Annotated in this window: 451 protein-coding genes, 6 tRNA genes, 1 other RNA gene, 9 pseudogenes, 1 riboswitch and 3 other annotated features (2 of these 471 only partly in view); of the genes and pseudogenes, 344 read left to right on the forward strand and 123 right to left on the reverse strand. The window is 34.2% G+C overall.

Annotation, left to right across the window (positions count from 1 at the left end):
- From hflK to VQL36_RS01980, 8 genes are all read left to right on the forward strand, one after another.
- Positions 1 to 244, forward strand: partial view of an FtsH protease activity modulator HflK gene (hflK, locus tag VQL36_RS01945; protein WP_349247697.1) — the final stretch only. 770 nt of this gene lie to the left of the window's left edge; only the last 244 of its 1,014 coding nucleotides appear in the window; its start codon lies beyond the left edge, outside the window; it ends in the stop codon at positions 242 to 244.
- The gene (locus VQL36_RS01950) at positions 241 to 1,116 is read left to right on the forward strand and encodes a protease modulator HflC (protein ID WP_349247698.1); all 876 of its coding nucleotides are present in this window, start codon (positions 241 to 243) and stop codon (positions 1,114 to 1,116) included. Before hflK ends, VQL36_RS01950 begins: the two co-directional genes overlap by 4 nt.
- Positions 1,117 to 1,333: 217 nt before the next feature.
- Positions 1,334 to 2,149, forward strand: a complete 816-nt coding sequence (gene motA, locus VQL36_RS01955) for a flagellar motor stator protein MotA (protein ID WP_349247699.1) — start codon at positions 1,334 to 1,336, stop codon at positions 2,147 to 2,149.
- Complete coding sequence (locus tag VQL36_RS01960) at positions 2,124 to 2,876, forward strand: flagellar motor protein MotB (RefSeq protein WP_349247700.1); 753 nt, start codon at positions 2,124 to 2,126, stop codon at positions 2,874 to 2,876. Before motA ends, VQL36_RS01960 begins: the two co-directional genes overlap by 26 nt.
- A gap of 17 nt (positions 2,877 to 2,893) precedes the next feature.
- The gene (locus tag VQL36_RS01965) at positions 2,894 to 3,064 is read left to right on the forward strand and encodes a hypothetical protein (RefSeq protein WP_349247701.1); all 171 of its coding nucleotides are present in this window, start codon (positions 2,894 to 2,896) and stop codon (positions 3,062 to 3,064) included.
- Positions 3,065 to 3,193: 129 nt separating this feature from the next.
- Positions 3,194 to 3,649 (forward strand): hypothetical protein, encoded by a 456-nt coding sequence (locus tag VQL36_RS01970; protein WP_349247702.1) that lies wholly within the window; start codon positions 3,194 to 3,196, stop codon positions 3,647 to 3,649.
- Positions 3,650 to 3,855: 206 nt separating this feature from the next.
- A complete protein-coding gene (locus VQL36_RS01975) occupies positions 3,856 to 4,647 on the forward strand; it encodes a muramidase family protein (protein WP_349247703.1) in 792 nt (263 codons plus the stop codon).
- Positions 4,648 to 4,823: 176 nt separating this feature from the next.
- A complete protein-coding gene (locus tag VQL36_RS01980) occupies positions 4,824 to 5,819 on the forward strand; it encodes a LysM peptidoglycan-binding domain-containing protein (protein WP_349247704.1) in 996 nt (331 codons plus the stop codon).
- Positions 5,820 to 5,871: 52 nt separating this feature from the next.
- Here VQL36_RS01980 and VQL36_RS01985 read toward each other — a convergent pair whose 3' ends face one another.
- Positions 5,872 to 6,696 carry a hypothetical protein gene (locus VQL36_RS01985; RefSeq protein ID WP_349247705.1) on the reverse strand — a complete coding sequence of 275 codons (825 nt, stop codon included), beginning with the start codon at positions 6,694 to 6,696 and terminating at the stop codon, positions 5,872 to 5,874.
- 9 nt (positions 6,697 to 6,705) lie between these two features.
- Positions 6,706 to 8,760 carry a M1 family metallopeptidase gene (locus VQL36_RS01990; RefSeq protein WP_349247706.1) on the reverse strand — a complete coding sequence of 685 codons (2,055 nt, stop codon included), beginning with the start codon at positions 8,758 to 8,760 and terminating at the stop codon, positions 6,706 to 6,708.
- Between the two features lie 280 nt (positions 8,761 to 9,040).
- Between VQL36_RS01990 and VQL36_RS01995 the strand changes: the two genes are divergently transcribed.
- The 4 genes from VQL36_RS01995 (at position 9,041) to VQL36_RS02010 (ending at position 12,325) form a co-directional block, all read left to right on the forward strand.
- On the forward strand, positions 9,041 to 9,553 hold the full coding sequence (locus tag VQL36_RS01995; RefSeq protein ID WP_349247707.1) for a YwhD family protein: 513 nt from the start codon (positions 9,041 to 9,043) through the stop codon (positions 9,551 to 9,553).
- A 224-nt stretch (positions 9,554 to 9,777) separates the two neighbouring features.
- Positions 9,778 to 10,512, forward strand: a complete 735-nt coding sequence (gene nagB, locus VQL36_RS02000; RefSeq protein WP_349247708.1) for a glucosamine-6-phosphate deaminase — start codon at positions 9,778 to 9,780, stop codon at positions 10,510 to 10,512.
- 57 nt (positions 10,513 to 10,569) lie between these two features.
- Positions 10,570 to 11,304 (forward strand): GntR family transcriptional regulator, encoded by a 735-nt coding sequence (locus tag VQL36_RS02005; RefSeq protein ID WP_349247709.1) that lies wholly within the window; start codon positions 10,570 to 10,572, stop codon positions 11,302 to 11,304.
- Positions 11,305 to 11,446: 142 nt separating this feature from the next.
- Positions 11,447 to 12,325 carry a hypothetical protein gene (locus VQL36_RS02010; protein ID WP_349247710.1) on the forward strand — a complete coding sequence of 293 codons (879 nt, stop codon included), beginning with the start codon at positions 11,447 to 11,449 and terminating at the stop codon, positions 12,323 to 12,325.
- A gap of 63 nt (positions 12,326 to 12,388) precedes the next feature.
- On the opposite strand, the gene VQL36_RS02015 is transcribed toward VQL36_RS02010, so the two are convergent.
- Complete coding sequence (locus VQL36_RS02015) at positions 12,389 to 14,407, reverse strand: PBP1A family penicillin-binding protein (protein WP_349247711.1); 2,019 nt, start codon at positions 14,405 to 14,407, stop codon at positions 12,389 to 12,391.
- Positions 14,408 to 14,711: 304 nt separating this feature from the next.
- On the opposite strand from VQL36_RS02015, the gene speE reads away from it, so the two are divergent.
- The 4 genes from speE (at position 14,712) to argS (ending at position 18,628) form a co-directional block, all read left to right on the forward strand.
- Complete coding sequence (gene speE, locus VQL36_RS02020; RefSeq protein WP_349247712.1) at positions 14,712 to 15,545, forward strand: polyamine aminopropyltransferase; 834 nt, start codon at positions 14,712 to 14,714, stop codon at positions 15,543 to 15,545.
- Positions 15,546 to 15,598: 53 nt separating this feature from the next.
- Positions 15,599 to 16,468 carry an agmatinase gene (gene speB, locus VQL36_RS02025; RefSeq protein ID WP_349247713.1) on the forward strand — a complete coding sequence of 290 codons (870 nt, stop codon included), beginning with the start codon at positions 15,599 to 15,601 and terminating at the stop codon, positions 16,466 to 16,468.
- A 67-nt stretch (positions 16,469 to 16,535) separates the two neighbouring features.
- Positions 16,536 to 16,955 (forward strand): DUF1934 domain-containing protein, encoded by a 420-nt coding sequence (locus VQL36_RS02030; RefSeq protein WP_349247714.1) that lies wholly within the window; start codon positions 16,536 to 16,538, stop codon positions 16,953 to 16,955.
- On the forward strand, positions 16,952 to 18,628 hold the full coding sequence (gene argS / locus VQL36_RS02035) for an arginine--tRNA ligase (protein WP_349247715.1): 1,677 nt from the start codon (positions 16,952 to 16,954) through the stop codon (positions 18,626 to 18,628). The genes VQL36_RS02030 and argS overlap by 4 nt, the downstream gene beginning before the upstream one ends.
- A gap of 138 nt (positions 18,629 to 18,766) precedes the next feature.
- Here the strand turns inward: argS and VQL36_RS02040 are convergent, their stop codons facing one another.
- A complete protein-coding gene (locus tag VQL36_RS02040) occupies positions 18,767 to 19,912 on the reverse strand; it encodes a S8 family peptidase (RefSeq protein WP_349247716.1) in 1,146 nt (381 codons plus the stop codon).
- Positions 19,913 to 20,316: 404 nt separating this feature from the next.
- On the opposite strand from VQL36_RS02040, the gene rpoE reads away from it, so the two are divergent.
- From rpoE to VQL36_RS02110, 14 genes are all read left to right on the forward strand, one after another.
- Entirely contained in the window at positions 20,317 to 20,844 is a 528-nt protein-coding gene (gene rpoE / locus VQL36_RS02045; protein ID WP_349247717.1) for a DNA-directed RNA polymerase subunit delta, read from the forward strand.
- Between the two features lie 167 nt (positions 20,845 to 21,011).
- Positions 21,012 to 22,610 carry a CTP synthase gene (locus VQL36_RS02050; RefSeq protein WP_349247718.1) on the forward strand — a complete coding sequence of 533 codons (1,599 nt, stop codon included), beginning with the start codon at positions 21,012 to 21,014 and terminating at the stop codon, positions 22,608 to 22,610.
- 106 nt (positions 22,611 to 22,716) lie between these two features.
- Positions 22,717 to 23,103, forward strand: coding sequence for a response regulator (locus tag VQL36_RS02055; protein WP_349247719.1), 387 nt, complete (start codon positions 22,717 to 22,719; stop codon positions 23,101 to 23,103).
- Positions 23,104 to 23,381: 278 nt separating this feature from the next.
- Positions 23,382 to 24,236 (forward strand): class II fructose-1,6-bisphosphate aldolase, encoded by an 855-nt coding sequence (fba, locus tag VQL36_RS02060; protein WP_349247720.1) that lies wholly within the window; start codon positions 23,382 to 23,384, stop codon positions 24,234 to 24,236.
- Positions 24,237 to 24,353: 117 nt separating this feature from the next.
- Entirely contained in the window at positions 24,354 to 25,607 is a 1,254-nt protein-coding gene (locus VQL36_RS02065; protein ID WP_349247721.1) for a UDP-N-acetylglucosamine 1-carboxyvinyltransferase, read from the forward strand.
- A gap of 109 nt (positions 25,608 to 25,716) precedes the next feature.
- Entirely contained in the window at positions 25,717 to 26,997 is a 1,281-nt protein-coding gene (rho, locus tag VQL36_RS02070; protein WP_160647893.1) for a transcription termination factor Rho, read from the forward strand.
- Between the two features lie 121 nt (positions 26,998 to 27,118).
- The gene (gene rpmE, locus VQL36_RS02075; RefSeq protein WP_160647894.1) at positions 27,119 to 27,316 is read left to right on the forward strand and encodes a 50S ribosomal protein L31; all 198 of its coding nucleotides are present in this window, start codon (positions 27,119 to 27,121) and stop codon (positions 27,314 to 27,316) included.
- Between the two features lie 87 nt (positions 27,317 to 27,403).
- Positions 27,404 to 27,796 (forward strand): hypothetical protein, encoded by a 393-nt coding sequence (locus tag VQL36_RS02080; RefSeq protein ID WP_349247722.1) that lies wholly within the window; start codon positions 27,404 to 27,406, stop codon positions 27,794 to 27,796.
- A gap of 58 nt (positions 27,797 to 27,854) precedes the next feature.
- An RNA gene (ffs, locus tag VQL36_RS02085) (signal recognition particle sRNA large type) lies at positions 27,855 to 28,121 on the forward strand.
- 505 nt (positions 28,122 to 28,626) lie between these two features.
- A complete protein-coding gene (locus VQL36_RS02090) occupies positions 28,627 to 30,045 on the forward strand; it encodes an ATP-binding protein (protein ID WP_413789465.1) in 1,419 nt (472 codons plus the stop codon).
- A 518-nt stretch (positions 30,046 to 30,563) separates the two neighbouring features.
- Positions 30,564 to 32,348 carry a DNA polymerase III subunit gamma/tau gene (gene dnaX / locus VQL36_RS02095; protein WP_349247723.1) on the forward strand — a complete coding sequence of 595 codons (1,785 nt, stop codon included), beginning with the start codon at positions 30,564 to 30,566 and terminating at the stop codon, positions 32,346 to 32,348.
- Between the two features lie 97 nt (positions 32,349 to 32,445).
- A complete protein-coding gene (locus tag VQL36_RS02100; protein WP_349247724.1) occupies positions 32,446 to 32,757 on the forward strand; it encodes a YbaB/EbfC family nucleoid-associated protein in 312 nt (103 codons plus the stop codon).
- A gap of 68 nt (positions 32,758 to 32,825) precedes the next feature.
- Entirely contained in the window at positions 32,826 to 33,425 is a 600-nt protein-coding gene (gene recR, locus VQL36_RS02105) for a recombination mediator RecR (RefSeq protein WP_349247725.1), read from the forward strand.
- 473 nt (positions 33,426 to 33,898) lie between these two features.
- Positions 33,899 to 34,564: a DNA-binding response regulator gene (locus tag VQL36_RS02110; protein ID WP_349247726.1), complete on the forward strand. Its 666-nt coding sequence runs from the start codon at positions 33,899 to 33,901 to the stop codon at positions 34,562 to 34,564.
- A gap of 614 nt (positions 34,565 to 35,178) precedes the next feature.
- On the opposite strand, the gene VQL36_RS02115 is transcribed toward VQL36_RS02110, so the two are convergent.
- The 6 genes from VQL36_RS02115 to VQL36_RS02140 form a co-directional block, all read right to left on the reverse strand.
- The gene (locus VQL36_RS02115; RefSeq protein ID WP_349247727.1) at positions 35,179 to 35,688 is read right to left on the reverse strand and encodes a DUF4178 domain-containing protein; all 510 of its coding nucleotides are present in this window, start codon (positions 35,686 to 35,688) and stop codon (positions 35,179 to 35,181) included.
- 215 nt (positions 35,689 to 35,903) lie between these two features.
- Positions 35,904 to 36,293: a DUF350 domain-containing protein gene (locus tag VQL36_RS02120; RefSeq protein WP_349247728.1), complete on the reverse strand. Its 390-nt coding sequence runs from the start codon at positions 36,291 to 36,293 to the stop codon at positions 35,904 to 35,906.
- Positions 36,290 to 36,943 (reverse strand): signal peptide protein, encoded by a 654-nt coding sequence (locus VQL36_RS02125; RefSeq protein ID WP_349247729.1) that lies wholly within the window; start codon positions 36,941 to 36,943, stop codon positions 36,290 to 36,292. The genes VQL36_RS02120 and VQL36_RS02125 overlap by 4 nt, the downstream gene beginning before the upstream one ends.
- A gap of 1 nt (position 36,944) precedes the next feature.
- Positions 36,945 to 38,081, reverse strand: coding sequence for a glutathionylspermidine synthase family protein (locus VQL36_RS02130; RefSeq protein WP_349251101.1), 1,137 nt, complete (start codon positions 38,079 to 38,081; stop codon positions 36,945 to 36,947).
- 55 nt (positions 38,082 to 38,136) lie between these two features.
- Positions 38,137 to 38,775 (reverse strand): hypothetical protein, encoded by a 639-nt coding sequence (locus tag VQL36_RS02135; protein ID WP_349247730.1) that lies wholly within the window; start codon positions 38,773 to 38,775, stop codon positions 38,137 to 38,139.
- A gap of 15 nt (positions 38,776 to 38,790) precedes the next feature.
- Positions 38,791 to 39,000, reverse strand: coding sequence for a hypothetical protein (locus VQL36_RS02140; RefSeq protein WP_349247731.1), 210 nt, complete (start codon positions 38,998 to 39,000; stop codon positions 38,791 to 38,793).
- A gap of 397 nt (positions 39,001 to 39,397) precedes the next feature.
- On the opposite strand from VQL36_RS02140, the gene spoIID reads away from it, so the two are divergent.
- The 19 genes from spoIID (at position 39,398) to VQL36_RS02235 (ending at position 65,729) form a co-directional block, all read left to right on the forward strand.
- Positions 39,398 to 40,417 carry a stage II sporulation protein D gene (gene spoIID / locus VQL36_RS02145; RefSeq protein WP_349247732.1) on the forward strand — a complete coding sequence of 340 codons (1,020 nt, stop codon included), beginning with the start codon at positions 39,398 to 39,400 and terminating at the stop codon, positions 40,415 to 40,417.
- Positions 40,418 to 40,489: 72 nt separating this feature from the next.
- Positions 40,490 to 41,215, forward strand: coding sequence for a M23 family metallopeptidase (locus tag VQL36_RS02150; RefSeq protein WP_349247733.1), 726 nt, complete (start codon positions 40,490 to 40,492; stop codon positions 41,213 to 41,215).
- A 297-nt stretch (positions 41,216 to 41,512) separates the two neighbouring features.
- Positions 41,513 to 41,785 carry a sporulation transcriptional regulator SpoIIID gene (gene spoIIID / locus VQL36_RS02155; protein ID WP_349247734.1) on the forward strand — a complete coding sequence of 91 codons (273 nt, stop codon included), beginning with the start codon at positions 41,513 to 41,515 and terminating at the stop codon, positions 41,783 to 41,785.
- Between the two features lie 193 nt (positions 41,786 to 41,978).
- A complete protein-coding gene (mreB, locus tag VQL36_RS02160) occupies positions 41,979 to 42,980 on the forward strand; it encodes a rod shape-determining protein MreB (protein WP_349247735.1) in 1,002 nt (333 codons plus the stop codon).
- A gap of 24 nt (positions 42,981 to 43,004) precedes the next feature.
- Positions 43,005 to 43,937, forward strand: coding sequence for a flagellar hook-basal body protein (locus tag VQL36_RS02165; RefSeq protein ID WP_349247736.1), 933 nt, complete (start codon positions 43,005 to 43,007; stop codon positions 43,935 to 43,937).
- 19 nt (positions 43,938 to 43,956) lie between these two features.
- A complete protein-coding gene (locus VQL36_RS02170; RefSeq protein ID WP_349247737.1) occupies positions 43,957 to 44,823 on the forward strand; it encodes a flagellar hook-basal body protein in 867 nt (288 codons plus the stop codon).
- Between the two features lie 87 nt (positions 44,824 to 44,910).
- Positions 44,911 to 45,147: a DNA-directed RNA polymerase subunit beta gene (locus VQL36_RS02175; protein ID WP_349247738.1), complete on the forward strand. Its 237-nt coding sequence runs from the start codon at positions 44,911 to 44,913 to the stop codon at positions 45,145 to 45,147.
- A gap of 88 nt (positions 45,148 to 45,235) precedes the next feature.
- Positions 45,236 to 45,760, forward strand: coding sequence for a CDP-alcohol phosphatidyltransferase family protein (locus VQL36_RS02180; protein WP_349247739.1), 525 nt, complete (start codon positions 45,236 to 45,238; stop codon positions 45,758 to 45,760).
- Between the two features lie 173 nt (positions 45,761 to 45,933).
- Entirely contained in the window at positions 45,934 to 46,389 is a 456-nt protein-coding gene (gene fabZ, locus VQL36_RS02185) for a 3-hydroxyacyl-ACP dehydratase FabZ (protein WP_349247740.1), read from the forward strand.
- The gene (locus VQL36_RS02190; protein ID WP_349247741.1) at positions 46,386 to 48,122 is read left to right on the forward strand and encodes a phospho-sugar mutase; all 1,737 of its coding nucleotides are present in this window, start codon (positions 46,386 to 46,388) and stop codon (positions 48,120 to 48,122) included. The genes fabZ and VQL36_RS02190 overlap by 4 nt, the downstream gene beginning before the upstream one ends.
- A 17-nt stretch (positions 48,123 to 48,139) precedes the next feature.
- Positions 48,140 to 50,152 carry a DUF5693 family protein gene (locus VQL36_RS02195; RefSeq protein WP_349247742.1) on the forward strand — a complete coding sequence of 671 codons (2,013 nt, stop codon included), beginning with the start codon at positions 48,140 to 48,142 and terminating at the stop codon, positions 50,150 to 50,152.
- Positions 50,128 to 51,264, forward strand: a complete 1,137-nt coding sequence (gene csaB / locus VQL36_RS02200) for a polysaccharide pyruvyl transferase CsaB (protein WP_349247743.1) — start codon at positions 50,128 to 50,130, stop codon at positions 51,262 to 51,264. Before VQL36_RS02195 ends, csaB begins: the two co-directional genes overlap by 25 nt.
- Before the next feature lies 1 nt (position 51,265).
- Positions 51,266 to 52,027 carry a WecB/TagA/CpsF family glycosyltransferase gene (locus tag VQL36_RS02205; RefSeq protein ID WP_349247744.1) on the forward strand — a complete coding sequence of 254 codons (762 nt, stop codon included), beginning with the start codon at positions 51,266 to 51,268 and terminating at the stop codon, positions 52,025 to 52,027.
- Positions 52,028 to 52,085: 58 nt separating this feature from the next.
- Complete coding sequence (locus VQL36_RS02210; protein WP_349247745.1) at positions 52,086 to 53,186, forward strand: MraY family glycosyltransferase; 1,101 nt, start codon at positions 52,086 to 52,088, stop codon at positions 53,184 to 53,186.
- Positions 53,187 to 53,503: 317 nt separating this feature from the next.
- Complete coding sequence (locus VQL36_RS02215) at positions 53,504 to 57,502, forward strand: S-layer homology domain-containing protein (RefSeq protein WP_349247746.1); 3,999 nt, start codon at positions 53,504 to 53,506, stop codon at positions 57,500 to 57,502.
- A gap of 342 nt (positions 57,503 to 57,844) precedes the next feature.
- On the forward strand, positions 57,845 to 60,703 hold the full coding sequence (locus VQL36_RS02220; protein ID WP_349247747.1) for an S-layer homology domain-containing protein: 2,859 nt from the start codon (positions 57,845 to 57,847) through the stop codon (positions 60,701 to 60,703).
- 293 nt (positions 60,704 to 60,996) lie between these two features.
- Positions 60,997 to 63,882, forward strand: a complete 2,886-nt coding sequence (locus VQL36_RS02225; protein WP_349247748.1) for an S-layer homology domain-containing protein — start codon at positions 60,997 to 60,999, stop codon at positions 63,880 to 63,882.
- A 264-nt stretch (positions 63,883 to 64,146) separates the two neighbouring features.
- On the forward strand, positions 64,147 to 64,647 hold the full coding sequence (locus VQL36_RS02230; protein WP_349247749.1) for a hypothetical protein: 501 nt from the start codon (positions 64,147 to 64,149) through the stop codon (positions 64,645 to 64,647).
- Positions 64,648 to 64,763: 116 nt separating this feature from the next.
- On the forward strand, positions 64,764 to 65,729 hold the full coding sequence (locus VQL36_RS02235) for a cell wall hydrolase (RefSeq protein ID WP_349247750.1): 966 nt from the start codon (positions 64,764 to 64,766) through the stop codon (positions 65,727 to 65,729).
- A gap of 56 nt (positions 65,730 to 65,785) precedes the next feature.
- Here VQL36_RS02235 and VQL36_RS02240 read toward each other — a convergent pair whose 3' ends face one another.
- Both VQL36_RS02240 and VQL36_RS02245 read right to left on the reverse strand, forming a co-directional pair.
- Positions 65,786 to 66,043 carry a hypothetical protein gene (locus VQL36_RS02240; RefSeq protein ID WP_349247751.1) on the reverse strand — a complete coding sequence of 86 codons (258 nt, stop codon included), beginning with the start codon at positions 66,041 to 66,043 and terminating at the stop codon, positions 65,786 to 65,788.
- Positions 66,044 to 66,048: 5 nt separating this feature from the next.
- Complete coding sequence (locus VQL36_RS02245; RefSeq protein WP_349247752.1) at positions 66,049 to 66,318, reverse strand: hypothetical protein; 270 nt, start codon at positions 66,316 to 66,318, stop codon at positions 66,049 to 66,051.
- Between the two features lie 179 nt (positions 66,319 to 66,497).
- Between VQL36_RS02245 and VQL36_RS02250 the strand changes: the two genes are divergently transcribed.
- Complete coding sequence (locus VQL36_RS02250) at positions 66,498 to 66,989, forward strand: N-acetyltransferase family protein (RefSeq protein ID WP_349247753.1); 492 nt, start codon at positions 66,498 to 66,500, stop codon at positions 66,987 to 66,989.
- A gap of 137 nt (positions 66,990 to 67,126) precedes the next feature.
- Here VQL36_RS02250 and VQL36_RS02255 read toward each other — a convergent pair whose 3' ends face one another.
- On the reverse strand, positions 67,127 to 68,677 hold the full coding sequence (locus VQL36_RS02255; protein WP_413789466.1) for a thiol-activated cytolysin family protein: 1,551 nt from the start codon (positions 68,675 to 68,677) through the stop codon (positions 67,127 to 67,129).
- Positions 68,678 to 68,919: 242 nt separating this feature from the next.
- On the opposite strand from VQL36_RS02255, the gene VQL36_RS02260 reads away from it, so the two are divergent.
- The 11 genes from VQL36_RS02260 to VQL36_RS02310 all read left to right on the forward strand — a co-directional run bounded on the left by VQL36_RS02260 (position 68,920) and on the right by VQL36_RS02310 (position 85,835).
- A complete protein-coding gene (locus tag VQL36_RS02260) occupies positions 68,920 to 70,071 on the forward strand; it encodes a S8 family peptidase (RefSeq protein ID WP_349247754.1) in 1,152 nt (383 codons plus the stop codon).
- A gap of 752 nt (positions 70,072 to 70,823) precedes the next feature.
- Positions 70,824 to 71,579: an N-acetylmuramoyl-L-alanine amidase gene (locus VQL36_RS02265; RefSeq protein WP_349247755.1), complete on the forward strand. Its 756-nt coding sequence runs from the start codon at positions 70,824 to 70,826 to the stop codon at positions 71,577 to 71,579.
- A gap of 168 nt (positions 71,580 to 71,747) precedes the next feature.
- On the forward strand, positions 71,748 to 73,520 hold the full coding sequence (locus VQL36_RS02270) for a methyl-accepting chemotaxis protein (protein WP_349247756.1): 1,773 nt from the start codon (positions 71,748 to 71,750) through the stop codon (positions 73,518 to 73,520).
- A 644-nt stretch (positions 73,521 to 74,164) separates the two neighbouring features.
- Positions 74,165 to 74,950, forward strand: coding sequence for a TIGR00266 family protein (locus VQL36_RS02275; protein ID WP_349247757.1), 786 nt, complete (start codon positions 74,165 to 74,167; stop codon positions 74,948 to 74,950).
- 859 nt (positions 74,951 to 75,809) lie between these two features.
- On the forward strand, positions 75,810 to 76,448 hold the full coding sequence (locus VQL36_RS02280; RefSeq protein WP_349247758.1) for a GDSL-type esterase/lipase family protein: 639 nt from the start codon (positions 75,810 to 75,812) through the stop codon (positions 76,446 to 76,448).
- 308 nt (positions 76,449 to 76,756) lie between these two features.
- The gene (locus VQL36_RS02285; protein WP_349247759.1) at positions 76,757 to 77,527 is read left to right on the forward strand and encodes an electron transfer flavoprotein subunit beta/FixA family protein; all 771 of its coding nucleotides are present in this window, start codon (positions 76,757 to 76,759) and stop codon (positions 77,525 to 77,527) included.
- Positions 77,520 to 78,500, forward strand: coding sequence for an electron transfer flavoprotein subunit alpha/FixB family protein (locus VQL36_RS02290; protein WP_349247760.1), 981 nt, complete (start codon positions 77,520 to 77,522; stop codon positions 78,498 to 78,500). Before VQL36_RS02285 ends, VQL36_RS02290 begins: the two co-directional genes overlap by 8 nt.
- An 83-nt stretch (positions 78,501 to 78,583) precedes the next feature.
- Complete coding sequence (locus tag VQL36_RS02295) at positions 78,584 to 80,257, forward strand: long-chain fatty acid--CoA ligase (RefSeq protein ID WP_349247761.1); 1,674 nt, start codon at positions 78,584 to 78,586, stop codon at positions 80,255 to 80,257.
- Between the two features lie 12 nt (positions 80,258 to 80,269).
- Complete coding sequence (locus VQL36_RS02300) at positions 80,270 to 82,642, forward strand: 3-hydroxyacyl-CoA dehydrogenase/enoyl-CoA hydratase family protein (RefSeq protein WP_349247762.1); 2,373 nt, start codon at positions 80,270 to 80,272, stop codon at positions 82,640 to 82,642.
- 33 nt (positions 82,643 to 82,675) lie between these two features.
- A complete protein-coding gene (locus VQL36_RS02305) occupies positions 82,676 to 83,854 on the forward strand; it encodes an acetyl-CoA C-acyltransferase (RefSeq protein WP_349247763.1) in 1,179 nt (392 codons plus the stop codon).
- Positions 83,855 to 84,047: 193 nt separating this feature from the next.
- Positions 84,048 to 85,835: an acyl-CoA dehydrogenase family protein gene (locus VQL36_RS02310; RefSeq protein WP_349247764.1), complete on the forward strand. Its 1,788-nt coding sequence runs from the start codon at positions 84,048 to 84,050 to the stop codon at positions 85,833 to 85,835.
- 186 nt (positions 85,836 to 86,021) lie between these two features.
- Here the strand turns inward: VQL36_RS02310 and VQL36_RS02315 are convergent, their stop codons facing one another.
- From VQL36_RS02315 to VQL36_RS02325, 3 genes are all read right to left on the reverse strand, one after another.
- Positions 86,022 to 86,348 (reverse strand): hypothetical protein, encoded by a 327-nt coding sequence (locus VQL36_RS02315; protein ID WP_349247765.1) that lies wholly within the window; start codon positions 86,346 to 86,348, stop codon positions 86,022 to 86,024.
- 473 nt (positions 86,349 to 86,821) lie between these two features.
- On the reverse strand, positions 86,822 to 87,316 hold the full coding sequence (locus VQL36_RS02320) for a polymer-forming cytoskeletal protein (RefSeq protein ID WP_349247766.1): 495 nt from the start codon (positions 87,314 to 87,316) through the stop codon (positions 86,822 to 86,824).
- A gap of 20 nt (positions 87,317 to 87,336) precedes the next feature.
- The gene (locus tag VQL36_RS02325; protein WP_349247767.1) at positions 87,337 to 88,308 is read right to left on the reverse strand and encodes a peptidoglycan DD-metalloendopeptidase family protein; all 972 of its coding nucleotides are present in this window, start codon (positions 88,306 to 88,308) and stop codon (positions 87,337 to 87,339) included.
- 157 nt (positions 88,309 to 88,465) lie between these two features.
- Between VQL36_RS02325 and ilvD the strand changes: the two genes are divergently transcribed.
- Entirely contained in the window at positions 88,466 to 90,151 is a 1,686-nt protein-coding gene (ilvD, locus tag VQL36_RS02330) for a dihydroxy-acid dehydratase (RefSeq protein ID WP_349247768.1), read from the forward strand.
- Between the two features lie 782 nt (positions 90,152 to 90,933).
- Here ilvD and VQL36_RS02335 read toward each other — a convergent pair.
- The 6 genes from VQL36_RS02335 to VQL36_RS02360 all read right to left on the reverse strand — a co-directional run bounded on the left by VQL36_RS02335 (position 90,934) and on the right by VQL36_RS02360 (position 100,115).
- Positions 90,934 to 91,581, reverse strand: a complete 648-nt coding sequence (locus tag VQL36_RS02335; RefSeq protein ID WP_349247769.1) for a TVP38/TMEM64 family protein — start codon at positions 91,579 to 91,581, stop codon at positions 90,934 to 90,936.
- A gap of 223 nt (positions 91,582 to 91,804) precedes the next feature.
- Positions 91,805 to 93,475, reverse strand: coding sequence for a M4 family metallopeptidase (locus VQL36_RS02340; protein ID WP_349247770.1), 1,671 nt, complete (start codon positions 93,473 to 93,475; stop codon positions 91,805 to 91,807).
- A 711-nt stretch (positions 93,476 to 94,186) separates the two neighbouring features.
- Positions 94,187 to 95,824, reverse strand: coding sequence for a M4 family metallopeptidase (locus VQL36_RS02345; RefSeq protein ID WP_349247771.1), 1,638 nt, complete (start codon positions 95,822 to 95,824; stop codon positions 94,187 to 94,189).
- Between the two features lie 538 nt (positions 95,825 to 96,362).
- Positions 96,363 to 97,499, reverse strand: a complete 1,137-nt coding sequence (locus VQL36_RS02350) for a Ger(x)C family spore germination protein (RefSeq protein WP_349247772.1) — start codon at positions 97,497 to 97,499, stop codon at positions 96,363 to 96,365.
- Positions 97,500 to 97,541: 42 nt separating this feature from the next.
- Positions 97,542 to 98,960: a spore germination protein gene (locus tag VQL36_RS02355; protein WP_349247773.1), complete on the reverse strand. Its 1,419-nt coding sequence runs from the start codon at positions 98,958 to 98,960 to the stop codon at positions 97,542 to 97,544.
- 63 nt (positions 98,961 to 99,023) lie between these two features.
- On the reverse strand, positions 99,024 to 100,115 hold the full coding sequence (locus VQL36_RS02360; protein ID WP_349247774.1) for an endospore germination permease: 1,092 nt from the start codon (positions 100,113 to 100,115) through the stop codon (positions 99,024 to 99,026).
- Between the two features lie 195 nt (positions 100,116 to 100,310).
- Between VQL36_RS02360 and VQL36_RS02365 the strand changes: the two genes are divergently transcribed.
- The 10 genes from VQL36_RS02365 to VQL36_RS02410 all read left to right on the forward strand — a co-directional run bounded on the left by VQL36_RS02365 (position 100,311) and on the right by VQL36_RS02410 (position 106,598).
- The gene (locus tag VQL36_RS02365; protein WP_349247775.1) at positions 100,311 to 100,781 is read left to right on the forward strand and encodes a DsrE/DsrF/DrsH-like family protein; all 471 of its coding nucleotides are present in this window, start codon (positions 100,311 to 100,313) and stop codon (positions 100,779 to 100,781) included.
- A gap of 55 nt (positions 100,782 to 100,836) precedes the next feature.
- Positions 100,837 to 101,145 carry a rhodanese-like domain-containing protein gene (locus VQL36_RS02370; RefSeq protein ID WP_349247776.1) on the forward strand — a complete coding sequence of 103 codons (309 nt, stop codon included), beginning with the start codon at positions 100,837 to 100,839 and terminating at the stop codon, positions 101,143 to 101,145.
- Positions 101,146 to 101,217: 72 nt separating this feature from the next.
- Entirely contained in the window at positions 101,218 to 101,790 is a 573-nt protein-coding gene (locus tag VQL36_RS02375; RefSeq protein ID WP_349247777.1) for a sulfurtransferase TusA family protein, read from the forward strand.
- A gap of 15 nt (positions 101,791 to 101,805) precedes the next feature.
- Positions 101,806 to 102,042 (forward strand): glutaredoxin family protein, encoded by a 237-nt coding sequence (locus VQL36_RS02380; protein ID WP_349247778.1) that lies wholly within the window; start codon positions 101,806 to 101,808, stop codon positions 102,040 to 102,042.
- A gap of 48 nt (positions 102,043 to 102,090) precedes the next feature.
- Entirely contained in the window at positions 102,091 to 102,486 is a 396-nt protein-coding gene (locus VQL36_RS02385) for a DsrE/DsrF/DrsH-like family protein (protein WP_349247779.1), read from the forward strand.
- A gap of 41 nt (positions 102,487 to 102,527) precedes the next feature.
- Positions 102,528 to 103,661 (forward strand): MBL fold metallo-hydrolase, encoded by a 1,134-nt coding sequence (locus tag VQL36_RS02390; RefSeq protein ID WP_349247780.1) that lies wholly within the window; start codon positions 102,528 to 102,530, stop codon positions 103,659 to 103,661.
- A 24-nt stretch (positions 103,662 to 103,685) separates the two neighbouring features.
- Positions 103,686 to 103,913 (forward strand): sulfurtransferase TusA family protein, encoded by a 228-nt coding sequence (locus VQL36_RS02395; RefSeq protein ID WP_349247781.1) that lies wholly within the window; start codon positions 103,686 to 103,688, stop codon positions 103,911 to 103,913.
- 42 nt (positions 103,914 to 103,955) lie between these two features.
- The gene (locus VQL36_RS02400) at positions 103,956 to 105,614 is read left to right on the forward strand and encodes a sulfate permease (RefSeq protein WP_349247782.1); all 1,659 of its coding nucleotides are present in this window, start codon (positions 103,956 to 103,958) and stop codon (positions 105,612 to 105,614) included.
- 28 nt (positions 105,615 to 105,642) lie between these two features.
- Positions 105,643 to 106,215: a carbonic anhydrase gene (locus VQL36_RS02405; RefSeq protein ID WP_349247783.1), complete on the forward strand. Its 573-nt coding sequence runs from the start codon at positions 105,643 to 105,645 to the stop codon at positions 106,213 to 106,215.
- Between the two features lie 122 nt (positions 106,216 to 106,337).
- On the forward strand, positions 106,338 to 106,598 hold the full coding sequence (locus VQL36_RS02410; protein WP_349247784.1) for a metal-sensitive transcriptional regulator: 261 nt from the start codon (positions 106,338 to 106,340) through the stop codon (positions 106,596 to 106,598).
- Between the two features lie 108 nt (positions 106,599 to 106,706).
- On the opposite strand, the gene VQL36_RS02415 is transcribed toward VQL36_RS02410, so the two are convergent.
- The 8 genes from VQL36_RS02415 to VQL36_RS02450 all read right to left on the reverse strand — a co-directional run bounded on the left by VQL36_RS02415 (position 106,707) and on the right by VQL36_RS02450 (position 115,496).
- Positions 106,707 to 107,123 (reverse strand): polymer-forming cytoskeletal protein, encoded by a 417-nt coding sequence (locus VQL36_RS02415; protein WP_349247785.1) that lies wholly within the window; start codon positions 107,121 to 107,123, stop codon positions 106,707 to 106,709.
- A 45-nt stretch (positions 107,124 to 107,168) separates the two neighbouring features.
- Positions 107,169 to 108,224, reverse strand: coding sequence for a M23 family metallopeptidase (locus VQL36_RS02420; RefSeq protein WP_349247786.1), 1,056 nt, complete (start codon positions 108,222 to 108,224; stop codon positions 107,169 to 107,171).
- Between the two features lie 127 nt (positions 108,225 to 108,351).
- Complete coding sequence (locus tag VQL36_RS02425; RefSeq protein WP_349247787.1) at positions 108,352 to 109,674, reverse strand: endospore germination permease; 1,323 nt, start codon at positions 109,672 to 109,674, stop codon at positions 108,352 to 108,354.
- A gap of 251 nt (positions 109,675 to 109,925) precedes the next feature.
- Positions 109,926 to 111,113, reverse strand: coding sequence for a Ger(x)C family spore germination protein (locus VQL36_RS02430; protein WP_349247788.1), 1,188 nt, complete (start codon positions 111,111 to 111,113; stop codon positions 109,926 to 109,928).
- On the reverse strand, positions 111,106 to 112,713 hold the full coding sequence (locus VQL36_RS02435; protein ID WP_349247789.1) for a spore germination protein: 1,608 nt from the start codon (positions 112,711 to 112,713) through the stop codon (positions 111,106 to 111,108). The genes VQL36_RS02430 and VQL36_RS02435 overlap by 8 nt, the downstream gene beginning before the upstream one ends.
- Before the next feature lie 82 nt (positions 112,714 to 112,795).
- Positions 112,796 to 113,683 carry a non-homologous end-joining DNA ligase gene (gene ligD, locus VQL36_RS02440; protein ID WP_349247790.1) on the reverse strand — a complete coding sequence of 296 codons (888 nt, stop codon included), beginning with the start codon at positions 113,681 to 113,683 and terminating at the stop codon, positions 112,796 to 112,798.
- Positions 113,684 to 113,701: 18 nt separating this feature from the next.
- The gene (locus tag VQL36_RS02445) at positions 113,702 to 114,640 is read right to left on the reverse strand and encodes a DNA ligase (protein ID WP_349247791.1); all 939 of its coding nucleotides are present in this window, start codon (positions 114,638 to 114,640) and stop codon (positions 113,702 to 113,704) included.
- 19 nt (positions 114,641 to 114,659) lie between these two features.
- Complete coding sequence (locus VQL36_RS02450; RefSeq protein ID WP_349251103.1) at positions 114,660 to 115,496, reverse strand: Ku protein; 837 nt, start codon at positions 115,494 to 115,496, stop codon at positions 114,660 to 114,662.
- 366 nt (positions 115,497 to 115,862) lie between these two features.
- On the opposite strand from VQL36_RS02450, the gene VQL36_RS02455 reads away from it, so the two are divergent.
- The 7 genes from VQL36_RS02455 (at position 115,863) to tsaD (ending at position 120,627) form a co-directional block, all read left to right on the forward strand.
- On the forward strand, positions 115,863 to 116,063 hold the full coding sequence (locus VQL36_RS02455) for a hypothetical protein (RefSeq protein ID WP_349251229.1): 201 nt from the start codon (positions 115,863 to 115,865) through the stop codon (positions 116,061 to 116,063).
- A 49-nt stretch (positions 116,064 to 116,112) separates the two neighbouring features.
- The gene (locus VQL36_RS02460; protein ID WP_349247792.1) at positions 116,113 to 116,295 is read left to right on the forward strand and encodes an H-type small acid-soluble spore protein; all 183 of its coding nucleotides are present in this window, start codon (positions 116,113 to 116,115) and stop codon (positions 116,293 to 116,295) included.
- A gap of 523 nt (positions 116,296 to 116,818) precedes the next feature.
- Positions 116,819 to 117,844: a thiamine-phosphate kinase gene (gene thiL / locus VQL36_RS02465; RefSeq protein WP_349247793.1), complete on the forward strand. Its 1,026-nt coding sequence runs from the start codon at positions 116,819 to 116,821 to the stop codon at positions 117,842 to 117,844.
- Positions 117,845 to 117,863: 19 nt separating this feature from the next.
- Complete coding sequence (gene tsaE, locus VQL36_RS02470) at positions 117,864 to 118,349, forward strand: tRNA (adenosine(37)-N6)-threonylcarbamoyltransferase complex ATPase subunit type 1 TsaE (RefSeq protein ID WP_349247794.1); 486 nt, start codon at positions 117,864 to 117,866, stop codon at positions 118,347 to 118,349.
- Positions 118,346 to 119,104 (forward strand): tRNA (adenosine(37)-N6)-threonylcarbamoyltransferase complex dimerization subunit type 1 TsaB, encoded by a 759-nt coding sequence (tsaB, locus tag VQL36_RS02475; protein WP_349247795.1) that lies wholly within the window; start codon positions 118,346 to 118,348, stop codon positions 119,102 to 119,104. Before tsaE ends, tsaB begins: the two co-directional genes overlap by 4 nt.
- Positions 119,105 to 119,146: 42 nt before the next feature.
- Positions 119,147 to 119,593: a ribosomal protein S18-alanine N-acetyltransferase gene (gene rimI / locus VQL36_RS02480; protein ID WP_349247796.1), complete on the forward strand. Its 447-nt coding sequence runs from the start codon at positions 119,147 to 119,149 to the stop codon at positions 119,591 to 119,593.
- A 14-nt stretch (positions 119,594 to 119,607) separates the two neighbouring features.
- On the forward strand, positions 119,608 to 120,627 hold the full coding sequence (gene tsaD, locus VQL36_RS02485) for a tRNA (adenosine(37)-N6)-threonylcarbamoyltransferase complex transferase subunit TsaD (protein ID WP_349247797.1): 1,020 nt from the start codon (positions 119,608 to 119,610) through the stop codon (positions 120,625 to 120,627).
- Between the two features lie 415 nt (positions 120,628 to 121,042).
- Here tsaD and VQL36_RS02490 read toward each other — a convergent pair whose 3' ends face one another.
- Positions 121,043 to 121,228, reverse strand: coding sequence for a hypothetical protein (locus tag VQL36_RS02490; RefSeq protein WP_349247798.1), 186 nt, complete (start codon positions 121,226 to 121,228; stop codon positions 121,043 to 121,045).
- Between the two features lie 437 nt (positions 121,229 to 121,665).
- Between VQL36_RS02490 and VQL36_RS02495 the strand changes: the two genes are divergently transcribed.
- Positions 121,666 to 123,897, forward strand: a complete 2,232-nt coding sequence (locus VQL36_RS02495) for a hypothetical protein (protein WP_349247799.1) — start codon at positions 121,666 to 121,668, stop codon at positions 123,895 to 123,897.
- Between the two features lie 556 nt (positions 123,898 to 124,453).
- Here the strand turns inward: VQL36_RS02495 and VQL36_RS02500 are convergent.
- Entirely contained in the window at positions 124,454 to 126,385 is a 1,932-nt protein-coding gene (locus VQL36_RS02500) for an ABC-F family ATP-binding cassette domain-containing protein (protein ID WP_349247800.1), read from the reverse strand.
- Between the two features lie 276 nt (positions 126,386 to 126,661).
- Here VQL36_RS02500 and VQL36_RS02505 point away from each other — a divergent pair, with 276 nt between their 5' ends.
- The 9 genes from VQL36_RS02505 (at position 126,662) to groL (ending at position 133,653) form a co-directional block, all read left to right on the forward strand.
- The gene (locus VQL36_RS02505) at positions 126,662 to 127,507 is read left to right on the forward strand and encodes an endonuclease/exonuclease/phosphatase family protein (RefSeq protein ID WP_349247801.1); all 846 of its coding nucleotides are present in this window, start codon (positions 126,662 to 126,664) and stop codon (positions 127,505 to 127,507) included.
- 71 nt (positions 127,508 to 127,578) lie between these two features.
- Positions 127,579 to 128,175, forward strand: coding sequence for a 5-formyltetrahydrofolate cyclo-ligase (locus VQL36_RS02510; protein WP_349247802.1), 597 nt, complete (start codon positions 127,579 to 127,581; stop codon positions 128,173 to 128,175).
- A gap of 136 nt (positions 128,176 to 128,311) precedes the next feature.
- Positions 128,312 to 128,794, forward strand: a complete 483-nt coding sequence (gene moaC / locus VQL36_RS02515) for a cyclic pyranopterin monophosphate synthase MoaC (protein WP_349247803.1) — start codon at positions 128,312 to 128,314, stop codon at positions 128,792 to 128,794.
- A 16-nt stretch (positions 128,795 to 128,810) separates the two neighbouring features.
- Positions 128,811 to 129,305: a molybdopterin adenylyltransferase gene (gene mog / locus VQL36_RS02520; RefSeq protein WP_349247804.1), complete on the forward strand. Its 495-nt coding sequence runs from the start codon at positions 128,811 to 128,813 to the stop codon at positions 129,303 to 129,305.
- The gene (locus tag VQL36_RS02525) at positions 129,302 to 130,315 is read left to right on the forward strand and encodes a molybdopterin-binding protein (RefSeq protein ID WP_349247805.1); all 1,014 of its coding nucleotides are present in this window, start codon (positions 129,302 to 129,304) and stop codon (positions 130,313 to 130,315) included. The genes mog and VQL36_RS02525 overlap by 4 nt, the downstream gene beginning before the upstream one ends.
- Before the next feature lie 44 nt (positions 130,316 to 130,359).
- Positions 130,360 to 130,614, forward strand: coding sequence for a twin-arginine translocase TatA/TatE family subunit (tatA, locus tag VQL36_RS02530; protein WP_349247806.1), 255 nt, complete (start codon positions 130,360 to 130,362; stop codon positions 130,612 to 130,614).
- A 13-nt stretch (positions 130,615 to 130,627) separates the two neighbouring features.
- Entirely contained in the window at positions 130,628 to 131,383 is a 756-nt protein-coding gene (gene tatC, locus VQL36_RS02535) for a twin-arginine translocase subunit TatC (protein WP_349247807.1), read from the forward strand.
- Between the two features lie 307 nt (positions 131,384 to 131,690).
- On the forward strand, positions 131,691 to 131,972 hold the full coding sequence (groES, locus tag VQL36_RS02540) for a co-chaperone GroES (RefSeq protein WP_349247808.1): 282 nt from the start codon (positions 131,691 to 131,693) through the stop codon (positions 131,970 to 131,972).
- Positions 131,973 to 132,009: 37 nt separating this feature from the next.
- Positions 132,010 to 133,653, forward strand: coding sequence for a chaperonin GroEL (gene groL / locus VQL36_RS02545; protein WP_349247809.1), 1,644 nt, complete (start codon positions 132,010 to 132,012; stop codon positions 133,651 to 133,653).
- Positions 133,654 to 133,729: 76 nt separating this feature from the next.
- On the opposite strand, the gene VQL36_RS02550 is transcribed toward groL, so the two are convergent.
- Positions 133,730 to 134,344, reverse strand: a complete 615-nt coding sequence (locus VQL36_RS02550; RefSeq protein ID WP_349247810.1) for a site-specific integrase — start codon at positions 134,342 to 134,344, stop codon at positions 133,730 to 133,732.
- Between the two features lie 274 nt (positions 134,345 to 134,618).
- Between VQL36_RS02550 and VQL36_RS02555 the strand changes: the two genes are divergently transcribed.
- The 11 genes from VQL36_RS02555 (at position 134,619) to VQL36_RS02605 (ending at position 138,759) form a co-directional block, all read left to right on the forward strand.
- Positions 134,619 to 134,774: a hypothetical protein gene (locus VQL36_RS02555; protein WP_349247811.1), complete on the forward strand. Its 156-nt coding sequence runs from the start codon at positions 134,619 to 134,621 to the stop codon at positions 134,772 to 134,774.
- Positions 134,775 to 135,024: 250 nt separating this feature from the next.
- Positions 135,025 to 135,183 carry a hypothetical protein gene (locus tag VQL36_RS02560; RefSeq protein ID WP_349247812.1) on the forward strand — a complete coding sequence of 53 codons (159 nt, stop codon included), beginning with the start codon at positions 135,025 to 135,027 and terminating at the stop codon, positions 135,181 to 135,183.
- 431 nt (positions 135,184 to 135,614) lie between these two features.
- Positions 135,615 to 135,743: a hypothetical protein gene (locus tag VQL36_RS02565; RefSeq protein WP_349247813.1), complete on the forward strand. Its 129-nt coding sequence runs from the start codon at positions 135,615 to 135,617 to the stop codon at positions 135,741 to 135,743.
- A gap of 389 nt (positions 135,744 to 136,132) precedes the next feature.
- Positions 136,133 to 136,282 carry a hypothetical protein gene (locus VQL36_RS02570; protein ID WP_349247814.1) on the forward strand — a complete coding sequence of 50 codons (150 nt, stop codon included), beginning with the start codon at positions 136,133 to 136,135 and terminating at the stop codon, positions 136,280 to 136,282.
- Positions 136,283 to 136,421: 139 nt separating this feature from the next.
- The gene (locus tag VQL36_RS02575; protein WP_349247815.1) at positions 136,422 to 136,553 is read left to right on the forward strand and encodes a sporulation protein YjcZ; all 132 of its coding nucleotides are present in this window, start codon (positions 136,422 to 136,424) and stop codon (positions 136,551 to 136,553) included.
- A gap of 187 nt (positions 136,554 to 136,740) precedes the next feature.
- Positions 136,741 to 137,052, forward strand: a complete 312-nt coding sequence (locus VQL36_RS02580) for a hypothetical protein (RefSeq protein ID WP_162038556.1) — start codon at positions 136,741 to 136,743, stop codon at positions 137,050 to 137,052.
- A 96-nt stretch (positions 137,053 to 137,148) separates the two neighbouring features.
- Positions 137,149 to 137,292 (forward strand): hypothetical protein, encoded by a 144-nt coding sequence (locus tag VQL36_RS02585; RefSeq protein ID WP_349247816.1) that lies wholly within the window; start codon positions 137,149 to 137,151, stop codon positions 137,290 to 137,292.
- Complete coding sequence (locus tag VQL36_RS02590) at positions 137,273 to 137,857, forward strand: peptidoglycan recognition family protein (protein ID WP_349247817.1); 585 nt, start codon at positions 137,273 to 137,275, stop codon at positions 137,855 to 137,857. The genes VQL36_RS02585 and VQL36_RS02590 overlap by 20 nt, the downstream gene beginning before the upstream one ends.
- Position 137,858: 1 nt before the next feature.
- A complete protein-coding gene (locus tag VQL36_RS02595) occupies positions 137,859 to 138,098 on the forward strand; it encodes a hypothetical protein (RefSeq protein ID WP_349247818.1) in 240 nt (79 codons plus the stop codon).
- Positions 138,099 to 138,218: 120 nt separating this feature from the next.
- Complete coding sequence (locus tag VQL36_RS02600) at positions 138,219 to 138,317, forward strand: XkdX family protein (protein ID WP_349247819.1); 99 nt, start codon at positions 138,219 to 138,221, stop codon at positions 138,315 to 138,317.
- Between the two features lie 265 nt (positions 138,318 to 138,582).
- Positions 138,583 to 138,759, forward strand: a complete 177-nt coding sequence (locus VQL36_RS02605) for a hypothetical protein (RefSeq protein ID WP_349247820.1) — start codon at positions 138,583 to 138,585, stop codon at positions 138,757 to 138,759.
- Positions 138,760 to 138,923: 164 nt separating this feature from the next.
- Here the strand turns inward: VQL36_RS02605 and VQL36_RS02610 are convergent.
- Positions 138,924 to 140,044, reverse strand: a protein-coding gene (locus tag VQL36_RS02610) for an IS3 family transposase (RefSeq protein WP_349247821.1) whose coding sequence is annotated in 2 segments (ribosomal slippage) — positions 138,924 to 139,795 and positions 139,795 to 140,044 — 1,122 coding nt in all. Because the reading frame shifts where the segments join, the coding sequence is not laid out codon by codon here.
- Positions 140,045 to 140,362: 318 nt separating this feature from the next.
- Here VQL36_RS02610 and VQL36_RS02615 point away from each other — a divergent pair.
- The 5 genes from VQL36_RS02615 (at position 140,363) to VQL36_RS02635 (ending at position 142,485) form a co-directional block, all read left to right on the forward strand.
- On the forward strand, positions 140,363 to 140,542 hold the full coding sequence (locus VQL36_RS02615) for a hypothetical protein (protein ID WP_349247822.1): 180 nt from the start codon (positions 140,363 to 140,365) through the stop codon (positions 140,540 to 140,542).
- 266 nt (positions 140,543 to 140,808) lie between these two features.
- Entirely contained in the window at positions 140,809 to 140,988 is a 180-nt protein-coding gene (locus VQL36_RS02620; RefSeq protein WP_349247823.1) for a hypothetical protein, read from the forward strand.
- A gap of 234 nt (positions 140,989 to 141,222) precedes the next feature.
- A complete protein-coding gene (locus VQL36_RS02625) occupies positions 141,223 to 141,456 on the forward strand; it encodes a BhlA/UviB family holin-like peptide (RefSeq protein WP_349247824.1) in 234 nt (77 codons plus the stop codon).
- Between the two features lie 4 nt (positions 141,457 to 141,460).
- Positions 141,461 to 142,243, forward strand: a complete 783-nt coding sequence (locus tag VQL36_RS02630) for a peptidoglycan recognition family protein (RefSeq protein WP_349247825.1) — start codon at positions 141,461 to 141,463, stop codon at positions 142,241 to 142,243.
- 44 nt (positions 142,244 to 142,287) lie between these two features.
- Complete coding sequence (locus VQL36_RS02635) at positions 142,288 to 142,485, forward strand: transposase (RefSeq protein WP_349247826.1); 198 nt, start codon at positions 142,288 to 142,290, stop codon at positions 142,483 to 142,485.
- A gap of 16 nt (positions 142,486 to 142,501) precedes the next feature.
- Here VQL36_RS02635 and VQL36_RS02640 read toward each other — a convergent pair whose 3' ends face one another.
- Positions 142,502 to 143,044, reverse strand: coding sequence for a hypothetical protein (locus VQL36_RS02640; RefSeq protein WP_349247827.1), 543 nt, complete (start codon positions 143,042 to 143,044; stop codon positions 142,502 to 142,504).
- Positions 143,045 to 143,143: 99 nt separating this feature from the next.
- Here VQL36_RS02640 and VQL36_RS02645 point away from each other — a divergent pair, with 99 nt between their 5' ends.
- A complete protein-coding gene (locus VQL36_RS02645; RefSeq protein WP_349247828.1) occupies positions 143,144 to 143,374 on the forward strand; it encodes a hypothetical protein in 231 nt (76 codons plus the stop codon).
- Between the two features lie 526 nt (positions 143,375 to 143,900).
- Here the strand turns inward: VQL36_RS02645 and VQL36_RS02650 are convergent.
- Positions 143,901 to 144,125 (reverse strand): XRE family transcriptional regulator, encoded by a 225-nt coding sequence (locus VQL36_RS02650; RefSeq protein WP_349247829.1) that lies wholly within the window; start codon positions 144,123 to 144,125, stop codon positions 143,901 to 143,903.
- 320 nt (positions 144,126 to 144,445) lie between these two features.
- On the opposite strand from VQL36_RS02650, the gene VQL36_RS02655 reads away from it, so the two are divergent.
- Together VQL36_RS02655 and VQL36_RS02660 are read left to right on the forward strand one after the other, a co-directional pair.
- On the forward strand, positions 144,446 to 144,697 hold the full coding sequence (locus VQL36_RS02655) for a hypothetical protein (protein ID WP_349247830.1): 252 nt from the start codon (positions 144,446 to 144,448) through the stop codon (positions 144,695 to 144,697).
- A 15-nt stretch (positions 144,698 to 144,712) separates the two neighbouring features.
- Entirely contained in the window at positions 144,713 to 145,003 is a 291-nt protein-coding gene (locus tag VQL36_RS02660; RefSeq protein ID WP_349247831.1) for a hypothetical protein, read from the forward strand.
- A gap of 244 nt (positions 145,004 to 145,247) precedes the next feature.
- Here VQL36_RS02660 and VQL36_RS02670 read toward each other — a convergent pair.
- Positions 145,248 to 145,927, reverse strand: a pseudogene (locus tag VQL36_RS02670) (site-specific integrase).
- 18 nt (positions 145,928 to 145,945) lie between these two features.
- Here VQL36_RS02670 and VQL36_RS02675 point away from each other — a divergent pair.
- From VQL36_RS02675 to VQL36_RS02705, 7 genes are all read left to right on the forward strand, one after another.
- The gene (locus tag VQL36_RS02675) at positions 145,946 to 146,131 is read left to right on the forward strand and encodes a hypothetical protein (RefSeq protein WP_349247833.1); all 186 of its coding nucleotides are present in this window, start codon (positions 145,946 to 145,948) and stop codon (positions 146,129 to 146,131) included.
- Between the two features lie 16 nt (positions 146,132 to 146,147).
- Positions 146,148 to 146,435, forward strand: a complete 288-nt coding sequence (locus VQL36_RS02680; RefSeq protein WP_349247834.1) for a hypothetical protein — start codon at positions 146,148 to 146,150, stop codon at positions 146,433 to 146,435.
- Between the two features lie 2 nt (positions 146,436 to 146,437).
- Positions 146,438 to 146,554, forward strand: a complete 117-nt coding sequence (locus tag VQL36_RS02685) for an XkdX family protein (RefSeq protein WP_349247835.1) — start codon at positions 146,438 to 146,440, stop codon at positions 146,552 to 146,554.
- A 277-nt stretch (positions 146,555 to 146,831) separates the two neighbouring features.
- Positions 146,832 to 147,002 carry a hypothetical protein gene (locus VQL36_RS02690; RefSeq protein ID WP_349247836.1) on the forward strand — a complete coding sequence of 57 codons (171 nt, stop codon included), beginning with the start codon at positions 146,832 to 146,834 and terminating at the stop codon, positions 147,000 to 147,002.
- Positions 147,003 to 147,353: 351 nt separating this feature from the next.
- Complete coding sequence (locus tag VQL36_RS02695; RefSeq protein WP_349247837.1) at positions 147,354 to 147,530, forward strand: hypothetical protein; 177 nt, start codon at positions 147,354 to 147,356, stop codon at positions 147,528 to 147,530.
- 602 nt (positions 147,531 to 148,132) lie between these two features.
- The gene (locus VQL36_RS02700; RefSeq protein WP_349247838.1) at positions 148,133 to 148,366 is read left to right on the forward strand and encodes a BhlA/UviB family holin-like peptide; all 234 of its coding nucleotides are present in this window, start codon (positions 148,133 to 148,135) and stop codon (positions 148,364 to 148,366) included.
- Positions 148,367 to 148,370: 4 nt separating this feature from the next.
- Positions 148,371 to 149,096, forward strand: a complete 726-nt coding sequence (locus VQL36_RS02705) for a peptidoglycan recognition family protein (RefSeq protein WP_349247839.1) — start codon at positions 148,371 to 148,373, stop codon at positions 149,094 to 149,096.
- 108 nt (positions 149,097 to 149,204) lie between these two features.
- On the opposite strand, the gene VQL36_RS02710 is transcribed toward VQL36_RS02705, so the two are convergent.
- Positions 149,205 to 149,744: a hypothetical protein gene (locus tag VQL36_RS02710; RefSeq protein ID WP_349247840.1), complete on the reverse strand. Its 540-nt coding sequence runs from the start codon at positions 149,742 to 149,744 to the stop codon at positions 149,205 to 149,207.
- A gap of 204 nt (positions 149,745 to 149,948) precedes the next feature.
- Here VQL36_RS02710 and VQL36_RS02715 point away from each other — a divergent pair, with 204 nt between their 5' ends.
- The 3 genes from VQL36_RS02715 to VQL36_RS02725 all read left to right on the forward strand — a co-directional run bounded on the left by VQL36_RS02715 (position 149,949) and on the right by VQL36_RS02725 (position 152,167).
- On the forward strand, positions 149,949 to 150,161 hold the full coding sequence (locus VQL36_RS02715) for a YolD-like family protein (protein WP_349247841.1): 213 nt from the start codon (positions 149,949 to 149,951) through the stop codon (positions 150,159 to 150,161).
- 904 nt (positions 150,162 to 151,065) lie between these two features.
- Positions 151,066 to 151,539 (forward strand): hypothetical protein, encoded by a 474-nt coding sequence (locus VQL36_RS02720; RefSeq protein ID WP_349247842.1) that lies wholly within the window; start codon positions 151,066 to 151,068, stop codon positions 151,537 to 151,539.
- A 145-nt stretch (positions 151,540 to 151,684) separates the two neighbouring features.
- A complete protein-coding gene (locus VQL36_RS02725; RefSeq protein ID WP_349247843.1) occupies positions 151,685 to 152,167 on the forward strand; it encodes a hypothetical protein in 483 nt (160 codons plus the stop codon).
- A gap of 89 nt (positions 152,168 to 152,256) precedes the next feature.
- On the opposite strand, the gene VQL36_RS02730 is transcribed toward VQL36_RS02725, so the two are convergent.
- Positions 152,257 to 152,883, reverse strand: a complete 627-nt coding sequence (locus VQL36_RS02730) for a hydrolase (RefSeq protein ID WP_349247844.1) — start codon at positions 152,881 to 152,883, stop codon at positions 152,257 to 152,259.
- Between the two features lie 194 nt (positions 152,884 to 153,077).
- On the opposite strand from VQL36_RS02730, the gene VQL36_RS02735 reads away from it, so the two are divergent.
- The 5 genes from VQL36_RS02735 (at position 153,078) to VQL36_RS02755 (ending at position 158,617) form a co-directional block, all read left to right on the forward strand.
- Positions 153,078 to 154,136, forward strand: a complete 1,059-nt coding sequence (locus VQL36_RS02735) for an outer membrane lipoprotein-sorting protein (RefSeq protein WP_349247845.1) — start codon at positions 153,078 to 153,080, stop codon at positions 154,134 to 154,136.
- 129 nt (positions 154,137 to 154,265) lie between these two features.
- Complete coding sequence (alr, locus tag VQL36_RS02740; RefSeq protein ID WP_349247846.1) at positions 154,266 to 155,429, forward strand: alanine racemase; 1,164 nt, start codon at positions 154,266 to 154,268, stop codon at positions 155,427 to 155,429.
- A 257-nt stretch (positions 155,430 to 155,686) separates the two neighbouring features.
- Positions 155,687 to 155,938, forward strand: a complete 252-nt coding sequence (locus VQL36_RS02745; protein ID WP_160648053.1) for a CopG family ribbon-helix-helix protein — start codon at positions 155,687 to 155,689, stop codon at positions 155,936 to 155,938.
- Between the two features lie 3 nt (positions 155,939 to 155,941).
- Entirely contained in the window at positions 155,942 to 156,292 is a 351-nt protein-coding gene (locus VQL36_RS02750) for a type II toxin-antitoxin system PemK/MazF family toxin (RefSeq protein WP_160648047.1), read from the forward strand.
- Positions 156,293 to 156,397: 105 nt separating this feature from the next.
- Entirely contained in the window at positions 156,398 to 158,617 is a 2,220-nt protein-coding gene (locus VQL36_RS02755; protein ID WP_413789467.1) for a Tex family protein, read from the forward strand.
- Positions 158,618 to 158,787: 170 nt separating this feature from the next.
- On the opposite strand, the gene cmpA is transcribed toward VQL36_RS02755, so the two are convergent.
- Both cmpA and VQL36_RS02765 read right to left on the reverse strand, forming a co-directional pair.
- Positions 158,788 to 158,907 carry a cortex morphogenetic protein CmpA gene (gene cmpA / locus VQL36_RS02760; RefSeq protein WP_349247847.1) on the reverse strand — a complete coding sequence of 40 codons (120 nt, stop codon included), beginning with the start codon at positions 158,905 to 158,907 and terminating at the stop codon, positions 158,788 to 158,790.
- A 119-nt stretch (positions 158,908 to 159,026) separates the two neighbouring features.
- Entirely contained in the window at positions 159,027 to 159,380 is a 354-nt protein-coding gene (locus tag VQL36_RS02765) for a hydrolase/acyltransferase (RefSeq protein ID WP_349247848.1), read from the reverse strand.
- 133 nt (positions 159,381 to 159,513) lie between these two features.
- On the opposite strand from VQL36_RS02765, the gene VQL36_RS02770 reads away from it, so the two are divergent.
- The 5 genes from VQL36_RS02770 to VQL36_RS02790 all read left to right on the forward strand — a co-directional run bounded on the left by VQL36_RS02770 (position 159,514) and on the right by VQL36_RS02790 (position 160,949).
- Entirely contained in the window at positions 159,514 to 159,987 is a 474-nt protein-coding gene (locus VQL36_RS02770) for a SprT family protein (protein ID WP_349247849.1), read from the forward strand.
- A gap of 18 nt (positions 159,988 to 160,005) precedes the next feature.
- Positions 160,006 to 160,081 (forward strand) — tRNA-Asn (locus VQL36_RS02775).
- A gap of 1 nt (position 160,082) precedes the next feature.
- A tRNA-Ser gene (locus VQL36_RS02780) sits at positions 160,083 to 160,173 on the forward strand.
- A 221-nt stretch (positions 160,174 to 160,394) separates the two neighbouring features.
- A tRNA-Glu gene (locus VQL36_RS02785) sits at positions 160,395 to 160,469 on the forward strand.
- A 394-nt stretch (positions 160,470 to 160,863) separates the two neighbouring features.
- A tRNA-Leu gene (locus VQL36_RS02790) sits at positions 160,864 to 160,949 on the forward strand.
- Positions 160,950 to 161,077: 128 nt separating this feature from the next.
- On the opposite strand, the gene VQL36_RS02795 is transcribed toward VQL36_RS02790, so the two are convergent.
- Positions 161,078 to 162,067 (reverse strand): tyrosine-type recombinase/integrase, encoded by a 990-nt coding sequence (locus VQL36_RS02795; RefSeq protein ID WP_349247850.1) that lies wholly within the window; start codon positions 162,065 to 162,067, stop codon positions 161,078 to 161,080.
- A 606-nt stretch (positions 162,068 to 162,673) separates the two neighbouring features.
- Between VQL36_RS02795 and VQL36_RS02800 the strand changes: the two genes are divergently transcribed.
- The 4 genes from VQL36_RS02800 (at position 162,674) to VQL36_RS02815 (ending at position 166,054) form a co-directional block, all read left to right on the forward strand.
- A complete protein-coding gene (locus VQL36_RS02800; RefSeq protein ID WP_349247851.1) occupies positions 162,674 to 163,468 on the forward strand; it encodes a helix-turn-helix transcriptional regulator in 795 nt (264 codons plus the stop codon).
- A 198-nt stretch (positions 163,469 to 163,666) separates the two neighbouring features.
- Entirely contained in the window at positions 163,667 to 164,290 is a 624-nt protein-coding gene (locus VQL36_RS02805; protein WP_349247852.1) for a hypothetical protein, read from the forward strand.
- A 214-nt stretch (positions 164,291 to 164,504) separates the two neighbouring features.
- Positions 164,505 to 164,702 (forward strand): DUF3953 domain-containing protein, encoded by a 198-nt coding sequence (locus tag VQL36_RS02810; RefSeq protein WP_349247853.1) that lies wholly within the window; start codon positions 164,505 to 164,507, stop codon positions 164,700 to 164,702.
- 230 nt (positions 164,703 to 164,932) lie between these two features.
- Entirely contained in the window at positions 164,933 to 166,054 is a 1,122-nt protein-coding gene (locus VQL36_RS02815; RefSeq protein ID WP_349247854.1) for a S8 family peptidase, read from the forward strand.
- A 499-nt stretch (positions 166,055 to 166,553) separates the two neighbouring features.
- Here the strand turns inward: VQL36_RS02815 and VQL36_RS02820 are convergent, their stop codons facing one another.
- Entirely contained in the window at positions 166,554 to 166,778 is a 225-nt protein-coding gene (locus tag VQL36_RS02820; RefSeq protein ID WP_349247855.1) for a transcriptional regulator, read from the reverse strand.
- Positions 166,779 to 166,931: 153 nt separating this feature from the next.
- Here VQL36_RS02820 and VQL36_RS02825 point away from each other — a divergent pair, with 153 nt between their 5' ends.
- Positions 166,932 to 167,060 carry a hypothetical protein gene (locus VQL36_RS02825; RefSeq protein WP_349247856.1) on the forward strand — a complete coding sequence of 43 codons (129 nt, stop codon included), beginning with the start codon at positions 166,932 to 166,934 and terminating at the stop codon, positions 167,058 to 167,060.
- A gap of 374 nt (positions 167,061 to 167,434) precedes the next feature.
- Here the strand turns inward: VQL36_RS02825 and VQL36_RS21095 are convergent.
- Positions 167,435 to 167,527 (reverse strand): annotated as a pseudogene (locus VQL36_RS21095) (site-specific integrase); the annotation flags it as partial.
- A gap of 278 nt (positions 167,528 to 167,805) precedes the next feature.
- On the opposite strand from VQL36_RS21095, the gene VQL36_RS02830 reads away from it, so the two are divergent.
- From VQL36_RS02830 to VQL36_RS02880, 11 genes are all read left to right on the forward strand, one after another.
- Positions 167,806 to 168,303: a hypothetical protein gene (locus tag VQL36_RS02830; RefSeq protein ID WP_349247857.1), complete on the forward strand. Its 498-nt coding sequence runs from the start codon at positions 167,806 to 167,808 to the stop codon at positions 168,301 to 168,303.
- 321 nt (positions 168,304 to 168,624) lie between these two features.
- Positions 168,625 to 168,834: a hypothetical protein gene (locus VQL36_RS02835; RefSeq protein ID WP_349247858.1), complete on the forward strand. Its 210-nt coding sequence runs from the start codon at positions 168,625 to 168,627 to the stop codon at positions 168,832 to 168,834.
- A gap of 180 nt (positions 168,835 to 169,014) precedes the next feature.
- On the forward strand, positions 169,015 to 169,359 hold the full coding sequence (locus VQL36_RS02840; protein WP_349247859.1) for a holin family protein: 345 nt from the start codon (positions 169,015 to 169,017) through the stop codon (positions 169,357 to 169,359).
- 280 nt (positions 169,360 to 169,639) lie between these two features.
- Positions 169,640 to 170,125 carry a hypothetical protein gene (locus tag VQL36_RS02845; protein WP_349247860.1) on the forward strand — a complete coding sequence of 162 codons (486 nt, stop codon included), beginning with the start codon at positions 169,640 to 169,642 and terminating at the stop codon, positions 170,123 to 170,125.
- Positions 170,126 to 170,372: 247 nt separating this feature from the next.
- Entirely contained in the window at positions 170,373 to 170,861 is a 489-nt protein-coding gene (locus VQL36_RS02850) for a hypothetical protein (RefSeq protein WP_349247861.1), read from the forward strand.
- Positions 170,862 to 170,996: 135 nt separating this feature from the next.
- The gene (locus tag VQL36_RS02855) at positions 170,997 to 171,566 is read left to right on the forward strand and encodes a hypothetical protein (protein ID WP_349247862.1); all 570 of its coding nucleotides are present in this window, start codon (positions 170,997 to 170,999) and stop codon (positions 171,564 to 171,566) included.
- A 174-nt stretch (positions 171,567 to 171,740) separates the two neighbouring features.
- Positions 171,741 to 173,261: a nitrous oxide reductase family maturation protein NosD gene (locus VQL36_RS02860; RefSeq protein ID WP_349247863.1), complete on the forward strand. Its 1,521-nt coding sequence runs from the start codon at positions 171,741 to 171,743 to the stop codon at positions 173,259 to 173,261.
- Between the two features lie 365 nt (positions 173,262 to 173,626).
- Positions 173,627 to 173,833: a hypothetical protein gene (locus tag VQL36_RS02865; RefSeq protein WP_349247864.1), complete on the forward strand. Its 207-nt coding sequence runs from the start codon at positions 173,627 to 173,629 to the stop codon at positions 173,831 to 173,833.
- Between the two features lie 220 nt (positions 173,834 to 174,053).
- Positions 174,054 to 174,206: a hypothetical protein gene (locus tag VQL36_RS02870; RefSeq protein ID WP_349247865.1), complete on the forward strand. Its 153-nt coding sequence runs from the start codon at positions 174,054 to 174,056 to the stop codon at positions 174,204 to 174,206.
- A 526-nt stretch (positions 174,207 to 174,732) separates the two neighbouring features.
- On the forward strand, positions 174,733 to 174,879 hold the full coding sequence (locus VQL36_RS02875; protein WP_349247866.1) for a hypothetical protein: 147 nt from the start codon (positions 174,733 to 174,735) through the stop codon (positions 174,877 to 174,879).
- 369 nt (positions 174,880 to 175,248) lie between these two features.
- Positions 175,249 to 175,719 (forward strand): hypothetical protein, encoded by a 471-nt coding sequence (locus tag VQL36_RS02880; RefSeq protein WP_349247867.1) that lies wholly within the window; start codon positions 175,249 to 175,251, stop codon positions 175,717 to 175,719.
- Between the two features lie 342 nt (positions 175,720 to 176,061).
- Here the strand turns inward: VQL36_RS02880 and VQL36_RS02885 are convergent, their stop codons facing one another.
- Positions 176,062 to 176,544, reverse strand: coding sequence for a hypothetical protein (locus VQL36_RS02885; RefSeq protein WP_349247868.1), 483 nt, complete (start codon positions 176,542 to 176,544; stop codon positions 176,062 to 176,064).
- A 397-nt stretch (positions 176,545 to 176,941) separates the two neighbouring features.
- Here VQL36_RS02885 and VQL36_RS02890 point away from each other — a divergent pair, with 397 nt between their 5' ends.
- Both VQL36_RS02890 and VQL36_RS02895 read left to right on the forward strand, forming a co-directional pair.
- On the forward strand, positions 176,942 to 178,216 hold the full coding sequence (locus VQL36_RS02890) for an MFS transporter (RefSeq protein WP_349247869.1): 1,275 nt from the start codon (positions 176,942 to 176,944) through the stop codon (positions 178,214 to 178,216).
- A complete protein-coding gene (locus VQL36_RS02895; RefSeq protein ID WP_349247870.1) occupies positions 178,170 to 178,787 on the forward strand; it encodes a TetR/AcrR family transcriptional regulator in 618 nt (205 codons plus the stop codon). Before VQL36_RS02890 ends, VQL36_RS02895 begins: the two co-directional genes overlap by 47 nt.
- 98 nt (positions 178,788 to 178,885) lie before the next feature.
- Here the strand turns inward: VQL36_RS02895 and VQL36_RS02900 are convergent, their stop codons facing one another.
- From VQL36_RS02900 to VQL36_RS02910, 3 genes are all read right to left on the reverse strand, one after another.
- Positions 178,886 to 179,014: a hypothetical protein gene (locus VQL36_RS02900; RefSeq protein WP_349247871.1), complete on the reverse strand. Its 129-nt coding sequence runs from the start codon at positions 179,012 to 179,014 to the stop codon at positions 178,886 to 178,888.
- Positions 179,015 to 179,110: 96 nt separating this feature from the next.
- Positions 179,111 to 179,275, reverse strand: coding sequence for a hypothetical protein (locus VQL36_RS02905; RefSeq protein WP_349247872.1), 165 nt, complete (start codon positions 179,273 to 179,275; stop codon positions 179,111 to 179,113).
- Between the two features lie 169 nt (positions 179,276 to 179,444).
- Entirely contained in the window at positions 179,445 to 179,876 is a 432-nt protein-coding gene (locus tag VQL36_RS02910; protein WP_349247873.1) for a DUF2621 domain-containing protein, read from the reverse strand.
- A gap of 444 nt (positions 179,877 to 180,320) precedes the next feature.
- Here VQL36_RS02910 and VQL36_RS02915 point away from each other — a divergent pair, with 444 nt between their 5' ends.
- From VQL36_RS02915 to VQL36_RS02945, 7 genes are all read left to right on the forward strand, one after another.
- The gene (locus VQL36_RS02915) at positions 180,321 to 181,289 is read left to right on the forward strand and encodes a sugar ABC transporter substrate-binding protein (RefSeq protein ID WP_349247874.1); all 969 of its coding nucleotides are present in this window, start codon (positions 180,321 to 180,323) and stop codon (positions 181,287 to 181,289) included.
- Entirely contained in the window at positions 181,286 to 182,734 is a 1,449-nt protein-coding gene (locus VQL36_RS02920) for a sensor histidine kinase (RefSeq protein WP_349247875.1), read from the forward strand. Before VQL36_RS02915 ends, VQL36_RS02920 begins: the two co-directional genes overlap by 4 nt.
- On the forward strand, positions 182,727 to 184,280 hold the full coding sequence (locus tag VQL36_RS02925) for a response regulator (protein WP_349247876.1): 1,554 nt from the start codon (positions 182,727 to 182,729) through the stop codon (positions 184,278 to 184,280). The genes VQL36_RS02920 and VQL36_RS02925 overlap by 8 nt, the downstream gene beginning before the upstream one ends.
- 229 nt (positions 184,281 to 184,509) lie before the next feature.
- A complete protein-coding gene (gene xylF, locus VQL36_RS02930) occupies positions 184,510 to 185,574 on the forward strand; it encodes a D-xylose ABC transporter substrate-binding protein (protein WP_349247877.1) in 1,065 nt (354 codons plus the stop codon).
- 243 nt (positions 185,575 to 185,817) lie between these two features.
- Positions 185,818 to 187,335, forward strand: a complete 1,518-nt coding sequence (locus tag VQL36_RS02935; RefSeq protein WP_349247878.1) for a xylose ABC transporter ATP-binding protein — start codon at positions 185,818 to 185,820, stop codon at positions 187,333 to 187,335.
- Between the two features lies 1 nt (position 187,336).
- Complete coding sequence (locus VQL36_RS02940) at positions 187,337 to 188,599, forward strand: sugar ABC transporter permease (RefSeq protein WP_349247879.1); 1,263 nt, start codon at positions 187,337 to 187,339, stop codon at positions 188,597 to 188,599.
- 743 nt (positions 188,600 to 189,342) lie between these two features.
- On the forward strand, positions 189,343 to 190,203 hold the full coding sequence (locus VQL36_RS02945; protein WP_349251106.1) for a DMT family transporter: 861 nt from the start codon (positions 189,343 to 189,345) through the stop codon (positions 190,201 to 190,203).
- Positions 190,204 to 190,227: 24 nt separating this feature from the next.
- Here VQL36_RS02945 and VQL36_RS02950 read toward each other — a convergent pair whose 3' ends face one another.
- Positions 190,228 to 191,151 carry a DMT family transporter gene (locus VQL36_RS02950; protein ID WP_349247880.1) on the reverse strand — a complete coding sequence of 308 codons (924 nt, stop codon included), beginning with the start codon at positions 191,149 to 191,151 and terminating at the stop codon, positions 190,228 to 190,230.
- 66 nt (positions 191,152 to 191,217) lie between these two features.
- A complete protein-coding gene (locus VQL36_RS02955) occupies positions 191,218 to 192,495 on the reverse strand; it encodes an APC family permease (RefSeq protein ID WP_349251107.1) in 1,278 nt (425 codons plus the stop codon).
- Between the two features lie 272 nt (positions 192,496 to 192,767).
- Here VQL36_RS02955 and VQL36_RS02960 point away from each other — a divergent pair, with 272 nt between their 5' ends.
- The 4 genes from VQL36_RS02960 to tkt all read left to right on the forward strand — a co-directional run bounded on the left by VQL36_RS02960 (position 192,768) and on the right by tkt (position 198,026).
- On the forward strand, positions 192,768 to 193,700 hold the full coding sequence (locus VQL36_RS02960; RefSeq protein ID WP_349247881.1) for a LysR family transcriptional regulator: 933 nt from the start codon (positions 192,768 to 192,770) through the stop codon (positions 193,698 to 193,700).
- A 73-nt stretch (positions 193,701 to 193,773) separates the two neighbouring features.
- Positions 193,774 to 194,895 carry a deoxyribonuclease IV gene (locus tag VQL36_RS02965; protein WP_349247882.1) on the forward strand — a complete coding sequence of 374 codons (1,122 nt, stop codon included), beginning with the start codon at positions 193,774 to 193,776 and terminating at the stop codon, positions 194,893 to 194,895.
- Positions 194,896 to 194,898: 3 nt separating this feature from the next.
- Entirely contained in the window at positions 194,899 to 195,798 is a 900-nt protein-coding gene (gene purU / locus VQL36_RS02970) for a formyltetrahydrofolate deformylase (RefSeq protein ID WP_349247883.1), read from the forward strand.
- A 209-nt stretch (positions 195,799 to 196,007) separates the two neighbouring features.
- Entirely contained in the window at positions 196,008 to 198,026 is a 2,019-nt protein-coding gene (gene tkt / locus VQL36_RS02975) for a transketolase (RefSeq protein ID WP_349247884.1), read from the forward strand.
- Between the two features lie 357 nt (positions 198,027 to 198,383).
- On the opposite strand, the gene VQL36_RS02980 is transcribed toward tkt, so the two are convergent.
- The gene (locus VQL36_RS02980) at positions 198,384 to 198,683 is read right to left on the reverse strand and encodes a hypothetical protein (protein WP_349247885.1); all 300 of its coding nucleotides are present in this window, start codon (positions 198,681 to 198,683) and stop codon (positions 198,384 to 198,386) included.
- Positions 198,684 to 199,218: 535 nt separating this feature from the next.
- On the opposite strand from VQL36_RS02980, the gene VQL36_RS02985 reads away from it, so the two are divergent.
- The 11 genes from VQL36_RS02985 (at position 199,219) to VQL36_RS03035 (ending at position 209,707) form a co-directional block, all read left to right on the forward strand.
- Positions 199,219 to 199,794: a TetR/AcrR family transcriptional regulator gene (locus tag VQL36_RS02985; protein WP_349247886.1), complete on the forward strand. Its 576-nt coding sequence runs from the start codon at positions 199,219 to 199,221 to the stop codon at positions 199,792 to 199,794.
- 319 nt (positions 199,795 to 200,113) lie between these two features.
- Entirely contained in the window at positions 200,114 to 200,566 is a 453-nt protein-coding gene (locus VQL36_RS02990; protein ID WP_349247887.1) for a GNAT family N-acetyltransferase, read from the forward strand.
- 102 nt (positions 200,567 to 200,668) lie between these two features.
- Positions 200,669 to 201,544, forward strand: coding sequence for an SDR family oxidoreductase (locus tag VQL36_RS02995; protein ID WP_349247888.1), 876 nt, complete (start codon positions 200,669 to 200,671; stop codon positions 201,542 to 201,544).
- A gap of 236 nt (positions 201,545 to 201,780) precedes the next feature.
- Entirely contained in the window at positions 201,781 to 202,923 is a 1,143-nt protein-coding gene (locus VQL36_RS03000; protein ID WP_349247889.1) for an acyl-CoA dehydrogenase, read from the forward strand.
- A 39-nt stretch (positions 202,924 to 202,962) separates the two neighbouring features.
- Entirely contained in the window at positions 202,963 to 204,306 is a 1,344-nt protein-coding gene (locus VQL36_RS03005) for an acetyl-CoA carboxylase biotin carboxylase subunit (protein WP_349247890.1), read from the forward strand.
- Between the two features lie 30 nt (positions 204,307 to 204,336).
- Positions 204,337 to 204,549 carry an acetyl-CoA carboxylase biotin carboxyl carrier protein subunit gene (locus tag VQL36_RS03010; RefSeq protein WP_349247891.1) on the forward strand — a complete coding sequence of 71 codons (213 nt, stop codon included), beginning with the start codon at positions 204,337 to 204,339 and terminating at the stop codon, positions 204,547 to 204,549.
- A gap of 60 nt (positions 204,550 to 204,609) precedes the next feature.
- A complete protein-coding gene (locus VQL36_RS03015; protein ID WP_349247892.1) occupies positions 204,610 to 205,512 on the forward strand; it encodes a hydroxymethylglutaryl-CoA lyase in 903 nt (300 codons plus the stop codon).
- Between the two features lie 28 nt (positions 205,513 to 205,540).
- Positions 205,541 to 206,323: an enoyl-CoA hydratase gene (locus VQL36_RS03020; RefSeq protein ID WP_349247893.1), complete on the forward strand. Its 783-nt coding sequence runs from the start codon at positions 205,541 to 205,543 to the stop codon at positions 206,321 to 206,323.
- Positions 206,324 to 206,380: 57 nt separating this feature from the next.
- Positions 206,381 to 207,910 (forward strand): acyl-CoA carboxylase subunit beta, encoded by a 1,530-nt coding sequence (locus VQL36_RS03025; RefSeq protein WP_349247894.1) that lies wholly within the window; start codon positions 206,381 to 206,383, stop codon positions 207,908 to 207,910.
- A gap of 280 nt (positions 207,911 to 208,190) precedes the next feature.
- On the forward strand, positions 208,191 to 209,144 hold the full coding sequence (locus tag VQL36_RS03030; RefSeq protein ID WP_349247895.1) for a hypothetical protein: 954 nt from the start codon (positions 208,191 to 208,193) through the stop codon (positions 209,142 to 209,144).
- A complete protein-coding gene (locus tag VQL36_RS03035; protein ID WP_349247896.1) occupies positions 209,141 to 209,707 on the forward strand; it encodes a hypothetical protein in 567 nt (188 codons plus the stop codon). The genes VQL36_RS03030 and VQL36_RS03035 overlap by 4 nt, the downstream gene beginning before the upstream one ends.
- Before the next feature lie 18 nt (positions 209,708 to 209,725).
- Here the strand turns inward: VQL36_RS03035 and VQL36_RS03040 are convergent, their stop codons facing one another.
- A complete protein-coding gene (locus VQL36_RS03040) occupies positions 209,726 to 210,892 on the reverse strand; it encodes an ROK family transcriptional regulator (RefSeq protein WP_349247897.1) in 1,167 nt (388 codons plus the stop codon).
- A 188-nt stretch (positions 210,893 to 211,080) separates the two neighbouring features.
- Here VQL36_RS03040 and xylA point away from each other — a divergent pair, with 188 nt between their 5' ends.
- From xylA to VQL36_RS03075, 7 genes are all read left to right on the forward strand, one after another.
- On the forward strand, positions 211,081 to 212,388 hold the full coding sequence (gene xylA / locus VQL36_RS03045) for a xylose isomerase (RefSeq protein WP_349247898.1): 1,308 nt from the start codon (positions 211,081 to 211,083) through the stop codon (positions 212,386 to 212,388).
- 101 nt (positions 212,389 to 212,489) lie between these two features.
- Positions 212,490 to 213,062, forward strand: a complete 573-nt coding sequence (locus VQL36_RS03050) for a TetR/AcrR family transcriptional regulator (protein WP_349247899.1) — start codon at positions 212,490 to 212,492, stop codon at positions 213,060 to 213,062.
- Positions 213,063 to 213,146: 84 nt separating this feature from the next.
- Entirely contained in the window at positions 213,147 to 214,643 is a 1,497-nt protein-coding gene (gene xylB, locus VQL36_RS03055; protein ID WP_349247900.1) for a xylulokinase, read from the forward strand.
- 136 nt (positions 214,644 to 214,779) lie between these two features.
- On the forward strand, positions 214,780 to 216,132 hold the full coding sequence (locus VQL36_RS03060) for a glucose-6-phosphate isomerase (RefSeq protein ID WP_349247901.1): 1,353 nt from the start codon (positions 214,780 to 214,782) through the stop codon (positions 216,130 to 216,132).
- Between the two features lie 90 nt (positions 216,133 to 216,222).
- Positions 216,223 to 216,864 carry a YigZ family protein gene (locus VQL36_RS03065; protein ID WP_349247902.1) on the forward strand — a complete coding sequence of 214 codons (642 nt, stop codon included), beginning with the start codon at positions 216,223 to 216,225 and terminating at the stop codon, positions 216,862 to 216,864.
- A 16-nt stretch (positions 216,865 to 216,880) separates the two neighbouring features.
- Positions 216,881 to 218,068 (forward strand): MFS transporter, encoded by a 1,188-nt coding sequence (locus VQL36_RS03070; protein WP_349247903.1) that lies wholly within the window; start codon positions 216,881 to 216,883, stop codon positions 218,066 to 218,068.
- Between the two features lie 240 nt (positions 218,069 to 218,308).
- Positions 218,309 to 221,995: a glycosyl hydrolase gene (locus VQL36_RS03075; RefSeq protein ID WP_349247904.1), complete on the forward strand. Its 3,687-nt coding sequence runs from the start codon at positions 218,309 to 218,311 to the stop codon at positions 221,993 to 221,995.
- Positions 221,996 to 222,293: 298 nt separating this feature from the next.
- Here VQL36_RS03075 and VQL36_RS03080 read toward each other — a convergent pair whose 3' ends face one another.
- The 5 genes from VQL36_RS03080 to VQL36_RS03100 form a co-directional block, all read right to left on the reverse strand.
- On the reverse strand, positions 222,294 to 222,455 hold the full coding sequence (locus VQL36_RS03080) for a hypothetical protein (protein ID WP_349247905.1): 162 nt from the start codon (positions 222,453 to 222,455) through the stop codon (positions 222,294 to 222,296).
- Positions 222,456 to 222,615: 160 nt separating this feature from the next.
- A complete protein-coding gene (gene rlmD, locus VQL36_RS03085) occupies positions 222,616 to 224,016 on the reverse strand; it encodes a 23S rRNA (uracil(1939)-C(5))-methyltransferase RlmD (protein ID WP_349247906.1) in 1,401 nt (466 codons plus the stop codon).
- A 155-nt stretch (positions 224,017 to 224,171) separates the two neighbouring features.
- Entirely contained in the window at positions 224,172 to 224,405 is a 234-nt protein-coding gene (locus tag VQL36_RS03090; RefSeq protein WP_349247907.1) for a hypothetical protein, read from the reverse strand.
- A 338-nt stretch (positions 224,406 to 224,743) separates the two neighbouring features.
- Positions 224,744 to 225,973 (reverse strand): NADH:flavin oxidoreductase/NADH oxidase family protein, encoded by a 1,230-nt coding sequence (locus tag VQL36_RS03095; protein ID WP_349247908.1) that lies wholly within the window; start codon positions 225,971 to 225,973, stop codon positions 224,744 to 224,746.
- A 109-nt stretch (positions 225,974 to 226,082) separates the two neighbouring features.
- A complete protein-coding gene (locus VQL36_RS03100) occupies positions 226,083 to 226,661 on the reverse strand; it encodes a helix-turn-helix domain-containing protein (protein WP_349247909.1) in 579 nt (192 codons plus the stop codon).
- Positions 226,662 to 226,885: 224 nt separating this feature from the next.
- Here VQL36_RS03100 and VQL36_RS03105 point away from each other — a divergent pair, with 224 nt between their 5' ends.
- From VQL36_RS03105 to VQL36_RS03120, 4 genes and pseudogenes are all read left to right on the forward strand, one after another.
- Complete coding sequence (locus tag VQL36_RS03105) at positions 226,886 to 228,655, forward strand: B12-binding domain-containing radical SAM protein (RefSeq protein WP_349247910.1); 1,770 nt, start codon at positions 226,886 to 226,888, stop codon at positions 228,653 to 228,655.
- Between the two features lie 399 nt (positions 228,656 to 229,054).
- Positions 229,055 to 232,093, forward strand: coding sequence for an ATP-binding protein (locus tag VQL36_RS03110; protein ID WP_349247911.1), 3,039 nt, complete (start codon positions 229,055 to 229,057; stop codon positions 232,091 to 232,093).
- A gap of 369 nt (positions 232,094 to 232,462) precedes the next feature.
- Complete coding sequence (locus VQL36_RS03115; RefSeq protein ID WP_349247912.1) at positions 232,463 to 233,308, forward strand: GNAT family N-acetyltransferase; 846 nt, start codon at positions 232,463 to 232,465, stop codon at positions 233,306 to 233,308.
- Between the two features lie 9 nt (positions 233,309 to 233,317).
- Positions 233,318 to 234,433: pseudogene (locus VQL36_RS03120) on the forward strand (IS110 family transposase); the annotation flags it as partial.
- Positions 234,434 to 234,630: 197 nt separating this feature from the next.
- Here the strand turns inward: VQL36_RS03120 and VQL36_RS03125 are convergent.
- The 5 genes from VQL36_RS03125 to VQL36_RS03145 all read right to left on the reverse strand — a co-directional run bounded on the left by VQL36_RS03125 (position 234,631) and on the right by VQL36_RS03145 (position 237,894).
- Positions 234,631 to 234,993, reverse strand: coding sequence for a hypothetical protein (locus VQL36_RS03125; protein ID WP_349247913.1), 363 nt, complete (start codon positions 234,991 to 234,993; stop codon positions 234,631 to 234,633).
- 104 nt (positions 234,994 to 235,097) lie between these two features.
- On the reverse strand, positions 235,098 to 235,985 hold the full coding sequence (locus VQL36_RS03130; RefSeq protein WP_349247914.1) for a serine hydrolase domain-containing protein: 888 nt from the start codon (positions 235,983 to 235,985) through the stop codon (positions 235,098 to 235,100).
- Between the two features lie 21 nt (positions 235,986 to 236,006).
- A complete protein-coding gene (locus VQL36_RS03135) occupies positions 236,007 to 236,228 on the reverse strand; it encodes a hypothetical protein (protein ID WP_349247915.1) in 222 nt (73 codons plus the stop codon).
- A 285-nt stretch (positions 236,229 to 236,513) separates the two neighbouring features.
- Positions 236,514 to 237,356, reverse strand: a complete 843-nt coding sequence (locus tag VQL36_RS03140; RefSeq protein WP_349251108.1) for a tyrosine-type recombinase/integrase — start codon at positions 237,354 to 237,356, stop codon at positions 236,514 to 236,516.
- A gap of 298 nt (positions 237,357 to 237,654) precedes the next feature.
- Entirely contained in the window at positions 237,655 to 237,894 is a 240-nt protein-coding gene (locus VQL36_RS03145) for an ASCH domain-containing protein (protein ID WP_349247916.1), read from the reverse strand.
- Between the two features lie 275 nt (positions 237,895 to 238,169).
- Between VQL36_RS03145 and VQL36_RS03150 the strand changes: the two genes are divergently transcribed.
- Together VQL36_RS03150 and VQL36_RS03155 are read left to right on the forward strand one after the other, a co-directional pair.
- Positions 238,170 to 239,471 (forward strand): hypothetical protein, encoded by a 1,302-nt coding sequence (locus tag VQL36_RS03150; RefSeq protein WP_349247917.1) that lies wholly within the window; start codon positions 238,170 to 238,172, stop codon positions 239,469 to 239,471.
- A 250-nt stretch (positions 239,472 to 239,721) separates the two neighbouring features.
- Positions 239,722 to 239,967 (forward strand): hypothetical protein, encoded by a 246-nt coding sequence (locus VQL36_RS03155; protein ID WP_349247918.1) that lies wholly within the window; start codon positions 239,722 to 239,724, stop codon positions 239,965 to 239,967.
- Between the two features lie 888 nt (positions 239,968 to 240,855).
- Here the strand turns inward: VQL36_RS03155 and VQL36_RS03160 are convergent.
- The 4 genes from VQL36_RS03160 to VQL36_RS03175 all read right to left on the reverse strand — a co-directional run bounded on the left by VQL36_RS03160 (position 240,856) and on the right by VQL36_RS03175 (position 243,316).
- A complete protein-coding gene (locus VQL36_RS03160) occupies positions 240,856 to 241,119 on the reverse strand; it encodes an ATP F0F1 synthase subunit C (RefSeq protein WP_349247919.1) in 264 nt (87 codons plus the stop codon).
- 352 nt (positions 241,120 to 241,471) lie between these two features.
- On the reverse strand, positions 241,472 to 241,675 hold the full coding sequence (locus VQL36_RS03165; RefSeq protein WP_349251109.1) for a DUF3862 domain-containing protein: 204 nt from the start codon (positions 241,673 to 241,675) through the stop codon (positions 241,472 to 241,474).
- Positions 241,676 to 241,728: 53 nt separating this feature from the next.
- A complete protein-coding gene (locus VQL36_RS03170) occupies positions 241,729 to 242,304 on the reverse strand; it encodes a class I SAM-dependent methyltransferase (RefSeq protein WP_349247920.1) in 576 nt (191 codons plus the stop codon).
- A 61-nt stretch (positions 242,305 to 242,365) separates the two neighbouring features.
- A complete protein-coding gene (locus tag VQL36_RS03175; RefSeq protein WP_349247921.1) occupies positions 242,366 to 243,316 on the reverse strand; it encodes a TIGR01212 family radical SAM protein in 951 nt (316 codons plus the stop codon).
- 411 nt (positions 243,317 to 243,727) lie between these two features.
- Here VQL36_RS03175 and VQL36_RS03180 point away from each other — a divergent pair, with 411 nt between their 5' ends.
- Positions 243,728 to 243,901 (forward strand): hypothetical protein, encoded by a 174-nt coding sequence (locus VQL36_RS03180; RefSeq protein ID WP_349247922.1) that lies wholly within the window; start codon positions 243,728 to 243,730, stop codon positions 243,899 to 243,901.
- 113 nt (positions 243,902 to 244,014) lie between these two features.
- Here VQL36_RS03180 and VQL36_RS03185 read toward each other — a convergent pair whose 3' ends face one another.
- The 7 genes from VQL36_RS03185 to VQL36_RS03215 form a co-directional block, all read right to left on the reverse strand.
- Positions 244,015 to 244,497 (reverse strand): (2Fe-2S)-binding protein, encoded by a 483-nt coding sequence (locus tag VQL36_RS03185; RefSeq protein ID WP_349247923.1) that lies wholly within the window; start codon positions 244,495 to 244,497, stop codon positions 244,015 to 244,017.
- A 1-nt stretch (position 244,498) separates the two neighbouring features.
- Positions 244,499 to 245,371 (reverse strand): FAD binding domain-containing protein, encoded by an 873-nt coding sequence (locus VQL36_RS03190; RefSeq protein WP_349247924.1) that lies wholly within the window; start codon positions 245,369 to 245,371, stop codon positions 244,499 to 244,501.
- The gene (locus VQL36_RS03195; RefSeq protein WP_349247925.1) at positions 245,358 to 247,688 is read right to left on the reverse strand and encodes a xanthine dehydrogenase family protein molybdopterin-binding subunit; all 2,331 of its coding nucleotides are present in this window, start codon (positions 247,686 to 247,688) and stop codon (positions 245,358 to 245,360) included. Before VQL36_RS03195 ends, VQL36_RS03190 begins: the two co-directional genes overlap by 14 nt.
- Positions 247,689 to 247,757: 69 nt before the next feature.
- Positions 247,758 to 248,393 (reverse strand): nucleotidyltransferase family protein, encoded by a 636-nt coding sequence (locus VQL36_RS03200; protein ID WP_349247926.1) that lies wholly within the window; start codon positions 248,391 to 248,393, stop codon positions 247,758 to 247,760.
- Positions 248,390 to 249,460 (reverse strand): XdhC/CoxI family protein, encoded by a 1,071-nt coding sequence (locus VQL36_RS03205; RefSeq protein WP_349247927.1) that lies wholly within the window; start codon positions 249,458 to 249,460, stop codon positions 248,390 to 248,392. Before VQL36_RS03205 ends, VQL36_RS03200 begins: the two co-directional genes overlap by 4 nt.
- Positions 249,461 to 249,716: 256 nt before the next feature.
- A complete protein-coding gene (locus tag VQL36_RS03210; RefSeq protein ID WP_349247928.1) occupies positions 249,717 to 250,457 on the reverse strand; it encodes an SDR family oxidoreductase in 741 nt (246 codons plus the stop codon).
- 172 nt (positions 250,458 to 250,629) lie between these two features.
- Positions 250,630 to 251,367, reverse strand: a complete 738-nt coding sequence (locus VQL36_RS03215; protein WP_349247929.1) for an SDR family oxidoreductase — start codon at positions 251,365 to 251,367, stop codon at positions 250,630 to 250,632.
- Between the two features lie 182 nt (positions 251,368 to 251,549).
- Between VQL36_RS03215 and VQL36_RS03220 the strand changes: the two genes are divergently transcribed.
- The gene (locus VQL36_RS03220) at positions 251,550 to 252,224 is read left to right on the forward strand and encodes a TetR/AcrR family transcriptional regulator (RefSeq protein WP_349247930.1); all 675 of its coding nucleotides are present in this window, start codon (positions 251,550 to 251,552) and stop codon (positions 252,222 to 252,224) included.
- Positions 252,225 to 252,334: 110 nt separating this feature from the next.
- A complete protein-coding gene (trmB, locus tag VQL36_RS03225) occupies positions 252,335 to 253,003 on the forward strand; it encodes a tRNA (guanosine(46)-N7)-methyltransferase TrmB (RefSeq protein WP_349247931.1) in 669 nt (222 codons plus the stop codon).
- A gap of 72 nt (positions 253,004 to 253,075) precedes the next feature.
- Here trmB and VQL36_RS03230 read toward each other — a convergent pair whose 3' ends face one another.
- The 3 genes from VQL36_RS03230 to VQL36_RS03240 all read right to left on the reverse strand — a co-directional run bounded on the left by VQL36_RS03230 (position 253,076) and on the right by VQL36_RS03240 (position 255,309).
- Positions 253,076 to 253,414: a hypothetical protein gene (locus VQL36_RS03230; protein ID WP_349247932.1), complete on the reverse strand. Its 339-nt coding sequence runs from the start codon at positions 253,412 to 253,414 to the stop codon at positions 253,076 to 253,078.
- Positions 253,415 to 253,533: 119 nt separating this feature from the next.
- Complete coding sequence (locus tag VQL36_RS03235; protein WP_349247933.1) at positions 253,534 to 254,619, reverse strand: MGDG synthase family glycosyltransferase; 1,086 nt, start codon at positions 254,617 to 254,619, stop codon at positions 253,534 to 253,536.
- A 171-nt stretch (positions 254,620 to 254,790) separates the two neighbouring features.
- The gene (locus tag VQL36_RS03240) at positions 254,791 to 255,309 is read right to left on the reverse strand and encodes a phosphatase PAP2 family protein (RefSeq protein WP_349247934.1); all 519 of its coding nucleotides are present in this window, start codon (positions 255,307 to 255,309) and stop codon (positions 254,791 to 254,793) included.
- A gap of 161 nt (positions 255,310 to 255,470) precedes the next feature.
- Positions 255,471 to 255,601 (forward strand) — a sequence feature (ribosomal protein L20 leader region).
- 37 nt (positions 255,602 to 255,638) lie between these two features.
- Here VQL36_RS03240 and infC point away from each other — a divergent pair.
- The 15 genes from infC (at position 255,639) to VQL36_RS03315 (ending at position 271,757) form a co-directional block, all read left to right on the forward strand.
- Positions 255,639 to 256,139: a translation initiation factor IF-3 gene (gene infC / locus VQL36_RS03245; RefSeq protein WP_160645983.1), complete on the forward strand. Its 501-nt coding sequence runs from the start codon at positions 255,639 to 255,641 to the stop codon at positions 256,137 to 256,139.
- A 52-nt stretch (positions 256,140 to 256,191) separates the two neighbouring features.
- The gene (gene rpmI / locus VQL36_RS03250) at positions 256,192 to 256,392 is read left to right on the forward strand and encodes a 50S ribosomal protein L35 (RefSeq protein WP_160645953.1); all 201 of its coding nucleotides are present in this window, start codon (positions 256,192 to 256,194) and stop codon (positions 256,390 to 256,392) included.
- A 25-nt stretch (positions 256,393 to 256,417) separates the two neighbouring features.
- On the forward strand, positions 256,418 to 256,777 hold the full coding sequence (gene rplT / locus VQL36_RS03255) for a 50S ribosomal protein L20 (RefSeq protein WP_162038478.1): 360 nt from the start codon (positions 256,418 to 256,420) through the stop codon (positions 256,775 to 256,777).
- A gap of 154 nt (positions 256,778 to 256,931) precedes the next feature.
- Positions 256,932 to 257,199 (forward strand) — a binding site (T-box leader).
- 82 nt (positions 257,200 to 257,281) lie between these two features.
- A complete protein-coding gene (ilvB, locus tag VQL36_RS03260) occupies positions 257,282 to 259,018 on the forward strand; it encodes a biosynthetic-type acetolactate synthase large subunit (RefSeq protein WP_349247935.1) in 1,737 nt (578 codons plus the stop codon).
- 1 nt (position 259,019) lies between these two features.
- Entirely contained in the window at positions 259,020 to 259,505 is a 486-nt protein-coding gene (gene ilvN, locus VQL36_RS03265) for an acetolactate synthase small subunit (protein ID WP_349247936.1), read from the forward strand.
- 92 nt (positions 259,506 to 259,597) lie between these two features.
- A complete protein-coding gene (gene ilvC, locus VQL36_RS03270) occupies positions 259,598 to 260,590 on the forward strand; it encodes a ketol-acid reductoisomerase (protein ID WP_349247937.1) in 993 nt (330 codons plus the stop codon).
- Between the two features lie 98 nt (positions 260,591 to 260,688).
- On the forward strand, positions 260,689 to 262,242 hold the full coding sequence (locus tag VQL36_RS03275) for a 2-isopropylmalate synthase (protein WP_349247938.1): 1,554 nt from the start codon (positions 260,689 to 260,691) through the stop codon (positions 262,240 to 262,242).
- Between the two features lie 64 nt (positions 262,243 to 262,306).
- Positions 262,307 to 263,386, forward strand: a complete 1,080-nt coding sequence (gene leuB / locus VQL36_RS03280; protein ID WP_349247939.1) for a 3-isopropylmalate dehydrogenase — start codon at positions 262,307 to 262,309, stop codon at positions 263,384 to 263,386.
- A gap of 204 nt (positions 263,387 to 263,590) precedes the next feature.
- Positions 263,591 to 264,139: a peroxiredoxin gene (locus tag VQL36_RS03285; RefSeq protein ID WP_349247940.1), complete on the forward strand. Its 549-nt coding sequence runs from the start codon at positions 263,591 to 263,593 to the stop codon at positions 264,137 to 264,139.
- A gap of 127 nt (positions 264,140 to 264,266) precedes the next feature.
- Complete coding sequence (locus VQL36_RS03290; RefSeq protein WP_349251110.1) at positions 264,267 to 264,716, forward strand: TlpA family protein disulfide reductase; 450 nt, start codon at positions 264,267 to 264,269, stop codon at positions 264,714 to 264,716.
- 152 nt (positions 264,717 to 264,868) lie between these two features.
- Positions 264,869 to 266,698, forward strand: coding sequence for a cation:proton antiporter (locus VQL36_RS03295; RefSeq protein ID WP_349247941.1), 1,830 nt, complete (start codon positions 264,869 to 264,871; stop codon positions 266,696 to 266,698).
- 226 nt (positions 266,699 to 266,924) lie between these two features.
- Positions 266,925 to 267,977: a tripartite tricarboxylate transporter substrate binding protein gene (locus VQL36_RS03300; RefSeq protein WP_349247942.1), complete on the forward strand. Its 1,053-nt coding sequence runs from the start codon at positions 266,925 to 266,927 to the stop codon at positions 267,975 to 267,977.
- A gap of 146 nt (positions 267,978 to 268,123) precedes the next feature.
- The gene (locus tag VQL36_RS03305) at positions 268,124 to 268,582 is read left to right on the forward strand and encodes a tripartite tricarboxylate transporter TctB family protein (protein ID WP_349247943.1); all 459 of its coding nucleotides are present in this window, start codon (positions 268,124 to 268,126) and stop codon (positions 268,580 to 268,582) included.
- A gap of 18 nt (positions 268,583 to 268,600) precedes the next feature.
- Positions 268,601 to 270,085: a tripartite tricarboxylate transporter permease gene (locus VQL36_RS03310; RefSeq protein WP_349247944.1), complete on the forward strand. Its 1,485-nt coding sequence runs from the start codon at positions 268,601 to 268,603 to the stop codon at positions 270,083 to 270,085.
- A 319-nt stretch (positions 270,086 to 270,404) separates the two neighbouring features.
- Positions 270,405 to 271,757, forward strand: coding sequence for a hypothetical protein (locus VQL36_RS03315; protein ID WP_349247945.1), 1,353 nt, complete (start codon positions 270,405 to 270,407; stop codon positions 271,755 to 271,757).
- Positions 271,758 to 271,799: 42 nt separating this feature from the next.
- Here the strand turns inward: VQL36_RS03315 and VQL36_RS03320 are convergent, their stop codons facing one another.
- Positions 271,800 to 272,480, reverse strand: coding sequence for a response regulator (locus VQL36_RS03320; protein ID WP_349247946.1), 681 nt, complete (start codon positions 272,478 to 272,480; stop codon positions 271,800 to 271,802).
- Positions 272,481 to 272,525: 45 nt separating this feature from the next.
- Positions 272,526 to 274,127, reverse strand: a complete 1,602-nt coding sequence (locus VQL36_RS03325; RefSeq protein WP_349247947.1) for a sensor histidine kinase — start codon at positions 274,125 to 274,127, stop codon at positions 272,526 to 272,528.
- Between the two features lie 457 nt (positions 274,128 to 274,584).
- Between VQL36_RS03325 and VQL36_RS03330 the strand changes: the two genes are divergently transcribed.
- From VQL36_RS03330 to VQL36_RS03395, 14 genes are all read left to right on the forward strand, one after another.
- Positions 274,585 to 274,773, forward strand: coding sequence for a hypothetical protein (locus VQL36_RS03330; RefSeq protein ID WP_349247948.1), 189 nt, complete (start codon positions 274,585 to 274,587; stop codon positions 274,771 to 274,773).
- A 248-nt stretch (positions 274,774 to 275,021) separates the two neighbouring features.
- Positions 275,022 to 275,162, forward strand: coding sequence for a hypothetical protein (locus VQL36_RS03335; protein ID WP_349247949.1), 141 nt, complete (start codon positions 275,022 to 275,024; stop codon positions 275,160 to 275,162).
- 622 nt (positions 275,163 to 275,784) lie between these two features.
- Positions 275,785 to 276,606 (forward strand): GNAT family N-acetyltransferase, encoded by an 822-nt coding sequence (locus VQL36_RS03340; protein ID WP_349247950.1) that lies wholly within the window; start codon positions 275,785 to 275,787, stop codon positions 276,604 to 276,606.
- A 387-nt stretch (positions 276,607 to 276,993) separates the two neighbouring features.
- The gene (locus VQL36_RS03345; RefSeq protein WP_349247951.1) at positions 276,994 to 277,887 is read left to right on the forward strand and encodes a DMT family transporter; all 894 of its coding nucleotides are present in this window, start codon (positions 276,994 to 276,996) and stop codon (positions 277,885 to 277,887) included.
- A gap of 470 nt (positions 277,888 to 278,357) precedes the next feature.
- Positions 278,358 to 278,546: an S-layer homology domain-containing protein gene (locus VQL36_RS03350; protein ID WP_349247952.1), complete on the forward strand. Its 189-nt coding sequence runs from the start codon at positions 278,358 to 278,360 to the stop codon at positions 278,544 to 278,546.
- Positions 278,543 to 278,779 carry a hypothetical protein gene (locus VQL36_RS03355; protein ID WP_349247953.1) on the forward strand — a complete coding sequence of 79 codons (237 nt, stop codon included), beginning with the start codon at positions 278,543 to 278,545 and terminating at the stop codon, positions 278,777 to 278,779. Before VQL36_RS03350 ends, VQL36_RS03355 begins: the two co-directional genes overlap by 4 nt.
- Positions 278,780 to 279,045: 266 nt before the next feature.
- The gene (locus VQL36_RS03360) at positions 279,046 to 279,519 is read left to right on the forward strand and encodes an 8-oxo-dGTP diphosphatase (RefSeq protein ID WP_349247954.1); all 474 of its coding nucleotides are present in this window, start codon (positions 279,046 to 279,048) and stop codon (positions 279,517 to 279,519) included.
- Positions 279,520 to 279,620: 101 nt separating this feature from the next.
- Complete coding sequence (locus VQL36_RS03365) at positions 279,621 to 280,070, forward strand: hypothetical protein (RefSeq protein WP_349247955.1); 450 nt, start codon at positions 279,621 to 279,623, stop codon at positions 280,068 to 280,070.
- A 155-nt stretch (positions 280,071 to 280,225) separates the two neighbouring features.
- On the forward strand, positions 280,226 to 280,720 hold the full coding sequence (locus tag VQL36_RS03370; protein WP_349247956.1) for a hypothetical protein: 495 nt from the start codon (positions 280,226 to 280,228) through the stop codon (positions 280,718 to 280,720).
- Between the two features lie 290 nt (positions 280,721 to 281,010).
- Positions 281,011 to 281,472: a DUF3221 domain-containing protein gene (locus VQL36_RS03375; protein WP_349247957.1), complete on the forward strand. Its 462-nt coding sequence runs from the start codon at positions 281,011 to 281,013 to the stop codon at positions 281,470 to 281,472.
- 237 nt (positions 281,473 to 281,709) lie between these two features.
- Positions 281,710 to 282,033, forward strand: coding sequence for a GNAT family N-acetyltransferase (locus VQL36_RS03380; protein ID WP_349251111.1), 324 nt, complete (start codon positions 281,710 to 281,712; stop codon positions 282,031 to 282,033).
- Positions 282,034 to 282,078: 45 nt separating this feature from the next.
- Positions 282,079 to 282,309 (forward strand): hypothetical protein, encoded by a 231-nt coding sequence (locus tag VQL36_RS03385; RefSeq protein WP_349247958.1) that lies wholly within the window; start codon positions 282,079 to 282,081, stop codon positions 282,307 to 282,309.
- Between the two features lie 180 nt (positions 282,310 to 282,489).
- A complete protein-coding gene (locus VQL36_RS03390; RefSeq protein ID WP_349247959.1) occupies positions 282,490 to 282,936 on the forward strand; it encodes an NUDIX hydrolase in 447 nt (148 codons plus the stop codon).
- A 14-nt stretch (positions 282,937 to 282,950) separates the two neighbouring features.
- Positions 282,951 to 283,493 carry a histidine phosphatase family protein gene (locus VQL36_RS03395; RefSeq protein WP_349251112.1) on the forward strand — a complete coding sequence of 181 codons (543 nt, stop codon included), beginning with the start codon at positions 282,951 to 282,953 and terminating at the stop codon, positions 283,491 to 283,493.
- A 272-nt stretch (positions 283,494 to 283,765) separates the two neighbouring features.
- On the opposite strand, the gene VQL36_RS03400 is transcribed toward VQL36_RS03395, so the two are convergent.
- Entirely contained in the window at positions 283,766 to 284,725 is a 960-nt protein-coding gene (locus VQL36_RS03400) for an SDR family NAD(P)-dependent oxidoreductase (protein ID WP_349247960.1), read from the reverse strand.
- A 210-nt stretch (positions 284,726 to 284,935) separates the two neighbouring features.
- On the opposite strand from VQL36_RS03400, the gene VQL36_RS03405 reads away from it, so the two are divergent.
- The 5 genes from VQL36_RS03405 to VQL36_RS03425 all read left to right on the forward strand — a co-directional run bounded on the left by VQL36_RS03405 (position 284,936) and on the right by VQL36_RS03425 (position 289,432).
- Positions 284,936 to 285,424 carry a dihydrofolate reductase gene (locus VQL36_RS03405; protein ID WP_349247961.1) on the forward strand — a complete coding sequence of 163 codons (489 nt, stop codon included), beginning with the start codon at positions 284,936 to 284,938 and terminating at the stop codon, positions 285,422 to 285,424.
- A 393-nt stretch (positions 285,425 to 285,817) separates the two neighbouring features.
- Positions 285,818 to 286,648 (forward strand): hypothetical protein, encoded by an 831-nt coding sequence (locus VQL36_RS03410; protein WP_349247962.1) that lies wholly within the window; start codon positions 285,818 to 285,820, stop codon positions 286,646 to 286,648.
- Positions 286,649 to 286,920: 272 nt separating this feature from the next.
- Positions 286,921 to 287,481: an RNA 2',3'-cyclic phosphodiesterase gene (gene thpR / locus VQL36_RS03415; RefSeq protein ID WP_349247963.1), complete on the forward strand. Its 561-nt coding sequence runs from the start codon at positions 286,921 to 286,923 to the stop codon at positions 287,479 to 287,481.
- 121 nt (positions 287,482 to 287,602) lie between these two features.
- The gene (locus VQL36_RS03420; RefSeq protein WP_349247964.1) at positions 287,603 to 288,040 is read left to right on the forward strand and encodes a hypothetical protein; all 438 of its coding nucleotides are present in this window, start codon (positions 287,603 to 287,605) and stop codon (positions 288,038 to 288,040) included.
- Positions 288,041 to 288,166: 126 nt separating this feature from the next.
- Positions 288,167 to 289,432: a HAMP domain-containing methyl-accepting chemotaxis protein gene (locus VQL36_RS03425; protein ID WP_349247965.1), complete on the forward strand. Its 1,266-nt coding sequence runs from the start codon at positions 288,167 to 288,169 to the stop codon at positions 289,430 to 289,432.
- 109 nt (positions 289,433 to 289,541) lie between these two features.
- On the opposite strand, the gene VQL36_RS03430 is transcribed toward VQL36_RS03425, so the two are convergent.
- On the reverse strand, positions 289,542 to 290,504 hold the full coding sequence (locus VQL36_RS03430) for an aldo/keto reductase (RefSeq protein WP_349247966.1): 963 nt from the start codon (positions 290,502 to 290,504) through the stop codon (positions 289,542 to 289,544).
- Between the two features lie 160 nt (positions 290,505 to 290,664).
- Between VQL36_RS03430 and VQL36_RS03435 the strand changes: the two genes are divergently transcribed.
- On the forward strand, positions 290,665 to 291,318 hold the full coding sequence (locus VQL36_RS03435; protein ID WP_349247967.1) for a TetR/AcrR family transcriptional regulator: 654 nt from the start codon (positions 290,665 to 290,667) through the stop codon (positions 291,316 to 291,318).
- A gap of 141 nt (positions 291,319 to 291,459) precedes the next feature.
- On the opposite strand, the gene VQL36_RS03440 is transcribed toward VQL36_RS03435, so the two are convergent.
- Positions 291,460 to 292,368: a fumarylacetoacetate hydrolase family protein gene (locus VQL36_RS03440; protein WP_349247968.1), complete on the reverse strand. Its 909-nt coding sequence runs from the start codon at positions 292,366 to 292,368 to the stop codon at positions 291,460 to 291,462.
- Positions 292,369 to 292,588: 220 nt separating this feature from the next.
- Here VQL36_RS03440 and VQL36_RS03445 point away from each other — a divergent pair, with 220 nt between their 5' ends.
- The 11 genes from VQL36_RS03445 to VQL36_RS03495 all read left to right on the forward strand — a co-directional run bounded on the left by VQL36_RS03445 (position 292,589) and on the right by VQL36_RS03495 (position 301,516).
- Positions 292,589 to 293,578 (forward strand): alpha/beta hydrolase, encoded by a 990-nt coding sequence (locus VQL36_RS03445; RefSeq protein WP_349247969.1) that lies wholly within the window; start codon positions 292,589 to 292,591, stop codon positions 293,576 to 293,578.
- Positions 293,579 to 293,867: 289 nt separating this feature from the next.
- A complete protein-coding gene (gene fni, locus VQL36_RS03450; protein ID WP_349247970.1) occupies positions 293,868 to 294,920 on the forward strand; it encodes a type 2 isopentenyl-diphosphate Delta-isomerase in 1,053 nt (350 codons plus the stop codon).
- 28 nt (positions 294,921 to 294,948) lie between these two features.
- On the forward strand, positions 294,949 to 295,746 hold the full coding sequence (locus tag VQL36_RS03455) for a metal ABC transporter ATP-binding protein (RefSeq protein ID WP_349247971.1): 798 nt from the start codon (positions 294,949 to 294,951) through the stop codon (positions 295,744 to 295,746).
- A 22-nt stretch (positions 295,747 to 295,768) separates the two neighbouring features.
- A complete protein-coding gene (locus VQL36_RS03460; protein WP_413789468.1) occupies positions 295,769 to 296,578 on the forward strand; it encodes a metal ABC transporter permease in 810 nt (269 codons plus the stop codon).
- A 15-nt stretch (positions 296,579 to 296,593) separates the two neighbouring features.
- Positions 296,594 to 298,369 (forward strand): ABC transporter ATP-binding protein, encoded by a 1,776-nt coding sequence (locus VQL36_RS03465; RefSeq protein ID WP_349247972.1) that lies wholly within the window; start codon positions 296,594 to 296,596, stop codon positions 298,367 to 298,369.
- Positions 298,370 to 298,589: 220 nt separating this feature from the next.
- Positions 298,590 to 299,354: a protein-glutamine gamma-glutamyltransferase gene (locus VQL36_RS03470; RefSeq protein WP_349247973.1), complete on the forward strand. Its 765-nt coding sequence runs from the start codon at positions 298,590 to 298,592 to the stop codon at positions 299,352 to 299,354.
- A gap of 166 nt (positions 299,355 to 299,520) precedes the next feature.
- Positions 299,521 to 299,775, forward strand: a complete 255-nt coding sequence (locus tag VQL36_RS03475) for a hypothetical protein (RefSeq protein WP_349247974.1) — start codon at positions 299,521 to 299,523, stop codon at positions 299,773 to 299,775.
- Between the two features lie 326 nt (positions 299,776 to 300,101).
- Positions 300,102 to 300,566 (forward strand): low molecular weight protein-tyrosine-phosphatase, encoded by a 465-nt coding sequence (locus VQL36_RS03480; protein ID WP_349247975.1) that lies wholly within the window; start codon positions 300,102 to 300,104, stop codon positions 300,564 to 300,566.
- Between the two features lie 84 nt (positions 300,567 to 300,650).
- Positions 300,651 to 300,773, forward strand: a complete 123-nt coding sequence (locus VQL36_RS03485) for a hypothetical protein (protein ID WP_349247976.1) — start codon at positions 300,651 to 300,653, stop codon at positions 300,771 to 300,773.
- 74 nt (positions 300,774 to 300,847) lie between these two features.
- Positions 300,848 to 301,165, forward strand: a complete 318-nt coding sequence (locus VQL36_RS03490; protein ID WP_349247977.1) for a hypothetical protein — start codon at positions 300,848 to 300,850, stop codon at positions 301,163 to 301,165.
- A 249-nt stretch (positions 301,166 to 301,414) separates the two neighbouring features.
- On the forward strand, positions 301,415 to 301,516 hold the full coding sequence (locus VQL36_RS03495) for a sporulation protein YjcZ (protein WP_349247978.1): 102 nt from the start codon (positions 301,415 to 301,417) through the stop codon (positions 301,514 to 301,516).
- A gap of 332 nt (positions 301,517 to 301,848) precedes the next feature.
- On the opposite strand, the gene VQL36_RS03500 is transcribed toward VQL36_RS03495, so the two are convergent.
- The 3 genes from VQL36_RS03500 to VQL36_RS03510 all read right to left on the reverse strand — a co-directional run bounded on the left by VQL36_RS03500 (position 301,849) and on the right by VQL36_RS03510 (position 305,082).
- Complete coding sequence (locus VQL36_RS03500; protein WP_349247979.1) at positions 301,849 to 302,433, reverse strand: sulfite oxidase-like oxidoreductase; 585 nt, start codon at positions 302,431 to 302,433, stop codon at positions 301,849 to 301,851.
- Between the two features lie 59 nt (positions 302,434 to 302,492).
- Positions 302,493 to 303,416 (reverse strand): Gfo/Idh/MocA family oxidoreductase, encoded by a 924-nt coding sequence (locus tag VQL36_RS03505; protein ID WP_349247980.1) that lies wholly within the window; start codon positions 303,414 to 303,416, stop codon positions 302,493 to 302,495.
- A gap of 64 nt (positions 303,417 to 303,480) precedes the next feature.
- Positions 303,481 to 305,082, reverse strand: a complete 1,602-nt coding sequence (locus VQL36_RS03510) for a multicopper oxidase family protein (protein ID WP_349247981.1) — start codon at positions 305,080 to 305,082, stop codon at positions 303,481 to 303,483.
- A gap of 337 nt (positions 305,083 to 305,419) precedes the next feature.
- Between VQL36_RS03510 and VQL36_RS03515 the strand changes: the two genes are divergently transcribed.
- The 6 genes from VQL36_RS03515 to VQL36_RS03540 all read left to right on the forward strand — a co-directional run bounded on the left by VQL36_RS03515 (position 305,420) and on the right by VQL36_RS03540 (position 311,310).
- The gene (locus tag VQL36_RS03515) at positions 305,420 to 307,498 is read left to right on the forward strand and encodes an S-layer homology domain-containing protein (RefSeq protein WP_349247982.1); all 2,079 of its coding nucleotides are present in this window, start codon (positions 305,420 to 305,422) and stop codon (positions 307,496 to 307,498) included.
- A gap of 120 nt (positions 307,499 to 307,618) precedes the next feature.
- On the forward strand, positions 307,619 to 308,365 hold the full coding sequence (gene pxpB, locus VQL36_RS03520; protein WP_349247983.1) for a 5-oxoprolinase subunit PxpB: 747 nt from the start codon (positions 307,619 to 307,621) through the stop codon (positions 308,363 to 308,365).
- Entirely contained in the window at positions 308,362 to 309,378 is a 1,017-nt protein-coding gene (locus tag VQL36_RS03525; protein ID WP_349247984.1) for a biotin-dependent carboxyltransferase family protein, read from the forward strand. The genes pxpB and VQL36_RS03525 overlap by 4 nt, the downstream gene beginning before the upstream one ends.
- 1 nt (position 309,379) lies before the next feature.
- The gene (locus VQL36_RS03530) at positions 309,380 to 310,138 is read left to right on the forward strand and encodes a 5-oxoprolinase subunit PxpA (protein WP_349247985.1); all 759 of its coding nucleotides are present in this window, start codon (positions 309,380 to 309,382) and stop codon (positions 310,136 to 310,138) included.
- Between the two features lie 55 nt (positions 310,139 to 310,193).
- The gene (locus VQL36_RS03535) at positions 310,194 to 310,442 is read left to right on the forward strand and encodes a hypothetical protein (protein ID WP_349247986.1); all 249 of its coding nucleotides are present in this window, start codon (positions 310,194 to 310,196) and stop codon (positions 310,440 to 310,442) included.
- A gap of 175 nt (positions 310,443 to 310,617) precedes the next feature.
- The gene (locus tag VQL36_RS03540; protein ID WP_349247987.1) at positions 310,618 to 311,310 is read left to right on the forward strand and encodes a GNAT family N-acetyltransferase; all 693 of its coding nucleotides are present in this window, start codon (positions 310,618 to 310,620) and stop codon (positions 311,308 to 311,310) included.
- A gap of 63 nt (positions 311,311 to 311,373) precedes the next feature.
- Here the strand turns inward: VQL36_RS03540 and VQL36_RS03545 are convergent, their stop codons facing one another.
- Positions 311,374 to 312,558 carry an alanyl-tRNA editing protein gene (locus VQL36_RS03545; protein ID WP_349247988.1) on the reverse strand — a complete coding sequence of 395 codons (1,185 nt, stop codon included), beginning with the start codon at positions 312,556 to 312,558 and terminating at the stop codon, positions 311,374 to 311,376.
- Between the two features lie 405 nt (positions 312,559 to 312,963).
- Between VQL36_RS03545 and VQL36_RS03550 the strand changes: the two genes are divergently transcribed.
- Positions 312,964 to 313,815, forward strand: coding sequence for an arylamine N-acetyltransferase (locus VQL36_RS03550; protein WP_349247989.1), 852 nt, complete (start codon positions 312,964 to 312,966; stop codon positions 313,813 to 313,815).
- Positions 313,816 to 314,201: 386 nt separating this feature from the next.
- On the opposite strand, the gene VQL36_RS03555 is transcribed toward VQL36_RS03550, so the two are convergent.
- The 3 genes from VQL36_RS03555 to VQL36_RS03565 form a co-directional block, all read right to left on the reverse strand.
- Entirely contained in the window at positions 314,202 to 314,966 is a 765-nt protein-coding gene (locus VQL36_RS03555) for a MerR family transcriptional regulator (RefSeq protein ID WP_349251114.1), read from the reverse strand.
- A 119-nt stretch (positions 314,967 to 315,085) separates the two neighbouring features.
- Positions 315,086 to 316,015, reverse strand: coding sequence for an aldo/keto reductase (locus tag VQL36_RS03560; protein WP_349247990.1), 930 nt, complete (start codon positions 316,013 to 316,015; stop codon positions 315,086 to 315,088).
- 33 nt (positions 316,016 to 316,048) lie between these two features.
- Positions 316,049 to 317,107: an NAD(P)/FAD-dependent oxidoreductase gene (locus VQL36_RS03565; RefSeq protein ID WP_349247991.1), complete on the reverse strand. Its 1,059-nt coding sequence runs from the start codon at positions 317,105 to 317,107 to the stop codon at positions 316,049 to 316,051.
- Between the two features lie 92 nt (positions 317,108 to 317,199).
- Between VQL36_RS03565 and VQL36_RS03570 the strand changes: the two genes are divergently transcribed.
- The 5 genes from VQL36_RS03570 (at position 317,200) to zapA (ending at position 321,972) form a co-directional block, all read left to right on the forward strand.
- Positions 317,200 to 317,276: transfer RNA gene (locus VQL36_RS03570), tRNA-Pro, on the forward strand.
- A gap of 14 nt (positions 317,277 to 317,290) precedes the next feature.
- Positions 317,291 to 317,364: transfer RNA gene (locus tag VQL36_RS03575), tRNA-Gly, on the forward strand.
- 155 nt (positions 317,365 to 317,519) lie between these two features.
- Positions 317,520 to 317,758: a binding site (T-box leader), on the forward strand.
- Between the two features lie 102 nt (positions 317,759 to 317,860).
- Entirely contained in the window at positions 317,861 to 318,895 is a 1,035-nt protein-coding gene (gene pheS / locus VQL36_RS03580; protein ID WP_349247992.1) for a phenylalanine--tRNA ligase subunit alpha, read from the forward strand.
- 21 nt (positions 318,896 to 318,916) lie between these two features.
- Positions 318,917 to 321,355, forward strand: a complete 2,439-nt coding sequence (pheT, locus tag VQL36_RS03585; RefSeq protein WP_349247993.1) for a phenylalanine--tRNA ligase subunit beta — start codon at positions 318,917 to 318,919, stop codon at positions 321,353 to 321,355.
- Between the two features lie 80 nt (positions 321,356 to 321,435).
- Complete coding sequence (gene zapA / locus VQL36_RS03590) at positions 321,436 to 321,972, forward strand: cell division protein ZapA (RefSeq protein ID WP_349247994.1); 537 nt, start codon at positions 321,436 to 321,438, stop codon at positions 321,970 to 321,972.
- A 64-nt stretch (positions 321,973 to 322,036) separates the two neighbouring features.
- On the opposite strand, the gene VQL36_RS03595 is transcribed toward zapA, so the two are convergent.
- Positions 322,037 to 322,420 (reverse strand): cupredoxin domain-containing protein, encoded by a 384-nt coding sequence (locus VQL36_RS03595; RefSeq protein ID WP_349247995.1) that lies wholly within the window; start codon positions 322,418 to 322,420, stop codon positions 322,037 to 322,039.
- A 184-nt stretch (positions 322,421 to 322,604) separates the two neighbouring features.
- Between VQL36_RS03595 and VQL36_RS03600 the strand changes: the two genes are divergently transcribed.
- From VQL36_RS03600 to VQL36_RS03610, 3 genes are all read left to right on the forward strand, one after another.
- On the forward strand, positions 322,605 to 323,702 hold the full coding sequence (locus VQL36_RS03600; protein WP_349247996.1) for a hypothetical protein: 1,098 nt from the start codon (positions 322,605 to 322,607) through the stop codon (positions 323,700 to 323,702).
- A gap of 150 nt (positions 323,703 to 323,852) precedes the next feature.
- A complete protein-coding gene (locus tag VQL36_RS03605; RefSeq protein ID WP_349247997.1) occupies positions 323,853 to 324,728 on the forward strand; it encodes an SMP-30/gluconolactonase/LRE family protein in 876 nt (291 codons plus the stop codon).
- Positions 324,729 to 324,802: 74 nt separating this feature from the next.
- Positions 324,803 to 325,051, forward strand: coding sequence for a spore germination protein (locus VQL36_RS03610; RefSeq protein ID WP_349247998.1), 249 nt, complete (start codon positions 324,803 to 324,805; stop codon positions 325,049 to 325,051).
- A gap of 156 nt (positions 325,052 to 325,207) precedes the next feature.
- Here VQL36_RS03610 and VQL36_RS03615 read toward each other — a convergent pair whose 3' ends face one another.
- Positions 325,208 to 325,576, reverse strand: coding sequence for a phage holin family protein (locus VQL36_RS03615; protein WP_349247999.1), 369 nt, complete (start codon positions 325,574 to 325,576; stop codon positions 325,208 to 325,210).
- A 156-nt stretch (positions 325,577 to 325,732) separates the two neighbouring features.
- Here VQL36_RS03615 and VQL36_RS03620 point away from each other — a divergent pair, with 156 nt between their 5' ends.
- From VQL36_RS03620 to cysK, 5 genes are all read left to right on the forward strand, one after another.
- Entirely contained in the window at positions 325,733 to 328,096 is a 2,364-nt protein-coding gene (locus tag VQL36_RS03620) for an endonuclease MutS2 (RefSeq protein WP_349248000.1), read from the forward strand.
- Positions 328,097 to 328,120: 24 nt separating this feature from the next.
- The gene (locus VQL36_RS03625; protein WP_349248001.1) at positions 328,121 to 328,540 is read left to right on the forward strand and encodes a DUF350 domain-containing protein; all 420 of its coding nucleotides are present in this window, start codon (positions 328,121 to 328,123) and stop codon (positions 328,538 to 328,540) included.
- 121 nt (positions 328,541 to 328,661) lie between these two features.
- Positions 328,662 to 329,210 carry a hypothetical protein gene (locus VQL36_RS03630; protein WP_349248002.1) on the forward strand — a complete coding sequence of 183 codons (549 nt, stop codon included), beginning with the start codon at positions 328,662 to 328,664 and terminating at the stop codon, positions 329,208 to 329,210.
- 216 nt (positions 329,211 to 329,426) lie between these two features.
- Positions 329,427 to 330,749 carry an MFS transporter gene (locus VQL36_RS03635; RefSeq protein WP_413789551.1) on the forward strand — a complete coding sequence of 441 codons (1,323 nt, stop codon included), beginning with the start codon at positions 329,427 to 329,429 and terminating at the stop codon, positions 330,747 to 330,749.
- A 113-nt stretch (positions 330,750 to 330,862) separates the two neighbouring features.
- Positions 330,863 to 331,795: a cysteine synthase A gene (gene cysK, locus VQL36_RS03640; protein WP_349248004.1), complete on the forward strand. Its 933-nt coding sequence runs from the start codon at positions 330,863 to 330,865 to the stop codon at positions 331,793 to 331,795.
- Between the two features lie 264 nt (positions 331,796 to 332,059).
- Here cysK and VQL36_RS03645 read toward each other — a convergent pair whose 3' ends face one another.
- Positions 332,060 to 333,388, reverse strand: coding sequence for a TrkH family potassium uptake protein (locus tag VQL36_RS03645; protein ID WP_349251115.1), 1,329 nt, complete (start codon positions 333,386 to 333,388; stop codon positions 332,060 to 332,062).
- Between the two features lie 227 nt (positions 333,389 to 333,615).
- Between VQL36_RS03645 and VQL36_RS03650 the strand changes: the two genes are divergently transcribed.
- Positions 333,616 to 334,107, forward strand: a complete 492-nt coding sequence (locus VQL36_RS03650) for an Lrp/AsnC family transcriptional regulator (protein ID WP_349248005.1) — start codon at positions 333,616 to 333,618, stop codon at positions 334,105 to 334,107.
- Between the two features lie 14 nt (positions 334,108 to 334,121).
- Positions 334,122 to 335,312, forward strand: a complete 1,191-nt coding sequence (locus VQL36_RS03655) for an aminotransferase class I/II-fold pyridoxal phosphate-dependent enzyme (RefSeq protein WP_349248006.1) — start codon at positions 334,122 to 334,124, stop codon at positions 335,310 to 335,312.
- A gap of 138 nt (positions 335,313 to 335,450) precedes the next feature.
- Here the strand turns inward: VQL36_RS03655 and VQL36_RS03660 are convergent, their stop codons facing one another.
- From VQL36_RS03660 to VQL36_RS03670, 3 genes are all read right to left on the reverse strand, one after another.
- Entirely contained in the window at positions 335,451 to 336,329 is an 879-nt protein-coding gene (locus VQL36_RS03660; protein WP_349248007.1) for a helix-turn-helix domain-containing protein, read from the reverse strand.
- Positions 336,330 to 336,498: 169 nt separating this feature from the next.
- Positions 336,499 to 338,289: a sodium:proton antiporter gene (locus tag VQL36_RS03665; protein WP_349251116.1), complete on the reverse strand. Its 1,791-nt coding sequence runs from the start codon at positions 338,287 to 338,289 to the stop codon at positions 336,499 to 336,501.
- A 272-nt stretch (positions 338,290 to 338,561) separates the two neighbouring features.
- Positions 338,562 to 339,491, reverse strand: coding sequence for a manganese-dependent inorganic pyrophosphatase (locus VQL36_RS03670; RefSeq protein WP_349248008.1), 930 nt, complete (start codon positions 339,489 to 339,491; stop codon positions 338,562 to 338,564).
- A 606-nt stretch (positions 339,492 to 340,097) separates the two neighbouring features.
- On the opposite strand from VQL36_RS03670, the gene VQL36_RS03675 reads away from it, so the two are divergent.
- From VQL36_RS03675 to VQL36_RS03785, 24 genes are all read left to right on the forward strand, one after another.
- On the forward strand, positions 340,098 to 340,691 hold the full coding sequence (locus VQL36_RS03675; RefSeq protein ID WP_349248009.1) for a hypothetical protein: 594 nt from the start codon (positions 340,098 to 340,100) through the stop codon (positions 340,689 to 340,691).
- 173 nt (positions 340,692 to 340,864) lie between these two features.
- Positions 340,865 to 341,266 carry a transcription termination/antitermination protein NusG gene (gene nusG, locus VQL36_RS03680; RefSeq protein WP_349248010.1) on the forward strand — a complete coding sequence of 134 codons (402 nt, stop codon included), beginning with the start codon at positions 340,865 to 340,867 and terminating at the stop codon, positions 341,264 to 341,266.
- 396 nt (positions 341,267 to 341,662) lie between these two features.
- A complete protein-coding gene (locus VQL36_RS03685; RefSeq protein WP_349248011.1) occupies positions 341,663 to 342,703 on the forward strand; it encodes a hypothetical protein in 1,041 nt (346 codons plus the stop codon).
- Positions 342,704 to 342,719: 16 nt separating this feature from the next.
- Complete coding sequence (locus VQL36_RS03690; RefSeq protein WP_349248012.1) at positions 342,720 to 343,433, forward strand: Flp pilus assembly protein CpaB; 714 nt, start codon at positions 342,720 to 342,722, stop codon at positions 343,431 to 343,433.
- A complete protein-coding gene (locus tag VQL36_RS03695; RefSeq protein ID WP_349248013.1) occupies positions 343,430 to 344,650 on the forward strand; it encodes an AAA family ATPase in 1,221 nt (406 codons plus the stop codon). Before VQL36_RS03690 ends, VQL36_RS03695 begins: the two co-directional genes overlap by 4 nt.
- 2 nt (positions 344,651 to 344,652) lie before the next feature.
- The gene (locus VQL36_RS03700) at positions 344,653 to 345,486 is read left to right on the forward strand and encodes a type II secretion system F family protein (protein ID WP_349248014.1); all 834 of its coding nucleotides are present in this window, start codon (positions 344,653 to 344,655) and stop codon (positions 345,484 to 345,486) included.
- 3 nt (positions 345,487 to 345,489) lie between these two features.
- A complete protein-coding gene (locus VQL36_RS03705; RefSeq protein ID WP_349248015.1) occupies positions 345,490 to 346,344 on the forward strand; it encodes a type II secretion system F family protein in 855 nt (284 codons plus the stop codon).
- A gap of 95 nt (positions 346,345 to 346,439) precedes the next feature.
- Positions 346,440 to 346,673, forward strand: coding sequence for a hypothetical protein (locus VQL36_RS03710; RefSeq protein ID WP_349248016.1), 234 nt, complete (start codon positions 346,440 to 346,442; stop codon positions 346,671 to 346,673).
- Positions 346,674 to 346,762: 89 nt separating this feature from the next.
- Positions 346,763 to 348,022 carry a CpaF family protein gene (locus VQL36_RS03715; RefSeq protein WP_349248017.1) on the forward strand — a complete coding sequence of 420 codons (1,260 nt, stop codon included), beginning with the start codon at positions 346,763 to 346,765 and terminating at the stop codon, positions 348,020 to 348,022.
- Between the two features lie 74 nt (positions 348,023 to 348,096).
- Positions 348,097 to 348,432, forward strand: a complete 336-nt coding sequence (locus VQL36_RS03720; protein ID WP_349248018.1) for a hypothetical protein — start codon at positions 348,097 to 348,099, stop codon at positions 348,430 to 348,432.
- A 98-nt stretch (positions 348,433 to 348,530) separates the two neighbouring features.
- On the forward strand, positions 348,531 to 348,614 hold the full coding sequence (locus VQL36_RS21100; protein WP_413789552.1) for a putative holin-like toxin: 84 nt from the start codon (positions 348,531 to 348,533) through the stop codon (positions 348,612 to 348,614).
- Positions 348,615 to 348,906: 292 nt separating this feature from the next.
- Positions 348,907 to 350,436: an S-layer homology domain-containing protein gene (locus VQL36_RS03725; RefSeq protein WP_349248019.1), complete on the forward strand. Its 1,530-nt coding sequence runs from the start codon at positions 348,907 to 348,909 to the stop codon at positions 350,434 to 350,436.
- Between the two features lie 76 nt (positions 350,437 to 350,512).
- Positions 350,513 to 353,125 carry a hypothetical protein gene (locus VQL36_RS03730; RefSeq protein WP_349248020.1) on the forward strand — a complete coding sequence of 871 codons (2,613 nt, stop codon included), beginning with the start codon at positions 350,513 to 350,515 and terminating at the stop codon, positions 353,123 to 353,125.
- Positions 353,126 to 353,130: 5 nt separating this feature from the next.
- On the forward strand, positions 353,131 to 354,462 hold the full coding sequence (locus VQL36_RS03735) for a hypothetical protein (RefSeq protein WP_349248021.1): 1,332 nt from the start codon (positions 353,131 to 353,133) through the stop codon (positions 354,460 to 354,462).
- Between the two features lie 94 nt (positions 354,463 to 354,556).
- Positions 354,557 to 355,183 (forward strand): Tad domain-containing protein, encoded by a 627-nt coding sequence (locus VQL36_RS03740; protein ID WP_349248022.1) that lies wholly within the window; start codon positions 354,557 to 354,559, stop codon positions 355,181 to 355,183.
- Positions 355,184 to 355,193: 10 nt separating this feature from the next.
- Positions 355,194 to 355,616: a TadE/TadG family type IV pilus assembly protein gene (locus VQL36_RS03745; protein ID WP_349248023.1), complete on the forward strand. Its 423-nt coding sequence runs from the start codon at positions 355,194 to 355,196 to the stop codon at positions 355,614 to 355,616.
- Positions 355,617 to 355,630: 14 nt separating this feature from the next.
- Positions 355,631 to 356,032, forward strand: coding sequence for a prepilin peptidase (locus tag VQL36_RS03750; RefSeq protein ID WP_349248024.1), 402 nt, complete (start codon positions 355,631 to 355,633; stop codon positions 356,030 to 356,032).
- The gene (locus tag VQL36_RS03755; RefSeq protein WP_349248025.1) at positions 356,013 to 356,579 is read left to right on the forward strand and encodes a hypothetical protein; all 567 of its coding nucleotides are present in this window, start codon (positions 356,013 to 356,015) and stop codon (positions 356,577 to 356,579) included. Before VQL36_RS03750 ends, VQL36_RS03755 begins: the two co-directional genes overlap by 20 nt.
- A 27-nt stretch (positions 356,580 to 356,606) precedes the next feature.
- Positions 356,607 to 359,036 (forward strand): hypothetical protein, encoded by a 2,430-nt coding sequence (locus VQL36_RS03760; protein WP_349248026.1) that lies wholly within the window; start codon positions 356,607 to 356,609, stop codon positions 359,034 to 359,036.
- A 108-nt stretch (positions 359,037 to 359,144) separates the two neighbouring features.
- A complete protein-coding gene (locus VQL36_RS03765; protein ID WP_349248027.1) occupies positions 359,145 to 359,378 on the forward strand; it encodes a helix-turn-helix transcriptional regulator in 234 nt (77 codons plus the stop codon).
- 25 nt (positions 359,379 to 359,403) lie between these two features.
- Positions 359,404 to 359,697 (forward strand): hypothetical protein, encoded by a 294-nt coding sequence (locus tag VQL36_RS03770; RefSeq protein ID WP_349248028.1) that lies wholly within the window; start codon positions 359,404 to 359,406, stop codon positions 359,695 to 359,697.
- 98 nt (positions 359,698 to 359,795) lie between these two features.
- Positions 359,796 to 360,131, forward strand: a complete 336-nt coding sequence (locus VQL36_RS03775; protein WP_349248029.1) for a PadR family transcriptional regulator — start codon at positions 359,796 to 359,798, stop codon at positions 360,129 to 360,131.
- A gap of 1 nt (position 360,132) precedes the next feature.
- Positions 360,133 to 360,855, forward strand: a complete 723-nt coding sequence (locus VQL36_RS03780; protein ID WP_349248030.1) for a permease prefix domain 1-containing protein — start codon at positions 360,133 to 360,135, stop codon at positions 360,853 to 360,855.
- 149 nt (positions 360,856 to 361,004) lie between these two features.
- The gene (locus VQL36_RS03785) at positions 361,005 to 362,231 is read left to right on the forward strand and encodes a sugar efflux transporter (RefSeq protein WP_349248031.1); all 1,227 of its coding nucleotides are present in this window, start codon (positions 361,005 to 361,007) and stop codon (positions 362,229 to 362,231) included.
- A 68-nt stretch (positions 362,232 to 362,299) separates the two neighbouring features.
- On the opposite strand, the gene VQL36_RS03790 is transcribed toward VQL36_RS03785, so the two are convergent.
- The 3 genes from VQL36_RS03790 to VQL36_RS03800 are packed head-to-tail and all read right to left on the reverse strand — an operon-like array spanning position 362,300 to position 363,779.
- On the reverse strand, positions 362,300 to 363,127 hold the full coding sequence (locus tag VQL36_RS03790; protein WP_349248032.1) for an N-acetylmuramoyl-L-alanine amidase: 828 nt from the start codon (positions 363,125 to 363,127) through the stop codon (positions 362,300 to 362,302).
- A 21-nt stretch (positions 363,128 to 363,148) separates the two neighbouring features.
- A complete protein-coding gene (locus VQL36_RS03795) occupies positions 363,149 to 363,400 on the reverse strand; it encodes a hypothetical protein (RefSeq protein ID WP_349248033.1) in 252 nt (83 codons plus the stop codon).
- A 16-nt stretch (positions 363,401 to 363,416) separates the two neighbouring features.
- Positions 363,417 to 363,779 (reverse strand): hypothetical protein, encoded by a 363-nt coding sequence (locus VQL36_RS03800; protein WP_349248034.1) that lies wholly within the window; start codon positions 363,777 to 363,779, stop codon positions 363,417 to 363,419.
- A gap of 241 nt (positions 363,780 to 364,020) precedes the next feature.
- On the opposite strand from VQL36_RS03800, the gene VQL36_RS03805 reads away from it, so the two are divergent.
- From VQL36_RS03805 to VQL36_RS03815, 3 genes are all read left to right on the forward strand, one after another.
- Positions 364,021 to 364,383: a sigma factor-like helix-turn-helix DNA-binding protein gene (locus VQL36_RS03805; protein WP_349248035.1), complete on the forward strand. Its 363-nt coding sequence runs from the start codon at positions 364,021 to 364,023 to the stop codon at positions 364,381 to 364,383.
- Positions 364,332 to 364,559, forward strand: coding sequence for a helix-turn-helix domain-containing protein (locus VQL36_RS03810; protein ID WP_349248036.1), 228 nt, complete (start codon positions 364,332 to 364,334; stop codon positions 364,557 to 364,559). Before VQL36_RS03805 ends, VQL36_RS03810 begins: the two co-directional genes overlap by 52 nt.
- Before the next feature lie 137 nt (positions 364,560 to 364,696).
- On the forward strand, positions 364,697 to 365,299 hold the full coding sequence (locus VQL36_RS03815) for a hypothetical protein (protein ID WP_349248037.1): 603 nt from the start codon (positions 364,697 to 364,699) through the stop codon (positions 365,297 to 365,299).
- A gap of 391 nt (positions 365,300 to 365,690) precedes the next feature.
- Here the strand turns inward: VQL36_RS03815 and VQL36_RS03820 are convergent, their stop codons facing one another.
- Together VQL36_RS03820 and VQL36_RS03825 are read right to left on the reverse strand one after the other, a co-directional pair.
- Positions 365,691 to 366,098, reverse strand: a complete 408-nt coding sequence (locus VQL36_RS03820; protein WP_349248038.1) for a DUF6326 family protein — start codon at positions 366,096 to 366,098, stop codon at positions 365,691 to 365,693.
- A gap of 27 nt (positions 366,099 to 366,125) precedes the next feature.
- Complete coding sequence (locus VQL36_RS03825; RefSeq protein ID WP_349248039.1) at positions 366,126 to 367,103, reverse strand: NAD(P)-dependent alcohol dehydrogenase; 978 nt, start codon at positions 367,101 to 367,103, stop codon at positions 366,126 to 366,128.
- Positions 367,104 to 367,278: 175 nt separating this feature from the next.
- Between VQL36_RS03825 and VQL36_RS03830 the strand changes: the two genes are divergently transcribed.
- Positions 367,279 to 367,899: a TetR/AcrR family transcriptional regulator gene (locus VQL36_RS03830; RefSeq protein ID WP_349248040.1), complete on the forward strand. Its 621-nt coding sequence runs from the start codon at positions 367,279 to 367,281 to the stop codon at positions 367,897 to 367,899.
- A gap of 114 nt (positions 367,900 to 368,013) precedes the next feature.
- On the opposite strand, the gene VQL36_RS03835 is transcribed toward VQL36_RS03830, so the two are convergent.
- On the reverse strand, positions 368,014 to 368,934 hold the full coding sequence (locus VQL36_RS03835) for a Vps62-related protein (protein WP_349248041.1): 921 nt from the start codon (positions 368,932 to 368,934) through the stop codon (positions 368,014 to 368,016).
- A gap of 269 nt (positions 368,935 to 369,203) precedes the next feature.
- On the opposite strand from VQL36_RS03835, the gene VQL36_RS03840 reads away from it, so the two are divergent.
- From VQL36_RS03840 to VQL36_RS03885, 10 genes and pseudogenes are all read left to right on the forward strand, one after another.
- The gene (locus VQL36_RS03840; RefSeq protein WP_349248042.1) at positions 369,204 to 372,872 is read left to right on the forward strand and encodes an amino acid adenylation domain-containing protein; all 3,669 of its coding nucleotides are present in this window, start codon (positions 369,204 to 369,206) and stop codon (positions 372,870 to 372,872) included.
- A gap of 13 nt (positions 372,873 to 372,885) precedes the next feature.
- A pseudogene (locus VQL36_RS03845) lies at positions 372,886 to 373,714 on the forward strand (DUF4037 domain-containing protein).
- A 310-nt stretch (positions 373,715 to 374,024) separates the two neighbouring features.
- The gene (locus tag VQL36_RS03850) at positions 374,025 to 376,097 is read left to right on the forward strand and encodes a right-handed parallel beta-helix repeat-containing protein (protein ID WP_349248043.1); all 2,073 of its coding nucleotides are present in this window, start codon (positions 374,025 to 374,027) and stop codon (positions 376,095 to 376,097) included.
- A 239-nt stretch (positions 376,098 to 376,336) separates the two neighbouring features.
- Positions 376,337 to 378,472, forward strand: coding sequence for a peptidase G2 autoproteolytic cleavage domain-containing protein (locus VQL36_RS03855; protein WP_349248044.1), 2,136 nt, complete (start codon positions 376,337 to 376,339; stop codon positions 378,470 to 378,472).
- Between the two features lie 105 nt (positions 378,473 to 378,577).
- Positions 378,578 to 380,743, forward strand: a complete 2,166-nt coding sequence (locus tag VQL36_RS03860; RefSeq protein WP_349248045.1) for a peptidase G2 autoproteolytic cleavage domain-containing protein — start codon at positions 378,578 to 378,580, stop codon at positions 380,741 to 380,743.
- A 15-nt stretch (positions 380,744 to 380,758) separates the two neighbouring features.
- Positions 380,759 to 382,888, forward strand: a complete 2,130-nt coding sequence (locus tag VQL36_RS03865) for a peptidase G2 autoproteolytic cleavage domain-containing protein (protein WP_349248046.1) — start codon at positions 380,759 to 380,761, stop codon at positions 382,886 to 382,888.
- A 424-nt stretch (positions 382,889 to 383,312) separates the two neighbouring features.
- Entirely contained in the window at positions 383,313 to 383,558 is a 246-nt protein-coding gene (locus VQL36_RS03870; protein ID WP_349248047.1) for a hypothetical protein, read from the forward strand.
- A 478-nt stretch (positions 383,559 to 384,036) separates the two neighbouring features.
- Positions 384,037 to 386,673, forward strand: coding sequence for a LuxR C-terminal-related transcriptional regulator (locus tag VQL36_RS03875; RefSeq protein ID WP_349248048.1), 2,637 nt, complete (start codon positions 384,037 to 384,039; stop codon positions 386,671 to 386,673).
- Positions 386,674 to 387,075: 402 nt separating this feature from the next.
- On the forward strand, positions 387,076 to 388,044 hold the full coding sequence (locus tag VQL36_RS03880; RefSeq protein WP_349248049.1) for an NAD(P)-dependent alcohol dehydrogenase: 969 nt from the start codon (positions 387,076 to 387,078) through the stop codon (positions 388,042 to 388,044).
- A gap of 37 nt (positions 388,045 to 388,081) precedes the next feature.
- Positions 388,082 to 389,035, forward strand: a complete 954-nt coding sequence (locus tag VQL36_RS03885; protein ID WP_349248050.1) for an NAD(P)-dependent alcohol dehydrogenase — start codon at positions 388,082 to 388,084, stop codon at positions 389,033 to 389,035.
- An 85-nt stretch (positions 389,036 to 389,120) separates the two neighbouring features.
- Here VQL36_RS03885 and VQL36_RS03890 read toward each other — a convergent pair whose 3' ends face one another.
- Entirely contained in the window at positions 389,121 to 389,393 is a 273-nt protein-coding gene (locus tag VQL36_RS03890) for a LysM domain-containing protein (RefSeq protein ID WP_349248051.1), read from the reverse strand.
- 318 nt (positions 389,394 to 389,711) lie between these two features.
- On the opposite strand from VQL36_RS03890, the gene VQL36_RS03895 reads away from it, so the two are divergent.
- The 6 genes and pseudogenes from VQL36_RS03895 (at position 389,712) to VQL36_RS03910 (ending at position 397,163) form a co-directional block, all read left to right on the forward strand.
- The gene (locus VQL36_RS03895) at positions 389,712 to 391,301 is read left to right on the forward strand and encodes a S53 family peptidase (RefSeq protein ID WP_349248052.1); all 1,590 of its coding nucleotides are present in this window, start codon (positions 389,712 to 389,714) and stop codon (positions 391,299 to 391,301) included.
- Positions 391,302 to 391,590: 289 nt separating this feature from the next.
- Entirely contained in the window at positions 391,591 to 391,674 is an 84-nt protein-coding gene (locus VQL36_RS21105) for a putative holin-like toxin (protein ID WP_413789553.1), read from the forward strand.
- Positions 391,675 to 392,821: 1,147 nt separating this feature from the next.
- Positions 392,822 to 392,908: pseudogene (locus tag VQL36_RS21110) on the forward strand (stalk domain-containing protein); the annotation flags it as partial.
- Positions 392,909 to 393,019: 111 nt separating this feature from the next.
- Positions 393,020 to 393,340 (forward strand): hypothetical protein, encoded by a 321-nt coding sequence (locus VQL36_RS03900; protein ID WP_349248053.1) that lies wholly within the window; start codon positions 393,020 to 393,022, stop codon positions 393,338 to 393,340.
- Between the two features lie 322 nt (positions 393,341 to 393,662).
- The gene (locus VQL36_RS03905) at positions 393,663 to 396,092 is read left to right on the forward strand and encodes an excinuclease ABC subunit UvrA (protein WP_349248054.1); all 2,430 of its coding nucleotides are present in this window, start codon (positions 393,663 to 393,665) and stop codon (positions 396,090 to 396,092) included.
- Positions 396,093 to 397,163, forward strand: coding sequence for a serine hydrolase (locus VQL36_RS03910; RefSeq protein WP_349248055.1), 1,071 nt, complete (start codon positions 396,093 to 396,095; stop codon positions 397,161 to 397,163).
- 155 nt (positions 397,164 to 397,318) lie between these two features.
- Here the strand turns inward: VQL36_RS03910 and VQL36_RS03915 are convergent, their stop codons facing one another.
- Positions 397,319 to 397,630 carry a hypothetical protein gene (locus tag VQL36_RS03915; protein WP_349248056.1) on the reverse strand — a complete coding sequence of 104 codons (312 nt, stop codon included), beginning with the start codon at positions 397,628 to 397,630 and terminating at the stop codon, positions 397,319 to 397,321.
- Between the two features lie 39 nt (positions 397,631 to 397,669).
- Positions 397,670 to 397,873, reverse strand: coding sequence for a hypothetical protein (locus VQL36_RS03920; RefSeq protein WP_349248057.1), 204 nt, complete (start codon positions 397,871 to 397,873; stop codon positions 397,670 to 397,672).
- Between VQL36_RS03920 and VQL36_RS03925 the strand changes: the two genes are divergently transcribed.
- The 3 genes from VQL36_RS03925 to VQL36_RS03935 are packed head-to-tail and all read left to right on the forward strand — an operon-like array spanning position 397,865 to position 398,923.
- Complete coding sequence (locus tag VQL36_RS03925; protein WP_349248058.1) at positions 397,865 to 398,146, forward strand: hypothetical protein; 282 nt, start codon at positions 397,865 to 397,867, stop codon at positions 398,144 to 398,146. The two genes, VQL36_RS03920 and VQL36_RS03925, sit on opposite strands and share 9 nt — an antisense overlap.
- Entirely contained in the window at positions 398,136 to 398,468 is a 333-nt protein-coding gene (locus VQL36_RS03930; protein WP_349248059.1) for a hypothetical protein, read from the forward strand. The genes VQL36_RS03925 and VQL36_RS03930 overlap by 11 nt, the downstream gene beginning before the upstream one ends.
- A 14-nt stretch (positions 398,469 to 398,482) precedes the next feature.
- The gene (locus VQL36_RS03935; protein WP_349248060.1) at positions 398,483 to 398,923 is read left to right on the forward strand and encodes an NADAR family protein; all 441 of its coding nucleotides are present in this window, start codon (positions 398,483 to 398,485) and stop codon (positions 398,921 to 398,923) included.
- A gap of 438 nt (positions 398,924 to 399,361) precedes the next feature.
- Here VQL36_RS03935 and VQL36_RS03940 read toward each other — a convergent pair.
- A pseudogene (locus VQL36_RS03940) lies at positions 399,362 to 399,572 on the reverse strand (IS110 family transposase); the annotation flags it as partial.
- 701 nt (positions 399,573 to 400,273) lie between these two features.
- Positions 400,274 to 400,561, reverse strand: coding sequence for a hypothetical protein (locus VQL36_RS03945; protein ID WP_349248061.1), 288 nt, complete (start codon positions 400,559 to 400,561; stop codon positions 400,274 to 400,276).
- 384 nt (positions 400,562 to 400,945) lie between these two features.
- Between VQL36_RS03945 and VQL36_RS03950 the strand changes: the two genes are divergently transcribed.
- The 10 genes and pseudogenes from VQL36_RS03950 (at position 400,946) to VQL36_RS03995 (ending at position 407,504) form a co-directional block, all read left to right on the forward strand.
- Positions 400,946 to 402,496: a hypothetical protein gene (locus tag VQL36_RS03950; protein ID WP_349248062.1), complete on the forward strand. Its 1,551-nt coding sequence runs from the start codon at positions 400,946 to 400,948 to the stop codon at positions 402,494 to 402,496.
- A 115-nt stretch (positions 402,497 to 402,611) separates the two neighbouring features.
- Positions 402,612 to 403,058, forward strand: a complete 447-nt coding sequence (locus VQL36_RS03955) for an NUDIX hydrolase (RefSeq protein WP_349248063.1) — start codon at positions 402,612 to 402,614, stop codon at positions 403,056 to 403,058.
- Between the two features lie 193 nt (positions 403,059 to 403,251).
- Positions 403,252 to 403,809: a GNAT family N-acetyltransferase gene (locus VQL36_RS03960; RefSeq protein WP_349248064.1), complete on the forward strand. Its 558-nt coding sequence runs from the start codon at positions 403,252 to 403,254 to the stop codon at positions 403,807 to 403,809.
- A gap of 24 nt (positions 403,810 to 403,833) precedes the next feature.
- A pseudogene (locus VQL36_RS03965) lies at positions 403,834 to 403,926 on the forward strand (histidine phosphatase family protein); the annotation flags it as partial.
- 147 nt (positions 403,927 to 404,073) lie between these two features.
- Positions 404,074 to 404,529: a hypothetical protein gene (locus VQL36_RS03970; protein ID WP_349248065.1), complete on the forward strand. Its 456-nt coding sequence runs from the start codon at positions 404,074 to 404,076 to the stop codon at positions 404,527 to 404,529.
- A 656-nt stretch (positions 404,530 to 405,185) separates the two neighbouring features.
- Entirely contained in the window at positions 405,186 to 405,713 is a 528-nt protein-coding gene (locus VQL36_RS03975; RefSeq protein WP_349248066.1) for a histidine phosphatase family protein, read from the forward strand.
- A 144-nt stretch (positions 405,714 to 405,857) separates the two neighbouring features.
- Positions 405,858 to 406,160: a hypothetical protein gene (locus VQL36_RS03980; RefSeq protein WP_349248067.1), complete on the forward strand. Its 303-nt coding sequence runs from the start codon at positions 405,858 to 405,860 to the stop codon at positions 406,158 to 406,160.
- A 319-nt stretch (positions 406,161 to 406,479) separates the two neighbouring features.
- Positions 406,480 to 406,695, forward strand: coding sequence for a DUF402 domain-containing protein (locus tag VQL36_RS03985; protein ID WP_349248068.1), 216 nt, complete (start codon positions 406,480 to 406,482; stop codon positions 406,693 to 406,695).
- Positions 406,671 to 406,964 (forward strand): DUF402 domain-containing protein, encoded by a 294-nt coding sequence (locus VQL36_RS03990; protein ID WP_349248069.1) that lies wholly within the window; start codon positions 406,671 to 406,673, stop codon positions 406,962 to 406,964. The genes VQL36_RS03985 and VQL36_RS03990 overlap by 25 nt, the downstream gene beginning before the upstream one ends.
- 18 nt (positions 406,965 to 406,982) lie before the next feature.
- On the forward strand, positions 406,983 to 407,504 hold the full coding sequence (locus VQL36_RS03995) for a GNAT family N-acetyltransferase (protein WP_349248070.1): 522 nt from the start codon (positions 406,983 to 406,985) through the stop codon (positions 407,502 to 407,504).
- Positions 407,505 to 407,702: 198 nt separating this feature from the next.
- Here VQL36_RS03995 and VQL36_RS04000 read toward each other — a convergent pair whose 3' ends face one another.
- Both VQL36_RS04000 and VQL36_RS21115 read right to left on the reverse strand, forming a co-directional pair.
- Positions 407,703 to 408,548 carry a hypothetical protein gene (locus tag VQL36_RS04000; RefSeq protein ID WP_349248071.1) on the reverse strand — a complete coding sequence of 282 codons (846 nt, stop codon included), beginning with the start codon at positions 408,546 to 408,548 and terminating at the stop codon, positions 407,703 to 407,705.
- 284 nt (positions 408,549 to 408,832) lie between these two features.
- The gene (locus VQL36_RS21115) at positions 408,833 to 408,952 is read right to left on the reverse strand and encodes a hypothetical protein (protein WP_413789469.1); all 120 of its coding nucleotides are present in this window, start codon (positions 408,950 to 408,952) and stop codon (positions 408,833 to 408,835) included.
- A 22-nt stretch (positions 408,953 to 408,974) separates the two neighbouring features.
- On the opposite strand from VQL36_RS21115, the gene VQL36_RS04005 reads away from it, so the two are divergent.
- The 10 genes and pseudogenes from VQL36_RS04005 to VQL36_RS04050 all read left to right on the forward strand — a co-directional run bounded on the left by VQL36_RS04005 (position 408,975) and on the right by VQL36_RS04050 (position 414,852).
- Positions 408,975 to 409,217 carry an alpha/beta hydrolase gene (locus tag VQL36_RS04005; protein WP_349248072.1) on the forward strand — a complete coding sequence of 81 codons (243 nt, stop codon included), beginning with the start codon at positions 408,975 to 408,977 and terminating at the stop codon, positions 409,215 to 409,217.
- Positions 409,218 to 409,285: 68 nt separating this feature from the next.
- Positions 409,286 to 409,438, forward strand: coding sequence for a helix-turn-helix domain-containing protein (locus tag VQL36_RS04010; RefSeq protein WP_349251117.1), 153 nt, complete (start codon positions 409,286 to 409,288; stop codon positions 409,436 to 409,438).
- A complete protein-coding gene (locus VQL36_RS04015) occupies positions 409,422 to 409,715 on the forward strand; it encodes a hypothetical protein (protein ID WP_349248073.1) in 294 nt (97 codons plus the stop codon). The genes VQL36_RS04010 and VQL36_RS04015 overlap by 17 nt, the downstream gene beginning before the upstream one ends.
- 124 nt (positions 409,716 to 409,839) lie before the next feature.
- The gene (locus tag VQL36_RS04020) at positions 409,840 to 410,460 is read left to right on the forward strand and encodes a nucleotidyltransferase domain-containing protein (RefSeq protein WP_349248074.1); all 621 of its coding nucleotides are present in this window, start codon (positions 409,840 to 409,842) and stop codon (positions 410,458 to 410,460) included.
- Positions 410,461 to 410,550: 90 nt separating this feature from the next.
- Positions 410,551 to 411,105: an AAA family ATPase gene (locus tag VQL36_RS04025; RefSeq protein ID WP_413789554.1), complete on the forward strand. Its 555-nt coding sequence runs from the start codon at positions 410,551 to 410,553 to the stop codon at positions 411,103 to 411,105.
- 32 nt (positions 411,106 to 411,137) lie between these two features.
- The gene (locus VQL36_RS04030) at positions 411,138 to 411,869 is read left to right on the forward strand and encodes a class I SAM-dependent methyltransferase (RefSeq protein WP_349248076.1); all 732 of its coding nucleotides are present in this window, start codon (positions 411,138 to 411,140) and stop codon (positions 411,867 to 411,869) included.
- A 21-nt stretch (positions 411,870 to 411,890) separates the two neighbouring features.
- Positions 411,891 to 412,358, forward strand: a complete 468-nt coding sequence (locus VQL36_RS04035) for a GNAT family N-acetyltransferase (RefSeq protein ID WP_349248077.1) — start codon at positions 411,891 to 411,893, stop codon at positions 412,356 to 412,358.
- Between the two features lie 72 nt (positions 412,359 to 412,430).
- A pseudogene (locus VQL36_RS04040) lies at positions 412,431 to 413,344 on the forward strand (quinone oxidoreductase family protein).
- Positions 413,345 to 413,475: 131 nt separating this feature from the next.
- On the forward strand, positions 413,476 to 413,724 hold the full coding sequence (locus VQL36_RS04045) for a phosphotransferase (RefSeq protein WP_349248078.1): 249 nt from the start codon (positions 413,476 to 413,478) through the stop codon (positions 413,722 to 413,724).
- 141 nt (positions 413,725 to 413,865) lie between these two features.
- Positions 413,866 to 414,852 carry an aminoglycoside phosphotransferase family protein gene (locus VQL36_RS04050; RefSeq protein WP_349248079.1) on the forward strand — a complete coding sequence of 329 codons (987 nt, stop codon included), beginning with the start codon at positions 413,866 to 413,868 and terminating at the stop codon, positions 414,850 to 414,852.
- Between the two features lie 158 nt (positions 414,853 to 415,010).
- Here VQL36_RS04050 and VQL36_RS04055 read toward each other — a convergent pair whose 3' ends face one another.
- Complete coding sequence (locus VQL36_RS04055) at positions 415,011 to 415,403, reverse strand: CotY/CotZ family spore coat protein (protein ID WP_349248080.1); 393 nt, start codon at positions 415,401 to 415,403, stop codon at positions 415,011 to 415,013.
- Positions 415,404 to 415,662: 259 nt separating this feature from the next.
- On the opposite strand from VQL36_RS04055, the gene VQL36_RS04060 reads away from it, so the two are divergent.
- The gene (locus VQL36_RS04060) at positions 415,663 to 416,199 is read left to right on the forward strand and encodes a 2'-5' RNA ligase family protein (RefSeq protein WP_349248081.1); all 537 of its coding nucleotides are present in this window, start codon (positions 415,663 to 415,665) and stop codon (positions 416,197 to 416,199) included.
- 158 nt (positions 416,200 to 416,357) lie between these two features.
- Here VQL36_RS04060 and VQL36_RS04065 read toward each other — a convergent pair whose 3' ends face one another.
- Positions 416,358 to 416,783, reverse strand: a complete 426-nt coding sequence (locus VQL36_RS04065; protein WP_349251118.1) for a CPBP family intramembrane glutamic endopeptidase — start codon at positions 416,781 to 416,783, stop codon at positions 416,358 to 416,360.
- A 13-nt stretch (positions 416,784 to 416,796) separates the two neighbouring features.
- A complete protein-coding gene (locus VQL36_RS04070; RefSeq protein WP_349248082.1) occupies positions 416,797 to 418,110 on the reverse strand; it encodes an MFS transporter in 1,314 nt (437 codons plus the stop codon).
- A 658-nt stretch (positions 418,111 to 418,768) separates the two neighbouring features.
- Between VQL36_RS04070 and lanKC the strand changes: the two genes are divergently transcribed.
- A complete protein-coding gene (gene lanKC / locus VQL36_RS04075; RefSeq protein ID WP_349248083.1) occupies positions 418,769 to 421,435 on the forward strand; it encodes a class III lanthionine synthetase LanKC in 2,667 nt (888 codons plus the stop codon).
- On the forward strand, positions 421,386 to 421,514 hold the full coding sequence (locus tag VQL36_RS04080) for a hypothetical protein (protein WP_349248084.1): 129 nt from the start codon (positions 421,386 to 421,388) through the stop codon (positions 421,512 to 421,514). The genes lanKC and VQL36_RS04080 overlap by 50 nt, the downstream gene beginning before the upstream one ends.
- Before the next feature lie 72 nt (positions 421,515 to 421,586).
- On the opposite strand, the gene VQL36_RS04085 is transcribed toward VQL36_RS04080, so the two are convergent.
- Positions 421,587 to 423,341 carry an ABC transporter substrate-binding protein gene (locus tag VQL36_RS04085; protein WP_349248085.1) on the reverse strand — a complete coding sequence of 585 codons (1,755 nt, stop codon included), beginning with the start codon at positions 423,339 to 423,341 and terminating at the stop codon, positions 421,587 to 421,589.
- 221 nt (positions 423,342 to 423,562) lie between these two features.
- On the opposite strand from VQL36_RS04085, the gene VQL36_RS04090 reads away from it, so the two are divergent.
- The 13 genes from VQL36_RS04090 to VQL36_RS04150 all read left to right on the forward strand — a co-directional run bounded on the left by VQL36_RS04090 (position 423,563) and on the right by VQL36_RS04150 (position 436,529).
- The gene (locus VQL36_RS04090; RefSeq protein ID WP_349248086.1) at positions 423,563 to 423,694 is read left to right on the forward strand and encodes a hypothetical protein; all 132 of its coding nucleotides are present in this window, start codon (positions 423,563 to 423,565) and stop codon (positions 423,692 to 423,694) included.
- A 167-nt stretch (positions 423,695 to 423,861) separates the two neighbouring features.
- A riboswitch (cobalamin riboswitch) is annotated at positions 423,862 to 424,051 on the forward strand.
- Positions 424,052 to 424,158: 107 nt separating this feature from the next.
- Positions 424,159 to 425,172 carry an ABC transporter substrate-binding protein gene (locus tag VQL36_RS04095; RefSeq protein ID WP_349248087.1) on the forward strand — a complete coding sequence of 338 codons (1,014 nt, stop codon included), beginning with the start codon at positions 424,159 to 424,161 and terminating at the stop codon, positions 425,170 to 425,172.
- Positions 425,173 to 426,213 (forward strand): iron ABC transporter permease, encoded by a 1,041-nt coding sequence (locus tag VQL36_RS04100; RefSeq protein WP_349248088.1) that lies wholly within the window; start codon positions 425,173 to 425,175, stop codon positions 426,211 to 426,213.
- A gap of 61 nt (positions 426,214 to 426,274) precedes the next feature.
- Positions 426,275 to 427,048, forward strand: a complete 774-nt coding sequence (locus VQL36_RS04105; protein ID WP_349248089.1) for a heme ABC transporter ATP-binding protein — start codon at positions 426,275 to 426,277, stop codon at positions 427,046 to 427,048.
- A 54-nt stretch (positions 427,049 to 427,102) separates the two neighbouring features.
- Positions 427,103 to 428,173, forward strand: coding sequence for a nicotinate-nucleotide--dimethylbenzimidazole phosphoribosyltransferase (cobT, locus tag VQL36_RS04110; RefSeq protein ID WP_349248090.1), 1,071 nt, complete (start codon positions 427,103 to 427,105; stop codon positions 428,171 to 428,173).
- Entirely contained in the window at positions 428,170 to 428,769 is a 600-nt protein-coding gene (gene cobU, locus VQL36_RS04115; RefSeq protein ID WP_349248091.1) for a bifunctional adenosylcobinamide kinase/adenosylcobinamide-phosphate guanylyltransferase, read from the forward strand. Before cobT ends, cobU begins: the two co-directional genes overlap by 4 nt.
- A 24-nt stretch (positions 428,770 to 428,793) precedes the next feature.
- Positions 428,794 to 429,753, forward strand: a complete 960-nt coding sequence (gene cbiB / locus VQL36_RS04120; protein WP_349248092.1) for an adenosylcobinamide-phosphate synthase CbiB — start codon at positions 428,794 to 428,796, stop codon at positions 429,751 to 429,753.
- Positions 429,726 to 430,553, forward strand: a complete 828-nt coding sequence (gene cobS, locus VQL36_RS04125; RefSeq protein ID WP_349248093.1) for an adenosylcobinamide-GDP ribazoletransferase — start codon at positions 429,726 to 429,728, stop codon at positions 430,551 to 430,553. Before cbiB ends, cobS begins: the two co-directional genes overlap by 28 nt.
- Before the next feature lie 71 nt (positions 430,554 to 430,624).
- Entirely contained in the window at positions 430,625 to 431,692 is a 1,068-nt protein-coding gene (gene cobD / locus VQL36_RS04130) for a threonine-phosphate decarboxylase CobD (protein ID WP_349248094.1), read from the forward strand.
- A complete protein-coding gene (locus tag VQL36_RS04135) occupies positions 431,689 to 433,245 on the forward strand; it encodes a cobyric acid synthase (protein WP_349248095.1) in 1,557 nt (518 codons plus the stop codon). Before cobD ends, VQL36_RS04135 begins: the two co-directional genes overlap by 4 nt.
- On the forward strand, positions 433,242 to 433,811 hold the full coding sequence (locus tag VQL36_RS04140) for a cob(I)yrinic acid a,c-diamide adenosyltransferase (RefSeq protein ID WP_349248096.1): 570 nt from the start codon (positions 433,242 to 433,244) through the stop codon (positions 433,809 to 433,811). Before VQL36_RS04135 ends, VQL36_RS04140 begins: the two co-directional genes overlap by 4 nt.
- Positions 433,808 to 434,716, forward strand: coding sequence for an RluA family pseudouridine synthase (locus VQL36_RS04145; protein WP_349248097.1), 909 nt, complete (start codon positions 433,808 to 433,810; stop codon positions 434,714 to 434,716). The genes VQL36_RS04140 and VQL36_RS04145 overlap by 4 nt, the downstream gene beginning before the upstream one ends.
- Before the next feature lie 67 nt (positions 434,717 to 434,783).
- Positions 434,784 to 436,529 (forward strand): ABC transporter substrate-binding protein, encoded by a 1,746-nt coding sequence (locus VQL36_RS04150; protein WP_349248098.1) that lies wholly within the window; start codon positions 434,784 to 434,786, stop codon positions 436,527 to 436,529.
- 71 nt (positions 436,530 to 436,600) lie between these two features.
- On the opposite strand, the gene VQL36_RS04155 is transcribed toward VQL36_RS04150, so the two are convergent.
- On the reverse strand, positions 436,601 to 436,711 hold the full coding sequence (locus VQL36_RS04155) for a class III lanthipeptide (protein WP_349248099.1): 111 nt from the start codon (positions 436,709 to 436,711) through the stop codon (positions 436,601 to 436,603).
- Between the two features lie 128 nt (positions 436,712 to 436,839).
- Here VQL36_RS04155 and VQL36_RS21120 point away from each other — a divergent pair.
- Positions 436,840 to 437,019, forward strand: a pseudogene (locus VQL36_RS21120) (DDE-type integrase/transposase/recombinase); the annotation flags it as partial.
- A gap of 561 nt (positions 437,020 to 437,580) precedes the next feature.
- On the opposite strand, the gene VQL36_RS04160 reads toward VQL36_RS21120, so the two are convergent.
- Complete coding sequence (locus tag VQL36_RS04160) at positions 437,581 to 440,412, reverse strand: hypothetical protein (RefSeq protein ID WP_349248100.1); 2,832 nt, start codon at positions 440,410 to 440,412, stop codon at positions 437,581 to 437,583.
- 350 nt (positions 440,413 to 440,762) lie between these two features.
- Complete coding sequence (locus tag VQL36_RS04165) at positions 440,763 to 440,909, reverse strand: hypothetical protein (protein WP_413789471.1); 147 nt, start codon at positions 440,907 to 440,909, stop codon at positions 440,763 to 440,765.
- 572 nt (positions 440,910 to 441,481) lie between these two features.
- Here VQL36_RS04165 and VQL36_RS04170 point away from each other — a divergent pair.
- From VQL36_RS04170 to VQL36_RS04180, 3 genes are all read left to right on the forward strand, one after another.
- Positions 441,482 to 441,604 carry a hypothetical protein gene (locus tag VQL36_RS04170; protein WP_349248101.1) on the forward strand — a complete coding sequence of 41 codons (123 nt, stop codon included), beginning with the start codon at positions 441,482 to 441,484 and terminating at the stop codon, positions 441,602 to 441,604.
- Positions 441,605 to 442,009: 405 nt separating this feature from the next.
- Positions 442,010 to 442,246, forward strand: a complete 237-nt coding sequence (locus VQL36_RS04175) for a hypothetical protein (RefSeq protein ID WP_349248102.1) — start codon at positions 442,010 to 442,012, stop codon at positions 442,244 to 442,246.
- A 223-nt stretch (positions 442,247 to 442,469) separates the two neighbouring features.
- On the forward strand, positions 442,470 to 442,625 hold the full coding sequence (locus tag VQL36_RS04180; RefSeq protein ID WP_349248103.1) for a class III lanthipeptide: 156 nt from the start codon (positions 442,470 to 442,472) through the stop codon (positions 442,623 to 442,625).
- Positions 442,626 to 442,723: 98 nt separating this feature from the next.
- On the opposite strand, the gene VQL36_RS04185 is transcribed toward VQL36_RS04180, so the two are convergent.
- Genes VQL36_RS04185 through VQL36_RS04200 form a run of 4 tightly spaced genes read right to left on the reverse strand, consistent with a single transcriptional unit; the run spans position 442,724 to position 448,258 of the window.
- Positions 442,724 to 444,475 (reverse strand): ABC transporter substrate-binding protein, encoded by a 1,752-nt coding sequence (locus tag VQL36_RS04185; protein WP_349248104.1) that lies wholly within the window; start codon positions 444,473 to 444,475, stop codon positions 442,724 to 442,726.
- Positions 444,476 to 444,527: 52 nt separating this feature from the next.
- Positions 444,528 to 444,902 (reverse strand): carboxymuconolactone decarboxylase family protein, encoded by a 375-nt coding sequence (locus tag VQL36_RS04190; RefSeq protein WP_349248105.1) that lies wholly within the window; start codon positions 444,900 to 444,902, stop codon positions 444,528 to 444,530.
- A gap of 33 nt (positions 444,903 to 444,935) precedes the next feature.
- A complete protein-coding gene (locus VQL36_RS04195; protein ID WP_349248106.1) occupies positions 444,936 to 446,642 on the reverse strand; it encodes a thiamine pyrophosphate-binding protein in 1,707 nt (568 codons plus the stop codon).
- 14 nt (positions 446,643 to 446,656) lie between these two features.
- The gene (locus VQL36_RS04200; protein ID WP_349248107.1) at positions 446,657 to 448,258 is read right to left on the reverse strand and encodes an ATP-binding protein; all 1,602 of its coding nucleotides are present in this window, start codon (positions 448,256 to 448,258) and stop codon (positions 446,657 to 446,659) included.
- A 276-nt stretch (positions 448,259 to 448,534) separates the two neighbouring features.
- On the opposite strand from VQL36_RS04200, the gene VQL36_RS04205 reads away from it, so the two are divergent.
- The 3 genes from VQL36_RS04205 (at position 448,535) to VQL36_RS04215 (ending at position 451,328) form a co-directional block, all read left to right on the forward strand.
- Entirely contained in the window at positions 448,535 to 448,894 is a 360-nt protein-coding gene (locus VQL36_RS04205) for an arsenate reductase family protein (protein ID WP_349248108.1), read from the forward strand.
- A gap of 54 nt (positions 448,895 to 448,948) precedes the next feature.
- Positions 448,949 to 450,073: a site-2 protease family protein gene (locus tag VQL36_RS04210; RefSeq protein WP_349248109.1), complete on the forward strand. Its 1,125-nt coding sequence runs from the start codon at positions 448,949 to 448,951 to the stop codon at positions 450,071 to 450,073.
- Positions 450,074 to 450,146: 73 nt separating this feature from the next.
- The gene (locus VQL36_RS04215; RefSeq protein ID WP_349248110.1) at positions 450,147 to 451,328 is read left to right on the forward strand and encodes an aminotransferase class I/II-fold pyridoxal phosphate-dependent enzyme; all 1,182 of its coding nucleotides are present in this window, start codon (positions 450,147 to 450,149) and stop codon (positions 451,326 to 451,328) included.
- Here VQL36_RS04215 and VQL36_RS04220 read toward each other — a convergent pair.
- From VQL36_RS04220 to VQL36_RS04240, 5 genes are all read right to left on the reverse strand, one after another.
- Positions 451,325 to 452,179, reverse strand: coding sequence for a MurR/RpiR family transcriptional regulator (locus VQL36_RS04220; RefSeq protein ID WP_349248111.1), 855 nt, complete (start codon positions 452,177 to 452,179; stop codon positions 451,325 to 451,327). The two genes, VQL36_RS04215 and VQL36_RS04220, sit on opposite strands and share 4 nt — an antisense overlap.
- 167 nt (positions 452,180 to 452,346) lie before the next feature.
- Positions 452,347 to 452,994 carry a 3-oxoacid CoA-transferase subunit B gene (locus VQL36_RS04225; RefSeq protein WP_349248112.1) on the reverse strand — a complete coding sequence of 216 codons (648 nt, stop codon included), beginning with the start codon at positions 452,992 to 452,994 and terminating at the stop codon, positions 452,347 to 452,349.
- Positions 452,995 to 453,040: 46 nt separating this feature from the next.
- A complete protein-coding gene (locus tag VQL36_RS04230; protein ID WP_349248113.1) occupies positions 453,041 to 453,736 on the reverse strand; it encodes a CoA transferase subunit A in 696 nt (231 codons plus the stop codon).
- 3 nt (positions 453,737 to 453,739) lie between these two features.
- Positions 453,740 to 455,119 (reverse strand): aspartate aminotransferase family protein, encoded by a 1,380-nt coding sequence (locus VQL36_RS04235; protein WP_413789555.1) that lies wholly within the window; start codon positions 455,117 to 455,119, stop codon positions 453,740 to 453,742.
- A gap of 520 nt (positions 455,120 to 455,639) precedes the next feature.
- Positions 455,640 to 456,416, reverse strand: coding sequence for a hypothetical protein (locus VQL36_RS04240; RefSeq protein ID WP_349248115.1), 777 nt, complete (start codon positions 456,414 to 456,416; stop codon positions 455,640 to 455,642).
- Between the two features lie 575 nt (positions 456,417 to 456,991).
- Between VQL36_RS04240 and VQL36_RS04245 the strand changes: the two genes are divergently transcribed.
- Both VQL36_RS04245 and VQL36_RS04250 read left to right on the forward strand, forming a co-directional pair.
- Positions 456,992 to 459,256 (forward strand): fibronectin type III domain-containing protein, encoded by a 2,265-nt coding sequence (locus VQL36_RS04245; protein WP_349248116.1) that lies wholly within the window; start codon positions 456,992 to 456,994, stop codon positions 459,254 to 459,256.
- A gap of 100 nt (positions 459,257 to 459,356) precedes the next feature.
- Positions 459,357 to 461,373, forward strand: partial view of a glycosyl hydrolase family 18 protein gene (locus VQL36_RS04250; protein ID WP_349248117.1) — the 5' portion only. Its footprint extends 491 nt past the window's final position; 2,017 of the gene's 2,508 nt are visible here — the first part of the coding sequence; it begins with the start codon at positions 459,357 to 459,359; its stop codon lies beyond the right edge, outside the window.

The following is a 461,373-nucleotide window of genomic DNA, read 5'->3' on the forward strand; positions in this document are numbered from 1 at the left end:
AAAATCAAGAATTTTAAACGCACAGGGTGACGTTGAAAAATTTAATGCCATTTATACTGAATATGTGAAAAGTCCTACGATTACAGAAAATCGCTTAGTGATAGAAACGTTAGAAAAAATTCTTCCTAATGCGAAAGTTGTAGTTACAGATGATTCAGGAGATACCGTAAAATATTTACCTTTAAATGAACTAACAAATAGTAAATCAACAAATAAATCATCACAAGGAGGAGAGTCACAATGAATAATCAAAAGAAATTAATAACAGCAATCATCGTTGTAGCTTTAGTTATTTTATTGGGATTTACCTCTCTCTTTATTGTGAATGAAGGGGAATACAAAGTCGTATTACAATTTGGCGAAGCTGTTCAAATTTATCAAGACCCAGGGATTAAATTTAAAATTCCATTTATCCAATCTGTGACTTCACTTCCTAAGAGACAAATGTTATATGATAGCAATCCAACACCGATTTTAACAAAGGATAAAAAACCGATCGAAGTGGATAATTATACGGTCTGGAGAATTGAAAATCCGAAACAATTTTTACAAACAGCACAAACGTTAAGTAATGGTGAAAAAAGAATTGATAATGCTGTATATAACACTGTAAGGCGTAAATTGTCTGAGATTGATTATGGAGACATTATTAGTGAGACCGGATCTGCACGTGGAGATTTAAACAAACAAATTTCCGATGAAGTGGCAAGTGTGTTAGAACGTGATAAATATGGAATCAAAATTGTAGATGTACGTATTAAAAGAACAGATTTACCGAATGAAAATAAAGAGAGTGTATTTAAGAGAATGATCTCAGATCGCCGTGCAATTGCTGCTAGATACCTTTCTGAGGGTGATGAGGAATACCGTAAAATTACTTCCAATGCAGATCGATTAGCGAAGGAACTTATAGCAGAAGCTCAAGCATCATCTAAGAAAATTATTGCTGAAGGAGAACAAGAAGCAGCAAGTATTTACAATGCAGCTTATGGAAAAGACGCTGAATTTTATAAATTGTATCGCACATTAGAAAGTTATATAACCACCTTCCAAGGTGAACCGATCATTATGTTACCTATTACCTCACCATATGCACAGATTTTATTAGGAAGATAACAACACAACATTTTACCAACTTGGTGAATTTATAGATCTTAAGAACTATTTAGAAGTATAGGAGTCCTTTTTTTAGGAATAAACTCCTATACTTTTAATTATTTATGCAGCAGGATTTTTTTTCCTATCTGTCGAAGATTGTCTGATACAATGTAATAAAAGTACTAAAAAAGGGAATATATTGACGTTTGTTATCACTTTTTAAGGAGATCAGCATATGAACAAAAGTACAATTATTGGTTTGTTTATTGGGTTACTGTCTTTAGGTTTTGGTATGGTTTTAAAAGGTGCAAGTCTTTTATCTTTATTTAATTTTACTGCATTACTTATTATAATCGGAGGAACCATTGCATCTGTCATGATTGGATTTCCAATGTATGAACTAAAAAAAATCCCTCAATTATTTAAAATTCTTTTTACAGAGCAAAAACTATTAACACAACAAGAAACAATTGCTGTTTTTAAAGACTGGGCAATGATAACAAGAAGAGAAGGATTACTTGTTCTTGAAAATAAAATGAATGATATTGAAGAACCTTTTTTGAAAAACGGGATGCGAATGATTATTGATGGTAATGATCCTGATTTTGTGAGAGAGGTATTAATGGAAGATATATCTGCAACTGAAAACAGGCATGAGGCTGGGGCACAGATCTTTACACAAGCGGGTACTTATGCACCAACTTTAGGCGTGTTGGGGGCTGTTGTTGGTTTAATAGCAGCTTTGAGTACTTTAAATGATGTAGATATCTTAGGTCGTTCTATTGCCGCTGCATTTATCGCAACTTTATTAGGTATTTTTACGGGATATGTGTTATGGCATCCTTTTGCGAATAAGCTGAGACGTTTATCTCAAAGGGAAATTGAGTTGAAACTTATGATGGTTGAAGGATTGCTTTCTATTCAATCAGGTATTTCAAGTGCTGCGATTCAACATAAGTTATCCGTATTTCTTCCTCAAAATGAACGAAATCAAGAGAGGAAAGGAAGTAAGGAGAGTGTAGCTGGTGAAACGTACGCGGAAGTTAGATAATCACACTAAAATCGATGAATCTTGGCTCATCCCATATGCAGATTTATTAGTTTTGCTGCTTGCTTTATTTATTGTATTATTCAGTTCAAGTGAAATTGATTCTGAAAAAATGAAGAAGCTTGCAAGTTCATTGAATGCCTATTTGGATGGTGGCACGAGTATACTTGAAGGAGATACCAGAGTGAAATCTGCAGATGATTTCGATAACGGTGATTTAACTTCTATTGATGAAACCAATTTCACTCCACATTATGAATATGATTTAGAGAGTTTAAAAAATCAGCTGCAGGCATACATAGATAACAATGAATTGACCTCTCAATTAAAAATAGAAATGGATAAATATTTGCTAAAGTTAACGATAAGTGATAATACTTTATTTGAACCTGGGAGTGCGGATGTGAAGTTTGGATCTAGAAAACTAGCGATCACGATTGCAGAATTGCTCGAGAATTATCCGGACTATGAAGTGTTAGTAGCAGGACATACAGACAATATTCCACATCATTCAGAACAATTTGAATCTAATTGGGAGCTTAGTTCAACAAGAGCTTTAAATTATATGCGAATTTTGTTAGAGAATGAAAAATTAGATCCGCAAAACTTTAGTGCAATTGGATATAGTGAATATCATCCTGTAGCAACGAATGACACTTCAGAAGGGCGTGAAGCGAACCGTCGAGTAGAGGTTCTGATTACTAAAGTATTTGAAAGTACTCAAAATTAGACTTCCATATAGAAGGATTGATGAATCAGCAAAAAGAGTGCTTAAAAACGTTAACAGATGATGTGTTTTATGCTCTTGGTTCTAATAGTCAAATCAGCCTAGGGCAAGGTGCCATTACATATGAAAAAAGTAAGCATAGGATCAAAATTGAAGTTGATAATATCATTAATGTAGTTAGTTTGATTTAATTACTTAAATTAATAACATAACAGAGCTCTTTTTTACATTCCAGCCTATAGATAAGAGTCCAAGCAACTTTATTAAATTGTTCATAAGATAGAATGAACGGATAATTTATGAAGTTAGGAGGTAAGTTTATGGGATTAAAGAAAGGATCTTTTGTTGTTGCTGATACGGTTTCGGTAGATGATCCATATGATATTAATGATCCAAATGTAATTAATCTTGTTGGAGACGCACCTACAGTTGTAGCTTCTGTCGACGTATGTATCAAACAACCACAGAAAACACAAGTATCACTGGATTCAATGGCTCAAATCGCTGTTATAGATGAAGAAGCTAATGTAACTTTTGAAGTAATCTATGAGATCTTGCGTAATGATACTACCATAGCAACAATCAATGATGAAATGGATTATGTAACAGCTAACCAAGGAAGACATACAAACTTTCCAAACTTTCCTTTAGTGGATAATAATCCAAGTGCTGGACTTAATACGTATAACCTCAGATGTACATTGGTTACTCCTCCTCCTGAGGGTAGTCTTACTGTTGGTTCCCGAAGTCTTAAAGCTACAGTATTTGAATGCTAGATACTAGTTTGAAAATAAAATTTTATGATTAAACGGTTAACAGAATGCGCTGCTATAGCGCTTTTTTTATTGGGAAATAATCATCCAGTGTGCTAGGGATGGGAATACATACTCCTTTAATTATTAAAATGATGATAAGAAGTAGGGGCAAAATATCTTGGGTAAACATACTTTAACTATGAAAGAGGTTATGGAGGTTAAAGAATATGATTGCGCATGTAGTCAAAGAAGGGGAAAATTTGTGGGGTATATCTCAAAAGTATGGCATTCCACTACAAATGATTATAAAACAGAATCATCTTACTAGTGGAATGATTTATATAGGTCAGACATTAATGATACCAACTATGGAACATGCACATATAGTGAAATCTGGGGACACATTATACGATTTATGTCAAACTTATGGAATTTCGGTGAATGAAATTATGGAAGCAAACAATTTAAGCAACACTGTGATCTATGTAGGTCAAAAGTTAATCATCCCCAAAAAAGGCGAATGGTATATTGTCCAAAGTGGAGATACACTATTTGCAATCTCAAGTAGATACGGAGTAACTGTACAGGAAATCGTGGATGTTAACAATCTAAGTGATGCCGGGTATATCTATGTAGGTCAAATGTTATATATCCCTGCCAGCTCTGAACCTGTGGAACCACCACAACCAACAGAGCCACCAGAAGTTAATGTGTACATTGTCAAATCGGGAGATTCTCTAAATACAATATCAAATCAATCTAATGTTCCTATTGATACCTTAATAAAAATCAACAATATATTAGATCCCGATAGTATTTATATCGGTCAAATGTTGATTGTGCCAATTAAACCGGAAACAGGCGAATATCACATTGTTGTACCAGGTGATACGCTAACTAAAATCGCACAATATCATAATGTGAACCGAAATGAATTAATGAGGATGAATGGATTAACAGATCCGAATAAGATTAGAGTAGGTCAAGTATTGATGCTTCCTCCACCTGTACCCGTCTAATGTTTTATGTTTATTTAGAAATCATAACCTCTGTGCAAAAAAACTCAAAAAATAGTCATTTGTCACAAAAAATAGGCATTTGACCGAGGCAATTTATCAGGGTTCATCATACCTTATCAATGAGATAAATATTAGTTGAGTTAAACATCATCAACATTAGGAGGTTTTTTTACATTATGATTTATGTAGTACAGGCGAACGATACATTGAATGAAATCGCAGCAAAATATGGTGTTACCGTTCAAGCGATTATGGAAGTGAATGGAATTACAAATCAGGATTATATTGTTGTAGGTCAAAAGCTTTATATACCTACAATTGGTGTAGCAGATACCTATATTGTTCAACCGGGAGATACGCTAAATGATATTGCGGCTGCATATAATGTTTCAGTATCTGATCTTATTCGATTAAATAATCTTCAGGATCCCAATATGTTATATGTGGGTCAAATGCTGAAAATTCCAGTACCTATGGAAATGGAAACTTATGTAGTACAGCCAGGTGATTCATTATATATGATTTCTCAGAAATTTGGAGTACCTATTATTGACTTAGTTGAGATTAATAATATTACTGAAGAAAGTTACCTTTATGTAGGTCAGATACTGTACATTCCAAAGGCGCAACCAGCACCAGAAGAACCTATAGCGGGAACTTACGTTGTACAGTCTGGTGACACATTAAACGCGATTTCACAACGTTCAGGTGTTTCTGTGGAAGATTTGATGGCAATTAATAATATTTCAGATCCAAATATGCTTTATGTAGGTCAAGTATTACGAGTCCCTGTTCTTCCAGAGCCAGGTGTGGCGTACCATATCGTTAAACCAAGGGAGACGATTTGGAGAATTGCACGAATGTATGGTATTAGAGCAAGAAGATTGATGAGATATAACAATATTATTTCTCCTTTGGATTTATATGTAGGTCAAGTGCTCTTAATTCCGGAAGCTATGACAGAACCAGAGCCTGAACCAGAGCCTGAACCAGAGCCAGAGCCAGAACCGGAAGAAGTTTATCATACAGTTCTTGAAGGAGAAACATTTGAAACTATAGCAAATCAATATGGTATAACTGCTAGAGAGTTGGCAGATTACAATGGTATGCAGGTAGGAACTATGCCTGAACCTGGCACTGCTCTTAAAATTCCACCTGCTTCAATGTCCTAAATTCCATTTTACCCATTATCAATTATCAATTAATCCATAAAGCTCCGATTGCCTATTGGGGCTCTTTTTTATGCAGCCAAAAATGATACTGTGTGCTAATTTCCCAAACCTTCAAATAAACCCTAATAAAATATTGGATTTGATTTATTATGATTGCCCAAAAACCTACCCACATCATAGAGACAGAAAAAAATAAAGCTGTAAATACGCCAATGATAATAATAATGATTAGACTTAAACCATTAGTAATTACTATATTTTTTAACATAAATACAACTGGTGATGTGATATTATTGCTCGTGGTTTTACCCCATTGAATATACATGAATAGGATATGGATAATCCAAACATATACGATATAAGCTATCAATACAGGGGTAACATTCCAAAGTAATGAATACGGAGTAGTATAAGTTTCTAGTGTATTTTTTAAAAATGGGAATATCCAATAAAGAGGTAAACTAAAGAACAACAGATGGATGCAAGAAATGATAAAAAATGACCTACCCAATTTAATAACCCCTTGTAAAAACAAAGGTTTATCAGATTTGGACTCCTTATGATGTATAGCATAAAAAAGTCCTGCATTCAGTAGTGGGGATACTATCCAGCGTATACCTATGAATATCAAGAGAGGAGAGAGGAACTTTAACATGAAATCTCCATCTGTGATTAAATACTGACCTTCTATAATAAATAACTGTCTAGCGTCCATAATGCTAGAGTCTGGAAAACGTAGTGAAATTGAGATAATGACACTTTCAATCCATTGAAATAATAAGATCCCACATACTAGCTGATACATTGAAAATAATAAGATATAAACCATATTTTGATTTGTTGTTTTCAATCCTTGTTTTATTATATTTACTATCATCATATCACCTCACCACATCTTGGCGTTTAATATTGCTTCAATCCATTGGATCAAAACTAAATTCCATCTTGTTTTTGTTTCTGAATTTATAGAAGTTTTTTTAAAGTTGTTAATATGTTTATTTTCTAAAATCATCGTATGCTCAGGATCAATGGCAATCCAATTTAAGACGGATGTATGATGAAACGTAAACATTTTATGTTTCTCAATTCCATCCCAAGTTTTTTCTATGGAAGTTCCATCCTCAAAAGTGAATAGAATGGATAGAGGTTTATGGTGTGATGCCCCATTTTTTTGTATCAGCACTTGATGTTTATATAACGTTTGTTCTTGATTAGTGATCTTGTTGATGTTAATCGATTGTACTGCATAATCAACCATTTTATTGTCATAAATAAAAGTATTGAAATACTGATCCCAATCTTGAGCAGTGACGTCTTCTAATACAGCTTGGAAATCTTCGGTAGAGGGATGCTTGAATTTCCATCGTTGGAAGTATGTTTTTAATACTTTGTTCATTTGAGCTGTGCCTATGATATGCTCAATATCACGTAACACTAACTTCCCTCTAACATACACGTTTTGGGCGTATTCATTTTTATATTCGTATTCCCAGGCGTTTTGCTTAAGGGGTGCAGGAGACGATACATAACTAGCTTCATAATGGTTTATTGACCGTATTCCATACTCTTTTTCCATTACTTTATCCTCAGCATAAGAGGTGAAAGCTTCGTCTAACCAAGCTTCTTCAAATTCATTTGAAGCGACCATACCATACCAGAATTGATGTCCAATTTCGTGTATAATGACTCTTTCTAACGAACTATCTTTTTCCTTTTCAGAAGCAGACCAAGCGGTTACTAAAGTAGGGTATTCCATGCCACCAGCCCCATTTGCCCCATCTGGAGGAACAACGATAGATAAAGTAGGGTAAGGATATTGACCATACCAATTTGTGAAGTTGTTTAAGGCGGATTTAGCAGCATATAAGTAGCGTTCTTTTAAGTCGATATGAAGAGGATCTAAGTATAATTTAATGTTAACCCCCTTTATATTTTCTGAACGATAGAATTCCTCTATGACCTTAAATTGAGGAGAAGCAGACCATGCAAAGTCATGGACATCTGCGGCTTTAAAGTGATAAGTTGTATCCTTGTTATTTTCCTCTAAATTTTTCTCTGCTATTATGGATTGATTTGACGTATGATCAATTGTAGTTTCAGATTTGTCTATCTCTATTCCTGTTGCAGCTACAATGTAATTCGATGGAACTTTGATGTTTACATCATAAGTACCAAAATTAGCATAAAACTCTGAATTGCCATGGTATTGGTGCAAATTCCATCCCTCTTTACTTCTACCACGCACCCCAGACACTTCGTAAGCTGCAACTTTCGGGAACCACTGCCCAGCCATAACGAAATCTCCAGCATATCCCATCCTTGCAAAAACATAAGGCAAGTGGACGGTAAATCTCATATGAAGTGTGATTTCTTCACCAGGTAAAACAGATTGTGGGAGTTTCAATCCCATCAATGTATAATCATTTGGATTTTTGTCATCAGGTTGAATAAAAAAAGTTTGCTGTGACAAGTCCTTCCCATTATTTAACCTTATGTTATGTATAGACATACTTCCAAAACTATCTTTTTTCATTTTATCGTTTCTTAAACTCCCACCTGACTCAATATTGAAGCTGGTTTTTTTGGATTGAAATGCATTCGGATATAAGTGAAAATAGATTTCATTCACAGGCTGTTCTCCTGGGTTAATCCAAGTTATTTTTTGAGAACCAAGCAACTTTTTATTTTCTTCATCTAGCTTTACATCAATGTTGTAATGCACGATCCGTGAACTTAGAGGTTTTGAATCTTCTGGATAATCTAATTGTATAAATTCAGCTTGTTTCTCGAGGGAGGCATTCTCATCTAAAACAGTCGCAACACTTCTTTCATTTTCATGGTTGAATTGGATGGTGTTCCAAAGCGTGATGAATAATAAAAAGATAATCGATAAACCGGTTATAAAAATTAATACATTTCCAAAAAATTTCTTTTGCAACATGTCATTCCACCTCTGTTCATTTTTCTCCGTATAATATAAGTTCACGACAACGAAAATGATTAACCTACTTCGAGGTTAGGAGTCATGATTTAATGTATATGCTTGTTCCATCTCTTGTAGTAGAGTGAATCCTAGATATTAGTCAGTTAATGATCGAACTCTTGCATAGAGTTGAACTTGGGTGATTGCATAATTTACAGAAAAAATTTGTTTATCATTGATATTTTTTGTATGCTAAAATTAGTTTACATCTATTGGAGAATAGGACGGTGTTATACGAATGGATTTTGATAAAAAAAAGGGAAAAAAGAATTTATCTTTGAATGTAGTTAGCAATAAAGAGCATAAAGGTTTTGGAGCGGGGATGATTAATCTTAGCCAAATGTCGAGTATGATCATAGATGGGGATAAAGCTTATATAGATATTGGAGCTATGCATGCTAAAAGTAAGGTGGAAAAAGGAATTAAATTTCTAACAGATAAAGAGGAAGTACCTAATGGTAGGAAGTGTTGGGTTGCATGGGTGGCTGTTGATCGCAATGAAGAAGGCTCTTATTACGCAGGTGTTACGGTATGTGAAATGTTAATTGATGAAGAAGCAAGAAGAGGGTGGAAGATTCTCGCAGATCATGTAAATAAGATGGACAAAGCGCTTAAACGTAAATTTATTTTAGATGGTTTAGATGAGACGGAGAAAACAGCCCTGCGAACGGCTTTAATGGAAAATAATCAAGAGTGGTGGGAAAACTCACCAGATGAGCTTAAGGATGGATTAAGTGAACTAATGAATTGATTAAGTAAAACTAATGAATCAACTATTACTTCAATTATGGGTGAATATGTAAATTAATTTTATCTACATGTGCAAAGTGGAATGATAAGGAGTTTATATAACTTACTGTCATTCCACTTAATTTAAAAGCATTAGGCTTATTGGTATAGACAACTAGAATTCTATGTTATAAGATGGAAAATAAGAATGACTTTTCTATTTATAAAAACAAGGGGTGGGTGAAAGTGGAAGTCATTACCGTAACGGATTATAATGAAATGAGTATACAAGCAGCAGAGTATATCATCTCAAAAGTAAGATCAAGTAACAGTATTAATTTAGGTTTAGCAACGGGAGGGACACCATTAGGTTTATATAAATACATGGTTTTAGATTTTCAAAAGAATACAACAGATTATCGACATGTCATCAGTTTTAACTTAGATGAATATGTCGGGCTTTCAGAAGTTTACCCTAATAGTTATCACTATTACATGAAAGAAAATTTGTTTAACCATATTAATATATTGGATTCAAATGTCCACCTGCCAAATGGAAATGGAGCTTCTTTACAGAAAGAATGTGCTCTTTATGATAAATTAATAAAAGAGTGTGGAGGGATTGATGTTCAGGTTTTGGGTATTGGACAAAATGGGCACATTGGATTTAACGAACCTGGCACATCATTTGGTACGAAAACACACGTTGTAAAACTTACCGAATCTACACGACAAGCAAATAAACATAATTTTGATAACTTGGATGAAGTACCTACACATGCGATTACGATGGGGATACAGTCTATAATGAACAGTAGGGAAATTCTTTTACTAGCATCAGGTACTGAGAAAAGTACAGCGATTTATAAATTATTGCAAGGTGATTTAAATGAGCAATTTCCAGCATCTGTTTTACAATTACATCCGAACGTGACAATCATTGTAGACGAACAGTCACTTTCCTCAGGTATTTCAATATAGGATATAACAACATAATTTGATTTATAGTTTAGGATAGATCTAGAAAGGAAGCGTGAAATGATTAATAAAAATTCCCCACTACCTATTTATTATCAACTCGCCGAACTGATTAAAGGTAAGATAGTGAATGGAGATATACAAGCAGGGGACTTGATTCCTTCTGAACGTCAATTTTCAGAACAGTTTGATATCAGTCGCATGACAGTTAGACAAGCCATTAATAATCTGGTGAATGAGGGCTATTTGTATAGACATAAAGGAAAAGGTACATATGTAACAAGCAAAAAACTTGAACATAAATTTGTTGGTGAATTAACGAGTTTTACAGAGGATATGAAACAAGAAGGGTATGAGCCTAGTAGCCAATGGATTCATTTTGAGAAAATTGAAGCTTCTAAAGAAGTCGCCAACTATTTAAAAGTTGAACCAAATGAACCAGTATATGAAATGAAACGTGTACGCTTAGCAGATCAAGTGCCGATTGCGATTGAAACGGTCTATATGTCAGCACAGCTCATACCTAATTTGACGCAACAACAAATGGAACAACAATCACTATATCAGTATATAGAAAAACAATATGGAGTGAACATAGTGGATGGAGTGCAGACAATAGAATCAACCATTGCTTCAGAACAGGAAGTGATCTTTTTGAAAGTACCAGAAGGCGCACCAATATTACGCATGCAGCAACAAACCTTTTTGGAAGGCAAAACGCCTTTGGAATTTGTTATATCTTCTTATCGTGCTGATCGGTATAAATTTACGATTGAAATCAGAAGGACTTTTTAATATTGAATCTTTTTCAATTTTCCAATTGAATTAAAAACTAATTTTTAATGTTATTTTCATTTTATGGACATTTTCCCGACATATTCAAAATTTATATTATAAGTGTACTTGATGTACATTAAAAAATTTGGAGGGAAGTAAAATGAATAAAAAATTTTTATCTGTAGCAGTAGCAGCAACATTAGTAGTTAGTGCAGTTGGTGTAGGAAGTGCTTTTGCCGGTGAAACTGAGAAAGGAGCAGATCCACTTCGCTTGAAAACACCTAAGATGAATCAGGAGAAGTTTATTGAAGCGTGGGGTCAACTATCTGATGAAGAAAAAGAAGCAAGATTGATTGAGAAAGCTCAAAGTGTGGGTATAGAAACTGACGGAAAAACGTTTGAAGAACTTCAAGAGGAATTAAGAGCTTATGCTTCAGAGAATGGCCCTAAAGGTAAAAGAGGTCATGGACCAAAAGGAAAAGGGATGAATTTAGAGAATTTAGCTGAAAAATGGGATGAATTCTCGGAAGAACAGCAAAATCAATTTTTTGAAAGAGCAGCTAAACTAGGTATTGAAACAGATGGAAAGTCCATTGAAGAAGTATTAGCTGCGCTTCAAGATCTTCATGAAGTTAGAGTGATTGAAAAGGCAGAGGAATTAGGCATTGATACAGAAGGAAAAACCATTGAAGAAATACAAGAGGAATTAAAAGTACTTGCTCCAGAACGTGCTAAAAGAGGGCATGGTTCAAAAGGCTTAAAATTTAACAAAGAAAAATTTATTGAATCATGGAACCAATTGTCAGATGAAGAAAAAGAAGTTAGGTTATTCGAACATGCTGAAAAACTAGGCATTGATACAGAAGGAAAAACGTTTGAGGAAATTCAAGCTGAGTTACAGGAGCAGCGTGAAGCGAGACTGTTTGAAAAAGCACAGAAACTTGGTATTGATACAGAAGGAAAAACGGTAGATCAAATTAAAGAAGAAATGAAAGAGATGGCTCCTAAAAGGGGTGAGGAACTTGAGGTTACTGTTTAAACCAAAAGTATATAAATAAATAGAAGAGCAGGGAATTAACGTTCCTTGCTCTTTTCTCTATAATTAGTTATTCCACCAGCGTTTCAAGTCGTTCCACCATGATGACTCTCCACTTTCCACATCCTCCTGCTGAGTTGCTGGATCAAGATCAGAATCGTTTAAAGAATGGATTGAACAATATTCTGTAGGCTCCGTGCCTCTAACGAAAGTTTCCAATCGAGAATCAGGACAATCCTCAGTGGCTAACTTACCTGATTTTACATCTACATATACACTCACAACTTCATCAGGGACTGGGAAAAGTTTTGGTGGAATGGCTTCAAGCGTTCTTTCTGTATATTCAGCAAAAATAGGAGAAGCCAGCATAGATTCTACTGGACTAATTGTTAAATCTTTATCATAACCGATCCAAACTGCAGTGGAAAGCTCAGGAGTAAAACCAACCATCCAAGCATCTGTATTTGTTGTCCCTGTTTTTGCAGCGACAGGTCTTTTGAGTATGTTGGATACGCGATTGCCTGTCCCACCAGAATCAAAAATGCCTTTCATCAAATTGGTCATGATATAAGTGTATGCAGGCTCTATAACTTGTTTTGCTTGAGGTTCAGCTTCATAAAGGGTATTTCCAAAAGCATCTTCGATTTTTAGAATGGCAATCGGTTCTGCTTTTATTCCTTGATTTGCAATCGTACCAAAAGCGTACGCCATTTCAAATGGACTTACAGGATAAGTGCCTAATGCTAAAGAAGGCAATGGCTGCATTGGACTGGTAACTCCTAATGTACGAGCAGTAGAAATGACATTTTCTGCACCAATCTGCATGATTGTATGAACAGCATAAATATTATCAGATTCTGCGATTGCTTGACGCAGGTCTATATAATCATGTGGGTATTTGTCTCCAAAATTACTAGGCATGTATGATTTTTTCCCATCATCATAGGAGAATGCTGTAGGTTCACTTTTGAATTGTGAAACTGCAGACAGTTCATTTAACTGAAGTGCAGTTAAATATAAAATAGGCTTAAAGGCTGAACCAGGTTGACGAGTATTAGCAAACACTCGATTATATTGATTTTTTTCATAATTTGAGCCGCCAACCAAAGCTTTTACATACCCGTTTCTTGGATCAATTGAGATTAAAGCAACTTGCAATTCGTCTTTGCCCTTCATCTTTTCCACAACGATTTCTTCAGCTATTTTTTGAGCGTTTGTATCCAAGGTTGTATAGATTTGATAACCACCTTGATTAAAGTCCTCTTCATTTATATTTGTTTTCTCTATTGCTAGTTTGCGAACATAGTCTACAAAATAAGGTGCAAAGGCTTTATTATCTTGTTCATTCGAGTTGAAATTTAACGTCTCTTGATAAGCAACGTCTGCTTCTTGATCAGAAATTAAGCCTGAATTGACCATGGCTTGTAATACAATATATTGTCTACTTTTAGAGTTTTCATAATCTAAGAAAGGTGAATAGTAGGCTGGTCCCTTAGGAATTCCAGCAATGAGTGTACTTTCAGCTAAGGTTAAATCCTTGGCATCTTTATTGAAATAGTGTTGTGAAGCGGCTTGAATTCCGTATGTGGCATGTCCATAATAAATTTCATTTAAATATAATTCCAAAATCTCTTTTTTACTATATTTCATCTCTAATTGAATCGTATAAATAGCTTCTTTCATTTTTCTAGTCCAAGTTTTTTCATGTGTTAAATATAAGTTTCTTGCAAGCTGCTGAGTAATTGTGCTAGCTCCCTGTTCTTTATCCATGTTTTGTAAATTAACAATCGCTGCACGTGTGACTCCTTTTAAATCAAAACCAAAGTGATCAAAGTAACGATGGTCTTCAACAGCTAACGTAGCTTGGATGACATAAGTGGAGATGTCATCAAGTGATACAACTTCTCGATTCTCACCTATATAAAAACGGTCAATAACTTGTCCTTGTAGATCATATACATGAGACGTTTGAGGTATACTCGTAGCTGGGAGTGGCTGGGCTCTCAAATAGATCAGGAACACAACAAAACTAATCGTGCAAATGACAAATAATGAAAATAGAATGGATGTCAGTTTTTTTATCATATGAATCCCTCCTTTCTAAACAACAGTTATAGTATTTAGTATGGAAAAACTTAACACTTACTATTCATTATTTTCATGAATAATAAAGAAAGTGTAAAAGAAAAATGGATAATTTGTTGCATTTTAAAAAGGATAAACTATAATACAAGCTAGAGTGAACTCGTTTAAACAAAGTTTAAACATCGTGGAATCAGATGGAGACTCTACTCCACCTGATTAAAAGGTCCCACCTATAGAGGTGGGTGTCTTAACGCTAAAGATTTAGTAGGATAAAAATATTGAGTTGGAAAGAAGGAAGAAACAAATGGAGTTATGGTATACGGAAAAACAAACAGAGCACTTTGGAATTACAGCAAAAATTACACAAACTTTAGTGGAGGAACAGACAGATTTCCAACACTTAGCGATTATAGATACGATAGAATTTGGACGTATGTTAGTTTTAGACGGTATGGTTATGACTACAAACAAAGATGAATTTGTTTATCACGAAATGGTTGCACATCCAGTTTTACATACACATCCAAACCCTAAGCATGTACTTGTAGTAGGCGGGGGAGATGGAGGAGTTATTCGAGAGGTTCTAAAACACCCAGAAGTAGAAAAGGCAGTATTGGTTGAAATTGATGGGAAAGTCATCGAATACTCTAAAAAATATTTACCTGAAATTGCGGGTGAATTAGATAATCCTCGTGTAGAAGTTATTGTAAACGATGGTTACATGCACATCCATGAAAATAAAAATACGTATGATGTGATCATGGTGGATTCAACAGAGCCAGTAGGACCTGCAGTCCAATTATTTGAAAAAGGGTTTTATCAAGGTATTTATGATGCATTAAAAGAAGACGGGATTTTTGTCGCCCAAACAGATAACCCATGGTTTAAAGGCGATTTGATTCAAAAAGTGAATCAAGATGTGAAAGAAATTTTCCCGATTGTAAAAGTATATCAAGCGAATATTCCCACGTATCCAAGTGGATTGTGGACTTTTACGATGGGTAGTAAAACCGTTGATCCTTTAAATATAGATGAAAATAATATCCCTGAATTGCCAACAAAATATTATACGCCAAGATTACACAAGGCTGCCTTTGCTTTGCCTAGATTTGTTGAAGATTTAGTCAACCCTAAATAACAACGATAATACGATAACATACAGAGGAATAGACGAATGAAGGAAGTGTACTTATGCGTTTAAATGAAGCTTATTCTGGAAAAGTATTTATAAATAGTTCTAATGATTATGAGAATTCACGTGCAATCATCTATGGTATGCCCATGGATTTTACAGTAAGTTTTCGTCCTGGTTCACGTTTCGGTCCTGCAAGAATACGTGAGGCCTCGATTGGTTTGGAGGAGTACAGTCCTTATTTAGATCGGTCTATTGAAGACATTACTTATTTTGATGCAGGAGATTTAATGCTTCCATTCGGGAATGCTTCACGAAGCTTGGAGATGATTGGTGAGTATGTAGGAGGTTTACTGCAAGATGATAAGTTTCCACTAGGTTTAGGTGGGGAACATCTAGTCACCTGGCCAGTAATAAGAGAAATGTACAAAAAATACCCTGATCTTGCACTCATTCATATCGATGCACATGCAGATTTGCGTGATCATTACGAAGGGGAAGTACTTTCTCATTCAACACCAGTAAAAAAAGCAGTTGAGCTTATGGGAGGGCATAATATTTATCAGTATGGTATTCGCTCAGGAAGCCGAGAAGAATTTAAGTTCGGAAAAAAACATGTGAACTTCTATCCTTTTGAAGTATTAGAACCTTTGAAAAAAAGCTTGCCTAGTTTAGCAGGACGACCTATTTATGTCACTATTGATATTGATGTATTAGATCCTTCAGCAGCACCTGGAACCGGTACGGCTGAAGCGGGTGGCATTACTTCAAAAGAATTGATTGCAGCCATTCATGAAATTTCTCGATCAGAAGCAAACGTTGTTGGGGCGGATGTGGTAGAAGTAGCTCCAATTTATGATCCAACAGAGCAAACACCCATAGTTGCTTCAAAATTAATTCGTGAAATATTGTTAGGTTTTGTAAAATAACACAACAAAAAAACAATTGTAAATTCATGATATAATGGACTAACTATTTTAAATTGGAGTGTTAAACATGTCAGAAAGGAATAAAGTCTCACTAAGAATTGAAAGTAATAGTCATGAACAACAAATCGTTCAAAATGTATCAGGGGAATATTTTCAAAAGGGTGACACCGTATATTATCGTTACGAAGAACCAGATCAAAACATGGGTAGAACCAATACAACGATAAAAATTAAAGGAAATGAGATTCGAGTTGTCCGGCATGGGGATACTAAATCGGAGCAATCATTTCAACTTAATAGTTTACAGCCAGGTTATTATCATACTGCAACAGGGAAAATGAACATATCAAATAAAGCAACGGAAATAAATATTGAATTGAATCAAGGGTATGGACAAATCTCTTGGTCCTATGAATTATATTTAGATGATGAACATGCAGGGGATTTTAAAATAAAGATTTATATAAAGGAGGAGACTGTATCGTGAGTGTTTTAGACAAAGTAAAGGATAAACTTATACAATCCATCAATATTGCGGCTGTAAAGTCAGATATAGTTTCAGAAGATCAGCTGCCTGAAGTTAGTCTTGAAGTGCCAAAAGATAAATCTTTTGGGGACTTTTCAACCAATATCGCCATGCAGTTAACTCGAATAGCGAAGAGAAATCCTAGACAAATTGCAGAACAAATCAAAGAAAATCTTGATTATGTAGAAGCAGGCGTTGAGAATGTAGAGATTGCAGGACCAGGTTTTATAAATTTTTATTTGGATAAAGCTTATTTGCATAAAGTGATTTCAGATGTGCTAGAAAAGGGGACTAGATACGGGGCTATTGAAGTAGGAAATAATGAAAAGATTCAAGTTGAATTTGTCAGTGCTAATCCAACAGGCAGTCTGCACTTAGGGCATGCTCGTGGAGCAGCGGTAGGGGATTCATTATGTAATTTACTTGATTTTGCAGGTTATGATGTATCGAGAGAATATTATATAAATGATGCAGGGAATCAGATTGATAATTTAGCAAAATCTATTGAAGCTAGGTATATGGAACAGCTGGGTAAAGATATGGTTATGCCTGAAGATGGGTATCATGGCGAAGATATTATTCAATTCGCTAAAGACTTAGTATCCCTAGAAGGTGACAGACTTCTTTCCTTAGGAGAAATTGATAAATTTGAATATTTTAAACGTTACGGATTAGAAAAAGAATTACAAAAATTGAAAGATGATTTAACACGTTTTGGAGTGGAGTTTGATGTCTGGTTTAGTGAAACCTCTCTTTATCAAGAGAAAAAAACAGATGCAGTTTTAGAGGAGCTTGAACAGAAGGGACATACATACGAGCAAGACGGGGCAAAGTGGTTGCGAACAACACCATTTGGTGATGATAAAGATCGTGTATTAATCAAAAATGATGGTTCTTTCACTTATTTAACACCAGATATTGCTTATCATAAAGATAAATTTAATCGTGGGTTCAATCAGCTTATTAATATTTGGGGAGCAGATCATCATGGGTACATTCCAAGAATGAGAGCTGCTATTACTGCACTGGGATACGAACCTAATCAATTAACCGTGCTTATTTCACAAATGGTAAGTTTGTTTCAAAATGGTGAGAAGGTAAAGATGTCGAAGAGAACAGGTAAAGCGGTCACCATGAAGGAGCTAATGGATGAAGTTGGAGTAGATGCGATTCGTTATTTCTTTACGATGCGTAGTATTGATTCCCATCTTGATTTTGATATGGACTTAGCTATTTCCACTTCCAATGAAAATCCAGTGTATTATGTACAATATGCTTATGCACGTATATGTAGTATTTTTCGTCAAGCAGATGAACAGGGAGTTGCAATCTTGCCATCGGAACAGATTGACCTCAGCCTATTAAATACAGAGTCAGAGTTTAACTTATTGTTAAAAGTAGCTACGTTATATGATGAAGTGCAAGTTGCTACAGAACAATATGCACCTCATCGTATCATTCGATATGTTTATGAATTAGCCTCTCTTTTCCACAGCTATTATAAAGCACATAGAGTTATATTAGAGGATGATGTGAAACTGACTCAGGCGAGATTAATTCTTTTATCTGCATTAAAAACTGTATTTGAAAACTGTTTCAAAATCATTGGAATATCTGCACCAGAGAAAATGTAGATATACCCACAAAAGTGAAGAAAATCATTCTAAGTATAAACCTAATACTTTTGCGGGGCCCAGAACAAATAAAGCACCCCAAAAAGTGAGGGATTCCCTATGTAATACAAAGGAACCCTCACTTTTATATTTTTTAGTTTAGTTCATTTTTTTAACTGATCGAATAGCCCGAATAGCATTAATCTCTTTTGGTGTATTTTTCTTACTAGACTTGTTTAAAGGTGTTCCTGTTTTCTTTAATATCGTTTTTATTTTTACAGGGCTTAGATTGCGATTAATGGATAACATTAGTGCTACAATGCCTGAAACATGAGAAGTAGCCATTGATGTTCCATTTAACTCGGCATATTTTCTGTTTGGCCAGGTGGAGAAAATCCTTTCTCCCGGTGCGTATATATCAATATTTTTTCCTTTATTACTAAAAGAGGCAAGGCGTTTTTTTGTCGAGGTTGCCCCGACAGAGATCGTTGGTGTAAATCTAGCGGGGTAATCTACATTTTCTCTTTTTCCATCATTTCCTGAAGAAGCAACCGTGATGATCCCTAATTCATTTGCTTGTTTAATGGCATCTAATAATGACTGGCTGCGATTACTCATTCCAAAGCTCATATTTATAATGTTCATTTGATTTCGAATACTCCACTCAATAGCTTGAATAATATCAGATGAATAGGCTGTTCCTCTATAATCAAATGCTTTAATCGGATATAATTCTGCTCTTGGAGCTGTCCCTACGACGCCCATATTTTCGTTTGAAGCAGCAATGGTCCCTGCGATATGAGTTCCATGTCCGTTATCATCCCATGGAGGCATGTGTGGGTATATAAAATTAAACCCTCTACGCAACTGTTCCTTTAAATCAGGATGATTGAAATCCACTCCTGTATCAATAACTGAAATTTTAATTCCGTCGCCTTTAGTGTATTTCCATACTTGAGGTGCTTTGATTTCTTGGACACCCCAAGGGATAGGTGATTTTAATTCAGTTTCTATAGGAGCGAAGTTTGTTGGTGAGTGCATTTTAATTTTTGTATCTTTTTCAATGAATCGAATAGCCGGGTGACTTATAAGGTTTTTACTTGAGTATAAGGGACAAGAAATAGCATGAATGATCCCAATGGGTTGAATATGTGACAGTTTGGATAATGAAGGTTTTAATTTTTTTATTTGGCGTAAACAACTCTGATATTCTTTCCGATTATTAAATCGAATAATTTGACGTGTCACAGACTGCCTTGTAACAATATGATGATTTAAATGTTTTAACAATTTGGAGAAATTCAATTTGTTATCCCCCCTATGATGAGCATATTAACTTGGATATGCATTATATTATGTCGTTTTTGCTCGGTTGGCTTTGGGGGAATGCCTTTTTTTATAATAATTGGGCATTCGATTAGGTCATAAATGAATTATGGACATAGGATAGATAAAGAGAGAAAGCTCTCTTTATCATTCCGGGTTATGAATAGATGATTCGTAACTATGCGGATACAGTCATAAGCGAAGAGTTTATTACTCTTCGCTTATTGTATGGAATTTGAGTACGCAGGTGGTATTTACTTTTAAGACTAAGTTGAAGTATTCTTGCATTTTAATGTAAAATAGGTTTTACTTAATGATGACAAAGATAAAAGTTCAATATACATATCATTTTTATTTATGTTGTGTGAAAGGTTGTGTTAGACATGAGTAGTCAATATACAATAAATCTTACCGCTGAGGAAATAAAAGAAATACCAATGGTTGATTTAGCTTTTATGATTTTTAAATCAACAAATAAGCAATTTTTCTATCGTGATTTGATGAATGAAATCGCAAAGATCAAAAATTTATCTGAACATGAAGTGGATGAGGTTATAGCGCAGTTATATACTGAAATTAACATTGATGGCCGTTTTGCATGTATTGGAAATAATGTTTGGGGTTTAAAAAGATGGTATACCTTAGATAAAGCTGAAGAAATATCTAATAAACCAAAAGTGATCAATGATGATGACGATGATCTTGAAGATGAAAAAGAAATGTTTTCTGATGAAGAAGAAAATAACGATTCATTTGTTAGTGAAGGAAACAATACGGATGATATCATCAGCGAAGATGGAGAAGATCTTGATGAGAGTGAAGATTTAGAAGAAGAATCGGATGAAATCAGTCTAGATGAAGAAATGGAAAAAGAAATGGATGAAGACAACGATGAGGATAATTCGTACTAGAAAGAAATTTTGATTTTAAGTCCCTTGACATCCTCTTATGTACAGAGTAAACTATTGCAAGGGCTAAATATTTTTGAAGTATTATAAGTATAAATAAATAAACTAAAGTGCCTCTTTGAACAAAAGAGTCACTTTATTTTTTTGTAAATTATAGGGGGTAAGGCACAGTGGCTAAGTATATATTTGTAACTGGAGGGGTAGTGTCTTCCTTAGGGAAGGGAATCACTGCTGCTTCATTAGGTAGATTGTTAAAAAACAGAGGTTTACAAGTCATGATTCAAAAGTTTGATCCTTATATTAATGTAGACCCTGGAACGATGAGTCCTTACCAACATGGGGAAGTATTTGTTACAGATGATGGTGCAGAAACGGATTTAGATTTAGGGCATTATGAGCGTTTTATTGATATTAATCTGACTCAAAACAGCAATGTAACTACAGGGAAAATTTACTCTTCCGTTATTACAAAAGAGCGTAAAGGTGAATACTTAGGAGGAACAGTACAGGTAATTCCACATATTACAAACGAGATTAAAGAGCGTGTCTTCCGTTCAGGAGAAGAATCTGGAGCAGATGTGGTGATTACTGAAATTGGTGGTACTGTCGGTGATATTGAAAGTTTACCGTTTTTAGAAGCAATTAGACAAATCAAAAGCGATATTGGCAGAGATAATGTAATGTATATTCATGTTACATTAATTCCTTATTTAAAAGCGGCAGGAGAATTAAAAACCAAGCCAACTCAACATAGTGTGAAAGAGTTAAGAAGTTTAGGGATTCAGCCGAATGTCATCGTATGCCGAACAGAACAAAAGTTGTCTGAAGATATGAGAAATAAATTAGCATTGTTCTGTGATATTGATCCAAACGATGTAATTGAAGCAAGAGACGCAGATACTTTGTATGAAATCCCTTTAATGCTGCTTGATCAACATATGGACGAGATTGTTGTGAACCATTTAAAACTTGAAACAAAACCCCCTGAAATGACAGAATGGAATCAACTTGTAAATAAAGTAAAACAACTGAAACATAAAACTGAGATCGCCATTGTAGGAAAGTATGTTGCTTTACATGATGCTTACTTAAGTATTGTAGAATCTTTAAGTCATGCAGGATTTGAGCATCAAGCAGAAGTTTCCATACGTTGGGTAGATGCAGAAGAAGTCAACGATGATAATGTGCATGATCTGCTTCATGGGGTAGGTGGCGTACTAGTTCCTGGTGGATTCGGTGATCGCGGGATTGAAGGAAAAGTAAGTGCCATTAAATATGCTCGTGAAAACAAAGTTCCTTTTCTAGGTATTTGTTTAGGGATGCAGGTTGCTGTAATAGAGTTTGCACGATCAGTTGCAGGATTAGAACATGCTAACAGCTCTGAAATCAACTCAGAAACACCTCATCCAGTTATTGATTTATTACCAGAGCAAAAGGATATTGAAGACTTAGGTGGAACCATGAGACTTGGGGCTTATCCTTGTAAATTAGAAAAAAATACTTTAGCATATGAGAGTTACGGAACGGAATTAATTAATGAAAGACATCGTCATCGTTATGAATTCAATAATGATTATAGAGAATTATTAGAAAATGCAGGATTGAAAGTTTCTGGAACGTCTCCAGATGGAAGACTTGTTGAAATGATTGAACTTTCAGATCATCCATGGTTTCTAGCTTCACAATTTCACCCTGAGTTTACATCAAGACCGAATAGACCACAAAAAATGTTCACAGGATTTATAAAAGCAGCTTTAAGTAATAAATAATGCTTTTTTTCAACTTTTTGGTAAATTAAGCAGGAATGTGAGAGTAACTTATAGAAATGTTTATTTACCATAAAAAGTGATTTGTGTTGTTCGGGAGGTTGGTAGTTTGGAAAAAGGAAAGCTTTTAATTGTTGATGATCAACACGGAATTAGAGTCTTGTTAGAAGAAGTTTTTAAGATGGATGGGTTTTATACACTTACAGCTGCAAATGGTCAGCAGGCATTAGACCATGTCAATAACGACCCACCAGATCTTGTTCTGTTAGATATGAAGATTCCAGGCATGGACGGATTAGAAATATTAAAGCATATTAAAGAGATCAACAACTCAATAATGGTCATCATGATGACTGCTTACGGCGAGCTTAACATGATAAAAGAAGCAAAAGAAGCTGGGGCAATGAGGCACTTTTCCAAACCATTCGATATTGATGAAATTCGTGCAGTTGTGAATGATGCGATCGGAGATGATCATGCTGCAACAGGATCCTGAAAAGGATCTTTTTTTTTGCAAGTCAACAATTATTGTGATCCAAAATATTTTGCATACAGACGCCACCTCAATAGGTGTTATCTTCAAACCAGGTGGAGTAAAGTCTCCGTCTGATTTCTTGATGTTTAGGCTTTGCTTAAAAGAGTTCACCTAGTGTTATATAGTCTTTTTTTTCCTGTGCTAAAGCTTACTTCATTTTTGTACTGTTCAGTGCTATAATAGTGCAGATGACTTACGATTGTTATTTCTATATCAATTTAGAGTAGGAGGACGAAACCATGCCATTAGTGTCAATGAATGAATTTTTACCTGCAGCTAAAGAGAAAAAATTTGCAGTAGGACAGTTTAACATGAATAACCTTGAATTTTCACAAGCGATTGTTCAAGCAGCTATGGAAGAAAACTCTCCATTTATTTTTGGGGTAAGTGAAGGCGCTCTTAAATATATGGGTATTGAATTCACAGTTGCTATGGCTGAAGCAGCAGCTAAACAATCAGGATTACCTATCGCTCTTCATTTAGATCACGGAAGCAGCTTTGATGTAGCCATGAAGTGTATTCGTGCTGGTTTTTCATCGGTTATGTTTGACGGTTCACATTATTCTTATGAGGAGAACGTACGTCTTACAAAAGAAGTTGTAAAAACTGCTCATGCAATGGGTGTTTCCGTTGAAGGTGAATTAGGTACAATCGGTGGAGTTGAGGATGATATTAGTGTTGATGAATCTGATGCTAATTTAGCAAAACCAGATGAAGCAATTCGTTTTTACGAAGAGACGGGTGTTGACTGCTTAGCCATTGCTGTGGGTACTGCTCACGGAATGTACAGTGGTGAACCTGATATTAAATTTGATATTATTGAAGAAGTTACGAAAAATATTCCAGTTCCAGTTGTATTACACGGTGGTTCAGGAGTACCAGATGAAATGATTCGCAAATCTATTGAAGCTGGTGTAGGTAAAATTAATGTAAATACTGAAAATCAAGTTGCTCTGACGAATACAATTAGAAATGTATTAAACAGCAACGATAGCGTTTATGATCCTAGAAAATACTTAGGCCCTGGTAAAGAAGCTATGGTTGAAGTTGTAAAATCTAAAATTAAATTGTTTGGAAGTAGCAATCAAGCGTAATAATTAGTAATAAATGGAAAGGGAATTACTGATAGTGACATTCTCTTTCCTATGTGTTAACATATCAAATGACTTTTACTACAGTTTTTTTAGATTGTTGGAGGGATATACATAACTATGGAAAAACTGATCGTTACAGGAGGCAAACCACTTCAAGGAACAATCCGTATCAGCGGAGCCAAAAATAGTGCGGTAGCTCTTATACCTGCTGCATTGATGGCTGATTCTACTGTTATTTTAGATAATATGCCTGTGTTAAGAGATGTTCAAACTTATAAACATATTTTAGAAAATTTAGGTGCTCATGTAGAATTTTCACAGGATCATATGGTAATAGACCCTTCATCTTTACAATCTATTGAAATGATTGATGATAACGTAAAACAATTACGTGCATCTTATTATTTGATGGGTGCTTTATTAGGTAAATTTGGTGAAGCAGTAATTGGGTTACCTGGTGGCTGCGATTTTGAACCTCGTCCAATTGATCAACATATTAAAGGATTTGAGGCATTAGGAGCAGAAGTAAAAAATGATCACGGTTCCATTTATATTAAAGCTAAACAATTAGTTGGAGCTAAAATCTATCTCGATGTAGTCAGTGTAGGTGCAACGATTAACATTATGTTGGCAGCCTCACGTGCAAAAGGCATCACTTTAATAGAAAATGCTGCAAAAGAACCTGAAATTATTGATGTAGCCACTTTATTAAATTCGATGGGTGCTAGGATTAAAGGGGCAGGAACGGGAACGATTCGTATCGAAGGTGTAGATAAATTAAAAGGATGTCGTCATTCCATCATTCCTGATCGTATTCAAGCGGGAACATATATGATTGCAGCAGCAGCTACTAAAGGAGATGTTATCGTTGACAACATTATTCCAAAACATATGGAAGCTTTAACAGCCAAGTTGGAAGAAATGGGTGTTGAAATCCATGAATTAGATGAGGCTATTAGAGTAATTGGTAAACCTTTATATAATAGCATTGATGTGAAAGCCCTAGTTTATCCTGGATTTGCTACAGATTTACAATCCCCAATGACCACTTTGCTTACACAAGCTGAGGGTGTAAGTGTTTTATCAGATTATGTTTACAATAACCGCTTTAAACATATTCCAGAATTAATTCGTATGGGTGCAAAAATTAAACTCGAGGACCGTTCCGCGGTAATTGAGAAATCCGAATTGCAATCAGCAAAAGTAACAGCGATGGATTTAAGAGCAGGGGCAGCATTGGTGATTGCAGGCCTTACAGTTAAATCAGGTGGTCAGACAGAAATTACGGGTGTAGAATTTATCGATAGAGGTTATGACAATCTGGTTGAAAACTTAAAGAGTTTAGGTGCTGACGTGTGGCGTGAATCTTAATATAGTTTGATTTTGTGAAAAAAAGGGAACACTATCTAGTTCAGTCATCATTTGTATATTGAAAGATTTAAAAATTGTTTTAATAATTTTAGAATGTGGTGGTACTTTTATGGACATGAATTTAGCAGAATTAGAAAAATTGAAGTTGAACGACCTGTATACCTTAGCTAAGAAGTTCCAAATCCAATATTATAGTCAAATGAAAAAAAGAGAACTCATATTTTCCATCTTACGTGCACAAGCAGAACAAGGCGGACTGATGTTCATGCAGGGGGTCTTGGAAGTCTTACCTGAGGGATACGGTTTTCTTCGACCGATTAATTACTTGCCAAGCAAAGAAGACATCTATATATCTGCATCACAAATCCGTAAGTTTGATTTACGAACAGGTGATTTAGTCTCTGGTAAGTGTAGACCTCCAAAAGATAATGAAAGATATTTTGGGTTGTTGCAAGTTGAAGCAGTGAATGGTGAAGATCCAGACAAAGCGAGTGAAAGACTTCACTTCCCAGCACTTACTCCACTTTTTCCACAAGAAAAAATTATTCTTGAAACAACCCCTACTCACCTTTCTACTCGGATTATAGATTTATTATCTCCAGTTGGATTAGGTCAAAGAGGACTCATTGTAGCACCACCAAAAGCAGGGAAGACATTATTATTGAAGCAAATTGCCAATAGTATCTCAACCAACCGTCCCGATATGGAGTTATTTGTTTTGCTTGTAGATGAACGCCCGGAAGAAGTGACAGATATGCAGCGATCTGTGAAAGGTGAGGTAGTGGCATCCACGTTTGATGAATTACCGGAAAATCATATAAAAGTTGCAGAACTCGTTTTGGAGAGAGCTCTTAGATTAGTGGAGCACAAAAAAGATGTTGTTATTTTAATGGACAGCATCACTCGTTTAGCAAGAGCTTATAATTTGGTTATTCCTCCTTCTGGACGTACTTTATCAGGTGGTATTGATCCTGCAGCATTCCATAGACCTAAAAGATTTTTTGGTGCGGCTAGGAACGTAGAGGAGGGCGGAAGCCTTACTATTTTAGCTACAGCCCTCGTTGATACAGGATCACGCATGGATGATGTCATTTATGAGGAGTTTAAAGGAACAGGGAATATGGAACTTCATCTAGATCGTAAATTGGCTGAACGTCGTATTTTCCCAGCCATTGATATTCGCAGATCAGGTACAAGACGCGAGGAATTATTGGTACCTAAAGAAGAACTGGATAAAATATGGTTGCTTCGTAAAAATATGAATGATGCACCAGACTTTACTGATGCATTTTTAAAGAGATTATCCAACTCGAAAACCAATCAAGAGTTTTTATCTACCTTAGTAAAACCAGTTTCAAAACCAATTTCTACAAACAAAAGAAAAGTGTAACAATTATAACCGGCTTATTTGTATAAAGGTTGCAACATTAGAGTGAACGTGTTAGAATCTTTTATGTGTCAATTTAACTCTGGATTGCAAAATATTCAGGGCGGAAAGAGGGGTAATTACAATGAAAGAAGCAATTCATCCTAAATACGAACTAACTACAGTAACATGTGCTTGTGGAAATTCTTTTGAAGCAGGTTCTGTTAAGGAAAATCTTCGTGTTGAGATTTGTTCTAATTGTCATCCATTTTTCACTGGTAAGCAGAAGTTTGTTGATGCTGGTGGACGTGTGGATCGTTTCAAGAAAAAATATGGTCTATAAGAAAACAACCAGTAAAAATAGGAATCTTATTTTTACAGCATATAGAAACCTTCTTTGGTTATCATAATAACCAAGGGAGGTTTTTTTATGTGGAAAAAATGCTTTCTTTTATTAATGTCAGTTGTTGTTATGTGGATATTTACAGGATGTAACGCAGAGGATAATAATGTTCAAATGAAAAAATATGAAAACGATGGTTATTTAGGGCTTACTAAGTCACTGCCTAATATGCCAACAAATCCGACTTATCATAACTATAGGAAAGATACAGAACTCGTTAAACAATCTTTAAAAGGGATTGACGATGTTATTAACTCAACAGTTACAATTACAAACGGAGTAAACATGGTTATAACAATTCAAGTGCCTAACCATTTATCTAAACAGGAAGCAAGACAAATTGAACAAAAAGTATATAAAGAAATAACGAAGCAATTACCAAGATATGAAGTATCTGTTCGTAGAAATAAATCTGGATAAGATGGTAATCGTTTCTGAAGCTTGATATTTTTTGATGAATCAGATATACTTAATCTTGCCGTGCTAGACGGGGAGGTAGCGGTGCCCTGTAACCCGCAATCCGCTATAGCGGGGTTGAATTCCAGTTAGAGGTATTGTTGATGTAATGTCAGCCTTTTACACGTAGTGTTGACGGTCAGGTCTCTCGCAATGGATGCCTATGAATCCGGTCAGGTTCGGAAGAAAGCAGCCGTAAGTAGGATGTTTCATGTGCCGAGGGGTCGCCTGACTTGAGCTAACGATAAAAGCAGCGGTTATGTCGCAATTATCAATAACTGGTGCACGGTAAAAAATGTTTAAATTAGATCACCTGTAGGTGATTTTTTTTATAACTTAAGAATTTAAAAAATTTCAAATTCTAAGTTTCAATAAAAACTACCTCTAAAGAAAACTCGATGATTGGCAAGTCTAGACGAAGGCAGAATCGTTAGTTGCCCTTATACTATCTACATTTTAATTATTTTGCATCAGCTCGACCTGATCTCATAACTATCCCCCTTAAAATTACTTAAAGATTTACCAACAAGCAATTTTTCCAAATTTCTAACTATTTATCTTATAAAAGTCGTTTTTTGTAATTTTTTTAATTTTATAATTTCCAGTTTTAAATATTGTGATAAGATAAACTTCTTGTTATAGCTTAAATAGAAAGATTTCCTCTAAAAGATAGATTACTTTTTTGGATTTACTTACCATGTGAGATTTTTTTCGAATAAGGAGGAATTTTCTATACAAAGGTAGAATTAACTAATGATATACGATGGAATTTGTTGGAATGGGAGGTTGAAGTATTGTATACTCCAGTTACGTTAAAGTTCCCATATACGATAGAAAATTTACTTAACTCCCTTGAAGTTAAAAGTACATCTATGTTAATAATAAATGAGAAAGATGAGGTTACTTTTAGTAATTCAGTATTTCTATCGGCTAGTGGTTATGTTGATATTGATGAACTTAACAACATTAAAATAAGAAACATTGTTCACTTCCAAGAACCTCTTAAGAATTTAGCCCAGACTTTACAAAATAATAATATATTAAGCATCCACACTAAAAACAAAACCATTATTGAATCGACATACTCAGTAATATCATTACAAACCCATGATGATCAACACCAAGGCTTTTTAATTATGTTATATGACTTGCATAACTCTAACTTAATTCAACATTTTTCTGCAACTTTTATGAAGGATGTTAATCTCGGTGTTTTACTAATTAATAAAGAATTTCAATTGATTGATATTAGTGATATGGCCTGTACTATATTTGGCATGAAAAAAGAGGAAGTAATCGATAAATCATTGGATGAGATTTTTAAGCCAGTTCCTAGAGAGTATCAGTTAGTACAACGTACCGTTCTAGAAGGACTGGTCACGAAAAATCATGCAGTATCTTGGATTAATGATTCACAAAGATTTGAGTTGCTAATGGATTCAAACACATTAAAGAACAGCAATGGAGATACTGTAGGAGCTTATATTATATTGAAAGATGTTTCTAATTTACGATCTCTTGAAGAGCAGGTTCAAAGAAGTGATCGTTTGGCTATGATTGGGCAAATTGCGGCAGGTACTGCACACGAAATCAGAAATCCGCTTACGTCTATTAAGGGATTTTTACAAGTTATTAAGAAATCACTGAAAGAAAATCAGATGAATCAAGAGTTTGAGTTTACGAATATTATGCTCACAGAAATTGATCGGATTAATGGATTAGTTAGTGAGTTTTTATTGTTAAGCAAGCCAAGAGATTTTGTGTTTGAACAAGTAGATTTATCAAAAGTGATGCAAGAAATAAAACCTATTATACATAACGAAGCCATATTACATGATGTTGAAGTACAGTATCATTCTGCAAGCAATCTTCCATTTATATTGGCTAACACAGAGTTAATTAAGCAAGTATGTCTGAATATTTGCAAAAATGGAATTGAAGCCATGGTTGATGGAGGTACATTAAGCATTACCGAAAAGATAGACGAAAGAAATAAGCAGGTAAGCATCGAAATTCACGATACAGGTCCTGGCATCCCTTCATTTTTAGTAGATAAAATATTTGATCCTTTTTTTACGACAAAACAAGAAGGTACCGGTTTAGGGTTATCTGTTTGCCAAAGAATAATACATGACATAGGTGGTTCTATAAGAGTGTCATCTAAAGGTTTTGGAACCACTTTTATTATTAGTATGCCACTTCCGGGTGGGTAGCCAGTTCGTGGATGAACTGGTGCATCGTTGACCACAAGGATGTGGTCGTTTTTAGAGGTATACCTTGCCGGAGGATGTTTTGATGTCGACGTTCACCCAACTTATGGATGTGTTGGTGCCAGAATTGTCACATGGAGGTGACAGTTTATGATTGGCCACAAGGATGTGGTGGTCTTTAGTCGGGGAACATTAATTGGATGAACTGGTGCATCGTGACCAGCTCAAGGATGCGCTGGTGTCGGAATGGCCATAGGACGTGGCAGATTATGATCGACCCACAAGGATGTGGTCGTTTTTAGAGGTATACCTTGCCGGAGGATGTTTTGATGTCGACGTTCACCATTACAATACAATTTAATTTAATGATTAAACCACTCAAGTTTTGATCTGCAACCCAATTGTTAGACACCATAATACAATTGGAGGTGTTCAAAGAGTGGTTTTTCATATACAGACATATATAGTATAATAATATGAAGTGGTTGTCAGAAAAAATCTAAATAAACTCGGAGAAAATAATGAGTCATATTGCCTTATATCGCAAATGGAGATCACAAACTTTCCAAGAAGTCGTAGGACAAAAACATATCGTTCAAACCCTACAAAACTCTTTAAAAGAAAATCGTATTACACATGCATATTTGTTTAGTGGGCCTAGAGGGACAGGGAAAACAAGTACTGCAAAAATATTTGCTAAGGCATTAAACTGTGAATCTGGACCATCAATGGAGCCTTGTAATCAATGTAATGCATGTAAAAGAATCACTGACGGGGCAGTTATGGATGTGATGGAAATAGATGCAGCATCTAATAGAGGTGTTGAGGAAATCCGTGATATTCGTGATAAAGTTAAATATGCTCCAACTGAAGTAAGATATAAAGTCTATATTATTGATGAAGTTCATATGCTAACGACGGAAGCTTTTAACGCTCTCTTGAAAACATTGGAGGAACCACCAGCCCATGTTATCTTTATTTTGGCAACGACAGAACCTCATCGAATTCCGGCAACGATTATTTCAAGGTGTCAAAGGTTTGATTTTAAAAGAGTTGCTATTGAAGAACAAGAGAAAAGAATGAGATTGATATGTGAACAAGAGAATATATCCATAGATGATGATGCACTTCAGTATATCGCACTTTTATCTGATGGAGGTATGAGAGATGCTTTGAGCTTGCTGGATCAAATTGTATCCTTCTCTGGTCAGCATATTTCGTATGGGCAAGTTATTGAAGCAACAGGTGGTATTGAGTCCAGTCAGTTTTTAAAGATAGCTGAAGCAGTGAAACAACAGAATGTAAGTGAAATACTTGTGTTGACGAACTATCTAATGCAAGAAGGAAAAAATGCTGATAAGTGTTTAGAAAGTTTAATCTATTACTACAGAGATTTATTAGTCATAAAAATGGTGGATAAAGCTCAGGACGTGACAGATCGTGTGTTAGATGTATCTAGTTATTCTGATTTAGCTGAAGCATATGAGAATGAAGAAGTTTTTCAAATTATTGATACGCTAAATCAGTATCAAGTAGAAATGAAATATGCTTCCAACCCGCAGACATTATTAGAAATCGCATTGATGAAAATTTGTACCTTAAATCATCAAGAGCAAAACACTGTACAATTACAAAAACTTTCACCACAATCAGAAGGTAACGTGCAATTAAATGCTCAAATTAATTCCAATGATTCATCGATTGCAGCATTAATTCAAAGAGTTGAAGAGTTAGAAAAACGAATTTCAAAATGGGAAAAATCAGGCGGGATCGAGTCTCTACCTTCACCAACTAATGAAAAGAAGCAACCTAAACAACCTATTGTAAAATTGAATGCACAATCGAAGGAAAAATTGCTTGGGTTTTTAAACGAAAAAGATCAGGAAGCCTTTAAACGAATTCTGTTAAAATGGAGTCAAGTATTAAATATAGTAAAGTCAAAAAAAATCACTTTACATGCTTGGTTAGTGGATGGTGAACCTGTTTCTGCAAAAAATAATATTGTATTGGTTGCTTTCAAAAATACAATCCATAGAGAAACAACAGAAAAACAAAACAACAAACAAATGATTGAAGAAGTTCTCCATGAAGTATATAATGAACCCATCCATCTCAAAACAGTCATGTTAAAAGACTGGAATGATTTAGAATCCATGGGGGCTCAAGGTGCTCAGAAAACTGAACAGACGGAAAGTTTAGAGTTAGTGCCAGAACATCATGAAAATGAGGAGAAACAACAGAATTGGGTTGATGAGGCTGTTCAATTGTTTGGTAGTGACTTAGTACAGATAGAAGATAAAAAGTAAAGAACAAATATACTTTGTTCAAACATATTATAGGAAAAAGTCTTAGACAATGACGATTTTATTAAAGATGATTTGAATATAGAAAGGAAGATTTACAATGAGAAATAATATGAATCAAATGATGAAACAAGTTAAAAAAATGCAGGCACAAATGTTAAAAGCACAAGAGGAACTTAAAGAAAAGTCGGTGGAAGGAACAGCTGGTGGCGGTGTTGTTACAGTCACAGTTACAGGTGATAAAAAAGTTAGTGATGTAGTAATTAAACCAGAAGTGATTGATCCAGACGATATAGAAATGTTGCAAGATTTAGTTGTTGCTGCAATGAATGATGCATTAAACAAAGCAGACGACCTTGCTAATGAAGACTTAGGGAAATTCGCAGGTGGATTACCACCAGGGATACTTTAACATCTCACCATATCTTCTAAATTTATAAGAGGATTTCTTTATAAAATTGGTAAAAGGAGTTAAACGCTTTGCATTATCCGGAGCCAGTATCAAAACTTATTGATTCTTTCACTCGTCTGCCCGGAATTGGGACGAAAACTGCAGCTAGACTTGCTTTTCATGTGATTCGTATGAAAGAAGAAGACGTTGTTGAATTTGCAAAAGCATTGGTGAATGTAAAAAGGAATTTACACTATTGCTCTGTTTGTTGCAATATTACAGACGTTGATCCATGTAGAATATGTAATGACAAAAGTAGGGACTCCTCCGTCATTTGTGTTATCCAGGAGCCCAAGGATTTGGTTGCAATGGAACGAACAAAAGAATTTCAAGGATATTATCATGTGCTTCACGGTGCTATTTCTCCGATGGAAGGGATTGGACCAGATGAAATTCGGGTTGCCGAGCTTTTAACTAGACTGAGTGATGAAAAAGTTAAGGAGCTTATTTTAGCTACAAATCCAAATATCGAAGGTGAAGCAACAGCGATGTATCTTTCTCGATTGGTAAAACCATTTGGCATTAAAATGACTCGAATAGCTCATGGATTGCCTGTAGGTGGAGATTTAGAATACGCAGATGAGGTCACCCTGTCAAAAGCATTAGAAGGCAGGAGAGAGCTGTTTTAAATAATAGAGTACAACTTTTGATCCAAATAGATAAAAGTGTACTACATTATACTTATTTTACGCAGGTCACGTATGAAAGAATTAGAGAAAGTCAGAATTCTTTTTTAACCAGGAAGCACTAGCAAGAAACAACTATAATACTATTCTGAATTATTAATTTGGACGTGAAGCACACGCCACTTGTTTACGGATGATCCGTACTCGAGTGGCGTTTTTTATTTAGGAAATATATTAATGTGTTATTTCATGCTTGAACTGTTTTTAAAAACGGTCTAAATGAAGATGAATTGTGGTGAATATATGTATTTTAATTAAAAGGTCATTTAAAAACTTAATAATAAATATTTCAAATAACATTCATAGAAGATATCGGATATAGAAACTCTTTTTGATTATGCATTCCTTTCTAATGTTTCTTACTTAAAATTGTTTGTTCTAGATGAATTTAATAATTGTTATAGGAGGTCATTTTAATGAAGTTTGAAGAAGCACACGAAAAGTTTATTCAAGAACATATCAATTCACGTAATGGAGCTAGTTTGAGAAGACTAGAAGAAGGCCATAACTTTGCAGAAATACTTTTTTTGCAAAAGGTATGGTGGCCAGCATTTAATGATTTTAAATATCTTCATCCAGAATATCAAGTTAGTGATTTCAAAGACGGGAATCGCTATATTGATTTTGCATATATTCGCTCTAATATGTTACTGGCCATTGAAATTGATGGATTTGGGTCACATTGGCAGAACATCAGCCGCTGGGAATTTTCAGATCATTGCAGACGACAAAACGATTTAATTACAGATGGATGGAAAATACTTCGTTTCACATACGATGATATTAATAATAGTCCTCGTTGTTGCCAACAAAAATTACAACAATTTATGGGTAGGTGGTTTGGTGAAGATAAGAATATAATTGAAGCCACTTTAGTTGAAAAAGAAGCTATCAGATTTGCAATGAAATTAGGCAGACCATTCACTCCTACTGAACTCAGTAAACATCTAGATATTGATATCAAAACATCAAGGAAGTTGTTATATAGTCTTGTATCAAAAAAATGGTTAGAACCTGAGCGGGGTATTCAACGAATTCGTTCATATCGTTTAAATATTGAAGGTAAAAACTACATTTTATAAAGTGGGAGGAAAATTATAAATAGAGATTAATAAGAAATAACTAAGAATTAAATAAAGAATAGATAAGAAAAAGATAAGAATTAAGAAAGAGTAAAGAAAGATAAAGAAAGAGTAAAGAAAGATAAAGAAAGAGTAAAGAAAGATAAAGAAAGAGTAAAGAAAGATAAAGAAAGAGTAAAGAAAGGCAGATAAATAAGAAAGAATAAATAAAGTCACCTTAAATTTAAAGTGGAATTGAATGGGGTAATAGAAATATAGGTAAGAATATAGGTAAATAGAGGGAAATAGTGGTCTTATATGTGATAAAGTAACCTTCTTCAAGTGAATAAAGGGAATTAATGGTCTTATTTAGGCGTTTTCTCCTCAACATACAATGAAATGCTCATTTTATCGCAAAATAATACCACCAAATACCGCTAATCTTAAAATTAAGCTAAAAAGATGAAAATAAGACCAACAATTACCGCTAATTTCGTACCTCATCAACACTATAGTTAATTTGTTTGTGCTGAACAAAATTTAATTGAAATATTTTACCTTTCCAAAGCTTTTTTAATAGGCATAATCAATCAAATCAATCAATCTTAGTCAAAAGACATGTATTTTTCGCTGAATTATTCCTTACCTTGCAATATCTCAATATCTCCAGTAAGAACATCCTCACCTTCATAAAACATGAATCGTCCATCTTGCCATTCGATTCGTAAATATTTTCGATCATCTGATTGGAAAATCCATACGGATTGCTCACCTGCACTTGGAAAAGCAGTGCTTCCCTGCACACCTGATCTTCCGCTATATTGTTCCTCAAGATAATATGTTGTATCTTCTAAAGTGATGGTTGAGGGGATCTCGTGATAAGAATCTAACCTTCCATCAATTTCTGTAAATAAAATAAATGTAGGTTTTTCACGTTTTTCGGTGTATAGGTATTGAATGTCTCTTCCATCTTTTAATGTAAGCATAGCTTCATTTCGCATGAAATTTGTTGTTTTCCCTATAATTTCATACATAACCAAAGAAACTTCTACAAAGTCTCCTGGAACTACAGTATGAATTGTCTTTTCAGGTCTTGGAGTTTCTGTTTTTTTCATTAAATTTGAAATTCGTTTAAATAAACTCATTTTTTTCACCCTTATTAAATTACATCTTTTCAAAAAGTATGAAGATGTAGTTAGTTATAGAAATTCGTTATAGAATGAAACTTAACATGAATATCAGAATTTATCCTATATTTTTAGCGTTAAGACGCCCACCTCTATGGGTGGGGTCTTATAATCAGATGGAGTAGAGTATCCATCTGATTTCCCGATGTTTAAGCTTTGCTTAAACGAGTTTATTAAATAATCAGGCTGCTTACTGCAAAGCCTATACCTAGATATACAAATGCTAATAATACTCCAATAGCTACATTTCCTTTTTGTAAATGATCAGAAAGCTTTAAGCCAGGTGTAACCCAATCAAAAATATAATATGTCATTAGCAAACAAAGGTAACCAACTAAAAACCATAAAGCCATGTGCAAGATGGATGTATTAGTGTAAGCTGAAACCCCTAGAATAATGGCAGTACCTAAGAACTTTCCTCCAAAAGCTAAACCTACGGCAGTATTTCCTTTTTTCAATTCTTCCAAATCATTAAAAGGAGTGATTAAACTAAAAACAACCATGCCTATCAACTGTAGTACAGTAATCACAATAACACTAATCAATAAATCTACTATTATCACTCTACCCACCCCCGGAATTTGGCCATAGCCAAGTCATAATTCGTATAACTATGAATTTCTTCTAAATAAACCTCTGCTGTTTTTTTCTCTTTAAGCCTATTATATCTAGCCTCATCAATTGGTTGTTTAATATCGTGACCTGTCGGTAAAGTAAGGATTGCGAAATGTCTAAACTGTCCTTCAAACTCAGTTTTATATACACCAACCAAATCGACTTCTGTTTTAATTTGAATTTTCAATTCCTGCAGATCTTTTTCAGCTTCTTCTAACGATTTATATGATTTAATGCCTTTCCATGATGATAAATGAACCTCATTACTCCCATTTGCTAAAACATCCATTTGTGCATTCATGAATTGAAGGGTCCATATTTTATCTCCTGTAGCATAATTTTCATCGTTAGGTAATAGTAAATTATCAGGTAATACGGTCATATCTCCACCGATTAAATCCCCTACAGTTCCTTCTTCCACTCTATAGTCCCAAGGTAAAGTGTTTGTATTGGTTTCAGGTTCTGAGATTGTTCCAGAACTGCTAGAAACTGGGTTGGTCTCAAATACTTGTGAACCATTATCAAATAAATTCCCAATAAAAGATAACACTCCAAAAAGAATCAATCCAAAAATTATAAATAGTAATACTCGATTCAAATTATCTCACCCCCATTGCAATAAAATGACTTGAGTTCCCTGTGATTAATCCACCTGCACGACCGAGTAATCCACATGGTTCCCCGTTGATCATAAAAACACCTGTTAATAAATGAAATGCTCCATTATGCATCTCTAATTTTGGTAAATCAATACGTTTTTGATATACTCGGTCAAACAGAACGCTAGTATCGTATCCTTCTTCATCTTGGGTTTCTAGTGTACCGTGATGGTCATATAAACGAACGGATCCACCCTCACGTCCAAACATAGATTTTGACACATAATTCCCATCAAAAATGGGTTTGTTATACGTTGGTAGCATATATTTTTCTATACATTCATGTTCTTCTTTAGTAAAAATATCTGAATCTAATTCATGAAGTCCCCATATGACAGCCTGTAATCCTTTAGATTGAAGAATAATCGCATGCAAGGAATTAAAAATCTCTATGTTTTTGGATTCAATGGAGTAAGCTAAAGCTTCTCCACCATCATCAACTGCCATCCATTCTTTTGGATATAAGGCAAACATACTTCTAACGGGATTGAGCTCTCTATCTTTCACAACACCTTCATCAACGGATAATTCTAATGTATCAATGCATTTAATGTCTAAGCCGCTATGCTTTACAAGCATGTCGATTGTACCTGAATCCTCTAAATGTTCTCCATATGAGATACAAGTAGCGTAATCTGGCTTCTCTTTTTCCCAGACTAAACGAATCTGTTCCTTCATTGTTACATTTGGAGAATTTAATTCGTATTGATCACAAATCCAAGGAGTAACAACTGAAGATTCGACATAACCAGTTGGGGTATCTGCATTAAGCTCAAATAATTTGATCTCACCCTGCTCAGTAATAGAATAGTCAAATCGGGCATACCTACTTAATTTCTCAGCTTCGTTAGGAAGTAACAAATCTAATCCATCCCATAATACCTCAGGGATAGATAGTAAGGCATATAAATCTCTTTTCCCAAACGTAAAGCGGGCAGCTTTATCAAAAATAGTCCATAAGTTTTGAGATGCAAATTTAATTTCATCCCACATCTTTTGATCAATGGAAACAACTTGATCTATCCAATAATGGTCAAGATCTCCCCATGTAAAACCTAATTCTTCAAGCTGTTTCATTCTTTCTTGACGATTTGGATGGGGTGAGCCTACGACATGATACACTGCCTCTGCTTTATCCACCGAAACTTCCTCCTGATTTGCTCGAAGAGCTCATATTACTGGATTTATTTCCAATGCTTCCTTTAGAAGTAGATGTGCTTTTATTGCTATCCCTCTTTGTAATTGTTCCTTGGCTATTCACTGTCTTTGGTCTGACAGTAGAATTGACAACAGGTTTGTTTTGAAATTTGCCAGTATCATATGATTTAGGTTTGTACGTTTGGTTTGTTCTAGGATCATATACAGGTCTAGAATCATACCAGCCTCTTGTTGAATAGGAACGTCCGCTGTTAAAGATCAAATGATACAATAACATATCGTCCCATCCAAAACCGTTATTAATGTATACAGGTTGGTTAGTGCCTCCTGATTCTGATTGAGTTTCACCCTGAGACTCACCCTCGGACTGTTCTTCCTCCGATATAAGTAAAGGAATATTCCAGTCCATATTCGCATCAAAATATTTTCTTACATCTTCGGAAGACCACTCCACGAGTTTCGGTTCGGCACTGCTCGTAGAATCTCCTTCTGCATACACAGACGGTGTCAAAGCTAAGTTTGCGACAAGAGCAATACCTAACGTTGTTGATAATGTTTTTATTGGCTTTCCTTTATAAAATAATTTGTCTGTCATCTTTTGATCTTGCTTCATGTCGTTCACCCCCTTTTAAGGTTTTTTTGAAGCGATGACTAGAATTTCTAGAACTTCCTCATCTATGTTTAAGCGCCCTTCTACCATTTCATACTCATTATCCTTCACTGTAATGTAATTTGCATGCTCCAATGATTTAAGAAGAGGCTCGCTCCAAGACCGTTCATCTAATTTACTCAATTCTCCACTTTCTAGTTTTTCGTATATAATCACGCGTGTACCCAATCTTTCTTCACCTCCTTAAATAACATACCATATTCTCATCTAATCCACACTTGATATACCCCAAAAAGTGAACTTTTTCTATCATGTTTGTCCCCAGCTCTTAAACCGGTGCCTATATCGTCAAAACAGGACGTTTTGATGCAGACATTTGTCACAGGACGTGATAATAATTTAGTCTGCCCACATGGATGTGGTGGGGTCTTAGTTGGCTAATACTTCTCGGGGATCCAGTAAAACATTGCTTCTACAGGTTCAAGCCGCATACTTATTATTACGACACAGACACAAAACGGTTTCAATGGTAAATGTTGAATTTCACTCACTTTTCAATTGCAGTTCTAATCTAGTATTTGTCCACATATGATAGTGTTAGTTTTGGATTATCGGAGGGAAGTGCATGAAAACTCATCGCTTTATTTTGTGGTTTGCTTTGTGGGCGGGTTTGCTTTTGTTTGCTAGTTTCATTATTCCTGCCATTCTAGTAAATGAAAAAGAAGAGAATTTCAACATGACGAGTACACAAGATGAATTGAAGAATGGAATCATAGAACAAGAAAATCCAATATATGTGCCCATTTATATGACAAATGAGAAGAAGATTGAAGTGCTTCCACTTGAGACCTACGTTAGAGGAGTGATTGCTGCTGAAATGCCCATTGAATTTGAGCTTGAAGCCTTAAAAGCACAAGCGATTGCAGCCAGAACTTATATTTTTAGAAGAATGGTAGATCAGGATTTTAGCAATGTGCCTGTTGAAGGGGCTTATGTCACAGACACAGTTTCACATCAGGTATATTTATCTGAGGATAAGCTGATACAAAAATGGACGGGAGATCTTTATGAGAAGAATATGGAGAAAATTAATCGAGCGGTTTACGAAACGAGAGGTCTTGTAGTCACTTATGATGATCATCCAATAAACTCCACTTTTTTTTCTACTAGTAATGGTTATACAGAAAATTCTGAAGATTATTGGAATGTAGAGCTTCCTTATTTACGTAGTGTAGAAAGTCCATGGGATGCAGAGATTTCACCTAAGTTTAAAAATACGTTAGTATTATCCTCTAATCAGTTTTTTAACAAATTAAAAATTAATCCCGCTCAAAGGGCATCTACAGGTCAATCGTTGTTTAAAATATTAGAATGGTCAGAAGGACATAGAATTAAAAAAATAGCGATTGGTGATGTGATTTTAACAGGTAGAGAAGTCAGAGAGAGATTAGGTCTTTCATCTTCACAATTTGAAATGGTAATGGTAGACAACCAAGTTCAAATCACTTCATACGGTTATGGACACGGGGTTGGAATGAGTCAATGGGGAGCCAATGGAATGGCTATGGAAGGCAGTACTGCAGAAGAAATTTTATTATATTATTATCAAGGAATTGAGGTTAAGAGAGTGAATCCAACTCTTTGATATAAAAAATCTAGTAAACACAGGTATAAAAGTATATCATCTGGCAACAATGATTGCTGAGGTGATGTATCTATGAATGATAATAAAAAAGAGAATCAGCATGAACAAACTCCTGAAAATAAAGAGGGAGCTACAAATGTTCAAGCTGGATCATGGAAAAGGTTTTTCGGTAAGAAATGGGTATTTCCGGCTATGTATTTGGCAGCGGTTGTTTTAATTGTTAGTTTCATGGTCTATTTTCAAAGCAATGATCAAACTAGTTTAACAGATCCAGAGTTAGGATTAGAAGTTTCTGATGAAATGAACAATTCGTCTGATTCAGAATTAGATGTCCCAGTTACTGTATCCGCAGAATCTATTGCATGGCCAGTAGATAACAGAGATGATTTAGAAATTATTCGTCATTTTTATGATGAGAATGGCGACAATGAAAGCAAACAAGCTGCGGTTGTTGAGTTTGATGGGACGATGACTCCAAGTATAGGGATTTCACTATCACATCCTGATGATGAAACTTTTGATGTATTAGCAGCTTTAAGTGGGAAAGTTACTAGAATTGAAAAAATTCCAGTTGCAGGAAATATAGTAGAAATTATGCATGAAGATGGTTTGAAAACTGTATATCAAAGTTTAACTGAAATACAGGTTGAGATGGATCAAGAAGTGCAACAAGGAGATAAAATAGCAGAAGCAGGAACAAACGAGCTTGATAAAGAGTTCGGCGTTCATCTTGATTTTGAGATTTATCAAAATGGCGAAGCAGTAAATCCAGAACAACTTATCCAAAGCAATGAATAACATTTAAGATTAAGGGTTTTATTGAAAAATAATTTTCCATGAAAAATTGTAAATCCCATTTTATTATAAATGGGATTTTTTTTGCTTTTAATGACGTCCATGTGGGCAGGCATAAAATTTTGTTGCATTGTTAATTTTTAAATATTTTTATCCAATACGTCCCGTTTTAATCAACTTGAGCCACTAAAATAATCCTGTTTTGTAAATTTAACTGCTTGTCATGCTTGTATTCAAAGAATATCTAAGTTATCCCCTCATATAATGTACCAAACTAGTTCGAGTAGGGAGGCGAGGGGAGTGCACGATTACATCAAAGAGCGAACCATTAAAATTGGTCGTTGCATTGTGGAAACCAAGAAAACGGTTCGTACGATAGCGAAGGAATTTGGAGTATCAAAAAGTACGGTGCACAAGGATTTGACAGAAAGACTGCCCGAAATTAACCCGGATTTGGCCAACCAAGTAAAAGAAATTTTAGAGTACCACAAATCAGTTCGCCATTTAAGAGGAGGTGAAGCCACAAAGATCAAATACAAAAAAAATAAAACAAAATCCGCCTCACCTTCATAGAAAATTACCCGAAAATAAAAAATTTTATTAAAAATGAGAAACTTGCAGGAATTATATGGATCTATATAGAAAAAAATAAATAATAATTCAAAATAATGATTGTGTCTTTACATGATTTTTCAAAATTGTAATTTTATTTACTAATTCATTATAAAAATCTTTGAACTAATTCTATAGGGGGAAAAAACTATCTATGTTCAATAAAGATATCGGTATAGATCTAGGAACTGCAAATGTTCTCATTCATGTTAAGGGGCGTGGCGTTGTTTTAAATGAGCCTTCAGTTGTGGCTGTACAAAGTGAAACAAAAAAAGTGATTGAAGTGGGGGAGCCTGCCAGGAAAATGGTAGGTAGAACCCCAGGTAATATTATTGCCATCCGACCTTTAAAAGATGGTGTTATCGCTGATTTTGAAATTACAGAGGTTATGCTTAAAGGTTTCATTTCTAGAGTTGGAGGTAGAAAGTGGTATAGCCATCCTCGGATTTTGATTTGTGCACCAACCAACATTACTTCTGTTGAACAAAAAGCCATTCGAGAAGCAGCACAACGTAGCGGAGCTAAGGATGTTTTTCTTGAGGAAGAGCCTAAAGCAGCAGCTATTGGTGCTGGTATGGATATTTTCCAGCCTAGTGGAAACATGGTAGTGGATATTGGAGGAGGAACAACAGATATTGCCGTTTTGTCTATGGGAGATGTTGTTGCTTCTTCTTCTCTAAAAGTTGCAGGAGATAAACTGGATATTGCGATCATGAAGTATGTTAAGGATAAATATAAAATATTAATTGGGGAACGTACTGCGGAAGATGTGAAGGTGAAAATAGGCACCTTAGATCCTGAGCGAAGCAACGATGAGATGGATATTCGCGGTAGGGACTTAGTAAGTGGGCTGCCGCTAACGGTAACGATCACAGCAAAAGAAGTAAAGGAAGCCTTGTGGGATCCGGTTACATCGGTCGTACTCTCTGCAAAAAATGTTTTGGAAAAAACACCACCTGAATTGGCAGCGGACATTATTGATCGGGGTATTATTCTAACTGGTGGCGGTGCTATGCTTCATGGATTAGATATATTAATGGCAGAAGAGCTAAAAGTACCTGTATTAATTGCGGAAGACCCAATGGGGTGTGTAGTAAAAGGGACTGGAATTATGCTGGACAACCTTGACAAAATGTCAAAAAGAAAATTAGGATAAGATATATGACAGGAGCTAAAGTATATGATTAAAGGACTATACACAGCAACCGCAGGCATGCTTACACAGCAGAAAAGACATGATACAATAACGAATAATGTATCTAATATAAATACACCAGGGTTTAAAGAAGCCGTACCGATCTCTCGTTCTTTTCCAGAGATTTATATTTCTATGATTCAAAAAGGCACATCGAGTGAAGTCGGCAGCTTACATTCTGGAGTCATGATCGAAGAAACGGTGAATGTATTTACACCTGGACAAATCATAGAAACGAACCGTGCTGAAGATTTAATGATAAGTTCAAACCTTCAACCTGTTGATGAAAATGGGAATCCATATACGGATGAGAATGGGGAATTATTAGAAATTCAGTTTGATACCTTTGGCAAAGGGATAACACTTGACGGGGAAGAAGTGTATCAGCCAGAAGTTTTCTTTACATTGTGGAACGCTGATGAGGAGCCGAGATACATACAGAATGTTAAGTTATTTATAAACGATCAAAAACAATTGATGACAGAAGAAGGTTTTCTTTTTTTAGGTCAGGATGAACAACCGATCACTTTATTCGACGATGATCTTTCTCTCCAGCAAATTCAAATACAAAAAAACGGTCAACTGTTATATAATGGGGAAGAGGTCACGGATATAACAGGGAAACCCATCGCTTTACTTTTTTCTAAAGTTAACAATCCACACCATATGGCTCGTGAGGGAAATGGTGTTTATGCAATTACAGATGAAGAGAAGGCTTCTGTTACAATCTTGGATGGTTTAGAAGATCAACCTATTCAAGTATTACAAGGATTTATTGAAGGATCTAATGTAGATGCAGCACAATCGATGGTTGATTTAACCAGTGCAATGAGAATATATGAAGCGAATCAGCAAGTGATTAAGATGTTAGACGACACGCTTAGTAAAACTGTAAACGAAATTGGACGAGTGCAGTAACCAACCTGAGGTGAAATGAATGAATAAATCCATGATGAACGCCATGGTTTCCATGCAAGCTTTACAACAAAAACTAAATATTCAATCTCATAATGTCGCGAACATTAATACGACGGGATATAAGAAATTAGAAGCCTCCTTTCAAGACCTTTTAACAACAAGAGTAAATCAAGTGAATGAGTTTAGTTTAGAAGGTAGAAAGTCTTCCTTGGGTGTACAAGAGGGAGTAGGAATTAGAATGTCTAACCCATACCTCAAGACAGAACAGGGAACAGTGACCAATACAAAGATATCAACCGATTTGGCGATCCAAGGTGATGGTTTTTTTGAAGTTGGCACATTGGATGGCGAAGATCGTTTGTTTACTCGCAATGGTTCTTTCCAATTGGTACCTTCTTCAAATGATCTAGATGAACTATATTTAGCAACAAGTCAAGGGCAGTTCGTGAAGAATAGTGAAAATGAACCCATTTCCATTCCTGTTAATCATGACATTAACATCGATGATATGGGAAATGTTTTTGCATATAATCAGTCTAACCCTGGTGAAGCGCCTTTAGAGTTGGGGCAGTTAAAAATCGTTCGTGTTTTATCACCACAGTATTTACAGCCAGTGGGTAACAGTTTGTATACACTTAACGAGGACAGATTGACGGACCCTAGTTTAGTTCAGGAAATTGATTTAAACGAAAATAGCGATTTTACCACGAATCCTGATGATAAAATTAATATACGAATACTTCAAGGGTATTTGGAACAATCAAATGTAAACTTATCGGAAGAAATTACAGAAATGATGGTTACACAAAGGGCATTTCAGTTAACTTCCAAAGCATATAGTAATGCTGAGACAATGATGAAGCTAGCAGCAAATCTAAGATCTTAAATATAACAATAGGGAGTTGAAAATCCGTTGGATGAGCGTAATCATCATGAAAAGTGATCGCGAAACATCTGTAATGCGGCTAATGTTATGGATACAAATGCAAATGCAACGAAAACAGCTAAAAAAAAGAAAAAAACTTCACAAAAACCGGCAAAAACAACATTAAAAATTTTAAGGTTTTTTCTTGTTCCTGTTTTATGTATCATTACACTCTATGTCGGTGTTATAATCGGTTATGTTATACTTGGCGGTGAATCAGCTTCAGATGTTTTGGATGTCCAAACATGGAAACATTTAATTAGTTTGATTTTTGCAGATCGATAAAATAAAAAAATATAATAAACTCCCATCAGGGAGTTTTCTTTTCTTCTTCTGCTCGGTATAATGAATAGGGATGGTAGGAGGGATTCAAATGAATCTACCTAATTTGATTACGTTGTTTCGTTTTACTCTCATTCCAGTCTACTTAATTTTCTTTATTAACGATAAAATGATGATTGCCTTTCTTGTTGTTGTGGCTGCCATTTTAAGTGATATTTTAGATGGATATATTGCTCGAAAAAGAGAGATGGTAACAGAAGTAGGAATCATGTTAGATCCACTAGCAGATAAATTAATGATGGTTACTGTATTCGTTTCTCTCTTGTATGAACAGCTTATACCATGGCAAGCAGCGATAGCCATATTTTTGAGGGATATAGGAATGGTGATTGGCGGTTTTTTTTATCATTTCCAAGGAAAAAAAACCGTACCTGCTAATGTTATGGGAAAGCTGACAACGATTTTATATTACTCCGCCATTTTTTTTATTATACTCAACTTAAAATTTTCCGTATCTTTTCTGTGGATCGTCATCATTTTTTCGTTTATAACTTCGATTATTTATATATTTCAGTTTAAGTCACTAAATCAGAATATACCCAAGAAAGCGAATTAAAGTTTTAAAGGATAAAGAGCATATTTACAATCGCATTTGGCTGCGCTTTATAAATATGCTCAAATTATATCAACCTTCACTACTGCAGATCATGAAGGGGATCATATCTAGTTTCACATTTCTTAACCATTTTTATACATGGACTAGACTTAATAATGGAGGGCAATATTAATATGTTAGATATCAATCAAATTCAACAAATAATTCCTCATCGTTATCCATTTCTATTAGTGGATCGTATTTTAGAAGTACAAGAAGGCAAAAAAGCGATAGGGATTAAAAATGTCACGATGAACGAACCTTTTTTCGAAGGTCATTTTCCTGATTATCCAGTCATGCCAGGTGTATTAATTACTGAAGCATTAGCTCAAGTAGGTGCCGTAGCAATTTTGAAAATGGAAGAAAACCAAGGGAAGATCGGTTTCTTAGCAGGTCTAGATAAATTTCGTTTTCGTGGTCAAGTGACACCAGGTGATACACTGCGACTTGAAGTAGAAATTATCCGCGCTAAAGGCAGCATTGGTAAAGGGAAAGCAATTGCTTCCGTAGATGGAAAAACCGTTGCTGAAGGGGAGATTATGTTTGCGATCTCAAACCCTGAACCAGCTGGCGAAGGAGACAACGAATGAGCTCAGATCAAGGGTTAGAAAAAAAGGCCATTGAAAATTATAAATCATGGTTACAGGATCCATTGATCACAGAAGAGACTAAACAGGAATTACACAGTATTGAAAATGATCCTAAGGAAATTGAAGATCGTTTTTATAAGGATTTAGAATTTGGTACAGGCGGTTTAAGAGGTGTCATTGGAGCAGGCACTAATCGTATGAATATTTATACTGTGGGTAAAGCTACACAAGGACTGGCTCAATTCATATTAGAATCACAATCAGAAAATGCTGATCAAGAAAAATCAGCAGTGATTGCTTATGATTCTAGACATCAATCTCCAGAGTTTGCTTTAGAAGCAGCGCTTGTATTAGCAGGCAATGGCATTAAAGCGTATTTATATGAGTCTTTAAGAACTACTCCTGAGCTGTCTTTTGCCGTGCGTGAATTAAAGGCAGCCGCAGGAATTGTGATTACAGCAAGTCACAACCCTCCAGAATATAACGGATATAAAGCGTATGGATCAGATGGAGGACAGCTGATACCAGATGATGCGCAAAAAGTCATTCATCACATCCGTCAAATCGATTCTCTTGATCAAGTAAAAAAGAGTTCAAAGGATGAGGCTGAAAAGGATCAATTGTTAGTTGCTATCGGAAAAGAAATGGATGAAAAATATATACAAGCTATTACTTCTGTAAGTTTAAATACAAATACCATTAAACAAATGTCTGAACCGTTGAAGGTGGTATACACGCCTTTACATGGTACAGGTAATATTCCAGTAAGAGAAGTATTAAAACAAATTGGTATCACAGAAGTACACGTTGTGAAAGAACAAGAATTGCCTGATCCTAACTTTTCGACCGTAAAATCACCGAATCCAGAGGAAAAGGACGCATTTGCATTAGCGATCCAAAAAGCAGATGAGATTCAAGCAGACATTATCGTAGGAACAGATCCAGATTGTGATCGTATGGGTGCGGTTGTGAAAAACAAACAAGGTACATATGAAGTGTTGACGGGTAATCAAGCAGGTGCACTTATTTTAAACTATCTTTTAAGTCATTTAAAAGAACAAGGCAAACTTCCCAATAACGGTGTTTTAATCAAAACGATTGTTACGAGTGAATTAGGGGAGAAAATTGCAAGCCACTACGGATTAGAAACATTAAATACATTAACAGGATTTAAATATATTGGTGAGAAAATGACCCAGTTTGAAAAAACGGGAGAAGCAACCTATGTATTTGGGTTTGAGGAGAGTTATGGTTACTTAGCAGGCACATATGCGCGTGATAAAGATGCAGTTGTTGCATCTATGTTAATTTGTGAAGCAGCCGCTTATTATAAATCACAAGGTAAAAAATTATATGATGTTCTATTAGAACTCTATGAACAATTCGGTACATTTTTAGAGGTCGTGCATTCCAGGACGCTAAAAGGTAAGGCTGGGGTGGAGCAAATTCAAAGGATTATGAATAATTGGAGAACAAGTCCACCGCAACAATTGATGAATACCTCTGTAACTGAAGTTTTAGATTATGGAAAAGGATTAGATGAATTACCGAAAGAAAATGTATTGAAATATAAATTAGCAGATGGATCTTGGTTTTGTTTGAGACCTTCTGGAACAGAGCCCAAAATAAAAGTGTATATCGCAGTAAACAGACAGTCAAAAGTAGAAGCACAGGTCGTTTTAGAACAGTTGTCCCAAGTCATCATGAATAAAGTAGACGAAAATAAGGGTTAGAAAGGGAGATGAACTCATTGCTAAAAACACTTACAAACATGAACCCTTTCATGAAAAAAGTTCTTTGGATTCTTGTGGTGATTGGTATGATTGCCGCAGTCCCATTGGGAATGGTCCGTTTTGCTGCAGAAGATACGTCTAATCAAGTTGAAGTTGTTTTAGATTACAAAGACATTTTACAAATAGCAGAATACGAACCTAACCCACAAAGTTATATTGAAGACCAATTAACAAAAATCAAAGAAGCGGGTATTACTTCCCTCGCTGTATTTGAAAGCAATTTAGCAGATTTAGAATCGAGCGGGCGAATAGAGTTATTTTCCTCGTATGAAGCATCATTAATTGAAGGGGTTCAACCAGACCCGAATGAAAACTTCACTTATGTATTGTTTCCCGATGTGGTCACAGACATTAAAATTCGTCCAATTATTGAACAAGCTTTTAGGCAGTTAGATATTAACGTGCGTGATTGGAACCTTCTTGATCAAACAGGCATGGTCATTGAATCTTCAAAAGCAACTGCAATTATTGAGCCGATGGATCCTGATCCCATGATCATGGACGAATTAACGAAAGCTGGATTTCAAATTGTTGTACGGATATCGGATAACAGACCGTATGATCCAGTACATATGGAAAAGTTGATGGATCAGTTTAGCAAACAAGGCGTGTTTAGAATTATTTTTACAGGTAGTGCTGTAACTGGTTATGAAGAAGAAGCAAACCAAGGTTCTTTAACACATATGTCTGAACTTATGAACAAGCACCAGATAGGATTTGCAATAAACGAGTTTTCTGCCAAAGAAAAAGGCTTGAATCAATTAGCCTATTTAACGGATTATAACGTCGTACGTCTTCATTCTATTTTAGATGCAGAATCCTCCGTGTTATCTCCAACTAAAATTTCGGATCGACTTGTATTAGCAGTCACGGATCGAAATATCCGAATGATTTATTTAAATGTGAATATTCAAAAAGACGAGTTGAAAGCGGAGGTTACCAATTCATTAGGCAATATTTATGAAAGTTTAACAGGACCTGATGGAGCGATCCAACGAATTCAGGATGAAGGATTTCAAATTGGTATCACTGAACCGTTTGTATATGGAAATGCAGACTGGCAAAAATTCGCAAAACTTATTTTGTGGGTTGGAGCGGTTGCACTCATAGCAATAACGATATCAAGGTTCGCACCTATCTTGCTAACACCGATTTTTGTATTCGGAATGATCGGTTCTGCTGGATTATTTGTTTTAAACTCATCCCTTTTATTACAGGCGGCAGCGCTAGGTGCAGCTATTTCAGCACCAACCTTAGCGATTATTACAGTAATACGACAGATAAGAGAAGAATCTTTGCAGGTCGTGTCACCGATTAAATCGACTTTTCTTTTATTTATAACGGCAACAGGAATTTCACTTATCGGAGTATTTTATGTGGTCGGGCTATTGAATGCACCTACCTATATGCTCGTTTTAGAACAATTTAGAGGAGTAAGCGTGCTTCATCTTGCACCTATCTTTTTGGCTTTTGTATATTATATGTTTTATGGAAAAGAAGGTGGACTTCGAAATATCTTCAAGCAAGCTAAGAATTTATTTATGATGGACTTAAAAGTAGGTTATGTGATTATAGCAGTGTTCATCGCAGGAACAGCCTTTTATTACTTAACTAGAACGGGGAATAGTGGGCAAGTTTCTTCCATTGAATTAGTTTTTAGATATTTTCTAGAAAATGTACTTGGAGTTAGACCTCGATTAAAAGAATTTGGTTTAGGTCATCCAATGTTATTGTTGGGTTTATATTTTGCTTTAAAATACAGAAAAGGGCTATTACTGCTCATTGTTGGAGTCATAGGACAATTATCAATTGTTGATACTTTTGCTCATTTACATACTCCAATGTTAATTTCAAGTATTCGTGTTATATATGGTTTAATTTTTGGCGTAATGATCGGTTTAATACTGATTATTATTTGGGAAATGCTAGTAAGGAGTTGGAAAAAGTGGGGTCCTCTGTTAGAAGATTAGTCATCTCAGGATATTATGGATTTAATAATAGTGGGGACGAAGCGGTATTAAGTTCCATTTTAGCAGCATTAAGAAATCAATCTGCTCAAACTAACGTTCAGATTGAACCGATTGTATTATCTGCTAATCCAGTTCAGACAGCACAAATGTATGGTGTAGAAGCTGTGCATCGCATGAAACTGAAGGAAGTATTTACAGCAATTCGAAAAAGTGACGGACTGATTAGTGGTGGAGGGAGTTTGCTGCAAGATGTCACAAGTAACAAAACGATTCCTTATTATTTAGGTATTCTCAAATTAGCGCAATGGTTAGGAAAACCCACTTTTATTTATGCTCAAGGTATTGGCCCCATCCATAAGCCATTATTTCATAGATGGGTGAAGAAGGTTTTCGAGCGTTGTCATTATATTTCTGTTCGAGATACGGCATCCTTTGCACTTTTAAAGGAGATGGGCTTGAAAGAATCACAGATGGATCAAGTACCAGATCCAGTTATGGGCATGTCAGTACCAATACAACAAGAAGATAACAAGGTATTGCCCGATGAAAAACAGCCAAAAGTGATTGGTGTTTCTGTCCGTTTTTGGAATGAGGATCGATCAGAATTAAATAAAATAGCGAAGGCTATAAAAATACTTCGTGAAAAAGAAAATGTAATCATTAAAATGCTTCCATTTCATATGCCACATGATCGGGAAGCTTCTCTCTATATCCTTCACCAAATGGGGTTAACGGATAAAGAACTCCCAGAGGATATCCAAATCTTTTATGGAGACAACCCTACGGAGATGTTCAAAGAGGTAAGTACATGTGATGTATTGATCGGTATGAGATTACATTCATTAATATATGCAGCGAATAATTACGTTCCTATGGTTGGTATTTCTTACGATCCAAAGATTGATTTATTTTTAGAACAGATGCAGATGACTGCTGTGGGTAGTACAGAGCAACTGGATGAAAATCAAATCGTTGAAAATGTACAAAAGCTTATGTTAGAATATGAAGGTTGGTTATTAGAAAAAAAACCTCTAATTAACAATTTAAAGGAAATGTCCCAAAAACCAGCGCAACATATTGGTAATTTCTACGTATATAAAGATGGTGAGTGATATGGATAAAACTCAAACAAAATTTCCAACTGTAACCATGTATGGGATTGACGTTTCCAAGATGAACATGAAAGAAACTGTTCAGTATTTAACAGAAGCCATACAACATAAAAAAACACATCAAATCATTACAGCAAATCCAATCATGTTCATGGCAGCTTTAAATGATGCAACATTTGCAAAAGCAATGCAAAGTGCAGAGTTGGTAGTACCAGATGGTACTGGACTAGTATGGGCGGCAGATTATATTGGTCAACCAGTGAAGGAAAGAGTCCCGGGGTTTGACTTAATGTTTGAATTGCTAAAGGTTGCAAATGAAAAGCAATGGAAAGTGTATATGTTAGGAACAACGGCTGAAGTGATTCAAAAAAGTTCAGAAAAGTTGAAAATGCAATTTCCTAATGTTCATTTCGTAGGTGCGCGTGACGGATACTTTTCGGAAAATGAAGATATGCAAGTGGTTGAAGACATTCGTAAGCTTTCACCGGATCTCTTGTTTGTTGCTAGATCTGTTGACACGCAGGAGCCGTGGATATATAAATATAAACATAAGCTAGATATTCCTGTTATGATGGGTGTAGGTGGAACTTTTGATATTATTGCTGGCAAGCTTAAACGTGCACCAAAATGGATGCAGAAACTTAGGCTCGAATGGTTTTATCGATTGCTGCAACAACCTTCACGTTATAAAAGGATGCTAGATTTACCTAAATTTGTTTTTAGAGTGAAAAAAGATAAACATATCATTACAGAAAAAAGATAGACTCTCTTATAGAGGTTGAACACACATATATAAGGGAGAGAGGAGGAAATACCAACCTATGGTTTACATTTTTGCAACAGTATTCGTCATTGCCATCGTACTATCCTTTGTAATGACACCCTTTGTTAGAAAGTTTGCAATTTTGGTTGGAGCTGTAGATCAACCGAATCATCGAAAGGTACATACATCCTTAATGCCACGTTTAGGTGGATTGGCTATATATATTGCTTTTGTATTGACCTTAGGGATCATGTTACCTATTTTAGTGAAAATAGGTGTAGATGTGCAGTTTAATGCTGTTTTTGCGATTTTAATAGGAGGTTCAATTATCGTTTTACTTGGGGCTTTTGATGACAAGGTGGAAATATCTCCGAAGGTAAAGCTGTTAGGACAAATCATCGCAGCCTGTATTGTTGTTTTTGTTTTTGATTTGAAAGTATCATTTCTTACGTTACCATTTGGGGAAGCGTATAACATTAACGGCTGGCTTAGTACCTTTATCACATTATTTTGGATTATCGGTGTAACAAATGCCATTAATTTAATAGATGGTCTGGATGGATTAGCCGCAGGTGTTTCAGCTATTGCAACAGCTACGTTATTAGTATTAGCGATTATGATGGGGAACGTAACAGTTATCATTTTAAGCTGTTTATTGCTTGGAAGTATTTTAGGGTTTTTATACTTTAACTTTCATCCTGCAAAAATCTTTATGGGGGATTCAGGATCGTTATTTTTAGGTTTTGCTCTAGCTACCTTATCCATCTTAGGTTTTAAGCAAGCAGCCATCGTATCCTTAATTGTTCCAATATTAATTTTAGGTGTTCCATTATCTGATACCTTTTTTGCAATCGTTCGAAGAATTGTGAAAAAAGAACCCATCTCTATGGCAGATAAAAGTCACCTGCATCATTGCTTATTGCAAATTGGTTTAACACATCGTCAAACAGTACTTGCAATCTATGGTATTGCGATTACATTCGGTTTTAGTGCAATCATTTTATCACAAGCTAGTTTATGGATTCTTATACTGACCGCAGTTATATCTATTTTGTTGATCATGGCTGCACAGAAGTTAGGACTCATTCAAAAAAGAGAAAAAACTGTGTTTCGTTCTGTTGTTAATATGACCACTCAACTCCTAGGATTAAAATCATAAACTATACTCAAAAAACTAGAATAAAAGTACAATAGAAATTCAAATAAAAGGGTATAGGTTTTGGCTTACTAAGCCATTACCTGTACTCTTTTTAATAACTTAACAAAGCTACCACTAATGAAGGATTCGACTACTTCTACGAGAAGCTTCGATAGGAGCTTTTGTTCACTTCCCTTTCTTCCTTTTTTTAAAAATAATTATTGTTAAATTCAACTCTTATCACTAAATTTTTTTACCATTTTTACCGATATACATAATATTAGTGTGTTTTATCACATGTAAATTGTACGAGCTACTTAAAAGGAGAGAGAAACCAGATGAAATCAATCAAACGTTCGTTAAGTATTATCATGATTTTTGCCATGTTGATTGCTTTGCTTCCACCGCTTGGAAGTACATCTTATGCGGCAGTTAATTTGGAGATTCAAGGGTACCCAACATCAGATCAAAGACCATCCAACCCTTATTCAACGATACAAGAGTTGATAGAACTTAGAGTAGGTTATACACAAATAGATGATTCGGATTTATCTGATTTATATTATGTTATTGAAGAAGTGAACACAGGTATTTCTAATGAAGTCAAGAACAATCCTCCTGAAAAAGATGGTGTGGGATTTGTTAAATTTAGCGATATTCAATTATACGAGGGTTTAAATAAGATCACAGTTAAACTGGATTCAGGAACAAACCCACAATCATTACCAGCATGGATAAATTACACAGAGATTACGACAGTAAACGAGTTGACGATAGATGAAAGACAGTTCATAAACGGTATGATAGTGCCATTAGAGAATCGAGCCTCTAATGACAATACGATTTTTATTGAAGGGATTGCACCAAACGCTACCTCACTATTCGGTTATACGACGTTAGACCCTTTAGGTGTATATGCTAGCTTTTTCCGTCCAGGAACAGGTCAATTTTCATTTTCAGCAGGGGAAGATGAAAGTGAGGATTTACATTTGAGACCTGGTGACAATGAGTTGAAAATACTTGCATCAAGTGCAGATACAACATATAACACGAAAAGAACATTTGTATTTAATAATGGAGATAACTTCATATATAACACTGAGGTATCAGAAGCATCAAATCTAAACGTTCCTACAGAATCTATGTTATTCAAACAACCGACCTTTAGCGCAAGTGCCAATGCAGATGCATATGCAATTAATTTTTCAACAGATGTAAAAATAAATAGAAATGATGCTAGTCCAACACATGATAAATTAAACATTGAAATTGATGGTACTGACGAAACACATGAAGTGGCTTTAAGCATTGATGAAAGTATTCCAACTTATAGCTACTCTATAGATGGCGGTGTTGCTGTACCGATTTCAGATGATGACATTGAAATTGAAGATGAATATTACTTAATCAGAAACATAGAAATAAACGGTATACTCCTTAACCACGGTGAAAATGAACAAACATTAACAACAACGTTTCTTCCGAGTCAGACTGGATATTCACAAAATGCCTTGGACTTCATTTTTTATTTTATAAACGAGCAACAGCCTTTTGTAAAAGAAGTATATGAAACAATTTCATCTACTAAGTTATTCAGCGGAATTGAAATCACTGTTTTAACGGAATCTCTTTTGTTGGATGTTGTTACTGAAAAAGATGCTAGTGGTGTGAAGGTGTATAGTGTAGATTCCTTTGGCCATGCAATATTATTAACTAGTTCTTCTACAGAATCTCAAAATACAGAGCAAGCATATACTGTAGCCTTGGACAAGGATGATTTGCCTGAAGGTAGAAGCACCTTAAAATTTGTTCCGTATCAGGAAGATGATCAGGGAATCCAAACTGACTTTGAAGTAGGCTCTAAGGAGTTTGAAATTAATTATAATCCATCTCCATACGTTTACTTAACTAATATTTCTAAAGCACAGGATTTTAGTTCAATTAATGAGCCAGGTGGTATTGGTTCAGATGGAAAGGGTTTTCCAGGACCAATTTTTCAAATCAAGCCAGTGAACATTCCAGAAAGTCAATGGGGAGATATTAGAATTGTATTTAATGATCATGTAGATAAAATACGAGATATAGATAAACATTTAGATGATGGTAAGTTTGAAGAATTTCACTTTTATTTTGGTGATAGAACAGATGGTGATGATTTACGTGAGGATTGGCAGCTGCAAAATGGACTAAATGAACTTCTTATAGAGGTATATCCGGAAGGCACTTTGAATGGTACTGACCCAGGGTTAACAGAACCTATTACTACATTTAAATATGAGATGTTTTATTATACTTCTGAATTGCCTGAGGTTTTATTATTAGAAGTTGATAAAGATTTCTTAGATGATTATTACTATGTACAAGAAAGCAATTACCGTTATTATACACAAGAAACAAAGCTTCAATTTAAAAGCTCAGTTGCCAGCGCAAATGAAGTTGAGTTTAGATTTAGTGGGATAAATGAAGAAGGAGAATATGAGCAGTATAGAGAGTTATTCTTATGGGATGGTACCAATTTTAAGAGAATGTCCGAAAGTGCGTATGAAGCAAAATACGGTACGGAGCAAGAAGTAGGGTATAAATATGAGGACTTGATCGATGAGAATGGAGTGAAGAAAGATTCTATTCCTCCAGACTCTACAAGTGGTTGGGCTACATTCACCTCTGAAGTACTTGATCTTGAAGGAACGGGTACTTTCGCTGTAGAAGTAATTTCAAGAAATGAAAATGGATTAATAAATACAAGAACGATAGAAATTGGAAGAGACCCTGCTACTTTTGTAGTCCATTATCCAACTATTGATCCTGTAACCAAAACTGGTTTTGTGAATGGAAATTATACAAGAATTTATGTAGAAGCTGAAAATGCAGATAAAATTATTTATGATAAGAAAAAAGAAGTGACAAAAACAGAGGTCATTGAGTTGGATGGGGAAGATTATGACTTATTTGTATTTGAAATTAATGATTTGAAAAAAGGAGATAATAAAATAAAGTTTACTGTCGTCAGAGGTTTACAGGAAGATGAAGCTGAAATTATGTTAATTAATGCGGATACACCTGTGCCTGGGGCAGAACACAAAGAAAGTATCTCTAAGCGAAAAATTGATGCATTTGATAAATCAGTTGAGTTATCTTTTCCTAAAGGAACTATTTTACTTCAAAATGAAGCAAAAGGAGTTCAAGCTTTATCTCCAACCAGAGATATCCTATTAGCTATTGCAGATCCAGATGATGGAAGAGTAAATAAAGTATTACATCCATTCTTCGGAGAGGATTCTAAATTTAATAATGTGAATGACAACTTTGTTAGAATATTTGAAGATCCTGCAGAAAGATTTAGATCGATTAGCGACTTGTACTGGATTGATGGGGGGATGGTTTCCTCAATAGAAGACCAGCAAGAAATATTATATGGCAGCGGTATTTATCCATATGAGGATGGGCAAGAATTTTATGATCGAGATGTTTCAGAAATAGATGAGCAATATGTTCCATCAAATCCAGGTGAATTAACGTTAAAGTATGATCCAAATGTAGTACAGTCTGCCTGGAGATATGTGACAGTATTCCATTATGGTTATAATGTTGATTATCTAGATAATGAATCATACGAGTGGATTAATCTTGGAGGTGTTGTAGATCAAAAGAAAAATACGATTACAGTACCGTTTACTGAATTTGGGTATTATGTTGTCATGTACATGAACGAGTCATTTGATGATGTAATAGGACATCCATGGGCTAAAAATTATTTGGATACTTTATATTCTAAAGGAATTATGAACAATAGAGCATCAAGTACTCAGTTATTTGAACCTGATGAACAGATCAGCAGAGGTGAGTTTACTTCTTTAATTGTAAAAGCATTTGATCTTCCTTTAAATTATGAAGGTGACCGAACGTTTGTAGATGTAAATAATAGAACATCATCTTCAGATGGGTTATATGAATATAAGTATATTGAAACTGCAGCAAGAGCAGGTATAGTAAGAGGAAAGATAGATGATCAATTTTTACCTGATTTAAATCTGACTCGTGAAGATGCAGCAACGATTGTCGCAAGAGCTGCTAATTTAAGATTAGATACAAATGAGATTAAAGTAAATACTGCCTTGAATAAAGTCTTTATTGATGCTGAAGATATTAACAACTATGCAAGGGCTTCTGTATTGGGTGTATACAAGGAAGAAATTATCCAAGGTAAGAAAGTCATTTCTGATTCAAATGCAAAAGAAACCTATTACTTTGATCCACAAGCGAACATGACTCGTGCTGAAGCTGCAGCAATTGTTATGCGCATCTTATTAAACGATAAGAAAATACCGAATTTATAAATGCATTAGCATATATATATTGTTCCAATAAGCAAAGCACTTATTCATGGTGCTTTGTTTTTTGCACTTTGAGGAAATTCTTCATCTGAATTCACGATGTTTAAGCTTTGCTTAAACGAGTTCACTTTATTCATTTTTTGGTTAATTTACTGGAAAATCTTTATCAATGACTTCGTGAATAATTTAAGATATACTGATTCCTGTAGCCGATTGATAGAAGGCAATACACTAGACTTGATAGATTGTATAATATACTACAATATATCAATGTGTATCCGTATCAATCATTTTTCTACTTACTCAATTTTTTAGCTCACACTCTGGAAAGGGGGTGCATCTTAAATGAGGATAACGAGCTCTCATGATTTAATGTCATATGACAGTAAATTAAATAACCAAACTAAAACACAACATCTAGGAGGAGACACAAAGGTTATGAAAAAGAGTTTATCATTATTAGTTGCAATCGCTATGGTGTTCTCAATGTTCGCATCTGTGGCATCAGCGGAAGAAAAGACAACTGAAGACAAGTTTTATGAATTAAAAGAATTAGGTATTTTTGATGGATATTTAGATGGTTTGCCACACCTTGAAGACAACATGACTCGTGAGCAAGCTGCAAAAATTATTGCTTTAGTATTTGGACTTGACATCGATGAATCAGCAGAGTCTACATTTTCTGATGTAACTTCTGATCGTTGGTCAACTAAATATATCGAAGCATCTGTAAAAGTTGGAATTATTGAAGGTATGGGTGACGGTACTTTTGCTCCTACATCAAATGTAACAATTGAAGAATTTGCTAAAATGTTAGCTGTAGGTTACGCTGACCTGACTAATGTTGAACTTGACGAAGAAGCAACAGTAGACAATGAAAACATTAGTGAATGGGCACAACATTATATTGCAGCTGCATTAGACTTAGGTTTAATCGCTGAATATGAAGATTACACAATTGATGCAGACCGTACTTTCTTAGTAGATTCTGCTTACACAACTTATGAATCTGTTGAAGCATTTAAAGCAGTTCCACAAATTAAGTCAGTAACTGCACTTAATCTTGTAACAGTAGAAGTTGAATTTACAAATGTTAATGGATTAGAAAAATCAGATTTAGAAGATGAATCTAATTATGAGTTGACTGATTCTGATGACAATAAATTAGCAATTGATACTGTATCATTAGACGGTACAACATTAACAATGACATTAGCTAAAGCAGCACCTAACCAAGAAACAGCAACTTTAACAGTTGATGCTGGTCTACTTGGTACTGAAGAAGATGTTGTAATTGAAAATATTAAATTCTTTGATGCTGAAATTCCAGTAGCTGAAGAAATTGAACTTATTGGTCCTAATAAATTCAGAGTTCATTTTAGTGAACCAATGAATCCAGAAATAACAGGTCATGAAGTTGAAGTTGAAGATGGAGTATATGGAGTTCTTGGTTACACATTTAATGGTAAAACTGTAACTGTAGAATTAAGTGTAGATTCTTTAAATGAAGATGACTACAAAGTTGTAGTAAAAGGTTTTGAAGACTATGCTGGTTTTAAAGCTTTAGATAAAACATTTACTTTAAAGTATGTAAAAGTAGATTCTGTACCAACTGCTGAAGTGAAAAATGCAACTCAAACTTCTGTAGAAATTCAATTTAACAGACCATTAGATGTAGATGTAGAAGAAGATTTTGAAGAATATTTCTACCACACATTTAGCTCTTATAACCCACAAGAAGTTACTTCTTCAGACAATCAAACATTTGTATTAGATTTTACTAACAATCCACTTCCAGAAGGTTCAGTAAAAGTTGTTGTAGATGTTGATGCAAATGATGAAGTTCTAGCTGACGAATGGGGCAATGAGATAGTAGATAACATTGTGTTCTTCGTAGATATTAATGCAGATAAAACAAAACCAGTTGTTAATAAGGTTGAAGCTGGTAGCGATGAAACAATCGTTTTAGTTTACTTTAGTGAAGATGTAACTAAAGAGTCTGCAAAAGACAAAAATAACTATGAAGTAAAAGATGCTGACGGTGAAGTTGTAGATATTGACGATATTGAATATACAAACACAAATAATGAATATGTAGCAGAATTAACTTTTGATGATGAATTATCAGGAAAATATACAGTTAAAATTCAGGACATTGAAGATAAAGCACTTGAAACAAATACACTAGAAACAGTAACAGTTGACTTTACAGTTAAGGATGTTAGTGGTATTGACTTAGCAGCTACAGAAGTTGTGGGAGTTGATACTGAAGGTGAAGGTGAAAAGGATTATATCTACTTGACATTTCCAGAAAAAATGGCGACTTCTGGTACGTATTCTGTATTAGATAAAGATAACTATCTTTTAGATGGTGAGCAATTATCTTCTAATGATAAAGTTGAATTGTTTGGAAATAGCAGTAAAGTAAAAATTACAATTGCAGACAATAGTAAAGTGATTACTGATTCTAAAATTATTATTGGACGTGTAGCAGATATCTCTGGTAACACTAGTAAGTTACTTTCAACTGAATTACCTATCGATGCAGACGAAGCACCTGAAGTACATTTAGTAAAAACAATTGATGAGAAAACAATTGAAATTACTGTAAACAAAGCATTAAAAACTGTTTCTAGAACAGGGTTTGAAATTACAAAAGGTGAAAATAATAAAGATACTTTAGCAGCAGTTTCTTATGAAGTTAAAGGAAATGAAACAATTATTACTGGTACACTTAAGGCAGCACAGCAATTAACTAATTCTGGTGATGTTGATTTCACAGTAACGGTAGTTGCAGATAAAATCATGTCAGAAACAGGTAACTATATGGCAGCTGGTGATGTATCACCTGAAGACATAAAAGATGGCTTTGCTCCATCTCTTGTAGATAATGGAATTACTCAAAAAGATGTAGAAAATGCTAAAGTTGTTATCGTTGACTTTACAGAAGCAATAGTAGTTCAAGATGAACAATTATCATTAGCTTCAACTGATCTTGTAATTATTAATGCTTCTAAAGAACAACTGACAGCTGGTATTGATTATACTGTTGCCGTAAATGCTGATGGTAACTTAGAAATCACATTAAGCAATAATGAATATGCTGATGAACTTGAAATTTCAACAATAGAAAAAGTAAATTATATTGCTGATGGATCAGGCAATGTAATCGAATCTTTTGATAAAGAAATTACTTTACAATAATAAGAGAAGTTTAAGAGACTTCGTGTTTATTAAAACACGGAGTCTTTTTTTATTTTTTAAAAAAGTAACGCAACTTTTTTAAAAATTTTGCGTTTAAGAATTAGTAAGATATTTTCACAGAGAAACTTTTGGTAGCATTTCACAAAAAAATGTCTTTACGATCATGAACAGGCGATGTATAATGTTAGGGGTATACATATCTATTAATGTGGTTTGCTAGTTTCTGTAACACAATGTTACAGACTTACAATATTAAATAAAACAGCTCAACTCTAGAAAGGGGGTGAATGATGATGAGAGAAAAGAGCTCACATGATTCAATATCTAACTCTAGTAATTACAAACAAACGAATGATATTCAAGGAGGAGAAACAAAGGTTATGAAAAAGAGTTTATCTATATTATTAGCAATTTCAATGGTCTTTTCTATGTTCGCATCTGTAGCGTTTGCTGCTGAAGATGAAATGACTACTGAAGAGAAATATGAAGCGTTAGAAGACAAAGATATTTTTAACGGGTATGATGATGGTTTACCACATCTTGAAGACAACATGACTCGTGAGCAAGCTGCAAAAATTATTGCTTTAGTTTTTGGTCTTGAGGATGCAGACGCAGAAGAGCCTACATTTTCTGATGTAGCTTCTGATCGTTGGTCTTATGGATTTATCGAAGCGGCAGCAGCTGCAGGAATTATCGAAGGTGTTGGTAACGGCGCTTTTGATCCAAAAGCAGAAGTTACTATCGAACAATTTGCAAAAATGCTAGTTGTTGGTTATGCTAACTTAACTGGTATGGAATATGACGAAGAAGCAACTGTTGACAATGAAAACGTAAGTGCTTGGGCACAACCGTTTGTTGCAGTAGCATTAGATTGGGAGTTAATTGCGGAGCAAGAAGATTACACAGTTTCCGCTGATCGTGCTTTCTTAGTAGAAGCTGCGTATGCTACTGACACAGTAGTAGTTGCTTATACTGATAAGCCTCAAGTAGTTTCTGTATCTTCTCCTAACCTTGTAACAGTTGAAGTTGAACTGAGCAATGTTAACGGGTTAAATGCAAGTCAATTAGAAAACGAAAAAAATTATGGTTTGAAAAATTCTGATGATGAAAGCATTGAAATTGGTTCTGTTTCATTAGATGGTACGGAATTGACAATCTCATTAGCAGAAGTAGCACCTAACCAAGATTCTGGTACATTAACAATTGACGCTAAAGTTCTTGGAACTGAAGAAGATGTTGTAGTTGAAGACATTGAGTTTTTTGATGCAGAAATTCCAGTAGCAAAAGATATCGAACTTATTGGTCCTAACAAATTTAAAGTGTTATTCAGTGAACCATTAAATCCTGAAATTGACGATGCAGAAATTGAAGTTGAAGATGGTATTTATGGAGTAGTTGGATATACTATTGAAGGTAATGCTGTAACGGTTGAATTAAGTGTTGATTCTTTAAGTGAAGGTGAATATAAAGTTGTTGTAGCTGGTTTTGAAGACTATGCTGAATTTAAAGCATTGAAGAAAAAATTTACTTTAGATTACAAAAAAGTTAAATCTGTTCCTACAGCAGAAGTAACAGACGCTTCTCAAGTATCTGTAGAAATTACTTTTGACAGACCACTTGATGTAGATGTAGACGATGCAGATTTTGAAGAGTATTTCTATCATACTTTTAGTTCTTATAATCCAGCAGAAGTAACTTCTTCAAACAATCAAAAATTTGTATTAGATTTCTCTAATAACCCACTTCCAGAAGGAAAAGTGAAAGTAGTTGTAAACTATGACGCTGATGAAGAGTTAGAAGATGAATGGGGTAATGAATTAGTTGAAAATCTTGAGTTTTTTGTAGAAATAAGTGCAGATAAAACTAAGCCAACTGTAACAAAAGTTGTAGCTGGTGACAGTGAGGAATTTGTATTAGTTCACTTCAGTGAAGATGTAGTCACAAAATCAGCAGAAGATGAAGATAACTATGTAGTTAAAGATTCTGATGGTGATGAAGTAAGCATATATGACATTGAATATACTAATGATAATAACGAATATATCGCAGAAATAGAATTTGTTAATGATTTATCTGGTGACTACACTATCGAAATTAGTGATGTTGATGATAAAGCACTTGAAACAAATACTTTAAAAACTGTAACATTAAGTTTCTCTATGAATGATAAGTCAGCTATGTCCTTGGAAACTGCTATAGTTGAAGGTATTGATGGAGCTTCCGATGAAGAAGATGTAATTTACATTACTTTCCCAGAAAAAATGGCTACTTCAGGTGAGTTCTCTGTATTAGATAAAGATAATTATCTCTTAAATGGAGAACAATTAGCTAGTAAGGACAAAATCTCATTATTTGGTGATTCTAGTCAAGTTAAAATTGTTGTTGAAAATGGAAACGCTCAAGAAATTGAAGTTTCAGATCCAGCTGATGCAGTTGAATTGACAATCGCACGAGTAGCTGATGCTGCTGGAAATAAAACTAAAAAGTTAGCTCATACTTTTGATGTCGGTGAAGTTAAAGCACCAAAAATTACTGCAATTAAAACAGTTGATAAAAAAACAATTGAAATCACTGTTGATAAGCCGTTAAAAACAGTTACTAAAACTGGCTTTAAAGTAACAAATGGTACGTCAGACACACTTGCTGCAGTTTCTTATAAAATAGACGGAACTAATACGATCATCACAGGTACTCTTAAGGCTGATCAACAATTAGCTGATTCCGGTGATATCAATATTGAGCTTGAAGTTGATGCAGAAAAGCTGAAATCATTTGATGGTAAATATATGGAAAATGATACTTATGGTGATGATCCTGGAGAAGATATTACAGACGGATTTGCTCCATCATTAGACAAAGATAATGTCAGCGTAAATAAAGCAACCAAAGAAATTACATTAGACTTTACTGAAGACATTAAACTTCTTAATGATTTAGCTGCTATAGACTTAGTTATTAAAGATCATAAAAAAGATGAATTAACAGCAGGTATTGATTATACTGTTTCTGTAGATAGTGGAAACTTAGTTATTAAATTAGAAGCTTCTGGTTCTTATGGTTCCCATGAAAAAGAACTTGAAATATCTACTGTAGATAAAGTGAAGTACATCACAGATGATACACCTTCAGCTAATAAAATTAAGGCTTTTGAAGATGTAGAAGTAGACTTTGCTCCTTAATTTATTGTAATACTTAAGAAATATAAAATAGAAACCTTGGATGATTTATGATTATCCAAGGTTTTTTTTCATCATTTAAGAATTTATTTTTCAAAATTCTAAGTTTCAACAAAAGATACCACAAATGAAGGATTCGGTTCTACGAGAAGCTCTGATAGGAGTTTTTGTTCTGTTTAGGAATATAGAAAAATCATTTCGCAACCTTCCATTTACCAATGAGTATAATATTATATTAATATACATACCCAAATCGGAGGAAACGCAATGAAAAAACACATAACAAAAATAGCTTTATCAGCTCTATTGCTAGGAGGGGGATACTTAGCTGGGGCCTCAATCCCGTCCTTAGCAAACACTTTCACTTCTCAACAACCAGGATCAGCAAATGATCCACTAGTAACTAAAAGTTATGTAGATGAGACAATTGGTAAATTGATTGAACAACAATTATCCGGTGTAGATTTATCAACAATAGGAGGAGGATCATCAGCATCATCATTGGAAGTTGTAAAATTACAACCGGGACAAGCTTTATATCCTAATGTTGGGACAGAAATAATAGTTAGAACTGGTAAAACAGTCGCTTTTAGTGATACAAGCAACGGGTTAGCAGATGTCACTGGTGCCAAAGATATTTTAAACGGAGTAGCTGTTGAGAATAACCATCTATTAATTAATCCTGGTGAAGGTCGTGGTATTAAACCCCATGAGAGTGTAGATTACACAATTTATGTGATGGTTCGTGGAGGGTATACTATTAAATAAAAAGGCTCGTATGGGTCTTATTTCATGCTCTTATAATACACTTCCATTAATTGAGAATTATTTGATTGCATTGCTATGTTATAATAGGGATGGGTTTCATAATTTTAAATTAGGAAGTGATTTTTATTCGAAAACTAAAAGCTGTAACGATAAGTTTATTTTTATTTTTTACAGTAATGAGTGTTAGTTTTGCATCTCAGTCAAATTACTTGATAAAAATTAACTCTCAAGAAATGAATTTATCTAAGCCAATAGTAGAGAAAGAAAGTCGTATTTATGTACCAATTCGTATAGTAGTTGATGAGTTTGGTGCAACAGTTGAATGGAAAAAGGATACAAATGAAGCTATTATCCAAATGAATTCTGGAGACCATATGACATTTAGGTTAAATGATGTAAGTGTACTGTTTAATGGTGAAAAATATTATATGGATGCTCCAACCATAATAGAAAATGGTCAGGTATATATACCTGTTCGTCATCTCACAGAATTATTGCATGCAAATTTTCAGTACGATGTAGAAACCAAACAAATGAATGTATCAACTATACCACTACATACCATAATGCCTGGTGAAACTGTACAGAGTATAAGTGAACAATATGGAATTACGGTTGAACAACTAAAAGTTAGGAATAATCTACAATCCGATGAGTTATTTATCAACGATCAATTAAAAGTAGTAATTCCATCTATAATGCAATCAAAATTAGCTCAAAACTTTACTGAAGAAGAAATTGAACTTTTAGCTAAAATTATATCAGCAGAAGCAGGATACGAACCTTATGAGGGTCAAATCGCTGTGGGAAATGTCATATTGAATCGAGTAAATGATTCACGTTTTCCAAATACGATTAAAGGTGTAATCTATGCCAACAATCAATTTACACCTGTAAAAACAGGTAAGTTTGAAACTATTCAGCCGACCGCACAATCAGTCAAGGCTGCTCAAGAAGTGTTAGCAGGTAAAAATGTAGTAGAAGGTGCTCTATATTTCTTTAACCCCGCAGTATCTAAAAGTAGCTTTTTTAATAATAAGGAAGTAGTAAAAGAAATTGGTGGGCATCGATTTGTGAAGTAGTTTATAAATCATAATAAATCACTGACCTATTGGGGGTCAGTGATTTTTCTTTACCGCTATCTGCAAAAGAGTTGGTGAAACCAACTTCTTTTCTTATTATTTTGTCTACTCATTAATAGAACGATGACCATTGGAATAATGATAGCAGCAGTAATTAGTGAAATTATGACATTTCTTTTTTGTCTCTGTTGTGAATATAACTGTAATGTTTTCCAAGTTTCACTTGGGTACTCTGAAGACAATTTTTTAATTTTGTATTTTTGTAATTCCTTAAATCTCTGCTCTATATTAGGATCTTTATATGATTTAAACATAAGTTTTATTTATCCCCACGATCTATGTGTAGACGTGGTTTGTTTTGATGATTGGATTCACTAGTGTTATCCAATCTAAATCGTGGATCAACCGTTTCTCTTCTTTGCTGATCTGGAGGAAATGCACTTAATACCCATGCTGTAGTTCCCATTTGAGGATCAGCAGGGAATATATCTCCACGTTTAAACATTTCCTCTCTACCCCATTCATTTTTATATATGCCTTCAGTTTCTACAGGATCTCCTGACATTGGACTCATATCTTTATTCGTCATGTTATCCCTCCTTGTTAAAATTAGTATTTCCCAAAAATTAAAAAAATCCAATTGGATAATTTAAGAAAAAAATAATTGTACATTTTTTATTTTTTCATTGATTTTTAAAGAGAATTACAATACATTTAAGTATATTGTTTTTTATTTTTAATTATTTTTTGATGGAGATGAACTAACAAATGATAATTAGAGACGCAGTTGAGACGGATCTTCCTAATATTTTAAGTATTTATAATCATGCTATTTTAACAACAACGGCAACGTTTGATTTAGAAAAACAAACATTGGAACAAAGAAAAGAGTGGTTTTCTCATTATGGCAAGAAACATCCAATCATAGTAGCTTGTATTGATGATCATGTGGCGGGTTATTGCAGTTTATCCCCTTATAGATCAAAAGCAGCATATAATCGAACAGTCGAGTTATCTGTATACATAGATGAAAAATATAGAGGTAAAGGCATTGCCAAAAATTTAATGACTGAAATTATTCAACGTGCTAAGGGCTTAGGTCATCATGTCATTATTTCTGGTATTACAAAAGGAAATGATGCAAGTGTAAAAATGCATGAGCAGTTTGGTTTTGAATATATCGGTTGTTTTAGAGAAGTGGGTTATAAGTTTGATACTTGGTTAGATGTTTTGTTTTATCAGTTGATAATTGATACATAATTTCATTTTTATATGTAACGACATTAGCATTGCATATAAATCTGTTTCAAACTTGTCAAGTCGTGCGAAAGCATGGGATTCAACAGAAAAACGTACTAGCTCTTAAACTAGTACGTTTACTTATTTAGAATAACACTTTAATTAATAAAGGTGATGCTACCCTTCGGGTGTAATGTAGTACTCCAGATAGCAACTTGTATTTCATTAAATAACGGAACGTTGTATTCATCTATAACTGTTCTCCATCCTTCCCATATAAGACCAGTATGTTCCTCTGCTTTAATTCTTATATTTTTTGCATTCGGTGGGAGTGGTATAACTGTTGAATAACGAGCCGTTCGATATTTATTGTTTCCTTCCCAAGTTTTATGGGTTAAGACTTCATTTCCATTTATATCATACGAGATTTCATCCCAGGATACCTCAAATTTAGCAATATATGCCCCCGTATGTTCTAGTGATATTTTACCTTTAGAATATACAGTAGATGTAGTTTCAATATATTCTGTACTGTTTTTTACACTAGCAATGGAGTTATCTTTTAGGAACATACTTGTATATGAAATGGGATATGCTGGATTTTTAAGACTAAATTCTGAGTTGTCTTTAATTATATTTCGTATTACATCAAAGTCTTTTGTAACAACCTTATTATGCTCCGCTGAATCCCCACCTAGTACTACAGCAGTAAAGGAACTATCTTCGAAAATCTCTTGGTACTTTAATCTAGTTTCTAGATCAAGATCAGCATTCTGAAGTAAAGCTCTAAATGCAGCCTGAACATCGTTGCTTTTAGAATTCGTTTCTAACTTCACATAAATGGTTCTACCATACCCTACATTTGACACCATAACAGGTGGAGCCTCATTGCTTATCCCTTTACGAGTTAACTCTTCAAAAGTAACACTATCATCAAAAAGATCTGATGGATTATTAGGTAGTTCTGCACTAACAGAATAGAATATTTGCTTGTATGCGGCAACCATTACCTTTTTTTCATCATTTGAAATAGCATCAAAATCTATTCCAAGTGAACTATCAAGAACTTGAGCATTCACATTAAGAGCAGCTGCTATTTGAGATTTACTATATACCATAGATTCTGAATATTGAATTCTAGCAGGGATGGTATGGGTATCTGAATATTTTTCATTCCAAATAGATACTAACTCATCTATTGCTCCAGCAACATTTCCATAGGTTGGGTTGTCTACAGTTATTGTATTTTCCTCTCTCATACCTGGTAAATCTATACTAATGTTCAAAGGCTGTCTACTAGAACTTATTACAGTAGGTTGATTATTTGTAAAAGCTTGGTTTGCGAGCTGTAATGCTCCTGGATAAGAGCGATTAGCCATTGAATCTATAATGGATATATCTACAGGAGAAGTTGTAAGTGATTTTTTCTCACGTTCTATCACTATAAATTTATCATCTGAATAGATACCTTCTTTTGGAATAAAATGTTCTACTTTATCACCATTCGCTGCTAAAATACTGTCCTTATTATAGTTCAGATTCGCTATACCAGTATTAATGTCAATAGCGTTGTTTGTTTCACTGTTTAAACTTGGTGTGAGTGTTTCTGCAGAAGAAATAAAAGGAGAACTAATAATGCCTAGACTCATAAAGAAACAGATCATAACACTTGCCATTCTACTCATTTTTTTAATTTTCAAAAAGAACACTCCCTTATAAATTAATTTCTATATTATAACATAAATAGAATATATATACATTATATTTAGTAGATTTGTGACTTCTGAACTAACTTAAAATTGGATAATATATTTAATTCTTTTATTTAAAAATAAAAAAAGGAATATTTATACATTAATAGAAGTATTTATATTGTATTGGTTAGGGACATAGTTACAAATAGTTTTAGGATGGCAATCATATTAAATCTATTTTATCGGAGGTTAAAGCAATGAAATTAAAACAGTTTTTTTCAGTTCTTATGGCATTTGCACTAATTCTTTCTTTTTCCGTGTCAGAAACACAGGTTGATGCAAGCTCTAACAAGGACAGTGAAATTATCGTAAAGTTTAAAGAAAAAACTACAAAAGACGTTAAGAAACAAATACATCTAGAAGAAAATGCAGAGGTCTTAAAAACAAATGAACAAATAGGTTTTGAAGTTGTAAAAGTTAAAGGGAAATCAATAGAGAAAGCATTGGAAAAATATAATAAAAGAGCAGATGTTGAATTCGCTGAACCCATTGTTGAATATCATGCTCTGTTCGATCCAAATGATCCACTATACTCATCCGACCAATACGGACCTCAAATTATAGAGGCGGACAGTGCTTGGGACATCACTACAGGCAGTTCAAACGTTCTAGTTGCAGTTATTGATACAGGTGTTGATGAAAATCATGAAGACTTAAAGGGAAAAGTAGTTCGAGGTTATGACTTCATAGATAATGACAATAATCCTGCCGATATAAATGGACATGGAACTCATGTAGCAGGAACAGTTGGTGCACTCACAGATAACAGAGTAGGTGTCGCGGGAGTGGCTCCTGATGTTAAAATCATGTCTGTCCGTGTACTTGATCGAGATGGTTTTGGTACGAATGAAGGAGTGGCAAATGGAATTACTTATGCAGCGGATAATGGTGCAGATGTAATTAACTTAAGCCTTGGAAGTCCATCTTCTTCAAGGGTTGTAGAAGATGCAGTTAACTATGCATGGGATCGTGGTGTTGTTGTCGTAGCTGCAGCAGGTAATGCAGGAAATCGTAAAAGAAATTATCCAGCTTATTACACAAATACAATAGCCGTTGCTGCTACAGATGAAAATGATAGAAAAGCTTCATTCTCTACATTTGGATCTTGGGTGGATGTAGCTGCTCCTGGTGTAGATATTGTTTCTACAAGGCTTGGTGGAGGTTATGTTTCTTACAATGGAACATCTATGGCTTCACCACATACAGCTGGACTTGCTGCGTTGCTTGCATCTCAAGGGCTTTCAAATGTTGAAATTAGAGATAAAATTGAAAGTACTGCAGATCCTATTAATGGGACTGGCAGGTATTGGGAACATGGTCGAATCAACGCATATAACGCAGTAAGGTAAGAATGGGGGAATATCCCTGATCCCGATCCATTCTTTATAAAAAAACCTAACCAAACATTTTGTTTATAAGCGCCATCCATATCCAATCTAAGCTCAGCATGGTCTGGGCTTAGGTTTTTTTCATACTTGAAGAGCATGCCGATCCATATAATATAAGAAAACTAGCTATATCATGGAATAAATCCTGTAATTACGGATTTTGAGAATGAAAAAATTAAAAGGAGCAAAAAAAACAGAGGGGAATTATAATAAAAGACTTGGGGGAAAGTTATTGTTATAGATGTGAAAAATCATTCTGTCTATGAAGTATAGGACCAGACCTTCACTGTAAAGCAATAATTATATCCTTATCCTATCAAAAAATGGTATGAAGCATGATAATAGAATTTTTAAACTTGTTGGTTAATATATCAAGGTTAATTCTAGATTTTCGTCGTAAGAAAAGGCGAAAAGACCGCTCTCTTCGCTAAAAGGCACGGTCTTTCAATAGGTTAAGCCTTCCGTTTTTCAACGGACTATAAATTGTACTTATATCCCGTAGGTGTTAGAGCACCTGCGGGATTTCTTTATTATTATGATCAATATCTTACTTTTATTATACATTTCTATACGTTACGTGGCAATATTTATCAACAAAGTTCTTTCCTGAAATTAATGTTTACAGGATTTTACATGCGTAAAAAATAGACTATCAAAAACAGGTGATTGTCCATGTCAATCAGGACCAGTAAAACATAAGATATTAAAAGGAGGTGATAATAATAGATCCTATATTAATCATAGATTCTGGACATGGAGGAAAAGATCCTGGTGGAGGAACGAATCACCTGTGGAAGGAAAAAGATTTCGCATTACAAATTTCGCTATACCAATATGATCGATTCAGGCAGTTGGATATTCCTGTCACCTTAACTCGAAATGAAGATGTATTCATCAGTTCTGTAAATCGTGCTAGAATGGTACGTGAATCAGGTGCACAGTATTGTTTCAGTAACCATATTAATGCAGGGGGTGGGGATGGAGTTGAAACAATTCATTCTATTCACGCAGATCCTACTCTGGCAACAAAGTTAGCGCAAGGAATCGTTGATGAAGGACAAAACCTTCGTAGAGTTTTTTCAAGAAGATTACCTACAGACCCAAAAAAAGATTATTATTTTATGCATCGAGAAACTGGAAGTGTTAGTACTACGATTATTGAGTATGGTTTTGCAGATAGTAAACTAGATGATGTTGAACAGCTCCAAACCTTTTGGAAGGATTATGCTGAAGCGGTAGTTAAAACTTTTACTACCTTTATTGGTCGTGAATATAAATCTCCTAATCAAGAACTGCCCAAGGTACAAAGAAAAGTAAATGGTCTTTTAAATGGGGAAAGGGTTACAATAGATTCTTATTTAATTAAAAATACAACTTATGTACCCCTTCGTTTTATTGGGGAGTCACTTGATGCCAAGGTAGTGTGGGATGCACAAAGGAATGAATATAATATTGTAACAAAAAAATAAATTTTTTTTAAAATAAAACATCTTCTTAAGCCAGTAGGGAAGGGATTTCATGTAAAATCTTCTTTACTGGTTTTCAAATTTTTTACAAATTGGATTAAAGTTATTTTTGATTTCAGCCGATATAAAATAGGTACATAGTTTTCGATAACAATCCATAGGAGTGGTTAAATGTTGTTCATAAAATTAACAAAAAACATGTCAACGAGTCAGAAACTTTTAATAATATTTGGTGTTCCTCTCATTCTTGGATTAGTGTCCTCCATTTTTTTATTGAATCTAAACCAACAGAATGAAAATAAACTTACAGAAACTTTGTATGATATTTCATTTCAAACGAACACACTTATTTTAGATGCAGATAAAGATTTGTATCAAGCATTGGTTGCTTATCTAACTCTAACAAGGAAAGAAAACGCTAACAAAGAAGAATTACGCGAAGAAGTGCAGACAAAAATAGCCAATGCCAATGAAAAAGTGGATGAAGCTCTATCTATCGTCACAGAGTATCAATTAGAAGATTTAACTTTAGCAGCTACTTCTATAGGGGAAGAAGCTGTTGAGTCTGAATCATCTAGTAATAAGAATACAATTAAAAAATATCTCTCCGAATTCAACTCGCAATTTGAATCCTGGGCAAGAATTACAGATGTAGAAAATCCCACATATGACTTGTATTTTATGGCTCTCCCATATTTTGAAGCAGGGCGGGAGAAATTAAAGATATCAGGTGATATATTAAATGGATATGCCCAGAAAAGCATTCAAGAAATACATACGTCAAACCAAAGGACTAAAGTATGGATTTACATCATTTACGCGATTATCTTCGTATTAATTACGATAAGTGGATTAATTTTTATTAGAGAAAATGTAAAACTCATAAAGGGAGTAGCTAAGAAAATTAATCATGTTAAAGAAGGAAATCTGCTAGTTGATCCTACCGACGTGTATACAAAAGACGATATGGGACAAATGGTACAAAATTTGGATGTGATGATCTTCAAATTAAAAGATCTCATACATGGTATTGTTGAGCAATCCAGAACGGTAGCAGCATCATCGACAGAACTTACACAAAGTACGCAGGAATCTTCTGCAGCTTCAAATCATGTTGCTGAGAATATTCAGACGATTACTGAAGGAATCGAAGTTCAGACAAAAACGGCAGATGAAACGAGCAGAGCCGTGGAGGAAATGGCGTCAGGTATTCAAAGAATCGCTGAAAGCACTACATTTATTTCTGAACTTTCACAAAAAACAGACCAACAATCTGATAAAGGAAATCAAGTAATTGTTCAATTGAACAATCAGATCGTATCCATGTATAACACGGTTCAGGAATTATCAACGACTGTAGATTCTTTAAATCAGCGTTCCGATAAAATTGGTGCAATTATGGATGATATAACAGGGTTTGCAAGCCAAACCAATTTGCTCTCCCTTAATGCTTCAATTGAAGCAGCTAGAGCTGGAGAACACGGACGAGGATTTTCAGTGGTTGCGGATGAGATTAGAAATCTAGCTTCTAGTTCATTAAAATCAGCAGATAATATCCAGAAACTTATCATAGAAACGCAGAAGGAAATTACGATGGTATCTAAAAACATGACATTAGCAGTCGAAGAGGCAGAAAAAAGCAATCAGTCTATGGTAGAGGTCAGTCAAGATTTTAATAAAATTTCAAGTAACGTAAAAGAGATTGATACACACATTCAAGAGACATCAGCGATTACAGAAGAGCTTTCCGCAAGTTCAGAAGAAGTTGCAGCTTCGATGGAGCATTCCAATTCTACTGCGCATGAGATTTTTAGTAAATCTCAAAATGTTGCAGCAGCAACAGAAGAACAATTGGCACTTATGGAAAATATGGATAACTCTGCAAAGAGACTAATGGAAATTGTGAATCAATTAAACCATTCTATATCCAATTTTAAAGTATAGTTTTTTTAAAAGAGTAATTGAATTTGTTAAATTAAAGAAGATTAGTATATAATAAGAATAGTGAACTCGTTTAAGCTTAAACATCGAGAAATCAGATGGAGACTCTACTCCACCTGATTAGGGAGAAGCCACCTATAGAGGTGGGCGTCTTAACGCTAAAAATAATAGGATAAAAGGCCGCAGACGAGTGAACGTCTACTAGTTAATTATGTACAAAAGATTGCCTAAGGGCAGCAGGTGTCTTCAAGAAATAGACCTTCAGAGCGCTAACTCAAGGGAGGTCTATTTTATTACGATGATTAATACCACAATAAAAGAAAATAACGTCAGGATAAATATCACTAGTTTAAGCATTAAAGATAATGCTTTGTGTACTTTCATAAGCATCACCTCCTCTCATGAGGAAGTACGGTTAACCTGCCCTTGAATTTATGTACCTTCTATTATCCTATAGTTGAAAGTTAGTTCATTTGATAGACAATCTGTATAAAAAGCACTATATTATTGAGATGATAGCTAGAACTATAATCGTTGTATAATTCCAATGATGTTCGTCAAATCTACTTTTGATACATTATAAGAAGCTAATCTCAATAAACATATATGAAAAATATATATGAATAAAAAAGAAATGAGGGATATATATGAACGCTCACGAAATTGATTATTTCATATCAGGAGAAGAAATGCAGTATGTTGAAGTGGAGTTAGATCCAGAGGAAAGTGTCATCGCTGAAGCAGGTAGCTTAATGATGATGGAAGAACATATTGAGATGAATACAATTTTTGGAGATGGTACGAATCAAGATAGAGGTTTAGTAGGGAAATTGTTCGGTGCAGGGAAAAGATTATTAACAGGTGAAAGCTTGTTTATGACTTTATTTACGAATAATGGTCATGGTAAACGCAGAGTTAGTTTTGCTTCACCGTATCCTGGCAAAATCATCCCAATGGATTTAAGCGAAATGGGTGGTAAAATTATATGCCAAAAGGATTCCTTCCTATGTGCAGCAAAAGGCGTATCTGTAGGAATTGCTCTCCAGAAGAAATTAGGTACAGGGTTCTTCGGTGGAGAAGGTTTTATCATGCAGAAACTTGAGGGAGATGGAATGAGTTTTGTACATACTGGAGGCACGGTATGTAAAAAGCAGCTTCAACCAGGTGAGTTATTAAGAGTCGACACTGGGTGTTTGGTTGCAATGACTCAGGATGTAGAATATGATATTGAATTTGTTAAAGGAATTAAAACGGCCATTTTCGGAGGAGAAGGACTCTTCTTTGCTACATTAAGAGGACCTGGTACGGTTTGGATTCAATCCCTGCCATTTAGTCGAATGGCGGATCGAATTGTTTCTGCATCTGGGGCTGCGGGCAGAAAAGAAGAAGGTAGTGTGCTTGGAGGTATAGGAAGACTTATAGATGGAGATTGATAACGAAATCAATATATTTTTATAAAATAGACAGAGATACTATGCATAAATTCAAGAGTCTCATCAAGTTTATAAAGAGTCTCGATTTTCGTATTAATAGTTCCACCTAATGTATTAAATTAAAGTGACTAGCTCAACAAACGTTTACCGCTAATTTGTACAATTAATTGCCCTAAGGTTTATCTATTGTGGAAATAGACGGCGACTAAACTAGAGGAAGTTTTAGTTAAATGACAGGATTTTAATTAATACGGTTAAGAGGAATTTAAATTAGCGGGAAATTGTGGTCTTATTCTTATAACAACTAGCTCAAAATGAAAATTAGCGGTAATTAGTGGTCTTATTTCGTCCATATTCGCATCATTCTACCATTTTTGGACTAAAAACAGTGATATAAGACCTTTATTTCCCGCTATTTTATAAAAATCTTGAAAAAGGACGGAATAAGACCATTTATTCCCTTTATTTTATAAATACTCTTTATATTATTTTTAAGCAATCCACCCTCAACCCGTACAAATTCTCACTATGTTGTTTGTTTACAAACTGATGAACTAGAAAAAGTTCCCCCCTTCTAATCGCACGAAATTCACATGATGTCTGATAGATGATTGAACTTCAAACTTTCCCCTCCCTAATCTTAACCCTGTAAGCCCTTTAATTTTACCAATTTTTTATACATAAATATTTTGAAATGAAAGCAGGAAATGAAGTTGAAAAAATAGAAATAATAGAAAAAGATAATGTAGACAAAACTCCCCATTTTCCACCAAAAATTTTGACTCCTTTTTAAACATTCTGAACAAACTATATGAATAAACTATAACAACATACTTATACTCAGAATGGAGAGAGATTTATGCATCATGAGCTTTGTTATGTAGCAATTGGTGATTCATTAACTGTTGGTGTAGGTGCACCTGAGGGTAGAGGGTTTGCAAGTAGATACCATACACTACTTGAACAAAATTTATACAAAAAGGTACATTTTACGAATGCAGGTATTTCGGGGGCAACTTCACAGGACGTTTTAGAGTTAATCACACTTGATTCAATCATGCAACAAGAACTAAAGGAGGCTGATATTATTACAATAACGGTTGGTGGCAATGACTTGCTTCGAGCTGCTGAATTGTATTTTACCGATCAAGAAATTAAACATATGATTGAGGCATTAAAAAAATTCAAAAAAAATATGAGAGAAATTGTCAGCCTGATCAAAAAGTTTAAAAATGATAGGTTAGATCATTGTATGATTAACATAACGAATCTTTACAATCCTAAACCTCAAATGTTAGATGCACAGTTTGTAGTGAATCGTTTTAACAATATGATACAAAGATTTCATAAAGGCAATATCCGTGTCGCGAATGCCTATCAAGCCTATATTGGAAACGAAGAACAATATTTGTTTTCAGACCAAGTGCATCCCAATTCAAAAGGGTATGAGGTACTGGCAAATGCTTTCCACCACCTTGGCTACGAGCCTCTACAATAAAGTAGTAGATCCAACAGACTGCCATAATAATAGAAGCTAAATTTAATTTACTTGTTGAAAGCGCTACCACAAAAACGTTTATTTTTCCTGAACAGAACGAACTAAAACCAAAAACAAAACCAAAACTTATGAATTTAATGCGCATTATAATACGATATGACCAAAACAGTAAGTTAGTCCTTAATGGCATGATCCTTATATTTCAGCCATAAAATAATAAATAATGAGAGAAAAAATAGTGGAATTAATTCTACTATAAATACGTGAAATAACTACTATAAAAAATATTAGGAATAGGGGGCTGAAGTATGAACATCATGGTGTGCCTGAAACAAACCTTTGATACAGAGGATAAAATAATCATTAGTGAGGGTCAGATAAGTGAAGATGGTGTGAAATTCATCATCAATCCTTATGACGAATACGCTTTAGAAGAAGCTATTCGCTTAAAAGAGCAATATGGAGGCTCAGTTACAGCAATCTCCGTTGGTCCCACACGTGTGGAGAGTGCATTAAGAACGGCGCTAGCTATGGGAGCAGATAAAGCGGTTCTAATTGATGATGAGAGATTGTTTGGTGATGAATTCACAATTTCAAAAGTTTTGGCTGCATTTTTAAAGCAACAAGATTTCGACTTGATTTTAGGAGGGTATATGTCCGTTGATAATGGTGCAGCTCAAGGAGGAGCACGTTTGGCAGAAGAATTAGATCTTCCTCATATTTATGCGGCAATAAAAGTAGAAGTGAATGGATCTCAAATTGAGGTTCAAAGAGATGTAGAGGGAGATATCGAAGTCATTGAAGCAGAACTGCCTCTTTTAATTACAGCACAGCAAGGTTTAAATGAACCGAGATATCCTTCTTTACCAGGTATTATGAAAGCCAAGAAAAAACCAATTCAACATGTCACTGCGGAAGACCTCTCCATAGATCTCACACAAATACAAGCAAAAACAAACATAAAAGATTTCTCTCTACCACCTGAAAGGCAAGCAGGAAGAATTCTGCAAGGTGAACTAAACGATCAAGTAAACGAACTAGTCCAATGTTTACAAAAAGAGGTGAATGCAGTTGGCTAAACAAGTTGTAGTATTTGCAGAAACCAAAAATGGTAGTTTGCGAAACGTATCCTTAGAAGTTTTAGAAGCAGCAAGAAGAGTGAACGATGGAGGTTTAATTACAGCTGTTTTGTTTGGCAGCCAACCTGAAACTCTAGCAGATTCACTAGCTGAATATGGAGCAAGTGAAGTTATATTCATAGAAAATGAGTCTTTAGATACGTATACTACCGATGGATATACCCAAGCATTCACTTCCATCATTGAAGAAAAAAATCCAGATATCATCTTAATGCCACATACAGCTTTAGGTAAAGACTTTGCTCCTCGTGTTGCAGCTCGCTTAGGTTGTGGATTAATTACGGATTGTACGGATGTTGAAATCAATGAAGGAAATATCGTATTTACCCGACCGATTTATGCAGGCAAGGCGTTTCAAAGGAGGGTGGTATCTGATGATAAGATTTTTGCTACAATACGGCCAAACAATATACCATGCTCTAAAGTGGATCAAAATGAAACTGCAAAAAAAATACAAAAGACATTAAACCTAGATGAAATTCGAACTACTGTTAAAGAAGTCATTCAAAAAACTACAGATGGGGTTGACCTATCCGAAGCGAAAATCATAGTAGCTGGAGGCAGGGGGGTGAAAAGCGCAGCAGGCTTTGAACCTTTAAAAGAACTAGCACAGGTAATTGGAGCGGCAGTCGGTGCCTCAAGAGGTGCTTGTGACGCGGAATATTGTGATTATGCACTTCAAATTGGTCAAACAGGAAAAGTAGTGACACCTGATTTATATATCGCATGCGGTATTTCAGGTGCTATACAACATTTGGCGGGTATGTCGAATTCAAAAATCATAGTGGCCATTAATAAGGACCCTGAAGCCCCAATATTTGATATTGCAGATTACGGCATAGTAGGGGATTTATTTGAAGTAGTCCCATTATTAACGAAACAGTTTGAGCGAACGCTATCAGATCATAGCTGATTTGGTTCCAATTGCATCAAAACACGTTTGATAGAGAGATGAATAAATCGATTTTAAAAAATTTGAAATAAGAGGTGGTAATGATGCCAAACAATCCATGGAATAAATGTTATCCAGCGGAGATTCAACCACACCTTGATTATCCTGACTATCGAATCTCAGATTACTTAAAGTTGACCGCAGAGCAATTTCCTGATCATAAAGCGATTCATTTCTTCGGTAAAGAAATGACTTTTCAAGAACTGTTAACTCGTTCGTATCAAGTTGCAAATGGACTGAAGGAATTGGGTATGAAGAAGGGTGATCGCGTTGCGATTATGTTACCTAATACACCTCAGTTTGTATATTGTTATTTCGGTGTTTTATTTGCAGGAGGTATCGTTGTACAAACGAATCCATTGTATGTAGAAAGAGAACTTGAACATCACTTTTCAGATTCGGAGGCCAAGATTGTTTTTTGTTTAGATTTGGTCTATCCACGAATTAAAGCTGTGAAAGAAAAGGTAGGTTTGGAACATATTTTCACCACAAGCATTCCCGATGGGCTTCCTCCACTCAAAAAAATGTTATATCCTCTAGTTCAAAAAATCAAAAAAGGACCAACTGTAGACATAGATTATAGTAAAGAGCCAATTCAAACTTTACATCAATTTATGGAAAAATCCAATAGCACACCTGTGGAAGATCCTTGTGGCCCAGATGATGTAGCTGTTCTTCAATATACTGGTGGTACAACAGGATCACCAAAAGGAGTCATGCTAACTCATAAAAATCTAGTGGCCAATGTTACACAATGTCAGGCTTGGGCATATAAAACGGAAAGAGGAGAAGAAACTGTACTAGCTGTAGTCCCTTTATTCCATGTGTATGGAATGACGATTTGTATGCTTTTTGCAGCAGCTCATGCAGCTAAACTGGTTTTAATTCCTAAATTTGATATCGATGTCTTGATGAAGACGATTAAAACACAAAAACCAACATTTTTCCCAGGCGCTCCAACTTTGTATCAAGGAATTATAAATCATCCGAAAGTAACCGAAACAGATCTATCTTCTATCAAGTTCTGTATTAGTGGATCAGCTCCATTACCTCTAAATACACAAGCTAAGTTTGAGGAGCTAACCGGTGGTAAATTAGTGGAAGGTTATGGATTATCTGAAGCCTCTCCTGTTATTTGCGGTAATCCAGTATGGGGAAAAAATGTGAATGGAAGTATTGGTGTCCCATGGCCAGATACAGAATGCAAAGTTGTCAACCCTGAAGGTGAAGAAGTAAAAACAGGTGAATTAGGAGAAATCATCGGCAAAGGCCCGCAGGTTATGAAAGGGTATTGGAACAATCCAGAAGAAACTGAGGCAACCATAAAAGATGGCTGGTTATACACAGGGGACATGGGTTATATGGACGAAAACGGTTATTTCTACATTGTAGATCGGAAAAAGGACCTCATCATTGCTGGAGGATACAATATATATCCTAGAGATGTGGAAGAAGTATTATATGAGCACCCTGTGGTGAAGGAAGCCATTGTTTTAGGTGTTCCTGATGAATATCGCGGTGAAACTATCAAAGCTTATATCGTAAAAAAAGAAGGATTCACCATTTCAGAGGAGGCGCTAGACCAATACTGTCGCTCCAAGCTTGCTGCCTTTAAAGTGCCTAGAATTTACGAGTTCAGGGATGAACTTCCTAAATCCATTGTAGGTAAAATACTACGCAGAAAGTTAAAAGAAGAGGAAGAGGAAAAATTAGCTTAAGGAGTGGTGATCATGGAGAGGACAATTCGTAAAGCAGCAGTTTTGGGCTCAGGTGTGATGGGAGCGGCAATCGCTGCACATTTAGCGAATGTAGGCATTCAAACCTTACTGTTAGACATGGCTCCAAAAGGAGAAACAGATCCGAACAAGATGAATGACATCGTTGAAGCTTCTAAAAAAAACCTATTGAAAAACAAACCAAGTCCCCTATTCACAAAAGAGGTTTTAGATCGTATAGAGGTAGGCAATTTTGATGACGATTTACATCGTATTGCAGATGTGGATTGGGTAATCGAAGTCATTATTGAAAATCTTGAAATTAAACAAGAATTTTTCAAAAAAATAGAACAGTATTGGAATCCAGACACCATTGTGAGCTCTAACACTTCTGGTATTTCCGTTCATGCCATATGTGAGAATAACTCTGAGCAGTTTAAAAAACACTTTTTAGGCACTCATTTTTTTAATCCCCCTAGATATATGAAACTGCTTGAGTTTATCCCTACTAAACATACAGATCCGAACATCGTATCTTTTATGAAGAACTTTTGTGAGAAGAAAATAGGAAAAGGGGTAGTTATTGCCAAAGACACACCTAACTTTATTGCAAATCGAATTGGTACCTACGGTCTTTTATGCTCGCTTAAACAGATGGAAAAACTAGGTCTGACAATATCTGAAGTAGATGAATTGACAGGTCCTTTAATAGGTAGACCCAAAAGTGCTACATTTCGTACATTGGATTTAGTGGGTATTGATACGTTTGTTTTAGTTGCTAATACTGTGTTTGAAAATGTAACAGATACTGAAGAGAAGGAAATATTTAAAGTCCCTGAACTGATGGAGTACATGGTCGAACAAGGATATATAGGGGATAAAGCAGGATCTGGTTTTTATCAGAAAAAACGCACGAATACTGGAAAGGTGATATTAGAACTTGATGTTGCAAATAAAACTTACATTCCTAGAAGTAAAAGTAATTTGAGTTCCATAGAAGCAGCAAAAAATACAAAAGGTCTGAAAAACAAGTTAAAAGTCCTGATTGAGTCAGATGATAAAGGTGGAAAATTCACTTGGGAACTTATGAAGAAAGGCTGGTTATACGCTGCAAATAAGGTCCCTGAAATATCGGATGATATTAGAGCTGTGGATGAAGCCATGAAATGGGGATTTAATTGGGATCTTGGACCATTTGAAGCTTGGGATGCAGTCGGCGTTGTAGATACCGTTTCACGAATGAAAGAAGAAGGTGAGAAAATCCCTGCGTGGATTGAGTCCATGCTTGCCTCAGGAAAAACCTCTTTTTATGAAAAACAAGGTGACAAAACCTTCTATATTAAAATGGACGGTGGTTTAAAAGAAAAAGATATTCCAAAAGAGATCATTTCTTTAGAACAATTAAAAGAAAAAAATGGAGTGATCAAGAGTAATACAGGGGCTAGCTTATTTGATATCGGAGATGATATCGCTTGCCTTCAGTTCCATTCAATGAACAATACAATAGGACCTGATGTTTTACAAATGGTTCCCATCTCTTTAGAAGAGGTACGTAGAAATTATCGAGGCCTAGTCATTGGTCATCAAAAAGGAAAGAACTTTTGTGTAGGTGCTAATTTAATGATGTTGCTGATGGCGGCACAAGATGAAGATTGGTATGAGATTGAACAGATGATACAAGGTTTTCATCAAATGGCGATGGGATTAAAGTACTTTGAAAAACCAATTGTCACCACCCCGTTTGGTATGACGTTAGGTGGTGGTGTAGAAGTCTGTTTACCATCTTCTCATGTGCAAGCTTCTGCTGAAACTTACATGGGTCTCGTTGAGATGGGGGTTGGTTTGATCCCAGCAGGTGGGGGTACAAAAGAAATGTTAGTCCGTTCCACCGCTCCTGTTGATATTGATAAAACGATTGATTTACAGCCATTTGTGAACCGTGTATTTGAGACGATAGGAATGGCCAAAGTTTCTACGAGTGCAGCGGATGCCAAGGACCTTGGTTTATTAAAAGCATCAGATCGAATCACGATGCATCCAGATCATTTAATTTATGATGCTAAGCAAGCTGCGCTCGGGATGTCCATTGCCGGTTATGAACCGCCAATACAGAAGAAAGTAAGAGTAGTGGGTGAACCAGGACTCGCTGCATTGAAAATGGGATTATATCAAATGAAAATGAGTGGATTTATCAGTGAGCATGATGAGCTGATTGGCACACATCTTGCTAACATATTATCTGGTGGTAAGGTAGCAGCAAATAGCCTTGTTTCCGAAAAGCATTTACTGGAATTAGAACTTGAAGCCTTCTTAAGTTTATGTGGAGAACCGAAATCGCAAGAACGTATACAGCACATGTTACTAACAAGAAAACCGTTACGTAATTAAGTTTCTAATGATTCTATTTGAGGAGAGGATAGGATGAAGGAAGCAGTTATTGTTTCAGCAGTGAGAACTCCGATGGGCAAAGCTCATAAAGGTTCACTTGCTCAAACTCGTGCAGAGGATTTAGGGGCTTTAGTTGTTGAAGAAGTAATTAATCGAACCGCAGGTTTAACAAAACAGGAAATAGAAGATGTTATTATCGGATGTGCGATGCCAGAAGGTGAGCAGGGTTTGAATATGGGACGGATTATATCCTTGCGTGCAGGTTTACCGGACCATGTACCTGCATTAACCGTGAATCGATTTTGTGCCTCAGGTTTACAATCCATTGCTTTTGCAGCTGAACGGATACAATGTGGTTCTGCAGAAGTGATGGTAGCTGGCGGGGTGGAGAGCATGAGTCATGTTCCTATGTCGGGATTTAAACTACAACCGAATCCTTATTTAGTAGATTCACGTCCTGAGGTATATATACAAATGGGTGTTACCGCTGAAAATGTTGCGAAAAAATATGATATCAATCGAGAAAAGCAAGATGCTTTTGCAGTGAGGAGCCATCAAAAAGCGGCCTCAGCGATTAATGAGGGAAAATTTAAAGAAGAGATTGTTCCTGTCTCTGTGACACAATCGTTTATAAATAAAAGTGGAAAACAAGAAGAGACTTCCTTTTTATTAGAAACAGACGAAGGAGTGCGTCCAGATAGTTCTATAGATGTGCTCTCGAGATTAAAGCCTGCTTTTTTTACAAAAGGAACTGTAACCGCGGGGAACTCTTCCCAAATGAATGATGCGGCATCTGCTGTCGTTGTCATGACTCGTGAAAAAGCAGCACAATTAGGTTTAAAACCGATGGCTATATTTCGATCTTTTGCAGTTTCAGGCGTAGCACCGGAGATTATGGGGATCGGACCAGTAGATGCGATACCCAAAGCGATAAAACAAGCAGGTTTAACGTTGCAGGATATAGATCTTTTTGAAATAAATGAAGCTTTTGCTGCACAATGTGTAGCAGTCATTGAACAAGTAGGCATAGATATTGATAAAGTGAATGTCAATGGAGGTGGTATTGCTTTAGGTCATCCACTCGGTTGTACAGGTACGAAATTAACAACCACTCTATTATATGAAGCAAGAAGGAGAAAGAGCAAATTTGGAGTGGTAAGCATGTGTATTGGTGGGGGAATGGGAGCTGCTGGAGTATTTGAATTTGTTTGATGCAAAACAAATGTATTCTTCAGTTTCATTCGTTTATAAAATGAAGAAGGGAGGAACGTTTGTCAAAACATATTGTATAACTTCATGAAAAATGACATCCGAACTTCATTCTTTGAAATGTCAATCTTTAATTGATGTGGAAACAGTAACTTTCCATTTAATATTTGGCTTAGGGTTTTGACAACGGCAATGGATGACTATGAAAGCCAATAACCTCGTGAAAGGTGGCAACTTTTTATTAAGTGAGGTGGATGCTTCCGCAGTTTTTACACCAGAGGATTGTACTGAAGAACATCTTATGATTGCAAACTTATCTGAAAGCTTTATTGATCAAGAAATCGATCCTTTTGACGATGTTTTGGAAACGCAAGACTTCACTTTGTTAGTAAGGCTGGTTAAAAAAGCTGGAGAATTAGGGCTGTTAGGGGCTTCAGTCCCTGTAGAGTATGGTGGGACTAGTTTAGATCGAATTAGTTCCACTTTAATTTCTGAAAAAATGGTTCGAAGCAGTTCTTATTCACTAACCATTGCAGCTCACATTGGGATTGGAACTTTACCCATCGTTCTGTTTGGAACAAAAGATCAAAAGCAAAAATATTTACCTCCGTCAGTGAGTGGGGATCAAATTTTTGCTTATTGTTTAACTGAACCTTCTTCCGGCTCAGATGCGTTGAATGCAAAAACTACAGCTGTGTTAAGTGAGGATGCTTCACACTACATTTTAAATGGTACGAAACAATTTATTACGAATGCTGCTTTTGCAGATGTATTCATCGTATACGCGAAAGTGGATGGTGAAAGTTTTACCACATTTATTGTAGAAAAAAAGTTTAAAGGTGTTTCCACAGGTGCAGAGGAGAAAAAAATGGGAATCAAAGGTTCTTCCACTCGGCAGCTTATATTGGAAGATGTTTACGTTCCTATTGAAAATGTATTAGGTGAGGTAGGAAAAGGTCATGTGATTGCATTTAACATCTTAAATCTAGGGCGTTATTCACTGGCAGCAGGTTGTGTTGGTTCAAGTAAATGGGCCATTGAGCTTGCAGTACAATATGGCTGTCAGCGAAAACAGTTTAACAAAACAATTACTGAATTCCCCTTAATTCAGAAAAAAATTGCAGACATGACGATTTATACTTATGCGGCTGAGAGCATGGTATTTCGAACAGGTGGATTAATGGATGCAACGAGAAAAGCAATAGATTTAAATACGGAGGATCATGAAAGACAGGTGATAGAAGGCATTGCTGAGTATGCGATAGAATGTTCAATGAATAAAGTGTTTGCAACAGAGTGTTTGGATTTTGTTGCTGATGAAAGTTTACAAATTCATGGGGGTTACGGATTTATACAAGAATATAAAATTGAACGGATTTATCGAGATTCTAGAATTAATCGCATTTTTGAAGGCACAAACGAAATTAATCGCCTATTGATTCCAAACCAGTTGTTGCGAAGGGCCATGAAAGGTGAGCTTCCACTTATGGAAGCGGCAGAAAAATTAGAAAAGGAGCTTGTTACCTATATTCCTTCTAAATGGGATGAGGGAGTGCCACTAATACAGGAAAAAGCAATGTTAAGCTCCGCTAAGAAAATCTTTTTGATGGTGTTGGGGACTACATTTAAACAATACAAACAAGAGTTGGAGGAACAACAAGAGATTTTAGAAATCATTGCAAATCTAGCGATTCAAATTTATGCGATGGAATCGGTTATTATAAGGACGAAAAAAGCAATTGACAATGAAGGTATTGTAAGAGCTAAACAAAAGTGGAATATTACAGTAGCATTAACTCAGGAAAGTTTCGCAAAGGTAGAGAGTATGGCGAAGGAAGCATTTGTCATGATGTTAGATGGAGATGAACGAAAAATGACTCTGGCTATTTTGAAAAAAATAATTCGGTTTAATCTCAGAAACTTACTTCCAATCAAACGTCAAATAGCAGCTAGAATCATTGATAGTAAAAAATATGTTGTGTAGGTTGTTTCTCGCTAATCAGGTGGAGTTAGAGTCTCCATCTGATTTTTCGATGTTTAAGCTTTGCTTAGTTCACTGTGGCCTTTTAGCCTAGAAGCTTGCTGATTTAACGAGTTTCTTTAGGATCCACTTAAAGGGAGCTTACAAAAAAAGGACACCTTGTGGAGATGTCCTTTAGAAAGCCAAACTTTAAATAAAGAAAAATGCTGCGAATGCAAATGGGATTAAGAATAATGCAGAGATAGCTGCAAAACCTAGAGCAAACCGGGCACCTAAAAATGGAAAGAAGGAGATCGATGCTTTTTCTCCCGCATCTTTAAGCTGAGCTTTTGCCTTTTTAGAGCTTGTAGTCGAGATGTTAGAGGGTCCTCCATAACCAGAATCAAAATGTAAACATCCTCCAGAAACATCTTGAAGATAACCATGTACCGTAGTGCCATCATGTAATACTGCACACACATGCTGACCTACACAAGGAGTGCAAGTTGACTCATTTATAGGATATATCTCTCTCATGATATTTTTCCTCCTTTCTATACACAACCTGTATAAAAGTAATTTAACAACCTTTGAATAGGATATTTCTTGATATTGTATGCACTGCTGTGCTCTTGTGCTTGGATATCAGTCTATTTTTGAGGCACTTTAATAGCAGTTTATTTTATAACTTAGGAATTTTATAAAATTTCAAATTCTAAGTTTCAACAAAAACTATCTCTAAAGAAGTATTACAGCTACCTCCTCGAGAGACTCCGATAGGAGTTTTTGTTCAAATCTTTTATAAAATTTGAAATGTAAGAGTTGTGCAGGAGGGGGAGAGGTGAGAGGTGATGCTCCTAAAAATAATCATCACCATCAATTGTCTTTTGACATACATTGTGATGTGTGGATGAAACACTGGATATAGGCAGTGAGTGGACACCATGTTATAGAATGAAAAACATGTGCGAATAACTTTAAATCATGGTTGAGTTATTCGCACTGTTAAATTATCTATCAATCTGATAAACCTGTTCACTTTTTACAGCTTGCTTTTTTGCTTTTTCTTGTTTAATTTTGTGCATAATCGTTTTTACTTCTGATTGCTTTTCAGAATTATTTTCAGAATTAATATCAGTAGGAATGACAGTTACGTTTTTCTGATCTTCCATTTTGCTCTCGCCAGAGAATATCCCACCTTCTTCAACCTTGAATGAACCTACGGTAATGTCTCCAAATAATTTACCTGTACTAGAGATGGTTAATAATCCACTTGTGTTAATTGTCCCCCGTATAATACCAGAATTGATGACATTTTTGGCTTTAATATTCGATTGTATGATGGCATCTGCTCCGATGGTTAGATCTCCAGTGCATTGGATGTCTCCAGAAACTTGACCGTCAATTCGTAAGCTGGCTTTTGTTTTTAATTCTCCTTCAAATGTTGTTTCTTTTCCAATTACAGTATCAATTGAATTGGGATTTGCTTCTGATTTTTTAAACATTTCACTTATCTCCTTTAATTTTATCTTTCGCCTATTAAATAGGGATAAGGATTAGTAGGATATCCTCGCAATAGGACTTCATAATGTAAATGTGAGCCTGTACTTCGTCCAGATGATCCCATTAAGCCTATTTTTCCACCCTTTGTTACGGAAACGCCTTCTTTCACCAAAATCTTTGACAAATGCATGTATAACGTTTTAACCTCATTTGTATGGTTAATTAAAATATATTTGCCTAATTGATAATCAAACCCTGTTTCCTCAACTGTTCCATCTGCTGTTGCATAAATTGGATCATAAAAATTTCCGTCTATATCTATTCCAGTATGAAGACTATTTACATTTGTATAGGGGTCCTTACGAATTCCATACCAAGAAGAAATTCTTCTTGATTTCGTTGGCCATATGGAGGGTGTTACCTTCAATAAATCAACCTTTTCTTGCATCTTTTTTTTGATTTCTTCAAGGTTACTAGATAAAATACTTACTTCCTTTTTTAGACCATTTACATATTCATCAGATTTATTAATTAAGTTTTCCAAATACTCAGTAACAGGAAGTTCTTGTCCTCCAACACCTATAGATAGCTGTCCAATCTCAGCGTCATCTGATAGATCTTTTATTGAATATGAAACATCTTCAGTTAAGTTTAATAGGTCTTGTTCTAATTTTTTCAACTCATCAATTTGTAGTTTAATATCATCTACTTCAGATGTAAGTTCTAATATGTCGTCTTGCAAATGCTCTATGGTCAGGTTTTTTTCTAGAAGCGTATTTTGATACGAGTTATTGTTTGTTTCAATTTGCTCTGATAGCTCATTGATTTCAGTGAAAGATTTAAAATGAATGCTGTACTGCCAAACGATAATGATGAGAATGATAATAGCGATAGTTAGAGGTATTACTGTTAGTAAATAAGGTGGAAATCGAATCCTTCGTATGGATTGTTGTGCATTTGGGATAAACATAAAAGTAAACTTGTTTTTTTTCATGGGAACCCCTCTTAAGTGTAAAATATTGTCGTAAGTTAAATATATGTTAGAAGCGGACGGGATATACGAACTAAATCTAAGAATGTTTTACTTGACTAAAGCTTTTGGTGTAGATTACGATTAGGGGTATAAATAAAACAGAAAGGAAATATTACAAATGGCAGGGAATGAAAAAGATTTAAGAATACGCAGTAAAGTGATCAGTGAAGGTGCCAATAAAGCACCGAATCGTGCGATGTTAAGAGCAGTAGGTTTTACAGATGAAGACTTTAAAAAACCGATGGTAGGGGTAGCGAGTACTTGGAGTGAAGTTACTCCTTGTAATATGCACATTGATAAGCTTGCCATTCAAGCTAAAAAAGGAGTGTCTCAAGGTGGAGGGGCTCCATTGATATTTAATACAATTACAGTATCAGATGGCATTGCAATGGGACATGAGGGAATGTTTTACTCTTTACCAAGTCGTGAAGTTATTGCCGATTCAATAGAAACAGTAATGGGTGCGGAACGATTAGATGGTGTAGTTGCTATTGGTGGTTGTGATAAAAACATGCCCGGATGTATGATTGCGATTGGTCGGATGAACTTGCCAGCGGTTTTTGTATATGGAGGGACGATCCAGCCTGGTAAATGGGAAGGAAAGGATTTAGACATCGTTTCTGCTTTTGAAGCAGTCGGCCAGTATAATAAAGGCGATATCGATGCACAAGGGTTAAAAGACATCGAATGTCACGCATGTCCAGGTCAAGGTTCATGTGGCGGGATGTATACTGCGAACACGATGGCATCCGCTATCGAGGCAATGGGGATGAGTCTTCCAAGCAGTTCTTCTAATCCAGCGATTGCCGATTTAAAGGAAGATGATTGTAATAGAGCTGGACAGGCTGTTGTAGATTTATTAAGAAAAGAAATTTATCCAAAAGATATTATGACTAAAAAGGCGTTTGAAAATGCAATTACGGTCGTGATGGCACTGGGTGGATCAACAAATGCTTTCTTGCATTTACTTGCGATTGCTCATGCGGTGGATGTTGATCTTCAACTTGAGGATTTTGAACGTATTCGTGAACGTGTACCACATTTAGCAGATTTAAAACCAAGTGGACGTTATGTGATGCAGGATTTATCTGATGTTGGTGGTGTCCCTGCTGTGATGAAATTGCTCCTTGAAGAAGGTCTGCTTCACGGAGATTGTATTACTGTTACTGGTAAAACACTTGCTGAAAACTTAGCAGAACTTCCAGGGTTAAAAGAAGGACAAGATGTGATCCGTCCATTCAACAATCCTTTGAAACCTCAAGGGCCTCTAGTTGTATTAAGAGGAAACTTAGCACCTGAAGGTGCTGTAGCTAAAATGTCAGGTGTAAAAATGAAAAAAATTACTGGACCTGCTAGAGTATTTGATTCTGAGGAAGCGGCTACTGAAGCATTGCTAGCAGATAAAATTAATAAAGGCGACGTTATTGTCATTCGATATACTGGGCCGAAAGGTGGACCAGGAATGCCAGAAATGTTATCTGTCACTGCCATCGTTATAGGAAAAGGTTTAGGTGGAGATGTTGCATTAATGACAGATGGCAGATTTTCTGGAGGAACTCACGGATTTGTCGTAGGACATGTTGCACCAGAAGCGCAAGTTGGAGGACCGATTGGACTTCTTGAAGAGGGTGACATGATTACCATAGATAGTGAAACTCAGGAAATTAAAATGGATGTTTCTGAAGAAGAAATGGAAGAACGTAAACAACAATGGAAAGAACGTCCTTTAAGATATTCCAGAGGAGTATTGAATAAATACGCAAGATTAGTATCTTCTGCTTCTAAAGGTGCTGTAACGGACTAATTATGCTGAAATTATAATATAGTGATCCACCAAAGGTGCTGTAACGGACTAATTATGCTGAAATTATAATATAGAGATCCACCAAAGGTACTGTAACGGACTAATTATGCTGAAATTTATAATATAGAGATCCACCAAAGGTGCTGTAACGACTAATTATGCTGAATTTATAATATAGATATCCACCAAAGGTGCTGTAATGGACTATTTATGCTGAATTTATAATATAGATATCCACCAAAGGTGCTGTAACGGACTAATTATGCTGAAATTTATAATATAAAGATCCACCAAAGGTACTGTAACGGACTAATTATGCTGAAATTTATAATATAGAGATCCACCCTATCTAGGTGGGCACTGTCAGTTAGGTAGTATAATATGGAGTTACTTTCTGATTTTCCATAGCTGTACTTTTAAATATGATGTCTTAACTTAGAAATAGCGGGAATTTGTACCTTTATTTAAAGAAAAAGAGCATTACTTTAATAAATAGCGGGAATTTTTGGTCTTAATTCACTCATTTCATCTATATTTAATCATTTTGGGCTAAAAACCAATGGAATAAGACCATTTATTCCCGCTATCTTCATTATTCAGTCAAAAATAACGATTTAAGACCATAATTTCCCTCTATTTTCATTACGTAGTTAAATACGTATTTAACTACGTAGCTAAATATAAGGAAGTAATCGTTAATTTTCCCCTAATTTCCAAACCAGATGATATAATGCATTGCGATCTAATCCAGGGAATGCGATAAGATGTATTGTGGTTAAGTTCTATACATATCTCATCTCTAATCTTTTTCCACCGAGCCAAACAAGGAAAAAGATCCCCACAGTAAATATGATTTTCCATGGGTTATGTACTATAGAGAATAGATCATACCCAACTAATGAGATAAGAAAACTCATAAAGGCTTTTCCTAAAAGTGTGGCAATAAAAAAAGTGCGTTTTGACACTCTAGATAATCCAGATACAACATTTACTATAAATGTGGGTGCAAAGGGCAAACACGCCAAAATGAAAATAACAGTAAATCCTTTTTTTTCTATCCAATGAAAAAATCGTTTCGATTTTTTGATGTTCCCTCTATACTTTTTCATAAATTGATACTTTCTTTTTCTTGAAAACCTGCGTTCTATGTATGTAGATAATTTTTTGCCTAATGTTCTGCTAATCATAAAAACACTATAACTTCCAATCGTAATTCCAAGCCATGAAAATAAAAAACCTAAACCAAGTCCGTATACTTGTGCATTTACTAAGACAATCAAAAAGATGGGGAGTATCGGAAGAAAAGATTCTAATAATGGTAGGAGGATTCCTGGAAGTGGACCAAAAGCTCTATATTTTTCAATAAATAAGAGGATATCCTCTTCTGAAATGCTGGAAACTAAGTCTAATAAGTTGTTGATAAGATACACCTCTCAATAATTGCATAAATGATTTTTAGGACTACGTTTATTATTCTCATAAAGTGTCTTGTTATAACAAAATAAAAAAGATATACCAACAACTATTATAAGACAATCTTAAATAGAATTGAAGTTTTGAAACAAAAAATGAACTCCCCCTATCGATGTAATCAATCGATAAAGGGAGTTGGGGTTAAAAAACTTTTACTATGTTAATTAATCTAGGAAGTTATTAGTTAATCCCAACAGCATCAAAAGCTTGCTGTACGGATGTAACCTCTGAACTGTTTGATCCAAATAATTCAACTGCTGATTGTTCTGCTGCAGAACGGAGCTGACTAAAAGTAGAAGACTCAGTTAGATGTTGCGTTAAAGAACGGTAGAAGATGTCACCCATTTTATCTTGTCCTACACCATTTACAGAAACGCCACCATGGTTACCGCCTTCACTTAATAAATAAGCGGTTTTATTAATAATTCCACTGTTTATGTGTACTCCGCCCCAATCACCTTCTCTAGTATTAGGGAGCTGTACAAAGTCATTCATATGATCCGGATCACCAAATAAAGTAGGATCTGCTAATGATCTCAAAGCATCACCTGGAATGTTAGGTGTATAAATGTCTTCACCCATTAACCAGTCAGGTCCTAAACCTGCCCAGTTCTCTGCTAATACACCGAATATATCCGACATCGCTTCATTTATTGCGCCTGATTGATTTTGATAAAGAAGGTTTGCAGTTCTATCTGTCACTGCATGTGTAATTTCATGTGCAATAACATCATACGATCCAGAGAATGGAAGCCAATTTACACCATCTCCATCCCCATACATCATTTGATTTAAAGGTTCACCTAACCAACCTGCATTGTTATAACCTTGTCCAAAATGAACCGTAGACCTAATTGGTGCACCTTGATTATCGAAGCTATCACGATTAAACTTCTCTAGGTAGTAATCATAAACTAAACCAGCATAATAGTGAGCATCAACAGCTGCTCTATCATATGAGCTATTAAATACGTTATCACTATCACTCCATAGGGTACCTGGAAGATAACGCATGATTTGACGAAGAGGTCTATCTAATATTCTCTGACTTACATTTTCACCATCATAAGTGAATATGCCCTGGCCTCTCGTATTATCTTGCAAGTAATAAGTACTTCCTTGCTTATCAGTATTTAATGTTTTAACATCTCCTAATACACCTGTACCTGTTCCTTCAGAATCAATTTTGAACGATTGATTAAATTTATCTAAGATGTCACCTGTTGCAGCATCTACAAAATAACTCCAGTCTCCTATTTCAGGGTAAAGGAATTTAAAATTAACGTGAAATGCATAGTGAGATGAATCATCTTTTACATAGATCACTTCTTCCGTAGTTGGATCTATAATATATGATGGTGTTTCAGAGAAAGAAGAAATAAGATCATCTTCAGCGATTGAGAATGCATCTTTCTTCTTTACTTTTTTATCCTGTTTTAATTTTTTATCTAAATCAGGAGCTACAGTTCCAGAAAATGCTGTTAATACTCCTGATTGATCAATATGAGCTGTAAAGGTTCTACCATATACAGGCGTTCCTCTAAATTCCTGCTTTAATCTTAAATGAGTAAATCCTAAATCATCAACAAATTCATCGATGATTATAAAATTACTCTCAGCAGATTCAGCAAATTTGAAAACATCTTTTTTTCCATTTAGGTATCCAAACAAAACATCTTTTGCTTTTTTGTTAGATTTTTCTGTTAATTTACCGGAAACAAATTCAGGAGTGGATGATTTCTCACTTTTGTTTATTTTTTCAAAAATATCAGGTTTTGCACTAGCCTGAGGTATGAATATAGCTAGAACTAAACTTAATGATAAACAAACAGCAAGTAATTTTTTATTCATATACTAATCTCTCCTCTTTTTTAAAATAATACTAGAGTTGAGTATTTGAATATTAAACTAATTTCACCTCGCTTTTTTTGAAAATGACCGTTTAACAATTCACATCACTAAAATCTGAAAGCGCTTTCCACAATTAAATTTCAAAACTATGAATACAAAAAAATTAGGTTTATACTGAAATGTTTTTCTAGTAGAGTGAATGAATAATGTAACAGTAATAAAATCTAGGTAGTTAAAATTCAATCTAATTATTTGATTCAAAGATGAGATTTAATGTAGAGATTATTTTCAGAAGTAGAAAAAGTAATATGTAAGGGAATAATTGTTGAATCGTGTCGTAAGTTATCAGATACTCACGCTAAATTATAAATAAAATACTTTAAACTGTCAATAATATATAACGATATTAAAATTTTAATCTTATGATTTTTAGCGGGGTTCACCTCAATAGGTGGTCTCTCCCTAATCAGATAGAGTAGAGTCTCCATCTGATTTCACGATGTTTAAGCATTCTTAAACGAGTTCACTAGTTTAGAACGAAGCTGGGACAAAACCCAATTAATGAATAAATCGCATGAAATCAATTTAATAATCCTTGATTTCATGCGATTTTATTTATGCGTATTATGCAAAAATCAGTTAGTTTTCAAATTATGTCCCAGCCTCGTTGAGTTAAAATACTTTTACTATATTAATCAATAAGGAAGAGTATTAGTTAATCCCAACAGCATTAAATGCTTGTTGTACAGATGTAACTTCTGAACTGTTCGATCCATACAATTCAGATGCAGATTGTTCTGCTGCAGAACGAAGCTGACTAAAAGTAGAAGATGCAGTTAAGTGTTGAGTTAGTGTTCTGTAGAAGATATCTCCCATTTTGTCTTTTCCAATACCATTTACAGATACACCAGAGTGGTTACCACCTTCACTTAATAAATAAGCTGCTTTATTGATAATACTACTATTGGTATGAACACCACCATAATCTGCTGTGGTATGTAAATAATCATCGTAGTGATCTGGTTTATTAAATAAAGTTGGATCGGCCATAGATCTTAAACCATTACTAGAAAGCGTAACGTCTTCACCCATTAACCAGTCAGGATCTAAGTCAGCCCAAAACTCAGCTAAAGCACCAAAAATGTCGGACATGGATTCATTTATTGCTCCCGACTCATCTTGATAAATAAGATCGGCAGTTCTATCCGTGATTGCATGTGTGATCTCGTGTGCAATGACATCAAATGCACCAGAGAAAGGTAGAGTATCTGCATCCCCATCCCCATATATCATTTGATTTAAAGGCTCACCTAACCAACCAGCGTTGCCCCAATTTTGTCCAAAGTGAACAGTAGATTTAATAGTAGAGCCCTGATTGTCAAAGCTATCACGATTAAACTCTTCTAAGAAGTAATCATAAACTAAACCAGCATAATAATGAGCATCAACTGCTGAGCCATCATTAAATATATTATCCGTATCACTGACTAGAGTTCCTGGTAGATAAAGTTGAATCAACCATATTGGATAAAAGAGAAGGTTTTGGTGAACATTTCCCCCATCATAAGTGAAAATGCCATTACCTCTCGTATTATCTTGTAAGTAATAGGTACTTCCTTGTCTGTCAATATTTAATGTTTTTTCATCTCCTAATACACCTGTACCTGTTCCTACTTCATCTGCTTTAAAAGATTGATCAAATTTATCTAAAATGTCACCTGTGGCAGCATCTACAAAATAATTCCAATCTCCTAATTCAGGATAGAAAAATTTAAAATTAATGTGATACGCATAGTTTGATTTGTCATTCTTTACATATATTACTTCCTCCGTAGTTGGGTCAATGGCATATTGTGGTGCTTCAGAGAAGGAGGAAATGAGATCATCTTCAGCAATTGAAAATGCTTCTTTTTTCTTTACCTTTTTATCCTGTTTTACCTTTTTATCTAATTCAGGAGCAACAGTTCCAGAAAAGGAAGTTAGTACGCCGGAATTATCAATATGAGCTGTAAAGGTTCTTCCGTAAACAGGCGTTCCTTTAAATTCTTGCTTTAATCTTAAATGGGTAAATCCTAAATCATCGACAAACTCATCAATGACAACAAAATCACTTTCAGCGGATTCAGCAAATTTGAAAACATCTTTTTTTCCATTTAAATATCCGAACAAAATATCCTTTGGTTTTTTATTGGATTTTTCTGTTAGTTTACCAGAAACAAATTCAGGCGTGGAAGTTTTCTCATTTTTATTAATTTTTTCAAATATATCAGGTTTTGCACTAGCTTGAGGTATGAAGATAGCTAGAACTAAACAGAGTGATAAACTAATAGCAAGGAATTTTTTTTTCATATACTAATCTCTCCTCTTTAAAGTTTCAATAGAGTTGAGTATTTGTATTGTAAAAACGCTTCACCTCGCTTTCTCATATAAATTACCGTTAACAATTCACATTACTTTTTCCCACAAAATGATTGCATATATTACAATTTATCTTATATGTTTTAAAGTTTAGTTGAATAATAGAATAAAAAGTAGAGTACAGAATATTAGGAGTTTTCAATTGATAGGATATAGTGGAATAATTATTAAATAAGGTTCATGTTAATTAGTTAAGATGAAGTATCCTAGTAAATGAGATGTAAATACAAAAAAAGTCGGTTTGTATTGTGAAAAAGGTTTCAGGAGTGGTAAAAGTAATATGTAAGGGAATAATTGAAAATGGTATATATTAACAAAATACTCATTTTAAAGTATAAATGATCGACAATAAATTGTCAATATTGATATATACTGCATAAAAATTCAAACAAAGTTCAAAAAACACCAAAATTAGACAAAATTCTGTTTGAAAATAGTCCAATTATATTTCACGTCTTTTTTTAAAAAATCAAGGTGTTAATTCTAAGATAGATGAACTTTTAATCAATAAATCAATATCGATTTTAAGGGATGATTCAGTTAAAGGGAGTTTATCTTTTCGTGTAATTTCCTTCCATTTTTTCAGGTCTTTCCGATATAAAGTTTCTGTTAAACGATATACATCTGCATCTAAATCTAATCCCCGTTTATATGTGGTTAAGATTTGCTTTTTTATTTCTTCTTTTGCTTTTTTTGTAAGTTGTTCCTGATTAATATTTTGAAATAATTCACCTACATATGCCTTTGTTTTTATTTTAATTAGAAATGTTACATTTTCATTTTTTGTTTCAGGTATAATATCCACTTTCAATTTATCAATGATAATGGATGCAATAGGTTTTTTGTTTTGATCTTCAATTAGGAGGTTATTATTGATAATATCGGGATGGAGCCACCGAAATCCATCTATTTCTGCTTCCCTTAATATTCCTTTAAATTCACTGCGTGTATAAAGGACACTTACACTATCAAATCTTAGGTGCTTATTTTCACTATCACCTAACAGTTGGATGTAAGGTATAGCAGAAGTATAACTGGGTTCATCCAATTCAATCAACATCTCTATTAAATTGATCGGTTTAATCAAAGAGCTTTGTTCATAATTGTTTTTAGGATCACCTAATCTTCCAAAAATAGGGGATAAGTTCATATCTTTAAAAGTACCTTCTTTTAAAATTTCATCTAAAGATTCTGCACTGGAACTATAAATCCATATGGTATATCTTGTCTTAGGATAGCGGATAAACTTCTCAATAACATCGTTCACCTTTCCTTTTTGTTTTAATAAATCCTCAGTAAAAATAATAGCAGATAAATGTCCCCAGAATACTTTTTCCGGCACGGTTTTATACAAATCAAATAATGCTTCTTCAATTGTTTTTCCAATGCCTTTTTTAACAGTAGGTACAAGCGATCCCCCTCCAGCTTCCTGTCCTTGTCCGCCTCGACCTCCGAAAATAACAAATTGTACATGAATTTCAAATAGGCCATCTTTTACATTCACACCTAATGCATGAGCATATAACATGCGATCAACCTCATCAGAATTCCAGCAGCCTGTCAGCAATATGATAATAGAAAGAATAAAGATTGTTTTTTTAAGCATCATTCTCATCCTAGTGATTTATTTCCACTTAAGTCATTAAAATTAGTTATTTTTCAAAGATTTCACATATGACTTTAAAAAATTACCAGTTTTTTTTGAAGTCATAGTTAAATAATTCACTCCATAGGGTCTTAAGTTGGCTAAATAAAGAATGGTAAGGAAAGAAGATATAAAGAATCCCCATATTCCTAAAATGGAAGAGACGAACAAAATAAAATATCTTACTACACTTATTGAACCAACTAATGATTGATTAATTAACGTATAAGTGGATACAACAGAAACTGCGATGATGACCATTGTAGTTGCATTGGTAATCCCAGCAGCGATTGCGGCATCACCGATAATTAGTCCCCCTACGACACTTAACGTTTGCCCTATTCCAACAGGCAACCTCATCCCAGCCTCTCTAAAAATTTCAAATAACATCAGCATAATAAATACTTCTAAAGCTGAAGGGAAAGGAACTCCACGTCTTGATTCAACAATGGTAGCAAGTAATGCAAACGGGATTTGATCATGATGAAAAGAGATTAAGGCAACCCAAAAACCAGGTAGAAATGTTGCCATTACAAATCCTAAGATCCTCATTGCTCTTTCAAATAAAGTAAAGATAGTGATCATCTCTTTATCCTCACCACTGTCTAATAAAAACATAAAATTTGCAGGACCTATGATTACCGTTGGCAATCCGTCAACGATGAGTACAAAACGTCCGTTCATCAAAGAATGAACTGTGAAATCAGGTCTGCCTGAATAGCTAAATAATGGGAATAAAGGGAATTTGATATCTCCAATTAACTGTTTTATTTGTTTTGTACTATATATGGCTTCAGCTTTAATATTTGATAATTTACCTTTTATTTTTTTAAGTACATGAGGATCAATTTTATCATCAATATAAAGCAGGCCTACTTTAGTTTTTGTTTTTTCGCCTACAGAATATTGATGATAGTGTAGACTATTTGAAGGTATTCTCTTTCGAATCAAGGCCGCATTTGTAGTAATATCTTCAATAAATCCATCTCTAGATCCTTTGATGGGTACATCAGTAGTAGAATCCTGAGGATCACGTTTAGGAAAGTCACGAGTATCGATAGTGTAGGCAGATAATAATTTTGGGAAGTAAATTAACACTTGTCCGGTTAAAACTTGTGCAATCATTTCCTTAGTATGTTCAACTTGATGTAATGTTGCTATTTTAAGCTCTTTATGAATGAATTCATTTGAAAAACTTTGATTTTCCATCAATTCAAAAAGTTTACGCAGCTCTGGAATAATTACTTTATTCAGTTTATCGTAATCATGAAGACCTTCACAATAAGTAAACATAACCTTGTAATCATTAGAATTGGACTGAAAATGTAAGATTTGATGTTTAACATCATAGCAGGATTGAAAAGCATCTTTTATTGTTTGCTCTTTAAAGTGATTATGATTATTTTTTTTGTTTGTGATCATCGTTGAATTTTTCCTTTTGATTATTTTGGTTAGAACACTTTTATATTTAAAATGATAGTTTCGTTAAGTTTTTTGTTTTATCTTATTTTGTACAAATATTAAGAATCCTAATAATATTGAAATGGTGAACATAAACCAAAATGAATAAGGTATAAAAAAACCATATAATAATCCAGCTAAAAAGGTGTCGCTAGTTGGTAATTGAACGAGAATGATCATCGTTGTAAATAAAATAAGTGTGATCCATACTTTATTTTTTTGCCTTTTTATATTTATCATTTCTGGGATGATATACATAAATAAGGAAATTCGAATAAAGGCACCTGCTAACCATTGATAAATAGACAAAAAATCTACATGTTCCACAAATCGCCCTAGGGTAACCATTCTCCATTGTTCAAATGCAGGAGCTCTCATTTTCTGTGCTTCTTCTGGACCAAAAATCGTAATCGATCCAATTAGAGGTCCGAGTGTAAGCATGATCAAAGTTAATCCCGTTAATATCACAGGGAGCAGTTTAATCTTTGAATGTACTTTGTGTTGTAAAAAAATTATGATAAACAGTTCAATAAGCCCTGATCCTGAAACTATCATGCCAATGAGTACTGGTTCCAAACCATGTTCTAAAATAGGAGTTAATAATGAATAATCTTTATATTGTGTATTTGAGAAAGAAACAAAAAAGCCTAAAGTAACCACAATGGGTAGCAAAATGATGTTCATATTTGTAATTGTTCTTAGACTAGTGATGACAGTAAAAAAACATAACAGTATAAAGGTGATCGTGAGCATAAACATGGGTGTCTCAGGCAAAAAGGTAAGGATTGTCCACCTAAGCGTAGCAATTAGTGTTGTTGTTGAAAGTAAAAATAAATGCAAGCAGATCATGAGAAATAAAATGAATGTTATTATTTTACCGAATTTTTCTTTTATAAATTCATAAAGTTTTTTTTGTTGTGTATGTTTTCTAATGTAAATAATAAGTAAAATCCATATTGGATAAATTGCGATGTTCATTACAGTAGATATCCAGGCATCTCGATGAGCTGTCGCCAATAAAACAGGGATAATTAAAACGTGATTAATTAATCCAGCGGAAGTAATCATTAAGAACATTAATTGAGTAGTTGATATTAGATCCCCATTTTTCCTCATTGGTTCATCCCCCTTATTAATTTTAGCTTCACTAGATTTCCTTAAAAAATATTTAATACTTCGCATAGTTGTTTTCTTAGTATGGGTGGTTTTTTATGGAAAAATTCAAAAATAATGTTGACGAAATGAGAAATTCATTTTACAATATAAATACCCATAGGGGTATAAGTATTTGAAGGGAGGTGAAAGTACTGGATGAAAAAAACAACAATTGTATTATTCAGTGGTGATTACGATAAAGCGATGGCTGCTTATATAATTGCAAATGGAGCGGCAGCTTATGACCATGAGGTTACCATTTTTCATACATTCTGGGGATTAAATGCTTTACGTAAAGAGGAAAACGTTCTAACCAAAAAGGGGTTCCTTGAAAAAATGTTTGGCAGCATGATGCCACGTGGTGTGGAAAAGATGGGATTATCTAAAATGAATTTTGCAGGAATGGGCCCTAAAATGATTAAAAGAGTCATGAAAAAACACAATGCTCTGCCTCCTGAACAATTGATACAAATGGCTCAAGAGCAAGGGATTAAGTTGGTAGCATGTACAATGACGATGGATTTATTAGGTTTGCAAAAAGAAGAATTGTTAGAAGGAATTGAATATGGTGGGGTTGCAGCATATTTAGCAGATGCGGAAAATGGAAATGTGAATTTATTTATTTAGCAAATGATGACATATAAAAAGAATAAGAACTTTATGGAGAATGGAGGGTTAGATTTTGAAAATCATTACACCTGAAGAATTAAAACAACTTCTTAATAAAAATAAGCAACTTCATATGATAGATGTGAGAGAAGTGGATGAGATCAAGGAAGGAATGATTGAAGGAGCTACACACATTCCATTAGGTTTGTTAGAATTCCGGCTTCATGAATTGGATAGATCTAGAGAATATATTATGATTTGTCGTTCCGGCAATCGAAGTGGCATTGCTACACAATATTTAAAAAGTCAAGGTTTTAAGGTGAAAAATATGATAGGCGGTATGTTGGAATGGACAGGGGAAGTCCAAAAAAATTTACGCTAATCAATACCCTACAGGGTATATGAGGTTTGTTAAATAAAAAAAGAGCTTTTGATAAATAGGGAGGTTTTGTCATTGACAAATATTCAAACAGATAAGGTATTAGATGCCAAAGGTTTAGCATGTCCGATGCCAATTGTAAAGACCAAAAAATCAATTAATGAATTGGAGCCTGGTCAAGTATTGGAAATTCAAGCCACAGATAAAGGATCAACCGCTGATCTAAAAGCTTGGTGTGCTAATGTAGGTCATCAATACATTGGAACAATCGAGAATGCAGAGATTATCCACCATTTTGTTAGAAAAGGTGGAGAAGAGATGGAGGAAATAAAATACCCCCATCTAATTGAAAACGACCAATTAGCAAAAAGACTGGAGAGTAACGAACAAGCGGTTATTTTAGATGTGAGAGAGCCTTCAGAATTCGCATTCAATCATATACCTGGTTCTATCTCTATTCCTTTTGGAGAGCTTGAGCAACGAATTAATAATTTAAATAAAGAAGCTGAGATGTATGTGATTTGTAGAACAGGAAATAGAAGTGACCTGGCAGCACAAAAATTATCACAATTAGGGTTTAAGAAAGTATTTAATGTTGTTCCAGGAATGTCTGAATGGAAAGGGAAAACAGAAAAGTTAATCGATTAATTGGGGGTGTTATTCATGGAAAATCAAATTACAGTATACACGACAAATACTTGTCCTTATTGTTTAATGTTGAAAAACTTTTTGAATGAACAAGGACTGCCTTTTAAAGAAATCAATTTAGAAAATGACGCTATTGAAGCTCAAAAACTGATCAATACTACAGGGCAGTTAGGCGTGCCCCAAGCAGAGGTTAATGGAGAATGGGTATTAGGATATGATCGAAAAAAGATATTGGATTTAATTCATAAATAATCACCTGAGCTATTTTAGAAAGTAAAAAAATTTTAGGAGGTTATCATCATGTCAAATAAAGTGGCAATCATTGCATCTAACGGTGGTTTATTTGAAGCATATAAAGTGTTTAATATTGCAACAGCATCTGCAGCGACAGACGCTGAAGTAGGAATATTCTTTACTTTTGAGGGTTTGAACTTAATTCATAAAGAAGGTAATCAGCAACTTCCTTTACCAGAAGGAAGAGAGCATTTTGAGGAAGGGTTTAAAGCAGCTGAAGTTCCATCTATTGATGAACTTATTGTAATGGCAAAAGAGTTAGGGGTGAAATTCATCGCTTGTCAAATGACGATGGATGTTATGAATGTAAAAAAAGAGGACTTAATATCAGGAATTGAAGTAGGAGGAGCAGTAACCTTTCTTGATTTTGCGAAAGATGCAAATGTAACTTTAACATTCTAATAAAACTCGCCGTATGCGAGTAAAAAAAGGGAGAGAATGAAATGAGTGTAACAGTGAAAACAGCTCAACAAATTTTTGATCAAGTATTAAACAAGGAACAATTGTTTATTTTAGATGTCCGTAATCATGATGATTTTAAAGATTGGAAAATTGAAGGAAAACAAATTAAACATTTAAATATTCCCTATTTTGAATTAATAGATGGGGTAGAAGAAATCATGGATAAAATTCCATCTGATAAAGAAATCATTGTTGTATGTGCTAAAGAAGGTTCATCTAAAATGGTAGCTGAGATGTTAAGTGAACAGGGATTAACAGCTTCTTATTTAAAAGGCGGAATGAAATCATGGAGTGAGTATCTCTACAAAAAAGAAGTATTTTCAGATGACAAGATGAAAGTGTACCAATTTGTTCGAGTCGGCAAAGGATGTTTATCTTATATGGTTGTCTCTGGTGGAGAGGCTTTAATCGTTGATCCTTCAAGATTTACTCATATTTATAAAAAGGCTGCAGAGGATGAGGGTGTGAAAATAACACATATTGTAGATTCCCATCTTCATGCGGATCATATTTCAGGTGGTCGTTTACTAGCAGAAGAAACAGGAGCTAACTATTATTTGATGAAAAGTGAAGGGGCAGTTTTTGATTTCAAAGCGCTAGAAAATTATAACAAAATTGACTTTGAGCATGTTTCATTAGAAGTCATTGCTGTCAAGACACCTGGACATACTCCAGGTAGTGTTTCATTCTTTGTCAATGAGAAAATATTATTTTCAGGAGATACCATCTTTGTTAGTGGTTTAGGCAGACCAGATTTAGGTGGAAAGGCTAGAGAATGGGCCAAAGATTTATATGATACGGTTTATAACAAAGTTTCACTAATCACAGACGATGTGATTGTTCTACCTTCTCATTATGCAGATTTTGAAGAGGAAGTGAATGTGGCTGGGTATATTGGTGAGTTATTAGGGGAGATTCGTAAGCAAAATGAAATTATGTCCAATCAGAGCGAAGAGGACTTTGTTGAACATGTAGCACAATCTGCAAGCTCAGAAACACCTCCAAACTTTGAGGAGATTATTGCAATAAATAGAGGCGAAGAAGAAGCGGAAGAAGAAAAACAGCAAGAGTTGGAAATAGGTCCAAATCGTTGTGCTGTCCACCATACTAATTAAATAAAAAAAGGAGAGATAAGAAATATGAATGTCACAAAAATTTTAGATGCTAAAGGTTTAGCGTGTCCGATGCCTATCGTAAAAACGAAAAAAATGATAGAAGAGTTACAATCAGGTGATATTTTAGAAATACATGCTACAGATAAAGGAGCTAAAAATGACTTAGCTGCTTGGATTAAATCAACTGGGCATGAATTGCTGGAGTCGTCTGAAGAAAACGGATTATTTAAATTTTGGATTAAAAAAGGGTAAATGGGATCGTGAAAGAAGGATGAGAAGAAGGGAGGGTGAAACATGTTAAAAAAGGTGATCCCAGCTATCGATTGGATTCAAAATTATAATAAGCATGATCTCAAAGGAGATGTATCCGCAGGTTTAATTGTTGCCATTATGTTGATACCTCAAGCGATGGCTTATGCTATGATTGCGGGTTTGCCTCCAGTTATTGGTTTATATGCCTCTACTATCCCACTTTTTATTTATGCAATTATGGGATCTTCAAAACAATTAGCAGTGGGGCCTGTTGCTATGGTTTCGCTTCTTGTTTTATCAGGTGTATCTGCTTTAGCTGAACCAGGTTCTGAAGAATATTTGTCCTATGTCTTTTTATTAATGTTTATGATTGGGATCATTCAGTTCGCTATGGGGATCTTTAAACTAGGTTTTATCGTTAATTTTTTATCCCATGCTGTAGTAAGTGGTTTTACATCCGCTGCGGCTTTAATTATTGGATTAAGTCAGCTAAAAAATTTATTAGGCATCAATTTGGATACAGGTGAAACGATATTTCATACTTTGCTTGAAGCAGCACAGAGAATCAGTGAAATCAATATGATTACCTTTTTAATTGGTATTGGCAGCATTCTCACGTTACTTTTTTTCAAGAAAAAACTGCCGCGATTTCCTGCACCATTAGTGGTTGTTTTGGTAAGTACCTTATTGGTATATTTTTTAAACTTAAAAGATTATGGAGTGAAAATTGTTGGGGAGGTTCCCAAAGGGATTCCGAGTTTTTCACTTCCTGCGTTTAATATGGATTCGATTATAGCATTACTTCCAATTGCATTAACGATTTCTTTTGTAGGTTTTATGGAATCTATAGCTGTTGCAAAAGCGATTGCTGCGAAAGAAAAATATAAAATTAATTCCAATCAGGAGTTAAACGGGCTGGGTTTAGCAAACATCGTCGGTTCCTTTTTCTCAGCTTACCCTGTAACAGGCGGTTTTTCCAGATCTGCAGTTAACTATCAAGCAGGAGCTAAAACAGGATTAGCCTCAATCATCACAGCTATACTCATTATTATCACATTATTATTTTTAACACCGTTGTTTTATTATTTACCAAATGCCGTTTTAGCAGCCATCATCATGGTAGCTGTGTTTGGTTTAATTGATATACGGGAAGCAAAGCATTTATTTAAGGTGAAAAAAATGGATGGGTTAACGCTGATCATAACATTCATTTTTACATTAATGTTAGGGATAGAAGAGGGAATATTAATCGGAGCTGCATTTTCTTTACTTGTTTTCATTTGGAGAAGTGCGTATCCACACATTGCTGAACTAGGTTATATTGAGAAGACAAAAATATTTCGAAATATTAAACGTTACCCTGAAGCGAAAACCTTTAAAGATACTTTGATTTTTAGAATTGATGCTTCGATTTATTTTGCAAATATGGGATTCATTGAAAAAAAATTTAATGATGAAATGTCAAAAAAAGCAAATATTAATCGAATCATATTAGATTTCAGTGCTGTAAATGATATTGATGCAGTTTCTATAGATGAGTTAGAAAAATTGATGGACAATTATAAAAGTGCCGGAGTTCAATTTCTCATTACAGGAATGAAAGGACCCATTAAAGATTTAGTTCAAAAAGCAGGTTGGTTTGAAAAATACGGAGAAAATATTAATCATCCATCACTACAACATGTTTTACAAATTGGGTGATGAAAGATAATAAGAAGGTGTATCAAATTTGAGTTCAAAAGAGACTGACATAACAAAACAAAATGAACAGTTTGTAACAGAAATATTGCAGCAAGATCCAGATTATTTTAACAAATTAGCAGAAGGTCAATCTCCAGAATATTTTGTATTGGCCTGCAGTGATTCCCGTGTTAGTCCTTCTGTTATAGCAAATATGCCTTTAGGGAATATGTTTGTTCATCGAAATGTAGCAAATCAAGTTGTAGAAGGTGATCATAGCTTCTCAGCAGGATTATATTATGCTTTAAAGCATTTAAAAGTGAAAAAAATATTGATTGAAGGTCATACTCATTGTGGAGGAATCCAAGCTGCATGTGAAATGAATCGACAGGAGAAACAAAAAGATGATGGATTCCAGTTATGGATTTCAGAAATTGAAAAGAACATTCCAAGTAAACATCAATGTGATTCTTTGACTTCATTTGAGTTATCCAAATTAAATGTGTTAAATCAAATCGAAAATGTAAAGAAACATCCTGTTTATATAAAGTATGGATCTAATGTTGAAATCATAGGGTTTGTATTTGATTTGTCTTCTGGTAAATTAGAAAAAATAACTTAATCCCCTGAAAGAACAATGTGTTGCAAATTGTTGAATCACTTTTCTAAATGTATGCCTTGTTTCATTCAGCTACTCATGATAGTATACCTTTACATGTATGAGCTATTGAAGGGGGTTTTAGAATGGAATATGGAGAAGATGTGAAAAGAAGATTAAAGCGCTTGGAAGGACAAGTTCGCGGCGTATTAAATATGATGGAAGAGGAGAAACCTTGTAAGGATGTGGTTAGTCAATTATCTGCAGTGAGAAGTGCTGCAGATAAGGCGATTGCTTATGTCGTAGCAGTAAATTTAGAGAACTGCATTTTAGAAGAACAAGAAAAAGGAAATGATACAAGTAAATTAGTAAAAGAAGCAGTTGATTTATTAGTAAAAAGTAGATAAGATGCAATTGGATTGATAAGGTGAACAAATATAAATTAGTAAGTTAAATAGTAAACGTCGACCAAACTTTTGGTCGACGGTTTACGTTTATAAATAACATACAAATAATCAGGCAGGTACATTTTTCTTCTGTTTTTTTTCTTTCATTTCCTTTTGAATTTCAGCTTTGCTCTGGTCAATGTTCATTTTGCTGGTGCCCTCAAACTCTCCCCCATCTTCAATAGCTAAGACAGATGTAGAGATATTACCATAGAGTTTACCTGTTGATGAAATTTGCAGTTTCTTTGTTTCTACATTTCCTTCAATTTTACCTACAACAGTTATGTTACGAGCAGTGATATTTGATATTGCTATACCACTTTCCCCGATGATGACATCACCTTCACAATGAATATCTCCTACGATTTTACCATCAATGCGAATGCTTGCTTCTGATTTAATATTCCCATCCAAAACAGACCCTTCACCAATTAATGTATCCGTTTTGTTTGGATCTATATTGTTCACTTTGGTACTTCTAAACAAAACACATCATCCCTTCTAATAATAGAAATCGAGTTATAATGAATGTTATTGAATAAAATCTAATGGATTTTGTCTTTCACCATTTTTAACTATTTCATAATGAAGATGGGGTCCAGTACTTCGTCCAGTTGAACCTACTAATCCAATCTTTTGCCCTTTTTTAACTTTTTGACCAGATTGAACTAATATTTTATTTAAATGCATATATCTAGTGATCACACCATTTGAATGATTGATGTTAATTTGATTTCCATAAACGCGGTCATAACCTGTATAACTAATGGACCCATCAGCTGCTGCAAAAACTGGATCATTATAGAAGGCTCCAATGTCTAAGCCAGTGTGGAAACTAAGCGCATTAGTAAACGGATCTCTTCTATAACCAAAAGTAGATGTGATTTTTTGATGATTTGTAGGCCAAATTGAAGGTGTAATATTTAAAAGCTGCTGATATTCTACAATATCTTGTTTTGAGTTAGATAAACTAACTAATAAGGTATCCACATTTTTATTTAATGCAATTAGATTTTCAGATGTATTTGTTGTAATCTCTTTTAGAGATTCATTATGTATAGGAACAAGATGTCCACCAGTTCCTATAAAGACTGATTTATTATTATTATGTAGGATAGAAACAGGAGCAGTTGCAACAGATTCCTTTTCCAATTTCGTATCAAATGGATTTAAGAGTGCTGTGGTATCTGCACCCGTAATTTTTTTTATGTCATTTTCTAATTTCTCTAGTTCATTTAGTTTTAATTTTATTTCCTGTGTTTGTTCTGATAAACTAATTAAATTATTTTGTAAATGTTCTATGGTATCATCTTTACTTTCAATCGTTTGATTTTTTTGAACAACCATATCGTCATATTTTGTTTCACTTTCCTCTAAAGATATATGTAACCGATCATACTTTATCAAAGCATGCTGGTGAAGTGTGAAAAGCACGAAGATAGCTAGGATTAGCATACCTAAGAGAAAGGGGAGACTATATAAAATGAAATCCTTCACCCTAAATTGAATGGATGTACGACCAGAGTCTTCTAAAATAATGAAGGTGAACTTCTTCTTTTTCCACTTAAATTTAGTTTGTTTTTCCATATGTAACTCCTTTATGCTTCCTTTAAATGGTCATTTGTAAGTTTTTCTCACATGAAAAATATTTCTGTCATTTATTATTCTACATAAGCATCGAAAAACCTGCTTTTAGATCTAAAATTAATTAAAATTATGTTTTATTTTGTCTTAATTTGTTGCATTTTATCATTTCCATGAATGAAGTGAGCAATGCACCAGTCAAACATAATGCGAAACCAATCCCAGCAATAAATCCACAAATCGCATAATTTCCCCCAAACAATATCCCAAATACGATAAAAAGTAGACAGGAGAAGAGAAGCAAGTTTGTAGACCAGCGCCAATTTCGAGCATACTTATGCTCTTTTTTAACGATATTGGATTGTTTCTTTTTAAACTTCTTTCTTCTAGAAAAAACCAACATTATGATTAAAATAGGAACTTGAAGAACTAAGGTGATTACAACGCTGCTGTAACTTGAAAAGATGTACAGATCTGTAATATTTGTAAAAGATAAAACAGCTAACATAAAGATGAACCATCCAACAGTTGTAGAATAGATTCGATAGTCTTTTCGATTAGTATAACTGCTTAGTCCAATTAAACCTGCGATAAACATAAAGATCATATTTAACATAAATGAAAAAGTATACGCTGTAACCATAATAATTTCTAAACGTTCCAAAAAATCTGTAAAATGAATTTGTTCTGCTAATAAATAAATAGGATACATCGCTTTACTTCCTATATTGGGACCCAATACAGCAATTGTTAGAACCATAACTAGTGTAAGTAAATAAGTAGCGTTGATTAAACCAAATCTAATAGCGCTATGAATCTGCCTCGGAACAGAAAGTGCATGTAAAAAAGCGCCTAGAATAAAAATGTCTCCAAACCAGCCTATATTTAATGTGTTTGATTTTATAAAACCATCTACTCCTTTTGCTAAAATAGGAAATAATCTTTCAAGTTGAATTTCTCCTATTAACATGAGTGGCATTGAGAAGACTATGCTAATAAATAATAAAAAAGTTAATTCATTTACACGTGCGCTTACTTCGTAGCTCATTTTACCATAATAGATAAACATGAGAATTACAATGATACCAATAATGTAAATAGGAGTTAAAATTAAAATAGAGCTATCCATAAATGCTGTAAGAATAGTAGCATTACGCATCAAAGAAACCCAAATGTAAATGAGAATAATGAAGTTGATAATTCCCCCCATTATTTTGCCTAAAATTTGATGTGAAATCTCAAAAATATTTTTTTCAGGGAATCTTTTTGACAATTGGTAAAATGTGAATGTAATGAACAATGCATAAAAAAGTGGTATTGTATATGCAATCCAACCATTATGACCTGCTACATATAGCGCTTCTCTTGGGAAAAAAGTCTCGCTGCTAGTAAAAATAATGACGGTTGTAAGCCATGATAATTGTAAAGGGCTAATAATTTGTCTTTGATCCATCTGTTCACATACTCCTTAGCTTTCAGAATGAACCCATTTATGAATCCACGGTGAAACATGATTGATAAAAAAATCGATAGGCATCGGAATGTCAGTTGTAAACAAATATCTCATGACCATAAAGCTTAGAATTAGCAAATTTAAACTCAATAAAATGATTTTTTCAGACCGTTTTATTGATTTGATAAACTTTAGATCAAAAGATATTGTTAATAAATATAATAGAAATAAGCTGATTTGTATTGCACTATTCATTTAGCCTCTTCCGCCCTAACTCTATTAGTAATGTTTTCTGATACTAAACCTGCATCTGTAATATTAGCATTAACTTGGATTGAAAATTTGGCTTTTGCTAATTCTTCATACCAATTTTTCTCATATTTTTCACGCCATTGTTTAGGGTAGTAGTTTTGTACTAATAAACCTAATTGAGCTGAATCACCCTTGTTCTCTTGTATAACTTTGATAGCATTATTGATTGCTCCAACGATGTGATCTTCAAGATTTTTACTAAGTACTTCTTGTGATGCTTTATTCGTAATATCAGATCTAGTAAAGTCTTCAATTAAATTTGCATTGATTTCAATATCTATTGCATATTCGATATGATCATCATAAAGCTTAGGTTTGATTTTTACGTTCCCATTTTTAACATTAACGGATGCATACTTATTATCTTTGATTTTTAGTATTGTAGTATAAGGACTTATTTCATCTTTTAGCCACATTAAACCATGTGCCTCTTCACCTTCGAACGTTCCGACCATTTTATCATCTTGAAATTGTGCATAGCCCACATAATCAATTTCTTCTGATGGATCGTTAGAAAGCTGTGATTTCTTTACTGCCATATAGGCCAGGATCGTATCACTACCTATAGGGCTCATTGCTTGTGCTGCTTGCCTCATATTTACTTTAATTACACCTTTGGATTCCGCTAAATATAACATGTTTTCTCCAGAGAATCGTTCAAACTGTGGTTCAGCCTTTAATAGATCATAAGCTTTTCCTTTGGCAACAATAATATATGCAGAAAGTCGATTGCTGGCTGTACGTGCTGTTGTATCAAACATATCTCTAATTCCATTTCTAGCAAGTTCTTCACTTACGATTAATACTCGTCGATGGGAAAATGTGATTTGTTGTGACATTCTTGCTTGCATTTTAGATACTGCTTCTCGAAGTGTCTTTCCAATATCTGAATCAATATAAGCAATATTATCTTCAGTTCCACCCCCAGCTCCTGAGGTTTGAGATCCTTCCATTTTACCAGGCAATGCATATTGTACGGTTGTACGATAAACATGATCCTCCTCTAGATCAACGGCAGTAGCTAGGGCAACGGCTATATCATTTAGCTCGATGCGATCCCAACATCCGGTAAGCAGTAAACATTCAATTAAGAGAGAATAAATGAGAATCTGTATTCTTTTATTCACCTTGATCCCCTACTTCCTCTGCATTTTTATTTTTGATGCCGCCATCTTTTTCAACGTTTTTTTTCACTTGAGTACCCATCCGCTTTTTATCTTGGACTTGTATAAATTGAGGACGTTCAGTCATAAAAGGCCACGGAGCAGCGATTACCGTATCTTTTAAATCTTTTACTCTTAAAGGTGCCAATGGGGTTAAATACGGTATACCAAAGGATTTTAAATTTCCTAAATGCCCTAATAACAGCAGTAGACTCATGAAGATTCCAAAAATACCAAATAAAGAAGCTGCAAACATAATTGGAAATCGTAATAAACGTATGGCTATACCTGTGTTAAAAGTAGGGATAGTAAAGGATGCAATCCCAGTTACAGATACAACGATAACCATAGGGGCTGAGACTATACCTGCTTCTACAGCAGCTTGACCAACAACCAATGCACCCAAAATACTTACAGCCTGACCGATGGTTTTGGGTAATCGAACACTGGCTTCTCTTAATGCCTCAAATGTGACCTCCATAATTAAAGCTTCTACAATCGCTGGAAACGGAATAGCTTCATGTGCTGCTATAATACTTAGCAACAAAGTAGTTGGTATTATATCTTGATGATAGGTTGAAAAGGCGATATAAAATGCTGGTGTTGTCAGCGCAAGAAATAGGAATAAAAAACGAAGCCAGCGAATGGCTGTAGCTACTATAAATCTTTCATAATAATCCTCGCTTGCTTGGAGTAAATTCAAAAATATGGTTGGTGCAATTAAAACATTAGGTGTACCATCCACGATAATAGCAAATTTTCCTTGTAATAAAGCAGCTGCGACCGTATCTGGCCTTTCTGAATATCTAAATTGTGGAAAGGGTGAATATATATGATCTTGGATTTGTTCCTCAATATATCCACTTTCAAGAACACCATCCATATCGATCATGTTTAATCTTCGATCTACTTCCTTAATCAGATTAGGATCTATAATGTTATCGATATAAACTAGAGAAACATCAGTGCAGCTATATTTCCCTATTTGATAAGCTTTTGTTTTTAAATGCGGTGTTTTTAACTTTCTTCGAATCATCGAAGTATTCACACGAATATTTTCAATAAATCCTTCTCTAGGGCCACGAATGGCTGATTCCGTTTCTGGCTCAGAAATCGTACGTGTTTTAAAACCTCGCATGCTCACTAACAGAGATTCAGTATTTTTATCGATAATAATGCCTAAATCCCCATTTAATACACTTAACATGAAATCAGCAAAATTGTTTTTTTCTTTTACTTCTGCAAATGGGATTATGGATTCTTTGATTTGTAAAATGTCAGATATCTCAACTTTGCTTTTCATCATTGATTTCATAGCTTCTGTCATTAAATCGTTATCTATCATCCCATCTACAGAGATGGCGAGGCCATCAATTTTATCATTATCAACTCCATTTCCGATTTGAAACGGTTTGATGATGACATCAGAACAATCTTTGAAATATTCTTCAAGCATTTTTTTATTCGTTTCAAGTTCTGGTGAGATAAATACACCTTTTAATTGTTCAAGGAATGAATAATCTAAATAAGATTTCTCTTGCTTTTTTTTATTAGAAAGAATCATACTAACTTCCCCCAATTTTGCCAAATCTGTAGTAAGTTACGGGTTATGAAAGTATTTTCTCCAAATATCACTACAATATGTATTAGTTGGATAAGTGAGCTAATAAATGGTCTAGCTGTTGTGGTTTAACCTTTTGTATGAGGTCTCCTTCTTTTTTTAAACGGTTCTCGATATTTAAAAGATTAAAATCAGATGGAATTAGATTTTTATTGATTTCATGCCAATAAAGAGGGGTAGATACGGGGGCATGTGCTCGGGCTCTTGGTGTATAGGGAGCGGCTAATGTTTTTCCTTGCCAATGCTGTAAATAATCAATATAGATGAGTTGTTTTCGATTTCTTTTGAGCCTTTCGATGGTAAATAAGTCTGGATGTTTTTGCACTAAGTATTCACTAATAAACTGTCCAATTTTTCTTAACTGATCAAAGCTATACTTTTGTTCAATAGGGATTACGATTTGAATCCCAGTTGCTCCAGAAGTTTTGGGTACAGATTGAATATGCAGTTTATCGAGAAGCTCCCCTATAAAAAGAACAGCGTCTACTAATCTAGGTTCTTTTTCTATAGAAGGATCGATGTCTATAACCCATTCGGCGGGTAAGGATTGACTAATGTAATGAAAGGAGGGATGAAATTCTAGGCAAGCTAAATTACCTAGCCATAATAAAGTAGCTACATTATCCAAGTTCACATAATGAATGTTATGTAAGTAAGCAGTATTCACAAAATCAGGGGTTGGTTCTGGACAGTTTTTTTGATAAAAGAAAGTCTTGTCATTATAACCGTGCGGAAATCTGATCGTTGTTAAATATCTGTTTTTACAATATGTAAGGAGGAATGGCGCAAGCATTACTAACTTATGTAAATACTCGATTTTGGAAATGTTAGGCCATAAGGGTTTACTTGGATTTGAAATAAGTATCTCATGCCCTTCTACCATCAAAGGTACTTTTTCTGTTACATTAGACATGAATTTACCTCCATAAAATTAATACAAATGGTTGACATCAATGTACTCAATTTGAGGGTGGCGTAATACTCCATAGGATGTAATTTCTAATCCTTTGACTTTACATGGAAAAGGTTTTTTCAGCCATATTATATGATCACCTTGTAAATCCATAGGTAAAGGAACGAATGAGGGTTCATTTGACTGATGCACTTTTGAATATAGTAATAGAGCTTCTTTCCATTGTTGATTTAATCCCGAAGAAACCTTCCCAAAATAGTATCCCTCTCGTAACATGATTAAACTTGAAAGCAACCTTCCTTTCGTTGTGATGGCTACAATTTCAACGTCAAAGGATAAGATCGTTTTTTTCTTAAACCAGTCATTATGTTTTTTCCCTTCATGATAGGAACTGCCTAATCTTTTACTGACGATACCTTCCCATTGATGCGTATTAACCCAATCCCATAATACTTGACCATCATAAAATAAATCAGTAACAAAAAGGGAGGGAGTGGTTTCATTGAAAAGTGTTTTTAGCTTTTGATAACGTTCGCTGTAAGGTTTTTTTCTCCAATCTACATCGTCCAGATAGAGCAGATCAAAAAGAACATAAGAAACAGGGTATTTATTTTGTACAATGTCACTTTTGTTTTTTTCTCTTTGTAGTACTTTTTGAAAATTAGGTTTTTGAGTCTCTTGATCAAAAACGATCACTTCACCATCTAATATCATTGACCCCTTCAATTTAGACGGAAGAATGGATTGATAAACGGGATTGCTAAAGAGTTCCACAATTTCTGGGTACGTATCATTTTTAAGCAATAATTTTTTAGAGTAAAGATTTACTTTTCCATTCTGAATGAAAGTTAAAATTCTAACTCCATCCCATTTGAGCTGGTAACCCCATTCATCTCCTTCAGGAATGTGTTCATTTAAGATAGGTGACATTGGTTTTTTTGGAAGCTGTAATGTCATTGAGCTTTCCCTTCATTTGTTATGATACAGTTTCTGTTTTCTTTGTTTTTGCTTTTTTAGCTGGTTTTTTACTTGGTTGCTGCTCGCCTGTGTCCATCGCATTTAAGCTAGCTTGTAGAGCTGTCATCAGATCAATGACGTCAGCAGTTTGCTGTTTCGGTGCAATTTTGATCTCTTCTCCAGAAACTTTACTTTCAATTAACTCTAATAACTGACCTCTGTAATCATCATGATATTTCTCAGGTTCAAAAGGTTTGGTTAATTGTTCAATTAGCATTTTGGCCATAGATAACTCGTTTTCTTTGACGTTTACTTTTTCCGGAAGATTAGGAATTTTTTCAACAGCTCGAATTTCATCAGGATAATAGATTGTTTCCAGCGTGATGCATTTGTCTATAACCCTTAGAGCTGCAAGGCTGCTTTTAGAACGAATAGATATTTTAGCAATTCCTATTTTCCCACTTTCCTTCATCGCTTCTAACAACAGAGAATACGCATTTGCTCCCGTTTCTCCTGGTGATAAATAATACGTTTTTTGAAAATAAATTGGATCGATTTCCTCTAATTGTACAAAATCAAGAATCTGTATTTCTTTTGTTGTTTCAGAATCAAGCTGCTCTAGCTCTTCTTTTTCAAAAAGAACAAACTTTCCTTTTTCATATTCGTATCCTTTTGTTATTGACTCCCATTCTACTTCTTCATCACAATGCTTACATTTTCGTACATAACTGAGAGGGGTCCCACAGTCTTTGTGAATATATCTCATGGATATACTTTTATCTTCCGTAGCTGAGAACATTTTAACCGGTACATGTACAAGTCCGAAGCTAATGGCTCCTTTCCACATCGTATGCATATAAAACATTCCTCCTTTTACTATTATTGTTAACTTCATTTCTAGAAATCTTTCACCAAAAATATTTTGCGTACAGACGTCCACCTATATAGGTGGTATCTTCAAATCAGGTGGAGTAGAGTCTCCATCTGATTTCTCGATGTTTAAGCTTTGCTTAAACAAGTTCACTATCAGTGAGTATTCATCAATCTTTTATTCATTATTTACATAGCTAAACAAAATTAACCATATCGTGTTGTATGTAATGTAATGATAAAAATAATGGGGAGTGGGTATCATTTAAACAAGGGATTGCTTGAAAAAATATATCGTATATAACGAATGGGCATCCCATTCATTTCATTTAATAAAAGGAGGTAAATTATTTTGACTAAAAAAAACCAAACTGAAGTTAATGAAGGACAAAATGAAGGAAGAGAAAGTCATTTTATGGATATTGATCGTATGGTGAATGAAGGGTTAGGAGGCGGCCAAGTAACCCAACAAAATGGACTCATCGATGAATCAACAACGGATACAATGGATGATGAGAAGAATGATATTAAAGAAAAATCTTTCGGTGAATAAGGGAATTTGTGGTAAGAAAACTTTATATCGTTGATTTAGGAGGTTAACTATGGAAATAGAAAGAGCACAGGAGATATTTGATTCAGAAGCAAAAATTAATGTGTATTTAAATGGAAAGGAAGTATGGATTGATAAAGTTGATCGAGTAAACAATTGCGCAAGTATTCACGACGTAAATAACCCCAATGAACAAGAAACCGTAGATATTACAAAATTAAAAGAACTACAATAGGCTAACTCAATTGAAACTTATTCTATTAAAGAAGAAAAAGAATCCCAAATGAAGATTGGCGTTTTCATTGTGGGATTTTTTTAAACTGTTCTATAATCAGTTAGTTTATCAACATTTAGTAGAGAGATGGCTGATAGTGGGAACGGACCATCTAATTTTGAAAATAGAGGGAATTGAAGGTCTTATTTCATGTATTTTTCCTATTTTTTTGAAATTAGCGGTATTTGAAGGTCTTATTTTAGCTCTAAATGAGCTTTTAATCATATTTTTGTATAAAATCACTGAAATAAGACCACTTATTACCGTTATTTTAAATAAATAACTATTTATTCACATATAAGACCTTTATTTCCCTTTATTTGCTCCTTTTAATCATACTTTTTATATATCCATAACTAAGCAGATAAAAATACCAATATGTGATTGCTTGGTTGTAAGTTTTATCATAACTACACTTTTCGGGATGTTTTATTTATAATAAAGTCAGCAAGAAACTTGAATGTATAGATAGTAGGTGGTTTCTTTGAGTTCACAAGATGAATTTGCATTAATTCATTCTTTAAATTATAAAAAACAATCCAAACATTTTCAAAATAAATTAGGTGTTGTAAAAGGCATAGGAGATGATGCGGCTGTAGTAAATATCCATTCAGGTTCCCAGCTAGTAATGACCTGTGATACGATGGTGGAAACGATACATTTCAATGCATATACAATGTTAGATGAAGATGTTGGGTATAAAGCGCTGGCATCCAATTTAAGTGATATTGCCGCAATGGGGGCTATACCGAAGTATGCGCTCATTTCTTTAAGCATACCTAAACACTATTCTACATTTCGTTTGAGGAAAATGTATAAAGGACTTTATAAGTGTGCAAACCAATTTGATATTGCAGTAATTGGTGGTGATACAACAAAATCACCTAAACATTTAAATATTTCTGTTACTTTAATTGGTGAGGTAGAATCAAATCAGGCCTTATTACGCTCAAATGCGAAGGTGAATGATTTAGTTTTCACCACTGGTTATTTAGGGTGCTCAGCCGCTGGGTTAGATTATTTATTGGCAGCGAAACAAAAACAACTTATTCTTGATCAAATTCCAACGAACTTTCGTCCACTTGTACAAGAACACAGAAGACCAACGCCTCAAATTAAAGCAGGTCGCATCCTTCTTCAATCTAAACGATGTCATTCTCTAAACGACATAAGCGACGGATTATCAAGTGAAGCTTCAGAAATTTGTGAGGCATCTAGTGTAGGGATTTTATTAGAAGAAGTAAAGTTACCTATACACCCCCAATTAAAAGAGTATAGTCATCTTATCGGAAAGAGTGCAATAGATTTGATTTTGTACGGCGGAGAGGATTATCAATTGCTCGGAACGGCTTCAAAAACGAATGTGATCGAGCTGCAGCGTCGCTTTCAACAACAAGGAATCCCATTTTTCATTATAGGGGAAGTTGTTACTCAAAAAGGTGTGCATATGAAAGATTCATACGGTAATATAAAAAAAATACATAAAAAAGGGTATAATCATTTTAATTAGATAGGCTGGAGTGAATACATTGAATCAAACAAGCAGCTTTCAATTTCATGCTTTTTCTGAAAAAGATACGAAGCGACTAGCTCATGAAATTGCAAAAAGTGTACAAGCAGGAAACGTGATTACATTAGATGGTGATCTTGGTGCAGGAAAAACGACATTTTCTCAGGCTTTTGCAAAGGAAATTGGGATCACAGAAATCGTAAACAGCCCTACCTTTGTGTTAATTAAAGAATATCAAGGACAGAACCTTCCTTTGTATCACATGGATGTTTACCGTTTATCCATAGAGGAGGCGGATGAATTAGGTTTGGAAGAATATTTTTATGGTAATGGTGTTTGTTTAGTTGAGTGGTCAAGTAAAATTACTGATTTGCTTCCAAAGCATCGTTTGGAATTATACATTACGCATTTAGGTGATCAAGAGCGAAAGTTTGAGATTACTCCAAAGGGTGAGTTATATATAAATTGGTGTGAAAAGTTGAAAAACAGTGGGGTGATTTCATGAAAACAGGGCAAATATCTAATAACTTTATGCTTTCTATGGATACTTCAACTTCAGATCTCACTGTTGCTGTATTACAAAATGATCAATGTTTAAAAGAAATTAGAGTGAAGGCGGAAAGAAGTCATTCCACACAATTGATACCTTGTATACAAAAATTGCTCAGTGATGTAGATCTTAAAATGAAAGATCTGAACTGTATAACAGCTGGACAAGGTCCAGGTTCATATACGGGAGTTAGAATAGCAGTAACAGTTGCAAAAACACTAGCATGGACATTAAATATCCCTTTATTAGGAGTTTCCAGCTTAGAAGGTTTATCTTATGGTCTTTATCGAGATATGAAACAGAATGAGATGGATTTAAACGGATTGGATATCTGGATTATTCCAATATTAAATGCGCGAAGAGGACAAGCGTATACAGCATTATATGAATATAAAGAAAATGACTACGCAAATAGATTACCTGATGGTATCAGACTGATGGAAAAATGGGTGGAACAAATCCATGAGCAACTTCAATCACAATCCTCTTTAAAACAAATTACATTTGTAGGTGATATTGACGAGTTTAGATCAGAAATATCAACATTAGAAGAGATTTCTGGTCACAAAGTGAACTGTTTTCAAAAACATATGAATGCTTATGATATTGGATTGCTGGCTTTAAACCAATGGGATCAAAATAAAATAAACGAACCACATCAATTTATACCAAATTATACACAGTTAGCTGAAGCTGAAAGAAAATTATGATATGAACCATACTGCCTTACTGTTGTTGAAAGGACACAAACTATGGAACGTTTAAGCCGGTCGATGACGATAGCTGACATAAAGCAAGTTCATGAAATAGAGTCTGAGGTGTTTACAACCCCATGGACGGAGCAAGCTTTTTATAATGAGCTTTTGAACAATCATTTTGCACGTTATCAAGTTATTGAGATAGATGGAAACATTGCTGCATATGGGGGCATGTGGACAGTGATAGATGAAGCACATATTACGAATATAGCAGTACGTGATCAATATCGTGGTCAAAAATTGGGAGAACAATTAGTTCAGGAAATGAAAGAGAATGCATTGTCTCTAGGAATGAAAAAAATGACGTTGGAAGTAAGAGTTTCTAACGAAATTGCGATTCATCTTTATAAGAAATTAGGGTTTTATGAAGCAGGCATCCGTAAAGGTTATTACACAGATAATCATGAGGATGCACTGATTATGTGGGTAGATTTGAACTAAAAGGGTGGAGCAAAATGACAATAAATATTTTAGCGGTAGAAACGAGCTGTGATGAAACTTCGGTGTCCATAGTACAGAATGGAAAAAAGATTTGTTCGAATGTTGTTTCAAGTCAAATGGAAACACATGAGAAATTCGGGGGGGTTGTACCTGAAATTGCTTCAAGAAAACATGTTGAAACAATCACTTTAATCATGGAAGAGGCTATTAAACAAGCAAATATCAATGTAAAAGATTTATCAGCCGTTGCCGTGACTCAGGGTCCTGGTTTAGTGGGCTCATTAATTGTAGGTATGGTTGCTGCAAAAGCTTTTGCATGTGCTCTTGATCTACCTCTGATTGGAGTCCACCATATTGCAGGTCATATCTATGCTAATCAGTTAGTACATGAATTAGAATATCCTTTAATCTCATTAGTTGTATCTGGAGGACATACCGAATTGGTTTACATGGAAGCACCAGGCTCTTTTAAGATTATAGGACAAACACGTGATGATGCAGTAGGTGAAGCTTACGATAAAGTAGCTAGAGCCTTAGGTTTACCCTACCCTGGTGGACCCTATGTGGATAAACTAGCACAGGAATCTGATAAAGAAATTAAACTACCTAGAGCTTGGTTAGAGGCAAATTCATATGATTTTAGTTTTAGTGGGTTGAAGTCTGCCGTATTATCTGTAGTCAATCAAGCAAAAATGAAAAAGGAAGTTTTAAATGAAGCACACGTTGCCCTTGGTTTTCAAAATTCAGTGATAAATGTTTTAGTTGAAAAATCTTTGAGAGCAGTAAGGGAATTCAATGCGAAACAACTGCTTTTAGCTGGAGGTGTAGCGGCGAACAAAGGCTTAAGACAAGCATTACAAGCTCGTTGTGAAAAAGAAGGGATTTCATTACTTATCCCACCTCTAGATCTTTGTACAGATAATGCAGCGATGATAGGTGCAGCAGCTTTCTTAAAATGGGAAAAACAAGACTTCAGTTCGATGGATTTGAAATCGGAAGCTCGCCTTTCTTTAGAAAACTGGATGGGGAGTTGATTAAACGGTTATAGAAATGATTTTCTTGAGTAAGTTATTATAAAGTGAAAAATAGATAGTTTTTAATTAAGAGGTGATAATGTGATGTTTTGGACAGTAATTGTAATAACGGTATTATATATTCCTATTTTTTACAGAATAAACAAAAGAATACGAGTGTTAGAGGATAAAGTTAGAAATCTAACAAAAGAAGAAAACAATTTTTAATAGGTTTTTAATAGTAACTAGAAAGAGGCTGGGACAAAACCCAATTAAAATGAATAAATCGCATGAAATCAATTTAATAATCCTTGATTTCACGCGATTTTATTTATGCGTATTATGTAAAAATCAGTTAGTTTTCAACTTATGTCCCAGCCTCTTTTTGTACTTTAAATCTCCATCTGATTCCTCGATGTTTAAGCTTTGCTTAAGTTCACTCTTTTTGATCACCTTTTCCAGAATTTTGTAAGGCGTTTGCTCCTACGATAGTTAATATCAAGCAGATGATAATGACTAGAAAGAGAGAGGTTCCTAATGATATAAACCCTAGTATGACCAAGTTTGTAATCGTATTAAATAAAGTGAAAATAAGTATTAAAAATCCCGTTGTTTTACTCAATGATATGACCTCCTGAATTTATAAGTATACATACTAATATAATAACCTTTTGCTTAAACGAGTTCACTTTATTAACGACAAAGTATGTCATTATATAAATTTGTGTATGAAACCTTTGATCTATCTCCAATTAGTTCACAAATTATCCACAATGTTATCAACAGGGTGTGTATAATGTGGAAAAGTACTTCTATCTATTGTTATTGCTGAATTATGGGTGTGATAAAAATTAGGATAAGTTTTACACAATGAATTGTGGATAATGTGGATAAAAAAAATATTGTGCAAAAATCCTGTTAAATACCTGTAAAGTCGATGTAAAACGACATATTTCTTTGGGGATAAGGTTGTGGATAATGTGGATAGTATGTATCCCTTTTGAAATGGAGATGATGATGAAATACGGTGGCTGATTTTTGAAACAGAGGTGAATTAATTTGTGGAAAAGCTTACTCATATCAACTCTTGTTATTGTTATGTTCAATATGATGTTTTTAGTTTTTGAAGAAATTTCAGCTTCCACTTTTACAGAAAAAGAAAAAAATAAAGTCATTATAGTTTCTATTCCTAGTTTGTCTTTTAATGAGTTTTCTAAAGAACAATTACAAACTCTACCTTCCATTTCGTTTTTATTAGAACAAAGCAGGGTTGGAGCTGTGAATGTACGTATAAACGGAGGTAATATTGATGATGTATATGTATCACTAGGTGCAGGTGTCCCTACGGAAAGCAGATCAGATATTTATGCACTTAATAGGGATGAGGAAATAGATGGAGAGACTGCATTTACATTATATTCTCGTTATGTAGGGATTTTAAATAAAAGTGATGAGGTTTTGGTTCCTCGAATCGCTTTATTGTATGAGTTGAATGAAGATAATCGTTATCAAACACAAATTGGTTTGTTAGGGGAAACGTTGAAGCAACATGAAAATAATATATTTGTGTATGGTAATCGAGATAGAGGGATCGTTTCGAATGGATCAGACAATGAAAAAAAAAGATCAGCTGCTCAAATGTTAATGGATGAAAAAGGGCTAATTTCTTATGGTAATATTGGGGTACAAACCTTAATTATGAATAAAAACAGGCCATTTTCAGTACAAACGAATTATCAATGGATTTATGAACAATTGAAAAATGTGAAAGTAAATTCCACGATTTTGATTGAGCTAGGAGATTTAGAACGTATATATGTGGATAAGTCATTTTATTCACCAGAGCGTTTTCAACAGTTACAACAAGAAGTCTTAAAAGAGATGGACGAGTTTTTAGGAAAAATCTTAAATGAGATGAATTCAGAAGACGCATTGGTCGTATTATCACCTCAAGTAAATCGTGATGCAAAAGAAAAAAAGCTAATGTTAACACCCTTCATTTATTACGATAGTCAAATTACCCCAGGATTGCTCACTTCAACTACAACCAAACGTACCGGAATTATTTCACATGTGGATATCGCTCCAAGTTTATTGAATTTATTCCAAATCTCTACTCCTAATGAAATGATGGGTAATGCAATGATGGTTGAAGAGAATGAACACAAAAATATATATTGGTTAGAAAAAGAGTTAATCAAAATTCAAAATATATATCAGTTACGACCTAAGTTGTTATATTCTTTTGTTACATATGAAGTCATTGTTTTAATCATCAGTTTATTATTCGTTATTAAAGGTTGGAAAAAAGGAACGAATTTTATTAAACCATTTTTGTACTCACTACTTATAGCCCCACTTGTCATGCTTTGGATGGGATATTTTTCAGGATTATCTAATATATATCAAACTGTTTTTTTCCTTGTAATTACTTTTTTAGTAAGTATGACGTTTAAATATTTTTCTATTATAACGATGCTTACAATTCTTAGCTTTTCAACTTCCTTCATGATTATTTTGGATGGTTTTCTTGGTGCATATGCAATGCAACATTCAGTATTAGGATATGATGTGATGATTGGTGCTAGATATTATGGGATTGGAAACGAATTTATGGGCGTCCTGATTGGATCAACTGCGCTAGCAGCGACCATGTTTTTTCATATTTCTTATTTGAAATACCATAGGATGACAAAATGGTTGATTGCTGGTTATTTTTTGATTGTTATATTCTATTTAGGAGCTCCTTTTTTAGGAACAAATGCTGGAGGTACAATAACTGCAATTGTAACATTTTCTATATTGTGGATAAGGTGTTTTAAAGAAAAATGGTTGAGGTCTATTCACTGGTTGAAGTTGACTCTTTTGTGTGGGGTTTTAGGATTAATATCATTCAGTGTTCTTTGGGTATTAAATGATGTATTCATTTCTGATCACAATAAAATGAGTCACATTGGAAAAGCGATGAATGGATTATTTGGGGGAGATGTACAACAAATTATAGACATTGCAATTAGAAAGATATCTATGAATTGGCAACTAATACGTGTGTCAGCATGGAGTAAAGTATTTTTAACTAGTTTGATAGTGATTGTGCTGTTTGTACTGAAACCAGCAGGGAGGTTTTTGAAATGGCAAGATAAATATTATTCCTTTATGATTGGTTTTTCAGCAACAACAATTGGCACTATTGTAGTATTTTTCATTAATGATTCTGGTATTGTAGCGGCAGCTACTATGATAGTGTATGTAGCTATTCCGATGCTCTTGTTGAAGGTGAGTGATGGATAAAAAAACCAATTTCACATTAAAACATGTTATAATAATAGTACAAGTATAGTTTGGCAAGGGCGGTAGGCTGATCCGATTCTCTTTATTCTTAGAGAGAAGGAGGTGATGCCTATGATAATTGATTTCCTAAACCTGCTGGTTAATATCGGTAGACTAATCATCGAAATTAGGAAACAACGAAAAAACCGCCCCCCTCGCCAAAGGTAGCGGTTTTTGAATTCATGATTTAAAAGCCTATCGCACTTTGTTGAACAACTCTATGCTTGTAATTCCCGTAAGTGCGTTAACACTTGCGGGTTTTCTTTATAACTTAAGAATTTATAAGTTTTTCAAATTCTAAGTTTCAACAAAAGCTACCACTAATGAAGGATTCGACTACTTCTATGAGAAGCTCCGATAGGGGCTTTTGTTATTATTATGTTCCTTTTGTTACATTTATTATACATCGCTTACATTTATGTTGCAATATGAAGATCCAGATTAACATAATTTGTTCTATTCCCCATAATAACATTGTTTTTCTATAATAGAGGAGAAGTAATGAAAGATCTTGTACTTAAAGTAAGGTTTCCCATTCCTCATAATCACCCTTCAGTTTTGCTCTCTTTTGTTCGATCAACTCTGTTTTTTCCTGAACCAATACATAATCATTAAATATTTCGGGGTCTGCCAGTTCTTTTTCAATTTCACTGATTTCCTCTTCTAGGTCATGAATAGATTTTTCTAAGGCTTCAATTCTTCTGGTACGATTACGTTCATCTCTTTTTTTCTGTTTTTCTAATTCATATGAGTTTTTATTATTATTTTCCGCATCGTCACTAATATTGTTATTAACAAGCTTTGCGTTTTGTTCTTCCAATTTCTCTTCTTCAAGCTCTGCTTTTTTTTCGACATAATCATCGAAATTTCCCAGGAAATGAGTCATACCATAGGGGGAAAGCTCGAATACTTTTTCTGCAAGTTTATTTAAAAAATAACGGTCATGTGAAATAAATAATAATGTTCCTTCATAATCCATCAATGCAGATTCGAGAACTTCTCTGCTAAATAAATCTAGGTGATTTGTTGGTTCGTCCAAAATGAGCACATTCGCGTTCAGCAACATTAGTTTCGCAAGTGAAACCCTTGCCTTTTCTCCTCCACTTAAGGAACTGATTTTTTTAAGAACATCATCCCCAGAGAATAGAAAATTACCTAGTACAGTTCTTATTCGTTTTTCCTCTAAATGAGGATATTGATCCCAAAGCTCATCGAGTACAGTATTATTTTCGTTTAAATTTTTTTGTTCTTGATCATAAAAGCCAAGTGAAATGTTTGATCCCCAATCAATGGTTCCAGTAGTTGGTTTATATTTTTTAATTAACGTATTTAACAAGGTAGATTTTCCAATTCCATTAGGTCCAATTAAAGCTATGGAGTCCCCTCTGTATAATTGAAAGTTTACATTTTTAAATAAAGGGGTGTTATCTTCAAATTGAAAAGATAAATCGTTTACCCTCAATACATCATTTCCTGTTCTTTGGTCGACTTGAAAAGTGAAATGTGCTTTTTTCAATCCTTCTAATGGTTTATCAAGCTTCTCCATTTTTTCAAGCGCTTTTCTACGGCTTTGTGCTCTTTTTGTTGTGGATGCTCTAGCTAGGTTTTTTTGTACAAAATCTTGCATTTTTGAAATCTCAGCCTGTTGTTTTTCATATTTCTTACTTTCAATCTCAAAATTTTGTGCTTTTAATTCTAAATATTTTGTATAATTTCCTGTATATTTTTTACTTGTTGTTCTTTCGATTTCATAAATTACATTCACTATTGCGTCAAGAAAATAACGATCATGAGAAACAACCACAACTGCACCATCATAAGAACGTAAAAAACTTTCCAACCAAGATAAGGTGGTTAAATCTAAATAGTTTGTCGGTTCATCTAACAAAATGACGTCTGGAGATTGTAATAGCAACTTTGCTAATGCTAATCTAGTTTTTTGCCCACCGCTCAAGTTTTCAATAGATGAATCAGCTGGGATTTTGGAGAAACCCATACCATGAAGAATACCTCTTATGTTGGCTTCAATTTCATATCCACCTTGTTCCTTAAAGGTATCTGATAGCTTGGAATATCGCTCTAGCGTTTGTTCGTATAGTTTTGTATTCTCAATAACCTGAGGATCAGACATTTGTTGTTCCAGTTTACGAAGTTCCGATTCCATTTTTAAGATGGGTTCATATATGGATATCATTTCATTCCAGATGGTTTTATCCGAATTTAATCCGCTATTTTGTGCTAAGTATCCGATGCTAATTTCTTTCGCTTTAAAAATATCACCTGATGTTGGGGATAATTCTCCTGCAATAATTTTCATAAAAGTGGATTTACCAGCGCCATTCACACCGACAATACCAATGCGTTCTTGTTTTTCAATTTGTATAGAAGCATTTGATAATATCGTTTCTATGCCATAACTTTTGCTTATATTAGATGCTTGTACAAGCATGTTTTTACAACCTCCTGTAGTACTTCTACCTTCATGTCATTTATGTTATTTGTAAAAAAAATTTATAGATTAATAGTTCATTTCATTGAGTTCAGCACTTTAGATAGGGTAAACTTGTAAGTTTAAAAACTATAATGTAAGTTCATTCCTTTTCAGTGTAACTTAAATTCATCTACACTTCAAAGTAACCACAAACTTACCAAATTTTGCGACTAGGATGAGGAAACTAGCTCATGTATGATAGAAAGAAAGAGAATTACTTGAGGGAGGAAAAATATGAAATATAGCCCTTTTTGTAAACGCTTTCTAAGTATTGTATTACTCATTTTATTGACTACTAGCTTTACTTACCCTACAAAACGGGATATAAAAATAGGTTCAAAAAAATCAATACAAATAGCGAGTGCGTCATCTTCTGAATTGGACTATCTATTAGAAGTAATGACTTATAATATTAGACATGCAAAAGGGCTGGATGGTAACGTTGACCTTAATCGTATCACGACAGTGATTGAAAATTCTGGGGCAGATATTGTGGGCTTACAGGAAGTTGACCGATTTCATATTAGAAGTGACATGGTAGATCAAATAGAAGACATTGCAGATAGGTTAAATATGTACTGGGCTTTTGTTCCTAGTTTACAGTTTAGCTTTATGGAGTATGGAAATGCAATTTTGAGTCGCTTTCCCATCATAAATACAGCGATGATTGATTTAGAAAATGATATTGAGGACCGAAGTGCGATACTAGTAGAAATAGAGACTCCACTTGGTTTAATTGAGATCATAAATGTGCATTTTGGCTTAACATTTGAGGAAAAGGAATCACAAATGAAACAGATTATGTTATATATACAAAACATAGAACATCCTATTATTTTGATGGGTGATTTTAATATGACTTCAGATAACACACTTATGCAAGAATTAACCTATACTTGGCAAAGTTCACGTACTGATTCTGCAACTGTGTTAAGCGGGTTGGAGATAGATTATATTTTTACAAATAATGGATTGTTGATATTAGATAGTTGGACGATTGATTCTGATGCTTCTGATCATTTACCTGTTATGGCAGAGGTTTCTGTGACAGAGATGTTTGAAGATAGTGAATACAAATAGGAGTTTTTTTGTAATACATGATAAAATAAAGGAAGGAATATATAATTTGATATGGGAAGGTCATTTGATTTATGTCCATAAAAAATGAGAAAATGCAATTGAGAAATGAAATGCTAAACGTTCGTTCACAAATCACAACAGAAGAAAGAACAATAAAGTCAGAACAAATCTGCAGTTATATCATTCAACATGTTGAGGGAACACTAAAAATGCAACAACCTATTAATATATTGATGTACATGCCTTTTAAAAATGAAGTAGATATTACACCGTTAATGAATTGGTGTTGGAAATCGGGCGGGGCTGTTTTCCTTCCTAAGGTAATTCAGAATAATGAAATGCAAATTCATATGATAAAAAACTTAAGTGAAGTTGAAGTAGGGAAATTTGGAATTTTAGAACCAAAATCCAATACGGATACCTGCCACGAAATATCTCAAATTGACGTTGTGATTGTTCCAGGTATTGCTTTTAATCAAGCGGGTGGTAGATTAGGTTTCGGTGGCGGATATTATGATCGTTTTTTTTCACGTTATGATCAACCAGGCTTAAAAGCACCGTATAAAATAGCAGTTGCCTATGACTTACAAATAGTAGAACACGTTCCTATCGAGAAACATGATTATATGATGGATCAAGTGATTACAGAAAAAGGATCACTATTGTAGCAATCTTGATAAATTTAAGTTCCCGTATGAGAATATACATAAAATAAATTTAAGATTCATTTAATGAATTTGTAACATGTTTAGCAGTTATGTGTTTTAAAATTAAGATAGAATATAAATGAAGGAGAAATGCCATTTGGAAGAAGGAAAAACATTTACCCATATGAATGAGCAAGGAAGAGCACGAATGGTGGATGTTTCAGAGAAAAATCAAACAAAAAGAACAGCTCTTGCAAAAACTTCAATGAAGATGGAGCCGTCTACATTAACTGCCATCAAGCAAGGGAAGATAAAAAAAGGCGATGTACTTGCTGTAGCACAGGTTGCAGGCATTATGGCTGCTAAAAAAACAAGTGAATGGATTCCAATGTGTCATCCCATTCCGATTACGGGTATTGATATTCGTTTTTCAGATAATGACAAGGATGAATTGTTTATTGAAGCCATTGTGAGTACAATAGGTAAAACAGGTGTTGAGATGGAAGCTCTAACAGCTGCATCAGCAACGGCTTTAACTGTTTACGATATGTGCAAAGCATTGGAAAAGTCAATTGTCATCGGTCCCACTTATTTAGCAGAAAAAACGGGCGGTAAAAGCGGAGATTATCATAGGTTGTAATTGGAGGTGGAGACCAATGAGCTGGAAAGTAGCTATTTTAACAGCGAGTGATAAGGGCTCCAGGGGAGAAAGAGAAGACATTAGTGCTCAGGTGATCAGGGAATTAATTGAAGAAGAGATGAATGGAGACATTGTCCAATATCAAATTGTTCCTGATGAACAGCATATGATCAAAAATACATTGATTGAAATGGCAGATCAATACGAAGTTGATTTGATTTTAACTACAGGTGGGACTGGGTTTGCCCATAGAGATGTCACACCAGAAGCTACTTTAGAAGTAGTTGAAAAACAGGTTCCTGGTTTTGCTGAAGTGATGAGAGCAGCCTCTATGTTAAAAACGAGACGTGCTATGCTGTCAAGAGCTGTATCAGGAATACGTGGCAAAACTTTAATTATTAACTTGCCTGGCAGTCCTAAAGGCGTTCATGAAAATTTGCAAGCGATTATTGATCAATTACCTCATGCTTTAAGTATTCTTACTGGTGTGGAGGGAGAGCATAAAATATGACAAAAGATGACATGCTGCAGGAGGTTCGCACAGAGGATGCTATTGGAATGGTGTTGGCTCATGATCTGACTCAAATTATTCCAGGTGAATTTAAGGGCAGATTGTTCAAAAAAGGACATGTAATTCAAAAAGACGACATTCCTAAACTGCTTGATATTGGCAAAGAACATATCTACATCTTAAATTTAAAAAACGGTTATCTTCATGAAAATGAAGCTGCAATTCAGATGGCAAACTTACTGTATGGAAAAAATGTCGAATTAACTGAACCAAGAGAGGGAAAAGTAAACATAAATTCCAAAATTCATGGGTTGGTTAAAGTGAATGCTGAATTAGTAAATGAAGTAAATAAAATTGATGATATCGCAGTAGCTACTTTGAAGAATAATACATTAGTTAAAGCAAATCAACCGATAGTTGGCACAAGAGTTATTCCTTTAATCGTAAATAAAGAAAAACTAGAACAGTTTGAAAAAACAATTGCACAGTATCAATTAGACAATGATGATTCATTAATTCATGTGAAGCCTTTTCGTCAAATGAAGGTTGGTTTGATTACAACCGGCGGAGAAGTATTTAGTGGGCGAATTAAAGATAAATTTGGTCCTATTGTAAAACAGAAAGTTGCTGAACTAGGGTCTGAAGTTATAGATCAGCGTTTTTCTCCAGATAATACTGAAACGATCATACAACATATTCAAACGTTTAAAGATGAACATGTGGATCTCATTTTAATAACAGGAGGAATGTCTGTAGATCCAGATGATCGAACACCGGGTGCAATTAAACAATCAGGTGCGGATGTGGTGAGTTACGGTACTCCGATGTTGCCTGGATCTATGTTGATGATGGCTTATTTAGGAGATACACCCATTATGGGACTTCCAGGGTGTGTGATGCATGATCCATTCACCTCTTTTGATGTGTTGTTGCCCAGAATCTGTGCAGGTGAAAAAATTAAAAAGGAAGACATCACTATTATGGGCTATGGTGGATTATATCACTGTTAAGCTATAATATAGAGATAGATATTAAAACGAAAGGAGGGATTCCCATGGGTCTTGGAGCCATTGGAATACCCGGGCTAATCCTGATTTTAATCATTGCATTAGTTTTATTTGGTCCGAATAAACTTCCAGAGTTAGGTCGTGCATTTGGCAAAACGTTAAAGGAATTTAAAAAAGGTGCAAATGGTATTTTAGATGAAGATGAGAAAAAGAAACAAGAAACGACACGTAAAGAGATTAATGAAGAAGTAGTAACACAAAGTAAAAATGAGAAGGAAGATAACAGAAGATTGCCTGAATAAGTTGGTGAGTAAGATGAGTTCTAATCAAGAAATGGATTTAGTCCAGCACCTAGGTGAATTACGCAAGCGTATTATCTGGGTTGTTATAATATTAGTTGTTTGTATGGTCGCAGGATTTGTCATAGCAAGACCTATTATCAATTATCTAATGGGGGCAGCTCCTGCTGACCTTAGTTTACATGCTTTATCACCATGGGATTCTGTTCGGATGTATGTCAATGTAGCATTTATTTTCGCATTGGTCATTTCTCTCCCATTTACGTTGTACCAAATTTGGGCTTTTGTAAAACCAGGATTAAAACCTAAAGAGCAAAAAGCTTCACTTGCTTATGTGCCCTTTGCATTTTTAATGGTTTTAGTAGGGTTGTCATTTGGTTATTTTGTTGTGTTTCCGTTAGCTTTTTTGTTTACATCAACGATTACAGAAAGCTTGGGACTAATAGAAACGTATGGAATTAGTCAATATTTTTCATTTATGTTTAACATTTTATTACCACTCGCAGCCGTTTTTCAATTGCCAGTTGTTGTCATGTTTTTAACAAAAATAAAAATATTAAACCCAAACCTCTTAAAAAAAGTAAGAAAGTTTGCTTATTTTATACTTGTTGTTTTAGGTACTTTAGTTACGCCTCCAGATGCCATTACGGCTTTAATTGTTGCCGTACCTATGATACTTTTATATGAATTCAGTGCCTTACTATCAAAAAGAGTATATAAGAAACAATTAGAGATGGATCGTGCTTGGGAAGAGGAATATGGTGAGAAATAATAGATTGATATGAAAAACACTATGTAAGTGCATGAAGCACATATATTAGTGTTTTTCCACTTTTAGAACTAGTGAATAACTATTTTAATGACAAAGTATAAGTCAATCACCCCTCTTTCATCGGCTTCAGGCTCATCAATCAGAGAGTTTTCTTTAAAATTCACAAAAAATTTGTTTAAATCACTTGAAATGTCTTCATAAAATGAGTATGATAAATAGTATTGTTAGCACTTTACTAAACCGAGTGCTAATAATACCAAAATAATGTAACTTAGCATTACATATTTTTTAAGGAGGGTTATTACCTATGATTAAGCCACTAGGTGATCGCGTAGTGATAGAAGCTGTTGCGAAGGAGGAAACAACAGCTAGCGGTATCGTATTACCAGATTCAGCGAAAGAAAAACCTCAAGAGGGTAAAATTGTTGCTGTAGGAAGCGGTACTTTAAAAGATGGAGAGCGTATTCCTCTTGAAGTAAAAGCAGGAGACATGGTACTATTCTCTAAATATGCAGGCACAGAAGTGAAGTACGACGGTCAAGAATTATTGATCATGCGTGAAAGTGATATTCTTGCAGTTTTAGCATAAATATATACGGTTCAATTTAAGGAGGTAACATATAAAAATGGCAAAACAAATTCAATTTAGTGAAGATGCTCGCAGAGCAATGCTTCGTGGTGTAGATGAATTAGCAAATGCTGTAAAAGTAACTTTAGGTCCTAAAGGGCGCAACGTTGTTCTTGAGAAAAAATTTGGTAGTCCATTGATTACAAATGATGGTGTGACTATTGCTAAAGAAATCGAATTAGAAGATGCATTTGAAAACATGGGTGCTCAGTTAGTTAAAGAAGTAGCTACGAAAACAAACGATGTTGCTGGTGACGGTACTACTACAGCAACTGTATTAGCGCAAGCTATGATTCGTGAAGGACTAAAAAATGTTACAGCAGGTGCAAATCCTATGGTTATTCGTAAAGGGATTGAAAAAGCAGTTGCTGCTGCAGTAACTCAACTTCAAGATATTGCGAAACCAGTTGAAAACAAACAATCTATTGCACAAGTTGCTGCAATTTCTGCTGCTGACGAAGAAGTAGGTCAATTAATTGCTGAAGCAATGGAAAAAGTAGGAAATGATGGAGTTATCACTGTTGAAGAATCCAAGGGATTTGCTACTGAACTAGAAGTGGTAGAAGGTATGCAGTTTGACCGTGGATATATTTCTCCATACATGATCACAGACACAGATAAAATGGAAGCTGTTTTAGATGATGCTTACATTTTAATTACAGATAAAAAAATTACAAACATCCAAGAAATTTTACCAGTACTTGAAAAAGTAGTTCAACAAGGTAAACCACTTGTGATTATGGCTGAAGATGTTGAGGGTGAAGCACTTGCTACTTTAGTAGTGAACAAATTGCGTGGAACTTTTAACTGTACAGCAGTTAAAGCACCTGGATTTGGTGACCGTCGTAAAGCAATGTTACAAGATATTGCTGTATTAACTGGTGGTCAAGTAATTACTGAAGAGCTAGGTTTAGAATTAAAAAATACTGATATTTCTCAATTAGGACGCGCTCGTCAAATCGTTGTTCAAAAAGAAAACACAATTGTTGTTGATGGAGCAGGTGAAGCTGCTGATATCGGTGCTCGTGTACAACAAATCCGTAATCAATTAGAAGAAACAACTTCTGAATTTGATAAAGAAAAATTACAAGAGCGTTTAGCTAAATTAAGTGGTGGAGTAGCGGTAATTAAAGTAGGTGCAGCTACAGAAACTGAATTAAAAGAGCGCAAACTTCGCATTGAGGATGCTTTAAACTCTACTCGTGCAGCAGTAGAAGAAGGTATCGTATCTGGTGGAGGTACTGCATTAATTAATGTTTATAATGCAGTTGCTGCTGTTGAAGCAGAAGGAGATCAATTAACAGGTGTGAATATCGTATTACGTGCTTTAGAAGAGCCTGTACGCATCATCACTTCAAACGCTGGTTTAGAAGGTTCTGTAATCGTTGATCGTTTGAAAAAAGAAGAAGTAGGCACTGGTTTCAATGCAGCTACTAGTGAATGGGTAAACATGGTTGAGGCAGGAATTGTTGATCCAGCTAAAGTTACTCGTTCCGCATTGCAAAATGCTGCTTCCGTTGCAGCAATGTTCTTAACTACTGAAGCAGTTATTGCTGACAAACCAGAAGAAAATGCTGCTGCTCCTGCAATGCCTGATATGGGCGGCATGGGTGGAATGGGCGGCATGGGCGGTATGATGTAATAAGGATGAAAAAACCTTAATACATCAATGTTTTTGAGTTCCCATACACGATCATGTTCATATTTTTGTTCATGTTTTAGGTAATAAGATTTATAGAGAGGTCTTTCATTAAGTTACTGAACTTATTGGAAGCCTCTTTTTTAATGTTCTTTGTCATATGTGCGTATATGTCCATGGTAGTGTTAATATCTGAATGTCCTAATCGTTCTTGTATCTCTTTTATGTGTACGTTAGCTTCTATTAATAAGGACGTGTGAGTATGTCTAAATGAATGAGGTGTGACCTGTTTTTGTATAGATGTTTTCTTAAGTAGTCGCTGCATTCTTATTGATAAATGCTTAATTGTTTTAGGATAGCCTTCATTTGTTGCAAAAATAAAATCATTATCTTTGTAAAAAAGTTTGTTTTCCTTTTTGATTATATCTTGTTCTTGTTTGTATAGTTTGAGTAAGTCAATTAAAATGTTATCTATTGTAATGGTTCTGATTGATCCCTCTGTTTTTGGTGTAAGCAATGTATATTTTAACTTGTTATTTGTAGGATTGTAGTATGTTCTAATAACCCTAAGTGTTTGCTCCTTAAAGTCAATGTCAGACCATTTTAAAGCTACCATTTCCCCGATTCGTGCTGGATTACACAAGCTCAGTTTAATTTGATCAAAGGATAATGATAAGAACCAGAACCAATTCAATATATTGGTTCTTTTTTTATTATAGTAGACACTGGTATAATAGCACATTTTCAAACAATCAAGTCACTTGTCTATACCAAAATGAAGGGTTTAAACATAGAATATAAGGAAGAACTATTACGCACTCATAGAATCCTTCTACGGAAACCTCACTATTTATATAGTGGGGTTTTAAACTATGAAAAATGTGCGCTTGTATCAGAGTATTAACCCAAGCAGTTTAGATTTTCCTTTCATAGTATATGAGTACAACATAATGAAAGGAGGAATTAACATGAGTGGACACAACGGTTCTACAGCAGGAATTGTTCTAGTACTATTCATTCTTTTAGTTATTATACTAATTGCTGCAAGTGGACGTTCGAGATATACTTCATACCAACAAGGAGCACCATTTTTTGAATGTGTGAGCCGTCCAAGCACTGTGTAGCTTCTTTAAAACAACTGAATGCAATGTGACTAGCCATGTCACTTGTCTATACCAAAATGAAGGGTTTAAACATAGAATATAAGGTAGAACTATTACACACTCATAGAATCCTTCTACGGAAACCTCACTATTTATATAGTGGGGTTTTAAACTATGAAAAATGTGCGCTTGTATCAGAGTATTAACCCAAGCAGTTTAGATTATCCTTTCATAATATATATTACATTATAATTTGAAAGGAGGAATTCGAATGAGTGCTTATGGAAGACGCTCTGGTAGTGGAGCAGGAATTGTTCTAGTACTATTCATTCTTTTAGTTATTATTTTAATTGCAGCAAATGGACGTTCGAGATATGTTTCAGATGCTAACATTGATTTAGGTTGTTGTCTGGGAGGAATGCCATTTTGATTGCCATGAGGTAAGTGCAAAATCCAAAATTATTTGTAAACCATTTAGTATTATAATCTAAGTATTTTATAGATAAGTTATACAGTCAAAACCCTACGTATTTAACAGTAGGGTTTCTTTAATGTTAAGGAGGGTGGAGAGATTGGAATTAAATATCATTCACCCTATGCAATTCTTTTTTTATGAAATGGTATAATAGCACATTTTCAAACAAGTATGTCACCTGTCTATACCAAAATGAAGGATTTAAACATAGAATATAAGGTAGAACTATTACGCACTCATAGAATCCTTCTACGAAAACCTCACTATTTATGTAGTGGGGTTTTAAACTATGAAAAATGTGTACTTGTATCAGAGCATTAACTCAAGCAGATAATATTTTCCTTTCATAGTATATATTACAAAATATATAGAAAGGAGGGATTAACATGGGAGCAGCTATAGTTTTGGTTTTATTCATTCTATTGGTTATTATTCTTATAGCAGCAAGTGGACATTCGAGATATGAATATACCATACTTGATTGCTCTGTCTGCCTGTGCGCTAAGGTATGGTAATTATATAAAATACTAACTAATAATAAATTCAAAACCCTACGTTTTTAACAGCTGGGTTCCTTAATGTTAAGGAGGGTGGAGAGATTGGAATTAAATATCATTCAATATTTTTTAACTCAGGGACCCTTTGTGGTCCTTTTAGTTTGACTTAGGATAATAGCACATTTTTAAACAAGCAAGTCACTTGTCTATACCAAATGAATTGTATGAACATAGTATATATGGCAGAACTATTACTACTCATAGAATCCTTCTACGGAAACCTCACTATTTATATAGTGGGGTTTTAAACTATGAAAAATGTGCGCTTGTATCAGAGCATTAACCCAAGCAGTTTAGATGATTTGACATAGTATATATTACATCATATATAGAAAGGAGGGTTCTTTATGGGTGCAGCTTTAGCTTTGGTTTTATTTATTCTTTTAGTTATCATATTAGTTGCTGCAAGTGGAGGTAGATATAGTGGAAACCTAATGTCACTTTTGCCGCCGAGTGCTCCTAGACCTGAGATACCAGAGCCAGTATCATCACTATAATCTCTCTACGGTGTAAACCCCACAAATAGTGAGGTTTACAACTATGAAAAATGTGCACTTGCCCCTAGGATACTAGTCTATGCAAAATATATTTTCCTTTCATAGTATATAGTACGTCAAGTAGAAAGGAGGAATTCAAATGAGTGCTTATGGAAGACGCTCTGGTAGTGGAGCTGCTATAGTTTTGGTACTATTTATTCTTTTAGTTATCATCTTATTAGCTTCTTGGGCTATGTCTCCAGATTTACCACAAGGATCAAGCCCGTTTTAGGTCTTGCTATTATTTGTATTCCCTGTGGTAGTGCAAACTCTAAATATTTGTACCGTATATAGTCCCCATCAGTATTACAATAAAAAGTATTTTCTCAACTTATGAATAGATGAATTTTTATAAAGTAAAATCATAACCCTGCCTATTTAAAGCAGGGTTATTTAATTGTAAAAGGAGGGTGGAGAGATTGGAAGAAATTATGAGACAAGTCAATCGTTTGGATACTGAACAAGTAGAAATGAAACGTCGTCTCGACAAATTGGAAATCAATGATGAAAGACATGAGGAAGATATAAGGCAATTATACGCACATCAAGAAGGAACAAAAGCTTATGTAAATCAGATCCTGCAAAAGTTAGATAGTTTAGAAACGAAATTATTCAATGCTTTATCAAACACCACAGCAAACAATCTTAAAGAACGTCAAGGCTGGATGGAGCTTTTTAAATATGTGATCACTGCCACGATTGGTGCGGTGATCTTCTATTTATTTCAGTGAATTTAGAAAGGAAGTGAAGCACTTTGACCTTCAAAATAAAATACCCCATCACGAAGAAATACCACTAAAGGCACAAAAAGACGATCAGGAATTAAGATGCCAAAAGTGGGGTTTGTTGTTGCTCACGATACAGGAAACGATGGTTCCACAGCTTTACAAAATATTAAATACTACGAGAATTCAAACAATGTCATGTACGCTTCAGCTCATATTTTTGTAGATGACACAGGGTATTTATGAGTGTATTCCTTTACTAACAGATACACCTGAAAAGGCTTGGCATGTTCAGTATCAAAAATCTTTAGATAATCAGATATTTGGTGATGATGCGAATGATATAGCAGCAGGTGTTGAGCTTTGTTTTTCTCATAAGAGAGGCAGTATTAATAATGAAGAAGCTTATAACAGGTATGTATGGGTAATTGCTTATATCTGTTTTAAGTTTGGATTAGATCCTACTAAAGCAATCATCGGTCATCATATCCTTGATCCACAGTGTAAAACAGATCCGCAAAACGCACTATCAAAAATGGATAAATCTTATGATCAGTTATTACAAGATGTAGTTAAGGAATATTATGATTGTTTACCGAGGGAGGAATTGATTTTGAAGTTAAAAAAATGGCAGATAGAAATGGCTCATCAATCTATTGAGAATCTTAATGAAAAAGAGTTGCTACATGATGTTGATGAATGGAAAAAGAAAGTAGAGGACAAGCCTGACGAGGTTTTACAGGACATACCATGGTTATTTTTTGTTATGTTAGATCGATTATCAAATAAAAAATTGAAAGGTGGAAATTAAAATGGATTTTCAAATTTATGATTTTGCAATTGTGCCGATTATCGTTGAGTTAGTTGGCTTAGCAAAACAATTAGGATTAGGGGCTAAATTATTACCAGTTTTTTCTCTCGTATTGGGGGTAGCAACTGGTATTTTTTATGTGGCTCCAGGTGATCCTAAACAAGCCATTTTAGTTGGTATTGTGATGGAGTTAGCTGCTAGTGGGTTATGGAGTGGTGCAAAGAATATGGTACGGAAATGAATAGATCCCCACTGGCTCATAGTGTAGTTGGTGGGGGTTATCAAATATTTATATTTTATGAAATTAATACATAGGGTTATATGAGCCCTGTACAATATAAACTAGCTGACCTTAAAAAAGTTGTCTAGTTTAGTGTTGACAGTCCAAGTATTTGTTGAACGAACAAAGATCACAGAAGAACAATATGAACAAATCGTAGGTGAACCATATACAGTATAGGTTCTATTTTTATGTATGGACTTGGGTTGGAACACATTTTCAAACAAGCAAGTCATTTGTCTATACCAAAATGAAGGGTTTGAACATAGAATATAAGGTAAAACCATTAAGCACTCATAGAATCCTTCTACGGAAACCTCACTATTTAATGTAGTGGGGTTTTAAACTATGAAAAATGTGCGCTTGTATCAGAGCATTAACCCAAGCAGTTTAGATTTTCCTTTCATAGTATATATTACATTATATATAGAAAGGAGGGATTCTAATGAGTGCTTATGGAAGACGCTCTGGTAGTGGAGCTGCAATTGTATTAGTACTATTTATTCTCTTAGTTATTATCCTAGTTGCTGCAAGTGGAGGATCGAGATATACAACCCCCTTACCAAACCCCATTAATGTTCAACCTAATATTGTTCTTGGCGATGAAAATTTCACATTATGAGTGGTTGTGGTGGATTTTGCTATGAGAAGTAATCCTTTTCAAATTCAAACTGTAGACATTTTATGTTTTAAAACTTTTAAAATCAAAGCACTGCCTATTTAAAGCAGGGTTTAAGGCTAAATAGAACTTATATGTGTTTGAAATGGTGGATTGTCAACACAAAACTAGACAACTTTTTTAAGGTGTTCAAGTTTATACTCAATCGGGCTTAAATATCCTAATGTTCCATGAATTCGAATGTAATTAAACCAATGTATGTAATCTTGCAGTTCTATGGATAACTCTTCTAAGCTAGCAAATTGATGTCTTCTAATAAACTCTGTTTTGATGATTTTAAACGTAGCCTCGGCTACAGCATTATCATAAGGACAACCTTTCATACTTAAAGAACGCTTAATATCAAATGTCTCTAACACTTCATCTATCAACTTATTTTTAAATTCATTTCCACGATCTGTGTGGAAATATTGTATTTTACGAAGATCTCTCTGAATAGATGCAAACGCACGATAAACCAATGCTGCATCTTTGTTAGGACCTGTACTGTACCCGATGATTTCTCTGTTGAAAAGATCAATAAATACACATATGTAATGCCACTTTTGATTGACTCTTACATAGGTTAGGTCACTGACGACCACATTCAATTCTTCTTCTTGATCAAAATTACGGTTCAATTCATTTATTTGTTTAGACTCATTATACGTTGTTGGATGTGGCTTAAATTGTGCGATGGTGTAGGTAGAAACCAATCCCTGCTCTTTCATAATCCGACCAATTCGTCGTCTAGATACCTGATATCCTAACTTAGCTAACTCGATTTTCATCTTGCGAGTTCCATAATTTTGACGACTTGCATTAAAAATATCAATCATAGTAGATGCCAGATTATCTTCCGAGGAATTTTCCTTTGCTTCATAATAATAGGTGCTTCTTGAGATGTTTAGGACTTTACACATTGCTGATATCGAGTATTTGTGACGATTATTCTTAATCACATTTACTTTCGTCCTATGATCAGCGCTGCTTGCTTTAAAATATCATTTTCCATTCGAAGTTGTTTGATTTCTTTTCTAAGTTCTCTTAGCTCTTGTTCCTCAGGGGTTAAATTGTCTTTTTCTTTAAACAATCCCGATGTATCACTCTGCACAACCCATTTATCAAGTGCTGATGGTGTTAATTCATACTCTCTAATTATATCTTTACGTGGTTTACCCCTTTTATAAAGCTGCACCATTTGTTGCTTGAATTCCGGACTAAATGTTCTTCGTTTTCTTTTTGTCATAGTAGATTCTCCTCAATAATATTAGTTGTATTCTACTTGACCTTAATTTTTCTGTCCAGTTAAGTGTAGCCGATCTATGGTATAATAGCACATTTTCAAACAATCAAGTCACTTGTCTATACCAAATGAAGGGTATGAACATAGTATATATGGCAGAACTATTACTACTCATAGAATCCTTCTACGGAAACCTCACTATTTTGTAGTGGGGTTTTAATCTATGAAAAATGTGTACTTACCCTAGGATACACCTCCAATCAAAATAGATTTTCCTTTCATAGTATATATTACATCATATTATAGAAAGGAGGGATTTACATGAGTGCTTATGGAAGACGCTCTAGTAGTGGAGCTACAATTGTATTGGTCCTTTTCATTCTTTTAATTATTATTTTATTAGGTGCGGGGCGCCCACACAGTTATGGAAGTTCCGTAGGAAAATTCGGATTCGCTACATCTCCAGATACAGTTCAAGGAGTGACCCCATTTATAGGCTAGTATAGTCTATCAACTGTGACAATTTTTTGAGTATTTTAATTTTGTATTAATTTCATATAAATATTTGATATCCCCCCACCAGCTACACTATGAGCCAGTGGGGATTTCACTCATTTTCCGTATAATATTCTTTTGTTGATAACCTCACTATTTATATAGTGGGGTTTTAAACTATGAAAAATGTGCGCTTGTATCAGAGCATTAACCCAAGCAGTTTAGATTTTCCTTTCATAGTATATTACATCTTAGTGAAAGGAGGGATTCTAATGAGTGCTTATGGAAGACGCTCTGGTAGTGGAGCAGGAATTGTTCTAGTACTATTCATTCTTTTGGTTATTATATTAATTGCTGCAAGTGGACGTTCGGGATATAGTGAAAACCCTTTTAGTGGACCAGAAGGTGAACCCGATTTAGGATTGATAGAAAGGCGTTGTGCCTTATTGTAGGTTAATGTCCCCTGAGGCATTTACACAAGAAGAATGTATTGCAATAGTTGAACCGTTTTGAAGTACTTGCCTTATGTATTAATTTCATAAAATATAAATATTTGATAACCCCTATTAGTAATTACATGTATTTTATCAGCCTATGAATAGAATGAGAATAGATAAAGTTATATAGTAACTTCAAAGCCCTGCCAATTTAAAGCAGGGTTTTTAATGTTAAGGAGGGTGGATAGATTGGAATTAAATATCATTCAATATTTTTTAACTCAGGGACCCTTTGCGGTCCTTTTTGTTTGGTTACTTATTTATGTGATGAGAAATAGCAAAGAAAGAGAGGATAAACTAATTGAGTCACATAAGGAAAGGGAAGGTCAGTTGATTAGTACATTAGAAAAGTTTAGTGAAAAGTACGACATGATTATTGATGAATTACGTGAATTGAAAGAAAAAATGTCAGGAAGGAAGTGAAAGCATGACCTTCAAAATGAAATATCCCATCACGAAGAAATACCTTACTAAAGGCACAAAAAGACGATCAGGAATCAAGATGCCAAAAGTGGGGTTTATTGTTGCTCACGACACAGGGAATGATGGTTCCACAGCTTTACAAAATATTAAATACTACGAGAATTCAAACAATGTCATGTACGCATCTGCTCATATCTTTGTAGACGACACAGGTATTTATGAGTGCATTCCTTTATTGACTGATATACCAGAAAAAGCTTGGCATGTTCTATATCAAAAACCTTTGGATAATCAGATATTTGGTGATGATGCGAATGATATAGCAGCAGGTGTTGAGCTTTGTTATTCGTATAAACGAGGCAGTATTAATAATGAAGAAGCTTATAAAAGGTATGTATGGGTAATCGCTTATATCTGTTTTAAGTTTGGACTAGATCCTGTAAATTCAATTATTGGACATGATATCCTTGATCCACAACGTAAAACAGATCCACAAAATGCTCTATCAAAAATGGGTAAATCATATGACCAGTTATTACAAGATGTATTGAAAGAATATTATGATTGTTTACCGGGGGAGGAATTGATTTTGAAGCTAAAAAAATGGCAGATAGAAATGGCTCATCAATCTATTGAGAATTTAAATGAGAAAGAATTACTTCATGATGTTGATGAATGGAAAAAGAAAGTAGAGGACAAGCCTGACGAGGTTTTACAGGACATACCTTGGCTTTTCTTTGTTATGTTAGATCGATTATCAAATAAAACATTGGAAGGTGGAATATAAAATATGAATTTCAAGTTTATGATTTTGCAGTCGTACCTATTATTGTGGCACTCGTGCATCTCGCAAAACAATTAGGGTTAGGAGCTAAATTATTACCAGTTTTTTCTCTAGTATTAGGGGTAGCAACTGGTATTTTTTATGTGGCTCCTGGTGATCCAAAACAAGCCATTTTAGTTGGTATTGTGATGGGGTTAGCAGCTAGTGGGTTGTGGAGTGGTGCAAAGAATATGGTACGGAAATGAATAGATCCCCACTGGCTCATAGTGTAGCTGGTGGGGTTGCTTTTTTAATCCAATGTGAATTAGCAGCTTTAGAAGAATTATTAATTTGTTGTTGGGTAAGTGGAGTAATCCTTGTTATTGCACATGAAGAAAGAAAGTCAGTTTCATTTGGGACAGTAATATTTTTTCCTACAACAATACCTTCACCAACATTTATAATTTCATCAATAGGAAAATTACCAACAGAAATAAATTCAATTTCAACAATTTCACCAATCATTGACTTAGCTAAATTTGTAATAGGGTCTTCACAACAAGCGCATTCTCCCTTGTTTTTCCTTATCGGTTTTATATTTACTGGGATGTTTGGATCAAAGGTTGCAACTGCATTAATTTGACAAATTGGAAAATTACCTCGATTTGTGAATGCTATAAAATCTTTTACTTGGTTAATAATAACTCCATCGTCTTCAAATGTCGGAGTTACAATAGCTAAATTATCAATACCCACCAATTGCTCTAAAACACACTGCATCGGACAGACACAGCAATCACAAATGCTCTCATTAAAATGTCCCATAATCTCTACTCCTTATAAATTTATTTGATTAGATATTGTATGGGTTCAAAAGAAGTAATATGAGTGGATTAAGTTTGATGATATCGTGGGTGTTTCGTGATGCTTACCGACCTTGAACGAAAGGTATTACGAATTTTGTATAACTTTTCTCATTCAAAACGTAGAATGCCAACCATTCCTGAACTAGAAATCAAAACAGGTAAAGACGACAAAACAGTCCGTTCAGTATTAAACGGACTTGTTAGAGGTGGGTATATAGAATGTCCAGATGGAGATACACAAAATATAAAGATTATATATACTAGGGATTATGATTCACCTTTTAGGTAAAAGTAAGGTATAATTTTTTATCAGGGAGGGTTAATATGGACAAAATCTTTATAGGTATTTACTTTTATTTTTTACCCTTAGTTGCAATTGTATTTTTTACCAATTGTGTTTCCATAGTAAAGAAAATACATAGAGGGGAAGACACGTCTAATAATACTTTTTGGGGAGCTATATTGTTTTCATTTATAATATCAGGATTGTTCTATGTCAACTTTTTTGTTAATTAATATTGAAAATACCATCTGATTCATCCCAGAACTTAAAAACCACTGACCTTAAAAAAGTCGGTGGTTTTTCTTAGGTTTCACCTTAAATGAAACCATGCCCATAAAAAAATTAGTTTTAAACAGTTCTATTATATCAAACGCCTAATATTTTACAAATTATTGCAATCTAACAGCTTAAAGATAATAATTGCTCCATGTTTCTTTTTATTTTTAGTTTTTTACATTTATTATTGCAAAAGTCTTGTTTCTTATAAAGGTTCTTTTTACAGTATAAACATTTCATTATTTCATTCCCCCTTTCATAAATCCCAAAATTGATCTGCTCTAACGGAAGGATCTACTTCTTTTAGAGTTTTAATTATTTTTTGCATTGATTTTCCGCTTGGCATGTAATCACCATTACCACATGCCCATGTAATAGTATTTCTTCCTAATTTAGTTTTGTTTATTAACCACTCTTGTTTTATTCCTCTACGGTCAATCCATTTACCTAATGGCGTTCTTGGTTTTTCTAACCCAAACATTTAAATCACTCCCTATCAAACATTATTAACACTTCTTTAAATTTCTAAACATTATTTTTTGAAAAAGTAAGCATAATGGACAAGCAACAGCTAAAAAGAATCAACATCACATGAAAATGTTGGAATGGCTTAATAATCAGAGTAGTAATAAATCATCTTATATACGAGAAATACTTTTTAATCGAATGGAAGGGAAGGAAAGGGGAGTTATCCATTCAGTTACTAGAAGAAGGACTCCCCTCCCCTACCGCAAATAAACTAGATGCTATGATGTCATGACATCGAACTTTTCATATGAAAAAAATTGAGGTGATGCCCTAATGGAGGGAAGAAGAAGGCTAGATCGTAAACACAGGTTTCAGCTACGTTTAAAGCAAGAACTTCATGCCGAAGCTGAAATCATTTGCTTTAAGCATCCAATGAGTTTTAATTTACTTTACACAGAGGCGATTGATTACGCTTTAGGTTCACATGGTTTTTTAAATTATATCGAAAATAAATATTCAAGAGATAACCGAAAAGGTTATTTCACTTATACTCAAACAGCACATTACAGGGGGAGGAGCTTTTAACATGGGGTTACTTGATTGGTGGTTTGGAAAGACGACAATGTATATTTTACGGTCACGATGGATCAACGGATAGAAAAGGTTTTAACAACATATGTTGCATTACATAATGCTAAAGTAGATGAAGTGGATCATATCAAAGAGGATGATGTTATAGAGGATGCACTCAAATTATACTTGCGTGGCTCTCTCCATATAGATGATGAACAGGCTAGAGTCAAAAAACAGAATGCTAAACCAACTTACATAAATGACTATAGAACATCAAGAGGAAGAGCGCAGGCAAGGGAATTTAGAATGGATGAATAAAAGAGAAGTTCTAATAATGATGTCCTCTAGGTGTCCGTTTGGTGTCCGATAAGATTTGGAACTGCTAAAAATTATGTATTGAAAAAATCCATAAACGTTGATTTTATAAGGTTTTTAATGTTTATTTTTATATATTTTTCTTACTATTAAATGGGCGGTATGATGTAATAATGGTGAAAAAACCTTAATACATCAATGTTTTTGAGTTCCCATACACGATCATGTTCATATTTTTGTTCATGTTTTAGGTAATAAGATTTATAGAGAGGTCTTTCATTAAGTTACTGAACTTATTGGAAGCCTCTTTTTTAATGTTCTTTGTCATATGTGCGTATATGTCCATGGTAGTGTTAATATCTGAATGTCCTAATCGTTCTTGTATCTCTTTTATGTGTACGTTAGCTTCTATTAATAAGGACGTGTGAGTATGTCTAAATGAATGAGGTGTGACCTGTTTTGTATAGATGTTTTATTAAGTAGTCGCTGCATTCTTATTGATAAATGCTTAATTGTTTTAGGATAGCCTTCATTTGTTACAAAAATAAAATCATTATCTTTGTAAAAAAGTTTGTTTTCCTTTTTGATTATATCTTGTTCTTGTTTGTAAAGTTTGAGTAAGTCAATTAAAATGTTATCTATTGTAATGGTTCTGATTGATCCCTCTGTTTTTGGTGTAAGCAATGTATATTTTAACTTGTTATTTGTAGGATTGTAGTATGTTCTAATAACCCTAAGTGTTTGCTCCTTAAAGTCAATGTCAGACCATTTTAAAGCTACCATTTCCCCGATTCGCAGACCAGTATAGGCTAACAATGTGAAAGCTAACAAATCCCCCTCTAAACCTTTATTTTTGGAGGTAGTTAAAAATTCTTCTAACTCTTCTTTTTCAAAAAACTTCTCATTTATTGAACCACCTTTATCCATCGATATGGGAATGTATTTGTGTTAAGTTACAAAACATTAGCTAAATTTACGAGTGATGGTGTTTTAGTCTGGACGTATACGCTGAGCTATACAAGTAGAGATTTAAGTATCGGTAAAAGTGGGGAAGTTTATTGTGCAATGCGTTATACATCAACAAATGATCGATTAGTCAAAATCGTACAAAGTGTGACCATAACAATATAAAAGGAGAGGTTTTAATATGTTAGTATTCTATGAGAGAGAAACCACAGAAAGAGGGAAAGTAGGAGTGATTCATCACCAACCTCATTTACTTCCTGCTAGTAAACGAGCAGAAGGGATAGAGGTAGAATCCATTCCCGAACCGATCAAGGAACAGGGGAAAAGAGGCGTATTATATGTAAATCCTCTAACTTCTGAATTATGGTATGAATATGTAGATGTTCCATTAACGACAGGTGAAGAATTAGAGAACCTGAAGGAAACAGTGGAGATGATCCTTTTAGATTCATTAGCAGGAGGTGTTTAAAGATGTTTCAAACACTAAAAAGATTATATGATGCTGGACGATTAAATGAGACAGGATTACAAAATGCAGTGGATAAAGGATGGATAACACAAGCTCAGTTTAATTTGATCAAAGGATAATGATAAGGACCAATTCAATATATTGGTTCTTTTTTAATTATAGTAGACACTGATATAATAGCACATTTTCAAACAAGCAAGTCATTTGTCTATACCAAATGAAGCATTTAAACATATAATATATTGTCTATCCACTTTTAAGTTTACGGAAACCTCACTATTTATATAGTGGGGTTTTAAACTATGAAAAATGTGTACTTGTATCAGAGCATTAACCCAAGCAGTTTAGATTTCTGTACATAGTATATATTACATCATTTAGAGAGGAGGGATTAACATGAGTGATTATGGAAGACGTTCTGGTAGTGGAGCTGCAATTGTATTAGTACTGTTCATTCTTTTAGTTATTATTTTAATTGCAGCAAATGGGCGTTCTGGATATACTACAGCACCTATGGTAACGGAATTTGTATATCGTAATCCAGATTTTCCTATAGGGCAAATATAAATATTGAATAGTCCTTATCAGTATTACAATCCAAGTATTTTATCAACCTATAAATAGGATATGAATAGATAAAGTTATACAGTCAAATCCCTGCCTATTTAAAGCAAGGTTCTTTCATGTTAAGGAGGGTGTACAGATTGGAATTAAATATCATTCAATATTTTTTAACTCAGGGACCCTTTGCGGTCCTTTTTAGTTTGAGATGGTAAAATAGCACATTTTCAAAATGAGCAAGTCACTTTTGGGATTTTAATCTATGAAAAATGTGCGCTTGTATCAGAACATTATCCCAAGCAGTTTAGATTTTCCTTTCATAGTATATATTACATCATTTAGAGAGGAGAGATTAACATGAGTGGACATAGTTCTGCTACTGGAGCAGCTATTATTCTGGTATTATTTATACTCTTAGTTATCATTTTGGCTACTAGTTATGATCGTTATACTTGCCCACGAGCACTTGGACTTCAGTGTCCAGATAATATTAGAGTTATTAATGAGCCCGACTTACCACATCTTTTGATTTGAAAAAGGATAAAGTTTAGAACCACACACAGTGTTGGTTCTATTTTTATGTATGGACTTGGGTTAGAACACATTTTCAAACAAGCAAGTCACTTGTCTATACCAAATGAAGTGTATGAACATAGAATATATTACCTCCTAGTAATAGGAGGGTGTGCGCTCATTAGAATCTCTCTACGGTGTAAACCTCACTGTTTATATAGTGGGGTTTACATCTATGAAAAATGTGTACTTGCACTAGGACACACGTCCATACAAAATAGGTTTTCCTTTCATAAGTCTATAGTACATCATATATAGAAAGGAGGGACCTTTATGGTGGTTTTATTTATTCTTTTAGTTATCATTATAGTTGCTGCAAGTGGGCGTTCGAGATATGCTTCAGGTGAACTCATTGATTTATGTTGTAGCGTGTGACAAAAGCCATTTTGATTGCCTTGAGGTAAGTGTAAAATCAAAATATTTGTACCGTACATCTAAAATTAATTGTAAACCATTTAGTATTACAATCTAAGTAACTTATCAACCTATAAATAGGATATGAATAGATAAAGTTATACAGTCAAATCCCTGCCTATTTAAAGCAGGGTTCGAGGGTGTACAGATTGGAATTAAATATCATTCAATATTTTTTAACTCAGGGACCCTTTGCGGTCCTTTTTGTTTGGTTGTTTATCTATGTAATGAGAAATAGCAAAGAAAGAGAGGATAAACTAATTGAGTCACATAAGGAAAGGGAAGGTCAGTTGATTAGTACATTAGAAAAGTTTAGTGAAAAGTACGACATGATTATTGATGAATTACGTGAATTGAAAGAGAAAATGTCAGGAAGGAAGTGAAAGTATGACCTTCAAAATGAAATATCCCATCACGAAGAAATACCTTACTAAAGGCACAAAAAGACGATCAGGAATCAAGATGCCAAAAGTGGGGTTTATTGTTGCTCACGACACAGGGAATGATGGTTCCACAGCTTTACAAAATATTAAATACTACGAGAATTCAAACAATGTCATGTACGCTTCAGCTCATATCTTTGTAGACGACACAGGTATTTATGAGTGCATTCCTTTATTGACTGATATACCAGAAAAAGCTTGGCATGTTCTATATCAAAAACCTTTGGATAATCAGATATTTGGTGATGATGCGAATGATATAGCAGCAGGTGTTGAGCTTTGTTATTCGTATAAACGAGGCAGTATTAATAATGAAGAAGCTTATAAAAGGTATGTATGGGTAATCGCTTATATCTGTTTTAAGTTTGGACTAGATCCTGCTAAAACGATCATAGGTCATCATATCCTTGATCCACAGCGTAAAACAGATCCGCAAAACGCTCTATCAAAAATGGGTAGATCTTATGATCAACTATTACAAGATGTAGTTAAGGAATATTATGATTGTTTACCGAGGGAGGAATTGATTTTGAAGTTAAAAAAATGGCAGATAGAAATGGCTCATCAATCTATTGAGAATCTTAATGAAAACCCCACTATAAATAGTGAGGTTCTCTACGTAGAATTTAACTATAGGAGCTGCATTAGTTCTAGTGCTTTTCATTCTTAATCCATCATATGTTTTTATAAGTGTTTTGATTGGGCGTTTGTTTTGGAAATATTAAATTGTGCTGTTATCAAGAAATACAATGCAGAAATAGGAGTAATCGCCCTTGGCTTAGGTAGCTGATAGGGAAATGGTTCTTCTAGAAGGTCTATCTGGATCATTAATTTGTTCTGTAGTTATCGGAATAATCTTTGTTATTGCACATGTAGAATAGATATCTAAAAAGGTTACTCCATCAATTCCTACGACAATCCCTTCTCCAACACCTAAGATTCTGTCTGGGAATGGGCCCTCAGGACTAATAAATTCGATGTTAAAATTATTCCCAATTTCAAATTTAAGCAAATTTGTCATAGGGTCTTCACAACAAGCACACTCTCCTTTACTTTTTCTTATAGGTTTTAAAGCTGACAATACTCTCGCAATTATCGTATTTGTAAAATTTTCGCTTTCTACATGAGTAATTTGACATACTGGAATATCTCCAGCATCAGAAGTTGACACAATAAAATTTTCAACATCAGTAATAGTAGTGTCAATAGTACTGCCGATAGGAGTATCAATACCGACAAACACACCAACTAACTCCTTCAAAACACACTGCATCGGGCAAACACAGCAATCGCATATATCCTCATCAAAAACGCCCATAAAATCACGACCTTTTCATTTTTTATTAGTGTATTCAAATTGGAATTATGATGAGTGGACGAATGTACTGTACTTTAAATATGCTCTTGCCTTTTCTCTTATACCCCTTATATAATAAGAACGAATGTTCCGTTAGGGATGAAACAAATGAAAGAAAATAAATTAACACCTGGATCTAATATGCTATGGGAATCAAGCAGATAGATGCTTCCTGAACAAAAAGAACGTATAAATGATTATCAATATGAAAGAGACAGAAAGACGAAATCAGAACTTGCAGAGGTAGAAGTCAATATTATATCTCAACAATTATCAGATTCTATGTTAAGTAAATCAGAAGTTACAGTTAAGTTGTTCAGAACTTTTGGTCAGAATGCGTTTAAGACGGGAACAGTAACTAAATTTGCCCCCAATTAAAACAAATTAAACTAGAGTTGAATATGAGTGGATTATGAAAATGTTTATAGTAACGATTGATTTTAAAATGTATATCCATATTATTAATACAGTGTTATTGAGGCTTTTGAAAAGTTTAAAAGCATTTTTCGTGGTTGGATCATATTTCTGAAGATGATGTCATTGAGGATGCGTTAAAACTTTATTAAAGAGGTTTGTCAAAACGTCAAGAGGAAGGGCACAGGCAAGAGAATTTAGAATGAGATGAATAAAAGAGAACCTTTAGGTAAAATTATGTATTGAAAAAGTCCATAAACGTTGATTTTATAAGGTGGTTCTTTTTTTATTATAGTAGACATTGGTATAATAGCACATTTTCAAATAATCAAGTCACTTGTCTATACCAAATGAAAGGGTTGAACATAGAATATATCACCTCCTAATCATAGGAGGGTATGCGCTCATATATATCTCTCTACGGTGTAAACCTCACTATCTATGTAGTGGGGTTTTAATCTATGAAAAATGTGTACTTGCATTAGGACACCCGTCCATACAAAATAGATTTTCCTTTCATAGTATATATTACAACTATTGAAAGGAGGGTTTTTATGGGGGCAGTTATTGTATTAGTGTTATTTATACTCTTAGTTATCATATTAATCGCTGCAAGTAGAGGTTATTCCAGAGGATGCTCTCTCCTTGGGGATTGTATCCAATGTGAATGCCTTTTCTAGGAATATAGAAAATGATTATCGAACATCAAGAGGACGGTCAAATTATGTCCTAGCCGATCTATGAATCTAAGTTAAGAAGGGCGCACATAATCTTTTTTTGTACGTATATTTATAGATACCAGTCCAAGCAACTTCATTCAATGGTTCATAAGATATAAGGATAATCTAATGTGTTGGGAGTTAATATTATGGGGTTAAAACAAAAACCTTTTGTTGTTTGTGATTCGGTTTCAGTATTAGATCCATATGGAGGAGAAGGATCAATTATATTAGTTCAAAGTGGTATGTCTGTAATTACACCTCTTACTATAGTATCCATTGATGTGTGTGTCAGACAATCACAGAAAACAAAGGTATCACTTGATTTTTTATCTCAAGCTGCTATCGAGGATATGGGGTTAGCTACAAGTTTTGGATTAGTATTTCAGCTCCAGCGTAATGGTATTGTCGTTGCAACTATCAATGATGAGATGGATTATGTACCTGCTGGATCTACAGGAAGATATACAAACTTTTCAAACTTTCCTTTAGTTGATGACGAACCAGATACTGGTATCAATAAGTATGAACTTATACTCAATGGTCTTTCTTTTACAGGAACAGAAAATATTGGTATGTATATTGGCTCCCGAAGCCTAAAAGCCACAGTATTCATAGTATAGATTACAGTATCGTATGAGTTTAGATCATCCATAATCTAAAAGATAGTTGATTAGCGGAAATTCAACGCTAGGGGACAAACGTCCATTCATAATGACAATTAAATTCATATAATACACTAATTTAAATAAAAAGGAGTTGAATTTTATGGGACATTTCGATAAATCTCTATGTGATTGCTGCGTTTGCCCGATGCAATGTGTGTTGAAGCAGTTAATTGGTGAAAATATAAACGTATCTGTATTATTTGGAAGTGAGATTATTTTAGTTCCTGTAATTGTAGAACGTGTAGAAAATTTTATTTTATTTACTGATAACGGAGATTTTGCCATTCATTCTATTATAGCTATATCAATGGAGTTTGATCCTCAAGTTCAATTAAAAAAAATACAGAAAAATATTGGAGAATGTGCATGTATTGAAGATCCTATGACTAATTTATTAAATTCTAAAATTAATCAAACTGTAAACATTGTAGGCCTCGATGTAGTTATATTAAAAGTAGGAGAAGGACTTGTGTTAGCTGAAGGAGATATTAATGGAACGACGTTATTTTTTATAATTTCAACGTGTTTCGTTACTGCAATTGATGTTCCTGTTCAACAAATGAATTTATTTAAAAAAATATAAAATATTTCATTTGTGTGCTTAACATAAAAGCATTTTTTAAACAAAGTAGACGCTAAAATAGTGTCTTTTTTTTTTGCTTAAAATAAAGTCTATTTATGATCAGTATAAAGAAGTCCCACTCCAAAAACGCCACTGTGCTGCCTAGAAATTTCTTTTGCTGCATCAACAGTTTCTAGTCTAGCCCAATCTCGTTGCCATTCGAATAGTACAACTTCCCATGTTAATGGTTTCGCACCTGCTTGAATCATTCGTTGAATTGCCATATCATGTGCTTCCTTACTTACACCTCCAGATGCATCTGTTATAATATGGACATCATATCCTTCTTCTAAAGCAGAAAGAGCAGGATAGGCTAAACAAATTTCTGTCCATAATCCAGCTAAAATAATCTTCTTAGATCCAATTGATTTTACTGCTTTAACAATTCTTTTGTCTTCCCAAGCGTTTAAGGAAGTTCTATCAATCGGCTCTTGTTCTGGAAAGACAGCTTGGATATCTGGATGTAAAGAGCCTGTGAAACCTTTTGCACCTACTGTTGTAAGTATGGTTGGAACTTTGAAAACTTTCGCTGATTTTGCTAGTCCTACCACATTATTCAGAATAGACTGACCATGGTGGCTTTCTACCCCTAAGAACATTTGAGGTTGATGATCAATTAAAACTAATACTGAGTTTTTAGGTGTTAGTAAATTAGTGATATTTGATTTTTTTTCCAAAAAGTTCTCTCCTTTAATTAAGGCATATAAATTCTAATTAAATCAGGTTGTTTATATTCTTTGTAAAAATATTTATCTTTATGAAAAAGTTTAATATAAATTTCTAAATTGCATATTAAGCTAGTCTGCATAATTGTCCAAGTTTCCACATAGACATGTATCAGTAAATTAAACTTTATGTGGAGGGGATGTACATGCGTATGCGTAAAATCACATGGGTTTTTATTGTTGTGATATGCGTGTCACTTATTCTGTCAGCCTGTGGATCAAGAGATGCAGATGACGTAGTTGGTGATTTAGAAAAGAAATTAAAAGATTTGGAGAGTTATCATGGAACGGGTACAATGACACTGAACACAGGTAACGAAGCACAAGAGTACAATTTAGAGGTAAGTTATAAGTCGCCTCATTATTATCGTATCTCCATTACGAATAATGAAAGAGATGTCACTCAAATTGTACTACGTAATGACGAGGGGGTTTTTGTACTCACCCCTCACTTACAGAAGAGTTTTCGGTTCCAAAGTGATTGGCCAGGGCAGCAAGGTCAGGTATATTTATATGAAACTTTAGTAAATAGCATTATAACAGATGATGAAAGACAATTTACAAAGGATGATGAACAGAAATCGTTTGTATTTGATGTAAATGCAAATTATCAAAATCGTTCTTTGAGTCGTCAAAAAATCTGGTTAAGCAAAGACGGTTATGAACCACAGCAAGTAGAAATTGCTGATGATAATGCATCTGTGCTTGTTTTAGTGAAATTTAATGAATTTGAGTTTGATAAACAATTTGAGGACGATGCTTTTGATATGCAGCGAAATTTATCCATGTGGCAAATGAAATCACTTCCTACATTTTTAGCAGATCAAGAAGAGAAAGATAGTGAAGTTGAGTCTACTCCAACAAATTTATCGTTTGGAGTATACACACCAAGTTATACACCTGAAGGAGTCGAGTTTAGTGATTTAAGAGAAGTGCCGCAAGATGATCATATAGCTATTTTAGTTCGTTATGCTGGAGTATATAATTACACGATTATTGAGGAAAAGCCAGAAGCAAAAGATGTGAACCTTCCTCAAGGTGAAATTATTGATTTAGGGTATACTTTTGCTGTTTTAACAGGTGAAGTACAGAAGACATTAAGCTGGAGTTATGATGGTGTGGAATTCAAATTAACAACAGATGATTTACCTAAGGAAGAAATGATAAAAGTAGCACAATCTTTAGAAGGACAGATAGGAAAATAAATTCCAAAACTTGTTTGTAGTTTGTTCATTGACAGCCTCATCATAAGCGATTAACATTAAAGGGATAGGCATAATCACAATATATTTTAATTTCTTTGTTCCTTATTGTGTGAAGAAGGTGAACATACGATGGATTCATATTATCGCCCAACTTGGGCTGAAATTTCTTTGGATGCTTTACATTATAACCTAACAAGATTTCAAGAGATTCTTCCTAATCATATGGAAATTATGGCTGTAGTTAAAGCAAACGCATATGGACACGGTGCAGTAGAAGTAGCTAAACAAGCGATCTTAAGTGGAGCCCAATATATCGCTGTTGCGTTTTTGGATGAAGCTTTGGAACTTCGTAATTCGGGAATTACTGCACCAATCCTTATTCTAGGGTACATTCCTCCTGAAGCTGTTGAACTAGCTATTCAACATGATATCACTTTGACTGTTTTTCAGGATGAAACCATTGATGCTCTAAGCAAAATAAAAAGAGACTCTAAGCCATATAAAGTTCATATTAAAATAGATACAGGTATGGGGCGGTTAGGTGTACGTTATGAAAATGCCATCCCTTTTATTGAGAAAGTATTACAGCTTGATGGTGTTGAAGTTGAAGGTGTTTATACTCATTTTGCGAATGCAGACGAAGAGGATAAAACTTACACTTTAAAACAATATCAACATTTTAAAGAAATTGTAGATTATTTTAAACAAAAAAATATCAATTTTTTAAAAATCCATACAGGTAATAGTGCTATTGCAATTGATTTGCCTGAGTATTCATATAATATGGTGAGACTTGGAATTAGTATGTACGGGTTATATCCATCAACAGAAATAAATCATCATAAAATTGATCTTAAACCTGTAATGAGCTTGAAAACTAAAATTATATACTCAAAAGTTTTGCCTCCTGAGTCAGGTATAAGTTATGGAACCAAGTATTTTACAAAGGAGGAGGAACAGATCGCCACCTTACCTATAGGGTATGCTGATGGTTATTCTCGAATGCTAAGTGGGAAAGTAGATGCTTTGATCAGAGGGAAAAGGGTACCTGTTGTAGGGACAATTTGTATGGATCAATGTATGATGAATATAACGGGACTAGATGATGTTAAATCTGGTGAAGAGGTTGTATTATTTGGAAAACAAGGGGATGAACAGATTCTTGTAGAGGAACTGGCTGAAAAGCTGGATACCATAAATTATGAAATTGTATGTATGATTTCTCATCGCGTTCCAAATGTATATGTTCAAAATGGAAGGATAGTCATGGTGCATAACGGATTACGTTTATAACCAATAATTACTATGCATAATTTGAAGAATTATGAAGGAATTTTGATTTTTACATCGAATTATATTTTAAGTAGGGTTATAATGACCTTAATATGTACGCTTTTTCCATTATGGTTGCATACTTGATATATCAGATGCATATATTATCTCTTGTATAAAATTGCTTGATATACGCCATAATGGTATTATTGGTTTGGAAATGTTTTGGAGGTGTGAGATTGGTGTCTAACGCACATAACACGAACACTAAAAGAATTATGATAAGTTTACCTGATCATTTATTGCAAGAGGTTGACGGAATCGTAGAACAGGAACGATCCAATCGCAGCGAATTTATTCGACAAGCAATGAAGGTATACCTCATGGAACGTAAAAAAAGGCAAATCCGTGAGATGATGCAGCGCGGGTATATGGAAATGGCCAAAATTAATCTGAATATGGCATCAGAGGCTTTTCAAGCGGAGGAAGAAGCGGACAATACAACTGACCGTTTAGTGAGCGGGGTGTAGCTCTTGATAGTGAAACGCGGGGATGTGTTTTATGCGGATTTATCACCCGTAGTAGGGTCTGAACAAGGCGGAGTCAGACCTGTAATTGTGATACAAAATGATATAGGTAATCGTTTTAGCCCTACTATTGTAGTGGCAGCTATTACCGCACAAATTCAAAAGGCAAAACTACCAACACATGTTGAAATTGATGCAAAAACACATGGGTTTGATCGTGATTCCGTTATTTTATTAGAACAAATTCGTACAATTGATAAACAACGACTTACGGATAAGATTACCCATTTGGACGAGGAAACAATGCGTAAAGTGGATGAAGCTTTACAAATTAGCGTAGGTTTGATTGAATTTTAAAAGCATAACTTCAAACAAGCGGGGGCTTAAACCCTCGTTTTTTGCAGTTCTATACATAAATAGTACAGCAGATACATTTAAAATTTATAACAGGGGATGATTATTTTGCCTGAAGCAGTAAACACAACACAATTTGCAGAAAAAGATGAGCAATCTATTCATGAATCAGAGGATCAAATACTAAAAAGAATTCTAAATCAAATAACTAAAGAACTTCAAATCTCTTATCGTCAAGTTAAAACAACAGTAAGTTTACTAGACGAAGGAAATACGATTCCATTTATAGCGAGGTATCGTAAAGAACAAACCGGAGAACTTAATGAAATTGCTTTGAGAGAAATTCAAGAGCGACTCATTTACTTGCGTAATTTAGAAGATCGAAAGACAGAAGTGATCCGTCTTATTGATGAGCAGGGAAAACTTACAGATACATTGAAACAAGACATTATAATAGCTGAAAAACTACAGGAAGTTGAAGATCTTTATCGTCCTTATAAGCAAAAAAGAAAAACAAGAGCAACGGTAGCAAAAGATCGTGGATTGGAACCACTCTCAATTTGGATTATGCAGCAGCATCCAGACGGTCAGATAGAAAGAGAAGTAGTGAAATATGTGGATCTTGAAAAAGGAGTAGAAAAAGCTGAAGATGCTATACATGGTGCAATGGATATTATAGCAGAAAGTATATCAGATGATGCAAAAATCCGTACATGGACCCGTAAATTTACATTTGATCATAGTTTAATGGATGTTGAAGCCAAGGACGATCAGATTGAGTCTGTATATGAAATGTATTATGCATATCAAGAACCGATTCGTAAAATGCCACCTCATCGTATTTTAGCAATCAATCGGGGGGAACGTGAAAATTTATTAAAAGTTCGTTTGGAAGTACCTACTGAACGAATTTATGAATACATCAATAAAAAAGTTATCATTAGGAATTCAGGTGTATCCAATATCCTACATCAAACTATTGAGGATGCATATAAACGTCTCATTGCGCCTTCTATTGAACGAGAGGTCCGAAATGAATTAACAGGAAAAGCTGAGGAGAAAGCTATTGAGATTTTTGGTGAAAATCTAGGTAGTTTATTACTCCAGCCACCAATTAAAGGGAAAGTTGTATTAGCTGTTGACCCAGCTTATCGAACAGGATGCAAGCTAGCGGTTATTGATGAAACAGGTAAGATGTTAGATATCGCCGTGACATACCCAACACCACCAGAAAATAAAATTACTGAAGCTAAAGCAATATTTAAAGAATTTATCAACAAGTATGGAATTCAACTTATTGCGATTGGGAATGGAACAGCTTCAAGGGAATCAGAACAATTTGTTGCAGATTTAATTCAGGAGCTGCAATATAAACAACTGCAATATATTATTGTTAATGAGGCAGGTGCTAGTGTCTATTCAGCTTCTAAATTAGCACAGGAAGAATTTCCAGATCTTGATGTAGCAGAACGCAGTGCTGTATCCATTGGAAGAAGGTTGCAGGATCCTCTAGCAGAACTTGTTAAAATTGATCCCAAATCCATAGGAGTAGGCCAATATCAACATGATGTATCACAAAAAAGATTAGAAGAAAGTCTTAAAGTTATTGTTGAGTCCGCTGTAAATCACGTTGGTGTAGACTTAAATACAGCATCACCTTCTCTTTTATCTTATGTATCAGGAGTTAATCAGACGATAGCACGGAATATTGTAAAGTATCGAGAAGAAAATGGGAAGTTTACAAAGAGAGTTGAATTAAAAAAAGTACCGCGTTTGGGTGCTAAGTCGTATGAACAATGTGTGGGATTTATGAGAATTAGAGATGGACTGAATCCACTAGATTATACACCTATTCATCCTGAGTCTTATAAAATAGTTGATCTTCTTTTTAAAGAATTGGAATTAGAGTTAAATCAAATAAATTCTTCTCAATTTAAGAACATTTTACAAGCACATAACCCAGAAGAGCTTGCTACTAAACTGAATGTAGGTATACCTACGATGAAAGATATTTTCGAAAGTTTACAAAAACCTGGTAGAGATCCACGTGAGGATCTCCCGAAACCTATTTTAAGGACGGATGTATTAAAATTAGAGGACATTAAATCAGGTATGGAATTAAAAGGAACAGTAAGGAATGTCATTGATTTTGGAGCATTTGTAGATATTGGAATCAAAAATGATGGGCTTGTACATATTTCAGAGCTTAGTGATAAATTTGTTAAACATCCTCTAGATGTTGTATCTGTTGGTGATATTGTAACAGTATGGGTGTTGAAGGTGGATGAGAAAAAGGGAAGAGTTAGTTTAACAATGAAAAACCCGTAATCTCATAGATTAAGGAATAATACCCTAATTTGCCCTATGTTTACAAAAATGAATGCATGAAGCCATTCATTAAATTACTTTAATGAACGGCTTTTTAGTTTTTGATTTTGCAATCAGTGTAATGATCCTTATTATTTTATAATAATTATTCAAGTATAATTACTTGTATTTCAATCTACTTTCTTTTCTAATTTATTGTAAAAAAACCAACACTCATTCAGTAGTTGTATTTTGCGTTTATCCTTGTTACGGTAGGCATTAATCAGTTGATTGTAAATCCAATTTGGCATATCACAATACACCTCCGAAGTAAGTTTATTCCTTAGTAAAAATTCTCTGTTTTGAAGAGAGTTTACTTTAGAATTACTTTATGGAATCAGATATAGATTGTGCATGTCCTTATCAAGATTTATGCATCGACTTCTTCTTCGTACCATTGTTCTAATTGTGCTAAAAGAGCTCTAATCTCTGTAAGTAGAGAAATTAAAGGATATGAAGTTTCATTGGTATTCGAAAATTCTTTCTCTAATTGAGTCATATACACTAAACCATCAATAATTTGATTTTTTTCAGTAATTAAGTCCAAATTGTCACATTCTGCAATAACCACTGGGAGTGTAGGTGCATTGTTAGCAGTTAATTTGTTGAGTTCTTTATGTAGTCTAACATTTAGTGCGCTTAACTGATATGCATGAGTAGATGGCATTTCAACAAAATCAATTTTTTCATTTAATTGTAAGATCACGTATTTATATTGAGACATCAGTCAATTCCCCTCTCACGAAACTCTATACTTGACAGTTTAACTTAGGTATAAGTTAAAATTCAAGTATAGTTATTTAATATTCTAATATTAACAGGTATTGTGCCTATATTTTATTGATGGAGGGTATGTGTTGAACGATGAACAACTGCAATTGTGGGTAGAACAAATATCACTTCAGTTTTTTGGTAGACCATTTTTACATCAGGTAAAATTTAACCATAGATTACGTGCTACTGGTGGTAGGTATTTCACCAAGTCACATAATATAGACATTAGCTGGAAGCATTATGATCAATTTGGTAAAGATGAAACAGAGAAAATTATTAAACATGAGCTTTGTCATTATCATTTACATTTATTGAATAAAGGATACAAACATCGTGATGCAGATTTTAAACAATTATTAAAAAGAGTAGGCGGCAGTAGGTATTGTCGTCCATTAAATGATAAACCCAATCAAAATGCATATCGATATCAATTAAAGTGTTTTAAATGTGAAGCTACATACTTAAGGAAGAGGAAAATGGACGTCTCAAAATATGTTTGTGGAAAATGTAAAGGGAAATTGAAGTTAATTCCACTTGACTATATCCCTGATTCATGATAAATTATTTATTGTCCTTCCCTGATAGCTCAGTTGGTAGAGCACTCGGCTGTTAACCGAGTTGTCACAGGTTCGAGTCCTGTTCGGGGAGCCAAGGAGAGATACCCAAGTGGCTATAAGGGGCTCCTCTGCTAAGGGAGTAGTCGTGTAATGCGTGCGTGGGTTCGAATCCCACTCTCTCCGCCACTTATACATATTAGTCAAACCACTGATTTTGGTGGTTTTTTTTGTGCGACGGGCAGTGTCGTATAGAATTGTTACTAATATTACAGTACGCTTTTTATGGTCCTAATGTGACAAGAAGTATCAATAGATACTGTCGAGAAAATATTTCTTTAAAAAAGAAGAAAATAACAGTAGACAATCTAAAATTAATCCGTTATAATAATCCTTGTCGTCAAAAACATGGCCCGTTGGTCAAGCGGTTAAGACACCGCCCTTTCACGGCGGTAACACGGGTTCGAATCCCGTACGGGTCACCATAATAATCTAACATCAAGGGATGAAGAATCCCAGGGTTCGTCGGAGCATAATCTTCGTAAGAGATCACATCATAGTCTCGTAATGAAATGAAGAGCATCCCGTACGGGTCACCATAATAATCTAACATCAAGGGATGAAGAATCCCAGGGTTCGTCGGAGCATAATCTTCGTAAGAGATCCATCATAGTCTCGTAATGAAATGAAGAGTATCCCGTACGGGTCACCAACAAAAACAACATCAGGTAACTGAACAAACTCACAACATGATATTTCAAAGTAACAGAGCGGAAGGTTCGTCGGAGAATATTCTTCATTATAGGTTTTTTTATCTTTAAATGAGAATATACTACCGTAAGATCACCGTTATTTTTTTTCTTAATTGCTTTTTTACATGCGGTCGTGGTGGAATGGCAGACACGCTACCTTGAGGGGGTAGTGGGCTTACGCCCGTGGAGGTTCGAGTCCTCTCGACCGCACCATACATATTATGTCTTTGTAACCCTTGGTATATAAGGGTTTTTTGTATGTTTTAATTTAAATAATGTATCATTTTGAGATTAAGGATAGTGGGTTAAAAATTTAATTTGTTGACGAATTGTTGACGGATTTATTTGACCTCATTTATTTCAGGGCTAAATTTGTTAAATGTATCTGCTGTATCTTCTTTGCTTTTTTTAGTAATGTGGGTGTAAATATCTGCTGTAGTTTGATACATTGAATGTCTTAAATGCTCTTGTATTTTTTTAAGAGGTACGTTTTCTTCAATCAGAAGTGATGCACAACTATGACGTAAATCATGAAATCGGATTTTTTTAAGTCTATTTTTATTAAGGAACCTTGTCCACCACTCAGAAGGGTATGTATAGTATATTGGTTTACCTTGTCCGCCATGAAAGATGAATTCATAATTTTTTTCTACCCACAGATCTTCTGCTGACTCCTTTTGATTATCCCATTCTATCTTATATTTTTTTAATTCATCCATGTACCATAAAGGCATTTTAACAATATCTTTTGAGCTCTTTGTTTTAGGTTCTTCGATTACAGGCTCTCCGTTTAATGTAAGAGGGATATTTTTATTAATGCTTAGAGTACGCTCCTCAAAATCAACATCATTCCATTCTAAACCTAAAATTTCCCCTCTTCTTAGCCCTCCAAACATACCTGTAAATATGAGCAACCTCCACATTAAAGGTTCTTGATAAAGTGCTTTTATTACGCTAGCAGCTTCCTCAGCATCATAAAATTTCATTTTTGTTTTTTCAATCTTTGGTTTTTTTATATCAACCATTATGTTTTTCTTAATGATTTGCCATTCTTTTGCTCGCTTAAATACATTACGCATAGCACGATGAATTGCATCAATCGCTCCAGAAGATAGAGGTTCCTCTCTCCCATCTTTTCTTGATCCTGGTTTGCTTAGGTCATCAAAAAAAGTAACTAAATGAATGGGTTTGATTTTATCGAACTGCAAGTGACCAAACACAGGAAGAATATGATTTGTTAAGTTGAATTTATAAGTTCTTAATGTAGAAGGTGCTAATTCCTTTTTTGCATATTTCATTTCCCATTCTTTTACGAAATCAGAAAACCGCATTTTTTCAGGTGAAATATATTCTCCTGCTTCTACTTCAATTTGAAATTCAGCTAATTTTAATTTTGCTTCAGTTTTGTTTTTTGCTTTAATCGTTTTAGTTTTTTTTATTCTCTTACCATCAGCATCGCTTCAACTACTAGTAAGAAAGAATCTTTACCACGTTTTTGTACAGAAGCCATATAAATCTAACCTCCTCTGATTAAATTCCATTTTGATAAGTAGTAGGTTAATTATAACAAATAACAAAAAATCACTTCAAATACAAAATAAAAACATTAGGATAAAGTTACTTAGAGAATGTTAGAAGTTGGTAGAAAAATAAGGGGTTGTAAGAAGAATATTCAAATGTTACCCTTATTTTACAAGGGTTTTAGAAATATGTACTAATTATAAAAATGGTTATTGAGTAGGAACAACAAAGATTAGCGTATTCACTAAAACATATTCCCTCAATGTTTTGGTTAACGCACTATATGCTAATTTTTCTACAGATTGAGAGGTGAGTTTGTTAAAAGTGACCATGGACTATAAGTAAATATTAGCCTCATAACTAAATTTAAAAAAATGAATATGAAGGGAAATATAGAACAGCAAAGGATGAATAAAATGGTTTTATCCAGAACGTCGTCATCCTTGGGTAGTCTCATTAAAGATTACCGGAATAAAAGAGGGATGACATTTGAAAAATTAGATCAACTAACTGATGTAGATAAGGGAAATATATGTAGAATTGAATCAGGGAGAATTAAACGTCCAAATCTTGATAATATTTTAAAGATAGGCTCTATATTAAAAATACCTTATGAAGAGATGATGGAACCTTACATAGAGGTTGAAGAAAGATCAGATATTTTATTCACGATTTTACATGAGTTAATACGGAGCAATAATAACATTAATAGTAATATGATTACTAAATTAGCAAAGAAAATCCTTAACTCTCCTACAGAGGAAAGCTTAGATTTGGTGAAGAATCTTTATAATAGTACGGCAAATATTGAGGAACCTTCTACTAAACTAATTCTCTATAAATTGATTGTTCGCCATTCTCGTGCTCATGGCATCATGCCCTATGTTGCGAAATCTTTGTTGCAAGCTTATCTAGTAGAACGAGATGATTTCACTAAACTACGAACAACATATGGATCTGGTAAAGGTACTATAGAATATGAGGATTTCCTTACAAGTGAAGAACGAGGTTTAATGTATTATAAATTATTTGTTCATTCGTACAACTTATGTTTATTTGAAGATAGCATAAAAATGGGTGAAAAAGCTTTAAATGAAGAGATTAGTGATATTTCTTTAAGAAGGCATTATAAACCCAGAATAAAAAAAAGGTACTTATCAACTCTTATTGTTAGTAAATACCAAGAACAAAATATAAACATCCAGAAATAAACTAAAAAAACTAAGAAAAAAGATTAAAAAATAAAATCTAATATAGATAATAGATTAGCTATTAAAAAGAGATTTCTTTTTGAAGGTTGAATCTTCCAGGTTATTTTTAGACTTAAAAATAATACTTGATATAGATTAGTAGAAAGTATATAATATTTTTCGTACATAATCTATTAAAACAACTATGGAGGTAATATTATGATTAAAAGTATTAAAAGTATTTCATGTTTGGCACTAGCGTTTGTAATGATAGCGGTAGCTTTATTAGCACCATCAGGAAGTGCTTTTGCGAGTAGTTCCACAGTTTCTGAACAAAGTATTGATACACAAATAATGGTAGACACTGTAAAAAAGTATCTAAAGCTAAATAAAGATGGCACAATTGGATTATCCAAAAAAATACCTGAGGACATTCGTACTACATATAAAACAGATGATTTACTTATATATTTTGATTACTTAAATAATAGAGTAAAATCTGGTGAAATTACTATTAATAAAGATTTTTCTATATCATCATCACTTATTTCAGCAAAAGACCATGGAGAAAATAGAATAGAAGAACATTGGTGGGGATGGACAAGATACGCAGATAGTGAAGAAAGTGAAGATATAGCATTGGACTTGTATTCAGCTGCTGCTGGAGCTACAATGGCTGCGGGACTATCAGCTCTTGGATTCCCACCTGGTGTAATTGGAGGTACTGTTGCTGCAGGATATTGGTCATTATTAGCTACAAGAATACTGAGAAATGATGAGGGACATGGTACTATAATTACCGTAACTTATTTAGCAGTATTTAATGTTTCACCTCAAGAATAATAGGAACTATTAATCAATATTAAAATAATAAGGAAATAGACTACCCTATTTAGGTAGTCTATTTCCTCCTTTTGAAAAAATCAGACAAAAGTACACTCTAAGGTTAATCAAATAAGATGGTGACACTTTTGTATTAACCTATTACATTAAGATATAGTAGTGCAAGGAGGTGTTAAAAATTTTACTTAAAACTTTCCGGTTCATATTAGTAGTAATGCTAGTTGTATTATCAGGTTATGAATTAATTACACGAGATTTTGACATGCATCCTTACACGTTAATTTTATTATCTGGATTGTTGTTAACATTAGGTGTAGAGGGATTTCAAGAAAAAAGAAAAGTATTCAGTTTTTTTTGTGCTTTAGCTTTTATATTTACACTTGCTGTATTAACTCGTTTAATCATGAGCTAGGTTAATTAATCATTATTGGAATAGCTAATTGTTACACAGAGAGATATAAAATTTGAAAACACTACTTCTTGATATAATAACAGAATATCCCTATTAACTATTATCTATTTTTTCTAAGTGAGCAAATATTAAAAATGTACCACTTGATTTAGAGGTGCTTTCAGTCTTCTATACAGCGATTTATTGTACGTTCGAATCATCTTTAATTTATAAAATTTAGGAGTGATCTTATGAAAAAAAGCATCTCTATTTTTGTGTCTACTTTCATATTTTTAAATCTCATATTATTTAATGGTGTTTTTTCATCTGCAGAATCTGCTAGTTATGAAAAACAATACTTGGTTGGGTTCTATTCAGAAATTGATGAGACGCTAATTAAAGAGGCTGGGGGGAAGATCAAGAAGAAGTATAAATATATGCCAGTTGTTTCTGTTGAGATGACAGATAGCGCAGCTCTAGAAATTACTAAGGATATAAATGTTGAATATGTAGAAGAAGATGGTAGTATAAAAGCTTCCGGACAATCAACTCCATGGGGAGTTTTTAGTATAAATGCTACAACTGTACAAGAAAATAGTATTTCAGGAAAAGCAACTAAAATAGGGATAGTTGATACAGGTATTGATTATACCCATGAAGACTTATTTGTTGTGGGTGGAGAAACATTCGTAGAAGGTACTTTAGATTATAATGATGATAATGGGCATGGTACTCATGTTGCAGGGATTGTCGCGGGGTTAAATAATGACAAAGGAGTACTTGGAGTAGCACCTAATGTAGAATTATATGCAATAAAAGTATTGGATATAAATAGAAATGGAAACTACAGTGATCTTATAGCAGGGATTGAATGGGCAGTATCAAATAACTTAGACATTGTAAATATGAGTCTCGGTGGCAATACACACTCTAAAGCTTTAGAGAAAGCATTAAAAAATGCCTATAAATCAGGAGTATTACTTGTAGCCGCAGCAGGAAATAATGGATATGATAAAAAAGGCTCGATCGACTATCCAGCCAAATATGAATCTGTTATAGCAGTCGGTGCTATTGATAAAGAAAATAACATTTATACTAGATCATCAGTTGGAAATAAGTTAGAATTAGTAGCACCAGGAGTTGATGTATTCAGTACAATACCTGGTGGATATGATTTTAATAGTGGGACATCCATGGCATCACCTCATGTAGCAGGAGTAGCTGCATTAATTTTAGAGAAAAAACCAGAACTAACTAATGTTGCAGTTAGGAAAATTATAAATAAAACAGCAACTCCATTAAATGATTCTTTCATATTTGGAAATGGATTGGTCGATGCTATATCAGCAATCAATTATTTAAATGAAAAATGATTTGACTTTTAAAAAATTATAAATGAACACTCATTTGATTGAGAGGTATTGAAAGTACCTCTCTTTTTTATTTGTAAATATCCGTTTCTCTTATCCTACTTTCATTATTAATTCTTAATATGTCCATCGCTCGGCAAAATCTATTTTCATTTTAGCGTTTTGGTTCTCTTTCAAAACCCTTGGTGTATCAAAGGGAAATAAATGTCGTGATATGATTGGGGATTATATCATTTCACAGTCAAGGGTACACTATTGTCTCTGCCCTAACTGAAGGATCTACTTCTCTTAGAGCTTTAATTATTTATTCCATCGATTTAGTATTTCATCCAAAATATAAATTGCCATCACCACTCTCTAAACTTAGACATAGGTACAGATGATACATACAAAACCACTAACTATGAAAGTCAGTGGTTCGGTCTCATCTCTAATTAAACCATTTGCCCAAAAATAAGTTTAAAGGAGACATACAACTTTATTATTACAAACATGAAAAATTTTACAAATCCCAAAAATGGTACGGTTTTTTTTCAGGATCAGTGACATTTACTACTCTCATCACTTTTTTCTTAATTGTAGTACCCGGAATGTAATCATTATCTGAACATATTTGGGTTATGGTATGATGGCTAACTTTAGATAATTTTGAAAACTCAGATTGATTGTATGGTGATTTATCAACCCATCTTCCAAACCTTGTTCTATATTTTCCTATTCCCCACATCTAAAATAAATCTCCCTTATCAGTATGGTTTCTCTTATAAACAAGTTTGGACAACCTTCCAAAAAATATACTAGTTTTTCAAAAAAATTTGAAATATTGTACAAGCCATGATTCATATAATTTACTGAGAAACAGGAAAAGGAGAGAATGAAGATGAAAAGTGAGATTAATGTAACGATTGATTTTAAGTTATATGTCCATATTATTAATGCTGGATATTTAAGGTTAATAAATAAGATTAAAGGTTTTGTATTGGAGAAATTAAGAGGGATTATGCTTTAGTTTTGAAACAATATAAGAAAAACACTATAAAAAATAACAGTTGTTGACGAAATGTTGACGGATTCCGTCAACAACTATCTATTTTCACATTATTACAACTTGATAAATACTATGAAAGCTTTGTTACATAAGGTTTCAACATATTACACCTTTTTCAGTGATTGTCTTGAGGGGGTAGTGGGCTTACGCCCGTGGAGGTTCGAGTCCTCTCGACCGCACCATACATATTAAATCTTTAGACCCCTTGTTACAAGGGTTTTTTTAGTGCTTTGAAATCTATTTTAGACTATCTAACAGTAAAAATATTTTATTGAAAAATTGAAATTGGGAACGGATAGACTTTTCTGTTTTAGGATCTTTTATTATGGCTCCTTTTTGTTGGTTAATGAAATACTTTTGTTTACCATTATTGTTAGATTATCAAAGTCTATATCAGACCACTCTATGCCAAGAAGTTCTCCTCTTCTCTACCCTCCTAGTATTGCTCCTAAAATAAATAGTCTCCACATTTTAGGTTCTTTATATAAAGATTCGATAACTAACTTTAAAAGGTTGGGCTACCATAGAACAAGTTGGTTTTTATGTGCATTTTTGAAAGAATTACTGAAGCCGAGTATTTAGAGATTACAGGGGTTCAATATGTAGTTAATTAGCGGAATTATTGTTTATTCGTTCAACAGTCCAGTCGAATCTTCAATAACATTCATACAATATTTAAACTGTAAAATGAAAGAAGGTGGCGCACATGGGTGTTTTTGATAAAAATCTCTGTGATTGTTGTGTTTGTCCGATGCAGTGTGTTTTGGAACAACTGGTAGGAGTAGGATCGGAAATCCAAAATGTTGCCATTATTTTTAATTTTGCTGGAGCTACCATTGATGATATTACTGATGTCAACAATTTTAATTTATTTACTATACGATCTGGATCTGGAAGAAGGTTCATAATTCCTATCTGCCAAGTAATAGGAGTTGAATTATTTAATTCTCAACCCATTAATCTTAATATAAATTTGAAGCCAGTTAGGAAAGATAGTAAAGGTGAATGCTCTTGTTGTGAGGATCCAGCCACCGATGTATTAAAAAGGATGATCGGAGAAAGGGTAAATGTTCGTTTTAGTAATGCTAGTAGAACCGGTACTATTATGAATGTTGGTGAAGGGATTGTTATTCTAAGTGATGATCCTCTCATTCAAACTATCTTATCAACATGCAATATCCAAGCTATTGAAGTTCTGACATGATTGATTTTGAGAAGAACATCCGATAAAACACAGATTTATGGGATAAAGTGAGGTGAGTAAATGGATAGTGATAAATATTTAATAGTCCTAGATAGGCAAGGAATACCATTAGGATATTTAAGCCCGATTGATTACAAACTTGAACACCTTAAAAAGTTGTTTAGTTTGGTATTGACATTCCACTCTTTACGAAATCCTCACTATTTTTGTAGTGGTTTTAAACTATGAAAAATGTGTACTTGCACTAGGATACTCGTCCAGACAAAATAGATCTTCCTTACATAGTATATATTACATCAAATATAGAAAGGAGGCGTTTTTATGGGGGCAGCTTTAGTATTAGTTCTCTTCATTCTTTTAGTTATTATCTTAGTTGCTGCAAGTGGAGGTTCGAGATATACTACGAACTCAATGGAGCCATTGCAGCAACCTTTACAGGGATTTACTGCCCAACAGCCAACACAAACTGCAGAAATTGAACAAGAAGAAAGTTTGTTTCTCGCTATAACTGATGCCATTGGCCAGGCGTAATACCTTCGTATTTCCAACCAATTAAACTGGAAAAAGTTTTTATATTATAAAAATATAAATATTGAATAGTCCCTATCAGTATTACCATCAAAAGTATAGGATATGAATAGATAAAGTTATACAGTCAAAACCCTGCTTATGCATAGTAGGGTTTCTTTATTGTTAAGGAGGGTGGATAGATTGGAATTAAATATCATTCAATATTTTTTAACTCAGGGACTGGAAAATACAATATTTAAATTTGTTATCGCTTCATTAGGTTCAATAGGATCATATCTATTTGGAGGATTGAACAGTTTGATAGAAATATTAATAGTCTTTGTATTGATTGATTATATTTCAGGAATCATAGCTGCAGGTGTGGAGGGGAGATTACAAAGCAACAAAGAATTTAAAGGGATAACCAAAAAGGTAATGATATTCATCATGATATCAATTGTTCATCTAACAGATACAGCAATAGTCGATCAACACTTCATACGAGATGCAGCTATATTTTTATACCTGCGTTTAAAACTGGGATAGTAACTAAAATTGACACTCGATTAAGGCAAATTAAATTAGAGATTGAGGATAAATATGAGTGGATTAAGTTTGATGATATAGTTGGGGCGTCCTGATGATTACTCACATGGAAAGAGAGGAATTACATATCTTGTATAATAGATTTTTTTATACTAAATGTAAGGTATAAGTATAGGTAGTAGGATAGAACACAATTTTGCTATGTTGGTAATTAAGTCCAATCGAATAGATTTCTAGTCACATAGAATAACATAAATATATTTCGATTGGAGGTGAAAGAATGACCTATTATTTTAATAGAACGTTCTGCGATTGTTGCGTCTGTCCTATGAAGAGTGTCTGTGAACAACTTATAGATTGTGAAGTAAACATATGTACTATCTCAGTTTTTCTTGGAGGAGTAAAAATATCGGATGTAGAGGACTTCAACGTAATTGGAACACTGGGGGGTACACCAATTTGTATTCCTATAAGTCGAATTACTGGTATTTTCGTTAGTCCCTCAAAAACAATTAATCTAAAATCTATTAAAAAAGATGTTAAAGGGGAATGTGCTTGTATAGAAGAATCTGCCACAAATAAATTTGAAAAAGAAAAATCTGTTGAGGTAATATTTCCTTGTGAAGGTCAACGACGTTGTGAAGGCACAGTAAATCAGGTTGGAGAAGGTATCGTAATAGTATCTAGCCCTTCAGAACAATGTATTTTATCTACTTGTCAAGTTGATGCGGCATTTCTTTTTCAACAAGTATCAAATTCTAAGTGATTAGGATTCTCTTTTAAAATGGAGTTGTTTAGCTTCCTCTCCATCATAAAATTGTATTAACCTTTGGTTTTTTTATATCCTCTAGAAGAAAGTAAGGTCCCTAGAAAAGAGAACAAGGAGCAACAGTGACCTCCACATAAGCGCTCTTTTTTTACATTCCAGCCCATAGATAAGAGTCCAAGCAACTTCATTAGATTATTCATAAGATAGAATGAACGGATAATTTAAGAAGTTGAGAGGTGAGTTTATGGGACTAAAGAAAGGACCTTTTGTTGTTGCTGATACGGTTTCGGTAGATGATCCGTATAGTGAGGCAGCAGGTGCGATTAAACTTCCCTTTGGTGTTCCTCCAGTTCCCATAGTTATAAATACAGTGGATGTGTGTATTAAACAAACAGAGAAAACGCAAGTCTCACTAAACTCAATGACTCAAATTGCTGTATTAGCGTCGACTGATATTGGTGGTCCTGTTACTTTTGAAGTAATATATGAGATTCAACGAAATGGTGAAGTAATTGCAACTATTCATGATAAAATGGATTATTTTTCTCCATTTTTTGGTGGAAGAATTACTAACTTTCCAAATTTCCCTACAGTGGATAATAATCCAAATAAGGGAATGAATACGTATGAGCTTAGATGTACAAGAGCTACAATAGATGAAATAAGTGTAGCAGAGATCTTTGTTGCATCAAGAAGCCTAAAAGCAACAGTATCACTCCAGCAGATATGGTAGATCATATTACACCGATTTTGCACATTCCATATTGATACAGGCAAATGTGGATTTATGATCACATAAGGCAGAGATCCAATCAAGGATACGATCTCATTCATAAGATATAAATAAAATAAGGAGGAGATGATCCCTATGGGACATTTTAATGAAACGATCTGTGATTGCTGCGTCTGTCCGATGCAGTGTGCTTTGGAGCAGTTGGTTGGGCAAGATATTGACGCCATAATTGTTCCAATTGAAAATAATTTTTCAAGTGCAACTTTAATTGAAGTCAAAGACTTTATTGCGTTTACTTCTGTAGGAGAAATCCCAATATGCCAAATTGCAGCATTAAATATAGGTACATCCTTTACTGATATTAAATTAAAACCTATTAAAAAAAGTACTGGCGATTGTAAGTGCTGTGAGGACCCAATGACGAACTTATTAAATTCTATGAAGGGACAATTTGCACAATTTGAAAGTATAGGATTTTCACTTTCACCGCCAGGTAGAGTATTGGATGTTGGTGAAGGAATTACTACTGTTTGTTTTATGGGTGGCTTTTTTTCTCTTGCGTCCAATTGCTTTCTAACCAGAGTCATTCCATCTAACCAACAACAAATTAACAACCAATCAAGTTTTTCAGGTTTCGGGCAATTTAAAAAAGCTACACCCCCACTAGCTACCAAAGCTAGCACAAAGGAAAAGCTTCTTCCGTAAAAAGGAGAAGCTTTTTCTATGGGTTTCATTTAATAAAAATAAGGCTTTTAAACCGACTACCCCATTCGTGTAAAACTTTTTCCAAAAGTAAGAATTTTTTGTATAAACGCACAAGCCAATGTGGTTTGGTGACATATACTAACTGAAGTGAACATAAAAGGAGTTGACTTCTTTATGACAGTAATCAATGTACCCAATGACCACCCTACTATACAAGCAGCAGAGTTTGCTGCCATGCCAGGCGATGAGATAGAAGTAGAAGCGCCTGGTGGTCCATATATGGAGTCCGTAACTGTTTCAACAAATAATATTATTATTCGAGGTATTATGGGTACACCTGTGGTACAACCAGGGGGGGATTTTGGTTTTTTTTTAGATGGTGTTACTGAGGTTGCCATTGATAATTTTAACGTAAGGGATTTTAATGGAGCTTTAGATCAGGGTATTCTTTTATCCTCAGCAAGTGAGTGTACTTTACAAAATATTACGGTTGAAAATAATTTTTTTGGTATCTTTCTAGATGATTCAAACTCTAACATTATTGAAAATAATATCTTTGAAAATAATAATCTTGGTGTCTTGATAGAAAATTCAAATGGCAGCATTCTTAATAATAATACTATTAAAGATAATAATACATTTGGTATCGTAATAGATGATTCTAACTCCAACACAGTTAAAAATAATGCTCTTGAAAATAATAAAAGCGGTCTTGTGTTAGATGATTCAAACGACAATACGGTAAAAAATAATACCATTAAAGACGATAATGATTTTAGTATCGTGTTAGTTAATTCAAATGGCAACACGGTAAAAAATAACACCATTAAAAATAATAATCTTTTTTGCATTGTGTTAGAAGATTCAAACGACAATACGGTTGAAAATAATGTCCTTGAAAATAATGAAAGTGGTATCTTTTTAAGTAATAGTTCATTGAATATGATAAAAAACAATACTGTTCAAATTATAAATACGTTAGGTATCAGTCAAAATAGTCAACCGAACTTTACGCTTTGTGATAAGACACCAGATTTAGGGGTGAACTGTTATCAAGTGAAGGCAAAATTGTTATCACCAGAAGGAGAGGATGTAAGTAGTGAAGCAAGGTTATCCGCACGCTCCTTGACAGCTGTGAATAATATATCTTTCTTAAAACCGAAGGTCAAAGTAGCTTGTGATTTTTGCCAAGCTCCCATTGAATTAGTTGTGGATCAAGAGAAAGAGATTTTGGTGGTAAAGATCTGTGTAAAGGATAAAAATCAAACTGTCAAACTGGATTGGTCGGTACATGAGTTTCTCTCTTCAGAAGCATCATCCAAAAATGGGTTTCTTCTTCATCCTAATGCTACGGTTGAATATCGATTTTGTAGAAACGACAAACAGATCGGATCGACCATCACATCAAGTTTGTCCAATTTACTTCAGCTTCAACTTCCATCATCTGATAGTGATACTGATGGTATCTTGCTAGATAGTGGATCGAACGAAAACAGAATTGAAAATAATACGGTATGTGGACATGCCAGAGGGATTACGGTAGATAGTTCAATAGATAATACACTAAAGAACAATGAAGCTTGCGATAATACTGTATATGATATATCAGTTGATCCAATTGCCAATTCTGTAATGGGACTTATATGTAATATAAGTATCCCTCCAGCTGGTATATGTGATCAGGGATGCAGTTAGTACTATATTCCTATAAAGTCTAATCTAAAAAACACATTTTTTCTTTTATACTAAGAGACAAGTCGTTTTGGTATTGTTAGGCGTAAAACAACAATCTGTGCTGATCTTGACTTAGGGTAAAGCACATTTTCAAACAAGCAAGTCACGTGTCTATACCAAATGAAGGGTTTGAACATAGAATATATCACCCTCCTAGTAATAGGAGGGTGTGCGCTCATAGAATCTCTCTACGGTGTAAACCTCACTATTTATTGAAGTGGGGTTTTAAACTATGAATAATGTGTACTTGCACTAGGATACCAGTCCAATCATATTAGATTATTTAACATAGTATATAGTACATCAAATTGAAAGGAGGGATTTTTATGGCCAGTCATAGTTCTGCTACTGGAGCAGGAGTTGTTTTAGTCCTTTTCATTCTTTTAGTTATTATTTTAATTGCAGCAAGTGGACGTTCGAGATATGGTTCATGTGGTTCATGGGTACTTGGACAACCGTTATCATCCCAACAAAACCTATTTAATGATTCACGATTGATGAGTCCATTTACTCAACCCGGTTTAAATATATAAGTAATCTCCATATTATAGAAAGGAGGGATTAACATGGGCAGTTATAGTAGAGTTGCTATCCACTATAACGCACTCATAGAATCCTTCTACGGAACCTCACTATTTATGTAGTGGGGTTTTAATCTATGAAAAATGTGCGCTTGTATCAGAACATTAACCCAAGCAGATAATATTTTCCTTTCATAGTATGTATTATAACATATAGAATGGAGGTGTTTTTATGGGAGCAGCTATAGTTTTGGTTTTATTCATTCTATTGGTAATTATTTTAGTTGCTGCAAATGGAGGTTCGAGATATGGTTCATCTTTTGAAGGTAGCCACCTCATATCATCTTTTCCACGTACTAGATTAGATTTGCCTGGCCTTTCATAGTATATATTACATCAAATATAGAAAGGAGGGATTAACCTGGGTTCACATAGTTCTGGTTTTGGAGCAGGAATTGTTTTAGTTTTATTTATATTACTTGTAATAATATTATTAGCTTCAATTAGAAGCTATACCACTAGTAATCCTTTAGATTTAAACTTACCCCAGCATAGGCTCGCGATAGGATAGCGATATAAATAGATGAAGTTTTATATAATAAACTCAAAGCTCTGCTTAACTAATAGCAGGGTTCTTTAATGTTAAGGAGGGTGGAAAGAACTTATATATTTGAAATGGTAAAATAGTACATTTTCAAACAAGCAAGTCACTTGTATATACCAAAATGAAGAGTATGAACATAGAATATATTGGCAGCACTCATAAAATCCCTCAACGGAAAACCTCACTATTAATGTAGTGGGGTTTTAATCTATGAAAAATGTGTACTTACCCTAGGATACACGTCCAATCAAAGTAGAATTTCCTTTCATATTATATAGTACATCAAATATAGAAAGGAGGGATTAACATGAGTGGACATAGTTCTGCTACTGGAGCAGGAATTGTTCTAGTACTATTCATTCTTTTGGTTATTATATTAATTGCAGCAAGTGGACGTTCGAGATATGAACGACTAGATTTAGGTATAAGTGTACATGGTGGTTTAGGTCTATAGATGGAAGATATCTAGATTTACATGCAAATAGAGAAGATGTAACTGAGCTTCTGCAAATAATAAAAAATAAATATTTGATAGTTCCTATGAGTGCATCTGCTCATATTTTGTAGCTGACACTTTATAAGTGCCATAAGGCAGTAACAATAGAGCCATCTTGTATCAAAGTAAAGTATCAGTAGCTTATGCCATAGAAAAAACAGGAAATGTAGGTCCATTTTTAAATAAAATAGATTGAGAGAGTAATTAAAAGGATGCTAATACCACGCTCTTTTTTACATTCCAGCCTATGGATAAGAGTCCAAGCAACTTCATTAGATTGTTCATAGGATAGGATGAACGGACATTTATAGGTTGGGGGGCAACACCATGGCAGCTTTTAAAAAAGAGACAGAGAAAATCTGTGATTTTAGGAATGAGGAGATTGAGTTAGAACTTACCCAAGAAGTAGTTATTTTAGAAGTGAAAGTGTGTGTGAAGGATAAAGAAAAAGCCATAAAACTGGATTGGTCGGTTGATGAAGAACTCTCGGCATCAACATCGGCTCAAAATACAGCATTCATTAATGTTACTGTTGAATATAGACTTTTTAGAAATGATAAACAGATAGGATCAACAATCAATTCACAAAATCAGAGCTCAGTTGGTGTAGATAATCTTGCGCCTGATAATCTTATTAGAAATTCTTTTCTTCAACATACTCAACCTAACTTTACTTTTTGCGATGAAACTCCAGATATAGGAATTAATTTGTATCAAGTAACAGCGACTTTAAAATCTGTTAATGGAACTTTTTTTAGTGCAATTATATTGGATAGATCGTTGATTGCTGTTTATTAAAACGAAATGCTTTACTACACCTTTGTTTAAAAATAAAATTTTATATTTAAACGTTTAACAAGAAGGGCTCTGATATGGATACAGCCCTTTTTTGTTGAAAAAATATCATTTAGTGTGCTATTTTGAATTATTCATTAGATGCATTATATTCAGGATGATTAACACACAATCTACTGAAAGTAGCAGGCATTTGCCTAGCTACTTTTTTAAAAAATTACCATCCAAAAAGAAGCTGGAGAAAAATGAGTTATTTTCCTTCAGCTTCTTTACTTTTAAGGGACTTTTAGGACAGCCCCATTAAGTTTCTCATCACTGTCTTTAATGGCTAATGGCGGGATTTTCCTATTGAATTGGAGGAGCTACTATATCTAATGCACAAGTAGAAGCTATGCCTAAATCAAACCCTACTCCTATGTTAGTTAAAAGATCTTTAAGTAATACGATTCCTTCACCTACATCTGCTATAGTTGCTTCTGTAATTGTTGATGAAGGTATACTTATTTTTTGCCCCTTCATGGAATTTAACAAATTTGTCATAGGGTCTTCACAACATGCACATTCTCCAACAAAATTCTTTCTAATTGGTTTTAATTTAATATCAGCTTCCATATTGAAACCTAAAGCAACAATTTGACAGATTGCGATATTTCCTTGATCAGTAAATACTATAAAATCTTCGATACGATCTATAGTAAAGGAAATGTTAATTTGTCCAAAAGTAGTGCGCAAAAAATCTACAGTTATTTGTTGCTCCATTAATTGCATTAAAATACACTTCATTGGACAGACACAGCAGTCGCAGATAGATTTAGCAAAATGTCCCATAAGCTCACCTCTTTCATAATTATTTTATATATTTTTACAAGATATTATATTAAAGGTAACAATATTTTGATTGGATGTTTGTACTTAAGATTCAAAAATGTACACATGTACATTCACTAGAGCCTATTCAAAGATGATAGTGTAAAGAAGTATTCGGCTACCTCCTCGAGAGACTCCGATAGGAGTTTTTGTTCTACATAAATTGTTTCCTAGACTATGGTCTAGGATGGAATATGGTCCAGAGTCTGTTTTGGTTGTTAAAGGAACCACCTACAATAATATTAAAGAAACACAAACAGCAGTCGAGTTTTTAAAAAAGATTTGATTAACGACATTGATGTCGTTATAATGAAGAAGTAAAAAAGACATTAGTGTCGTTAATTTGGGAGGGGTACATTTGGAAACACATTTAGGAAAGAATAAGGGCTATATAACATTAATGGTTGCACAGTTAATTTCAAGCCTTGGTGATTGGTTAAGTATTGTGGCAATTATTACACTTGTAGGATTGAAATGGGAAGCGTCCCCTATGGAAATTTCATTTATTATTTTATCTTTAGCTGTGCCAATGGCGCTTTTAGGACCTCTTGCAGGGACAATTGCAGATCGGTTTAGTCGAAAAATGTTAATGGTTATATCCGATTGTGTTAGAGCAGGACTTATTCTTTTGTTAGCATTTGCTAATTCTATTTGGACAGTTTATGTTTGTTTGTTTTTAATTGGTATGTTATCGGCTGTGTTTATTCCAGCTAAAAATGGTAAGTTAAAAGAGCTTGTGCCTGATACTCAAATGAAAAGTGCGATGTCTATTACTTCCATGATTGATTCAGGAACTAAGGTACTAGGTCCTTTATTGAGTGGAGTATTGGTTGCAGCCTTTGGTTCTAAGCTAGTATTCTTTATTGATTCAGCTACTTTTATAGTATCGGCTCTTTTCATTCTAGCCTTACCTAAAGGGATTAATGCTTTAGAAAAACACCAGGATCTAGAAGAGAATAAAAAAGGTACATTTAAAGAAGAGTTTTTTGAAGGTTTGACATTTATAAAAAGAAATAATTTTTTATTAGTTGGAATGGCGGTTTTAGGAATAAGCCTTCTAATTTTACAGTTATCCGATGCTCAAATTATTGTTTTAATTAGGGAACTTTCTAATGTTTCTCCTGATTTGTTTGGCTATATCGTTACTGCTGCCGGTCTTGGAATGTTTTTCTCAGGGTTGATTTTAGCTAAGAAAACGAACTATAATCCTCTTCAACTCATGTTCATTGGGGTTTGCGGAATAGGAGTAGGTTTTGGTATGATGGCAGTATTAACTAGTATAGATTTATCTTTATCTACACTATGGGGACCGGCATTAGGGTTAGTTGCGGGTTTTGCAGCTGGATTAGTTTTTATCCCTTTTCAGGCTGCAGTGCAGACCGATACTCCTGTACATATGACAGGGAGAGCATTTGGGGTTATCAATAGTGTGACAACGACCGCGACAATTATTGGTCCATTGTTAGGTGGATGGTTAGCAACTGTTTTAGGGGTCATTCCAACATTTATTATAACAGGATCACTATTGATCTTGATTTCGATCATTGGCTATACTTTAAAAAGCAAAATAGAGCGAGGGAAGATAGATGTCTCCGAAAGTCAGCAAGGAACACATGGAGCAGCGACGAGCTAGCATATTAAATAAAGCAAAAGATGTTTTCATACAACATGGTTATGAACATACAACGATGAAACATATCATGGATGCAGCCAAAGTAAGTAGAGGTGGTTTATATCAGTATTTTTCTAACAAGGAAGATGTATTTGAAACCATTCTTGAAGATGAATTACAGGTGTATTTAGATGAACTGGAGGAAGTGTTACAAGAAAAAGTCCATTCTCATTGGGATTTGTTATTAGGAACCATATATGGTGAGGAGAGACAACCAAATGATGAAATGGATCCTTTAGCACCTTCAAAACTAGAGTTCTTTATTACGGGAAGAAATAATAAACGCAGAAGAGAATATGGCAAGGCTCGATATTATAATGGATTTAAAATATACAGTAATATCATAAAAAAGGGCCAACAAAATGGTGAATTCAGCACGAAGTTTGACAGTGATGTCATTGCTAGATCCATCATTGCGTTTATAGATGGATTAGCTTTAGATCATTCCATATTACCGAAAGAAGATTTGAAATTGGAGCAACAGTCGGCTTTATTTATGGATTATTTAAAAACAACACTCGGGGTAGAGTGATAGTGATCAACAATGTAAAAAATGATCAGTTCAAACAAAAAACCTCTTCAATCGTATTGAATTGAAGAGTTTTTTTAATCTTGTTCTTGGATTATAAACTACGTTTTTGTCTTTCCTTCCTTCTGTTCTTCCCAAATTTCATCAAAGGATTCAACCTTACCGTGTGGTTTAGGATTTTCTTTTTTCATTTTAAATTCATTTTCTTTACTTCGGTTCGTTTTTGCCATTTCGTATAATCTCCCTATGGTCAGTTTAAATTGACAATTACTCTTTACTTTATGAAGTATCTTTATTATGGCAATTTTCTAAAAGAAAGATTCACTTTAAATTTTGTGTTTTTGGCATCTTTTACACACTTTTAAGTTCTCTCCTTCTTCGTTCACAATATCATAAAGTAGTTTAATACGAGTTGCATTACATATAGGACATGTTCCTCTGCTTCTAGTTGGTATTTTCCACAAAGCTTTTCCGCGTTTCGATTTTGCCACGACGATCCTTCCTTCCACATTCGTTTTTACAATCCTATATCATGTTTATGTTAATAGGTGATTTTTAGGACACTGAAAACAATTCATTTTAAGATACTTATAAAGATTTCGAAAAATAAAAAACTTCTTCAGAAAGATATCTGAAGAAGTATGAATTGAACATTAATGATTATGCTTTTTTCAGCAAGTGTTCATAAGCCGAATAATCAATTTCATTTTTCTCAAGAAATGAGATTAAACTTTTGTAATCTCTCCTTGGTGTTGCTAATATATATCCTTCTACACAATGATCACGAGTCACTTCTGAAGCATTACTTTCTAGTGCAACTTGTCCAATTTTTGCAGCAATTGAATGCTTAGCTATATCACGAAAAGGAGTTGGAACAGGTGAGACTAACTGTTCTAGAAATTCCTTTGATTCATCCGTCCATAAATGTCTGCTTTTTTCAACATAATGATTTTGCCAATCTAATTTCGATTTACCGTCTGCTTGAGGGAGTACTTTCAAGAATTTTCTAAACATGAAGTATCCACCAATAGACATGAAACCGATTAATATAAAGACCCATATAAAAATAAACCATGAGAAACCTGTTGACATTCATTTCACCTCATAAAATTACAAATACTACTAGAAGTTATTCAAAAAGTCCCCTTTTGCCAGCACAGGACGTGCTGGTACTACATTAGTCACATGGAAGTGACTGGTTTTCAGTAGTGATCACGAACTGACTCTAGGAAGTGACTTCGACATCGAATATTGCACTCACATTTGAAGTCCGGTGCTCATGTAACAATAACTACACTCCGCTCCGGCTTCTTCATATTTGCACAATCTTCTCGGTGCTGAAAACTGAACTTTTTGAACATGTAACTAACAATAAAGTATATCTTATTTTTAAACAAAATTCGAGTGAAGTCTTTTTTGTACTTGTATGAACTTTTCGTTAATCGGTGAGGCAGCTCATTCAAGCTGTTAAACGATGTGTTACAATAATGTGAAACAGTACGATCTGAACAGTATTCTATTGAGAGGTAAATGTTAATGAGAAAAATAATTATCGTAGCTCTTTCGATGGGTAGTATCATAACCATGATTGTATCCGCTTATTACATTATTAATATGTATAATGATAATTCAATCCTATATTTGGAACCAGATGAAAACGATTTTAATAAATATAGAATTGTTTTAATTTCCGATCAGTTGGGAAGTGTTTCTTGGGATGAGCTTGTTGACGGTGTAAGCTATATTGCACAAAATAATAATACCGATCTGAATATTTGGGGAACATATCGAACGAATCAAAATGAAATCATTAAACAAATTGAAATGGCTATCGCATCTAAAGTGGATGGTATTCTCGTTCGAGGTATCGATGATCCTGATTTTAATGAGGTCGTGAATCAAGCATCCATAAAAGGGATACCTGTAATTACAATAGCTTCAGATGCACCAGATAGTTTAAGAAGAACTTATGTTGGGGTAGATCATTATCAAGAAGGCATAAAAATCGCAGAGTATTTACAAAAAACAATCGAATTGCCAGCTAATGTTTGTTTCTTAGCTGGAGAAGATTCCATCAACTTGCAAGAAATGAGACAAAGAGGTGTCATGGATACCCTAATAACAAATAAAAAGATTAAAATAGGAAATCCCTATGTTTTTAATGATAGGCTAAAATCTACATTCCAAGAATCAGTCTCTTTATTAAATGAGAACCCTAGTTGTAAAAATATCGTTGCTTTAAATGCAGGTGGAGCAAGTCAAATTGTAAAAACAATTAAAACAAGATCTCGGATTGAAAACTATAAGATATACGCTTTTGATGACAATACAGAAATAAGAGAGTTAGTAAAAAAGGGGATTATTCAGGCGACAATTGAACATCATCCAAAAGAAATTGGAGTAAAAAGTATGGTGATGATGCTAAAATGGTTAGAAGGTAAGGAAATACCACTTGAAAAAAACCACTACACTCCTAGTAAAGTCATAACGGAGTTTGATCTATGAAAACAATTCAGAAAAAAATCATACTGCTGTCATTGTTTATATGGATGATGATGTTGGGTATTTGGTTATTTATGAGTTATCATAATCAAAAAACGATTGAGCAGTATAATCAAATATTACAAAGATATTTATTAATGAATCAAGTTTCAAACCTAAGTGAAAACTTAATTGCTACATTACATGAGTACATATTAGAAACATCTGAAGAGCAACTTGTATCTTATGAAAATAAAAAATTGGAATTACAAACTACATCTGTTCAATTGAATTCATTGAGAAACACTAATAATTATATGGATTTAATCAATTATGAAAATATGATTAGGAGCCAGATAGAATCAACAGAGTTAGCTTTGATTTCTTTTCAAAATGATCGTTTCGAGCTAGCTACATCTCATTTGGATCAAGCAACCAAAATATCAGATTACATTGAAGAGATGACACTATCTATTTTAGATCACGAATTAAAGACATATCATCAATTTTATCGATCCATTATTGAACAAAGTACGAACCTAGAAAAAATGGGTTTTTGGATCTTGTTGATGGCTTCCTTTTTGTTGTTGTTATTTTCCTATCTATTCGCGGGAAGTATCACACGTCCAATTCTTAAACTAACTCTGGCAGTAAAAGAGATATCTAGGGGTAAGTTTGATAGGCAAATCAATATCAAAAGCAATGATGAAATTGGGTTTTTGGCTAATGTGTTTGAACGTATGCGCACTGATATTAAAAAATTAATAGGTGAAATGAAGGAAAAGGCTAAAATTGAACGTGATCTTAATGAACATAAACTACTGTTAAAGGAAAGCGAACTTAAAAGTCTGCAAAGTCAGATCAACCCTCATTTTTTGTTTAATACTTTAAACACAATATCGAAAAAAGCTTATTTAGAGGAAGCTTATGAAACAAGTGATCTCATTACTTCTGTATCCAATTTATTGCGTTATAATTTAAGACAGATGGGCACGACGGTCACAATTCTTGAAGAAATGAAAGGGGTACAGGAATATTTAGCGATTCAAAAAGCAAGATTTTTTGATCGTGTCCAGTACGATATTGACATTGAAGGTAAATGTTTTTCTTTTGAAATTCCTTCTTTAACGATTCAACCCTTTGTTGAAAATGCATTCATTCATGCTATAGAACCATCTGAAGAAGGTGGAGAAATACATATTAAAATTAAGGATCAACCAGAGCATGTTTTGATTTGTATAGAAGATAAAGGGAAAGGAATGTCACAGGGAAAAGTGAACGAAATTTTAAAGGGAGAATCTTCAAATCAATATGAAGGGCATTCAACTGGAATCGGCACAAGTAATGTGATTAACAGATTGAGATTACACTATGGTATTGATGATGTGATTCAAATTTCAAGTATTCCAGAAAAAGGGACAAAAATAACATTGCAGCTCCCAAAAAGGAGAAAGGATATTAATGAATAAAATTCTCATTGTAGATGATGAAGCGATTGAAAGAATGGCATTGCAGAAAATTCTTGAAAAGCATATTGCTAATATTCAAATCGTTGGACAAGCTAGCAATGGTAAAGAAGCAATTGAAATGGCTAAGGAACTTGAACCTGATCTTATATTCATGGATATTCGAATGCCAGAGGTGGATGGTTTAGCTGCAGTTAAAACTATTAAACAATTTGCCCCTTTTGTCAGATTTATTATGGTATCTGCCTACGATACTTTTGAGTACGCAAGAACTGCATTGAAGCTGCAAGTTAAGGACTATATTCTCAAACCTAGCAAACCTGTAGATATAGTTCATGCTGTTCAAAAAGTATTGGATGAAATGGACATTGAAAAAAAAGAGAAGGAGGTTCAATTGCAGAGCGAGGAACGTCTTGAAAAAATATTGCCAATTGTAGAAGCAGATTTAGTTACACAACTTTTGTTTGAGCATATTCATGTCATGCAACTTGATGAAATGATAGAAATATTAGGTATGGTTGAAATCCAAAATGCGTATGTACTTTTGTTAGTAGTTCAAACCGAAAATTTTGAGAAAATGGAACCCATTCCTTTATTGGAATTATATCGTGAAGTCAAAAGCTTTTATCATCAGGAGGAACAGGGTTTTGTAGGTGCTTTGTCAGGTAAACATATTCCTATCATTGTGATCCCAAAACCTGAAAAGACGTATCGTTCTCATGCTTCAAGTTTAATCAGGAAATTGCTTAATTTTTCAAATCGTTTTCAAGGTATTCATTTTTTCATCGGGGTTGGAAAGCCATGTGTTCAAATCGAGCACATTCAAAATTCATATCATGAGGCTTTATTAGCATCTGCAGATTTAGACTTGCCAACCAAACATCTCTTTTACGAGGATTTAAAAAAATTAAATGCAACATCAAATACGTTAGATTTAGACCTGGAAAAACGAATGTTGGAAGAAACAAGGAAAGGAAATGTTCATCCATTACCTGAACTAATAAATCAGCTCATTATAAACTATGCATCCAATAAAAAACCTCAAATCGAAATTCAACAAAGAGTATTGCAAGTACTATGGTTAATGAGCCGAAGTATGAATGAAATGGGTTTTGAAGTGGAAAGTCCAATTTATTTAACAAAAATTGAAAGTATACAACAATTAAAGACAGAAACAAATGTGATTTTGAGAAAAATGATCGAGCCTATAGAAAAGATGAGTGCTGGGGTTGAACCTGATTTATTATCAAGAATGAAAAACTATGTTTACAAAAATGCACATCATGAGATATCTTTAGAAATACTCGCAGAATTTGTTGGATTCAGTCCGTATTATGTTAGCAAACTTTTTAAAGATCAGTTGGGGACAAACTATATTGATTTTCTCACACAATGTCGACTTGAACGTGCTAGGGAATTGATGACAGATCCCCAAAGAAGTTTAAAAGAAATTACATATGAAATAGGATATAAGGACCCGAATTATTTTAGTAGAGTATTTAAGAAAAAATATGGCGTTTCACCAACAGAATTTAGAAATAAAGTTTGATATCTTATTAAAAAGTGATAAGGGTTTATATTCTTGTAAAAACACCAGTGGTTAGTTTAATAAAACTTCCATAATGGTGTTTTTTTATCTTGTATGAACTTCACTTTATAGGGTGAACATAAAAAAGTGCTGTATATACCAATAAAGTACAGACGATTATCTCTCACAAACAATATATTTCTTGGTAGTCTTAAAATTGTAAATACTTATATTAAAAAGGAGAGGTAGAATGAACACAAAATTCAAGAAGGTTGGGGTTTTATTACTAGCGTTAGTTTTTGTATTTTCAATAGCTGCGTGTGGTAATAGTGATAATGCTACAGATACTGGAAGTAACGAAGGGGATAAAGAAGTAAGTGACGATAAGATTGTAATCGGTTTCTCTATGGATACATTACAAGAAGAGCGTTGGCAAAGAGACCGTGACTTCTTTGTTGAAAAAGCAGAGGAGTTAGGTGCAGAAGTATTAGTACAATCAGCAAACAGTGACGATGCAAAACAAATTTCTCAAGCTGAAAACTTAATTAGTCAAGGGGTAGACGTTTTGGTTGTAGTTCCTCATTCAGCTAAAGCAGCAGCGGCAATTGTTGAAAAAGCACATGAAGCTGGAATTAAAGTTCTATCTTATGATCGTTTAATCAAAGAAGCGGATGTAGATTTATATGTTTCTTTTGATAACGAACGTGTAGGTGAAATGCAAGCTACAGCTATCGTAGAAGCTGCACCAACTGGTAACTATGTACTAATCGAAGGTGCAGACACTGATAATAATGCACACTTATTTAAACAAGGTCAAATGAACATTCTTCAACCTTTAGTTGATAAAGGTGATATTACGATCGTTTATGAGCAATTTACAGAAGGTTGGGACCCTGCGAATGCATTAGCAAATATGGAAAATGCTTTAACTAAAAATGAAAACAACATCGATGCGGTTGTTGCTGCTAATGATGGTACAGCTGGTGGCGTTATCCAAGCGTTAGACCAACAAGGATTAGCAGGTCAAATCCCCGTATCTGGTCAAGATGCTGAGCTTGCTGGTATTCAAAGAATTGTTGAAGGAACACAAACAATGACGGTTTACAAGCCAATCAAAGATTTAGCTTACCATTCTGCTCAATTAGCAATTGATTTAGCAAATGGAAAAACTCCGGAAACTACAAAAGTTGTAAATAATGAATTTAAAGACGTTCCATCAATTCTTTTAGATCCAATTCCAGTGAATAAAGATAACATTGATGAAACTGTTATTGCCGATGGTTTCCACTCTCAAGAGGATGTATACGGGGAATAATCCATATTTAATTTAGCGGGGAAGATGAAGGGAGTTACTCTTTCATTTCCCCCCCTTTTTTAGAGGATAGGAAAGTCTGAATTCTATCCTCAAAAAAAGGCATGAATTCTAATAAAGATTTTCTCAATTACTCCAATACAAGCTTTTTACTCATAGGTCTTGCTCAATAAAGTACATTCCACAATCTTCTAGGTGGAAAACGAAATTTTTTGAACAAGTACTATAGCAGGGGGGAGAACAAAAATGACAATTGCGTTAGAAATGAAACAAATCACCAAAGAATTTCCTGGTGTAAAAGCTTTGGACCAAGTGACATTTAAAGTGAATAAAGGCGAAGTACATGCATTGTGTGGTGAGAACGGTGCGGGTAAATCGACGTTAATGAAAGTACTAAGTGGGTTATATCCTGAGGGAACTTATGAAGGTGAAATACTAGTAGATGGGGATAAAAAAGCTTTTACGAATATTAGAGATGCAGAAGAAGCTGGTATTGCTATTATTTATCAGGAATTAGCATTAGTTAGAGGTATGACCGTAGCAGAAAACTTATTTTTAGGAAATGAACCTCAAAAATTTGGTGTTATTCAATGGGATTATGTCTACAGTGAGACTGAAAAATGGTTAGCTGAAGTAGGATTAGCGGGAATTAAACCAGATCAAATTACTGGAACACTAGGAATTGGTCAGCAGCAATTAATTGAAATAGCAAAGGCGTTATCCAAAAATGCAAAAATATTAATATTAGATGAGCCAACGGCTGCACTTACAGAAAAAGAAGTTGAGATCCTATTAAACATATTAAGAGAGTTTAAAAAGCGCGGAGTAACTTGCATTTATATTTCTCATAAGTTAAATGAAGTTTTTGATATAGCTGATTCCATTACGATATTACGTGACGGGCAAACAGTAGCAACACATGATACTGCTGAAATTGATGAAGATAAGGTGATTTCATTAATGGTTGGACGTGAATTAACAGAAAGGTTCCCACGAGTTGAAGCCAATCCTGGAGATGTTGTGTTATCTGTTAAAAACTATTCAGTGAAAGACCCTGATCAAGTAGGTAAAAATCTGATTGATAACGTGTCCTTTGAAGTAAGGAAGGGCGAAATACTAGGAATCTCTGGTTTGATGGGTGCGGGTCGTACGGAGCTTGTGATGAGTCTATTTGGTACCTATGCTGGTTTAACTAGTGGTGAAGTTGAAATTGATGGTGAGAAAGTCAAGATTAAAAATACTGAACATGCTATTAAAAAGGGGCTTGCGTTAGTTTCAGAAGATCGAAAAAAATATGGTCTGGTACTGGGCATGAGCATCCAAAATAACATTACTTTGCCAAGTTTAAAATGGATTTCACCATATGGTGTGATTAGTGAAAACGAAGAAATCAAACATTCAAAGTTATATCATCAGTCTTTAAAAGTTAAAGCTCCTTCTGTAGAAAGTATTGTTGGAAATTTAAGTGGTGGAAATCAACAGAAGGTTGTCCTTGGTAAATGGTTAATGACAGAACCAAAAGTATTAATTGTAGATGAACCTACACGTGGTATAGATGTTGGTGCTAAGTTCGAAATTTATAACATTATGAATGAACTGATTAAAAAAGGTGTGGCTATTATTATGATCTCATCCGAACTGCCAGAAGTATTAGGAATTAGCCATCGTGTTTTAGTATTAAATGAAGGACAACTAACGGGTGAGTTTGATTACAAAGATGCAACACAAGAGAAAATTATGGTAGCAGCCACGGGAGGTAAGTAAAATGAATACAAATACTACTCAGTCATTGAAAAAGAAACAAAAAATACAATGGGTCAAATTTGATCTTAGAGCCTATACGATGATCGCTGCTTTAGTTTTGATTTGGATATTGTTCACGTTTCTTAGTGGTGGTAGTTTCATAGAGCCAAGAAATTTATCTAATTTATTTAATCAAATGTCAGTTACATCTGTATTAGCAGTCGGAATGGTATTAATCATTGTAGCAGGACATATTGATTTGTCCGTTGGTTCATTAGTAGGTTTAACAGGTGGAGTTGCCGCGATTTTAAATTCAACGTATGATTGGAATGCCGTTGTTGTGTTTATTGTAACCATCGTTTTTGGTGCATTAATTGGATTATGGCAAGGCTGGTGGGTTGCATATCGAGCAGTACCCGCTTTTATTGTAACACTTGGTGGTATGCTCATATTTAGAGGACTATTGTTAGGAATTAGTAATAGTCAGACGATCTCTGGTTTATCTGATGGATTTAAATTAGTAGGTACGGGGTATGTTCCTGATGGTTGGGGACTATTAATCGGGATTTTGGCGATTGGTGTTTTTGCCTTATTATTAGTTCTGAAAAGAGTTTCTCGTAAGAAATTTGGTTTTGATATAGAACCTATGGTGCTAAGTTTATTGAAAATTGTTTTAGTATCTATAATAGTCCTTACTTTTGTACTAGCTATGAATAGTTATAAAGGGATACCTATTCCAATTTTCGTTGTGATTTTCTTAGCAATTATTTTTACATTTATTTCTAAAAATACGGTATATGGAAGACAAATTTATGCGATTGGTGGAAATCCAGAAGCAGCTCGTTTATCGGGAATTAATATTAAAAGAAGAACATTGATGTTATTCGTGTTAGGAAATACATTAGCTGCTATTGCAGGTATTTTATTAACAGCTAGGGTTGGATCTGCAACAGTAAATGCTGGTAATATGTATGAGTTGGATGCAATTGCTGCTGCAGTAATTGGTGGAACTAGTTTACTAGGTGGAGCAGGAACTATTTCAGGTGCGATTATCGGTGCATTAGTTATGGCAAGTCTAGATAACGGCATGAGTATGATGAATGTTGAAACGTTCTGGCAATATATCGTTAAGGGTGGTATTTTGATCCTAGCGGTATGGATGGATATTTATAGCAGACAAAGGAAAAAAAGAGGGAATCGAAAACCTATAAAAATGAAGCAGTTCTTCAGCAGTTTAGGCGGAAGATTTTCACCAAGTTCAAGCAAAAACATAGCCAAAAAGTGAGCGAGGCTGGGACAAAACCCAATTAAAATGAATAAATCGCATGAAATTAATTTAATAATCCTTGATTTCATGCGATTTTATTTATGCGTATTATGCAAAAATCAGTTAGTTTTTAACTTATGTCCCAGCCTCATTCACTCTATTAGTTTGAAACTTTCTGCTACTTTAGCTAATTGGGCGAAGATTAATCATACCTTAGAGAAGTAACTCTAGTGATTTTATCTCATCAAATGAATAAATCATTGCCCATAAGAAATATAGTGTAATACAATAGGAAGAAGAATTTTTTTGAAAATTTCTATTTCAGAATGTGGTCAGAAAGACTCATCCCCTTTTTGAAGCATTGCTGATGAAAAAATGGATTAGCGGGAATTTTTGGTCTTATATAGTCTTTTTTTGATAAATATTTAAAATAGCGGGAATTAATGGACTTATTTTTGTGTTTTTCGCTAATTTTGATGTGATTTTTGATCAATTCCCTGATTTAAGACCATAAAATACCTCTATTTTCTTAATTTTGTAAAATTAATCAATATAAGACCATAAATTCCCTTTATTTATATAAATACAACTTGAGTAGCATAGAGGATGTGGAAAAAATCACTGAAAGAAATGTTTTGGTTCAATGAAATCATTTGATATGAATACAGTTTATATTAAAAGCTGGATTTCACGTCATAAGGTAGGTGTTATGATTGAGTAATAGTTTACAACGTCCTAAAAGATCACTTGCTACGATCAGTATGGGTTTGGCGATGGCTATTTTTGGTTCAATTGGGTTTGTAGCAGTACAAACGAGACTTCAAGCTTTTGAATTAGTTTTTGTTCGTTGTGTTTGTGCTTCATTATTTTTAGGAGCTTTCTGGTTATTATCGGGTAAATTTAAAAATGAAAATTGGAATAAACGAGAAGTAAAACGTGTTTTATTATGTGGATTAATACTTGTATCTAACTGGGTCTTCCTTTTTAAAGCATTTGAAATGATGTCAATTACTGTCGCCATCTCAATCTATTATTTAGCACCTGTTATCGTTTTATTGTTGGGAAGCTTTCTTTATAGAGAAAAGTTAACGTGGATAGCGATCATTTCTATTTTGATATGTTTTATCGGTACGATGTTAATATCCGGCTTAGGAACGGATACTCCGTTTCAACAATTACTTTCATCAGGACTGATCTTACCTTTCTTGGCAGCGATTTTATATGCTCTGTTAACTCTCCTCAGTAAAGGAATTACTCAGTTATCTCCTTATGCAGTGACCGTAATTCAAACATCACTTGGCGCTATCTTGTTATTTCCTTTAGTTAGTTTTGGTGCTTTTTCTGGACTTCAGGTAAATCATTGGATTGCCATTACGATTATTGGTGTCATACATACAGGAGTGGTGTACTTTTTATTTTTTAGAAGTGTAAGATTTCTTCCAACAAGACTTATTTCTGCATTGGTGTTTTTAGATCCTATAGTGGCTATTTTATTAGATACAATGATCATAGGTTTTCGTCCTAGTGTGTTGCAAATTGTTGGTTTACTCCTTACTTTTGGTGGAATGGTTGTTACTTTGGTTCAGACTGAATCCACAAAATCTACTGCTGAAGCAGGTTAGTTCATTTCCAAAAAATCATATTATTTACGACTCCCTGATGTTCTGTTGTTTCAACAACTGAACATCAACTACCTTACTGGATTGTTTTTTAGTTGAAATAAATACACCACTAAGTACTAAAACAAGACCTACAATTAAGCTCCATTTTAATTCTTCATTAAGTAGTGAATATCCCCAAATTATGGCAGTAGCTGGTATAAGATAAGTTACCATCGTGGCAAATTCAGCGCTCCCTTTTTGAACCAAATAATAATAGAGAATGTAGGCAATACCTGATCCGAATACACCTAAACCTATTAACACAGAGATATTTGTCCACGAAACTAAATGGGATATCGATATTGATTCAGTTGAAAGAGCAACACTTCCACTTCCAAGTGAACCAATAAACAAAGTACAAAAAGTAATCTGATACATAGATAATCCTTTGAGTAATCGTTTAGATAATTGAGATCCAAATGCATAACAAAGGGTAGCGGCGATCATACAAACAAATCCAAGCAAATCCACTGAAATAATATGAACAGGATCGATATCAAGTAAAATAATTAGACCGATTAAACCAATTCCGATTCCTAACCATTGCATACGATTGGTAGCTGCACGGAAAAATACAATACCAACAATAATGGTCCACAGTGGGGTTGTCGCATTTAATACAGAGGCCATACTGCTCGATAATCTAGTTTCACTAAATGCAATGAAGGTCCAAGGAATCGCCGTATTGATTGAAGCCATAATCGTTAACGGAATCCAAGGCATTTTTCTAAGTTCAAAAGGTTTTCGCAATATGAGCATAATCAGAACGATGGTAACTAAACCGAAGGAAGATCTTAGAAAAGCAATCGTCCATGGACCAAAGTCTTCCAGTAATATTTTGATAAAATAAAAAGACCCGCCCCAAATGAGGCTCAGTAATATTAGTACAATAAAGAGTATACGGGGCATTTTTATTCCTACTTTCTATATTTTCTAAGTTAAGGTTTAAGAGGTTATCTCTGCAACATGAAGGCGTTATTTAACCATTAAAAGGTTTTCTTCATTATCCTCACATGATTGACTTGCATTAAATTTAATTTGCTTATAAATGAAAATGATTGTAAATATTGCTATAAAAACCAAAATAATAGGTGATGAAAATGATAAAAACACAAACAATACGAATAACATCATGACTATCATCATTTTCACAATTTTTTGATCAAACAATTTAATAGCAGCTAACAAAGTTACAAACACATTGCTAATAAAAAATACATCAGCAATAGCGACAATTTGGGTTATATTGATCAAATCTAAAAAGGCTAACACAAATACAAAGATATGAAAACAGCTTAACGCAATAATTCCCCCTAAAGGTACATTTGTTTTTGTACGATAACTTAACTTTTTAGGTAAGATACCTTCCTCTGCCATACCACGAATTAATCTAGCCGTACCCCCAATAAATAGAATGATTGAAGATAAACATAAACCAGGTGCAATGAAGCCAATAATCAATCCAGTCAAACTTCCAAATATAGGAGTTAAAATACTTGCAACAGTGATTTGTGAAGCACCAGAAATATTAGGAATATCTGACCATTGTATAGAAGCAGCAACCATTAAACATACAATCGAAATGATAAGTGCACTGAAACCAACCGCTTTTGGTATCGTTGAACGCACATTTTTAACATCATTACTGTAATTTCCAATCACTTCCCAGCCTACAATTGTCCAAAACAATAATAACAAACTATATCCAAATGAAGAGATATCAAAACTTGTTGTAAATAGTTCAGTTTTTGGATATTGAATTAAAGAGGTCAATCCTCCCGAAAATAACAATAATGCAGATACAGATGATAAAACAAAAGCGATTTTACCAATAAATGAAACGTTCAGCAGCAATATCAAAATCGTGATCCCCATTAGAAGGAAAGCGATCCATTTTGTTGATAAAAATCCATCAAAATGAATAAATTGAGCAGCTGTCATTAACACAGCGATCGGACCAAAACATACAGCTCCTATTAAAAAGAAGGAGGTTAAATATTTTATATATTTTCCAAACACATCCTCAACGGCTTGCGTTACTCCAGAGTTACCGGGAAATTTCACACTCAAAGAACCAAATAAAAAAGCAAAAAACCAATTAATCAACATGATTGTTATCCACGATAATATGGCATAATCTCCTGCAACCTCAAAGATGATTGGAGGTAAAAGTATAATACCTGATCCTAAGATAGGACCAACGATGAGACCGTTTAATTGTACTGCATTTAATTTTTTATCAACCAGTTTAATCTCCTCCTAACATGCACAACTTTTTAATTCCTCTGATCTTTTTTAATTTAAGTATGATGAAATCATGATGACCCTCCATTTAATCAAATAAAATTGATTTATCAATTTGAGAAAGGTACTATGTTCTTGAATATCATATATCAACAACATGAACGCTCTTTAATTTCTAATGCCATTGAAATCACCTCGTGAAATATACAATACCATAGACACAACTATCAACGTTAGCTATAATTATTGATAGTAACTATCGAAAAAGGTGATGATTATAAATGGATATAGATGTTTATCGTACTTTTATAGAAGTTGTAAAATGGAAAAATTATACGAAAGCTGCAGATCAATTAGGTTATGCTCAATCCAGTGTAACTACACAAATTAAAAAGATTGAAGCGGCTTATGGAGTTCGAATATTTGAGAGAATGGGACGGATGATGCAATTGACACAATCAGGTGAACACTTGTATCAATATGCCTTAAAATTAGTCTCTTTAGAAGATGAAGCAAAAGAACGTCTTACTTCTAAAACAGAATTAAACGGTTCGTTGTCCATTGGAACAGTAGAATCATTTGCGACATTTGAATTAGTGAAATATTTTCAAGAATTTAATATAAAACACCCTCAAATTAAATTATCGATAGAATCTAATATTTGCTCTGAAATGTATTCAAAAGTTTTAGATGGAACCTATGACATAGCTCTGGTAATGGATCAAACCCTACATCATGAGGACTTGAACAAATTGATTATAAGAAAAGAGGAAATGGTGCTAGTTGGATTTAACAATCATCCATTAGCAACAAAGAAAAGAGTTACTGTTAAAGATTTACAAGGAGAGACGGTTATTTGTACAGAAAAAGGATGTACATATCGTACTATGCTGGAACAAGCATTAAAAAGAGAAGGTGTAATTTGTGGTTCATCACTAGAGTTCAATGGGATTGAAGTGATAAAAAGATGTGTCATTTCTGGACTTGGAATCGCCTTATTACCTAAAATCACAGTAGAAAAAGAGTTGGAAGAAGGATCTCTATCTTTGATTCCTTTAGATGAACCTAGTATAGAAGTATATGTTCAACTTGTAGTGCACAAGAAAAAATGGATGTCGCCTGCTTTAAAGGAATTCATTCATTTGTTAAACCCGTCATATTTTGATATTTTGCATGAATTGCGACAAAGGGACAATAAGAGTACAATAAGTTAATAATAGAAATAGTTTAATAAAAAAAGGTTGTTTATAATTTATAATATAAAAATAGATTTAGGAGAAGATAAATATGTTAAAAATTGGATCTCATGTTTCATTTTCTAGTAAAGGATTATTAAATGCAGCAAAGGAAGCAGAAACTTATGGATCATCGACTTTCATGATCTATACGGGAGCTCCTCAAAATACGAGAAGAAAACCGATTGAAGAGCAGTTTATAGTAGAAGGTAAACAATTGATGGAGAAAAACGATATACATGAGATTGTTGTTCATGCCCCTTACATCATAAACTTAGGCTCTTATAAATCCAATACGTATCAACTAGCTGTTGATTTTCTACAGGAAGAAATGAAAAGGACGGATTATTTAGGCGTTAAAAATATCGTACTTCATCCCGGGGCATATACCGATAAAGATGCAGAATACGGAATTTCACGTATCGCCGAAGGATTAAATGAGGTTCTTGAAGGTACAAAAGAAACGAACGTAAATATCGCACTAGAAACGATGGCAGGAAAAGGAACTGAAATTGGGAGAAGCTTTGAAGAACTTGCCTCTATTATAGATAAAGTACAAAGTAATGAACGATTAACAGTATGTTTTGACACATGTCACGTTCATGATGCAGGTTATGACCTTGTAAATGATCTTGATGGGGTTTTAGAGCAGTTTGATAAGATTGTTGGATTAGATCGAATCGCTGTATTACATTTAAACGATAGTAAAAATCCCCGCGGAGCAGGGAAAGATCGCCATGCCCCAGTAGGTTCAGGGTTTATTGGATTTAATGCGATGAACAACATCGTACATCATGAAAAATTAAAACATCTTCCTATGATTTTAGAAACACCATGGATTGGTAAAGATAAAAAATCTCAAAGACCGATGTACGAAGCAGAGATTGCTTTACTTAGAGGAGATTTAGAAGATCGATTTGGTTCTGAGTTTCTTGAAGATGTTGAAAAAATAAATCACTTTTTTAATAAAAATTCTATAAATGAAAGAGAATTTATAATAAACACATGGGAAATGTTAAAAAGTGATGCAAAATTAAGAAAACAAGATCCTCGTGAACCGATGGAAAGATTGTATGATCAAGTAATGGAAGCAGAGTTGCTTTCAGATTTATCTGAAGAGCAAATCAATCAACGTTTAACAGTTAGTTTTGCTAAAGAAGGAGCGTTATCTTAAAACATGAAGCCACTAACACCTAATTCAAATAAATGGTCAGATAAAACAAGTAAAAATAGAGCTCGCATGTTAATCTCATGCCCAGATCAACCTGGTATCGTAGCATCGGTATCTAAGTTTTTGCATCAACATGAAGCAAATATTGTTCAATCTGATCAATACACGATGGATCCTGAGGGTGGAATGTTTTTTATTCGAATTGAATTTGATTTGCCTGATTTAGAGTCCAAGTTAAATGGATTAAAAGAAGGCTTTGCAATGGTTGCAGATGAATTTCAAATGAATTGGAGAATAAATTTAGCACACAAGAAACAAAAGTTAGCTATTTTTGTTTCAAAAGAAGACCATTGTTTACTTGAATTGTTATGGCAATGGCAAGCAGGAGATTTATATGCGGATATTAAGATGGTGGTAAGTAACCACGATGATATGAGGGAGCTAGTAGAATCCTTTGGGATTCCATATTATCATATTCCTGTGACAGCTGACACCAAAGCTGAAGCTGAGGCAAAACAGCTTGAAGTGACTGAAGGAAAAGTAGATACTATTATTTTAGCAAGATATATGCAAATCATCTCACCAAAGCTCCTTCAATTTTATAAAAATAGAATGATTAACATACATCACTCTTTTTTGCCTGCATTTGTAGGTGGAAAGCCTTATACACAGGCTTTTAATAGAGGTGTAAAAATCATTGGGGCTACTGCCCATTATGTGACAGAAGAACTTGACGGAGGGCCGATTATTGAACAAGACGTGCAAAGGGTAAGTCATCGAGATTCCGTAGATGAGCTAAAGCGCATTGGTAGACATATTGAAAGAATTGTTTTAGCAAGAGCTGTTTCTTGGCACGTAGAAGATCGAATTTTAGTTCATGAAAATAAAACGGTTGTGTTTAACTAGCTATTTTTTATTACATTAATAATTTCAATTTTTAAAATTCCTGTAACACACTTTATTGATTTAAAGTAGAAAAGATTATTTTCAAATGTTACAATTAATTTTGTCATCTTAATCAAACAGATAATAACTTATCTCAGACTTAAGCATTTTAAAGAGATAGTTACAAATAATAACAAGCTTATAATAGAAAATGAAACTAGGAGGATTTTATGATGAGTCAAACACCAAATATAGAAACATTAAGTGTAAATACAATTAGAACATTAGCAATCGATGCAATTGAAAAAGCAAATTCAGGTCATCCAGGCATGCCAATGGGAGCGGCACCGATGGCTTATGAATTGTGGGCAAAATTTATGCAGCATAATCCTGATAATCCAAAATGGATCAATCGAGATCGCTTTGTACTATCTGCTGGACATGGATCTATGTTATTGTACAGCTTACTTCATTTAAGCGGATATGATCTTCCAATGGAGGAAATTAAGAACTTCCGTCAGTGGGGGAGTAAAACACCAGGACACCCAGAGTTTGGTCATACAGCAGGTGTTGATGCGACAACGGGTCCACTTGGACAAGGTGTAGCGATGGCAGTGGGTATGGCCATTGCAGAAACTCATCTAGCGGCAACATACAACAAAGATCAATTTAATGTGATTGATCATTTCACTTATGCCATTTGTGGTGACGGAGACTTAATGGAAGGAATCTCTAGTGAAGCGGCTTCCTTAGCAGGACATTTAAAACTAGGAAAGCTCATTATGTTATATGATTCCAACGATATTTCTTTAGATGGAGATCTTGATCTATCTTTCTCTGAAGGTGTGACTGCTCGTTTCGAAGGTCATGGCTGGCAGGTATTACGTGTTGAGGATGGTAATGATTTAGCAGAAATTAATCATGCGATTTCACAAGCGAAAGCGGAGTTAAATAAACCAACCATCATTGAAGTAAAAACAGTGATTGGTTTTGGAAGTCCAAATAAACAAGGTAAAGGTGGTAAGGTTGGTCCACATGGATCTCCATTAGGTTCAGATGAAGTAGTACTTACGAAAGAAGCTTACGGCTGGCCGAATGAACCCGATTTTCATGTGCCTGACGAAGTAAGAGAACATTTTGCTTCACTTAAAAACAATGGTGTAGTAGCGGAAAAAGCATGGAATAACATGTTTGATAAGTACAAACAACAATTCCCACAGCTGGCGCAGCAATTCGAACAGGCAGTAAATAATGAACTTCCTGAAGGTTGGGATGCAGATTTACCTTCCTACACTCCTGAAGACAAAGCCATTGCATCCAGAGTAGCTTCTGGAAATGCTTTAAATGCATTAGCTAACAAAGTACCAACTATATTTGGTGGTTCAGCCGACTTAGAGTCTTCTACAAATACACATATGAAGGATCTGGGAGTATATACGTCAGCAGATTATAGTGGAAGAAATATTTACTTTGGGGTTCGAGAATTTGCGATGGCAGCTGCAATGAATGGAATTTTATTGCATGGAGGAGTTAGACCTTACGGTGGTACCTTCTTTGTATTCTCAGATTACTTGCGTCCTGCTGTTCGTTTAGCAGCATTGATGAACTTACCTGCTATTTATGTGTTAACACATGACAGTATAGCAGTAGGTGAGGATGGTCCTACTCATGAACCTATTGAGCAACTGCCTGCTTTAAGAGTGATCCCTAATTTAACAGTCATTCGTCCAGCAGACGGAAATGAAACAAGTGCGGCTTGGCGTTATGCAGTTGAAAATACGGGTGCTCCAGTGGCATTAGTGTTAACTCGTCAAAATCTTCCTCAATTAGCAGGAACTAAAAGTGCAAATGAAGATTTAACTCGCGGAGCATATGTTGTATCTGATGCAGTAGATGGAAATGCACAGGCACAGATTATAGCTACCGGTTCAGAGGTTGCTTTGGCAGTAGAATCTCAAAAAGTATTAGCGGAACAAGGGATTCATGTACGTGTAATCAGCATGCCTAGCTGGGAGTTATTCGAGAAGCAGGCTCAAGCTTATAAAGATTCTGTAATCTTACCAAATGTAAAAGCTCGTTTAGCAATTGAAATGGCACAACCGCTTGGATGGGAACGTTATACAGGCGATCAGGGTGATATTCTTGGCATAGATATCTTTGGTGCTTCTGCCTCTGGACCAAAAGTAATTGAGGAATATGGCTTCACAGTAGAAAATGTTGTATCAAAAGTGAAAGCATTGTTGAATTAAATTGAATTCAAACTAGTATACGTAAACCAAAACAACAGGCAAACTGGAACTATACATTCTAGCTGCCTGTTTTTTACAACACTATTTAAATTTTATATCTTGAACAATCTAATGTAGTTGCTTGGACTCTTATCTATAGACAATAAAAAAAGAACGCATATCAATCAGCGTTCTTTTTTTATTAGATCGTTTAATAATATAATTTTATTTTCAAATTCTATAATGTTATTTCTGTTATTTTTGACATCTGTATGCAGTAATAAAAGATGTTCAAATAAATAGGCATAGCGAATTTATTATTCATTGATGTTATTTCTATCGACTCTTGATACAATCTCTTCTGTGTTAGGTTTACGCCTATCTATTTCGCCATGGTCCCCCATGTATACAATAATAATGTTCATCTAATAATCCCGAATATGTTACATAATATAGTCCATCTCTCAAATCCCAACTTTTCTTTTGAATGATTCCGCACCACACATCACCATACCAATCTTCTTCACAATAACCAATCTCATATGGCGCATCTATTAAATTTTCGTAAACTTCAATTGTAGAAGTACCGAACGGTCTATCTACTGCTGCGTATGCCGATGTAACGAATACAGATGTCAGAAGCACCATTGTGAATAATGTAACTAATGTTTTTTTCATAAAAATAACCTCCATAATTTTATGTAATTTATAGTAGATAATACACTTTGAACTCATAAATTAAAAACACCATTTATCCTCATATTTCATCAAGACAAAGGATTTATTCCATTTATTTTCCATAATTAATGTATTTCATAATCACCTTGTGGTATTTATCTCCACCTCCTTCAAAGAAGTACACTTTTCATTTTTAATTAACAAAAAATATTAATTGTTTGTCCATCTTGTGGTATTTATTTCACCTCCTTGCCGTTGTTTCTTTTAAGATTCTCATTATTTCCTAATAAAAAAATTTATTGTTGGAAATGGTATGCAATAATGCAATGATGTCATTACATTATTGCATTTAGTGGTGCAAAAAACAAGTATTAATTTCCCTTTTTTTCTAAATTATAGGTTTTATATACAAAAAATTTTGATATTTGAGTTGTATCTATTTGTACTATAAATCTGTCGTTATGTTATATTACATATAGTCACTATATCAAAATTGTTAATATAAATTAAAATGATAAATGCAAGGAGCATGGAGATGAAGAGTACAAAAGAAAAGATATTAAAGGAAAGTATTAAACTTTTTGCAAAGCATGGTTACGAATTAACAACGATAAGAATGATTGCTTTAAATATGGGTATTAATGAAGTAACGGTTTATCGCAACTTCGGATCCAAAGAAAAAATTCTTGAAGCAGCCTTAAGTAATATAATAACCATACAGTCTGAGATTGGTAATTTTTATAAAAATGAAGTGATCTTTGATTTGGAAAAAGATATACTTAATATTATAAAAATGATTTTAAACACAAATGAAGATAACTATTACTTTATGAAATTTTATATGAGACCAGAATCATTCCAATTTATACCGAATAGAGTGTTAGATGATTCATTTTATGATTATTTAATAAAAATGAAAGAAATGGAAAAAATTGTTGATTTTGATCTTGATTCATTATCTGTAATTTTTTTCTCGATCTTCCAACCAGTATTTGATTTAAAAGAAAATAAGATAGAAGGAGATTTAAATTTACCAAGTAGGGATAAATACCTTGAAACAGTTATGAATTTATTAATAAGAGGGCTAGCACCTATGGGGGATTTACATTAAAAGGAAATACTTCTTATAAGACTTTAACTAAAGAAACAAAGTGTGTTTTAAAATATAAACATGCTTTTTTTGTATTTCAATTAGACCCAGTTAAATATTTGTAATAATGATGGGTTGACTTTAAAGTTCACTATATATTTCTTTTTCACTTTATTATATAGTAGAAATTAATTCTTGCAGGTAACACAACAAATAGATTAACAAACCCATTGGTTATGTAAGATTAAACGTTATTAAACAAATGGATGGATGATACTAACTATATTGAATGGTTACAATTTGGTTCACTGACCACATTTAGAAATCAGGTGAATATACATTGATAAAAGAAATAGATATTACAAATAAAGACATGGCAGAGCAAGTGTTAAAAGTGCAAATCCCCTCTTATAAGGTTGAAGCTGATATGATCAATTTTTATGATATTCCACCTTTAAAAGATTCTATTGCTTCGTTACAAAGAAGTGAAGAGATTTATTATGGATATTATGTTGGCAATGAGTTAGCTGGAGTCATATCATATGAAATTGAAGCTTCAGTCCTTACAATATGCCGCATGAATGTCCATCCTGATTACTTTCGTAAAGGTATTGCATCTGCATTAATAACTTATCTTATTGATTTAAATTTAGATGTGAAAAAAGTGATTGTTTCTACAGGCCGGGATAATAATCCTGCCAAAAAACTATATCTAAAACATGGCTTTACTGAAGTGGCAGACATAGAAGTAGTGAAGGATGTTTTTATAACAAAACTTCAAAGAATAATTTGAACCCAGTATGCTTTTTTCCTGTAACAAATTCATGAATTACGACAGTTAGTGACATATTAGTCTTGTATACTTTTAGTGTATACAGGAAAGGGTGGGTTTGAATTGAGACCATTAAGCGGTAAAGTTGTAGTAGTAGCAGGTGCTACTCGTGGAGCGGGACGTGGGATTGCAAGAATGTTGGGTGAATCAGGTGCTACGGTATATGTAACCGGTAGAAGTACAAGAGGAAATTTATCTTCTATGGGGAGAAAGGAAACGATTGAAGAAACTGCTGAGCTTGTAACTGAAGCAGGTGGTTTAGGAATTCCTTTTCGTGTAGATCATACGGTTGATAAAGATATTGTAGCTTTGTTCGATAAAGTAAAAAAAGATCAGAATGGGCAGTTAGATATATTAGTGAATGATGTATGGGGTGGAGACCCTCTTACGGAATGGGAGATTCCATTTTGGGAACACAATTTGGAAAATGGATTACTTATGCAGGAAAGAGCAGTACACTCACATATTAAAACAAGTTACTATGGAGCTCCGCTTATGGTAAAAAACAAAAAAGGTCTTATTATCGAAATAACGGACGGCACTAGTTATGATTATAGAGGTAATTTATTTTATAGTTTAGCTAAAATATCGGCGATTCACTTAGCTACATCTATGGCTGCTGAATTAAAAGCAGATCATATAACATCCATTGCATTGACTCCAGGATTTTTGCGTTCAGAGGCTATGTTGGATTTGTTTGAGGTAACAGAGGAAAATTGGCAAGAAGGTGCAAAGAAAGACCCGCACTTTATTGCTTCAGAAACCCCATTTTTTGTAGGAAGAGCTGTTGCAGCTTTAGCAAGTGATCCAAATGTACATGAGAAAAATGGAAAATCGCTAAGTTCTTGGGAGATTTCAAGGGAGTATGGCTTTAAAGATATCGATGGAACACAACCTGACTGGGGTAAATATTATGAAGAAAATGTTCTAAATAAGTGAATAAAGTATATCCCACTGAAAGTTTGTTAAACTTATCAGGTTTATACAATCAGAGTTTTATAAAAAAACATCTCTTAGTCCCTCTTTTATAAAAAGGAGGATAAAGAGATGTTTTTGTTTGAAATATTCGAAATATTAAAAATAACTCTATGTATATTTAACATTTTTTATTATAATCAATATTGTATGTATAAATTTCCTAAAATTCGTTTCACATGACAGGAGTGAGCAAAAAAATGGATTTTGATTTAACAAAAGAGCAATTGATGATTAAAGAGATGGTTAGGAAGTTCGCTGAGAATGAAATTGCACCCAAAGCTGAACATGTTGATAAGACTGGTGAATTTCCAATTGATACATTTAAAAAAATGGGTGAATTAGGGTTATTAGGTATCCCTTTTTCAGAAGAATATGGTGGATCTGGTGGAGATACAATATCCTATGCGATAGCAGTAGAAGAAATAGGCCGAGCTTGTGGGAGTACTGGCTTAAGTTATGCTGCTGCAATTTCTCTAGGGGCAGCACCAATATATTATTTTGGAACGGAAGAACAAAAACAAAAGTTTTTAATTCCCTTAGCATCAGGGGAGGCTTTAGGAGCCTTTGGATTAACTGAACCTAATGCAGGTTCTGACGCAGGAGGTACTAAAACGAAAGCGGTTTTAGATGGTGATGAATATGTAATTAATGGAGAGAAAACCTTTATTACGAATGCTGGCTTTGCTAAGACCGTAATTGTAACCGCTGTCACGGGAAAAGATGATAGGGGTAAAAACATCATTTCCGCACTTATTGTTCCTACAGGTATACCTGGTTTTCATATTACTAACAACTACGACAAGATGGGAGTTAGAGGTTCTAATACTTCACAATTAGTTTTTGAAAATGTAAGAGTACCGAAAGAGAATATACTTGGTGATCCTAATAAAGGATTTAAACAATTTCTTTATACTTTAGATGGTGGTCGCATTTCCATCGCAGCTTTAGCACTTGGAATCGCTCAGGCTGCTTATGATGCCGCCTTTGAATATGCAAAGGAAAGAAAACAATTTGGAACAAGTATCTCCAAATTTCAATCGATTCAGTTTAAGTTTGCTGATATGGCTATGGAGCTTGAATTAGCACGAAACATGATATATAAAGCGGCATGGTTAAAGGATAATGATCGTCCATTTGCTAAAGAAGCTGCAATAGCAAAATTATTTGCCTCAGAAGCATCTTCAAGAATTACGAATCAAGCCATACAAATACATGGTGGTTATGGTTATATGAGAGAATATGCGGTTGAAAGATATTTACGAGATGCAAAATTAACAGAAATCGGTGAAGGAACTTCTGAGATTCAGAGACTAGTACTATCTAGACAATTAGGACTGTAAAAAGTAGATTTAATCGCATAAGGATGGTGAGTAATACAGATGTTTAAGAAAATTCTTATAGCTAACCGTGGAGAAATTGCACTTCGTATCCTACGTACTTGTAAGTTAATGGATATTCAGACAGTTGCGATTTATTCAGAAGCAGATAAAGATTCTCCACATGTAAAAAAAGCAGATCAAGCTTTTCTTGTTGGAGGAGCAAGAGTTAACGAAAGTTATTTAAATATAGATAAAATTGTTGAGATTGCAAAGGAAACAGGTACTGAAGCCATTCATCCTGGATATGGCCTTTTATCAGAAAATGCAACTTTTGCACATAAATGTGAAGAGGCGGGAATTACATTTATCGGTCCATCACCTGAAGTGATCACTCGTATGGGAAGTAAGATAGAATCTCGTAAAGCAATGGAGGAAGTAGGTATACCCGTAGTACCAGGAATTACTCATCCATTATCTGATGCTGATGAAGCAGTTAAAATTGCGAGTAGTATGGGTTATCCCGTCATGTTAAAAGCTTCTGCTGGTGGCGGTGGTATAGGAATGCAAATTGCTCACAATAGTGAAGAGCTTCAAAAAGCTTTTGCAGGCAATCAAAAACGTGCAACTGACTTTTTTGGAGATGGAGCAATGTATGTTGAAAAATATATTGAAAATCCAAGACATGTTGAGATCCAGATTCTTGCTGATAAATCAGGCAATACAATTTACTTATGGGAACGTGAGTGTTCAATCCAACGTCGTCATCAGAAAGTTGTAGAAGAAGCTCCTTCCGTTATTTTAGATGAAGAAACTCGTTCTAAAATGGGTGCTGCAGCTGTAAAAGCGGCAAAGTCAATTGGATATAGTAATGCTGGAACTATTGAATTTTTAGTAGATTCCAATAAGAATTTTTACTTCTTAGAGATGAACACACGTTTACAAGTTGAACATCCGGTTACAGAAGAGATAACAGGTATTGACTTAGTTGAACAGCAGATTAGGATCGCTGCTGATGAAGTTTTAAAATATACACAATCAGATATCAAACGTGATGGACACTCCATAGAAGTTCGTATTTATGCCGAAGACCCGAAGACATTTTTTCCTTCACCTGGGAAGATTACAAAGTTATCATTACCTGAAGGATCAGAAGTGCGTCATGAATTAGCGATCGAGGAACAATCCGTTGTTACCCCTTTTTATGATCCAATGATTGGTAAGCTAATTGTTAAGGGAAAGAATCGTGAGGAGGCGATTATTCATCTTGAAAATGCTTTATCTAAATATGAAATAGAAGGTATTAAAACGAATATACCGATGCTGCGAGAAGTAATAGCTCATCAAGCTTACAAAGATGGAGACACAACAACAAATTTTGTTTCTAAGTATCTTCAAAATAAATAAGTTTAATATATAAATTAAAGGGGAATTAAAATGAGCAAACTTATATCAAATATGGCAGGAAGTGTATGGAAAATAGTAGTTAAACCAGGAGACATAGTAGAACAGGGCCAGGATTTAATTATCTTAGAATCTATGAAAATGGAAATTTCATTAACAGCTGAATCAAGTGGAGTAGTAAAAGAAATTAAAGTCAATGAAGGTGACTTTGTTAATGAAGGGGATGTTTTAGTAGAGTTAGAATAGCCATTTTGTGCTAAAAACTGAACTTTTTAATGGGCATATGAGGTTTAGGAGGAGGCTAGTATGGTGAAATGGCCGGAAAAGGTTACATTAAAAGAAGTTGGACCTCGTGATGGATTACAAAATGAAAAGGCGTTTATAACAACAGAAGATAAAATCAATTGGATTAATCAATTATCATTAACAGGGCTTAAATATATTGAGATCAGTTCTTTTGTTAATCCTAAATGGATTCCTGCTCTAGCAGATGCTTTAGAGGTAGCTAAGGGCATCCACCGTGTTGAAGGAGTTACTTATGCCGCACTTGTTCCTAATCAAAAGGGACTTGAGCGTGCTTTAGAAGCAAACATTGATGAAGCTGCTATATTTATGTCAGCAAGTGAGACCCATAATCAAAAAAATATCAATAAATCTATGCAAGATACGTTTCCTGTTTTAAGAGAGGTAGTACAAGATTCACTTTCTGCTGGAAAAACGGTCAGAGGTTATGTATCTACAGTGTTTGGATGCCCGTACGAGGGTAGTGTAGATGTTAATTCAGTCTTGAGAGTTTCAGAGACTTTGTTTGATATGGGAATTAGTGAACTCTCTCTTGGTGATACAATAGGTGTGGCTAATCCTAAACAAGTTCAGGAGCTCTTAGAATTGTTGCTCCAACGATTCCCTTCAGAAAAATTAGCAATGCATTTTCACGATACACGTGGAACGGCTTTGGCTAATATTCTAGCTTCTTTAGAAATGGGGATAACGAACTATGATGGTGCAGTTGGTGGACTTGGAGGGTGTCCTTATGCTCCAGGTGCATCAGGAAATTTAGCTACTGACGATTTAGTTTATATGCTTGCTGGAATGGATATTGAAACTGGGGTAGATCAAGAAAAACTGTTTTTAGCTGCTAAATTTATTCAAGAAAAACTAGATCGCATGTTACCAAGCCATAATCTACAAGCAAGATTGGCAATATGATAATCTGTGATTGATCAGGAGGATAAACATGGATAGACAAGTAGTGATCTCAAAGTCACAAGAGGGAATTGCAACTATTAAGTTAGATCGCCAAGCAGCAGCAAATTCATTGTCTCTTCAGATGTTAAATGAACTTCAAGAAGTAATGATGGATATAAAATATGATAGATCTGTTCGATGTGTCATTATAACGGGTGCAGGTGAAAAGATATTTTGTGCTGGTGCTGATCTTAAAGAACGTGCAACTATGGACCCTGTACAAGTTCGTAAAACGGTCGCATTAATAAGAAAAAATATGAATGATTTAGAAGAGTTACCTCAACCTGTTATTGCTGCTGTTAATGGCGTCGCTCTTGGGGGAGGTACCGAACTAGCCTTAGCATGTGATATTCGAATAGCATCAGAGAATGCAAAATTTGGGTTAACAGAAACCGCTCTAGGAATTATTCCAGGAGCAGGTGGAACACAGCGCTTACCTCGATTGATCGGAAAAGGACGAGCGAAAGAGCTTATTTTTACGGCTAGAAAAGTGGATTCAATAGAAGCTGAGAAGATAGGTTTAGTAGAGTATGTAGTTCCGCCAGAGCATTTAATGGATAGAGCAAATGAAGTAGCAATGGAGATCGTAAAAAATGGACCAGTAGCATTAACTCAAGCTAAAAGAGCAATAGACAAAGGTTACGATGTTGAATTAAGTACTGCTTTAGCCATTGAGCAGAACGCTTATGAAATTACGATTCCTACAAAAGACAGATTAGAAGGTCTTCAAGCATTTAAGGAAAAAAGAAAGCCTGTATATAAAGGTGAGTAAATCGACTTATAAAAATTTATCTAGCTATGGAAAAAGAAGCACAGGGAGGTAGGAAAGATGTCATTAGAAGAGAAGTTGCAAGAACGAGTTGAACAAATACAAAAAGGTGGAGCGAGCAAATATCATGAGAAAAATGCTAAACAAGGGAAACTATTTGTTCGTCATCGTTTAGAATTATTATTTGATGATGGTATAGAGCTAGAAGATGCTTTGTTTGCGAATAATATGGCAAATGATTTACCAGCGGACGGAGTTGTCACTGCTGTAGGGAAAATTCATGGTCAAGTCGTTTGTGTTATGGCTAACGACTCTACTGTCAAAGCTGGTTCATGGGGTGCTAGAACGGTAGAGAAGATACTAAGAATACAAGAAACAGCTGAAAAACTACAAGTACCGCTTATCTATTTGGTGGATTCAGCAGGTGCTAGAATTACTGATCAGGTGGAAATGTTTCCAGGACGTCGTGGAGCAGGGAGGATTTTTTATAATCAAGTAAAATTATCAGGGAAGATCCCTCAGATCTGTATCATGTTTGGCCCATCAGCTGCTGGTGGTGCGTATATTCCAGCTTTTTGTGACATTGTCATCATGGTGGAAGGTAATGCTTCTATGTATTTAGGATCTCCTAGAATGGCAGAAATGGTTATTGGTGAAAAAACAACATTAGAAGAAATGGGTGGAGCTAGAATGCACTGCTCTGTCTCTGGTGTTGGAGATATACTTGCTAAATCTGAAGAAGAGGCAATCAGTTTAACTAGGGATTATATTACATACTTTCCCGCAAATTATTCAGATAAGCCATCCGTTAAAGAAGCGATTTCACCAAAGCAATTTGAAAAATCACTTGAAGAAATTATTCCTAAAAACCAGAATGTTCCTTTTAATATGTATGAGCTCATTAATAGAATTATTGATGAGGACAGTTTCTTTGAAATTAAAAAATTATTCGCCTCTGAATTAATTACTGGGTTTGCTCGAATGAATGGGCAAACTATTGCCATCATTGCAAATCAACCGAGTGTAAAAGGTGGGGTTCTATTTCACGACTCTTCTGATAAAGCAGCAAAATTTATTACATTAGCTGATGCTTTCAATATACCACTTTTATTCCTAGCAGATGTACCAGGATTTATGATTGGTACGAAAGTTGAACGAGCAGGAATTATTCGACATGGTGCCAAATTGATTGCTGCAATGTCTGAAGCAACCGTTCCAAAGATATCGATCATTGTTAGAAAAGCGTATGGAGCTGGTCTATATGCAATGGCTGGACCCTCTTTCGAACCTGATTGTTGTCTTGCACTTCCAACTGCTCAGATTGCTGTAATGGGACCTGAAGCAGCTGTAAATGCCGTGTATGCAAACAAAATAGCTGAATTGCCAGAGGAAGAAAGAGCTGCTTTTATAGAGAAAAAGCGCGAAGAATATCGTGAAGATATAGACATATATAGATTAGCATCGGAAATGATTATAGATGGTATTGTTCCTGCAAATTCATTACGTGATGAGTTAGTAAGTCGATTTGAAACCTATATGTCAAAATATATGGTGTTCACTAATCGTAAACATCCGGTGTACCCTGTATAGGAAAGTGATATTATAGGGGATTGTATATCTAGTAGTAACTAATTTTGTGACTTAAGGAGCTATCCTATATAAGAAAAAATATTATGTTTATTTAATTAATAGTTTGAGTTAAGCCATCAAGGGTCATCCATGATGGCTTAACTCGTTTATCTGAGAATGTTCTTTATAAATAGAAACTTTATTTGTAGTGAAAAGTATTAATATACTAGATAAAAAAATGGGAATGATTTTACAAACATATAGAATATTAAAATATACTGGTTTAGTGGGGGAAACAATTTTGAAAAAGAGTATTTTTGGGATAGGTATTGCAATTTGCCTTCTAAGTTTCATAGGTAATTATTTGTTTTTTCAATCAGAACAACTTAAAGAACCTATTTTTTTAAATCACTACTATGACTTTGAGAATTATAATGACAATGATATCAACCTAACATTTTATTATTTAACTAATAAACAAGATACTTTTAGAATCAAAAATGCTTTGATTAATGGTATTGAAGTATATCCAGTTTCATATGGTGGTTTTTCAATGTGGTCTAACAATACACAACAGTATGAACAAGAGTTTAGACATCATTATTTAAAGTCTGTAACTTTCTCAATACCTTATAACTCCATATCATCTTCTGAAAATTTAGAAGAAATATGGTCGATTGAAAACATGATTGTATCCTTTTATGATCACCCAGATATCAATGCGGAGATAGGTAAAGTAAACATTTACACTAAACAATCGGAAAACAGTATATTAAAAACTCAAGCTGTTGGAAGTAGCAACCAGCATAGAGATTTTGTTATTTTGACGGCATTACAGTCGGTGAATATAGGTAACATCTCTGTTCCTTTTGAAGAAAAACTTAAAGATGAAGTAGAGATTAAGATAGATCTAAATCAAGAAAAATTGAAGCAATTAGAAGGTATCAAATCAGGGGGAGATACTCCTGCTTGGTTTGATAATGAAAGAAAAAAAGATGATTGGAATGAATTAGATGGTGTATCTACAAAAGAGCAGATGTTTCCTTTAAATATAAATAAGGGAGATTGGTTGCAACTGCAAATGGCTTTCAATCCGAATCATAAAAGTTATTTTCAATTCGGAATTCGCATTGAAGGTGATACAGAAAATGGGGAACCTTTTGTAGAACGAGTACTTATTAACGATTCTCCACATTTAAGTCAAAAGAATATTAATGAAATTATAGAAGCAAAGCAAGGAGAGGTATCAAAATGAGCCAAGCATTTAACAAAATATTCTGGGGAGTTTTATTCACTTTTATTGATATCCATATCATTATTATAGATATCTTTCCTGACACACTAGGATATTATTTTATATATGCAGGTGTAAAATTGTTACCTGTGTATGTTCCGTCTAGTCAAAAAGTTAAAAATGTAGCCATTCTACTAAGTATTGTGACTCTTCCTACGATGTTTTATCAAAATGTTGTGATCAATACCTTAGGTCAAATCCCGATTTTATTTGAATGGTCAATCTATTACATGTTTCTAGAGCTGGTAAACTTAATTTTAGTTTATTATACTTTTCAGTTGATGATGGACATAGTAAGCAAATGGGGGTTAGAAGCATTAGTTAGAAGAACATCTAAGACATTTACTATTTATGTATCAGTGACTCTAATATTGATTCTTTTTCAAACATTCATGATGAATATGACAAGAGACTTTTTATTCATGTATATCATCATCGCATCTATAGTTGGCATCATTATGGAGATCGCTCTATTAATCTTGTTGCGAAAATATAGAAGCGTTAAAATTGTAGAATTAGTCTAATAACTGGATGGTGGTGGATTAAATTAGTTCCTCATGTTCTGCAAAGAAACTAGAAATTACTAATGAAGCTGCGCCTAATGCTGCAGATTTTGTCCCAATATCTGAGAAGATGATTTCTGTGTTTTTTAAATGGTATGTTAGAGTTCTTTTCTCTACAGTGGATAGTGTAGTACACTTTATCCACGGCTCAGCAGTGCTTAACCGACCTCCAATAATGATTAACTCGGGATTAAAAGTATTTATAATATTAGAAACTCCAATGCCTAAATAATCCCCTACTTTTTTAAATTTTTCAATTACTTGTTGATCTCCTTGAGAAGCTAGCTGAACATATTGTTCGAGTTTATGCTCATCATGAGATAAAGATTGATTCTGATTTAATAGAGCTTTTTCCGAAGCATATAATTCCCAACAACCCGTATTACCACAACTACATTGTTCACCGCTTGCTTCAATCGTCATATGACCTAGTTCACCTGCATAACCTGAGTAACCACGATAAATCTCATTATTTAATATCATCCCAGTTCCAATGCCGATCCCAGCACTAATATATATTAAGTTTTTTATGTTTTTACCTTTTCCATACTCTTTTTCGCCTAATGCACCTGCATTGGCTTCGTTATCAATGACGATGGGTACTTTAAACTCTTCAAATAAAATTTGCTTAAGCCTAACATCCTTCCATCCTAAATTTGGAGCATGTAGAATGGTCCCTTCATCATTTACGATCCCTGGTACACCGATGCCAATTCCTATAATTCCATAAGGACTTTTTGGGGTTTTTTGAATTAAATTACGAATGCTTTCAATTAGAATAGATATAACTTCATCTGTTGAAAGTGAATGAAGAGAGCTTTTTTGTTGAAGAATGATGTTTCCAGATAAATCTGTAATCATAGATAATATATAATTTACACCTAGGTCAACTCCAATTGCATAACCTGCTTGTTTATTAAATAATAACATCACTGGTTTTCTGCCACCGCTGGATTTTCCAGGCCCTGCTTCATATACTAAATGGTTTTCTAGTAGTTCATTAACAAGTGTGGAAACAGTACCTTTATTTAATCCTGTTTTTTCAGAAATCCCAGCCCTTGAAATCATTTCATGATTGACAACTTCATCTAAAACAATAGTTTTGTTCATTTTCTTAATTAAATTTTGATCGCCTGTAATCTTCATAAAACACCTCAAAGTTAAATATTTATTAATATTAACATGAAATGGAAGAAAAATATACAACTTTGTTTATTCAATATACAAAGTAACAACTTAATGGTAAAATAATATAAACTAAGTTCATCTAAGAGAATCTATCTTAATGCACTATTAAACATGTCACAGTAAATTGTGAAAGAGGGATTTTGATTATGAGTATATTTAATAACGTAGACAAAATTCAGTTTGAAGGAACAGATTCCAAAAACCCATTTGCTTTTAAACACTATAATGCTACTGAAATTGTGTTAGGCAAAACAATGGAAGAACATTTAAGATTTGCATGTTCCTATTGGCATACGTTTACAGGAACAGGAGCAGATTCGTTTGGTGCTCAAACGATGCTTCGTCCTTGGAATACTCAAAGTGGAGTGAGTTTGGCAAAGGCAAGAGTAGAAGCAGCGTTTGAGTTTTTCGAAAAATTAGGGATGCCTTATTTCTGTTTTCATGATCGAGATATTGCACCAGAAGGAAATAGTTTAAAGGAAACAAACGAGATTTTAGATAAAATCGTGAATGAAATACAAGATCAAATGAAAACTAGCAAAGTGAAATTATTATGGAATACAGCGAACATGTTTACAAACCCAAGATTTGTTCATGGTGCTGCAACAACAAACAATGCAGATGTCTATGCTTATGCTGCAGCACAAGTGAAGAAAGGTCTTGAAACAGCAGTTCAACTTGGATCAGAGAACTATGTTTTCTGGGGTGGACGTGAAGGATATGAATCTTTATTGTATACAGATATGGAATTTGAGTTAGATAATCTAGCAAGGTTTTATCATATGGCGATTGACTATGCGAAGGAGATTGGTTTTACAGGGCAATTTCTAATAGAACCAAAACCAAAAGAACCGACAAAACATCAATATGATTTTGATGCGGCTACTACAATTGCCTTTTTACAAAGATACGATTTACACCATTATTTTAAATTAAACCTCGAAGCTAATCATGCAACTTTAGCTGGTCATACGTTTGAACATGAATTAAGAGTTGCTCGTATCAATGGCATGCTTGGTTCTATAGATGCCAATCAAGGGGACTTATTACTTGGATGGGATACAGATGAATTTCCTACAGATTTATATTCTGTAACCTTAGCGATGTATGAAATTCTCAAAAATGGTGGATTAGGATCAGGTGGTGTGAATTTTGACGCAAAAGTAAGAAGAGCTTCCATTGATCCAGAGGATTTATTTTATGCACATATTGCAGGTATGGACAGTTTTGCAAGAGGACTTAAGTCAGCTGGGAAATTACTAGAAGATCGTGTATTGGATGGTGTAATTGAGAATCGTTATGACAGTTTTAAAAGTGGCATTGGTTTAGATGTCGTTTCTGGCAAAGCTAATTTCCACACTTTAGAACAATATGCATTGCAAAATAATGAAATTAGGAATAAATCAGGACGATTAGAGCAACTTCGCTCAATCTTAAATGAATATATTTTTTAAAAATAGGATTATGATAAATTCCATTTTAATTTTTATTTTGATTAATTTAGCATACTAAATTATAATTTACATTGTATGATTATTTTAATAGGGGCGATAAAATGAGCAATACAAAAGAGAGAATAGTTAACGCCAGTTTGGAACTGTTCGCAGAACAAGGTTACCAACTAACAACGGTGAAAATGATAGCTAAAAAAGTAGGTGTCAATGAGTTAACAATTTATCGTCATTTCGGATCTAAAGATAAAATACTTGAAAACGTTTTAAGTGTAGTTTCAATTATACAGCCTAATATATCTAATTATTTAAAAAATGATGTCGTCTATGATTTAAAGACAGATTTGCTCAATGTAGCAAAAATATTTGTAAAAATTAATGAAGATTATTATTATTTTATGAAATTTTTATTAAGAGCAGATACAAATCGGATTTTGCCAAATAGAGAATTAGAAATTAAAGAGTTATTTGATGATTATTTTCTTGTAATGAAAAAATTAGGGAAAATAGTTTCAATAGATCATAAATCATTAACCTTATTGTATTTTTCGACCTTGCAAGGTGCATTTTTACTTAAAGAACAATATAAAGAAGAGGGTATATTTTTAGAGCCAACGTGGAGCTCTTATATTGAAACAGTTGTAAAAGTATTGTTAAAAGGATTGGAAGTTGAGTAGAAAAATACTGATGATTAGTAACTCCCTTTGTTAAAAAGGGAGTTTTAAATTTATCCTAGTTGATATGTTAGGAGGATTATTGTGATGAAGTATGTCATTGGTATTGATTTAGGTACAAGTGCAGTGAAGGTTTTACTAGTAAATCAGCATGGTGATGTTTGTGCTGAAAGCTCAAAGGAATATTCGTTAATCCATGAAAAGTCAGGTTATAGTGAACAAAATCCTGAGGATTGGGTAAAACAAACCATTTTTGCATTAAAGGAATTAGTTGATCAAGAGAATGTTAAACCTGAAGATATTGAAGGAATCAGTTTTTCAGGGCAAATGCATGGATTGGTGTTATTAGATGAGAATTATGAAGTGATTAGAAATGCGATCCTTTGGAACGATACTCGCACGACCAAACAATGTGATTTAATTAAAGCTAAACTTAGGGAAAAGTTATTTAAGATTACCAAAAATCCTGCACTTGAAGGTTTCACATTGCCTAAAATTTTATGGGTACAAGAAAACGAAGCTCAGCTTTATGAAAAAACGGCTGTATTCCTATTACCTAAAGATTATTTGCGGTATCGTTTAACGGGGCAAATTCATATAGATTATTCTGATGCAGCTGGAACGTTATTGCTAGATGTTGTGAAAAAAGAGTGGAGTAAGGAAATTTGTGACTTGTTAAATGTAGATATTCATTTATGTCCTCCATTAGTAGAGTCTCATGCTTTTGTAGGGAATTTATTGTCTGAAATCGCTGAACAAACAGGTTTAAAACAGGAGACGAAAATCTTTGCTGGTGGGGCAGATAATGCTTGTGGAGCGATTGGCGCAGGAATTTTAACACCGGGTGTAGGATTATGCAGCATTGGAACTTCTGGTGTGATTTTATCTTATGAAGAAGATCGCAACAGAGATTTTGAGGGTAAGGTTCACTTTTTTAATCACGGGAAAGAAGATGCATATTATGTGATGGGTGTTACTCTCTCAGCAGGACACAGCTTAAGTTGGTTTAAAGACACTTTTGCTCCTTCTGAAAGCTTTGAAGAAGTGGTGGAAAATGTAAATCAGGTACCTATAGGAGCTAACGGACTTTTGTTTACACCTTATATAGTAGGAGAACGTACACCTCATGCAGATGCTGTGATCCGTGGTAGTTTTATTGGTATGGATAGTGCACATAAGAGAGAGGATTTTGTTCGTTCTATTATGGAAGGCATTACTTTCTCTTTAAATGAATCCATTACTTTATTTAGAAATACAGGGAAAAAAATCGATAAGATGATATCCATAGGGGGAGGAGCTAAGAACGATAGCTGGCTTCAGATGCAAGCAGATATTTTTAATACTGTAATATTCAAGTTAGAAAATGAGCAAGGACCAGGCATGGGAGCAGCAATGTTAGCAGCTTTAGGTTGTAAATGGTTTGCTACATTAGAGGATTGCTCAAATCAGTTCATCCAAATTTCAAAAAGCTTTCAGCCTATTGAAGAGCATGTAAACAAATATAAACAATTATATGAAATATATAGAGATATTTATCCTCAGACAAAGGAAATGAATATAAAACTTAAGTTTTTTAGAGAATAGTTGGTTAGTCAAATAATATTAATCGTATGTTGATGTTATATATATACTTATACTCTTGCAATAAACCCGTTATTTAAAGTATGCTTAAGAGAAAAAGAAAAACGAAAAAAATTAGATTGAGTAGGAGGAGAATCGTTTGAAAAAGTTTCAATTTGATTACAGTAATGCTCAACCATACTTACAACAACACGAAGTCGATAATTTAGAAAATGCTGTTCAATTAGCACACAATCAGCTGCATGAAAAAACGGGAGCAGGATCTGATTACTTAGGTTGGATAGATCTACCTACAAATTATGATAAAGAAGAATTCTTGCGGATTGGGAAAGCGGCAGCAAAGATCCAATCAGATTCTGAAGTACTAGTAGTTATCGGTATCGGAGGTTCTTATTTAGGTGCTAGAGCAGCGATTGAAATGCTCTCACATCATTTTTATAACAACCTGACAAAGGACATTCGTAAAACACCAGAGGTTTATTTTGCAGGGAATAACATTAGTTCTACATATATAACACATTTATTGGAGCTTATCGGAGATCGTGATTTTTCAGTCAATGTGATTTCTAAATCAGGAACTACAACGGAACCGGCAATTGCTTTCCGTATTTTTCGTGAAGTATTAGAAAATAAATATGGTAAAGAGGAAGCGCGAAAACGCATTTATGCAACAACTGATAAGGAAAAAGGAGCTCTGAAAAAGTTATCTGCGGAAGAAGGTTATGAAACCTTTGTCATTCCTGATGATGTTGGTGGGAGATATTCCGTTTTAACGGCAGTGGGATTATTACCAATAGCAACGGCGGGCATTAATATAGAAGATATGATGAAAGGTGCTGCTGATGCACAGAAGGAATTTAGCAATCCAGTTCTGAAAGAAAATGTAAGCTATCAGTATGCAGCGGTTAGAAATGCTTTATATCGTAAAGGTAAGGCAATTGAAATTTTGGTGAATTATGAGCCTTCCCTACATTATGTTTCTGAATGGTGGAAGCAGTTATATGGAGAAAGCGAGGGGAAAGATCATAAAGGGATCTATCCTGCATCCGTAGATTTCTCTGCTGATTTACATTCTATGGGGCAATTTATACAAGAAGGAACTAGAAACCTGTTTGAAACCGTCATTCAAGTTGAGAAACCGACTCATGAAATCGAAATCACTTCAGATAAAGACAACTTAGATGGATTAAACTTTTTAACTGGGAAAACTATGGACTTTGTAAACAAAAAGGCGTTTCAAGGTACGATGTTAGCACATACAGATGGTGGGGTACCTAACTTAATCATAACAATTCCTGAAATCTCTCCTTATTGGTTTGGTTACTTAGCTTACTTCTTTGAAAAAGCGTGCGGTATTAGCGGATATTTAATGGGAGTAAATCCATTTGATCAGCCTGGAGTAGAAGCATACAAGAAGAATATGTTTGCTCTATTAGGAAAACCAGGATTTGAAAAAGAAAAAGAAGAATTGGAATCCCGCTTAACTGAATAAAGGTTTGATGAAGTTATTTAATTAATGTCTTAAATTTATGAAGCGGTTCACTGTTGTGGACTGCTTTTTGATGGAATGGAGGTAATGCAGATGGAATTAGATTTATATAAAACATTGAAACAATCAGGATCAGATGAGGTTGTCATCAAAAAATCTAGGTTTATCGGTCATGCAACACCCGTAACATCTGAGGAAGAAGCGCTTGAGTTTATAGCTAAAATTCGAAAAAAACATTCTGCTGCTACGCATAACTGCTTTGCATATATGGTTGGAGAAAGAGATCAATTTCAGAAACAGTCGGATGATGGAGAGCCAAGTGGAACTGCAGGTAAACCCATTTTGGAAGTAATTAAGAATCAAGATTTGAAAAATATTGCGGTTGTTGTTACAAGATATTATGGTGGAGTTATGCTTGGAGCTGGAGGTCTTATTCGAGCTTATACAGAAGGAGCAGTTGTTGGAATTAAAGCGTCACAACCTATTTACAACAAGCTTCATCAAGAAGTTAACATAGAGGTGGATTATACTTGGCATGGAAAAGTTGAGAATGAATTACGTAATCGTGATATGATGATAAGGGATATTTTATTTACAGATAAAGTAACGCTTGTATGTTTGCCACTTGCTGCTGAAGCTGAGCAGTTCATAGCAAATATGGTTGATTTTACACAAGGAAAAGGGAACGTTACTAGAGGTGAACAGTTATATATTGACCATTCTATTCATGAATAATAACGAGGGCAAACTTATGAACTTTCGATTTTGGATACTCATTGGCATTGTAGCCATATCAGGATTTAATCAAGGATTACTACTTCCTTTAATAGCAATAATTTTTGAAAATGATGGTGTTTCTTCTTCTATTAATGGACTGAACGCAGCAGCTTTATATATTGGAATTTTATTTATTACACCATTTATGGAACCTCAATTAAGGAAATATGGATACAAACCGATTATTATTTTTGGAGGTTTGTTGATTATTATATCCTTGATGTTATTTCCGTTATGGAAAACATTTTGGTTTTGGTTTTTGCTGCGATTCATCATCGGCATTGGAGATCATGCTCTTCATTTTTCAACACAAACGTGGATTACTACAACATCAGAAGCAAATAAACGTGGACGGAATATCTCGATATATGGACTATCCTTTGGAGTTGGATTAGCAGTAGGACCTTTAATGACACCTCTTGTTCAATTCAGTGAGGCATTACCATTTATGCTGTCTTCATTATTATGTTTTATAACTTGGATGCTGATTTTTATATTAAAAAATGAATTTCCAGAGAAAACGAATGATTCTGATTCATTTAGAGAAATGATGAATCGATTTTCAAAAGCATGGAAGTATGGTTGGGTAGCAATTCTACCTCCTCTTGGATACGGCTTTTTAGAGGCTTCGTTAAATGGGAGTTTTCCAGTGTATGGACTACGTATTGGATTTAATATAGAAAATATATCACTTCTGCTTTTTGCATTTGCTTTGGGTGCGATTGTTTTTCAGCTTCCCTTAGGTATGATAAGCGACAAAGTTGGTAGAAGAAATGTACTAATTACGATTTTACTACTAGGGATGATTAGCTTTTTATTTGCTAGTTTACTAGAGCATTCATTATTGGCTCTAACGATTTGTTTGTTTATCGCAGGAATGGTTGTTGGCTCAACATTTTCACTAGGGATTAGTTATATGACTGATTTATTGCCTAAAAATTTATTGCCAGCAGGGAACTTGTTATGTGGTGTAGCGTATAGTGTAGGCAGCTTAGCAGGACCTTATTTTGGTGGCATTGTAATACAATACTTTAGTTCAATCAGCTTTTTTCACATCGTCGCCATTGTTTTGTTTTTATTATTGATTGCGGTCATATCTTTCAGAGAGAAGTCTACTAAATCTGATCAGCTTATTTATAAAAATACCGTGAACAATTCCTGATTTTATTTTCAATATATTTCAATTTTTTATCATATTTTTCATATACAGCCACTATAAGTTACTGTATACTATAAATAAAAACATGTTGTAAGCGATTTCAATTTAAGCAATTGCGATTACTTTAGTTATTGAGAAACCTACTAAGAATTTGAAAAGAAAGAGGTGAATAAAGTTTTAACACTATTTTGAAATCGATTTCAATTAAAGTGGTTAAAATCAAATTTTTTGGGAGGTATACATTTGAAAAAGTTAAGTATGATTTTATTGTCATTATCCCTTATTTTTGTTGTTTTTCCATTAACATCTTTAGGTTTTAATGGTGAAGTGAATGTAGGTCAGGGGAGTTATTCTGAAGTCCTACCTCCAGGTGCAACGAACATACAATCAGCGATATATAAAACTTCGAATGTTACGGGACCAATGCCAACAAACGACTGGTGGAGCTCGACTGCTTTTCAAGCTTACTCCGAAAGACAATACCCGCATCCATTAGCTGTATGGAATCAATCAAATGGTCTAAGAATTTTTAACCCATCCCCAGAAATTGAAGGTTTAAATGGTTTTATCAAAGGCTGGATGGGAGAAACAGATGGGAATGATTTTACAGTTGGACATAGTAATGTTGGTGCGTTCCCAGATACCAAAGTAGATAGTTACAGTGATTGGTTTGTCACTAATTTATTTGCAAGTGGTTCCAATACGATGAAAGTAACTTATGGTCATGGATCTCCGTATGTTTATTTTACTTACTCAGGTGGAAACCCTAGATTAACGTTTCCTGGAACTCCATCAGTATGGTCTGGAAATACTAACAGCCCTGTCTTAGGGATTACGATCAATAATAGACACTATGCTTTATTTGGACCTTCAGGATCTACTTGGTCAGGGATCGGAAGTTCTACATTGACCAATAATTTAAATGGAAACGATTACTTCTCTATTGCCGCGCTTCCAGACAATTCAGTATCAACACTAAATAAATTTACTCAGTACGCGTATTCTCATGTTACAGATACATTGGTATCTTGGTCTTACAATGAAAATACGAGTCAGGTAACAACAACTTACACATATACTACAGTTCAAAAACAAGGGTCTCAAACAGGTACGATCTTTGCTCTATATCCTCATCAATGGAAAAATACTTCAAAATCATTATTAAGTTATACTTATGATTCAGTTCGTGGCATGATGAAGGTGGCAGAAGGGAACTCATTCCAAACGAATATGACGTTTACTGGAGTGATACCTGCTATTCCTGATTTAGGAACCTATGATATGTCTGTTTTAGCTGGATATGTAAATGAGGCTGAAGATGAAGTATATTCTGGTCTTATAGATACGTATTGGGTAGGAAAACGCTTAGGTAAAATCACTACCTTAGCGACGATAGCAGATCAAGTAGGGGATACTACCGCAGCAAATAAGTTTAGAAATGAGATTAAAGATAGATTAGAAGATTGGTTTAAAGCTAGTGAACCTGGTGGAAATTTAGGCAGTACAGAAGTGTTTTATTATAACGATAATTGGGGTACAATGTTTGGTTATCCAGATAGTTATGGATCTGTAACGGATTTAAACGATCATCATTTTCATTACGGTTATTTTATTCGTTCTGCTGCAGAAATTGCAAGGTTGGATTCAAACTGGTCATCAACATCCAATTGGGGAGGTATGGTAGATTTATTAATTCGTGATATCGCAAGTGATGATCGGAACGATAACATGTTTCCTTTCTTAAGAAATTTTGATATTTACGCGGGACATTCTTGGGCTTCGGGTAATGCCAACTTTGGAGATGGTAATAATAACGAATCTTCTTCGGAGGGCATGAACGCTTGGACAGGAATGATTTTATGGGGTGAAGCTACAGGTGATACGGCACTCCGTGATTTAGGGATTTACCTCTATACAACGGAAATGAATGCGATTAATGAATACTGGTTTGATGTGACAGGTCAAAATCATCATGCTGGCTTTAATCGAGAGACAGCGAGTATGTTATGGGGAGGAAAAACCGTTGGTGATGGTGTTTGGTGGACTGGGAACCCTGAAGAAATCCATGGCATCAACTGGCTCCCATTCCAATCTGGATCTTTATATTTAACGCAATTCCCGGCCTATACAGAATTGAACTACAATGCGTTGATTAATGAAAACGGGGGAACAAATTGGGATGCTTGGGAAGATCTCATTTGGATGTATCGAGCGATAGAAGACCCAGCCGATGCATTAAGTCAATACAATGCCAGAGCGAATGTCTTTACTCCAGAAGCAGGGAATTCTAAAGCCAATACTTATCATTGGATTCATAATTTAAATGCAATTGGTACAGTAGATACTTCTATAACAGCAGATTATCCTTTGTACGCTGTGTTTAAAAAAGGAAGTACAATGACGTATATTGCTTATAATATGTCTAATAGTGTGAAAACCGTAAACTTCTCAGATGGGACTTCCATCGTTGTTCAACCAAATAGCTTTAATATTGGCAATGGGCAAGCTGATACTACACCTCCAAGTCAACCAACGAATGTTATCGTTACCACAACCACTTCAAGCAGTATAAGTTTATCTTGGAATGCTTCAACAGATAATGTTGGTGTAACAGGATACGATGTGTATCGAGATGGCAGCTTAGTAGGAACATCAGTCACTACAAGTTATACTGATAATGGTTTAACAGCCAATACGACATATAGTTATACAGTGATTGCAAAGGACGGAGCTGGAAACTCCTCTACTGCAAGTAGTGCTGTTCAAGGTACAACAGATCAATCAAATGATCAGACCCCTCCAAGTCAACCAGGAAATGTAGTAGTCACAGGTACAACATCAGATAGTGTCAGTTTATCTTGGAGTGCATCCACAGATAATGAAGGAGTAATAGGTTATGAAGTATATCGAGATGGCAGCTTAGCAGGAACATCATCTACAACGAGTTATACTGATAATGGTTTAACAGCCAATACGACATATAGTTATACAGTTATTGCAAAGGATGCAGCAGGAAACTCCTCTACTGCTAGTAGTGCTGTTCAAGCAACAACTAGTAATGCTGGATCTGGAAACGTCATTGTTGAGAACGATTACACAATTGAAATGGTGGAAACAAACGCTAATACAGCTTTATTTAAATTCACTCCAACATCAGGAACATCCAGTTTTGTTGATTTGCATTATAAAGTGAACAATGGTGGACAAATCAATGTAGGGACAGTTAATAATGGTGGGGTATGGGAGTATTCTATTACAGGGCTGAATCAAGGAGATGTTATTGACTTCTGGTACACTTATACCATTGGTATGCCAGCATATAATTCACCTCATTATCAATTTACATTTGGTTTTGGAGGTGGGGGTCAGCCAGACACAACACCTCCTACAACACCATCATTAAACTCAACGGGTCAATCAGATACAACAGTAGATCTATCTTGGTCTGCATCAACGGATAATGTTGGAGTTACAGGATATAAGGTATATCGGGATGGATCAGAAGTAGGTTCAACATCTTCAACTTCATTCCAAGATACAGGACTTTCTTCTTCAACCTCGTATAATTACACTGTGATAGCTTTGGATGCTGCAGGAAATGAATCAGCATCAAGTAATACAGTAACAGTAACAACGGACGCTCCATCTGGAAATACGATTATTGTTACAGATAATTATACAATTGAAATACAAAGCTTAAACTCAACAAGTGCACTGTTTAAGTTTACACCAAATGCTGGATCTAACTTTGTAGACTTACATTATACTGTGGATAATGGGGTCCAACTTAATGTTGCGACTTCTAACAATGGCGGTACTTGGGAGTACACAGTGAATGGCTTAAACGCTGGCAGTCACGTAAACTTTTTCTATACATTTACCATTGGAACTCCAGCATATGATACTCCGCATTATGGATATGATCATTAAACTGGGGACTGAATTTATTATTATGCAACAGGAGTGGATGATGTAGCTAAGCTATTAAAAAATACACCTCCAATTGTTAGTCCAGTGTCTAACAATTGGGGTGCACTTCATTACATGAAGATTTTTCTTTTTTCTTAATCTCTTGAACTGAGTATTGTAAGTTGTGCTAAGACATATAACTTATTTTCCTATTATATCTTTTGCATTAAGACGCCCACCTCTATAGGTGGGATCTTTTAATCAGGTGGAGTAGAGTCTCCATCTGATTCCACGACGTTTAAACTTTGTTTAAACGAATTCACTGCAATCCTGCTTTTTCCATGGCTTGATCCCAATTAGGAAAGTAGTAGAGGGCGTTTTTCATTAAATCGGGATGCGCTTTTTTTACACTTTTTTTGGCTAATGTTTCACCATTGTTGTGTAATTGCACAATTTGAGTAAGCACTTCCTCAGGACTCATATTTGCCTCCAATATCTACTTCACATCCTTTTATCATTTTTTACGTTATGTTACCATCATTTCTAAATGGCTCAATAAATATTCAAGTATTTTTTGAACATCATATAATCGTAAAAAACTAGATTAAAAACAGGTACTATTTCAGTGACCTGTTAATATTTTATTTTTTGATAAACACAGCTACACTTTCAATTTGAGATGTGTTCGGAAACATATCTACTGGCTGAATCCATTTGAGATGGTAACCATTCCTTAATAGGTATGAGCTATCTTTTGCCAAAGTTGATGGGTTACAAGAAACATAAATGAATTTTTTTGTTTTAGCTCTTACTACTGACTGGAGTAGTTTATAGTCACATCCAGCACGAGGAGGATCAACAACAATCACATCAGGGCGAAATCCTTGATTCATCCATTTAGGCAGTAAGTTTTCAGATTTTCCTGCATAAAATTGTACGTTATCAATTCCACTTAGCTTTGCATTTTTTTTAGCATCATTGATGGCTTCAGGAATTTCTTCAATCCCACGAACCTCTTTTACATAAGGAGCTAACCATAAACTAATAGTTCCTGTGCCGCAATAAGCATCCACAATTTTTTCATGTCCTCTGATATCAACGGCTTTTTTCACTGTGTTGTATAGTTTAATTGTTTGCTCAGGATTCAATTGGAAAAATGCTCTTGGTGATAATGAGAAATTTACATTTCCTAATGATTCTTTGATTTGTCTTCTTCCCCAAAGGATATTTGTTTTTTTGCCAAAAATAATGGACGTTTTTGCAGAATTAATGTTTTGAGCTATCGTTGAAACTTCTGGAATATTTTCTCGAATTAAATCGATAAGTTGATCCATTTTAGGTACTTGTTCTTTTATTGTCACTAAAGTTAGTTGATTTTCATTGGATTTAAAACCTGTACGTACAACAATTGTTTTTAAAATCCCTTTATTATTCTTTTCATCATAAATAGGAATCCGCAGCTCTTGTACTATTTTTTTGGTTTTTTCAATAATGTGATTGATCGTTGGATGATGAATAGGACATCCAGAGATATCAACTAACTTATGTGATCTTGCAGAATAAAGTCCAGTTTGCACAGAGCCTTTATGAAATCCTACCTGATACTGTGCTTTATTTCTATAACCCCAAGGGTCGTCCATTCCAATTACAGGTCGAATATTTATTTTGGTTTTATCTGTATAACGATTAAAAGATTCTCGAATGATATCCTCTTTTACACGCAACTGTTCTTTGTAGTCTAAATGCTGAAGCTGACAACCTCCACATTCTTCATAAATGGAACAATGAGGTTTCACACGATGTTCTGATTCTTGCTCAATTTCTACTAATTCTGCTCTGATAAAGTTGGGTTGAATTTGTACTACTTTGGCTTTAACTACTTCATTGGGAAGAGCTCCTTCAACAAAAACCGCCTTCCGTTTGTAATACCCTACACCTTCACCATTAATACCGATCTTTTTTATAGTTACAACAAGCAGCTCACCTGTTTTTAACTCTTGAGCTGCAGAGGTTGTAATGTGTTTTTTCTTATTTTTCTCCATGACGATTCTCTCCATTTTTACACTGTATTTGAAATTTAAATTGTTTGTAAATTTATTGTTGATTCTGTTTTACATCATAACAATGATGGAGTGGAAAAACAATGGAGAGGAGGTTAATTTGAATCTACAACCTAAGGTGAAATGTAAATTTTATTTTAATCATATATAAAAATTTGCTTATGTTTAGAAGAAAATATATACTTTATACTTTTTATCTTCCAATTTTCATATTCATTTTTCAGATTTATTGAACTTTTTACTTTAATATAAACTTCCTCATCCTTATTTGGATAATACAATCTTAATGGAACCTCAACCTGATATCCGATCATGTTCTCTTCTATATCTTCAAAATATTGTTCAATTTTGATATTGCCGTCTACTTTCATATTAAATTGTTGTGTTGAAGCAGATTTTTTCCATTTGGCAAAAACGAAATGACCTTCATTGCTAAATAATAAACATAAAACAAATCATCACTCCTATTTTTAAAGGAGTGATGATTTGTTTTCAAAAGATATAAAACCTATTACTGTCGTTAAAAAAACAAGAGTCCGTTATTTCCCTGTTATAACGGACTGTTGCCATGTGAAATAAGTACATTTAATATTTGGTAGAATAGATGTATAATGTACCATTTTTTAACAACATTACCAATATAACATAGTTTATACACTTGTGTAAATAATATTTGTGTGTCAATTAAGTGAAGACTTTACTTAAGATATCACTTCGCTCTTTGTAGTTGAAAAACTTCCTTCCCATTTTTAAAAATAGCTTGCAACAAAGAGAACCAGATAGGGTAGTTGGGTCTTACTTTTTTCCCTAATCCAATTCTTTCTATTTGTTGTGCATACCATGTAGTTTCCAGTAAAGAGATATCATCTATAAGTCTAATACCTGTTTGTTTAGGTTTAATATCTATTTTTTGTATTTTATTTTGGTTTAATAAATTTGGAAGATCTGGACTTACTGCAAAAGGACGGGCTAAACCTATAAAGTCAGTTGCTTCAGAATGAAGTGCATTTTCCATTCCTTCTTTGCTTCTAAAACCACCTGTAACTAGTAGAGGAATATTTACGGATTGACGGAGTTTTTCTGCAAAATCGAGAAAATAAGCTTCCCTTTTTTTAGTGCTCTCCTTAATATTACGACCTGTCATTTGAGGGCTTTCATATGACCCTCCAGAAATTTCTAATAGATCAACGCCTTCTTTTTCAAGATGTTCAGCAACATAGATAGATTCTTCCTCTGTAAAACCAGCTTTCATAAAATCTGCTGAATTCATTTTCACTGCAATAGGAAAAGCACCTGTAGTTTGACTACGTATTTCTCTATAAATTTCAATTAGAAATTTCATTCTACCATGAATATCACCACCCCATTCATCTTTGCGATGGTTGTGCCGAGGGGATAAGAACTGACTAATCAAATACCCGTGTGCAGCATGAATTTGAACACCAGTAAAACCTGCTTTTTGTGCAAGTTTAGCGCTATAACCAAAACGTTGAATAATGTCTAATATCTCCTCATGTTTTAATTCTCTTGGAGGAGCTACAAAACGACCAATATCTCCTTCTAATGGGATCGCTGAAGGAGCAACAGATTCATCCGCCATTCCTTTAAATGTTTGTTTACCTGGATGATTTAATTGCATCCAAAGCTGTGTATTATTTTTAGACCCTCTTTTTGCCCATGTTTCTAAAAAGGGGAGAACATCCTCATTGTCTACAACGATATTTCTGGGTTCTGCTAAGGCTTTTCGATCTATCATTACATGACCAGTGATTACAATCCCTGCACCTCCATCTGCCCAGGCTTCATATAATTTGTATATTTTCTCATTTGGTTGAAAGTGAATGTTTGCAAGTGCTTCACTCATCGCAGCTTTGATTAAACGATTTTTTATGACTGTACCGTTTTTTAATGCAAACTCGTTAAATAATAGTGATTCCATTTTCCATCACGCTCCTAAAGCTTCTTATCGTAATTATTTGATTAAATTTAATTATCGGCATTCAAAAAACTACTTGTTTGAACGTTCATTCAATTTATATTAAAAAAATTTATGCTTTTTTTGATACATATATCTCAAGCATTTTAGCAAAAGTCTCATAAGCTGAATCAGCCTCGAATTCTGGATCAACCATCATTTGCAATGATAATCCATCCATCACAGCGGTAATAATTCTTGCTAGTCCTTGTATGTTTAGTTCTTCACTGATTGGGAGTCTAGATAGTTCATTTATCGTCTGCTCGCGATCCATCATTGAACTTCGAGTTATTTCTTGAGCTCCTCTTTTTGAACGAAGACCAATCGCAAATAGCTCAAATCTTAGACGATGCCACTCTGGTTGATCCATCACTAATTGTTTAGGAACCTGTAACGCTTCATGAATAAAGTTATCAGACATAGGAATTTCAGAAAGCTTTGATAACTCTTCACTATACCTGCAACTTTCTTCATGAAACAACTCAAATAAAAGGTCTTCTTTACTTTCAAAGTAATAATTAATCAGCCCTTGAGCTACCCCAGCTTCTTTGGCAATCTGCTTCATTGAGGTTTTATCATATCCTTGTTCTGCTAACACTCTATATGCAGCATCTACTATTTTTTGTTTCGTATCGATGTCTTTCTTTTTCATTTTTATATGTTACACCTTTCTTGATTGAACGTTCATTCAAACTTATCAGGATAAACACTTTGTGTCAAGTCAGTTCCATCTTTTGTTTGTGATAAAAACATTTAGATGATTGCTTTTGTTTCAAAGAATGGTACCATATGTTTTAGGCGAAAATAATATTTAAAATATACCTAACAGAGTGAAGAAACACACTAATATGAATAGAAATTGAGGTATTTATATAAATGAAAGTGGTTGTATCTACGTTAAATGCAAAATATATTCATTCTTGTCTTGCATTGAGATATTTAAAAGCATTTAGTGAAAAAGATTTTGATATACAGATGGCAGAATTTACGATTAAAGATCCAGTCATGAACATTGTGTCTGATCTTTACCAAAAAGACGCGGATGTTATAGGTTTCTCCTGTTATATATGGAACATTGAAGAGACGATTACCGTAATTGAAATGTTAAAGAAAATAAAACCGGAGCTTAAAATTGTATTAGGCGGACCAGAAGTGTCTTATGACACTGATTATTGGATGAAGCGGATACCTGAGGTTGATTTTATTGTGATGGGTGAAGGGGAAGAGACTTTTCATCATTTATTAACAGAAATACAAAACGAACAAAAATATCACTTTGTATATGGCGCTGCATATCGAAATAAAGAGGAAATCATCATTAATCCACCTCGACCTAAATTAAATTTAAATGAAATCCCTACTCCTTATCGATTTCAAGAAGATTTGCCTAATGTAACGAATAGAATCGTGTATTTTGAAACGAGTAGAGGTTGTCCTTTTAGCTGTCAATTTTGTCTATCCAGTATCGAAGTTGGTGTACGTTATTTTGATATGGAAAGAACGAAGGCGGATTTGTTATTTTTAATTGAATCGGGTGCCAAATTAATCAAATTCGTAGACCGAACATTTAACATTAAAAGAGATTATGCAATGGAGGTTTTCGAGTTTTTGATTGAAAATCATCAGGGGTGTGTATTTCAGTTTGAGATTACTGCAGATATTATGCGTCCAGAAGTACTTGACTATTTATCTGAAAATGCACCTGAAGGCATCTTCCGTTTTGAAATTGGTGTACAGTCAACAAATGATGAAACAAATGATTTAATTCAAAGACGTCAAAACTTTGAAAAGCTTTCAAGAACGGTAACGAAGGTTAAGGAAAGTAAAAAAATAGATCAGCATTTAGATTTAATTGCGGGATTACCCAAAGAAGATTACACCTCTTTTCGAAAAACCTTTAACGATGTTTTTGAATTAAGACCAGAGGAATTGCAATTAGGTTTTTTAAAAATGCTTCGTGGAACAGGGATGCGTAATACAGCTCATAAACACGGATACAAGTATATGGATCGAGCTCCATATGAAATGTTAGAAAATGATATTATGTCGTTTTCAGATATCGTTCGGATTAAAAGAGTAGAGGATGTATTAGAAAAATATTGGAATGCACATCGGATGGATCATACGTTAGAATATTTAATTCAACATGAATTTGATTCTGCTTTTGATTTTTTCCAAGAGTTCGGTGATTATTGGGAAGAGCAAGGCTGGCAAAAAATTGGTCATCAGCTTGAAAACTTATTTACAAGGTTAATGTCATTTTTAAAACATCGCACCACGAAAAATATTGAAGTAATTGAAGGACTGATGAAATTAGACTATTTTCTAAACCATAAATATAAACCGCGTAAAATTTGGTGGGAACCAACGTTAGATAAAAAACAACATGCACACTTCATGAAGTGGATTGCTGAAAAACCTGAAGTCGTATCTGATTCATTTGCCAAATTAAATATGAGTGAAAAAGAGATGTTTAAACACGTTGTACTTGAAGTTCTACCATTTAATTATGAAGCTTTTATAGATGAAGGGATCGTTCATACCGAAACTTGTACTTTATTAATAGTAAGTTTTCAAACAGGTGTTAGTAAATTAACAGAGGCTTACACAGTGGATTTAAAGGATGGACTTCAATTACAAGTTTAAATTCACATTAAAGAAATGATTTTAAAAAAAGGAATTAATGACTCACTATGGAAATAAATTTAGGTAAGAAATAATCAATGAAAAAATTATCAGCATGGCGAATGACAAAAATCAGATTTGATTATAGAGATATCCTCTATGATTGATGTTAGTTTTTTCTCCTATGATCATCATCAAGATTAAGGAATAAAAAAAAACTGAGGGGGGATACAATGGAATTTGTGAAGATTCTATTCGCTTTTATATGGGATAATTAAGTACTTAATTGTGGAAAACGTCTATTTAACGTAGGCGTTTTTTAATTGACAAAAAATAAGTAGTATATTACATTCATTCATATAAATAAATCTGCCAGAAATAATTTTGTTTTAAGGTAATAATTAGCATATGAGGTGGAAGATGAAAAAGAAACTAGTGGCTTTACTGCTATTAATATTAATTTCATTAATAATATTCGGATTGATAGCTCTATTTGTATCTTATTCTAAGCAAGAAACTCCGATTGCAAATAATGGAGTAATGGATTTGACGGATTGGAATTTTAATGAGGAAGGAATAGTACACCTTAATGGAGAGTGGGAGTTTTATCCCCATCAATTACTCTATCCTACTGATTTTGAAGAAAGCCGGCAAGATGAGCTTAAATCTCATTTTGTTTCTGTTCCTATGTTTTTTTGGTCCTATTATGATCTCGGAGATCAAACGATGAATACCTTTGGAAAAGGAACCTTTCGTTTAAAAATTAAAATAGATGAAATGGATAAGATTTTTGGTATTAAAACACATTATATAGTGGGATTAAATCAATTATTCGTAAATGGAGAATTATTAGCAACCGCTTCTAGTTTCGAGCCTTACGTTCGTTATTTTCCTATAAACAGTGATATTATTGAAATTATTTTGCAAGTGGAAAATGATAGTCATCCGGTTGGTGGTGGTCTCGCAACTTCTCTAAAATTTGGAAATTTAGAGGAGGTATCACAACTAAGGGAAAAGTTGGTGATAGCAGATTGGATCACCATTAGTGTCTTTCTAATCATGGGACTTTACTTCCTAGGAATATTCTCTCAAAGAAATAAGGACTTCTTTTTACTGTATTTCTCACTATATTGTTTGTCCACAGCAGTATTTACCGCTATTCATGGTGAAGGAGTATGGCATACAGTTTTTCCTAACACGTTAGATTGGCTTATGATTAGGCTTCAGTTTATACCCTTCATGGTATCGAATCTATTTTTAATATTATATATTTATATGACATTTGAAAAATTGACATCAAAAAAGTTGATGTGGGTTGTAGTTTCAGTGGGCTTAAGCATTATACTATATGAAATGCTATTCCTAAAATATATTCCGATTTGGTTACATCATTTTACTACCTTTTATATGTTTATTGCAATGTTATATGCAGTATATGTCATGATCTTAGCATTCTTAAAAAAAATGGAAGGTAGTGGTTATTTAATAGTAGGTGCAATTGCTATAAGTTTGTTTTTGATTGATGATTACTTTTTAAGGATACATGGGATTGACAGCTTTCTTACATCCTTTCCTTTTGAGCCCTTCATCCTAATTTTAATGCTCGCCTTATTTATGTCTTTGCGTTATTCAAAAGCGTTCAAAAGAAATAAACAATTGTCCGAAGAATTGATGAAAGTAGGTCAGGTGAAGGACGAATTTTTAGCTAAAACGTCTCATGAATTAAAAACACCGCTGCATGGTATCATGAACATCTCTTCCTTTTTACTTGATGAAGGGGAAGGAAGAGTGTCAAAGAAGTATCATGAGAACCTTTCCCTCATTCATGACACCTCGATTAAGCTTTCTAATCTAGTGAATGATTTAATCGATGTCACTCGCTTGAAAAATGGAGAATTAAGATTGCAGCCTACTACGGTAGATATGAAGGTGTCTGCTCAAATCGTATGTGATGTACTCACCTTTGAGGTTCAAGGGAAACCGATTCAATTGATGAATAACATCACGGAATCCGTCTTTGTGGTCGCAGATGAAAATCGTATTCGACAAATTTTATATAATTTAATTCAAAATGCCATCAAACATACGGAGAGTGGAACCATCACCATTTCTTGCAAACAAGTAGATGAATTGGTATATGTGTACGTCGAGGACACAGGGATCGGTATACCCGAAGATAAAAGAGAAGAGATTTTTGGGTATTTTGAACAGTTGGATAAACTGTCACCGCAAAATGGGTATCAAAGTATGGGGTTAGGTTTATATATTAGCAGACAGTTGATTAAGAAAATGAATGGTGAAATATGGGTGGATGGATCTCAGGTTGGAAGGGGGACAAGAATGGCTTTTACCTTGCTAAAAGCGGAATATTTAGTACAAAAAGTGAGTAAGAATTCACTTCTTCAATCAGACAAGTCTTCCACTTCTACTTTATCATCAAAGTCTGATTTTGATACAATACAAACGTATGATCAAACGATTCTCATTGTAGATGATGAACCTACTAATATTCAAGTACTGCTTCATTTATTATCTAAACAAGGGTATAACGTCATCACAGCATTTTCTGGTAAGGAAGCCTTAAGAAAGATGGATCAATACTCAAACATTGATCTTGCCATTTTAGATGTGATGATGCCGGTGATGTCGGGGATTGAGCTTTGTCGAGAGATTAGAGAAACGAATTCTTTACTTGAACTGCCGGTTTTATTTGCAACGGCAAAGGATCGACCAGAAGATATTGACTTAGGCTTTCAAGCAGGAGCGAACGATTATATTACCAAACCGTTTGATTGCAGCACTATTTTAGCTAGAATCCATACCTTGCTTTCCATGAAAAGTTCAATGGAAGATGCGTTTCATAATGAAATGGCTTTTTTACAAGCGCAAATTAAACCGCATTTTTTATATAACGCAATGAGTAATATCATCTCTTTTTGTTACACAGATGGGCACAAGGCAGCCCACTTGTTAAATCATTTAAGTCAATATTTACGCATGATTTATAGTACCAATCATAAGACGCAGTTTGTCCCTCTACATAGAGAAGTAGATTTAATTCAAGCGTATGTTGAAATTGAAAAAGCCAGGTTTGATCGTTTTGAATTTAGTTATCACATCAATGAAGGTCTGGAAGACCATGTTGTTCCATCCCTTTGTATTCAACCATTTGTAGAAAATGCGATTCGTCATGGACTTTTGGAAAAAGAAGGAGAGGGTCAGGTGACCTTAACTATTATTGAAAAAGATGAAAGTATTCAAGTGGTGGTAGAAGATAATGGTGTGGGGATGTCCGAGGATATTCTCAAACAGTTTGAACAAGGTGAAATCTACAACGCAGGCATCGGGATGACGAATATAAAGAAACGATTAGCATCGATTTCGGGATCTGCTATTGAAGTAAATTCGGGAATAGATCAAGGTTCAAAGGTAACAATACGTTTACCTAAAGCAATGTAAGAACAAATGATCTAAGGAGGGTGTTATTTACTATCACGCAATTAATATAATTATTGATTTACACAAGTATGTTTGGTATACTTGTCTTCTTATTATGGAAGGGAGTGAGGGTGAATAATGACTAATTTAATGAGGATAACCTTGGGAATTCAATGTATTGCCTCTCACTCATGCGGATTAAGAAATTAAGCCTCCTTAGTTATATTAATGAAAAGAGCATGGCGTAAGTATATCTTTCGAAAAAGAACGTAATGGAAGTCACAAGGTTAATTTATATAACCCTGTGGCTTTTTTATGTCTAAATATTATTAATTTTCAGTTATTCCTCATAAATGTTAGTCTAATAATTTATATCTGGAGGAAAAACAAATGGCAAAAAAACCAGAATTTTTAACTAGGAGTTGTTATTCAATGGGGAATTTATATCAGAATGTATTATTTAAACAAGAAAAAGTTAATGAAATGGAATTGGCATTAACTCAATTTAACTCAAAAAGGGCACTTTCTCGTGTTAATTCAAATTTAATACTCAAAAATTTAGGTGATTGTACATTAATAATCGATTCAAATGCACCAAATTCAATTTATTACAACCGTATCAAGGGGTTTGGAAATCATGATATAGACAAAGTTGATGATATTTTGGATACGTATTATTCCGAACGTATAACTCCTTGTTTCGATATGACTCCCAATAACATTAATTTTGAAGTATCTCAAGTATTAATGAATAAAGGGTTCTTTTGTTCTGAACAACTGGTATTCCTAGAACTAGAACCGTATTTTACGGAGTATGATCATCGAGAAATTGAAATTGTTAGAGTAACTAAAAATAATGCAAAAGAATTTATTAATCTCATATTACTTTCAGATGGAAAGGAAGTAGAGAAAGATTTGATTGAAAAAAAATCGGTATTTTTCTATCAGTCTAACTTTCAAAATTTCATAGCATATATAGATGGAGAAGCTGTAGGAATGGGCTCGCTTTTTATAAAAGGTGAGGAAGGATATATTGCTAATGGATTTACCTTCCCACCCTACAGGGGTAGAAAAGTCCAAAAATCATTACTTCATTTTAGAATACAGGTAGCAAAAGAATTGGGATTAACAAAGTTATATACAGATGTAGAATTCGGTTCTATAAGTCACAATAATCTGTTAAAGGTAGGATTTCAATCAATACTAACGAGTTCCTTTTGGATGAAAGCTAAATAAAAATCATGATTGAACCACTTCTTAGAGGAGGTTACAAAAGTATCAGGTGGGCTGAAACCTTCGGTTATCTTTGAGTCAACTGGTTCTTATCATTCGCCTGTTGTCCAGTTTTTAGATGAACAAGACTATGTGTATATTATGGTGAATCCACTTGTGTCTCATCGCTCACGTAGTACAAATCTAAGAAAGGTAAAGACAGACCCTGTAGATGCGTATCAACTTTGCGAGCTTTTCTACAAGGAAGAGTTAGAACCTCATAGAAAAAGAGGACTTCAGTTATTAAATCTAAGAAACCTAACCCGACAACAGGAAGCAATTGTAAGTGTCTCATCTCAAACAAAATTACAATTACAAACTCTATTAGACCAAGTATTCCCTGAATATCGAGGTGTTTTTGGAGATCTATATTCTAGAATCTCTTTAAATGTCCTTAATACATTTCCTACATCAGAGTCTGTATTAAAAGTATCTAATTCAGAGCTAACCGGCATCATTTCATCCCTGTGTAAGAGTCGATCAAGTCAGTGGGCTGAAGAGAAAGCAGTGAAACTTATTGAGGCAGCTGAAAGAAATCCATTTCAACATAATATGTACGACAGTCACATCTTTAATATTAAGATATTAATCAATATCATTCTTCAATACGAAGAGCATCTATCAAAGTTAGCAGCTGAAATAGATGCCCTCGCTGAAGAAATGGAAGAGTATAAGATAATCCAATCTATCCCTGGTATTGGAGAAAAAATTGCGGCAACAATCATCTCAGAAATTGGAGAGATAGAAAGGTTTAATCACCCTAAAAAGTTAGTTGCATTTGCAGGAATAGACCCTAGTGTTTACTCTTCTGGTCGATTTACAGCTACTCAAAACAAAATTACTAAACGAGGATCTAGCCCATTAAGACGATCTCTATATATGGCTGTTAGGTGTGGAATTCGTGATTCCAGAAAGCAAAAGACAACTGATGAGATCATTGCAAGAAACAAGAAACTACGAGAGTTCTATGATAAAAAACGCGATGAAGGTAAACCATTTAGGGTTGCGATTATCGCTTGTGTGAATAAGCTCTTACATTGGATCTATGCCTTATTAAAAAGCAAAACAACCTTCCAAGATATAAACTAGTTACTATATATAATCATAAATTACAAAACCTTCCAAACTGCATATTCGGAAGGTTATTTGTCATGGACAATTTTAGTATAGCATGGATAAATAAAGTTTTTTATCTAAAAATGTTGACAAACTATTAGCTGGTTTGTTGCAAAACTTCCATCCTTATAATCCTTAACAATACTTTTGACAGGAGAAAGCAAAGCGTCTCATTTGATACAATAAGAATCAATTCTTTGCAGTTCATTTTTATCATTAAAAATATAGACATCACAGGCTGAAACTAAAGATAATTGTTCACCATTGCGAATAAATTCAGCTGTTCCATTTACTGCAACACAATTTTTTTCGGAAATTACATTCAATGTAGTGAATTTAGTGGTTATAGTTTTGAAATAATTTGAAGTTTGCTTGCATTCTTCTATTACAGCTTCCCTACCTACTAAGGTTTTGTCACCAACGATATTCCATTCAATTATTTTTGCTAGAAATGGAAAAGTAGGCTCAAAATTACCATTAGAAAATGACTCTGCTATTTGTTTTTGCGTGAGAACATGGCTTTCTGAAGTCATAGTTCAATTCCTCCTCGAATAATTAGATAAACTTTATTTTATAATCAGATAAAAAAATGACTCCAGTTTTATACAAACGTCATTTCATTATCTACTCCTTGTCTTCATTCACCTTTGACAATGTTAGTAAGCGTATTTGTAAAATTCGAAATCTTGTTTCCTCCTATGTATTGATTGTTGCTTAAAAAAATAATGACAAGCTCTGAATCAAGCTCACGATAAATATTCGCTAAATACCCTGGTAAGTACCCTGCATGTTCAACATTATTTCTCTGCGTAAGCCACCCATATCCATATTCATATCCATTACCATAGTCGGAATTTAAAGGAATTTTAGTATAAGGAGCATACATCTTATCTATTGTCTCTTTTTTTAGTAATTTTTCAGAATATAATCCCCTATCCCATTTTACTAAGTCATTCATTGTTGTATACAAACCCCCGGCAGCATGGAACAAGAAATACTCATCATATTGACTAGGATAAACATTATTTTCTGTAATCACTTTTTCATATCCAATCGCTTTATTTTCTTGAATGTTCCAATCCAAACTATAACCTGAATCTAACATCCCTAAAGGTTCGAAAATATTTTCATCTAAAAAGGTTTCATATGTATCCCCCGAGATTTGTTCTATTATCAATCCTAATAAAAAATAATTGGAATTACTATATTCATATTCTTCCCCAGGTTTAAAGTTAAGAGGAATGTCACTATATAAAGCAATGGTTTCTTCTGCGGATGGCAACGAAGTAATATTAGACCCAAGACTCTTTTCAAAGTTCTCAACAAGACTTGGATGACCTGTATTTACAATACCAGATGACATGGATAATAAGTGATGAATTGTAATCTCATTAAATTGGTTTGCATCTGGGAAGTATTTTGTAACTTGATGATCAAGATCAAGCAATCCTCTTTCCTCTAACTGTAATATCGCTGTGGCTGTAAATTGTTTAGTTAAAGATGCCATGATAAATTTCGTGTCCAATGTATTTGGGATATCTTGCTTTCAGTCAGCCATACCAAATGTTTTGGAATAAATCTCTTCACCTTCCATCCCAACATACACAGCTCCTGAAAAATCATGTTTTCTCTCAATAGCAGACATAGTAGAGTCTATTTCATTATATAAATCTGAAACTTCACTTTCTTTATCAATAGAATTTTCCGCACTACATCCGACAATTACAAGAGATAAACTAATAAGTACAAGAAACATCGTTTTTTTCAAAAATATCGCCCCTTTATTTATTATGCAATGCCATTAAATACGAAGGAGCTGCCAAGAAGTTTCATTTTTTAATATAGTGCAAAAAAAAATGATTTTTATGGATAATTAAACACCATATAGATCGTAGTTTCCATATTATTCACTATAAAGCATACATTTGGGCTCAAAGTATCTCTTTTTCAACAATATGGCCCGAATGAAAAGCAAGGACTGACCATATTGAAAGATAGAGATATTTGACTCAAACCTTGCACCAAAATAGAGGACATTTAATTCGTCCTCACCTTAAAAATATTGACTATAGAATTGTTGTCTTAACTTACCACTTAATTGGGCGTATATTTTTGTTGTTTCACTTTTCTCATGACCTAATAAGCTTTGGATTACATCTATCGGAGCACCATTGTTTATCATATGTGTTGCGTAACTATGCCTTAGTTGGTGAGGGTAAATATTCTTTTTAATACCAGCACGATTGGATATTCTTTTGATAACATATCTCATTAGATCGATACTCATACGGTGATGTGGTTTTCTCTCGGTCACAAACAGTGATGGATGATTGTCATCTCTTTCATCTAAATATCTTCTTATCCATATATCGCACCTTACATTAAAATATACTTCTCTTTCTTTATCTCCTTTGCCAGTAACAATAACAGACTGACTAGAAAAATTTATATCATCCCTATTTAATTTGACTACTTCTCCAATCCGACATCCGGTAGAATACATAAATTCTAGCAAAGCATTTTCCAAGGGAGCATGGCAAGATTCCCGTAGGTGCTCAATCTCTTGTCCAGTGAGAAACTTCGGGATTCTTTTTCCGATTTTTGGTTCCTTGAGTTTTGAAGCTGGATTTTTTAAAACAACACCTTCTTCAAAAGCCCAATTAAATAGAGATTTGATATACCTAATTCTATGACATAAACTTGAAGCCTTCAGGTGCCCACCTGTTTCAACCAAGAATTTTTTTAATAAATCAGTACTGAAATTATTCATTTCTATATCTCCAAAATATCGTTGAAGCATATTATATTGGAAACCATAGTTTTTGATGGTTAAAGCAGAATACCCCTCAATCATTTTATCAGATTGATAACTCTTCCATGCATGTGACAATAACATAATCATTCACTCTCCCAAACTATTAACTATTCAATTCAAATCTATCAATAGTATGGTCAAATTTTAATAGACTTATTCAACAATAGGGGAAATAGTTCTGATTAAATAAAACTACTTTTCCTTTTAAGTCTATAGGAACTATTTTTATTTAAAAATCGCGCCATATTGCGGAAGATCGTTATTTCGTTATTAGTAAATTACCACTTTTGGAAAGACTATTGATTTATTACTTTCACTTTAATTGCCAATGTACCTCACTGTTTTTCTTGTTCTCGTGTATATATCTGATATGTTCCTTCTACCATATCTTCGATTGTCCAACCTTCACAATCAAATTCTTGAAAGGGAATATCTTCATACATTTCTTTAAATGTATCACTGAAACTTCAACGCTTAATATTTCATTTTTTTCAGGTATTTTAACAAATTCTACTTTATCTCCAACCTTTATTTTTCGCCTTTTTTCATCGTTTAAACGCATCTCAAAGATTTTCTTACCTTCTTTGATGGATAATAAATACTCTTCATATAACCCCATTTTTGTTAAGTGTATCTCTTCACAATCTTATTTATAGAAGTTTTCAATTTTTTAAAACGTCGTTCAAAGTCTTATCAAGCGTCTTAAATGTAAACGTGTAACCAGAGGCATACTTCATTAAGAAAAAATTAAATATATACGTATTATTTACCATTGATCTGATATTTATTTATATTATAGAATTGTATGGTGCTCAACTTAATTGCACACAACTTATCGATAAGTAATTTGTTAAGCATAAATTCAAAAATAATAACTAAATCTTGGAGGACAGCATGAAAAAACTTAAAATTTTTAGTGTTTTTGCAATGGTAATTATTTTAGCGCTTAGTAGTAGCCAGTTATCGATTTTTGCACAATCAAAAGGAGATAACGAAAATGTCAAGGTTAAAGCTTTTAAAACTTCAATAGATGTGTCTTGGGAAGTCCCTGGTGATAATTTTATTATCACGGATATTGGTAATAATGATGCAGTAGTCTATGAAGGTACAGAGAACCAAACTATAGTTAATAATTTGAGTCCAGAAAGTTTGTATAGATTTAAGCTTAGTACTTATGATACTAATGGAATACTTTTGAAAGAATATTATGTTTCTACTCAAACTAAAAAGAATAAGAAAAATGATGCTCAAGAGGCAGCTAATGATATTAATTTAACTGCAAATGTAGTAGTCTCAAAAGATAAAGTTGTTCTTGAATGGGACAAAGTTCCAGGAGTTGCTGAGTATAAAATTTATAAAAATAACGAGTTTATTGATGCAGTAAAGGGGACAAAATATATAGATAGGGAAGTAATGAAAGATACCTATATTCCTTATGAGGTTCAATTCGAGGTTGCACTATCCGAGGCTGATAAAGAAGAACTTAAAACGGAGTTCAAAAATCTAGGTAAGGAAATAAATGACAAAGATATTGAAAGGATTGCATACAAACCATACAGTATAATTAAGGTTGTTGATGCATCTATCGTTGTTCCTCAGTTAAAGCTCGCTTCAGTTGAAAAGTCCTTTAAATGGACCTATAAAGCATTTATCCCTTACGATTTTGCAGAGGACCCTTGGTATAATGCAAGAACTTGGGGGGACGGAATAGCTTACTTTGGAGGAGATGATAGAGGATTTAGTTCTACCTCAGAAAAATATAGAACCAAAACGTTAGGTGACAGTATATTTTACGATGGCTCTACTTCTACACACGAAGCTTTCTATAAAAAAGTTTCACCTACTACTGCATACGATAAAAATTATGTCTTTGTAGGTTCAAAAACAGACTCAGGTGCAAATATTAATCGTATCGTTAACAGTAAAAGTTCGAGTATGGTCGATACAACAGTCTATCATAAGTCAGGTAATCCGTATGCTGTTCCTGGAGCCGAAATTGATTATCAAATGAGAGTTAAAACATACAGCAATGGTTCTTATAGTTTTGAAGGTTTGCATGACCGTGCACCATCACATGAGCTGTATTTAAGAATTGATAATGTAACAAATGTATCAATCTTTAGACACGGACATGAGGGATTTGAATATTTAGGATCTTCAAGTACCTTAGCCAGAAGCTTTAGTGTTTCGAACTAATATTTAACTTTGCTTGTAACCGTAAACTTTGGGATACAAGCAATTTCTTTAAAAAGGAGGGCTCAAACTGTTTACTAAGTTTTTAACAGCAATAGTTTCGGCGGTATCCTTATCAGCAATACTTACATTTATCAATAATAATGGAGAGCGTTATGAAAATACCCATTACTATTCTCCTACTTATGAATTTTATGTAGCAACTGCAATATTAATCTTTGTGTATATAGTTTTTGGAATCCCTTTATCAATATTGGCAGATGGTCTTATTCGTAAGAGGAGAAAAATAACTATTGTTAAGGAGAGTATTGCTCAATTACTGGTTTACTTCTTATTTGGTATGATAATAGGAATTATTTTCTTAGTAATAAAACCACCGCTTGATGTTTGGAACGCATCAATATTTGTGATTTTAGTTGGGTTAGCGAGTAGTTTATTTGCTTTTTACCAAGTGATTCTTGTTTTAGCTAGAAATCTTTTGAATAGAAAAAAGGATTGATAATACTTGACCTATCAAGTCTATTACAAATCGTTAAGAAATTTCACCCCTGGAGATTCCTTCCTGTGGCGTTGAACTATTTTAAATGCCAAGGAGTTTAAATGATGAATCGTATCTACCAAGTTTGAGGCTGTAAGATCTCACATTCAAAAAATACCGTCGCACAATTAAGTACGTGGATTGAAATGATTAGAATAGTTATAAGTTTTGACAAAGCACAAAAAAACTGGATATCGTCAAGAAATAGCCACCTCAATCTATGGGGTGGTTACTTTTTTATCCTTTTGGATTATAGTTACTCTTTATTTTGCTATTATCTTTTTCGAGTTCTTGTTTTATTAAGAAGCTCTGTTTCAATTTTATATTAGATTTTTTTCCTTTTCAGAAGAGAATTTACGCTTCAGTCGATTATGATTTTACCTCTATATTGAATAACACCAACATAAATAACAGCACAACCTTAATACTACAGCGTGATCTGTAGGACTTACTAATTTTAGCATATATCCTTATCTTCGTTATTCAACAATCTGGCCCGCTTGTGTAATAAGAAGTAAAAAAACTCATGAATCACTTTCTAATTCATGAGTTTTGATCTGTCTTTCCTACAATTGATCGATCTTTCTTTTAAACGATCAAATATTCTTTTAATTGATCAATCTTTCTTTTAAAACCACAGCAGAACAGCATGGAATTACACATATTGTTGCTGTTCCTCAATTTAACATTGGTATTTGAATTAAATGAAGCTGTTTAAAAAGAGTCATATGAAAGAAAAACAGAAGACCTCCAACCTCAAACTGAAACAATGTGAAACGAGTTACCCATCAGATGGGAAACCAGACTTTTTCTAAATGATTTTATATAGAAAAATTTTTATTTATTCCTTTAACAAGGGGGTTCCTTTCTTTTTATTAGACATAAAAAGATAATTAGTATGGATACAGTAAAAGCGAGTAAGGCAAGAAATAATTCTGGTAGTATGACACAAAAAATTAAGGCTCTTTTAATTGCATCTTCTGCTTCGGGTTGGCGTGCGATTCCTTCTACTGCCATTCCACCAGCTGTTCCAATTCCTATCCCTATACCGATCAATGCTAACATAGCTATTCCTGCTCCTATAGCACAACAACAAAATTTAGAAAATGACATTTTTTCACCTCTATTCAATTTTAATAATTAACACATTCTATTTTTTTTGTTTAAAAACAATGTTGAGTTATTATATTGTTTTTATTGCTTTTTTGATCATGTTTTATAGAAAAAAGCAATTGTATAAGAATGATTAACATAATTATAAAATTGGAGAACAAAATTTAATGATTTACAAACTTGAGGAATCAGAATAAAATGCTAAATGAGGAGGGATATAATGGAATTTTTAGTTGGTTTATTCGCATTTATTTGGGAAACTTAAGTTGAAAGCAAAAAAACGCCAATCATTTGGCGTTTTTTTAAACAATTAGATCCGAATTCAATTTGCTATCATATGGATTCATATTTCTTATTTCAAATCAACTTCCCATTTCCCTCTTAATTCTTCATTTTGAAATGTAATTAATGCCATTGCTTTTTCTTCAGAACCTGCCCAGGCATATTTTTTGATTTCTCCATTTGATACCATTTTGTTTCCTTCGCTTCCAACGATTTTTACAACTTCTTCATATGACATGCCTTCTTCGAGTTTATTATACTCTTCAAGAGTAATCTCAGATGTGTTTAAATTATATACGAGATGAAATCATGGAGGTTTCAACTATACTATCTCTTCAAAATTGCAATTAAATAAGGAGGATTATTTTTCTGATTTAAAAATTGATATCTGAGAACTTGATAATATTGCTGCGGTAAGTTTTGTACCCACGCAAGCACAGCATCTGCTTCTTCTTCTCCACCAGAATGACCAGAGTAAACCACAATCGTAATGATCCCGTCTTTTTCCAAAAATAAAAGAGAATGTTGTAGTGCACGTATCGTTGTCTCTTGCTGTGTAATGATATTGTGATCTCCACCTGGTAAATAACCTAAGTTAAACGTAATAGCAGATACTTTCTCGTGCATAGAAGGGGGCAGTATCTCTAGCATTTTATCGTGACTATTTTTAATAAGGTGGACATGTTCTAAAGAAAACCCAGCTTCAGCTAATCGTTTCATTGTATTTTGAATCGCTGTATTCTGCACATCAAAACCACAAACGATTCCATTGTCGCCGACTAGTTTTTTAAGAAATAATGTATCGTTTCCGTTTCCAAGCGTTGCATCAATGACAATATCCCCTTGTTTTACATGTTCTTGAATTAATTTATGTGTTTGTCCTAATATTGATAAAAAACCCACGATAGTTCCTCCGATTTCCCATTGACTCCATTTATAAAAAATTGTTATTTTATTTCCATGCCTATTCTTTCCAAAGCTTTCCTTGCCATGTATTTCGATTTTTTAATTCTGCGTCAATGGCATTAAGAACTTCCCATTTTTTCAAACTCCACATTGGTCCAATCAATAAGTCACGTGGAGCATCTCCTGTTAGTCGATGGACAATCATTTCAGGAGGGAGAATTTCCAAAGTATCAACGATTAGTTTAATGTATTCATCCTTATCAAGAAAACGTAGTAGACCAGCTTCCCATTGTTTGACCATTGGTGTTTTTTTCATCAGATGAAGAAGGTGAATCTTTATTCCTTGTACATCCATGTTTGCAACAGCTTTCCCTGTATCAAGCATCATTTCGTGTGTCTCTTGAGGGAGGCCATAAATAATATGAGCGCAAACTCGAATGTTGTGTTTTCTTAATTTTTCAACAGCATCCAAATAACACTGGGTATCATGTGCACGATTAATGAGATTCGATGTGCTCTCATGTACAGTTTGTAATCCCATTTCGACCCAAAGATAAGTTCTCTTATTTAACTCAGCCAAGTATTCAATTACATCATCTGGTAGACAATCAGGTCTAGTTGCTATGGACAGCCCTACGACTCCGGGTTGTTCTAAAATAACTTCATAATATTCTCGAAGTTCTTCTACAGGTGCGTAAGTGTTTGTGTAGGCTTGAAAATAACCGATGTATTTAGCGTTAGGCCATTTTTGATGTTGCTTATCTCGAATAGTATTAAATTGAGTGACTAGATCATCTCTACGACTTCCTGCAAAATCACCTGAACCTCGGGCACTGCAAAAAGTACAACCTCCGGTTGCGATTTTCCCATCTCTATTCGGACATGTAAATCCAGCATCTAACATGACCTTAAACACTTTTTCATTAAATGTATTTCTCATTTCAACATTCCATGTATGAAAACGTTTCTCTCCCCAAAGGAGTGGAGAGTTTTGTTCTGTTAATTTCATGTTTATTATTTATCTCCTTTAGTTCATCCTACAAAAATATTTTTGATGCATGTGGGATGATTTACAATAATGCTTAAATATATTTTATATTTGTGAATCAATTTATTTCTTAATGGTAAAAATTAGAATATATTCAACAGTTCATTAATGTTTAGTGGGCTATTATTAATATATTGTAACGAAAAAAATAGCTTTTGCAAAATACAAAAAATAGGTGGGAAATTGATTGAAAAAAAGTTGAAAATAATCCAATTTTCCACTTGATAAACCTTACATAGTATGTTAAATTAAAATTGTAAGGATCCTTTAATATCAAGTGTTTGAACTCTAAATTGTATTCGGTTTATAACGCTTTTATTTGTTTTGCTTTTAGTGTAAAAACTAAAAGAAAATATTTGTGAGGTGATCCAAATGAATGAAGTGAAAGTACCTAAAGGTGACGAAAAGATTACTGTTGAATTAACGATGAAAGAAGCCATAGCTTTAACAGGCATACGGTTTAATCAACAACCAGAATTAAAAACAGAAGCAAAGAAAAAATTAATGCGCATCATTGATGAAAGTAAAAAATTAAATTTACACTAATATTATAAAGCTCCTGAGGGGGCTTTTTTTAATGAGGGATTCGACTACTTTTACGAGAAGCTCCGATAGGAGCTTTTGTTCATGTGAGCACTAATTTATCTAAGAACTGGGAATCAATATTGCTCTTCACTTCTGGTAATTACTGCTTTGATAGCTTCTTCAATTTCTTTATAACTAGTACACCGACAAATATTGGATTCAAGCCACTCTTCTATGATTTCATCTTTAGCATTTGGATACTTTTGGATTAAAGCATTGCAATTTATAATAAAACCTGGAGTACAATAACCGCACTGAAAGGCAAAATGTTCTACAAAGCTTTTTTGGATTGGTGTATCTTTTAAACCTTCAATGGTTGTAATCTTTTTTCCGACTCCCTCAACGGCTAGCATTAAACATGATTTGATGGGCACCCCATCAACATCAACTGTACAGGCACCACAATCTCCGTTATAACAACCTGGTTTTGCCCCTGTTAACCCGAATTGCTCCCTAATCACATATAAAAGTGTGTTTGCAGGTCTAATAGTAATGGATCTCTCTTCATCATTTATGGATAATGAAATATCCAATTTTTTTGATTCCGATGAATACATATTACTCAACCCCCAATGTAGTTAAGATGTGCTGCACTGTATTTTTTAATACAAATTTACGATATTCTGAAGATCCTTCAATATCGTTTAGGATAGGCGCTGCCAAATGTGTTAACGCTAGGTCGACTCTATCTTGGACAGAAATATTTTGTTGATTTAAGTCTTTTTCAATTTGTTCAGAGCGATAAGGAAATGGACTCATTCCACTAAAGGCTATACGGATTTGGCTTGATGAGGAGTTGAATGAAATATCTGAAGGAAGAGTAGATGATTTTTTAATGGCTGCAACTGTAACTAGAGGATAACCAGTATCCCATTGCTGGCGTTTTTTTATACTGATAAATGGCAGATGGAGATCATTTTGATTCGTAATGATTTGGACTAAAAATTCACCTTTTTTCAACCGCAATTGTTGATGAAAAGCTTGTTGAATAGGTACATTCTTTAACCCTCGAATGCCAGCAATGACAACCTGACTATCTGATAGTAAAAAAGGCAATACAGCTTCTCGGTAATAGATTTGACCACAAATGTTGCCACCAATAGTAATTTTATTGCGGTTGGTACGATCAGCAATTTCACTTATGGTTTTTGTTAATAAAGGAAAATGATTTACATCTTCAATGACAGTTAGAGGAAGACATGAGCCTAAGACTAATTGATTATTTTCTAACTTTAAAACATTACATTCAGGTATGTCTTTGATGTCAATGATGGCTTTTGTGTATAGGAGATTTATACGTGCAAATGAAATGATTTCGGTACCGCCTGAATAATATATAGGTTGCTTTCCTTGAGTATCTAGTTTTTGAAATAAATGAACTGCTTCATGAATGGTAAGAGGTTTATAGTATTCAAAATCATATGGTATCATGGTGAATGCCTTCCTTCGTTTTCCAAATCAATTCTGGGATAAGAGGTAGTTGATTAAGTTCTACACCAGAAGCGAGTGATAAACTGTTAGCTAAAGCGGCTGGCATACCAATTAAACCATGTTCACCTACACTTCGTGCACCATAGGGACCATCTAAAACAGGAGTTTCAATAAATTTCACCTCATACTGGGGATGCTCCCCAAAACGGAGAGGGCGATAAGTCCTAAGTTGGGGATTTAGGATTTTTCCATGTTGATCAAAAATAAACGTTTCTCGTCCAGCAAAGCTTAATCCCATGCTCATTCCACCCATGACCTGACCTAGTGCCCCTTTTTCATTAAGTATTTTTCCAAGATCAACAACTGTAATCGCTCTTAATATTTTATAGGTGTAATCTGAACGATCAAATTCTATCACAACCCCTTGTGCAGCAACAGTCCATTCTGGACCTGGATTTCCTCTACCAGTGTTTTGATCATAATATGTTATGTGTCTTTGAATATAATTGCCTTTGCCAATAATCTGACCTCCAACAGCATTCCCGTTTGGGTATTTATAGCCATAACAAATATCTTTAATATTTAAATAAAGTTTTGGATTATCTCTTAAAAATACTCTGTCGAATCCAACTTCTAAATCTTCCTTAGAGCATCTTAATATACATGCAGCTAATTTTTTTAACTGCTGAATAATATCATCGGCTGCACTAAGTAAAGCTCGACCTGCCATAAATGTTCCTCTACTGGACACCGTTTTCCAATGCTCGGGGGTAGATTGCGTGTTAACTTCCAATTGCACATAGATTTTATGAATATCCATCTTCATTTTATCTGCTAACATTTGTGCAAGAACGGTTTTCGTTCCGGTTCCTATTTCTACAACGCCTGAAATAATGTTGATGCTGCCGTCAGGATTAAAAGTTAGTGTAATCCCAGACCCAGCATCAGGATCGATTGTTGAGTTTTTCCAAGTACAACATATTCCTTTTGCACGAACCTTTGTATCACTGACATTTTCAATTTTCCCTTCATCCCAATGAATAATTTTTTTCAAATGAGAGAGACATTCTGATATATCTCCTACATTGCTTTTGTTTACAGGTACCTGACTTGGAGTAGTGTCTCCAGGCTTTATGGCATTGATGGATCTTAAAAGCAGGGGGTCTATATTTATTTTATTTGCTAGTATATCCATCGTTCTTTCAAAAGCAAACATGACTTCTGAATGTCCGAAACCTCTAAAAGGTGCAGCATAAGGATGATTTGTATACATGCATAAAGCATCACACGAAATATGGTTTATACGATAAGGTCCTGTACAATCAACAGCTCCTGCTCGACTGATATCAACTGCTTTATCTGAGTATGCGCCCCCATCAAATAAATATAATATTTCTGCTGCCTGTAATACTCCATCCTTCGTACTTCCAAGCTTTATTGTTGCATCTAAACCAATATGGACAGGGGACGTAATTAAATCTTCTTCTCTGGAATTTAAAACCTTCACTTTTCTTCCATTAACTGCTTTAGAAGCTAGGTAAGCAATAAGCTCTAATTGAACTGAAGCTTTTCCACCATAACCACCACCAACTAAGGGCGTATTTACAATTACTTTTCCTACATCAATATCGAAATAATTGTGCATTAATTTTTTTATCATAAAAGGAGATTGAGAGGAGGAGTGGATAACAATGGTTTCATCTTCACGTATTTCTGCAATTGCACATCTTGTTTCCATCGCGGCATGATCAGATGGAGAAAAGTAAAAATTAGTTTCCACAACAATTTCACTTTTCCTCCAACCTAACTCCATGTTTCCCTTTCTGATCTTCGTACGATTTGCAATGTTCGTTTTTGCTTCTGGATATACACCTTTTCCGCGGTGATATAAGTCTATATTTTCATGAACTAAAGGGGCATTTTTTTCATAAGCTTGACTTGGAGAATTTACAACAGGTAAAGGCTCATAGGTAACTTTGATTGAACTGGAAGCTCTTTTAGCAATGGCTGGACTATCAGCAACAACAACAGCTACAACCTCACCACAATAACGTACTCTATCAAAGGCAATGGGAGGGCGATCACGAATTTCTTCACCTGTAAGTGGGAATTCTTCTCCTGCCAATATAGCTCGAACACCAGAGATTTTCCATGTTTCAGATGTGTCAATATGTGTAATTCTCGCATGAGCATGTGGACTGATGACCATTTTTGCATGTAGCATAGATACAGATAGGTCATCTGCAGTATATTTTGCCTTGCCAGTAACTTTATCTAATGCATCCTTTCGAATCACACTTTTTCCGATGATATCCATATCTCCATCCTCCTTCTAGCATAGGGGTTACTATTAATGTATTAGAGGTATTAAAGGTTTAATACTTTGTCACTTGAGGGACTTCCATACATGTTTTGCCAACTCATAATCTTCTTTGGTATCTACATCAATGAAGGGGGTTGAATGTTCAATAGGAAAGATAATTCCTTTCTCCCTCCATTGTACTTTTTTCAATAAATATCTCGCTCCTATATCTCCTTTCAGGTGCATAAGTGCAGGAAACATTTGATGTGAAAATAAAATGGGGGGTCTAATCGAGTTTTGAAAAGAAGGACCAACAAAATAGGCATTTTTATTTTGTATATAATTTTCAATTAATTTATTTATCAATTGTTTTGATATAAAAGGTTGGTCCGCTAGCAGGATCATAATAGCCTTTGGTTGTAGTTTCATTGCTTTTTTCACACCGCATTTTATCGAATATGCTTGCCCCTTAATGGCTGATATACAAGTTTGTTGAGTCCACTTCTTTCTAGAAGGTGGTGATAATATACAAGGTGAAATCCATTGAAGTGTATCCTGTTTTTTAGTTACAACAACAACATGATCTAATGAGGATTGTATAGCTGTTTTTAATGTAATGCTTCCAAGTGTTTGCTCTCCAAGTGGTAAATTCAATTTGTTTTTTTCCATACGAATACTGTTTCCTGCAGCAAGAAATACTCCAACGATTTGATCACTCATAAATTATCCAACTCAAACTCATTTTGAGGTAAGGGTGAATGTAAACATTGAATCAACTCTGCAACGATACTAATGGCTATTTCCTGAGGACCTTTTGCTCCAATGGGAAGTCCGATAGGAGATTGAAGGGATGAGGGGATTGATTTATCATTTAATAATTTTTCTGTTCGAATACGAGGTCCAAGGATACCAAGATAACGTAAATTTTGATGAATGAGTGTGGAAAGAATTTCTTGATCTCGTTGGAAATGATGCGTCATAATTACAACATAATCTTGAGAGGTAAGGTTTAATGTATTTATCGTTTCTTTGGGAAACCCTACAATTAATTTGTTCGCAAGTGGAAATTGTTCCTTACTGCAAAATCCAGCTCTCCAATCACATATCGTGATTGAAAACCCTGTTAATGAAGCAAGAGAAACTAGTGGTTTTACATCAGGTCCTGCACCAAAAATAATGAGTCTAGGTTTGGGTGAAAAAATGTGGGTATAGAATGGGATGGGGAAATGATCTGACTTATGAACTCCGCTTTTTTGAGATGGATTTGATTCTGCTTGGTTATGATGAAGATAACTTCGAATTTCTATTGTTAAATCTACGTCCGATGTAATTAAAGTGTTTCCTTCAAATGAGTAATAGTAGTTATTTTTCAATTTAAAATCTTCAGTTAATGTTTTTATATGTAGAATGGGAATACCTTGATCAAGCGCTTCTTTTAAATTGAGCATACTTTCTTTTAGTTCTTGATCTAAAAACTCTAACAGAATAAATATAACACCATTACATCCAGTTCCCTGTCCCCAGGAGATATCTGTTTCTTCACTCATATCATATGTAATTGTAATTGGTTTCTCATTTATAAAAACCTCTTTGGCTCTAATAACAAGATCACTTTCTAGACAACCAGCGCTTAACATGCCCACTCGAAGGCCGTCTTCTTGGATCAACATCATCGTTCCTTCTTTTAAATACGCTGTACCTTCTACATGAAGAATCGTAGCAAGTACATCATTTTTTGAAGAGTGTTGAATAACATCTAATATGTGATGAACATTCTCGTTCCCCATAGCCCCTTTTCCCCCAATAAAAGAAGATTCTCTGTAGTATATTTAGTTCTTGTAAATTTATAACTTGAACTATTTATGCTTTATTAAAGTCATCTATTGGATTTTATGTTTTATTAAATTTATTATTTTTTTGGATTAGATCTGGATTAAAAAAGCATGTAATCTCTTAGTGAAATCACATGCTTTTTTATGTGTGTGCTTTGTGCTTTGTGTTTTAATTTTGATTTTATAAGTGCTTTTTTATCCTATAAGTTAATTATAAAGCTTGTTCTGTAGGGCGAATGATAATTTCGCTCACATCTACGTGATCAGGTTGTTTTACTGCATATGCGATTGCTTTTGCAATATCCTCACCTTTTAAAGTTTGTACATCTGAATAATTTTCTTGTAAGTTACGGATGATATTCTCATCAGTGATCGTATGTGTCAATTCTGTTGCTACAGCTCCAGGGCAAATAATGGTTGTACGAATGTTTTGTCCAGATTTCATTTCCTGACGTAATCCTTCAGTGATCGCTCTTACTGCAAACTTTGTACCGCTGTAAACAGAACTTGATGGCATAACTTTATGACCAGCTACAGATGAAATGTTAATAATATGTCCAGATTTTTGTTCTTCCATATACGGGAGAACAGCCCCAATCCCATAAAGGACACCTTTAATATTAACATCTACCATGAGATCCCATTCTTCTACTTTTCTACTGCTTAAAAATGATAATGGCATAACCCCCGCATTGTTAACAAGAATATCAATTTGACCAAATTGTTCAACGGTTGCTTTCGCTAAAGTTTCCATCTCCGCAAAAGAAGTTACATCCGTTACTTGGTAAGAAGCCTCTCCACCATTTTCAATCACTTCAGATTGAAGCTGTTTTAATCTGTCTTCTCGTCTTGCTGCTAACATGACTCTGAATCCTTGATTAGATAATTCAAGAGCTGTTGCTTGACCAATCCCACTACTTGCTCCTGTAATAATGGCTACTTTTTTACTCACTTAAATCACTCCTAATTTGTATTTTTATTTTATACTTTTTATATATATTTTGTCTAAAATATTTCCTGAGGTAACTATAACATCTATTTCATACATTGTAAACTAAAAGTATAAGAATAGTATAAAGTGTATATTATAATCTAATTATATGCATATCCTAATTAGTAAATTACTATGATTGCTCTGTTGGGCGGATGATAATTTCACTCACATCTACATGGTCGGGTTGTGAAACTGCATAATAGATGCCTTTTGCAATATCTTCTCCCCTTAGAAATTCTAAATCTTTAAATCTTTCTTGGAACCCACTGATAATATCTTCATCAGTGATCGTTTGTGCTAATTCAGTTGCAACTGCTCCAGGACTAATAATAGTTGTACGGATGTTTTGTCCAGATTTCATTTCTTGACGTAATCCTTCAGTGATCGCTCTTACAGCGAATTTAGTACCACTATAAACGGACATTCCTGGTCCCACTCGATGTCCTGCTACAGAGGACACGTTGATAATATGTCCAGATTTTTGTTCTTCCATATACGGGAGAACGGCGCCAATCCCATACAAAACTCCTTTAATATTGACATCAACCATACGATCCCACTCATCCACTTTTATTTTGTTTAATAATGATAATGGCATGATTCCGGCATTGTTCACTAGGATATCAATTTGACCAAATTGCTCAACGGTTGCTTTTGCTAATGTTTCCATCTCCTTAAAAGAAGTTACATCTGTTACTTGGTAAGAAGCTTCGCCACCATTATTGATCACTTCCGATTGCAACTGCTTTAATCTGTCTTCTCGTCTTGCTGCTAACATGACTCTGAATCCCTGATTTGATAATTCAAGGGCTGTTGCTTGACCGATCCCACTACTTGCTCCAGTAATAATGGCTACCTTTTTCGTCATTTAAATCACTCCTAATTTTATTGTTCTAATTTTAGACTTTATATATACATTTTGTCTAAAATATTTCTGAAACAAATATAACATTTATTTTAAACATTATAAACCAAAAATATAAAAATAGTATAAAGTGTATATTATAATATGACTGTGTGGTATAATAATGGATCTAAGGGGGAAATAACATGCGCAAAATCGATCCTGAATTAAGGGAAGAGATGAGAAAAACATACGTATTGAAATTAATGAATGTGATTCGTTTAAAAGGGTTTAATACCTTAAAAATACAAGATATGGCTGAACATATGCAGATCAGCAAAGCATCATTTTACAATTATTTTTCTTCTAAAGAAGAAATCATACAAGAGCTTACTGGGACCTATATTGCATATTATGAAGAGGTTGATCAAACCATTTTAAATAAAGAAATCACTTATATAGATCGTTTTCAAAAAGTATTTGAACAAGAAGTACTCACTTTCATTTATATTTCTGAATTGTTCTTTGAAGAATTAAAGGTTGGATTTCCTGAATTATATGAAGGAATTATTTCGGCACGTCGAAAAAGAAAAATGAACATTAGACAGTTTTACGAAATGGGAATGAAAGAAGGGATATTCCAGTCTTTAAATCCTAGTATTCTCATGTTGCAGGATGAAGTGATGTTGAGAAGATTGCTTGATCCAGCGTTCCTATTAGAAGAAGGGCTCACAATAAAACAAGTGTTATTTGACTATTATCAAGCCAAAAAAGTTCAAATTTTTAAACCTGATGAGCTAAAAAGAATAAATGATAAATTAACAATATTGGAAAAAATTGAGTTTCTCTCTCTTAAGTTATCTAATTCGTATTCATCATAAAATATAAAAATAGCAATAATATGCAGCTCTTATTTGTTGCTCAAAAAGCGTAACTGATGATAAGATATCAATGATTACGAACTTAGAGGATAAACGGGGGTTACATCTACATGGGCAGATTAAGACGCCGATCAGATACACTTGAATTTTTAAAAAACGCTAAAGATGTGGTAGAACTTGAACCACAAGCTAACAAAGGCAGATGGAGAGAAGTTTTTGGTAATGATAACCCTATTCACGTAGAGTTAGGGATGGGAAAAGGAAAATTCATTTCTGAAATGAGCTTGAAGTATCCTGAATTCAATTTTATAGGGATAGATTTATATGATGAGTTAGTTCGAAAAGCAAGTGAGAAGGCATATGTTTTAAGGGAAAAACATGGTGTGCCAAACATAGATAATTTAAGACTTGTTTTAATGAATATTGAGAAAATAGAAGAAATTTTTGACGAGAATGAAATTGATCAAATTTATTTAAACTTTAGTGATCCATGGCCAAAAAAAAGACATGCTTCACGTAGATTAACTCATGCAAACTTCTTAAAAAAATATCAAACTGTTTTAAAAAATCAGGGAGAGATTCATTTAAAGACAGATTCTGTTTCCCTCTTTGAGTTTTCTTTAAATTCATTCGCTGATTTAGATTTAAAAATGAAAAATATAAAGTTGGACTTGCATAAAGAGGGTACGCCTGAAAACCATGTCTTTACAGAATATGAAGAAAAATTTGTTGAACAAGGTATTAGAATTCATCGTTGTGAAGTGATTTTGTTGAAATAACCAATTTTTTTAGTTAAATACCCTCCACGTCTTATCTGACCTTGGAGGGTTATTTTATAAAAAGTTTATATTTTATTCATTATTTGGTGTAATAGTAAATACGGTATTCCCTTCAGCAAGTAAAGGAGCTGGAGGATTATCAAGTTTATCTATACTTAAAATATCACATAAAGGGATATAACTTGTTGATTCAGTACCTGGGATATTAAAGATGTTTCTAGCAACTAATACTTCACCTCTAACAGCAATAAACGTACCGATAGCAACCAAAAGTACATCTGTTCCAACAAACGTAATACCAATTAGATCAAATTCATCAAAGTTTTCTTCGATTGCTTTTTTCAATGATGTTGTACAACAATTGCAGTCTTGTATTTTTTTAGGACATGTTTTGCTTTTTCTTCTAGACACGTTCTCACCTCCATAACGATTAAATTATATGAGACCATAAAGGTTTCATATATTAATAGTTTATGTTAAGAGATGGAGATGGATTGTACGATTGAACCTGTTAATTTGGCTTAATTTTCTCAAATCAGACAATTAATTTCATCTACAGAGAATTGAGTTGTGCATAAAGGTTTTGATTGAAATGTTATTTTTTGTTGTTGTACCAATTGATTTAACCAAAATTTTAACTCATCAATTGAAGTAAGTTTTTCCCCTAAATGATGGTTTAAGAAGAATTGACAATTCTCTTCCTCATGACCTGGAATAGGGTTATAAAATAACATAGGCAACTGTTTTACTAAACCCTCTGTACAGGTAATCCCCCCTGGTTTTGTTATTAATAAATCTGAAACATCCATTAACTCATCAATTGCCTTAGTAAAACCAAGAATATGGATATTAGGATGTTCAAATTTAGAGTTTGAAATGATCTTTTTTCGAGCTTTTTCATTATTCCCCATACAGATAATGAATTGAATTTTTTCCTTCCAAGATAATAAATATTCAATTAACTCATTGTATTTCATCATTCCCCAGCCGCCACCCATAATGAGTACAGTAGGCATAGGTTGCAATCCGAACTTGTCCCTTATTTTTAACTTTTCATTTGTCTTCCAAAATTTAGAGTGTATTGGAATGCCAGAGATCATAATTTTTTCTTCAGGCACATTTTTTTTAATTAATTGTCTTTTTATTTCTTCAGTAGGTATTAAATATTTATCTGTCTCAGGTGTTATCCATGCCCCGTGAATAACATAATCAGTAACTACTGTATATAAAGGTACTTGAAGTCCTAATCTTTTTAATCTGGCAATTACGGCATTTGGAAAAGGATGAGTACAAAGGATGGTGTCAGGTTGAAAATGATCAATAAATGAATATGTTCTAGCGTAAAAAATGCGATGGAGCATCATTTGAGTGAAACGATTCAGTGAATTTTCAAATTGGGATTTATACAATTTTTCATATATTTTAGGTTGTACATCTAATGTTTTTCTATATACTTTAAAGAAATGAGGCGCTAAATTTGGATGTAGAAATTTTAATAATTCAATTACCTTTGTATGAATAAATTGATTTTTTAGACCTTCTGAAATGGCATATGCGGCTTGTGTATGACCTGTACCGAATCCTTCTGATAAAATGAGTATATTTTTTTGTTGCAAAACAGAGGTCACCCGCTTCTGATCGTATTTTAAATCAAATTTCAATATTTTTCTGATATCCTTTTTTAATGTATATCATTAATGATTATTAAATTTAATTTTCCCCGATCTGCGGACAGAAATTCAAAAAAAAAATCCCATTTGAAACTAACAAAGCTTTCCCAGATTTAACTAACCTAAGATATTTGTTACAGATATACCGGTTAATGTACCAATGATTAAACCTGCAAATACATCAGATGGGTAATGAAGTCCTAAATATATTCTAGATAATGCAACGATGAAACCTAACGGCAGTAATATGATGCTCATTACAGGTATGCTAATGACAAATGGTATAATGATTGAAAAAATAGCAGTGGTGTGACCTGATGGAAAAGAATGATCCTTTAATGGATTTTTATAAGTAATCACATGTTTGATAACTAAATAAGGTCTTAATCTTTTATAAGTTTTTTTAATGACAGCAACCGGAATGTGACTTACACTTAATGACACTAAACTCATGAAAGCGACATGTTTCCATGGTGCAGATGCAAAAATAGATAATGCTAAAGTTATACATATAGTGAAAATAGCCCCGCCTAAATGAGTAATGTTCGTCATGATAATATCTAAAATTTTATTTTTTAATTTTACATTTATAAAGAAAAATATTTGATTTTCAATCATTTTCAATCGATATAACATATTCCATCTCCTTTTAAGCTAACGTTCTGAAAAGAAAGCGTCGTATGGTAATTTTAAAGGAAGTTTGTTGATTTTTCCACTTTTAGTTTATGATATCTTAAATTATTATAAACAAATTGACATTAGTAAATTTATGTGGTATCTTTTTATAGTTAGAACAAATCAACAAGCAGAAGCGCCCGCTTCTCACCTGACTAACGTATAGTTAGCTGGTTCAAATGATAAATCTTATCTCTTCGGAGATGAAATAAATGATGTGGGCGAATGAATCTGCCCACATTTTTTTTGTTTTAAATTTTTAGCGGAGGTGACACGTTATTAAAGAACATATCATTAACGAATCTATAAGAGCTAGAGAGGTTCGTTTAATTGGAGCCGAGGGAGACCAGCTTGGAATCAAACCTATTAAAGAAGCGTTGCGTTTAGCATATGATGCAAATTTAGATTTAGTTGCTGTTGCTCCAACAGCAAAACCACCAGTCTGTCGTATTATAGATTATGGTAAATATCGTTATGAAGCACAGAAAAAAGAAAAAGAAGCACGTAAGAATCAAAAAGTTGTGGATATTAAAGAGGTGCGTTTCAGCTCTAAAATCGAAGAACATGATTATCAAACTAAGCTGCGTAATGTAATCAAATTCCTTAAGGCAGAAGATAAGGTGAAGTGTTCGATTCGTTTTCGGGGTCGTGAGATTACACATGCTGACATTGGTAAAAAAGTACTTGATAGAGTAATCGAAGACGTTAAAGAGTATGCCGAAGTTGAGCGTAGACCTAGACTTGATGGTCGAAGCATGATTATGGTACTTGCTCCGATAACAAAAAAATAGATGTCCAAAGCTGATTCAGTAAATATACTTTAATTCTTAGGAGGATACAATTATGCCTAAAATGAAAACTCACAGCAGTTTAAAAGGTCGTTTTAAAGTGACAGGCACTGGTAAAATTAAAAGACATAAACGTGGTAAAAACCACTTGTTAGCTAAAAAGTCAGGAAGACAGAAAAACTTAATGAAAACTCAACCAATCATGGCTAAAGGTGACGTTAAACGTTTAGCTCAACAATTATCAAATCTTAAATAATAGTGAACATAGGAGGTAGAAAAAGATGGCAAGAGTAAAAGGTGGATTTGTTGCACGTCGTCGTCGTAAAAAAGTATTAAAACTTGCTAAAGGTTACTTTGGCTCTAAACATAGAATTTATAAAACTGCGAATGAACAGGTTATGAAATCATTGTTATATGCATATCGTGACCGTCGCCAGCGCAAACGTGATTTCCGTAAATTATGGATTGTACGTATCAATGCTGCTGCTCGTACAAATGGTTTAAGTTATAGTAAATTAATGCATGGATTAAAGCTTGCAGGTGTAGATATTAACCGTAAAATGTTAGCAGACCTTGCAGTAAATGATTCACAAGGTTTCACTAACCTTGCAAATGTAGCAAAAGAAAAAATTAATGCCTAAATTTTTTATAACATAAGAATGAAATTATTGTAGGATTCGACTACTTCTTCTAGAAGCTCCGATAGGAGCTTTTTTTCTTTTCGATGAAAATATGTTGACTTCAACTCAAGTAGTATATATAATAGTTAAAAATCATTACCCAATCACATATGGATCATCGGCTATGAAAAGGATAAAGGAATAAGGGCACTGTGAACAGAGAGCAGAGGATTTGCTGAAACCTTTGCCATAACCCTTATTCACGAGCTCACCTTGGAGCTGTTTTCCTGAAAGGTCTAACCTAGTAGGGGAAATCGGTAGGCATACGTTATTATGCTGTAAGTGACAGCTATTTCTTAATCGTTACTTTCTGAGGTTATATATTGTGAAGTATGTAACAAAGTTGGGTGGTACCACGTAAGGAAAATCCTTTCGTCCCATTTTTTGCTTTAGCAGAGCAGTGGGGTGAAAGGATTTTTTGGTATTTAAAAATAGTTAGATATTATTTTGAGAGGAGGATGTAAGATGAGCACCCTAACGTTAAAAGCTACGAATAAAGAACTATATACTAAGTTAATGCAACCGGATGTAATTACAGGATCAGAAATTTTGCTTCGTTCACTACTTTTAGAAGGTGTTGATTGCGTCTTTGGTTATCCAGGTGGAGCTGTGTTATATATTTATGATGCAATCCATGGAAACCCTGACTTTAATCACTTATTAACAAGGCACGAACAAGGAGCAATTCATGCTGCTGATGGATATGCGCGTTCAACAGGAAAGGTTGGTGTATGCATAGCAACTTCAGGTCCAGGAGCTACAAATCTAGTGACAGGAATAGCTACTGCTTATATGGATTCAGTTCCACTTGTGATCATTACTGGAAACGTAATGAGTACAGCCATCGGTACAGATGCTTTTCAAGAAGCAGATATCACTGGAATTACCATGCCCATTACGAAACATAGTTACTTAGTTCGCGATGTAAAAGATTTATCCAAAATTGTTCATGAAGCCTTCCATATTGCGTCAACAGGTAGAAAAGGCCCTGTTCTTATTGATATTCCTAAAGATATATCTGCACATAAAACTGAGTTCAACTATGATAATCAAATTAATATCCGTGGGTATAACCCAACAGTATTACCTAATAAACTTCAAGTAGAACGTTTATTAAAGGCAATCGATGAAGCGAAAAAACCAGTGATTCTTGCAGGGGGCGGGGTTGTATATGCAGGAGCACAAGAAGAATTATTAGAATTTGTAAGCAAAACAAATATTCCGACAATTACAACTTTACTTGGGATCGGTGGATTTCCAAGCTCGAATGATTTATGGTTGGGCATGCCAGGCATGCACGGAACTTATACAGCAAATAAAGCACTCCAAAGTTGTGATTTGTTAATAGGAATCGGTGCAAGGTTTGATGATCGTGTAACGATGAAAGTGGATGGATTTGCCCCAAATGCAAAAATCGCACACATTGATGTTGATCCTGCTGAAGTAGGAAAAGTTGTTGAAACAGCAATTCCTTGTGTGGGTGATGTAAAAAAGGTTTTAGAACTTGTAAATCAAAAAGCAAAAGCAGCACAATCTGAAGCATGGATACAAGAGTTACAGATGATGAAAAAAGAATTCCCACTTAAATATAAAGATGATAATAAACATCTTAAACCACAATACGTCATTGAAATGATTCACAAAACAACAGAGGGAGAAGCCATCGTTACAACAGATGTAGGACAGCATCAAATGTGGGCGGCACAGTACTACAAGTTTAATCATCCTCGTTCTTGGATAACATCAGGTGGATTAGGTACGATGGGTTTTGGCTTTCCTGCGGCAATTGGTGCACAAATGGGAAATCCAGATCGACTCGTAGTATCGATCAATGGTGATGGTGGCATGCAAATGTGTGCTCAAGAATTAGCGATTTGTGCTATTCACAATATTCCTGTAAAAATTGTAGTCATTAACAATCAAGTATTAGGCATGGTGCGTCAATGGCAAGAGATTATTTATGACAATCGTTATAGCCATATTGATTTATCTGGAAGTCCAGATTTTGTGAAATTAGCTGAAGCATATGGAGTAAAGGGATTAAGAGCAACAAATAAAGAAGAGGCTCAAAAAGCTTGGCAGGAAGCTATGGATACACCAGGTCCAGTATTAATCGATTTTATAGTTGAAAAACATGAAAATGTGTATCCGATGGTAAAACAAGGAAGCACAATTGATGAAATGTTAATGGGGGATTCGTAATATGAATGCGACTAAACATACCATTTCAATACTAGTAAACAATCAACCTGGGGTATTACAACGTGTGGCTAGTTTATTCGGTCGAAGAGGTTTTAACATTGAAAGTATTACGGTTGGGAAGTCTGAGGAGGAAGGCCTTTCCAGAATGATTATCGTAACCATCGGTGATGATCAAAAATTAGAACAAATTTCTAAACAGCTGTATAAAGTTATTGATGTAATTAAGGTAATAGACATTAGTGCAAATCCAATGGTTGAACGTGAGTTGGCTTTAATTAAAGTGAACGCTGAACCTTCCATACGTCCAGAGATCATTGGTGTTGTGGAAACTTTCAGAGCAACGATTGTGGATATTGGACCAAAAAGTATCATGGTTCAAGTCGTAGGAGATTCAGATAAAGTAAAAGCTATGGTGGAATTATTAAAACCATACGGTGTTATTCAATTAACTCGTACAGGTGTAGCGGCAATGATAAGAGGAGTTTAAGTTTATTTATAAGATATAAAACATGGGAAGACTCCTTTGAGTGGGCATAACTATTATCCACTCAAGGGAGAAAAAAAGGAGGAAATTATTCAATGGCAGTTACAATGTATTATGAAAACGACGCAGATTTAAACGTATTATCAGGAAAAACAATTGCAGTAATCGGATACGGAAGTCAGGGGCATGCACAGGCTCAGAATCTTAGAGATAGTGGTGTACATGTTATCATCGGTTTACGTAAAGGCCGCTCTTGGGATCAAGCAACCAACGATGGTTTTCAAGTCTTTACAGTGGATGAAGCAACTAAAAAAGCAGATATCGTTCAGATTTTAATGCCAGATGAAACGCAAGGAACCGTATATAGAGAAATGATTGCTCCAAACTTGAAAAAAGGATCTGCAATCATGTTTTCACACGGCTTTAATATAAACTTTGGACAAATCGTCCCTCCTGCAGATGTAGACGTATTTATGATCGCACCAAAATCACCAGGACATTTAGTACGTAGAACTTATGTAGAAGGATTTGGTGTTCCAGGATTAATCGCAGTTGAACAAGATTCAACTGGAAAAGCGAAAGAACTTGGTTTAGCTTACGCTAAAGGTATCGGTTGTACTCGTGCAGGAGTGATTGAAACAACGATCCGTGAAGAAACAGAAACTGACTTATTTGGTGAGCAAGCTGTATTGTGCGGTGGTGTAAGTGCACTTGTAAAAGCTGGATTTGAAACACTAACTGAAGCAGGTTACCAACCTGAAGTTGCCTATTTCGAATGTTTACATGAATTAAAACTAATCGTGGATTTAATGTACGAAGGCGGATTAGAGAGAATGCGTTATTCCGTCAGTGATACTGCTGAATATGGAGATTATGTAACAGGTCCTCGTATCGTAACAGAAGAAACGAAAAAAGAAATGAAGAGAGTATTGGAAGATATCCAACAAGGGAAATTTGCTCGTGATTTTATTTTAGAAAACCAATCTAATCGTGCATTTTTTACAGCAACTCGTCGTCAAGAGTCAGAGCATCCGATTGAAGAAGTAGGTTCAAAATTGCGTGAAATGATGCATTGGATTAGTAAGTAAATCATTGAATGCCGACTAATATCAACCACGTCCATGTGGTTAACGTCGGCATCAGTACATCCTTGTACTGAAAAACCATATTAGGAGGTGGATTTGGGATGAGAAAGATATATGTGTTTGATACAACGTTGAGAGATGGCGAACAATCTCCAGGAGTGAACTTAAATACCCAAGAGAAGGTGGAGATTGCCTTACAATTAGAAAGGCTTGGAATTGATCGAATTGAGGCAGGATTTCCTGCAGCATCACCAGGTGATTTGAAAAGTGTAAGTGAAGTAGCTGAGGCTGTAAAAAATTCATCTATAATTGGACTTTCTCGCTCCCGTGAGCAAGATATTGAAGCAGCGAGGCAAGCATTACAAAAAGCAGAGGATCCTTGTTTGCATTTATTTCTTGCAACCTCTCCTATACATCGTAAATATAAGTTGCGTATGGAGAAACAACAAGTGCTTGAAACAGCAGAAGCGGCCATTCGATATGCAAAAAAATATTTTAATAAAATTGAATTTTCGCCTGAGGATGCAGCTCGAACCGAATTGGATTTTTTATGTGAAGTGACAGAAATGGCAGTTCGAGCTGGTGCTACTGTAGTGAACATCCCAGATACTGTAGGTTTTATGACTCCAGATGAATTTGGGAATATATTCAAAACACTAAGAGAAAACGTACACGGAATTGAAAAAATTCAATTAAGTGCACACTGTCATGATGATTTGGGAATGGCTACAGCGAATGCCCTAGCAGCCATACGTAATGGAGCAGATCAAATTGAAGGAACAATTAACGGTATAGGTGAGCGTGCAGGAAATACTTCAATTGAAGAAGTGGCAATGGCATTAGAAACTAGAAAAGACTTTTATGAAGCAACTACCTCTTTAAAGTTGAGTGAAATCCATCGCACAAGTCGATTAGTGAGTAAATTGACAGGAATGGTCGTACCGGGTAATAAAGCAATCGTAGGTGCGAATGCTTTTGCCCATGAATCTGGCATTCATCAAGATGGTATGTTGAAAGAAAAAACAACCTATGAAATTATGTCTCCAGAAACGATAGGTTTAAAAGAAAGTAAATTAGTATTAGGAAAGCTTTCAGGTCGACATGCTTTTAGTGAAAAACTAGTAGATATGGGTTATGATGGCCTAAATGAAGAGCAGATTAAAGAAGCTTTTATAAAGTTTAAAAATCTAGCGGATAAGAAGAAAAACATAAGTGATGAAGATATACGAGCAATGTTAGAAGAGAAGCTTGTCAGCACACCTGAATTTTTCACACTTGAACGAATTGATTTATCTTACGGAAATCAATCGACTCCAATCGCTACGATTAGAATTAAAACGAATGAAGATGCAATAGCTGAAGAAACGCAAGAAGGAAATGGTTCTGTTGATGCTATTTACAACGCAATTGACAAAGCAACACAAGAAGAAGTTACTTTAGAGGATTATGCTATTAAATCCGTAACACATGGTAAAGATGCATTAGGGGAAGTGCACGTTGTACTGAAACAAGGTGACATTGCAGTAACGGGGCGTGGTGTTAGCACAGATATTCTTGATGCAAGTGCGCGTGCTTACATCGATGCCGTGAACCGAATTATTGATAGAAAAACCTCTGATAGTGTGGATAAGAGAGGAAATATTACTTTAATTTAAAAAAAATAAATAACCTGCCACATCCTTTGTTAGGCAGGTTATTTTTTTGATAAGGAGAGAAGACATGTCTGATATAAAAAAAATCGCAGTTATAGCCGGAGATGGAATTGGTCCAGAGGTTGTGGCTGAAGCGGAGAAAGTCCTTAAAAAAACTGAAGAACTTTTTGGCTATAAATTTGAAACAGATCATGGGTTATTTGGTGGTATTGCGATTGATGAAAAGGGTACTCCACTCCCTCAAGAAACATTGGAAATGTGCAGAAACTCAGATGCAGTATTATTAGGTGCTGTTGGTGGGCCTAAATGGGACAATAATTCAAAGGAATTACGACCAGAAACTGGATTATTAGGAATTAGAAAGGAACTAGGTTTATTTTCTAATATAAGACCTGCTGTTGTTTTTGATTGTTTAAAGGAAGCTTCTACTTTAAAACCAGAAGTGTTAGATGGCACAGATTTAATCGTAGTTCGTGAATTAACAGGAGGTATTTATTTCGGGGAAAAATTTAGACGTGATACTGAGTTTGGTGAAGAAGCGGTAGATACTTGTGCTTATAATGTCATGGAAGTCGAACGTATTGTAAGACAAGCTTTTGAGATTGCAAGAACAAGAAGGAAGAAATTAGCTTCAGTGGACAAAGCGAATGTGTTGGAAAGTTCTCGTTTATGGAGAGAAACAGTGAATCGCCTTGCTCCTGAATATCCAGACGTAGAGCTTGAGCATGTGTTAGTAGATAATTGTGCGATGCAATTATTACGCAGACCTTCCAGTTTTGATGTCATTGTAACAGAGAATATGTTTGGAGATATTTTAAGTGATGAAGCTGCAATGCTCACAGGATCTATCGGTATGTTATCTTCAGCATCCTTAGGTGAAGGAAGTTTTGGATTGTATGAACCTGTACATGGCTCTGCACCAGATATTGCAGGGCAAGGAAAAGCAAATCCAATTGCCACGATCCTTTCTGTTGCCTTGATGTTTAAACTATCATTTGGATATCAAAAAGCTGGAGATTTAATCGAAAAAGCAGTGAAAGATGTGCTGGATGCCGGACATCGAACAGGGGACATTTCTACTGATCAATCTAATGCATTAAGTACTTCTGAAATGGGAGATCTAATCATAGCTGAAATGGAAAAATAATCCTATATTTTGATTAATTATAATAATTATTAAAAAAAAATGACTATAGTTATTGACTTTGGTTTTGTGGAGTGATAACATTTCTAATGTGAACAACATCACTTAGTAAAAATGATGGTATAGCCATTAAGCATTACATAAATTTGTTTTTTTGGTGCCTTCATTTGACTTAAAATATTATATTTTCTAGGAGGGGCTTTTTAAATGGCAGAACGTTTAGTAGGTAAACCAGCACCAGATTTTACAATGGAGACAGCACTAGGTAATGGAGATGATTTCAGCACAGTATCTCTTTCTGATTATAGAGGAAAATGGTTAGTATTATTTTTCTATCCACTAGATTTTACATTTGTATGTCCAACAGAAATTACAGCTTTAAGTGAAGCAAGTGGCATTTTTGAAGATCTTGATACTGAAATTTTAGGTGTAAGTACGGATAGCAAATTCTCTCACCGTGCATGGATCAATACTCCAGTAGATGAAAATGGACTAGGAAAATTAAACTTCCCATTAGCAGCAGACTTAACTAAATCTGTAGCTCGTGATTATGGTGTTTTAATTGAAGAAGAAGGTATTGCACTTCGTGGATTATTCATCATTGATCCTGATGGAGAGTTGAAATATCAAGTTGTAAACCACAACGATGTAGGTAGAAGTGTTGATGAAACAGTTCGTATTTTACAAGCTCTTCAATCTGGTGGATTATGTCCAGCTAACTGGAAACCAGGGGAAAAACAATTAACAGCTATTTAAGTATTACATTTAATAACCCTCTCTATCTGCATTCGTAGGTAAGAGGGGTTTCTTCTTTTTAAGTATAGTTAAGCAGAGTTTAAGGTTAGTTATTTTAAAATAAGCTGAGAGGTGAAAGATAATGCCAATGCGTTTGCGCACAGAGTTACCTAATTTTGAAGGTGTGACAGAATGGGTGAATGGAGAATTATCTAAAGATGATTTAACAGGTAAACCTGTATTAATCCATTTCTGGGCAGTTAGTTGTCATATGTGTAAGGAAAGTTTGCCACAAATCAATGAATGGCGAGAGAAATACGAGGCACAATATAACTTAACAGTAATAGGGGTACATATGCCTCGATCCGAAAAGGATACGGATATTGATATTGCGAAAGAAAACATTCAGAAATATGGATTAAAACATCCAGTTATGATAGACAATCAGCATGCCATTACAGATAAGTTCCAAAATGAACATGTCCCTGCTTATTATTTGTTTGATGAAAATCATCAGCTTCGCCATTTTCAAGCAGGTGAAAAAGGGCTTAAAATGGTTGAACAACGTATTAATAAAATTCTTTCCCCAAAAGAATAAAAAAAAGAGTGGAAAGATAATAATATGATCAAGAGCTGGTAAACTAGAGAAGAAACGAGTTTTTAGAGTTTTTTCTCTAGTTTTTTCAAAATAAATCGACAACATCTTAGAAAATAAAAGCTACGTATAGACTTAAGGAGGGAAATATTTAAGTGGAACATACTACTGAATTAACTTCTTTAATGATCGTTGTCACAATTGCTTTTCTGGTACCTATCCTGCTTCATCGGTTTCATTTAAAAATGATACCTGTGGTTGTAGCAGAAATTATTGCTGGTTTAATCATTGGTAAGAGTGGATTAAACTTAATTCATGAGGACCAATGGCTCGAATTGTTATCCTTATTTGGTTTTATATACTTGTTATTTTTAAGTGGATTGGAAATCGACTTTGCTTCCTTTAAGAAGAAAAAAACGGCCGAAGATAATAAAGCAAACCCGCTAATATTATCTTTAATTATACTAGTAGGTGTTTTCGTTGTATCCTATGGTTTGTCCTATACGTTATTATGGATGAACTTGATCGAAGATCCATTGTTAATGACTTTAATCATTGCGACGATATCATTAGGTGTTGTGGTTCCAGTTCTTAAAGAGAAGAAAATAACGGACACTCCACTCGGTCAAATTATTTTACTTGTCGCTGTTTTATCAGATTTTGCTACGATGATTTTACTAGCTGTTTACATAAGTTATCAGTCAGAAAATATAATGCAAATGTTATTGTTGTTAGTCTTTTTTGGACTTGTTGTATTTACATATTTATTCTTAAAGAACTTTGTTAAGGGCAAGTTATTTGAGGTGTTAAGAAAAAGCACAGCACAAATGGGAACAAGAGCTGTGTTTGCTTTGATATTGTTATTCGTTGTATTATCCGAAACCTTTGAAATTGAAAACATACTAGGTGCATTTTTGGCTGGAGTAGTGGTTTCTTTATTAGCGCCAGATAAAAAATTTGTTCATCAACTGGAGTCATTTGGTTATGGCTTTTTGATACCTATCTTTTTCGTCATGTTAGGAGTAAATCTTAACTTATGGGATCTATTTACTGATGCTAAAATTTTAATACTTATGCCGATGTTATTGGCAGCGATATTCCTATCAAAAATGATTCCTGTTTTGATTTTAAAAAGATACTTTCCATGGCGTGAAGTACTTAGCTCAGGGATATTACTTTCTTCAACATTAAGTCTTGTTATTGCCGCTGCAGCTTTAGCATTACAAATTGGAGCGATTGATGAGACGATGCATGGGGCTCTTATTTTAGTAGCTGTTATCAGCTGTTTACTCGCACCTATACTTTTTAATCAAATCTTTCCACCTCTCGTAAAAAAGCCTAAAATTATTTCCATTGTAGGTGCCAATCATATCACTTTACCAATATCTCAAGATATGATAAAAGAAGGGTATGAAGTAAATCTGTATAGTACAGAATCGAAAAATGATGAGTCGAAGGAAGAAGCATACAGTCGTTTTCCCCTTGTAGAAATTCCACATTTAGATGCTAAATCATTAGAGCAACAGGATGCATTTAAAACGGATATTATCGTATTTGCTACGATGGATGATGATATCAATTTAGAATTAGCTAGATACGCTAAAACACTTGGTGTTAGTAACATTATTGTTCGAATTGAAAATCCTGATTTATTTAAAAATGTACAAACTGAAGAAGATTTATCTTTATTTTCTACTCTATACGCATCCAGAACACTATTAAGAGCGTTGGTTGAACACCCGAGTGCTGTAAAATTAATTACTCATCATGATGGTTCTATTGGTGAAGTAAAGATGAATAATCAAACCTATCATGATGAATATTTATACAAGTTACCACTTCCAGGAAACATGTTGATCTTACGAATTTATCGTGGTGATTCATTTATTATTCCACATGGAAATACTCAGATTGAATTAGGGGATCGATTGCTTGTGAGTGGAGATGTAGAGAGTATATTGGAATTGAAATCTGAAGTAGAGTAAATCAACAATTCAACAATTGAATATTTTATTGAATGCAAAACCTCCTGAATTGGAGGTTTTTTCTTCGCCTTTAGGACTCGCAAATCGGTGAGATTCCCTCATGAACAATATGAACAAAATAAGCAAAATAGATTTATCTTTTAATATTCACAAAATATTCACTTTTAAAAAGTTATCAATTAAACTCTTACCTGTAAGCGATTACAAATAAGAGGGGATGGATTTTATGAAAAACAGAAAAGTTTGGTTTATGTTATTATTCTCATTTATTCTTGTTTTTGCAGCAGCTTGTGGAGGAGAAACTGGTGAACCAGAAACTCCAGCAGAAACGCCTAACAAGGAAGAACCTGCAACAACTGATGAATCAAAAGCCGAAGGATGGGAACCAAGCAAATCGATTGAAGTGGTTGCACCAGGTGGAGCTGGTGGTGGCTGGGATACAACTGCCAGAACAGTAGCTCAGGTTTTGACTGAAGAAGATCTTGTTAGTGAAGGAATGCCTGTTGTAAACAAATCAGGTAGTGGTGGGGCGATCGGATGGTCTTATGTAGATGGTAAACAAGGGGACAATCATACGTTGTTTGTTACTTCTTCTCCGATTTTATTAGTCCCTTTAAATGGGGGTTCTGAATTAACTCATAATGATTTTGAACCAATTGCTGGTGTAATTGCAGATTTTGGAGCATTTGTAACGAATGTTGATTCTCCATATCAAAACATTAATGATGTGATGGATGCACTTAAATCAGATCCAAGTTCTATTACAATAGCAGGTGATTCTTCCCCTGGAAGTATGGACCATATTCAATTTATAAAAGCAGCAAAAGCAGCCGGTGTTGATATTACAACTATTGATTATTTATCTGCTGGAGATATTGGCGGTATGACACTTGTACTTGGTGGGAGTGTCGATGTTTATTCTACAGGACTTGCTGAAGCAGCAGAACAAGCAAAAGCTGGAAAAGTACGAGTGTTAGCGATTACTTCTCCTGAACCATTGGAAGGAGAGGGGATCTCAGAATTTCAAACTTTAAGACAACAAGGAATTGAAGATGAATTCATTAACTGGCGTGGATTTATGGCTCCAAAAGGAATGGATTCAGAAGCGGTGAGTTATTATGAAAATGCTATAAAGTCTATGTATGAGACAGCATTATGGCAAGAAAGAAGAGACAACTTTGGATGGAAAGACAACTTTATGACAAGTACAGAGTTTGGGACATTCTTAGATGAACAATATACTATATACGAAAATCTTATGAAAGAATTAGGCCTATAAAGAGTCATCAGGGTAAAAGAGAGATAAATAAGAATAATGGGTGGCTTGTCCACCCTTCTTAAGATTTAAAAGTCATTTTTAAAAATGAAGTTTGATGATTTTAATTCACATTGTGGATGATTTAATACTTGTGGAAGGTGAGTAATATGCTAAACTCCTTGAATCGTAAAGTGTCTATCGTGATATTTCTAATTGCAACATTGTATCTATTTTATAGTTATCAAATTGAACCTTCTCGTTTTGCAAAAATTGATGCAGATGTCATGCCAAAAGGTTTAGGATTTCTGTTAATAGTACTGTCTGTTTTATTATTTATTGAAAATAAGGAAGAGACAGAACAAGAGAAGGCTAAGAGAAGCTTAACAAAAGAAGAAGTAGGGCTATTGTTGTTAATCGTTTTATTTGTAATTGGATATATTCTATTGCTTGAAATTATTGGATTTATTATTGTAACTATTTTATTCTTAACTGCTACATCAAGAGTTTTAGGTTATACGAATTGGATTAAAATGCTTATCGTTTTTGTTACATTTACCCTCGTCATTTATTTTTCCTTTAATGAATTATTAGGACTATCTTTACCATCAGGTATATTACCATTTTAAGAAGAGGAGGGGAACGTAATGGAAGTGATTGATAATATATTAAATGGTTTTGCAGTAGCTTTGAGTTGGAAGAATGTATTCTTTGTTTTTATCGGGGTATTAGCTGGTACTGTTATTGGAATGCTTCCGGGATTAGGGCCTATTTCAGCAATTGCTATAATGATCCCATTAAGTTATGGTATGGAGCCTGCGTCAGCTTTAATATTAATGGCTGGTGTTTATTATGGAGCTATATTTGGCGGCTCTACCTCATCTATTCTTTTGAATGCACCAGGTGTGTCTGGAACAGTCGCTACCTCATTTGATGGGTATCCTTTAGCAAAACAAGGGAAAGCAGGAAAAGCACTAGCTATTGCAGCGATCTCATCCTTTGGTGGAGGTACAATTAGTGTTTTTGCATTAATGTTGGTAGCACCGATGATGGCGAGTTTTGCGACTCAATTTGGGCCGACTGAATATTTTGCATTAATGTTTTTGGGTCTATCTGCCATTTCAAGTTTGTCGGAAGGATCAACAATCAAAGCATTAATTTCAGCAGTGATTGGTCTAATGGTTGCATCAGTAGGTAGAGATTTATTAACAGGAACTGCACGATTTACATTTGGATCTGTAAATTTATTAGATGGTATTGATTTTTTAGTTATCGCATTAGGATTATTTGCTCTTGCTGAAGTCACGAATTTAGTATTAACAAGGAATAAAGTAAATACAGGTAATGAATCAGAGGTTGGTAGTTTGAGAATTACTAAACAAGAAGCAAAGGAGATCTCAGGTCCGATTGCTAGACACTCTGTGTTAGGATTCATTATAGGTGTTCTACCTGGTGCAGGTGCAACGATTTCTTCATTTTTATCTTATATTGCAGAAAAGCGAATTTCTAAAAATCCAGAATCTTTTGGAAAAGGCAATATTAAAGGATTAGCCGCTCCTGAAGCTTCAAACAATGCAGCTACGAGTGGTGCTTTTGTTCCATTGTTAACTTTAGGAATACCTGGATCAGGCACAACCGCTGTTTTATTAGGGGCTTTACTAGTGGCTGGAGTTACACCAGGACCTCTATTAATGCAAGATGAACCGAATGTGTTTTGGGGAGTCATTGCAAGTATGTATCTTGGAAACATATTTTTGTTGATTTTAAACTTACCGTTAATTCCATTGATTGCAAAAATCTTATACATTCCAAAACGTCTTTTAATTTCCTTAGTTATCGTTTTTTGTTTGATTGGTGTGTACGGTATAAGTTTTAATACGTTTGATTTATATTTATTATTGGGATTTGGGATATTAGGTTATGTGATGCGGCTTTTATCCTTTCCAGCTGCTCCACTTATTTTAGCTTTTATTTTAGGTGGAATGATGGAAACATCTTTCCGTCAAGCATTAATCATTTCAAAAGGTGATTATTTAACCTTTATACAAAGTCCAATCTCAGCTGTTTTAATTGCTGTATCCGTTTTATCACTTCTATTGCCATTGCTTAAAAGTAAAATGAAAAAAAGTTAGAATTAAAGCTGTTATAAAAATAACATGAATTACTTGCCTAGAGTTTAAATTTAAATTTTTTCAATTTTCTAGTAAAATTATCCCTACTTTAAGTATATAGTGCTAAAGTAGGGTTTTTTATATTTTTTAAATAAAAATATGTATATTTAGAAATTATCACTATAATTTAATGGAAAATTTAGGGTTGAATTGATATAATTAAGTGAAATTAATAATGTTCAGTTGTTTTATAGCATTTTGTGATGAAGAAAATCGGTATGGACAGTTTTGTTGTTTTAACTACTTGTCTTCTATATAAAAGAGTAAGGAGTGGTTTGATGTGAAAACCAATTTATCGTTAGATATAGAACTTAGTAAAGTAATGAAAGAACTCCATATTTATTGTTCATTGTTAGATAATGAGAGTGCTCATTTAGAATCATTATTTGAAAATTTTCCATTCCAAACGACCTTGGACTATTATCACAAAGTTGGTAAACATTTTGTTGATGAAGAGATTCTCAACAAATTATTACAAATTGAGGAAAAAGTAAATCATCGATTAGCAGGGGATAAATCTTTTTATTCATTTTTATTGCAACAGTTTTTAGTCATGCTGCTAGATAAACATAAAGGGATTTATGATTACCATACTTATACGGGAACTAGAATTATTTCAGAGTTAGTTAATCCAGATGACTTAGAATTTATTGAGTATTTGGAGGTTCAAATTTTACATCTAGCTGCGATTCTATCTGATATTATTCGTTTTGAATGCCATACATTAATTGGAGCTGATAAGAGGTTTCAAAGGAATTTATCTTCTAACGATCATCGGAAGCGAATTATTTTTCATGTTTTACGTGCCATGAAAGTGTATGGTCCATTTTCACTTACTTTCCAATTACCTAAAAACTTAGACGAGACATTAAAAATTTTGCAAACTGAATTGGATTCTAATGAAACATTGAGCAAGAAACTTGCTGATATGATACTTAAAGTAAGTGAAGATGTTTTATCACAACTGCCGGAGACTTCATTAAAGGCTTTAAATTTAATTATTATGCCAGTTCATACAATTCATGATGAGTATATGTTTATTAGATGTTTGCAAAGTTTGGAAACTATTTTCAGTATTGTAGTGAAAGGATTTCAAACTTGTCTCTCGCAAATTCAATTTCAAAAATTTAAAGAATCTATAGCTATTATGGAGATGCTTAAAGCTATATTTGACTGTGGTCCTGCATTGTTTAGAGTAGTAATGATGATGGAGAAAGATAACTTTGCTGCTTTTCGTATTTATACAGAGGGTGCGAGTGCAATACAGTCTAAGCAGTATAAAATGATTGAGATTCTAGCAGCAGATCCATTGAAAGAGCGCTTAAATTCGCCAGCCTTCGATTCTGTCCCTAGTATAAAAAAAGATTATTTAAAAGGAAACATTTCCAACTTTGAAACTTATATGCGAGATTATTTGACAGATGAGTCCATTTGCAAGCAACCTATTTTTGAAGAATGGATTGAGTGTATGAAGCGGTTTGAAGAGACATTCATATCTTGGAACAATATGCATTTTAAGATGGCCGTCAAAATGATCGGTAATGAACAAGGTACAGGTTATACACTAGGACCTTCATATTTGGAGAAATATGCTTCAAGAAAATTATTTCCGTTTCTCCATGAAAATGAATAAAAAGAAGGAGAGAATGCAACTATAATTCTTACTCTTTATTTATTATAGAAAATATCTTCTCTCAGGGCGACCAACACTTCCATATGTCAATTCTGCACGGACCTCCCCAATGGATACCATATATTCTAAATATCTACGGGAGGTAGTTCGGCTTACACCGATTTTTTTTCCAAGTTGCTCAGCAGTTATACCGTTTACTTCATGTTTAATATGATTTTTTATTTTATCTAGCGTTATAGGGTCAATTCCTTTTGGAATAAGGTATTCAGATGGCTTGGTCTGTTTATGAACAGTATCAAATAAATGATCAACTTGTTGTTGATCTACATGACTCATCGTTGATATTTGTTCTTTATAGCTTTTATATTTTTCTAAAGTTTGTTGAAAACGCTGGAAAATAATCGGTTTAATGATATAGTCAATTGCCCCACCTCTAATGGCGCTTTGCACTCTTTCTACCTCTTTTGCAGCCGTGATCATGATGACATCGGTATTCCTGTACTGCTGACGTATAAACCATAATAAGTCAATGCCATTTCCATCAGCAAAATAAATATCTAATAAAACTAAGTCAGGATGCAGGATGTCAATCATTTCTTTTGCCTCAGTTAAATTTGTGGATATCCCACAAACTTCGTATCCAGGAATCTTTTCTGTAAAACGACGATTGATTTCTGCTATTTTTAGATCATCTTCTACAATAAATACCCGAATGTTCTGCATGTAACTGCCTCCTTTTTCTTAAGAGTAGGGATATCTCATCATTGATTAATGTTCACTTTTTTGGGTGCTCTTAGGTAGAACTACTGTAAAAACTGTTCCCCCAATATCACTTTTTGATGTTGTAATATAACCATTTAAATATTTTACTGCATTATCTACGAGATATAAACCGATTCCTCTATCATTACCATCTTTGGTGCTGAAACCTTTTTGAAAGATATATGGTAAATCTTGTTCATCTATACCTAATCCAGAATCTTCAACTTCAAAAATAAGGTCATTACCGATGTCCGTCATAAATACTTTGACTATTTTATTTTTATCGTTAGCTTTAGTAGCTTCAAAAGCATTATCAATCAAGTTCCCTATAATTGTGACAATTTTTTCTCGATTGATTTCATGAGGAATATCCTTCATGCTGCTTTCATTGTCAATAATCATTTCTATTTTTAGCTCTTGTGCAAGATTGTATTTACCCAGTAATAAGGCTGCAATCATTGTTTCTGGAATGGCTGACATTAAAAATTCGACTAAGTTTTGATGGTCTGTTGTTTCTTTAGTAATAAAATCAATAGCTTCCTGATAAGACGCTAATTGAATCAAACCAGAGATTGTATAGAGTTTATTTGAGTACTCATGAGTTTGTGCTCTTAAAGCTTCAGCATAGGATTGAGCTTGCGAAAGTTCATTTGTTAACTGATCAATTTCAGTTTTATTACGAAAACTGGAAACAACACCGACAATCTGATTTTTATCAAAAATAGGGACGCGATTTGCAATGATATCGTTTGTTCCAATCTTTAGTTCCTGATTAAACTGACTCTTTTTAGTTTGCAAAACGTCTAACATTTTAGTATGTGGTAAAACTTCTAATATATTTTTTCCTATAATATTTTCTGAAGGGTGTTTATTTATGATTTGATACGCTTTTTGATTTACTAATGTGATGTTCCCATCTGCATTGATGGCTATAATGCCTTCATGTATGGATTCTAAGATTGCATTTTTTTCTAAAAATAAACTGGCAATTTCCCTAGGTTCTAAACCGAATATTGCTTTCTTAAATCCTTTTGAAATATATAAAGCACCAACAATTCCGATGAAAGAAACAAATATCGTTAGCAATAATACTTTCCTTTGATACGAATTTAAAATCAGTTCTATATCTTCAATTAAGAAACCTACGGACACAATTCCTATAATTTCACCAGCATCATCAAAAATCGGAGTTTTCCCTCGCAATGATGGACCTAATGTACCTGTAGCTTTAGATGTATAGGATTCACCATGAAGTAATGCTCGATCGTTATCTCCTCCAACCATTGTTTGTCCAATACGTTCTTCTACAGGATGAGAATACCTAACAGAATCAATATTACCAATAACAACAAATTGGGCACCTGTTTGAATACGGACTTCCTCAGCAAGAGGTTGAATGATAGCGGAGGGCTTTTCAGATTTAAATCCTTCCCTTATTTCAGGCATGATAGCAACAGTTTTTGCTATGTTTAAAGCACGGCTGCCTATTTGATCTTCTAAGCTGTTAGAGATAAAATAGGCAAACACACTGCTTAGAATCACGATGACAAAAACGAGTAAAGTTAAGATTAGTAGTGCCATCTTAGTTTGAAGTTTTAGAGGTTTCATGAAAAACAACTCACTTTACTGGATAGTTGTTAGATTAAGAGTTTATGGTTATTGTTCACTATTTCGATTGTTTTATTGGTATTTATATTGTATCAAATAATAGTGAGGAACAGTTACACTTTGTTTCTATTGATAAATTTCACTTCTTTTTTTGCATCTTCTGTTGATTTCATTGAATATTTTCCTACTTCTTTTGTAGCGTCACCTTTTTTCATCCTTCATTATATTTAGGTTTGTATTTTCTACATTTGTCAATTCCATGTAATGATCCGGCTCTATTGACTAATAAACTTATTTGGTTAAATCTGTAAAATAAGAATATCCACCACTAAGTATCTTTAGTAGAATTAAAGTATCTCATTTATTTTATACCCAATTTATACCCAATTTCTGGTATAAAATTTATGTATTATATTAATATTTTTTTAATAAAATTAAATTGGGGGGTGTTTATTTAATGAGAAGAACATTGGTTGTATTTTTGACAATGATATTATTCATGTCCACCTTTTCCTCAATTGTATTTGCAGCAGAACCTCGTAGTGTACATAGTTGTGGTGAAGTCTCTGTAACTTATACTAAAAATTATGATAGACATGTATACCAATTAGATCCGTGTGATGGGGAGGGGTGCAGAGAGAAGTAATTCATTAATATTTTTTCAAGAAAGTGCTTTATTTAATGAAAAAAGTATTGGCTGAGTTTTTGACATAGATTTTAGAGCTTTTCCTCAATTATTTCTACAGGACCTTATAATGGGGGGGAGTGATTGTGGTGAAGTTTCTACAACTCATACTTATTATATTGAGATATTTAAATGATAAGAATTAGAAACATGTCCAGGTTATCCTGAGAAATGATTATTATTAAGTTAAGTTTGGAGGTGTTCATGTAATGAAAAAAATATTGATATTTTTTTTGACAGTGATATTAATAATGTCAGCCTTTCCCTCAATCGTATCTGTAACCCCTGATAGAAATGTATATGCAGGTGGTGGTCCGTGTAATCATCCGAATTGTGGAGGTATTAATTAGAACAAAGTTGACTGATGAGAATATCTTAAAAATAGCCAAAAGTAGGTATTACATTGAAATGTAGAAATAAAGGGGTGGTACATAATTCCATGAGTTTTGGAACACATAATACAGGTTGTTTTTGGTAAAAAAGTTTTAGTAGCATAAATGTCTATTTTATTGAACTTTTTTATAACTGAAATAACAGATAGCTTAGCTAATGAGAACTTTTTAACTTTGTTCCACATTTGGACCATATTGTTAAACAAAGTGATTTGTATGTTACGAGGTATGCTAACAGGATAATGTTGGATGAAAATATTAAAACAATGAAATTGAATTTCAGGATGAAAAAGTGAAGAAAAACTACCCTTAATATAGTAGAAATATAAAAAGCTGATTTCTGTAAGAAGAAAATGGGCTCTTTTTTTTGCGAAGAGGGATCCTAGTGTGAATGACGTATGGCAACGATTCTTAGTATAGACCGCTACATCTTCGGTGCATCTTTTTTATAAAGGTTTAACTTTATTTTAAAATCACAGAATTGGGTAGTGGGATTAAACCATCCTTTCAACTTGTTATTTTGTTTCAACTGTAAAATTTTTGTTATAATTAAATAATATATAGAAGAGGGAGAATCATTATGCTTAGTCAACATAATTTAACTCAAATAAAAGAATTACAGGAAATCTGCGAAAAAGAAGAACCGATATTATTGAAATTAAATTGGGATTTATTGAAAACTCGAAAGGAAGAAGAGAAGAGAGATTTCTTCTACAAGGAGAATGGTAGATTAGTCGGGTATTTAGGACTATATTGGTTTGGTACAAAAATAGAGATTTGCGGAATGGTGCACCCCAAACATCGAAATAAAGGCATCTTCTCAAACCTATTACAAGAAGCTTTAACAGTATGTGACAGGGAAGAATTCTCTAACATTTTATTAAATGCTCCTGCTGCGTCTATTTCAGCAAAATATTTTTTGGAAACCAAACAATATTTATATCGTTTTTCTGAATATCAAATGAAATGGGCGCAATCCTCATTATCCTCTTCAACGGATGTTGTGATTCGAAAAGCAAAAAAAGAAGATCTACAATTAGAAGTAGAGTTAGATGTACGATGCTTTCAATTTGATCAAAAAGATGCTGAAAACTTTAACTTGAGAGTTAAAAAGGAAGAAACACGGTTTTTTTATATGATTGATTATGCTGGACAAACTGTTGGGAAAATAACAGTAGATCATTCAAATGATGAAACATGGATATATGGATTTGCCATATTACCAGAGTATCAAGGAAGAGGAATTGGACGTAAAGCATTAATGAATATGGTTTTGTTTGAACAAAGAAAGGGATTTCCAATCTTTTTAGACGTAGAAACTTCAAATAAAAATGCTCTGAAACTATATACAGATTGTGGTTTTGAAACTTATAGTGTTCAGGACTATTATGAAATAAAGTGAGAATGTTGTTAGAAGCAATCCTTTGTACTTTAACGATGTATTACTCCTTAAGCAATGGTGAATATTTTGTGGGTTTTCAAGGGAGTAAATATCTTATTTTTGCAATTATGAAGTTTCTTTAAATAATGCATAAAAACTTATCGATGCTCTATTTTAAAATCATAATAATAGTTTAAATCATTTATAAGTTTACTAATTTAACTGAGAATACTCTGAGACAAGTTGGGAGGGATAAGTAATGAGATTATATTTCGATATTTTTGAAAATGATCAACCATCCAATATTCATGCCTAAGTTGGGGATGAATATAAATGATAAACAGTTATGCCTCATCTTAGGGAAAAATCCATTTTAAAAATCCCTTAATAGATGGAGGTTTTATAATCATGAAACGAAATTTACTTGGTGCAATATGTTTATCTTTAGCAGCTAGCATATGGGGTGGAATGTATGTAGTTAGTAAATATGTTTTAGCATTTATTCCACTATTCACGTTGATGTGGTTGCGTTATATTATTGCTTTTGTTTTTTTATATGGTATTTTAAAATTAACTCAAAGAAAAAGGAAAAAACGTGAAACTATAAAGAAAAAAGATTGGATACTAATAGGATGGATTGGTTTCATAGGCTATTTTATTTCAATTTCTTTTCAATTCATCGGTACAAAATTATCTGATGCACATACAGGGGCACTAATTACCTCAACTACACCTGCCTTTATTATAATCTTTGCAAAATTTGTGTTAAAAGAAAGATTAACGATTAGAAAAGTTATATCTTTGGTTTTAGCAACAGGTGGAGTTTTTATTGTCATTGGCATGGATAATCATATTGGGAGCTATCTTTATGGTAGTGTATTATTAGTAGGTGCTTCAATTACATGGGCATTACTTTCAGTTTATGTGAAAATTGCTTCTAAACGATTTTCAATTTTAACGATTACAACATATGCCGTATTATTTGCACTTTTATTTACAACACCCATCATGTTGTGGGAAATTCAAGTAGATACAGGATATTATCAAAACTATTTAATTATTTTGAGTATTATTTATCTTGGGTTAATTTCAACTGCTGGAGCTTTTTTCCTCTGGAATAAGGGAATGGAATTGATGGAAGCAAGTATTGGCTCATTGTTTTTCTTTTTACAACCTATTGTTGGTTCTTTTTTGGGTTGGTTTTTACTAAGTGAAAAGTTAGATGTTAGTTTCTTTATCGGTGGAATATTAATTTTAGTAGCTGTTATGCTAGTTACTTATAAAAAGAAACAGTTAAGTTGAAAGATGATAATATCTGAAAGCTCAATTATAGTGAATTTTGTTAATGCTCAGATAAGAGCAAATAGTATCATTAATGATTCACAAGCTACACTACCATTACAAAAAATCAATTATTAGATCAAAAGTAAAACCCTTAGAACTTGTTTTGAAAATTAAGAATTCTCAAAACAAGTTCTTTTATTTACAACATACCTTTTGATTTTTCAATCATTTTTGTCTATCAAAGAAAAGATAATATTATATTCGCCACTGCAACATGAACAAATCTGCTCATCTTCGGAAAGACGGTATTCAACCGTTTCCATTGGTAAGTCTTCCAATTTTGTTTCACGTTGCCCACGCTTTTTACTACGATAGGTGATCTCTTCAGTAGGTAAAGAAAAGATTGAAAACCTATCAGCAAATTTACTGGTGTTACAGAGAGCGAATTTAAACCAAGTCAGTCAACTACAAGAGTTGAATTAGCAACAATGCTTGTTCGAAGTCTAGACTTGAAATCGCCAAATGATTATTCTACTACATTTATTGATGTACAAGGTAATGAATGGTATGTTAATGAGTTAAATGCAGCAGTAAAAGCAGGTTTAATAACAGGTTATGAAGATGGAATCTTTAGACCAAACGATATAACTTTACTCGAGAACAAGCTGCAGTCATGATTTATCGGGCATTAGAGTGGGTCGATTCTGATAAGACAGAATTAAATAGTAGAATTCAAGCTAGCAATAAGTTTAAAGATTATGAGACTATTAGTAGCTGGGCTCAACAAGAATTGAACGTAGTAACACAAGCTGGAAACATTTTAGGTAAAGCAGTCAATATATTGATCCAAAAGCAAATGCAACAAGAGCTGAAGCAGCAACAATGGTTGAAAGATTTTTACAAACGATAAACTTTATAAACTGAGCAATGGAGAAAAGTATTACTTTGTCGTGACAGCGATGGATGAATTGAATTCAGTTAAATTAGATTAGGTTATCCGATAAGCGGTTGAATATACGGCTTGAGGATAACCTTCTTTAGATTTTCTCCATCTTCCATACTATGGCGCATTTCTCTAATAGAGAAGCGCCTTTCTTTATGAATGCGACCATATTTGATATTATGTAAAGACTACAAAGGAATAATGTAGTAATTATGTAAATATGGGAGAAAAAAATGGGACGAGATATAACTTATAAGATATGGACAGTGGTTATGATTCAAGATGGTGATAAAGTATTGCTACTAAATAGACAACATGACCATTTTGAAGGGTTTCTTCCTCCAGGTGGGAAAATAGACTTTCCTGAGAGTTTTGTAGATGGGGCTATTCGTGAAGTAAGAGAAGAAACTGGACTTAAAGTAAGTAATCTAGTATTTAAAGGGATTTCTGAATTTGTTAATCCCACTGTTAACAAACGATATACAATGATGAATTATTGGACAAAGGACTATAAGGGGGAATTATTAGCAGACCCTCCTGAAGGTGAAATTCATTGGGTTAAGATTGAGGAAGCAAAGGATTTGCCGATGCAAGAAGATATTAAAATAAGATTTGATTTATTTTTTGAACCTGGAACATTCGAAATTCAAACTGTCTGGAATGAAGAAAAAAATGGTCCTGAAGAAGTATTTATTAAAAAAACATAATTTGATCTTCCACAATGGCGCGTTTATTGAATTCTAAATTTGTCCTTATCGGGTAAAATTCAAGAGGTATTCACCCAACAATTAAATAAGGTGGTGTCAAGTTGAAAGGAATTATTACAATACTTGTATTAATTATATTACTTATCACATCTTGTTCGAGTGAGGAAAGAATTAACTATGAATATACATTTATAGGGGAAGGGAACTACTGGAAAGGTAAATTTATTTCTAAAGGAACTGAAGTATGGGGAGAAGAAAGCGGGAGAACCACTTATGATCATAAACATAATGATGAGTTTATATTGGAATTCAAGGATAGAGCTATAAAAGAAGTATCATCGCTGAATAACCTTGAATACTCATTCAAAACCTCTGCTGGAAGTGGGAGTGGAAGTGAAAATATAATATTTATTGAACCGTCTAAAGGATTAGAAATTATACATCAAAGTGGTGGAACAGGTGTAAAAATTAATCAAGATGAAGGTATACAGGTAACAGTCAAATGGGATGAGTATGAAGAATCATTTGTATTGAATAATAAAGATAAATGATTAATATAGAATAGGGAAAATTCTAACATTCAACAAATGGTGTATTTCTGGAAAAAGACATATAAAGCTGTTTTTGTTAAGTTTATTACTCATAAGCAAAGGATTTAATATGAAAAGAATTATATTACTTTTAAGAGGTAGAGGAGTAATGAGCAATGAAGAAGAAAAATTTTAAAAATGTGTTCATTGGAATTGTTGTCATATTGTTTTTACTTTTTATTTTTAAAAATTTTAATGATTATAGGGAAGGAAATTTAGCTGATTTAATTATATATGAACAAGAAATACTTTTTGGACTAGGATTTGCTGAAGGTAGTAACAAGTCTCCTCGATCAAATTGGAAATCAACGTGGTTAGAAGATGATAAAGAAACGGTCGAAAAATTGATAGACTTCTTAAGTCAGTATCAAGTAAAAAAAATTAACAGCAAACAATATGATGAAGAATTTAATCAAAAAGATAAAAGCGTTGAAGAAGAAATCTTTGAATTTGAAATCTTACATAAAGGGAATACTGGTACAAGCATGTATTTACTAGGGGATCGTATCCATATTAGAAACAAAGGTTATTACGATGTACTGAATGGACCAATAGATTCGGATTGGCTTTCAGATTTTTTTAAAAAGATTTATGAACGAAATAAAGAATAAAAAAAGAGTTGATCTTGAGGTTTAAGTTAAGATTATTCAGCAAACTAGCGGTTTTCTTTACTAGCGCTTTTATTTATGATTTGACCATAATGTATTATAAAGTTTAAACATATCAAATGGAAGATATTCTTATTTACATTGAGACATAACAAGTAGTTTTTTCGTTTAATAATACAGGAGGTAATGGTACTTTACTGTTGTTAATAGAGAAGGGATAATTAATCTGTATGAAAATTAAATGTTTGATGTTGTGTTTGACTTTATTAATATTAAGTTCATGTTCTGGAGAAATGAATAAAGATGAAGGGTTTTTAATGATAGATATACAAGGCCAATTTATTACAAAAATTGAAAAAGATAAGATACTTGTTGTAAGCAATGTTCCACAGGATTTTAGTGAAGATGGAGGAGTTAAGGAGTATTATGATGCTACTTGGCTTTTTAATGTTGGACGTAGTGACCTAAAAATAGGACAAAAAGTAGAGTTTACAACCAAAGGAATAACCCTGACTAGTTATCCCGGTCAAGTGGAACTTGATCAAATTAAAATTATTAAAATTCAGTCACCCAATACAGCAAATTTAACGGTTGAAGAGGTTTTACGCAAGGCAATAAATAGAAGTTCTCAAATTAATGTTTTTGTTCTAAAAGGGTTAGCATTTGATGAGAAAGGAAGAAAGTGGTTAGTTCGCTTTGTGGACGGTTTTGAGAAAGAGAGTAAGGAAATGAATTTGGAAATAATTGATCGCTAGTTAGCACTAGACTAAGCTATATTGGTAGTTGATAATCAAGTTTTATTTTAATTCGACATTTACTTTTCAACAATATGCGCATTTCTCTAAGAGAAGCGTCTTTCTTTATGGTAAGGACCAGATGGTGTAAGAAGTTAATTGTAAAGTATATCCTTAAACTAACGAAGTTAGATACATGAAGTAATAGAAAAGTTCGCTACTTCTTTTATACCTAAAAAAGAATTATTTATTGAGAACATCAGCTTTTTACTTTCAGACGAGTCTGTTCTCTTGAGGGTAGCAGAATATGAAATCAAATTAATAGGTTACTGTTTAGGATTTGATCATTATACTTTTTACGCTAATGGTCGTGTATCATGGATAGAAGAAATTATGATAGAAGAAGTATATCGAAATGAAGGCATTGGAACAAAACTTATAAATTGTTTTGAAGGATGGACAAAAATAAACGGAAAAATTAGGTTGGAATTCACAAGTGTTAATCTTACTAAAAATCCATATTCTGATAAAAACAATGGAAATCTCAGGGACCTATTTTTAGCTTTAAGTGCAATATTTTAAGGTTATCAAAAGACACCGGAATTATTTTCTCCAATTATAAGTGGAATGATCAGGCAGCGATCAGGTTTGGATAACATACCAAAAGAACACTATACCTATTTGGGTGGTGGATTGAAAGATCTAATATTAGATGTTGGTATACTTGGTAATTTTACAGAACATCCTGTTCTTTATGTGATAGCTGGAAAAGACGTTCCAAGTCGAAAAGTTTCTGATAAATTAGTATCACAATTTTTACATAAAGTTTATTGTGACTGGATGAAGGTATACAATTAACTTAGTCCAGATTGCTGAGGAACGTTTATGGTTGAATGAGGGATTGACAGTGAAATAACTATTTAGTATACTCTCTTTTTTATATATTAATTTAGACTGAGTAATTATAGAGTTGATAGAATCGATATCAGCAATGCAAAATTAATCTATAAATTTTAATGATTGGAGTGGTGGATACTGATGAGTAATCTATTACAGGTTAGAGTAACAGGAATACTGATTGAGAATGGAAAAATTTTGTTAGTTAAACAGAACGTTACTTCAGATAGAATTTGGTCTTTACCTGGTGGACGAGTCGAACAAGGAGAAACTCTAGAAGAGGCAATTATAAGAGAAATAGAAGAAGAAACTGGACTCACCACGAAGGTTTTAAAACTTTTGTATATCTGTGATAAACCTGAAGCCTCACCTTCCCTGCTACACATAACCTTTTTGCTTAAACGGATAAAAGGAAATATACGTCTTCCATCTAATGAGTTTGACAAAAACCCAATTAGTGAGGTATTAATGATTCCAGTCAATGATCTAGTTGAGCACGGATTCTCTGAAAAATTTATGAGTATTGTACAGGGCAATTTCCCTGACTCAGGTAGTTACAAAGGTTTAAAATCTAATATTGGATTATAAGGAGGCATCACATCATTATGAATATATATGTCGTTCGTCATTGCAAAGCAGGTGGACAAGAATCTAGTGCTCCATTAACCGATCTAGGTTTACAAGAAGCAAACAAACTTTCAGAATTTCTCCTTTCTAAAAATATTGATTTTATAATTTCAAGTCCTTATGAGCGTGCTCACCGTACTATAGCTCCACTAGCAGAAAAACTTGAAATAGACATTGTATTTGATAATCGGTTAACTGAAAGAATTTTATCCAACAAGAATAACCCTGAATGGCGCAGTATGCTTAAGAACACGTATGATAATTTAGACTTATGCTATGATGGCGGTGAATCCAGTATGACTGCGATGAGTCGTGCAATAAGTGTCATTGATGAAGTGCTGAGTAAAGAATTTAAAAATATAGTATTAGTATCACATGGAAACCTAATATCGCTTATTCTAAAACATTATGATGATCGTTTTGGATTTAAGGAATGGGAATCATTCACTAATCCTGATGTATATCTCCTTTCTTTTACACAAACTCCCCCAAATATTAGTCGAATATGGAGAGACTAACTATATTTATAGAACGAGTAAGATCTAAGTGATCTTCCATAAACTAGCGCAATTGTGTATATTAAATTATACATCCTTGATTGTCAAATCGAAAGACCATTATTATTGACACGATCATGTAAACGTTGATAATCAGACAAACCTATTTTTCACCTCCTTAGAATCCTCATAATAAAACAGTATAAAATTTTACTTCTAACCATGAAAGATCTTTATTTAAGCGTCCGTAAAGTGCTTTTTAAACTTTTGAGGTTGAATTAAAATGGACAATGTTATTTTTTTGATTCAATCAATGCTTTTATTGTTTCTGAAATCCCTTGATTATAGGGGGTTTTTGGAATCTGTCCAATTCTCTGCTCATATTTATCTCCACTTAAAACAAGAGGGCTTTCAGTTAAATATAACATTTCAATGGTCTCTCTCATCTCTTTGTTGAACAACCCTAATATTCTAAATCCATTTTTACCTATGGAATTTACTTTTGTTTTATTACCTGCTTCTTTCTGAGCAACTTCAATGGCTTTTTTTCCTGTAATCAAACCTGCACTGGGAATATTCCAATTCTCCCCGTAAGCATGATCATGCTGTGCAAGTTCAACAACTGCTTTTGCCGCATCGGGTAAGTAAATAAACTCCCTCGGAACATCTTTTTTGCCTATAAATATAGTAGATTTCCCTTTCGCAATCCCATCTAATGTATAATTTAAAACTGAATTAGAAGACGTTGGCCCATAAAAATCAGGAAGTCTTGCAAATAATACCTGAACTCCGTCCTGATTATTCATCATTAACTCTTCCATCTGCAGACGCAGTTTCCCTTTTTTGGTATGAGGTTGTTTAGGGTGCTCCTCTGAGACCAATTTCATTTGACTTTTTCCATAAGGATGAATATTATCTATAACAACGACCTTTGCATTTGTAGAGGCTGCTGCCTTTATCACATGATCAGCTAATTTTAGGAGCTTTTGCTCCCACTGTGAATACGGAAGGCTCATGCTATGAATAATAACATCTGCATTTTGAACAGCCTGATTTAGTTCTTCTTGATGAAATGCATCCCCAGCATAATAAGAAAATAGTTTAGATTTATATGAATCCAACTTCTCATTTAAATTTTTTAAATTTTGTTTTGATCTAGCAAACCCTACTGTTCTTACTCCTTTAGATAAACACACATCAACAATCTCACTTCCAATACCACCTGTTGCTCCTAAAACAACTACATTTTTCAATTCCATCCCTCCTCATTTTAGGTTCACTATAACCATTATATGGAATGAATTACATTGAGAACAATATAGAATTAGTCACTTCTGAAGGTGACAAAAGTAATATTTTGAAATTTATCTTTATATATGTCCTTCTTAAACGCTCTTTTGCTTAAAAAGAAGCAACTATGATATTTTTGATCCAACTATATTTTAAAAAGGTTGTGTTTAATTATGAAGATATCTTTAATTGTAGCAATGGGTAAAAATCGAGTTATAGGTAGAGAAAATGACATTCCTTGGAGATTACCCAGAGATTGGCAGTATGTTAAGGACATAACTCTTGGCCATCCAATTATTTTAGGGAGAAAGAATTTCGAATCAATTGGGAAAGCTCTGAGCAAGAGAAGAAATATTGTTTTGACTAGAGATCGGAAACTTTCCTATGGAGGGTGTGAAATGGCTCATTCAGTCCAAGATGTATTAGATTTATGTAAAGATGAATCAGAAATTTTTATATTTGGTGGAGAAGAAATCTATAAATTGTTCTTACCTAAAGTAGAAAAGATGTATATTACAAAAATACACGAAGAATTTGAAGGAGACACTTTTTTCCCAGAAGTTAACTTAAATGAATGGGAAGAGGTATCATTTAAAAAGGGAATTACAGATAATAAAAACCCTTATCAATATGATTTTCACGTTTATGAAAGATATAATTGAGTACTCAACTATTGAGAATTTTAATTGAACAAGAAAGGAAATTCCAGTCACGTTCCAGTACCCATATTATCCTATTTATAAAAACAGTACTATTTATAAGTCTAAAAAGTAGTTGATATCAGATGATAAAAGCTACAATAATTATAATTAGATTGACCTTCCACAATCTAGCGTAAGCAAATGACAAAAGAGCTATTTAGTCAGCTAGGTATAAGCTATTGATGTGTGAAAAAATAGGAATAATTCTGGGTGGGTTTTTATATAAGAAATGAACGGGGGGATAGAGATGATTGATAGAGATATCTTTTACTAAGTAGGAGATACTGTATTAAATATCTTCTAAAGTGAGAAAATATGAACTTATTAAAAAGAGCACTTTACGGAGGGTATTTTATGAATACAAAATTAATTATGCTAGAAGGTATCCCGGGTTCGGGGAAAACGACAACATCACAGTATATTAGTAACCTTTTAAATGAAAAAGAACTATACAATGATTTGTACATAGAAGGAGATACAGATCACCCAGCAGATTTTGAAGGAATAGCTTGTTTGACTGAAAATCAATATATAGAAATTTTAAGTAAATATACTGAGCATGAAAACTGTATAGAAACAATAACTGATAGAGGAAAAAATATATATGTATTTGCTTATATGAAATATAAGGAATTTATTCCTAATTCTCTATTAAAAGCAGTAGAACAATATGATGTATATAATCTTCCAAATGAACTATATTGTCAGTTATTGCTTGATCGTTGGAAAAGTTTTTCAGACAATGCCAAGAACGATAGTAAAATTACTATTTTTGATTGTGCATTTTTACAAAATCCTATTAATACATTGCTTGCACGTGACGATCTACCTGTATCAGAAATAAAGAGATTCATTTTTAAACTAGCCGATATAATCAAGGAACTTAACCCAGTTATTATATATTATTACCAAGATAATATCAAAGAAAGTGTGAAAAATATTAAGTCAAAAAGATCTACTGAATGGTTTGAGCATTCTACATGGTATTATACAAAACAAAAATTTGGTCAAAGTAGAAATTTGAACGGGTTAGAAGGAGTAATAAACTATTTAGAGAAAAGAAAACAGGTTGAACTAGAAATAGTCAACAAATTAACTATAAATAAATTACTTTTAAATAATTCTTCGTTTGATTGGAAATCAATTTATAAAGAAATTAGAATATTTATAGAAACAAAGTTGTAAAGTTATTAAAGAGGTCATATTCTTAATCTGCTAAGTTCAATTCCCGTACCTTGTGTTGAGCAGCTTTTTTTAAAACAAAATACTATTTGATATTCCACAAAATGGCACACTTCTTGAAGTAGGTGTGCCATTTTTAAAATTGAAAGGCTAAGTATTAGTTTGTGAACATATCGGGGTTCATGAAAAGGATAATAATTTGACGAAAGCAAAAACTAAAAATACAAAGAATTTGAATGGATAAAACTTAATTTCTTTGGGAAAGGAACTTTACAATGAAAGAAAACTTACCTCATTATTTTTTAGCCATACCATTATCCCGGGACATCAAATCATTATTATATGCGTTTACGACTTCGTTAAAAAAAGGAAAGATCCAATTTAAGCAGTGGGTTTCACAAGAGGACTATCATATTACTCTGTGTTTTTTAGGGCCTTCAAGTGTGCAGCAACTAGAAATCTTGGATTCTCACATTCAGCAAATAACAAGTAAATACGCTCCTTTTTCTCTGAAATTATCTGATATTCGTACATTTGGACTTACAAACACGCCCCGTGTACTTTGGGTAAATGTATTAACTGGCGAAGAACTATTCGATATGCAAAAAAAAGTGAAGGAAGCATGCAAAACAGTAGGTTTCCGTCTTGATGAACGTCCTTACACACCACATATTACATTAGCAAAAAGATGGAGTGGTGATTCTCTATTTCAAATAAATCAAATGCCGTCATTAAATACAATGGATTGGATTTGTAATAAAATCATACTTTATCAAGTTGACCCTCGGCGTAAGCCAAGATATATTCCCGTTTATGAATTTCCACTTGATTCATAGTCAGCTTTATTGCAATGACAATAAGTAAAGCCTATGTAAGCCTCCTAAAATCACTACTAAATAAAGGAAAGTGTTTAATCTATTTTGATCAATCTTTCTTTCAAAACGGATTACGATGTATATGATTTTCGTTGGACTAAGTATAGGTGCTTCATTTCCAGTACTTAACTTATCTGCTTTACAAAATATTGATGGTCGATATAAAGGGATTGGGGTATCGCTTCTTTCCTTTTTCAGAACGATAGGTGCTGCAATTGGAGTCACAATTTTTGGAGCGATTCAATCACAATATTTCAGCAGTAAGATGGAAGGTTCATTTGGTCAAAGCGATTCTACTCTTACGGGAGATGCAACTAGTTTATTTGCTCCTGAGAACAGGGAGCTCATCCCTGAGGATTTATTAAAAGTAATCACTACCTTTTTGGCAGATTCAATTTCTAATTTATTTTTTTGGTCGATTTTCTTGCCGCTCCTTGCTTTCTTTTTTGTTATGATGATGGGAAAGGAACGTTTGAAAGTAGCAGAGAAGAAGAAAAAGCCGGAAGAAGCATTGACGTAAGTGAAGTGAATGCAGTGACTCTTATTTAAATGTATGAGTATATTTTTAACAGTTGCAAACATGATAAAATGGTATAATGAACATGTTCAACAATCTTATATATTTTTAAAGTAAAGGGGTAATAAAATGAGGGGGACGGTTTCACTTTATCGTTATTTATTCCGGACAATAATACTCATCATTTTTGGAGGTGTATTATTAGGGGTTTCTATTGGAATTATAATTGATTTACAAGGGAAATTATTTTGGTTGAATACGATTGGAATAACAGTCGGTGGAGTGATCATAGGTTCTGCCATAACTATACTAAACTTTAAAAGATTTATAATGCCTATGAAGGATATTATAGATGGAGTCAATCAGATGGCCGCAGGTGATTTGTCTTCTAAGATTAATGTGGAAAAAATAGGGGAATTAAAGCCGATCGGGATAGCGATGAATGAGATGGCTAATCAATGGAAGGATCTAATACATAAAATTTCTCAAGTTTCTAACCAGGTAACTGATCAATCAAATGAACTATCTGCAATTACTGAACAGAATTATCAGTCGATTGATGAAATAACAAAAGTGGTTCAAGAAGTAGCTTTTGGATCAGAAAAACAGGTTATGAAAATTACGGATACTTATCATTCTGTAAATGATATTTCAGAAGGAATTGGTCAAATCACTGGATCAATCCAATCTATATCTGAAATGACAAAATCAACAAATGATAAAGCAGTAGACGGAAATCAGGTTGTACAAGCAGGCATGGCGCAAATGAAATCTCTAGAAGAGAAAGTAGCTTATACTTCAAACATAGTGAAATCCTTCGATGAAAAGTCACAGGAGATCGGCAAAATCATTACGATGATTACAGATATTTCTCAGCAAACGAATCTTTTATCCTTAAATGCTTCCATTGAAGCTGCACGTGCAGGCGAACATGGAAGAGGTTTTGCTGTCGTTGCAGGAGAAGTAAGAAAACTAGCAGAACAGTCAGCAAAAGCGTCTGAAGATATTAGTAAGTTGATTCAAGAAATCCAAGATGAAGCGGGACAGGCTGTGACAGCAATAGCAGAAGGAAAAGCTTCTTTTGATCAAAGTTATTCATTGGTTGGGGGAACCGGGCAAACCTTTAATGAGATTGTGAATAAAATTCAAGAAGTATCTCATGAATTTCAAGATGTGTCAGCAACGATGCAGCAGATGCATGCAGGATTCAAAGATATGATTGATTTGGCTAAAGAGGTTGTAGAAGTGTCTGATAGTTCATCTGCTAAATCACAACAAATTTCTGCTTTAACGGAAGAGCAAAATGCTTCTACTGAAGAAATATCAGCTTCTGCAAATCAACTAAATACTTTAGCATATGATTTACAGGAAATGATTCAGAAGTTTAAAGTGTAATGAAATAGTAAATAAAGGTTATCCTTTCTGTTAATAATAACGATAAAGGATAACCTTTTTAATTGATATTACTCAAAATTGATACCTGTTTTCAGTAAGCTTTGTGCTATTAATAACGACTGCCAAATGTTGAATCAGCAAGTTCATTTAACTTTTTTAAGTCATCTTTTGATAAATGAATATCTAATGCACCTACGTTTTGTTCTAGATATTTAATTCGCTTTGTACCTGGTATGGGAACAATATCATTCCCTTGAGATAATACCCAAGCAAGAGCAAGCTGTGCGGGTGTACATTTTTTTTCTTTTGCCATAGATTCAATACCACGAACGATATTTAAATTGTGATTTATGGCTTCTTCTGTGAAACGAGGATTTGCTCTTCTCCAATCATTTTCAGCCAGGTCATCCAACTTTTTAATTTCTCCTGTTAAAAACCCTCTTCCTAATGGGCTGTATGGTACAAATCCTACATTTAATTCACGACAGGTTTTTAATATTTCAGCTTCTACATCTCGTGACCATAAGGAATATTCAGTTTGTAAAGCAGTGATAGGATGTACAGCATGGGCTGCTGTTAATTGTTCAGACGTTACTTCACACAATCCGATATATCGAACTTTTCCTTCCTCAACAAGTTTTGCCATGGCACCAACGGTTTCTTCAATGGGTACATTTGGGTCAGCCCGATGTAAGTAGTATAAATCGATATAATCTGTGCCTAGGCGTTTTAAACTACTTTCGCAGGATTCCACTACATAATCTGGACTAGCTTTATAACCAAGTATTTGAGAATCGTTTCTTACAACGCCAAATTTTGTTGCAATCTGTACTTGGTTTCGATGTTCTCTTAAACCTTTCCCAACTAGCGTTTCATTTGTACCTTTTCCATTTTGATCATATCCATATACGTCTGATGTATCAAAAAAAGTAATTCCCAGCTCTAACGCTCGTTTTAAAGTTTGAAGTGATTCTGATTCATTAGTTTCACCGTAAAATTCAGACATGCCCATACACCCTAGTCCTAACTTAGAAACCTCTAATCCTTGTGAACCTAGTTTAATTTTATCCATAATTAGATTCCTTCTTTCTTGTACTTTATCAATATCGAGTATATCACAAATTAAATACTAAGTATACAAAAAATATTAAAATTGTTTATTTTGTATAAAGTGTTCAAAAATTGCTTTTATGGGGTATAATATAGGGATGAGAACTAGGAGTTGATTGCTTATGAAAAATAATATGGAAGAACAAAATATGGACAACAAATTGAAATATATAACAAAATTGATTCCATACGCAAAAAAACTTGGCCTTAAGTCATTGAGAATAGATGAAATAGCAAAATATATGGACATCAGTAAAGCTACGATGTATAAATACTTCTCATCTAAAGATGAAATGGTGGAATTAATGATAAATATGTACGTGAAGTATATATCTAAATATGATATTGAATTGATTAATGGAAAATCTTCCTATCTAGAGCGATTTGAGGTTGCTTTTGAGCAAACATTATTAATTGAGATTTATATTTCAGATATATTTTTGCTGGATTTGCAAAATATGTATACGGAATTGTACGAAAAAATTAAATATGCCAAACAAAAACGCAATCAAAATTTGTTGAAATTTTATGAACAGGGCATCTCTGATGGAGTTTTTAATGACATCAATTCAAAGCTGATTCTTATTGAAGATGAATTGATGATTAGAAAGTTGTTGGACCCGAACCTTTTAATCAAACATGACATTACAATGAAGCAAGCTATTTTTGATTTATACCGGTTAAAAAAATTTCAATTATTTAAACATAATGAGCAGTACGATGATACTAATATTATACAAAAAATTGAACAAATTATTCATAAACAAAATGTATAAAGTAATGGAATAATTTATGAATGATATTTATCCAGATAATGAAAGAAGTTAAATATAGCAAAAAAAGGTTACCCATTTTGCTTGATAAAAAACGAAAATGGATAACCTTTTTCAAAGAACTCACACTCTCCTTAAGATCTTTTAATGTTCCACTGTGTTCCTTAAAACCCCTATGCCTTCAACCGATATTTCTATATGATCCCCTGGCTGCAGTAACCGGGGAGGGTTAAATCCTTTTCCAACACCAGCGGGAGTTCCCGTTGCAATGATATCACCAGGTTCTAATGTATGACCTTTTGATATGATAGAGATGATGGTTTCTACATCAAAAATAAATAATTCCGTATTAGCTTCTTGTCTTATTTCACCATTTACTTTCGTTTGTAAATTTAAGTTGTTTGGGTTATTAATTTCTGTCCTATGAACGATAACTGGTCCCATTGGACAGGAAGTATCTAAACTTTTCCCTATGAAAAATTGCTTATGTTTTTTTTGCAAGTCCCTAGCTGTAATATCATTTATGATCGTATATCCAAATACATAATCTAGAGCCTGCTCTTTAGAGATGTTTTTACCCTTTTTACCAATGATAACAGCAAGCTCACCTTCATAATCTAATTCATCTGTCACTTGTTTGTGGTTTAATATAATATCCTCATTTCCAATTACAGCTGTTGGAGGTTTTGTAAATACAATCGGGTCTGATGGAAGATCAGCTTCACTACCCATCTCAAGCACATGATCTTTATAGTTTTTTCCAATACAAAATACATTTTTTGTTGGTCTAGGGATGGGGGCAAGCAGTTTGATATCATTTAATTGATATTTGAACTTATTTTGATCTGGACTGTCTATGATCCATTGTTTCAGTGAATTAGCTAAACTTAGGAATTGCTCCCCTGATTCAATACATCCGGTCATTGTAGCAGGTAACTGAACTGTTTGATGTTTGGTTTTATCTGCTAGAGTGAGGTCGAGCACGTAACAAAACTGTTCATCTGTGATTCCAATAAATGTTCTATTGTCTTTTTCTGCTGTTATAAATCTCATCCGTCATTCTCCTAACCGTATAACATGGTATTTATTTTATTTTAACATACGAATTCTATGATTAAGTATTCTTGTTAATCGTTTAGTCATATTTATTTACTAGCAATTGGTAATCATTTTTACTAAAAAGAAATTATACTCGTAATTTATAAGTGAAATTTTCCTTTAACAATCTTTTGGATGCATTTGCTGAATACTTTATTCAATAAGGGTGATATAAATGTTTAAAAGTAGAACACCTAGTTTTAGAGATTCAAAGGGAAGAGTAATAAAAGATAGTATTGCTTCCTTAGAGGTGATGACGATTGGAGGAATAAATCAATACGTTCTCATGAGAGGAAAACATAAAAATTCTCCCTTACTACTTTTCTTACATGGCGGTCCTGGTTCAGCTCAAATAGGTTTTGCACCAAAATCACAAAAGAAATTAGAAGAAAACTTTGTAGTAATCAATTGGGACCAAAGGGGAGCGGGTAAATCTTACTCTTCAAATATTGCTGTAGAATCAATGAATATTAATCAATTCATTTCTGATATTTATGAACTAATAAATACTCTTTTAAAACGCTTCAATCAGGAAAAATTATATTTAGTTGGACATTCTTGGGGAAGTTCTCTTGGCTCAATAACGGCTTATAAATATCCTGAATTAATACATGCATATATAGGAGTGGGGCAAGTAGTGAACATGAAAAGAGGAGAGAGTATTTCTTATTCTTTTGCGCTTGATAAAGCAAAAGAAACAAATCATAAAAAGGCGATTAGACAATTAATAAAAATAGGTCCTCCACCATATAAAAGTATGAATGGTTTACGCATACAAAGAAAGTGGTTAGAAAAATTTGGGGGATCAGTTCATGGCAGTACTTTTCTCAAACTTTTGATAAAGTACCTTGCATTTAAAGAATATACATTTTTAGATTGGATTAGGACGATCAAGAATGGCATACTTTTCTCATTAAATCATTTATGGGAAGATTTAATGGAAGTTGATTTATTAAAAGATGTGAATAAATTTGAAGTTCCTGTATATTTGTGCGTGGGTCGTTATGACTATCAAACTCCCCATGAATTAGTTGAAGAGTATTTTCACACGTTGCTATCTCCAAAAAAAGAGTTGGTTTGGTTTGAGAAATCTGCCCATTCTCCTAATTTTGAAGAGCCCGATGAGTTTTACGATATTTGTATATCATTAATTAAAAGTCGCTAGTAAGATAATATGAAAAAACCATATTCGATTGTTAAATTAAGGGGATAAAAAATTTAGATAATGCACTGGATGGATTTAAAGATAGACACATTAAAAGAACTTCATGTATAATTCTAAATATAAATAGTAATAATTACGATTTAACATTTGGAACTTATACCTCTGAATCGTAAATTAATAAAATGTTCAAAAGCTTTTTTTATAAGGTATAATATAGCATGGCGATTTTAATATGAAAGAATGGTTTATATTATAAATAAATAAATAAAACACATAGAGGATTAGTGGTATGAGGGAACAAAGAAAACTAGATCATTTAAACTTAGCCCTACAATCAAATAAAAGTGAACATCATTCATCATTTGATGAGCTGCATTTTATTCATCATTCCTTACCTGAAATGGATGTTGAAGAGTGCGACTTAAATGTGAATTTAGGAGGAATAAATTTAAGGTCTCCTTTAATTATCAATGCGATGACAGGAGGTGCTTTTTCCACTGAAAAAATAAATCATGATTTAGCTGTTATCGCTAAGGAAACGGGGATTGCATTAGCTGTAGGTTCACAAAAAGCAGCCTTACGAAATCATAAACTAGTTCGCACTTATGAAGTGGTACGTAAAGTAAATCCTAAAGGGATGATTTTAGCAAATGTGAGTGCAGATAGTACGGTAGAAGAAGCGATGGAAGCAATTGAAATGCTGCAAGCGAATATGCTTCAACTACACTTAAATATCCCCCAAGAGTTAGTTATGCCAGAGGGAGATCGACTTTTTAAAGGTATGATTGAAAAAATACATCATATTAAAGAAAAAGCACCTGTTCCTGTGATTGCAAAAGAAGTTGGATTTGGAATGTGTCAAGAGACATATGAAACTTTGAAGAGGATTGGAATTGACATTATTGATGTTGGGGGCAAGGGTGGTACGAATTTTGTCTGGATAGAAAATCAGCGCAGAGAAGCCAAAGATTTTGATTTTATAGATGGATGGGGGCAATCCACCGTTGTTTCTTTAATTGAGTCTGCTGATTATCAAATCGAGATTGATTTTATATCCTCTGGAGGCATTCGAAATCCACTTGATATGGTGAAGAGCTTTGCTCTAGGTGCTAAGGCGATTGGATTGGCATCCCCTGTGTTGTCTCTTTTAAAAGAACAGGGCGTTGAGAAAACGATACATAGGATTCAAAATTGGCATGAACAAATCAAATTGATCATGACGATGCTTGGAAAACCACGTGTTGAAAAGCTAATGAATGCTCCCTTGGTTCTTATCGGGGGAACTAAAGAATGGTGTGATTGCAGAGATATTGATTATAAATCTTATGCAAGGAGAAGGTAAGTTATAAGATGAAGTTAGGAGAATGAACATGAATGAATCAAATCATAATATGCCTCTTGAACTGTGTCACGAGTGTATCATTTCAATAGAAAATGTATCGTTTTATTATGAAAATAAAACACCAGTGATTCAAAATTTGAATTTTAAAATATTAGAGAGAGATTTTGTTGGTTTAATTGGCTCTAATGGAGCGGGCAAATCAACTTTACTAAAAATGATCGCAGGCTTAATAAAACCAGTAAGTGGTAATATAAGATTGTTTGGACAGCCGATATCAGAGTTTAAAGATTGGGAACGAATTGGTTATGTCCCTCAAAAAAATGCGATGAACCCATTTTTTCCTGCTACAGTAAAGGAAATTGTGCTTTCTGGTTTATACGGCAAGAAAAAAATGTTTAAACGTCTAACAAAAAAAGAATTACAGAAATGTGATGATTCACTTCAAGCACTAGGTATTGAAAGGTTAGCTCATCGTCGAATTGGAAACTTATCTGGGGGTCAACAACAACGGGCTTTTTTGGCAAGAGCTCTAATTAATAATCCAGATTTGCTCATTTTAGATGAACCGATGGTTGGCATTGATGCCGAAACACAGGAAAGTTTTTTTCATATGATTCAACATATGCATAAGCAGCATAATATTACTTTTTTAATGGTTTCTCATGATGTTGATATGATGCATTCTTATTTGGGGAATGAAGCGATACATACTGCTGGGAAGTTAAAGTTTTATGTAAAGCATTCACACGATTTGGAAGATTGTGTAGAATCAGATTTAACCCATTCATTGAAAGGATTTTTAAAAAGTGAAGCTTTAAAAATATAATTTGATTTCGGAGGATTGAATTTTGGATTTAGATATATTTTTATTTCCATTTTTTCAAAAAACACTGTTTGTTGGTTTTTTGATCGGAATTGTCGCACCATTAATTGGTGTTTTTATCGTATTAAGAAGATTATCCATGATTGGCGATGCTTTATCTCATGTTTCTATTGCTGGAGTAGCTCTAGGTTTTATCATTGAGGTTTATCCTCTTACACTTGGTATTGCCTTCGCTCTGATTGCATCTTTTGCTATAGAGAAATTAAGAAAAGCCTATCCAAGCTACGCAGAATTATCCATTGCTATTATAATGTCTGGTGGTATAGCTTTTGCTTCTGTTTTATTTACATCAGGTAAGGGATTCAATATCAATGTACAAGATTATTTGTTTGGGAGTATCGTTGCACTGGACACAGCCGATATTTGGATTGTTTTTGCCGTAACGTTGTTAGTGATTGCATTTGTTGCAATTTCGTATAAGGAATTATTTTTAATTACACTAGACGAAGACGCGGCCAGAGTAAGTGGACTTCCTACGCGACTTTATAATATTTTAATTACGACTTTAACAGCACTTGTGATCAGCGTCATCATAAAGATAGTTGGAGCTCTATTAGTATCGGCTCTAATCACAATTCCAGTTGCCTGTAGTTTAGTTATTGGAAAAAGCTTTAGACATACGGTTTGGATGGCGATTGTATTCTCAGAGGTTGCAGTAATGGGTGGTTTAGTCATTGCAGGAATTTGGAATTTCGCTCCAGGAGGTACGGTTGTATTATTGTCCATTGCATTATTAATGCTTTCATTTTTATCTTCCAGAAAAAAATCTATGTAGAAGGGGCAAACAATGATGAGTCCATTTAAAACGTATTTTCAATTTGTAAAGCCCTATTGGAAATTAATCTTTATTACCATTATTATAGGAGTGATCAAATTTGGCATTCCTTTAACACTACCTTTAATGATGCAGTATGTAATAGATGGTTTACTTACTAATGATGAAATGGCTGTAAATGAGAAGGTTTCGAAGCTTGTTTATTTACTTATAGGTGCTCTCATTTTATTTATAATTGTGAGATGGCCTATTGAATACTTAAGGCAATACTTTGCACAGCTTGCTACTAGCCGTATACTGTTTGATATCCGTAATCGTTTATTTGATCATATTCAGAAATTATCCATTCGTTTTTATCAAAACCGAAAGGTTGGAGAAATCATCTCTCGATTTATTAACGATGTAGAGCAAACGAAGAGTATCGTAGAAGTCGGTTTGATGAATATTTGGTTAGATTTATTTACCCTCACGATTGCTCTAGGGTTTATGTTTTACTTAAATCCTATACTCGCTTTAATTGCGATATCCATCTTCCCTCTGTATGCGATAGCAGTAAAAATATTGTATAAACGTTTGAAACAATTAACAAAGGATCGTTCACAAGCTTTAGCGGAAATTCAGGCTTATTTACATGAAAGAATTCAAGGGATACCTGTAATTAGAAGCTTTACATTGGAAAAAGTTGAACGAGATAGATTTGGAAAAAGAAATAGCATCTATTTAGATAAAGCTTTGAAACAAACCCGATGGAATGCACTAACTCATTCAATTATTAATACACTTACTGATATTGCACCACTTCTTGTCATCGGTTATGGTGGTTATCAAGTAATTCAAGGAAATTTGACTTTAGGAGCGTTTGTTGCTTTTTTTGGTTATTTGGATCGATTGTACAGTCCATTACGTCGTTTGGTAAACTCCTCTACTGTTTTAACTCAGGCTGCAGCATCTTTAGAAAGAATGGTGGAGTTCATGGAAGAGCCATACGATATTGTAGATTCACCTCATGCATATCCTATTAAAAATGTAAAAGGAGATATCCAATTTGACCATGTTACTTTTAGCTATCTAAAAGACGGGGAACCTGTTTTAAAGGATATTCAATTTTCTATACGATCAGGAGAAACAGTCGCTTTAGTAGGGATGAGTGGAGGAGGTAAGTCTTCACTTGTAGGATTAATTCCTCGATTTTTTGATATCAATCAAGGAGTTATTCGTATAGATGGTCAAGATATTACGAATATACAAACAAAAAGCTTGCGTGAAAATATTGGAATGGTGCTGCAAGATAACATTTTATTTAGCGGGTCTATTCGTGAAAACATCTTGTTCGGTAAACCTGATGCTACAGAAGAAGAGATAATTCAGGCTGCTAAGGCTGCAAATGCAAATGATTTTATTATGGAGCTTCCCAAAGGTTATGATACTGAAATAGGAGAACGTGGAGTAAAATTATCTGGAGGACAAAAACAACGTGTTGCCATATCAAGAGTGTTCCTTAAAGATCCTCAAATATTAATTTTGGATGAAGCAACCTCAGCTCTTGATTTAGAATCAGAAGCCTTGATTCAAAAATCGTTAGACCGTTTAGCAAAAGATCGAACAACACTTATTGTCGCTCATCGTCTTTCCACAATCACACATGCTGATAAAATTGTGTATATGGAAGATGGGCAAATTAAAGAAATGGGAACTCATCAACAGTTAATGAATACTGGCGGAGGTTATGCGCGTTTATATAATGTACAGAATCTTACTTCAGATTCACCTGTTAAGACTACAAATTTCTAAGGTGAAAATTGATATAAATCTTAATGGATTACAATTATATGCAAAAAACCGTTCACAAATGGACGGTTTTTTATTATCTTCTGCCTTCGCCTTATTGTCTCGTCAATTAGCAAGTTTTCTTAAAAAGCTTACCAATCAGCGAGTTATCTTTAGGAACTTCCTCTATATAATTTCATAAGCTGGAGTATAGGCAATTGTATAGAGGGGAGTCGGTACGAGTATGATAAGAATCAACAATCGATATGTAACATTCCAGCAGCTTGAATCACAAATGATGTTATCTGTGTTTCAAAGGGATATTTTGCGACAAATGATCAATAGTCAAGCTGTTTATTCATATTCTTCTGCGAAAGAATTAAATTTTGAACTTCAGATGAGAGAGAATATCATCGAAGCTGCAAAGTTGTTGAATAACAGCGATGCTTCGTTTGCTACTTTCAGATATTCAAGAGGAAATCCAAGATATTGGCTTACAGAGAGCAATGGTGCTTTAAGGTTACTACCAGGAATAAAACCTTCAGATGCAATTAACGACATATTTGTTAATGGCTCTGAGTATGGGTTTGAGTGTGCTACTGGGATGGTTATTGTGTTATACAAAGCAGTAATGCAGTCTATAGGAGTAGAGAGATTTAATTATTTGTTTCGAAATTTGTATCTATGGGCATGGCAATACGATAAAGATTTAAGTCTAAATACTACCCGAAGATACGACTATTTCCCGGGTGATATTTTATATTTCGACAATCCAGATGTAGATCCTAGTACACCTCAATGGCAGGGCGAAAATGTTGTTTATATGGGGAATGGACTTTATTTTGGCCATGGTGTTGGGATTAAACCAAAGGAAGGTATGATTGAGGAGTTGAATTCATTCCGTTATCCAGGGAGTATGAGATCTGCTTTTTTATTGGAACAAGCAACAAGACCAGATTACAAAAGACTGTATGGGTATACTTTGATGTACACTCCACAATATATGTAATGAAAATTCCCTTTTAAGTAACTAGATGGTTTGTTTGAAACGAAGTACGAACTCCGCAAGAGCACAAAAATAAAAAGAATGGTTAAATACCCAGTCCACAAACGTCTATCCGCAATAAACTAGTAAGGAATACACTTCAAATAAACCATAGAGAGGAAGAAGAACTATGAACAATGTTAATCCCTATGCTCCAGCAAATGTATTGCCAGCATCAAATGTAATGCCGGCTTATGATGTGAATCAACCAGCTTATGAAATGCCAGCTGAGCATGTGAATTTGGCACCAGCTCATGTTGCAAATGAGAACATAGCGCCAGTAGCAGAATGTCACCGTCCAAGAGGAGGATGGAATTGGGCTGCTGTTGTCCTTGTATTGTTTATCCTCCTTGTTATTATTCTCAGTAGAGGCCTTCTGTGTTGAATTAATCTATAAAAAGTATGTTTTTACACGGAATGGATATGCCCATCTATTCCGTGATTTAATAATTTTAACTTTTTCCTTTGACTTTATGACTAAATATCTCATTTATGAGTGACTGGGTAGCCTAATAGTAGATCATTGTTGAATTAAACATTTTTTTTATAATACATAGTATGAAGTTTCATGTTATTTGACTGGACGAATTCATCAATTTACATAAAAATCAAACGAATGCCCCTAGTTATTTGTCCATTTTTTATTGAGATCTGTTTTTATACAAGTTATAATTGGGCGAATGATATTATGAAAGCATAGGTGATAGAACAGTGATTCGAGTTTTATTTGTTTGTTTAGGGAATATTTGTCGTTCTCCAATGGCAGAGGCTGTATTTAAACATAAAGTAAAAAAGAGAGGATTACAAAACATAATACAAGTTGATTCTGCTGGTACTGGGGATTGGCATATTGGGAATCCACCACACGAAGGAACTAGGAATATTTTAGATGAATATGAAGTGGATTATATCGGTTTAAAAGCAAGACAAGTTGTAGTTGAAGATATGGATGATTTTGATTACATCATTGCAATGGATGAAAAAAACTTGAAGGATTTAAAAACACTTTCAAAAAATAAACAAATTCAAATTTACAAAATGTTAGATTTTTTACCTTCAAGTGAGATAACGAACGTTCCTGATCCTTATTTTACAGGTAATTTTAATGAAGTATATGAGTTGATTGAATCCAGCTGTGAGCAGCTTTTAGAAACAATTATAAAAAATATGAAGTGATATTACTTCGCTTATCAGAAGCCACCTAATCCTTGTGGAATAACGAGGAAGAGGGGGTTACAAAAACGATCTGAGGCTCGCCATATGGCGAGTTTTTCTAACGTAAAAGAAAGTCTTCCAAACAACTTAGCACCTTATCTTCAATTGGGTGCTTTTTATTATGAAATAGAATTGATAAATAAGAAAATACAAAATTCAGATTTATGACTAAAGTCTAATACATAAATCACAAAGAAATATATCAATATTGAGATAGTACAAGAAAAGAGGAGGAATAATGAATGAACGAATATCTAGTCACATTTAAAAATGGAAAGGAGATAAAAATACGTGGAAGTTTCTTATTATTTGATGAAACAAAACCAACTAACAATAACTCAGGAGAAAATAATTTCTTGAATGCAAGAGAAGTTTTGAGTATTAGAGAGGTTCAATCATCTAATAGTGATCAAGTAAATACCTATGATTCTATAGTTGTGAAAGAAAACATTGGTCATTTGCAGACTACTAAAAATAAGCAAATGAATGATCCTGAAGATAGGCAAAAGAAATTATGGCCACATCTAAATAATTTAAAAAAGGATCTTCAAATCCTTTAGAACTCACAATTTCTGCACCTGCATTTTTATTAATTGAAGTAAACCAAAGTATTAGAAAATGGTATTCCATAAAACAAATGGACATAAACGGTAATGTTTATATGATGTGCAGAAACTTGATATGAAAATATCATATACCTGTAATAGTTTAGGGAAATGCACATTTTTTAATAAGCATGTAATGTGTCTATACCAGACAAATATTAATTACATATTATATACTATTCCAAATAAAAAGGAGGGGATATAATGAGTTGTTACGGAGGAAACGGTTCTAGTGGAGCTGCTATTGTTCTAGTACTATTCATTCTTTTAGTTATTATTTTAATTGCAGCTGTTTCTAGATGTTAATATACTATAAGTAATTTCAATGGGGAATCTATCTCCATTGAAATTTAATCTTAAAAGGCTCTAACAGTTTTGAGATAAGTGACATTTTAATGGAATATAAATTGCCTTATCATTAAATACATAATATTAAAAATGTAATTGACATCACCTCTTAGTAATAGGAGGTAATTGCGCTCATTTAATACCTTTATGTAAACCTCACTATTACAGCTGATTTCCTTATTTCTTTTAGACTTCAATAGATAAAAAAGTAATCCACTCTAACAAGACAAGTTAGATAGTGGATTACTTCTTCAATGTAGACTGCTTTCTTACTATATTAACCTGTAAAATTAATCAAAATCGTAGCGCTGCTCTTTAAAAGGATCACCATACATGTGATATCCGTTTCTTTCCCAAAATCCTGGTTTATCTTTTTCCATAAATTCAATAGCGCGCAGCCATTTAGCACTTTTCCAAAAATATAAATGAGGGACAACCATACGTAGGGGATATCCATGTTCAGGAGTTAAACGTTCCCCGTTGTGAATTAGACCTAAAAATGAAGTTTCAGATAAAAAGTCTTCAATGGGTAAGTTCGTATTCCATCCATGTTCACCATGTAACATAACAAATTTAGCAGAATCTTTGAGTTTGATTAAATTCATAATTTCACTTACTGGGATACCTTCCCAGACGTTATCTAGTTTGGACCAAGTTGTGACACAATGAATGTCATTTTTATATTCTTTACGTGGCAAGTTCATGACTTCCATATAAGATAGTGTAATTTCTTGCTCAACCTCTCCAGTTATTTTCAAGTCCCATTTACTCATATCATTATAATAGGGTACGGTTCCATGATGCAGAACTGGAAACCCTTCAGTTACAGTTTGTCCAGGCGGTACTCTATTCTCTACATTTTTATTATCAGACATAATAAACTCCTCCTTACCTTATTTTTTATGAAATATTGTTTCAAAATTTTTGTGGATAGTTACTTTGAGAATTGCTCCATTAATAAATGTGTTTCTAAAACTCGTTCAGCTCGTACAGTACAGGATTCAGGGTTATGTAAGGTTTCTAAAAAATGATTTACGATACCAGCGAACCCACGTCTATAGAAAACTGTATCCCAACTGCCAAAAGGCTTAACTTGCTCCCCCGATTTTAAATCATGGAAAGTAGCTAGTTCCATGTTGATTACTTTGACTGATCTACTTCCTCCGTATAGCTCTAAACTTTCCAAATCAGCCCCTGATTGGCGATTCATAGAGAAGAAGCCAGAGGATGCCCCGAATATTAAATGTCCAGATGCATTTAAGAGTTGATCTTTTTTATTTACATTGCGAGTATATGAGGATACTTCTTTTATACCTGATCCTAACCATAATAACAAATCTACAATGTGAATGAGGTCATCATATATTGTATGCCTAGCGTTAAAGTTTTGCAATTGAGTACGGTGTTTTTGTGCAATGCAAGTATCGAATCCACCCACTTCATCTATCCACTTTTTTGCTTCGATATATTTTGGGGCAAACCTTCTATTGAAGCCTACACATAGTAGAAGTTGTTTTTTCTCAGCAAGTTTAACTAATTCTATTGTTTCTTTGATGTGGGTAGAAAGGGGTTTATCAACATAGACATGTAAATTTCGGTTTAGACATTTTTTTATGATTTGATAATGACTTTCTGTTGTACTATGAACAAATACAGCATCTAGATCTTGAAGAAGAAGCTCATTTACATTTGTATATCCTATTTTAATACGATATTTATTACAAAGTTGTTTTACTTTTGCTTTATTTCTACTCATTATCCCTACAATTGTAATTCTTTCATCATGAACAAGGAGAGGGAGGTATACTTTTTGTGCAATTTCTCCTAATCCTATAATTCCCACTTTTATACGTTTCATAATGTATTTTTATTCTCCTCACCACAAAAAACATATATGTGTACATGGTTTTATTTTACCACTATTAAGTGCCCTTTCTCAATTTTAAATGGACTTGATTTAAATACTTATTATAGATAGATTTTAACCAATAAAGATTTCTACTCTGTTTAACTACTTCGTAAGGTCTCATCATTTCATAGTCTTCATGCTCTACGATATGACAATGGAATACATACTTCCCTGTATAAGGTTCAAATTTTGTTATGATTCGTATAATTTCACCGGGGTATGAATTCACAGTGTCTTTCCACCCAGTTTCATTTTGTGCCGGAGGTCTTTTTTCACCAGTCATTTTGATTTCACCTGTCTTTAAAAAAAGTTCTTGATCGTATGACTGTCTATCTAATATTTGTACATTAACTAAATGGAGATGCATCGGATGAATGCTTACGGAAGAATTGATGAAAGTCCAAATTTCTGTATCCCCTAACTTTGGTTTTTCAGTAATTGGATCGTCCCATCGCTGATTATTTATAAGTACAATTCTTCTGCCCATATCATCTAATGACCTTACTAACGTTAAAACTCTGTTTTTTACAGCATCTTCTTCTTTAAGAAATTGAACATTTCTCAGCCTAGCAGGTACTTTGCTCACATCTTTACTCATAAGTGGCAATGTTACTCGAAATTGCATAATTTGTCCTGTAGTATCTATTGAAATTTCCCCTTCACTTGGATACTCTTCTGGGGCTAAATTTAACAAAACGATTTTATTTACCTGACTGTCTGAAAAATCTATGATGACATCTGCACGTTCTGCAGGCCCTAAAAGGATTTCTTCCATAATCACTGGTTTTTCTAAAAATCCCCCATCATTTCCAATTTGAATAAAGGGCTGCCCATTATCGAGTTTTAATATGTAATATCGGGAGTTGGAGCCATTTAAAATACGAAAACGGTATCTTCTGGGTTCTACATCTAAATAAGGCCATACTTTTCCGTTTACAACAATTGTATCTCCAAAGAATTTAGGTGTAGGTTCAAATGCATCAGGTGGTTGTTCAGGATAATATAAAGAACCGTCTGGATTAAAAGTACGATCCTGAATCATTAGAGGGATTTCATATTTTCCTTTTGGAAGAGATAGGGAAAGCTCATTTTGATCACGAATAAGATAAAAGCCAGCTAACCCAGCATAAATGTTTAATCTAGTAATACCAATCGTATGGTCATGATACCAAAGTGTAGTCGCTTCATGTAAATTAGAATATTGATAGACTTCCTGAGTGAAATCAGACCCGACTTGTTTAAATCCATTTGTAAACCATGCATCGGGATAACCATCACTTTCAGCCTTGTTGATCCCCCCATGCACATGAATCACGGTTCTAACCTCAGGTGTGTCTCCTTCTGCCCCATGAATAGTTTTATCTACTGAAAAAAGGTGTTTAGGAGGTAATTCATTCATCCACTTTATTTGAATTTTCTCAAATTGTTTTACGTCAATTGTTGGACCAGGATAATGCCCTTCAAATCCCCATACTAGTGTATTTGGTAAAGAACTGTGCATTTTAGTGTAAAATTGATTCATTTTCATTTCGTAATAGTTGATGTTCCCTTTTTTATCCATGGGTTTTACCGTTGGGGGGATAGGTAATTTATCAATGTATTTAATAAGGTTCATTGAAACACCTCACTTTAGGTTTTAAAGTTATTAGATTTTTAGCTTATTAACAGTGTATTAATAGTGTTTCTAAGTCATTCATTTATTAGAAAAACGCTTGACTTAGCACAAAAACTAGAATAGATTATTATTATGGCGAAAATCATCATATTTTAGCGGAAAATAGTACTTATTCATACAATGAGATTAGCAAATTCATAAATTCATTTAAAACCCCATTTAGAGCTTCTATTACATAATTATCTGAAACTATAAATCATAGTTATCCTACCAAGTTATTTATTAAAATTTATAATAAATAAAAATTAAATATAGTTCATTAGGAGGAGAAAAGAAGTTGGAATTAAAAAGAAAAATAGGTAGAAAATCATTAGTAGTATTGTTAACGTTAACAATGATCTTTTCCATGTTTAGTTCAGTATTTGCCGCAGGATCATCAGATGTTGATGGACATTGGGCAGAAAAACAATTAAAGCAATGGATCGATAACGGTTTATTAAATGGTTATGGTGAAGGTGTGTATAAACCAAACCAAACGTTGACAAGATCTGAAGCAGCCGCTTTTGTAAACAGAGCTTTTGAACATGAAGAAACAGCAGAAGTGAATTTCCCAGATGTAGAACTTTCAGACTGGTTCTATAATGATGTATCTAAAGCATTAGCTGCAGGTTTTATGACTGGTTATGAAGATGGAACTTTTAAACCTGATCAAAACATAACTCGTCAAGAATTAGCAGTGATGATTTTTAGATTGCTAGATTTAGAAGTGAAACCTGAAGCAGTAGATTCTTTTGATGATGCTGCTAGCATTGGTGAATGGGCTAAAGGTGAGATTGGTGCGTTAGTTGATTTAGGTATCGTATCTGGATATAACAATAAAATTCAACCAGAAGGTTTATCAACGCGTGCAGAGGCTATTGTAATGATCCAACGTGCTACAGAATATTTGTATACATTTAGTGAAGCAGGTACTTATGGCCCAGAGGAAGGTATTGATACCATTCTTAGCAATGTTACAGTTACAGCTACTGGAGTAACATTACAAAACTTAGTGATTGAAGGAGATCTTCTTTTAACTGAAGGAATTGGTGAAGGAGACGTTTATTTAAATAATGTTACTGTTAAAGGTACAACCATTATTTCTGGTGGTGGAGAAAATAGTATTCACTTGACAGACACTGTATTAGTAACAGTGATTGTTGATAAGAAAAACGGAAAAGTCCGTATTGTTGCTGAAGGTAAAACAGATGTAAAAGAAGTAACATTAAACTCTGGAGCAAAATTAGAAGAGTCTGATATTGATGGAGCAGGTTTTGCTGATATCATTCTTTCCACTGAAATTGCTAAAGATGCTAAGGTTGAATTAGTAGGGGAATTTGAAACAGTGGATGTATTTTCAGCTACAGTAAGTATAGAAATCCCTGAAGGTGCTATTGAAAACTTAAACGTAGATGAAACGGCTGAAGGTGTAGCATTAGACCTAGGTAAAGATGCTACGATTGTAGAACTTGTTCTTGACGCTATTACAGAAGTGTCTGGTGAAGGTAAAGTTGAATCAGTTGAAGGGGAACAAGCTGATGAGTCTGATGTTGATTTAGATTCACCTTCTGGTGGTTCTGGTGGAGGGTCAACTCCTGCTACAAGTAAAGCAGTAATTAATAATGCTTATGTGCAGGTTATTGATCCTAGTAAAACTATTGAAGAAGATATGATTTCTGATTCTTTTGCATTTAACTTAAGCGGGCTGAATGATTCAGATAAACTTATTGTATTTACATTAGAATTGGAAGGTGCTGAATCTCTTACATTAACAAAAGAAGGCGGAGAAGAGGAAACTGTAGACTTTTATAATGGGGTTTTAACTTTACCAGTCTCATTATTATTGGGGGATAGAGACTCTAATAAAGACGGTGTTAGAGTAGATACAATTAAAGAAGGGGATTTTTCAGGATATACATTTACAACTGAAACATCTATAGAGTATACTAATGGTAGTCCTTCAGATGATTTTAATTTAAAGCTCACATTAGGATCAACATTAATTTTTGAAAGTGGTGTAGAATTTAATAGTGTATCCTTAGGTTTTGGCGAAACTTTCCCAGCAAAAAAATCAGGGGGCTCTTATACTTTCGAGATTGATAGTTCATATAATGACCATAAAGTTTTAACTTTTATTATTGAAGCAGATAATGCTAAAAAAGTTAATGTTACACTCCCGAAAATAGATTCTTTTAAACAATACTATTTTAATGACGATGGAATTATTGCTATATCTGTGCCAGAGTTGTTAGGTATAGCTGATACAGATAGCGATGGTGTGAAAGTTGGTACTATTAAAGCTGAAATTGATTCAATTACTGGTAATATTTATGACAATTCAAATGTTTCTAAATCTGTTACTGTAGTTATTAACTAATAATAAATTACTAGATTTAATTATAGGCTCTAGTCCAATGACTAGGGTCTTTTTCAATAGTATAGTAAAATAAATATGTATTTTGTATCCTATTCTTTATCTTAAGAAACAAGGTGAAACATGAAAAACAATATAGAATTCTATCCTCTCGGAGAAAAAGCAATAGTAGTCAAGTTCGGCTCTGAAGTAAATGAAAATACATATGAATTAGTATGGAATTTTTCTAGATCTTTAGAACAAAACCCCATCTATGGAACAATAGAAATTGTGCCTACCTTTACTACAGTAACGATTTATTATGATCCACTTACTGTTATGAAGTCAACTCAAAGTGATCATAAGTATTCCAATCAATACAGTCAATCTGCTTATAAAACTATACTTGCTATTATCCAAAATAGAATCTCTAAAATGAAAAAAACCAGTACTAATATTGAATATAGATCTATAAAAATACCCGTATGTTACGAAGGAGAGTTCGCACCTGACCTTGAATACGTAGCAAAGTACAATCAACTCAGTACAGAAGAAGTTATTCAAATTCATTCAGAAGGAGAATATTTAGTATACATGTTAGGATTTGCTCCTGGCTTTCCTTATATGGGGGGGATGTCTAATAAAATAGCTACACCTAGAAGGAATGAACCTAGAGCATTAGTTTCAGCAGGAAGTGTTGGTATAGCAGGAGGTCAGACAGGGATTTATTCATTGAATTCTCCTGGTGGTTGGCAAATTATTGGAAGGACACCTTTGAAATTATTCCAACCTGAAAATGAGAGTCCCACTTTATTGCAAGCAGGAGATCGCATTCAGTTTTATTCTATCTCCACAGAGGAGTATACTGTATTTGAGGAGAAACAAAAATGACCTTAAAAATATTAAAACCAGGAATGCTCACGACGATTCAAGATTTGGGAAGGGTTGGATATCAAAAATATGGAGTAGTAGCAAGTGGAGTCATGGACTCTTATGCTGCTAGATTAGCCAACTTGTTAGTTGGTAATGGAGAAAATGCTGCTGTTATGGAAATAACAATGATTGGACCCTCTATTGAATTTCAAGAAGACTCACTTATCTCTATTTGTGGAGGAGATCTATCAGCAGTAGTTGAAGGGGAAAAAGTGCCAATGTGGCGTCCCATAATTATAAAATCAGGTAGCTGCCTTCTGTTTGGTAATGCTAAATCAGGTTGTAGAGCTTATCTATCCGTAGCAGGTGGAATATCAATCCCAAAAGTTATGGGTAGTAGGAGCACAGATTTAAGAGCAGCAATTGGAGGGTATAAGGGACGTAAAATAAAATCGGGTGATGTGATCTTAACTCATCAACCTGATCCAATTAGGGATACTAGAATAAAGTCCTTATTACAAAACTTTACTGCTAAATCTTCTTTTATTCCTCTACCTTGGTATGTAAGTGAAAACAGTTTGCCAGCTTATCCATCTCAAGTCGTGATTAGAATGATGAAAGGAAGAGAGTATGAATTATTCCAAGATGAAAGTATAAATTCTCTTCTGAACAATACATTTACAATTCATCCTCAATCTGATCGAATGGCTTACAGATTAAAAGGGGCTAAAATTCAACTTAAATCTAATTTAAATATGATCTCAGAAGCGGTAACGATGGGTACGATTCAAGTGCCGCCAGATGGATTTCCTCGCATATTATTAGCTGATCGACAAACGATAGGTGGTTATCCTAGAATTGCACAAGTTGCTTCAGTAGACCTTCCATTCATTGCTCAATTAAAGCCAGGAGACACCGTAATGTTTCAAGAAATTTCTTTGGAAGAAGCAGAGTTTCTATATTTACAGCAAGAAAAAGATATTCATATTTTAAAACAGATGATTAATGAACGTTGGAGGAAGGGGGAATGAGATGCTAACTATAGATATGAACTGTGATTTAGGAGAAAGTTACGGTGTATATTCCATCGGAATGGATGAAGAAGTATTAAAGTTTGTGACCTCAGCAAATATAGCTTGTGGATTCCATGCCGGTGATCCAAGGACAATGCGAAAAACAGTTCAATTATGTTTGCAAAATAAAGTGGCAATTGGAGCTCATCCTGGGTTGCAAGATTTACAAGGTTTTGGTCGTAGAAACATAGATATTACACCAGAAGAAGCTTATGAACTTGTGTTATACCAAATGGGTGCTTTAAGTGCATTCGTAAAAGCAGAGGGTGGGCGATTACATCATGTTAAACCTCATGGGGCGTTATACAATATGGCAGCTAAAAATAGACCATTAGCTGATTCTATCGCTAGAGCTGTTTATGATTTTGACAATCAGTTAATATTGTATGGTTTATCAGCAAGTGAATTAGTCAAAGCAGGAGAGAAGATCGGACTACGTTGCGCAAATGAAGTGTTTGCTGATCGAACCTATCAAGATGATGCCACGTTAACACCACGAAATCAAAAAAAAGCTCTTATTGAGGATGCAGATGAAGCAACATTACAAGTATTATCAATGATTCAACAACAGAAAGTAAAAACTGTACTTGGGAAAGAAATATCTATTCAAGCAGAGACCATATGTGTCCATGGGGATGGATTGGAAGCACTAGCTTTTGTTAAAATGATAAGAAAGAGATTACAAGAAGAAGGCATACTTATTAAATCAGTAAAATAGTAGTGAATATTCCGAGATATATAAAAGTATACGAATTCAGATTGGAGAATAAAAGATGATATCATTTATAAAATGGGTGTTTATATTTATAGTTTTATATTTGATTTTTAACATTGTTAAAGGTGCTTTAAAAATAAAACGTGTTTTTAATGGAGGTATAGGTTCAAGGCAAATTGATAAATGTCCGGCATGTGGGCAAATTATTCAACTTCCAAAAGGTGAAAGTGATGACTTAATCTGTCCAAAATGCAATACAAAATTAGGACGGACAAGGGATGGGAAGTTACTTATTAAAGTGAACTAATTAGTTTATATGAAATTTGCATAAGCAAAGAAGAAACACTACATGATTTATTTTGATAAGACATGTAACGATGGAAGGGGTTGAATGGGTACGAATAACCTAAATGCTTACCTGTTTTAAGTCTTAATTCAAGATATATATATATAAGAACTTAAAACAGAAAGAGGTAGATCAAATGATATACGAATTAAATTCAAAAGATTACCCCAAAATGAAACCACTATTAAATGGACTAGAGAAACATCCTGTAATCAACGGTGTAATTGATAGGAACAATGTAGGGAGAATTTTTGTTGATCATAAAAACTCTCCGACTGCTGCTTTAATATGGGCTCAAATGGAATTGTTTTATTTGATTGGAAATAGCGAGAATCCTGTTTTTAATTCGCAAATAGAGAGATTTATTATTCATAGCTTAAAACCAGAAGCACTTGCAATTGGTGACGATTGTTTAAATTTAGAATTATATCCTTTTCAGACATGGAACGTAAATTTAAAAAATATCTTTAAAAACAAGCTAATGGAAGGGGAAAGAGTCCCTTTTAAATTTGAAAAGGATCGTTTTTCCTCTGTGGACGTTAAAAATGTTCCAGATGGATATCGGATATTAAAAATTGACCCAAGTGTTATTTATTTAGACAAAGAGAACGTTATTTCGAATGAGTTAAAGAAATTTTGGGAGTCTCTAGATACATTTTATAATAAAGGACTAGGATATTGTGTACTAAAGGAAGATGAAGTGATTGGTACATGTATCTCTGCTTTTGTGAGTAATAATGAATACGAGATTGGAATCAACACCTATAAACCAGAACATTTAAACAACTACCAAATTATCCAGTGTATTTTCTTCCTTTTGAGGATCTAGTTTAAACATAAACCCAATCATAATGTACACTATATAGCTTTATGATTGGGTTTATGTTGATTTTCAATCCTCAGTCTGAATATGCAAATGACTTACAATAAACTCCTCGAATTCTACTAATTTCTCATCAGAATCAAACATAGCTTGCGCTTGAACCTTGCTCCCCCCACCTTTACCATTAAATTGTTTTAAATGCTCTTTAAAGAGAGCTCCACAATCTAAAGAGAACCCTCCGCTTTGTGCTAGTAATAACCGCTTTTCACTTTTAGATCTAAAAAGAACAATACGTTCACTTTTAGAAAATATAGCTTTTGTAATGAGTTGTAAATCTTTCATGTTATATTCGTCAAAGGACTGAATAATCAAATGATCATTTTTTCCGTGGTTAAGTTGTTCTGCTAATGATGAAAATAATTTTTCTTTTGTTTCGTTAAGTTGTTTTTGAAGCTGTTTTTGATCCAGTTCTATTTGATCAAGTCTTGCTAACAACGTATCTCGATTTGCATTTAATTTAGCTCCTGCTGACATTAATACTTGATGAGTCGCATCATAATCCGCCAAAGCCCTATACCCACACTTAAAATAAAGTCGAATTCCGCCACGGTGTTTTTCAGTTTTTAATACTTTCATCATTCCGATTTGTCCCGTTGATTCTACATGCGTGCCACAGCAGGCAGATATATCAATGCCATCTATTTCTACAATCCGAATATTTTCTTCTACCTCAGGGGTTTTTCTAAGGGGTAAACTTGAAAGATCTTCTTTTCCAACCATATATGTTTTAACAGGTCTATTTTCAAAAATGTATAAATTCGTTTGATGTTCCATATGATCTAGTTGTTCTTTGGATAAATGCTGAACATTTAAGTCAATTGTGACGGTTTCTACTCCAAGATGGAAACTGATGGTATGGGCATCATATAATTCAATACATACCGCTGATAAAAGGTGCTGCCCAGTATGGTGCTGCATGTGTTCTAAACGGTGTTTCCAATCAATTTCACATTTTAAAAGCTCGTCTTCAGGTAATTCATTCAGAGTATGATAAATAGCTCCATTTTGCTCCTGTACATCTAATACTTGAATCCCATTGATCGTTCCTTTATCGGCAGGTTGTCCACCACCTTCAGGATAAAAAGCAGTTTCTTCTAACTGAATGATATATTGATTGTTTCGTTCATTTATCTCTTTTATGTTTGTTTCCCACGTTTTTAAAAATGGATTTGAGTAAAAAAGTTTATTTGTCATCTTGAACTCCTATTCAAAACTAGATTTAAATAAAATTCCTCTTATTGTTTATTTTACAGTACAAGTGAGTATAAAGTCTAAAGTTTGCATGAGTCTTGTTTATGTTTTTCACGTTTAGTCTGATAAAATGGGTATTATAAATCATGGAGGGAAGATAATATGACAACCTCAAATTTGCAAAGCTGAAAAGATATATGAAAATGCTGATCATTTATTGAATTCACCTTCATTTAGGGATTACTTATTTGTCTTAACAATAAATCCTTGTCTAACAAAGCTAACAATGTACTCCATGGAATTGCTGTAAAAGATTAAACAATTTGAAAATGTTTTTAAAATCATTAATAATGAACTTAATGTTGAAATGAATTGAATTCTATATAAATTGGTTATGGAGTCGTTGATATGAATAAACAAAAAACACCAGATTGGGTTATTCAATATTTAAAAAAGTTGCATTTAACAATACCAGAATCTCCATCGTATGAGTTTTTGGAACAGTTTTGCAAGAGGCATCTTACTACAATACCTTTTGAAAATGTCAGTAAGTTGCTGGATTTTTCTGATTATAAAACAAACCAGTATTACGTACCTCCGATAGAAAAGTTTGTAGAGAATTTATTTAATGATTTTGGAGGAACTTGCACCATATTAAACCCTTATGCTCAAAAATTATTATCTTGCATAGGTTATGATTGTGATCTAGTACTGTTGGGTTCAGGTCATACAGCTATTTTAGTGAAATTACCTGAATTTCCAGCTGAGCGATTATATATGGATTTTGGTGGGGCCGCGCCAATTTTTAGACCAGTTAGATTTGAAAATAGAAAAAATTTTTCAACTTATGGACCAGATGAAATTCAAATACTTCCAGATGACGAACAAGAAGGTTATTATCGTTTCACTAGATATCGTCATGGAAAATTTGTAAATAATGCTTGGATTTTTAATCCAGATCACATTTGTTCTGATCAAGGTCTTAATGAGGTTATAAAGGTCTCTTTTAAAAAGGATGCTTTTTTTATGTCGAAACTTCGTGTAGATTTATTTCAAATAAAAAAAGGGAGAACATTATCTCTAAATAATAATAAACTTACCATTAGAACTTTAGATTTAAAAGAGAAAGAAATAAAATTGAGCAATATTGAGGAAATAGAAAGTGTAATCCATAAAGAGTTTTCCTTGCCAAGGCTTCCTGTGAGAAGAGCTATAGTAGTGTTAGATGAATTAGGCATAGATATTTTCCAAGAGAAATGATCGATTGACTTTCACTGAAAGATATGTTAACTTGTAAAAGTTGTTGCTTTAAACCTCAGATTGTTCCTCATTAGGTATTTTTCCTCACCATATGATTCAAATTCTCATAACCCTAATAGAGTTTGTAAGTATTACTGATTCACACTGGCGCGGTCATCGGAGCCGCAAGGACAAAAGAGAGGTAGGGCTTTTGTTGTTTTAAGTTATACAAAAAATAAAATGGTATACATTTTAAAATATATGGAACTAAGCAACACTCAAAAGCTGATATTCATACATGCATGAAGGTATGAAATATCAGCTTTTTTAACTTATGAATGAATCAATCTTGAATGGGTTCCGCGGTTTGGTTTTACTGGATTGTATGAGTTTGAATCATTTTTTTATCAATCTTTCTGCTGTTTGTCACAATAAATATGCATAACTTGTTTCATAAATTCAGCCAATCCTTCTTTGTGTTTATCTATATTGTTAGTAAATCGTACATCTGCAACGTACATGTCTCCAAGCCCTCTAAAGGTATCTATCGTACATTCGTAATAGTACTTCGTAATGTGCTGTCTCCATTCATGAATAGCTTTTTGAGCCTGTTCATCCTCCGGTCCGAATTCCATTCTTGAAGCTATCGTACTATAGATGTGATTTGCTTCCTCAGTGATGTTTTTCCAATCTTCTTTTGTATAGTTTTTTGTTTTCTGTATAGTTTTTTCATAACTTTCACCATATTTTTGTTTCGCTTCTTCAGCATATTTTGCTTGATGTTCTTCAATTTTTTTCATATCAAACCCGTTAAACATCTCTTTGTTTTCCATTTTTATTCCTCCTTCAATTGACTCTAATGTTTTATTTACCGTTTTGATCATTTTCTCGATGCGTTTTTTCTTTTTTAATAACACTTCTTTGTGAGTTTTAAGAGCTTCTTTTCTGTCAAAGTCAGCTCGATCTAAAATCTCTTTAATTTCCTGCAGACTAAAATCCATTTCCTTAAAAAATAAGATTTGCTGCAGTCTTTCGAGGTTTTGATCAGTATAAAGTCTATATCCGGCCGGAGTTGTTGTTTCAGGTTCAAGCAGACCAATTCGATCATAGTGGTGAAGCGTGCGCACACTTACACCTACAATGTTTGAAACTTCTTTTACTTTATACATGATGTATCACCTCCAAATTCATCGTAAGCTATGACGTATGGTTAGAGTCAACTAAAAGATAAATAATTTATTTTGAAAATAGACCGCCTTTATTTAAAAGCGGTCTATCCGTAATTTTTACTTTATTTTTCTTCCTCTTCATCCTTCCAAGCCTGTGGATGATTATCACTAATATATTGAACAGCGGCTGTATTTGACTCAACTTGCTTCACATTTTTACAACCGGGAATAACTGTAGTGACTGCTGGATGTTTGAGACACCATGCTAATGCCCATTGAGCCATATCCATCTTTTTAGGAACTTCATATTGTTTGATTTCCTCAACAATTTTTAGCCTGTCATCTCGATCTGTATGTCGATGTCTTACGTCTGTCTGACCGAACTCAGCACCTGGTTTATATTTTCCACTTAAATAACCGCTTGCTAATGGAACTCTAGCTAATACACCAAGATCTTGTTCTTGGCAAGAAGGGAATACTTCATTTTCTGGTTTGCGATCTAATCGATTATATACAACCTGTATCGCTTTTGCGTTTACTTTCGTTGCGTTATTGGTTTGATGTATGTTTTCGTTGCTTCCAATTGAAATTCCAAGATGACGTATTTTCCCTGCTTGTATTTGTTTGTCTAAGGCTGTCCACAATTCATCATTATCGAAGTATTCATCTGAACCAGAGTGGAATTGATACAGATCAATATAATCTGTTTGAAGAGCCTTTAAAGAGTTTTCCAACTGCTTGATGACTTGATTTGCACTCCAAACTTGATCACGTTCAAATAAGTCGTTAAACTTATGTCCAAATTTAGTGGCCACAACCCAATCTTCTCGTTTTTCATTTTTTAAATATTGTCCAATTAATGATTCCGATAAATGATCACCATAACATTCAGCAGTATCAATAAGATTGATGCCAACCTCTTTTGCTTTTTCTAAAATTTGTGCTGCTTCTTGGGCAGTATAGGTTTTACCCCATTCCCCTCCAAATTGCCATGTTCCTACTCCAACAATAGATACTTTTAAATCCGTTTTTCCAAGACGACGATATTTCATGTATTTTCTCTCCTCTAAATACAAATATTATAATTACACACTTATTTGAGTTTTTACGATATATTCTGCATCTTCTCCAACTCCACCAAGGAGGGCAGAGGGTCTTTTATGTAACCATGGTAATCCTATGAAAAATAAACCTGGAACTTGAGAAACTCCTCTTTTGTGCAAAGGGTTCCCTTTTTGATTAAGTACATTATTTATTTTAATCCAATCAAAGTTCTGTGTAAAACCTGTTGCCCATATGATATTCTTTACAGTTAATGTTTTTCCATCTTCAAAAGTAACCTTATTCCCATCTATAGATATTGTTTTTGCAGTTATTTTCACTTTATTTTGGTGAATAAGTTCTTTCAATTCAGTACCCATAATGGGTTCAGGTTGTTTTTTGATCCATTCTCCTAACTTCGTTCCTGTATGGAACACATCATAGATTTTGAGTATTTCAAACCACCAAAAGACACTTTTTCCTGCAAACTTATGTGGTGAAAATTTTAAATTTTGACTAGAGGAGAGATAAACATCATGTGAGTTACTAAGCTCTACGGCAATTTGTGCTCCAGAGTTTCCTGCCCCTACAACTAATGTGTTTCCCTTATGCAGTTGCTGAGGGTTTTTATATTCTGAAGAGTGTAATTGGATGATTTTCTCATCTAAACTTGAACACTTCAATTTAGGGATGAAGGAAGATTGAAATGGACCTGTAGCAATGACAACTACTTTTGAATGATATGTTTTATGGTTTGTTTCTGTAATAAAAACATCATTTTCTTTTGTTAATTGTATGACATGGGTATCAAGTTCTACTGGGATGGAAAACTGTTTTTTATATTTTTTTAAATAATCTGCTGTTTCATTTTTATTAGGGTATCCATTAGGATTGCCTGGAAATGACAACCCTGGTAAACTACTGTACTTTCTAGGTGAAAATAAGATTAAAGAATCGTAACGTTTAATCCATGTTTCTCCTATTTGTACGTTTTGATCTAATAATAAAAAAGATAGATTTGATTTTTTTAAATAATAGCCTATGGCTAGCCCTGCCTGTCCTGCACCGATGACGATGACATCTAATTTTACTAATTCATTCACGAAATTTCCGCCTTCCCATAAAAAAACATTTGCGTTTTATACTAAGTCATGGTATATTAATTCTTGTCGCAACAAAAGGTATGAATGAATAACGGGACGTAGCTCAGCTTGGTAGAGCACTTGGTTTGGGACCAAGGGGTCGCATGTTCAAATCGTGTCGTCCCGACCACTAATACCTTACATGCGGGTGTAGTTCAATGGTAGAACTCCAGCCTTCCAAGCTGGTCGCGTGGGTTCGATTCCCATCACCCGCTCCATTACATATTACTATTAATTCAGTTCAGAGCATAGAAATGTTCTGTTTTTTTGTTTCTAGATTAGAAGGAATAGTTGAAACAAATCACAACTAAGTCTTAAATTACTTGCAATTTATAACTTATTTTCTTATAATACCGTTATTGAAATTAAATACAAAAATGCATTGAAGGGGAAAAGTAAGTAGCACTTCAAATACAGGGAAGAAAAGCCTAGATTGAGAGCCTTTCTACTTGAACAGACTACTGAAGTTCGCCCCGGAGCAGAAACTTGAAAAAACCAACTTTTTGGAAGTAGAGTATTCCGGTGAATACACCGTTATTTAAATGAAGTGAGAATATTCATAGCCATTGAATGTTCTAATTAGGGTGGTACCACGGCTCTTTCGTCCCTTACGGATGAAGGAGTCTTTTTTGATGCAATGACATCTGCGGTTGTTTTTCACTTTTTGGATTTGGAATAGTCAGTTTTGTCGATACATTTGAAGGAGGGTAAATAATGAAAGAACAATTAGAAGCACTAAAACTGGAAGCTCTAAAGGAGCTTGAGAATGTTAATGACAGCAAAGCACTGAATGAATTAAGAGTGAAATATTTAGGGAAAAAAGGACCATTAACTGAGATTTTAAGAGGCATGGGTAAGCTTTCAAACGAGGAAAGACCTGTCATCGGACAAGTTGCCAATGAAGTTCGTTCAGCGATTGGGAATGGAATTCAGTTGAAGCAAGATCAAATTTCACAAAGAGAATTAGAAAATCGCTTAAAAGAAGAAACGATTGATATCACTTTACCAGGAAGAAAGCCATCTCAAGGAGCCATTCATCCACTTAATAAAGTTATTCAAGATATTGAAGATATTTTCGTTGGTATGGGATATACGGTAGAAGAAGGACCAGAGGTCGAACAGGATTATTATAATTTTGAAGCATTAAACTTACCTAAAGACCATCCAGCTAGAGATATGCAAGATACTTTTTATATTACTGAAGAGCTTTTAATGAGAACTCATACTTCTCCAGTACAGATCAGAACGATGGAAGCGAAAAAAGGGGAAGTTCCAGTAAAAATTATTTGTCCGGGTCGAGTGTATCGAAGAGACGATGATGATGCAACTCACTCTCACGTTTTCACTCAAATCGAAGGATTAGTCATTGATAAAAACGTTAGAATGAGTGACCTAAAAGGTACGTTGTTACAGTTCGTACAAGAAATGTACGGTAAAGATACACAAATTCGCTTACGTCCAAGCTTCTTCCCATTTACGGAACCAAGTGCAGAGGTGGATATTACTTGTGCAAGTTGTAAAGGTGAAGGGTGTCGTATTTGTAAACAAACAGGCTGGATCGAGATACTAGGATCAGGTATGGTTCATCCTCGCGTATTAGAAATGGCAGGGTATGATCCAAATGAATATAGTGGTTTCGCTTTCGGAATGGGTGTAGAAAGAATAGCGATGTTGAAATATGGCATCGATGATATCCGCCATTTCTTTACGAATGACTTACGTTTCTTAAATCAATTTGTTCGAATATAGAAGAGAAGGAAGTGAAAATAGATGAAAGTATCTTATCAATGGTTAGCTGAATATGTGGATGTATCAGGATATACGGCTTCAGATTTAGCAGAAAAATTAACACGCAGCGGAGTAGAAGTTGATGTTGTTGAAAAATTAAATAAAGGTGTTACAGGTGTAGTTGTCGGATATGTAAAAACGTGTGAAAAACATCCGAATGCAGATAAATTAAACCTATGTACTGTAGATGTTGGTCAAGAAGAAGAACTTCAAATTATTTGCGGAGCGAAAAATATCGAAGCAGGTCAAAAGGTTCCTGTAGCTGTACCAGGTGCTGTATTGCCTGGGAATTTTAAAATTAAAAAAGCGAAACTTCGCGGGATAGAATCTAATGGTATGATCTGTTCTGCTAAAGAATTAGGCATGAACGATCGATTGTTGCCTAAAGAAATTCAAGAAGGCATTTTAGTCCTTCCGGCAGATATAAATGTAGGTGAAGATATTTTAGAAGTACTTGGTTTAAATGACGAAGTATTGGAGCTTGAGCTTACACCTAACCGCTCTGATTGTCTAAGTATGGCGGGTACAGCTTTTGAAATTGGGGCAATCTTAGGAAGAGAAATTAAATTGCCTGCAACAGAGGTTAGCACTTCTAAAACAAAAGCATCTGAAAAAATCAGTGTGAAAAATTTGAGCCCTGAACATTGTCATCATTATTCTGCGAGATATATTGAGGAAGTATCCATCCAGCCAAGTCCTTTATGGATGCAAAATCGATTAATGGCTGCGGGTATTCGTCCTATAAACAATATTGTGGATATTACGAACTATGTGATGTTAGAGTACGGTCAACCATTACATGCATTTGATGCAGACCAATTGAACGATGGTCATATTGAAGTTCGTTTAGCAAATAAAGATGAAAAAATGACTTCTTTAGATAATGAAGAAAGAACATTAGATGATCATATGTTGCTAATTACAGATGGCACAAAACCTGTTGCTATAGCTGGTGTGATGGGTGGTTCCAATTCAGAAGTTCAAACGCAAACAAAAAATATCTTACTTGAATCAGCCAAGTTCTCAGGAAGTACTGTTCGTATCACTTCTAAAAAACTTGGATTAAGATCCGAGTCAAGTCTTCGATTTGAAAAAGAAGTGAACCCAGAAAATGTTACAGTTGCGTTAAATCGAGCTGCTGCACTTTTATCGCAATATGCGAATGGAAAAGTGGCAGATGGAATTGTAGAGGAGCTTTCAACACAAAATCCTGCAGTTAACATTCAAATAAGTTTGCAAAAAGTTAATGATTATTTGGGTACAGACTTAACTAAGCAGGATGTATTAAATGTGTTCGATCGATTACAATTTTCTTATACAGAAGCGGATGAAAATGAAGTGATTGTCCATATACCAACTCGACGCGGAGATATTACAAGAGATGTGGATTTAATTGAGGAAGTGGCACGTTTACATGGGTATGATCATATTCCAACTAGCCTAATGATTGGTGCAACAACACCAGGTTCACTATCTAAAGAACAGAAAATTAGAAGAGCGATCCGTCGAATTTTAACAGATGAAGGTTTGTACGAGACGGTAAACTATTCTTTTACACACCCTAGTCAAATTAAGTTATTCCCAGGTATGTATGCCGAAACTGAACCCATTTCACTAGCAATGCCAATGAGTGAAGATAGAAGTACTTTGAGAACAAGTTTAATACCTCATCTTTTGGATGTAGCATCTTATAATAAAAATAGAAATCAATCAGATGTTCATATTTTTGAAATTGGAAATGTATTTCTTACAGAAGAACAATCTTTATCTAAACAACCCGAAGAAAAAGAACTTCTATCTATTTTGCTAACAGGTAAAAGAGAAGCTGCAAATTGGTCTGTACAAGAAAATAACGTAGATTTTTATGATCTAAAAGGTCACATTGAAACTTTGTTTGAGGTTATTGGAATTTCGGGTTTACAATTTGTTTCGACTAGTCCGGATGGTTTCCACCCTGGTAGAACGGCTTCTATTCAAATCAAAACGGAAGATAAAGTGATTGAACTTGGAACGTTGGGGCAGTTGCATCCTTCTATACAACAAGAAAAAGATTTAGACGAAGTATATATTTTAGAAATCACGTTAGAAGAAGTTTATAAACTTGCTAATTTTGATATCCATTATACTACGTTACCAAAATATCCAGCGATTGGAAGAGATATTGCCGTTGTTGTAGATCAATCCTTACAAATTGGAGAAATTATAAATTCGATCAAAGAAACAGCGAAGGAGCTGCTTGAATCCGTTCAAGTTTTCGATATTTATACAGGAGAAAAAGTGGATGACAATAAAAAGAGCGTGGCGTTATCCTTAGTTTATAGACATTTAGAGCGTACATTAACAGATGAAGAAGTTACGGATCTTCATGGTAAAGTAGTTGAAGAAATTGGAAAATCTTTTCATGCAGAATTAAGGAAATAAAGCAGGGAATTAGGTCAATCATATCGAAATAAGTTATCATAGAAACATATTGATTTTTTGTTTGGTAGGGAGGACGACCTGTGAAGCCTGAGGAAGAAAAAACTAGAGTAACTGTCAACATCTACGGGACACAATATAAAATGAAAGGGAGTCCAGATATGACTCCTGAATATATAAAAGAAATTGCGTCCTATGTGGATGGTAAAATGCGCACAATAGCTGGTGAACAAACGAAATTAGATCTAAACCGTTTATCTGTTTTATCTGCTTTATATATCTCAAATGAGTATTTTCAAGTAAAGGACATTCAACAGGAAAATGAAATATTGAATGTCAGAATACAGAAACTTGAATCAGAAAACGAATTGTATATGAAACAAAATCAAGAAAAAAGTGAAATAGAAGAGCGATTAATACAAGAAATATCCCAACTGAAAAAGTACCAACAGAAACTAGAAGAGGATCTTAAAGATGCTTGGCAACAAAAAGAACAAGCAAAAGATAAATCAGATCAGATTGAAGAGAAGTACAGCAAGTTACAGGACGCCTTTAACAAATTAAAGAGTGAGTACAATGAGTGGATTGAGCTTGCAGAAAAAGAACTGAAAATAGAATAGAGAAAAAGCATCTTATACCACTTGGTTTAAGATGCTTTTTTGTTTAGCTTAACCTTACTTCACATTATTCAACAACTAATGTAGATATCATGTCTTTGTGTCCAGTACCACATTGAATGGAACATTTAATTTGATAGGTTCCTGCTTCATTAATTGTAAATTGTTTTGGAGTGCTCGGGTCAATTTCAATACCAAGTTCCTTAATCTTAAATGCATGAAATCCTTCAGCGTTTTCAATTGAAAAATTAACAGGCTCTCCAACGGCTACTTTATATTCTGCTTTATCAAATGCCCAGTTAGATGCAGTTAACTTCAATTCCTTAGCATCTGCAGAAGATGTTTCAACAGCAGCATTATTTGTTGCTTCACCTGGTTCCTCTGAAGCTCCACAAGCCGCTGCAGTTAACACTACCGCTAACATCGTAACTAGAAATAACATTTTTTTCATTGATTTAACCCCCTAAGAAAATTTTATACCCATACAAATTTTAATTGTAATAAAATGAATTTGACATGGCAAACTAGTGAAATTCGTGACAATCATGTGAACAATCACAGAATGATAGGCGAATGCATAGGATGTATCGCTAATATAATAAAAGAGGAATACCTAAAGAAAGGAGCAAGATCATATGAATGAAAATTTAAATATGGTTCATCCAAGTATAACATTACCAGAACCATCATCAAATAATACTGCAGCAGAATCAACATCAAGTAATATAGCAGCTGGACCTAATGAAAATCCTACTCCTAAAAAGTACCCCTCTTCTATGACACAGCCGTTAAGTTATTCGTCGCCTTGTTCTGGATGTAAGCAACCCAACCCTTATTCTCCGTGTGCTGAGCAATCCATGATGATGCCAATGTACTCCATGGGAGTACAAGATATGAACCCTTATATGTACCCGATGGGTACTCAGCAGATGAATACAAATGTACAATCTATGTATTCGATGGGAGCTCAAGGTATGAATACAAATATGCACCCCATGTATCCAACAGGAGTTCAAGGAATGAACACAAATTCGATGTATCCTATGGGAACACAAGCAATGAATACAAACATGTACCCTACAGGGGATCAACAATTAAATGATCAAGGATTTCCTACTAGTCCGGCTGATACACAAGGAGTAAGCCCTAGTACGGAATTTTTAACAGCAGAACAAGTAGAAGAAATGACAGAGGGCAACAAACAGCTTCATCCAAAGGAAGTAAAGGAAATGTCAGCAAATATGTATCCAATGCACCCTCAGGAAATGCAACAATATCCAAATGTAATAGGCTATAATCCAATGTATGCTTTCCCTAGTATGCAACCTCCAAGCAATAATTATTATCAACAGCCAAATATGTATCCCCCAAATGTAGTTGCTCCAACAGAAAATATGATGTCACATTATATGTTACCTAAGATGGATCCACAAAAAATGGCTGAGCAAGCCGCTAATTTACCATATTATATGCGTTCTACATCCTCTCCAACAGATTTAACGAATATATTTGTGCAAATTTCTCCCTGGATTCGACATGGATTAGATAAAGCTGAAAATAAGAACTATAAACAAGCTATGGAGGAAGTTGCTTTAATTAGTTATTTAATGGGAAGTGGGTTTGATGCTCGAACCTCTCATCAAATTGTTGAATCTTGGGAAGTTCGTGAAATGTTTTCAGATAAAGATCGGAATGAAGAAATGAACACAGAGAATGAGAGTTCCTTAGATTAACTATTGCATTTTCTAGGCTTGAGATCTATTCTCAAGCCTTTAGGGCATTCCCTCCTGTTAAGTATAAGGTTTGCAAAAAGGTCTTTTTCGTAATAACATCTTCTCAAGAAGGAAAATTAAACAAGCCTATACAGAAGGAGAATATAAAAGATGGAAGAAGTAAAATTAATTGTTGATTCAAAATCAACCCTTGGAGAGGGACCGTGTTGGGATGATGAAGAGCAATGTTTATATTGGGTTGATATTTTAGAAGAAAAATTACATATATACAATTTGAATGAAGAATCAAACAGAACAATTCAAATGGAGCAAGCACCTGGAGCGGTTGTGAGACGAAACAATGGAGGTCTTGTTTTAGCGATGTTGGATGGTTTTTTTACCTATAACATACAGTCTCAAAAGCTGGAGAAAATAGTAGATCCAGAAAGTCACTTGCCAGAAAATCGTTTTAATGATGGAAAATGTGATCCTGCTGGTCGTTTTTGGGCTGGTTCAATGAGGTTGGATCTAGAGCATGATAAAGCTGCTTTATATTGTTTAGATACAGACCTAACTGTAAAAAAAATGCTCGAACCTGTCTCGGTCTCTAACGGATTAGCTTGGTCACCTGATTTTACAACGATGTATTATATTGATACACCTACACAGCAAGTAGTTGCCTATGATTATAATATGAGAACAGGAGAGATTACGAATAAAAAAGTAGTAGTAACTATTCCTTTAGAAGAGGGTGGCCCTGATGGTATGACGATTGATGCGGAAGGGAAGTTATGGGTAGCCCACTGGGGTGGTTATAAGGTGTCAAGATGGGACCCAGAAAAAGGAAAACAAATAGGTGAGGTTCGTGTGCCAGCAAAACAAGTTACTTCTTGTACATTTGGTGGAGAAAATTTTGACGAGTTATACATTACTACAGCAAATGTTGGTTTGGATGCGGAGGAAATGGAACAATACCCTTATTCTGGCGGTTTGTTTTCAGTAAAAATGAATATAAAAGGAACTCCTTCTTATAAATTTAAAGGTTAACGAGTTGCACACTTCTTTCATCTAGGCATATGCATATATAAATACTATATTATTTTGATGGAGAGGTGGAAAGGATGCCATCTATTTTAGGTGTTGCAAAAATCATTAATGTTTCTGGTTCAGCGAAGGTAAAAGCAGGAGATACTGTGCAAATTACACCAGTAAGTTATGTAAAGGCTTATATAGGCTCTGGCAGTGCTAATGCAGGGGACTTGCCAAGAACAAATAACTTTATAAGTACTACAAACACCATCGATGCTGATATAAAAGATCAAACTCAGGATAATATATTTGGACTTGAGGATAATGTGTTTTTTGTTTAAAATGAATGATTTGAATGATGATTAGTAATGCAAAAAAATCAATCCAATATAGATGGATTGATTTTTTTGCATTACTTCAATTCTAAACCTCTGGCCCAGAATGATTTCTACATTTTGTTTCACAGTTGAAATTTATCGACACTTTTTTGGTGCAGCTTAGCTGGCTTTTTCTTTACGTTTTCCAGCTTCAAACGGACTGGAAATTGGAATGAATAAATCAATGATCCCAATCACTAACGCAGCTAAAATGGCACCTATAACTGTTACTGATACGTTTCCAACGAAGAACTGTGCTAGCCAAATTACAACTGCACTCGTTAGAAACCCTACAATACCTCTACTAAAGGGAGTGACTCGATTTCCAAATATGCCCTCAATAATCCAGCCAATTACAGCAATAGCAAGCGCTAAAAATAATGCACTCCAAAAGCCACCTACTGAAAACTGAGGGGTAACCCAACCTACAAACATTAAAACAATAGCAGCGACAATGAATCTAACTACATGTCCAAAAAAATTCCTCATTCAGGTTGTTCCTCCTTTTAAAAAAATGGATACTGGTGAACTTATTATTAACAAATTGATGACAAATTATGTTTTTTTGCAACATTTTGAGAATATTCGCTTAAAACATCTGATTTCGATATAATAAAATTGAGCATAAATCAGGAGGACAAGGAATTGAATAGTAGAATTTTGAGAACAATGGAATTTGAAAAAATTTTAAATAAATTAAGTCGGCATGCTGCGACAACTCTTGGAAAAAATAGAGTGGAGGAATTATCACCATCTACTCAATATACCGAAGTGATTGAACTGTTAAAGGCTACCGATGAAGCCGTTAAAGTACAACGCTTAAAAGGAAGTGCACCGTTTGGAGGAATAAGGGATATTTCAGCTGCCATACATCGTTCAAGAATTGGAGGGATGTTGAATATCCAAGAACTGTTGGATATTGCAAATACGATTTATGGAGCAGGAAGATTAAAGAAGTTTATACAACGATTTCATGATGAATTTTCCATTCCTCTTTTATTCTTTTTAGTTAAACAAATTACAGATCATAAAGCAGTAGAAAATGCGATCAAAATGTGTATTAATGAGCAAGCAGAAATGATGGATAGTGCTAGTCCAGAACTCTCTCGTATCCGACAACAATTAAAAAAAGGGGAATCCTCAATTCGAGAGCAGTTAGAACGTATGATTCGTTCACAATCTGTGCAAAAAAAACTACAAGATCCCATAGTAACCATTCGTAATGATCGTTATGTACTGCCTGTGAAACAAGAATATCGCTCCTATTTTGGAGGGATGACCCATGATCAATCTGCATCAGGTGCAACTTTATTTATTGAACCTGAATCGATTGTAAATTTAAATAATAAACTTCGTGAGTTAAAATTAAAAGAAGAAAGAGAAATTGAAAAAATACTTCGCATGTTAACCGAACAGGTTACCGAAATTCATGAAGAATTACTTGTGAATATTGAACAGATTGCTGAAATTGATTTTATTTTTGCCAAAGCTGGTTTAGCCAATGAAATGAAAGCGACCCTACCTCGCTTAAACGATCGTGGATTTATGAATCTCAAAAAAGCAAGACATCCCTTAATTCCAGATGAACAGATCGTACCTATTGATGTAAAACTGGGAGACCAATATGACAGTATTATTATAACAGGACCAAACACAGGTGGAAAAACCGTGTCACTAAAAACCATTGGTTTATTGCATCTTATGGCGATGTCAGGGTTATTTGTACCTGCTGAGGATCATAGCCAGATGTGTATATTCGATGGAATTTACGCTGACATTGGGGATGAACAAAGCATTGAACAAAACTTAAGTACATTCTCAAGTCACATGACAAATATCATTACAATATTAAAAGAAGTGACTCCTAAAAGTTTAATTTTACTGGATGAATTAGGTGCAGGTACCGACCCAACAGAGGGATCAGCGTTAGCAATTTCTATTATTGAATATATTCATCAATTAGGTTGTCGGTTAGTTGCAACAACACATTATAGTGAATTAAAAGCCTTTGCATATGATCGTAAGGGAGTAATCAATGCAAGCATGGAATTTGATGTGAAAACACTAAGTCCCACATACCGCTTGTTAGTTGGTGTTCCTGGACGCAGCAACGCTTTTGCTATTTCTGAAAGATTAGGTTTACCAATGCCGATCCTTAAACATGCAAAGGGTCAAGTGAATGAACAGGATCAGCAGGTTGAGAATATGATTGCCTCTTTAGAGGAAAATCGAATTAGTGCTGAGAATGATCGTATTGTAGCTGAAAAGCTGAGAAAAGAAGTAGAACAACTGCAAAAAAAAGTGAAGGATCAACAGTTGCGATTTGAAGAACAACGGGAAAAGATGATGGAGAAGGCAGAAGAAGAAGCGAAGGAAGCAGTTGCTAAAGCTCGTAAAGAAGCAGATCAAATTATTTCCGACCTTCGTAAACTAGCCATGGATGAAAAAACGTCAATTAAGGAACATAAATTAATTGAAGCAAAACGACAGTTAGAACAAGCAGAACCACAACTAACAAAAAATAAACCATCCAAATCGGTTAAAAAAATCAAAGGTGTCAAAAAAGTTAATCCTGGAGATGAAGTTTATGTCGCAAGCTTTGCACAGAAAGGGTATGTAGTAGAGGAAGCGAATGCGAAAGAGGTAGTAGTACAATTAGGGATTATGAAAATGAAAGTGAGAAAAACAGAGCTTGAGCTTGTATCTAGAGATGAGAAACAAGTGAAAAAACAAATTACGAGCATTAAACGTTCCAAAGATCAACAATTTAAATCTGAATTAGATTTAAGAGGTATGAATTTAGAGGATTCAATTATGGAAGTTGATCGATTTTTAGATGAGGGAATTTTAGCAAATGTAGGACAAGTATACATTATTCATGGCAAGGGTACAGGTGTATTAAGGACAGGGATTCAAGAATTTCTTAATAAACATAAACATGTCAAACAGCATCGTTTAGGAAATATGGGAGAAGGCGGGACTGGAGTCACCGTCGCTGAGTTAAAATAAGGTGAAGAAAGAAGAGGAACCAGAATGAATCAAGAAATTGATGCATTATTAGAACACCCATTTATGGAGACAATTGCTTATTTTTCTGTTGCTGCTTTAGCTTTAATATTGTTTTTAGCTATATTCGAATTTGTTACATCTTATCGTTCATGGGAAGAAATACTAAGTGGCAATATCGCAGTTTCCTTAACCATTGGAGGGAAAATCATTGCTATATGCAATATTTTTCGCTTTGCAGAGAATAATCATGAATCGATTTATGTATCCTTTGTGATGGCTGGTTTTGGATTTGTTTTACTCATCCTTGCATACTTTTTATTCGAGTTTTTAACACCTTATATTAAAGTAGATAAAGAGATACAAAAGGATAATCGAGCAGTTGGATTCATTGCCATGATCATTTCTATTTCGTTATCTTATGTGATAGGTGCGTGTATAACATAAGATTAGGGGGAGGCTTCAATTTAAATTGAAATATTTATGGGGTAGTTTATTTATCTTGGCACTTTTATTTTTTATATTTGGGATTTACTTTTTCATACAAAATACATAGGAGGCTACGAAAATGGAAGAGAATAGTAAAGTATGTCCATGGTGTGATACGGAGATCGTTTGGGATCAGGAAATTGGAAAAGAAGAACATTGTCCTCATTGTTTAAATGAATTAGGCAATTACCGTACAATGAATGTTGAAATTGATCAAGAAGAGGAAGAGTATGAGGTAAAAAATAAAACAAAAAACATCAAACAAGATGAAAACAAAGAAAATGGTAGTACTCCTACGTTAGATTCCTTCATTTCACAGATGGAAACGGAGCCTAAATCAGAAGATTTACTACAATATGAGCAAGGAGTATATCACTACCGAAGAAAACAAGAAGAGTCTTTTGAATGTTCAAACTGCCATGACTTTATGTTATTAGTTGGAGATCATGAGGTTAAAAAAGATGATTTTATTCCTTACATTCCAGTTAGTCAGGTACAGGGAGTTTTGCAAGCACCATACAAAATGAATTTATACATTTGTCCATCTTGTTTTGAAATGAAAGCTGTTTTATCTGAGCAGGCTCGAATAAGTATGATGAATGCTTTGAAAAATCAACAGGGGATTTAATAATTTTGAAAAAGTGAAAGAGTGACTATGAAGCAGTCACTCTTTTTTTGCATGCTTAGCATAAAATTTTCCTGATATTAGAACTTATGATTGTCAATAATTAAATGCCAACTTTTTTGTTTCCAAAATGACTTTTTGGGGAAAGTTAAAATATGTTGTTATATTGTTTTGTTACATAGATACGAAATTATTAAATTGGGTGAGTCTTATATGCCGATGTCGCATGAAAAGCATTATTTTCCAAACAGATGGATTAAAACAAAAGATCAACAAGAACATTCTTATTTTCAATATCATGAATCAGAAGACCATCAAAAGAGCAAGGAAGGGAGATTAACTAAACAAGCAATACTATTATTAGCAGTTCATGGCTTATTTGCAGCTGCAAATGCGTTATCAGGTACTTTTGTAAATGTGTATCTATGGAAAGTGAGCAATGATTTATCTTTAATTGGTTGGTTCTCTTTATCTCATCAAGTTGTCAATATCTTAACATTTTGGTTAGCGGGGAAATGGGTTAAAGAGCATAATAAAATGAACAGCTTACGCTTGGGTGTTGGGTTATCTGCAGTGTTTTATTTATTTGTGCTCTTACTTCAAAAGCAAGCTGTTGATTATGTGTTAGTTTTAGGTGCAGTCCAGGGGATGGCAGCGGGCTTTTTTTGGTTGGCATTTAACGTCGTTTATTTTGAAATTACAGGTCCACATGATCGAGACAAATTTAATGGTTACGCTGGATTATTAGGTTCAGGTGCTGGGATGTTCGCGCCATGGATCTCAGGACTTGTAATTACCCAAATGCAAGCAACAAGTGGATACAAAATCATCTTCTCTATTTCACTTATTGTTTTTGTAATTGGAGTTATTGTTAGTTTCTTTTTGAAAAAAAGAGAACCTAAAGGCACTTATCAATGGTTTGATGCATTTCAACGTTTAAAGGAAAAAGAGAATCCTTGGAGACGGGCATTTTTAGCTTTGATGGCACAGGGGATGAGAGAAGGCGTTTTTGCTTTTATCATTGGTTTACTTGTATATATTGCTACTAAAAATGAGATGAAGTTGGGTAACTTTTCATTGATTGTTTCTGCTGTAGCTCTTGTCAGTTATATGTTAATGGGCAAATACCTAAAACCCTGGAATCGTAATAGGGCAATGTTCGTAGGGACTATATTTATGATCTTAGTTATATTTCCATTCTTCTGGGATATCAATTACACTACACTGCTTATTTTTGGAATTGGAACTTCAATATTTTTACCGTTGTTTACGATTCCCATGACCTCAACAGTATTTGATATTATAGGGAGAGATCATGAGAGTGCCCAGCAAAGGGTAGAATATGTGGTATTAAGAGAAGCGGGTTTAAATGCAGGACGTATTTTAGGGACTTTAATTTTCATTCTTATTATTACATGGAGCAATAAACCGATAGTTTTAAATGTATTTTTATTATGTATTGGAAGCACTCCTTTACTTGCATGGTATTTCATGAGAAAATTGATGCCTACAAAACCCAAAACTGTCAGCAAACCCAAATAACATTTTGTAGCTTTGCTTTGATTATATGTGTCCACTCAGTTAGAATTAAGTATGTAGTAGTTTAGTTCAATAGAATTCAAGTTACTTTACATACATATAAGGAGTGGTTGTGGATGCCTCCAAAGGTTGTTTCAAGTATTACAGAATTAATTGGTGATACACCGATGGTGAAAATAAATAGATTGTTAAGTGAAAATGATGCCGAAGTCTATGTGAAATTGGAATATTTTAATCCAAGCAGAAGTGTGAAAGACAGAGCTGCTTATAATTTGATACTACAAGCAGAGAAAGACGGTCTGTTATCTCCTGGAGGAACGATTATTGAACCCACAAGTGGAAATACGGGAATTGGCTTAGCTATGAATGCAGCTGCTAAGGGTTATAAAGCTATATTTATTATGCCTGATAATATGACTAAAGAACGTATTAATATTTTAAAAGCATATGGTGCTGAAGTGGTACTTACACCTGCTGAAGAACGTATGCCGGGGGCAATAAAAAAAGCTTTGGAACTGCAGGCTGAAATCCCAAATAGTTATATTCCTCAGCAATTTGAAAATGAAGCAAATCCTGCTATACATCGAACAACAACAGCATTAGAAATCATCGAACAGATGGATGGAAAAATAGATGCTTTTGTGGCAACAGCAGGAACTGGTGGAACCGTTACAGGCACAGGGGAAATATTGCGTGAAAAAATACCTAATATTAATATTTTTGTTGTTGAACCTCAAGGTTCACCTGTCCTTTCGGGGGGGAAACCTGGCAAGCACAAATTAGTAGGTACAAGTCCAGGGTTTATTCCAAAAATCTTAAATACAAAAGTTTATGATGAAATTGTACAAGTATCAGATCAAAATGCAATACAGACGATACGTGATTTAGCTGCAAAGGAAGGAATATTAGTAGGTCCGTCAGCAGGCGCTTCTGTGTGGACAGCGATGCAACTTGCAAAAAAATGGGGAAAGGGCAAAAGGATTTGTTGTATTGCGCCTGATAACGGCGAAAGATACCTAAGCATGAACCTCTTTGGAGAGGATGCTTAAAAAGTACGCTTCCCATCACGAGGCTTATTCAAGGTAGTACACTCGACATCGAATCTTGTATCATTCTTTGAAGTCCGGTGCTCATGTAGGTTTACCTACACTGTGCTCCTCCTTCTTAAAGAATAATACAATCTTCTTGGTGCTGAAAATCGAACATTTTAAGCTTTGATTTAAATAGGGAAAAGTACGCTTCCCATCACGGAAAAAAGGGAACTTATTATGCTGATTATCATCAGCAAGAATAAGTTCCCTTTTAGTTTTCGATTATCCAATAATAATATCTTCTTTTGGATAGTGAAAGTTTTCTTTTCTTTTTTTAACTTGAAATATGTACAACATGGAAAGGACTCCAATTCTTCCTGTAAACATAAGAAGCATGATGATGATTTTTCCAAGCGTAGATAATTCACTCGTTATACCCATCGATAACCCACATGTACCAAATGCTGAAGTGATTTCAAAAATAATAGCCATTAGTGAAAAGTGGCTGCTTTCTATACTAACTAATAAGATAATACTGGCTACGACTGTCATTGAAGCTAAGGTGAAAATGAAAAAGCTTTTTGTAACATCATCTTGTTTTAATGAGCGTCTAAAAATTCTGATTTCACTTCTGCCTAATGCATAAGTTATCAATGCCAAAATAACTATCGTAAAAGTAGTTGTGCGTATCCCGCCACCAACACTAGAAGGACTAGCCCCAATGAACATTAATACGGACAAAAACATTTGAGTTGCAGTCCCAAACTCTGATACATCCATCGTCGATAATCCACCACTGCGGACTGTTACCGAATTAAATAAGGAGAAAAATATTTTTTCGTGCCAGCTTTTGTCAGCATAGTACAATTCATTTTCTACAAGCCAAATGCCGACTGCACCTACTAATAACAACAAGAAAAACATAGAGGTTGTTAGTTTTGTATATAATGAAAAGCGAAAGTTTTTATTATCTCGAGAAAAATATTCTTTAATTTCAATGAGCACTGGAAATCCAATAGCACCTAATATAATTAACGCGATGGTTATGATTTGTATAAAATAGTCATGCGAAAAGTCAGTTAATGAATTTCCAAAAATATCAAAACCTGCATTTGTATAAGCAGAAATAGAGTGAAATAAACCATGGTAAAAAGCTTCTAACCAAGAATCATAATATCCAGCAAAGTGAAAATATATAGTGAAAATTAAAGTTCCAATTGCTTCAAATAACAATACTAATCCAAGTACAAGGCGAATTAATTGTACAAGTCCTGATAAACGATTTTGATTTTGGTCAATCATAATTAATTTTCGATAAGTTAAGCTAATATTTCGACCTAATATCATCCATAAAAATGTTCCCAATGCCATAATTCCAATTCCACCAATTTGAAACATCAATAATAAAACGATGGTACCAAATACACTGAAGGTTTCTGAAACATTAACAACCGTAAGTCCAGTCACACTGATGCCGCTAGTTGCAGTAAATAAAGCATCAATGAATGAAAGTTGTACTCCATCTTGTAAGCTGATAGGGAGCAGCAGCAACAAAGTAGCAACGATAATAGAAATTAAATAACCAGTAACGATAAACTGGGTTGGTGTCATTTGAGTTATTATTTTTTTAATTGACAAAGTGAGATTTCCCCCCAATCCGTGAGCACCATATCAAAATATTATCATACCCTATTTTCTAAAGAAATTCTAACAGAAATTGAATCATGTTAACAATAATTTGTGAATTTCTCTGGATTAGGACTTAACATATGTTGGATTTCGTTGTAATATGAGGTATATTGTTGATTTATATAAAAGTTCGGAAAGGGGAAGCCCCATTGAATGAGTTTAAAATAAAAGTATTAGAACTTCTACAAGAAGATGCCCGCCGTGAAGCTGATGTGATAGCAACTTTACTAGAAGTAAAGGAAGATGAGGTTATCAAAGCTATCGAAGAGATGGAGAAGGATAATGTGATTGTGAAATACGCACCTGTGATCAATTGGAGTAAAGTTCATGATGATAAAGTAACAGGCATTATTGAAGTTCAAATAACACCTGAACGCGGGCGCGGTTTTGATACGATTGCGGAAAGGATATATCGATATCCTGAAGTAAAGACGGTATATCTAATGTCCGGAGCTTATGATTTACAAATTGAAATTGAAGGTAAAACTTTAAAGGAAGTTGCATTCTTTGTTTCTAATAAGTTATCTACGATTGACTCTGTACTCTCTACAAAAACACATTTTATTTTAAAAAAATATAAACAAGATGGCATTATTTTAGAGGATCATGAAGATGATCATCGTATGCTCATTTCACCATAAGGGGTAAGAGCGGTATGTTAAAAACGAATAGATCAATGACAGATTATATATCTCCTTTAGTAAAGGGTATCCCTCCATCAGGAATAAGGAAATTTTTTGATTTGGTTTCAGGACGAAAGGATATCATTTCATTAGGAGTCGGAGAACCTGATTTTGTAACTCCATGGCATGTAAGAGAGGCATGTGTTTATTCACTTGAAAAAGGAAAAACAACATATACTCAAAATGCAGGATTACCTGAATTAAGAGAGGCCATTTCTGCATATTTATACAGACAATTTGCATTGAAATATGAACCATCTAATGAGGTTTTAATTACAGTGGGGGGGAGCGAAGCGATAGATCTGGCTCTCCGCGTTCTAATTCAACCAGGAGATGAGATTCTTATTCCAGAACCTTCTTATGTGTCTTATTCTCCGATTGCTTCTATTGTAGGAGGTAAAGCGGTTGGGATTGAAACCTATGCTAAAGATGATTTTAAATTAACTGCTGAATCATTAGCTGAGCAAATTACTGCCCAATCTAAGGTGTTAATATTATGTTATCCAAGTAATCCTACGGGCGGAATTATGACTTATGAGGATTGGATACCCATTGTAAACCTTGTAGAAGAACATGACTTAATTGTCATATCAGATGAAATTTATGCTGAATTAACCTATGATCAAGAACATGTTAGTTTTGCTTCTATGCCTGGTATGAAAGATCGCACAATTGTTGTTAGCGGTTTTTCTAAAGCTTTTGCAATGACTGGGTGGCGATTGGGATATACATGTGGACATCAAGATCTTATTGCAGCGATGTTAAAAATTCACCAATATACGATTATGTGTGCACCTGTAATGGCGCAACAAGCTGGAATTGAAGCATTAACAAATGGAATGGAAGAAAAAGATCGCATGGTAGAGTCTTATAATCAACGTCGTCGTTTAGTGGTCAAAGGGTTTCGAGAAATGGGATTGGATTGTCATGAACCCAAAGGAGCATTTTATGCATTTCCATCGATTCAATCTACAGGATTGACCTCTGAACAATTTGCTGAAAAATTACTGGAGGAATTTAAGGTAGCAGCAGTACCTGGAAACGTATTTGGGCTGGGTGGCGAAGGATTTATACGTTGCTCTTATGCAACTTCTGTAAGTGAATTAAATGAGGCTTTGGAACGGATAGGAAAGTTTGTGAAGAAATATCAGTATTTGGACTGACCATTGGTATACTACTTTGGATTAAATATATATAAGTGATGAATATTCCACTTAGTATTTTAGAGTCTTTGCTTAAGGCAAAGACTCTTTTATTCACGCTTTTTTTATTTGGATTTAGCAGTATATATTTAATAGAATTTAGCTGAAATATTCTGAAAGATTTTGTTGACAGATATCAAAAATTAATTTGTTGTCTAAAACATCGCTTATTGCACGAGCCTTTAGCAATGACTTTCTACACAACTCTTTTTCATTAAGATTCCAGTGAATAGTTGCTTTATGTAGATATAAGTCTGCTAAATAATACATAGAATAAAAACGTTTACAATAAGAGATTCCTCTTGTGCAAATTTTTAGGGCTTCTCTGAATTGTTTTTCATCAACAAGTACTCTTGTATAGTTATAGTATACTCGGTTATATATGAGTTTGTTATTTAATTCTTTTTTTTCATTGATAATGGTAATGATTTTTTTATACAAAGTTATAGAAGCCTTTGGATCGCCATGGTCATATAATATCATTGCTTTTGTAATAAGTATTTCGATTTCAACTTCATTATAAAATCCATGGGGGTCCCTTAACGAAAGAGCATGATCAATAAATTCTATCGCTTTATTGTATTTTTTGTGTAAATAAAAAATACAAAGCCCTTTATATAGAAAAAGGTACTGTTGATGTTTAATGTTGGAAAAGATTGGATTTTTCTCTTCTTTTTGCACCATTTTAAGTACAGATTCATATTCTCGATTTGTCAAATGTCTTCTAACCACAGTATAAAACTCATCAATATAATCTTGCTGTAACTCCTGATTATTTGTTAATAAATAAGAAGAATCTATCCCTAGTCTTTCAGAGAACTGTTGAATAATATAACTAGAAGGTAAGCATATTCCGTTTTCAATACGACTTAGGTTAGCTTGTGTACAAATACCATCACATAGTTGTTTTTGGGTTATATTCATCTTTAATCTAATCTCTCTTATTTTTTGACCAATGTTGATAGATTCACTTTTCATTTTATAACCTCCAAACAAAATACATGAGTTAACTATTCTGAATGAGAAGAAAAATTACTTACAATATTCAAGAGTTATTGTTAATAATTATATAATTTAGTATTTTAAAATAAAAGGGATAGATACAAATATTACGAAATAAAAATGTTAAAGACTCCTATACCTTTTTCTAATCTTTACTTAATATGACCAAGTGATCTCCAGCCTCTACAATCAGATCTTCTGTTAAAGTTGCAAAAGTGATCTTATCATTTTTTTTGAGTACACAAATGATGAGCTCATGAGGAGATCTATCCTCCCGTTTGATGGTTTTATTTTCTTTCATTTCTATGCTTTTAAAGGTATGACCGGTCTCAATTTTACGATTTAACTCCTTGTAGTTTTCTTTCTCACCGAATAATAATTGCGATTTTATAGCTGGAGAATATAATTGGTCCATAACATGTTCTTCCTTGTTTATCGTAAGGGCCAAACAATTTTGGTGTCCAAATATTGGTAAATACATATTATGAATTAAAGCGTTATAAGGTACAGTATCAGTTACCGCCAGAATATAGTCGTAGGAGTTCATATCAATGTTAAATTGAGTATTTTTAGACAAAATTTCACCGTGGTAAGTATCAATATTTCGTTTTTTAGCTTCAATTATATTATCGTAAACTCTATCTACAATTATTGTCGAAATGCCTATTTTCCGGAAAAATAAAGCTAGTTCAATGGAAAACTTACTAGCTCCAGCCAATAGTATACCTGGTGAATGTTTGTTTGCAAGTCCCAGCTTCCTTGATATGAATCCAATAGAAAAACCATGTGCACATACAGTAACAATAACTAGTGCAAAAGTAATTGTAGTAAAAATCTTAGCATCTGAATAACCATCTTCAGAAAGAATCGAAGCAAAATATCCAGCAACGGTTAAAGCAACTATTCCTCTAGGCGCAATCCAGCCAATTAATGTTCTTTCTGCTAGTGATAATTCTGTACCAATAGTTGATATCCAAATTGAAGCGGGTCTAACTAAAAACAACATAATCAGTATGAAGCTAATGATAGGTAAACTAAATATTTCTTTAATGGTCGCCATTGGTAATGATGCTGTTAGCATAATGAAAATAGTTGACGTAAGTAATACAGATATATTTTCATTAAAATGACGGATACCGCCTAAAGAGGATATATATTTACTCTTATGTGCAATAGTCAGTCCCATTACAGTTACTGCCAGCAAACCAGTTTCATGCATAATCATTTCTGAAATACCAAAGCAAAGCAACACAGACGACAAAATAATAGGCGCTTTTAAATATTCAGGGATTTTTCCTTTTTCGCTCATCTTGCTGATAGTGAATGCAAAGATATATCCTAATAAAGCAGCAAATATAGCCCCTAAAAAGAAAGAGAATATATAACTTATGCCAATAGAATCATTGGTTATAACCTTAACAATCTGGTAAGCAAATAATGCGACTAGAGCGCCAAATGGGTCAACGATGATACCTTCCCACTTTAAAACAGCTGCTGTTCGTGGTTTTAACTTAGCCTGTCTTAAAAGTGGAATGATCACCGTTGGACCTGTGACTATGAATAATCCACCGATAACAAAAGAGACTTCCCAGCTTAGACCTACAGCGTAGTGAGCGGCTAACGAACCACCAATCCAGGCAAGAAACGCTCCTATAGTCACAATTCTAACTACCGATTTAGATATACCTCTTAGTTCTCGAACATCAAGGCTAGAGCTTCCTTCAAACAGAATGAGAGCTACGGCTAAAGAAATGATGGGAACATAATAATCTCCTAATGCGTGCTCAGGGTTTATGAAGCCTAAAAAGGGTCCGATCAACAAACCCGCAATAGACATAATAACAATCGCTGGTAATTGAAAACGCCATGCTAACCATTGAGAGGTAATTCCTAGTGCAAGGAAGGTTACAATTCCAAATAGAATTAATTGCTCCAAATCATTCATCTCTTTTCTATATATATTTTGAACCAAATAGGTATGGATTTTGCTTATCTAATTCTACAAGTCTTTATCATTTAAAAATAGACCGCACTTTTTTATAAGCACTCGGTCTATCTTTGAAAAAATTTGTATTGTCGTTTTACGTGACGAAGGAAACTTTGCCTGTATACTTATAATCTATTCAATGTTTAATATATTTATAACTTGACATGCCGACCTATGCACTAGTTCAGCACATAGATCTCCTTAGTATTATTTCGTATTTTCTAATTAGCTAATGCTTCAGTAAGATTTGGAACAACCTGCTTCTTACGTGAAACAACACCCTCGAGAACAGCAGTATTGTTACTCAAAGTAACGTTAAATGCTTTTTCTACAGCACTTGCTTTTTTGCCTAGTGCTAATGCAGTGGAATTGTTTGTTAAGATGTCTGTTACAGCAAAAACAAATAAGTCTAATTCTTTTTCAGCAATTACTTGTGTAATTGCATCTTCTAATTCTTGCTGACGATTAAGAACGTCTGCTGTATCTACAGTGTTCACTTGAGCGATTTCAACCTTATAATCTCCCATGTTAAATTCTTTTGCATCAAGAGTGATCATTTCATTAATACTTTTTCCACTTAGATCTGCCCCAGCTTTTAACATATTTAAACCATATTCCTCTGCATTCACACCTGCGATTTCAGCTAACTCATGAGCAGCAGCTACATCTTGGTCTGTACATGTTGGAGATTTAAATAATAAGGAGTCAGAGATGATGGCTGATAACATTAATCCAGCAATTTCCTTCTTGATCGTAACTCCATGTTCTTTATATAGTTTATTTAAAATAGTTGCGGTACATCCTACTGGTTCAGCTCTGTAATATAATGGATCGCTTGTTTCAAAGTTCGATATACGATGATGATCAATGACTTCTAATATACGAACATCTCTGATATCCTCTACACTTTGTTGAAATTCATTATGGTCAACCAAAATGACATTTTTTACTTCATTTGCAACTGTACTGACTAAACGAGGGGCTGCAACCTTAAATTGATCTAAAGCGAACTGAGTTTCTCCACTTACTTCACCTAAACGAACAGCCTCAGCGTCCATTCCAATTTCTTTCTTTAAATCAGCATAAACAATTGCAGAACAGATCGTATCTGTATCTGGATTTTTATGTCCGAAAATAAGTACTTTTTCCATTTGAATTCTCCTTCATATGTTCATTGTAGATATGCTTATTCCTAAGTTATCTTCACTGAATATATATTTTATCATAAATCCTGAGTAAAACAGTAGGTTTTACTAAAAAATGTTTTAAGAAAAAATGACAATTAATAATCTGTCAAAATGAAAAGAGGACTATAACATCCTCTTTTCACCGCACTTCCCCAAGTGCAATTTGCCCATAAACATATTTACCAAAAGGTAAATAAATTAGTTTTGTCGCACATCCTCTAAAGGAGAAGATAATGTGGACATTTCTATAATAATATATGGAAAAAATAAAATCAAAACATAATAAACTTAGAAATGAAGATTCCAAAAAAGGTGAATAAAGTCCTATTTAATTGATCATTCATTTTTCCTATTCATTTCATTTATTTGTAAAATTTTATGTAATTATACTTGATTTTTAGTACATTATGTAATAAAGTGGGGATTAATAAAGGGGGGGAGAGCATTAAAAGGCAAGAAAATTGTTGATTTAAGACGAAAAAGTGATGACTTTGTCAAAAATTTTGTTAATTAGTAGATTTGACCTAGTTATAGTTTATTAACAAAGAAAACAACAAAGGAGGGATGAGCTTGGATGGAAAATTATTTCAGATTGTAATGGAAGCTGAATCTAGTAAAATACGCATTAAAAACATGAGAAAAGATCTAATAGAAGAAAGGAAACGTGCACAAAAGTTAAATGATATAGAGAAGATGGATGATGTTGAGTTAGATATTATGATACTGAATAGAGCAATTACAAATTTAGATTCACAAATTGAGTTCGTAAATCTTACAAATAGGCGAGAGGTCATTCCTAAGAAATTTATTAAGGCAGCGAACTTAACTGAAGTACAGCATAAAGTTTTAATTAAAAGATTTATTGAAAAGAAATCCTATAAACAAATTGAATCAGAGTTAGCTCATTTCAACCATAATCTCAATGCAAGGGATTCATTTAAAAAGGCAAATAGCAAAATAAAAAAAGCAGCTTCTTCGTATCAAGAGGCAATAGGATTAGGTTTTAATGAAAAAGAAGCATTACAATACATACAAATGTCAAAAAACACAAAAACAATATGGTTGATGTATAGAGATGGACAAACTTATTCAGAAATATCCAAAATACTAAAAGTGAGTAAGCCTTACATATCAAAGGTGTTAAAACCATTCAAGAAATATTAAATTCAATACACGTCTAATTACTCCCTATAATTAGATGTTCAACAATTAAAACCATAAACACATTGTTTCTATTCACGATTTATAAATGTTGTTAGGTATCGAAAATAGAAAGAATGAACATTAAATTAGTTTTATATAGATGATTTATTAAGCAATTAAAGGAGAGGGTACCTATGGAATGGTACGCAGTTAAAGTATTGAAAAATGAAGAAAAATATGTTGCTAAATTGATATCTCCCTTCGTAGATGAGGTTAAAAAATTTACAAAAATGACGATGGTGAAAACAAGAAAAGGGATGAAGTGTGTGTCAGTCCCAATGCTTCCAGGATATATTTTAATAAAAGTGGATATGACAGATAAGAAATTCTCTACGATTAACAATTTACCTTATGTTATAAATGTGATTACTGATTCCAAATTGAAACCTATCACAATAAAAGAAGAAGCAATACATCAGCTAGAAAGAAGAATATATAATGAAAATATAGAACAATGCAAACTTTCAGACTTAAGTAGCGATCTTTTAGCGAGTAATGCAATCACTTTTAACAAAAATAATAATTTTTATATGTAATAATGGTTTACAATATATTCTTTTTAATGTAAAATAAAGTTAACAAAAATAGCGACAAATTGATCAGGTTCTATAATTGTGCCTATTTTTAAAACAATAATATTGAAAACTCTCTATTTCAAGTAGAGAGTTTTTTTGCGTGTAAAAAAAGATTTAATGTGCCTATCATCTTATTAATCATTGATTTAGTTAGAAAGGAGGGAGGGGTTTGACTCCGCTACAATGGTTTTATACAGTTCTTGTTCCTATTAGTATTGTAGTAATAGCCGCTTTGTATTATTTAAACAGCCTATGACTACCCACCATAGGTGTTATGTAACAAGCCCTCATATTTACAAAAAGGTAAATAGAAAAACCCAAAAAAGTATAGGCAAAAAATAAGAGAGGATGATAAGAATGGAGATTTTTGTACAATCCAATGAATGGGTTAGAAAAATGTTTGAATCACGGTATACCATTTCTGAAACGATTAATAAAAATACAGATATCGTTGTAGTAGTTCGCTCGAATGAGCAGGACCCTAAAATTGTAAATGAAATTATTCAACAAACAGATGGAATAGTTCCGCTCTTTGTTATGACTGGAGCCGAAGATCAACTCGGAAAAGCATATGAAGAAACTGCGATGATAGCAGGTGTGCCTTCCGATTATATTATTAATGGGACAGATTGGAGAATGTCTAATGTGAAGGATATGTTAGAAGGGATCGAAAATCACCCTATACTGCCTGACCCAAAAGTATTTATGGAACATGAATCAATAAACATGGTTGAAGAAAATAAAAGTATTTCTGATATTTCAATAGAGCATTTGGATTTTCAAAATGTCTCAGCTTCTCAGATAGTTTCTATTGTTGGTTTTAATGGGGGAGTAGGTTTATCCACGGTAGCTACTTCTCTTTCTGCCTTTTATCATTCACGTGCACTAGCTACTAGAATTATAGATTTATCCTTTAGTTTTGACACTGCCCCACATTTTAACATGCAAAAAGAACAAGGGTTTCATGTTTCACCCTTTGGAGAAATTGCCTGCACTGAGTCACACCCTAAATTAATTTATCAAGCATTGCGGAGACCAGTCGATGTTATTGTAGTAGACTTACCACTCTGTTCTCCCTATGTTTCACAATTTATAGACATTTCTCAAAAAATAGTTGTTGTATTAAATCCGTCTGAGATCGATTATACGAAATTAAAAGGGAATATGGAAAAGTTGGACATGTCAAAAGTCATCATTTGTATGAACAAGGTAGATTCCTCTAAACCATTAAGGCAATCATTTATTTCTTTAATTGAGCAAGACTTTAATCAACCAATCATTTTAATTGAAGATTCAGATGAAGTGGCTTCTGCATACGCAAATAGAAACCCAGCTTATTCAAGGTATCCTTTTGAACAAGCGATGAATGCATTAGCACAAAAGCTTCAAATAGAGTAAAGGGGATGAATGGGAAATGATGAAAAAAAGGTTTGTTTTTATCATGATAGGATTAGTTTTTGCAACAATAGCGGGCTTTTTAGCTTATATGTACACTTTAGAAAATACAGAAACAAAGATGGTTTATGTATTTAATCAGAATATAGATAATAACCAACCTCTTCATCCAAATATGCTGACTGAAAAAGAACTTCCACTATCGGCAATTCCAACAGATGCTGTGTTTGAAAAAGCCAAGGTTTTGGGTAAGAGTGTAAAGGGATATGTATTTGAAGATGCAGTACTTCGTTCTGCGATGTTAGTAGATACTTCAAAGACAGCAATGTCTGGCAAGTTGTTAGAGAAAGGCGATGCTAATACGAGAGCCATTGCGCTCCCTGTGAATATTGATACTACAGTTGGTGGCAGTATTAAAACAGGAGATTTCATAGATTTATACATATTGGATAACAACATCAAAAGTTCAGTGAAACTAGCTGAAGCTGTAGAGGTCATTAAGGGAGTTTCCAACAAAAGTTCAGCAAATGATTTAAATAATAAATCTATCATATTATCTTTGCCAGTTGATATTGTAGATGAATATGCAGATTATATGGCAAGTGGAGCAAAAGATTTTATCGCTTTAAGACCACTCGGAGATGATGGAAGTCATATCATTGTATCAGAAAAAGTAGAGCTTTCAGAGGTTTTAGCTGACGAAGAAATGGAAGTGGGGGGAAGCATTCATTGAATATATTATTATGTGGTGACTCCTTGTTTGTGAAAGATTTAATGACCAAACTTCAAGAAAATCAATATAAGGTTGCTGCAATTGGTACAACAGCTTCCCAATCAGCCCATCTTTTAAAATCAGAAGGATATGATGTAGTATTTTTAGGTTTTAATGAGCAGGAATCCTTCGCATTATTAGAGGATTACCATTTACAGAACAATGTTAAGATCTGGGTCTCATTATCGAGTCTAAGTATTCAATCTTGGAAGCGATTTGCAAAGATTGGTGCAATTGCCATAACTAGAGGCAGCGAAATCCAAACAATTAAAAAATACTATTGGTTATCACCTGAGGAAATAGGAGATAGGAAAAAAATAAAACTACCTACAGATGTAGATCAATTTAAAAGCCAAGTGCTGTCTGTTTATTCTCCAAAAGGAGGAGAAGGTAAAACGACAATTTCTACTTATTTATCTTACTATATAGCTAAATATTCTAAATTAAAAATTTGTATTGTTGATTTAGATCATACTAGAGAGGGCAGTGATGTAGCTAGGAAATTTGGATATTTTGTCATCACTGAAGATAACCCAAACAATGTGATTACAAATTGGAACTCATTTCCTGAGAAACACTTTAGATCATGGGATAAGGTTTCAGAGTATGTAACACAGACAAACTTAAAAAATTTATATTTTATTTCCTCGCCTTGGAACATTGAGGATGAAAAATATATGACAGAACAATTAATTGAAAAAATGACTCATGTTTTAAAGCACCATTTTGATTTGATTATATTTGATATGGCAGATGATTTAAGGGAGAGTAATACTAAGGCTTTAGAATTAAGCAATGAAATTATTCTAATTAGTGGCATTGATTTAGATATGATCGACATTTCATCTTCTTTTGTTCACAGAACGGCTAAAAAGTTGAAATTACCTATTAAAAAAATTCGACTAGTCATGAACAAAGTACCCAAAAAACTACCTTATAAAGTAGATGATATTACACAAAAAATTGGCTTGCCTAAATTTGGATTGATTCCTTATGATCCTGAAATATTTAAACCTAGAACAGAAAAAATAGGCATAAGAGATGACTTAACGAAAACCCCTTTTGGATGTAGTATTTATCAACTTGCACTATCTCTTTTACCTGAAGGTACAATGATATATTCAAATAGGCCAAAACCATGGTATAAAAAAATATTTAACAAAAAAGGGGCTGTTTAACTATGTTAACTATGCCTCTTGTCATAGCAGTATTGATATTTTTGTCCGTATTTATCATTCTTGTATCATTCATTCCGGAATCAAAAAAAATATTTAGTCAGTATAATAAAGGTAACAAGAAGTATCTCATTCAAATACAACCTATCATGATAGATATAATAGGAGCAATGTTTGTATTTATAATAGTGAGTTTAATCTTTTCAATAAAATGGGGAATGATTTGTTTACCTATTGGATTGTTGTTAACGAGAAAAATACTAACACTTGTAGAGAAATGGAAGTTTTATTTTTTAAGAAAAAAAATATTAGAACAATTAGAGGGTGCTTGTTTAGTTATTTCTTCAACCGTTCGAGGTGGATTAACGCTGCTAGAGGCTTACCGTTCTACAATAAGTTATGTACAATCTCCTTTGAAAGAGGAAATGGAAGTTATCGTAAATGAAGTCCAATTCAGTGGCAAGTCACTAAGTGAAGCTTTAAAAAGCTTTTCTGAAAAATGGAAATCTCCTGAAATAGAGATTTTATACCATGCAACTTATTTGGCTGCTACTATTGGAGGTAAGGAAGTTCCTGGTGTGATGCAGTCTGTATCTAACAGCATTCGTGAGAGAAAACAAATTGATAAAAAGATAAAAGCAAAAACAACTTATCAAAGATTAAGTGCGATTACGATTAGTATTTTACCTGTTGCTATTTTATTGATATTTAAGTTTATGGCACAAGATTTATACAACACACTTTTAGGGGATGGACGTATTTTTCTAATCATTGGTATTTTGATAGCTTGTTTAGCATGGTATTTTATTTTTAAAATTATGAATTTTGAGGAGTTTTAAAAGATGGTTGTTGTGTATTCGATTTTAATTGGAGTTTCTATTTTTTGTTTCACAGCTGCATTTATTCCAGACTCTGTATTGGAAAGAAGATTTTCAATCCGGAATGATCATCGGTCTGATCATATTTTAATAGATATGTTGTTATTACTAGGAACTATAGGAGTTTATTTTTATGATACGTTATTAGCTAAGTTAAATATATTTAGGAGAAATCATGATGAACTCAAGGAGTTGTTGGAGAAAAACGGTTATCCCTCCTTATGGGCAAAACATATTTTAGGGACACAATGGCTGCTTGTTATTTTATTTTTTTTAATGGGTGTTTATTTATTTCAGCCTATTCTATTGATGGTTAGTTTTCTATCAACAATGGTTGTCAAACATCAGCTGAAAAGGAAGTGGAAAAAGAAACAGTCCGTAATGAGTAGACATGTGTTATCTTTAGCGGAATTAACAGCTATTGGTGTCTCTGCTGGACTGTCTCCAATTGAAGCTTTACAGAAAGCGATTGACGGTCGTGATTATGGTCTTTTTAAGGAAGTGCAGTTAGCTATACATAAAATAAGAATGGGAACTCCAGCAGATGAAGCGTTTATGGAGTGTTCAAAAAGAGTAGAAATTCAAGAGATGCACGCTTTTTTGGATCAGCTCATTCAAGCCATTGAAGCAGGCTCAAGCGGGTTTTCTGAATCGGTTGTTCAGCTTGTAAAGTATTTAAGAGATTTGAGGCAAGCTAAAATCGAGGAAATTGCAGGGCAAACAGAAGCAAAACTACTTCTTCCATTAATGTTGATTTTTGGTTCCATTCTTTCGTTTTTACTGGGTCCACTTACACTTACATTTACAGAAGTGTTTTAATAGTTACTCAAAAAAGTAAAGATTTGTGATAAAAGTCGTTCGTTTGAACGGCTTTTTCTATTTATGAAGAGAAATTTAAAGGAGGTGGAAATAATATGCAAGATTTTTCAATTAGAACTTATTTATTTGTACAAAAAACAAAAAAGATTTTAAAAGGAAAGAAAGGAGACTTTGTTCAGCAAGGTTTACTGTGGACATTAATTGCAATTGCGGGAATCGCAGCTCTTACTACAATGGGAGGGGCTATAAAAGATAAGTTTATTGATTTGTCTAACACTTTTACAAATGTAACTGTAGATGGTAATAGTGGAGGAACAGATGGGGGTTAAATAAGTAGAGAAAGATAGGTTTTGAAAAAAGGCTGCCTTTATTTAGAGGCAGCTTTTTCCCATGCAGATCAAATAGAAGGAGAGGCTTGATGAACAAATCTATTTTTAAAGACACTCATTCTCAAGGTGAAGACCAGTTTAAAAAAGAAGAAATAACAGAACTTGCTAGACAGTTCCTCACTCATGAAATACGTCAAAAATCACTAGATTTTGCTCAAGAAGACAGAGTAGCTAAAAAACTACAGGAATATCTGCAAAATAAAGGATGTAATTATCAATTGTGCAACCAAATTGTAGAAAGCATATTGGTAGATATTCGTGGTTATGGGGTCATTGATCCATTAGCTAGCGATCCTTTAGTAACCGACATTATTATTCATAAACACGACGATATTACATACGAAAAAAATGGACAAAAACTCAATTTTACAAATACGTTTAGGGATCAAAATCATCTAATGATGTTTATTGAAAAGTTAGCTTACCTTTCTAAGTCAAGAGTGGACATTTCTAATCCACTTGTTACTTTTACGTTACCAGAGGGCTGGAGAACTGCGGTATCCATCCCACCGATTTCTTTACATCCAAGTGTAGCTATCCGCAAATTTACGAAGGTACCAACGGTTCAACAATTAATAAAAAATAACTATTTTTCAGAACAGGCTGGATTGTTTTTTCAAGCAATGATTGAAAGTAAACGAAATATCCTTTTTATAGGTGGCATGGGGTCAGGTAAAACAACGATGATCGCCATTGCAAGTAGTTTATTCAAAAATGATGAACATCCTTTGTTGATTGAAGAAGTCATGGAGTGTCCAATGGATGTGCCTCATTTGAGAAGATTAGTTGCAAAACCACCAAGTGTTGAAGGCACAGGTGCCATTCCATTAGCGCTTCTATTAAAACAAGGATTAATGATGAAACCAACTAGAGTAATCGTTTCGGAGGTTCGTGATGGAGCAATATTTTATATGTTTCAAGCGATGCTTGTAGGTCATGAGGGTTCTATGTCTACTATTCATGCCAATTCAGCGCAAGAAGCACTGATGAAACGGATACCTTCTATGCTTTCTATGAGTCATGAAGCTTCTTTATTATCCCAAGAAGAGAAAATCGCCTATGCTGCTTCTGCTTTGCATTTTATTGTTCATCTTGAGCAAGATCCGAAAACTGGAAGACGGTACTGTAAATCTATTAGTGAGATAGTAGAAGATCCAGAGCCTAAAGCAATCGATATATTTGTACAACAAGGAGATACGATAAAAGCAACTGGTCATATACCACATCGTGCCATTAAAGGTGCTGCACATTATAATTATGAATATAATATGGATTGGTTTAAAGCGTGAGGAATAATAAGAGGTTATTATAAGGAGAGTGTAATGAAAGGAATTTCAAATTTCAAATGAAAAAATACATGATAATGATATTGATAATGTTTGGTACTTTTTTATCAGGTTATTGGCTATTGATTTATGATAACTCAAAACAGAAGCTGGATACGAATGATTTCATTGTCAAACCTACAACACCAGAACAAATGAGGGAACATACATTTTCAGGACAAATTATTGAGAGTACTAGTGATAATATTGTCATTCAAAATGGAGATCAAAAACAAACTTTTTATATAAATGAACATACTAAAGTTCAGGTAGGAGTTGTTTCTGATAGAAGCTTAGATATGATTATATTGGGTGCAAATGTAAGCATTTTAGCTTATAACGGAGTAGCAAAGGTCATTCATGTAAAATATTAACTAAAATAGTACTTTTAATATAGTCTAATGTTATACTAGAGAAGTACAATAGATGGCAAGGGCGGTTGGCAAATCCTCCAGAGAAGGAGGTGATGCCGATGACAGTTTATCAAAGTATTTCAATTATGATCATGTTTGGGATATTGATTGTATCCATACTGTCGTTTAATCGTAAGAAATAGACCGCCCATTTTTGCCAAAGGTTGCGGTCTATTTTGAATAGAACATATACCTACCGTAATGAACGGCTATTGTATGAAATCGTTAGGTGTTACTATCACCTAGCGTTTTCTTTAATATTATATAAATCTTTTAAACATATTATACACTATTTATAAACTTTATAAAAGTGAGCTAGTCTAAAGAAAAAAAATATCATGAAAAAATAGCTTACTGATTCTTAAATATTAATATTAATTTGAAATTAAGGCAAGATGTACAATCTAAAGCATAAATTAAGGAGATGTTATATATATGAAGAAATTCATTAAATATTTCTTGGTAATTACATTAGTATTTTCAGTTATATCTACAAGTGCAGTTGCAGGAACTTCAAGCTTTTCAGATACAAAAGGACATTGGGCTGAATCATCTATTGAGAGGATGGCAGGTAAAGGACATATTGGCGGTTATCCAAACGGGTCTTTCAAACCAGAGGGTCAAATTACAAGAGCTGAGTTTACTGCTATATTAACTAGAATCGTAGGGATTGATGAAGTTGAGAATCCATTCAACGATGTAAATGATGCGAAATGGGCAAACGGAATCATTGGTGGAGCAGAGCAAGTAGGAATCATAGACAAATCAGAATATGGAAGTTACTTTCAACCCAATACACCGATCACACGTTTAGAAATGACAAAAATGATTGCTAGAGCCTTTATTTTGGAAGATGAATATAAAGAAAAATTTGATACATATGATTCTTATGATCAAGGAGATTTAACGTTTAAGGATGCAAAAAATGTGACTAATGAAGATGCACCGTATGTAGCATTCGTAACAGATTTAGGCATTCTTGCTGGGTATCCAGATAAAACGTTCAAACCTTTAAATCAAGCTTCAAGATCAGAGGCAGTCGTAATGCTACTAAGATATATTGATCATGATATAAACAGTGGTTCAACCGGTGGCGGTGGGGATATAAATCCAAATTCAGATGATAATGTTAATGAAAATCCTGCTTATGATCCTGACTATGCAAATGTGGAACAGTGGATAAATACAACTAGAATTAGTCCTAACTATATTACTTACATCAATAAAAAAGCACAAAAAATAGAAAATGGAACGGCATCAGAATCAGAAATATATAAAGCTAGATTCCATGTAGAAGAACTCCTTTGGAACTATTATAATGGTGCAATTCCAGTGAGTGACTATGAAGAAGAAACCTTAGATCGAATAGCTAGTAGATATGGTAAAGGGCATTGGGATGATGTTTCAGAATATAAAAAAGCATTTTATAGCACCTATGCAGGAGATATTCTTGAAGCAATGCTATTAAGCTACAGTTTTGATAAAAATGAAAACCTTGAGTGGGTAGTCGTTCGACCTGCGGGTATGAGACATGCGTTCAAAATCTCCGTAGATAATCCAATGGGAAGCGTGGTGTTAAACCGAGGTTGGGCAGGAGTCAATGATGCAAAATTTGATGCTGTATATGCTGAAATTGCCACCCCACAATTATTAAATCAAATTATAGAATTAGGAGTACCCATCAGTGTAGATACCAATTCAAACAATGGAGATAAATTTGATGAAACAGGATTTCCTCAAAACCATACAGATCGAGAAATTAGAGCCAGAGAGATTAAACGTGCAAATTCCAATAATGTCGTAAAAAGATTGTATGGTGGGGACTTTGCAATAAAGATTGGAGGAATTGGTAATCTGACCAATGCAGATATTGTAGAGGGTAGTTCTATCATTCCAGAAGAGTTTTTGGAAATAAAGCCATATATCAAAGGACAAGCAAAATATATTGTAACAGATGTATATTAAAACCCAAATTAACGAGTCGACTATTCTCATAGTCGGCTTTTTTTATTTATTATAGATGAAAGGAGTTGTATTGTAGATGAAGATGAAACGATGGAAATCATTCATATTGATGGGATGTTCATTCCTATTAGTCCTAATGGTTATTCAACCGATCATTTTTGCAAATGAGCCATTTGATATTGATCTAGTAAATAATTATAGCCCGTTATATGAAGATAAACCTCTACTTGATTTCAAGGACAAAGTAGGAAAAATCATTTATGCTATTACGATCCCAGATATTAATGCGACAACGGTAACAACAGCGGAAGGATCAAAAATCATGTTAAATTATGAACAAATACAAACAAATATAGAACAGGTAAATTCGTCATGGGATGTAACTGGAAGTTATATCACACCCAATGTTAAACAAGCATCCGATCTCCAAACTAATATGCTAACATCATGGAAGTGGTGGGTAGATAATATTTCCAACATTTCAAAAAAACAAATACAAGATGATGATTACGTTCTATTTGAGGATTTGGAGCAATACGTCGGACAAATTGCAGTACCAGAAACATTCTATTTCCAAGGCATTACCTATATAGCAGATGGAATGGTCATTGGTGCTTTTCAATGTCAAAAAGCAACGATAAAGGTAGATCAATATTTAAGAGATGGTTCAGGGGATAATTCAGAGCGAATGTTCTTAGTAGATTTACGTATAACTGTTACAGCAGAATATGACATGTTAGCTCCAGTAAAAGAATATAAAACCTATTGGTTTAATCATTTTACGGAAGTGTCACTAAAACAATTTGCTTTTTCTGCCACCAAAACAGCATTAGATGGTACACCTAAAAGTAGTGCAGACGTTGCAGGGGATTTGGATGTATTAGTTGTCGATGATACTTTAAACATGACGTTGTTAAGTACCTTTAATGGTGCTGCACCAACGGATAACTACAATGACGATATATGGGTAAAAGAACGGAAAAATCCTAGAGCCCACGGACCGATGCCTGTACCCACTTATTTATTATCCATCTATCTAGATTATGAACCAGAAACGAATCAAATTAGTTTGTATCCAGAAGCAAAAGCGACATCCAGTAAACTCTATTCTACTTTACAATCTTCACAAGCTCCTAAAATAAGTACAAATATTTACCGTAACCATGGAGATTATGTCATGATGGTACCCATCATGAATGTGTTTCGATTTTATGATGATATTGGGAATCCAGACAATAAAACGAGTGTAGGTGCAGTACAGTGGGGTGCAGTCACTCAAAAATTAGAGGCAGAGTTTATCAACATTCTTAAAGGAGAAACACCAAATAGTGGTTTCCAAAAAATCGTAAATGATATTAACGTTAAATACACTCAAAATTTTGATACAGCAACAACAGCAGAAAATATAGCAAATCAAGTCTTTGATCTAATAATGGCTAAATTGAAATTAGGATTTGATTCTATTGAACTATCGGAGTACCATGATGTACCTTATGGAGATAAAAGAGTCCAGTCTCTAATGCATGATCGATTACTTCCTGCAACAACTCAAGGAAGAGAAGAGATTACCTCTTTTGCAAAGAATGCAGATTTAGAAGGTGCAGATCATCTAGAGCATTCTGAATTAGATCAACAATTAAAGGAATTGTATATGAAACACTATACTGAGCAAGATATCGTGGATGCGTGGTTTTCAGATAGCGAAGAACTCATGACAAGAAACATTCTTGCGTTCCCGTTTAAAGTCAAAGAATTTGATGATTTAGAGATTGTCATCACCGATACAGGGATTACACCGAAAGTTGCCAATCTAAATGCAGCACAAGGATTGGATGAATACGAGAACCAAGCACAGTTCAGTCAAGAAGCCAATCAATCTAGTTATGGTATTCCTGGAAAGCAATATACAGCCACACTGACCATTACAAACAATGCAGACTACCCTGTAACCAATTTCGTTTTAAGAAACTATGTAGTGAGTTCTCAACCAGGAACAGCAAATACACCGAAAATCTATAACACCACAGATGAACAAAACATTGGGATGTTTTTTGGAACGCAATATACATTTAAAGGAAATGATGGGCTAGATAAACTCGTTCCAAACTTCCCTGCAAATGCACAAGTTGATTCATCACTTACTAATGTACAACAATTTCAAACAATAGGTGTGAATCCAGGCTTCTTAGATCCAGGGGAAACCTTTGAAACTACCTTTCAATGGCGAATGCCAACGGAAACACAAAACCCGAACAAAGATCCAATTTACTTATATGTCACCGTAGCAGAAGAAATTGAAAAGAATAGTGCTATGATCCAATCAGGGGCAAACGGAAACGTGAACTGGGAACCGGCTTTTACAAATACATTACTACAGTACATTCCTGGAGAAGAGAAGGTAACATTAATTTCATTTACACCGAATCAAATTGTACCTAGTAATGAAAGTGAAGAAATTCCAGATCGAGACAATCATACCATAGCAATCCAATTAGATGTCGCTGATCCAGACTCTGATCCAGATATTATTCCAAAGCAAGATCTAAAAGATAAAATGGACTTCCTGCGTTTTGCTGAAATTACAACAGAAACAGAAAGAGAAGTCGAAGCATGGGTCGATGATGGATACTGGGTCAACCTTGGAAGTGGGACCGTAAACTATAAAAGAACACAATGGATTGTGGAATAGGGGAGGTGAAACATATAAAAAAATCAACCATTCTTTTCATCCTTCTATTTTGTTTAGTCACTACAACCATTGGCTATGCAGGAACATACGTGACAGAAGAATTAAAAGATGAACACGGGAACACATGGGTATTAAATGGTCTGTGGGAAGAAGTAGATGGAAAACGTGTTTTTTATCCATCTCCACCGACTGGACAAGTTTGGGTAGATACATCGAGATTTGAAACCCAAACTCAAATTATTGAGAAAACAGAATACATTACGGTGAGAGATACGATTTATACACCAACAGCAACACTTAGACAAGTAGCTGTAGGCAATCATGAAATCATTATGACGTTAAATAATCCAAATAACTTTAACATTAAAGTGAATGTATACCTTAAAAGTTTAAGTCCGGATTCTGAAGTGAGAAATGAATTTATGGAGCAAGAAGTGAATGATTTAGTGTTAAGCCCTGGTACGAGAGAGTTAACCTTTGATAGTGTCAAAAGACACGAAGGTTTTACAAACTATGAAATCATTTTACGAGTGACTGAGAATCTACATCCCGATGTGCATCCAGATTATGAGCAAGTCCGTGAACTCGGTTCATGGTATCCTGATGTACCTTTATATATTGAGTTTTTATATCCTGAAGTCACACTCAATACAAATAATTCAAGTTCTGAAGGTTCATATGGAACGAACTGGACCTTTCGAAATCCAAATACGATAGAGTTTGAATATAAGCTAGAAATTGACGATGTGAGGGGGAGAAAGACACTTGAAACAGGAACGATTGCACCTGGACAAACGATAAGTGGCTCTGAGATTGCTATCCCAACAAAGGATCGCACGAATACGCAAACTTTTATAGGTACTTTTGATTATTCAAAATCTGCACCTTCTATTAAAGAAAGCCAAGATTCATTTACGTTTATTATTGCATCAGCAGGAATTTCGTTATTTAGTAGTCAATCCGATGTTGCCATGCAAACAGATGTGAAATCAGAATCCACAGGCTGTAGGTATGGACCAGATAAATATGATGTAACCTATACATGGTTTGGAGCAAGTTATACGGTTTCATCCAGTGTTTCTAACAATAGTAATATCCCGATTTCAGTCACAGTTAAAGTCGGTCCAAGTAGTGCAAGTTACAATCTAGCTCCTAACGGATCCACATCTGGACCTTCTGCAAGTGATACAACAGAAAATGATGTAACGATTGATGGAGACACAAGATGGCATACACATACAGACAATGATAGTGAAAGTATATCTGTTACAGGTTGGAAGAAAACTGCAGAAGAAAGCTATTCATGTAATCCACCTCCACCAGATCCAGGACGATAATTAATAATTAAATAATGAAGGGACGCCAACTGAGCATCCCTTCTTTTTTATTCTATAGATGAAAACAACTTTATGTAAAAAGGGTTGATGTAATTTGAAAAAGATACTAGGCAATGAAAGAGGATTTATACTCATGGCTGCCTATATGGTTCCAGTTTTAGTTGGTTTAGCTGGTGTAGTCCTGGAGTTTAATCAACTCAGGGTGATTTCTAATGAATTACAAGCTGTAGTTGATGCTGCATCATTGGCAGGGGTGTTAAGAGCAGAAATTGATACTGAGATCATCTATGAGCATGAATATGATAGCGATGGAAATCTAATCAATATTACCCCTGTTGTAGAAAACTATACGATTATCAACAGTCAACAAGAAGCTTTTAACTTTGCTTATAAGTCTTTTAAAAAGAACATGGATGCACTGGGTTGGGATGACGATGGAAGTACTAGAATTACCGTTTATTCCAGTGAGTTATATGGGGAATTATTAGCAAGTGGAATGACAGATGCCATTACAGGACATGGGGTACCTGATAACCGCAGAGTTTTTAGTGATGTAGATCAATATTATTTTAAAGCAAAAATTCACGTAAAAACAGCTTTAATCGCTCCAGCAGTCCGAGTTTTGGCATTCATTGGAGGGTTGGATTCACCAATTGATGAATTAGGGGAAATTATTATGGAAGCAGATGCGGTATCTAGAACAAAAGTACAGATAGAATAGGGGGATTATATTGAAAATAGTAAAGAATAAAAGGGGTTCTTTAATGGATGCTGCACTTGTCCTACCACTATTAGTTTTAATCATTGCTTTTGTTTTTGATATGGGAATTCGCATGATTGTGTTACAAGGAACTTCAGCAGCAACGCGTGAAGCAGCAAGAGATTTTGCAAGGTTTCAAGATGAATCACAATCTATTCAGATTGCAAATGGATCTTTTAATAGTTTAGCAAGCACATTAGCAAATGTTAAAGATGTGGATATTGAACTATCAAATGATGAAGTCCAAGATTACGCAATTGTTACGATTACCACTGAATTAACAGCAGATGTTTTCTCTTTTGTGTGGTCTATGATAGGAGTTGAAATAAATAACCAAATGGAAAGAAGTATGGTTTACCCGATTGAAATTAAAGAGGGTACAAAAACATTTTAAAGGTGGAGAGAAAAATGATCATAGTATTCCATACATTGTTTTGGTCCGTATTTTTATGGGTAGCTATATACGATGCACGTTTTAAAATCATTCCGAATGCTGTACCTATTCTATTAGGGACCATCGGATTTTTTTTATTGGGGCAACCTATCAGTTCCATTACCGGTGCTTTTTTAGGCGGGGGGATTTTACTTTTGTTGGCTCTTTGTAATCAACAATGGGTTGGAGGAGGAGATATTAAAATCATGATCGGATTAGGATTTGCTTTTGGTATAGAGGTGATGTGGATTTTATGGATTGCTTGTGTGATGGCTCTAATTTTAACCTTATTGATGAGAAAAAAATCTATGGCGTTTGCTCCTTTTTTATTTTTATCTTCATCGGGGGTGCAAATCCTTGCTCTTTTTACAGTTTAATCAAGTTAAAAAAATATTTATAAATAAAAAAGGTGATTTTATTCAATATGCACTAGCTCTTCCTGTTGTTTTGGGATTGGTGTATGGGGGGGTTATTCTTTTCGGGGTGGTGAATGCGAAACTAACTGTTAGTGAAGCTGCATGGGCAGCAGTTAGGGAATATGCTATATCTCAAAACAGTGGGGAAACAAGGCAAGTTGCAAAAGGGATTGTTGAAGCTCATTTACCAATAAAGAGTGTAAGTTCAGTTGGTCAAGAGTCGAATTTATCGGAAGGATTTGTCCAAGGCATTCTATTTAAGGAGGAGGATCACTATTTATTAAATTCATTAGGCAATTTAGATTTATATGTACTTGATCAGAAATTAAAGACTCAACTCGATGATTATATTAATAAAAATGTTTCTTTACAGGTAAAAGAAGTGACGATTGATGCTACATTAGATCACGATTTAAATACAGAAGGGATCATACTGGCTTCAGATCACGAGAATACAAACAGTGATGAAGTTCAGATGGTTAGTGGTGTCATTTTAGAAAGTGAGTAATTGAAATTAGAGGAAAGGAAGAGAACATTGTTAAAAAAGATCACGATACATTTGATGGTATTCACTCTTGCATTGCATCCAATCTTGGTAAGTATTGCAAGTGTATCTGTAGGGACAAACTCTAGTGGTCAAGCGACATATACTTTTAACAATACATCTGCAGGTTCAACAGGTACTATTCAAACTTGGGTAGTTCCAGAAACAGGTGAATACCAGATAGAAGTATGGGGCGCAGAAGGAGGACTTTATGGTGGTCAAGGAGCTTATGTATCTGGAATCTTTGACTTAAATCAAGGAGACCGTTTACGAATTCTTGTAGGACAAAAAGGAGGTTATTCTTCCAGTGCACCTAGTGGTGGTGGAGGTAGTTTTGTAGTAACAGATTCTAATACACCATTAATCGTTGCTGGGGGTGGGGGTGGTGCTTGTTACAGTACCAGTTCAAGCGATGGTAAAGGAACATATTCTTCTTCCCCTTCAGGTGGAAGTAAAGGAAGTGATGGTGCAGCAGGTGGAGGTGGTTTCAGTGGTGATGGTGATAAGGGACATTCCACTCATGGAGGATACAGTTTCTTAAATGGAGGGAATGGTGGACCCGGTGACGATGGAGGTGCTTCCGGTGGTTTTGGTGGAGGCGGTGGTGGAGATGACGATGGTGATAGCTGTTCAGGATCAGGTGGAGGTGGTGGGTATCAAGGGGGTAACGGAGGGTCGAACGGTTCATATGGAACTGGAGGTTATTCTTATAACGCAGGATTCAACAAAACTAGTACCTCAGGAGTTAGGTCAGGACACGGTCAAGTTGTGATCACACTCGAAAGTCAATTTCTTGTTTTATGGGATGATGGGTTTGATGATTATAATATAACTTTTAATCATACCTCAACAGGGAGTTCAGGTACTATTCAAACTTGGGTAGTTCCAGAAACAGGTACTTACACAATTGAAACATGGGGTGCTGAAGGTGGCAGATATGGCGGTAGAGGTGCTTATGTATCTGGCAACTTTGAATTAAATCAAGGAGATCGTTTACGAATTTTAGTTGGACAAGCTGGTGGATATTCGTCTAGTGCACCAAGTGGTGGTGGAGGGACTTTTGTAGTAACAAATTCAAATGCACCATTAATCGTGGCAGGAGGTGGAGGAGGTGCTTGTTACCGTACAAGTTCTAGTGATGGCAAAGGAATTTATACCTTATCTACTTCTGGTGGAAATCAAGGAAGTAGTGGTGCTCCTGGAGGCGGTGGTTTTAGTGGAGATGGAGAAGATGGAGATGCTACACATGGAGGGTATAGTTTCTTAAACGGAGGGAATGGTGGACCCGGTGATGACGGTGGTGCTTCAGGTGGCTTCGGCGGCGGAGGCGGAGGAGATAGTGACAGTGGAGATTGTACAGGACCTGGCGGAGGTGGTGGATACCGAGGAGGTAACGGAGGTACGAATGATTCTTATGGAACTGGAGGGTATTCTTACAACACAGGATCAAATAAATCAAGCACTTCAGGCGTTAGATCAGGACACGGTCAAGTCATAATAACATTAGAAGAAGTAGGTCAAACAGAAGAGGGAAATCAATTCCCAAATCTATTAACTGTAGGCGAACCCATACATATTAATTTATCTAATCCTAATAACGGAAAACTATGGGAAGATGTAAAACTTATCATAGAATTTATAGATAATAATCTTCAAAAAACAACCATGGAATACAGCTTACCAGACACTAGTCCTTCTGGAAGTCGTGAACTAGATATTAATATAAATGTACCTTCTCTTGTAGGTGGCACGTATACCGTTAGATATAAATTACAAGACAGCAGCGGTAACTTAGCAGATAAGATGCAACAATTCTCTGATATTGTTGTAACAAGTGGTCTTAAAGTAGACTTTTCAGAAGATAATACATTTCCCTTAGAATGGCTTGAAAGTGAAAAAAAACAAGTAGAGATAGCTTTTAAAAACTTAGAAAATAAAACATTAAAACGTGATGATACAGTGATGAATATAGGCTGGTACGTTGGAAATTCCCTTAAACAGAATCAGACCATTCAAATGACTGCTAACATAGGTTCTAATCATACGATGGTGTTTACAGGTTGGGTTACGCCACCCTCTGATTCTGGGACTTACAAAGTAATATATACAGTAGAGAATAAAGGTTTAAATAGTAGTCATCGACAAGAATTTTCAAACATTGTTGTAAAAGGAGCAACTACAGAGTGGAGAATATTTGATTTTTCACTTGTAAATGAAGATGTAATCTATTGGACAGGAAGAAGATTTGATGCAGACCACGATATCACGATTGATGATTCTAGCAATCCTGTAAAAGTTACTGTTGAATACAGGGTTCCTTTAATGTTTCCAGTCGTGAGGTATCTAGGTGGAGGTTCGTGGGATCCATTTATAACTGTGGAATCTACAGCTGAAATGAAAATAGAAGAACCTGAATTTTAGGTGAAGAAAGGGAGAGGGTTAGTTATGTTAACTACATTTTTTATTTGGTATAAGAAATTGTAATGCTTTAATCTAATGTAAATAAAAATATCAGGGAGGTCCATGATTATGGAAATGGATACATTAAAATTAACGGTATATCACTTACAGGAAAAATATAAATTAACACCACGTGAAAAAGAGGTTTTAATATTACTCGCTAAAACAGGATTGGATAATAAACAAATAGGGCACGAGTTGTGTATCAGTGAAAAAACAGTGAAAAATCACTTTGGGAATATGTTTTCAAAAATGAATATAAAATCAACACGACAGCTGTTTTCTTTGATTATTAATCAATAAATCAAATTCGGAGGTGTTTTTTTATATGTTAAGTAATGTGCAACCACAGATCATTTGGCAAAATGAACCACATAGGGAGCAATTTTTAAAACAATTGAGAGATGATGCTAAATCTATTTGTTATCGAAATATAAACCGACAAGTTAGTATACAAACTATAGATGGGGAGTTACATGAAGGAACCATTGTTAAAGTAGATCGAGATCACTTATATATAAGAGTTCATTCTAATCAACATCGTTCCAGACAATATTTTGGAGGAGGTTTTATTATGCCGCTAGTATTATTTAATTTATTAACAATTTCATTATTATATTAAGGAGGCTCATAGAGCCCCTTTTTATTTTAAAGTTTTTTTAAAATATTACCTTGCATTATATAGTAATATGTATTATTATATTTCCAGGAGGTGATTGGATGGAAATCAACAAAGAGGTACTCAAGGGACATATAGATACATTAATCCTCTCGATGTTATCTCTACGAGACATGTATGGTTATGAATTAGCTAAAATAGTGCGGGAAAAAAGCGACAATCAGTTTGAATTAAAAGAAGGTACTTTGTACTTATCTTTAAAGAGATTAGAGAAAAATAAATGGATTGAATCGTATTGGAGCGATGAACAAGGACCAGGCGGACGCAGAAAATATTATAAATTGACTCTGCTTGGAAAAGAAGGGTTAGAACTGAAACGGACAGAATGGAAATTTGTAAAAAAAATGATGGATTCATTTTTGGAAGGAGGAACTTAATATGAAACAAATAGATCAATATATAAATTCCATATATAAAGAGACAAATGGAAACAAACAAGAAACAAAGGAATTAAAAGAAGAGATGAAATCACATCTAATCGAAGCCGTACATGAGTTGAAAGAGGAAGGGCATACTGAACAAAAGGCGATTAATATTGCCATTGAACGTTTTGGAGAAGAACATGAAGTAAGTTCAATGATATTAAAACTTACGCAAGTAAAGAAAAAATTTGAAAAAAAGATCATGTTATCAGCTATTTCTATAGTTTTACTTGGTACTGTTTTGAGTGTATTTTTTTTACTAATGGATTGGAATAATGCTGTAGAGAGACAGAACTTTGCAAATGATGTATTTGAAAAATTAGGTACACAGTCAGAAATTTCAGAAGAAACAGAGCAATATATGACTGCATTTGCAGAAAGTAATATAAGTATATACGAAATGAATGTCACTTATATTAAAGATGATCCAAGTCAAGAGTTTTTTGGACCTGTTAATTACAGCATTAAGACTGGGAATGGTATTTGGTTTATAAATTACCTTACAACAACAGACGGTAAGGATTACAGAAATGAATATTGGGTTGTAGATATTTGGATGACAAAATATGCATATTTAGCTATTGGTATATTAAGTGTAAGTTTAAGTATTTTCTTGGCATTGTTTCTGATCTGGGCAATTATTAAAAGATATCGAATTAAGAGAGAATTTAACAATTGAAAAATTAATTAATTTAACATATAATCATTTGATAGTTTAAAAATCCGTTGCAACTACCCTTTGTCTTCACTTTTGAGGCTCGCCAATCGGCGAGTTTTCTTTACGGATTCTTTTTTTATTACGCAAACCATCTAGGAGAGACACATTACATGAATTTTATTGAACAAACTACTAAGATTTTGAAGATACCAGAATATAAATCATTAATTCTGTTAAATATTTTGTTCGGCATATCAGCTTCATTTATTTTCCCATATCATTCGATGTTTGGAATTGATGAAGTAGGCATGAGTAATATATCGTTTGGGATTTTTATGACGATTTCAGCTATTGTAGGTATATTTATCAGTACATACATAGGAAAACTATCTGATGGACGTTATAGTCGGAAAAACATCTTATTAGTGGTAACGATTTCAGCATTTATTGCATACATATTATATGCTTACGTTCGTAATTATTTCTTATTATTGTTTATTGCTTCTTTTTTTATAGGGATTGCTTCCTCGGGTTTCCCACAAGTATTTGCATATGCTAGAGAGGCAGTAGCCCGTGCCAAATTACCATCAAAAGAAATGCCGTATGCAATGAACTTATTTAGAATGTTCTTTGCATTATCTTGGACAGTAGGTCCAGCTTTAGCTGCATTCGTTTTGCTGCGATACGATTTTACAGGATTATTTTTAGTAGCTGCATCTGGATATTTACTCATATTCTTTTTTATTATTAAATGTTTAAAACAACATAATCCACAAGCTTCAAAGCCGAAAGATCCCGTTAATTTAAGGAAATTTATTATACGTCCCTATATATTTGCAAACCTATTTGCATTTATACTAATTGCTTCAGCCAATACGGTAAATATGATGAATATGCCGCAATTCATTACAAAGGTATTAAATGGAACGGAAGCAAACGTAGGTTGGGCATTTAGTATACCGCCTATTTTTGAAATTCCTTTTATGCTTGGGTTTGGATTATTGGCAGCAAGAATAGATAGTAGTGTTCTGATCAAATTAGGTGTTTTTATAGCAACTATATATTTCTCAATATTAATGTTTGTAGAAGCACCTTGGCAGATATATGTCATACAATTTTTAAGTGCAGCTTACATTTCGATCACAAACGGGATTGCTATTAGTTATTTTCAAGATTTCATTCCTGATGAACCAGGGACAGCAACCACTCTTTATATGAACACTTCAAAAATTGGAAGTACATTAGGATTTTTATTATTTGGTTTTGTTTCTGAGTATTTTGGATATCGAGAAGTTGTTATTTTATGTATGATTTTTATGACTGTTGCATTTTGTGTCTTATTGTTGTTTAGAAAAGATAAAAGTTTTATATTTCAGAGACGAAGAAAGTTAGTATAAAAAAAGCATCGTATTCCACTTAAGCAGTGGTTTATGATGCTTTTGTTCATTTGTGGGAATAATCTATGCTACGATTTCGAAAGGTCATTGAAGGTTGGTGATTTCTGTATAATGTTATATTGAAATTTACTTTGATCCCATTTTACTTCCATTCCAAACGACTCTGTTAAAAATCTTAAAGGTACATAAGTACTATTATTGATTATATAGGAATCAATCCATATCCGTTCCCCATTTAACATTCCATTTACTTTTCGTTGAATTGAAGGCAATTCATCTTGTTTATTCGTGTTTGATTGTTGAGACTTTTTAAATGTTTTATTGAAAAATTCACATATGGATTCTGCTAAAATTAGGGCACAATTTCTTCGAAATTCATCTGAGAGAATATACTTTAAGTCATGATGATTTGTGAAAAATCCATGTTCACAAAGAACAGCTGTCATATTTGTTTCACGTATCATATGGAAATCAGACCATGAGTTAGGTTTGGATTCATGTACCCCTGTTCCATGTATTCCAACAGGGCTTCCTTTCATTTTGTTAGCCCAGACTTTTGCTAACCTCTTGCCTTCATTTGAATTATGCCAATAAAAGGCACAAGCTCCATTTGCATTTAGAATGCCTGCATTAGCATGAATACTAATTAATAGATCCACTTTTTCTTTATTTGCAAGATTTGTTCTATCAATTAATGGAACTTCGTCATCAAATAATGGTTGGGTCAGGAGCACTTCAAATCCATTCGTTTCTAGTAATTCTTGTGTATATTTAACAACGGTTGCATTGAATTCATGTTCTTCAAATACCCCCCCATCATAAATAATTCCCTTTCCACCTGTTTTCTCGTAAGTATCTAAACTGTGACCTGCATCCAGAGCGATTTTAGTTGTCAAAAAAATCACTTCTTTTCTATTCTAATTTTCATTCTGCGTTGTTTTTTTTGCTTTTTCTTTTTTAATAGTGATTGATTCTTTGGTCATATTCATAGCGTTAATTCCAGATATTGCACAAATCAATGTAATTAGCAATGTTAACAAATTATCAGTAATTTCTTTACCAGTTACATACATCGTTAGTGCAATTACAGATGATACGAAAAAGATGATTGTTAAAACACTTAATTTCATTTCATTTACAGAAAAAACTTTGCCAAATAAATTATTCATTTCCATTTCACCTCCTTTACAAACCTAAAGAATTTTTAATGAGTAACATAATAATAGAGAGTACCATACCCATTAAAAGCCAAGCAGATTTAAGTAAAGATTGTTCCCGTCTTACATTAGAATGATCAGTTATTTTTTCAAACATTTTTTTGCTATCTTTTGTCATTTGATAATTGATTTTTGCAATGTTTAATCCCATTGAAGTAATGTCTTTTCGAATTTCCTCAAGCACAGTTTGTGTTTTAATTTGCCCTTCTCTATTTAGATCAATTTTTAACCACATTTCCTCGAGATTACGATCCATTGTATCAAATCTCTTATCCACTCCCTCCATACGTGTTTTTAATACCTCAATCTCTTTTCTTTCTTCTTCACTCATTTCATCACATCCCTAAGTGTTGTAATTAATAGATAAATAAAAATACCTAAAATACAACTTTTTGAAAAAAATAGGGATTTTATATAGAAATAAAGCTTGAAAAATGTAAGTTTTATTGTTTTTATGTGTAAATTTTTATATTTATATATAAAATATTACAAAATATCATATTTTTTGTTGTGAATAGAACCTTCAAATTACCTTTATTATTGAAAGCTAATTTCTGGATTGGAGGTGCAATATGAATTTGAATGTTCAGGAAACAATAGGAGCAATGGATACTTATCGAGTTTTGTTAAAAAGGACAGCTTGGAGGATACAGTATAAAGCAAAAGTACGCAGAAAAAAAGAATGGTTGGTAGAGTTTGATGAATGTTTATATACCACACAAAGTTTCTTGCCAGATGTGGTTTCGAGGTATTATCTCTTAGAATTGTTATCTCTTCTATCCTCAAATAAAGAAAGATATATCTTACAAAAAATATACTTAGAAGGTTTTACGGAAAATGAACTGGCAAAAGAATTAAATATAACCCAACAGGCGGTGAATAAATGCAAAAACAAGGCAATTCAAACCATACGTCAGAAGATCTCTACTTATTAACATTAGTAGAGAAAGCAAAAACGGGTGATAAAGAAAGCATGAATGAGATTCTGCAATTATTTGAAGAAGATATTTTAAAGTTAATAAAGTTTATTCCAATGCCAAGAGAGGATGCAAATCAAGCCTTAATTACGGAATTTTTATCTTTAATTCTTGAAGAACCTAAAAAAAATTAAAATCTGGTTGTTATAATGCTAGCAAATTTACAGTAATAATTAGAGGCAGAAAAAAGCATAGTTGGTTTGGGATAGACCGATATGCTGTATATCCCATAAGTCTCTATCAAAAAAAATGAAAAAGGAGAAATAAAAATATGGAATATCATTTGAAGATTGAATTTGAAGACAATGATTTGAAAAATATTTATAGCGCTGCTCAGAAAGTGGTACTAATTAAGGAATCTCCAGGTAATGATTCAGTTGCTTGGGTTACATTTGATCCATTTGAATATAACACAGTGAGTTGGAATGAAAATTATAATGTGTACTGTTCAAAGACACAAATTCAAAATGGAGCAACAATTGATAAATTATCCGAAAAAAATGCAGAGGCAAGATCTGTATATGACTTTGGAAGTGGAATATTTGAAAATAACAAAGGTGAGAAAACAAACAAGGGTTCATATCAAGTAAATAATACAACTTCTGAAAATCTTACGTTTGGTTTAGCACAAGATGTTGTAGCAAATGGAAATAGAACGATTGGAGCACCTATTAACGCTTCTACTGTACTTGCAGGACAAAATGGTATTTTTACACCATTTGAAAAAGTAAAGATTTTATTGCAATCCAACGTAATGGATGGACTAGTGTTATCTACAATTTCTAGTAATATTTATACGGCAGAATTTGGTGGGCAGATTGACTCTATCTCTGTTAGATACGATGGATCCACAGGGCACTTCATAGAAATATAATTCTAACACTTACACAGATACTATACATTATGATGAAACGACCCATTTAATAGAAGGGGATATCTTAAAGGATAATAAATTGCCAGAAATGCTATACGTGTTTCTGGTAATTTTCTAAATGAAATTGCTATCATTATTGGAAAAATTATAAAGATTCCCAATAGATCTGTTTTGTAATTAAATGGGACATATTTATTCTATAAGAAACCTATGGCTTTCCATAGCATAATAAAAATGAAAAATGTTGTTGTACTTATATTAGTCATTATGACCTAATCATGTAAAAGGCACCTTCTATAAAAGGTGCTTTTACATTAAAGAGTAGAATTCATTTAGATCATCCAAGAAATTAATTCATTAGATGCAAAGCAACTTATAAATGGAAATCAATTCATGAATTCGTTTTAGGCCATCTCCATGCATACCATATAATTGCTAATAAACCTATAATTTGTATCGTTACAAAAAATATATCATCAAGATCTGCGACGCCATTATCTATAAGAAGCACAATCATTAATACACTTGCAATACTGTTTGCCCAGAAATTTACTCTATACTTTAATACTCGTGACAGGATAACCATAGCAATCGGAATCTCCAGCAGTATTCCAAATATCAACAACAATTCTTCAGTTATTAAAACCCCATCTACAGTTCCTGACATAATTTCTTCCAGAAATCCAGTTCTAAAAAGCCCATGAATATCCTTAAAAATTAAATTTAAAAATACAAATATCCATAATGTAGAAAGTGTAGTCCTCCAATTCAGCTCGATGATCTTATTTTCTGCATTCATTTTTTTACTCCTTTCCTCATACTTTTTTTACGCTACGGTTATGATTACTTTTCCTCTTGCGCGCCCAGTTTCAAGATATGTTAGTGCTTTGGCAGCTTCACTTAAGGAATAATATCTATCTATGACTGGTACAACTTTTTCTGTTTCAAGTAAATCTTTTAGAAAAAGTAAATCTTCTTTGTTAGTGTGGACAGTTTTCATCATACCTATTTTCTTATTGCCAGCTTTGGAAACCCTTCCTCCTTTCCATGAAATCTCAAATAAACGAGCCATGTTCGTAAATCCAGCTACGGCACAATTTCCTTTTTCTTTTAATGCTCTTTCTAAGTCTGAAACCGAGTGATTTCCTACAGCATCAAAAATTAGATCATATTTCTTACCGTTTCTAGTGAAATCTTCCCTCGTATAATCAATAACATGATCTGCCCCAATTGAGCGAACCATATCTAAATTTCGCGTACTGCACACTCCGGTAACTTCAGTCCCGATTGCTTTTGCAATCTGTACCGCAAATGTACCCACTCCTCCAGATGCACCATTAATCAAAACCTTCTGTCCTGATTGAATTTGCCCTTCGTTTCGAAGACCTTGCAAAGCGGTGAGGGCTGCTAATGGGACGGCGGCGGCTGCCTTAAAGGACAGGTTACTAGGTTTCATTGCCAACGCACTTTCAGGAACAGATACATACTCGGCAAAGCCTCCTAATCCTGTCTCGAATTTCTCCCCAAATACTTCATCACCAACTTTAAATTGTGTTACATTGCTGCCAACTGCTTCAACCCGTCCTGCGATGTCTGCTCCAAGTCGTGTATTTTTAGGTTTTAAAAGTCCATTAGCCAAACGAGCTAAGTATGGCTTAGCTCTCATCAAACGCCAATCAAGTGGATTTGCGGAAGATGCATCAACTTTTACCAGCACTTCATTTTCTTTTGGACTGGGTTTTTCGACTTCCTTAAGTTGAAGAACATCCGATGATCCATATTTTGTGAATACAATGGCTTTCATGAGTTTCCTCCTTCATTTATGTCTTTCATTTTTGATTTCATAACTAACATTATTAGGTAGTCTTGAAATTTCTTCCTGCTTAATGTAAACTATACAGTGTAGTTTACATTAAGTCAATAATTTTTATACTACACAGTGTAGTTTACTTAAAAATGTAGAAGGTGAGTACTCAACTATGAATGATGAATTAAAAAAAGCAGCAAACATTTCTAAAAAGCGTGAAACTATTATGGATGGAGCAATCAAAGCCTTTGTGATAGAAGGATACGAAAAGGCATCTATGGATCGAATTGCTTATCATGCAGAAGTTTCAAAACGAACGGTTTATAATCATTTTGCCAATAAGGATGATCTATTCCAAGCCGTTTTTAAAAGATTGCTATCTGAACAGGAATTATTAAAAAATATCACTTATGATCCTGATAAAACTTTAGAAGAGCAGCTTGCCCTTTTTGCTGATGCAGAAATATTTCTAATTAACGATCCAAGTAGACTAGCATTATGCAAGGTGCTTACTACTGTATTTATTCAAGACTCCCAGTTGGCTATGGAAACAAAATCTAAGTATGGTCCACCTCATACCAATCTCGTAAATTGGTTAAAATCAGCAGATGAAGATGGACGGATGGAGATCCCCGATCCACGTGTGGCTGCTCAAATCTTCCATTCCATGATCGAAGGGGCTTTAACCTGGCCAGCGCTCTTCCAGTCATGTCAGACTGAGAAACAGTTAAAACCTTTAAAAGAGGAAATGATAAAAACATATTTGTGCAGATTTGGGATAAACCACCTTTGAACCTAAACAAGAAGAAGCATCCACTTTGTGGTTTGCTTCTTCTGATAATCTAAATTTTAGTTTTAGTAAACAACATTAAAAAAATGATTTGATGGAATTGGATATCCCTAATATTTATTTTAAATCTGGTGTAGTAAATATACTCCTATTTACAACACCACTAGGACCATTATTTAAACGGCACTCTCCAGCTATAAATTCAAAATCACAACCATCAGCTTCATTTCCCCATCTGTATATAGCACCACTTGCTGGATCTGAAGGGTCCATACCTGGTACTGTATAAGTAAAATCATCATACATCCATAATGGCCAATCTTGTCCTGATAAACCTTCTTTTTGTTTATAATCATACGCTTCAACACTATTCCAAGTATCCCAAGCAGTTCCTGCACTAGTGATATCTTGTAATTTTCCTAAAATCCATAAATCTTTATACGTATGTACACCAGGGTCTTTCCAATGTCCATGTGATCCCCATGCGGAATAGACTATAGGGTGAGTATTCTCAACCTTTTGAATTTCATTCCAAGAGTATAGTTCTCCAAAGTTATGAGATGGAAGATAAATTTGCACCGGCTCGTAAGACTCATTCAATCTTATAGAAATATGCTCCCAATCACCAACATGGTTACCCCAAATTGTATCGATTACAGATTTCCCTCTATTGTATGGGTAGAAAACCCAATAGGTAATATCCGTCACACCATTCTCTTTATCGACCCAATAAGAATATATCTTAGCAGAATCTAAATTACCATTAAAATAACTAAGCCGGTCTGAAGGACTGGATAATGTTTCTTTCGACTTTAGCCAGTAATTATTTTTACCAGAGGGAATATATCTCTCAACATACGGAAACATCCATTCAACAGAAGAAGGGAAATATCTTTCATTCTCATCCATCCATATTCTAGGTGCGAACTTTGTCAATATTTCTAATTTTTCATCATTTGTCAATTCTTCTGCCGAAATAGCCATTGAATTAGTAAAAATCATTGCTAACGTTAAGATGAGAACCAATATTTTTTTCATTTTTAAATTACCTCTTTCTTAATCTTATTTAATTCAAAGTTATAATTCGATAAAAAAATCTAAAAACCTCCTAATAAATCCTGATAATAGTAAATATGTAAATCATAGTTTGTATAAAAAAGTTAAGATAATGATAGGTGATTTTTTATGATAATGAGGAAGGTTATAATCATATTCAGCAATTAAATGAAGAAGAGGACTGTGCAACAAGTGGTTCCAGTTCATATTATGAAAATTATAATTGCGCTTAGACATTCCTATATAGTAAAATGTGGCATAGATTTCAAAAGTTTAGAAAGGAGGATGGCATGGGCACAACTATAGATTACTGGGATCAGGAGTTAGCTGACATACCATCACATTTTGAATTAATAATTGATAGTAAAAAGAGCCTCAACAATTGGGTTTCAAACGTATCATCTAAATCAAGAATTTTAGAGGAAAAGGAGAAATTAATATACAATTATTGTGAGAGATTTGATTTAAACATTAATGAGGTCTTCTTATCAGCTTATTATATACTGCTATATCGAATGTCAGATGAAAAAGACATCATAGTAGGGGTAAATGGAGAAAGTAATTTATTACCAGTGAGAATAAAGATCAATAGTAATCTTAATTTCCATCAATTTATAATTGAAGTAGCTAGCAAACTAAAGCAAGTCAAAGATAGTGCGAGTATATACTCAGTTAAATACTTGCGGGATTCTAATATATACTCTTCATTTAATGCAGATAAGACTATCTTTTGTACCAAAATGGATTGGTTTGTTTCAATTGATAAATATATTATGGTAGATATTAATTACAATGAAAGTTTTGTAAATAGTAGGTCTATGTACAAGTTAGTTAGGCATTATGAAAAATTATTAGTAGAATTGTTAAGTAATCCTACCACCGCAATTGGAGATGTAGAAATCTTACTAGAAGATGATAAACAAACATACCAGATCATGAATAATACCGAAACAGATATAGACAATTTCAAGACCATTATTGATATGTTTAATCATACTGTGAGGAATTATCCCCTCGACCTTGCCCTCTCTGCAGATGGTATCCAATATACGTATAAAGAATTAGATATACAGATAAATAAAGTAGCTAATACTCTCATTAAGCAAAATATTCGAAAGGGAGATTTTGTCTCTATTTTAATGGGAAGAAGTGTTGAGACAGTAGTTAGTCTCATGGCAGTCATGAAGATTGGAGCGATTTATGTTCCTTTAGACCCAAAGCATCCTAAGGATAGAAATCTATATATCATATCAGATTCCCACTCTAATTATGTGATTACAACTTATGAATATGCCACATTAGTAAAGGATATGTTTAAGAATGGTACGCAACAGGTACTGTATTATGAAGATTGTACCAATACTAATCCCACAGACATTGAATATATAGGAAACCCGGATAATGTAGCATATGTTATCTATACATCTGGTTCTACAGGTAAGCCAAAAGGTACATTGATTAGACACAAGGGATTAATGAACCTATGTCCATCTATTAGAGATACTTTTAATTTATCATCATCGGATATACTCTTACAATTTGCCAGTTTTAGCTTTGATGCTTCCATTTATGAAATGTTTGGTGCATTCTATTGTGGAGCACATTTACATTTAATAAACGATGAGGAACGTATATCTATTGAGGCATTTGCTAATATCGTAGATAGAATGAGTATTACCTGTATTCCTTTAATACCTACTATTTTCTTCAACCAATTAGCCACTCATCTATCTGATTCTGGTGTAGCCAAATTTAAATCAGTGCGTACTATTAGTACTGGGGGAGAGGCATTAACTAGCGAAATAGCAAAATCATTTATGAATAGATTCGGTCCAGATCTAAGGGTCGTAAATCTGTACGGACCAACAGAATGTACAGCAGTAACTTCTTCTTATGAGGTTAGAACGGATACGATTAAGGGGTTATCCATAGTTCCGATAGGAAGACCATATAAGAATTACGAGATGTACATTGTTAATGAGCATAGTCAGCCCTGCCCATTATACGTCCCTGGGGAAATTTTAATAAAATCTGTAGGTGTGGCAAATGGTTACCTAAATCAGCCTGAAAAGACGAGAGAGGCATTTATAGATGATCCTTTTGATCCCTCATCCGATAAACGATTTTATAAAACGGGGGATATTGGCCGATTGCTGCCTGGAGGCAATATCGAGTATATATCTAGGAAGGATTCACAAATTAAAATTAGAGGTTTTCGAGTAGAAATAGGGGAAATAGAAGATAGTATTTCAAGACATGAAAAGGTACAAGATATAGCCGTGATAGTCAAGTCAAATGGGAACAAAGGGAAAGTATTGATAGCCTATTATACTACTACAAATAAAATACCCATATCTGTTTCGAAATTAAAGGAATTCTTATCTGATTCAATTCCGCAGTATATGATTCCTCATCATATTTGTTTTCTAAAAGAAATACCTATATCGCCAACTGGAAAAATAGATAGGAAGGTATTAAACTCTTTCGATTTTCATGATTATTTAGAAGATAATAAAGATATGGTAGCCCCAACCACAAGCATTGAAAAGAAGGTATGGAGAGCTTGGAGAAATGGTCTCGATATTGAAGATATTAGTATCACTGATCATTTTTTCGAAATAGGCGGAGATTCACTTTCTATTATGCAGATCTTAGTTATATTGAAACCTGATTTTCCTAACATCAAGATAAGTGACTTTTATCAATATCCTACTATACAGGAATTATCAAATCGAATAGAAGAGACTAGAAACGGGGAAATCTTACTGGATCAATATGATAATAATAAGGAAATAAGGCATCTGATACCCTATCCCGAAACATTGCAAGGGGAAGATATTTCTCTAGAGGGAGTATCAACTACTCAAGATATCTTACTCACAGGAGCTACTGGTTATCTAGGCTCACATATACTGTACAATTTCCTAAAGAATAGTAGTGCTAGATTATACTGTTTGTTGCGGGATGGAGATAAAAGTCGTTTGACCTCAGTATTGAATTCATACTTCGATGATATAACTAATCATGATATTCAAAGAATTCAAGTAATAAAAGGAGATCTATCCAAACCTAGATTAGCACTAAATGAAAGTGAATATGCTTATTTACGGAGGATAATAAATAACGTAGTCCATTGTGGTGCAGAAGTAAAACATCATGGGGATCATGAGCATTTCAATAAAGCAAATGTAATGAGTACTGTCATGCTGCTAGATCTAATTCAATTATCACCAAATGTTCAATTCCATTATATCTCTACTTTAGGTATTCCTGAAGATCTAGCTTTGAGTGGTAGATATAATATATTCCCATTTGATCCTACAATAGTACTAGAGAATGTCTATACAAATAGTAAATTAAAATCAGAAATACAAGTGAATATGAGAAGCAATAACATACCAAGTGCCATTTACCGTATGGGGAATTTGGTGGGCAACTCTATAAATGGGAAATTTCAGGTGAATATCAATAACAATGCATTCTATAGGATGTTAAAGGCAATGATGCTATTAGGTAAAGCACCAAAAGCCAACTGGTATGTTGATCTAACACCCATAGATTATGCCAGCAAATATATTGTTAGGTCTATAGAGAAGGGGGAATCAATTAATAAACTCCTCCACGTCTGCAATCCTATACATATCACTTATAATCAGATGGTAGAATACTTAGTAGATTACGGTTATAATATACAATTATTAGAAAAAGAAGAGTATTCTAGATGGTTATTTAACGAAGAAGAAAAAGATCAAGAAGGGCTTCAGCTTGCTATGGCTCAATTAGAAGGTGATGGAGCTAAAGATTCTAATTATAAATTTATTAGTAGTGAGAGTAATATCGATTGCCACGAGCCAAATAGGGAGTTTTTCTATAAATTGATCAATTATGCAGTGTCAATAGGTTATTTTCCTGAAGTTTAATTGGAGGAAGTAAATGAAATTAATGCAAAAAGCAATAGAGATGGCGGCAGTCTATGAACAAAACCCAAAAGTAGAAGCTATTCTTTTAGCGGGGTCAGTATCAAAAAACTTGGATGATGAGCACTCAGATATTGAATTACATATTTTATGGTTGAAACCTCCAGAAGATGAAGATCGTCAAAATCCCATTGTACAAGTTAAAGGAACTATTTTATCATATCATCCTTATGAGGAGGAAGAGTGGTCTGAGTCATACCTAACCAAAGAGGGGATTAAATATTAAATTAGAAATAAGCAACTTCTTAACCTCATCAGTTGAACGCTTTATTTCTGATGTAGTGGAAAATAATGAAACTGACTATGATAAACAATGTATTGTTGCATCGATAAATGATGGAAAGAGCTTATATGGGAAAGAAAAAATTAAAGCGTTAAAAAATAGAGTAACAATATATCCTGTAGATTTAACAAAACATATGATTTTAGAAAACCTTTGGATGAGTAATCGATGGAATAATCGAAATGCTTTGTTAAATAGGAAAGACTGGCTTATGCTATATGAAGTAATTTGTGAAGTACAAAAGAAGTTGTTTGGTGTTCTTTTTGGTCTAAATAGAATGTATGTTCATCACCCTGTTTTTAAATGGATGTCTTACAATATTGAATGTATGAAGATTAAACCTCATAATCTTTATGATAGAATGACCAATATACTCATAGGAAATCCAGAAAATAGTGTGAAGGAATTAGAAAAATTAATTTATGAGATCATTAATTTGGTAGAAAAACATACAGAATTGAATATATATGAACAAAAAAAACATATTGGATATTCAAAATAATGAAATTGTTTACAATAACATTAGTTAACTTAATATAAGTAAAATTATAAATCTATATTCCACAAATTAGCGCTTTCTCTATGAGAAGCGCTTTCCTTATTGTCAACATGTCTAAATTTTTCCACAATCAATTTCCACAGTCTTCTTGTTTATGGATTTCATCCTAGAAGCATCCCAAATGGACATGTAAAAAACCCCATCTTTTTTTCATTTGCCTAAATTTAATAAATTCAGTACACCTGTCTAGTCCTTTTGTTCACATCTTACATAGAATATAGCAATATTCAAACTCAGAAAGGACGAAAACAATATGACCGTACGGAACGTTCCAACTGTTGAATTTCCTACAATTAATGATGCGTTAGATGCCTCTCAGCCATACGATACCATTAGAGTAGGAGAAGGAAACTTTTCCGAATTTCTTAATATTAATGTGGAAGGTCTTCGACTAATCGGAGAGGGCAAAGGAAAAACAATCCTTGATGGACAAGACTTTGGGTTAACTGATGGCATTATAATTGGTGAAAGTTTTATTACCATTCAAAACTTAACGGTACAGAACTTTAAAGGTACTGGTATTTGTATAGATACATCCAATAGTATTATTCATAGAGTTCAAATTTTAAATAATGGAAGCCATGGCATTGATATTACCACTTTTAGAAATCTAGTTATGGAATGTGAAATCAATGGCAATGTTGAGAATGGTATTGTCGTTGCAAGAAATAATAATAATATCATCCAATGTAAAATGATTTATAATTTAAATGGGGTATTATTAGATGATAATAATAATTTAATCTACTGTTGTTTAGCGCATATAAACAAACAAGATGGATTTAATGTAAGTGGACGTGAAAATTATATTATTTCAAGTGCTGCTACAGATAATAAAGGCAATGGGATTAATGATAATAATGAGGATTTTAATTTTTATGCTATGAACAAGGCATTAGGAAATTCAGGAAATGGATTTGTAATAGGTATTTTTGCAACTGTGTTTGATAATATAAGCAAAGAAAATGGTTTGGATGGTATTTTAGCAACCGGTGATGATGCAAGAATTATTAAAAATCTTGTCATTGGAAATAAAGGGAATGGAATTCGAATGGAAGATGAGGACTCTGTGGTTGATCGAAACACTGTAATAAACAATACCCTTGCTGGTATCAGCATCACTGGGGATAATATAGCTATTCGCTCAAATTGTATAAAAGGAAACTCACCTGACATCATTGTTGAGGGAGGAGTTGTAGGTTGTACATTTGCAGACAATGATTGTGAAACAAGTATGCCTTTAGGAATATGTAAAAGGAATGACGCCATCAATGTACAAGAAGGCGAATCCATTCAACAAGCTGTAGAAGATGCACAAAGTGGTTATTTAATCAATGTTAGTAAGGGTTTATTTCATGAACAAATTAATATTCCTAGTGATAAAGATCGCCTTAGAATTGTTGGATCAGGTATGTGCAATACGATCATAGATGGTACTAATCTAGCAGGGAACGGCATGACAATTGAAAGTGAACGAAATTCGATCGAAAATCTGACTGTTCAACATTTTGGAGCTAACGGAATACTTATAAATAGTGAAGAGAACACATTTGATAGAGTTCAATCCAAAAATAATACAGGAGATGGATTTCAAATTAATGTAACCCAAACTCTCTTCAATCAATGTGACGCAATTATAAATGGAAGCAATGGATTTCATTCTCTTCTGGTTCCAAGTGATCTAAATTATATCATAAAATGTAATGCCGTTCATAATGGGAAAAATGGGTTTATAGCAGATAATAGTGATGACAATTTATTTTTATGTAATACATCAAAGCAGAATGGAATGGACGGTTTTAATTTATTAAGTGATCATAGTTTGTGTATTGGAAATTGGGTTTTTGAAAATAAAGGAAATGGATTTATTATACTCGATAGTTGCTTAATGTTAAACAACAGAACCACTGGAAACTTATTAAATGGATTTAGTTTGATTGAGAATGATAACATAATTTGGGGAAACGTTTGTAACAAAAATAATCAGAATGGTATTGAATTAAACGATTGTGACGATAGATTGATTAAAAATAGTTGTCAATTTAATAAAGGTAATGGAATTCAACTAAATCTCTCCTTCTCGATTGGTAGTATTATAGATCACAACTGTATAGAAAACAATCTTAAAGCTGGGATCATCGTAGTAGAACCTACTGCTGATAATTTTGGCATCCGCTCTAACTGTTTATCCGGCAATGACCCAGACCTTCAAAACAACTCCCAATCTACTGATAATATTGCGATAGATGAAAACAAATGTAATTCAAGTATTCCAGATGGGCTTTGTGAAAAATCCTGTAAGCAGAAGAAATTCTTTAAAAGATAATCTCCTAAAAGACTTATATCGTATTAACGTATATGGGTTTGGAAACACCAAATTCTACTATAGGTCTACTAATAACTGCAAAACGAAATGGCGCGTTTCTCTAATAAGAGAAGCGCTTTTTTCTTGAAAATACCCATTGGAAATGGTCTTGCTATATTTGGGGAGAATATTCACTTTTAAGCTACTACCTACGTAAGATGGGATGGAGGAAATAAGATTTATCAAAGGAGGGCTTTTAAATGGATAGTAAAAATTGTAATCGTGAAGCAACAGGAGGTTGCGCCACAGCGTTAGGTAGAAATACGATGGCGAGTGGTGACAACTCTCTTGCTGAAGGTAGAAGTACGATATCAGATGGGGAAAATTCTCATTCGGAAGGAAGAAGTACAATAGCTGATGGGAACGCTTCCCATGCGGAAGGAGAAGGGACTCAGGCGAAAGGATTGGCTGCTCATTCGGAGGGAATAGATACGATAGCCAGTGGGGACGCTTCTCATTCAGAAGGAAGAAACACTGTAGCACAAGGGAATAATTCCCATGCGGAAGGAGAAGGAACCCAGGCGATTGGAACAGCTTCTCATGCGGAAGGAACAAGTTCAATAGCGAAAGGATTACAAACGCATGCCGAAGGAGATTGTACAACGGCATCAGGAAGCTTTTCTCATGCAGAAGGAACTCAAACGGATGCTGAAGGTGAAGCTTCCCACTCAGAAGGGAGAAATACGGAAGCCACAGGGGACAATGCTCATGCCCAAAATCGAGATACCGTAGCACAAGGGGACAATTCGACCTCTGAAGGCTTAGGTTCAGTTGCTAGAGGATTAAACAGTCATTCGGAAGGATATATTACACAGGCGGATGGAGAAAATGCGCATTCGGAAGGACAGAACACGAAAGCGACAGGACTTAATTCTCATGCGGAGGGAAGAGACACCCTTGCCCAAGGAGATAATTCCCATGCGGAAGGAGAAGGATCAATTGCCATTGGTACCGGTGCTCATGCGGAAGGAACAGATACAGTTGCTTCTGGTGAACAGGCTCATGCGGAAGGTCGACTTACAGTAGCCAGCGGTGATTTTTCTCATGCCCAAAATGATGGAACTGTAGCCGCTGGATTTGCTTCTCATGCGGAAGGCTGCAATACGAGAGCTGAAGGAATAGCCGCCCATGCAGAATGCAACGCCACACTTGCTGGCGGAGACTTTTCCCATGCGGAAGGAACACTTACACAAGCTACGGGGGAAAGCTCTTACGCTGAAGGAAGTGACACCCTTGCCGAAGGAGATGAATCCCACGCGGAAGGATTTTTCTCGCAAGCCATTGGGCAAAGCTCTCACGCTGAAGGAAGAAACACCCTTGCCCAAGGAAATAACTCCCACTCGGAAGGAGATAGAACCGAAGCAACAGGTAACGCTGCTCATGCAGAGGGAACAAATACCCTTGCCCAAGGAGACAATTCCCATGCCGAAGGGTCTGACACTAGAGCGGAAGGTTCTTCGTCTCATGCGGAAGGAAGCAATACGGTAGCTGAAGGGTTAGGCTCTCATGCGGAAGGCTGTAATACGGTAGCTTTAGGAGATTGTTCTCACGCGGAAGGATCTGGCACTAGAGCGGAAGGTTTTGCGTCTCATGCTGAGGGTTGTGATACGATTGCTTCAGGTGAATGCTCTCATGCGGAAGGAAATGGTACAGATACAAACAATAGAGTAAATGCGCATATTATGGGGCGTTCAGGTCAAGCGATTGAAGATAACTCTTGGCATTTAGTGAATGGAACATTGATGGCATTGATTAACGGAAATACGGGGGATGCCTGTTTTGCTGGACAGATTACTTCCGGTGGAGGGTGTGATTTTGCTGAATTGTTTGAAACGTGGGATGGCAAACCCATTGATGTCGGATATTTTGTCACAACAGAAGGGGATAGAATAAGAAAAGCAACTGATAAAGATAATTATATCTTAGGTGTAACAAGTGGCTTCCCTGCTGTCTTAGGAGGTTCGGGTTATGAATGGAATAAGCGATGTATGACGGATAAGTGGGGTCAGGTACTATATGAAGAAGTCACCATCCCTGCGGAAAAAGATGAGAACGGCAAAATTATTTCGCCTGAGCGAATTGAAAAAAGACAAAAGCTAAATCCAGAATATGATCCTGATAAACAGTATATTCCACGATCAGAAAGACCTGAATGGGTAGCTGTTGGATTAACGGGGCAATTATTAGTAAGAGACGATGGAACAAGTGAAGTGAACGGGTTTTGCAGACCTAACACTGAAGGGATTGCTACAACAGCTCAAAGTGGTTATAAAGTGTTAAAACGGACAGATGAAGATCAAATTTTAATTATTGTAGCAAGTCCTATGCAATTTTAAATGACACAAAAGGATAGGATGCGAAATGGAAAATAACAGAGGGTGTAAGAACGAAGCGAACAATCACTAATGATTACAAAATAGACTTTGAAGGAGGTGCTATAAATGGATGGAAATTGTAATCGTGAATCAACAGGAGATTGCGCCACAGCGTTAGGTAGAAATACGATGGCGAGTGGTGACGACTCTCTTGCTGCAGGTAGAGGTACGGTATCAGATGGGGAAAATGCTCATGCGGAAGGAAGAAGAACAATGTCCGATGGGAATGCTTCCCATGCGGAAGGAAAAGGGACTCAGGCGAAAGGATTGGCAGCTCATTCGGAAGGAATAGATACGATAGCCAGTGGGGACGCTTCTCATTCAGAAGGAAGAAACACTGTAGCCCAAGGAGATCATTCCCATGCGGAAGGAGTAGGAACGCAGGCGATTGGAACAGCTTCTCATGCGGAAGGAACAAGTTCAATAGCGAAAGGATTACAATCGCATGCCGAAGGAGATTGTACAACGGCATCTGGAAGCTCTTCCCACGCCGAAGGAATTCAAACGGATGCTGAAGGTGAAGCTTCCCACTCAGAAGGGAGAAATACGGAAGCCACAGGAGACAATGCTCATGCCCAAAATCGAGATACCGTAGCCCAAGGAGACAATTCGACCGCTGAAGGCTTAGGTTCAATTGCTAGAGGATTGAACAGCCATTCGGAAGGGTTTATTACACAGGCGGATGGAGAAAATGCGCATTCAGAAGGGCGGAACACGAAAGCGACAGGACTTAATTCTCATGCGGAAGGAAAAGACACCCTTGCCCAAGGAGATAATTCCCATTCGGAAGGAGAAGGAACAGAAGCAATAGGTATCGGTGCTCATGCAGAAGGAACAAATACAGTTGCTTCTGGTGAACAGGCTCATGCGGAAGGTAAACAATCAGTAGCCGGTGGTAATTTTTCTCATGCTCAAAATGATACAACTGATGCCGGTGCATTTGCTTCTCATGCGGAAGGAGTCATTACGTCAGCCGGAACAATGGCCCATTCGGAAGGCAGAGCCACCGTTGCTGCCGGAGAGGGTTCCCATGCGGAAGGGTTTTTTACAACAGCTATTGGGGAAAGCTCTCATTCAGAAGGAAGAGACACCCTTGCCCAAGGAGATTTTTCCCATGCGGAAGGTTGTGATACGCAAGCCATTGGGGAAAGTTCTCACGCGGAAGGAGAAAACACCCTTGCCCAAGGGGATTTCTCCCATGCGGAAGGAGAAGGAACCGAAGCAACAGGTGTCGGTGCTCATGCAGAGGGAACAAATACCCTTGCCCAAGGAGACAGTTCCCATGCCGAAGGGTCTGGCACTACAGCGGAAGGTTTCTCGTCTCATTCAGAAGGAAGCAATACGGTAGCTGAAGGGTTAGGCTCTCATGCGGAAGGCTGTAATACGGTAGCTTTAGGAGATTGTTCTCACGCGGAAGGAGATGGAACTATAACGGAAGGTTTTGCGTCTCATGCAGAGGGTTGTAATACGATTGCTTCAGGTGAATGCTCTCATGCGGAAGGAAATGGTACAGATACAAATAATAGAGTGAACGCGCATATTATGGGACGTTCAGGTCAAGCTGTTGAAGATAACTCTTGGCATTTAGTCAATGGAACATTGATGGCTCTGATTAACGGAAATACAGGGGACGCTTGCTTTGCTGGGCAAATTACTTCCGGTAGAGGGTGTGATTTCGCTGAATTGTTTGAAACGTTGGATGGCAAACCCATTGATGTCGGATATTTTGTCACAACAGAAGGGGATAAAATTAGGAAAGCAACAGATAAAGATAATTATATTTTAGGTGTAACAAGTGGCTTCCCTGCTGTCTTAGGAGGTTCCGGTTATGAATGGAATAAGCGATATTTGACGGGGAAGTGGGGTCAGGCACTATATGAAGAAGTCACCATCCCTGCGGAAAAAGATGAGAACGGCAAAATTATTTCGCCTGAGCGAATTGAAAAAAGACAAAAGCTAAATCCAGAATATGATCCCGATAAACAGTATATTCCACGATCAGAAAGACCTGAATGGGTAGCTGTTGGATTAACGGGGCAATTATTAGTAAGAGACGATGGAACAAGTGAAGTGAATGGGTTTTGCAGACCTAACGCTGATGGAGTTGCTACAATAGCTCAAAGTGGTTATAGAGTGTTAAAACGGACAGATGAAGATCAAATTTTAATTATTGTAGCAAATCCTATGCAAATTAAAAACGACCCAAAAGGAGAGGTGCGTAGTAGACTTTGAAGGAGGTGGCTATAAATGGATAGGAAAAATTGTAATCGTAAAGCCCCAGGGGATTGCGCTACAGCATTTGGACGGAATACGATAGCCAGTGGTGACGACGCTCTTGCTGAAGGTAGAAGTACGGTATCAGATGGGGAAAATGCTCATGCGGAAGGAAGAAAAACAATGGCCGAAGGGGATGCTTCTCATTCGGAAGGAGTAGGGACGCATGCAGCAGGAATAGCCTCCCATACGGAAGGCAGAAACAGTACAGCTAGCGGAGACGCTTCTCATGCAGAAGGCAGAAACAATCTAGCTCAGGGAGATTACTCCCATGTGGAAGGAGTAGGAACGCAGGCGATAGGAACAGCTTCCCATACGGAAGGAACAAATTCAAAAGCGAAGGGACTGCAATCACACGCCGAGGGAGATTGTACAACGGCATCGGGAAGCTCCTCCCACGCCGAAGGAACTAAAACGAATGCACAAGGTGAAGCTTCTCACTCAGAAGGGAGAAATACGGAAGCTACAGGAGACAATGCCCATGCCCAAAATCGAGATACCGTAGCCCAAGGAGACAATTCGACCGCTGAAGGCTTAGGTTCCGTTGCTAGAGGGTTGAACAGTCATGCGGAAGGATTCATTACACAGGCGGATGGAGAAAATGCGCATGCAGAAGGGCGGAACACGAAAGCATCAGGATTTAATTCACATGCGGAAGGAAGAGACACTCTTACCCAAGGAGATAATTCCCATGCGGAAGGAGAAGGAGCAATGGCCATTGGTATGGGTGCTCATGCAGAGGGAACAGATACAGTTGCTTCTGGTGATCAGGATCATGCGGAAGGAAGTTTAACAGTAGCCTCTGGTTTTTGGTCTCATGCGGAAGGAAGGAGAACGTTTACTGAAGGATCATCAGCCCATGCTGAAGGTGTTGATACGTTTGCAGAAAGAAACGCTCATGCCGAAGGAGATAGTACGATGGCGTTGGCAGATAGGTCCCATGCTGGGGGTTTTGCTACGGTTGCAGAAGGAACACAATCTCATGCCGAAGGTACAATTACGAGAGCATTAGGTGAGATGTCCCATTGCGAAGGTCTCAGAACAAGAGCCGAAGGGGATGCTTCTCATGCGGAAGGATCACGTGGGGAATCTACGGGAGACCATTCTCACGCCGAAGGGAATGCGACAAGAGCCGTAGGGATTAATTCTCATGCGGAAGGAAGGTTAACAGAAACGACAGGAAATAACTCCCATGCGGAAGGAAGCAATACGAGAGCCACAGGGATTAATTCTCATGCGGAAGGAAGCAATACGAGAACCGCAATATTAGGCTCTCATGCGGAAGGTTGTAATACGCAAGCTTTACAACGTTGTTCTCACGCTGAAGGGAGTGAGACAACAGCCTTAGGTAGGCCTTCTCATGCGGAAGGCTGTAATACGAATGCTACGGGTCTATGCTCTCATGCGGAAGGAGATGGTACTAATACAAATAGTAGAGTGAATGCGTTTATTATGGGACGCTCAGGTTCAGCGGTTGAAGATAACTCTTGGCATTTAGTGAATGGAACATTGATGGCTCTTATAAGCGGGAATACAGGGGATGCTTGCTTTGCTGGGCAAGTTACTTCTGGTAGAGGATGTGATTTCGCTGAATTGTTTGAAACATTGGATGGCAAACCCATCGATTACGGATATTTTGTCACAACAGAAGGGGATAAAATAAGAAAAGCAACCGATAAAGATAATTATATCTTAGGTGTAACAAGTGCCTTCCCTGCTGTTTTAGGAGGTTCCGGTTATCAATGGAATAAGCGATGCCTGACGGATAAGTGGGGTCAGGTATTATATGAAGAAGTCACCATCCCAGCGGAAAAAGATGAGAACGGCAAAATTATTTCGCCTGAGCGAATTGAAAAAAGACACAAGCTAAATCCAGAATATGATCCCGATAAACAGTATATTCCAAGATCAGAAAGACCTGAATGGGTAGCTGTCGGATTAACTGGGCAATTATTAGTAAGAGACGATGGAACAAGTGAAGTGAATGGGTTTTGCAGACCTAACGCTGATGGAATTGCTACAACAGCTCAAAGTGGTTATAGAGTGTTAAAACGGACAGATGAAGATCAAATTTTAATTATTGTAGCAAATCTTGCATGTTGACGGAAACACGACTTGGAATACTTTCAATATTTTAATTCAGGACTGCTAAACGAGCTTACAGTCCTGAATTAATTTGATTTCAGCTTCTCGAAAAATTTACATAAAATCAACGAAGAAATATGATTGTTCTGAGTGGTTTGAAGAACGAATGCCCTCATTATATATACTAAATACTGATATGTAAAGCGTTATTTTCATGCTTAATTATGTAATTCTTTAAAATTATTTTCAATTTTCAGAAGTTTTTTGATTTTTTCATAAACATCCATATAAGGTTGTAACTAGATATGCATTTAGATTTTATATATAATTTATCTCACATCATGAAATAGCATATAAAAGACATAAAAAATCAAGATATCAAAAAGAATTAAGAAGTAATTTTAGTTTCGTATTTAATAAATAAATGGAGGAGATTAACGATATGAAAAAGTACTATATTGAATTGCCTTACATTGGAGTTTTAAAGGTTGAAGTTAACGCAGAAACAAAGGAAGAAGCTCTTGAGAAATTAGCTGAAGCAGATAAAGAAGAAATTTTTAAAGACAAAATTAATGGTATCTCATATATTGATGAAGATTGGAATTATCATGAACAAGTAACACAAGGTAATATTTCAAATGCAGTTCAGTATGATCTGTTTATAGAAGAAGTAGAGGAAGATAAGTAAGTGGTGTGGTGACCCGACTACGTCAGTTATGGTGAATTTACTCGCCTCTGGAATCGATCCTTAACAGAGCAAGGTGCTTCTGATAGAATGTCATCGTAGAATTAAACAATAAAAAGCGGTTGCTCGGTTTTTATTGTAAGTGCGGAGCATGAGTGCGGTCTATAGATCTTAAAAGTACATTATTAATTCTTTACCAATCTGACGCAGTTCTCTAATACGAGACGCGTCTTTATTTATGATTTGAACCATATGTTGAGTAACGAAGTTAAGGATATATGCTAAAATTAGAAAGAGATTGTGAAGGATGTGCTAAGCTTCTCTTCAAAGCTCAAGGGATTGAAAGGTACTTAACAAAAATGAAAAAGTTGGTGTCAATCATTGAAAAGGTGTTATATCAATGAAGTGGTATATCTCATGACGATCTGTCACTTTAAAAAATGATTTAATTATAAAGTGTAATAACAGAAGGGAGACAGTGATGAAGACCATCTTATCTACTAAACTTAATATCCCAAAAGCTAGGCGAGAGTTAGTTGTTCGAAATCGTTTAATACAGCATTTAAACGATGGGGTGCATCGAAAGCTGACTCTCATATCTGCTCATGCAGGTTTTGGGAAAACGACGTTAGTGAGCGAATGGCTTGCGAGCTGCAATTGTGCTGTAGCATGGCTGTCGTTAGAAGAGAGGGATAATAATTCTAATTCTTTTCTCGCTTACATCATTGCAGCACTACAGACGATTGAGGAAGATTTAGGCAAGGAGCTCTTGGGTTTACTCCAATCTCCCCAGCTCCCCAAAATGGAAGTTATCTTAACTTCTCTTCTCAATGAAATCACTTCAATTCCATATCACTTTATTCTTGTACTTGATGACTATCACACGATTCATACTCAACCTATAAACCATGCTCTGACATTCCTGTTAGAAAACATGCCTTCACAGATGCATTTGGTCATAACTACTCGTGAGGACCCTAAGTTTCCTTTGGCGCGTTTTCGTGCGCGGGATCAGTTGACAGAGGTACGGAACACAGACCTACGCTTTACAAGTTCTGAAGCTGCTAGCTTCCTTAATCAAGTAATGAATTTGAAGCTATCAAATAATGACATCGTTGACTTGGTAACTAAAACGGAAGGATGGATTACCGGTCTTCAATTAGCTGGAATTTCAATGAGCGGTCATGATGACCCCTCGAGCTTTATCAAAACATTTACAGGTAATCACACTTTCATTATAGATTATTTAGTTGAGGAAGTTCTTAAGCAACAGTCAGTATATGTCCAGGATTTTTTATTGCGAACATCGATTTTAGATCGTTTATGCGGCTCTTTGTGTGATGCTGTTATGGAAGACACAGCCCTTATAGGACAGCAAGCACTTGAGTTTCTAGAAAAATCGAACTTGTTTATTATTCCTTTGGATAATGAGCGACGCTGGTATCGGTACCATCATCTTTTTGCAGAATTGTTAAAACAAAAATTGCTGGAAGATCATTCTTCAGGGAACAAAAGAGTAGATATTGCACAATTACATATACGCGCAAGTATTTGGTATGAAAAAAACAACTATGAGATTGAAGCATTTCAACATGCAGCAGCAGCAGGTGATGTAGAACGAGCTGAACGTTTGTTATTAGGGAACGGGACTCCTCTTCACTTTCGGGGAGCAATAGTTCCTGTAATGAAATGGCTTAAATCATTATCAACAGAGATTATGGATGCTAACCCTACATTATGGGTTATGTATGCTTCAGTACTATCGATGTCCAGTCAGCTTAACGAGGTTGAACATAAATTACTCGCTGCTGAAGCGGCTTTGCAAGGACTTGAAATAAATATGAAAACTCGGAACCTTATTGGACATATTGCTGCCATACGAGCATTTTTGGCTACGATGCAAAATAAAGTAGACGTGATTGTTTCCGAATCCCTTATTGCACTAGAGAATTTAAGCCCCAACAACTTGGCGGTCAGAACGGCTACCACCTGGAAGCTAGGTATAGCCTATGAACGAAAGGGGGACTACACAAAAGCGAAACAATCTTATACAGAAGCTGTTTCTATATGCAATGCGTCTGGGAATAAAATCATTGGAATATTAGCTGCAACAGGGTTAGGAAAGATACAAGCAAGAGAAAATCTTCTGGATCAAGCTTTCAACACATACCGACAAGCTCTAAAAATGAAAGATGATACGCCATCTTCATATTCTTATAGAGCATACATAGGCTTAGCTCGTATTTATTACGAATGGAATCATTTAGATACTGCTATCGAACATATAGAGAAGAGTATACAACTAGCGAAGCAAATAGAAAATGTTGATCAAATGATTACAAGTAATCTTCTATACGTCCAAACATTGATTGCAAAAGGAGATAAGGATGGCGCATCAAATACCTTAAATGAAATAAAACAGTATGTTATTCAGCATAACTTAGAAGATCGAGTTTCAGAAGTCAGCGAGACAGAGGTAATCTTGCTATTAAATCAAGGGAAACTTCTTTCTGCACAAAAATTAGCAGAGACATACAAACTCCCACTTAGTCAGGTACGAGTATATCTTTCTCAAGGAGATATAGCTAAAGCTCTCAATGAGTTAAACGCTTTCTATCAAGAAGTAAAACAAAATGGAATACGGGAGAAAATGTTAAAAGTTATAATTTTAAAGGCCGTTATTTTTTATATAAAAGGTGAAACAGACAAATCGATACAATTACTAACAGATAGTCTATTAGAGGCAAAATCTGGTCGCTTTGTTCGTGCTTTCCTCGATGAAGGGAAGCATATGGAGAGGTTATTGATCAAAGCATATGCGAATAGGGTTATGCCAGAATATATAGAGCCCTTGCTAAAAGCATTTAAGCTTGAGAAACTTGACTGTGAAGAAGAAACAAATCTGACTCCTTCTTTACTCCTATTTGAACCTTTGAGCCAACGTGAGTTAGAGGTTTTACAGCTGATAGGACAGGGACTTTCAAACAAAGATATTAGTAAAAGACTTTTTATTGCCTTAGATACTGTTAAAGGACATAACAGAAGAATATTTGATAAACTCCAAGTTAGAAGACGCACCGAAGCTGTAGCCAAAGCGCGTGAGATGGGCTTGCTTTAAATCCAAAAAATGGAATTTCATCGAGTAAAAATGAGTTTCATGACCTTCAGCTCAATCCAGTTCGTATATAGGTAATTAAGCAGCTTTCACTTTCGTATTGAAAAACAACACTAAAGTGTCTATGGATTTATAAAAAATAGAAGTAAAATAGTTACAGTCTTAAACCACTGATATAAATCGGAGTAGAATAACTTAAGAAATAGAAAAAGCCTGTAATCGAATGATTAAAGTACTTCCCATTTAAGTCATACAGATTTTTCAGCATCAAAGGAAAGAAAGTATATGCTCTTGTCCTCTACATCATCGGAACGATACGGGGATTTAAGGGATCTGCTTGTTATATATCTTGAATGGCTATACAAAATCAAAGACTTTTTATAAGCTTTTTAAGGAGGAGAGGTAATGAAAGCCATTGTATACACTAAGTATGGTTCACCCAATGTTCTTCATATGGAAGAATTAGAAAAACCTACTCTAGGAGATAATGAAGTATTAATAAAAGTACATGCAAGAACAGTATCTTCAGGAGATGCAAGGATGCGAAATGGCAGCAGAAAAGCATTGCCTCTTTGGCCTATCTCAAAAATGGCTATAGGTTTAATAAAACCAAAACGAACTATACTTGGCATGGATTTTTCTGGAGAAATTGAATCAGTAGGAAAAGATGTAAAGAAATTCAAGAAAGGTGATCAAGTTTTTGGATTTTGTGGAAAAGGAACTTATGCCGAATATATAAGTTTACGTGAAAATGGACCAATAGCAATAAAACCGACCAATATCAACCATGAGGAAGCAGCCGCTATTCCTTTTGGGGCAGCTTCCTCATTATTTTTCCTTAGAAAAGGAAAAATTCAAAGCGGACAAAAAGTACTTATATATGGCGCTTCCGGGAGTCTAGGTACTTTTGCAATTCAGCTTGCCAAATACTTTGGGGCAGAGGTAACCGCGGTATGCAGTACTTCGAATTTAGAATTGGTAAGATCTCTAGGAGCTGATAAGGTCATTGATTACACAAAAGAGGATTTTACTAAAAACGGTGAAACCTATGACATTATATATGATACGGTTGATAAAACTTCATTTTCACGATGTAAACGCTCATTAAAACAAACAGGATTTTATGTTTTAGCTGTCATCCATTTCCCTCAGATTGTTCAGATTCTATGGACTTCGAAAATAGGTAACAAAAAAGTCGTAAGTGGGATAACACCAGACAGTGCTGAAGATTTAACTTTCTTAGGAGAGCTTGCAGAAACGGGTAAAATAAAGTCCGTCATTGATAGAAGCTATCCGCTAGAACAAATTGTAGCTGCCCACAAATATGTTGATAAAGGGCACAAAAAAGGTAACGTAGTCATAACAACATCATGATATGAATGTTCCCTTAAATATACGAGGAGGAAATAATGTGAAAGCGATAATATGTACAAAATACGGACCACCTGAAGTCCTTCAACATAATGAAGTGGAAAAACCCATTCCCAAAGACAATGAAGTTCTTGTTAAAATACACGCAACAGCTGTAACTGCAAGTGATTGTGTAATTCGGGGTTTTAAAATGCCTGGCAATCCTAGTTTTCCTAAAAAGCAAATAATGGAATTAATGATGAGGCTATTTCTAGGTATCTCAAAACCTAGAAATCCAATTATCGGATTGGTATTTTCCGGAGTCGTTGAATCAGCAGGCAAAGACATTAATCAATTTAAAAAAGGTAATCGGGTATATGGATTTACAGGTATTAGCCGTGGAACATATGCTGAGTTCAAATGTGTATCCGCGAAAGAAGTTGCTCAAGGTGAGTTGGCTATAATACCGGATAATATAAGCCATAATGAAGCTGCAGCAGTAGTATATGGTGGAGTTCTGGCAATACATTTTATGAAAGATGGGGATATTCAAAGTGGAAAAAAAGTGCTAATTTATGGAGCTTCGGGTGCAATAGGAACTGTAGCGTTACAGCTTTCAAAACACTTAGGTGCCGAAGTCACTGCGATTTGCAGCTCATCAAATATAGCATTGGTGAAATCTCTGGGGGCTGATAAAGTGATAGATTACACAAAAGATGATTCTATAAACCAATTAGAATGTTACGATTTTATCCTTGATGCTGTAGGAGAAAACAAAAGCTCGAAACTAAAAATTCAATGTAAAAAAGCAATTGGTGAGAATGGGAAATACGTGTCAGTTGATGATGGGTTTTTAAAGATACAGCCTCATTATCTTGTTAAACTCAATGAGCTAATTGAAGCAGGACATGTTAAGGCGGTCATAGACAGGGATTATCCCTTAGAAGAGATAGTTGAAGCCCATAAATACGTAGACAAAGGGCACAAAAAGGGAAATGTAGTAATAACTGTATAATATTCAGGTAATAAGAAAACCGTTTAAATTTAAGATACCTTCCGGATGAATTACTACATTAAATTTTCCCTAAGCGTGTGATTATTTAAGACCAAAAAAACCGTTTTCTTTTTCCCCCGAAAGGCGATGGTTTTTTCGGTATTGGTTCTTGAGGTTTGAAGTTAATGGTATCTGTAAATTCTCTAGTTGGTTGGTTTGAGCTTGAATCATCAATAGATACTGGAATATACAGTGTGTCTCCTTCATAAGTTTCTGCATTTGTAATATTGTTTTTATCCACAATGGATCTAATAGATACGCCATAGATTTGTGATATGCTTAACAAATCCTCACCTCTTTTGACAATATGAGTAAGCATTATTTCACCTCCTAGTCCTATAGGGATCAGCTCTGTTTATTATTTTATTTGATATCGTATGAATGGGATGTCATCCATGAGTGGACTTATGTCTAAGGTTATATAAAACTCCGCATTTGTCTGTATCAACGAGATGTTGCCAAGTGATACGATACATACATCCAGTCAAGAACTCATACAATGATTTAACCCCAACAAATTTTCAAGAGCAAAAGGCTCTAAAATCAAAAGAAAACGATGTAAAAACCTGTCACAAGAAATTAAATTTATAGACTCTACCTTTTTGGGGATTAATCCTAAATTAGGGAGTGATTCTAAATGGGTAATACTGAGTTAAGTCATCCTCTAGATTTAGAAGAGAGGATTTCAGTCATGATCGTCATGCAGCGCCCACTGCCTTTAAAGGAAGCTATAACAAAGAGGCTGAACGAAATAGAGTGTTCAGACTCCCTTGTTGAGAACCATATGAGTCATGAACAATTTTTTACACTTTGTAGGACTCCTTCTGAACATTTTGAAGAGGTAGAGAAGTTTGCTGAACGTTATGATCTTAAAGTAGAGAACAGAGACGCTTTGGCAGGAACAATGGAATTATCAGGGGAGGTCAAACATTTTAATGAAGTCTTCAAAATTAAACTGATGGCATATAAACCTCCCAATGAAAAATACCGAGGGTATAAGGGGGAATTACACATCCCAGAACCACTTTATCACCTCATTGAAACCGTTCTTGATTTAGATAACAGTGCGATTGTCAGATCCGATTCCCATACTCTGAAAGGAACCCAGAAGTGTAGCAAGGATATCAAAGGGATCACGGTTTTCACTGCTCCTGAAGTAGCTGAAATCTATAATTTCCCCAATATTTTATTTAATCAACAGACCATTGCTATCATTGAACTTGCAGGTGGATTTTTAGAGCAGGATATCGTAGATTATTTTAATCTGGTTAACCTTCCTGTACCAGAAATTACAGTTGTCAGTGTAGATGGCGCTCAAAATAACCCTGGTGTTTGTCCAAAGGCTGATATGGAGGTTACTTTAGATATTGAAACAGCTGGTGCTGCCTCTCCTGGAGCAAAAATTGTTGTGTACTTTGCACCTATGACACTAAGAGGTTTTTTGAATGCGCTGACTGCGGTTGTTAATGATAACGTTAATAATCCGTCTGTACTTTCAATGAGTATTGCCACTATTGAACTGCTTCTGCCACCTGGTTTCATAAGAGCATTTAACCAAAGACTGCAGGAGGCTGGTTCATTAGGTATTACGGCTTGTGCGTCATCAGGTGATAATGGTTCACAAGGTGTTCTTGATGGAAGCACGGACAAAGTCTTTAATGTTTGTTACCCAGCATCCAGTCCTTTTGCTCTGGGTGTTGGAGGAACTTCTCTCAGAGTGCAGAGATGTGAAAAAAATTGTAAGGAAGTTGTATGGAATAACATAAATAGAGGAATGCCTATCGCAACAGGTGGGGGCGTTAGTAACGTATTAATGCTACCAGCCTATCAATTTAATGCAGGGGTTCCCCTGTCAGCCAATCCCGACAGAATTCAGGGGAGAGGTGTTCCTGATGTAGCTGCAAATGCGGATCCTTCTACAGGCTATTTAATTATTGTAGATGGACAAATCTTAGTCAGAGGAGGAACTAGTGCATCAGCCCCTTTGTGGGCAGGTTTAATCGCCAACTTGAATCAAGCATTAGGACGTCGATTAGGATTTGTAAATCCCATTTTTTATCAATTATGTCCTGAGGATCTTGCTTTTAATGATATTACAATCGGAAACAATAATGTCATTATTGAAGGGGGACCATATGTTGCCAAACAAGGTTGGGATCCATGTACAGGATTAGGAAGCCCCAATGGCTTCAAGCTACTGGAAGCTCTTCAGAGGAGAGGTGATTGAATAAAATGTTAGGAATATATATTCTCATGTCTGAATGAGCTCAAAAGAGTCAGTTTAACCATAGGTGGATGCAGGTACCCAAGTCATATATGAGAAATAGACCGAATCCTTTGAAAAAAAGAATTCGGTCTATTTTCTGTATTGTCGTAATAAGTGACGAAGGAAACTTTGCCTTTATATATCAACCTATTCATTAATTAATATATTTATAACTTTGCATGGAATTATAATATAAACATTACAATAGTTGGTAAGGGCGGTGGGCAGATCCTCTGGAGGGGGTGATGCCATGACAATATACGAATCTATTTCTTTGATGATAACTTTCGGAATTCTGATTGTTGCGATGTTGTCTTTTAGCAAGAAGAAATAGACCGTCCTCCACCAAAGGTTGCGGTCTATTTCTTGGACTAACGCCTGCCGTTTTTAACGGCTATTGTATTAAATCGTAGGAGCCGTTGGTGTGTCGAGCACCTTCGGTTTCTTTATTAGAATATGAATCTGTTAAATATATTATACACTAATTTGTTCTCTAGAGGAAACAGATTTTATTAAATAGATGATGAACTTCGGATAATATAAGAAAATTAGCAATTGTATATCCCATAGAAGTTTTTGCATTTTTAGAATATGAAGATAGACTTGAAGAGTTTTCTATTTATGAATAGGAATGGATTTTATACTTTTTTCTTAGGTGGTAATGGATACATGAGAAGAGGTGAATAAGTTTCACAGAACAGGTTTACTTAATCATTTTGTAAAATGAGAGACCATCCTTAGGATGGTCTCATGGGTTAAAAAAAGATGGAAATGTAGTATATAGGTATTTTAACTTAGGATTTTAAATATATCAATCATTCTCTGAAGAGTCATATATTTCATTATCAATTCTTCTAATATTAGTAAAAATACCTCTTATTCTGTGGTTTCAATCATTTTCAAATCTTTTTAATTTTGACTTTCATTCATTTTATCTTCAATTGTTGACATTCTCTTGTTAATCCTTATAATAAAAATGTTTGGTTAGTAAGACTTATGAAAAACCTTGATTGGCTCTCATGCCTTTCGAGGTTTTTAAATTATATACATTTTAATAATAGTCCCATAAACGATCGTTTATGGGATGATCCAAGATTGATTCATAAACACTTTGTCACTTTTAGAGGTGATTTGCACTTATTTTAAGTGTTATTTTGCTTGAATATAAATATGAGATTATCATTTAATAAGTATCATCTCGTTTCTTGATCTATGATAAAATATTTATTGAATATTCAAAAAATATGAGGAGGGTTATCTTTTATGTTTAAAACTAGAATATTTTTCGTAACCTTAGGACTATCCGGAATCATAGGTTTATCAATGGCATTAGGTGCTTTTGCAGCAACGAATTTAACATAAATTAAAGCGAAGCTTATTTAAATGATAAAATCTCATTTCAAATCATAGGAGATCGATTTCAGGTAATCCCCGGGAAGCTATGGGAACCAAAGGATGAAAATGAAGAAAGAATTTATCCAATTACATATCAAGATACTACATACTTACCTGTTAGAGCGATAAGTGAAGTCTTTGATAAAAATATTCAATGGAATGAAGAAAATCAAATCATAACAATAGGAAATCTGCCACTTACAGAGGAAGCTAATAATTTTGCAAACAAATTCACATTAGAAATATCACAAGAAGATGTTATTGCTAAGTTTGGAAATAATTACGTGGAGTATGTGAGACTTTGGGATTGGTCAACATATTGGGTATATTATTTTAATGTAACAGAAGGATACGAGTTCAATGACGAAAAAGCACCTGAAGGACCAATTGAGGGACCAGTTTACTCTAGTAAATTAGATGCATTAAGGGATGAAACAATCGGAATGATTTTAATGATTCATTGGAAAATAGATGATTCAGTCGTTCAATCATATCGATTAGCATATAAAAATGATGTAGACGATAATTTATATTCTTACTATCTCGGTATTCCATCTCATTATATTGAAGATTTAAAAATTTTAATTGACAAAAGTGGATTCTAAATAAAAGAAAAAATTTTATTAAATTTTATAATACATAGCCCTGTTTCTTATTGAAAAAAATAGTTGCGATAGAAAGTTTGTTATTACCTAAGAACCCCATTGCTTTAGCTGTGGGAGTTTCAGGAATTTATCTCAATCATAATCCATTTATAGTATTATTTGATAATTTTAAAAAAATATGTAGATATTCATTTTATACAATGATAGAATCTTTTCGAAGTAATGATTCCAATAATTGCTACTTGGGGATAAGAAGTAATGGGTTTATTAAATCATTAATAATACTAATTTGTCATTACAATTTAACTAAAGAGGTGATTGTATGAAAGACATATCAATTAAAGGTGCAAGAGTGCATAATCTAAAGGGAATTGACGTGTCTATTCCTAAAAACAAGCTTATAGTTGCTACTGGTGTCAGTGGATCTGGTAAATCTAGCCTTGTGTTCGATATTATATTTGAGGAAGGACGCAGACAATACCTGCAATCTTTAGGTATACTTTCTGAAATTGACAAGGAGGACAAGTTCGACAGCATAACTGGCATAGGTCCTACAGTGGCTGTACAACAAAATATCATTCGTCAGAGTAATTCGCGTTCAACGGTAGGTTCGAAGACCAATATTTTGAATTTGCTTGGATTACTTTATGCAGGTGAAGGCCAAATATCCTGTTTTTCTTGTTCAACACCTGTAGATGATAATCTTACCTGTAAAACTTGTGGAAATATAGAGGAACGCTTGCAAGCAAAATATTTTTCATATAATGATCAAAATGGTATGTGCATAAAGTGTAAAGGTCATGGGATAACCTTTGAAATTAATATGGAAAAACTGATTCCAAACAAAAATACAACATTGGAACAAGTTTATGATGCTGTTGGTTTAACTCCAGGTTACAGGAAATTGCTATTCAAGAAGTTCAAGTATTATTTAAAAATGCCTTTCATACAAATACCAGTTGAAGTCCAAACAGAAATCCTTTATGGTCATCATGTCGATAGTAACAATGAAAAACGAAGCTATTGCTTGTCAAGACTTTTCAAAGGACGTCTTTACAGGAATGGAGAGGATCTTAACGGAATTTATGAAATGTCTGTTTGTACTGAATGCCATGGTTTTAGAATTGGAGAGGAATCACAAAGAGTCCTTCTAAATGGCAAACATATTGGTAAACTTGGAGTAATGACGATAAATGAATTAAGACAATTCCTCGACGAATTGTCAAAACAAGAGACTTTATCTACTTTTGGCAAAAATATTTTGGAAGACATACTTTTAAAAACCAACCATCTGATTAAATATCAATTGGGACATCTTTCTTTGTATCGGGAGATGCCAACACTCAGTGGCGGTGAAATACAAAGATTATTTCTCAATTCCCATCTTGAAACCAAAATGGATTCACTCATATATATACTTGATGAACCGACAGCAGGTTTGCATGAATCCGAAAAGAGTGAACTATTAAAATCAATTCATGAACTAAAAGAATTGGGTAACACTGTTATTGTAGTAGAACATGATATAAATATAATAAAAATGGCTGAACATATTATAGATATAGGACCAAAAGCTGGAGTCGAAGGCGGTCAGGTCATTTATCAGGGAGATTTAGAAGGACTATTACAATGCAAAGATTCAATAACCGGCATGTACCTTTCAGTTGAGAATTTCGCCTCTAATAGATCAATAAAACATTCTTTGGAAAATGAACCTACACATTACATTACTATCCGAAATGCCAAAACAAATAATCTCAAAAATGTCACAGTATCAATACCTTTAGGAGGTATTATAGGGGTAGCAGGAGTATCTGGAAGCGGCAAAAGCTCGCTTATTTCTGATACACTTATCCCTCTTCTGAAAAACTATTTCCGTGATCAAGGAAATAGTAGTAAAAATGACATTGAAGAAAGTAATATTAATGGAGATCACGAGATTGTAATGGTTAAAACCGTTGCAGAGAGATTGGAAGGAATGCAACACATCTCAGGATATACTGAAGTGTCTCAAGCACCTATTGGAAGGAATATGAACTCAAATTCTGTGACCTATATCGGGATTTGGGATAAAATACGTAAACTATTTGCCAATAAAATCGAAGCTGTGCAACAACAATTATCTGCAGGCCATTTTTCATTCAATTCCAAAGGAGCATGTATTGAGTGTGGTGGCAGTGGGGTAGAAACAATTTGGTTGGGCGGAAATTTAACTACAGAAGTTACTTGTAGAGAATGTCAAGGTAAAAGGTATAATAATGATGCTTTATCTGTTAAATATAACGATAAAAATATCTTTGAAGTTCTCGAAATGAATGTTTCAGAGGCTATTACATTCTTCCAAGAAGAAGCAGTGATTACAGCAAAATTAAAATTGCTAGATCGAATTGGAATGGGATATATAAAGCTAGGTCAACCAACCCCTACTTTTAGTGGCGGAGAAGCGCAAAGAATAAAACTTGCAAAGGAAATTGGTAAAAGACGAAAGGGCAATATTCTTTATGTGTTAGATGAACCTACTACTGGATTAAGTTTACATGACACAGCAAAACTAATTCAATTGTTAGATGAATTAGTAGAGAAAGGAAATTCTGTTATCGTCATTGAACATGATCCAGTTGTTCTTCATTCTTGCGATTGGATTGTTGAATTGGGTCCACATGGTGGAGCAAATGGTGGTGAGATTATAGCAGAAGGTTCACCACAAACGCTAAAGAATAATCTTAATTCTGTTACCGGGAGGTATCTGTAAATGAAAACTGCCACTAGAAACTACTGGCCAACCAAGGAATGGAAGACTATTGAACCTATATCTGTAGGAATCGAACCTAAAAAGCTTACAGAATTAGAGGAAAGGATAAAGTCTAGTTATAAAAATATCAATGGAATAGTAGTTGTAAGAAAAGGTTATGTAGCCTTTGAAAAGTACTATAACGGATACAGTCTTCTTGATACACACAACGTAGCGTCAGTTACAAAAAGTATTATATCTGCATTGATTGGCATCGCAATAGATTCAGAATATATAAAAAGTGTTGACCAAAAAGTATTAGACTTTTTTCCTGAGTATGTTACGAGTGGAGAAGATATTCCAAAAAGAGCAGTTACCATAAAACAACTTCTAACAATGACTGCACCTTTTGCTTTTTCTTGGAAAGGAAATCAAGGTGGAAAAGAACCGTTGGATCGAATGCGAAGACAACGAGATTGGGTAAAATATTCATTAGATTTAATGGGAGGAAAAGCTCAGTCGGGAGTGTTTCAATATAGTACCGCAGGAACTCATCTTCTTTCAGCTATTATAACCCGTATTACAGGAAAAAGTTCTCGTGAGTTTGCAAATGAACATTTATTCAAACCTATTGGAATGAAAGAAATTCCGGATCATGAGATCAAATCATATACTTTAGACAATGTATTTGGTAAAAATGTTACTGGGTGGATTAAAGATCCTAGCGGAAATTCGTCAGGAGGGTTTGGATTGACTCTAACTCCCAGGGATATGGCACGATTTGGATTCTTATATTTAAATAGAGGTAATTGGAACAACAAACAAATGATTTCAGAAAAATGGATTGAAGAATCCACCACTATGCACTCAGAGACAATGATTGATAAAACGATGGCTAAATACGGATATCTATGGTGGCTTAGGGAAGAGGCCGGAAATTCCATGTCCCTGGCATTGGGAGATGGCGGAAATGTAATTTGCTGTAATCCTGAAAAAGATCTAGTTGTTGTAATTGCATCTAAAATCGTCAAAAACTCACCTGATAAATGGCCACTAATTAAGGAATATGTACTTCCAGCTCTTATCAATTAAGTATTTCTCAACCAAATGTGGAGGTGACGAGATGGGATTTTCAATAACATTTGCAATTATTATTTTAGTATTTTCTTTAATAATTGCTTACATGTTCAGTTATAGTAAATCAAAGAAAATAAAATATATTCATTTGGGGAATCACTACAATGATATCAATAGCCCCACTCGATAGGAATAACCCAACCACTCCTATGGATGGATACCTTTTGTTTTTTTGCACCATGAAATGCCCCTTTTTTCGCTAAAGAGTTTATAGTTGTTTTACTCACTGATAATTCTTGCGAAGCTTGGACAGCAGAGAGATATCCTTTGGGTGGTTTAATAGAGTTTAAATATTCGGTCACATATTCCCTTCGGATATAGCGAACATCATTGATGACTTCAACCTCAGTCAGGACATTCTTTGATATCAACTTACTTACCCAAGATACTCCAATGGATAAATATTCAGCTGTTTCATTCATTGAAAAAAATCCTTCAGGTGAAGAGAGTGACTGAAGATATTAATCTACTGATTTTGAAGGGATGATCCATGAATGACCACGTTTCTTTGCCCCTGAGAATGTGCCTCTTCTTATAAGTTTACCAACCCAAAGTTCAGTTAGATTAAGTTGTTTGGCAATTCCACTCGTAGTTAGATAACCATCTGGAATAGTTCTGGGATTATTGCAAAAAATCCCAATGGAACATGGAATGCAATGGAACATATATTGAGGGATTCTAATAAAAGCGCATGGCAGGATGACCCATGGATTTCAACAACTACTGATCTTGAGGTAGCAAGAGGGTTTGACCAAGGTAATGGAATTATTGCAATTGATCTGGATAAAGTATCAAGTGAAAAAGTTTATCAATTTGAAAATTATAGTATGGATGGTGATACAAATGAAAAAATAGCGTATCAAAGAGCTGTATGGTCAAGGGAAGTATCAATTTATCAATATATAGAAAGAGAGGCTATTATAGGATATGTTAAGTGAATCAAAAGAAGTAGAAATATTGAATATTGTTGAAGATTTACAAGAGCTATGTGTAGGCTTTCTACCAGATATAATGAATAGTAAAACAGTAAACGAAGATCTAGAAAAGCAACTTTATATGCATCTAACAAAGCTAAAAGAGTTAATACAAGATGAAAAGTACATTCCGAGGGAGATTTCTGGATTCTTATTTTCAATATATTTAATAATTGCTTCAGAAGCAGAACATCTTAAATCACCTATCGAAAATAGACCACTTTTTATGTTAGTTGCAAAATTACAAGTTTACTTACAGGATATTTTTGGGAAAAGTAAAATATAGGAGTGAAAGATTACATGACTATATATTTTTATAAAATAAACGAAACTTATGGGTGTTTTTCAAATTTTTCAAAACATGGATTCATGCTAGACAATAAGTATTGGGCTACAAGTGAACACTATTTTCAAGCATATAAATTTAAAGGAACGATTCATGAAGAGTTAGTTAGAAATGCAAAATCTCCTATGGATGCTGCTAACATCGGAAGGGATCGAAGTCTTCCACTTAGATCAGATTGGGATTTAGTGAAAGACGATGTTATGAGAAAAGCAGTACATGCTAAGTTTTCTGTCCATGAAGATATAAAGGAAATACTAATATCAACGGGTGATCAAGAAATTGTTGAAAAGACAACAAAAGATTATTATTGGGGCTGTGGTAGTGATGGAACTGGTAAAAATATGCTTGGTAAAATATTAATGGAAGTTAGAGATAAAATCTTAACTGAGATTTAAATGAACTTTGAATAAATCCACGATAATCTAATATTATTGTGGATTTATTTGTTGTTTTTATTGTTTATTAAGATTTAAATTGTAAGTAATTTGAATTCAAACGGAACTTGGTAAACGTCTAATCTTTTTAAATCGTTTGACTTAGTAATCGTTTATTTCATTCTCTTGTAACAAAAACGTTCTTTTTTGTTACATTCATACTGTCAATCTTAAGAACAGCTACAATCGTTGATATAACTGTAACTAAAATATGTAACAAAAAGATTTGTAACAATAGTTTAAATCTATCATTTTTGATACAATATTGTTAAAAGACTTGCGGTAATATGTCAATTGAAAAATAAAAGAATATGAAGTTGTTAAAGATCAATTTGCTTAAAAAAGACATCAAGAAACTAGACCAGAAATTAATGTAATTTATTGGAAGGTGGTAAAAGGTAGAGAAGGGTGAAAGCTATAGACAGATGTTGATTCTAACCCAATCTTCAATCTCTACATGGGTTATAAATTTTAATAGTCGTTCTTTTAACACGGTAGCACCAGGAAAATCATTGGAAACCGTAAAGGCATCAAGTTTGTTGCCTTCACCATCTAGAAAACACACTTTCATATCAAACGAACTAACATCTAAACCAACAAATAATCTCATGGGAGAGACCTCCTTTCGATTTAGAATCATTAGGCTATCTTGGACGTCTTGAGATATCTATAGTGTGTACGCCGACCAACAACCTCGTGTATAAGAGCTCTACCTGAATCGAAAGCCCCTAGAACTACTACATCTAGGTTCGAGGGTCAGGATGCTCAGCCTGCGAGTAGGGAGTCCCGCGCGTTCACTGAGAAACAGTCTTTCATTGTGGTAAATCCACAGGAGAGGGAAGAATTGCCCCAAATGATCCTATGATCATTATCTAGAAATATCTTAAGACGTCCAAGTTTTTTTTGGTCGCTCGAGAAATAAAAGAATAAAAATAAACAGGTTTTTATATTTGAAAATGAATCTGTTGTTTTACAAATAAATAAATAAAAATACTAATTTTTTAAAATATCAAGCTAAGTATATTTTGTATCTTTAGTGGTCATATACAAATAACTATATGATACAAAGGGGTTTATTCAAGCTTGCTTAATTTGAAAAAGCTCCCACATATCAAGTGGAAGCTAGGTGAAAAATGCTATATTTTTATAAGCTTGGATATTTACCAAATTTTTTTCTACAAATTGAAATTTAAAAATATACCATTTTAAATTTATCCTATTTATTTTTTTAGATCACAACGGATAACAGCATGTTGATTTATCCCAAACCAGTTATGCCTTGCTTTGTGTCTAATATATAGTTTCTTAATTTTATGACAATATCACTTGCCAATTACCTTTGAGGTCTCCCTCATACACTGTTAAAACCTTACTATTTTTTATAATCAATGCTATCTGATCTTCATAACTATATAAAACAAGTGCATCTGTTTCTATGTCTAAATATGGAACACCATAAGCCATAGTTTCAGCATATTGTTGTTCAGAAATCTCTCTGCTATGAGCCTGTGCGAGAGCGTGACTTGTTGCCACAAAATAAGTTTTTTCACCTTCAGTAATATCATTGTAAATTAATTTTATTACGTCTTCATTTAGCATAATATTAATTACCTCCTATTAAGGTTCCTACTAACAAGTATTAAAAAACATACCCATACTATTAAGTCATTGTTAGAGAACCAAATATTATTTTATATTTAGAGATCACAAGGGATATTTCGCATATTGGTCTATCCGAAGCCAACTATGCTATTTTTGTATCTCTATCTATAAAGGCTATTTAAGATATCAAAAAACAACCTTAACAATGTATATCCGACTTTATATCTACAAGTCTACGTGAATCAAAAAGGTAATTATTTATAAGGAATTTTTAAAGATACATGAAACTTTTACCTGTTAATCACGTACCTAGACTATTGGAAAAATAGAAGGGGAGTGCTATGAGGAAGTGGATAAATCTCAAAGAGGATGTGATATTGTATGAGGAGAAGAAAAGCCTTTATTCTGCCGTTTATTTTCACACTATTCATAATTGGATTATTATTATATTTAGATCTTCAAGATGAAACGTCTCTCCCTAGCGAAGAATGGAGCCGTTCGATGGCACTGCAAACACAAGAGGACTATATTAGTAAACCGTTTATACTCGAAGATGGAGATTTATATCATATTTATTCTCCTACAAAAAAAAGCGTGTCTCATCTAGTCGTAGATGAAAGTCTTGAGGTGCAGTCACATGTAAAGTTGCCTGTTATTGTTCCATCAAACTCTAATATGTGGGCAGTTGGAAATGAACTCATCTTTATCAAAAATAATACAATTCAAAAATATGACAGAGACTCAATTACCGAGTTAGGGCATGATGTTGAAGGGCTTGTCGCAAATCAAGATCAAGTTGTTTTTTGGAAAGAGCAAGAGTTACATGTACTAAACCCTACTACATTAGAGAACAAACAGATTTTCGAAACAACGCATCCTATTTATGATGTACTTATTGATGAAAGAACAAATTCTATACTAATACTTACGAGAGAAGATAACATTCATTTAGGTGTTACTTTTTTACTAAATAAAAACGATATGTTTGAAGTGAACAATTTATCTCCTATTACGATTAGTGACCGTGATGATATTACTAGTACATCGTTTGCAATACATAACAAAGAGATTGATATTCTAATTGGTACTACAGCTATTGAAGCAGGTGCGAGAACCTATCATACTTATCATACAGTTGCAAATGTAGATAACGCTTCAATAGAAACAAATACAACGAAACTAACTATTTATGAAGAAGGATCTAATAGAAAGATTGATGATGCCCAAAACCTAGTTATTACTAATAAAGAGGGCGTTCGGACAATTATTTTTTCTGCTAAAGGGAAATCTGGTAAACAACGTGAGAATGCTAACATTTATGAGGCATATAATGAGGATAATCAATGGTTAGCTAAAACAAGAAGTACATCTCGATATTTGTCTAAAAAAGCACAATGGTTAAATGGTGAATCTCTAATATGGATTGAGTTTACAGGTGGAGAATATGCGCTTTATGGAGCATCTATGAATGAAGAGGCTATTAACAATAGTATGGAAACGACAAAGGAAGATTGGCTTTTTGCAGCATCAACAACAATAACAGGGTTATTTACTAGTGGTTTTACAATATTTATCATTGGAATATGGATTGTACCACCCCTGGGATACCTATTTGTGGTATATATTATAAATAAAAGGATTTTTGATCAGGATGAAGTGAAATGGTTGAAAGTTACTACCATATTAACGTATTTAGTTGGACAAATAATTCTAAATCAATTTGTTTTGAATGATTTGATGAATTTACAAACACCTCTAGGTTTGTCCTTTTTTGGTAGTGGTATAGTGACGACTTTAGTCATTTTTACTCTTACATTTTTGGTGTACAGATTAGCAAGAAATAAAGAGTGGGGATTGTTTGGCAATATATCTTATTTTATAGGAATTAATCTATTACTCTCTTCATTGATCTATGAGTCTACTTTTATATAGGTTGTCAGTAGTGTAGCTTTTTAATTAGTTAAAAGTCGAACCATGAAAAAAATGAAAATAAAGTAAATCCACTTATCACTTCTATTAATAGAAATTAGAGAGGGAGAAAAATCTAATGATAACCAATGAACATAATGCACAAAATGTTTTTTCACCACCAAAACATATTATTTCAGCAGCGACTATTGTACTTAATGATAAAAGTGAGATTTTATTAGTTAAAGCCCCATGTAGGGGATGGGAAATGCCTGGGGGGCAAGTTGAAGAAGGAGAGTCATTGAAAGAAGCTGCAATAAGGGAAACTAAAGAAGAATCAGGAATAGATATTGATGTATTAAAATTTTGTGGGGTATTTCAGAATGTAAGCAGTTCAATATGCAATACATTGTTTTTAGCTAAACCAATTGGGGGAGAACTGACAACTTCTTCTGAAAGCTTGGAAGTAGGTTTTTTTCCTCTTGAGGAAGCTTTAGAGATGGTAACTTGGCAAAACTTTAGAGAAAGAATAGAATATTGTTTGAATGAAAATATGCAACCATTTTTAATAGAATTTTCAACTTGATTTTTGTGTTTTTCTGGTACACTTCTTAAAGAGGTGTGTCTTTCATTTAAGTGTCCTATAAGCGCATTTCTTGACAAAGAAGGCGTCTTTTTTTATGATTTGGACCATATTATTGAAGAACTTCTTGTACAACATTTACGAATTTGAAATAATTATAGCATTAATATGTAACTATGTTAGGAGACAAAAATTAGTGAGTGTAAAGATTCCTACATTAATTGGAGAATTAGTAAAACTAAGACCACTTAACTATAACACTGATCATATAGCTTGGTTCGATGTTGAACAAGACGAAATTATGCAAGAATGGGTAGGTAATTCAGTTCCAACATCGTATGATGAGGTGAAACAATATTTGTATGAGCTATACCCTAAACATTTTATGATTTGGATGATTGAAGAAAAAAAGAGTAATAAGGTAATTGGAATGATGCGAATTAGCCATCCTCAATATCATGAAGAAAAGTTAGTTGCAGGTGACTCACAAAGGCTACATTCCTACTATTGGCGGAAGGGATTTATGAAAGAATCTCGCGAGTTAATTTATGATTATGTGTTTAATGAATTAAAAGTAGATGTTTTATATGCAGATGTTTGGGAAGGGAATATTAATTCTAGTAAATCTTTAGAGTCTGTTGGATATCAATTAATAGACATAAAAAAAGAGTATTTTAAAAAGTATGATCGAATGCAAAACAAATTATACTACCAACTACAATTAGGTACTTTAATAATAAGAAATAAACAATAGAAATGGCTCTTCATGGAGGATACTATGAAAACTTTTATTTACATGGTGAGACATGGCGAATCACCGAAGACAGAAGAAAATGAAAGAACAAGAGGGTTAACTGATATAGGGAAAAGTAGAGATTAAAAGATTGTGGAATATCCGGTAATGGAGTATTCAGGAAATGCTTGAGAGGGGAATGTTTGTGAAAGTTCAAATAATTGGTGGTTCGGGAACTGGCAAAAGCACATTAGCAAAATACATCAGTGAAAAGGAAAATATCAAGTGGATCACTATTTTTGGAAAGATAGTTCTTTTTCGGAAAATAATCCAATTGAAAAACGAATTGAAATGTACCAAAAAGATATTAGTTCTAACGATTGTTATATAGCATCTGGTTCCATTTTTATGTGGTATCCTGAAGGTTTTTGTAACCGTGACCTTTTAGTTTTTCTTTCACTTGATGAAGAAGTCCGTATGAAACGTCTAATTAAAAGGGAAATCGAACGAAAAAATCTTAGTCAAATGTGGTTAGATGAAAATGGTAAGTATACAAATGACTTTTTAGAATGGTGTAAAACATACTGGTTAGAAGAAGATAAGGGTAAGGCAGGTACATATGCGGAACAATCCTATCAAATGACAATATCAAAGAGTCCTGTCATAAAGATCGACAGCTCTCGACCTCTCGATGAACTCTACGCTGAAATTATAAGCACTTTAAGTAAAGCGAAAAGTTAGCTGTTTAATAAGAGGGATTGTTGTTTTTTCCTTCTTCAGCAGTGCTTATCCGAAAAATTCTTGTAGTTAGTCATCCTAAAGCGATCTTTCTCAATCTGGCACGTTTCACAAATTCAATTACATGTAGTGAAAAAACTGCCTGGTTTAAAAATTATTATGGGTATAATTTTAATTTTTCAGCTTATATAATAGAAGGGGTAACAATACCTTCTTTAGGATAGCGTGAGAATCCGCTCTTATTTATGAATCGGAAGAATATGCCTACGAAAAAGAGGTGTTTTACACAGTTATGGAAATAATAAAAATAGGATTGCTGTTCGTAATATATATACTAATTTTCTCATTGTTTTTTAGTATATTACGGTATGTAGTTAACAAATATCTAAGTGATTTCTATCGAGAACTTTTTAAAAAAATCGGGAAACTTTTTAATTTTTTGAAAAAGACTTTTCGAGTTAAAGAATAATGTGATACGTCCATCTTACGGATCACTGATCTGGTAGCATTTTCTTTGATAACGAAGGATGAATTTGTATATCCGTTTTTGATTCTAGTTCCAAATACCATAGCATGGTGAGGAATTGTTAAACTATCAAAGCAGAATTTTTTGTATATTTTATGCTAATAAGATGTTTGTAAAGGGGGCAGGGAAAACAATGATTTATGTAATAAGACACGGTCAAACAGACTTAAACAAGAAAAGTAAAATGCAAGGGAGAATAGGGTTACCATTAAATGAAAATGGAGTAGGACAAGCAGAAGTATTAAGAGACAAACTTCAAAAAATAGAGTTTGATTTAGTATTTTCTTCTCCACAAGAGAGAGCAATCCAAACGGCAGAGATTGTGAGTGGGAAAGAAGTCTTAATAGATAATAGGATTGACGTTTTTGATTTAGGAGAGGCTGATGGATTAAATGTAAGTGAAGTCAAAATGGCTGGTCCTGTGCCTGATCCAAGTGTTTATAAAGGTGTAGAAGATAAAAATAGGTTTGCTGAAAGAGTATTTGCCTTTATGAGTGAACTAGAAAATACGTATGGAGAAAAAGAATTTAATATTCTTTTATGTGGTCATAGATGTACGACAGGTTGTATAGGAGCATATTTTGATGGAATTCCTAAGGATGATAACATTGTACAATATTCATCCGATAATGGAGATTATAAAATATTCAATTTTAAATAATTTAATGATGAGTATGGTACTACAAAAATATAGTACTATTTTTTTATTTAATGATGGTTAAATTATAGATAAGTTTTATACAAATAAAATTGAAATGATGGAAAACAAAATGCCAAACATATTATTACTGAAGGGAGTTTGCAAATGTTTAAATCATATTTGAAGTTATTTACTTTATATCTTTTATCAATATTATTACTAAGTCCCTTTTATTTCTTTCTATTTTTTGAATCATTTAAGGTTGGTATGACGGATGGCATGGAAAATTATTATATCCCATATTTATCTATTATTTTTACTGGTTTTTTTGCAATCACGGCTATACCACTTTTGATAAGCTTAAAGAAATTATCAGAAATTAGAAATAAAGAAAAATATATAGTTTATGTTGTAGCTGCACTGGGAATGTGTCTAATTAGTTTTGTTATTTTTAACATTCCAGATTAGCTGGTACCTGTTCTATTACATTAAACGACTATCAAAAGATGGGAGATATAGAATATTCTACACAAATCAAGGATGCTATAAATCAGTATTACAAAGTTAGTGATAATTATAATCGGTGATCACTATAGCACGTCAATATATGGTATTTATTTCTAATACTTCTTTTTTAGTTTGTCTGATTTTTCTTTTCGTTTCTCTACATTACTCCAACTTAAGTGTATAATAGAAAATTGTTACGGAACAGGTATGAGTATATTTGTAATTTGGCGACCGTAGAGGATGGAAACGTGTTATACAAAAAAAGTACGCACAATCCTTAATGAATACAGATGATTTTGAAGGTTATATCACATTAATAAATATAACTCAGGTAGCTGAACCCTTATCAGTAAAACATGGAGAAAAAGACATTTGTATTGTTGACAATGGTTATATGTGGCTTCAACAATTTCCTTTAAAAGAAAAGCATTCAGTTAAGACAATGTTTAATTCTAATGGAGAAATAGTTCAGTGGTACATAGTGACCAGGTCATAGATATATGTAATAGAAATGGAATAGAAAATGGTGTTCCTTGGATAGAAGATTTATTTATAGATATTGTGGTTTTACCATCAGGAGAAGTTGAACAACTCGATGAGGATGAACTTAAAGAGGCATATCAAAGTGGCTTTATTGATAAGCGTCTATTTGATACGGCTTGGAATGAAGCAAATAAAATAAATAAACTGATTCAAGATGATGATTTTAAATTGATCAAATTAGCGAAAAATCATAAACAAATCTTAGAGAAAGAACTCAGGTAGTTATATCGGAGGTATATAATGATAAATATTAATTTCACTCCTTTTCCAGATTTGAGCACAGAACGTCTGGAGCTTAGACAACTTGATATTACAGACAAATATGAAATTTTCGCACTTCGTTCTGATGAAAAGGTTTTGGAGTTTCAAGAAAGAGAAAAATTAAAATCTATTGACGAAGCTTCAAACTTTATCAGCAAGATAAAGAAAGGGATTTCCAACAATGAATGGGTTTTTTGGGCAATTACACAAAAAGTTGATAGTAAATTAGTTGGTGGGATATGCTTATGGAATATTTCTAAAGAATTTTCTAGAGCAGATATTGGATTTGAGTTATTCCCTAACTATCAAGGAAAGGGAATTATGCAAGAAGCAATAACAGCTGTTATTGAATATGGATTTAAAAATATGAAACTAAATTCGATTGTAGCTTTTACTCATATGAACAATTCTAAATCCATTACATTATTGAAAAGAAATAATTTCATTAAAGATGAAAGTTTTAATTCTCATCCGGAGGTAGTTTATTCATTAAAAAAATAATGAGCTGTTAAAGCGACTGTAATTACATTATAGATTTCAGATGTAATTGCTCCAATTGATATAAATTTACCTTCCACAATATAGAACATGTTTCTAATAAGAGAAGCGTCTTTCATAACGAGTTTGTCCAGATTGTGGAAGTTCTCTATAAAGTTTATTAGCTTTCTAGAAAATCTTAACGATATTGTACAATCTATTTTATTCTTTAGTTTGAAAAGGTATAGTCTGAGTCACCTTCATGGTTTTTATACGCGGGAAACGTTCATCTAAGTTGTTTTCAAGTATCCACTCATGATGCGTTTCTGCAATCATGGGGGTGTCATTAACTGAAATGCCTTCCCATTCAAAATCTACTGAGACTTTTAAGGTTTGATCGGTATTTTCTTGAACAGAGAAATTTTTTGGATAATGGGCACTATCTTTCACTTGATGCTCAATCGTTGCTAACCATTCTTTAAATTGATCAATATTTACAATCTTTGAAGTAGTACTTAAATCTAATTCGAACTGATTAGCTAATAGTTCATCAAATTTATCCCCATTGACGCTTGCGGTTTCCATTAAATATAACCAATAATGCATGAATGATTTTGCCCGATTTTCGGCATAAGCAGATGAAAATTGTGGGTTTTCAATGGTCCCTGTAGGTTCTAGCTTGACTTTGGTGAAGAGAGGAAGATCATTGTCTCTTAGCTTTAAGATAGTGGAATAGTGAATTGTATAACTATATCTACTTTTATCTGGACGTATGTTTTGATAAAGTATATCTGCTTCTAGTGAAAGGCAATTGTTATCCAAACGTTTAATTTCGGTTTGTTCAACATGATGAGCATTTTGCCATCCTTCATACATCATCAATCGTTCTTCTAATCCTTCTTTTCCTTTAGTAGTCCCTGCTTGAGATGAGATTTCTATATCATCTGCTAAAATATCTAATTGATTATTAATACGAGCTTTATTAAAAGGCACCTCATACACCTGGTACCAGCGATAATACTGTGTTAAAGCCAAATGATTGTCTTTTGTTTGAATAAATTGATCCATTAATCATAACTCCTTTTTAAAATTTTATTTTTTATTTGACAAAACGGAATGATTTGACACTTTTATTCTTTCCTTTATCGAGTTCTATTATTAAATTACTGTGTTAGTTTGACCTTTAGCATGTGTTGAGCTGCTTGTCCTTTCAATATTTTTTATTTTCTCATTAATTATAAAGTTTAGAGTTAACTCTAAGTCAAGTTAAATTGTATAGTCTCAGCTCTATAAATTGAAAAGTGTTCTTCTACAATGAATCTATTTGGTTATTTCAATATTTAATTTTTCTATTAAATCTTTAAAAGCAGGTCTTTCATTTCCATCTCTTCTTCATGGATCATTGAAATTAAATGACAATTAGAGGTTTTCTCATGAGATATCTTTGTAGCTGTGGAAAATCCAATTACCACTTCACCATTTCCATTTGTAATAATGGAACCAGTACGAGATAATCCTGTTACTATTGATAAATTACATGAGATTAAAGCAGATACTCTTTTTATTCAAGGGGATAAGGAATGGGAAGATCTTTCTCGAATCTCTGAACACTTCAAACAAGTACAATCAATTCGTTTTATCATCGTTGAAGGTGCAGATCATATGGTGACACTGACTCACCCTAAAACAATCGTCAATCACATTAATTTATTTTTACACAAAAGGGTATTAGAATAATGCCTCGCACACCTGAAACAAATGATCAAATTCGACGTGAAACCAGTGAGAAAATTTTAAAAGTTGCTATGGAACTTTTCATTCAAAACGGATATCATTCTACTTCCATTGATGAAATTGCTAATAAAGCGAAAATCTCCAAAGGGCTTCTCTACAACAAAAGAGAACCCAGTTGCACAAATTTCCTATATTATAGAGGGCTCTTTGGAAAACGTCAGTAGAAAGCCGAGGGTTTTTCGATTTTTTCTTAATCTACTGACACAGCCTAAACATGATAAGGTGTTGGCTAAATATTCTAATAAATTACAGTCTGAGTTTGATAAACAATTTGAAGTTCAAAGTGAGATGTTTGAAAAACTTGGTGTTTCTAACGCTAAAATGAAATCTGTCCATTTTTCATCCACTCTTCAAGGAATTATGTTAATGTACTCAACCTATCCCAACCTGTTTCCTTTGGATGAGATCAAAGATCAAGTAATTGAAGAGTTTTGTAGATAACATATCGCGCGTTACCTTGATAGAACATCTGAGTAACGTGATAACTTCAGAAAGTTGTTGGTTTATACACAGACTAAAATATGAATAAAAAAGAAGTAAGTATCTGTTCTAGGAGGATGGTCTAATGGATATTAATGCTTTCTTAGAAAAAGTAAAAACACATCTAAAACAAAAATACGAGTGCCATACAATAATACTATATGGGTCTTACAATACAGGGGATTATTCAGAAGATAGTGATATAGATATTATTTGCTTTACCGATAAATCAGATGACCAAAACGAAGTAGAGTTGTTTGAAGGAAAACAATTAGATGTCTGGATTTACAATACTAACAAAATGAGAAACCACACCCAATATTTAAGAGTTAATAAAGGAAAGATTTTGTTTAATGATAAAGGGTTGGCTGAAAGGTTTTTATCAGAGATAGAAAAAGTATTTAATGAAGGACCGAAAAAATTGTCAACAAAGGAAAAAGAGTTTTTAAAAACTTGGTTAAGAAAGATGAAACTAAGGTCAAATAATAATGATATTGAAGGCAATTATAGGTTTCATTGGATGCTTAAAGATAGCTTGGAAATCTATTTTGAACTTAAAGGACTTTGGTATTTAGGTCCAAAAAAGTCATTTAATTGGCTTTATAAAAACGATAAAGTTGCTTACAATCTTTTTAAAAACGCTTTTGAAAAAAATAAAAACACAAATGACATTGAACAATTATTAGAATACTTATATGAAATATAGATAAAGTATACTCTTACACAAACCTATCGTTTGGGGATGTTGTAGAGAAAGGGTGATTATTTGAACTGTATATTATCGATTCAAGGTGGTATGGCTGTAGGGAAAACCACTTTAGCTAAGAAGTTAGAAAATCAACTTAGTGATGTTTATGTGACATATGAAAATCCATATCCCATTATTAAATTAAGGGAGATAAAGCATTTAGATATAAACACTAAGGAAGGATTTATTGAAAATCAACGATTATTTATTGAAGCAGAAATGAATAGATTTAATAACTTACCAGATGGAAAAATAATATATGATAGGGGTCCAGAAGATATCGAATTTTACACGTTGTATTATCCAATAGCTAACGGTTACGATTGGGATATTGAAGCAGCATTAAAAGAAGAAATTTCTGAGCTACGTAAACTTCGTTCTGATATTATTTTGTATTTAGATGCTAATGAAGAAACTCTTCATAAAAGAAAACAAAATGATTTAATTAGAAAAAGGAATTCATTTAACCAGAACATTAAATTGTACAAATATGAAAAAGAATGGTACAAGAAGTTTAATACAATATTTGTAGATGTAAATCATAAAACACCTGAACAATTGGAAAAATGGGCATTAATGACGCTTCCAGAATTAATGATATAATTTTAAAGGTTTATCTACTAGGGAGGGATTAGATGGAATATAGAGGTGCATCAGCCTATAACGATGAACAATTTTTTAAGAACTATATAAAGAGAAGAAATCGTAAGGAAAGTCCAAACAATATTATTGAAAAGCCTGTATTGTTAGAGATGATTGGGAATATAGAAGGAAAAAAGGTATTAGATTTAGGTTGTGGGGAAGCTAAATTCGGGTTAGAACTTCTTCAAAGAGGATGTATCTCTTATGATGGAGTGGAAGGTTCGGAAAATATGGTCAGAGAAGCAATTAAAAATCTAAATGAAACAGGAGGGAAAGTATATCATTCTTTAATGGAAAATTGGCATTTTCAAGCAGATGAATATGATTTAGTGGTTTCAGGGCTAGCCCTACATTATTTAGCAGAAATAAAGGATGTTTTTCAAAATATTTATAAATCATTATTAATGGATGGAAGATTTATATTTAGCGTTCAACATCCTGTGTTAACTTCATCAATAAAAAGTGCAGCTGCCTCCTCCTCAAAAGAAGATTGGATTGTTGATGATTATTTTCATAGTGGTGAAAGAGTTGAACCGTGGATCGACAAAATGGTTGTTAAATATCATCGTACGATTGAAGAATATTATCAACTATTAAAACAGGCAGGTTTTAGTATTGAAGATATTAGAGAAGGTGCTCCAAGAGTTAAAGAATTCAGTAATGAAAGTGAATATAGACGAAGAATGAGAATTCCTCTCTTCTTAATGTTTTCTTGCAAAAAATAAGAAGATTGGAGTGAAAAGAACATGTATATAAGACTTGCTAAGTTAAAAGATCTGCAACATGTGTTGAATGTGTTAAATAAAGTTACGTTAGCTTTACAAAAGAAGGGAATCAACCAATGGGAATATCCTTGGGATGTTGATAATATTAAAAGCGAAATAAAGAATAACTATACATATGTATTAATTGATACAGAAATAATAGGTGCTTTTTGCATAAAAGAAATAGATTATTTAAGTGAATTAACACTTGAATCTAATAGTAAATATTTGTGTAAAATTGCCATTCTACCTGAATACCAGGGAAAGAATTTCGGTTCTAAAATAATAGAATATGCTTGTTCTAGTGCAAATGATGTAAATAAGACGATGTACTTAGATTGTTGGGCTGGAAATGAAAAATTAAAAAAATTTTATTTGAATCATGGTTTTGACTATCAAGGTGATTTTCCTGAAGAAGATTATTTTATTAGCATTTTTAAATTCAACTAATGCATTCTAAAAAGGAGAGAGATAATGAAGCGTATTGTTATAAATTAATTCGGCGGTCCTGAAGTACTTGAAATGATGGAGACAGATATACCCTCTTTGGGTCTACATGATGTACTGATTCGAGTTGAAAAAACTAGTGTTAATTTTGCAGATATCAAAAAAGAAAAGGGAATAAAGAGAAAGGGAAATTTCCTTTATCTATCGGACTAGATGCAGCTGGAACGGTTGAAGCTGTTGGTACTGATGTGGAACATATATCTATTGGTCAAAGGGTAATCGCATTTCCTTCCGACGGATCTTATTCAGAATATGTTGTTGCAAAAGATACATTAACTTTTGCTATACCTGATAATATAGATTTCACTTCAGCAGCAGCTTGTCCAACCGTTGCAATCTTATCTCATAAACTATTAAATGATATAGGAAGATTACAGAAAGGAGAAAGTGTACTCATTCATGCAGCAGCTGGCGGAGTAGGTACAACTGCAGTTCAATTAGCTAAGTTATTAGGGGCAAGTAAAGTTATCGGTACAGTAAGCCATCAAGATAAATTTGAAGTTGCAAGGGAAGCTGGCGTTGATGAAGTCATGTTATATGAAAACTTCCCAGAAAAAGTATTGGAATTAACAGCAGGTAGAGGTGTTGATATTGTTTTAGATTCTTTAGCAGGTAGAATATCTGAACTAAGTATGGATTGTTTAGATAAGTACGGAAGATTAGTTCACTTTGGAAATTCAAGCGGTGAAATTGGTAATTTCAAAACAAATGAGCTTCATACAAGCTGTCGTTCAGTTTTAGGTTTTAGTTTAGGTACAACTAGAATGGAAAGACCTGAACTATCTAATCAAGTTTTAAAATTTATTTCAAATAAACAATTGAAAATCAAAGTAGGAAAAGAATTTTCACTACATGAAGTTAGACAGGCTCATGAGTTTGTAGAGTCTAGAAAAAGTACTGGCAAGGTATTATTAAACGTAAAAGGCTAGCATTAAATAAGCTAATAGATTTTTCAATTATTTAGAAAGGGACTTGCTTGATTTTCCTTAAATATATTTTCTTAATTTATTAATATGTCTTAGTAAAGACGGGGTACAGTATAAGTAATGATTGGAATACAATGGCGAATAATGCAGCAAAATTGCTTGCATCAAATACAGTTATTAGCCATAGAGATTTAGATTCAAAAAATGTTATGTGGAATCAAGACAATCCAGTCCTAATTGATTGGGAATCAGCTGGCTATATAAACCCTATGCAAGATTTGATTGAAACAGCAATTTACTGGTCTGAAAATGAAATAGGAAGCATTGATAAAAAAAGAAATGCACAGATCATGAAGAACAGCAGATGGGGACTAATCAAGTAACAGGAACAATAAATGAAATTAGTCGTTATGCAGATTCAATTCCCAAATTAATAGATTGGCTAAATAATGAATTACGTTTGCAGATGTAAGATCAAGAGTATCCGTTATTCCGAAATATAAAGGAATGTTGGTGGTGTGATTATGAATTTGAAGAAAATACTAGAAAATGAATACAATATTAATGCAAAGGGTTTTAATTCACAAACAGGAGGATGGGCATCGCTTGCTTTTGAAGTGATTAGTAACAATAGAACATATTTTTTGAAGGCATATGAAAAAAGTAGGGCTTCAACACCTAAATGGACATCTTTAATTGATGAGTATATACCAATAATTAACTGGTTTAATAATAATACTGCTCTGAATGGTAAGATTATTAAACCCATTAAAACAATAAATGGAAATTATAAATGTGAAGATGATAAAGCAATTTATATTTTATTTGAATTTATTTATGGGACTACTATAGGTGATAAAAATCTCACAGAAGAACAGATTAAAAGTCTTGCAGAAATAATATCAGAACTTCATTCTTATGGAAAAGAAATACCTATTGCAACAGATAAAATAAGAGAGGATTTCAAATTACCGTTCTGTTTGAGCTTGAAAGAATTTTTTGAGAATGATATTACAATTGATTCTAGTGGTATAAGAGATAGTATTGGACCATTCTACCCCAAAATTTTGGAATTAATCCATGTAACAGAAAATTTAGCGAAGATACTACTCGAAATGAAATTGAAGTTTGTACTATGTCATACTGATCTTCATAATTGGAATTTTATGCAAACAGAAAATAATTTAATTCTTATTGATTGGGAAGGATTAAAACTAGCACCAGTTGAAGCTGACATGTTTTTCTTAGTTGACAAACCCTATTATGAAAAGTTTATTGATATCTATAAACATAGACATCAAGATTTTGAAATTAACGAAAAGGTTCTTCTTTTTTATAGATTGAGAAGAAAATTAGAAGATATATGGGAATGGATGGAACTGATTTACTTTGACAATCTTGATGATAATGAAAAACAAAATTCTTTACATTATTTGATGGAAGAATGTCATTCAATCCAACATATACCTAATTATTCGGCCTTAATAATTGACAGGGAAGGAAGATCGTGAACTCCTAAGAATTAATGTAAACTATTACTTTGTATATTAAGTAATAGTTTACGTTGATAAAATGCATGCACCTTCGCATAGGATTTATACTGTTCTAAAGTCTAGTTCTAACTTAGACTATAGATTAGGTATATGAAGAAGAATACTTCTACCATGCCCTATAGGTCTATTATTTGAAATGAACTTATCGTATTACAATCAACAGTTATAAACAGATTCGTGGGATCAATATCAAATTCAAGATTACTATCTGTACAAATTTGATTTAATGGAACACAACAATTTTCCCCTGGATCAATTGTACGTCCTTCATTTGGTTTTAGTAATTCTAACGTAATGCATTGATTGCACTTATCAACTTCTTTCACTTGAAAATATACGGTTATATAACATGGTTCAAGAGGGTCACTTGAAGAATTGAGAATATCTCCAAATGCATATAACAATGTATTGTCGGTTTTAGTTAAAATAATGACATCTCCAATATTTTTTAACGCATCACAAATACAATTTTTATTCCCTTTAGGCTTCTTTCTTTTTTTAACAGTCATGAAAAACACCTCCATCTTTTGTGATAGAATAGAATATGATTTTGAAGAAAAATCTGTATGGACGGGAATCATGAGTTTGTTTTAATTGTGCTATTGTCTTTTGAGACAAAGTATTTATAACGCTTGATTTCTGATTGTTTTTCTTGTAAAGATTACTTGAAAAATATTGATAGATTGGATGTAGTAGGTGGAGCAATTGTTTCATGCTCATTTCAAGGTTTGAACATTAAAAATGGTATATAAGGTAAGGAGAATTATTTTGCAATATTTTGTTGGGATTGTACCTCCAGATGAATATATAGAAAAGATAATTCGATTCCAAAGTAGATGGAAAAATAATTTGCTTGTCAATGTAGTGGAACCACATATAACTGTTAAAGCTCAAGGTGGTTTGACTGACGACATTAGGTGGATTTATAAATTACAACAGGTATGTAAAGGTTTTTCCTCATTTGAAGTATCTTTGGATGAACCAATGTTCTTTGGTGAAAGCGTATTGTTTTTGAGTATTAAATCAGAGAAAATAGTTGAATTACATCAGAAGATTGTTAATGCAATTTCTCCTGATAATGAATTAATAAAAAAATATATGGAATTGGACGACTATGTACCTCACTTAACATTGGGACAAACATTTTGGGGTCTATCCAGTGAAGAATTAAAAGATATGGGTAATTGTTCTAAACAAGAACTCAGTCCTTACCCTACATTTGAAATCAATTTTATAAGAATATATCAAGAAATAGAAACAAACAGGTATGTAAAATATTTAGATATTTCTCTAAAAACTAAGTGAGTATAGTTATAAACGATTCGTGTTAGTATAATTCTTATACGAGGTGAGATTAGTTGAATAGAGGTAAGCAGAGTTCGAGTACTAAATTAGATTTAAGAACCCCCTTATAATTTTTTTGAAATCTTTGAAACCAATAGCTTTTTTTGTAAAATACTATACTAATAAAAAAGCGGGATAAATAATAATTGTAATGAAATGTGAGAAACCATATGTGCTAAAACAACATATTCAAAACCTTTTTTCCAATAAAGATATCCAAATAACAAGCCACCAATTCCGTTTAGTAAAAAACATCTAAAAATTAAATTTGTCGTTAACTCTCCGAACAACATTTCAGTAGCAGGTAAATGACCAGCAGCAAACAAGGCAGCCGATATAACAATTGCAATCCAATAATACTTATTACTTAAATAACCTTTATTTCGTTTGAAAATCTTCTGGAAAATCCATATCAATAAAGACATAAAAAATAATCTTAGTAGTATTTCTTCAAAAACCCCCCCATATAAAACGCCTACCAATAATCCTAGAAAAGAAAATTCAGGAAAAACAAATAAATGATAGGAATAATGATATTTTAAAATCTATTTTTTCCATTTATCTACTCTTTCCTTGAATACTTCCTTTTTTTAGAAAATAGTGATTATGATCACTAAGGGACCATATAACAACTGGAATAAGCAGTAGTGAAAAGATGCCCCCGGCAAGTGAAAGTGCTGCATAACTGGAATGAGCTACAACTATGCCAGATAGAGCACCACCAGATGCTCCAGCCAAAGCGATTAATACATCAACAGTCCCTTGTATCTTTGCACGATTGGATGGATTAGTTGCATCAACGATGATAGTTGTTCCACTAATTAATCCAAAATTCCAACCAAGCCCAAGTAAAACGAGTGAAATTATAAGTACCAATAAGGAATCTACTGGTGCTACTGCAGCCAGAACACCAGAAGCAAGTAAAATACCGCCAGCAGCAATGACCATTGCATTTCTTCCGATCTTATCTACAAGGATACCCGTTACTAGCGATGGTAGGTACATTGCTCCTATGTGGAAGCCAATGATTAGTCCCACCGCTCTCAGACCATGACCATGATCCCCCATATGTACGGGTGTCATAGTCATAATGGATACCATAACGATTTGAGTTGAGACCATAATTGTTGCCCCTGCAAAAATTCCTCGCTTATTTAGTTTACTAGATCTTTTGACATTATGATGATCCCCATCAGTTTTTAACTCATCAATTGCTTTGGCAACTAAGAGAGGGTCTGGGCGAAGTAAAACTAGAAGTACCAAACCGGCAAGGGTGAAGGCAGCAGCTGCTAAAATGAACGGACCAGCTAGAGCTGGGACTCCAATTGATATTGCAAAACCTCCCATTACATCAACCAAGTTTGGACCTGCAACAGCGCCTAAGGTGGTTGAAACCATGGCAATACTGATTGCTGTTCCTCTTTGTGTGGAATTTGCTAGATCTGTACCAGCATAACGTGCTTGTAAGTTAGTAGCATTCCCAGCACCATAAATTAGTAGTGAAGCAAAAAGAAGAGCTATATTATTAGTTAATGCTGCAATCACCACTCCTATTGCACCGAGTCCACCAGTTAAGAATCCTGTGGCAAGTCCTGAACGACGACCAAAATGCTGGGAGATTCGTCCTACGAGCAATGCAGACGCAGCAGATCCCAAAGTAAACAAGGCAACTGGAACTCCTGCATAACTATTTGTACCTAACATGTCTTGTGCAAGAAGTGCTCCTACCGTTAGACCTGCTGCAAGTCCTGCACCCCCGAAAATTTGTGAAATGACAACTATAATCAAGGTCCGTCGATATAACTGTCGTTGTTTTTCTGGAGATTCAATGTATTTTTGCAACCACTTTGGTTGCTCATTATTATTCAACATTCAGATTACCTCATTTCCAATATTTAACTTTATATAAATGCAACAATGATATGACCTATTGTATACTAAATATAAACTTACAAGAAGAGACTTATTAAATTATTTAAAAGTGTTTTAATACATTTATACTCAAAAAGAATACAAAGGTTGGGAAGATGTTACTTCTCATCCTATTCGACTAAAAAAATGAGAGGGAATCAAAAAATAGCAAATGCTTTAATCAAAATTACAAGGTCGTTTTTATTGGTATGGGTTTCAAATTACTTCAGACAAAAGCTCCACAATAAGTGCTTTCTATAGGTTGAGTCACTAATTAGAAGTCCTGAAATGACGCCGTTGACATATGAAAGAATTGAAAACTAACTTATATTTGTACAATAAGCATAAATAAAACCACATGAAATCAAGGATTATAAATTTGATTTCATGTGGTTTATTCATTTTATAAATATTAATTAAATATGTGTATGTGTTTAATAGCTTAGCTGGTAATATCCAAAATAGTTTAAAATTAGTATATAATTTAGGAAGGATTTAATTAATTTTGTCAAAATAAGGGTAACTATTAAACAATAAAAATTGATAAGACAATTCGATTTGTTTAACAAGTATAACATTATATTCCCTATTCTGTTTATTACCATGGGAGGTAGAAAAAATGGATTTGAGGTATATTAAATATGTTTTTCCTAAAGAAAAATATTACAAAACTCCAGAAGAAAATTTAGAAGACGATTCAAAGTTGAATGTTCCTTCTCATCCTGAATCTTGGGAAATTAGGCTTAATAGTCATTGGACTTATTACTTTCCAACTAACATTAAATTACCCATTCAAGGTTGGAAGATTCATATTAGTTCAACAACATATGAAGCCCAACATACGTTAGATATCACTTCTTCCTTCCTTTTCGACCAATCTGTTCCTTTCAAATATGTTTCGAACTTAAGAGATTTATTGCTGAAAAATTCAAAGTATGGTGACAGAGGCAGCTCGGGTAAATTTATTACAATTTACCCCATAGATGAATCACAATTTCTATTCCTATTAGATCATCTTCACAAATTATTAAAAGATATTCCTAAAGGACCCTATATACTAAGTGATAAAAGATGGATCGATGGGAATGTATATTTTCGCTATGGAGCTTTTGAAGAAATGTATATTAAGGATGGTGCATCTAAGATTCTAGCTATAAAAACTCCATCTGGTGAATATATTCCTGACTCTCGAGGTACATCCTATGTAGTCCCGGATTTTATAGAAGAACCTGAAGCGATTAAAGATATGACGAAGGATCAAGAAAGAATGCAGTCAGTCAACTCAGAACTTAGTAAATACAATATCAAGTCAGCTTTACATTTTAGCAATGGTGGTGGTGTGTATTTAGCAGATCACATTCATTCTGGAGTACAAGTAGTTTTGAAAGAAGGGAGACCAGAGGCGGGTCTTGATGGTCATGGTAGGGATGCAATTGAACGTTTAAAACATGAGGCTGCGATTCTTGAACACCTTAAAGGGTTGGGGAATGTTGTGGAATATCGGGAATTATTCCAAGAATGGGAACATATATTTCTCGTTGAAGAGTATATCCCTGGAACTTCATTGAAAGATTGGCTGTCATCATTTTATCCTTTTTCTAGAAGTCAAGATGCAAAAGATTATTGTGAGATTGTGATTCCTATCTTAAAACAGCTAAAGAAAGCAGTGGAAGATGTTCATTCACGAGGTATTGGTATAGGGGACTTGCAACCATCTAACATAATGATTACTACGTCAAATCGTGTAAAGCTTATTGATTTTGAAGCTGCAAGTGATGACTTAGCTGATACGGAAAATTCAGGTTTGATGACTCCTGGTTTTACTGGTGCAGAAGATTCAACAAGAGAACAGATTGATTGGTTTGCACTTTTACGTATAACTAGATATGTGTTTGTTCCTATTGGACCCGTTCAAGATATGTCTGAGAGTATATTAAAGAAACACGACCAATGGATTATGAAACATTTTGGTGAAGAAGCGATCAAAATCATAGAAGATGTTGAGGCTGAATGTAGTAAACGATCTGTTAAACCATTGGTTAGCATCTTATCTTCACCTCTGAAATATTTGGATAAAGATGACTTGCCAGAAGTTATCTCAAAACTAAGAAAAGGGATTGTTCATGATCTCAGAGCAGGAATAAGGCTTTTACCTGGGGATATTCGTCAATTTGAATCATCTTCCGGACTCCTCAATGTCTTAACAGGCGGGTTTGGAGTAGTAATGGCTCTAGCTCGCACTGGTGCATTACCAAAGAAAGCTACGGAATGGGCTGTAAAGTTCAGTGATTTTAAATATATTGACCAATTGGACGATGGGCTTTTTACTGGAAAAGCTGGGATTGCTGGGGTTCTGTATGAAATAGGATTGGTAAATGAATCTAAGGCTGTATATCATTCAATTCAAAGTCAATTAGATTCTGAAGACATATCTCTTAAAACTGGGTTAGCTGGTATTGGACTCTCCTTATTATCTGCATCAACATTAAGTAGTTTTGAGGCATTTTTTGAAAAAGCAGTAGCTATTGGTTATCGGTTGGAATCCCTTCTTGAACGGGAGATTGAGATAAAATCGAATGAACTTGATGCAGTTCCATTTGGGCTTATTGAAGGGTGGTCGGGAGTATCGTTGTTTTTTAGTGCATTGTATAGGATCACTTGGGACGAGAACTGGTTGATGTTATCCATGCGTGCTATTGAAAAGGATACGAATCATTGTGTTCTAGAAGATACAGGGTTATACCAATTTAAAGAAGATTCACGTTTTGTTTCTCAACTTGATGGAGGAAGCGTGGGGATTGGTCTAGCGATGATTGAACTACGTCATCTACTAAGAAGTAAAAAGTGGGATGATGAACTCAGAGGAATAGGGATGTGTTCTATTCAAAGGTGTTTATACAGCCCAGGGCTATTTCGTGGATTGGCAGGACTTATCATAGGTGCTAATGCTGTGGATATGGAATTAGATTTACAAGATGACAAAGCTTATTTAACTAAGACATTAGAGACAATGAATCTTTATTTGCTTGGAGATGAGAATGAACTCTTTGTTCCTGGAGACTTCAATTACAGACTCTCTGGAGACATTTTTTCAGGAGCGTCGGGGATGCTGCTTGCCCTCAACGAAGTCAATTCTTATGGATTTACCTGGTTGCCACTACCAAATATTTCAAAGTTATTCTCTTCATATTGCAACACTGAGGGGAGTAACTCTGTATTGAAAGGAGGTGATTTTTTTGAATCAAGTATTAGTTCTTCAACAATTAGAAGCCAAGAAAGACAGTAAATTTTTTATGGTACCTAGTGAAACATACCCTGTAATTGACGGAGGAGATACTGTAATTAAAATTAGTTCTAAAAAATAACTAATGATGTAGTATATTTGTTTGTAGTAACCTCATGGATAAATCATCAATGGGGTTACTTTTTTATAGTTATTATTTATCTTTAATCCAAAGATTGTGAAAGTCATACATTCCTAAACTTCCGAATTTATACCCTTGAAGGTTACTTGAGTAAGCAGTTTCTTCTTTGAAGTGAAACTGGAAAAGGATGAGGTTTTCTTGGCGGAACCAATCTTCCATTTCACACCAAATAGAAAGACGTTCATTTGTCGTTTTCCCACTAATAAATCGATCCGTAAACCTATCCATTTGTTGATTCTCTTCAAGAGTGAACACTTGACGATATAAGCTGTTATTACCAAATGGTTCAATCAAATTAATTTCCGAATCACCAACTAATATTACATTTATCATAATAAGATGCGCTTGTTGGAAAAATTCCTTTTGGAGTGTCTTTTTAAGATCAAGAGGTTGGAGTTCTAAAGATACTCCAATTTGATTACAACGGGACTGAATCCAAAGTGCGTTCTCTCTCCATTGAAGAGAAGGAATAAACATCGTTAGGGTTTCACCAGAATATCCACTTTCTTTGAGTGCTTCCTGTGCTTCTGATAGTGTATAGGAAGGAAAAACTTTCTTTTTACTACGAGTATGTAAAAAGCTGTCTGCAGGCTGAACTTCCTTCATGGTTGTATCATTAATCATCGTGTTTCGATCAAGTGCAAGGCGAATTGCTCTTCTAAATGCTGGGTGTTGTTGTGGACCTGGTTTTTTTGTTTGAAAAATAATTAATTGTGTAATCGTTACATGCTGATTCACTGTTTTTTCTTGCACCTCCAAAGAATCTACATTTCTAGTGGTCATCTTGTAAGAAAACCTGCCTTGTAGCTCCTCTGGAAAACGGAAAATTTCTACTCGATCCAACCAAGCTCGTTCCTTAAAATAATGATCAAAAGCTTCCAATATTAACTTTTCTGTAGAGAATGAACGAACAAAAAAAGGTCCTGTACCCACGACTTGTTGTTTGAAATCGACATCATATGGAACGATGGAGGCTTTGTTAGAACTCAAGATGTTTGGGAAAAAAGGGAAAGGTTGTTTGAAATGGAAAATGACAGTATGGTCTCCTGATGATTCTACCTTGTTCAAATAGTGCCTCAGCCAATAGAAGACGCTGACAGAAGAGTCTAGTACACGTTGGAAAGTATAAATTACATCTTCTGATGTTAATAGTCTACCGTGGTGAAACCGAATTCCTTTACGCAGGTAAAAGATCCACTCCTTTTCGTTTGGGGTATCCCAACCGAGAGCAAGGTGTGGGTAAATTTGTTTTGTAGTTGAATCAATACGAAGCAATGTATCGTAAATTTGACCGGCAAAATGGTATTCGAATGCTGTAGAGACTTGGGCGGGATCTAAAGAAATGAGATTTCTGTACATGGGTATACGTAAGATGTGCTTTAATTCTTTTTCCCCTTCTGTTTGAAAACCAAACCATTCTTCTAGATATTGCCCTAAGAAACTATGAATTTGGGTAGGGATGGATAAAGAGTGGAGGAACTCCATTCCTTCTTTGAAATGATCTTGTGCTAGCTGTTCCGATACATACATCTTAATGCCATCAAACAGAGAAAGTTGAAAGTTAATACGGGATCTGTATCCTCGACCACGCCCTGGCTTCCATCGTATCCATCCTTGTTTTTTTAATCGATTTAAAACCCCTTTTGCATTTGGCTGACTACAACCGAGGATATCTATGATTTCACTCAGCGTAGTTTCAAACTCAACACCATTTTTTTGAGTTGCATAAGCTGAATTTAAGATAAGGTAATGTTCGATTAGTTTCATTATTGTTACCCCTCATAGAATATTAAAGTATATATCTTATAAGTTTATAAAAGGGATGAAAATCACGGGAATTTTCATCCTTTTTAGTCGTAGTAATTATTTATACAATTATATCAGTTGCAGGGAAAATTATAAATATAAACCTAACAGTTACAAATTTAAGTATGTTGAATGAGAGTTACAAGAACAATTAAGAAGAACTGACATGGAGGTCTTGCGATATGAAGAAGATTTTAAAGGTTTTATTTATTACATTAGTGATTTTTCAATTGAGCAGTATCCATTCATATGAATTTAAAACTATCGAGCTTACTAGCCAACAATGCTGTGGTTCAGGAGGAGGGGGAGGGTGATAATAATCCCCATCTTTAAAAATAAATATTAAAAATCTATTCGGACAGTGCGTGTCGATATTTAATCGATGCGCACTTTTCTGTGTACAGTTAAAAAGCATTGTACAAGTCACTTAAATTAACATATAATGATCTAAGAGATTGCAGTAGTTATGATATATAAAATTTAATATAAAAAAATGATAGGTGCCTATGAAAATTGTTTTATTAGGTTAAAAGGGAAGCTCGGTGTGAATCCGACACGGTCCCGCCACTGTAAATGAGGACGACCTCAGTATGCCACTGTTCTACTGAATGGGAAGGGGAGGAAGTCAGTGCTCATGAGTCAGGAGACCTGCCTATAATTTAGATGCGATAATCCTTCGAGGAAAAGGAAGCTGCAAATCGAAAGGTTTAGTATGCCCTTTATTCTACACGGATAAAGGGCTTTTATATATACACATACATAAAAAAGGGTGGAGAAAATGAAGAAGATATTAATGATTTTACTTGTGTTTGTATTAGCATTCAGCTTAGCTGCATGTGGTAACAACCCAAGCGAAGTAAGTGAAAAGACAGATCAAGAACATGGATCACAGAATGAAGCAGTAGAAAGTAATGATTCAACTCAAGAAGAAATTGAGAATATAGTTGCTGAAAATACAGAAAACAGTGAAACGATATATCCATTAACGGTTACAGATGCTGCAGGTAACGAAATTATCTTTGAACAAAAACCTATACGTATCGTATCCCTTGCACCGAGTGTAACAGAAATCTTATTTGCACTAGGATTAGATGAAAATATAGTAGGTGTTACTGAATTTGACGATTTCCCAGAAGAAGCCACAACAAAACCTAAAATTGGTGGTATTTTGGATGGAAATACAGAAGCGATTTTAGCAGCTGAGCCAGACCTTGTGATTGGAGGACTATCTTTAAATGAAGCGATTATTACAGGATTGGCTGAACTTGATATTCAAGTGTTTACAATTGAACCTAATTCTATTGATGAAGTGATAGATGACATTCAATTACTAGGTCTAGTTACAGGTGAAAATGATGCAGCTCAAACTGTAGTCACACAAATGGCTGATGAAAAACAACAAGTAGTAGAAGCTGTATCAGGGATTTCTGAAGCAGATAAAAAGAAAGTATATCTTGAGTTTTCAGAAGGCTGGACAGTGGGTAGTGGTGAGTTTATGAATGAATTAATTGAGTTATCAGGTGGAATTAATGTAGCAGCAGATCAATTAGGCTGGTTACAAATTAGTGAAGAAAAGATCATCGAAGATAATCCAGATGTTATCATTTATACGACAAAATATATGGATTTGAAACCTGTGATTACAGAGCGTAGCGGATGGAGTGAAATCGCAGCAATTAAAGAAGATAGTTTAATAGGGGTGAACGATGATTTAATTAGTCGTCCAGGACCTCGAATAACACAAGGTTTATTAGAAATTGCTAAAGGAATTTATCCAGAATTGGTGAAATAAATGAAACATAAATTAATAATATGGGGAGGAGCAGGTATACTGCTGCTTCTTCTTTCCATCGTGGTAAGTTTATCAATGGGTTCAGCACATATACCATTGTTACAGGTTTGGCGTATTTTGTTGCATCAACTTCCTTTTGTAGGACAGCATATCTCTGTGGATTGGCCAATATCATCAGAAAAAATAATATTAGAAGTAAGATTTCCTCGCATTACTCTCGGTATTCTTGTTGGTGCTTGTTTATCTTTAGCTGGTGCTGGTTTTCAAGGTGTATTAAGGAATCCACTTGCTGATCCTTTTACTTTAGGAGTAGCTACAGGAGCTTCAGTAGGAGCTGCATTTTTAATCTTGTTTGGCATTCAATTTTTATGGTTAGGTCAATGGACAGTGCCAATTGTTGCTTTTCTATCAGGAATACTAAGCTTGTTGTTTGTATTTAAATTAGCAGGTATACAGGGTAAGTTCCGTATAGAAACAGTGATCTTATCAGGTGTTGTTGTTCAGGCATTTTTGGGCTCCATTGTTTCTTTTATGATCACATTATCAGATGATGTAATTAATCGTATTGTATTTTGGTTAATGGGTAGTTTAGCATTGCGAGGTTGGGAATTTTCCATTATATTATTTCCTTATTTATTCATAGGATTAATTGTTCTGTTAGGATATGGTCGAGTGTTGAATCTATTTGCCTTAGGTGAACGACAAGCAGCACATCTTGGTGTGAACGTAGATCGTTCGAAGTGGATCGTGCTTATTTTCTCAACCTTAATCTCAGCTGCAGCCGTTTCTGTAGCAGGTGTAATAGGGTTTGTAGGTTTAATTGTTCCTCATTTAATTCGTTTATTAGTTGGTCCTGACTATCGACTGATTTTACCACTATCGGTTCTATTTGGAGCAATCTATGTATTGTGGGCAGATACGATTGCTAGAATGTTATTAAGTCCTCAAGAAATTCCACTAGGTGTGATTACTGCTTTTATTGGAGCTCCATTTTTTGCATATCTATTATCTAAAAATAAGAAAATGACCAATCATTCTTAAACGTTGAGACAACCTTTTTCTGTAATGACATTAACTTTTTGATGAAGAGGTAGAGAGATTTATGATCCAAGTACAACATGTAAGTAAAACATATGATAATAGGAATATCATTAAAGATATATCTTTTCGAGTTGAAAAAGGAGAGAGTTTTGGCATTATTGGACCAAATGGAAGTGGGAAATCTACCCTACTTAAGTTATGTTCAGGGATTGAAAAATCGAATAAAGGAACCATTCAAATAAATGGAAATGAGATGTATACTTATTCTAGAAAACATCTAGCCAAATGGATAGGGGTACTTCAGCAAGAAGCATTGCCTTTGGTGGGTTTTTCAGTTCGTGAAGTCGTAGAGATGGGGAGGTATCCCTATCAAAACTGGATGGGGACAGAGAAGCAAAATACTGAACAACTAGTTACAGATATCATGGAAAAGCTTGAAATTGAGCCCTTAAAAAATCGTACTTTAGAACAGCTTAGTGGTGGTGAAAGACAACGAGTAGCTTTAGGGAAGATAATGGCACAGCAACCTCGAATATTAATGTTAGATGAACCAACTACATATTTGGATATCGGCCATCAGGTACAGATGATGGACTACATACGTAACTGGCAGCTGCAAAATCAATTAACTGTAATTTCAGTGTTGCATGATCTGAATCTAGCGGCGATGTATTGTGATCGATTATTGCTTTTACACGAAGGAGAGATCGTTAAAGTAGGCACTCCTTCAGAAGTTTTAAAATCTGAGTTGATTTCACAGGTTTACGGTACAGAACCGATCATCTTTACCCATCCACAATTACATGTGCCCCAATTATTATTAAAGTCAAAATAAAACCAAAATTTTTTTGAATTAGCATAAAATAAATTAATTTAAGAGGTGAGTATAATGCAAGAACTTAATCAAATCATCCAAGAAATTAAACCATTAAATGAGGAAGAAATTTTAAAAACATTAAACCATCTAAATCAATTAACTAAACCTCCTGGAAGTTTGGGGAAACTAGAAGACTTGGCCAAACAACTGTCGGGTATTACAGAACAATTAATACCAGATTTAAGTAAAAAGGCAGTCATAGTGATGGCGGGAGATCATGGCGTTTGTGAAGAAGGAATTAGTGCATTTCCTCAAGAGGTTACACCTCAAATGGTTTACAATTTTTTAAATGGTGGCGCGGCGATTAATGTTTTGGCACGACAAGCAGGAGCAGAAGTTTTTTGTGTAGATATTGGTGTGAAAGAATCGCTACAGCATCCTGATCTTATTAGTAAAAAGGTAAAACCGAGTACGAATAATATGGCAAAGCAGTCAGCAATGAGTAAAGAAGAAGCTGTACAAGCTATATTAGTTGGTGTCCAAGTAGTGGAGGATTTAGTAGAAAAGGGTTATAGATTAATAGCAACTGGGGAAATGGGAATTGGAAATACGACTGCGAGCGCTGCTATTCTAGCTGCATTAACCGAGATTGGTATTGAACAAGCAGTAGGGAGAGGCACAGGCATTAACGATGAGCAGTGGAATCATAAACAAAGTGTAGTTAAGCAAGCACTTCAAATCAACCGACCTGATCAAAAGGATGCACTTGATGTGCTTACAAAAGTAGGAGGTTTAGAAATTGCTGGCTTGGTTGGAGTCATTTTAGGAGCGGCAAAATCTCGTATTCCTGTCATCATTGATGGGTTTATTTCATCATCTGCAGCATTGATTGCTTACAATTTATGTTCTATAACAGTACAATATATGATTTCTTCACACTTGTCTCAGGAGCAAGGTCACCAGTTCATGTTGCAAGAGATGGGTTTGACACCGATGTTGCATTTGGATATGAGATTAGGAGAAGGAACGGGCGCTGCTTTATGTTTTCAGTTAGTGGATGCAGCATTAAATATAATGTCTGAAATGGCAACTTTTCAAAGTGCTGGAGTATCTGGTGCAAATGAAGAAACGACCAATCCATGATTATACTAGTTACAGGTGGGGCAAGAAGTGGTAAGAGCTCTTTTGCAGAAAAATATTCAGCTACGATAGCAAATCATGGAGTGTATATAGCAACCTCCCAAATTTATGACGAAGAGATGAGTAATAGAATTGAATTACATAAAACTAGGCGAGAACAAACTGATTTTTCTTGGGAAACGATAGAAGAACCTTATGACATAGATCAATGCTTAGAAACAATGAACAAAAGTGATTCTAAAAAATTTGTACTTGTAGATTGTTTAACCCTTTGGTTATCTAATTGGTTGTTATGCTTTGAAGATCAACTAAAACAAAATCACTCAGGAAAAGCTAAAGAAGCAGCAAAAGTGGAATTACAGCAGAAAGTAATTCGAAAAATGGAGATGTTAATCACATCGTTAAAGCAATTTAATGGAGATGTCATTTTAGTTACAAACGAAGTAGGAGATGGGATTGTTCCTGAATATCCTTTAGGTCGTTTATATAGAGATCTTGCTGGAGTAATGAATCAAAAAATAGCAGAAATTTGTGATCAAGTATTTTTGGTAACAGTCGGGATTCCAATAGAATTAAAAAGTAGACAGTTCTTATATTGATTTTTTAAAAGGAGTATGAATAGCGTGTTGTTTTATTCAATAGAAGAAATCCTTTGGATGTTAGCTGCGGCTATGATGGTTGATTGGATCATCGGTGATCCAAAGTGGTTACCTCATCCAGTGATTTTAATAGGGCAAATGATTAAAACAATCGAGAATCGTTGGTACGGGAAAAGTAAAAGTTTAGGTATTTGGTTGATTGTTGTTGTATTGTTACTGACTACTATTTCAACCTCCATCATCACCTTTGGACTTCAGTTTATCCACCCTTGGTTAGGTTATATTGCAAATGTTTGGCTGATCGCTGCAACCATTGCTATAAAGGGGTTAAAGGAAGCAGCACTGTTAGTATATACTCCTTTAAAGCATGGGGATTTATCAGATGCGAAAAAATATGTAGGGTACATCGTAGGTAGAGATACAGATCATTTATCTGAAGAAGAAATCACAAGAGCTACTGTTGAAACCGTCTCTGAAAACATTGTAGATGCTGTGATTTCCCCTTTATTTTATGCTTTAATGGGTGCCGCTCCCCTAGCGATGTTGTATCGTGCAACTAACACACTAGATTCAATGGTAGGTTATAAAAATGATAAATATGAACATTATGGTTGGGCTTCTGCGCGATTTGATGATCTTTTAAATTGGATACCTGCTAGATTTACAGGTTTTCTTATCGTAGTGGTATCCTTATTTAATAAAAATTTCAATAGTCTAAGGGCATGGAAAGCAATTCAACAGTTTGCACATCAACATCCAAGTCCTAACAGTGGTATCCCCGAATCTGCTGTAGCAGGAGCTCTGGGGATTCAATTAGGAGGTAGGAATATGTACGAGGGAATCGTAAGTGAACGAGCAAGAATGGGAGTAGCTTTACGTGATCTGAATCGTAATGATATTTTACATTCCATACATATTCTTAACGGAGTGAGTGTATTATGTGCAGGGGGGATCTTGTGCGGATTATTGTTCAATTATTTATAAGCTGGTTTCAAGCTTTTATATGTGCTCTACAATTTTTAACTAGATTCCCGATTCCTATAAATGTTCCTTACGAACGCAATATCATTCAAAAAAGTGTTGTTTTTTATCCCTTTGCTGGATTTATTATTGGGTTGCTTTTGTGGTTTATATCTTATGTTGTTCCTAGTGTATTACCTTCTGCTCCTTCAGCAGTATTGATATGTATAATTTGGTTGGTCAGTTCTGGTGGACTACATATGGATGGTTTAATGGATACAGCGGATGGCATATTAAGTTATCGTTCAAAGAATAAAATGTTGGAGATCATGAAAGATAGTCGAGTTGGAGCCATGGGTGTAATTGTTTGTGTATGTTATCTTATTTTCAAAATGACACTTCTATTTTCTTTATTAGAAAATGAACAACACACCTCTATATTAAGTTATATTTTATTCATCCCGATTTGGAGCCGTTTGATGATGGTTCTAGCTGCAAAATGGTATCCATATGCTAGACAAGAAAAAGGTTTTGGCACTGATGTGAGCCGTATTCCTTTTGTTTATGCTGTTTTATCTATGATCAACGCTCTGGTTATTTCTCTCATAATGTACAACTTCCTACCTATACATGATTCTTGGACAGAAGTCCTCATATTGATAATAGTACTGATTTTAATATCTACAATCACGATGTGGGTTATATCTCATGCATTGTACCAAAAGTTAGGTGGATTAACAGGAGATACATACGGGGCGATCAATGAATTGGTTGAAGTAGTACTTTTAATGAGTCTTGTGATTTACGCAGAAAAACTAATGTAATAGAAGAAGATTGAAATAAAATCTGCTACAGAGATAAGGATTGTCGCAGGACATAAAGAGGAGGAGAAATGATGTTGGAACAATACGGACATGGCGGGGATTTAGTTACGGCAGCAGAAACTTATGGATATGCAAAAGAACAATTTATTGATTTTAGTTCTAACATGAATCCTTGGGGGTGTCCGACTTCTGTAGAAAGCATTTTAACAGAAACTTGGAAGGAGCTTGTTCATTATCCTGACCCTGCAGTAAGAAAGCTTCGTCAAACGATCTCAGATTTCTATGATGTCCCTGTAGAAAGTATATTAGTAGGGAACGGAGCGGCAGAGCTGATAGATTTAACGATTCGTGCCATCGTTCCAAAAGTAACCGCTTTGGCAAGACCATGCTTTTCTGAGTATGAGGAAGCGATTTCAAAGATAAATAGGGAAACGTTTGATATTTATTTAAAAGAAAATAATGAATTTGAACTGCAAGAATCTGATATTCAATATGCAGCAAATTATTGTGATCTTTTCTTTTTAGGACATCCAAACAATCCAACAGGGAGATTAATTTCTCAGTCTGTTTTACAACTTTTATTAAATTTGAATCACCCGATTGTGTTAGATGAGGCTTTTATTGATTTTGTACCAGAAGAAAAACAAGTCAGTTTAATGAACCAAGCTTATCAAAGTAATAACCTCTTTGTCATTCGCTCCATGACCAAATTTTTTGCCGTTCCAGGAATACGTTTAGGGTTCATGATTGCACATCCAGAGTGGATTGAGAAAATCAAATCCTTACAAGTTCAGTGGAGTGTGAATACATTGGCACAATCTATTGGTATTTCTGTATTGCAAGATCATCCTTATATAGAAAAAACAAAAAACTGGCTTCTTCAAGAGAGATTATGGTTTACTAATCAATTATCTGGTTTAGATATAAAAGTTTATCCAAGTGATACGAATTACTTGTTAATACAACTCCCCCCTTTAAACGATGTGAAACAGTTACAGGAAAAATTAGCTCACAGAGGGGTTTTGGTTCGGGACGCATCTTTATTTAAAGGGCTAAATTCTACTTTTTGTAGAATCGCTATTCGTTTACGAGAACACAATGAGAGGTTTATATCTGAGATCAAGCAGGTGTTATTATGAAAAAATTAGCAAATACGATCATGCTTCAGGGAACAGCGTCAGATGTAGGGAAAAGTATAATCACAACTGCCTTATGTCGGATCTTTTATCAAGATGGGAACAAGGTGGCACCTTATAAATCGCAAAATATGTCTCTAAATTCTTATGTAACCCTAGATGGGAAAGAAATAGGTCGTGCACAAGGAATGCAGGCTGATGCATGTTACACAGTAGCTACGACAGACATGAATCCGATTTTGTTAAAACCTAAACAAGATATGGTGTCACAGGTTGTTGTTCATGGCAAACCTTATAAGGATTTAGATGCAAGAAGTTATCGAGAACAATATTTACATACTGCTGAAGGTATTGTGAAAGATTCTTTGCATAGATTACGTGAAAAATATGATTTGATAACGATTGAAGGGGCAGGTAGTCCTGCTGAGGTGAACTTAAAAGATCGAGATATCGTAAATATGAGATTAGCTAAGTGGGCAGATGCCCCAGTTATTCTTGTAGCAGATATTGACCGTGGGGGAGTTTTTGCATCCATAGTCGGTACATTGGAGATCTTAACGCCTGAGGAAAGAAATAGAGTGAGCGGATTTATCATTAATAAATTCCGTGGAGATATTTCACTTTTGCAATCTGGAATTGATTGGTTAGAAAATAAAACTAATAAACCTGTACTAGGTGTTATTCCATATCTTCATCATCTAGGTCTTGAAGACGAAGATGGTGCTTCATTGGATATGAAAATAAAATCTACCCAAAAACTAGAAGACCAGCTTGATGTTGTTGTCATCAAATTGCCTAGAATCTCTAATTTCACAGATTTTGATCCATTACTTGAAGAATCAGACGTTCATTTAAGGTATATAGAACATTTAGATGACTGGGGTACTCCAGATCTAGTGATTATTCCGGGCAGCAAAAACACTTTACAGGATTTACTATATCTACGTGAAACAGGAATAGAGGAAAAACTGACCGAATATGTAAAACAAGGTGGTTTTTTATTAGGTATCTGTGCAGGATATCAAATGATGGGAGAAAAATTATTAGATCCGCATCACTTTGAATCAGATGTCTCAGAATTGAATGGTATGGGTTTATTTCCCACTGAAACAACATTTATTCAAAATAAACGAACGGAAAGAGTGGAAGGGACTACCCTATTACATTTTAACGATCAGATTCATTTTAAACATTCAGATCCTATTAAAATTGAAGGATACGAAATCCATATGGGGACCACACTATTTTTACAACCTGTTCAGCATGCTTTCCAAATTCGTCTAGCTGGTAATTATGAGCATTCATTTCATAATGATGGTGTTGTATCAGACAATGGCAAGGTGATCGGCACCTACATTCATGGCATATTAGATAATGATGTTTTTCGTAGAAATTGGTTAAACAATGTAAGGATTCATAAAGGCTGGACTGAATTAAAAGAAACGATTTCTTACAAAAATAAACGGGAAGAAGCTTTTGATCGACTTGCAGATCATGTTAGACTTTATTTAAATATGGAAAAGGTTTATCAAATTATTGAGGAGGGGATCAAATGAACATTTATACAAGAACAGGTGATGAAGGGAAAACAAGTGTCATTGGCGGCAGAGTAGACAAGGATAATATTAGAGTAGAAGCTTATGGAACAGTGGATGAGTTGAACTGCTTTGTGGGCAGTGCGATTAGTTTAATGAAGGAAGAAAAATATCCAGACATGATACCTCATCTGCTACAAATACAGCATGAATTGTTTGACTGTGCTTCTGATTTAGCTATTTACAAACCCGGTATTCGTGAGTTTAAAGTGAAAAAAGAGATGGTGGATCAGTTGGAAAAGTGGATTGATCTGTACGATGAAGAAACTGAGGATATTAAAAGATTTATTCTCCCTGGGGGAAGTCAAGTTTCATCTTCATTGCATGTATGCCGCACCGTATGTCGTAGAGCAGAACGTCGTGTAGTAACGTTAGCAAAAGAACAAGAGATTAATCATGAAGTACGCAAATATTTAAATCGGCTTTCAGATTTGTTTTTTACGGTTGCAAGAACAGCTAATGTTCGTGAAGATTTATCTGATGTAGAATATATTCGCAGCGCAGAGGTGTTCCGTAAGAGAAAATGAATTATTATAAACCGATTGCATATATCGTTCAACCTGATGAACATGGTTGGATCTTAAAAAGTGTGTTAAGAGAAAAGCTGAACATTTCACGCAGATTATTGTCACGCATCAAACTTACTGAAAAAGGTGTGACGGTGAATGGAAAAAGGGAATTCATAAACATAAGAGTAAATACTGGAGACCTTATAGAAATACATTTGGAACAGGAAACATCCCAATATATAGAACCACAGAACATTCCTTTAAACATAATATATGAGGATGACTTTTTATTAATTTTAAATAAACAAGCAGGAATCATTGTACACCCAACACATGGACATAAAGCAAATACATTGGCAAACGGAGTAGTTTATCACTGGATGCAAAAGAATGAGAATTATCGCTTTAGACCGATTCATAGGTTGGATGAAGAGACTTCAGGTGTACTCGCTATCGCGAAAAATCCATATGTACACCAGCAAATCTCTGAACAAATGATTCATAATCAGGTGAAAAAAGAGTATGTTGCCATAGTAAGTGGTCATTTACCTGACTTAAAAGGCACAGTTAATGCCCCTATCGATAGAGATTCTGAACAGCCGCATCTTAGAATTGTGACAGATCATGGCTATCCAGCTGTTACTTATTATAAGGTGGAAGAAGAGTATGAATCAGCTTCTATGGTTCGATTATGGTTGGAAACGGGGCGTACGCACCAGATTAGAGTGCATATGAAACATCTAGGCTGTCCTTTAGTAGGAGATAAAATGTATGGGGAAGGAAACGAAGGATCTAAAATGGATCGACAAGCTTTACATGCTGCAAAACTAGCATTTTACCATCCAAATACCAGGAAGTATGTAGAATTTACTGCATCACTGCCAAAAGATATGAAGAGTGAGATAGAGCATTTGAAGCTATAAACATCAATTGTTTATCATGTGGAATCCATCCTTCTTTTCTCAACCGTAGTTCAAAAAGGAGCAAAAAATGAAGTTAATTGAACATTATCTAATTCTATATACAGCCCATAAAAATCAAAAAAATGGCGTTAATATCGAAACAACAATGAGTGAAATTATGGATATTCTTAGTTGTGGTCGGGCAAATGCAAGGGGGGTACTCAGCCAATTAAAAGAACAAGGCTGGATACAGTGGAATCCAGGACGTGGACGAGGTAACAGATCTACTATCAATTTTCAACTTTCTTTGGTGGATGGAATCAAGAGATATGCATCCGGACAATTAGTACACGATTTCAAAGGAGGGATGGAATTTCTCCACTCGTTATCCATTCCTACACAAATTCACAGTATTTTAGGAGAGTATCTTAAAGAATGGTTTGGTTTACAAACCGAGGGGGAGAAAGAGGCTGAGCACATATTACGTCTTCCTATTCATAGAGATCTCATTTCGTTAGATCCAGCGCGAGTTTTTACAGCATTTGAATACCATTTTGTAGGTCAGGTTTATGATACTCTGCTTCGTGTTGATTTCAATACAAAACAAATACATCCTCATCTTGCTCTAGGCTGGGATACTTCAGATGATCAGGAGTGGACTTTTTATTTGCGTAAAGGTGCTCGTTTTCATCATGGCAGGTCCTTAACAGCAGAAGATGTGGTGTATACATTTCAACGTCTTCTTGATTCTAAAACAAGTTTCTTCTATTGGCTTGGTCGCTATGTGAACAAGATTGAATCATCAGGAGAAGATACCGTGATTTTTTATTTCAATCGACCCTTTCCTTTTTTTCCAAATATTTTATGCTCGCATCACGCTTCTATCGTTCCATACGATGTGGATATGCAACAACAAATTATTGGAACTGGCCCTTTTTTAGTGCAATCATTTTCTAAAGAGAAATTGATATTGGAAGCTTTTGATCATTATTTTAAGGAACGAGCTTGGTTGGATCGAGTAGAGGTTTTTTGTTTGCCTGAGGAACTGCAAAGTAGATTTCTTTATAAGATGATGCCTGAAAATATAGATTCAATGGAGGTTCCAGATAAACCAATTACGCAGCATATCATCCGTACACAAATACTTATTTTTCAAACAAAAAAAAGAGGTCCGCAGCAACACCCGGCATTTCGACGTGCAATTTACTTTGCTATTGATCGAGACATGATGATTGATGAATTAAATATAGAGGATGTTTATGCTACAGACAGTTTTATAACTAACCAAAATAAAAAAAGATTTCCTTCCTATACACTATCAGAAGCTCGGGAAGCGCTCAAAGAAAGTGGTTATTCTGGTGAAACATTAACGATGCTCATCCCTCCCAATCAGTGGAGGAAGAACGCACTTTGGATTCAGTCCCGATGTAATCAAATTGGCGTATCACTAAAGCTCCAGCCTCTTGACCTTAAAAAGACACTTCAGAAGGAATTTTTCCGTCAAGCTGATCTTATCTTGATAGACGTTTCGTTTTATGGTGATTCAGAAATTAATTTAATAGAACCATTTGGTAATAACAGCTTCCATCGTCAATTGTTCACTTTACAAGAGAATCAGCAAATGGATAGGTTTATAGATCGATTTGTTAGTGAAAAATCAAAAAGTAAACGTTTTACCATATGGAACGAATTCGAAGATTGGTTTCGTAAGGAAAATCTCTTTCTTTTTTTGTTCCATTTGAAAGAAGAATCGGCTTATTCAAGTTCACTTCAAGGGTACAAATTTGGACCTTTTGGGTTGGCTGATTTTCATAATCTTTGGATCAAGGTTTAATTCATGTAAAAACGGTCAAAAAGACCGTTTTTCATTACTTTTCTCTCTCATTATGAGGATGATAGAATAATCTATTTTTTTTCTTTTACATGTGGCATGGTGAAGGTATTTGTAGCCGGCATCATATTTTTTTCACTACTTTTTTTTGCTTCCAATTGTTGAAGCGCTAATACTTGATTCATAAAGAATCACCTCCTTTCAATATATACGTATTCCCTTTATTTCAGACTCTCTTCGTCTTCAACAACTACTTTCTTAAGTTTATTATAGATGGTATAGATACAAATGTTAAATATACAGTGGTTAGATCCGTAATTTCGATCAAGAAGAAGAATTGAATGTAGGTCAGTGACCTAACCTATGTAAGAGTCAATCAAAAGTGGCATTACATATGTGTATTTATTGATCTTTTCAACAGAGAAATCATCGCGGGTACAGTACAGGTCCTAACAAAGATGCAGCATTGGTTTATCGTGCGTTTGAATCTATTCAGAGAGATCAATTCATGGAACATTAGGATATTTAAGCCCGATTGAGTATAAACTTGAACACCTTAAAAAAGTTGTCTAGTTTTGTGTTGACAATCCAAACGCCAATCCTTCTAATTTCGAAATAATAACCGAACTTCTTGAAGGATTGTTGAATCAAACGTCCCATTCACCTCCATTATAAACAAAAAGCAGAACCCATATAAGGTTCTACTATTGTTCAACGTCAATAATGACCAATGTAACCGCAGGAACACCTTGCTTTAATCATTTATTTCGGATGGAAATCGCAAATTATTACAGAATTCAAAAACTTGAATTGCATTATTTATAGGTAGTTAGAAACTTTCTGTATTCCTCAGCTTTAGCCTCATTAGTTGTTTTAAAGCCGCCTTCAACTTTTCCTTTGAATTCACCATCTCTCTTATCATGAAACCTCTGAAAGACTGCTCAAATAAAGTTTCCAAAAATTCAAAAATAGAATACATAGGAAGTAGAGCAGCTTCCTATGTGAATGTATAACCTTTCATGAATTAGAACTGCTCCACCTATTCATTTATTTATTAATATGTTTCAATTTTTAAAGAAGAGGCTGAATTCCCCCCTATAGACTCACTCCCAAGATCTGTAACATAATCAGTAGTCGTTAAAGATTTTCCTCTAAAAATAGTATCACTATATAGGGTAACTCTATAATCACCGACAACAAAGACTGAATTTATTGCATCATCTGGAATATTTATCTCCTCTATATACCTCCATTCTCCTGGGTATCTTATCACAGGATTACTTGCTTCAGCGCCTACACTAAAATTTTTTCTTTTCCCTAAATAAACTCCTTTGGGAAATACTCTAAATGAACTCATCGTATTATTTCCTATAGTGCCATCACCTAAAACTTTATCAAAGTTGGTCACAATCTCCACATTTGGGCCTGAATTCATTAAATCTTTAAATGGGTCATCATACAAGGCAATACCGTAGTCCCCAATCACAAGTACAGAGGATAATGAATCATTTGCAAATCCACAATCATTGGTTAACAAACAAGTATAAACTCCATCTTCAACTCCATTTGACCACAGTTCACTTGGATCTAAACGTTTAGCACTCCCTCTCCAATATGTTGAGTCAAAGAGCCAGACACCTTTACCTTTCATTAACAGAAATGATGAAACATTATTATTCCTCACCTCATTTAAATTCCCATTCCCATAATCCGCTTTAACTAAATGAGTTGATCCTTTAAAATTCCTTTCAGTGTACATAGCTGCTGCGTAATCACCAATAACTTTTACAGATGTTATCCAATTATCTTCTGCTCCAAAATATGCATCCCCAGCTTGATAACTTAAGCGTCCGGGAAATTCGTGGCCTCCTGAGATTCTTGTAAATTCCTCAGCGTCAACCCGTTTAGCTCTACCACTATAATCTTTACCATCAAACAAATAGAGACCGTCTTTCGGTGTATTTACTTTTATAGAAGAAACGGTATCTGAACCAATAATCAATTCTTTGTCAAAGTCACGAATATAAGTTAATTCACCATCTGGGAAAACCCCTTGAGTAAAACCTTTAAAATGACTATCTCTGTATAGATAAACCCATATATTACCTTGCATTAACATCGATGACACCTTGTTATCAAATTCATAGCCTGGATTACTTAAAACTACATCTTGATCATTATTTACTGCAGTACAATCTCCCCAGAAGTTTGGTTTATCAAATAAAAATGCTGTTTCTGTCACTGTAAAATTACTAGGAAGTGGAACCGGTCTTGATGTAATTTGTTGACCGTTATAAATGACTTCTTTCTCAATATAAAATGATTCACCTTTTTTTGCTTTTAATAAGTCATATAACTCAGGATTAATATTTATAGAAGCATCTTTCCCTTCAAATGAACCCAATTTGTTGTTTGAAGATGGATAACCAAGATATATGTTATAATAAGTTCTCTCCCCAGCAGGAAGTTGATCATCCTCCCAAGCAAATGGAAGCGAACATCCGATAACCATTTCTTTAAAATTTGCGCTGTTTAATTCCACTTTTGCATACACTATATTAGAAAGTGTTGAAAGTTCTATATTTTTTTGTACTGTACTTGTGGATGAATTAAGACTAAATGATTTGAGATAATACTTATTATTTTTTTCAGGTCTTACTTTAGTGTCCACCCACTGCGTTGTATTTGGATCATGTATTTTTGCAACAATCACATCATTTTTATAAAGATAATAACCTGCCACCTTCCCATTATTCTCTGTAGGTCCAGTAGCAGCGGGATTCGCCATCTCATCAACCGGCACTGCATCCCAATTCAGTTCAACAGTTAAATTTTGAAAATCTGGGTTCGCTGTTAAAGCTGTAGGTTTTGCTAGGTTTTGATCTATTGCATGAATAGGAATTTCCACAGCTGAGAATACACTATTATTAATTCTGACACTATGGCTGCTCATTTCTGGTATAAGTCCAAAGTTCCTCACACTCCTAAGCACACCATCTAGTTCTTTTAAATTTTTTGCTTTTGAATAATTCACTGATGTTTGTGTGACTAAATCATAGACTCCCCAAATGTAAGGATCACCATTAAAAAGATTCCCAAAATTCCATACAATTGACTCTGTTATATTAGAGTGATATGTTCTTGAAAATGAGTTTTCCTGTGAATGAGAAAAGTTGTAATTGAATGTAATACCAAACTCCCAGTTCATTTCTCCAATGGGTGTGTCTAATTTCCCTCCCTGTGACCAAGAGAGATCTACTCCTCCACCATGTGTCATCGTCACAGCTCTCGCCATTGTATCACTTACACCAATTGTTTTATCAGTGCCAATATTTGCCGGAGTCCCATTTAGTGACTGTCCAGATCTTACTTTTTGCCACCATTCTTCAACATCTAATGTAAGATCCTCTGCAAAGTATGACTTACTATTTAATAAGAGGGTAAGTGTGCTCGGTGGATTTACTGGGAAATAATTAGATACCATCTGTGTTTCGGGATTATAAATACCTAGAAAAGTATCCACATTAGGATCTTTGATATTTAATGCGTTATTTAACTCGCTTAGAAATATTTCTCCTGCTGGATAATTCTTACCATCCACTTTAAAATTAATGGGTATATAAGATTGCCCAAATTCATTGCTTGGTAGTACATCACGATGAATTTTTCTATTTTCATAAGTTGAATCTGGCAGTTCACCCAGTCCTCCTACACCACCGACTTCAAGTTCAGGTAGGGTCTTTTTCGTTTCCTCATCCACTTGAAAATTAGGATCTTGAGTATCCACAATTTCAATTTCACTTTCAGTATTAGCAGATGTCTCTACTGGTAAAGCTAGCATAAAACATAAAACTATTACACCTAAAGATATAATGAATTTTTTCAATAATTTCATCACCTTTCTATTTTTTGATATTTTCCAATTTTTAAACCTCTAAAATTCCAATTAAAGGAAAATGCTATCTATTAATTATACTCTAATTATTTTGTTAATTTTAACTACCTATAGAACTATTTTGAGTGTTTTTCCTCCGCAAGGAGTTATTCAGCAATCTGGTCCTTTTATCCTAATATAAAAGTCAAAAAAACTCATGATTCACATTCAATTCATGAGTTTTGATCAATCTTTTTTACATATGATCAAACTTAATTTCAAACCTATAATTTGAACATTAGAAACTTACTTGTTATGTCCACCAATACGTTTACTTCTGTCTTTTGCTAAGCCAGCTTCAGTTACTGAAGCAGCTCGCATGATGAATTATCGAACAGTGTCAATTGGTATTCTTGATCATCGACTAATTGTGTTAATGATACTCCCAAGCTACGAACAGGATGTTCATCCCAATGCTCATCAAATAATTCTAATACCATATCATACACATGATTAGTTATATTGGTTGGATCCGCTAGTTTTCTTTGCCTATGAAATCCAGTAGGGTGATCTAAATCAGTAGGGGTACGGCAACGATTCGTACTTTATTTTTTGAAGCTTTTTAGAAAAAGTGGCAATAAGATGATTCTAAGCCATTTTATTTAGAATCTTGGTTTCGTATTTTTAAATTCATTTCCACAATCTGTGTGGAAATGTTGTATTTTACGAAGATCTCTCTGAATAGACGAAATGCACGATAAACCAATGCTGCATCTTGTTAGTGTCCCAAATGCTTATATCAAAATGCTTATCGTTGCTAAATTGGTATAATTTACTCGATTAAGACCCTTAACGTTGTAAATCCGCATTTTTGGGACTAGACCACTATATCAAAAATAATACTTCTTAAAAAGAGCAAAAATCTCAAAATTTTTGCTCTTTTTACTTATAATGATTATTTATACAATGAAACGGAAAACATGACATTTGTCATCTCAAAATCATGGCAATATATCGATTCAAGGGAAAGCTAAAACATATTAAAGTAAGTGTAGAAGGTTAATAAAAGGAGGTGAGTATATTGGGAAAATTAAAGAAGACACTAATGGTTACCGTTATGGTTGCTGTAGTTGTTGCAGGCTGGAATGTTGCACCAGATTCCTCTTCTGCAAGTAATTGTTACCCAAAACCTTGCATTCATTAAAAATTAAGTTCTTATTAGGGGAATCGTCTTTGCTAAACATTATAAATCCACATTTTCCTGATGATACCCCTTTTAAGAGTTGTTCCATAATATCTCTCGCCTTCACTTTATTCATAATTCTTGAATGGATTAAAAAATTTATCCTCGAACTTAAGGAAGAAACACGAAAAATCAGGTTCTTATTTTAATCATGAAATATTCTTTAATCATTCAATTAACTAGAATTAATATATTTTGTATTGAAGCTATTTGAATATGGGGGTCGTGTAATAATAATAGAATTTTGTTCATTTAGTTAGGAGGAATATAATGGAATTTATGATAATTTTATTTACATTTATTTGGGATAATTAGACCTTAATTGTGAAGAACGTCTAAAAAAAATATTTTGAAAGGATGATACTTTTGAAAAAAATCATTACTTCACTCACAGTTTTTATTTTATGTTTTTTTCTCGTTGTTCCGGTGTATGCAAAGGGAAATGAATTATTGATAAATCCTGGAATTGAGTTAACATCAAGAGTTGCAGTAATAGAATCATTAGACATTCTAGTTGCTGAAATACATCATCCTCATCCAGAAGTTGATAGAGTAGAAGTAGATGATCAAGTAGATGATCAAGTAGACGATGAAGGCTGGTAAGTTTCAGGTTTAAGAATGAGAAAATCTTGAGGGAACGATTTTCAATCGTAGAGTATTTTTTTTCATGTCGAAATAACAACCTATGAAAAGTCATTCATTCAAGAGGTCTTAGTATTTCCATCTTACAAAGAGTGGATAAAAATTAGAATAGCAAAAAGGAGGTCCGCAGGGATTTATCTCCAATTCCGGTTCCAAGCCTTGTATTGTAAGGAGGTGATTCTTTTTGAATCAAGTATTAGTTCTTCAACAATTGGAAGTAAAAAAAGATAAAAATAAAAGTATGATGTCCAGTGACTCGAATACTGTGACCTTACCACTTGTAAAAGGAAAAATAGAATTATTCTACCGTATGAGAGATAACACAAAAAGTAAAAAGTAATAGGTTTAAACATATTTTAGAACAAATAGTACAACAGTCCGTATAAGGAAATTACGGACTGTTGGCAGAATCAATAAAACTTTAAAATACAACTATGATTAAAACTCAAACCAAAGATTATGGAAATCAGCCAACCCAAAAGGTCCAAATTTGTATCCTTGAAGTGAACTTGAGTAAGCTGACTCTTCATTTAATTGAAACAAAAAAAGAAAAAGATTTTCCTTACGAAACCAATCTTCAAATTCATTCCATATGGTAAAACGTTTACTTTTTGACTTTTCACTAACAAATCGATCTATAAACCTATCCATTTGCTGATTCTCTTGTAAAGTGAACAATTGACGATGGAAGCTGTTATTACCAAATGGTTCTAATAAATTAATTTCTGAATCACCATAAAGTGAAACGTCTATCAAGATAAGATCTGCTTGACGGAAAAATTTCTTTTGAAGAGTCTTTCTAAGATCAAGAGGTTGCAGTTCTAAAGATACTCCAATCTGATTACATCGGGACTGAATCCAAAGTGCGTTCTTCCTCCACTGATTGGGAGGGATGAGCATCATCAATGTTTCACCAGAATAGCCACTTTCTTTGAGCGCTTCCCGAGCTTCTGATAGTGTATAGGAAGGAAAAACACTCGCTCTACTATGAGCAGGTATAAAACTATCCGCAGGGTGAACTTCCCTCATATTCAGCTCACTAATCATCGCTTTTCGATCTAGTGCAAAGTGAATTGCACGTCGAAATGCCGGGTGTTGCTGTGGACCTGTTTTTTTTGTTTGAAAAATAAGTATTTGTGTACATTTAATATGCAGCGTAATTGGGTTATCTTGAACCTCTATTGAATCTACATTTTCAGGCATCATCTTATAAAGAAACCTACTTTGCAGTTCCTCTGGCAAACAAAAAACCTCTACTCGATCCAACCAAGCTCTTCTATTAAAATAATGATCAAAAGCTTCCATGATCAATTTTTCTTTAGAAAATGATTGCACCAAAAAAGGACCAGTTCCAACAATTTGTTGTTTGATATCTACATCATATGGAACGATGGAAGCATGATGTGAGCATAAAATGTTTGGAAAAAAAGGAAAGGGTCGATTGAAATAAAAAGTCACGGTATGTTCTCCTGATGATTCAACCTTATTCAAATAGTCACCTAGCCAATAGAGGAAACTTGTATTGGAATCAAGAAGATACTGAAGTGTATACATCACATCTTCTGCAGTTAACAACCTACCATGATGGAATCGAACACCTTTGCGCAAATAAAAAGTCCATTTCTTATCATCTGGAGTATCCCAGCCAAGAGCAAGATGAGGATGTATCTGTTTTGTGTTGGAGTCCACTCGAAGCAAAGTATCATAAATCTGACCTACAAAATGGTATTCAAATGCTGTAAAAACTCGCGCTGGATCCAACGAAATGAGATCTCTATGAATGGGAAGACGTAAGAGGTGCTTGGCTTCTTTCTCCCCTTCTGTTTGGAAACCAAACCATTCTTCTAGATATTCCCTCAAGACATCATGAATTTTTATAGGAATTGCTAACGTTTGTAGAAACTTCACTCCTTCTTTGAAATGATCTTGTGCCAATTGTTCATTTGCATATATCTTAATGGCATCCATCAAAGAAAGTTGAAAGTTGATAATAGATTTATAACCTCGTCCACGTCCTGGATTCCATTCTATCCATTCTTGTCTTTTTAATTGATTTAATATAATCCTAGCATTTGACCGACCACAATTAAGAATATCCATAATTTCATTCATCGTCGTTTCAATTTTAACACCATTTCTTTGATCTTTATGAGCTGTATGTAAGATTAGATAATGTTCGATTAACTTCATTTTTTACTCCCCTTAAAAGATGAAGAATAATTTTTCTGTACAAATTTTTTAGTCATTTCTCTTCGTCTACATCATCAATAACCTCTTTTGCAATCTGCAAAGCATTCAATACTCTTGGAAAGCCAACATATGGAATGCAATGAATGACAATGCCGATTATTTCCTGTGGAGTAATTCCTACATTTAGTGCTGCTTTGAAATGAAATCTAAGCTGATTAGCAGTATCACCTAAGGTAATAAGACTGGTAATCGTGATCATTTCCTGCTGTTTTCTATCTAGCTCTCTACGAGAATAAATTTCCCCAAAACCAAATTGAACGACGTATTTATGAATATCAGGGTGTAAGTCTTGAATTGCTTCAACCGCATGAATACCATCTGATCCTGCTATTTCCTTTATATTAGATATTCCTTTATCAAATGACATAAGTTTCTTCACCTCTAATGATGGGATTTCAGATTATCCTCTCTTTAATGTTGGGGGTATTTCGTTAGGGTCAACAATAAGTTCTACTACTGAACAGGATGAGTATTCAAGCGCTTCTTTGATGGCGGCTTTAATTTCTTGTAGATGGACACATCTGAAGGCTTTTGCTCCCAACGATTCAGCTAATTGTTTAATATGAACAGGTGTTTTGAATACAGTACCATCCGTTCTCCCTAAATGATGAAACATACCTTTATTCACCATGTCTAAACACCCATTATTAAAAACGATATAGGTTACATTTACATTCTCATTCACTGCTACAGAAATTTCAGTTCCATGCATCATGAAACAGCCATCACCTGTAAAGCATACAATACTTTCATCGACTCCTGCCAGTTTAGCACCAATGGCGTAACTAATGGAATGTCCCATGGCCCCGAATATATCATCAAAATAAAAAGGACATCCTTCATTAAATTCAAGATGCTTAATAGCATAAAAACTATGACTGCCATCGTCAGAAAAGAATACAGTTTTTTTTGGAATATATTTTTGCAGCTCTTTAATTGCAGCTTTTGATGTCATAAATGAATTTTGAGATTGATTTTTTTCTGAGACGATTATATTTTTACTTCCTACATCTTCTTGTTCAAGAGTGGCGGCAACTTCCTGAGTAGGGAACAATGTTGTAGTCATTGACCTCAAGGATGTGGTAGTTTTTGATTGAGTTTGATTAAGAAAAGGTATGTTTTTTAATATGTATTTTAAATTTGTTCTGATGTCCCCTCGAATACATAAGGTGGGAGTATGTATTGTTCTGCCAATAAACATACCATCATAATCAAAATGAATGACTTTTTTAGGCAACATCTGTGGGGTGAATCCTGCAAGAGACATATCTGATAACTTACTTCCTATCACTATAAGTAGATCTATTCCAGATAACATATAAATATCTGATTCAGAACTACCGCCTAAACCAAATCCACCTAAACTTAAAGAGTGATTTGTTGGGAAAGCCCCCTTCCCACCTGGAGTTGTCATAACTGGAATTTGAAAGGTTTCTACTAATAGTTTGATTTCTTCATAAGCATGACTTAAGTGAGCACCTTTTCCTAATAATATAACGGGTCGTTTGCTGGCTTGAATTAGTGGTATGACTTCATCAATATGGGAAGATACGTAAGAAGTTTGCTCTACATTTGGTAATTCAAAAGGAATCATTTTTTCATTTAAAACATCCAGTGGAATGGATAAATGTACAGGTCCTTTTGCCCCTTCAAGCGCAGTAGAAATAGCATGTGTTAAATAGGTTTGTAATAAATCTGCTCTTTCAACACGTGCACTAAATAAAGTAACAGGTTCAAACATTTTAGTTACATCTGTTCCAAATAAAGTTGAATCTTGACCCTGTGCTTTCCCTGTGTTTCTCATGGAAGGATGCCCTGTTATAAAAAGAACGGGTGCGTGGTAGGTTTTAGCTTGAGCTGCTGAAGTAAGTAAATTTGTAGCACCTGGACCACTTGTGCCAATAGCTACACCAATCGTATTTTTTCTTAAGGCATATCCTGCAGCCGCAAAACCTGCCCCTGATTCATGTCTGCATAATACAAATCGAATTCCTTGATCCTCTGCTTCCAATATAATAGGAACAATAGCTTTACCTGGTATCCCAAATAGGTGGGTGATTCCTGTTTTTCGGAGATTTTCTATTAAAAACGAAGTTGCGAGCTTCACAACAAAGACCTCCTTTATTTAACATCAGGGAATCTAAGTGTAAAGGTAGTTCCAGATCCAAGTTTAGAAGAAACATCAATTTTTGCATTATGATTGTTCAAAATACGATAGGAAATCGATAACCCAAGGCCTAATCCACTATCTTTTGTAGAAAAGAAAGGGTTTAGTATCTGATTCATCTCTTTTTCTGAAATTCCTTTTCCTTCATCCACTACATCTATGATCACAAAGTCTTTTTTTTGTTTGACGATAATCTGAATCGTACCATTTCGATCCATAGCTTCAATTGCATTTTGGATAAGATTAATAAAAACTTGTTTAATCTGTGCGCTGTCTATTAGAAGATTTACTTCATGATCTAGTAATTTTTCTTCTATAGCAATGTTTTTTAATATAGCCTGACTTCGCATGATTTTGACTGTATCTTGAATTAACGATTGAATATTTACTAAACGAAATTCAGGGCTAGAAGGTTTTGCCATAAGTACAAACTGAGATACCATTTCATTTAGTGAGGTCAACTCCTCCGAAATGATGTCCATGTACTTCTCTTCTGATTCATCTTCAGTATACTTTTGCTTTAATAAGTGTGTAAAACCCATAATAGATGTTAGGGGATTTCTTATTTCATGAGCTAATCCTGCAGCTAACTTACCTATCGCTGAAAATTTCTCTGATAAAATCACTTGTTTCTCTAAGTTATATTTTTCCGTAATATCTCTTATATTTGCAAACGAACCTATAAGTTCATTGTTATCATCAAAAATGGGTAATGCATCTAAAAGGCATATTTTAGTTTTATTATCTAGTGAATCAAAATAAATTTTGTGGTCTTGCACAATAGTTTGATTTTCTAAAACATCATATAGAAACTTTCCAAATGGATCTAAGTCAAAAATTGAGTTTTCTAATAGATCCTCTTTGCTGCGGTTGAATAAATCTTCAACAAAGGGGTTGATTTCAGTAATTCTCCCATACTTATTTGTAATAATGACACCATCTCTAATGGTATTTATCGTAATATTATGAAAGAGATTTAATTGATCATTTTTCTTTTTTAACAATAATTCTCTTTCGATAGAGTCAACAATAGAAGATAATAATGGGACTAAATAAGGATTATGTCGGTCTATGGATGTCATAATGGAAATCGTGCCAGATAAAAAATGAGATTCTGAAAAGTAGAATGGTACGGAATAACAAGCTGTTTGATGTAGTGCATGATGGAAATGACCAGATCCTATAATTTGAATTGGATGTTTTTTGTTTAATGCAATATCAACTGAATTCGTACCCATTTCTTGATCACATAAGCGTACTCCGTTAGTTATGCCTATGTTATTAATGATAGATTTAAAAGATACATCACCGAACATATCTAATATATAACCTTCATCATCAGTGATCACAATCAACATGTAATTCTCTTTTAATGGACCAATGATTTTCATTACATAAAAACCCATTATGGATAGGATTTCTTCATATGTTGCTTTTTTTTGTTTCAATTGCTCATTTGTTAATTTTTTTGTGCTTTTTGGCATTGTTTTTGGATCCATTCCCTGTTCCTTACATTTATTTTTAGACTCTGTTAAGTAGTACGGTTCGATCCCCATAAAATCACCTTTGTTGTAAAAAAATTGAAATAGTATTCACTAACCATAATTCAACAATGTTTGCTAAAATCCTGCCTATTAAATTATAAATTTTTCTTATAGGACAAGCAGGATAATAGCAATCTCTAAAAAGTTATATACAAATCCTATGAAAATACTTAGTTTTTATATATGTTTCCCATTTACTTGACTTTCTTTTTTTTTTGATTGACAATTTAATGAATGACCTATAGAGGTTAATATAAATATTGAAAGTTATATAAAGGAGAGAATAGTATGTCTTTAACAGTCTACGAATATTCAAGATGTGGCACTTGTCGAAAAGCAATTAAATGGTTTAATGAAAAAAATATAGATGTGAATTTAATACCAATTGTGGAGGAACCTCCTTCAGCATCAGAAATTTCTGAACTTATCCAAAAAAGTGGTTTAGATATTAAAAAATTTTTTAATACTTCAGGTCTAGTGTACAAAGAGATGAAACTAAAAGATAAACTTCCGACTATGTCAGTAGAAGAAAAAATTAAATTGCTTGCTTCTAATGGAAAACTACTAAAAAGGCCTATTGTTACAGATGGAGATAAAGTAACCGTTGGATTTAAAGAAGAAACATTTAATGAGGTGTGGAGTAAGTAAACTATCACCCACTAAGAGAAAGGTTCACCTTATTGAAAGGTAGGTGTTGTGTTGTTGGAGATTCAAAATCAGAATGGAAGCAATAAAGGAAACAAACGAAATCCAATGTGGTTGTTGGGTGCAATTGGAGTTTTTCTACTAGGTGCAGGGAAAAATATCCTGTTAGTTTTAAAATCAGTGAAATTTGCAGGTCCTTTAATTTCAATGTTTATTTCTATAGGTGCCTATGCGCTTATTTTTCCACTTGAATTTGCAATTGGACTTGTAATCATGTTATTGATTCATGAGTTAGGTCATGTCGTAGCAGCTAAACAAAAGGGATTACCAGTATCCGCACCTTTATTCATACCATTTTTAGGAGCATTAATTGCAATGAAAAGAAATCCAAGAGATGCAGTAACAGAAGCTTATATTGCAATCGGAGGACCTATTTTAGGGACAGCAGGAGCTTTTGTAGTGTTTTTATTAGGATCTAATATGAATGGGGAATGGGGACAACTGTTATTAGTCATAGCTTACGTAGGATTTTTATTAAACTTAGTGAACCTATTGCCAATTCATCCTTTGGATGGTGGAAGGATTGCTACAGCGGTAACTAGATGGTTATGGTTAGCTGGATTAATCGGTGGTTTAGCTGTTATTATCTTCTTTTTACAAAGTCCTTTATTCTTTATCATATGGGCTTTATTTGCTTGGGAGTTATTTCAAAAGTATGTGAAAAGAAAAGGGAAAGGCAGAAGTGCAGAGGTTGGTGCTAAAATTGAAGTTCCAGTAGAACTTTTATTAGATAAAGGCTTTATCATTCCAGTTGGTACTGAACGGTTAGATCACTTATTATCCATCATCCAACAAGAGATTGCCTTTCGTACATTCTCTACACTAGATGGGCAACAAAAAGTTTCGGTAATATGGAGTGAGATCGGATTAAATCAGTCTATAGATCTACCTTCCCAAGGGATCATTAAAAATGTAGAAGTGAGCCAAATTGAAAATATACAAAAGGAATCGGGCAGGATTGTAAGGATCCATTGTTTGATCGAATTTGAACAATATGAACCTGATGATTATTTTAGTGTACCTTTAGCTACTAGATGGAGATTTGGTTTAGCTTATGGAGTTCTAGCCATATTTTTAGGTTATATGCTGTATTTGACATCATTACAAGGTGGGCAATTCTAAGAAATGAGCGAGTTTTATCTACAATGAAACTATGATTTAATTGATTTGTTTTATTAGAAGTGGGGTGGTTTTTATGAAAATATCAGGATCCAGCCGATTAAATAATTTAGGTTCATCCATTTTTACAGAACTTTCAGAATGGAAAGAACAAGTTATTGAATCAGGGGTAGATATCATTGATTTAGGAATTGGAAGTCCTGATCTCCCCCCTTCTGCTAAAGTGATTCGGAAACTGCATGAAGCTATCGATAATCCAAATCATTATGGGTACCCCATGTCAGAAGGGAATTTAGACTTTCGGCAAGCAGTATCGAAGTGGTACGGCTATCGATTTAATGTAGAGCTGAAAGCACATTCAGAAGTACTTACATTAATGGGGTCTCAGGATGGTTTGGCTCATTTGGCAATGGCAATTTGTAATCCTGGTGATATCGTTTTAGTCCCAGATCCAGGATATCCAATATACAGTGCTAGTTTAGAACTTGCAGTGGTCAAACCTTATTTGGTTCCTCTTCGAGAAGAAAATGATTTTTTACCTGAGCTAGAGAAAATACCAGATTCTATTTTAAAACAAGCTAAGTTAATGATATTAAACTATCCTAGTAATCCTTTAGCTGCAGTAGCGGATTTAGGTTTTTTTGAAAAATGGGTGAATTGGGCAAAAAAGCATGAAATACTCGCAGTCCATGATTTAGCTTATTCAGAAATGGCTTTTGATGGATTTAAACCACCAAGTATACTTGAAGTCAAAGGCGCAAAAGAAATTGCTGTTGAATTTCATTCTATGTCTAAAGCATTTAATATGGCTGGCTGTCGAATTGGTTATTTAGTAGGTCATACTGATGTTGTAAGCGCATTAAGGATGATAAAATCAAATATTGATTACGGAGTGTTTATACCTATTCAAAAAGCCGCTATTACAGCATTAGAAGAAGATATGAATAATAATCAGTCAGTTGCTCTTGTTTATGAAAAACGTAGAAATCGAATGATCGAAGGTCTTGTCGACATCGGCTGGCACATCAAAAGACCAAAAGCGTCTATGTTTATATGGGCTAAAATTCCGGAGGGTTGGACTTCTCGACAATTTTCCAATGAATTATTATTCTCTGAAGGAGTGGTAGTTATCCCAGGAGATGCTTTCGGAAGCCAAGGGGAGGGTTACGTTAGAATAGCTTTAGTGCATGACGAAAAAGTATTACTGGAAGCGGTTGAGAGAATGGGTAGGTTTTTTGAAAAAAGAAAGTTATTCTAATCTTTATAAAATACATTAAATCTATCCCATACATCTTCTAAACCATTTAATTTCTGATCAAAACCATCTTTTTTTTGTTTTCCAGTATAGATGATTAAAGCATTAATTAAACTTAATGGTGCAACAAACGAATCAATAAATGTTGGTATTTGACTTGTTGCTGTTAAAGAAACGTCTGCATGTTGAATTAATGGTGATAAGAGGTTATCTGTTAAAGCAATTGTTAATGCGCCCTTTTCATTTGCGTAAGATAGAATATCAACTGTGTTTTTGGTGTAACGGGAATAACTAATACCAATGACTAAATCGTCTTTTTGCAAATCATATAATCGGTCTGCATTTTCATTAACAGTTTCAAGTATTTCAACATGATCTAGCATCATATTCAAATAATAATGCAAAAATATTCCTAATGCTGCTGCACTTCTATTTGCAACAATATACACTTTTTTTGCTTTTAATAAATATTCAACTGCTTGTTGAAAGCTCTTGGTATCTAAATTTTCCATGGTGAATTGAATATTCCCAATATCCTCATTAAAAATTTGAGAAATTCCTTGATCATTCTCACCGTATACCTCGTTAGACATCTTAAGTCTCTCAGCGGTTGATAGTTGTTGTTGCACAGATGTTTGAATATGACGTTGAAATTCAGGATAGCCTGAAAAACCTAGAAAAGTTGCAAATCGAACAATCGTTGCATCACTGACATCCACTAATTTTGCTAATTCCCCTACGTTATGAAAAGGTACGTGATTTGGATTTTTCAAAATGTACTGTGCAATTTTTAATTGTGATTTGCTCATTGATGACATTTTCTCTGAGATGACCTTATACACATTAATATCCATGTTAAACCTCTTTCTATTATTACTAGAAAGTAATTATATCTTCAGTTTACCTTAATATTCTGCAGTTTGCATCCACAAAATAAAAGCAGGGTTTCATTCTTCACCAGATAGAATCCCCACTTATGAAAGTTGAATCATCCCAATCTTTTGTTCAATAATCTTTACTGTTACCTTTGGTTAAGTGTCTCATGAACAATAAAGTCAGCTTGAGTATGCTCCTTTATATATTCGACTGTTGCTCTGTTCAATCTTTCGATTAACATCATGCCTTTAGATGTATATTCAAAAACAGCTAAGTCTGTTATTAGAAGATCCACAATGCCTTTTCCAGTTAGAGGAAGTGTGCATTCCTTTTTTACTTTAGATTTCCCATATTTATTTTTATGTTCCATTACAACAATGACCCGTTTTGCACCTTGAACAAGATCCATTGCTCCTCCCATGCCTTTAACCATTCTACCCGGAATCATCCAGTTTGCTAAATCACCGTTTTGTGAAACTTCCATCCCTCCTAAAATGGCTAAGTCGATATGACCGCCTCTAATCATCGCAAAAGATTCCGCACTATCAAAGTAAGATGCTCCTTTTACCTCTGTGATTGTCTCTTTTCCTGCATTTATTAGATCAGGATCTATTTCATCGGCTTTTGGATATGTACCGATCCCTAATAAGCCGTTTTCTGAGTGAAGCATGACATGGAATTCTTTCGGTATATGATTTGCAACAAGTGTAGGCATACCTATACCAAGATTGACATTCATTCCGTCTTTAATTTCTTTTACCGCCCTTTGAATAATGAATTGACGTTTATCCATTTTTTTATTCCTCATTTCCCATTCAGGATTATGAAGCGTTCATCCTCTATTGTCTGGTTTTTATTTTTTCAATTCTCTTTTCATAGGTTTTGCCTTCTACAACCCTTTGCACATAAATACTTGGAGTATGAATTTCATTGGAATCGAGTTGTTCGACTGGTACAACTTCCTCCACTTCAGCAATCGTAATAGGAGCAGCAGTAGCTGCAAGAGGGTTGAAGTTTCTGGCTGTTTTCCGGTAAATCAGGTTTCCTATGATATCTGATTTCCAGGCTTTAACTAATGCATAATCGCCGACGATGCCTTTTTCTAAGATGTATGTCCTCCCATTGAATTTTTTGTGTTCTTTTCCTTCCGAAACAGGAGTTCCAACACCTGAAGCGGTATAAAACGCTGGAATACCTGCACCCCCAGCTCGAATACGCTCAGCTAATGTCCCTTGAGGGACAAGCTCAACTTCTAACTCCCCACTTAAATATTGCTGCTCAAATACCTTATTTTCACCAACATATGAGGAAATCATTTTTTTAATTTGTTTGTTTTTTAATAAAAGCCCTAGACCAAAGTCATCAACTCCACAATTGTTGCTGACAATGGTTAGATCTTTGGTTCCTTGCTCTACTAGTGCTTGTATTGCCATTTCAGGAATGCCACACAAACCAAATCCACCAACTATAAGCGTTGCACTGTCTTGAATGTCATTTATGGCATCTTCAATACGTTGTATTACTTTCTTTTTCATACATTACACCTGCTTAACAATTTGAATTGCTTTTTTATGCGCTTCTACTGTACGAATAATGTCTTCCTCTGTATGAACGACTGACATGGAGTAGCGATTAAGTGGTTTTGTATAAATTCCAAGTTTCAGTAATTCGTAATCTAGCTTTTTTCTTAAGGTGGTATCTGCTTTATTCATATCGCGATAGTTTTTAATGTTGTTTTCTGTAAGAATGATATTAAAAATGCTTCCTTCTCCAATCGTTTGCATTGGAATGTCATATTGTTTATATACATTCTCAAGCTGATGTCTGAGTAATTGAGTGTTAGAGAATAAAGTTTCCATTGTACCTTCACTTTCAAGTACTTCGATTGTCGCAAGCCCTGCCGCAAGAATAGTAGGATGTCCGTTGTATGTTCCGCTGTGAAACAAAGCATCCTGTTTGTTTTTATTTTCAGCGCCAGCCGTTAGAATATCTCTCCCTCCATCAGGGGCACTGATGAGCATAATCTCTTTCTTTCCACCGATTGCACCTACAGGAAATCCACCTCCAAGTACTTTTCCAAGTGCCGTAATATCAGGTTTTATATTGTAATTTTTTTGTGCACCTCCAAGAGATAATCTAAAACCCGTTTTGACTTCATCAAAGATGAGGAGAATGTCAAGTTCTTCTGTTAAAGTTTTGAGCCCAGTTATAAACTCTTGATCAGCAGGAATAAACCCGCCTTGAATAGGTTCCATTATGATTGAAGAAATTTCATGCGCTCTAGCTCTTAAAATCTTCTCTGTTGCTATTAAATCATTAAATGGAAGTATGACCGTATTTTCCACATAATAATCAGGAATTCCACAAGACTCAGGTACCGTATTTGGAATTTTCTCATTGCCTGCTTGATCTTCCTCGGGGTTAACACTCAACAATACTTGATCGTATCCACCATGGTAGTGCCCTTCAAATTTAGCTAGCTTTGGTTTTCCTGTATAAGCCATTGCCATTCTGATCGCAAGTAAAGTAGCTTCTAGGCCTGAGTTTGTATACCTGACCATTTCCATTCCAGGATAAAGTGAAATTAATTTTTCAGCCATTACTGATTCTAAACGATGAGGTGTTCCAAAAATAGTCGTGCCGGCTTCCTTCATTTGATTCATAACTGATTCAAATACATATGGATGGCCATGACCCAGAATTAATGCACCATAACATAAGAGATAGTCGATATATTCATTTTTGTCGACATCAAAAAGCTTACTACCCTTTCCTTTTTCCATGATGATGGGGTGGGGCTCAAAATACTTGATATTAGCTGTCACTCCACCTGGAATTTTTTTTTTCGCCTGCTGAAATAAATCTGCTGATAGTTTTGTATTCTCTGTTAATAGATTCAATTTTGATATTTTCAACAGTAAAACCTCCACTTCTATATTAAATATTTATTTCTTTAATATTATATTATGAAATAAATATTTCATAAAGTGTTTTCTTATAATTTTAGAATTTAATTTTTCAAATTCCTAAAATAAGCTCCAAATAGAAGCTCAAGAAGAAGGAAAAGGAAGAAGAACTTCTTGACATGATTTCCGAATTAATTACCGTAAGTGAATATAAAGAAGAACATTAATGTTGGATAGATAGAAAAACGAATTATTTGGATGAATATAAATAGTGAATTAGTGTTAGGTGATGAAAGGATATGAGAATCGATAAGGATGAACAAAACAAATGAGAGAAGAAAACATCGTAGAGTATCTCTTTGAAAAATATGGTGATGAAATCCAACGAAACGCACCTTTAATCAAAAAATGGAACCGAAATCAACACGTCCTTTTGTGGCGCATCTCACTACGAGTAAAATCGTTTTCTCCTTTTTGCATTCGCAAAAAGAAATTATTAAACTATTTCAAGTGAATTCAACGGTGATTATCGCTAAGAACGTACAACATCGCAAGATATTTGTAAAGGTACGTCTTTGAACATGAGGAAAACAATACAAATAATAACGCTCTCATCACTTGCTATAGCTGTAAATACGTTTCCATTATGATCTGTTACATCTACTTTCAGCTCTTTATTTGGATATGCATTGAGGTTGTGTGAATTATTGTTATCGTTGTATGTTGGCAAAGAAGGTAATAAGGTTTTAGCTATTGATAAATCCGATGAATAGTAAGGAACATTCTCGTCACATAACTCTTTTTCTGAAACATTTTTTAATATAGATTCTATTTTGTAATCCATGTTTCTGCTACTGAATATAGGAATCGAAAGTTTTTGTTTATTTTCATTTATTTGTATATTTGCTATATGGGAATTCAAGTTTTTGTTATTTTCCTCATGTTTTTCTTTTAGTAATTTCTTAATTGTTATTTCTGTTCTAATCCCTTCGAGGGTTTGCTGGTAATAAATCAAATAAGCGACCAAAATAGAAGCGAATAAACCAGAAATACCCACTAATTCCCCTATTTCTAAACCAATATACTTTTCTACAAATTCTGTAAATTCTGATGATAGAATTAACAATATAATAATTAGGAAGAGTAAATAAGTACCTATTAAACCCCTTCTATTGGATACGATTTGTTTTTTGGTTTCTTCTTCTGATACTGTTTTATTAAATTTGTCATAATTATATATTTTATATTGCCTAAAAAATAAAAAATAAATAAATAAACCAAATGCTGCTAATGTTTTTATTAGAGTCATTAAAACCTACCTTCCCCTACAAGAATTTAAAAGTCAATATAATACATACTATATAATCTATCATTTCTTACAATCTTAAACAATAAAAAATACTTTTGAACTAATACTGTGCTCCTTTTGATTAAATACCACTTTTATAAACACATACAGCTTTTATTCATATTTCCAAGTTGCTTTTTAGATCTTAATAAAAATCCCACTTTTACTTTATTAAATAATTTCTATAGAAACTTATCCCCAATAATGAAAAATTCCCCCTTACAAAATGTTGAATTATTAAAGAAAATAAATATATATCCTTGTGTTCCTTAAATTTAAAAATGAAATTCTATCCCCTCTTAATTTAATTTTTTAAATGTTTTTATTCTTTCTCATTGATTTCAATCTTTTATACGCAGCCATCCAACCTTCCTATTACATTAATCTATTAAATAGAAAATGGTAGAAAATTATTCGTGTTGCTTTTTATTGCCATTAGGTATTAATTAAGTTTTCGCTACGAAATACAAGGGTAAATTGTGTTTATTGGAGGTGGTGAAGGAGATTGGAATGCTAATCTAAGGAGGAATTTAAATATGAATTTAATAGGAAAATCGTATAAAAAAACCTTCATTTTTCTAATCATTGTTTCTATGATAATAACATCTTTTCAATTTTTAACATTTGGTTATGAAAAATCTGTAGCCTCTACTGCTTCAAATAAAACGATAGTGGGTTATTGGCATAACTTTGACAACGGTTCAACGAATATCCGTTTGCGTGATATTTCAATAAAATATGATGTAATTCAAATAGCTTTTGCAGAACCTATTGGGGGTCCAAGTACAGGAAATATGGGATTTACACCATATAATGCTACAGACAGTGAGTTTATATCTGACATTGATTATTTGCAATCTCAAGGCAAAAAAGTATTGATATCAGTAGGTGGAGCTAACGGAACAACGGACTTATCGACGGTACAAGCAAAACTCACTTTTATTAGTACGATGAAAAATATCATTGATAAATATGGATTTGATGGAATGGATATTGATTTAGAGGGCAGTTCTTTGTCTATAGATGGGGGAGATACAGACTTTAAAAATCCAACTTCCACCAAAATAGTTCATTTGATTGAAGCTATAAACGAGATTATGGATAACTATGGCCCAAATTTCATGTTAACTATGGCACCAGAAACTGCATATGTACAGGGAGGGTATAGTGTATATGGAGGTCCATGGGGTGCATACTTACCAGTCATACACGCTTTACGTGATAAACTAACTTATTTACATGTACAGCATTATAATACGGGTTCAATGGTTGCACTTGATGGTTTATCTTATTCACAAGGTACTGCTGACTTTCATGTGGCTATGGCAGAAATGTTACTACAAGGTTTCCCAGTTGCTTACGATGTGAATCATTTTTTTGAACCCTTGCGCTCGGATCAGGTCATCATTGGATTACCAGCTTCCCCGCAAGCGGCTGGAGGTGGTTATACATCACCTGTCATCGTTCAACAAGCACTAGATTATTTGATAAAAGGAAAGTCATTTGAAGGGAATTATGTGTTGCGCAATCCATCTGGTTACCCTGGTTTTAAAGGTTTGATGACATGGTCTATCAATTGGGACGCTTTTAATAATTTTGAGTTTTCTAATAGTCATCGAGCATATTTGGATAGTCTTACGGGACAGATAGATACTCAAGCACCGACTGTACCAAGTAACCTTCGAGTTACAGGTAAAACATCAAGTAGTATAAGTTTGGCTTGGGATGCTTCAACAGATAATGTAGGAGTAACCGGATACATTGTAATCTATGGTAATACTTCAATAAATGTAGGAAGTTTAAATGCAACTATTAGCGGTCTTGTACCTAATACATCCTATACTTTTACTGTAAAAGCGAAAGATGCAGCAGGTAATGTGTCGGGGGCAAGTAATGCAGTAACTGAAACAACGGAGCAGTCTAACGATACTACTCCGCCAACAGCACCTACAAATCTACAAGTCACTGATAAAACTTCATCAAGTATTGATTTGAACTGGTCAGCTTCAACAGATAATGAAGGGGTTACAGGCTATATTGTTTCATATAACTTTGGCACTATAGAAGTAACAGAAACAACAGTAAGTATAAACGGATTAACAGCGGATACAACGTATACTTTTACAGTGACAGCAAAAGATGCAGCTGGGAATATATCAGATGAAGCATCGATACAGGTAACAACGGATGGACCAAACAGTTGTCCTTACCCAGCTTGGGATGAGAATACAGAATATGTTGGTGGTGTGAGAGTAACCTACAATGGGAAGGTCTACGAGTCTAAATGGTGGACAGTAGGAGAATTTCCTGATCAAAGTGGGGAATGGGGCGTGTGGAAATATATTAGTACATGTGATGGTGGCGGAGGCGAAATAGATAATGAAGCACCAAGCGTTCCAAGCAATCTCCAAATCACAGGAAAAAGTTCAAACAGTGTAAGTTTAGCTTGGAATGCTTCAACAGATAATGTGGGTGTAACCGGATACACGATCACATATGATTTAGGCAGTGTAGGGGCAACAAATACAACGACAACCATCAATGGATTAAATGCGGATACAACGTATACTTTTAGTGTGACAGCAAAGGATGCGGCGGGGAATGAGTCAGAAGCGGTGTCCATTCAAGCCACTACAGATAAAGGTGATCCATCGGGTGCTGAGCCTTGGGAAGCTGGGATTAATTACAGTGTAAATGATGAGGTAACCTATAATGGGAACACCTATTATTGTATTCAAGCTCACACTTCTCAGATCGGTTGGGAGCCGCCAAATGTTCCTGCTTTATGGGGTTTAAAGTAGGCAGTTTAATTTTCACTAAATACTGGCTTGTTTAAGCATTCATTCTACTAGATTACTAGAGTTTAAAAGATATTGATTTTTAATATGAGGAGGAACAAGTATGATTTTAAAAAGAAAGTCTATTAAAAAATCATTCATTATGGTATTCATCATTTCTCTATTATTCTCTTTGATTCAGTTTCAAATATTTAATATAGAGAAGGTAGAAGCTAGTTCTGATTATAAAATTGTGGGTTATTATCCTTCTTGGGGTGCCTATGGACGTAATTATCAAGTTTGGGACATGGATGTTTCAAAGGTAACCCATATTAACTATGCTTTTGCTGATATTTGCTGGGACGGAAGACATGGCAATCCTGACCCAACAGGTCCTAATCCTACTACTTGGACTTGTCAGGATGAAAATGGAACGATAGATGTACCGAACGGTTCTATCGTGTTAGGGGATCCATGGATTGATGTTCAAAAAAGTAACCCTGGAGATACTTGGGATGAACCGATTAAAGGAAACATCAAACAGTTAAATCTATTAAAAGAGCAAAATCCTCACTTGAAAACGATGATTTCTGTCGGTGGATGGACTTGGTCTAATCGTTTTTCTGATGCTGCAGCTAGTCAAATAACTCGAGAGAATTTTGCTAATTCGGCAGTAGATTTTCTAAGAAAGTATCAATTTGACGGTGTCGATTTAGATTGGGAATATCCGGTTAGTGGTGGTTTACCGGGGAATAGTACTCGTCCAGAGGATAAACAAAACTATACCTTACTATTACAAGAAGTACGTGAAAAACTAGATATTGCAGGAGCTGAAGATGGCAAATATTATTACCTCACCATTGCTTCAGGAGCAGGACCAACTTATGCTCAAAATACAGAGCTTGATAAGATAGCAAATGTTGTAGATTGGATTAATATCATGACTTATGACTTTAATGGAGGATGGCAAACAATTAGTGCCCATAACTCACCATTGTATTTTGACCCGGCAGCAGCCAGTTCAAATGTACCAAACGCTGCTGAATTTAATATTGAAGCAGGTGTTCAAGGTCATATAAATGCTGGAGTGCCTACACAAAAAATCATAATAGGAACGCCATTTTATGGGCGAGGCTGGAGCAGTTGTTCATCAAACAATAACGGAGAATATCAAAGCTGTTCTTCTGCAAATGATGGAACTTGGGAGAATGGGGTTTGGGACTATACTGATTTAGAAGATAACTATATTAATAAAAATGGTTATGTACGTTATTGGAATGATGTAGCCAAAGTACCTTTTTTATATAACGCTTCCAATGGAAACTTTATTACTTATGATGATGTGGAATCTTTCGGTTATAAAACAGATTTTATAAAATCAAATGGACTAGGTGGAGCCATGTTCTGGGAGTTTAGTGGAGATCGGAACAAGGTATTATTAAATAAGTTAACAAGTGATTTAGATAGTGGTGGAGTGCCTGATAATGAAGCACCAACTGTACCGAGTAACCTTCGAGTTACAGGTAAAACATCAAGTAGTATAAGTTTGGCTTGGGATGCTTCAACAGATAATGTAGGAGTAGCCGGATACACTGTAACCTATGGTAATACTTCAATAAATGTAGGTAGTTTAAATGCAACGATTAGCGGTCTTGCACCTAATACATCTTATACCTTTACGGTAAAAGCGAAGGATGCAGCAGGTAATTTCTCGGGTGGAAGTAATGCAGTAACAGAAACAACGGAGCAGTCTAACGATACTACTCCGCCAACTGTACCTACAAATCTACAGGTAACTGCAAAAACTTCTACGAGTGTTGATTTAAGCTGGTCAGCTTCCTCAGATAATGAAGGGGTTACAGGCTATATTGTTTCATATAACTTTGGCACTATAGAAGTAACAGAAACAACAGTAAGTATAAACGGATTAACAGCGGATACAACGTATACTTTTACAGTGACAGCAAAAGATGCAGCTGGGAATATATCAGATGAAGCATCGATACAGGTAACAACGGATGGACCAAACAGTTGTCCTTACCCAGCTTGGGATGAGAATACAGAATATGTTGGTGGTGTGAGAGTAACCTACAATGGGAAGGTCTACGAGTCTAAATGGTGGACAGTAGGAGAATTTCCTG

Source organism: Chengkuizengella sp. SCS-71B, from assembly GCF_040100845.1.
Taxonomy (GTDB): Bacteria; Bacillota; Bacilli; order Paenibacillales; family KCTC-33759; genus Chengkuizengella.

What these genes read in the sequence shown, in the direction of transcription:
- VQL36_RS01950 (WP_349247698.1), top strand. Translation starts at nt 241, where the DNA reads ATGAATAATCAAAAGAAATTAATAACAGCAATCATCGTTGTAGCTTTA.
- motA (WP_349247699.1), top strand. Translation starts at nt 1,334, where the DNA reads ATGAACAAAAGTACAATTATTGGTTTGTTTATTGGGTTACTGTCTTTA.
- VQL36_RS01970 (WP_349247702.1), top strand. Translation starts at nt 3,194, where the DNA reads ATGGGATTAAAGAAAGGATCTTTTGTTGTTGCTGATACGGTTTCGGTA.
- VQL36_RS01975 (WP_349247703.1), top strand. Translation starts at nt 3,856, where the DNA reads ATGATTGCGCATGTAGTCAAAGAAGGGGAAAATTTGTGGGGTATATCT.
- VQL36_RS01980 (WP_349247704.1), top strand. Translation starts at nt 4,824, where the DNA reads ATGATTTATGTAGTACAGGCGAACGATACATTGAATGAAATCGCAGCA.
- VQL36_RS01985 (WP_349247705.1), bottom strand. Translation starts at nt 6,696, where the DNA reads ATGATAGTAAATATAATAAAACAAGGATTGAAAACAACAAATCAAAAT.
- VQL36_RS01990 (WP_349247706.1), bottom strand. Translation starts at nt 8,760, where the DNA reads ATGTTGCAAAAGAAATTTTTTGGAAATGTATTAATTTTTATAACCGGT.
- VQL36_RS01995 (WP_349247707.1), top strand. Translation starts at nt 9,041, where the DNA reads ATGGATTTTGATAAAAAAAAGGGAAAAAAGAATTTATCTTTGAATGTA.
- VQL36_RS02005 (WP_349247709.1), top strand. Translation starts at nt 10,570, where the DNA reads ATGATTAATAAAAATTCCCCACTACCTATTTATTATCAACTCGCCGAA.
- VQL36_RS02010 (WP_349247710.1), top strand. Translation starts at nt 11,447, where the DNA reads ATGAATAAAAAATTTTTATCTGTAGCAGTAGCAGCAACATTAGTAGTT.
- VQL36_RS02015 (WP_349247711.1), bottom strand. Translation starts at nt 14,407, where the DNA reads ATGATAAAAAAACTGACATCCATTCTATTTTCATTATTTGTCATTTGC.
- speE (WP_349247712.1), top strand. Translation starts at nt 14,712, where the DNA reads ATGGAGTTATGGTATACGGAAAAACAAACAGAGCACTTTGGAATTACA.
- speB (WP_349247713.1), top strand. Translation starts at nt 15,599, where the DNA reads ATGCGTTTAAATGAAGCTTATTCTGGAAAAGTATTTATAAATAGTTCT.
- VQL36_RS02030 (WP_349247714.1), top strand. Translation starts at nt 16,536, where the DNA reads ATGTCAGAAAGGAATAAAGTCTCACTAAGAATTGAAAGTAATAGTCAT.
- rpoE (WP_349247717.1), top strand. Translation starts at nt 20,317, where the DNA reads ATGAGTAGTCAATATACAATAAATCTTACCGCTGAGGAAATAAAAGAA.
- fba (WP_349247720.1), top strand. Translation starts at nt 23,382, where the DNA reads ATGCCATTAGTGTCAATGAATGAATTTTTACCTGCAGCTAAAGAGAAA.
- VQL36_RS02065 (WP_349247721.1), top strand. Translation starts at nt 24,354, where the DNA reads ATGGAAAAACTGATCGTTACAGGAGGCAAACCACTTCAAGGAACAATC.
- rho (WP_160647893.1), top strand. Translation starts at nt 25,717, where the DNA reads ATGGACATGAATTTAGCAGAATTAGAAAAATTGAAGTTGAACGACCTG.
- rpmE (WP_160647894.1), top strand. Translation starts at nt 27,119, where the DNA reads ATGAAAGAAGCAATTCATCCTAAATACGAACTAACTACAGTAACATGT.
- VQL36_RS02080 (WP_349247722.1), top strand. Translation starts at nt 27,404, where the DNA reads ATGTGGAAAAAATGCTTTCTTTTATTAATGTCAGTTGTTGTTATGTGG.
- dnaX (WP_349247723.1), top strand. Translation starts at nt 30,564, where the DNA reads ATGAGTCATATTGCCTTATATCGCAAATGGAGATCACAAACTTTCCAA.
- VQL36_RS02100 (WP_349247724.1), top strand. Translation starts at nt 32,446, where the DNA reads ATGAGAAATAATATGAATCAAATGATGAAACAAGTTAAAAAAATGCAG.
- VQL36_RS02110 (WP_349247726.1), top strand. Translation starts at nt 33,899, where the DNA reads ATGAAGTTTGAAGAAGCACACGAAAAGTTTATTCAAGAACATATCAAT.
- VQL36_RS02115 (WP_349247727.1), bottom strand. Translation starts at nt 35,688, where the DNA reads ATGAGTTTATTTAAACGAATTTCAAATTTAATGAAAAAAACAGAAACT.
- VQL36_RS02130 (WP_349251101.1), bottom strand. Translation starts at nt 38,081, where the DNA reads ATGAAACAGCTTGAAGAATTAGGTTTTACATGGGGAGATCTTGACCAT.
- VQL36_RS02135 (WP_349247730.1), bottom strand. Translation starts at nt 38,775, where the DNA reads ATGAAGCAAGATCAAAAGATGACAGACAAATTATTTTATAAAGGAAAG.
- spoIID (WP_349247732.1), top strand. Translation starts at nt 39,398, where the DNA reads ATGAAAACTCATCGCTTTATTTTGTGGTTTGCTTTGTGGGCGGGTTTG.
- VQL36_RS02150 (WP_349247733.1), top strand. Translation starts at nt 40,490, where the DNA reads ATGAATGATAATAAAAAAGAGAATCAGCATGAACAAACTCCTGAAAAT.
- mreB (WP_349247735.1), top strand. Translation starts at nt 41,979, where the DNA reads ATGTTCAATAAAGATATCGGTATAGATCTAGGAACTGCAAATGTTCTC.
- VQL36_RS02165 (WP_349247736.1), top strand. Translation starts at nt 43,005, where the DNA reads ATGATTAAAGGACTATACACAGCAACCGCAGGCATGCTTACACAGCAG.
- VQL36_RS02170 (WP_349247737.1), top strand. Translation starts at nt 43,957, where the DNA reads ATGAATAAATCCATGATGAACGCCATGGTTTCCATGCAAGCTTTACAA.
- VQL36_RS02175 (WP_349247738.1), top strand. Translation starts at nt 44,911, where the DNA reads ATGGATACAAATGCAAATGCAACGAAAACAGCTAAAAAAAAGAAAAAA.
- VQL36_RS02180 (WP_349247739.1), top strand. Translation starts at nt 45,236, where the DNA reads ATGAATCTACCTAATTTGATTACGTTGTTTCGTTTTACTCTCATTCCA.
- fabZ (WP_349247740.1), top strand. Translation starts at nt 45,934, where the DNA reads ATGTTAGATATCAATCAAATTCAACAAATAATTCCTCATCGTTATCCA.
- VQL36_RS02190 (WP_349247741.1), top strand. Translation starts at nt 46,386, where the DNA reads ATGAGCTCAGATCAAGGGTTAGAAAAAAAGGCCATTGAAAATTATAAA.
- VQL36_RS02205 (WP_349247744.1), top strand. Translation starts at nt 51,266, where the DNA reads ATGGATAAAACTCAAACAAAATTTCCAACTGTAACCATGTATGGGATT.
- VQL36_RS02210 (WP_349247745.1), top strand. Translation starts at nt 52,086, where the DNA reads ATGGTTTACATTTTTGCAACAGTATTCGTCATTGCCATCGTACTATCC.
- VQL36_RS02215 (WP_349247746.1), top strand. Translation starts at nt 53,504, where the DNA reads ATGAAATCAATCAAACGTTCGTTAAGTATTATCATGATTTTTGCCATG.
- VQL36_RS02220 (WP_349247747.1), top strand. Translation starts at nt 57,845, where the DNA reads ATGAGGATAACGAGCTCTCATGATTTAATGTCATATGACAGTAAATTA.
- VQL36_RS02225 (WP_349247748.1), top strand. Translation starts at nt 60,997, where the DNA reads ATGAGAGAAAAGAGCTCACATGATTCAATATCTAACTCTAGTAATTAC.
- VQL36_RS02230 (WP_349247749.1), top strand. Translation starts at nt 64,147, where the DNA reads ATGAAAAAACACATAACAAAAATAGCTTTATCAGCTCTATTGCTAGGA.
- VQL36_RS02240 (WP_349247751.1), bottom strand. Translation starts at nt 66,043, where the DNA reads ATGTTTAAATCATATAAAGATCCTAATATAGAGCAGAGATTTAAGGAA.
- VQL36_RS02245 (WP_349247752.1), bottom strand. Translation starts at nt 66,318, where the DNA reads ATGACGAATAAAGATATGAGTCCAATGTCAGGAGATCCTGTAGAAACT.
- VQL36_RS02250 (WP_349247753.1), top strand. Translation starts at nt 66,498, where the DNA reads ATGATAATTAGAGACGCAGTTGAGACGGATCTTCCTAATATTTTAAGT.
- VQL36_RS02260 (WP_349247754.1), top strand. Translation starts at nt 68,920, where the DNA reads ATGAAATTAAAACAGTTTTTTTCAGTTCTTATGGCATTTGCACTAATT.
- VQL36_RS02270 (WP_349247756.1), top strand. Translation starts at nt 71,748, where the DNA reads ATGTTGTTCATAAAATTAACAAAAAACATGTCAACGAGTCAGAAACTT.
- VQL36_RS02275 (WP_349247757.1), top strand. Translation starts at nt 74,165, where the DNA reads ATGAACGCTCACGAAATTGATTATTTCATATCAGGAGAAGAAATGCAG.
- VQL36_RS02280 (WP_349247758.1), top strand. Translation starts at nt 75,810, where the DNA reads ATGCATCATGAGCTTTGTTATGTAGCAATTGGTGATTCATTAACTGTT.
- VQL36_RS02285 (WP_349247759.1), top strand. Translation starts at nt 76,757, where the DNA reads ATGAACATCATGGTGTGCCTGAAACAAACCTTTGATACAGAGGATAAA.
- VQL36_RS02295 (WP_349247761.1), top strand. Translation starts at nt 78,584, where the DNA reads ATGCCAAACAATCCATGGAATAAATGTTATCCAGCGGAGATTCAACCA.
- VQL36_RS02300 (WP_349247762.1), top strand. Translation starts at nt 80,270, where the DNA reads ATGGAGAGGACAATTCGTAAAGCAGCAGTTTTGGGCTCAGGTGTGATG.
- VQL36_RS02305 (WP_349247763.1), top strand. Translation starts at nt 82,676, where the DNA reads ATGAAGGAAGCAGTTATTGTTTCAGCAGTGAGAACTCCGATGGGCAAA.
- VQL36_RS02310 (WP_349247764.1), top strand. Translation starts at nt 84,048, where the DNA reads ATGACTATGAAAGCCAATAACCTCGTGAAAGGTGGCAACTTTTTATTA.
- VQL36_RS02315 (WP_349247765.1), bottom strand. Translation starts at nt 86,348, where the DNA reads ATGAGAGAGATATATCCTATAAATGAGTCAACTTGCACTCCTTGTGTA.
- VQL36_RS02320 (WP_349247766.1), bottom strand. Translation starts at nt 87,316, where the DNA reads ATGTTTAAAAAATCAGAAGCAAATCCCAATTCAATTGATACTGTAATT.
- VQL36_RS02325 (WP_349247767.1), bottom strand. Translation starts at nt 88,308, where the DNA reads ATGAAAAAAAACAAGTTTACTTTTATGTTTATCCCAAATGCACAACAA.
- ilvD (WP_349247768.1), top strand. Translation starts at nt 88,466, where the DNA reads ATGGCAGGGAATGAAAAAGATTTAAGAATACGCAGTAAAGTGATCAGT.
- VQL36_RS02340 (WP_349247770.1), bottom strand. Translation starts at nt 93,475, where the DNA reads ATGAATAAAAAATTACTTGCTGTTTGTTTATCATTAAGTTTAGTTCTA.
- VQL36_RS02345 (WP_349247771.1), bottom strand. Translation starts at nt 95,824, where the DNA reads ATGAAAAAAAAATTCCTTGCTATTAGTTTATCACTCTGTTTAGTTCTA.
- VQL36_RS02350 (WP_349247772.1), bottom strand. Translation starts at nt 97,499, where the DNA reads ATGCTTAAAAAAACAATCTTTATTCTTTCTATTATCATATTGCTGACA.
- VQL36_RS02355 (WP_349247773.1), bottom strand. Translation starts at nt 98,960, where the DNA reads ATGATCACAAACAAAAAAAATAATCATAATCACTTTAAAGAGCAAACA.
- VQL36_RS02360 (WP_349247774.1), bottom strand. Translation starts at nt 100,115, where the DNA reads ATGAGGAAAAATGGGGATCTAATATCAACTACTCAATTAATGTTCTTA.
- VQL36_RS02365 (WP_349247775.1), top strand. Translation starts at nt 100,311, where the DNA reads ATGAAAAAAACAACAATTGTATTATTCAGTGGTGATTACGATAAAGCG.
- VQL36_RS02380 (WP_349247778.1), top strand. Translation starts at nt 101,806, where the DNA reads ATGGAAAATCAAATTACAGTATACACGACAAATACTTGTCCTTATTGT.
- VQL36_RS02385 (WP_349247779.1), top strand. Translation starts at nt 102,091, where the DNA reads ATGTCAAATAAAGTGGCAATCATTGCATCTAACGGTGGTTTATTTGAA.
- VQL36_RS02390 (WP_349247780.1), top strand. Translation starts at nt 102,528, where the DNA reads ATGAGTGTAACAGTGAAAACAGCTCAACAAATTTTTGATCAAGTATTA.
- VQL36_RS02395 (WP_349247781.1), top strand. Translation starts at nt 103,686, where the DNA reads ATGAATGTCACAAAAATTTTAGATGCTAAAGGTTTAGCGTGTCCGATG.
- VQL36_RS02400 (WP_349247782.1), top strand. Translation starts at nt 103,956, where the DNA reads ATGTTAAAAAAGGTGATCCCAGCTATCGATTGGATTCAAAATTATAAT.
- VQL36_RS02410 (WP_349247784.1), top strand. Translation starts at nt 106,338, where the DNA reads ATGGAATATGGAGAAGATGTGAAAAGAAGATTAAAGCGCTTGGAAGGA.
- VQL36_RS02420 (WP_349247786.1), bottom strand. Translation starts at nt 108,224, where the DNA reads ATGGAAAAACAAACTAAATTTAAGTGGAAAAAGAAGAAGTTCACCTTC.
- VQL36_RS02425 (WP_349247787.1), bottom strand. Translation starts at nt 109,674, where the DNA reads ATGGATCAAAGACAAATTATTAGCCCTTTACAATTATCATGGCTTACA.
- VQL36_RS02435 (WP_349247789.1), bottom strand. Translation starts at nt 112,713, where the DNA reads ATGATTCTTTCTAATAAAAAAAAGCAAGAGAAATCTTATTTAGATTAT.
- ligD (WP_349247790.1), bottom strand. Translation starts at nt 113,683, where the DNA reads ATGTCTAATGTAACAGAAAAAGTACCTTTGATGGTAGAAGGGCATGAG.
- VQL36_RS02445 (WP_349247791.1), bottom strand. Translation starts at nt 114,640, where the DNA reads ATGACATTACAGCTTCCAAAAAAACCAATGTCACCTATCTTAAATGAA.
- VQL36_RS02450 (WP_349251103.1), bottom strand. Translation starts at nt 115,496, where the DNA reads ATGCATACGATGTGGAAAGGAGCCATTAGCTTCGGACTTGTACATGTA.
- VQL36_RS02460 (WP_349247792.1), top strand. Translation starts at nt 116,113, where the DNA reads ATGGAAATAGAAAGAGCACAGGAGATATTTGATTCAGAAGCAAAAATT.
- tsaB (WP_349247795.1), top strand. Translation starts at nt 118,346, where the DNA reads ATGAAAACAGGGCAAATATCTAATAACTTTATGCTTTCTATGGATACT.
- rimI (WP_349247796.1), top strand. Translation starts at nt 119,147, where the DNA reads ATGGAACGTTTAAGCCGGTCGATGACGATAGCTGACATAAAGCAAGTT.
- tsaD (WP_349247797.1), top strand. Translation starts at nt 119,608, where the DNA reads ATGACAATAAATATTTTAGCGGTAGAAACGAGCTGTGATGAAACTTCG.
- VQL36_RS02500 (WP_349247800.1), bottom strand. Translation starts at nt 126,385, where the DNA reads ATGCTTGTACAAGCATCTAATATAAGCAAAAGTTATGGCATAGAAACG.
- VQL36_RS02505 (WP_349247801.1), top strand. Translation starts at nt 126,662, where the DNA reads ATGAAATATAGCCCTTTTTGTAAACGCTTTCTAAGTATTGTATTACTC.
- VQL36_RS02510 (WP_349247802.1), top strand. Translation starts at nt 127,579, where the DNA reads ATGTCCATAAAAAATGAGAAAATGCAATTGAGAAATGAAATGCTAAAC.
- mog (WP_349247804.1), top strand. Translation starts at nt 128,811, where the DNA reads ATGAGCTGGAAAGTAGCTATTTTAACAGCGAGTGATAAGGGCTCCAGG.
- VQL36_RS02525 (WP_349247805.1), top strand. Translation starts at nt 129,302, where the DNA reads ATGACAAAAGATGACATGCTGCAGGAGGTTCGCACAGAGGATGCTATT.
- tatA (WP_349247806.1), top strand. Translation starts at nt 130,360, where the DNA reads ATGGGTCTTGGAGCCATTGGAATACCCGGGCTAATCCTGATTTTAATC.
- tatC (WP_349247807.1), top strand. Translation starts at nt 130,628, where the DNA reads ATGAGTTCTAATCAAGAAATGGATTTAGTCCAGCACCTAGGTGAATTA.
- groES (WP_349247808.1), top strand. Translation starts at nt 131,691, where the DNA reads ATGATTAAGCCACTAGGTGATCGCGTAGTGATAGAAGCTGTTGCGAAG.
- groL (WP_349247809.1), top strand. Translation starts at nt 132,010, where the DNA reads ATGGCAAAACAAATTCAATTTAGTGAAGATGCTCGCAGAGCAATGCTT.
- VQL36_RS02555 (WP_349247811.1), top strand. Translation starts at nt 134,619, where the DNA reads ATGAGTGGACACAACGGTTCTACAGCAGGAATTGTTCTAGTACTATTC.
- VQL36_RS02560 (WP_349247812.1), top strand. Translation starts at nt 135,025, where the DNA reads ATGAGTGCTTATGGAAGACGCTCTGGTAGTGGAGCAGGAATTGTTCTA.
- VQL36_RS02565 (WP_349247813.1), top strand. Translation starts at nt 135,615, where the DNA reads ATGGGAGCAGCTATAGTTTTGGTTTTATTCATTCTATTGGTTATTATT.
- VQL36_RS02570 (WP_349247814.1), top strand. Translation starts at nt 136,133, where the DNA reads ATGGGTGCAGCTTTAGCTTTGGTTTTATTTATTCTTTTAGTTATCATA.
- VQL36_RS02575 (WP_349247815.1), top strand. Translation starts at nt 136,422, where the DNA reads ATGAGTGCTTATGGAAGACGCTCTGGTAGTGGAGCTGCTATAGTTTTG.
- VQL36_RS02585 (WP_349247816.1), top strand. Translation starts at nt 137,149, where the DNA reads ATGCCAAAAGTGGGGTTTGTTGTTGCTCACGATACAGGAAACGATGGT.
- VQL36_RS02590 (WP_349247817.1), top strand. Translation starts at nt 137,273, where the DNA reads ATGACACAGGGTATTTATGAGTGTATTCCTTTACTAACAGATACACCT.
- VQL36_RS02595 (WP_349247818.1), top strand. Translation starts at nt 137,859, where the DNA reads ATGGATTTTCAAATTTATGATTTTGCAATTGTGCCGATTATCGTTGAG.
- VQL36_RS02605 (WP_349247820.1), top strand. Translation starts at nt 138,583, where the DNA reads ATGAGTGCTTATGGAAGACGCTCTGGTAGTGGAGCTGCAATTGTATTA.
- VQL36_RS02615 (WP_349247822.1), top strand. Translation starts at nt 140,363, where the DNA reads ATGAGTGCTTATGGAAGACGCTCTAGTAGTGGAGCTACAATTGTATTG.
- VQL36_RS02620 (WP_349247823.1), top strand. Translation starts at nt 140,809, where the DNA reads ATGAGTGCTTATGGAAGACGCTCTGGTAGTGGAGCAGGAATTGTTCTA.
- VQL36_RS02630 (WP_349247825.1), top strand. Translation starts at nt 141,461, where the DNA reads ATGACCTTCAAAATGAAATATCCCATCACGAAGAAATACCTTACTAAA.
- VQL36_RS02640 (WP_349247827.1), bottom strand. Translation starts at nt 143,044, where the DNA reads ATGGGACATTTTAATGAGAGCATTTGTGATTGCTGTGTCTGTCCGATG.
- VQL36_RS02645 (WP_349247828.1), top strand. Translation starts at nt 143,144, where the DNA reads ATGCTTACCGACCTTGAACGAAAGGTATTACGAATTTTGTATAACTTT.
- VQL36_RS02650 (WP_349247829.1), bottom strand. Translation starts at nt 144,125, where the DNA reads ATGTTTGGGTTAGAAAAACCAAGAACGCCATTAGGTAAATGGATTGAC.
- VQL36_RS02655 (WP_349247830.1), top strand. Translation starts at nt 144,446, where the DNA reads ATGGAGGGAAGAAGAAGGCTAGATCGTAAACACAGGTTTCAGCTACGT.
- VQL36_RS02680 (WP_349247834.1), top strand. Translation starts at nt 146,148, where the DNA reads ATGTTAGTATTCTATGAGAGAGAAACCACAGAAAGAGGGAAAGTAGGA.
- VQL36_RS02685 (WP_349247835.1), top strand. Translation starts at nt 146,438, where the DNA reads ATGTTTCAAACACTAAAAAGATTATATGATGCTGGACGATTAAATGAG.
- VQL36_RS02690 (WP_349247836.1), top strand. Translation starts at nt 146,832, where the DNA reads ATGAGTGATTATGGAAGACGTTCTGGTAGTGGAGCTGCAATTGTATTA.
- VQL36_RS02695 (WP_349247837.1), top strand. Translation starts at nt 147,354, where the DNA reads ATGAGTGGACATAGTTCTGCTACTGGAGCAGCTATTATTCTGGTATTA.
- VQL36_RS02705 (WP_349247839.1), top strand. Translation starts at nt 148,371, where the DNA reads ATGACCTTCAAAATGAAATATCCCATCACGAAGAAATACCTTACTAAA.
- VQL36_RS02710 (WP_349247840.1), bottom strand. Translation starts at nt 149,744, where the DNA reads ATGGGCGTTTTTGATGAGGATATATGCGATTGCTGTGTTTGCCCGATG.
- VQL36_RS02715 (WP_349247841.1), top strand. Translation starts at nt 149,949, where the DNA reads ATGCTTCCTGAACAAAAAGAACGTATAAATGATTATCAATATGAAAGA.
- VQL36_RS02720 (WP_349247842.1), top strand. Translation starts at nt 151,066, where the DNA reads ATGGGGTTAAAACAAAAACCTTTTGTTGTTTGTGATTCGGTTTCAGTA.
- VQL36_RS02725 (WP_349247843.1), top strand. Translation starts at nt 151,685, where the DNA reads ATGGGACATTTCGATAAATCTCTATGTGATTGCTGCGTTTGCCCGATG.
- VQL36_RS02735 (WP_349247845.1), top strand. Translation starts at nt 153,078, where the DNA reads ATGCGTATGCGTAAAATCACATGGGTTTTTATTGTTGTGATATGCGTG.
- alr (WP_349247846.1), top strand. Translation starts at nt 154,266, where the DNA reads ATGGATTCATATTATCGCCCAACTTGGGCTGAAATTTCTTTGGATGCT.
- VQL36_RS02745 (WP_160648053.1), top strand. Translation starts at nt 155,687, where the DNA reads ATGATAAGTTTACCTGATCATTTATTGCAAGAGGTTGACGGAATCGTA.
- cmpA (WP_349247847.1), bottom strand. Translation starts at nt 158,907, where the DNA reads ATGCCAAATTGGATTTACAATCAACTGATTAATGCCTACCGTAACAAG.
- VQL36_RS02765 (WP_349247848.1), bottom strand. Translation starts at nt 159,380, where the DNA reads ATGTCTCAATATAAATACGTGATCTTACAATTAAATGAAAAAATTGAT.
- VQL36_RS02795 (WP_349247850.1), bottom strand. Translation starts at nt 162,067, where the DNA reads ATGCGGTTTTCTGATTTCGTAAAAGAATGGGAAATGAAATATGCAAAA.
- VQL36_RS02800 (WP_349247851.1), top strand. Translation starts at nt 162,674, where the DNA reads ATGGTTTTATCCAGAACGTCGTCATCCTTGGGTAGTCTCATTAAAGAT.
- VQL36_RS02805 (WP_349247852.1), top strand. Translation starts at nt 163,667, where the DNA reads ATGATTAAAAGTATTAAAAGTATTTCATGTTTGGCACTAGCGTTTGTA.
- VQL36_RS02810 (WP_349247853.1), top strand. Translation starts at nt 164,505, where the DNA reads ATGCTAGTTGTATTATCAGGTTATGAATTAATTACACGAGATTTTGAC.
- VQL36_RS02815 (WP_349247854.1), top strand. Translation starts at nt 164,933, where the DNA reads ATGAAAAAAAGCATCTCTATTTTTGTGTCTACTTTCATATTTTTAAAT.
- VQL36_RS02820 (WP_349247855.1), bottom strand. Translation starts at nt 166,778, where the DNA reads ATGTGGGGAATAGGAAAATATAGAACAAGGTTTGGAAGATGGGTTGAT.
- VQL36_RS02825 (WP_349247856.1), top strand. Translation starts at nt 166,932, where the DNA reads ATGAAAAGTGAGATTAATGTAACGATTGATTTTAAGTTATATGTCCAT.
- VQL36_RS02830 (WP_349247857.1), top strand. Translation starts at nt 167,806, where the DNA reads ATGGGTGTTTTTGATAAAAATCTCTGTGATTGTTGTGTTTGTCCGATG.
- VQL36_RS02835 (WP_349247858.1), top strand. Translation starts at nt 168,625, where the DNA reads ATGGGGGCAGCTTTAGTATTAGTTCTCTTCATTCTTTTAGTTATTATC.
- VQL36_RS02845 (WP_349247860.1), top strand. Translation starts at nt 169,640, where the DNA reads ATGACCTATTATTTTAATAGAACGTTCTGCGATTGTTGCGTCTGTCCT.
- VQL36_RS02850 (WP_349247861.1), top strand. Translation starts at nt 170,373, where the DNA reads ATGGGACTAAAGAAAGGACCTTTTGTTGTTGCTGATACGGTTTCGGTA.
- VQL36_RS02855 (WP_349247862.1), top strand. Translation starts at nt 170,997, where the DNA reads ATGGGACATTTTAATGAAACGATCTGTGATTGCTGCGTCTGTCCGATG.
- VQL36_RS02860 (WP_349247863.1), top strand. Translation starts at nt 171,741, where the DNA reads ATGACAGTAATCAATGTACCCAATGACCACCCTACTATACAAGCAGCA.
- VQL36_RS02865 (WP_349247864.1), top strand. Translation starts at nt 173,627, where the DNA reads ATGGCCAGTCATAGTTCTGCTACTGGAGCAGGAGTTGTTTTAGTCCTT.
- VQL36_RS02870 (WP_349247865.1), top strand. Translation starts at nt 174,054, where the DNA reads ATGGGAGCAGCTATAGTTTTGGTTTTATTCATTCTATTGGTAATTATT.
- VQL36_RS02875 (WP_349247866.1), top strand. Translation starts at nt 174,733, where the DNA reads ATGAGTGGACATAGTTCTGCTACTGGAGCAGGAATTGTTCTAGTACTA.
- VQL36_RS02880 (WP_349247867.1), top strand. Translation starts at nt 175,249, where the DNA reads ATGGCAGCTTTTAAAAAAGAGACAGAGAAAATCTGTGATTTTAGGAAT.
- VQL36_RS02885 (WP_349247868.1), bottom strand. Translation starts at nt 176,544, where the DNA reads ATGGGACATTTTGCTAAATCTATCTGCGACTGCTGTGTCTGTCCAATG.
- VQL36_RS02895 (WP_349247870.1), top strand. Translation starts at nt 178,170, where the DNA reads ATGTCTCCGAAAGTCAGCAAGGAACACATGGAGCAGCGACGAGCTAGC.
- VQL36_RS02900 (WP_349247871.1), bottom strand. Translation starts at nt 179,014, where the DNA reads ATGGCAAAAACGAACCGAAGTAAAGAAAATGAATTTAAAATGAAAAAA.
- VQL36_RS02910 (WP_349247873.1), bottom strand. Translation starts at nt 179,876, where the DNA reads ATGTCAACAGGTTTCTCATGGTTTATTTTTATATGGGTCTTTATATTA.
- VQL36_RS02915 (WP_349247874.1), top strand. Translation starts at nt 180,321, where the DNA reads ATGAGAAAAATAATTATCGTAGCTCTTTCGATGGGTAGTATCATAACC.
- VQL36_RS02920 (WP_349247875.1), top strand. Translation starts at nt 181,286, where the DNA reads ATGAAAACAATTCAGAAAAAAATCATACTGCTGTCATTGTTTATATGG.
- VQL36_RS02925 (WP_349247876.1), top strand. Translation starts at nt 182,727, where the DNA reads ATGAATAAAATTCTCATTGTAGATGATGAAGCGATTGAAAGAATGGCA.
- xylF (WP_349247877.1), top strand. Translation starts at nt 184,510, where the DNA reads ATGAACACAAAATTCAAGAAGGTTGGGGTTTTATTACTAGCGTTAGTT.
- VQL36_RS02935 (WP_349247878.1), top strand. Translation starts at nt 185,818, where the DNA reads ATGACAATTGCGTTAGAAATGAAACAAATCACCAAAGAATTTCCTGGT.
- VQL36_RS02940 (WP_349247879.1), top strand. Translation starts at nt 187,337, where the DNA reads ATGAATACAAATACTACTCAGTCATTGAAAAAGAAACAAAAAATACAA.
- VQL36_RS02945 (WP_349251106.1), top strand. Translation starts at nt 189,343, where the DNA reads ATGGGTTTGGCGATGGCTATTTTTGGTTCAATTGGGTTTGTAGCAGTA.
- VQL36_RS02950 (WP_349247880.1), bottom strand. Translation starts at nt 191,151, where the DNA reads ATGCCCCGTATACTCTTTATTGTACTAATATTACTGAGCCTCATTTGG.
- VQL36_RS02960 (WP_349247881.1), top strand. Translation starts at nt 192,768, where the DNA reads ATGGATATAGATGTTTATCGTACTTTTATAGAAGTTGTAAAATGGAAA.
- VQL36_RS02965 (WP_349247882.1), top strand. Translation starts at nt 193,774, where the DNA reads ATGTTAAAAATTGGATCTCATGTTTCATTTTCTAGTAAAGGATTATTA.
- purU (WP_349247883.1), top strand. Translation starts at nt 194,899, where the DNA reads ATGAAGCCACTAACACCTAATTCAAATAAATGGTCAGATAAAACAAGT.
- tkt (WP_349247884.1), top strand. Translation starts at nt 196,008, where the DNA reads ATGATGAGTCAAACACCAAATATAGAAACATTAAGTGTAAATACAATT.
- VQL36_RS02980 (WP_349247885.1), bottom strand. Translation starts at nt 198,683, where the DNA reads ATGAAAAAAACATTAGTTACATTATTCACAATGGTGCTTCTGACATCT.
- VQL36_RS02985 (WP_349247886.1), top strand. Translation starts at nt 199,219, where the DNA reads ATGAAGAGTACAAAAGAAAAGATATTAAAGGAAAGTATTAAACTTTTT.
- VQL36_RS03000 (WP_349247889.1), top strand. Translation starts at nt 201,781, where the DNA reads ATGGATTTTGATTTAACAAAAGAGCAATTGATGATTAAAGAGATGGTT.
- VQL36_RS03005 (WP_349247890.1), top strand. Translation starts at nt 202,963, where the DNA reads ATGTTTAAGAAAATTCTTATAGCTAACCGTGGAGAAATTGCACTTCGT.
- VQL36_RS03010 (WP_349247891.1), top strand. Translation starts at nt 204,337, where the DNA reads ATGAGCAAACTTATATCAAATATGGCAGGAAGTGTATGGAAAATAGTA.
- VQL36_RS03015 (WP_349247892.1), top strand. Translation starts at nt 204,610, where the DNA reads ATGGTGAAATGGCCGGAAAAGGTTACATTAAAAGAAGTTGGACCTCGT.
- VQL36_RS03020 (WP_349247893.1), top strand. Translation starts at nt 205,541, where the DNA reads ATGGATAGACAAGTAGTGATCTCAAAGTCACAAGAGGGAATTGCAACT.
- VQL36_RS03025 (WP_349247894.1), top strand. Translation starts at nt 206,381, where the DNA reads ATGTCATTAGAAGAGAAGTTGCAAGAACGAGTTGAACAAATACAAAAA.
- VQL36_RS03035 (WP_349247896.1), top strand. Translation starts at nt 209,141, where the DNA reads ATGAGCCAAGCATTTAACAAAATATTCTGGGGAGTTTTATTCACTTTT.
- VQL36_RS03040 (WP_349247897.1), bottom strand. Translation starts at nt 210,892, where the DNA reads ATGAAGATTACAGGCGATCAAAATTTAATTAAGAAAATGAACAAAACT.
- xylA (WP_349247898.1), top strand. Translation starts at nt 211,081, where the DNA reads ATGAGTATATTTAATAACGTAGACAAAATTCAGTTTGAAGGAACAGAT.
- VQL36_RS03050 (WP_349247899.1), top strand. Translation starts at nt 212,490, where the DNA reads ATGAGCAATACAAAAGAGAGAATAGTTAACGCCAGTTTGGAACTGTTC.
- xylB (WP_349247900.1), top strand. Translation starts at nt 213,147, where the DNA reads ATGAAGTATGTCATTGGTATTGATTTAGGTACAAGTGCAGTGAAGGTT.
- VQL36_RS03065 (WP_349247902.1), top strand. Translation starts at nt 216,223, where the DNA reads ATGGAATTAGATTTATATAAAACATTGAAACAATCAGGATCAGATGAG.
- VQL36_RS03070 (WP_349247903.1), top strand. Translation starts at nt 216,881, where the DNA reads ATGAACTTTCGATTTTGGATACTCATTGGCATTGTAGCCATATCAGGA.
- VQL36_RS03080 (WP_349247905.1), bottom strand. Translation starts at nt 222,455, where the DNA reads ATGAGTCCTGAGGAAGTGCTTACTCAAATTGTGCAATTACACAACAAT.
- rlmD (WP_349247906.1), bottom strand. Translation starts at nt 224,016, where the DNA reads ATGGAGAAAAATAAGAAAAAACACATTACAACCTCTGCAGCTCAAGAG.
- VQL36_RS03090 (WP_349247907.1), bottom strand. Translation starts at nt 224,405, where the DNA reads ATGAAAGTAGACGGCAATATCAAAATTGAACAATATTTTGAAGATATA.
- VQL36_RS03095 (WP_349247908.1), bottom strand. Translation starts at nt 225,973, where the DNA reads ATGGAATCACTATTATTTAACGAGTTTGCATTAAAAAACGGTACAGTC.
- VQL36_RS03100 (WP_349247909.1), bottom strand. Translation starts at nt 226,661, where the DNA reads ATGAAAAAGAAAGACATCGATACGAAACAAAAAATAGTAGATGCTGCA.
- VQL36_RS03105 (WP_349247910.1), top strand. Translation starts at nt 226,886, where the DNA reads ATGAAAGTGGTTGTATCTACGTTAAATGCAAAATATATTCATTCTTGT.
- VQL36_RS03110 (WP_349247911.1), top strand. Translation starts at nt 229,055, where the DNA reads ATGAAAAAGAAACTAGTGGCTTTACTGCTATTAATATTAATTTCATTA.
- VQL36_RS03115 (WP_349247912.1), top strand. Translation starts at nt 232,463, where the DNA reads ATGGCAAAAAAACCAGAATTTTTAACTAGGAGTTGTTATTCAATGGGG.
- VQL36_RS03125 (WP_349247913.1), bottom strand. Translation starts at nt 234,993, where the DNA reads ATGACTTCAGAAAGCCATGTTCTCACGCAAAAACAAATAGCAGAGTCA.
- VQL36_RS03140 (WP_349251108.1), bottom strand. Translation starts at nt 237,356, where the DNA reads ATGTTATTGTCACATGCATGGAAGAGTTATCAATCTGATAAAATGATT.
- VQL36_RS03145 (WP_349247916.1), bottom strand. Translation starts at nt 237,894, where the DNA reads ATGGGGTTATATGAAGAGTATTTATTATCCATCAAAGAAGGTAAGAAA.
- VQL36_RS03150 (WP_349247917.1), top strand. Translation starts at nt 238,170, where the DNA reads ATGAAAAAACTTAAAATTTTTAGTGTTTTTGCAATGGTAATTATTTTA.
- VQL36_RS03160 (WP_349247919.1), bottom strand. Translation starts at nt 241,119, where the DNA reads ATGTCATTTTCTAAATTTTGTTGTTGTGCTATAGGAGCAGGAATAGCT.
- VQL36_RS03175 (WP_349247921.1), bottom strand. Translation starts at nt 243,316, where the DNA reads ATGAAATTAACAGAACAAAACTCTCCACTCCTTTGGGGAGAGAAACGT.
- VQL36_RS03180 (WP_349247922.1), top strand. Translation starts at nt 243,728, where the DNA reads ATGAATGAAGTGAAAGTACCTAAAGGTGACGAAAAGATTACTGTTGAA.
- VQL36_RS03185 (WP_349247923.1), bottom strand. Translation starts at nt 244,497, where the DNA reads ATGTATTCATCGGAATCAAAAAAATTGGATATTTCATTATCCATAAAT.
- VQL36_RS03190 (WP_349247924.1), bottom strand. Translation starts at nt 245,371, where the DNA reads ATGATACCATATGATTTTGAATACTATAAACCTCTTACCATTCATGAA.
- VQL36_RS03195 (WP_349247925.1), bottom strand. Translation starts at nt 247,688, where the DNA reads ATGGATATCATCGGAAAAAGTGTGATTCGAAAGGATGCATTAGATAAA.
- VQL36_RS03200 (WP_349247926.1), bottom strand. Translation starts at nt 248,393, where the DNA reads ATGAGTGATCAAATCGTTGGAGTATTTCTTGCTGCAGGAAACAGTATT.
- VQL36_RS03205 (WP_349247927.1), bottom strand. Translation starts at nt 249,460, where the DNA reads ATGGGGAACGAGAATGTTCATCACATATTAGATGTTATTCAACACTCT.
- VQL36_RS03215 (WP_349247929.1), bottom strand. Translation starts at nt 251,367, where the DNA reads ATGACGAAAAAGGTAGCCATTATTACTGGAGCAAGTAGTGGGATCGGT.
- VQL36_RS03220 (WP_349247930.1), top strand. Translation starts at nt 251,550, where the DNA reads ATGCGCAAAATCGATCCTGAATTAAGGGAAGAGATGAGAAAAACATAC.
- trmB (WP_349247931.1), top strand. Translation starts at nt 252,335, where the DNA reads ATGGGCAGATTAAGACGCCGATCAGATACACTTGAATTTTTAAAAAAC.
- VQL36_RS03240 (WP_349247934.1), bottom strand. Translation starts at nt 255,309, where the DNA reads ATGTTATATCGATTGAAAATGATTGAAAATCAAATATTTTTCTTTATA.
- rpmI (WP_160645953.1), top strand. Translation starts at nt 256,192, where the DNA reads ATGCCTAAAATGAAAACTCACAGCAGTTTAAAAGGTCGTTTTAAAGTG.
- rplT (WP_162038478.1), top strand. Translation starts at nt 256,418, where the DNA reads ATGGCAAGAGTAAAAGGTGGATTTGTTGCACGTCGTCGTCGTAAAAAA.
- ilvB (WP_349247935.1), top strand. Translation starts at nt 257,282, where the DNA reads ATGAGCACCCTAACGTTAAAAGCTACGAATAAAGAACTATATACTAAG.
- ilvN (WP_349247936.1), top strand. Translation starts at nt 259,020, where the DNA reads ATGAATGCGACTAAACATACCATTTCAATACTAGTAAACAATCAACCT.
- ilvC (WP_349247937.1), top strand. Translation starts at nt 259,598, where the DNA reads ATGGCAGTTACAATGTATTATGAAAACGACGCAGATTTAAACGTATTA.
- VQL36_RS03275 (WP_349247938.1), top strand. Translation starts at nt 260,689, where the DNA reads ATGAGAAAGATATATGTGTTTGATACAACGTTGAGAGATGGCGAACAA.
- leuB (WP_349247939.1), top strand. Translation starts at nt 262,307, where the DNA reads ATGTCTGATATAAAAAAAATCGCAGTTATAGCCGGAGATGGAATTGGT.
- VQL36_RS03285 (WP_349247940.1), top strand. Translation starts at nt 263,591, where the DNA reads ATGGCAGAACGTTTAGTAGGTAAACCAGCACCAGATTTTACAATGGAG.
- VQL36_RS03290 (WP_349251110.1), top strand. Translation starts at nt 264,267, where the DNA reads ATGCGTTTGCGCACAGAGTTACCTAATTTTGAAGGTGTGACAGAATGG.
- VQL36_RS03300 (WP_349247942.1), top strand. Translation starts at nt 266,925, where the DNA reads ATGAAAAACAGAAAAGTTTGGTTTATGTTATTATTCTCATTTATTCTT.
- VQL36_RS03305 (WP_349247943.1), top strand. Translation starts at nt 268,124, where the DNA reads ATGCTAAACTCCTTGAATCGTAAAGTGTCTATCGTGATATTTCTAATT.
- VQL36_RS03310 (WP_349247944.1), top strand. Translation starts at nt 268,601, where the DNA reads ATGGAAGTGATTGATAATATATTAAATGGTTTTGCAGTAGCTTTGAGT.
- VQL36_RS03320 (WP_349247946.1), bottom strand. Translation starts at nt 272,480, where the DNA reads ATGCAGAACATTCGGGTATTTATTGTAGAAGATGATCTAAAAATAGCA.
- VQL36_RS03325 (WP_349247947.1), bottom strand. Translation starts at nt 274,127, where the DNA reads ATGAAACCTCTAAAACTTCAAACTAAGATGGCACTACTAATCTTAACT.
- VQL36_RS03330 (WP_349247948.1), top strand. Translation starts at nt 274,585, where the DNA reads ATGAGAAGAACATTGGTTGTATTTTTGACAATGATATTATTCATGTCC.
- VQL36_RS03335 (WP_349247949.1), top strand. Translation starts at nt 275,022, where the DNA reads ATGAAAAAAATATTGATATTTTTTTTGACAGTGATATTAATAATGTCA.
- VQL36_RS03340 (WP_349247950.1), top strand. Translation starts at nt 275,785, where the DNA reads ATGCTTAGTCAACATAATTTAACTCAAATAAAAGAATTACAGGAAATC.
- VQL36_RS03345 (WP_349247951.1), top strand. Translation starts at nt 276,994, where the DNA reads ATGAAACGAAATTTACTTGGTGCAATATGTTTATCTTTAGCAGCTAGC.
- VQL36_RS03350 (WP_349247952.1), top strand. Translation starts at nt 278,358, where the DNA reads ATGCTTGTTCGAAGTCTAGACTTGAAATCGCCAAATGATTATTCTACT.
- VQL36_RS03355 (WP_349247953.1), top strand. Translation starts at nt 278,543, where the DNA reads ATGATTTATCGGGCATTAGAGTGGGTCGATTCTGATAAGACAGAATTA.
- VQL36_RS03360 (WP_349247954.1), top strand. Translation starts at nt 279,046, where the DNA reads ATGGGACGAGATATAACTTATAAGATATGGACAGTGGTTATGATTCAA.
- VQL36_RS03370 (WP_349247956.1), top strand. Translation starts at nt 280,226, where the DNA reads ATGAAGAAGAAAAATTTTAAAAATGTGTTCATTGGAATTGTTGTCATA.
- VQL36_RS03375 (WP_349247957.1), top strand. Translation starts at nt 281,011, where the DNA reads ATGAATAAAGATGAAGGGTTTTTAATGATAGATATACAAGGCCAATTT.
- VQL36_RS03385 (WP_349247958.1), top strand. Translation starts at nt 282,079, where the DNA reads ATGATCAGGCAGCGATCAGGTTTGGATAACATACCAAAAGAACACTAT.
- VQL36_RS03390 (WP_349247959.1), top strand. Translation starts at nt 282,490, where the DNA reads ATGAGTAATCTATTACAGGTTAGAGTAACAGGAATACTGATTGAGAAT.
- VQL36_RS03405 (WP_349247961.1), top strand. Translation starts at nt 284,936, where the DNA reads ATGAAGATATCTTTAATTGTAGCAATGGGTAAAAATCGAGTTATAGGT.
- VQL36_RS03410 (WP_349247962.1), top strand. Translation starts at nt 285,818, where the DNA reads ATGAATACAAAATTAATTATGCTAGAAGGTATCCCGGGTTCGGGGAAA.
- thpR (WP_349247963.1), top strand. Translation starts at nt 286,921, where the DNA reads ATGAAAGAAAACTTACCTCATTATTTTTTAGCCATACCATTATCCCGG.
- VQL36_RS03420 (WP_349247964.1), top strand. Translation starts at nt 287,603, where the DNA reads ATGATTTTCGTTGGACTAAGTATAGGTGCTTCATTTCCAGTACTTAAC.
- VQL36_RS03425 (WP_349247965.1), top strand. Translation starts at nt 288,167, where the DNA reads ATGAGGGGGACGGTTTCACTTTATCGTTATTTATTCCGGACAATAATA.
- VQL36_RS03430 (WP_349247966.1), bottom strand. Translation starts at nt 290,504, where the DNA reads ATGGATAAAATTAAACTAGGTTCACAAGGATTAGAGGTTTCTAAGTTA.
- VQL36_RS03435 (WP_349247967.1), top strand. Translation starts at nt 290,665, where the DNA reads ATGAAAAATAATATGGAAGAACAAAATATGGACAACAAATTGAAATAT.
- VQL36_RS03440 (WP_349247968.1), bottom strand. Translation starts at nt 292,368, where the DNA reads ATGAGATTTATAACAGCAGAAAAAGACAATAGAACATTTATTGGAATC.
- VQL36_RS03445 (WP_349247969.1), top strand. Translation starts at nt 292,589, where the DNA reads ATGTTTAAAAGTAGAACACCTAGTTTTAGAGATTCAAAGGGAAGAGTA.
- fni (WP_349247970.1), top strand. Translation starts at nt 293,868, where the DNA reads ATGAGGGAACAAAGAAAACTAGATCATTTAAACTTAGCCCTACAATCA.
- VQL36_RS03455 (WP_349247971.1), top strand. Translation starts at nt 294,949, where the DNA reads ATGAATGAATCAAATCATAATATGCCTCTTGAACTGTGTCACGAGTGT.
- VQL36_RS03465 (WP_349247972.1), top strand. Translation starts at nt 296,594, where the DNA reads ATGAGTCCATTTAAAACGTATTTTCAATTTGTAAAGCCCTATTGGAAA.
- VQL36_RS03470 (WP_349247973.1), top strand. Translation starts at nt 298,590, where the DNA reads ATGATAAGAATCAACAATCGATATGTAACATTCCAGCAGCTTGAATCA.
- VQL36_RS03475 (WP_349247974.1), top strand. Translation starts at nt 299,521, where the DNA reads ATGAACAATGTTAATCCCTATGCTCCAGCAAATGTATTGCCAGCATCA.
- VQL36_RS03485 (WP_349247976.1), top strand. Translation starts at nt 300,651, where the DNA reads ATGGCGAGTTTTTCTAACGTAAAAGAAAGTCTTCCAAACAACTTAGCA.
- VQL36_RS03490 (WP_349247977.1), top strand. Translation starts at nt 300,848, where the DNA reads ATGAACGAATATCTAGTCACATTTAAAAATGGAAAGGAGATAAAAATA.
- VQL36_RS03495 (WP_349247978.1), top strand. Translation starts at nt 301,415, where the DNA reads ATGAGTTGTTACGGAGGAAACGGTTCTAGTGGAGCTGCTATTGTTCTA.
- VQL36_RS03500 (WP_349247979.1), bottom strand. Translation starts at nt 302,433, where the DNA reads ATGTCTGATAATAAAAATGTAGAGAATAGAGTACCGCCTGGACAAACT.
- VQL36_RS03505 (WP_349247980.1), bottom strand. Translation starts at nt 303,416, where the DNA reads ATGAAACGTATAAAAGTGGGAATTATAGGATTAGGAGAAATTGCACAA.
- VQL36_RS03510 (WP_349247981.1), bottom strand. Translation starts at nt 305,082, where the DNA reads ATGAACCTTATTAAATACATTGATAAATTACCTATCCCCCCAACGGTA.
- pxpB (WP_349247983.1), top strand. Translation starts at nt 307,619, where the DNA reads ATGAAAAACAATATAGAATTCTATCCTCTCGGAGAAAAAGCAATAGTA.
- VQL36_RS03525 (WP_349247984.1), top strand. Translation starts at nt 308,362, where the DNA reads ATGACCTTAAAAATATTAAAACCAGGAATGCTCACGACGATTCAAGAT.
- VQL36_RS03530 (WP_349247985.1), top strand. Translation starts at nt 309,380, where the DNA reads ATGCTAACTATAGATATGAACTGTGATTTAGGAGAAAGTTACGGTGTA.
- VQL36_RS03535 (WP_349247986.1), top strand. Translation starts at nt 310,194, where the DNA reads ATGATATCATTTATAAAATGGGTGTTTATATTTATAGTTTTATATTTG.
- VQL36_RS03540 (WP_349247987.1), top strand. Translation starts at nt 310,618, where the DNA reads ATGATATACGAATTAAATTCAAAAGATTACCCCAAAATGAAACCACTA.
- VQL36_RS03545 (WP_349247988.1), bottom strand. Translation starts at nt 312,558, where the DNA reads ATGACAAATAAACTTTTTTACTCAAATCCATTTTTAAAAACGTGGGAA.
- VQL36_RS03550 (WP_349247989.1), top strand. Translation starts at nt 312,964, where the DNA reads ATGAATAAACAAAAAACACCAGATTGGGTTATTCAATATTTAAAAAAG.
- VQL36_RS03560 (WP_349247990.1), bottom strand. Translation starts at nt 316,015, where the DNA reads ATGAAATATCGTCGTCTTGGAAAAACGGATTTAAAAGTATCTATTGTT.
- pheS (WP_349247992.1), top strand. Translation starts at nt 317,861, where the DNA reads ATGAAAGAACAATTAGAAGCACTAAAACTGGAAGCTCTAAAGGAGCTT.
- pheT (WP_349247993.1), top strand. Translation starts at nt 318,917, where the DNA reads ATGAAAGTATCTTATCAATGGTTAGCTGAATATGTGGATGTATCAGGA.
- VQL36_RS03595 (WP_349247995.1), bottom strand. Translation starts at nt 322,420, where the DNA reads ATGAAAAAAATGTTATTTCTAGTTACGATGTTAGCGGTAGTGTTAACT.
- VQL36_RS03600 (WP_349247996.1), top strand. Translation starts at nt 322,605, where the DNA reads ATGAATGAAAATTTAAATATGGTTCATCCAAGTATAACATTACCAGAA.
- VQL36_RS03605 (WP_349247997.1), top strand. Translation starts at nt 323,853, where the DNA reads ATGGAAGAAGTAAAATTAATTGTTGATTCAAAATCAACCCTTGGAGAG.
- VQL36_RS03610 (WP_349247998.1), top strand. Translation starts at nt 324,803, where the DNA reads ATGCCATCTATTTTAGGTGTTGCAAAAATCATTAATGTTTCTGGTTCA.
- VQL36_RS03615 (WP_349247999.1), bottom strand. Translation starts at nt 325,576, where the DNA reads ATGAGGAATTTTTTTGGACATGTAGTTAGATTCATTGTCGCTGCTATT.
- VQL36_RS03625 (WP_349248001.1), top strand. Translation starts at nt 328,121, where the DNA reads ATGAATCAAGAAATTGATGCATTATTAGAACACCCATTTATGGAGACA.
- VQL36_RS03630 (WP_349248002.1), top strand. Translation starts at nt 328,662, where the DNA reads ATGGAAGAGAATAGTAAAGTATGTCCATGGTGTGATACGGAGATCGTT.
- VQL36_RS03635 (WP_413789551.1), top strand. Translation starts at nt 329,427, where the DNA reads ATGTCGCATGAAAAGCATTATTTTCCAAACAGATGGATTAAAACAAAA.
- cysK (WP_349248004.1), top strand. Translation starts at nt 330,863, where the DNA reads ATGCCTCCAAAGGTTGTTTCAAGTATTACAGAATTAATTGGTGATACA.
- VQL36_RS03645 (WP_349251115.1), bottom strand. Translation starts at nt 333,388, where the DNA reads ATGACACCAACCCAGTTTATCGTTACTGGTTATTTAATTTCTATTATC.
- VQL36_RS03655 (WP_349248006.1), top strand. Translation starts at nt 334,122, where the DNA reads ATGTTAAAAACGAATAGATCAATGACAGATTATATATCTCCTTTAGTA.
- VQL36_RS03660 (WP_349248007.1), bottom strand. Translation starts at nt 336,329, where the DNA reads ATGAAAAGTGAATCTATCAACATTGGTCAAAAAATAAGAGAGATTAGA.
- VQL36_RS03670 (WP_349248008.1), bottom strand. Translation starts at nt 339,491, where the DNA reads ATGGAAAAAGTACTTATTTTCGGACATAAAAATCCAGATACAGATACG.
- nusG (WP_349248010.1), top strand. Translation starts at nt 340,865, where the DNA reads ATGGAATGGTACGCAGTTAAAGTATTGAAAAATGAAGAAAAATATGTT.
- VQL36_RS03685 (WP_349248011.1), top strand. Translation starts at nt 341,663, where the DNA reads ATGGAGATTTTTGTACAATCCAATGAATGGGTTAGAAAAATGTTTGAA.
- VQL36_RS03690 (WP_349248012.1), top strand. Translation starts at nt 342,720, where the DNA reads ATGATGAAAAAAAGGTTTGTTTTTATCATGATAGGATTAGTTTTTGCA.
- VQL36_RS03700 (WP_349248014.1), top strand. Translation starts at nt 344,653, where the DNA reads ATGTTAACTATGCCTCTTGTCATAGCAGTATTGATATTTTTGTCCGTA.
- VQL36_RS03705 (WP_349248015.1), top strand. Translation starts at nt 345,490, where the DNA reads ATGGTTGTTGTGTATTCGATTTTAATTGGAGTTTCTATTTTTTGTTTC.
- VQL36_RS03710 (WP_349248016.1), top strand. Translation starts at nt 346,440, where the DNA reads ATGCAAGATTTTTCAATTAGAACTTATTTATTTGTACAAAAAACAAAA.
- VQL36_RS03715 (WP_349248017.1), top strand. Translation starts at nt 346,763, where the DNA reads ATGAACAAATCTATTTTTAAAGACACTCATTCTCAAGGTGAAGACCAG.
- VQL36_RS03720 (WP_349248018.1), top strand. Translation starts at nt 348,097, where the DNA reads ATGATATTGATAATGTTTGGTACTTTTTTATCAGGTTATTGGCTATTG.
- VQL36_RS21100 (WP_413789552.1), top strand. Translation starts at nt 348,531, where the DNA reads ATGACAGTTTATCAAAGTATTTCAATTATGATCATGTTTGGGATATTG.
- VQL36_RS03725 (WP_349248019.1), top strand. Translation starts at nt 348,907, where the DNA reads ATGAAGAAATTCATTAAATATTTCTTGGTAATTACATTAGTATTTTCA.
- VQL36_RS03730 (WP_349248020.1), top strand. Translation starts at nt 350,513, where the DNA reads ATGAAGATGAAACGATGGAAATCATTCATATTGATGGGATGTTCATTC.
- VQL36_RS03750 (WP_349248024.1), top strand. Translation starts at nt 355,631, where the DNA reads ATGATCATAGTATTCCATACATTGTTTTGGTCCGTATTTTTATGGGTA.
- VQL36_RS03765 (WP_349248027.1), top strand. Translation starts at nt 359,145, where the DNA reads ATGGAAATGGATACATTAAAATTAACGGTATATCACTTACAGGAAAAA.
- VQL36_RS03770 (WP_349248028.1), top strand. Translation starts at nt 359,404, where the DNA reads ATGTTAAGTAATGTGCAACCACAGATCATTTGGCAAAATGAACCACAT.
- VQL36_RS03775 (WP_349248029.1), top strand. Translation starts at nt 359,796, where the DNA reads ATGGAAATCAACAAAGAGGTACTCAAGGGACATATAGATACATTAATC.
- VQL36_RS03780 (WP_349248030.1), top strand. Translation starts at nt 360,133, where the DNA reads ATGAAACAAATAGATCAATATATAAATTCCATATATAAAGAGACAAAT.
- VQL36_RS03785 (WP_349248031.1), top strand. Translation starts at nt 361,005, where the DNA reads ATGAATTTTATTGAACAAACTACTAAGATTTTGAAGATACCAGAATAT.
- VQL36_RS03795 (WP_349248033.1), bottom strand. Translation starts at nt 363,400, where the DNA reads ATGAATAATTTATTTGGCAAAGTTTTTTCTGTAAATGAAATGAAATTA.
- VQL36_RS03800 (WP_349248034.1), bottom strand. Translation starts at nt 363,779, where the DNA reads ATGAGTGAAGAAGAAAGAAAAGAGATTGAGGTATTAAAAACACGTATG.
- VQL36_RS03805 (WP_349248035.1), top strand. Translation starts at nt 364,021, where the DNA reads ATGAATTTGAATGTTCAGGAAACAATAGGAGCAATGGATACTTATCGA.
- VQL36_RS03810 (WP_349248036.1), top strand. Translation starts at nt 364,332, where the DNA reads ATGCAAAAACAAGGCAATTCAAACCATACGTCAGAAGATCTCTACTTA.
- VQL36_RS03815 (WP_349248037.1), top strand. Translation starts at nt 364,697, where the DNA reads ATGGAATATCATTTGAAGATTGAATTTGAAGACAATGATTTGAAAAAT.
- VQL36_RS03820 (WP_349248038.1), bottom strand. Translation starts at nt 366,098, where the DNA reads ATGAATGCAGAAAATAAGATCATCGAGCTGAATTGGAGGACTACACTT.
- VQL36_RS03825 (WP_349248039.1), bottom strand. Translation starts at nt 367,103, where the DNA reads ATGAAAGCCATTGTATTCACAAAATATGGATCATCGGATGTTCTTCAA.
- VQL36_RS03830 (WP_349248040.1), top strand. Translation starts at nt 367,279, where the DNA reads ATGAATGATGAATTAAAAAAAGCAGCAAACATTTCTAAAAAGCGTGAA.
- VQL36_RS03835 (WP_349248041.1), bottom strand. Translation starts at nt 368,934, where the DNA reads ATGAAAAAAATATTGGTTCTCATCTTAACGTTAGCAATGATTTTTACT.
- VQL36_RS03840 (WP_349248042.1), top strand. Translation starts at nt 369,204, where the DNA reads ATGTGGCATAGATTTCAAAAGTTTAGAAAGGAGGATGGCATGGGCACA.
- VQL36_RS03850 (WP_349248043.1), top strand. Translation starts at nt 374,025, where the DNA reads ATGACCGTACGGAACGTTCCAACTGTTGAATTTCCTACAATTAATGAT.
- VQL36_RS03855 (WP_349248044.1), top strand. Translation starts at nt 376,337, where the DNA reads ATGGATAGTAAAAATTGTAATCGTGAAGCAACAGGAGGTTGCGCCACA.
- VQL36_RS03860 (WP_349248045.1), top strand. Translation starts at nt 378,578, where the DNA reads ATGGATGGAAATTGTAATCGTGAATCAACAGGAGATTGCGCCACAGCG.
- VQL36_RS03865 (WP_349248046.1), top strand. Translation starts at nt 380,759, where the DNA reads ATGGATAGGAAAAATTGTAATCGTAAAGCCCCAGGGGATTGCGCTACA.
- VQL36_RS03870 (WP_349248047.1), top strand. Translation starts at nt 383,313, where the DNA reads ATGAAAAAGTACTATATTGAATTGCCTTACATTGGAGTTTTAAAGGTT.
- VQL36_RS03875 (WP_349248048.1), top strand. Translation starts at nt 384,037, where the DNA reads ATGAAGACCATCTTATCTACTAAACTTAATATCCCAAAAGCTAGGCGA.
- VQL36_RS03880 (WP_349248049.1), top strand. Translation starts at nt 387,076, where the DNA reads ATGAAAGCCATTGTATACACTAAGTATGGTTCACCCAATGTTCTTCAT.
- VQL36_RS03890 (WP_349248051.1), bottom strand. Translation starts at nt 389,393, where the DNA reads ATGCTTACTCATATTGTCAAAAGAGGTGAGGATTTGTTAAGCATATCA.
- VQL36_RS03895 (WP_349248052.1), top strand. Translation starts at nt 389,712, where the DNA reads ATGGGTAATACTGAGTTAAGTCATCCTCTAGATTTAGAAGAGAGGATT.
- VQL36_RS21105 (WP_413789553.1), top strand. Translation starts at nt 391,591, where the DNA reads ATGACAATATACGAATCTATTTCTTTGATGATAACTTTCGGAATTCTG.
- VQL36_RS03905 (WP_349248054.1), top strand. Translation starts at nt 393,663, where the DNA reads ATGAAAGACATATCAATTAAAGGTGCAAGAGTGCATAATCTAAAGGGA.
- VQL36_RS03910 (WP_349248055.1), top strand. Translation starts at nt 396,093, where the DNA reads ATGAAAACTGCCACTAGAAACTACTGGCCAACCAAGGAATGGAAGACT.
- VQL36_RS03915 (WP_349248056.1), bottom strand. Translation starts at nt 397,630, where the DNA reads ATGAATGAAACAGCTGAATATTTATCCATTGGAGTATCTTGGGTAAGT.
- VQL36_RS03925 (WP_349248058.1), top strand. Translation starts at nt 397,865, where the DNA reads ATGGAACATATATTGAGGGATTCTAATAAAAGCGCATGGCAGGATGAC.
- VQL36_RS03920 (WP_349248057.1), bottom strand. Translation starts at nt 397,873, where the DNA reads ATGTTCCATTGCATTCCATGTTCCATTGGGATTTTTTGCAATAATCCC.
- VQL36_RS03930 (WP_349248059.1), top strand. Translation starts at nt 398,136, where the DNA reads ATGTTAAGTGAATCAAAAGAAGTAGAAATATTGAATATTGTTGAAGAT.
- VQL36_RS03935 (WP_349248060.1), top strand. Translation starts at nt 398,483, where the DNA reads ATGACTATATATTTTTATAAAATAAACGAAACTTATGGGTGTTTTTCA.
- VQL36_RS03945 (WP_349248061.1), bottom strand. Translation starts at nt 400,561, where the DNA reads ATGCTAAATGAAGACGTAATAAAATTAATTTACAATGATATTACTGAA.
- VQL36_RS03950 (WP_349248062.1), top strand. Translation starts at nt 400,946, where the DNA reads ATGAGGAGAAGAAAAGCCTTTATTCTGCCGTTTATTTTCACACTATTC.
- VQL36_RS03955 (WP_349248063.1), top strand. Translation starts at nt 402,612, where the DNA reads ATGATAACCAATGAACATAATGCACAAAATGTTTTTTCACCACCAAAA.
- VQL36_RS03975 (WP_349248066.1), top strand. Translation starts at nt 405,186, where the DNA reads ATGATTTATGTAATAAGACACGGTCAAACAGACTTAAACAAGAAAAGT.
- VQL36_RS03980 (WP_349248067.1), top strand. Translation starts at nt 405,858, where the DNA reads ATGTTTAAATCATATTTGAAGTTATTTACTTTATATCTTTTATCAATA.
- VQL36_RS03985 (WP_349248068.1), top strand. Translation starts at nt 406,480, where the DNA reads ATGAATACAGATGATTTTGAAGGTTATATCACATTAATAAATATAACT.
- VQL36_RS03995 (WP_349248070.1), top strand. Translation starts at nt 406,983, where the DNA reads ATGATAAATATTAATTTCACTCCTTTTCCAGATTTGAGCACAGAACGT.
- VQL36_RS04000 (WP_349248071.1), bottom strand. Translation starts at nt 408,548, where the DNA reads ATGGATCAATTTATTCAAACAAAAGACAATCATTTGGCTTTAACACAG.
- VQL36_RS04005 (WP_349248072.1), top strand. Translation starts at nt 408,975, where the DNA reads ATGGAACCAGTACGAGATAATCCTGTTACTATTGATAAATTACATGAG.
- VQL36_RS04010 (WP_349251117.1), top strand. Translation starts at nt 409,286, where the DNA reads ATGGAACTTTTCATTCAAAACGGATATCATTCTACTTCCATTGATGAA.
- VQL36_RS04020 (WP_349248074.1), top strand. Translation starts at nt 409,840, where the DNA reads ATGGATATTAATGCTTTCTTAGAAAAAGTAAAAACACATCTAAAACAA.
- VQL36_RS04025 (WP_413789554.1), top strand. Translation starts at nt 410,551, where the DNA reads ATGGCTGTAGGGAAAACCACTTTAGCTAAGAAGTTAGAAAATCAACTT.
- VQL36_RS04030 (WP_349248076.1), top strand. Translation starts at nt 411,138, where the DNA reads ATGGAATATAGAGGTGCATCAGCCTATAACGATGAACAATTTTTTAAG.
- VQL36_RS04035 (WP_349248077.1), top strand. Translation starts at nt 411,891, where the DNA reads ATGTATATAAGACTTGCTAAGTTAAAAGATCTGCAACATGTGTTGAAT.
- VQL36_RS04045 (WP_349248078.1), top strand. Translation starts at nt 413,476, where the DNA reads ATGGCGAATAATGCAGCAAAATTGCTTGCATCAAATACAGTTATTAGC.
- VQL36_RS04050 (WP_349248079.1), top strand. Translation starts at nt 413,866, where the DNA reads ATGAATTTGAAGAAAATACTAGAAAATGAATACAATATTAATGCAAAG.
- VQL36_RS04055 (WP_349248080.1), bottom strand. Translation starts at nt 415,403, where the DNA reads ATGACTGTTAAAAAAAGAAAGAAGCCTAAAGGGAATAAAAATTGTATT.
- VQL36_RS04070 (WP_349248082.1), bottom strand. Translation starts at nt 418,110, where the DNA reads ATGTTGAATAATAATGAGCAACCAAAGTGGTTGCAAAAATACATTGAA.
- lanKC (WP_349248083.1), top strand. Translation starts at nt 418,769, where the DNA reads ATGGATTTGAGGTATATTAAATATGTTTTTCCTAAAGAAAAATATTAC.
- VQL36_RS04085 (WP_349248085.1), bottom strand. Translation starts at nt 423,341, where the DNA reads ATGAAACTAATCGAACATTACCTTATCTTAAATTCAGCTTATGCAACT.
- VQL36_RS04090 (WP_349248086.1), top strand. Translation starts at nt 423,563, where the DNA reads ATGAAGAAGATTTTAAAGGTTTTATTTATTACATTAGTGATTTTTCAA.
- VQL36_RS04095 (WP_349248087.1), top strand. Translation starts at nt 424,159, where the DNA reads ATGAAGAAGATATTAATGATTTTACTTGTGTTTGTATTAGCATTCAGC.
- VQL36_RS04100 (WP_349248088.1), top strand. Translation starts at nt 425,173, where the DNA reads ATGAAACATAAATTAATAATATGGGGAGGAGCAGGTATACTGCTGCTT.
- VQL36_RS04105 (WP_349248089.1), top strand. Translation starts at nt 426,275, where the DNA reads ATGATCCAAGTACAACATGTAAGTAAAACATATGATAATAGGAATATC.
- cobT (WP_349248090.1), top strand. Translation starts at nt 427,103, where the DNA reads ATGCAAGAACTTAATCAAATCATCCAAGAAATTAAACCATTAAATGAG.
- cobU (WP_349248091.1), top strand. Translation starts at nt 428,170, where the DNA reads ATGATTATACTAGTTACAGGTGGGGCAAGAAGTGGTAAGAGCTCTTTT.
- cobD (WP_349248094.1), top strand. Translation starts at nt 430,625, where the DNA reads ATGTTGGAACAATACGGACATGGCGGGGATTTAGTTACGGCAGCAGAA.
- VQL36_RS04135 (WP_349248095.1), top strand. Translation starts at nt 431,689, where the DNA reads ATGAAAAAATTAGCAAATACGATCATGCTTCAGGGAACAGCGTCAGAT.
- VQL36_RS04140 (WP_349248096.1), top strand. Translation starts at nt 433,242, where the DNA reads ATGAACATTTATACAAGAACAGGTGATGAAGGGAAAACAAGTGTCATT.
- VQL36_RS04145 (WP_349248097.1), top strand. Translation starts at nt 433,808, where the DNA reads ATGAATTATTATAAACCGATTGCATATATCGTTCAACCTGATGAACAT.
- VQL36_RS04150 (WP_349248098.1), top strand. Translation starts at nt 434,784, where the DNA reads ATGAAGTTAATTGAACATTATCTAATTCTATATACAGCCCATAAAAAT.
- VQL36_RS04155 (WP_349248099.1), bottom strand. Translation starts at nt 436,711, where the DNA reads ATGAATCAAGTATTAGCGCTTCAACAATTGGAAGCAAAAAAAAGTAGT.
- VQL36_RS04185 (WP_349248104.1), bottom strand. Translation starts at nt 444,475, where the DNA reads ATGAAGTTAATCGAACATTATCTAATCTTACATACAGCTCATAAAGAT.
- VQL36_RS04190 (WP_349248105.1), bottom strand. Translation starts at nt 444,902, where the DNA reads ATGTCATTTGATAAAGGAATATCTAATATAAAGGAAATAGCAGGATCA.
- VQL36_RS04200 (WP_349248107.1), bottom strand. Translation starts at nt 448,258, where the DNA reads ATGGGGATCGAACCGTACTACTTAACAGAGTCTAAAAATAAATGTAAG.
- VQL36_RS04205 (WP_349248108.1), top strand. Translation starts at nt 448,535, where the DNA reads ATGTCTTTAACAGTCTACGAATATTCAAGATGTGGCACTTGTCGAAAA.
- VQL36_RS04215 (WP_349248110.1), top strand. Translation starts at nt 450,147, where the DNA reads ATGAAAATATCAGGATCCAGCCGATTAAATAATTTAGGTTCATCCATT.
- VQL36_RS04220 (WP_349248111.1), bottom strand. Translation starts at nt 452,179, where the DNA reads ATGGATATTAATGTGTATAAGGTCATCTCAGAGAAAATGTCATCAATG.
- VQL36_RS04225 (WP_349248112.1), bottom strand. Translation starts at nt 452,994, where the DNA reads ATGGATAAACGTCAATTCATTATTCAAAGGGCGGTAAAAGAAATTAAA.
- VQL36_RS04230 (WP_349248113.1), bottom strand. Translation starts at nt 453,736, where the DNA reads ATGAAAAAGAAAGTAATACAACGTATTGAAGATGCCATAAATGACATT.
- VQL36_RS04240 (WP_349248115.1), bottom strand. Translation starts at nt 456,416, where the DNA reads ATGACTCTAATAAAAACATTAGCAGCATTTGGTTTATTTATTTATTTT.
- VQL36_RS04245 (WP_349248116.1), top strand. Translation starts at nt 456,992, where the DNA reads ATGAATTTAATAGGAAAATCGTATAAAAAAACCTTCATTTTTCTAATC.